Genomic DNA, 461373 nt, shown 5'->3' on the forward strand with positions numbered 1-461373 from the left:
CTTGCCGTAAAACGCATCAGATTGGCAGACACAATATTCTTATAGTATTTTTCCGGGTTCCTGCCCTTGCCTGTGCGCCCTATCGCACTAAGCATAAAGAGATACAATCCGGCCGCGCTGATACAGTAAGTGACATTCCAGAAAGAGGGCATGACAAACAGAAACCATCTCATGCAGACTGCAGGCACCGCCATTGCCAGCACAAGCCCTGTAAGGATGAGTAAGATGCCGGCCCTGCCTGTCCATGGCTTTATCTCTCTCACCATCTCTGTCTTCCTCTGTTCATTTAATATATCTATAAGATTGACCCGCCGGATAAATCGCAGACCCAGCAAAAAAATGCACAGGACCAGAAAAAGTGCAAATACAATGCCGATAACCAGTCCGCCAGGCCCCACCCGGTATTTCATCCCTGCCTGGGTGAGGATCAGTGCCTCAAATCCCTTCCATATAAGAAAAGAGAGGGGAACCGACAGCACAAGCCCCCCGAGCGCGTACCGGGCCGTCACTATCCCCACTTCCACGGCAAGGCATTTTCCCAATTTTCTTTTTCTCTCGCCCAGGGCTAAAAGCACTCCGATTCCTCTGCTCTTATGCCGGAAAAACAGATTTGCACCGTAGACCGTAAAAACCGTACACCCCACAAATGTGACTCCCATCATAAGCCATGACAGCTTTCTGGTATCTCCTCCCTCCGGCAGCAGCCCCTGCACGGTGGGAGAAAAATACATAAGTGTAAAGGAAGTCACCAGCAGCACGGAGAGAAACACGCATATTCCCAGCAGGGTATACTGATTCTTATTGTGCCGCCGCAGTTTCCCCATAATTTTATTCATTGTCATCAAAGTCCCCTCCCAATACACGTATCGTATCCAAAAGCTCATCCATAAACGCTTTTCTGTCTCCTCTGTTCTCCCGTATTCCGCTGACCTGTCCGTCCTTCAGGATAATGACCCTGTCGCAGAAGGAAGCCGCGAAGCTGTCGTGGGTCACCATAAATACGGTTGCCTGCATGGTATCCCTTGCTTTGAGAAACGCATCTATCACTGCCCTGCAGGATTTGCTGTCCAGATTTCCCGTTGGCTCATCCGCCAGAATCACCAGCGGGTGGTTCATAAGCGCCCTTGCCACAGCGGTCCTCTGCTTCTCCCCTCCGGATATCTCAGCCGGATACTTCTGCATGATCTTATCAATCCCAAATACCCGGCAGATATTCTCCGCCTTTGACTCCATCTGGGCAGCCGGACGCTCATCAATGATCTGGGGAAGACAGATATTTTCAAAGACAGTGAGGCCATCCAGCAGCATAAAATCCTGGAAGACAAACCCCATCTTCCTGTTTCTCACCTTAGCCAGTTCATCCTCCTTCAGTCTGGATATATCCTCCCCTCCCATAAGAACTGCCCCCTCATCATAAGGAATGAACCTGGAAATGCAGTTTAAAAGGGTGGTCTTTCCGCTGCCGGAAGGCCCCATAACAGCCACAAATTCCCCCTTCTCCACCTCTATGGATATATCCTTCAGAACCGGGTATACCTGGTTACCAATCCTGTAGCTCTTTGACAAATGTTCCACCTGCAGCATAATATTCTCCTTTCACTGATAAAAAACCTGCTGTCTGTCTACACTTTAAATGGTAATACAGAAAGGAAAAACCCGCATTCGGCCCATTGTAAAGTTTGACACTGATTTTGTAAAGTTCCGGGAAAGAATCGACAACCGCCCGGACTTCCTGTAAAATGCAGATAACAGGATTATAAAGGAGTGACTTGCTATGGTAAAAATAGGGATCTGTGATGATGAACCGGAGATGAGAAAACCTCTCCGTCAAATACTGGAACAGGTCTTACAGCTTCAGGGCGTGGAATATCTGATCTCTGAATCGGAATCCGGTGAGGAACTCACTGCCGGAATCTCCTGTCTTGATATTGATATTCTCTTTCTGGATATTGAAATGAGGAGCCTGGATGGCATAGAGACAGCCAAACTGCTGCGCAGAAAGGGGATGAAAGGCATTATCATATTCGTAACCGCTTACCCGGATTTTGTCTTCCAGGGCTATGAAGTCCATGCCTTTCATTACATTCTGAAACCTTACCGGAAAGAAAAAATAGAAGAGGTTCTCAGACAGGCCCTGCATGAGCTGGATCTGTCAAAGGAACAGTATTTCGTAATAGAACAGAAAGCAAGAGTCATCCGCATCCCTCTCAGTCAGACCATTGCCTTTCAGAGCGACCGCAGGAAGGTGGAGGCCCTTTTGGAGGAAGACTTTGTTGCCTTTTACGGCAGGATAGATGAAGTATGCCGGGAACTTCCCTCCTGCTTTATACGGATCCATAACCGGTATATCGTAAATCTGAATTATGTGACTACGCTGGAGAAGGACCGGTGCATACTGGGCAGCCGTTCCTTTCCGGTCAGCAGGGCCTTCCGGCAGGAACTGGAAACGGCCTTTGCCAGGGCAATGCTGAAATAAAACAGGGAGGGAAAAAGTATGGACAGTCAAATCATCATGGAAAGCGCAGGGCGGCTCATAAGCATGGGGCTGTATGTGGTCACGTCGTTTTTCTTCTGCCGTATGCTCTGTTGTATCCTCCCTCAAAAAGAGGGGCGTTTCTATGATATTCTCATTTTTATATCCGGCATTTTCATTCCCGGCATGGTCATTGACCCTGAGGACATGTTCAATGTCACACTGGATCTGGTCTGGCTGCTGCTTCTGACGCTTTTTTGCTTTAAAGGCTCTGTAGTCTCCAAGTTCTCTGTGACGGCTGTCATCTATCCTCTGATCATTGCCCTGAACTTCCTGGTATCCGACATTTCCCTGAGCATCTGGCTTGCCAGCGGGAAGAGTTTCCCGGTAGATCTGGCAGTCACTCTCCTGGACGGCTGTATTCATATTCTCTTCTGGTATCTGATTTACAGAACCTTTGTCAGCAGAGTCCGGCAGGCCAGCCGACTGTACAGCCGCAATACCTGGATTCTTCTGGGAATCATCTGCCTTGCCTCCCTTGTGAGCATCACAGGGTATATTTATTATCCCCCGGAGGAGACCTATAAAATATGGCCCTGCGCCATTGCCTGCATGGCAACCAATATAGGCAGTCTCTATCTGGCAGGGTATTTTGTGAATACCATTCAGCAGGAAATGGAGCAGGACAACTTGAAACTTCAGCGTGTTTATTATGAAGAACTGGAGAGAAACCAGACAGAAATACGCAGATTCCGCCATGATATGAACCACCACCTGCTGGTCATCCGGGATTTGTTTGACCGGGAAGACAGGGAGGCCGCCCATGCCTATTTTCGGGAACTGGAATCCCAGATAACGCCCAAAAACCGGTGCTTCTGTAAAAACAGCGTTCTGAATGCCGTACTGAATGCCAAATACAGCCAGGCTGAAGACAGCGGCATTGACTGCTTTTTCCACATTGATCTGCCGGAAGTCACAGCCATTGACCAGGTCAGCCTGTGTTCCATATTCGCCAACACATTGGACAACGCCATTGAGGCCTCACGGAAAATACCTGAACCGGAAAAGCGCAGCATTTCCGTCAAGGCCAGAATAGCGGACAACGGATTCTTCAGCTATGAGATCAAAAATGAAAAGCGAAATAAAGTCCTCATGGAAAAAGGAAACTATATCTCAGATAAGAAAAACAAATCCGAACACGGCCTGGGTCTCTCCAATGTACAGAGGACTGTGGAAAAATACAATGGAACACTGCACATTTCCTATGATGATACCTCTTTTACCGTGGTCATACTCATCGGAAACGCTCTGTAGCTAATCCACATCCGCCCGCAGCCTCTCAATCACGCTTTCCTTCTGTGTCATCTGATAAATAAGAGGCGGAACCATAACACATACCGCGATGATGACCGCAAATAAGATCAGGTTATAGAGGACAGGCAGAGAGTACCCCATATTGTACACCTTTACACTCTGGAAGACTATATAACTAAGGGGCAGTCCCACGGCCATGGAGAGCAGGATAGACAGTATTCCGTAACCAAGTCCCTCCTGGACCAATACCTTCCTTATCTGCCCCGACGTCATGCCCAGGCTCTCCAGAGTGGCAAACTCCTTTGCCCGGTTCTGGACACCGGCTGCCATCATGTTGATATAATTCAGAATGGCGAGCACTGCCAGGATTATGCCCAGTCCGCCGCCCAGGACTTTCACCTGCTGCTCCGATGACTTCATCTCCTGGTACCGGGTCAATTTTGAATCAAAGGAAATTTGTTTTTCATCCCGGAAGACACTTTTTACTGCTTTCTCCGTCTCTTTGTCATACGGCTTCTCATACTCTATCCGTACCACTTCAGTTAAAATATTATCCCCCATAAGTTCCTTCGCCAAAGTATTGCTGACCAGCAGATTCGGGCAATAGCCTCCGGAATATTCAGACGGGTCATCTATTACATTTCCTCCGTCCATACTGCTTTCTCCAGTTGCTGCAACAGTTATCTCATGCTCTTTCTCCGGCTCCTGACCATCCGGAAGGAAAAAACGAATTTTTTTTCCTACTGCCTCCTCTGCAGATGCCCAGAATGGCACTGCGATGGCAGTCTCTCCCTTTTCAAAGGCTTCCTCGTCTAAATTCCCTCCCAGAGTATCATTTATCTTCCGGAATTCCTCGGGACTGATTCCCACGAAACGCCCGTCGAATATGCAGTTTAACGCACGCGGATCTTTTTTGTATTCCTCTATATCTTTTTCATAGTCCCCCGGTGAGTATCTGCTCTGATATAGTCTTTTATAATACGGACCTAATAACTCCTCCTGATATGGGACAATCATCTGTGCCGTAGTCACCGGCCTTATCTCCTTCACGCCCTCTATGGCGCGGATCTCATCCAGTCTCTCTTCCGTAATAAGAGGCAGTTTTTCTTCCAGGGTTGTCTGATTATTAACCGTAATATCACACGAACGAATCTGATTCAGGATATTTTTCGCGTCATTTCCCCTGATCACTGCATTGACACAGAGAAATACAGTCAGCACTACGAAAAATGAGCCCAGTATCACGGCGGCCTGCTTCCTGTCCCGGAACATATTCCTGCGGGCCATGTCCTTCAGACCTCTCTCCCGCTCCTTCTGCTTCTCCCTGCCTTTTGTAAGCCCCGTGTAGCTGACAGCTTCAATGGGGGAACACTCCCCTGTGATAACAGCCGGTTTTCGGCAGCCGGCAATGACTGTAGCTGACGAAAACAAGGCCGCTCCCACGTAAATAAAAGGGTGTACCGTGACAATCTTCATTCCTGACATTCCGGGATTTATCAATCTTAGCGCCGTGGGGATGAGTCCGGCCGAAACCGCTGCTCCAAGCGCCATCCCCACCGGTATGCCGATACAGGAATTCCAAAGCGCCTGAAGATAGACCAGACGTTTTAACTGCACAGAGGTCATGCCAAGAGTCTTAAGCTGCCCGTAATACCGAATGTCCTTTGAGACAGAGATATAAAGCGTATTATAGACAAAGAGATAGCCGCTTATAAGAATCATCACAAGCAGTCCCCCAACGCCCACTGCCATCCTGATAAAATTCTGCATAATATGGTCATCTGCTATGAGCATCTGCCTGTCCTGCAAATCCAGGGGTTTCTGTATGTTCATAATATCTTTCGCGGAATAAAGAGATTTCTTTAAGGTGATCTTCAGCGCTCCCTGGGTAAAATCTGTCTGCTTCACACCTGTCGTCTCATAAAACGCCTGTGACACATAGCCATACTGCTTTCCGGAATAGTCCCTGTAATATCCGCTTAAAATAAACGTTTTGCTGATATTTTGCTGTGCAGACACCGGATCTTCCAGCTCCTGTCTCTCGGTATCCTCGGCTAAAGAATAGTAGGTGAGAGGTAATTCCATTCCAATCTCCGGCTCCTTGATTCCCATGTCCTCCAGAGCCGCAGTGGAAAGTACCAGTTCCTCCTCTTTTTTCGGATAACTCCCTTTAAAAAACTCATATGCCGGAATGCACTGCTTTTCCCAGCAGGTATCGTCCACCCAGTAAAGCCTTGTTTTATCAAGGGATACATCCCGGTATGTCTCAGCAATGGCACATTTGACAGCGACTCCCGCATACTTTACGGATTCCATATCCCTTACCAGCTCCACCTGGTCAGCGCGGGGTTCCGTCAGTTCCATGTCAAAATCCATTCCGTTCATGCGGATAGCGCGCTGGGATACGGCATCCCAGTAACTGATACCGATTCCCAGCACTGCCGTTATCAGAAATGTAGTGAGGATAACCGCAAAAACAGTGAGCGCATTCCGTTTCTTATTTGCCCTGTAAGTCCTCATTGCCACAGAGGCGATGATTTTCCGATTGTTCACCTTCATCATACAGCATCACCTCCGCAGATTCTTCCATCCTCCAGACGTATGATCCTGCCTGCCATCTGGGCGATTTCCTCGTTGTGGGTGATCATGACCACCGTCTGGCCCAACTGCTCGCCGGATACCTTGATAAGTCCCAGGACGTCCTGGCTGGTGCTGCTGTCCAGGTTGCCGGTTGGTTCGTCAGCCAGGATAATGGCCGGCTTTGCTGCCAGCGCCCTGGCAAGGGCTACCCTCTGCTGCTGCCCGCCGGAGAGCTGATTCGGCATGGCAAACTTTTTCTCTCCCAGACCCAGCATCTCCAGAATATTCTCCACAAATTTCCTGTCGGGCTTGATGCCGTCAAGCTGGATGGGAAGTATGATATTCTCGTATACATTCATAAGCGGGAGCAGATTGTAGTTCTGAAATACAAACCCGATCTTCCTGCGCCTGAATATGGTCAGCTCATCCTTTGTCATACCGGATATGTCCCTGCCGTCCACGATCACCGTTCCGGATGTGGGCACATCCAGACCGCCCAGCATGTGGAGTAAAGTAGATTTTCCGCTCCCGGATCTGCCTACAATGGCTATAAATTCACCTTTTTCCACAGTAAGACTGACTCCGTCCAGTGCCCTGACCGTTGCATCTCCCAACTGATAATATTTCCTCAGATTTTCCGTAACCAGTATTTCCATATGAAAAGTCCTCCTCGTTCTTGGTTCTCCTACAATATAACAGAGAAAGCTTTCCACATCCTTTCTCAAATATGACAAGATTGTAATATTCTCAATTCCTTCTCAGATAAACAGAAAATTCCGCTCCGCTGCCCGGTTCTGATTTTACCTTGATGTAACCTCCCTGCTTTTTTATGATTTCCCGCACAAGATACAGACCGATTCCGAGGCCTTTTTCCCCGGATACTTCCGGGGATCGGTAGAACCTCTGGAAAATCAGTCCCTGTTCTTCCTCACGGATGCCGATTCCCTCATCCTTCACACGAACACACAAAAAGGATTCATAGGGGACCGACAAGACACGGATCACAGACTGGGCCGGTGAATACTTCACCGCATTGTCCAGAAGGTTGACCAGTGCCTCCACAGTCCATTTCATATCAAAGAATGCGCTTTCCGGGGAAGACTCCGCCTCTATGACAATCCCCTTTTTCAGTGCCTGCATCTCCACAGCCTGACATGCCCTGGCGATCAGCTCATCCACGGAAGATTTCTCCACATGTACGGCGATCATCTCTGTTTCCAGATAGGAGGAACGCACCAGTTCCTTCATAAAAAAGTCCAGCTTATCGGCCTGTCTGTGAATCTGGGAAGCCATTTTCCCCGCCTGTTCCGGAAGCTCCTGTTCCTCCAGAAGACCTGCATAGAGCATAATATTCGTCAGAGGCGTACGTACCTGATGGGAAATGTCTGAGATCAGTGCCTTTACCAGATTCCGTTCCCTGTCCGCCTGTTCACAGTTCATCCGTGACATCTCCACAAGCTGGTTCAGCCGCTGTATGACAGCAGAATCCATAGATTCATCATAACTGCACTCCTGGATGGTTCCGCCGATTGCCCGGTCAAGCTGCTCCAACACTGTGTCCATCTGCCTTCTGATACGCCTCCGGTACCGGAAAGTATAACCGGCAGCCCCCGCAAATGCAGCGCAGGAAAGGACGACGGCAGATATCAGCGCCCCGCTCATAAGGAGTTCTCCCACTGATATCCTTTTCCATATACGGTCTTGATATGCTCCGGTTTGGAGGGATTATCCTCCAGCTTATCCCTGAGGCGGCGGATCCCGACAGAAAGAGCATTGTCCTCCACATACTCCGTGCCGTCCGGCCACACCCACTCCATCAGACGTTCCCGGGTCAGAATCTGTCCCGGATGAAAGACCAGCAGATATAAAATGCGCTGTTCTGTCCTGCTCAAATCTACGGGTATCCCGTTCTTTAAAAACTCCATGGTTGCAAACTGAAAACGGAATGGTCCCTGTGCATAATCCGTCTCCTGTTCCGGGGCCGTCCTCCGAAGAAGCGCCCGTATCCTTGCCCGCAGGACCATGGTTGAAAATGGTTTTGTGATATAGTCATCCGCGCCGCATTCCAGCCCCCGCACAATATCCAGCTCCATATCCCTGGCAGTGAGGAGGATAATGGATACCTTGCTGCTCTTCCTTATCTTCCGGCACAGTTCAAAGCCGCTGCCGTCCGGCAGGTTCACATCCAGTATGAGCAGATCAAATGTCTGCTGACGGAACTTTTCCTCTGCCTCTTTTATGGTACTGCAGATCGTGAAGGAAAAGTCATCACTCATGAGTGCCATCTCCATCCCCGCTGCCAGATCTGCGTCGTCTTCCAGTATGAGAATATATTTCAAGTTTTTTCTCTCCTTTCTTATGGCAGAATGTCTGCTGTCTCAGCCGCCAAAAAGGTACACGAAAGAATCGCATACCTTTATAACGTCAATATAAATTTTAAATACTTTCCTTCTTTTGCAGCCGTCAGCGTACCTCCCATTTTCTCTGTCAGACATTTGGCGATGGTGAGTCCCAGCCCTGTGCTTCCCTGGTTTCTGGAACTGTCCGCAGTGTAAAAACGCTCAAACAGCCTTCCCGCTGTCTCCTCTGACATTCCCTCCGCATCGTTCGTAAAAGATATGACTGCCCTGCCGCCCTCTCTATCCAGGCGGACGGACAGCTCTCTTCCGGCATATCTGCATACATTCTGCAGAAGATTCTGGAACACGCGCTCTAACCCGTCCTTGTCTGCCCGGACATTCACCGGCCCCTCCATAATATTTATGTCAACCAGAAGATTCCTGGCAGTCAATTCCGGATAGTAATCCACAATGGTCTCTCTGAGAAGACGTGCAATATCCACATGTTCCACCCTGGGGGTGTAGTCTTCCCCGGAGAACCTGGATAACTCATAGAACTGGCCCACAAGCTGCTGCAGAAAGCGGGCTTTTCGTTTTACCACCTCCAGTGCCTCCCGGTCCTCCGGGTCCAGAGCTGTTTTGTCCATAATATCCAGATATCCGATCATGGAGGTAAGAGGCGTGCGCAGGTCATGGCTGATATTTTCAATCTGTCTCTGGAATTCCTGCTCTCTTTTGGCATATTCCAGGTGCTGCTCCCGTATCTTCCTGAGCGCCTCATTGATGGTTACAAGAAGCTCCTCCATCTCTCGGTCAGGCGCAGGCAGTTTCAGCACCCGGTTGGCCTCCAGTTCGCCGCTGATTTCCTTCAGCGCACGATTGGTCCGTCTGACTGCTCCTGCCATGGTTCTGCATCGCAGGAAAAAATACAGAGAAGTCAGGCTCAGCAGACCCAACACGAAATACAGCAAACTTTCCACACCCCTTTCCTTCACACGGTTCGGACAAACTCTATCCGATTTCCTTTTTCCTGCTTACTAAAATACCCGCTGCGCCAAAGATAAGAATCCCGGCAGCCCCTGCTATGATGCATTTTGCCAGTCCGGAGGGAGTATCCCACAGACAGTGGTACCCCGACATATTGGCACTCACCTCAAAGCGGAAGATGTTCCAGGGCATCCATCCGGCGATCTTACGCAGAATTTCCACCTTAAACCCCGCATAATAACAGATGACAGGAATCACATTCATAACCGCAAACCAGACGATCGCTGCCACCACATCCTTCTCAAAAAGGGTGAGTAAAGCCACACCCAGAATCACAGCCGCGAAGGCACTGGGCATTGCCGCTCCGATTCCCCCTGCCATCTTTCCCAAAGGCTCGGCCGCGGGACCACCCAGCAGCAGATAGGCACTTCCCACGTAAAAGACCAGGATAACTGCCATACAGCAGAGAGCTGTGGCGATACTGACAACACATTTTCCGATAAAAATATGTATCCTTGGAATCCCATAAGCCACCACGTTCTTCAAAGTACCGTTTTTTCTCTCATCACCAAACAGCAGCGCCGCTACGACAAAACCCGATATAAACAGAATCTGCAGATTAGCGATCAGATTATTCAGTGAAAAGCTCATAAGGCCGTATGGAAAATTTGTAATATTCTGATTGCTTATATACAGCACCAGATTCATCAGCACCAGCAGCCCTGATGCGATTCCTGCTGCCACGTACATTCCCCTGCTGTGTGTAATGCGGTATCCCTCACCTTTTATATAATTAAGCATATTTCCGCCCTCCGTTCTTCAAATCCATATAATACTCCTCCAGCGTCACCTGTCTTCTCTCCAGCCTTGAGATATCCATCCGGTTCTCGCTGGCAAGGCGGCTGTACGCGCCGATATCCATCATGGGATTGACAATATGAATGGTCTTGTCCGGAAGGACCTTGTAGCTTTCCGTGTGAAATTTCTTTTCCAAAACAGCAGTATACCGCTCCGGTTCTGACACATTGATCTCAATGTAGTCCGAACACTTTTCTTTTATCTCCTCCGCAGTGATCTGCTCAGCCAGTTTTCCGTCCGTAAGGAACCCATAGACTGTGGCAAGCTGCTCCAGCTCTGTGAGTATATGGCTGGACAGGATAATGGTAATATTCTTCTCCCGGCTGAGCCGCTGCAGCAGATTCCTGATCTCTATGATCCCGCTTGGGTCCAGGCCGTTGATCGGTTCATCCAGGATCAGCAGCTCCGGTTCACCGATCAGGGCAATGGCAAGGCCAAGCCGCTGCTTCATGCCCAGGGATAAATCCCTGCACCGCTTCTTTTTCCGGTCTGCAAGCCCCACCAGCTCCAGGACTTCATCCACTGCCCTTTTGCCCGGAACCCCTTTTAATATCCGGTAATACTCCAGATTCTTCTCCACGGAAATCTGGGGATAGAATCCCGGCGCCTCTATGACAGCTCCGGTCCTTCTCCTCTGTTCCTCCATATCCTTCCGGCTGTGGCAGCCGAATAAGGTAAGTTCCCCTTCATCCGCATAAATATGGCCTGACAACAGTTTCAGAAATGTAGTTTTTCCTGCCCCGTTGTCCCCTACCAATCCGTAAACGGCTCCTCTTTTTACAGTTATGTCAACCTTATCCAGTGCAGTAAAACTGCCGTACCGCTTGGTGACTTTTCTCGCTTCCGCTGCATATGCTGTCATATCTTTTTCATCCTTTCCTGAACTTATCTCTTCATGTGGCTATATTATAATCGGCCGCTTTTTAATAAGTCTTCAAGAAACTTTAAAGAAATCGTAAAGACGGATTCACGCCATTTTAAATCCGATACCCCAGACTGTACGGATATATTCCGCCTCCGGGTCTATGGCTGCTATCTTTTTCCTGATATTACTCACATGGACATTGACGGTGTTATCCTCCCCGTAATACCCGTTTTTCCATACCTGTTCATAGAGGCTTTCCCTGGAAAATACCTTCCGGGGCTGCTGTATCAGAATGCACAGAATCTCATATTCGTATCTGGTCAGGGAAATCTCCCTCTGCTTTACCGTGACGGTTCTGGATGCCTGATCCAGTATCAGGTCTTTATACGTGTATCGTTCAGATTCCGTTCCGGCACCCGGACTGCCGCAGCGCCGGAAAGCAGCCATGACGCGTACCAGCACCTCCTCCGGCTCAAAGGGCTTTGTGATATAATCATCTGCCCCAAGCGTGATGGTCTCCACCTTGTTCTTAAGGGCAGTCCTGGCAGACAGGACAAGGATTGGAATCTGCAGTCCCATCTCCGTACGCGCCATTTTGATAATCTCCTCCCCGCTGATTCCAGGAAGCATCAGGTCCAGCATGATCATGTCCGGCGTTTCCCTCTCAAGCCTCAGCTGTGCCTCTGTTCCCGAATACGCAGCCGTTGTCTCATATCCCGCCTTCGCAAGAATCCGGCACAGCAGCCTGTTTATATCCGTGTCATCCTCTATCACTAGTATTCTCTGCATAAAAATCTCCCGGTACTTTATACTTTATCAAGGATTATAACAGATTCCTCAGTAAACATCAAAGAAACTTCTCTCAGGTTTGCAGCCTATTCCCTATTCCTCCACTTCTATTTCCAGGCCCTCCATGTGGTGTTTTCCCATCTTGTGACGTGCCTTTCTGACCTCCACAGTGTCAAATATAATGGAGAAATCATAGTCCTCAGGGTAGAGTTCCGCAGCCGCCACCTTCAGCCTAAGCCGTTTATGGCTGATGAGCATCTTTTCATTTCTGAGCTGTACCAGGACATTTCCGTTCTTATCTGCCGGTTTCACCACAATTCCGATCTTTTCATCCGGCAGTATGGTCACACTGTCGCCTCTGGTAAATTTACGCACAGCGTCCATGCTGTCCCTGACCACGGCTGCTTTTTCAATACGCGGCGCGTGAAGCTTTTCCAGCCTGCTGCTGCCGCCGTGCAGGTGCATATTTTGAATCAGAGCCTCACTTCTCTCCCCATATGCCTCCCTGGCTGCAGCAGCCAGCATTTTGTCCGGAAATCCCAGTCTCTTTGCAATATACAGGGCACAGCTCTCCCCCGCCTCTCCGACTTTCAGCCGATACAAAGGCTTCAGGCTGTCTCTGTCAAACTCCATTCTGGCATTCTGCACGTCCCCGTACCTGTCCGCGTATTCTTTCACCTCAGGATAGTGGGTGGTGACCAGAAAGAGGGCACCGCTCCTGCGCAGTTCCTCCAGTATGGAAATGGCGATTCCCATTCCCTCCTGAGGATCTGTTCCGGAACCCAGTTCGTCCATGATCACAAGGCTGTCCGGTCTTACCCGTTTTAAAATGTCCAGCACATTTTTAATGTGGGCTGAGAAGGTTGACAGATTATCCGAAATATTCTGCCCGTCACCGATATCACACAGGATCTGGTTCTGCATACATATATCGGCTTCCCTGCAGGGAACGTGCAGGCCCGAGCAGGCCATTGCACTCATCAGCGCCACTGTCTTGATAGCCACCGTCTTACCTCCGGTATTCGGTCCCGTAATGATCACGCCGCGGATTCCCCTGCCGATCTGAAAGTCCAGCGGTACACAGCTCTCCTTCTCCAGCATGGGATGTCTGGCGCCTTTCAGCTCCATATACTGTTCCAGGTTGATCTTCGGCTCCACGGCATCCATTTCCAGGCTCAGTTTTCCCTTGGCAAACATGAAGTCCAGCTTTTGGATGACCCGGATGTCCTCCATCAGCTCTGCTTCCCTCTCAGCAGTCATATTGGTGAGAGTGTACAGGATTTTCCGCTCCTCCGCGTCCTCCTCGATCCTGTATATTTCCAGCTCCTCCCGAAGGTTTGCCACTGCCTCCGGTTCTATGAACAGTGTGGCGCCTGTGGAAGACTGCTCCACAACGCTGCCCGGAACCATGGACCTGCACTCTTTCTTCACAGGGATACAGAATCTTCCGTTTCTGGTGACTACAAAGGAGTCGTTCAGATACTGCCTGTTGGTTTTCAGTGCCCTCTCTGCCCTCTCACTTACTTTTTCCTCCAGGATCTGAATCTGTTTTTTGATATCTTTTAAATAGGCGGAGGCATAGTCATCCACTCTTCCGCCTCTGATACAGCGCTCTATCTCTTCCTGCAGTTCCTCAGGAAAGGCCAGGTTTTGGTTATAATAGGCAAGGCTGATCCGTCCCTCCTCACCTCTTAGCAGATAGGATTTCAGCCGCCGCACGGCACTCAGGAACATGCCGGTCTCCTCAAGCTGTTCCGGCAGGAGCATATCACCTCTGACCGCCTTCTGCAGATATTCCTCCACATGCTCCATGGCCGGTATGGGCGGAGTTCCCGCCAGCTCTATCATAGCTCTCGCCTGGGTGGTATCCCGCTGCTGCTTTCTCAATTCCGTCTCTGACAGGATGGGAACCATTTCCATGATTCTGTTTCCCGCATTCTCTGTGGCGGCGCATTCTTTTAATTTTTCTAATATATGATAATATCCGATTGTTTCCAATGATTTTCTGCTCATGTTTTTTCCTCTCTAAAAAAGACGTAACCGTTCCGACAAGCTGAACACAGACCCGTCTGAACTATTACAAAAAGACCACAGATACATCGCCCCGAACGGGTATACGACTTCTGTGGTCTTCCATGAGAAAAATCCATACAGCAGCGCAAAAACAAGCCGCCTTCAAAGCAGCCAAGCACTGTATTCTCTCCATCATTCCAATATATTTGAAGTGTATGATAAGGGTTCGTAAGCGAATGTATCAGCCATCAGGGTACACTGATACAAGGATAGGGTATCAGAAAAAATGATATACTATCCCTACAGATTATTCGATTATTCTGTAATCTCCACTACGGAAACCCTCAGCACAAAGACACCTCATTTCTAAATTGATATTTATTTACTGTAACTGTTCAGCGGCATTACAGTTACGGGCAGACCTGCTGAATCGTTACGGTTCTTCCTGCATTATAACCGCCGGACGCGGCTTTGTCAAACCTGAAATCTGTTATATTCACGATAACAGTCCCTGCAGAGAATCTCATCCCCCTGCAGATGCATCATATTTTCCGATGCAGTCTCCCCGCAGCGGGAACAGCAGATGGATTTGAAGATCCTTGCATTTTCCGGCAGTGCGATCTTTGTCTCCTTTACATCAAACATTTCCTTGAAACTGCACGCCTGATAATACCGGAAGGATTCCCCTTTGCTCAGGCCTTCCGGGCGTGGCTTCAGAATCAGGCGTACGGATTTGCCGGTATCTCTGTTATAGAAGGAAAATGCCTGCTTTCCGCACATATGAAAGAGCAGATTCCCCTTTCCCACACTGCATCCCAGTATTACCTGAATGGCATCCACGCCGCAGGCGTCATTTTCTGAAATACACACAAGCTGTTCATCCCGGGAGACACAGCAGTCTTTCCCCATCTTAATGTCCAAAAGTTCCATGGCGTAAAGAGCTGCCTTATAGCCAATGGTAAGGCCGCCGCACTCATGACCATGAAATTCCACACATTTTTTCCAGATTTTATCGTTCATTTTTCTCCCTTTCTATGAAATATCCTACCGAAGCGTATTCTGACTCTTGTCTGCCGAAATACTCCCTCTGCTATCTCCTGCCTCTCTCTTTTCCCGGCCCTGCTGTTTCCACCTGAAGAATTCTCCGCCTTGGACCTGTATCCTCCACCTTTACCCTCTGGGTGATCAAAAATCCCACAGCGGCAAACACAACGCAAAGCCCCAGCGTGGGTCTCAGTCCGATCCTGTCCATGAGAAACCCGCCCGCCAGATTCCCCACACAGCTTCCCACTCCGACTGTCACCATACCAAAGATGGTCTGTCCCACGATCCTGTCCTTCTCCTTCAATTCCTGGTTGATGAAGAACACAGAGACCGGTGTAAAGATACCAAAGGACAGTGACTGCAGCGCAAATCCCAGAAATGCCACCGCCAGATTCGGCGCCAGAAAAATCACCAGCGGACGAAGAACAAAGAACACGCTGCTCAGCTTCAGCAGTTTCTTACAGGATATCTTACGGATGAGATAATTGCACAAAAACATGGCGGGCATCTCACTGGCTGCACAGAAGAACGCTGCGATCCCGAAGGTACCGTCCGTTCCCCCAAGCTCACGCACGATATTGATCATATAGGTACCGAGGACGGAGCTTGTCATATAGCAGATTCCGAACCCGGCTACAAACAGCAGCAGAGGCCTGTTTCCCCTGAGAATCTCCATCACACTGCTGGACGGCTCCTGTTCTTCCCTGACCACGGAAGATTTGGGGTCCTGCATGGAGAGCACCACCACAAAAAGCAGAAATTCCATACCTGCAAAGGCAAAGGTGAGAATCCCCGGATAAAAATGTTCCACAAGCTGCCCCAGGATCACGGCGCTGACAGCATAGCTGACTGAGCCAAGCCCTCTGGAAATGCAGAAATTCACCTCGTATCCCTGGTTCATGTATTCCATTCCCATTGCCGTGATCAGCGGCGTAATAGAGTTGTACAGGGTGTTCAGCACAAGATACAGCCCTACAATGGCCATTTTCGGCAGGGGTACCGTCCCCAGGACAAGATACCCCGCCGTCACTGCCAGTATGATCAGCAGGATCATTTTCTTTAAGCTCAGCCCCCGGACCTTTTCCACCACTCCGGCCAGAAACGGCTGCATCCATATGCTGATAAATGCCGCACCGCCCACGGACATTCCCACAAGCGTGTTGGATAATCCCTTATACTGCAGAAACACCGCTGCAAATCCCATGATCGCGCAGCTTGATACCCAGTAAAAACACTGAAGCAGTGTATATTGATGACGCACCTGCACACTCTTTATCCGTTTCATCTCATCCTTATCCTTCCGATCATCATGCATCTTTCACCCTTTATATACCAAATGCTGACAATCGTCAATAGAAAAAAGAACTAAAGAAATGGAGAAATTTTTGTTAGTTTACCGAAGGGATTCTACATCAATATCCGCTGATAAAACCGCCTGATTCAACGCTTCACTGTCTGCGCCCTCTTCTGCTGCCTGTACCCACAGATCCATGTCATCGAAAACATAAATTTTAAGTTCCGATATATCCATTCCCCGGACAGCATTCACAGATTTCCCGTAAAATTCCGCCGTGGGTGTCAGTCTCTCCCCGTCCTGATTAAATATGATGGTTTGACACTGCTCGTATGTCCGGCCCATCTGCTCAGCAAATTCTTCATATGTAATGCCGAAATCATCCGAACCTCCTGTCTTTTCCCTCATAACAGATTCGTACTCTTCCCTGGTGATCTCTCTCTCCGTATAGGGCGCATCTGTATATGTGATCACCTGATACGGCGATACAAATACTTTATTCAGGCTGTATCCGTTTTCCTCTTTGTTTACAGGTATCTCCTTTACTGCCTCCGTGTCCACTTCAAACGGCAGTTCCAGGCTCCACGCACCCTGAATCTTATGGAAAGCTGATATGTCCTCCGCATCTGTTTCATTGATATCATCATATCCGACCATGGAAAGCTGAAGTTCAAGAGTACCTGCCTGCAGGTCCTGTTCCTCCAGATCCAGCTTCAGCATGCCCACGAAGGTATTGTCATCCACAATATTTCCTTCCAGGTTATTGTTCATCAGCCTGATTTCTTCCGCACTGTCAGAGAGCTTCCAGTCTCCCTCCAGATACAGGATATTTCCGGGGATGTTGTTCAGTCCTCCCTGCTCCACATCCACCTCTGCCGTCACAAATACGGAAAGCCCGTCACAGTAAATCTCCGATGCGGTAATTGTCACACCTGCATCCTGAACCGTATAACCGGAATCAGCGGGAATTGTGCCGTCAGCCTCCTCCCGGGACAGGACTTCCGCCTTATCACTGTAATCTCCCGAAAACGTGGACTGATGCTGAACCTGTTTAAAAATTTCACCGAGGATTGGTATTTTAGCCGCAAATGCAGGATTTGCAAAGCAGACTGTTGTCACGGTAACGGCCGCCGCTGCTGCTGCCGCTGTATATTTTATCCAATTTCTTTTGCCGGGTTCCCGTTTTCCCTCTTTCTCGGGAAGGTTTGCAAGTGTCGCTGTATATCTCTTCCATACCTCTTCCGGAACCTTTGTGTCTTCCCTGAGACCTTCGATCATATTATCAAAATTTTTCATATCAGATACCCCTTTCCAATCCGCAGTGTACTGCTTTTTTCTGAACATCCGGCATACTACGGGGTGGCTCCCCGCTCATGTTGTACTGCTGTTCCAGCTTTTCCCTGGCTTTCGCCAGTCTGCCTCTCACTGTGCTCTGGTTTATCTGGAGGATTTCCGCGATCTCCCTCGTCTTGAATCCCTGCACATAGTATAAAATGACTACGATCCGGTATTTCTCATCAAGACTGTTCAGGAAATCCCTCCACTCCACATTTGCATAGCTTTCATCCTGCGCCCACGCCTCCGGCAGGGATTCCTCTGAGACCAGTCTCTTCCTCTGCCGGTAAATGGAATTGCAGTGATTGATCAGAATTCGTGTCAGCCAGGTTGCAAAATACTCATCCTTTTTCAGAGTATCTATCTTCTCCCAGCATGTAAGGGCTGTATCCTGCATGGCATCTGCCACATCCTCGTCATTTTTCAAAATGGCCTTGGCCGCCTTATATAAAGCAGGCCCCTGCTGCTCCATAAGTTTCTGGAACGCGGCTTTGTCGTGCTTCTTGGCCCTTTTGATCAGTAATATGTTCATACTCATCCCCCTTTGTGGAGTCCGGAGCTCCTGTTCGCTTTGTACACTTATTAGATGGGCGAGGCGGGGATTTTGTCCACCCGGGTATCTGATTTTTGAAACAGGCGATCATGCCCTGCAAATTTTCACTGATATCTCTTATATAATATCACGTATCAAAATGTGTTCCCTTTTACGAAATTTCCAGCTTTCCCTGTCCTGCGAATGCTCAATTAAAAATTCTATGGCATCTCTGTAATTTTCCTCTGCGCTCTTCTCAATCAGCAAAAGTCCTTTTTCCCTGTCCTGCTCAAATTGATATTTTCCATAGTAACAATACAATCCATAATCGTAATCAGCCATATAAAGCCCCGCTTTCTGCGCCTGCTCCAAATAACCCGCTGCCTCCTTCAGATCCATCCGGTTTCCGGCATCTCTGAACAAAAGTCGTGACAGGTAACAGGCTGATACCGGATCCCCCTTCTGAGCCGCCTCCTCCAGATAATCATATGCCTCCTCGGTTCTGTTTTTTATACTGCAGATACAGCCTGCGAGTCTTGCACAGGGAATACTGCCGCATGCATATCCCTCCATGGCTGTCTCCTCCGCTTTTTCATAGTTTTCCTGAAAAAAGAAACCTTTTGCCTTTTGATAACAGGAAAACCCATACTCCTCCTTCTTTACAGCCTGTTCCTGGGTTCTCTTTACTTCCTGCAGTGCTTCTCTATATTCTTCCGCATTTTGAAATCTTTTCTTTGGATCTGCGGATATCATCTTAAGCACCATTTCTTTCCACCCGGCAGTCCCCAAAACAGGAGGCGCCGGCTGTTTTTTCTCCATCAGAGCCTTCAGACCGGAATAGGGATACCGCATCCCATTCAGGACATAGTATAGCACCGCGCCCACAGAATATATATCACAGGTAAAATCCGATTCTCCTCCCAAAGCCACTTCCGGGGCACAGGTGCCAAGGCTCCCAAGCTGTGTTACTACCGTCGCATGGGTCAGCTCCCTTGCGATTCCAAAGTCTCCCAACTTGAATTCGGGTTCTTCCCATCCGGTCACAAAGATATTTTCCGGCTTAATATCCCGGTGGATTACATGGAGTTTTTCCATAGCGTCCAGAACAGCACACATATCAGAAGCCAGCTTCCATAAATCTCTCAAGGATATGTATCCTTTACCTATGATTTCCTCCTTCAGCCAGCAGGGAAACGTTTTAAGATATTCCATTTTCAGTGCCAGATAAGCTCTTTCCTTTCCGACAAATTCCCGGTAATCATATATTTTGACCACATGAGAATTTTCTGCCAGAAGTTTCATGTACTCAGCTTCCTCCCGCAGATGCTTTTGGTAAATCTGATGTTCTTCTAATTTCATGATTTTCAGAGCATAGATGTCCCCGTCTTCTGAAAGCACAAGATAAACCTCGGCAGACTGTCCGCATCCAATCTGTCTGATCATTTTCTCATTTTCTTTCAGCACACCTTCCTGATAAAGCATGGCTCTCATATCTCTCATTGCAATATCCATAAATTCTCCTTAATCATTTCCACCATAACCGCTGCATCTACAGCAGCTGCAGAAACAGTTCCAAATCTTCCTCCGGTTCCCTCAGTTCCAACTCACGGATTCTTCTCTTTACATAATCCGCTACGGATTCTAACTCCCCCTCTTCATAAAACTTTTCTATATCAGGGGCACCGGATTTCTTTTTCTGCACCAGCACATCTTCAATATTCTGGAAACTGCACGCTTCTTCATTCCATACAATATCCGGACAGCACCGATCGATCAGCTCTTCCAGGCCGGCAGTAAGCTTTCTGCCGGCATCACTGAACAGAACAGAATCATTCAGATACAAATCTTCCAGGACAAAAATCACCGCTGATTCTATCCTGTCCTTTGGACACAGGGCTTCCATCCCGGCAAGCTCTAACATGCGGTTAATATCCTCCACCGGCATGGTCAGATGAATGCCCATGGCAATCAGAAGATTTCTTCTGGGGACAATACCTTTTCGCTTTAAGTGTGAAAAAGCATTGTTATATGCATTTTTCAGCTTTTCATCATCCACCAGACTGTTTATATTGCGCTCCTCCAGTTTAAAGTACTCTTCCAGGAACTTATAAAGCTTACGGTTTCTCCCTTCAAATACTTCCATATGTTCTTCCAAAAACTTCTTAAACTCCTGATCTCCCATTACTTCAAGAAGCGCTGCATTGAGCTCAAAGGTTTTCTCTTCCGTCCCATCCAAATGCTTCTGTTCCGGCTCCTTTTCCTCCTGCATTTTCCTGTATTCCTCCATATAAAATTCATACATGGAATAATCCTTTTTATTGTGAATCAGGTAAATAAAGATGGCATCTTCAGGGTTCTTAACATATAGTGCGGGATATTTTGCATTTCTGGTAAGCAGCCGGTTAATCTGCTCCAGCTGAAATCCCCAATACATGCCGATTCCCACAACCTGTTCCCGTTTTGTGGGAATTTTCTGTTTCCACTGTCTGGCAGTATTGCGGGTAACTTTGCAGTAAGCCGCAAGTGCAGCGATCGTACCGTTTTTTTCTTCCATCCAATAAGCAAATACATCTGCCCACACGGTCATCGCATCCTGATGTTCCTCCATCAATTTCAAAAAGTTCTCGTTATCTTCGCAGCGTTCCAGAATATCTCTGAATGCCATAGTCCTAAGTTCTTCCATAAAATCCTCCTTGTATTATACTAGAAATTCCATTTCTATTGAATTTCCAACAGCACTGCCGTGACATTATCCCCGGCCCCTTTCTTGACTGCCTCTTCCGTCAGCACATCCGCCCCACAATCCTGCTGCAGAAGCCCTAAAATCTCCTCCGGCTCTATCTTATCCAAAAGACCATCTGATGACAATAAGAGTTTATCACCTGCCTGATATTTATTTCTGCTGTAAAACAAATGGTCCACAGACACTCCGGAATCATCTCCCAAGTAACCGAGAAGAAGGTTCCTCTCACGGCTTTCTCTGTATTCTTCCCGGGATATTGTCCCTTTTTTTAGTTTTATTCCCGCCATGGACTGCTCCTCACTCAGCATGGTAATTTCACCGCTTCTCACCAGAAATATGGGGCTGTCCCCTATATTAAATGCCTCTATAGTTCCGTCCGGGTTCAGCATCACCAGAGCAATGGTCGTTCCGCCTCTGGCCTGTCTGCACCTGTAATAATCCACGATTTCCTGGTTTAGCCTGCGTATCTCTCCGGCAATGTCCATTGGCGTAAAGGGCCTCTTTGCCTCCCGTAAAAGTCCTTCAAAATATTCTACTGCCTTACGGGATGCATCCTGCCCATACTGTTCTCCCCCCATCCCGTCACAGACTATGTAGATCTGCTGTTTTGTTAATTCTGAAGTTCCTTTATAGCAGAATTCTCTGCTCTGATCGCTTATTTTCTCTGTATCAATCAGAAAATCATCCTGATTTTCCGACCTGCCTCCCACTCTGGAACTGGCTGATATTTTAACACTGTTAATAGTCTTCATAGTCTCCCCATTCTTTATCACACTTGTCATTGCTTCTTATTGCTCCAAAATAGCTTTTAGCTCTTCTTTCCCCAACTGATTCTTAGCCAGGAGCTGCCTGACAAGAAGGTCGATGGTATTCCGGGACTCTTTGACAATCTCGATGGCCTTTGTAAGCTCCTGTTTCAGCATCTCATTAACTTTCTGCCTTACTTCATCGCCCAGTGTTCCATGCTGCATTTCTTTCTCTGAATACACGGCCAATCCGAATTCCTCATCCATTCCGTAACTGCAGATAATACTCCTGGCAATGCCGGTAGCCTGGCGCAGATCACCTGATGCTCCGGTAGAATTACCGTCTTTTTTCCCGTAATAAACGATTTCTGCCGCTTTTCCTCCCAGTGCCGTGCGAATCATGCCCAGCATCTCCTCATAGGTACGGATAGGCCTTTCACCGGAAGACTTCTGCATATACCCCCCATGTCCGCCTCTGGCTGCAATAGTCAGATAACAGGGCAGTTCCCCGTTCTTCCAGCTCAGAAGTGCATGGCCGGCTTCGTGCCTGGCTACACGTTCCAGATATTCCCTTCCCCAGTCTTTCTTTTCTCCGTGCATCGTGAGTTCAAAAGCTTCATCCAGAATCCTGTCTGTGACAGCCGTTCGCATTTTATGAGCATTTCTTTTTGCCAGCTCCACCACAGATTCCAGATTCGCCAGACTCATTCCCACAGAACGTTCCGCAATCTGTTTTAAAATATCTTCTGATATCGCTGCCTGACATTTCCCTGTCTGCAGTTTCAGATACCGGTATCTGGCAGCCTCGTCCGGCAGTCCTACGCGTATCTTCCTGTCAAATCTGCGGGACAGGGCCTGGTCAATCACACCGATTCCCTCTGCCGAACGGTCTACCTCATAATTTGTGGCTGCCAGTACGAATATGGGGCGCCGGGGATCTGTCTTTATGCCATCCATTTCTGTAAGCAGGGCATTCAGTGTTGCCTCCTCTGCTCTTCCGGACTCTCCACCGGTGCGCTGCCGCCCAATCGTGTCTATTTCATCAATAAAAACTACAGAAGGCGCGTATTTTCTGGCTTTTCCAAACAGTTCCCGTATGGCTGCCGGACCGGTACCCGTATACTGTTTAACAAAACTGCTGGCCTCCGCTGCCAGAAAAGTCACTCCTGATTCTCCCGCCATAGCTTTTGCCAAAAGTGTCTTTCCTGTACCCGGAGGACCGTACAGCAATACACCTTTTGGGGCAGTCAGCCCTTCTGCCAGGAATCTTCCGGGTTCCTTCAGATACTGTACAAAAAACTTCAGCTCTTCTTTCGCCGCATCTGCCCCAATCACATCCTCAAAACGGACTTTGGGTCTTTCCGCATCAGTCATCACATGTTTCTCATCTCCGGCTGACAGTACCTGCTCCAGGGCAAAATCCCGAAGCCGGATTTTTATGGTTTTTCCGCCTTCCTCAATAATCGGCGCCGTGTCAAAAGTAAGAATTTTAGCCTGTTCCTTCAGCTGCCTGGCCATTCTCTGCATATATGTGGCTTTCGCTATTCTGCGTATCTGTTCTGCTGCACCATCCCCGCTTTTCTGTCCTCCGCGTATCACCCCGCACACGCCTTCTGCTGCAAGCCTGCGCTCCAGCTCTTTATCTATGACAGCTTTCTGCCCGGCTCCTTCCACTTCTCCTTCCATCAAATAAATGGGAAGTTCCGGTATCTGTCTGTGGAGCATCCGGATCCATCCCCTTATTTCTGCCAAATCGGAAGCACCCAATGGTACATGGTCAAAACAGCATATTGTTTTGGACATATCCGCATCCCGGCCGCTTCTGCAAAGAGGCTTCATCTGCAGTACAGCAAACTGTATATTCTGCGCCTCTACGATACCCGCAGCTTCCTCTTCCTCTTTCGCTGTATGGATGCGCAGCTCTTTCAGTTCCTTTTCCAGTTCCTTTTCCCCTGTGCCCAGAAGCAGCATGTCCGTCTGTCCGGGATTCTTGTAAAGCCGCCGAATCTCTTTCTTATCTTCCGGAATCTCGGTGACAAATTTCACGGTCTGAAGCGCGGAAAGGGACTTCTCTATATTTTCTTTTGTAAACAATTCAAACACTTTGCGCAGCTCATCCCGCAGAAAGTTTCCTGCTTTTGCGGACAGGTTCCTGGCATCCGGCTGACCTCCCTGGGCAAAAAGAAGACTTGTAAAAATGCTCTTTTCTCCCACAACTTTTATCTGATATGTATCTTCAAACTGCTTGGCAGCTTTGACGAAGGATTGTTCGCATATATTTTCCAGGTCTTTTGCCTGCAAATGACGAAACATCAGTACATACCCTGTACTCATTCTGGAACAGACTGCCTGAGGAAAGTAGGGAATACCGGTTGCCGGATCCACATCTGCGCCCAAAGCATCCAGTATTTTCTTTGGTGATAAATCTGCCGCATCCGGAGCATCCTCCGCCTCATATATGGTCCTGCCCGCATTCGTGGTAAAGATAATGATAGTGTCTTTGAAGGAGATCTTATTTCCTTCATATAAATCTGTCAGACTTCCTGCATCCAGAATTTGAAGAAAAAGATGAATAACTCCCCTGGAAGCCTTTTCCACTTCATCAAAGAGCAAAACACACCTGGGATTTTTTTCTACGAATTCGGTCAGAATACCTTTTTTCGCATTGTTGTACGTTTTTGCAAATCCTGCCAAATCGCATTCGGAATCCTTGTGTGAATAACCACTCATATCCAGACGTAAAAATGGCAGTTCCATTTCTTTTGCCGCTTCCTCTGCAAGGAATGTCTTACCGACCCCCGGAGGACCTGCGAATAGGAAAATACCGCTGGGTTTTCTCCGCTCCGGGTTGACGGCCTCTGTTATGCCGGCGTTCCAGATTCCGTCTGCAAAAGCATTTACCGCATGTTCCTGCCCATGTATCCGTGCAAGAAGTGTTTCCCTGAGTCTGCCTACTTTATCCACAAGGTGTTGTATCTGCTCTTTCCTGTGTATTTCCACCTCACTCAGGGGGGTTGTATGGTTTATATATGTTTTCAGCACTCTCACCGAAGTCAGCACTCTCTCCCCACGCCGTTCCGCACCTGCAATACACAGGGCCAGGAAAAGCTTGCAGCTCTCCTCTGCCCTTTTGTCATCTGCTGTCTCCTGATTTCCGTGATGCCTGATATAGCGAATAATATCCTCAGCCGGTACTTCCTTCAATACACTGTTCAAATCAAAAACTTCCTGCAGCATCGCATCATCCGGTGCCAAATGCAGATATCCGGCCATAAGCTCTACAGGCATTCCTGCAGCTTTAATAATTTCCAGAAGGATCCGGTCCTCTCCACTGAACCCGGCATTTTCTCTTTTATGATTTTCCGCCATTTTGATGGCATAAAGAAAAACTTTTGAATACTTCATAATATTCCCCCTTAATTTTATTTCAAAGCCTCCAGAATCTGATTTTTAAATTCTCTGGCTGTTGTATAGGTACTGCTCTCTTTCTCTTCCTCTTTGAGCACTTTATCAATTACCTTTGCCAGTCTGACCGGGATTCCGGGGTTTCTGGTCAAAATAGGCTGAACATCATTTTTATAGATATATTCATAAATATCTTTACAGCCGTTTTGGTCGCGCACATACCTTCCTGTAAGAAGATAATAATATGTAGCTGCTGCTGACCATACATCCACCTCAGGCTTTGCGTCCCGATAGTGATTAAGCTGCTTTCTGGAGCAGAATAAGGCGGAGCCGCAGTACTGTCCTGACAATGTAGGTAATCCCCCTGCAGTCTGTCCTGCAAGTTCAAAGGCTTTGGCAAGACCAAAGTCAGAAAGTTTAACCGTGCCGTCCTCTGCCAACAGTATATTCTGAGGTTTAATGTCTCTGTGCACCACACCTCTTACCTGCCTTTTACCTCCCTTTGATTCCATGATAATCTGCGCATTATGAGCATAATCCAGGGCATCTAATATCTGGCATATAATTTCCGTTGCAAGACGCAGCCCCAATTTGCCTCCATTGTTTGCACACAGATCCTCCAGGCTGCCCCCTTTGCAGTATTCCATAAGAATGTGAAAATCCCTGCCGCTGAAAAGCAGCTGATGGGTTGTTACAATGTTTGGATGCTTCAGCTGCATCATAACAGATGCTTCCCGCATGAACCAGAAGCGTTTCTGGGGATTCGTCTGCGCAGCGGGATGCATGAGCTTTAATGCCATCTGTTTATGGGTTTTTACATCCTCCACTAACTGTACACTGGCAAACCCTCCATGCCCCAGCGTTTTCAATATTCTGAGACCCACAACTGCGTTGGCATACTCCCGTTCTGCTTCTTCCTGTTTTTTAATGGCTTCATTGACTATATCGGAAATCTGCATTTTTCCGTCCGGCTTCTCTTCTTCGATATTCACGATGAACTGTTCCCTGTGCCCTGCAGTTCCCATACCTATCACGTCACTGTCCTTAAGCCTGACCTCACGGTAGGAGCCTCTTCTTCCCTCCTCCGCTGACATGCCGTCCTCTCTTTTTCCGATGATCCTGCCGTTTACATAGGTTCCGTTAAGACTTCCCATATCTCTGACAACGACATATGGAGGGTCAATTTTGAAAAATGTATTAAACCTGGAAATCCTGTCATTACCTGTTACATTTATTTTATTTACAATGGTTCTGTCTTCTTTTGCCGTTCTTCCGATGATTGCTGTATCTACGCAATGAAATGTCCATGTCTGTCCCTTCAGACTTCCTTCTATACATTTGATGGTTACCATATCACTCATGATTCTTCCTCCTCCATATCTGTTTGTTATCTTACTGGTAACTGTTCCGTACTCCCGCCTTTGGCGATGAAATTTTTACCGCTGCTGAATAGTAACTATTATTGTACCATATACCAATTTACTCATATCATTACTTTCAGGCAGATCACGGAAATATTATCTCTTCCTCCGGCAGAATTTGCTGCCTGAATCAAACCTGTACATATTTTTTCCGGCTTCTTTCTGTTTCTGATTATTTTAAGCATCCGGGAGTCCTTCACAAGCCCATGAAGGCCGTCACTGCAGAGTAGAATGGTCTCTCCCGGTTTGGTATCCGTAACAGTTACGTCTGCTGTGGCCGGACTCTGCATCCCCACGTATCGTGTAAGCATGGAAGAGAAATGCTCTCTTTTTATCTCTGTTTCAGACATATCTCCATGCTCCCGGGCAGCCTGTGCAAAATTATGGTCTACTGTAACCTGACGCATTTTCGTATCATAGCGGACAATTTTATATCCCCTGCTGTCACCCATGTGAATCCAGATGGCCTTCCCACCCAGAAGCATGACACCTGTAAAAGTGGCACCGTACTGGATAGCTCCATGGCAATTCCCCTTTTCATAAATTTTATTGCTGACCTCCTCCAATCCCTGTCTGAGTTCTTCTGCTGCCCGGTTCACATCCTGGTGTTCTATATAGTTTTTCCGTACCTCTTTTGCCACCACAAGCATTGTCTTAACTGCTAATTCTGCTGTAAGCGTCCCATACAAAACGCCTCCCATTCCATCCGCCACCGCAAAAAATTCTGCCGCCCGGGAACAAAGAATCCTGTCCTGGTTTTCTGTTCTTACTTTTCCTATATCTGTTCTTACAGCCGCCAATACTCCGCATTGTTTTTTCATCTTCATAATTCCGCCTGTCCTTTCTTATCACTGACTGTTTCTATGGATTCTTCTGATTCAATCTCTTTTTATTTCAGACTTACCGCCTTTTACCTGCGTACCACTTCCCCATACTCGTGTGTGGCCTTCATCGTTTCGGGAAAAATCATCCATGATATTTGCCCTGGATATCCTGCAGGCTACATTTCCAAGATAAAGTGTCATCCTGTCTTCCAAATCTATCTGATATACTTTCTTATTCTTATAATATACACCATTCCTGGAACCGCAGTCTTTTAGAAAAAAACCTTTTTCATCACTGGCAATAACCGCATGCTTTTCTGACACATAGGAACTCCTGATTCTCAGGTCACACATCCTCCCCCTTCCTATATAGAACCCTTTCGTTCCCACATCACCGATTTCCTTTCGCTTTACCACATTTCCCTTCGAATCCAACACTTCTATTTTCCAGAACCCCATAATGTGTGTCTCCATCATTCTGTCTTTTACTTCCTGAAACTCCTCCCCGAGCTCTCCCATCTCCGGCGGAATTTTTCCCAGCCCACCGCATACCCGGGTGATCACAAAAATAATCACTCCCAATATTAAAATAACGGTTATCTGACCTAATAAACTTGACATGCTCCTTACCTCCTGTGTGGATTATTTTTTAACTATCCTCATTATATCTCTTTTGATTACAGGACTTTATTTATAAATAACCACCTAAAAAAAGAGGCGCCCCCCGGCAGCCTCTTTTCCGTGATTGTTCCTTAATTTTTTTTATTTAACTCCCTGATTTCCTCCATCTTTTCCTTCATTTCCTCTTCGCTCCAAAAGGGAAGCTGCATATAAGAAGCCTCTTTGTGTTTCTCTTCAAATGCTTTGGAGTAATTTGCCTGCTGCTCCACAGGCACTCCCACAAACCAAAGCCCCTTTGTATAAGAGGATTCCATGATCGCTGAGTAATCCAGATCCTCTGTATAACTGATAATTACTCTGTCCTGACTGCTATTCACCTTTTGAAGACTGGTGAGGGGAGTATAGTCAGCTATTGGATTGCCCTGAAGGGCAAGCACTTTATACTCGATGCCTGCAGGAAGCCCGGAAATATCCGTTATCCGGTTCTGATCCAGCAGAAGCCCCTCCACGTCTGTTCCAAGTGCGCTCAAAACCGTAATATCCTGTATCCGATTTCCTCCCAAATCCATATAAGACAGTTCCTTGCTGTCCTTCACCGCTGTGATATCTTCTATCTGATTTCCCCGGACAGACAGTATCTTCAGATTCCATTTCTTCTCAAGCCCTGCAAGGGACGAAAGCTGATTGTTATCTGCCCTTATTTCGGACAGCTTCTGACATCCTGCCAAAGGTTCCAAAGTCGTAATCTGATTATCCGAAATTCTCAGGGTCATAAGCTCAGTAAAGGAATTATCTAAGGCGGAGATATCCGCAATCCGGTTTTTTTCCAGATTCAAATATTCTAACTTACTGCAGCTTCTGATCGGGCTGATATCCGTAATCCGGTTCCTGTCAAGTTCCAGGCTCACAAGTCTTGTCATTTCCAAAAGGACGGAAACATCCTGAATCTGGTTTTCCCCTAAATCCAGCAGCCGCAATTCCCTGCATCCGTTCAATGGTGACATATCCGAGACCTGATTGCCTCTAAGCCGCACTGAGCTGAGGTCCTGACAGAACGTCAAAGGGGTAATGTCTGTAATTCCGGCCTGGCCTGTTTCTTCTGTCCGGCTTACATTTAATTCTTTTAATTTTCCACATGCCTCCAATGCTGACAGATCATCTATGCCTGAGTTTTCTCCGCTAAACCTGGTAAGATTCGTACAATATCCTATGAAGGACCAGTCACACCCCTGTATAAATGTATTGTCCAGCTCCAGAGTGCGAAGATTTCCCATCCCTTTCAAAAATTCCAGGGTACGAATCCCCTTTGTATCGGACAAAACCAATGTATCCAGGCCGGTAAATCCCGCAAGAGAAGCGCCAACCTCCGATAAATCAGCATAATTTATCCTTAATTTTTCAATCTGAGGATAACTGCCGTCCGCAAATATCTGCCCGTTAAGACTCTGAAAATTTTCCCGGTCTCCGATTATCTCCAGATATTTCAGATTCTCCAGCTTCTCCAGGGGTTTCAGCGAAGTAAATCCGATACAGTCTCTGATCCGGATCTGCTCCAGATTCTCCATAGCAGCCATCCCTTGGATTGCCTGATCATCCAGCCTGCAGGATTCAAGATACAGAGATGTCCTTTTCTTGTCTTTTCCCACTTGTTTCAGTATCTCCGGTGTTACTGTCATATCCCGTATGAGAGATGACATATCTGTATACTTATAAGGATTGGCTCTCCACGCAGTGATAATACTGATCAGTATTATAAATAGTATAAGCCCTGCTGTTCCCATTAAAAGAAATTTCTTATTTCTAAATATTCCTGTTTTCTCTCTTTTTTCCTTTCTTTTTACTTCGTATACTTTAGTATCCGCTTCTGAGCTCTCTTCGTTTTTTGCTTCTATGACCTCTGCTTCTGCACTCTTTTCTTTCTCATTCTCCCATCCCTCTCCCCCTACTGTAGCCAGGTCTTCTGAAAAGTTCTCCGCTCCTCTTTCCCCGGCAGTTCTTTCCTGTTCCCCCAAAGCAGTTTGTATTTTGTCAAGCAGTTCCTCCATGGACTGTATACGGTCCTCCCTGCGGACTGCCATTCCTTTCATCAGCACCTCTTCCAGTGCGGGAGCAATCTCCACGCCAAGGTCAGAAGGCCTGGAAATCCGGTCCTCGTGCAAGCGCTGCAGGCTGTATTGGGGGGTAACCCCGGTTATGCATTTATAGATTGTGGCACACATTGCATATACATCGGTCCATGGTCCCTGATCGTGACCACCTCTGCACTGCTCTTCCGGAGCATAACCCGGTTTATAAATGATACTGAGCGTCCCCTCTGCATTTTCCACATCCCTGGCCGCCCCAAAGTCCAGCAGTTTTATCTCATTTCCTTCCAGCACCATAATATTGTCCGGACTGATATCCCTGTGTATCAATCCTTTTTTGTGAATCTTCTCCAAAACCCGCATTACCGGTTTCATGTAATCAAGAGCCAGAAAAACGGGCAGCCTTCCGTACTTTTCTATATATTTTTCTAAGGTAATACCATCCAGATACTCCATGACAATATAGACTGTCTGATTGGCTTCAAAATAATCTCTTACATTTACAATACCCGGATTACCGGCAAGCCTGGCCATGGTTCTGGCTTCCTCCAAAAATCTCTGTTTCTCTTTTTCCGAAACATAACTCTGCTTTTTATATTCTTTGACTGCTACCGGCATCTTCAGAACCAAATCCTGCGCCAGATATGTAGTCCCAAAACCACCGGAGCCGATCACTTTCTGAATCTCATATTTTTCATTCACAACGGTTCCCAATGGCAATCTTCCCAGTATAGCTTCATCCAACACTTTTTCCCCCTCACACTGTCTCAACGTGCAATGTTCTATGGTACATCTAAAACTTTTTTTAATCATACTATATTTTTCACGCCTGTTCCATATATTTCTATTATCTGCTATACAATTTATCATACATATTCATGACCGCTCCTTTTAATTGGATTCCGTATCCGCTCTCCTCCAGTTTACAGGCAGCCACCACATAATCCTCATTGAATGTGACCAGATAGCACTTGTTTTTATCACCGGCCACTTCTGCCGTCCCGCTCTTTGCACAAATTCCGTATTCTGTCATTCCGTAATACTGACCTGCTGTTACCTGCATAAGATTTTTTAATGTTTCAGCGTTTTCTTTACGAAGGGGAATCGCCAGTTCTTCTTCCTTTCCCTTATACAGTGTCTTTCCGTCCAGAGTAATCTCGTCAACCAGGTAGGGGCGCAGCATGACGCCTCCGTTTCCAATACTCTGGGCTATCATTGCCAGATGAAGAGGCGTCACCAGAGTTTTTCCCTGACCGTAACCGGTATCTGCGATCAGGGCCTCACTGTAATCCCCCATATCCAGATGTGATTCCAGTGTAGTAAAATCCAGTTCTATATCCTGCCCGATCAGATACTGAGACGCTTTCCTCTCCAAAGTGCTTCCCCCAATCCTGAGAGCCATAGTGCCGAAATATACATTTGAGGAATTACCTAAAGCTTCCTGCAATGCAATGGTACCAAAAGCCGCATTTCCACTGTTTTTCACCACATGACCTCCAAGGACCGTATTTCCCTTATCTTCTATGATATCTTTTTCAAGCCCTTGCTCTAAAAGGGCAGCAGCGGTAACCATTTTAAACGTACTCCCCGGTTCTGCTGCATCCTTAAACCCATTTGGGAGGAAAAACCCCTCCGTCTGATTCCACTCCTCCATGTGGTCAGCAATCTGATTCGCATTAAATTCTACTGTTTTTGAGGAAGCTAAAGCAAGTATTCTGCCGGTACGGATATCCAGAACTATCATAGAACCTTCCATCCCTTCAATGAGGCTGTATGCCTTTTCCTGAATCTGATGGTTTAAGGTAAGTGTTATATCTGCTCCCTTTTTATTTTCCCCCTGCATATAAAGATAGCTCTCATATCTTCCCCGCAGCCCATATTTGCCATAAACCGGATCATTATACCCAAGAAGCCAGGAGTAAGATTCCGGATAAAACAAAGTACCGCTTTTCCCCGGCTCTGTTCCCTGGGAAAGAATAGTTTTGCTGCTATCCCAAATCGCACCTTCTATGGTCTCCTGACGATACATATTTTTTAATGTACTCTTCTTTAGTTCATCTGTGCCGGTGTTGAGCCCTTTAACTGCAGAGGTTCTTCCCATAAGAAAATAGCAGAATACCACCACCAAGGCCAGGATAACTGCCAGCAATACTTTAGTTCTCTCTAATAACTTTTTCTTCTCCATATCTTTCCCTCTCCTCTTTTCCATTTGCTTTTCTTCCAAAGTTTCTGTGGTCTGTACTGCCACACCCCAGGTACAAAATCAGCGCTGCCATCATAAATGCGGCCATAAGTGCTGTTCCCCCATTACTGACAAATGCAATCGGAACTCCTGTCATCAGGAAGAAACCTGTGGAGCCCAGAATCATGAGCATAGATTCTGCAAACAAATAATAGACACATCCAACCACAATACCGGTATTTTTCCCTGATTCTGCCCCCAGATAAAGTTTAATACCTTCCACCAACAATGCCAAAAACAACAAAACCATAAGAATTCCAACTGCCAGCCCCATATGCAGCAATATGGATGTAAAAATGTAATCAGAATCCTCCACAGGTATCTTAACCGGATAGTCACTGCCAAACCAACCGCCCAGAGCCATGGCTTCTCTGGCTTTCATTCCCTGGTATCCGGTCCCCAGAGGATCATTCTCCGGATGCAGCCATATGGTAATTCTGGACTGGATTTTTATGACCATGCTACAGCACTTTTGTAAAAACGCAGAGATATCTGCCCTGCCATTGGCATACCAGAGAATCCCTGCACCAATACCTGCTCCTGTAATTCCCACACCTGCAAAAGAAACCAAAAGACCCAATAAAAAACGCCACGATTTTAAAAACAAAATGCAATAAACACCATAAACCAGAAGCATGAGAAGAAAAGATCCCATCTCGCTGATACCTACGGAAAATAATAAATTGATGCCCAGATATCCTCCCGAGACCAGCAGTTTCATCCAGTCTTTCCACTCCATACAACAGAAAATCATTGTATTCACATACACAAACAGTATTTTTATAAATTCTGTTGGCTGGATGGAAAACGCTCCAAATGTAATCCATGCCCGCGTTCCCTGGGCATCTGTTCCCAAAATCAGCAGTACAAGATAAATCATCACTGTGGCAAGCACAGCAGACACAAGTATTTTTTCAGGTTTCCAGATACTGAGCCATTTGTAATGGGTAAATATCATAATTCCTGCTGCCGCCACTGATGCAAGAAATATAATCTGTTCTTTTACCGCATAAGATGAAGATTCATTCTGGATGATACACTGCATGGCAATTCCCATATACAGCAGTAAAATGCAGAAAACAGGAAATTTGAAACTTGTTTTATGATAAAATGAAAATATAAGGGCAAGAGCTGTCACTGCCAGCATAGGCAGAAACAACGCCAGATAATGCTCCAGGCTTCCTCCTCTTGCTTTCACAAAAAAAACCGTTACCGTTTCTGCGCCTAACAGGGACAGCATTATTCTGCTAAATGCTGGATTTCTTACTGCGGATTCTATTTTTCTTCTCATATTGCAACCTCCCGGCCTCATTGCCTGTGTTTTCATTTCCTTTATATTTATTATATATAATTTATTTTGAGGTTCTGTTTTTATTTGACCACTTTACCCGGCGCATGTTTATGCACTGTACTCTGAATAGGTACGGAACAGGGGGAAGGAAATTTTTACACAACAAAAAAACCCGCAGAACCTAAGTTCTACGGGCATCTTATGCTCGGATACAATATGCCATATGGTACTCTATGTGATAAAATGTCAGTAAATTCTTTTAAACATTTTTTTTGCTGTATTCTTTCTGATCATCTTTCTGATAAGCAGTATGAGCAAAAAATAAACTGCACATACTATAATCCCCGCAACACAACTCCATGACGCCAATACATACCAAAGACTTTTTACTCTTTGAATTTGATAATTGGCTATCTCTCCCCGTTCGAGAACCGTAAGCCCTAATACAGCAATTGGGAAACATGCACCCAAAATAAAAGCTATAATTGCCCCCAAAGCCGTCAGCGCTTTTTGATAAAATCTAACTTTTTTTAAAGGATTATTTTTTAATTCAACATCAGAAGTTTGAACATCTATCTGCATTTTCATATCATCCATCTTTTTTTTACAATCTTTGCATTGGCTTAAATGTCTATCAATATCCTTTTTCGTTTGTTCCGATAATATATCATCCTGATACAGCGGTAATAGATCCGAAATAATATAACATGGAAGCTCTTTATTCATCTTTCAAAATCTCCTTTACAATTTTTTGTTTTCCCCTAAAGAAAGTGACCCTTGTCCAGTTTTCTGTTTTGCCTATAATCTCTCCGATTTCAGCAAAAGATAAATTGCTGATCAACCTCAGATACATGACTTCACGTACCGGCTCATTCAAATCATGTATCAACTGTAAAATCTCTTTTTGTTCCCATTGAACATTTATATCTTTTTTATCTTCTATTTCCAGGATATCATCCTCTATGGATAAAATCTCCTGATGTTTTCTTACATATTTCAGCCAAACATTTTTAGCGATTCCACACAACCATGTCAATATGGAGCTATTCCCCTTAAACCGGTCAATACATTGAACAGCTTGAAAAAAAGTCTCCTGCGTAAGCTCTTCTGCAAGATGTTCATTATTTGTCTTACTCAATAAAAACAAAAATACTTTTTTTGAATACATCTCGTATATTTCTTCTATCGACTGCACGTTTACCCTCCCCTCCTTCTATTCGTTAGTACCAAATTCTCCTATTTTGTTACAACCTTATATTATATTTTTACACAACAGAAAAACCCCGGAAACCTTACGGTTCCGGGGCATCTTATGCTTGGACACAATGTACCATAGATACGAATCTATATTTAGATTATATTACTCGATGATTGCAGCAACATGGCCTGAACCAACAGTACGTCCGCCTTCACATTTTAATCTGACCCAAAACGCGGACCTTTAAGGACAGTTTTTATCCTAATTGCCGCTATTACCGCTATTTTTACAAATTATAATGTGCCACCGCAATTTTTTTAGAACCATATTAGAACCACGGCTTATATCACTATACCTCTGTTCTGCTCCAGATAGATCCTTACACTAACCACAATGTCCTCAGCAGAATGTAATTGCTCCGCAGTCTCATCTAATGAAGCAATGTAGAAATCATCATAATCGCTGGCTTCTCTTTTCCGTTTTAGGCGCCCCAGCTTTCTCCCAATCTCTCTAGGAAAAATATCTGTAGCCACAAAATACTGATTAAAATATGCAACCGCATCTTTGTGTCTTTTAAAATCAACCTCCCCCAAAGCTAATACTGCCTTTATTGCATAAAATGCAGCATAATAGCCCCGATTAATAGCATCCTTATAATGTCGGTTTTCCATACACAATTTTGCCGTTTCTAAAGTCTCCAACGCGGTCCGATACCTATATATGCATAAATCTTCCGCTTTGCTATCCATTTATCACTACCCCTTCATCTCTTACATTTCTGTAGAAAGGCAAAGTGTCCACCCAATATTCATACTGTGCTTCATTCTTTATTATCGGAGAAATATCTATGCCCGTCTCGATTTCTATTTCAAAGGCTATATCATACACATCATTTTCAATCCGCTTAATTTCCGAATCACTCATTTTAACCAATATCATTAAATCCACATCGGAAAAATCATGATTATCCCCCCGAGCATAGGAACCATAAAGAATCACCTTCGATAAGCTGCTGCCCAACAGCTTTCTCAACTGCAAAGAAAACTTATATACTACATTCCTTACATCATCTGGCATATCACATCCTCCTTTCATTTTTATTATATCCCATCCAATTTCCTTTGTATACAAGAATATATGATCATCTTACTAATGCCGCTTGTCCAACAATAACAATTTGCCATTAAAACATGCTGAATCCACATCAGCTATCAAAAATAGAACCAAAACAGAACCACGCCTTACGTTCTGTCGCCCACACACTGCTCTGCTGCAAACACTGAGTGCCGAATCTTTTATTCTTTTACACAACAGAAAAACCCCGGAAACCTTACGGTTCCGGGGCATCTTATGCTTGGACACAATGTACCATACGGTACGAATCTATATTTAGATTTAATTACTCGATGATTGTAGCAACACGGCCTGAACCAACAGTACGTCCACCTTCACGGATAGCGAAAGTAAGACCCTGGCTCATAGCGATCGGGTGGATCAGCTCGATTGTCATCTCTACGTTATCACCAGGCATGCACATCTCTGTGCCTTCCGGTAAGTTGCAGACACCTGTAACGTCTGTTGTTCTGAAGTAGAACTGCGGACGATAGTTGTTGAAGAACGGTGTATGACGGCCACCCTCGTCTTTTGTCAGAACGTAAACCTGAGCTGTGAATTTTGTATGGCAGGTGATGGAACCTGGTTTAGCCAGAACCTGTCCTCTTTCGATCTCGTTTCTCTGAACACCACGAAGCAGTGCACCGATGTTATCACCAGCCTGAGCCTCGTCTAACAGTTTACGGAACATCTCGATACCTGTTACAACTACTTTACGTGTCTCTTCTTTCAGACCAACGATCTCAACTTCTTCAGATACGTGAAGAACACCAGCCTCTACTCTACCGGTAGCAACTGTACCACGACCTGTGATAGAGAATACGTCCTCTACAGGCATGATGAACGGTTTGTCTGTGTCACGCTGAGGATCCGGAATCCAGCTATCAACTGCAGCCATCAGTTCCATGATCTTGTCGCCCCACTCGCTGCTGGGATCTTCCAGAGCTTTCAGAGCAGAACCCTGGATGATCGGTGTGTCATCGCCCGGGAAGTCATACTCGCTTAACAGCTCACGGATCTCCATGTCAACCAGCTCAAGCAGCTCTTCATCGTCAACCATATCACATTTGTTCATGAATACAACGATGTAAGGAACGCCTACCTGACGGGACAGAAGGATATGCTCTTTTGTCTGAGCCATAACACCATCAGTTGCAGCAACAACCAGGATAGCGCCATCCATCTGAGCAGCACCAGTGATCATGTTTTTAACGTAGTCAGCATGGCCTGGGCAGTCAACGTGTGCGTAATGTCTGTTTTCTGTTTCATATTCAACGTGAGCAGTAGAGATTGTGATACCACGTTCTCTCTCCTCCGGAGCTTTATCGATATTAGCGAAATCTACTGCTGCGTTACCTGCAACTCTCTCAGAAAGAGTTTTTGTGATAGCAGCTGTCAGAGTTGTTTTACCATGGTCAACGTGTCCGATGGTACCAATGTTACAATGCGGTTTGCTTCTTTCAAATTTAGCTTTTGCCATTTTGAATTTCCTCCTTATTCACATGCGCCCCGTCTGGGCAATTTTATTATTTTTTTGTTGCCTCATAACGAGGCGGTTGGAATATCAATATATTCAACCTGCTATCCTTGATTATATTGCAAATCAAGGATATTTGCAAGTTTTTAATTATTATTTTCCTGTTTTTACTGAAAGTACTTTTTCCTGTACGGATTTCGGAACCGGCTCGTATTTCTCGAAGAACATGGAGTAGTTACCACGGCCCTGTGTTCTGGAACGCAGGTCTGTTGCGTAACCGAACATCTCAGCCAGAGGAACGAATCCGCGGATCATCTTGCCTCCGCCGATATCATCCATACCCTCGATACGTCCACGACGGGAGTTGATATCACCGATAACATCACCCATGTAGTCTTCCGGAGTAGTAACCTCTACACGCATGATAGGCTCCAGGAGAACCGGTGCTGCCTTCGCCATAGCTTCCTTGAATGCAAGAGAACCTGCAATGTGGAATGCCATCTCGGAGGAGTCGACCTCATGGTAAGAACCATCATATACGTTTGCGTGGATACCAACAACCGGGAATCCTCCCAGGATACCAGCCTTCATAGCTTCCTCGATACCTTCGCCGACAGCCGGGATGTATTCCTTAGGAATAGCACCACCAACAACTGTGGATTCAAACTTGAACAGTTCTTCACCATTGGCATCCATAGGCTCGAATTTAACTTTACAGTGACCGTACTGTCCACGACCACCGGACTGTTTTGCGTACTTGCTGTCAACATCAGCGTTCTTGGTAAAGGTCTCTTTGTAAGCAACCTGAGGAGCACCAACGTTAGCTTCTACCTTGAATTCACGAAGCAGACGGTCAACGATGATCTCCAGATGCAGCTCACCCATACCGGCGATGATTGTCTGACCTGTTTCTTTATCTGTATGCGCACGGAAGGTCGGGTCTTCTTCGGCAAGTTTTGCCAGAGCCTCACCCAGTTTGCCCTGTCCTGCTTTTGTCTTAGGCTCAATAGCCAGCTCGATAACAGGTTCCGGGAACTCCATGGATTCCAGGATTACCGGATGCTGGTCATCACAGATTGTATCACCTGTTGTGGTGAATTTGAATCCGATGGCAGCAGCGATATCGCCGGCGTAAACCTTATCCAGTTCCTGTCTCTTGTTAGCATGCATCTGCAGGATACGTCCAACACGCTCTTTTTTGCCTTTTGTTGCATTCAGCACATAAGAACCGGAGTTCATGGTACCGGAGTAAACTCTGAAGAATGCCAGCTTACCAACGAACGGGTCAGTCATGATCTTGAATGCCAGTGCTGCGAACGGTTCGTCGTCAGAAGAATGCTTCTCAACTTCGTTTCCGTCCATATCCTGACCTTTGATAGCCGGGATATCTGTAGGAGCAGGCATATATTCCAGAATGGCATCCAGTAATTTCTGAACACCTTTGTTTCTGTAAGCAGTACCACAGCATACAGGAATGGCTGCACATTCGCAGGTTCCTTTTCTCAGGGCTGCTTTCAGAGCTTCAACAGAAGGTTCTTCACCTTCCAAATATTCCATCATTAAGTCATCATCTAACTCGCAGATCTTCTCAACTAACTCTGTGTGATACAGTTCTGCGTCATCAGCCATATCCTCCGGGATATCTGTGATGGAAATGTCCTCGCCTTTTTCATCATTGTAGATGTAGGCTTTCATTTCAAACAGGTCGATGATTCCTTTGAATTCATCCTCTTTACCGATTGGGAGCTGAAGACAAATTGCATTTTTACCTAAACGAGTCTTAATCTGTTCTACGGCACCATAGAAATCTGCACCCAGGATATCCATCTTATTGATGAATGCCATACGTGGTACATTGTAGGTATCTGCCTGACGCCATACATTTTCAGACTGAGGCTCAACGCCGCCTTTTGCACAGAATACACCAACAGCACCGTCAAGTACACGTAAGGAACGCTCTACCTCTACGGTAAAGTCAACGTGACCTGGGGTATCGATGATATTGATACGATGTTCCAGTGCGCCTGGTTTGCTTTTACAGTTTTCCTGTAAAGTCCAGTGACAGGTGGTAGCGGCGGAAGTAATTGTGATACCTCTCTCCTGTTCCTGCTCCATCCAGTCCATGGTAGCAGTTCCTTCGTGAGTATCACCAATTTTATAATTAACACCAGTATAGTATAAGATACGCTCTGTAAGAGTGGTCTTACCGGCATCGATGTGAGCCATAATACCAATGTTTCTGGTTCTATCTAACGGATATTCTCTTCCAGCCAATGGATTTTCCTCCTCTAGAATCGATAGTGAGCAAATGCTTTATTTGCCTCAGCCATCTTATGCATGTCTTCTTTCTTCTTAACAGATGCACCTGTGTTATTCATAGCATCTAATAACTCATTAGCCAGTCTGTCCTCCATTGTCTTCTCTCCTCTTTTACGAGAATACAGAGTTAACCAACGAAGAGCTAATGCCTGACGTCTTTCCGGTCTAACCTCGATCGGCACCTGATAGGTAGCACCACCGATACGTCTGGCTTTTACTTCCAGAACCGGCATGATGTTGTTCATTGCTTCTTCAAAAACTTCGATTGCCGGTTTGCCGGCCTTTTCCTCCATTTTAGCGAACGCACCGTATACGATCTTCTGAGCTACACCCTTCTTACCATCTAACATAATGTTATTGACAAGTTTGGTAACCACTTTATTTCCGTATAACGGATCTGCTAAAACGTCTCTTTTTTGAGTATGTCCTTTACGTGGCACGTTACTTCCCTCCTTAATCATTATCAAAATTCGGACAACGGTCATTGCCCTTAACGATTAGATCATCGGTACTCACACAACTATTTTGTATGTCCGTACTCGGTAAATCCTATATAGAAACCCGCAGCCACAACCTGGGTCTATGGAATCCCGGTACAAAATCAGTCTTAATAGTTATATCTGTGACTTCAAATGATTCTAATTAATTATTTTTTCGGTCTCTTAGCGCCGTATTTAGAACGGGCCTGACGTCTGTTAGCAACGCCTGCTGTATCAAGTGTACCACGGATGATGTGGTATCTTGTACCTGGTAAGTCTTTTACCCTGCCGCCACGGATAAGAACAACACTATGTTCCTGAAGGTTATGTCCTTCACCTGGAATGTAGCTTGTTACCTCGATTCCGTTGGAAAGACGAACTCTGGCGATTTTTCTAAGAGCAGAGTTAGGCTTTTTCGGTGTAGCAGTTTTAACCGCTGTACACACACCCCTCTTCTGCGGAGAAGACATATCTGTGGTCTTCTTCTGTAAAGAGTTAAAACTCTTCTGAAGCGCCGGAGCTGTGGACTTCTTTACGGAAGTCTGACGTCCTTTTCTTACTAACTGATTGAATGTTGGCATTCCATTTCACCTCCTGTATTATTTCTCTTCTATATTATTATAGAAGAAATGAGTGGCTGCCAGTTATTCATTATCATGAATAAATGATTTTACGCGCAAAAAAACTGCGTCTCCATGCACGCTCTCTCATTATATCCATGGAAAATCGTGCTGTCAAGGAAATTTTTCAAAAAAATACAATTTTACGGGTATTTCTTCATTTTCAAACGCAGAATGCGCTCCACAGAGGCGTCGATTCTCGCTTCGCTCAAATCTCCCTCCTCCACGGCATCCAGCACACCATGGTAGGCGGCCCTGAAATCATCCGGCATCAAAAGCATGTCCGCACCGGCCAGAAGCGCTTTCACAGAAGCTTCAGCCGGACTGTACACCCCGGATACCGCCTTCATATTCAGGGCATCCGTGATAATAAGGCCGTCATATCCGTACTTGTCCCTGAGAAGTCCTGTCAGAACCTGCTCTGAGAGTGACGCGGGCGTATCATCCCCCAGGGATTTCGGTATGGAGATATGCCCTGCCATGATGAAATCAGGCTCTGCCTTGATTCCTTCCTGAAAAGGAACCAGTTCTTCTGCCTCCATCTCCTCCAGGGTCTTGTCCGTGTAAGCCCGCCCTTCATGGCTGTCCTCCACAGTGCCCCCATGCCCCGGAAAATGCTTCAGGCAGGCGGAGACTCCATTGTCCTGCAGCCCCTTAACCACCTGTGACGCCATAGCACCAACCAGACGGGGGTCTTCCCCAAAGGAACGGTTCCCTATAACAGTATTGCCAGAATTGGTAATTACATCCGCATCAGGAGCAAAATCTATATTAAATCCTAATTCTTTCAAATAGGATGCTAAGTTTTTTCCCACATCGTAGGCACGGGAAGTATCCTTACTGTCCCCTATGGCCCGCATACTCTCATATCTGGTGACAGAGAAATTTTTGTTTCCCGCTACCCGGGACACTTCTCCGCCCTCCTCATCCACCCCCAGAAATACCGGAACCCCCGCAATCTCCTCCGCGTAGCTCTGGGTCTTTGACAGCATTTCCTTCAACTGATCCGGTCCCTGGATATTACGGGAAAAATATACGATCCCGCCCACAGGGTACTGCTCATAGGCTTTCTTTGTATCCTCACCGGCAACGGTAGCCGCATCCACCTGGGTGATGTCCTCAGGTGTGACAAAGAAAAGCTGCGCTGCCTTCTCCTCAAGGCTCATGCTCTTCACTTTATCCTTAACCTCACGGGAGATATCAGGTGATACATAGACCTGGGCCGGCCCTGTATCCGTCTCTTTGGGGTTCTCCTGTATCGTATCTGCCGCGTTTACAGACTCTTCCTCCTTTTCCCCGCTTTGGGTATGGGAGGCAGATGCTGTCTCTGTTCTCTGGTTTCCTGACTTTAAGGTAATGACGATCAAGACAATGGATAAAACGACGATGATGACTCCCATGGGAACCAGCATCCATAAAGGTGACTTTCTTTTTTTGTTCATACTTGTCCTCCTTTAAAAGACTGCATAACCTGAATATACAAAACCGCTCCTCCGGTCATTTTCCGGAAAAGCGGTCTTTTGTATGTTATAGCATTATTCTTCTGTCAGTTCGGCTTCCTCTTCCTCCTCGGAAAGTTCCACCTCATCAACCTCATCTGTCAGCTGAACAGCTTCCTCTTCATCCTCCGCCGGAAGTTCTTCCAGGGCTTCAGCAAGTTCAAGTTCATCCTCGTACTCCTCTTCATCCTCAGCCAGATCTGTATCCAGCTTAATGTTGGAGTAGCACTTCATGCCTGTTCCTGCAGGAATCAGTTTACCGATGATTACGTTCTCCTTCAGACCGATCAGCGGGTCGATCTTGCCCTTGATGGCAGCTTCTGTCAGAACCTTTGTGGTCTCCTGGAAGGAAGCTGCGGACAGGAAGGAGTTGGTCGCCAGGGATGCCTTGGTGATACCAAGCATAACCTGTTTTCCATCTGCCGGCTCTTTGCCCTCTTTGATCAGTCTCTCGTTCTCTTCCTCATAGTCCAGAACGTCAACCAGGGTTCCCGGCAGGAATTCTGTATCTCCGTTGTCCTCGATGCGGATCTTCTTCAGCATCTGGCGGACAATAACTTCAATATGCTTATCGTTGATCTCAACACCCTGCAGACGGTATACACGCTGTACTTCCTGGATCATATAATCCTGAACAGCGCGGACGCCCTTAATCTTCAGAATGTCATGAGGATTGACACTACCTTCTGTCAGCTCATCACCGGCCTCCAGATACTGTCCGTCCTGAACCTTGATACGGGAACCGTAAGGGATCAGGTAAGTCTTGGAGTTGCCGTCCTCATTGTCTGTGACGATGATCTCACGTTTCTTCTTTGTATCCTTCAGTGTGGCGACACCTTTGATCTCTGTGATGATGGCAAGACCTTTCGGCTTCCTTGCCTCAAAAAGCTCCTCCACACGGGGAAGACCCTGTGTGATATCGCCGCCGGCAACACCACCGGTATGGAAGGTACGCATGGTAAGCTGTGTACCTGGTTCACCGATAGACTGGGCTGCAATGATACCTACGGACTCACCCACCTGTACCGGCTCACCGGTTGCCATGTTGGCACCATAACACTTGGCGCAGACACCGATGTGGCATTTACATGTGAGGATCGTACGGATCTTAACGGAATCATATGGTTTCCCATTCTCTTTTACCCCTTCTTTTACCACACGTGCGGCACGTTTCGGAGTAATCATATGGTTTGCTTTGACGATCACTTCGCCTTTGGCGTTCTTGATGGTCTCGCAGGAGAAACGTCCTGTAATACGCTCCTGAAGGCTTTCAATCTCTTCCCTTCCGTCCATGAAGGCTTTCACCCACATACCCGGAATCTCGCCTTTGTCTTCACAGCAGTCCACCTGACGGACGATCAGATCCTGGGAAACGTCAACCAGACGTCTTGTCAGGTAACCGGAGTCAGCGGTACGCAGAGCTGTATCGGACAGACCTTTACGAGCACCATGGGCGGACATGAAGTATTCCAGTACGTCCAGACCTTCACGGAAATTGGACTTGATGGGCAGCTCGATGGTGTGACCTGTTGTATCGGCCATCAGACCACGCATACCGGCAAGCTGTTTGATCTGCTTATCAGAACCACGGGCACCGGAGTCAGCCATCATGAAGATGTTGTTGTACTTATCAAGTCCTGTCAGCAGGGCTTTGGTAAGCTCATCGTCAGTCTTCTTCCATGTCTCAACGACTTCTTTATATCTCTCTTCTTCCGTGATAAGACCACGTTTGAAGTTCTTGGTGATAAGGTCAACCGTATCCTGTGCCTTCTGGATCATCTCAGGTTTCTGAGGCGGCACAGTCATGTCGGAGATAGATACGGTCATGGCAGCTCTGGTTGAGTATTTGTATCCTGTGGCTTTGATCTTATCCAGCACCTCTGCGGTTCTGGTAGCGCCATGGGTATTGATTACTTTCTCCAGAATCTGTTTGAGCTGTTTCTTGCCTACCAGGAAGTCAACCTCCAGCTTCAGCTCATTGCCCGGAACGGAACGGTCCACAAAACCTAAATCCTGCGGAATGATCTCATTGAACAGGAAACGTCCCAGTGTGGAATCCACAATGTCTTCCAATACTGTGCCATCCGGCTGAGTCTTGCTGCAGAGTACATGGATTCTGGTCTGCAGTGTGATATATCCGTTCTCATAAGCCAGAATGGCTTCGTTTACACTCTTGAAATACTTGCCTTCACCCTTAACGCCCGGTCTCTCCTGTGTCAGATAGTAGATACCGAGAACCATATCCTGTGAAGGAACAGCCACCGGACCACCGTCAGACGGTTTCAGCAGGTTGTTCGGAGACAGAAGCAGGAAACGGCACTCTGCCTGCGCCTCAACGGACAGAGGAAGATGAACCGCCATCTGGTCACCATCGAAGTCGGCGTTGAACGCGGTACATACAAGGGGATGCAGCTTGATTGCTTTACCCTCAACCAGAATAGGCTCAAATGCCTGGATACCCAGACGATGCAGGGTAGGAGCACGGTTTAACATGACCGGATGCTCTTTGATGACATCTTCCAGTACATCCCATACTTCCGGTTCCAGCTTCTCCACCATCTTCTTGGCATTCTTAATGTTATGAGCAGTACCGTTGCTTACCAGCTCTTTCATAACGAAGGGCTTGAACAGCTCAATTGCCATCTCTTTCGGCAGACCGCACTGGAAGATCTTCAGTTCAGGTCCAACTACAATAACGGAACGGCCTGAGTAGTCAACTCGTTTACCCAGAAGGTTCTGACGGAAACGTCCTGATTTACCTTTCAGCATATCGGAAAGGGATTTCAGTGCACGGTTACCCGGTCCTGTGACCGGACGGCCGCGGCGTCCGTTGTCGATCAGGGCATCGACAGCTTCCTGAAGCATTCTCTTTTCATTGCGGACAATGATATCAGGAGCGCCCAGTTCAAGCAGTCTCTTCAGACGGTTATTTCTGTTGATGATCCTTCTATATAAATCATTTAAGTCAGATGTTGCGAAACGTCCGCCGTCTAACTGAACCATAGGACGAAGGTCCGGCGGAATGACAGGTACCACTGTCATGATCATCCACTCCGGACGGTTTCCGGATTCACGGAAGGCTTCCACAACCTCAAGACGTTTTACAATACGAGCACGCTTCTGTCCTGTGGAATCCTTGAGGCCGGCTTTCAGCTCCTTGGATTCTCTTTCCAGGTCAATGGCTTCCAGCAGTTCCATAATGGACTCCGCGCCCATTCCTACGCGGAACGCACCGTCGCCGTATTTTTCTCTGGCATCCTGGAACTCTTTCTCTGTCAGTACCTGTTTGTACTGCAGCTCCGTGGTGCCTGCATCCAGAACAATATAGTTGGCAAAGTACAGAACTTTCTCCAGGGACCTTGGGGAAAGATCCAGGATCAGTCCCATTCTGGACGGGATACCCTTGAAGTACCAGATGTGGGAGACCGGTGCTGCCAGTTCAATATGGCCCATACGCTCCCTGCGGACACTGGCTTTTGTTACTTCAACGCCGCATCGGTCGCAGACAACGCCTTTATAACGGATCTTCTTGTATTTACCGCAGTGACATTCCCAGTCCTTGCTCGGTCCGAAAATCCTCTCGCAGAACAGGCCGTCTTTTTCCGGTTTCAGGGTTCTATAGTTAATGGTTTCCGGTTTTTTAACCTCGCCTCTGGACCAGTCCCGGATTTTCTCCGGGGACGCCAATCCGATTTTGATGGCATCAAAGGTCATTGGCTGATATGCCTCTTTATTTGCTGTTTCTGGCATTGTGGACTCCTTTCCTTACTCCTCGACAAGAGTATCATCATCTAAGCTCAAGAATGCTTCTTCATCCTCTTCCGGCTCATCCTCCACGTCTACTAATTCTTCACCCTCGAATTCCTGTTTTGAGAATCCGTAGTCTCCGTAATCTTCTTCGCCGCGGTGTTTGGAATCACCTTCAATGATGGAGCGCATATCTGTCTCGCCATAGTCGATATTCTCCATGATTTCCACTTCTGTCATGTCTTCTCTGAGGACTCTGACATCCAGACCCAAGGACTGCAGCTCCTTCAAAAGTACCTTGAAGGACTCCGGAATACCAGGCTCCGGAATATTGTCGCCCTTGATAATCGCTTCATAAGTTTTCACACGTCCGATCACATCATCGGATTTCACTGTCAGGATCTCCTGCAGTGTGTAGGAAGCACCATATGCCTCCAGTGCCCAAACCTCCATCTCTCCGAAACGCTGACCACCGAACTGAGCTTTACCACCCAGAGGCTGCTGTGTTACCAGGGAGTATGGGCCTGTGGAACGTGCGTGGATCTTATCATCTACCAGATGATGCAGCTTCAGGTAGTGCATGTGTCCGATGGTTACAGGGCTGTCAAAATATTCACCTGTACGTCCGTCACGGAGCCTTACTTTACCGTCACGGGAGATCGGCACGCCTTTCCACAGTTCTCTGTGAGCTCTGTTATCGTAAAGGAACTGTAAAACTTCCGGACGCAGCGTATCTTTATGCTTCGCCTCAAAGTCTTCCCATTCCATGTTCACATAATCATTTGCAAGATCCAGAGTATCCTGGATATCATTCTCGTTGGCACCGTCAAATACCGGTGTGGCAATGTTGAATCCAAGGGCTTTTGCCGCAAGACTCAGATGAATCTCCAGCACCTGTCCAATATTCATACGGGAAGGCACGCCCAGAGGGTTCAGTACGATGTCCAGTGCACGTCCGTTCGGAAGGAACGGCATATCCTCAACAGGAAGCACACGGGAAACAACACCCTTGTTACCATGACGGCCGGCCATCTTGTCACCAACAGAGATTTTTCTCTTCTGGGCAATATAGATACGGACTGCCTGATTTACGCCCGGAGACAGCTCATCGCCGTTCTCTCTCGTAAATACTTTTGCGTCCACAACGATACCGTACTCACCGTGAGGAACCTTCAGGGAAGTGTCACGCACTTCACGGGCCTTCTCACCGAAAATAGCACGGAGCAGTCTCTCCTCTGCAGTCAGCTCTGTCTCTCCCTTGGGAGTTACTTTGCCGACCAGGATATCACCTGCGCGGACTTCAGCACCGATACGGATAATACCGCGCTCGTCCAGGTCTTTTAACGCATCATCACCAACACCCGGAACATCACGTGTGATCTCTTCCGGCCCTAACTTTGTATCTCTGGCTTCCGCCTCATATTCTTCAATATGGACAGAAGTATAGACATCATCCTGTACCAGTCTTTCACTTAACAGGACGGCATCCTCGTAATTGTAACCTTCCCAGGTCATGAAGCCGATCAGCGGGTTCTTGCCCAGCGCCAGCTCACCGTTTGAGGTGGACGGACCGTCAGCGATCACCTGTCCTGCTTCCACATGCTCGCCTTTGGTCACGATAGGCCTCTGGTTGTAGCAGTTGCTCTGGTTACTTCTCATGAACTTGGTCAGGCGGTAAGTATCTTTTGTACCGTCATCATTGCGCATAACGATCTCTTTTGACGCTGCGCATTCTATGGTACCGGCTTTTTTCGCCACTACGCAGACGCCGGAGTCAACGGCTGCCTTCACTTCCATACCGGTTCCTACAACAGGAGCCTCCGTGGTGAGAAGAGGCACAGCCTGACGCTGCATGTTGGATCCCATCAGCGCACGGTTGGCATCGTCATTCTGCAGGAAGGGAATCAGGGCCGTAGCTACAGAGAACACCATCTTAGGAGACACGTCCATGTAGTCAAACATATTACGTTCATACTCCTGTGTTTCATCCAGATAACGTCCGGAAACGTTTTTATGGATAAAGTGTCCTTCTTCATCCAGCGGCTCATTGGCCTGTGCCACATGATAATTATCCTCTTCATCTGCTGTCATATAGACAACTTCATCTGTAACCCGCGGATTCTTCGGATCTGATTTGTCAATCTTACGGTACGGCGCTTCCACAAAACCGTACTGGTTGATCCTGGCATAGGATGCCAGGGAGTTGATCAGACCGATGTTAGGACCCTCAGGAGTCTCGATGGGGCACATTCTTCCGTAGTGGGAATAATGTACATCTCGAACCTCGAAACCTGCACGGTCTCGTGACAGACCGCCGGGGCCCAGTGCGGAAAGACGTCTCTTATGGGTCAGCTCACCCAGCGGGTTGTTCTGGTCCATGAACTGTGACAGCTGGGAGGAACCGAAGAATTCCTTCACGGCTGCTGTAACCGGTTTGATATTGATCAGGGACTGGGGAGAGATACCTTCCATATCCTGTGTTGTCATTCTCTCGCGAACCACACGCTCCAGTCTGGAAAGACCGATCCTGTACTGGTTCTGCAGCAATTCACCCACTGCACGGATACGTCTGTTGCCCAGATGGTCGATATCGTCATCATTGCCCAGACCATACTCCAGATGCATGTTATAGTTAATAGAAGCAAGGATATCTTCTTTTGTAATGTGCTTTGGAATCAGCTCATGGATCTCACGGCGGATTGCGTCCTTGATATCCTCAATATCCTCATTCTCTTCCAGGATCTTAGCCAGAACTGGATAGTAAACAAGTTCTGTCACTCCCACGGAAGAAGGATCAATGTCCACATAGTTGGTGATATCCACCATCATGCTTGAAAGGACTTTGATGTTGCGCTCCTCACCCTGAATCCATACATAAGGAACTGCCGCGTTCTGGATCTGGTCAGCCAGTTCTTTTGTTACAACTGTGCCGGCCTCTGCGATGATCTCACCTGTTGTGGTGTCCACAACCTCCTCAGCCAGCATATGGCCTGAGATACGGTTTCTCAGCAGTAACTTTTTGTTGAATTTGTAACGGCCTACTTTTGCCAGGTCGTAGCGTCTTGGGTCAAAGAACATGCTGGTGATCAGGCTCTCTGCGCTTTCCACAGCCAGCGGCTCACCCGGACGGATTTTCTTGTATAACTCCAGCAGACCTTCCTGATAACTCTCAGCAGTGTCTTTTGTAAAGCTGGCTAAAATCTTCGGTTCTTCACCGAATAACTCTATAATTTCTGCATTCGTGCCGATACCTAAAGCACGAATCAAAACTGTAATAGGGACTTTTCTAGTTCTGTCTACACGTACATAGAATACGTCATTGGAGTCGGTCTCATATTCCAGCCATGCACCCCTGTTCGGGATAACGGTACAGGAATAAAGGGTTTTGCCCAGTTTGTCGTGAGCGATAGCGTAGTAAATACCCGGAGAACGTACAAGCTGGCTGACAATAACTCGTTCAGCGCCGTTGATTACGAAGGTACCGGTTGCAGTCATTAACGGCAGATCACCCATGAATATTTCATGTTCACTGATTTCGTCATTCTCTCTGTTGTATAATTTTACCCTTACTTTCAGAGGAGCTGCAAAAGTAGCATCCCTCTCCTTGCATTCTTCGATGGAGTATTTTACCTCATCTTCACACAAAGTAAAGTCAACAAATTCCAAGCTCAATTTACCGCTGTAGTCGGCGATTGGAGAGATATCTTCAAAAACTTCTTTTAGACCTTCGTCCAGAAACCACTGGTAAGAGTCTTTCTGTACTTCAATGAGGTTCGGCATTTCCAGTACCTCTTTCTGGCGCTGGTAGGTCATTCTCATGCTCTTACCGGTTGTAATGGGACGGATTCTATTTTTCTCCATTGACGTTTCACCCCTTGTATGTTTTAATTTTATTATGCTTATACCTGAGCCCCCTGACCGAAAGTTTCCTTTAATAAGGTTAATTTCAATCATAAATAGAACGACAGGCATAACTTGCCATAATAGTGCATTTCTCACTATAACACACCCTGTCAAGCCTGTCAACCATTTTTTGTTAAAATATTTTCCCGCTTTTTGGGAACAATTGTCTTATATATTCTGTCGAATTTCACAACATTTCCTGCAGCCTTTCCACATCTTTGATATGCATTTCCTGGCCCTGTATGCTGAAAAATCCCTCTTTTTCCATCAGTTTTAATTCCTGGTTCAGTGATGACCGGCTCACATGGAGCATATTAGCCATTACAGACTGGGAAACCGGCATGGGAATCGCCGCCCCCGCTACAATGTCGTTCATTCCCACGATCCAGTAGGCAATTCTCTCACGGATCGTCTGGTAATTCAGACAGTTGAGATAAAGCTGGTCTTTCAGCCCCCGCTGTGATATATAGAGTAAAAGGGAATACATCAGCAGATTATCACGCTCCAGCATCTCCTCCAGAATCTCCACTGGAATCCAGGCCACCGTGGATTTTTTGGCAGCCACCAGGGTATAGGTGTAATACCTTTTACCGGAAAAGTAGAGAAGCTCCGGGAAAATATCATTCTTTTCAAAGTAAGCGTTGCAGAGCTCATCCCCATTGACAGTATGGCTTACTGCCTTCAGAATGCCGTCCAGCACAATCCCAAAAGAGTTGATCTTACTGCCCTGAGGATATATGATCTCTGACCTCTGATATGTCTTTCGGTTCATATACGGCCGGTAAATGCAGCTTCCCACACAGAGATCTGCAAAGGGTACCGGACAGCTTATCTTCGGATCTTCAAAAAATCTATGCATTTATACCCCTCCCAACATTCCCCGCAAAAAAAGAAACGCAAAGAGGGGCTGTCAAAACAGCTCCTCCCTGCGTCTTATTCTGCTTATTCCAATGGTCTGTCCAAAATATCACACAAATCATCATAATCCTTCTCGCCATTAAATCTCTGGACCTCTTCCCCGTTTTTGTAGATCACAACGACGGGAATTCCTCCGATATGGCACGCATCCAGCAGATCCTGGTTGGAATCCACATCCACATAGCGCACCTCGTACATTCCCTCATACTCTTCTGTGAGGGCTTCCTCCAGAACAGGATGAAGTGCCTTGCAGTGTACACAGCGCTCTGCACCGAAGAGCACAAGCACCGGTTTTCCTTCTACTTTAAGGACATCGTCATTCCAGCTCGACATGGTCACCGGTTTGAAGAAATCTTTGTTCACCTCAAAGACTTTCTCCCTCTGTGTCACATCTTCTTCGTCGTCTGTGGCCACACAAAGTGCCACATCTTGATAATACGGCAAAGTTCCTTCAATATCAATGACTTTTTTTGCACCAAACGCTCCGGCACCCGGTACCCGGTATGTCACATTGTCAATGGGTGCGATGGGAACCTCCGTGGGAACCGGCTCCTGCGGCACATAGCTGTACGGATAACGGTATGCGCGGTAGATCATATTGTTCTTCGGTCCTTTTTCATTGTGTGTATAATACGGTGAAATCCATTCCCACACGATCTCATGATCCGGTGTCACTTCAATGACACGGCCGTCTGAGCCTTCCGTAACCATGGTATTTCCATTTGGCAGGCGCTGTGCGCTGCTGACATAGGGGCTGTAGAATTTGCTGGCGTCGGTGGGAACCGCATGGCCCAGTTCCTTTGGTGTCAGCTTCCAGACAACCTCCAGGGTTACCGGGTTAAACTCCAGCACACGGCTGTAATCGCGCAGAGCGTTCTTAACACCGATAGGAGCAGATGGATTGGGAACCCCGTAGCCGCCCCAGCCGCCGTTGTCAAATACCATCAGATTGCCTTCACCCGGCAGCCCTTTCGGAATCATATGGAAATGATGCTGGCCGATGATCCAGCCCAGCTTTTTCAGTTCCGGTGTGGCATTGAAGTCAGGTCCGATGCGCCATACGATCTTTCCTGTCTCTTTATCAAGGATAGCCAGAATATTGGCCTCCCTACAGTCAAAAATAATATTTTCCGGTTTAAACCGCATATCACCCTGGTCATACCATTTGTTCGGGCCAAGGTAGCTCATGCAGTTTACATGAAGATAGTCGCCTACACCGCCGTCTGAGGAGCGCATGTTCGGATCTCTGAACAGTGCGTTTTTGGCGGCCTCGTCAAATCCCAGTTCGTCAAAGTGTTCACTGATGGACCATTTCCAGAGGATGTTGCCCTCCCAGTCCACTTCGATCATGGCATCATCCAGAAGCTTTTTATCGGATATCTTCGGGTTTCTGATCGTCTGGTGTACCAGGATCAGTGTATTGCCTTCCAGGGGCTTTGCATCCATACCCGGAACATAGTATCCGACGGGATTTCCCTCCCTCTGATAGTCATGGTGCTGACGCGCCATCCAGCGATGGTCCCTGCCCGGGTCATCAATGTTCTCAAAGTGGTCAAATTCCCAGACAATATTTCCGTCATAGTCGATCTCGATCAGGTTGACACCGTCCTGCATACCGTAATCAGGATGACGGTATCCTGACAGACCCATCACATACCCGCCCGGAAGAAGTTTCGGCGGCATGGCATGCATATTCCAGCGTCTGATCTCATTTCCGTTCATGTCGAACAGCAGAACGCCGTCGTTGATAAGCGGAACGATCGTATATCCGCTCCAGCATTTCTCCGGATTGTAAACAGTGACTCCGTGTGGAAAAACAAGTGGCTGACCCATAATCAATTACCTCCTGAAGTTAATCATTATATTTTTTAAATAGGTTCCTGTCTGTTGATAATACTTACTTTACTTCCAATAATTTTCCGTTTTCATAAAACGCAGTGGATACCGTGTGCTCTATCTTCAGATTCTGATAGAGAAGGTTCTGGCGTGTAATGTCCTGACGGTAAACCTTCCACTCTCCCCTGAGCTGCTGTTCCAGGTCTGATACTGCCTGAATCTCTTCATTGCTGTATGGATTGTAGAACACAAAGGCAATTTTCCCTGAATCCGGGCTTAAAATGCTCTCAATCTGCTCAAGCTCCTTCACGTAACGCTCAGAAGCCACTGCAGCCACTGCGCCGTCTGCCGCGGAGGTGACAACCTGGCGCAAAAATGTCTGCCTGCAGTCGCCCACTGCATAAAGCCCCGGGATGCTGGTTTCCATCTTGTCATTGACCTTGATGTACCCGCTTCTGTCACAAGTGACCATATGGCGCACGGGCTCTGTCTGAGGCACCATACCCACAAAGAAAAACAGTCCGTCCGCTTTAACTTCTCTGACCTCACCGGTCTCAACGTTTTTCAGCACAAGAGCTTCCACATGGTCTTTTCCTTTGATCTCCTGGACAGTGGAGCTCCAGCAGAAATCAATTTTAGGATTTTTATAGGCATGTTCTGCGGACACCTCGTTGCAGTCAAGATGGCCTTTCTCATGGAGCACAATGATCGTGACTTTAGAGGCAAACCCGGTCAGATAATCCGCTTCCTCAACAGCCTGGTCTCCTGCGCCCAGCACGTAGATCTCCTTGCCTTTGAAAAATTCCGCATCACAGGTGGCGCAGTAGGCAACACCATGGCCCACAAACTCTTTCTCTCCGGGAATCCCCAGTTCTCTTGGACGGGTGCCCAGATCCAGGATCACACTGCGTGCCTTGAAATCTCCTCTTCTCTTTGTGCTGACAATGAAAAGATTGTCTTCTTTGCTGATCGCCGTCGCTGTGGTCCGTTTCAGCTCCACTGTGGGATGGCTGGATGCGTGCTCCCGGAACCGCTCCATCAGGTGCTGGCCGCTGTCCACGATCGTGCCGGGATAATTCCGGACTTCATAGGTATCATTGATACGTCCGCCATAGCTTCCCTTTTCCAGAAGAAGCGTTTTCCGCTCCGACCTGCCTGCGTAAATAGCAGCCGCAAGACCGGCAGGCCCGCCGCCCACGATAATCAGATCATAAATAGATTCCATAATTTTCATCTCCTATTCTAATTTTTCTTTCACTTTAACCGTTTTTAAAGAACCCTCTCTTCCCACGCCCGTGACCACCCAGAAGATGCAGACTCCTGTGAGGATCAGGCAGTAAAAGGAAGAACAGAAAATCTGAAACGGTGACACAGTGGGCAGATAACTGTGTTTCTGCACCATCTCATTAATGATCGTCACACTTCCCATAACGAATGCGCTGTTAATGGGAATGATGGAGCTGAAGTTCGTCGCATTGGCTGTCAGCAGGATACTCCGTCGTTCCGGAGAAATACTGCTCTCCTGTCCGATCCTGTCCGCTATGTCACCGAACAGCAGGATTGACGGCAGCACACAGCCGGCAAGAAGAATGTTAACTATAACTATTCCTAAAGCCAGAACTGTCTCAGCGCCCCGTTTTGTCTTTGTAAATTTCCCTGACAGGATAATGCTGCAGCATCTTTCCAGCATTCCTCCGTCCACTGCCACTGCGATCAGTCCGTAAAGCAGAATGGTGGACACTGTCACGTCAATAATCCCATAAATACCTTCAAATATAATTCCGTTCAGCCCTGCCGTTTCATAATCAATGCTCACAATATCGGAAAATGTGAACAGACCGGTGATCAGCCCTAATACAAAGCCCGTAATAATTGCAAAAGAAACTCCTTCAAATAAGTTTCCTGTCTTAAAGCAGATACACAGAAGGACCACAACAGGTACCAGCATCCAAAGTCCTCTTGCATCCGAGAACTGGGAAAGCTGTGTCATGTCTCCCACACTGCCCTCCCCGGCACCGAATATTAAGTACAGAACCGTTGTGACTGCTCCCGCAGCCAAAATATAAGGAGTTCTCTGTTTCAAAACCGTCAGAAGCTTGGCCGGTCTTCCCGTTCCCCGTTCATGTTGTATCATTACTGTGGTGTTGATCACCTGTGAACTGGGAGACAGCGCATCCCCGAAAAAGATTCCGCTGATCAGCGCTCCGCTCAGCATAGAGGGACTGGCCCCCAAAAGTATTCCCGGAGGATAAAAAATGGGAATCACCGCAAACAATGCCGCGATCGGAGCACCTGCTCCCATAGAAATCACTGCTGAAGCCAGGAATGCAAAGACCACAAACCCGCTTTTTGTAATTCCAAGCTGAAGGCTCAGCCAGATAAATCCGCCCCCTATATTTCCCGTCATCATAAGCTTGGAAAAAATCCCTATGACCAGGAAAATAAAAATAAGCCTTGAATTTCCGTACTGCGCCAATCCATGCACAACAGAATCCCAGTATTTCCCTTTGTTCCTGCACAGGAAAAACCCTGTCAGAAGAGAAATCACTGCAGCAAAAATCAGCCCTTTCATTGAATAATAATGTAACCCCACCGAAAATATTCCGCCTATCAGTATGTACAGCACAAAGGGCATCATGGCAAATGCCTGTGTCCCCCAAAAAACCAGCTTTGGTTTTTCTGTTTCCATGCCGCCACCCCCGTTTCCTTTAGATAGTTAAAAGTATAACACACCTGGAAAACAATACCTGTTTGCGCGCCAACACTTACACAATTTTTTTTAAATTCTCACAGTTTTTTTGACATAACCGACAAAAAACCGGCGATGTCAGGTTCTTTTATCCTGTTATCATCGGTCTTTAATTTAACAAGAACATTTTCTGCATCCCATTCCATTCACTGGTATAAATAGACAATTTTATTGTACTTTATTATACATATATATACATTGACATATATTTAAATATGTTATATGATGAAGATAGTATTTATGTAACTATTGTGTACGTATTCAGTTGACTGAATAGGTGCACTATTGTCAAGTAATCTTCTGATCACTGAGATAAGGAGGGGATCTGATGAAGAACATGGAAGGCAGCAGTTACAACGACAAACTGGACAGGCTCGACAGATGCGCCGGTCTAAAGAAGGTTGACCGGGTGCCCATCGGCGCGGCCACCTTGTATTTCCCCGCAAAATACTCGCATATTTCCTACGAAGACATGTATTACGACCAGGAAAAATACAAAAATGCTTCTGTCAGATTTGCAAAAGATTTCAACTGGGACGCAGCATGTATGCTCAGAACTTTTGAAACAGTCACACTTGGCTTATCCCTGGCAGGGACTGATCCGCAAAACGCAGTAAACACAGCAGTAGCCTCTGTTCTAGGAGGCGGATTCGCACACGATATTCTAAAAGACAATTATTCATCACATCCAGGAAGAGAAATTCCCTCAGACACAGAATCCCAGTTCAAAATCAAAAATCCGGTCATGACCTCCGAAGAGTATGATGAGTTTATTGACGACCCCTTCGGTTTTCTGAACCGCAAAGTGGTTCCCAGGGTATATGGTGCTCTTGAAGAACCCGGCAGCTCTCAGTCTATATGTGCGCTCATGAAGTTTGGCATGAAACTCGGAACAGCGCTTGACGACCTGCAGGTATTTACACAGGAAATGAAAACAGCGGACTGTCCGCCATGGTATATGGCCATCTGCCCCAATCCCCTGGACGTGCTGGGTGCATTTCTGCGAGATTTTGATAAAGTCATTCTGGATATCCACCGGGTACCGGACAAAGTCCACAAAGCCTGTGAGGCTCTGCTTCCCATTCTTCTGGCCGTAGGAAAAGCCACAGGTGAAATATCTTATCAGCTCACCGGATCCAGAAGAGTATTTTTCCCTGTCTGGTATAACAGTTTTCTGTCGGAAAAACAATACAGAGAATTTCACTGGCCCTATCTCAAATACCTCTGCGAAGAACTGATCAAAGCCGGGTACACACCCCTCCTGTCCTTACAGGGTACATATGATCATCTGCTGGAAACACTTCTGGAGCTTCCCGCAGGTAAAGCGATTGCCTGGTTCGACAGGACAGACCCGGTCAAAGCCAGAGACATCATAGGAGACCACATGTGCATTGCGGGAGGAATCTCGCCCTCACTGCTGATCGGGGGCAGCGTTCAGGAAATTGACCTGCAGGTCAAGAAACTGCTGACCGAGATGAAAAAAGCCGCCGGCTTTATATTTACTCTGCCGTTTAATGCCATAGGTCCGGCGAAAATTGAAAATGTACTGGCAATGACAGAGGCAGTACACAGATATGGCGGTTATACCCAACCGTGAAAGGAGGTCCATTATGATCGATTTAACATCACTCACAAGTGCAGTCGGCGAACTTGATGAAAAAAAGGTTATGTCCATGCTGCAGGAATTTGTTGCAGGTGCTCCTGAGACAGAGGAAGCAGCCCAGGCCATCACTGCATGTCAGAAAGGCATGGAGAAAGTCGGCCAGCGTTTTGAAACAGGAGAATATTTCGTAGGAGATCTGATATTTGCCGGAGAACTCCTCACAGAGGCAATGGAAGTCTTAAAACCAATAATCGGCTCTGCCGCAAGACAAAAGGTCGGCAAAATTGTATTGGGAACTGTCCAGGGCGATCTGCATAACATTGGCAAAAATATTTTCAAGAGCATGGCGGAAGCAGCCGGATTCACTGTATATGACCTGGGTATCAACGTATCGCCGGAAGCCTTTCTTGACAAGATAAAAGAAGTGCAGCCCGATATTCTGGGTCTCAGCGGTGTCCTCACCATGGCTGTGGAATCTATGAAAAAAACTGTTGACCTTGTAAAAGAAGCCGGACTGAGAGAGCATATCAAAATCACGATCGGAGGCGCATGTGCAAGCTATGAAGCCATGCAGGTCTCAGGCGCTGATGCCTGGTCCACCAACGCCGCAGAGACTGTGAACGTATGTCTTGGCTGGGTCGGTCAGCACCAGGAGTGAAATCATATGATAATTATCGGTGAAAAAATAAATGGTTCCATCCCCGGCATCAAACAATATATCACCACTCAAAACAGCCGGCGCATCAGGGAACTGGCCATCAAACAGACCGAAGCAGGTGCGGATTATCTGGATATCTGTGCAGGGACTGCCGCTGCCCATGAAGCCGGAACTCTGAAATGGCTGATTGCCCAAGTGCAGGATGCCGTGGATACTCCTCTGTGCATTGACAGTCCGGACGCAGAGGTTCTGGAAAAAATGCTTACCCTTACAAAGAAACCCGGGCTGCTCAATTCAGCAGCTCTGGAAAAAGGAAAATGTGACCTGCTGTTTCCCCTGATATCAGACACACAGTGGCAGATCATCGTACAGACAACGGATGATGACGGGGTTCCCGAAGATGCAGAAAACCGGATCAAAATTGCAGATGCCATACTTGATAAAGCAGCCAGGTACGGCGTGAAACCGGAACAAATACATATAGATCCTCTGCTCACTGCAATCTCTGCGAATAACCAGTCCATGGTGGTTTTTACAGAGGCCGTCCGGGGTATAAGAAAACTATCTCCGAAGCTTAAGATAACTGCAGCCATCAGCAATCTTTCCTTTGGTATGCCGCTCAGGCAGGTGATCAACCAGCATTTCTACGCAGTGGCCGCTTTTCTGGGGCTGGATTCAGCAATTCTGGACCCATGCAGCCGGGAGCTGTATACATCCAGACTTGTCATGGATGCGCTGCTGGGAAAGGACCGTCTGTGCCGCAGGTTTACCAATGCCTACAGAAAAGGCATGACCGGCCACAAAAAACCCGACTGTTAAAATGCAAAACCAACGCCCGCATAAGTATCTGCCCCATAATAGAAGGAGTCCCCAAATGGCAAAACTGTCATTTGAGGACTCCTTCTATTATATTCATTGTCTCAACAATTTACACTGATTTTTCCCGTAAAATACCACACCACTATGGCAGTCCATGAGGGATATCAATTTACTAAAATTCTTGTAGTTACCAGGATTTTCAAGGGAATATGGACATATCCCGATAACCGGCATATCCTGTATTGCCTGGTTCAGCCTGGCCTCAAAAGAAAGCAGGGCTTCCGCATTACCGCCTATGCAGTCCATTGCAGGAGAACCGGATGCCCACAGCCGGGTATGCCCCTTTGCAACGGCACTTTCAATGCCGGCGCTCCAGGCCCGGAGTGGTCCTTCTACTCCCTCCTTGCGATACAAAGACTGAAAATCAATCACATTAAGCAGACCTTCTTTTTCCAGCGTCTTCACATCCAGCCCGTTTCTCTCATACTGCTCACAGACCTTATCCGTCTCCTGCCACCAACATCCTTTCATGATACCGGCCCCCTCACTGAGAGCCCGGCGGAAAAATGAGACTTCAAATTCTGTAATTTCAGAATCTTTCTCTGTAATAAGAAGCAGGTGTTCCTTTTTATTCAGTTTATCCCACAGAGAATTGGATATCTTGCTGCCGCTGCTCATGACAGATTTTAACTGTTCCTCACTGATTCTCCATTCTTTTCCAATCTTAACAGCAGACAGCCTCCCCTGCTTCAGCCATCTGTATATCGTAGTCGTAGTGGTCCTCAGATACGCTGCCACTTCAGTCACCGTCAAGAGTTTCTCCATGATTTCTGCTCCTCCTGTGAAACAAATATATCTGCTTCTATCATATCACAGATGAATTTTCTTGTCGACGACAAACAAATCCCTCTGCCAAGGTTACCCTATACGCAAAAAAGCCCTGGTACCATATGGATACCAGGACTTAAATGATTTATTTTTACAAGCTTTTCTACGCTTAAATTATTTAAGTGTAACTTTAGCGCCTTCGCCCTCAAGTTTGGTTTTGATCTCCTCAGCCTCAGCTTTGGAAGCAGCCTCTTTAAGAACTTTCGGAGCACCGTCAACAACTTCTTTAGCTTCTTTTAAGCCTAAGCCGGTAACTTCACGAACAACTTTGATAACTTTAACTTTGTTAGGACCAACCTCTGTCAGTTCTACGTCAAACTCATCTTTCTCTTCTGCTGCTGCTGCACCATCACCTGCTGCTGCAACTACAACGCCTGCTGCTGCGGATACACCGAATTCTTCTTCGCAAGCTTTTACTAATTCATTTAACTCTAATACAGATAACTCTTTGATAGCTTCAATAAACTCAGCTGTTGTTAATTTTGCCATTTTTATTTACCTCCAATTTTTTGTTTTATTTTCGTTTGATTGTACGTCTGACTTTGTCAGCGTATTAAATTACTCTGCTGCTGCTCCACCCTGCTGTTCAGCAATCTGGTTAAGCACACGAGCGAAGTTTGTGATAGGAGACTGGATACTTCCAAGCAGTTTTCCAAGCAGTTCTTCTCTTGAAGGAACTTTGGAAAGTGCCTCGATTCCTGCCTTGTCGTAGTAAGCGTCTTCAACAACACCTGCTACTAATTCCAGAGTCGGAACATCCTTTGCGTATTTTGCAAGGATTCTTGCCGGAGCAGTTGCATCTTCCATACATACTGCCAAAGCGTTTGTTCCCTCTAAATGCTGGCATAATTCTTCACAAGGAGTTCCTTTGAAAGCAAAGTTCATCATTGTGTTTTTGTATACTTTGTAAGTAACACCAGCTTCTCTTAATTCCTTACGCATTTTTGTATCCTGCTCAACAGTGATACCTTTGTAGCTTACTAACACTACAGATGCGGCATCTTTAATACTGCTGGCAATCTCGTCTACGACCGGTTTTTTGAGTTCTACTTTTGCCATGAATTAGTGCACCTCCTTATTTTTTTAGGCTGCGCTGCTCATATATCGAAAGGTACTTCAACGATTAGTACGAAAAAAACCTCTCTGCATAGACAGAGAGGCTTCATCAATCCTAATAATTGCAAGAATGAATCTTTCCTCGGCAGGCGTTTTATCCTTATGCCTAACGGCACCTGCTGTCTTCGGCAGCTATTCCTGTATTAAAATACCATGCAGGACAAGTATTGTCAAGCATTTTTTCAACTTTTTTCATCTGTGTCCTCATGTATCCTGCTCCATGAGAACTTCTTTTGCTGCCGCTTCCAATTTGCTGTCTTTTTTCTTTACCTCTGCTTTTTGTACTTCTGTCCGGATTTCCTGTTTTGCCGCTTCTGTTTTGATCTGGCTCTCCAGTACACCTTTTACATCCTTCAGCGGCAGATATCCGTCCTCCTCCCTCTCAAGGCATTTCATGACCAGCATATTCTGCCCGGCTGCAAAAGGCTCGCTTATCTCACCTGCCTGCATGCCGGCTGCCAGCATCCAGCGCAGACCGTACACGCCACTTTTTCCCTCCTGGGTATCAAGGGAATTCATCTCCAGCTCATAAAAGCTGATATCAGGGAATGTTTCTGCCAGCTCTTCCTTCTCCATGCCGCTCTCCATAGCTTCGGCCGCATGCCGGAGTATTTCTGTGTTCTCTGCCTTTGTCTCTGCTGCCAGCACATTCACTTTATTTTCATACCGGTAGCTTTCCAGGTTCTCATTGTATGCGGATTCCAGTTCCTTATCTGTGATAGTATGCTCCTTTTTCAGCGCCTCCGTCAGTTCTGATTCCAGTTCTGTATAGAAATACTGATAATAAGCTTCTTCCGTATAGGTGATAAGTCCATAGTTCACCTCACCGGAAGCTTCCTTCCGGCTGCGGGACGCATTCTCCTGCTCCATGGACTCCTTCAGCGATTCATAATCTGCATCTGCCCGGATTCCCCTGGCCTCTGCCATGGATGCGATCACCTTGTCCCGTATCAGTTCCTCCTCCGCAAGACCCATGATCTCTTCTAAAGGTGTACTGCCATCTATCCTGCCGGTCCAGAAGTCCTTCCTGTTTGCCTCCTCTGTGGAATACCCGCTTTTCACCTGTGCCCGGAGTCTCTGCAGTACGAGCTGGTACTCTTCCCGTACAATGTCCTGACCGTTTACTTCCATCACGGTACGCATCTCTTCCGGCTTCTGAAATCTGATATAGATGATCAGACCTGCCAGCAGCAATAGAACCACTCCGAAAACAGCATTCACAATATATTTTTTCCGCATCTGTCGCTCCTGAAAATGGGAGCTGCCGAAACAGCCCCCATACATGTCTTTTAAATTCTGTATCTTAGTTTCTGTATTTCCGCTTCTTTCCGAAAATCACCACTGCTCCTCCTGATAATACCAGAAGTCCGGCCATAAGTGCAAGCGGTGTTTCATCGCCTGTCTTGGCACCGGAAGATTTTTTATTTCCGTTTGTTGTGGTGGTATTCTTCTTTTTGGTGCCGGGAGTGCTGGTTTTCTTCAGGTTCCTGACTGCCTTCTCCAAAGCCGCCTGCGCCTTGTCTACCTGAGACTGTGTTGCATCCTCATCCTCCAATACCGTCTTCGCTGCCTCCAGTGCCTTTTGGAAGTTCTTCCAGCTTGTGCTTGTATAACTTCCCTGCTTGTCATCTTTATGCTTATCATAGAGTTTCTGCAGTTCTGTCTTATCAGCCTTTTTGGAATCCGTCTTCTCCTTCAGTCCCTTCACTGCGCTTTCAAGAGATGCGGCTGCCTCATTGATCTCTTTCTGGGTTGCAGAATCATCTTTCAGGACCTTATCCGCCTTTTTCAGGGCAGCGGTAAATGTTTTCCAGGACTCATCCGTATAATTGCCCTGCTTGTCATCCTTGTGGGCTTTATAGAGTTTTTCCAGAGCGGTTTTGTCGGCTTTGATCTCCGGATTTTCCTCAAGTGCCGCGATCGCAGATTTCAGAGCTTTCTCTGCATCGTTCACTGTATCTTGGTCCACATCATTGTCCAGAGCATTCTTTGCATCTTTCAGCGCGTCTGTAAATGCCTTCCAGCTTGCGTCCGTATAATTGCCCTGCTTGTCATCCTTGTGGGCTTTATAGAGTTTTTCCAGCGCCGTTTTATCGACTTTGACCTCCGGATTTTCCTCAAGAGCTGCAAATGCATCTTCCAGCGCTTTCTTAGCATCATTTACTGCTTCCTGGTCCACATCACTGTTTAAAGCTTCCTCGGCTGTTTTCAGCGCGTCTGTAAATACCTTCCAGCTTGCGTCCGTATAATTGCCCTGCTTTTTATCCTTGTAGGCATCATATACTTTCTGCAGTTCTTTTTTGTCTACAGCCGGAGCCGGTTCGTATTTCTCCAATGCATGAAACGCCTCTGTCAATGTATCTGCTGCTGCCTTGATGGAATCTTTTGTGGCATTTGCATTTACTTTCTCCAGTCTGGCAGCCAGAACCGCATTCCGGTATGCCTTCCAGGAGGCTTCTGTGTAATAGGACTCTTCCTCTGCAGGAGTAAGGGCCAGAGCTGTATCAATGGCGGTTGTATCCAGCTCTTCTTTTGCTATTGTATATCTCTCGTACAGGGAAACATCATCCAGCAGGACAGACGCGGCGTCACTGTTGACGCTGAGGCTTATCTTATTGTATTCCTTTGTGGTAAATGCAAGTTTTACCTTTCTCCATCCTTTATCGGAAGCTTCTGACTCGGGTTTGGCATTTCCAAGCTTGATGTCACCTGTATGAGTAACATTGTTATGATGTTTTGCCTCAATAGCAACTTTGTCAACATCGGAATCATTGCATTTTATCCAGGCTTCACATATATATTCTGTATTAGCCTTAACCGGAACCTTGCCGATCTCCGAGTACGCTGTCCCTTCACCGGTCTTCTCCACTTTAAGACTCTGTTCACCACTGTGGGCATCCTCTTTTGTGACTCCTACACGGCTCTGCCATTCTCCCCAGTCGGATTCTTTTTTCTCAAAGCCTGCATTATCATTATCAGGATTATACTCTTTCAGGATATTGTCTGCTGAATCCGGAGTATTTTCCTTTATGTCATCCTTCTTCATCAAGTCTTTTACCGCATTTTCCAGCCTTGCTGCATAGCTGTCGATCATATCCTGTGTCACAACAGGGCGGGCAAGTGCCGTTTTCGCAGCTTCCAGAGCCTTCTGCATTGCGGTAAAACTGCCGGATTCAAAATCAGCTTCCCGGTATGCTTCTGCCATGGCTGTCAGGGCTTCCAGATATGTCTTGTCCACTTCCGGCCGCTCTGCTTCGCTTTCACCCTGGTATTCAAATGCACCCATATCCAAAACTGCTGTTCCGCTTTCTCCCGTATAAGGAGCGGGATTGCCTTCATAGTCCTTATTTTCAATGGTGATCTGTGTCGGTACCAGTTCATCTGCTACTTTCGGCATAGATTCCTGGGGAACCGGCATATAATCCATACCTGCATCAATACAGGGTGAGGTGGATTTAAGCTTGAATCCATCCGGACTTCCCAGGGTCACCGTATTGTCGGAAAAACTTCCTTCTGTATAGTTTGTCGGATCTGTAAACTGAGGATCTGCGATGACAGCACCCTGGTCCTCATCTACCGGATATATATCCGCAATACTTCCGTATACACAGTTATTGGCATAGGTGACACCGTCGTTATTTACGAATTCATCACTGTCGCCGCAGAAGATATTGTTGTAAATATCGGTTCCGCTGGACGGAGGAGTTCCCCATGATGCCTGCTCTACTGCATTTATCTTGTACCCATGGTTCCAGTACATGGTATTGTTGTAGAACTGGTTGCCGATACTTCCGTATTCACCGATACGCAGAATGCGGGCGCCGTTAAACAGGCCGTCGTTTACACTGACATTGTATCTTGCAACTGCATTGACCGTGTAGTTCGGTCCCGGACAGGACATCCAGAAGCCGCCTTTGTTGTCATGGCTGTAATTGTACTGATACATAACATTCTGGTTGCCGTAGTCAAAATCAAATGCCATGCCATCCTGATAACTCTCCGTATGGGCCGCCTCATTGTACTGCATGGTCACATTATTGCAGTCCCACATCCATATAGCCGCATGGGCAGGATTTCTGCTGTAATCCCAGTCCTCGCTGGCGCTTTTCACGATCAGGTTCTTCTCTGCAATACCGCCGTCTGCATTGATCAGGACGATGCCGTCACCGGCTACATCATAGACATAGTTCTCTGCCACATATACATTTGGCCATCCGACCCATCTTCCTTTTCCGGCTTCCTGTGAACCGCTGCCGCCGACTAATACTCTGGATGCCCAGGAGCTTTCCATATAAATAGCCTCATGGCAGACATTTTCCACCTTATTGCCAACGATAGTCAGGTCTGTAAAACTGGATTCAACCGCATCTCCGGTCACCAGGGCGATCACGCCGCCTGAGCCTTTCTGGGCGCCGCCCTGCATGTAGCCGTTGACATTATGCACATAGTTATTTTTCACAACAACACCCGGCAGATCCCCTGCATCGTGGTTTTCCACAAGGATACCAGTGAGCAGATACCGGCTCTGTTTCTTATTGGCATTGTCTTTTACCAGGTCTGCCGCGTCAGTCTCCCAGTTGGTCACTTCCAGGTTCTGAACTGTGATGTAACTGGAATTGTAAATATGGACTGCTGCCACATCCTGCTTCGGTGCGTTCTTATTGGTCTGCCACGGATTACCGCTGCCGTTGATAACAGGGTCTTCACCCTCGCCGTATCTGTCCACATAAACAGGGTTCTCCGGGGTTCCTGCTGCCTCCTGCAGTTTAAGCTGCTCACCGTTCCATGTACAGCCGGCTTTTAAAAGAAGTTTTCCCCCTGCCCGGAGACGGAGTCTCTTTACGTTCGCAAAGGTCTTCCATGCCTGCTCCGGTGAGGTTCCGGTATTGGAGTCATCCCCGCCAGCCGCATCAATATAGAAGGAATCGCTGCTTGTGATCGGAGTATCCTCATCCGGAATATCAGGAGTGTCAGGATTTTCCGCCTTTACGAGCCTGATATTTCTGGCCTTTGCAGTTCCTTTTGTCAGCCAGACACTGATATTCTTTGACGTTTCCCCTGCCGGCATCTGGAATTTAACAGAAATGGTCTCCCACTCATTTGTCTTTGTATTTTCCGCAAAAGACTTATCTGTTTTGTCTGTCCCTGGTTTCTTCTGGGCTATGGAAATGGCATTTGCAGTGTCCGCATACACCTCTCCGCTCAGTTCATACCAGGCTCCCGCTTCCAGGCCGTTTACATCCCGGTTAATACCATTGGCTTCTTTACCGGCATCAAATGAGCTGTAGTTAACGCCATCCTCCTGCCCAGTAGTGATCACTGCAGTATTCGGCCATTTTCCCCAGCCGTTTAACCCATCTGAGAAGTCACCGTTTGTCAGAAGATTGGTCTCCTCCTGTGACCCCTGCTGTTTCTCCAGGCTGCTGACAGTGTTCACCAGCTCTGCTGTAATGGCGTCCACTTCATCCTGGTCTTTCTGGGCTGCTTCATAGGAATTGGCATCTAAAAATGTCTTTGCCTCGTCTGTCTTGCTCTGAAGCACTGCAAGAGATTCCGGTGTATAGATATCTGTCTGTCCCAGCTTCTCTTCCGCATCGGTGACTGCTGCATTCAGGTCAGACAGATTCGGTGCTTCATACAGTTTTACATCATCTGCAAAAGCATCGCCCGCATTTGCGTTCAGCCAGGTATACACATTTGGTTTCCGGGCGCCTTCCCACATGGTAAAACGCACAGCAACTTTAACCCATTGGTTCACTTCACTCTGTGACTGTACGGCAAACTGCGGGTCACTGCCTTTTCCCTCATCCTCATGAAATCCTATAGAATAAGAACCCGGAACAGTCTGGTAAATCTGTGCTGTAAGCCAGTAATCCTTTCCCGGTGTCAGTGCAATATCCTGTGTCACCTGTGAGCCGTTGCCCTTTGCATTTTCTCTCAGACAGAAGCTGCCCTCCGCAGGCTGGATAACTTCGCTGCCAACCCGCTCCATGCTGGCCCCTCCGTCCTGGCACCAGCCATTTCTTATCCATCCGTTTAGATCTTCTTCTTCAAATCCTCCATTTACAAGCAGGCCTGCTGCAGGTTCTGCTTTGACCGGCACAGCTATTGTTATATTCCCCATAATCATAGCCGCTGCCATCAGAATGGAAACTCCTGATTTCCATTTTTTCATCATTTTGACCTTTTCCTCCTTCAATTTGAGTTTTTGTTTATTCACTTCTCAAAGTAGGCATCCCTCCTCTGCATCTTTTTACCGTCATTTGCACTGCTAATGGGGAAATTTATCCCATTTTTTATATAGTATCACAAGGGATGTATCTGTTTTTTTCAAATTCAACCATATTTTTAACAAATTCAACCATCTTTACTAAAATTTTATCCAATCCTCCTTTTATTAGAGTTAAACTTTTACGACCGTACACATAAACTAAAAGAAAAGGCCATTTTTATGAGTATACATGTTGTTTCCCAAGGCGAAACTATTGCCGACATCGCCGCAGAATACGGCGTATCCCCAAACCGTCTATCCTTTGACAACCAGTTAAGCGAGCAGGACCATCTGGTGGCAGGCCAGGCTCTGCTTGTACTTCAGCCTGATGTGATCCACGAGACCGCCCGGGGAGAAACCATTCCCTCTATTGCAGCCCGGTATGGTGTCCATCCCCTGCAGATTGTGCGGAACAACCCCTTCCTCACCAGCCAGCCTTTTCTCAGACAAGGACAATATCTGGTCATCCTTTACCGGGGACAGTCTGACAGACCTCTGACGGCTGACGGATATGCTTATCCTTTTATCAATAAGAGGCTTCTGGGGGAGACGCTGCCCTACCTGGGATATCTGTCGATTTTCTCCTACGGTTTTACTGAATCCGGGGAACTGATCCCCATTGATGATGAGCCTCTTCTTGAGGCTGCAAGGGTATACGGAACAAAAAGTGTATTTGTGCTGACGCCTTTTTCGGAGGCAGGGACTTTTAACAGCAATCTTGTCACGGTCGCTGCTCAGAATATGGAGGTTCAGGAAAATCTTATAGATAATATACAGAGAACCGTACAGAGTAAGGGATATTCAGAAGTAGATGTGGATTTTGAATATATAAGGGCAGAGGACCGCCTTGCCCATGTGGAATTTGTCCGCAGACTGACACAGAGAATGAACGCCATCGGCATTACCGTCTCCGTGGCCCTGGCCCCGAAAGTATCCGCAGATCAGCCGGGACTGCTATATGAAGGAGTGGATTACAGGCTTCTGGGGGAAGCTGCCAACTCGGTACTGCTTATGACGTATGAATGGGGATACACCTACGGGCCGCCTATGGCCGTAGCTCCTATTCCATCTGTGAGACGTGTCCTTGAATACGCGGTGACAGAGATCCCTCCGGAGAAGATATCCATGGGCATACCAAATTACGGATATGACTGGCCTCTGCCCTTTGTCCGGGGCGAGACAGCCGCCGTGAGCATTGGCAACCAGGAAGCCGTGGCTATTGCTGCCGCCAACAACACGGTCATACAGTACGACGAAGTCTCGCAGGCACCGTTTTTTGAATATGAGGCCCAGGGCATATCCCATATTGTATGGTTCGAGGACGCGCGCAGCATCCTCGCCAAATTCCAACTGGTAAAGGAGTTCGGATTTCCCAGAGTGGATTACTGGCAGCTCATGCGGCCGTTCCGTCAAAACTGGCTGCTTCTCTGCACGGAATTCTCGCTGTCAAACCCGGCTTAAACAATTGCAGAGATACCGGCGGGCCGCCCGGGCAGATTGGAAGTACGGTGTTTTTCCCCCCAGAATATATCCGGCAGCCTCCTCCCACTCTTTCAGTGAGTATTCTTCTGAAGATATTCCGCATACGGCATCATAGATCTTCCCCCTGCTGATATAGCCGTGCAGATCCGACAGCATTGCTGTTCCGCTTTCCCTTGCCAGTCTGTCCAGTAAATTCTCCTTCACGCCCCGCACCTCCTCTGTCTTTCTTCATAAAAACCACATAATGGTGGTTATGTGGTCACAAATCTGAAATCCAGACTTCTGTGCCTCCCGCTAAAGATAACAATCATGAAAAAAGACACAGGAAATAAACCGGCGCTGTCGCAGAGATGCCTCCGGTTTATTCGCTGTGTCTTTTCTCATCTTACCCTGTATAAAATGTTGTATTTTAAACGGAAGCATGATAAAATTGCTATGTATTCAAGTTGAAATCATAAGTTCATTTGACCACATAACCACCATTATGTGGTTTTTTATATTCTAAGAACTACAAGCCCCATTCTTTCTACTTGTTTTGCATGTTCCAATCCGCTTTCCATTGTATAAATGCGGGTAGTTGTCACGTTAGAATGTCCCAGAAGATCCGCAAGCCTGGACAGATCCTTTTCCATATGATAATAGGTTCTCGCAAACAGGTGCCGCAGATTATGAGGAAACACCTTCTCCGGTTCCACGCCGGCACTGCAACACAGGTTTTTCATATCTCTCCAGATATTGGAGCGGTCAAGAGGTTTTCTGTTTTTTGTGCGAAACACAACGCCTTCTTTGATTCCATGCTCCCGGCAGTATTCCTGCAGAGCGCGGCTTAATGCACCGGGCAGAAAAACCGTACGTTTCTTTCCTTTGCAGTCCACCACAGTCCGCCCGGTCCTGGCTGTTTCCAGCGTGATAAACTGCAGCTCCGAAACACGGATGCCCGTGGCACAGATTGTCTGCAGAATAAGGGCAAGACGGCAGTTCTGCTTTTCCTCGGCTGCTTTTACCAGACGGATGTACTCCTCCTTTGACAGCTCTTTCTCCGGTTTCGTAAATATCTCCCTCTGTATTTTCAGCGGTTTTACTCTGTACTGGGGATAACCGGCCCATTCCAGGAACCCATTCACTGCCGCCAGCATGGAATTTACACTGGCAGGAAGATACGTCTGTGTCAGCTTTTCTTTCCAGCACACCAGGCTCTCCTTTGTCACCGCTTCCCCCTGAAGAAAAATAAAGTAGGATTTCAGGTCACGCATATACTTTGTGATGGTATTTCTGCTTCTCTCTTCTTCCACCAGATAATTCTCATAGTCCCTCACAAGACCTGTTTTATCCAGCCTCAACATACCCGGTACATTTCCATACTCCATGATTTACCAACCTTTCTGTCACATTCCAAACCTTGCGTCAATATCTGTCACCTGTTATTGTACCGAACATCTGGAATATATATACATTTAATTTTTCTCCAAATGGCGCACGAATTCGATATTTGTTGTTGAAATGGTAAACGCAGCGAGATGATTACATGGTATAATAATAGTGGAAATTTATGTCTGGAGGTGTAGCACTTGAAAATTGCAATTGTAGATGACCAAAAAAAGGACCGGGAGGAGTTAACGGAAACTCTGATTCCCTATTTACATACATTAGATTTTGAAACAGAATTGTGCGAATACGAAAGTGCCGAAGCGTTCCTGGCAGATTTTGAGAAGGACGAATTTGACATATGTTTTATGGACATTTACCTGAAGGGAATGGATGGAATGACTGCAGCCAGATTCATCGCCCGCAAAGATCCTAACTGTTTTATCATTTTCCTCACAACCAGTCCTGACTACATGGCTGAAGGATATGATGTGAGGGCATGGAGATATATTGTAAAACCCCTGCACAAGGATGCCGTCAGAAAAATACTGGAACCATGCATAGAACAAGTTGTGCTTTCCCGGCGCTACCTTCACGTAAAATCAGACAGGCAGGAGCTGGACATTCCCTATTCCAAAATTTATTATATTATCACTTCATGCAGAAACACGATCATTCATCTGAATGATATTCAGATCACAGTCTCATCCAGAACCTCATTTTCCGAGCTCACGGAGCCGCTGCTGAAAGACTACCGTTTCTTTTGCTGCAACAGGGGGATTCTGGTCAATCTTTCAAAAATAAAAAGTATGGACAAAGATACCCTCATCCTTATGAACGGAGAGCAGATACCTGTGAGCAGAAACAAAATCAGAGATACAAAATCCGCATATCTCCAGGTAGCCTTTGAACATATATAGGAGATACCTATGAAAAAAAAATATTTCTCTCTTCTCGCATATATTTTGTTTCTGACCGTCGTTTTCATTAACCCGGTACAGGCTGAACCCGCTGATATTGTACTGTATTCTTTTGACCCTCAGGACGATTATGACTGCTTCATGGAATATTCCTGCTATGCAGGCGAAGATATGTCCTACATAACGGAAGAACTCTCAAATCTCAAAGTAAATGCCTGTACAAAAAATCCATTCTCTGCTTCTCCGGATACTGTATATTATCTGCAGGCAGACTGGTCTATAGAAGGACAGGCACAGACAGACACAGAATATGATAATATCCACTTTACACTAAGCAGCACACCCGGCAGGTATGAAATAACAGGGAAAGTTATCATTCCCCGTGGTTTCCGGCTTGCGGAAGACTTACAGCCGCCCACGGTCCGGGTTTACATCAACGTTCTGGCTGAAGAGGAAAAGAAGGAGATCACCAATCTGAACATATCATCCAACCTCACCGAGATACTGCATCCGGAAATTGTATATAAGGATAACGAAAATTATATGGATGATCTCTCTTCTTCGTTTTACAGTGATTGGATTGGCACTACATCTGATTTATCGCAGTTTGCCCTTCTGGATATAAACTGGGATTTCAGTTCAGTGGATATCAGCCATGAAGGAACTTACGAAGCCCGTCTGACCTTATCCATCAATGAGGAATTTGAAAACAGGTTTTATATCGCGGACGAAAATGCCTGCTATACCAAGACTATATATGTATCTGATGCAGAAAGCTGGAATTTTTATGTTACCATAATCAGTCCTGAATTTTTTTCCGCCGAACTTTCCAGAACCCCGGCTGTATGGTATGACCTGGAAGTCTACTGCCTCCAAAGCGAGAAACCGCTTGATAAAAACGCTGTCCGTTACAGTGAGTTTTCACTCTGTGACACCCCCGAATTTATAAGGTTAACTCCGGGCTATATCTCTTTTAAACGCAGCCAGCTTGATCTGAATACATATTATTATTTTTTCTTTAAGGCAGAAGGGGAATACAGCAATGTTATATGCATTCTGGATAACGGAACGAATCAGGTATTCTCTACTATGGAAGGCAACCGGGACGGCGGCGACTCTGCAGAGAGGCCGGATACCCCTGAAATTAATCAGCCTGTGCCTGACCCACCCGATACAGAGAATCTCCCTCAGTCACAGCCGGATACGGACATTCCCCCTCAGTCACAGCCGGATACGGACGGCACTCCTCAGCCACAGCCGGATACAGACACTCCTCCTCAGCCACAGCCGGATACGGGCACTCCTCCACAGCCGGATACGGACATTCCCATTCCGGACAGGCAGACAGATGCCAGCGGCAGTGAGGATGGAACAGAACCGGATGATTCCTCATCAAATGGCAGCAAAGTTCAGCCGGTCAAAGACAAAACAGCCCCTGCAGACAGAATGGCCGAATCGAAGAGACCCCAACAAAACACAAGCTCTGACTCCCCTTCAGAAAAGGCGGGAAAAGGTATAACCGGGATCTCAGGGACAAGATTGTCCTATCTGTATCAGGAATACGGGGATTACATTCCATTTTCAGCCCAAAATATAACAGTAAAAATCCCTTCCTCATATTTAAAGGGATTAGATATGAAGAACTCTGATATCCTTACCGTAGACATTCAAAAATCGGATGACCTGTCCTTCCGACTGCGTATACTGGTAAACAGCAGGGAAGTATTTCCCCATACCGACATGAAGGTTACCGTACGGATCGGCAGCAGTCAGATGCCTGATACCCTGTTTTTTGAGGGAAAAGAAACCGATATTGAGATAACGGAAGTAAACGGTTACGCATCTTTTGAAATACAGACCTCCGGTTTCTACGAGTTAAAATATCAGGACGATTCCTCATTAAAGTGTCCTAAAAAAAGAAAGGCAGTTCCCGCCGTCATACTGCTGGTATCCGCCATAGTTATACTATCCGTTTATTTTCTGCATTCCAAAAGAAAGCAGGTGAAAAACAGAATATGAAGCTGCGCAAAAATCTAATACGTACTATTTCAGCCTTTTCCCTCAGTGTCATTTGTTTCTTTCTGTTCCTTTTCTTTCTCTATGAAAAGGACAATAAATATACAGACAGTTGTCTGCAGCCAATCAGCGGCATACTCTGTCCAGATGAGGAATCCCTGGAAAAAGACATCTTTTATCTCACAAATCAGTGGCAGTTTTATCCTGACGCGAGCCTGACACCCCGGGACTTTAAGCAGGGATTGCCTGATATGCCGATGGAATTTATCACAATAGGAAAATACAATGATTTTTCTCTGGGAGACAGGGACAGGTCACCATACGGGAGGGCCACATACCGGATGTCAGTGGAGCTTCCTCAGAAAAGCAGGGTATACTCCCTGTATCTGCCGGAAATCTTTTCCTCCTATCGGCTGTATGTCAACGGTACATTGCTTACTTCCATGGGAAACCCGGATTCAAAAGACAGAAAAACAGGAATACAATCCGTCTCCTTTTCTGCCCGGGGTTCTGTTGAAATACTGATTCAGGCTGCCAATTTCAGCCACTACTACAGCGGTATGACATACCCGCCCATTTTCGGACTGGAAAAGAATATATGGCGATATCAGTATACCCGGCTGTTCCTGCACAACGTAGTTATAATTCTTGTCTTTCTGCTGTGCCTGTTTTCTGCATATTTCTTCCTGAAACTGCGGGACAAGAGAGCAGGGACTTTCTCTCTGATGGCTCTGTTGGTGACCGTTTACATTTCCTACCCGGTCTTCTATACATTTTTCAGCCCGGGCAATACTGTGTGGTACGGGCTGGAGCTGTTCACTACATATGCCATATATTTTTTATATGTCTATCTGCAGAATACTTTTTTAAACTGCCAGGCAAGGGGATATCGGATTTTCTCTGTGTTTCTGCTGCTGTTCAGCGCAACAGCCTTTCTATACGGCACATTTGGAAGCGCATTGCCTGCCGTACATGCTGCTTTCCCCTATGCTGTAACTGCTGTAAAGATTCTTGTATCTCTCTATCTGGCAGCTAATGTAGTGTATGCCGCAGTCTGCGGGGAGAATTTCTCTTTCTTTGTCCCTGCCCTGACCGGAATCGTATGCGTCTCCCTCTGGGCTGACCGCATTTTCCCTCTGTATGAGCCAAAATACGGAGGATTCTTTCCGGAATACTGCAGTCTGGCTGCTGTCACAGCCGGCGCCTTTTTCCTGTGGTCACAGCTCGCAGACGCTTACAGGCTGAATCATTTTTACGAAGAAGAAAGAAAGCGCCTGTCAACACAGGTGGCAGTGCAGAAGGCACACTACGGTGAACTGACCGAAAAGATAGAGGAATCTGCCAGGCAGAGACATGATATGCGCCACCATATGCTCACTCTGTATCAGTTTCTGGAAAAAGGCGAGGCGGAACAGGCCATGCATTATCTGGCAGGCTGCGATATCAACCAGGCAGCAGCAAACAGGGTAACCTACTGCAAAAATCCCATTGCCGATGCTCTGCTGCAGTATTATAAAAACATGTGCAGCCAAAATCACATTGCCTTTCTGGTCACCCTGGAAATGCCCCAGGACCTTCCCATTGAGGATATTGATATCTCAATTCTCTTTGGCAACCTTCTGGAAAACGCCTACGAATCCTGCCAGGAGTACCAGGGCGAACATCCGTTTATAAAAATAAGGGGAAAATACGGGGAGAACGGATTCCTTGTACGTTTTGAAAATACATTTTCTAATCCGCTAAAGGAAACGAATGGAAAGTTTTATTCAACAAAACATAACGGACCGGGAATCGGAACAGAATCGGTAAAGAAAGTAGTACAGCAGTACCAGGGGACTGTGGAGTTTGCCAGGGAGGGGCATGTCTTTCAGGTCTCCATCATACTGCCCATTTAAAAAAAGCAGACGGCCATTATTTCACAGGCCGCCTGCTTCAGTCACTCAACCATAACCGTCAGTTCATCATCTCCAAGGACTTCCCAGGTAAAGTTTTCATTTCTTCCTTCCACTCTGAGTTTAATGGCAGCGCCTGTCCTCTCCGCTCTTACTTCCATGACTGTACATCCTCTAACATCTGTAACAGAGGCCTCCGCCTTACTTCCCTCATCCGGAAAGTACAGAAGCAGGTTTACACCGTCTGCATAGTCGTAATCCGGCCTGTCACAGTTTCCACCCGCCGGAATAATACTGCCGGGACGTACAAGAAGGGGAAGGGTAAAGTAATCATGGCTTTCTTTCTGCCAGCCGCCGCCTGTCAGAGTCTTCCCTGTCAGTATATTTATCCAATTCCCTTTCGGAAGATAATATTCAACTTCCCCGGATTCCCTGAACACAGGTGCAACAAGAAGCGAGTCGCCCAGCATATACTGCTTATCCAGTGTTTCACAGCAGCGGTCCTCCGGAAATTCCAGGAACATCGGCCTCATCAAAGGGATTCCTTCCTCATGGGTTTTTACCGCCTGACTGTAAAGGTAGGGCATCAGCGCACATTTTAACTTAACAAATCTGCGCAGCACATCACACGCCTCCTGGTCAAACACCCAGGGAACCCGGTATGAGGAGGAACCGTGCAGACGGCTGTGCGTGCTCAAGAGTCCAAACTGGCACCAGCGCTTGTATATATCAGCGGAAGCTGTGTTTTCAAATCCGCTTATATCGTGGCTCCAGAAACCAAAACCGGCACACGCAAGGGAAAGGCCGCTGCGGATGGTCTCTGCCATGGACGGATATGACGCGGAACAGTCACCGCCCCAGTGTACAGGGAATTTCTGGCCTCCCACTGTAGCTGAACGGGCAAAAAGAACTGCCTCGCCCTCTCCTCTTTCCCTTACCAGCAGCTCAAATACTGCCCTGTTATATAAATATGTATAATAATTATGCATTTTTACGGGATCTGAGCCGTCATGGTATACAATATCCCTGACCGGTATGCGCTCACCAAAATCCGTCTTAAAACAATCCACTCCCATGTCCAGCAGTTTCTTCAGTTTGCCCTGATACCAAGCCGCTGCGTCCGGATTGGTAAAATCCACAATTCCCATACCTGCCTGCCACATATCCGTCTGCCATACATCACCGTTCTTCTTTTTCAGAAGATATCCCTCCTTCATAGCCTCCTCAAACAGGGGGGATTTCTGGCCGATATAGGGGTTGATCCAGACACATATTCTGAGCCCTCTCTCATGGTACCGCTTAAGCATACCCTCCGGGTCCGGAAATGCAGCCGGATCCCAGGTGAAATTACACCATTCATAAGCCTCCATCCAGTAACAGTCAAAATGGAACACATGAAGGGGAATATCCCTGTCAGCCATTCCCTGTATAAAACTGCCGGTTGTCCCCTCATCATAATCTGTTGTAAAAGAGGTGGTAAGCCAGAGGCCAAAAGACCAGGCCGGAGGAAGTGCAGGTCTTCCCGTCAGTTTCGTGTACAGTGCCACCGTTCCTTTGGGGGTATGCCCGTTCACGATGTAATAAGCAAGCCGCTCGCCTTCCACGGAAAATTGTACTCTCTCCACCTTTTCACTTGCAATTTCATACGAGGCATCCCCCTCCTCGTCAAGAAGTACTCCATACCCCTTATTCGACAGATAAAAAGGGATATTCTTATAGGTGATCTCACTGGCTGTTCCGCCGTCCTCATTCCACATCTCTACACTCTGCCCGTTTTTTACAAACGGCGTAAATCGTTCTCCCAATCCGTAAATATATTCATCTACATCAAGGGCAAGCTGTTCAACCATATATACTCTGCCGTTGTTTTCATTCTTCATGTATGCCATATTTCTGAATCCTGTATTCGTCAGCTCCCTGTCACCGTCCAGAAAACGGATTCCCCAGGATTTCGGCCTTTTGTCTACAACAGCTGTGGTCCTGCCGCTTTGAAAACTTATGATATTCTCATCTTCCTCTATCACTACACGAGGAGCACACTGGACAGTTTCAGCAGATGGCCCTCTTGAGACCGTCCCCTCAAAGTGAGTAACCGAAACTTTTATGATATTCTCTGCAGGGCTTGTCAGACGAATGGTGAGAAGCCCCTGATTCAGACAGTCACCTCTGTCAGCAATGTGTCTGCCCGGAGCATAGATGACCAGTTCCCCATTCTTTACTTTATGTGAGGAATATTCTGCCGCGTAAAGCGGCGTGATTCCTTTTTTTACACACCAGTATCCGTCCGTAAATTTCATTTTCCGTCTCCTTAATTTCCGAATGACAGTTCCTCTGCGATTCTGCACAGTCTGTCATAACATCTGTCAAAAAACATCTGATAAGATTTGCAAAAGCAGTTCACAGCCTGTCCCTGTTCCTCCTCCACACGGTTTCTGTGGCAGCCGCCCCGGCACACAAAATAGTACCGGCAGTTTTTACACCGTGCAGTTTGATTGCGGGAATTCTCCACAAACCCGGATACTGCTCTTTTTTCGTATATTTCCGCAAAGGAATTTTGATTGAGATTTCCAATGCCGTATCCATCCAGTACATAAAAATCACAGGGATATACGCTGCCGTCCGCCTCCACCACATTCTGCAGACCACAGACGCCGTTCTGTTCACATGCATCAGGATAGCTTCCCATTAATATAGCAATATAGTTTTCAAACTGACGTATATACGGTTGTCTTCCCTTTCGGTAATCCATATACCACAGCTCAAATAAATCTATCAGAAACCTGCCGTACACTTCAGGTTCCAGTCCATATTCACCGCCTCGTCCGTCATTTTCCAGGGAGTCCAAACATGCGATATACTGCTGGTAAGAAAAGCCCCATTTCCTGTACTGCTCATAAATCCTGGAGATTCTGGGCGCTGTTTTTTTGTTGACTACAGTCAGGACATTAAACTCCACATGATATGCCTTCAGCATCTGCGCTGCCTCAAATACTTTTGAAAATGTACCGTTTCCGTCTTTATCCCTTCTGCAGGAATCATGTGTGCATCGGATTCCGTCTATGGAAAGCCCTACAAGAAAATGGTTTTCATGGAGGAAACGGCACCAGGATTCATCCAGAACATATCCGTTGGTCTGCAGCGCGTTCTGAATCACCAAAGAATGCCTGTTATATTTTTTCTCAAGCCTTATCACATTTTCAAAAAATCCAAGACCGGCAAGCGTCGGTTCTCCGCCCTGAAAGGCAAAGGTACATTGCCCTTCCGCGAATTCCAGTGATTTTCTGATCACATTTTCCAGGGTCTCCGGGGACATGAGCCCCAGATTCCCTTTTTCCCTGTGATTTACTTCATCCGTATAGAAGCAGTAGGTACATCTCATGTTACACAAACCTGACGCAGGCTTTATCATCACATTTAACGCAGGCACTTTTCTTTTCCCTCGCATTCACTCTTAATTTAAACGGTACGCCATCTCCATAGTGAAGCGGGCGCTCTCCCTGTCTGTTTCAGGGATTACAGTATCTATAAAACGTTCTATCACATTTCTGTCAATGGAGCGGATACCCCCTGCACTGCAGAATTCTTTGAACTGTTTTACCAGTTCCTCTTCCTTCATATAAGGTGAGGCTACATTTTTCAAAGCTGAGAACTGCCATTTTGCAGGTTCTTCCCACTGATACTCCTCCAGACCGCTCACGGGGTCGTAGGTTTCCTTCTCTTTTCTCATCTCAAGGACCATCTCTGCGGTGACACACTCCTCAACCGGAAATCCCATGCGGCAAAACTGTTCCTTCGGTGCATCATTCTCCTTCATAAGCCGTATCATCGCATTTATCAGCTCCGCCTCTTTATCCGGGTCATCCAGAGGATGCTTCTGTTCGGGATCATTTTCCAGATCAAACAAAAGGTCTCCGTACCGGAAGCAGGATGCCACCGCTCCCCACTCCTCAGAGGACGGAATTTCCAGAACCGGACAGCCTTTTGTAAAGGAGAATGGCTGTCTCAGCTTCATACCCTGCAGTTTCTCCGGTGCCATTCTGGAACGCATGACAGTGGGCATAAGTGTGTATTCGGCCAACGGCTGATTTTCCTTTTTTGCCGGCCCCCTCATGTAAATATACCTGCCGTCAGTGATGTTGATCATTGACCCAAAGAGGCCGAATATTCCGTATTTTCTTACAGGTTTATCCGTTTTGATCACATCTCTTAATGCAGAGCCCTGCATATCCTTTGGAATATCGGTTTGGAAATAATCCAGAAGCGTTGGGGCCAGATCAATATTCTGCACAAGAGACTGCCTGCGTTCTCCTTTCACACCGCTTCTTGGGTCCCATATGAAAAGAGGCGTCCTGGCCATCTCATTGTATAGAGGCATAACCCCCTTTGCCCACCAAAGATGTTCGCCCAACATAAACCCATGGTCTGTATTCACGATCAGCATGGTGTCATCCCACATCTCATATTCATCCATCAGATCAAGGACCAGGCCCAGATAATGGTCACACATACTCAGAAGCGCCCGGTATTTATTGCGTACACCGGATACCACCTCTTTACTTTCTGTGACAGGACCGTAGGGTGGCCAGTCAAGAGGACACAGCTCCTCCCCCTCCATCCTGTAAAGTTCCTGATACTCTTCGGGCGAGAAGAAAGGTTCATGCGGGTCAAAGGTTTCAATCTGCAGAAACCAGTTGTCACAATCCTGATTCTCCCTGATAAATGCAAGGCCGTTTGAGAAGGTCTTCGCCTGCGGGAAATCCTTTTCTTCCTTTATATGTCTGCGGTTTGCACAGTCCTGACGCCTCATGTTATTTCCAATGGGATCTCTTGGAAACGGCCCGAAAGACCCCGGGTGATCCTCTGCCCGCACTTTCAAGTCAGCTTTCCATGGATCTCCCTCCTGGCCTCTTGAGCACTCCCAGGAATTATAACGTGTGTGGTAAGTAGCACCGCCATCCTCCCAGTAGTGCTGATGGTCTGATACCAGGTGGGTATAGATACCGTTTTTCTTCAGTATCTCCGGCATAGAATCATCAAAGGGTTCCAGAGGACACCATCCTCTGTGAAGAAAATTCAGTCTGCCTGTATGCAGTTCCCGTCTGGCCGGCATACACGGCAGGCTGCCCACATAGGAATTGTCAAATGTCACACACTTTTCCCCAAGGCGGCGGAAATTAGGCATCTTCGTCAGTTCATTGCCGTAATTGGGAAGGAAATGACGGTTCAGAGAATCGTACATCACCATAATTGCTTTCATAATTCAGTCTCCTCTCAGTTCTTCATTCCGGATGATACGATTCCCTGCACAAAGTATTTCTGCGCGCAGGCATATACGATCACCATAGGTATTACTGTGATAATGGTAGCTGCCATCAGGTAGTTGTAATGGGTCATGGAACTGCCCCGGAACATCTGCAGCCCAAGCTGCACAGTCTTCATCTTCTCAGACTGGGTCATAATAAGCGGATAGAAAAAATCATTCCATGTGGCAACAGACTTCAGGATCGTCAGTGTTGCCAGTATAGTCTTGGAAAGAGGCAGGTAAATAACAAAATATGTCTTTATCACACCGCATCCGTCTATCCTGGCCGCATCGTCCAGAGATGTGGGGAATGTAGAGTAAAACTGTCTGCACAGAAAAATACCGAATGCCCCTGCCAAAAACGGCACGATCAGGGAACCATAAGTATCAAGAAGACCTGTCCCGCCCTGACCCAGAATGTTATTGCCTCCGAAAAGCGGAGCGGAGCGCATCATGACATACTGAGGTATGATAATGGACTGGGGAGAGACCATCATTCCCAGCAGAACACTCATAAACAAGAATTCCCTGCCCTTAAACTTCAGCCTTGCAAACGCATACCCTGCCATTGAGTTAAAGATCAGACTTCCCACCACAGTAACCGCGGTTATGAACAGGCTGTTCTTGAAATACTGGAACCAGTCCCCCATGGCAAATGCCTGCCGGAAGCTTTCAATATTGCCGAAACTCTCGGGAAGCCATTTGAAGCTTGCCATGGAAATCTCAGGATCTGTCTTAAATGCTGTCAGCACTGTAAAAATAATAGGCACCAGCGTGATGAGAACCCAAATGATCAAAACAGCATAGCTGATTCCTTTCACCAGATTTTCCTTTTTCTTTTTTCCCATATCAGCCAAGGTCATTCTCGTCACCTCCACCAAATCTCATATTAATCAGAGTGATCGCAAAGATTATCACCATAAGCACCACAGCCTGCGCGGAGGCATAACCCATTTTATAGTATTCAAAACCGTTTCTGTATATTTGATGTGCAATTGTCGTTGTGGAGTTCATAGGGCCTCCGTTTGTCACGATCAACACCTGTCCAAAGACCTGGAAAGAGTTGATGCACGCCATGACGAACACAAAAAAGGTCGTGGGCTTTAACATGGGAATTGTCACATGAATAAACTTTTCCCATGCAGTGGCCCCGTCAATGCTGGCAGCTTCATACAGGTAATCCGGTATGCCCTGCAGCCCGGACAGGAACAGGATCATGTTGTATCCGGTGGTGCTCCAAATACTCATAATGGCTATGGAGATCATTGCCATGGAAGCACTGCTGATCCACGGCACAGCCTGCATTCCAAGGTCTTTCAGTACCTTATTGAGAATACCTGAGGTGGTATCGTACAGATACAGCCAGGCCATGGATACCGCTACCATGGAAAAGATATTGGGCAGATAGAAAAGCGTCCGCAGAAATCCTTTTCCTTTTAATTTCTGGTTCAGGAACATTGCCAGCGCAAGTCCCAGCAGCATAGCCGGGACAATCGCAAGCAAACAGTAAAACAGGGTATTTCCAACACTTTTTATAAAAATAGGGTCTTTTGTAAGCTGAATATAATTGCTGATTCCTACAAAATGGGCTTTGCTTAGGTTATAGTCTGTAAAAGACATGGCAATGGTCCAGATAACTGGAATCAGAACAAAAAACAGGTATATGAGATAACTGGGAGCGATCAGCAGATACGCCGCATTCTGCTGTTCCAGCTTTCCCCTCTTCTTTCCGATCCTCTTCATAATCATAGCCTCCTATTTACCGGCCTCCACAACTGCGTTCCACTGCGCTGCACTGTCCTTCAAAGCTGCCGCCGCATCTGTACCGTTAAACACGGATTCCATTGCCGGACCTATGTTAGACTGCGCCTCACCGAAATTGGGATGCATGGGTTTTCCGTAAGAAAATGATTTATCATATGAATATACAATATTCTCATAGTCCGGATTAATCTTAATATAATCCTCATTTAAGGACTTTCTTCCTGAATAGTGGCCTGCAATCTCAGCAAACTGTTTCAGGGATTCCTTTGAGAACATATGAAGGAGCATGTCTGCCGCCACATCGGGGTTTTTGGAGTTCGCATTTGCTGCCAGATAATCTCCGATCAGCAGCGTAGGCATTTCATTCTTTATACAGCCTATCTGTCCCGGGAAAGCACTGTCGTCTGTCACATATCCCTGGTTAGCATCAATCGCCATGGCTGCCACACCTGATGCCACACCTGTCGTACCTGCCGCGGCGTCCTGGAAGCATACATTTCCCGACTCATAAAGTTTGTTCATATACTCCATTGCCTGTATGCCCGCATCCTGGTCATAAACTGCCAGATAATCATCATCCCACAGCGCCGGTTCATCTGTAAACATTCCCATATAGGTAAAGAGCTCCTGTACTTCATCCGGGTCAATCTCCAAACCATAGGTCACAACATTGCCGCTGTCATCCCTGACTGTCATCTTTTCAACCAGTTTTTCAAAATCTTCGGGACTCTTAATATTAAGCTCCTCCTCTGTAACACCGTTCTGCTCAGCGATATCTTTTCTGTAGAAAACGGTTCTGTTGGACGGTTTGAATAAAGCATAGTAATCACCGTCGCGCTGACAGATCTCCAGGATATTTTCATAAAAATCGTCGTATCCGTCCCAGTCCTCCGGAAGATATTCACTCAGGTTCAGAAGGTTTCCCGCTCTCTGTACAGAACCGATCTGTCCGTATCCCAGCATAAAAATATCAGGACCGCTGGCGCCTGCAAGGCCTGTATTCAGCTTTGTAAAGTAATCGCTCCATGGTATGTAAGTGAGCTGATAGTCCACATCTGCGTTCTCCTCACAGTATGCATCCAGAACTGTTTTGTATGCCTTGTCTGCATCGGCATCACCACTGCCTGCGATCCAGATATTCATGACTGTTTTTTCTGTCTCTTTCCCACCTTCGGTTTTTGCTTTGTCAGAACCCCCCTGACATGCGGTACACAGCATCATGGCAGCCATTCCCAATGCGATCAAACTTTTTTTCTTCATACTTTTTTCCTCTCCATTTACCATTATTTGGTTAAGCGCTTTCTCATTTAAATTTTATTAATATTTTTATATATGGCAGCAACTTCACAAGATTTCCCCTGTTTCATGTGGCAATTCCTTCCTTTTATCCACGAATCGTTGTAAAAATCACTGTCTTCGCTTTAGGTTAAGCGCTTTCTCATGGTGTTACCATACATCAATTTAGACAATTAGTCAATATATTCTTTTTATATTTTATTTTTTTATAATTTATGCACAAATACAGATATTGTTTTTTGTTAATAATGTTTTGATTCTTTTGCGTAACCGTTTACACAATTTTATTGACAAATAAGGCTTTCTCATTTAAAGTAATACTAACAAGATTTAACTGCCCGTGCCGCGGGCGGGGCATCAAAAGGAAAAGGATAAAAATATGGAATCTCAAAAAAACATAACGATATATGATATAGCACAGGCAACGAATCTGTCTATCGCTACCATTTCCAGGATCATTAATAAAAAGGGCCGTTATTCGGCAGAGACGGAGTCCAGGGTTATCAAGGCCATGGAGGAATTAGGCTATACCCCCAGCGCCAGCGCGCAGAGCCTGGCCTCCAACCAGACACATACCATCGGACTGGTTCTGCCGTTTTGGAGCATACAGCAGCCAAATGATGACTTTACCATTCAGTTTCTGAGCGGCGCCACGATTGCAGCCAATCACCTGAAATACGACCTTCTGCTGGACAACCGCTCTTTTGTTCCGTCAGCCTCTACCAGCCAGATCATAAAACGCCGGAGGGTTGATGGCTTTATCTTTGCGTCAGTGGGAAACAGTTATCAGCACTTCATGGCAGAACTCATCGCTGCTGACTTCCCAACCATTTACACCGGAGTGCAGCTCCCCTTTGACAGGAACGGCAACAATGTCTACGGCGGACATGAAATATACAAACAGGATTTCCTGGAAATCTGTTATCAGAAGGGCTACCACAACACAGCGCTGTTCACCAGCTACATGCAGGCACAGGAACTGCAGATGGTGGAGATCAGCCGGCAGATCGTGGAGGATTTCCGGCTGAAGAAGGGGCTTACTCAGGAGCAGTGCCGCTTTATCATGTATGATTATTACAATCCCAAAAGCTTCCAGTATGCGCTGGAAGAACTACTGACTCAGAAAAACCCTGTGGAGGCAATCTATCTGGATCAATTCCCCACCTGCAGCCAGGCCTATAGTATTATAAAAGCCATGGGGCTGCGCATCCCTGAAGACGTGGCTGTGGTGGCAACCAGCCACTACTCACGGGGAGGAGAAGAATTCTCTCCAAAACTGACCACTACCTATGTACATTCCTATGAAATGGGATACCGGGCAGTGGAACTGCTGGTCAACAAAATAGAAAAGAAGGGACTGGAGATCGAACACGATGTCCCCTACTCTTTCCTGTACAGGGAGAGCTTTTCCCCGTCGAAAAAGACCCAGAATCAATAGAGTAGGAGGGAGTGACTAGCTCCCGTCCTCTCACACCACCGTGCGTACCGTTCGGTACACGGCGGTTTCAATAGTTGACATGCACAGACTGATAGGCTGTGGCTAAATCATAAAAGCCACTGTTTATCAGTCTTTCTTTTAACATAGCTCTCTTTACTGTCGTAAGATTTGAAGAGAACCAATGTCCTTTTCGACTGTTAGCCGCTATATGTGCATAGTATTCTGGAATTCCCATTCTGATTAGATTTCTCTTTTTCGTTTTAGGCAGCTTCCACTGTTTCCATATACACATGCGTATTCTGTGATAGAGCCATCCGTTGATATCTTCTATGTTGTTCTTCATGCTTGCGATTCCGTAGTAATTCAGCCAGCCCCTAGCATACACCTTTATCTCTTCAAGACTCGGTTTTATGCTCTGACACTTCTTACGGGAAGATAAGGTTTTCAGTTTTGACTTAAATTTCTTCCATGACTTTGGATGAACTCGGACATATATGCCACTACCATTCCTTCCCAACGTAAAGCCAAGGAACTTAAATTTTCGGATTGCAAACACACTGACAGTACGGCTTTTCTTTCTGTTCACTGTTAGTTTCAGTTTCTCTTCGAGATATTTCGTACTGCTTTCCAAAAGTCTTTCTGATGCTCGCTTGCTCTTTGCTAACAACACTATGTCATCAGCATATCTGACACAAGGCACACCTCTCTTAAAGAACTCTTGGTCAAACTCATTCAGATAGATATTTGCCAGTAACGGCGAAAGATTTCCACCTTGCGGAGAACCTTCTTCCGTTTCCATTACCACTCCATTTTCCATTACACCACTTTTCAGATATCGTTTTATGAGTTGGATTTCTCTTTCATCTTTTACATTCTTGCGTAAAAGGTTTAATAACAGTTCATGATTTAACGTATCAAAATATCTCGATAAATCCAGCGATACCGCATAGGTATAGCCTTGTTCTGCATACTCTTTTACCTTAAGGATTGCGTCTTTTGCGCTTCTGTTCGGGCGATATCCGTAACTCGTTTCGCTAAAGAGTGGTTCATAGATTGGCATTAGCTGTTGTGCTATTGCCTGTTGTATGGTTCGGTCTATCACTGTCGGTATGCCTAGCTTTCGCACACCACCATCTGCTTTTGGGATTTCAACTCTCCTTACTGGAGACGGAGTATATTTCCCTCTTAATATTCGGTCTGTCAACTCCTTTTGATGTTCCCTTAAATATGGGAGTGCTTCTTCAACGGTCATTCCGTCAATTCCCGCCGCTCCCTTGTTTGCCTTTACTCTTTTGTACGCTCTGTTCATGTTGCCCTTGTACAGTATCGCCTCTAAGAGTTTCGGCTGTGCACTGTCTCTTTCTTTCCATATCCGATTGAACGACCTAGACGCTTTCGCATACCCTTCATGTTCCGCACTATCTCTTTGCGAACAGCCATTGTTCATGTTTTCTGTCATTGTAAGTCATTCCTCCCTTTCTCGGTCATACTCAAGGCTCCTATTGATTCGGTCCTTCATCTTTCGACTACTATGACCTCTGCTGACTTCTGTGCGTTCAGCATAACCTTACAGTTATGGTTACTCCTTTCAGAGCATTCCACACAGACCTCCCTGGGTACCACACGTTTCCTTCTCTCCATCTATCTGCCACATTTATCATGCATGATTCCGTGTAGTTATTGGGCTTCGACTTGTTATGCAGCCTTACCCTCATGCATAACCTTTTATGTGATTTCTGTTCGTCAGACCGGAGATTTGCCCATGGGTTAGTATGTTCCCCATATCCAGCTTCCTTCCGATTCCGTCTCACGGCGGACACCCTTGCTTTCGGCTATATCCTTCCCACTACTACAATAGAATTATGGATAAGGTACATGACAACCAACCATGTCCATATCCTTCTTATTGCTCAAGCTGTTAGAATGAAGGGAACAATGGTATGACTGCTTCCCACTTGGACTTCGCGTCCGTCCGGTAGAATGTCAGCCTGCCCTCATTCGCAGCATTCGTTTTACGCAGGTAGAGCTATTACGTTCGTGTCAGCCAGTAGTTAGAATAAGCAATGAGTAAAGCCGACCTTACCATTGGCAAAATACAAAACAAGGAGAATACAATGAATGCAGTAGGTATTGACGTATCAAAAAACAAAAGTACAATCGCTATCCTCCGCCCATTCGGAGAGATTGTTGCTAAACCATTTGATGTAAAACACACATCTTCTGACATAACATATCTAATTAGCCAGTTGAAAAGCTTAAATGGCGATACTCGAATTGTTATGGAACATACTGGCCGATACTATGAGCCCATGGCGCAGTGGTTATCAGACGCTGGTTTATTCGTAAGTGCCATTAATCCTAAACTAATAAAAGACTTTGGTAATAATACATTACGTAAAGTAAAAACAGACAAAGCTGATGCAATAAAAATCGCACGCTACACTCTTGATAACTGGTGTGAACTTAAACCATACAACAACACGGATGAATTACGCCGACAACTGAAAAACATGAACCGCCAGTTTGATTTCTACATGAAACAGAAAACAGCCATGAAGAATAATCTTATTGCTCTTCTTGATGAAACATTTCCAGGTATAAATACCTTCTTTGACAGCCCTGCAAGAAATGATGGAAGCCAAAAATGGGTGGATTTTGTCACTATCTTCTGGCACGTTGACTGTGTACGTAGACATTCTATTTCTTCGTTCTCTGAGCGGTATCAATCTTGGTGTAAAAAGAAAAAATATAATTTTCAGTCCCAAAAGCCTAACGATATATATGAATTTAGTCACGATCTTATCGCAACACTGTCAAAAGATAATGTAACGAAACTTTTGATTCAGCAAGCAGTTGATCAGCTAAATATAGCCTCAAAAAATGTGGAATCACTTCGTCTCCTTATGAACCAGACTGCCGCTAAACTTCCAGAATACCCAATAGTACTTGATATGGCTGGGGTAGGAACTACACTCGGCCCGCAACTGATAGCTGAAATCGGTGATCTATCCCGTTTTTCTCATAAAGGTGCTCTAACTGCCTATGCCGGGGTTGATCCAGGTGCCAATCAATCTGGTGACTATGAGCAACAAAGTGTTCGAACATCAAAGCGAGGAGCTCCACAACTCAGAAAAACCTTATTTCTAATTATGGACTCACTTATGAAACTGGCACCTCCAGATGATCCGGTATACGGATTTATGATGAAAAAACGTGCTCAAGGCAAAGATTATTACGTTTATATGACCGCTGGTGCAAACAAATTTCTCCGTATTTATTACGGACGAGTCAATGAATACCTCTCATCATTGACTTCTTAATAGTAGTTTTTCATCTTTCCCTTTTCAGCCGGCAATAATTGGCGGCTTTATTGTGATACCAATTTTTTAATATAACTTATTTTAAAAATAACTATTGACTTTTTCTTTGCAGGCTACCGGGCGGATTCGAGACTTTCACTCGTTGGAAACGTGCGCCGCCAGGCGCACATAAAAACAGGCCGCCGCATTGATTTCTCAATGCGGCGGCCTGTTTCATTTCATCTATTACTGAGCTAACTTAACCGGGTTAAGCTTAACGCTCGGTCCCATTGTGGAAGCGAGTGTTACACTCTTCAGGTACTGACCTTTCAGTGTGCTTGGCTTAGCCTTTGTGATAGCTCCCATGAGCGTCTGGAAGTTGTCCGCTAACTGCTCCTCTGTGAAAGAAGCTTTTCCGATTGGCACGTGAATGATGTTTGTTTTATCAAGACGATATTCAATCTTACCAGCTTTGATATCCTGAACAGCTTTTGTAACGTCCATTGTTACGGTTCCGGCTTTCGGGTTTGGCATTAAGCCTTTCGGTCCGAGTACACGACCCAGACGTCCAACAACACCCATCATGTCCGGTGTAGCAACAACAACGTCGAAATCTAACCATCCTTCGTTCTGGATCTTCGGAATCAGTTCCTCTGCTCCAACATAGTCTGCACCTGCAGCCTGAGCCTCGTCAGCTTTGGCATTCTTTGCAAATACTAATACACGAACAGTTTTACCGGTTCCGTGCGGCAGTACAACCGCACCACGAATCTGCTGGTCTGCATGACGTCCGTCACAACCTGTTCTGATATGAGCTTCGATTGTTTCGTCAAATTTAGCTACTGCTGTTTTTTTAACTAAAGCGATAGCTTCTTCTGTATCATATAAGTTTGCGCGATCAACTGCTTTTGCAGCCTCTACATATTTCTTTCCGCGTTTCATATTAAATAACCTCCTAGTGGTAATTGCGGGAATGTCCCTCCCACGTTCGTTTCAATAGTTCAAAAGGCAAGGCCTGGCCTTATTCCTCTACAGTGATTCCCATACTTCTTGCAGTACCTGCGATCATGCTCATTGCTGCTTCTAAGGAACCTGCATTTAAGTCCGGCATTTTCATTTCTGCAATTTCCTGAACTTTCGCTTTGGAAATTGTAGCAACTTTAGTTTTGTTCGGTACACCTGAACCGGATTTCAGGTTGCAGGCTTTCTTTAACAGAACTGCTGCCGGCGGAGTTTTGGTTATAAAGCTGAAACTTCTGTCCGCATATACTGTGATAACAACCGGGATGATCAGATCACCCTTGTCTGCTGTTCTCGCATTGAATTCCTTTGTAAACTGTACAATGTTTACACCGTGCTGACCCAGAGCAGGTCCAACCGGTGGTGCTGGTGTTGCCTTTCCAGCAGGAATCTGTAATTTAATATAGCCTGTTACTTTCTTTGCCATTTTCGGCACCTCCTAATTATGTGGTAATGTCGGGGATTTCCCTCCCACGAGCCATGTGACGTATGGCCCTTTCATCTTCGTTACATTTTCTTAACTTCTGCGAAACTGATTTCAACTGGCGTTTCGCGGCCAAACAGCTCAACATTTATTGTTACAATCTGTTTTGCTTCATTGATGCTCTGGACAACGCCCACAGTATCTTTCCAAACACCGCCTGTAACAACAACACTGTCACCCTCTTCAAAGTCGATCTGGAGCGTTACGTTCTGGATACCCAGACGATCCATCTCTTCCTCTGTCAAAGGAACCGGTTTTGACCCCGGACCAACGAATCCTGTGACACCTCGTGTATTTCTGACAACATACCAGGTATCATCATTCATCACCATGTTAATAAGGACATAGCCCGGAAACATCTTCTTCTGCACCAGTTTTTTCTGGCCGTTTTTCATTTCCTCAACGTCCTCCATGGGAACACGGACTTCCAAAATCTGATCTTCCAGGTGTCTGTTTTCAATTGTCTTGTCAATGTTGGCTTTTACCTTGTTCTCATACCCTGAATAGGTATGCACAACATACCAATTTGTTTCTGACATAAAATCACCTTGTCCTTATTTGATTAATAGATTCAGAATCTGCAGGGCTCCGCTGTCAATCACGGCAATGAGCACTCCCAGAATGGCAGTGATCACCACAACCGCAACTGTCTGCTTTACCAGCGTCGGCCTGTCAGGCCAGATAATCTTCTTGAATTCAGCCTGAAGTCCTTTGGTCCAGTTCTTTTTAGGAGCTTTTACCTTCTTTTCTGCATCCATAGCTTCACCTCTCAAGCCAAATTATTTGGTTTCTTTGTGCATAGTGTGAGCCTTGCAGAACTTACAGTATTTTTTTGTCTCCATACGTTCCGGATGGTTCTTTTTTTCCTTTGTCATGTTGTAATTACGCTGTTTACATTCAGTACATGCCAATGTTATTTTTACGCGCACGACTTCTCCACCTCCATGTGTCTTTTATCTCCGGCAGATTCACGTCTCTGCCGCATGCAACGTTTCGGTTTCCTGCGACAAGATCCTATTTTCCGCCTGAAAATTAGGCACAAAAAAAAGACCTACTTCCACTGTCGCTTGTCCAGTTTAGCATAGAAATAGGTCTTTGTCAATTTATTTTTCTTTTGTTATCTCAACCCCCGGCCATTTTTTCGCCTTCATCATTCTTGATCTCCCAATGGATCAAAATCGTCAGGATTGCCCTCAGCACAATGATCCCCGCCACAATATAAATCTCGGACAGCTCCCTCACCACCACCGTGCGCAGGATCTCACTTCCCAGCTTGAACTCCAGCCCCATGGCAAGTCCTTTTGCAAGAAGCAGCTTTGTACCCGGGTCCCGCTTGACATAGTGGATTATCCCTCTGATCCCTGCAAATATAATAACTCCCACGCCGATATATTCAAATAACAGAATCGCCAGGTCCACGATTATACCCAGCACCTCTTCTAAAAACAGCATAGACTACCCTCTCTCGTCATTATGTAAACCATCTACATATGCCATCAACTCCCTCTCACTGGCAATATCGCCGTCAAAGGGATAGTTTTTTTCCACTTTCTCAAACAGCCGCTTCCATTTCTGTGCCGCTTCCCTGTCCTGATTCTGGATCAGATCATAGGCGTACTGAATACGCAGCACGGACGGCATGGAGGAGGAACGCTTCAAAAACTCCTGAATCCCGGTCTTCTCATACTCTCTGCTCAGTTCTTCTCCGGGGCCATCCAGCATAAGTCTGCAGAAAATCATCTCCGCCTCCAACATGGACCTTTGGATTCCTATAAGACCGGAAGCATGTTCCAGCAGCCTTTCGCCTATTTTAAGGGCTGCCGGGAAGTCCTGCCTGTCAATATTCCGGCCGGCGGCAAATACACCGGTTGCCACACACAGAGCATTATCCCACAGCACTTCCGATACAGGTTCAAACCACTCCTGTGGCATATCTTTCAAGCGTACTCCCAATGTAAACTGTTCATTTATCTTTAGCTGCAGCCACAGACAGCGCACTGCCTCTTTATCCTTCCCCAGATGGAGCGCATTGTATCCATCATTGTTTATCCCGCCAAGCCGCATGGGCACTGCATTCATCAGTGCAAGAAAGACACCGACAACAGCAAATGCCATAAACAGGATCTGCAGATACCCGTGTCCGTCTGCTGCAAAACAGATCATTAAGGATATGGCAGCAGACAGCAGATTAAAAAGGCTTCCGCCCAGATTGTACAGCAGATACGGCATACTTCCATTCACCAAGTCAGGCGGTGCCAGAAGGCACTGTCCCCCTGTACCCATAAGGGAATACCGGCCCCGCTTAATTCCGTCTCTTTTCTTAACCAGAATCATTTTTCCCACACGGAAGGAAGAAAACTTATATCCGCTCAGAAGCCCGCAGACCAGATGGCCCCCTTCATGTACGATCGTCTGCAGAAATGCAGCCACATAAAGGCACAGGATTATCCACGCAAGACCTGCCAGAATTTCCGCAATCCTGACCTTTCCTCCATGCATTCTCTCCACAAACATCATGCCAAAGTACCCGCACGCTCCGCCGATCACGGCTCCCACGATCATCTGCGGCCACAGTCTCTGTCTTTTCTTTTTTATTCTGCCCATAATCTGCTCATTCATCCTCCCAAAACAGCCTGTACGGCAAATACGCCCGGCTGTTGATCAATCTGCTGTCTCTTAATTTCTACAGTTACATATCATCTTACCCTGTATCCCGCCCACAACTTCAGGTGCTACGGCTAAAATATCGGACTGCAGGGCAGCCGAACCACTCCACATTTCTTTTATTTGTGGTAAATGCGGGCAAATTCTCTTACCTGCCGCTCCAGTTCCTCAAGTCCGTCCTCCACACTGCATTCCGGGCTGTCATATTTATTCAGCAGAAAAAATATGGGGGCATAAAAATTAATTGCCATGGCCCTGGCATCCGCCTCTCGAAAGACTCCCTGACGTATCATTTCCTCAAACAAAACCGTCTGATAACGGATACTATCCTCCATATAAATCTTCCTGTACACTGCCGCGATCTCCCTGTCCCTGTACTGCTCTATGGTGAGCATTCTGCGGAATCTGCCTGCAAAAGGGTCCTGCAGGTAAAACAGAAAGACCTTCCTGCTCAGCTCCACCAACTCCTCCACGCTTATGACGCCGTAGGCAAATGCTGCCGCCTCCACAGTGGTATCATCCGGAAGGCCAAACGTGTGGCTCATGGCCTCCATTCTTCTGGCCATCTCCTCCACAATGGTCTCAAAAATCTCCTTTTTGCTTTTAAAATGCTTATACAGGGAACTATCTTTGATTCCCACCGCATCCGCGATATTTTTTACACTGGTCCCCTGATACCCCCTGCTTGAAAAAAGTGTCAGGGCCTCCTCCACAATCCGCTCTTTAGTTGACATAACTTTGCTGTTTCCCTTCCAGATATTTTTTCACAGTTTCTTCCTGTTCAAACAATGCACAGCCCCCTGTATGTATACCGGTGAGGTTTCCATCCTCCCGCAGTCTGCGAAACAACGGAGAACGCATAGCTTCCTTAAGACTTACATCCTGCAGACTGGTGTCCGAATAGGGGGAGAAGGGACACGGTTCCGCCCCGCCCCGGGCATTGATATGGAAAAATCCCCGCCCTGCGGCAAGACACCCTCCGGATGCCCTCTCATCTCCCGGAAAAGAAATCAGAAGCATATCCCTCTGCGTCTCCCGCAGCGCATCCAGCCTGTCTGCCATATATACCCGATCCTCATCATCCGGTGCAAGGCCTGCCGTATCTCTGTCCACAGGTACATATTCCACATAAATCACAGCTCTGCAGCCCAATAGGGAAAGTTTTTCAGAGAAAGTATCTGCAGTTACTTCCTCCATATTTTCTTTTGTCACCGTAACAGACACTCCATATAAGATATTCCGCGCCTTTAGCGCCTCCATGGTCTGCAGCAGACAGTCATAGATCCCGGCGCCTCTTCTGGCATCCGTCTTCTCTCTGTCCCCCTCAATGCTGAGAACCGGCAGAAGATTCCTGTTATCCGCAAATAGCTGCAGGCAGGCATCTCCCTCCGAGTCCGGCCCGCTTTTCCCGCTGTCCGGCAGAGTATTGTTAATAATCATAGTACCATTGGTGAAAACAGGGAACAAGATATTTTTTCGCATTCCTGCTGCTTTCAGCACATCCGGCCTCATCAAAGGCTCCCCGCCTGCCAGCAGTATGAAGCCCACCCCCATATCCTCTGCCTGCGCAAAAATATCATCCCACTGTTCAGCGCGCATCCCATTGTGCTCAGCCCCGCTGCTGCAGGCACGATTGGCCCATGCATAACAGCCTTTACAGCGGAGGTTGCACCGGCTGGTGATGCTGGCAATCAGAAACGGCGGGATATGCTCCCCATTTTTTTCAGCCTTCCTTCGTTTCCCCGCCGCCTGTCTGGCAGCCTGTGCATATTTCACCAGAAATACGGCGGATCTCGGATTTGTAAGAGACGCTTTCTTCATGCCTCTGATAATATTTTCCACCCCGCGGTTAAGATATTGTTCCAACTGTAATTTTTCCATACACTTCCCTCTCCCTTTCTCTGCATAGACTCTCTGCTCCTCAGGCTAGCAATCACTAGCTCTTTATCTCATTGTAGCTAGTATTCACTAGCTTGTCAAGCAAAATAAATCATGACTTCTTTGGAAATGAATGTTAAAATATAAGAATCACAGTAAATGGCACCCGCATCCGCACGCATATGAAATGAGGAAACCTCTTTGAAAAATATACTGGAATTAAACCATGTAAAAAAAGAATACTCCGCCGACGGCCTGAAGACCCTGGCCGTGGACGATGTCAGTTTTTCTGTACCTGAGGGAAGTTTTATAGGGGTTATGGGGGCCTCCGGCTCCGGAAAATCCACACTGCTGAACCTTATCTCCACCATTGACCGGACCACCTCCGGCCGGATCATACTTGACGGTACAGACCTCTCCCAGATACACCCAAACCAAATGGCACAGTTCCGCAGAGAGCATCTGGGATTCATTTTCCAGGATTATAACCTGCTGGACACTCTGACCCTGCGGGAAAATATAGCGCTTGCCCTCACAATAAAAGAACTTCCCCGAGCAGAGATCACCAAAATCACATTGGAGACTGCAGCCAGACTGGAAATAGAAGATATCCTGGACAAGTTCCCCTGCCAGGTATCCGGCGGACAGCGGCAGCGATGCGCCTGTGCAAGGGCAGTCGCTGCCAGTCCCCGGCTCATACTGGCTGATGAGCCTACCGGTGCCCTGGATTCCCACTCTGCCAGGAACCTGATGGAGACCCTGGTGATGCTTAACAGGGAGTTTGGCGCCACAATCCTTATGGTCACCCATGACGCCTTCTCAGCCAGCTACTGCAAGACGATTCTGTTTATGAAGGATGGGAAGATTGTCCATTCCCTGGCACACCAAAAACAGGACCAATGGGGTTATTTTATGGAAATATTAAATACCACTGCAAAAGTAATGGGGGATTCCGGATATGTATCTTAGACTTGCTCTCCGAAACGCCAGGCGTTCGGGCCATGATTATCTGATCTATATGACTACGCTTACTATTTTGATCGGGGTCATGATGTTGTCCGACCTCACTGCCGCTGCGGGAAAAATGGAGGCAGGCTTTGAGACGAGTTCTCTGCCGCTCATCATAACAGTCATTATCCTCCTTCTGCTGAATTACATGAATCGCTTTATTCTGAACCAGAGAGCACGGGAGTTTGCTGCCTATGCTCTGATGGGAATGGAAAAAAACAGATTGTCCTGGATGTACTTTACAGAATTTTTGTTTCTCGGACTGCTCTGTTTTATATTGGGACTTGCTGTTGGAATACTGTTATACTATGGGCTTTCCCTCCCCTTTTCCCGTTTCCTTGACAGATCACAGATAAACCTTATCCTGATTTTGCAGGCTGCTGCACAGACCGGTTTTTACTTTATGGCCATACAGGTTCTGTCCCTCCTGAACTGCCGGAGGATTATCAGCCGTCTGGAAATCATCCAGCTTATGACCGTTCAAAAGAAGAACCGGCAGGCCTCTGTCACCCGTTTCAGCAGAATATGGCCGGCAGCTTCGCTTATCAGCTTTCTTCTTTTCTGCTCTCTCGTGTCTGCCATTGCCTTTCTTCCGGGAAATGAAGGTATGGCGTTCGTTTCCTGCATCGCTCCGGTTATGCTGTTTTTCGTCTTTTCTTTTTATAAGGCGTCCTATATAAACGGCAATAAATACCGACAGCAGAAAAATGAACACCTGTACCACAAAAACCGGCTTTACACCGCAGCCCTGCTGCTTTCAGACAGCAGATCCGATATCCTTATAAACAGTGTCCTCTGCACCTGTCTGCTTTTCTCCTTTTCCTCTTTTCTATGCGGATGGGTCATGCTGCAGGCCAAGGATGCAGTTATGGATGCGGTCTCACAGAGATGGATGGGATTTCTTCAGATCTGCATGTGCTCTGCTTTTATTGTCATCTATTTTTCCGTTCTGTCTGTGCAGCAGATCGTAAGCATCCGCAAAGAGGCTCATGGGCTGCAGGTTCTGCAGTATCTGGGAAAAAACCGGCTCCAGGTGACAAGACTTATGGCCCTGCAGATCTGTCTGAAATTTTCCATCCCGCTCATTCCCTGGGCCATTCTGATGCTGCCTGCCGTTCTGCTGTCTGACCATAAATTAACCCTCGCTTTGAGGACACCGCATCTGGTGCTTCAGGGGGCTGTGGGGTTTCTGATCTGCTTTACCCTGCTTTATCTCCTGTATTTTTATCTGGTTTACCATACAAATATAAAGAATATTTCTTAGGAACAACATTAGAAATCCCGGGGTTCGCCGGCAGGAATACGGAACAGGCTGCTCCGTATCCATGCCCGGCAAAGCTCCGGGATACTGTTTTATTGATTGATAAATGCAGCGATGGTCTCTGTCACATCATCGGGGACATGTTTTGTTCCCTGATAGCTGGCAGGGCCGTCGTCATATCTGCCTTCTGTAAATAGATGGGTAAGTCCCGGGAAGGACACAAACTTCCAGTTATCACTGCCCTCATAATTTTCTTTCCATATCTGAAAATCATCCATGGTCACCTGATAGTCTTCCTCACCCTGCAGGACAAGCACAGGAACGGTTATGTCTGCCGCTTCCTTTACGGCATCATAGTCCAGGAGACTCTTAATATAAGTCTGGTTCTGGCCCATGATCCTCTCATCCTCGGGCAGAGAATCTATATTCCTCATCTGTTCCACTGCTGCAAGCCCCTGTTCAAAAGCTGCCTTCTCCTGCTCGGTCGGCTCAGAGTTCAGGCTTTGAAGAAACTTATACTGCCTTTCCAGGGTATCCGCAAACCCTCTTGCCGGTCCGGCCATCATGATACAGCCGTCCGGCTGGCCTTCCTTTGCGATTGCCCCCATCATCTGGGCGCCCTGGCTGTGGCCAACCACATATACCTTTGAAACGCCTTCCTGTTCACGCAGCATCTTAACTGCCGCTGCAGCGTCATTTACCGTCTCATCGTATACGGTAAAATCTTTATCCTCTGCTAATTCCTTTCCATACACATAAGAAATCTTATCATAACGGTATGAGGCGATTCCTCTCTCGGCAAGTCCCCATGCCAAATCCTGAAATGGCTTGATCTGCCCAAGCGCCTCATTCCTGTCGCCGCTGCCTGAGCCGTGTACGAATACCACAGCGGGATATTCTTTCAGATTTTTAGGTGCCGCAAATGTTCCGGGCAGCGTGCGTCCTCCCGCTATACTCAGATCCATATCTGTCTCCGTCACATTTTCCGGTATGGATACCGCTTCTTTCTGTTCCTGATACGCACCTGTATGGACGCCTCCTATCCTGCCGTCCAGCACGGATATTACCATATTCAGCGGCTGTACGGTAAAATCGCAGGGAACCTGAATTGTATTATAACCGGCCTGCGGTTCCGACTCCCATGCAGGCTGAACCTCTTTCAGTTCGCCCACTGCATCCAGGGTACTCTGAAAAGCAGAAAGAATCTGACCACTATCCACAGCAGCTTTCATCTGATCCGTGTATTCATAATTGCCCTTGATATTCTCTTCACTGCCTGCAATTAAATCCTTCACAAATGCCTCGGCAGTCTCCAAAAGCTTCTGATCATCCGTCCGGGCATCTGCTTTATCCTGACTCTCTGCAGCCCCTTCTTTCTCATCCCCGGAACTGTTCCCGCCGGATGCTCCGTCCTCTTTTTCTGCAGTACTGTCTTCCTTCTGTGTATTCTCTTCCTTTTCCTCTGTGCCTTTGTCTTTCTCATTGCCCTTGCCGGAACAGCCTGCAAGCGCCGCCATAAGAGCAATACCCAGAATGGTTATGATCATTTTCTTTTTCATAGCGAAACCTCCTTACCACTGTCTGTTATTTTCTTTGTTGGCTTCACTATATCACACGGTCCCAAAATCACAACTGCCTTAACACAAGGTACAGAAAACAGAGAATAACGTAAGCTGCTGTAATCCGTGCCGGCAGAGGCTCACATTTTCTGTACCCTCTGTTCACTAAATTATTGGCAGTTCTCCCTACAGATTTGCACCGTTATTCCTGATTACTTCTGCATACCAGTTTGCAGAATCCTTTAATATACGTTCCTGTGTCTCAAAATCCACGTAAACCATACCAAACCTGTCGGAATATCCCTTTGCCCACTCAAAGTTATCAATCACGGACCAGGCAAAATAAGCATCCACCCTCACTCCATCCTCTATGGCGCGCCCAAGTTCCCGCAGATATCTATGGTAAAAATCAATCCGGCCCGGATCATGGACCTTACCGTCCAGGGACACCACATCCGCACAGCAGCATCCGTTTTCTGTGATGACGATAGGCTTCCGGTAGCGCTCATACAAAAACCGCGGGCCCCAGTAAAGAGACTCCGGAACCACAGGCCATCCATTGCCTGTCCTGGGGTAGCCTACAGGGCGCTCCACAGTCTCCCATCCGCCCTTTTTATCACTTTTTACCCTGTATCCATTGTAAATATTCTGTCCGTAGAAATCCAGCGGCTGATGCATCAGTTCCAGGTCCTCCGGTTTAAATTCCGGCATATCCTTCTCAAAAAGTTTCAGCCCATCCTCCGGATATCTGCCCAGCATGACCGGGTCACTCCACCAGCTCACGGACCACATATAATCCGGTTTATCCTCCACCGCGAAATAAGCTCTCCGTGCAGCCTCAATATCCTCCAGGGTGTCCGACGCGGGAATCACCGGATTGGAGGTAGGCGCATATCCGATCTGCGCATCCGGCACCAGGCTTCTGATGGCCTGTACAGCCTTGCCATGTGCCATCATCACATGGTGGGCCATTTCCAGTACACTGCGGCGGGACATAATGTTGCCGGGAGCGTGTTCTCCGCTCACGTGCCCCAGACCGACAAAACACTGCGGTTCATTGAAGGTCATGAAGAATTTGACCCTGTCACCGAATGCCCTGGCCGCCACTGCCGCATACTCTGCAAACCAATTGACGATTTCCGGGTTCTGCCAGCCGCCCATCCGGTGCAGGGCAAAGGGCAGATCCCAGTGAAACAGTGTCAGGCAGGGTTTAATATTGTACTTTAAAAGCTCATCGATCAATGCGTTGTAGAAGTCTATCCCGCTCTGATTAACCTCTCCTCTTCCCTCCGGCAGGATCCTGGACCATGCAATCGAAAAACGGTATGCCCGGATTCCCATATCCGCCATCATCTTTACGTCCTCCTTGTAGCGGTGATAATGGTCACAGGCCACATCTCCGTTATGCATGGAGAAGACTTTGCCCGGAGTCCTGCAGAAATCATCCCATACCGTGTACCCCCTGCCGTCTTCAAATGCACCGCCCTCTATCTGGTAAGAAGCGGTTGCTGTACCCCATAAAAAACTCTCTGGAAATCCCATAAAATATCCTCCTGTATATGCTGTTATATACTTCCATTTTAAGTGAAAAACCCTCTGTTTACAACTGTCAGTAGAAAAAGAGTCCGGAAAACCGGACTCCTGCGCCAAAGCGTCGGCAGTATTTAACTTCCGTACCCGCTTGGTCTTTATGTTTATATTTCTATCCCTGCCCGTCCAAAACGCAGCTTTACATAGGAAAGACTTTCCAGATAAGCCTCGTCTCCATCCAGGTGTTCAATGATCAGCGGCATATCCGGGTCCGCCTTACGCGCAAGGCCGGCGTACTTCTCCAGATTCAAACCGCCTCTGCCGCAGGCAGTTTCCCTGAACTGAAGGGTAAACTCCTGTCCAAGCGCCACATCCTTCAAATGACAGCTCCTGATGTACGGCCCAAGCTTACGGAAACACTCCTCCATAAACTCTTCGTGGTAAAAATACCGTTCGGGTGTTGTGATCCAGTTGAACACATCCATATGCACGGCAAAGCGCTCTCTGTCCACATCGTGAATCAGCTTTAAGTATTCATCCGGACCCATAGGGTACATCCAGGGCATCGGCTCAATCGTATAATAGGTATTTTTCGGATCTGCCGCATCTATAATATCCCGGATGCTCTTCACCACCAGTTCCCAGGTATCCTTTGTCAGATTCTCCTTATAGGGACCGTCCCACCGCTCTCCTCTGGAACCGGAGACGTTTACACAGCATCTGGCGCCAATCTTATCTGCCAGCTTTAACTGTTCCACACATCTTGTAAATGCTGCCTCCCTGACCTTGTCATCCGGGGAAATGGGGTTGCACCAGGCTCCCACCTCCGCGATCATCAGTCCGTACTCTTTGGCAGCCTCCGTGTATTGTTCCAAAAGTGCCCGGTCACAGGTATAGTCCACAGGAAAATTCACAGAAGTACATCCCATCCGGTGCATTTTTTCAGCCCATTCCCATGGACTTTTATGCTCCAGAGGGCTGGATAATCCCAGTCTCATCCGCATTTCCTCCCGATTATCTGTCGCTCTCCAGCAGTTCTACGATACATTTCAAGTCTTTATAAGCGTTCATGTAAGTATATCTTCCGCTGGCATCGCCGTATTCGCCCTTCTGCTCCAGAACCATGCCAAAATCCTCGCAGCGTTTTACCGCTTCCGGCATTTTCATTCCTTTGATATTGAATGCCACATGGTGGATGCCCTCACCGTGTTCGTTCAGGTAATTCCTCCATGTGGAGGGTGCTTCATTTGGCTGGATCAGTTCAAGCTGCAGTCCCGGTCCCACATCAAAAAATGCAAGATAACTGTTGGCCTCCGGTGCAGGCTGGCCCTTAAATTCTGTCTGTGTGGTCTCATATTCTCCGCAGAGTGCTGCCTCCGGCTCCTCAACGCCTAAAAACTCTGCCCATTTCTTTTTCGTGGCGTTGATGTCCTTTACAATAAACCCAACCTGACAAACTAAATCTGTACCTACTACTCCATTCATAATTCTTTCCTCACTTTACCTTTTTTGTTTTATATTCTTCCCACCGGTGTTCCGGTCTTCACAGGCTCCGGTCTCTCGCAGGCAGTTTTCATTTCATATACTTTTTTATCACGTGCTGATTCCATCATGCCTGTGATGGCCTCGATCACATGGCAGGCCATCTCTGCATTTACTCTGGGCTTTCTGCCGCTGACTATGGAATCTGCCAGATCCAGTACACCGATTCCCCTGGTATACTCACCTATATGGGGATACAGCTCGGGCAGCTCCACGCTGATATTCTGCCTGGCCTTTGTCTCTTCACTGTCATCATACAGCACATCCAGAGTCCTTTCTTTTCTGTAGACCTTTGGTCTGCCGCCGGACATATTGGGGTCCGGCACCTCCAGTGTTCCCTCCGTCCCGTATATCTCAAACATGGGCAGATTGGAATGCCAGATGTCAAAACTGATATTCATACTCACGATCACCCCGGACGCAAGCTCCGCGGTACCCGAATAATGGGTAGGCGTCTCCACCTGTATCTCCTGCCCTTTCAGCGGCCCGGTGTATATCTGCCTGACGGGAAAGCCGGTGCCGGAAAATGCGCTGACGCGTTTTACCGGTCCAAGCAGTGCGGCCAGTGCCGTAAAATAATACGGTCCCATATCATACAGAGGCCCTGCTCCCTGCCGGTAAAAATTACCGGGTGCCGGGTGCCAGGTCTCCACACCGTTTGACATCATATTGGCAGTCACATAGAGAGGCCGCCCAATCCATCCGTCATCTAGTATTTTCCTGCATGTCTGCAGGGAAGACCCCAGAAAAGTATCCGGAGCACTGCCCACCAGAAGTCCTTTTTCATCCGCCAGCGCCATGACCTCCCTGGCCCCGGCAACTGTTGGTGCAAATGGTTTCTCACAGAACACATGCTTTCCTGCCAGCAGAATTTTCTTATTCAGCTCCGTATGAAACTGCGGCGGAGTCAGGTTCACCACCAGCTCCACTTCCTCCATGGCAAGCATCTCCTCCACAGAGCAGCCTACAGGTATCCGATACTTCTCCGCATGGCTCTTTGCCAGCTCCACATTCACATCCGCGCAGACTGCCAGATACAGGGAGGGATAAAAACGCTTGATATCCCGGATATAGGTATTGCTGATGACTCCGCATCCGAGTATTCCCACATTTACATTTCTCATATTCGCTTCCTCACGATCTTGCACCTCAGTACGGCATTGGCTCACCCCTGTAATTGATGAAGGGGACATCCATATCCGGTATCTGTTTCTTCCTGTCCAGAATGTCATACAGTCCTGCTGCTGACTCGGAAGGCGGAATCTGGGCATTTTCTTTTCCCATAATGGTGTCCATACGGCCCGGATGAATCATGTAGATCCGCATATGCCGGTCTGTCTGCTCCTCTGCCAGATAGTTCCGTACCTTCTGGGTGTACATATTTGCCGCATGCTTTGACACAGAATATGCCAGATAGTTGTAGCCCTGAGGACTCAGATGCCCTGCCTCAGATGTAATGTTCATGATACAGGCATCTTCGGATGCATACAGCAGGCGGATAAAGTATTTCAGCACTATGGCAGTGCCTGTCACATTTACATCCAGTGTTTTTCTGAACTTCTCCACATCCAGGTCAGCAATGGCATCTCCGGGCATCACCATTTTTTCAAACAATACCCCTGCGTTATTCACAAGGAAATCTATATGTCCGAATTCCTGCTGCACCTGTAATGCTGCTTTCTCTGTCATTTCCCGGTCCGTGACATCCATCTCCAGGATTTTCAGGCTGCCCGGATATTGCTCTTCTAATTTCAGCAGACCGCCGACAGAGTTCTCATCTCCGGTATTTCTGCAGGCTGCCAGCATGGTGTGGCCGCGGCGCAGCCCTTCTTTTATCATCTCATAGCCCAACCCCCGGTTGGCGCCAGTCACTAATCCAATCATATTGCCTCCTAATAATCTGACTCTCCGAACCGGAAGACCTTGAACAGCACCAGGATGATCGCCAGTGCGATCAACAGCAGAATCCAGGCCATTGCGGACGCATATCCCATCTTAAAGTAAGAGAACGCGTTCTGATACAAATACAGGGAATAGAACATGGTCTGATTGTCCGGCCCGCCGCTGGTCATTATGTACGGCTCTGCAAACCACTGGAACACGGCAATGATCAGCGTCACCACATTATACAGAATAGTGGAGCGCAGAAGCGGTATGGTAACGGACATAGTCTGGCGGAAAAATCCTGCCCCGTCCAGGGCCGCTGACTCATAAAGGCTGTCCGGTATATCCTGCAGTCCTGCCAGATAGATGATGATGGCATTGCCGCAGGTCCACACCATCATGATGATCAAAGCCGGCTTTGACCAGAACATGCTGGAAAGCCATCCCGGCCCCTGGATGCCAATGTATCCCAGCAGACGGTTGACAATACCTGTATCCGGCTGCATAACCCAGATCCACAGAAGACATGCTACTACTGTGGGCACCAGTGTGGGGATAAAGAAGATCACACGGAAAGGACCGGTATATTTTAACTTCTTATTGTTGAGGATAATAGACACTGCCACCGCAATGAATGTGGTAATCGGTACTCCGAAGATAACCATATACACGGTATTGCTCAATGCCTTTAAAAATGTCTTGTCCTGAAACAGTGCCTTATAATTTCCGAGTCCGATGAAAACAGGGTCCTTGATGACCTGATAATCACACAGGGAATAGTACAGGGAGGAGCAGATCGGGTACAAGGTAAACACCAGAAAACCGATGATCCACGGAGAGACGAACAGCAGACCATGAATGGCTTCTTTTTTTCTCATATTCATTTTCTTCATTGTTCCGCCTCCTTAACCTTTGATTCCCGACATTGCGATACCCTGGATAAAATACTTCTGCATCACAAAGAAAAGAATGAGTACAGGAAGTATCATCACAGCGCCCAGTGCCAGCAGCAGACTCCAGTTGGGGTCCAGATTGGATTTCAGCATGGAAGCTGCCAGGGAGAGTGTATAAAGCTCATCCTTACCAAGAAATACCAGAGGTCCCAGGAAGTCATTCCAGGAGCGGATAAATGCAAAGATCGCAACCGTTGTCAGTGCCGGCTTAGCCATAGGAATGACCAGCTTTGAAAAAATGGTAAACTCCCCTGCCCCGTCTATTCTGGCAGCCTCTGAGATATCCTGAGGAATCCCTGTGAAGAACTGGCGCAGCAGAAAGATGAAGAACGGATTTCCAAAAAAGCAGGTAACCGTAAGAGGAAGGAAGGTTCCGATCCACTTCATTTTCGTGAACATCAGGAACAGAGGAACCAGTGTAACCTGATAAGGGAGGATCATCGTGATCAGCACCAGGATAAACACTTTGTCACGTCCCGGCCAGCGCAGCCTGGCAAAACCGTAAGCCACCAGGGAACAGGACAGCAGGGAACCGACAATATTACATACTACGATGATCATTGTGTTCTTTAAATATTTAAAAAAGGGAATGGACGAAAACATGTTGATAAAATTCCCGAACTGGAACTTATCCGGCAGCCATTTAAAGGGCACGCGGAACAGTTCGCTCTCCGCCTTAAAGGAACCCATAAACAGATAAAATATGGGCAGAATAAACAGAATCGCCAGGACGATCAAAAACGCATACAGAAATATGACTTCCAGGCTGGGAATTTTCCCTTGTTTTCTCTTCCTCTGTGGTTTAGCCATCTCAAATCTCCTTTCTCCCCGGCAGGAGTGCCCCGCACAGCAGCAAAACTGCTGTACGGGAATTCCCGCGGGATTTTATGCCGCCTATTCGGCGTTATCCAGTTCCGTCTGATATTTATCCTGAAGTTTCTGCAGTTCACCCTGAATGTCCGTAATATTACCGTAAATCACACCTTCACGGAACGTTACGAATGCTTTTGCAAGTTCTGCGGAGCAGGAGCAGAGTGCAGGGATTCCGTTTTCCGGTGAATTGGCAAGTTCTCTCTCCAGTTTATACATTTCATCTCCGTCTTTTGTCAGACTTACATTGTCAAACTCAGCATCACTTGTGGGAATACTTCTCCACTGTGCAAAGTTATCCTCATTGACTGCACCTGACATACAGAATTTGATAAACAGTGCTGCCAGTTCAGGATTCTGGGAACCTTTCGGAACCGCAAACACATTTGTCTGGAATGTGGTGCTGTCCGCACGTCCGCCTTCCGGTACCGGAACTGCGCATACTTCATAGTTTACATCAGGAGCGTACACACGCAGTGCATTGGAGAACCAGTTGCCTGTGATAGTCATGCCGACTTTTCCTGTCATAAAAGCATGGTCAGGTGAGAACATTCCGCCAAGACCTGAGGTGAAGGAGGAAATCCTTTCCGGATCATATTTCTCGCCGTAGGACTGCAGCCATTCCATACAGGATACCATCTGCGGGGAGGTAAGGTTTAATTTGTTTGTATCCGCATCATACACATCAGCTCCGAAGAAGAAGGGAAGGGTAAACGCGTCATCCTTCAGATCCAGCCACGGGATCAGACCAAATCTGGCATAGCTTCCGTCGTCGTTCTGAATGGTCATGGCCTCCGCCCACTGATCTAATTCGTCCAGGGTCTTCGGCGGATTCTCCGGGTCAAGCCCTGCTTCTTTTGCTATATCAGGATTGTAGTATAAAAGCATAACATTCGTATCCTGAGGAATCAGGTATGGCTCATCCTTGTAGTAAATTACATCCTTACAGCCGTCAAAGAAGTTGTCCACATTCAGGTTTACCTGTTCCAGATAAGGCTCAAGCATCTCAAAGCTGCCGTTGGCCGCATAGGAATATGCCGCTGTCGCATTATCGCATATTACCAGGTCAGGTGCCTGGCCTCCGGCGATCGCAGAGAGGAGCTTGCCGTTGTTAATGCCTGCGCCGTCAGGTACGAACTGTACGTTGCATTTGATGCCTTTATCTTTATATAATTCATTGAATGCATCCACGCGGCTCTGGTCCCAGACCTGGGAATCCCCGGTAAATGCCGACCAATATGTAAATTCACCTGTCAGATCCGTATCCTCGGCCTCCAGCCCCATGGACTTTAATTCCTCTGCAGACATCTTTACGGATTCCTGCGCCTCTGTGGTTTCCCCTTTTTCTTCCGTCTTATTTTCCTCTGTCCCCGTGGTGGACGTGTCCCCCGATGCAGAGCTGCTGTCTCCGCCGCATCCGGCCAGTGTACCTGCTGCCATACATAACGTTAAGAATGCTGCTACTAATTTTTTCTTCATACGTTTCTCCTTTCCTGCTTTACCCTCTATACCTTATTTTTTCGGTTCGTATTTCACCTGTACAAATGTCCCCAGTTTTTCTTTGCTGTCAAAGACTGTGTAATTCCCGCCCTCATATTCCCCGTAATGGCGGATTGGCATATCGTTTTCCTCAAAGTATTTTACTGCCGCATCTCTGTCATCTGTCATAAACGCAATATGGTGGATACCGTCCCCGTTTTTCTCCAGGAAATCCTTCCAGGAACTCGGTTCCTCATCAGGCTCTGTAAGCTCCAGAACTACCTGGCCCAGATTAAATACCGCAAGTTTTGCTCTTGTTTTGCTGGGCATCCCCTTGAATTGTGTGTGTGCCACGGATTCCTCGGGAACCCGGAATATCTCCGGCTTCGGAACGCCGAAAAGTTTTGCGTACTCCTCTGTTGTCTTTTCCAGGTCTTTCACCACCAGGGCTACCTGGCAGATCGTCTTGCCATCAATTACTCCCATGAATAAATCCTTTCTTTGCTTGTATTCGTTTTAACCTTCACGCGCTTCGGTTTCGATATGTTTACTATAGCATTGAAGCAGAGTGTTTTCTATTAATTTATTGCTATATAGTCACTATTTATTGCTTTATATTTTGAAGTAATGCAAATTATCAATATGCAATTAGCACATTCTCACACATTAACCGTGGCATTTTTGTGTAATATGCACATTTATTTATCGCAATATTTAACCTATAATATCTAGTATAAGAATCTATTGTGTGTGTTTGTTAAAATTTGTCTATTTAATTATCATTTACAATATTTTATTATGCTTTTTTACAATTAAAATCATAAGGAGTAATTTGTTATGATCAAAGCCGATTTATCAGAACCTATGTACTTTGAACATGATATGTCCATCAATGTATCCTATGGACATTACTATTCCCACTTTCCCATGCACTGGCACAGTTTTATGGAGATTGTGGCACCGCTGTCCAATGACATGTCTATCACCCTTGGAAATGAAACATATGCACTCACGGAAAACCAGTTTGCCCTGATACCTCCCCGCAGCCTGCACTCTCTGACTAAAAACAGTACGGTACCCTGTCTGGTTCTGCAGTTTTCCAATATGCTGCTGCCGCAGCTCCATGATTTCATCATTCACAGACAACTCCTCTGCTGCCAGCCTGTCATTGACGTGACGGACGCCGTACCATTTTCCGACAATCCGCTGGAAATACTTATAAAGATCAAGGGACTGTTCTACAGCGATATCAGTTTCAAGGAAATGCGTCTGTATGAAGAACTTCTCCATTTTTTCATTGTGATAGGGGAACATAATTATCAGATCAAGAATTCACTCTCTGCCCAGAAAACACCGCAGCAGAAAGCATATGACAGAAAATTCGATGCGGTTACAGAATACATAAAAGAACATTATACCGAACAGATCAGCCTGGAAGACCTGGCTGCCTTTGCCGGATTCAGCAAATACCATTTTTCAAGGATTTTCAAGGAATATTACCAGATGTCCCTGCCTGAATATATTACATCCCTGCGGGTATCACGCGCAACGGAACTCCTGGAGAATCCGGACCTGTCCATTATGGATGTTGCGCTGCAGTCGGGGTTTTCCAGTCTGCCGTCTTTTAACAGAACGTTTAAACAGATCAATAATTGCACGCCGTCCCAGTTCAGGAAGATGTTTGATCATTTTCCCGGATAGGAATTGCAAAGTATGTCTTTACAAACATGCAAATACATGATATATTGAAAATATAAAGGACAGCCGCCCACAAGGTGAGTTGACCACTATGATGAGAAGAAAGACCACCCGTTCACTGGCCAAAGTTTCAGGGTGGTTTTTCTATGTAGATTACTTACAAAACATAAATATGAATGTAAGCAATGCCAATAGGAACAGACCAAAGGTCATTATATCCTGAAAATCGAAATGATTTTTCATAGACATCACCTCCATTCTATAGAATAGAGGCCATCCCACCCTGCAACACGGCTATCCGTCTTTACATTATAGCATCCACTTATAGCATAAGCAATCTGTAATTTTGCACAAAAAGCAACCGGAAGAAGGATTAACGTCCCATCTTCCGGTCTTTAGGAAAATCTTATCTACACCGAACTCGTATAGAAAGGTAAATTTTTTTCCCGGATAAAAATTGCAAAGTATATCTTTACAAATATGCGAATGCATGATATATTAAAAATATAAAGGACAGCCGCCCACAAGGTGAGTTGACCATCATAGGGAATAGAAAGACCACCCTTCGACCCGTCAAAGTTTCAGGGTGGTTTTTCTATGTAGATTACTTACAAAACATAAATATGAATGTAAGTAATGCCAATAGGAACAGACCAAAGGTCATTATATCCTGAAAATCGAAATGATTTTTCATAGACATCACCTCCATTCTATAGAATAGAGGCCATCCCACCCTGCAACACGGCTATCCGTCTTTACATTATAGCACTTTTCCAAAGTACAGGCAATCTGTGACATTGCACAAAAAAACAACCGGAAAAAGGAATAGATTCCTTTTTCCGGTTTTTCATATTTTTATATCAACTTACTCAATTCCCATCAGATCACACAGTGACAGAATATAAATCCTTCCCGCATTCACCGCATCCTCAATATCCACATTCTCATTATAAGAATGAATACCTTCCGTATTGGACGGACCATACTGAATGGTTGGAATACCCTGTGCGCGGTACTCTCTGGCATCGCTGGATGCCCACTGGTAAGCCGGGATCACGTCGATTCCCCACAGTGCCTCTGCATTTTTCTTCACTGTCTGGACAATGGCTGCATCCTCATCTGTGTAGTTTCCTTCACTCTTCCACTGCGCTTCGTACTCAATGCCTGTCTCACCGCTCTCACGGATGATAGTGCGCACCATCTCTTCAATCTCCTCATGGTCCACACCGATAGGCAGACGTACATCCACGATCGCCTCACAGTAATCAGGAACCATATTCGGGCGTGTTCCGCCCTGAATCACGCCGACATTGGCGGAAACATGGCTGATCACCTCACCGATTCCCGGCTCGCCGATCTCCTGCTGCGCGATGAGCTTGGAGTTCTCCAGGGCATGAGCCTGGCTGTCCTTGAAATGGCCTTCAATCTTTGTCAGACCCTGCAGCTTATCCAGAACCTTGGAAAGCTTGATGATGGCATTTTCCCCTTTGAATCCGCCCAGGCTTCCGTGTGCAGATTTGCCGTAGGCCTTCATGATCAGGGTCAGACCACCCTTCTGGCCGATTTCAATGGTATTGTTGGATGTCGGCTCTGCGATCAGGCAGGCATTTGCATCCTTGGCATAGCCATTTTCACACAGCCATTTAGAACCGTATTCTCCGCCGCTCTCCTCATCGGATACAATGTGCAGACGGACATTTCCGTTTAAAGGAGCACCTGACTCTGTAAGTATCTTCATGGCAAACAGAAGGCCTGCCACACCGGCTTTCATGTCAGAAGTTCCTCTTCCCAGAATCAGCTTGTCTGTCACTTCACCGGAGAAGGGATCAAAGTCCCACTGTTCTCTGTCGCCGGCAGGAACCACGTCCACATGTCCGTTTAAGATCACGCTGAAGCCGTCCTCTTTGCCGATTTTCGCAAGTACACACGGGAAATCAGGATGCGCAGCAACTTCCTCGCTGTCAATCCCTGCGTCTTTCAGGTAATTCTTAACAAAGTCTACAACTTCTCTCTGTGTTCCTGTAGGATTTTCACTTGGGATCCGGATCAGGTCAGAAACCAGTTTAATAAAATCATCTGTCTGGCTTTCAGCCAGTTTCAGGATCTCTGCTCTTGTAATATTACTCATTTTCGCTCACACTTTCTTGTCAAATGCAGTAATCCGGCTCATTTGCCAAACCACTGCTGTCAAATAATATCCATTTTATTTCTCATCATACAGGAAGCAGGCAACCTGATGGCCCTCTCCCTGATTCATCAGCTTAGGTGTTTCTTTACGGCAGCGCTCCATGCACTGCGGACATCTGCCTGCCAGCGGACAGCCTATCTGTTCCCCGATAGGACTGGGGATATCTCCCTTTAAGACGATTCTCTCTTTCTTTACAAAAGGAGATTCCGTGGGAATCGCGGACAGCAGTGCCTTTGTATAGGGATGCAGCGGGTTGTCGTACAGTTTATCCGCGTCACACAATTCCACGATCCTTCCCAGATACATAATGGCGATCCTGTCACTTACATGCTTGATGACACCCAGGTCATGGGAGATAAACACATAGGTCAGGTTATATTCCTTCTGCAGACGGTTAAACAGGTTCAGCACCTGGGCCTGGATAGATACGTCCAGTGCGGAAACCGGCTCATCGCAGATGATCAGCTTGGGATTCAGGGCAAGGGCGCGGGCAACATTGATACGCTGCCTCTGGCCGCCTGAAAACTCATGAGGGAAACGGTTTACGTGCTGTACATCAAGGCCGACCTCACGCATGAGGCCCAGCACCTTGTCATCCCTTTTCTTCTTGTCCGGCTCCAGCTTGTGTACCACAAGAGGCTCCGCAATGATCTTCGCCGCTGTTTTTCTGGGGTCCAGGGAAGAATAGGGGTCCTGGAATACCATCTGGATATCCCTCTTTAAATCCTTCAGCTCTTTCCCCTGTAAGGAGAAAATGTCTCTGCCATTGTACTCCACACTTCCGGAAGTGGCTTTGTGAAGCTGGATGAGAGTCTTTCCAAATGTGGATTTACCGCATCCTGATTCTCCGATGATACCCAGTGTCTCACCCTCATAGATATCCACGGAAACGTCATTGACCGCGTGGAGGATCTGGGGCTGCTCACCGAATTTACTGGCTTTTATCTTAAATTCTTTGGTCAGATTCCTGACCTTCATAAGAACCTTTTTCTCATCCTTCATTTTCTTCGTTCACTTCCCCTCTGACTAATTTGTTCTCCAGATTCTGCCTGTGACATGCCACAAAATGACCCGGCTCCACTTCAACGAGAGGCGGAACCTCAGCACGGCATTTTTCCGTCACATACGGGCAGCGGTTGTAGAAATTACAGCATTTACCTGTCAGACGCAGATCAGGCGGTGTACCCGGAATGGTGTTCAGCATACCCTTGTTCTCGTCAGAGAGCTTTGGCATGGAATCCAGAAGTCCCCATGTATACGGGTGCAGGGGTTTGGAGTACAGCTCCTTGGTGGTTGCGTACTCAACAGTATTGCCTGCGTACAGGACCATAACGGTATCGCACATCTCCCACACAACGCCCAGGTTATGGGTGATCAGCAGAATGGAGGTATTGTACTCATCCTGCAGCTCTTTTAACAGGGCCAACACCTGTGCCTGAACGGTAACGTCAAGGGCAGTGGTAGGCTCATCGGCGATAACCAGCTTCGGCTTGCAGCACACAGCCATAGCGATGATGACACGCTGGCACATACCGCCGGACAGCTCGTAAGGATATGCCTCCATACGTTTTTCCGGCTGGGGGATGCCCACTTTATTCAGGGCTTCCACTGCCATATTCCAGGCTGTTTTCTTATCCACATCCTGATGGGCACAGATCATCTCAACCATCTGGTTTCCAATCTTAAATACAGGGTCCAGACTTGTCATAGGATCCTGGAAGATAACTGCTATATCCTTGCCGCGGAAGTCCAGAAGCTCTTTTTTATTAAGCTTCAGCACATCCTTGCCGTCAAAGTTAATCTCACCGCCCACGATCTTTCCGGTACGCGGCGGGAGCAGACGTATGATGGATGAGGAGCTTACACTCTTTCCTGAGCCGGATTCTCCCACGATTCCCATGGTCTCACCTTTTTTCAACTCAAAACTGACACCATCCACCGCTTTTGACACGCCGCTTGCAAGGAAAAAATATGTCTTCAAATCTTTTACTGTCAGTAAGGTATCACTCATAATAACTCCTCATCTATTCGTATTTTTCCTTCATTTCCTTAAAGTCTCTTCTGATCGCCTCCAAAAGTTCCGGATTCGTCAGAACATCCACTGCCGTCATTGCCATAGCCTTGGAGCCAACAGCGATCGTCTTGTGTCCGGCCTCGCTGTAGCAGGCATCCTCAAACTCTTTTGTATGACCTCTGGTCTCAGGCACTACCAGGACATAAGACTGAAGTCCCGGTATCTCATGGGTCACATTGCCCATATCTGTACAGCCGATACCCAGGGCTCTTTCCCTCGGCTTAACAATTTCGCCCAGATCTGTAAAATTCTTCCGAAGAGCCTCTTCCAGAGACTGATTGTTACGGATATCCTCATAGGCAAGTCCGTCGTCGGAAATCTCAAGTCTTGTATTGGTGATCTCCGCTACGTGTTCACATATCTTTTTAAAGCGTTCCAGCAGTTCCAGCTTATACTTCATGCTGAAGGAACGAATTGTAAATCTGGCCTGGCAGTGGTCCGGAATATAGATGGGTTCCTCTCCGCCTTTGGAGATGATACCCAGAATTTTTCCTTTGTCAGCCAGCTCCAGACGCATGGAGTTCACGATCTGGAACAGATCCAGGATGGGATTCAGGGCACTGATACCTTCCTCCGGCCATGTGGCTGCATGGGATGTCTTCCCATAGTAATCCACGATCAGGTCTGTTCTGGAATAGGAAATGTCATTTACCACGGTGTCACTGGCAGAGTGCAGGATCATGGCAATATCCAGTTCTTTGAAAGCGCCGTTGTTCAGCATGATGATCTTGCCGCCGCCGCCTTCCTCTGCGGGGGTGCCGAATACGGTGACTTTTCCGCCGACATCATCAATGACGGAATGAACTGCTTCGCCGGCTCCTACAGCCATGGCACACATCAGATTATGTCCGCAGGAATGACCCATTCCGGGAACAGCGTCGAACTCCCCGAAGATACCGATATTGGGTCCTTCTTTTCCTGTGTCGTATACGGCCTTTACGGAGGTCTCAATCCCTCCGACACCTGTTGTCACTTCAAATCCGAATTTCTTCAGAAGCTCGGACATGGACTTACAGGCATGAAATTCCTCAAAATTATATTCCGGATGTTCCCAAACTGTGTTGGAAAGTCCGATCAGCTCAGGCAGAATCTCCTCTACCCTCTTCTGTACTCTCTCTTTAAAATCGCTCATCTGGCACCTCCTGCTTATTTCTTCATCTTCGGGTCAAGGACATCACGGATACCGTCACCCAGAAGGTTGAATCCGAGAACTGTAACAAGGATAAACAGACCTGAGATCATGGCTACATGAGGAGCCGTATTCAGGCAGTCTTTACCCTGACGCAGGATACTTCCCCAGGATGAAGTAGGTGTGGAGATACCAAGTCCCAGAAAGCTCAGAGCAGCCTCGGAAATAATGGCACCTGCAACGCCTAATGTAGCGTAAACAATAACCGGGGAGAGAATGTTCGGCAGAATGTGTGAGAACAGCATCCTGATATTGGATACACCGATAACTCTTCCCGCATTACAGTATTCCTCGTTCTTGACTATATGTACCTCACCGCGGACCACCCGGGCGAAGCTGGGCACATTACCCACACCGATGGCTATGATAACATTGACCACGCCCGGCCCCAGAACTGTCATCAGGATGATAGACAGAAGTACGAATGGGAAAGCCAGAAGACCGTCCATGATACGCATGATAACCGCGTCCACGAATCCGCCCATGTAACCGGCGATCAGGCCCAGCAGGATTCCGATAATACCTGCAACAATGGTACCGCCCACTGCAACGATGATGGAAACACGGGAACCGTAAAGGATTCTGGCAAACAGATCACGCCCGAACTCGTCCGTTCCGAAAATATGGCCGTTCTGTCCGGGTGTCAGGAAAGTATCCAGAGGATGAATCTCATCCGGGTCCACGCTTGTAATGACAGGAGCAAAAATGGCAATGATCACCATGAACAGCACGATGACAAGGCCGATCATAGCAGTCTTGTTTCTTTTCAGTTTGTTCCAGACATTATTGGCCCGGCGTTCTTTTTTCAGCATTTCCTCATGGGCTTTTGCGCCTAAGGCTTCTGTATTCTGTGCGCTCATTTACTTTCCTCCTTTTCCGCTTTCGTAGCTTACTCTCGGGTTGATCAGCATGTAGACCACATCCACCAGCAGGTTGACCACAACGAACACCACTGCGATGAACAGAACGGTTCCCTGGATCAGCTGATAGTCCCTGTTGTCAATGGCACTTACAATCATGGTACCCATTCCGGGCCAGGAGAAAATACTCTCCGTCAGGATAGCACCGGTAAATGCCTGGGCAAGCTGAAGGCCCAGCACGGTAACGATTGGCGGAAGCGCATTTTTCAGTGCATGCTTCCAGATGACTACGCTCTCTTTGATACCTCTTGCACGGAGGGATTTGATTGAGTCATTATTGATAACTTCCAGCATACTGGAACGTGTGATTCTTGCAAATGTAGCTGTAGGTATGGTTGCCAGACAGAAACAGGGCAGAATCATATGGCTGATGAAATCACCCAGGCCATTACTCAGATCTCCCATACCCAGAGCCGGCAGCCACCCCAGATTTACACTGAAGGTCATAACCAGCATCATACCTAACCAGAAGATTGGCATGGACACACCCACCAGCGCCAGGATCATGAACACGTAATCCAGAATTGAATACTGGTGCAGTGCAGAAAATACGCCTATGGCAAGTCCGATGATCAGAGCGATCACAAGACTTGTGAGAGTGATGACAAGTGTATTTGGGATTCTCTCCGCGATCAGGGTTGTCACCGGTTTATTGTACACATAGGATTTTCCGAAATCCCCTTTCAGGACATTGAACATGTAATCTACATACTGTTCCGCCTTACTCTTATTCAGTCCCATTTCCTCTTCCAGTTCCGCTATGGCGTCCGGAGATGCCTGGGGCCCGAGCACGCTTCGGGCAGGATTACCTGGAATCATTCTGGTCAGAACAAAAGTCACCGTAACTACGATCAAGAGGGTTGGAATACTTTGTAAAATTCTTTTCAAAATGGTTTTTAACACGAATTTCTACCGCCCTTTTCATTTAATCTGACAAGCAGGGGGCATCGCGAACAGCAATACCCCCTGCAACCTCATTTACTCTTAACTTAACTGATTACTGCACTTTCCAGACATTTGTCCAAGGTGTTACAAAGAACATCTGGTTGTCTGCCTTCTGTACGAAATCCTGCACAGCCGGATTCAGGCCATGGATAACATTCTCATTAGAGTAGAAGATACCCGGCAGCTGTTCTGTAACGATCCTAAGTGCTTTTTTATACATTTCCGCACGTTCATTCTGGTCGGTCGCTTTCAATGCATCGTCAAGCAGCTGGTCAACTTCTGCGTTGGAGAATCCCTGTCCGTTTCCAAGAGCACCAATCTCTTTGCTGGAGAACAGTTTGTTCAGGAAGAAGTACGGGTCCGGATACCATGTCCAGGACATACCGTACATATCAGCGTTTCCTGAAGATGCGGACTCACTGAAGGTACCCCACTCGCTCTTGTTAATGTTTACTGTAACATTCAGGTTTGTCTTTAAGTAAGCCTGTACCAGAGTTGCCATTTTTTCACGTAATGCTGTGTTTGAAATATAAAGGTCGCATTCAAATCCATCCGGATATCCAGCTTCTGTAAGGAGCTTCTTAGCGCCTTCCGGATCGTAATCCGGAACCAGTTCTTCACAGGATGCGTCATATCCCCATGATCCCGGCGGCAGAGATAATTTAGCCGGAACAGCTTCACCGTACTGGTAGATGCTGGCTGTCATTTCCTCTACGTTGATTGCTTTGATCAATGCTTCTCTTACTTTTATGTCGGCTGTCGGTCCATTTACCTGATTGAAGTAAATGTAAGCCACGTGCAGACCCGGCATCTCCATTAACTGCAGCTTGGAGTCATCACGTACGGACTGAACAGCTTCGCCGGTAATACTGGATGCGATGTCGATCTCACCAGTTTTCAGGGCATTTGCTGCCTGGTTGGAATCTGTGATCACTTTGAATACCAGTTTGTCCAGGTTCGGTTCAGCTACCCAGTAATCCGGGTTCTTAACCAGTACAGACTGCTGGTCAAGCTCGAAGGATTCCATTGCGAACGGACCGGTACCTACCAGATGCGCACCGAACTCATCGCCCCATCCCTCAACTTCTTCTTTGGGAACTACGGAGTTTCCTGCGTCTGTGAGGGCTGTCAGGAATGCTGCATTCGGCTCAGCCAGTGTACATGTAACTTCCCAGTCACCTGTCACTTCTGCGTTCTCCAGCATATCCAGACGGTTCAGGGATGATTCCTTTGCGGAACGGTTTAAGGAATAAGCAACATCATCTGCTGTCATCTCACGTCCATCCTGGTATTTACCTTTCTGGAACTTAACACCCTGGCGGATCTTGAACACATATGTAAGTCCGTCATCGCTTACTGTCCAGCTCTCTGCCAGTGAAGGTACGATTTCTGATAAATCCTTGTTGTACTCAACAACTCTGTCACATACATTGTTGATTACCTGGCCTTCATAGGAACCTGTATACATAGCCGGGTCCAGATTCCTCGGTGAAGAGGACAGGGATACGGTAAGGGTACCACCCTTTGTAGGTTCATCAGGCACTTCAATCTTTTCTTTTTCCACCTGTTTTGTTTCGCCGCCGGATTCTGTTCCTGCTTCGGTTCCCTTGTCAGCCGTGTCTTTTTTGCTGTCGTTTCCTGAGCTTCCACACGCTGTCAGGGAGGATACACAGAGTACAGCAGCAAGAGCTAATGCTAAACTCTTTCTTTTCATAATTTTCCTCCTTTTACTGCCTTGTTGTAATACTTTACCAAGATAAAGTTATTTATTTGCCCCATCTCTATCAAATTTTCCTCAACGAAATGTAGCCTGAGACAAATTTTATAGGTATTATACCTTTTAGTGCTTTAAATTGCAACTCCTTTTTCGACATAATATGCAAATTCCTATTGATTTTCAGCGGTCATTGTTATAGACTGGATAAAAACGCACATTTATGGGAGGAATTTGTAATGATATTAAGACAGGTTCTGGAATTATTCGACTTGCTCGACACACCGTCAGCAAACGGAAAACAGATCACAGATTTATTAAAAGAGCGCGGCGCACACGAAGTAACCGTGGAAACCGTCACAAGTGAAAAAGGCAGCACAGACTGCATCACTGTACTGATCAAGGGCAGCAACGGAAAATCAAGCGGCGGCAGCGCACCGACTCTGGGTATCATCGGACGTCTGGGCGGCCTGGGCGCACGTCCGGAACTGACAGGCTTCGTTTCCGACGGCGACGGTGCTCTGGCAGCACTCTCCGCAGGCCTCAAGCTGGCAGAGATGAACAAAAACGGCGATGTACTCAAAGGCGACATCCTGGTTGCCACCCACATCTGCCCGGATGCACCTACACAGGACCACTATCCTGTTCCGTTCATGGATTCATCCATCGACATGCAGACCAACAACGAAAAAGAAGTGGACCCGCGCATGGATGCCATTATCTCCATTGACACCACAAAGGGCAATAAAGTCATCAACACCAACGGCTTTGCCATCTCCCCAACTATCAAAAGCGGCTACATTCTGGAAGTCAGTGATGACCTCTTAGACGTAATGACCCGCGTGACCGGAAAACTGCCCTATGTATTCCCGGTTTCCCAGCAGGACATCACACCTTACGGCAATGACCTGCACCACTTAAACAGTATCCTGCAGCCCGCAACCGCTACAGATGCCCCGGTAGTAGGTGTAGCCATCACCACAGAGCAGCCGGTAGCCGGCTGTGCAACAGGTGCCAGCCATCCTCTCGACGTAGAATCTGCAGCAAGATTCGCAGTTGAGGTAGCCAAAGATTACGGAGAAGGCAAAATTTCCTTCTACAACGAACAGGAATACGCTCACCTTCTGGAACTCTACGGTGAAATGAAAGTCTTCCAGACCTTCGGCAAATAAACAAACACAGTTACGAAACAAATACAAATCTCACAACAAAAGACAAGGTGCTCACTATGAAAAAATCTGATATGAACAACACTCCGGCCAGCCGGACACAGACAAAAATAGGAGCCATCACCATAGGACAGAGTCCCCGGACCGACATTACCGGGGACATCTGTCCTTTATTGGCTCCCAACATCACCCTGCAGGAATACGGTGCCCTGGACCCTTTTGACGCTGACTATATCAACCAAAACTTTGCCCCCGGCCCTGACAGCTCTGTTCTGGTCACCCGCATGCGCGACGCCTCCCAGGTCATTATCGGTGAGGAGCACATCCTCCCTCTGGTCCAGTCCTGCATCACCCGTGCCGAAGCCGACGGCTGCCAGGCCACCGTCCTCCTATGCACAGGCAAATTTCCCAAACTAAAACACCAAAAGATGCTCATCATCCCCCAGCCCCTCATACACAGCGTCCTCAAAAAGCTGGCCGATGACCGCCCCATAGGCCTCCTGGTCCCCGACGAATCCCAAATCCCCCAGGCGGAAAGCTGGTTCTCTGAGAGCGACATTCAAATCAAGGTCCGTGCCCTCTCCCCCTACCTTGAAAACACCCTCCTGGAAGAGCGCGCCCGCTCCCTTCAGCAGGAAAACCTCTCCCTGATCCTCCCCGACTGCATGGGCTACAGCATCACCCTAAAAAACCAGCTCCAAACCCTCCTAAAAACCCCAGTCCTCCTCCCCCGCGCCTTCATCTCCTCCCTCCTAAACGAACTCTACGGCTCCTGACCCCCAGGAGCCCCATCCCGCAGCGGGCTTAGTCCTGCTTAGGCAAAACGAGGCCCCGGTGCCTTGACCGGGGCCTTTTTTTGGCTTAGCAGGACTTGACCGCGGAGGCTGCCCGCGAAAGAGAACGGCTGGGGTCTGCCTGCTCTTCCTTCGCTTATGCCGTCCGTGAGCCACTTTCATTCGTGTGCCACAATCATCTGTGAACCACTAAAAATCCCTAATTGTTATAAACAACCACCCCATCAATAACAACCCACTTCACCAAAGACTCCACCTTAAGCGGACTCCCACTCATCACAACAATATCTCCATCCTTCCCCACTTCCAACGACCCGACTCTATCCTCAACTCCCAAATGTTTTGCAGGATTTATCGTAATCGCCTTCAAAGCATCAAACTCATCCATCCCCGCCTTCACAGCAAGTCCTGCGCAAAGCGGCAGATATTCCTGAGGAATCACCGGCGCATCCGTGATAATAGAAACCTGGCATCCCATAGAAGCCAAAACTCCCGGCGTCGTCCAACTCTTATTCTGCAGCTCAAACTTCGTGGCATGAGTCAGCGTCGGTCCCACAGCCATAGGCACGTGCTCACCCGCCAGCTCATCTGCGATCATATGTCCCTCTGTCACATGCTCCAGCGTAATATCCAGCCCAAACTCTTTTGCAATACGCAGGGCTGTAAATATATCATTAGCCTGATGTGCATGTGCCTTCAGAGGTATCTCTTTCTTCAGTACAGGGATCAGGGACTCCAGCTTCAGATTAAACTCCGGCTGCTTCTGCACATCATCCCCTGCCGCCTCTTTCTTCTCCATATAAGCCTTTGCCTTAAACAGCTCATTCCTGAGAAGTGCCGCAGTTGTCATCCTGGAAGTATCCCCCTTATCCTGGTAACAGTTCTTGGGATTCTCCCCGAACGCGCACTTCATTGCCACAGGATATTTCACTACCATTTTATCAATCCGTTTACCCGCAGTCTTCACTGCCGCAAAGGTTCCGCCCAGTACATCCGCACTGCCCGGACCGGTTCCTATGCAAGTTACTCCTGCTTCTCTTGCATGCTGGAAGCATGGGTCAAAGGGATTGATTCCGTCGATCGCACGAAGCTGAGGCGTCACCAGATCGTTGAGTTCGCAGTAATCCCTTCCCTCATAACCGATTCCGTAACCGTCCAGACCGGTGTGGCAGTGTGCCTCCACAAACCCCGGATACACCTCCAGGCCCTCCGCGTCGATCACTTCTGTCCCCTCCGGAATTTCCAAATCCGCACCGATTCCGCGAATTTTTCCATCCTCGATCAGGACATCTCCTTTGATGGGTTCCTTCTGTGTCATTGTGTAAATCAGACCATTTTTAATGCATAACATAATCTTATCCTCCGTAAAATTTTACTCTTATGTTATCATACTGCAATTCCTGCAGTTAGACAATACTGCTTTCAGTAATACCCTTTCGCAGCACCGGCTTTACGGAGTCTCTTTATACACATCTGTACGTACACTGCCGATTTTACCGTCAGCAGTAAAAGCTATGAACATATTCCATGACTGATCAGCAAATTCACATGGTACCTGCACATTGGAATAATCCCCTGCCTGAGCTCCCAGCCAGGCGGCTTTTGTTCCTTTATATTCACCTGACGCTTCTACTGCAGCCGTTATAGACTGTTCCAGCTCCCCGCTGTCTACAATAGCCTTCATCTCATCATCATATTCGTAATCATTCACCAGATTATCATGATTGGCAGCGATCAGATCCTCCGTAAAAGCAACTGCAGTCTCCATGAGCTTCCTTCCGTCACTCTCAGAAATCTGTTCTGCCTCTGCTGCCGGGCCTTCCATATCAACTTCAGGTACATCTTCACCCGGTGTCTCCGTATCTGCGGAAGCTTCCTGCTTTTTATCATCCTTAACGGTATCCTTATCCGCCTTGTCTGTCTTGTCCCCACAGCCTGCCAGTGCAAATACTGCTGCTGTCATTAAAATGACTAACGCTTTTTTTCTCATTATACTCCTCCTGTCCGCGGCAGTGCCGCTGTTAATTCGTTTCTGCTTACACTATACCATGTCTTTTAAAAATCGCAAAGCGCCATTACATAAAATATGGTTTTTCAAACAAAAAACGACATAGTTTCTTCATATAATAATGTCATTCTTTACCAATCTTCAGAAATTGTCGATGATTATCCGTTGCCATTTCAGGAAAGATGCGTTACTATAGGACTGACCTGTTGACTATATTCGATAGAAAGGATTTACCATGCAGTTACAAGTTAAAAACATACTTTCTAACCGTTCACGCATTTATGTTCTCTGTGAATTAGTCTTTCTCGCGGGAATTTTTGTCTTCTGCGCGTACTGGGCACACCTGCTGCCTCTGGATGCCGGTCCTGACGAAAAAATGCGTTATGATATCCCCATGTACATTTACGAACACGGCAGACTCCCCCACGGCGGTGACCCCTCCATAAGAAATCCAATATGGGGAACCTCCTATGCGTTTCTGCCCATATTATCCTATATAATATCAGCCCTGTTTATGAAAATCATGAGCATTTTCTCCACAGACCCCCAGCATCTTCTGTGGGCCGCCAGGCTTGTATCTGCCTGCTTTACCACCGGAGCTGTATTCTTTGTCTTCCGCACCGGCAAAAAACTGTTTGACGGATACAGCAAATGGTTCTTTGTCTGTCTGGTAGCTGTTCTGCCTGAGGCTCTGTTCATGGGTGTCTATGTAAATAACGACGCCATGGCGATCTGCTGCGGCGCGGCGATCATATACTACTGGATCATTGGCATGGAGAGGAATTGGGATATCCCCAGCTGTGTACTACTTGGCCTCTGGCTTGGGCTGTGCGCCATGTCATATCTGAACGCTTACGGCTTTCTGCTCTGCAGCATTTTTGTCTTTACCCTGAGCTGCCTGACCGACAGTAAAAAGCAGATTGACTGGAAATACTGGCTGAAACGGGGGCTTGTGGTTGCGGCTTTCGGCCTCCTGATCTGCGGATGGTGGTTTGTCCGCAATTATATGATTTACGACGGAGACTGGCTGGGGCTGGCTACCAGCAACGACTTTGCCGACCGGTATGCACAGGAGCAGTTCCGCCCCTCCACTGCCCTCTCCTCCGGACGGGCACAGGGCTACACCATCCTCTCCATGCTCACCGGACACTGGATGTTTGATGTCCTGCGCAGTTTTGTGGGTGTGTTCGGGCAGTTCCAATACTGGGTGGATTCCTGGATCATTGTCCTTTACTACATTTTATTCACAGCAGGACTGATCGGATGCCTGATGCAGGCGGGTAAAATGTTCCGAATCCGGAAGGATGGGGAGATACAGAAAAAGGCTGTTTTCAACTGGGGAATGCTGATCGCTGCCCTCACGCCTGTCATCCTGAACTTTTATCACTCCTACTGGGTGGATTACCAGCCTCAGGGACGCTATATGCTGCCCGGGCTTGTGCCCATGATGTACTTCACTGTATGCGGTATCACATATTTGGCAGAACGCTTTATCCCTAAAATGAAATACCGGAATATCCTGTCAGCTATTCTCTGCAGTGCTCTGGTACTGATCACCATAAAAGAATTTTTCCGTATTTATTAAAAAAGCTTCCCGCACGCCATGTGCGGAAAGCTTTTTTTCTGCGTTTCTGCGGTAAAGTATCCTTGTATTTACAGCCTTTTTTCAAACCCATATTCCCGCAGTACAAAGTCATCAAATTTCTCCTCATAAATGCCCTCTGCCTGTGCAAACCCATTCTTACGGTACAAATGTACTGCAGGTTCATTGATATCTACAACGAACAGGCGCAGATACTCCGCATTTTTCTGCAAAGCAAGTTCCGCCGCGTTCCTAAGCATTACCCTGCCCAATCCCTGCCGCAGGTATTTTACATTCACACCGAGCCGGTCTATATAAAGAGCTTTTGCATCTGCATTTTCCCATTTCACAAAAGGTTCCCCCTCATTGGATTCACATAAGGCAAACGCTGCCGCTATGTCATCCCCATTTTTGAGTATATACAGGCGGCCAGCCCTGATATCCTCCTCCAAAAACTCACAGGGATAGATCTCATACCATATCCGGACATTGATGTGGTTCATATGGTCTGTTATTTCCCTGAACATTGCCTTTAATTCCGGCAGCTCTCCCATATACGCCGGCCTTACATCCATATCCGCACCTCCCTTATTTTTTCCTCACATCACTGGGTTTACACCCGTATATCTCCCGGAACATTCTGTTAAACAGCTTATAATTGGCAAACCCATGCTTCTCCGACAGTTCCATGACCCCTTCCCCTGTACTGCACAGATCATGGTAAATATGCATCAGCCGTATCTGATTTACATAACGCGAAAATGTCACGCCCATATTCTGTCTGAAGAAACGGCTGAAATACTCCCTGCTCAAATAAAAATGGGATGCGATCTCCTCCAGAGATATTTTCTCCGCGTGATGTTCTTCAATATAGGCCGTCATCTCCGCCAAACGTTCCAAAACAGTTTCATCGTTCACCGCTCCTGCAAAATCCTCCGCAGCAGAGAAATGGTTCACCAGTTCAAAAAGCACCTCCATAGCCACAGCCTGGCTCTGCAGGCGGTAACCCGGAGGCCTGGTCACATACAAGGGCGGCAGACGCTTTAAAAGTCCGCATATCTCCAGGTATTTATCCAGTTTTTCCTTTTTCAGCGTCTGTCTGGAACAATGGATACGGTACTCGTCAATCTTTGACATATAATTCTTCATAATGGCCCTGGAATAGTGGATCACCACCATCATAGAGACTCTGGCACACTGTGCCTCATGGATCTGGTTGGAATCCACAACAAGAAATTCCCCTGCCACCAGACTGTGGTCTTTTCCTTCTATAGTAATAGTCGCCGTCCCGTTCAGCACATAGATCAGCTCAATGGCGGAATGCCAGTGGGGCGGGCTGTACCGTCCCTTCTTTGTATGGTAGGCAATATGGATCCCTGTTTTCTCAAGCTCGAACAACGGCTCATAAATCATTTTCTGCAAATAAATACCTCCGTCAATGTCAACATTGCCCTAATAAATAGCTAAAGAAATATCTAAAATCTGCTGTTAACTCATGATAACATAATATACGTAGTAAGGAAAAGCAAAAAATGAAAGGAGATTTCATTATGAACAAATACACAATGTATGCGGGTACTGCAGGGGCTATCCAGACAGCGGAAGCAAAAGAAGAAAAGAAAGCATCCTTATGGGAGCGTTTCATAAACTATATGATTGAAAATGTAGACATCATCGCACCGGGTATCATTATGATGAACGGCGGTTATTACGTGCCGACAAAAAAATAATATAACCGCTATGAGAGAGAAACAGTTCAAAACACACCGGAACGAATAAACAGCAGGATAAGCTATCAAAAGCCGCCTGCTGTTTTTCTTATTCACATCTTTATTTTTCCTATTCAATCTCCCTTAACTGCTCCACCACACTGCCTTTGTTCCAAAGTCTGTCCACAATGGCAGAAATAGCGGCTGAGAGAAGAAGACAGATCAGCGCAGTGACAACCGCCGGAAGAATAGCAAACCGGTATCTGGCAAACCACCATCCTGCCGTCAGACCTTTAACCAATGTCAGGGAAACCACTGCACTGATGGCGATTCCCGCTGTGCCTGCCAGTATAGCGTACATGATGCCCTCATATATAAATAATTTTCTGAGCTGTCCCTTTGTCATGCCAATGCTCCTCATAGACGCAAATTCCCTCTGCCTTGCTATGGCACCTGTAAAGATCACGTTGATCAGATTGAGCACACCGATCACTCCCAGGATCAGGGATACAATAATTCCCACCGCATTGTAAGTTCCCTGGGTTTCTTTAAACTCCTCTTCCGCTGTCAGCCTGGTCAGCACGGACAATCCGTTTTTTTCTGAATAATCCTGCATGTAGGAATTTATGCTGTCAAAATAACCTTCTTCTGTGTCAAACAGACAGTGGATCGGATTTTGGCTGTCCGGGAACATCTGTGCAAAGACCGGTTCCGCAAACGTAATCGATTCGTATCCGCCTGAACTGTAGGACATATTCAGGGAATTCATTGTACCGATCACAGCCATTATAGTATATTCCTTCTTATTCCCCTGGATATCCAGTTCTATCTTATCCCCCGCGTGAAACTCCTGTACATCAAAATTATATTCTCCCCTGTCGCTGAGGAAGCCGTTCACCACAACATAATCACCGGAACAGAGCTTTTCATAGTCAATCTCTCCCTCAATCACCTCTGCTCTCATAAAAGCATTTTCATCAAAACCATACATCATCCTGTTTCTGTCAAACTTTGTTATATCGTCAGGTGTTGCCTCTCCGTTTATCTTCGTCACCTTTGCCAGGTCTGCTTGATCCTCTGTATTCTCCTCATCGGGGACCATCCGCACATATACCTGGCTGAAATCCTTTATGCCTTCCAGTCCGGCAAGCTCCTGTGCTGCTTTGCGGGGAATCACTTTGAGGTAATCTTCCGTCATACTTTTCAGATACTCATCACTGCGCACATCAAAATCCGCGGCGGTCTGATGGTTTACATAAGTTTCCTTATCCATACTTCCGGTAAAATTTAATACGCTGTTCAGGAGAATGACGCTCAGACAGATGGATAAGATCACCAGAACCGTTTTCCCCTTGCTTCTTCCCAGGTTGGCTGCTGCCATCTGCAGGATGCGGTTCCTGGAATCCTTGCCTTTTTTCTGTTTCTTCTTTCCGCTCCCGGTTCCATGGTATTTTAGGGCTTCCACCGGGGAGATTTTTCCGGCTATTTTTCCGGGCCTGCTGCAGCTTATCCTCACCGTGAGGAGTGTAAATGCAGCGGCAAACAGCCATACCCACACATTTGGCTTAATAAATACGGTTTCGCTGTAAGATGTACTGGCCATGACCAGAGGCTGCAGCGCATTGCCCAGCAGCCATCCCAGTACCAGGCCTGCCGGAATCCCCACCAGGGAGAGCATCATGCCCTGACGGCTTACCATGTAACGGATCTGCCTCGGTGCAGTCCCGATGGTCTTGAGCTGACCGTACAGGCGAATGTCCTTTTCAATGGAGATCTTAAAAATGTTGTATATGATCAGATAACCGGCCAGTAAAATGAGCAGCACCCCTACTGCCATGATCACTATGGTCTGTCCGGAATCCATGGATTTTGTCTCGTATACAGGATTCACATGGTGAATGATAAATCCTTCCTCACCACGTTCCGCATCCGGGTTATAACCCATCTTTTTCACGATACTGTCCAGGGTTTCCCTGATCTTCTTTTCAGAGGCGAAGGTTCCTCTGACCGTATAGCTGTCCCTCTTCGATTCGGCATATTGAGAACTGAGTTCCCCGATCACTTTATCCGCAAAACTGTCGGTTACCATGATCGTGGTGCGCTGTTCATGTTCCATTCCCTTCCAGATTCCGCATACTGTCATCTGCGCTTCTTTTTTACCTTCTATGGTTTCATATTCCAGTGTAAAAGATGTACCGGTTTCTTCGGGAAGTCCGAGGAGATCCAGAACTACGGTGTCACAGGCTATCTCGTTATCTTTTTCCGGGTAATGTCCCTTTTCCAGGTTCATGAAACTGTTTTCCGCGGCTGCCTTGCTCATCCAGCCGACTGTGGCTGTCAAATTCTTAAATTCCGGGTTTACAGCAATGGCAATACTTCTTTCCATACCCGTCTCTGTAAATACCGGGTCCTCTACAAGCTCATCTGCCTGCCCTTTGGAAAGCCCTTTAATGGATACCATATACCTGGTTCCTGCCTGGCGGAACATCTGCTCTTTTGTGGATATCATTGTCCCCTGTGCCACGGTTGCAAGCGCCGTAAATAATACTGCCGTAAGAATAATGGCAAGCACTGCTATGATATTCCTGTTTCTGTTTGCCTTCAGGCAGTTGTTGGACAGGGTTTTGATAAATTTTTTATTGTTGTTGTTCAGCACCATTACCTTGTCCTCCTAAAAGTTTTCTTTTCTTTCCACGATTTTCCCGTCTTCAATGTGAATCATCCGGTCCGCGATCTGCGCCAGTTCCGGGTTGTGGGTTATCATAACCAGTGTCTGGCTGAACTCCGTGCTGGTCATTTTCAGAAGCTGCATGACTTCCAGAGAGGTCCTGGAATCCAGGTTGCCGGTAGGTTCATCTGCCAGGATTATGGCCGGCTTGCTGGCCAGAGCTCTTGCGATGGCAACCCTCTGCTGCTGGCCGCCGGAGAGGTTGTTTGGAAGATTGTCCAGTTTCTCCTCCAGATGGAGCAGCCGGATGATCTCTTTCACATAGCTTTTATCCACTTTATTTCCGTCCAGCTCTATGGGGAGAACAATATTCTGATATACATTTAAAATAGGAACCAGATTATAGTTCTGGAACACAAATCCTATATTTCTTCTGCGGAAAACGGTGAGCTGTTCATCGTTCATCTTACCAATCTCCCTGCCACCTATCTTCACGCTGCCGGAACTGGGAATGTCCAGTCCTCCCAGCATATTCAGGAGCGTTGATTTTCCGCTGCCGCTGGTGCCTATAATGGATACGAATTCTCCCCGCTCCACCTGTACGTCAACGCCGTCCAGCGCTCTGGTGATATTTGGTTCCTGTCCGTAATATTTTTTCAGATTCTTTGTCTCTAAAATATATTCCATATTTTTTTCCTGCCTTTCCTTTGATGAATATAGCATACAAAAAGATTATCTCAAACTCTTCTCAAAAAAGTAACAAGTTTGAGATAATCTCTCTACTGTACCACAGGCAGGTTGACATAAAACTCGGTGCCCTTTCCCGCTTTTGACCGTACCTCTATAAAACCTCTCTCTTTCATGACAATCTCTCTTGCCAGATACAGGCCGACACCCACGCCGTCCTGGTCCGCCACTTCCGGTTCCCGGTAAAAGCGCTTGAAGATTTCTGTGATCCGTGATTCCTCTATGCCTTTTCCGTCATCCTCTATGCCTATCCGCACATAAAAATCCGTCACCTGCGCCTGTATGCGGATATTTCCCCCCACACCGGTGTATTTTACCGCGTTATCCAGAATGTTAAACACTGCCTCCAAAGTCCATTTTCCGTCAAAGACGGCTTTCAGGCTGTCCTCGCATGCCATCTCTATATGAATCTGTTTTTCATCCGCTTTCAGCGCGACATCGCAGACTGCCTGTTCCAGGAGCTGTCGGATGGAGTTTTCCTTTGGCTGTACCTTCACAATGCCGTTCTCCAGCCTGGACATTTTGATCATACTCTTCATGAGAAATTCCAGCTTGTCTGTCTGACGTTCCGCTGCTGCCAGGAACTGCTGCCGTTTCTCCTCATCCAGGTTCTTCTTCTCTAAAAGACTGTGGTACATCCTTACATTTGCTATAGGTGTCTTCACCTGATGGGAGATATCCGCCACCATAGTTTCAAGCTGCCGGCGCTGTATCTCATTCTCTTGTGATTTCTGATCCAGGATCTCACAGAGGCGGTGCAGCTTGGACTGCAGTTTTCCGGTCAGGGTATCTTCTTCCTCCTGAAATACGATCTCTTTGCTGCCTGCGATCATGGCATCCAGGCATTCCCCCATTTGACGGCTGTACTGGAGCAGCCGCTTTCTCACCAATGCCATGATAACGGCAGACGCCAGCAGGCAGATAAGGGAAACAGCCAATATTAATTTTTCCATTCTGTTTTCTTCCCCTTCCACTGATATCCCATACCATACAGCGTCTTAATGTAGGCATGGTCCCCGGATTCAATCTTCCTGCGCAGTCTGTTGATGTTCACTGCCACGGCGTGCTCATCCACAAAGTTCCCGGTGTTGTCCCAGACTTTCTCCAGCAGCAGAGTTTTTGTCATAACCCTGTCGGCGTTGGCGATCAAAAGCCGGAGGATCTTAAATTCCGTAGGTGTCATAGCCAGAGGTTCTCCCTCCAGGGTGGCTGTCATGGTATCAAAATCTATCTTCAGACAGCCGTCATCGTATTGGATCCGCTCCCCTGGGCCTGCAGAAGTCCTTCGCAGGGCTGCCTGAAGCCTTCTGTGGAGAATAGGCATCTTAAAGGGTTTTGTGATATAGTCATCCGCTCCGCAGTCAAACCCCCGCATCTCGTCCCGGTCCATATCCCGGGCAGTGAGAAATATGATGGGAATGTCCTTTTCCGCTTTTATGGCTCTGCAGAAGTCAAACCCGTCACCGTCCGGCAGGTTGCCGTCCAGGAGGATCAGATCCACCTCATTTTCACTGAGGACAGACATGCCCTCGCCCAGAGTCAGCGCGGAGTATACTTTGTAGTTTTCTGCTTCCAGGTCATAGGTGAGGCCTGTGTTCAGGTCTTTGTCATCTTCGATCAACAGTATTTTATTCATAGGCTGCTGCACTTTCCTTTGCTGTATTTTCAGGGATTTCCTGATGATCCGTTATATAAAAGTTGTAATCAGTATAGCATTTTCTTATGGGAAATCCTATCCCGGAATGACAGAAACCATATTTTTCTTCCCCCGCACCGCATTCAGCCGAATTACAAAACAGACACCATTGCCGTCACCGGCAACCGTGTCTGTCTCTGTTTCATTTCTTACCAATATGTTTTCCAGTCCGTCAGTTTTCTTGTCAGCGCTTCCAGATAGAAATAATCCCCCCACAGATTGCATTCATCCACACCTCTGTCTGTCACACTGTTGTAAGGGCTGCTCTTGGCATAGACCCCGTGAAGCAGCAGACCGTTTGACTCTTTTATGGATGTGACTGCATAGTGGTCTATAAGGTTTTCCAGCATCTGGTCTGCCTTTTCCTCATAAAAAGCCTTCTCCTTCTTATCTAAACTGCCGTTCTTGCACATTTCCATCATACCGCATACCGCGGCTGCAGCCGCGGAGGTATCTCTCGGTTCACCGCTTCCCCGGGAAAAGCTCAGATCCCAGTAGGGTACCAGATCCTCCGGAAGATGATCCATATAAAACGCCGTCACTTTACGGAACAAATCCTTACATGTCTCGTCTTTTGTGTAGCGGTATGCCAAAGCCGTTCCGTATATTCCCCATGCCTGGCCTCTGGCCCATGCGGAGTCATCCTTATATCCCTGTGCCGTCACTCCGCGCACCGGTTCCCCGGTCCTCGGATCAAAGAAAAATGTGTGGTATGTGGAGAAATCTTCCCTCACCAGATTCTGTATGCTGGTCTTTGTATGGCGCACAGCAATCTCCCTGTACTTTCCGTCTCCGGTCACATCGGATGCCCAGTAAAGCAGGGGCAGGTTCAGCAGGCAGTCAATGATCAGGCGGTAGTTGTCCTCCGCTCCCAGAGGCCCCCATGCCTGGATGAAACCGCCCTTTTCCTGAAAACGGCTGATAAGCTGTTCGGCTGCCATGACAGCAGCCTCCTTTGCCCTCTCGTTTCCCGTAAGCTGATAGGCTGCCACACAGGACGGTGTATATAGGAATCCCATGTCATGGTGTTCCACGTCAATTTTATTTTTTATTCTGTTATAGAAGCTGTCCGCCTGTATTTCCGCTGACTTTCTGAATGCCTCATCCTTTGTCAGCTCATAGGCCAGCCAGTAAGTCCCGGTGCAGAATCCTGTGGTCCACTCTACATTCTCCGTTGCAGGGTAGAACTGATTTTCACTGTTGGAACCGGGAAAACAAAAGGTATAATCCTTCAGGTTCTCCTTCAGAATGGATACCGCCGTATCTGCAGCTCTCTGCAATTTTTGCCGCTCCATGACATCCTCCTTTTATCTATTTTGTCACTTTTACGTAGTTATCGTATGCTTTCTGCTGAATTTCAATGGCCTTCTCAATGTCCCTGTCCTTCAGCTCCTGGATAAACGCGTCGTACTCATCGTCAATATTGCTGGAGCCTAAGATCCAGCTCTGCAGTTTTTCATATACAATAGGCTCAATTCCTGACATGATACTCTTATATTCATCCATTCCGTCGGTGCTCAGCTTCAGCTCCGGAAGTTTCGGTGCCTTAAACCATTCGTCATGTGCATCGTACAGCTCATTTGCCGCCTTGCCTGCTTCATTCATGGTAGCGTATTCATAGTCTGCTGCCTGTACATAGCCTGCACGGTACTGGGAGCCTAAAGAACGCAGATACTCCACAGGAGCCAGCCCGGAATTAAATACTTCCTCTGTAAATGCCTTATTTCCCTTGTCATCCACTGTATAGGTCTTGCCCTCAATGCCCCAGTTCATCAGATCGGAACCTTCCTCTGTGAACATAAAATCCATGAACTTGATCACGCTCTCCGGGTCCTTGCACTGTGAGGAAATGCCCCATCCGCACTCTGCGTAACGATAGTCACGCTCTTTCACATTTCCGTTCTGGTCCTTCAGCGGAGCGATGGCTGTCATCTGGAATCCCGGAATTTCCTCACCCAGGGAGTCATTGTAGTTTCCTGTACTTACCCAGTCATGGGTAAATCCGCCGGTGTTGTTGCTCAAAAGTGTATCCCTTGCTGACATTCCCCTTGTAAAGATTTCCGGATCGATCAGTCCTTCCTTGTACCACTGGGCAAGGTTCTTCACCGCGTTTTTATAATTCTCTGTCAGCGGTTCGTAAGTGATCTTGCCGTCGCGGGGATAGAAGGAAGCACTGGAATCCCATAAGGCCAGATATTCACCCATCTCCGTTTCTGCGGTAGCGGAGCGGTCAAACAGCGGGATCTCATCAGCCTGTCCGTTTCCGTTTGGGTCATTGTTTTTGAATGCTGTCAGTACATCGTGCAGCTCATCTACGGTTGTAGGTGCCTCCAGGCCCAGCTTATCCAGCCAGTCCTGGCGGATCCAGTAGAACTGTGAAGATTTTAATTCTTTTCCCAACGGAATATTGTAGATATTCCCATCCTCTGCTGTCGCCTGGTATTTCAGGTTCGGGTCACTGTCCAGGGCTTCCTTGATATGTGGTGCATGTTCCTCGATCAGGTCATTTAAAGGAATAACTCCGCCGTCCTTGCCCAGTTTCTCTATATCTGTAGTCAGGTCGCAGGCAATGATATCGGCAAGCTGACCGGATGCAACCATGTTCTGGAATGCAGTGGCGTAGTCTGAGTTGGAGGAAGCCACAACGCCTTTTAGTTTCACGCCTGTCTTTTTCTCCACTTCTTTCCACACTTCCCAGTCAGAATTGAACGGTGTCCCTGACAGGAACATGAAGGCAGTAAACTCCTTGCTGCCGTCCTTGCCTGATGCTGTCTCTTTGCTGCTTTCTTCCTTGCCGCAGCCAGTCACTCCAAACGCCATGGATGCTCCCAGAACTGCTGTCAGTAATAATGCTGTGATCTGTTTTCTCTTCATTATAATAATCCTCCGTTTATGATCAGCCTTTTACACCGCCGACGGTGAGGCCTGTTTTAAAATATCTCTGAATGAACGGGAATACCACGATCATCGGAACGATTGCCAGAATGATCAGTGCGTATACCTGTGTAGTTGGTGATGTTAAGGATGCCTTTGTCACAATAGCCGCATCCGACGGATTGGAAACCCGCTCTACGATCAGTTTTTTCAGGAAAACCTGAAGGGGTATCTTATTGTCATCTTTCAAAAGCTGCATTGCCCAGAAGTATCCGTTCCAGCGGCTGATACCATAGAATAGCCCCACTGTGGCAAGCGCCGGCTTGGAAAGGGGAAGATATATATTCCAGAATACCCTGAAATGCCCTGCCCCGTCAATGAATGCCGCTTCCTCCAGCGCTTCCGGTACCTGTTCAAAAAAGCTCTTCATAATGATCAGGTTATAGGTCTCAATGGCAAATCCGAAAATGATCGCTGTCCTTGTATCCAGCAGACCCAGGTTGTTGAAGTTCATGTAAGTCGGAATAATACCTGCGCTGAACCACATGGTGAATACCGTAAACAGGGTCAGAAGCTTTCTTCCCATCAGATATTTCTTGGACAATGCGTATGCCATGGTCGTGGTAAAAAACATATTTGCCATGAGTCCGAACACGGTATAGAAAATGGCATTGCCATAGGAAGTCCACAGTCCGTCCCTCTTAAACACAGCTTCATAGCTGGCTGTGGTAAATTCTTTGATCTTCAGCAGCACATCCCCATTCTCCACGAAGAAAGGCTTGCTGAAGGAGGAGATCAATACATAATATATGGGGTACAGGGCAATGAATGTGATTACGATACCGAGAACGATCATTACCGCATTGAAGACACGCTCTCCCATTCCGATGACCTGCCCCTGTTTTCTTTTATTTCCTGCCATCTCTCTTCCCCCTTACCATAACGCGTTATCGGAAATCTTCTTGCTGAATCTGTTTGCAAGAATTACCATGATAAATGCCACCACGGATTCAAAGAGTCCCGCAGCAACAGACAGCCCATAGTTTCCATTCTCAAATGCCAGACGATAAGAATATGTAGAGATCACATCAGCCGCAGAATACGTTGCCGGCTGGTATAACAGTAAGATTGCCTCGTATCCCACCTTGATAATACCTCCCAGCTTCAGGATCAGCATCGTCACGATCGTGGGCACAATGGCGGGAATCGTCACATGGAAAATCTTCTTCATTTTCCCCGCGCCGTCCACGGTTGCCGCCTCATAAAGCTGCGGGTCAATTCCCATGATCGCCGCGATATACACCAGGGCGTCAAATCCCGCGTTCTGCCATAAGGTCATTAATGTGTAGATTCCCTTGAAATATTCCGGTTTCGTCATAAAGTATACAGGGTCCACACCGATTTTCTCCAGCACCAGGTTGATGACCCCCGTACTTGGAGACAGGAAGTTGATCACGATACCGCAGACAACCACGACTGATATGAAATGTGTCAGTAATGTGGACATCTGTGTCATCCTGCTGACAAACTTGTTCTTCATCTCCGTCACACAGACTGCCAGGGCAATCGGAAGCGGGAAACAGATCAAAAGCTGCCAGAAGGAGATCATTAAGGTATTCTTTAATACCCTGGGAAAATCCTTCCCTCTGAAAAATTCCATAAAGTTCTGCAGTCCCACAAATGTACTTCCTTTAATACCCTGAAATACATTGTAGTCGTAAAATGCTATCTTGAGTTCTGTCATTGGGCGGTAAGCAAATAGAAGATACCATATAATACCGGGAAGCAGCAGAAGGTATAATTCCTTACTTGAAGCTATCTTTTTTATGACAAAAGAAAAATTTCTTTTCTTCTGTATTTTTATTTGTTGTTTAGCCAAAGTCCTCTTCTCTCTCCTTTCTCCTTTATCGAAGCGCTTCGAGTCGATATCCACACCTTAACGGAAATTTTTTGAAATGTAAATCATCAAATTCCACGGCTTATTTTCTTCCGGGTTTTTGGGATACACATTTTTCACTTCGTCCCTGTTTTTCAAAGAAGCGCTTGTTTCCGGGGCATCACCATTTTTCAAATCATCACCATTTTATCCCAAGGCCCATAAATAAAGGCGCTTCCACTTGAATTATCAACAAAATGCAATTATAATTTAATCTCGTCAGGAAAATCCCCCTTCCATTTCGCACATAAACCTGGCAGCGGGAACTTGACGCGGATCAAAGAAAAAAGGAGACAGCAGATATGCAGAAACAGCCATCCGGATTATATCACCAAAAACTGAAAATCGTATTCCTGCTTCTGGCCGCTGTGGTGACTCTTGTTTTGGCCTCCGTCTCAGGCATCTTGCTGACTCAGCGCTCAGAAGAGAATTATGAGACCTCCATCTCTGTATCCCGCACGATCCTGGAGGAAAAGAGCGCAGTCTCTCTGAAAGAGATATCCAACACCATGACGGATATCGTAAATGATTCCCTGATCAAGGAATGGTCTGTCTCAGAGGGCACACGTGATTTTTATCTGCTCTCCTCCCGGGCACAGAAAGCGCTTCTCAAATACGCAGGCGCTGTGGAAACACGCTTTCAGGTGTATCTTCTGCTCAACAACGGACAGACAGATCTTGATGACAACACACATTCCAGTGTCCTGTCCCCTGAGGGTTCTTTCTCTGTCTCTGAATTTTTAAAGAAAAAGGGATTATCGGAAGATGATCTGACAGATATACAGGAATATTTTGATAAAAATATGTTTCCCTATGTGATTCCGCATTACAATGACCGGGGCGAGCTGGCTTCCCTTTATTATCTGATCAAGGGGTATAAGCAGCCGCGCACCTGTATTTACATGGCTGATATCCCCATAAGCTCCCTTGTGGGTACTGCCACACCGGAAAAATACTGGATTTCCAACACGGACGGTCTGTTTATCCCCAGTTCCCTGGATGAAAATGACGTGTCTCTCTTTACATCCCTTGGAACAGATCTGGACGCAGGCAGGGATATCGTAAAAAAATCCGGTTATTACATAGCCAACGCCCACCTTTTGTCTATGAACTGGAATATCTCTTACCTGTATGACCGGTATAGCTTCAATGCCATGAACATATTCCTCTTTCTTCTGGCGGTTTTGGTCATTTTTATCCTTTTGAGCGCTGCCTTTTATTATGTGGTGAACCTTCTGTACCGCCCCATATACGAGGTACTGCAGCCTCATATAGAGAAAGATTCCAAAAGCTACGATGAATTCCAGATCCTGAACGACAACCTGGCAAAGATGCAGAGTCTGAACCACAGCCTGATGGCAACCAGGAAGACCACCAACACCCTTCTGGCCCAGCAGTATTACCAGAATCTGCTCACAGACCCCAATGGATATCTGGCCCCCAAAGAAAAACCGTATTTCCCTGACAACAGCCTGTTCTGTGTGGGGCTTATATGTTTTTCACCGGATGCCTCCCAGACTTTGGATGACAGCGGATTCTGCCAGCTTGAAATGTACAAGAACCTGATCTTCCAGAACTGCGTAAAGAGAGATGATATTGTATTCGTGAAGCTTTCCATGTACCGCTGCGCCCTGATCCTGAAAACCGACAGTATGGAGAGCGCAAAACTACTGACCGCCAGGGCTTTGTCCGCGCCTATGGAAGGTGACGAATCAGGCAAATACTGGGAGGAACAGACCGTGCTCAGCACAGTAAGACGGGGATTTGAAAATCTCTACCACTGTTATCAGGAAACGCTGAAAATAGCAGAGTATCTGCCCATGCTCCCCCATGACAAGATCATTACCCACGAACAGATCGCCGCTATAGATTCCGCCACCTATTCTTATCCTCTCTCAACGGAGAACAAGCTGATCCAGGAGATCATCAACGGCCAGGAACAGGCAATGGAACTGTTCGACAGCCTGATCCGGGAAAATCTTGTCCACAAGGTATTGTCCATGGAGGTTCTCCAGAACTTTGTCTACGCTCTGATTGGAACCATAAACAGGGTTTTTCAGGAGCTTAAGACAAGCCCCGAGGAATTTATCGGCCGGTCCATTGATTATGAACACTGGTACACACACTGGGCCGATTCCGTGACCATAACAGGCATCAAAACCGTCATCTCTGAGATCATAAAGGAGAAAAACAGGCGCAGCCAGACACAGGATGAAGCTATTTTGTCCCGCATGCTTGACTATATCCATCAGAATTACAGGGACAATATCATGCTCAACGACCTGGCAGACCAGTTCAACATCTCCCCCAAATACTGCGGGATTCTCTTTAAACAGCTCAGTGACAATAACTTTAAGGATTACCTGAACAATTACCGCATCAATCAGGCCAGGGCGCTGCTGGAAAAGGACCCGTCTTTAAAAACAAAAGATTTAAGTGCTATGACCGGTTTCAACAGTTCCAATACCTTTATCAGGGTATTCAGTAAATATACGGGAATGACACCGCAGAAGTATGCGGAACATGTTATTGATAAAGCAAAAAAATGAGTCCGGGAAAACCCGGACTCATTTTTTTGTTCATAAACGTGCCTGTCTAAAGACTTAAATTACCTTCAAGCCCTTCATAATCCACGCAGACCGTTCTCCCTGAACGCAGCGTGATTCTCACAGGCCCTGCAGCTCCGCATTGCTCCTCATCCTGAAACTTGATTTCACTGACAGGGAACAATTCCTCCCCGGTAAACTCCCTGCCCTCCGCGGTCAGAACAGCATAGACCATCACATAGGGCCTGTACTCATAATACTCTTCTCTTCTGCATTTTCCGTAAAGCAGAATACTTCTCTCAGCGACTGCATTTACGCCTGTGCGCTCCTTCATTTCAACGCTGTCAAAGCCGGTATAACTCACAAAGGCCAGGCTCCGCTTTTCATTTTTCACGATCAAGGCCTGCGCTGTGCCATCTGACCTGCGCTCTGTCTGTACGTTCCCCTCCTTCGGAAAACCATACGCTCCCAAAGTAAGGGTGAAGGGTTTCTCATGTATCCTCATTTTATCCGCATGCAGGATACCGTTAGGCAGTGGAATATCCGCCAGATCCATACATGCCAGCCCCTGAAAATTATACTGAAAGTTAAAATACTCCTGGCGGTACAGCACGCCGTCCCGCACCCCGCCATACAGCATGATATTGGGAATCTGCGCCTGATGCTCCCCATCGAACTGCAGGCTGTACTGCATGGCCTCTGCCCCCCGGCGGTCAAAATCCTCCCAGGGAAAACGGCTGTGAAACGCCAGACGTATATATGCCTTGATGTAATCATCCTGCGGGTGGAACACATTTTTAGCTGTGCAGAATTCCGCCGCCCCGTTGGCACCCTGATGAAAGGCCGCGATGCCCGGTCCGTCCATAACATAAGAGCTGTACGCGTCCTCCCTCAAAGTGTCCCAGTCCCCGTTATTCTCCTTCGCAGTCCAAAAGGGGTGGTCTTTCGGAAGATTCAGACAGAGGAACGGATTTGCCATCCAAAAGGGACTCTCTGCACAACTGTAATCCTGAAGCATGGGCGGGAACTCCCCGTAAAACCCAAGAACAGGCACACCGTTTTGAAACACTTTGTCGTTCTGTATGAACTGCAGAAGCGCTCCGGAATTGATCCGCCTGGCAAGTCCGGGGTCCATCTCGTGTCTTTTCAGGAAGAACACTGAGGCAAAGGGCGCAGTGGCGGCATTCCGGTAGATACCGCTTCTTCCCCACATGGTCACATGGGCCTCTCTGTCAAACATTCCCGTGTATTTTTGAAGAAGGCAGTTGGAATACGCATCTATCCGTTCTGCCATATCCGGTTCTTTCTCGTACCCGTACCACACATTCCAGAGTGCAGCATACACATGAAAAGCCCAGGGGCTGTAATAATCAAAACGGTGTCCGTCCCTGAACCAGCCGTCACCGGCATAGTAGGAAAGAATTGTCTGGGCATGATCCTTCATCTTATGCTCATCAATTTCATATCCCTGGCTCCACAGAAACCCTAAGATCAGCATATTGAACAGACGCCAGTTGTGGGGCACTGTCCTCGCGTCTCCGAATTCGCGCAGATACCCCGCTATTTTATCCCTTTCCTGCTGTGTGTAGGAATCCCATATAACTTCCCTGCACTGCCAGAGGCCAATCGCCAGCGACGCGCACTCGCAGGTATGCTGAAAACAATGCTCCTTTTCCCCGGACATGGCATCCAGCTCTCTGTAGGTAAGCATATAATCCCCGGTTCCCTTTGTGACTGCGCGAAGGATATGTTCTCTGTAATACTCCTTTACGGAAAATCCCCCTGCCTCAGCCTCCGGCCTGTTGTGAAGAAGCGGAGCCGCTATCAGAAAGCTCCTCGCCAGGCCCTCGAATCTGGCGGCGAATGCTTTCCATTCCCCGCTGTTTTTATTTGGATAACTGACCGTAAATTCTGTTCTCGGACAGTATATGGGCGTGTCAAAATCCCCGATGTTGGAGAAAATCCCTTCTAACAGAAACTGAGCAGCATCCAGCCAGTGTTCTCTTCCCATTCCGGTATAGGGACTTTTCTCATGATCCGGGTTATTTATTCTGAACTTCATGTATCTCCTCTCCCTGCCCGGACTCTGATGTATAGATATTATACAGCCGGGACAGTGTTATGTATTGCTGTATACAGCACCATAGAATGATATCATGAATAAAGAATTTTTTTATTCCTATTTTTATACAAAACATTGCAAATACCGTACACTATTCCTCGGGTATCCACGGTCTTTTTCCCGCCTCTTTCCTGAACTTACCGGGAGACATTCCGTATTTCTTTTTAAAGCAGTACCCAAAATAATCCGCCGCGGAAAACCCGGTCTTCTCTGCAATTTTTTCCACAGAATCACGGGTATCCTCCAGCAGACGGCAGGCAAGCTCCAGTTTATTATCCATCTGCATCTGTCGGAATGTGATTCCATAATGGCTCTTCATCAGGCGCTGCACCTGACGCACACTGAGCCCAAGCGCTTCTGCCAGTCCGTGTATGGTAATATGTACCGGGTCGTCCAGAAACATTCTTTCTATCTGCAGATATTTCCCCTCATCGGAGCATGGCATGTACACTTCCCCCTGCTCGGGCTGCCCTGCCCGGTACATCCTGCCAAGTGTGATAAAAAGCTGGCCTGCCAGATGCGGTATCATTGCCTGAAACCCGGCAGGTCTCCTCTCTGTCTCACGGATTATCCCCCGGAGGATATCCGACACCTCCCCCGCATCATCTCCAATCCAGAAACGCTGGTCCAGCAGGCATTCCATCCAGTCCTCCCGCTGCGGCTGCGCCCTGCAGGACAGAGGAACCGTATAATAGAGGACCAGCTCCTCCATAGGCTCCCGGGACACTGTGATCTGTTCATGTGCCACTCCCGGTCCTGTCAGGTAAAAGGTCCCCTTTTTAAGTCCGTGCTCTCCCGAACGGAGGCGCAGTATACCTTCTCCTGATTCTACATAATGAATTTCATAGCTGGTTATGCTGTGCACGTGCATCTTAATGTGACCTGTGATTCCATGTCCCACAGATACTATATGAAACGGTACACCGTCCAGATTCACTTTGTAATTCACATCTGCCATTCTTCTTCCTCTTTTCAGAAGCTTTACTTGGTAAGTATTCAGCCGGCGGAATCGTTACCTTTTTATAACTGTTCAGTCAGGTCTGCGCATTTACTGCGCTGACCGTGCATAAGAGTAGTGGTAGCAGGTATTCGTCCCATCGCAAAGCGATTTTTAATGGGCGAATACCCGTAACTATTCAGCTGGCTGAATAGTTACACCTTTTTTGTAATTATACATGCTTTCCGCGTATATGAAAACCGGTTTTGAGCACGCGGTGTCCTCACCCTGAAAATAACGACATCCTGACAGAAAACTGGACGCTTTTCTGTCTTTTTATTTCCTGTGCCGGGACATACAATAGAGACAGTTACGGAAAGGAGAACGCCTATGTACAGCAAAGAAATGTATTTACAGCAAATTGAAGATGTCATTAACAGAGGGCCATACAAAGCCAACTGGGATTCCCTCTCTGCCCACGAGACCCCCGCCTGGTTCCGGGATGCAAAATTCGGTATTTTTATTCACTGGGGCGCCTACTCTATACCCGCATTCGGAAACGAATGGTATCCGCGGAATATGTACATACAGGGCAGTCCGGAATATGAACACCACCGCCGGGTATATGGAGATCAGAAGGACTTCGGCTACAAGGATTTCATTCCCCTGTTCAAAGCGGAACACTTTGACGCCGCTGCCTGGATAGACCTGTTTAAAAAGGCCGGGGCCAAATATGTTGTTCCCGTTGCAGAGCATCACGACGGCTTCCAGATGTACCGCAGCGATATTTCCCACTGGAACGCCTTTGAAATGGGCCCGCACCGTGATGTTCTGGGAGAACTGACAGAGGAAATGCATAAAAACGGGCTGGTGAACGGAGCCTCCACCCACCGTATTGAACACTGGTTTTTTATGGGACATGGGCGGGATTTTGACAGCGATATCACCGGTTCTGAAAAAGAGGGAGATCTATACTGGCCTGCCATGCCGGAGGGAGACCATCAGGATTTATTCAGCGAACCCGTCCCCACCAGAGAATTCCTGGAGGACTGGATGGTGCGGACCTGTGAGCTTATAGACCGCTACCACATAAAAGAGCTGTATTTTGACTGGTGGATCCAGCACAGCAGCGCCAAACCCTATCTGCAGAAAATCGCTGCCTATTATTACAACCGCGCCGCAGAGTGGAAAGAAGAGGTTGTGATCGCCTATAAACACGATGCCTTCATGTTCGGCACCGCCCTGGTGGATATTGAACGGGGACAGTTTGCTGACGTACAGCCATTTTACTGGCAGACAGATACTGCTGCCGCCAAAAATTCCTGGTGCTATACAGAGAATAATGAATTTAAAAAGGCAAAGGATATCCTCTGTGACCTGGTGGATGTGGTCAGCAAAAACGGAAATCTTCTGCTGAATGTAGGCCCGAAGGCAGACGGAACCATCTCGGAGGAGGACACGGAGATACTCCTGCAGATCGGAGCATGGCTGGAGGCAAACGGTGAGGCCATTTACGGCTCCCGCGTGTGGCGCACTGCCGCGGAAGGTCCCACAAAGGTGGAAGAAGGGCAGTTTACAGATGGTAAGGACAAAGTCTTTACAAAAGAGGATTTCCGGTTCACAGTTAAGGGATCACACCTCTATGCCGCCTGCCTTTCCTATCCTGAAGACGGCCGCATTGTCATAAAATCCCTGGCCGAACAGGATGCATCCAGACTGCCGAAATTCCACGGCATCATTGAAAATGTGGAAGTGCTGGGTTTTGAGGAATCCCCGATATGGAAAAGAACAGAAAACGGGCTGGAAATAGAAACGCAGAATGTGAGATCCGACAAACCCGTAGTGTTTAAGATTGCAATCAAATAGCCGCTCTTTCGGATGGCAGAAGACGCACAGCCATTTGTCATAACTTTAATGGTAAAAATGCCCCATAAGTGCCTGTATCATGACATTTATGGGGCATTTGATGTTCTTTTCCTCCTCCGTAATCACAGTTAAACGGTGACTCTAACCAGCAGTTCTTACCTGTCTCCGCAAAAACCGGCAGATGAGTCCCTCCCGTACTTTCGGCAGGGCATATACCATTAAACTTGAACAGTATTATCTTCGCACCCTCTCGCCATTACAAAGTAAGTTTTTCCTTGTTCAGCAGCTCTCCGATTCCCCGGCAGAGGGCATTTACATTCATCTCCAATATTTCCATTCCGTATTCCCGTGAGGCATCTGTCCTCGGGTCAGCCCCTGCCACAGCTATGGGCAGTTCCTCTCCGTTCCGAATCCTTTCAAGCTGAACAAGTTCCGGGCGGACCGCCATGGTAATGGAAGTCTCATTGGCCGCAGCATGGTCATTCTGAAATCTCAGCCTGTCATCTTCCATGAAATCAAAAGCTGTCACCCCGATCAGACCGCATTTGCTGTGCAGTTCTTCTTTCAGAGCACCAAACTGCCGAATGGACGGCCCATGGCCATGGGCAGCAAGAATTTTAAATCCTGCTCTGGACAGATTGGCTCCAATACGCAGAATCATTCCTCGGTACTCCTCATCCGGCATCCAGTAGGCACTTCCGGGAAGCTGCTGCATTTCATAAGGCACTATGGTCCCGCCTGTGCAGATATCCATACCGTAAAGCTCCCTCTCCGGGGCATGGTAAAACCGGTCAGGCCCGAGAAAGAGTTTCGGCAATACGATTCCGCCTATCCTTTCTGCTGTCCGTATAAATAATTCCTGAGACTGAATTCCGTCCGCTCCCAGGGGCAGATGGGGACCATGCCATTCCAGCGTCCCCAGCGGCAGGTACGCTACAGGGCACGCCTGCAGCCGGTCCTGAAATTCTGCCGGGCATAGCTCTTCGTACAGGACTTTTTCTGTCATGTGGTATTTCCTCCTCTTTTATTCTCTTCTTTGTATGGATGCATGAAGTTTTTTAATATACTCCGGCATAATACCAAACTACTTTCTCAGATGCAGCAAAAGGATATTCCAAACGTATTTCAATATTGCAGACAATACCAGGCATAACACAACCGTATTTGCAACTATAGGAATTGAAATATTTAAAAAATAGGGACCATTTGCATGGTTTATTATGGAGATGTTTAATATTCCGATACACGCAAGCCATAAAATGCATCGAAGGTAAAAACTGGACTTAGATTTTATGTCCGTATATATTTTTTCCGTACTGCAGCTTCTATCTGCTTCAAAATAGTAGAATCCCCATTGTTTATGAACAAGCTTCATATTTAACTCATCTAAAAATCCCACAAACTCCTCACTGTTTTTAAGAAATCCCCTTTGGTCTATACAGTACCGGTATGTCCCTTTTTCGCAGGGCTCAAACTTATAAGAGAATCCGTGCTTTCCGACGAAACGGCAGCCTTCACTGCTCATATCATTCAGCCACTTTTCTTCCTTTTCTATGGACAGAAAAAATTTAGTCACTTCCATTCTCATCCCCTCCATTCAATATCTGCTGTCCCAATGTGTAATTCAGCTTTAGCCTTCTCACTTCCCTTTCCAAAACAGTTCTGCCTTGATCTGTGATCAAATACGTCTTTTTCCTGTCATCCCGGGCATATAGAGCGATCCACTCCTTTTTCAGCAGCGCATTCACTGCCCCGTAAAGTGTTCCTGCCCCGGGTTTTACCCTGCCTTCTGTGTGCTCCTCCAGAAACTGCATAACTCCATATCCATGATTCGGACTGCAGAATGCCAGCAATACCAGATAGGAGATTTCGGTCAATATTTCATTTCCGCATTCGCGCATGCATATTCCCTTCTTTATTACGTTTAGTGTAATATCATTATATCTCTTTGGGAGGCATAACGCAAGAGGTAATTGTAATTCCGATTTCGGAATTTTATTTGTTTCCCAGTGATCTCACAACCCTCCTTACCGGAAGATACATTGAAATTTCCATGCTCCCCTTTTGCTTTCTGTATTACTACACCATGGAGGACACAGGAAGGTATGCAGACATTGTATCTGCAGAATATATGCAATATGGCGGCTTCCATTATCTGTCCGCCATGAAAAAAACTTCGGAAAAAGCATACGTCTATCTGAAAGGCATTTATAATACAGTTATTATTAAGTATATGGAAGACCGGCAGATCCGCCGTGAAAATGACCCGAATAAAAGAAAAATTACAGATATTGCTCTTCTAAAGCCAATAGCCTGCTATCTTTCCAGTGTTGTCGGCAGTCTCATTTCTGTAAAAATGATTATCTCACATCCAACGGGAGAAAAATATCTGCCAATACTGTAAGTGATTATATGGAAGCTCTCTCTGAATCCTTTATCTTCTACAAAGCAGACCATTTTGATATCGTAGGAAAGCAGCTCTTAAAAACCAATTCCAAATGGTTCATTGTTGATTTGGGACTTAGTGGATATATCCTTCCGCCGCAGCGGTATGTTTTGGGATTTTCAATCGTGAATATTGTCTATTTTGAACTGCTTCGTCGCAGTTATCAAGTTAATATTGGAAAACTCGGCAACACAGAAGTAGATTTTGTTGCCAGGAATCAAAATGCATACACCTATTTCCAGGTAACAGCTGAATGACCGCAGATGAAACTTTTTCCAGAGAAATGCGTCCGCTGGAATCCATCCAATTACAACGGTATTAAATTGACAAATGTGATCGACTGGCTGCTGCATTTATAATTAATAATATCGGCATCTGTAGATTACGGCCCTGTACGGTCGTAATCTACAGCCCCCCTGTGTAATACAAATATCTTGCCTTCATACCATCCTATACTTTCCAATACAATTGTACATAAAATCATCTCACCTGTCATCCCACCAATTGCAGTTACTTTCTCATATACAGAGACTATAAATTTTTTTACTTAACTATTATATTTTAAGTTTATTAAGTAAACGTAGATATTCTTTTATTTGATCATGAACGACTGTAAGTGTCACCCACACCTTTTCTTGATTAATAAAAACTTTTTCATCCTCTCTCAAATGCATTACGTTATTACGGATTGCCTTAATCACTTTCCACTCTTTCAAAAATCTCGCAAAATCTTTACCTTGCGTAAATTTGCAATAAAATATAATATCATATTTTTCTTTTTCGTTATATTCTAGTTCGTAGTCTATGACTTCATATTTTTTACACTTGTTAATTTTTCTCTTTGAATACAACAATGTTTTGGATAAATACTCATACTGTGATTCTACCGAATCTTTACATCTTCCTCTTGAAATACGGTTTAAAAAGTACCGCTTACTTATCTGTTTCTCTCTGCAATTATTCTGTTTATTCCATATTTCACATTTCACCCCATCTGTTTCAGAGTATTCAAAAAAATTTGTAAATACATATTCCGGTGTTTTTGCTTCAATGATTGCAAGGCACTGCTGATAAAATCCTTTTTTATATGCCCAAAGCACTTCGTTTTGCAGATTTCTTTTATTTTTTTGCAGCAAAATGCCATAATTATTTTTAATATTTTTAATAAATATATCCAGGTAATCATTTATTACTATTTTATGATCGCGTTTTTCTATAATCCTCTGCATACTATCTAGAGCACTCTCAAATTCGTTTACTCTACACAACAGCAATGCATCTGAAATTCTTCCAATACCGTTGGATATTTCCTTATAAAATTCGTCCTCATATGCCTCTCTTGAAAGTCCATTCACATATTCCTTTATACTTTTACCCAGTCCAAAGTTCGTAAACTCATTCATTGCTGATACGAAGTTAAAGATTTTAAAGAGTTCGGTAACGTTCATAATAGGAACATTCTGACCACCACCACTAATACTAAACGCATCTGTAATGCAGATATCTTCCATAGCAAGCAGATTAATAATAGCTTCAATTACCACCTGATCTTCCCTTGGACCGCCATGAATATCTAAATACAAATTAATTTTCTCATTATTACGTTTTAATAATCGGATAATATCAACTACATTTCCTACTGCGGAAACAACGTCTTTTTTATTCAATTCCTGCTCTCGATTTTCTCCATTTTTTAAATGCTCCACATGAGATGCATTTCTTTTATCCAGTTCTACCACTTTAAAGGAAACAGAATTTCCACTCGCTTCAGCTATTTGCTCTTTAAAAAAGTCTACTGCCGAACCTCGTTTTGCAATTGTACTATCTTCACTTTGAATAGAAAAATCCACTTCTTTTCTCGTAGCAGCTGATGCAAGTATAATGATAATATCCGGCGTTTTACCTTCCTTTATTAATAATTTAGGAACCGCTTCCAATTGTCCGAATCCTTTAACTGTAATTCCGTTATAACAATATGAGCTTTCTGTAATATTCCCGTCACTACGTAATATACTCATATTCAACAACAAAATATTATTTGCTTTAAATCGATGCAATACACTATCTGAAATATCCGGTATTACTGCAACCGTTTCTCTGGGCATTGGTACTGTACCTTCCTTTTTCGACTCAAGTTCCTGACTATTCCGAGCATTCATCATATTATTCCCCTTTATCATATACACGTACACCTTTACATTTTAAATAAGATTTTAATATCTGCAGTTAATTTTATGACAGTATTTAACATGCAAATATTTTAAAGCCTCACAGGTTATAGCTGAAAATTTCTGGCCGAATGGATTATTAGAGTGTGTTGAAAATTTATTCCCACAATCTTCAAACACACTCTAAACCTACAATATCGGAAAAAATGCATTTTATATCCCAGCAAAGCAATATACCGCACCTACAATTCACCGGAAATACATTTGCTGAATAATATTTAATTATTCTAACGGTTTTACCCAATACACATCATACTTATCGCTGTATCCTGTAATATAGACATCTATCTCTGAACCAGATGAATATGATTTTCCTCTTGTATTGAACTGCCCTTCTGACTCCTTGCCCTGAAGTTTAAGTCTGCAATTCCCTTTTGCATTAATCCTCAGTACTACAGCTTTTACTTTCCGAGATTCACCCATTTTATTTCCCTGATTCGCTTTATCAGCATACTTTCCCTCGCCATCAGTGCTGTCCGCATTCTTTTTCCCCTGCGCTGAATCAGATGATAAGACCGTCCCTCTCAATGTAAGTTTTTTGTCTGTTGGATTCGGCAGGGTATCCGGTGAAATATGATGTTTATTTACATTTCGGTTTTTAGAAAACCATTCAAAGATTTCCTCCTCTCCCTTTTTTGTAACTTTGACCGGATAACGTATGTTCAGATTCTCACTGACATCAGCATCACATATTTTTAAAATGTTATTCATTATTTTTTTCCGTGACTCATCAGCTTTGAGCTCTGCATTCAATGAGATTCCCGATTCTCCCATAGTGATTCCGCAATTAGTGCCCCCTGCCTTATTCACATCAATATTAAGCGGTACTAATTCTGCTGACAAGCCTGTCTTTGTCTTCTTAACCTTCCTGATTGCACCATTCGTTATAAGAAGTTTCACACTACCATAACCAAGAGGTTTTGCATGTCCGATCTTGTGTAGTCTTGTACTATCTGCACTGTTTTCACCAAAAGTGATGGTCCATATCATATCACTTAACTGCTGCGGCTGGATTCCGTCAAAATACATTCTAAATTTAAAATTTTCTCCCGATACAGCTTCCATCGTAGCATTTTGATTGGATCTGATAACAGCATCCTCAGCAGCTTCTCTGTGATGCCAATAATATTTTCTCCCACGAGGCATCATAGTCTCCACCGGATAAAATTCCGGATGCCCTTTCCCGTCCTCATACACCGTCACACTATAATAATCAAAGTTCCAGTATGCAGCATCTGCTGCCGGCTTATTGAGATAAAATTCAAAGGCCGAAGGACGCGGAGTGCTTAATATCTGCAGCGTATGTAATTCTGACTTTATCTTTTCAGGATTCATCGGTACTGCATCGGTAAAACGAAGCCTCCCTCTTACACCACCGTCAGCCTTCGTACCAAAAAGAAGGCAGGCCGGACAAAGAAAATCTATTTTTTCGCAGGGTGCATAACTGCCCATTATCTCTTTCCACTTCCTATTACGTCCAACACGTCCGATAGAGCTTCCGGACAAATAGACTTCTGTTCCCCTTTTGTTCTCGAAAGTCAGATAATAAACAGGAACATAATTATCCCCTCCGTTTTTTGCCTCCATAAGTTTATTCTTTAAATCTTTCATGGGCTTAGGCGATTCGGATGAATTATCCACAACACCATCCCGGCTAAGTGCAGATAATAATTTTCTATCTGACGAATATTCTTCTCCTTTCCAGGTATGAACGACAGACCCCGGCTGTAATACAGTTACACTGTAGTCCTGCTGAATAGGTATATTAAACTGCAGCCATCCCACATCGTAAGAAAATGAAATGTCATTTTTTCCTGAAACATCCTGCACTGTCCTGCCGATATTTAACAGTCTGTGCTGGTCATATGTAAAATACACCTTTTCTCCTGTACAAAATCCTTTATATTTTCCGCATTCAACTTGCCGTTTCCCACATTTTTGCCGGTAAACAACCGCACGGTGAAGGGTCCATGTATCTGTAGCCAAATCATAGTGAAGGAGACCCCGTTTGTCGAATCCAGCATACAATGGATTTCGCTGACTGATAGGTTTTTCATCCATTAATGAAGATACACAGCTTCCGGTTAATGTTTCGTATACACTGCGGAGCATTCCCCGCAGACTGCCTCCCGGAATCCCAGGTACACCATCTGTATCCGGCAACCGAAGAAATGGATATTTATTATGTACTGTGTCGGCGCCTTTCTTATTTTTCACCTTTATTTCTTCACGATGTGCTGTGTCCGGTATGATAATTGGTGTTTTCGGTATAAGTTCAATATCCAGCCATCCCGTCAGCAGGTCTTCAGGTGAAGAATATTTCTGTTCCCATGCTTCAGGTTTAGGTGGTACTTTCTGGAACGGAACGAAGGTATAAGGGTTCAGAAAATCAATATTATCTGTCTGGTTATTCTTTAGTTTTGCCATTATTTATCCCTCCTTCGCTCAACAAAAACCTGCAAGCCGATAATCAGCTATATGCGCCAAACCATTCTTATCATACTGCAGATATGCTTTAATACACACCATATTCTGTTTTTCGGCTACAGGCAGGGCGTAGTATCCGCCACCGGTAGTCCGAAGTGTGTGGCATCCATAATTATCAATATCCGATTGAAAAGAAGAGTCAATATCCAGATATTGTTTATACTCCACATAATAACTCGCGGGCTTTTTCAAGAACTGATCTGTTTCCAGCGCAGCAGCTTTTTCCAATGTATTATCATCTGCCAGTCTCCAGACGAATGCTCCGCCAATATGGCTGCGGCGTATAAGCAACTCACCCATATCATTAAATAAGCGAAGTTCCAACAAGTGCGGAATATCCTCGCACAGGGCTGCCAAATGCTTCTTGTCGGCTGAACGGAACCGGTCTGTATAATAAGCAATACCAAGAGAATCTGCAGGCATATACCTATTGATGACACCTTGTATTTCACTTTCCGGAGTATTTCCATATTCTTTTATCCATATCTTATTCATTTCGATTCCACCTCCAGAAATGTAGTATCCATTCTGCTCAAAGCCTGTGTTTTGTCCTGATGATTCACTTTCAGTGAAAGAATTTCAACACAGCCATGTCCAGTACTGCCAGAACCACCCGCTGTAAGGAGTCCAAGGTTCAGGTCTATGATAGAAACCGCTAACAACTGGCCTAACAAAGATGTCAGCCTTTCCCTACAGCGGATTACCAGTTTTCCTTTTCCTCCCTGCCACCATTCTGAGGTGTACAGAGCCTGAGAAACTGGTGCGCCTGTAAAGCGATCCAATGCATTTCTCGTAATAGTATAAGATTGCCCGCCTTCCACCGTAGTTTCACTGAAATACAGATTTGATTTCTGTTTTGCATTATTTTCCCTGACAACACCGAATAATAAGTTAATATCATCCCGAATATCCTGCGGACAGGAAATATGCCGTGCCAGTTCCAGCATATGATGCCGAAACACACCTGCCCAGCTCGTTCCGGGAATCACCGGAGCTCCGTACGCTGACTTCATCGGTACAGAGGATGCTAAATTCTCTTTCCCCGACACACATTCTTTATATCTGCGTACTGCAAAACTTCCGGCCATCTTAAATTCCATCTCAATGATAAGACCAGAAACATCATAATTCTCTGCCGTTTTAGAGATGTGACCACTGTACATATCCCACCGGGCATCCGGTGCAAAGGGGTCAAAAGTTAGCCATTCATCCAGTACATTTGCTGAATTTATCCCCCCCTTTCCAAAATCAAATTCCCTTTTCTGGACAAATACGTCCATAGAACCGTAACCACGGCTGGTGCGCGCGCCAAATGAAACTCCGTCAGATTCTAACCTTTCTATAATTTTAGTCAGAATATTTAGCTGCTTTGCACCCTGATCACTCTTTGTATCACCAGTCCACTCCAAAATAGAAGTATATTGCATCGCTATTTCTGCAACTTCAAAATCATATTTGGCATTATCCAGCGCTGTACCTCTGTCATTGATTCCGACACCATCCCTATGCGAAATTCGTATGTCACTTCTTTTACATATATCTGGCAAAACAGCATCACTTATCAATATGCTGCTTTCTCTCTGCACTTTACCATCTTTCCCAATATATCCAAAGAGTTCTTCTCCCTCGCTTTCCGGTACGAAGGAACGCAAGACTCCGGCAATACTGCTGCCGGGTATAAATGGCAGTCCACGGGAATCCAACATCAAATCACTGTCCGTATTTTCAACGTCCCCATTAGATATGCGCAACGGAGCAGTCTGTGAAAAGGTCAGCTTATAATACATTTTCTGCATAAATTACTGTCCTCCTTTTTCATAATAAACAATATGAAGTGCAAAAAGTAACAGTGATTTCCATTCTCCTAGAATTTTTCTTTGAACCACCTTATTATTTCCTATCTCATTGGATATTTCACAATTTCCAATCAGCCTGTCCGCTTCCAGTCTGTATAAACCGCATAGTCCCTGTACGAATTGTTTCACCCTTAATTTCCTGGATACTTCAGTTTCGCTGCTCTCATCACTGTCTTTGATACTTTCAATATGATTAAGAAGGTCCTCATAATTCTCTGCTTCATCTGTCATAAGGCGCAGACGGCCAATTAATCCTGTTTCTAGTTCATCTGCATGTGATTTTGCATACTGCAGCGCATGATTTTCAGCAGCATGTCTGGCAGCTGTCATAAGCAGCGCATTCCTGAGTTCATTTACAAGTATTTTATCTGTTCCTTTGATTTCATTCAGACGATCCACACTGCCTTTACTGATATACTGCAGCTTATTGATTTCACTTTGCTTGAGAACATGGCATACGCCAAATCCTTCCTGCTTAAATTCCCCAATACGAAATGTTCTCGGAAGAGTCTTCCTTTCTTGGGATATAAAACAAAATACGCTTCCACCCTGCAGGGACAATAACTGGGGTTTTTGCAGCTGCCACATGCTATGATAACCACTGACAACATGATACTTTGTGCGGTCAGTCAAAGATCTTACACTGTCGGCCGGCACTTCGCATACAGGATTCAGTCCAAGCTCCATAGCTATCTTATCACGAACAGAAGCATTGTCCATTGCAAACACGCCCGAATCTGACAGTATCAAATCCGACTGCAGCACAACATATATCGGTTCCCCGGTTTCCGCAATTATCTCTTCCATCGCGCAGGACGATATCTTAGGAACTCCTGCTATACTGCAGGCCGCATACTGTGCCGTCCGGCTCCGTCCAAACCGAAGAGGTGCTTTTACAATAATGTTCCATACATTCTCTGCCAGATATTTTGGCAGGGTAACAGTTCCTCCATAAATCATGCCTGCATCAAGAGACTGCTGCATATACAGCATCCCATCCTGTCCCTCAACCCGGACTGTGTGATGATATACGGTGTGGCTGTTGGCCTTAGCAATGGTGTAGCCATCTTTAGTCTCAACAGCATACGTTCCCTCCAATGTCTTCTGTTTTTTCCCTCTTACCTCTTCCCCTGCACAGTTAGCATATCGTTTCTCATTCTTCAGATTTACCAGAAACAGAGGCGTAGGTGCCGAAATTTTTCCTGAGATAACAGGTGTCAGAGAACTCCACTGCACTGTTCCATCTAAAAACAGTTTAGAAAATATCTCATCTGCAGAACCATTTCTTAAATATTCCGTACTCATACAGCCAATCACGCTCCTGGCAGGAATCTCAGATATAAGTTCACTGCACCCCGGCAAAGTTACAGGTGCATCCAGGTGAATGTGATATGTAATACAAATCATCTCGCTCTTATCTTTCAACTGACCCTCATCAAACTGATATGCATCTTGTTCATTTTCAGACATTTCACCGACCACTGTCTCTTCGCCGGTTTTTTTTGCATCATACACAACTTTAATGTTTCCCAGACCCCGGTTACGGCTAAGTCCTATATGCCGCAAAGCCATACAACATTGTTTCAAAAGATTTAATTCATCCGAAAATTCATCTTCACTGCCCTTTTTTAAAGAAAAATCGGCCCAAAATACAAGTTCCTCTCCTACATGCAGCGGGTCATAATGATTCAATACGCGGGTATAACGCAGAGTACCATCCACAGGCACCCCCTTTTGCATCTTCGTCTGACCTCGCACATAAGAAAAAAGGCTCGCCACGCTGCCGGGCCTGGCAGTATCCTTAAGAATCGGTTCAGCCGATGGATCTGCATTTACGCTTTTCAACCAGCACTCCATAGATTCCGCCCCGTCCAGAACAGCATTCTCAAGTACAAGTATACCTTCAAATCCATTTTTTCCGCCAAATAACCTCTGAATATTTTCATCTGTTGCCAGTTTACTGCCATACTTCTTCAGTTGAACGGCTTCTGCCCTCAGGCAGCCTTTTAAACGTCTGGCCGGAATATAAGGAAGTCCAGCATCAGAAATACAGATATCCGTATCTACAGAATTTCCAAAGCTCTCCCCGCTCCCAGCGCACAGATCACTGCGTAATGTTATTCTCAGTTTTTTCATTTTTTACGGGTTCCTTTCCTCCAAACCAGATATCGTACATTTCGCTTGCATCATACAGTGTTTTATATAAACGATTCTCATCTTCAAAAATACCTTTTAATTTTTCTTCCATTTCCGCATAACGATAGTATACTCTTGAAAGCTCATATTCACCGTCTGCTGTACTTTGCTCAAAAGAATTTCCTATATCTTTAATATTGGCCCTGCTGCCGCCGCAGGACTTCCACAGATTAACTGTCTCATCAAATTTAAGGATATCAAAGTCTCTTCCTCCCGTATGTCTTCCATTACCTGTCACACGCCATGGGCGTGCCATACACGACGCAGTATCCTGTCTGTCACGAATATCCTCCAATTCACAAGCCACACCACTGTGAAGAAAATGGAAATCCAGCCAACACTCCTCCTCCGGAACCGGATTTCCTCTACTATCGGTCTGCAACAAAGTTTCATGTACCGGCTTCTTTGCCAGATCACAGGCTTGTTCCGCTAGTTCATAAGCCCTGGAAAAAGGATAATGACTATGGAATACACAGATTCCTGCACAGGAACTATATATCTCTTCATTCCCATCTGTATTATGGGAAATACCATAGGACGCCACAGCCTTCAGGTATGCCTTCGTAAGCGCCAGGGCGAACCTTGCATTGCAGACAAAAGTCACATCGTCGCCATCAGAGACGATTACACGATACTGATAACATTTAGGATGTCGTCCCTTGTCTTCTTTTTTTAGAATTTCTAATTCATTTTTTATACCTGCAATACCGGTTTTTACGAAAGCATTATTTATATTTTCTGTAAACCGTCTCATAGCTGACACACAAAAATCATAATCGGAATGTCCATCAAGAAGATGCTGTATCTTCACACCCATATTATTTCCATCCGCATGGACAATTGCCAGAAGACTTTCCTCCCCCTTCTCCGTCACAATATCATCCAGTAGTTTTGCAAAATCATCTTCTTTTTTCTCCTTATTACCAACTTCATATTTGACCTGAGCTTCTTGAGAACGGCTGATTTTATGTACTCTATCTTTATAAGAAATCGGCTGCTGGGTACTCCGGTCCATCTCGGAAAACGGCATCATAGGCATAAGACCACCGGGCAGCATTTTATTTTTTTCAATTTCTACTGCTTCCATAAGAGAAGCATAATCCCCTTTATAACAATTCAGGTCTCCGTCAACAGGAATACCAACACACAAAGGAATCAATCCCGGATATTCTTTTGTCAGATGATATGTATAGGCACGATTTGCCCGCTGGAAACTTATTTCATCAGAATATAGAACTGTCTCATTACCACCTCCAGCAAATAATTCTATCAAGTGAAGCGTCTGATTTTTGAACCGTTCTTTAACATTCTCTAATTTAAAATCGCGCGAAACTCTCGTATCGTTTAAGGTTTCAACTATCAGACCACACTCTCTGGCCTTACGAAAAAGGATACCGAATACATCGCGAATGATGGCTGACCCTCCTGTTATTTCCTGTATCTTATTACTTCGGAAAATATAATTTTGTTTTGAACGTATTGTATATTGCGCAAGAATCATAAAAACCTGTACCACCTTCCTTAAGATATAGTTTTTTATACCTTCACACGTTAGTATTTCCCCAAACGTATGAATTTAAAGTTTACCCCTTTCTGATATCCTCCTTCCTTTTCTTTTACTTTACGTGTACTGCATGCACAGCGAGAACATCCTTTTCTTTTAATCTTCTGACCGCTTCAAAAGTCCGTCCAACGTCTCCCTGTTCCATCACAATACAAGAGCTGTGTTTCATAATTTCAGTTATCCGTATTTTTCCTGTTATACCGAGATGAATCAACTATTACAAAACATATAATCATATTATAAATTATAACACTTCGTAATGACTTTTTCACTATAAAAGCTTAAACAAAACTCTAATGATCAAGTTATTATCTTATTACCACTTACTGATTACTATCTCGAAATCTGACAAATCAAAAATACAGAAAATGAGGGAAGGTAATAAAAAAATGGACAAGATACACTGACCAAAAAGTCAGTGCATCTTGTCCTCAATAACATTTCTTGTTCTTTCGACCATTCCCAAAACTTATTTACAGCATATTGTAACTATACTTTCGTAATCGATTATCTGATCAACCGCGGAAATGATCATACTACAGGAATCATTTTTTTCTTCATTCTCTCTATCGCTGTGCTAAAATGCACCCTGCTCTGTTAATATATCTCTGATTATTCTGCCGTCAATTTCTCCCGGTTTTTTCTGTTCCTTTACAGCGATATCGGCCGCAATCCCGGCTGCTTCTCCTATGCAGTAACAGTTCGGCATGATTCTCAGGGAAGAATGAGCCTCATGTGTAGAAGAAATGCAGCGTCCTGCTATCAGCAGATTACTTAATTTTAATGGAACAAGACATCTATATGGTATTTCATACCATTCATTAACCGGCAGACGTTTTAAGACGGTCCCCGGCCCCAATGGATTATGTATATCAATCGGATACGCTGATCTGCAGATTCCGTCTGCAAATTTCCTGCATCCAAGCACATCATCTTGTGTTAAAACATATTCGCCTACGATTCTTCTGGATTCTCTGATTCCAATCTGTGTACCTGTCTGTGAAACATATGCATGCTCGAATCCTTTCACATGAGCCACTAAATATCGGGATACCAGCTCCACCTGCTTATGTGCTTCAATTTCTGCCTGTGTCAGGTTTTCTGCATTTGTTGCATCCAGTTCTGTTACACGCGTCATATTGATAATAACTTCACCGGGATGTGTTGTCATAAAAAACAGAACTCTTCCGCATGGAATTCCGGTTTCTTCCGGTAGCGGATATTCGACACTGCCGCGCTCTGTATAGAAATCAACATTTGCCATTTTGAACATAAGACTTGCCGGCTGACAATTTCCACTTTTATCGTCCCCAATTTCAACCATTGCCCCGCTTCTTGCGGCTAAATCCCCGTCTCCTGTTGCATCTATAAAGATCTGCGCCTGCAGTTTCATAACTCCGGATTTATTTGCCACTGTAATTTCTTTGATCTTTCCATTCTCAACTACAGAGCCGCATAAAAAAGAATGCAGCATTACTTCTGCTCCGCTGTCCAAAACCATTTCAAACAACAGCTCTTTGAGTTTTTCCGTATCAAAAGCCGTATTATCAATAAACTTTAATAACGCATTTTTTTCTTCGAGCTTTTGCAGTATTTCTTCATAGACGCCTTTATTTAAAACTTTTAACTCTTCTATGTTCGTATTTACATCAACCGGATATGTTTTTGCAGCATAATGAGACATAAAAGGGCTTACCAGTGCTGCTGTCCCCATACCGCCTAAAAAACCATATTGTTCAACCAGCAAAACCCTGCTTCCTCTTCGTGCCGCACTGACCGCCGCAGCGCATCCTGCAGGGCCGCCTCCCACGATAATAACATCATAATTTGTATTCATTGCCTTCTCCTCCCTTAACCTTTTAATCCAGATGTTGCAATTCCTTCAACGATCTGTTTCTGAAAGAAGAGAAATACCAGCACAACAGGAATAATAGATATAAATGTTGCTGCCATGACCAGGTTCCATTTCATACCAAATTCAGATTTAAATGTTTTAAGTGCAAGCTGCACAGTCATCATCTCTGAAGATTTTGTTAAGATCAACGGCCATACTAACTGATTCCAACTGTCCAAAAAGGCAAGAATTCCAAGTGTACTGATGATCGGTTTACTTAACGGTATTACCAGTGTAAAAAACACTCTGAACTCTGAACATCCCTCTAACCTTGCTGCTTCAACCAATGCATCCGGTATTGTAACCATAAACTGCCGCATCAAAAAGATACCATATGGATATGCCAGAAGCGGCAGAATTAATCCCAGATGCGTATCGATCAAACCAAGGTTCGTTGTAATACCAAACACAGGCACCATAGTAACCTGCATGGGAACCATCATGGTGGCTAACACAGCCATAAAAAATACGTTCTTTCCTTTAAACTGATATTTTGCCAGTGCAAAACCTGCAAACGCACAGATAAACAACATTCCCAAAGTGGAAAATACAGAGACAATGATAGAGTTCCCCATACTGTGTACAAAATTGCTTGAAGTCCAGGCATTTACATAATTATCGAATCGAAATACTTCCGGTAAAAATTTTATCGGTCTTGAAAACATTTCAACACTTTCTTTAAAAGAACACATGAAGCCCCATACAATGGGTAAAAAAGCAGCGATCACACAACATATCAGCGCTAAATGTATAAATATCTGTTTATTTCTTTTACCTACACTATGCATCAATCTTCTTCCCCCATTAAAATTCTCTTCTGCATTACGGTTAAAACAATCAGTATCAAGAAGAAGATGTACGCTGCAGCACTTGCATATCCCATTTTAAATCTGTCGAAGGCTGTATCATATATGAACTGTACCACTGTTCTCGTACTGTCTCCGGGACCGCCGCCTGTCATAATATAGGACAGATCGAAGATCTTAAATGAACCGATAATCAGCATGGTAACAACAAAGATAGTTACCGGTTTCAGGCACGGGATTGTTATATACCGGAATCTCTGCCATGTATTTGCTCCATCCATCTCTGCTGCCTCATATAATTCTGTCGAAATATTCTTGATTCCTGCTAAGAACAGAATCAGATTGGAACCCAGGCCCTGCCACGTACCTACGATCCAGAGTACCCACATTGCATGGTTAGATTCAATCATCCACTTCTGGGATAATCCGAAAAACGACAGAATCATATTAATAAATCCGCTGTCCACGGAAAACATCATCTGCCAGATAAGACCTACTACTACACCGGACAAAATGAAAGGGAAAAATAATGTGCTCCTGTAAAATGACTGAAAACGTTCAACACTGCTCAACAGCGCTGCAATCCCCAAGGCAAGTACCACTTTTACGGGTACTGCCAAAGTATACACTAAAGTATTGATAAGTGTTGTTTTAAAAAGTTTGTCATGTAACAAATCAAGATAATTTTCCAGACCAACAAACTCATGCGTTGCGATATTCCAGTCATAAAAGCTCATGATAAACGCATTTATCAAAGGAATAAATAAGTATATCGTAAATACAACAAATGCCGGTAAGATAAAAATATATGGCACAATCTGTTTAAATCGGATGTTATGTTTTTTCTTTTGTTGCATTTTAACTCTCCTATTTTTCTACTTATTTATCAAATACTTCCTTGTTGATATCTTTTTCCATTTCTGCACATGCCTCTTCCACGGACATATCGCCGATTACTGCTTTCTGTAAACCTGACTGTAAAATTGCTTTGTAAGATTTGTATTCCGGAAGAGAGAAGTCATCAACACAGAAAACAGGAATGTTGGCGATTTCTTCCATCATAACATGTGAAATTTCATTTAAAGTTCCGAAGTCTGCTGCCTGCTGTGAACTCTGTCTTGTCGGTAATGTTCCCATTTTTTCACAGATTGATGTCATGTTTTCTTCATTTAATAAGAAAGATGCAAATTCATAAGCAAGATCATTCTTTTCTGCGTTGTCTTTGAACATAACAACCTGCCATCCGCCCAATTTGTTTCCGCGAGACTGTTCAACAGGCATATAAGTCGCTGAGAAATCAATAGGGCTGCTGCTCTCTTTATTTGTAGCCTGTAATGTTCCGCCAGCTCCGCCAAAGTAGAACATAAATGGTACTTCTCCCTGTAAAAAGAGCATATCCGGTGATCCGTTCAGATAAATATCTAATGGTGCAAGGCCTTCATCAAACCATGATTTGAACCAGCTGATTGTTTCAATTGCTTCCGGAGAATTAATTCCTGCTGCGGTCTGGTCTTCATTCAAAACAGTAGCTTTATTGGAATACAGCAGCGGCATGAAAATAGATGCATCCGGATGGATGGATAATGCATATGCCGTTCCGTTTACTTCCTGAACTTTCTTTGCATTCTCAATTAATGTTTCCCAGTTCCATGCTTCCTCCTGATTCTGCGGCATAGTGATTCCTGCTTTTTCTACCATACCTTTATTGTAGAACAATGCAATATCATCTGTGTAGAATGGAAGGGAATAGATACTGTCCTCATATGTAGCGGTTGCCATCATACCCTCACCGTAGTCCGCTTTGTCCTCTTCACTCATTCTTTCATCTAAAGGCTCTAAGATTCCCATGGATGCCAGTCTCTTTACGTCTAACACAGGAACTGCCATTACATCAGGATACTCTTTCTGTGCAAATCTGATTTCTGTTGTCTGCTGATATTCTGTTGTATCTCCCACAATTGCGTTCAGTTCTACTTTTACACCCGGGTGTGAGTCTTCAAATGCTTTAATCACATCTCCGTAAAAAGATTCTGCTTCTGCATTATTCACTACGAACTCAAGAGTCTGTTCTTTCCCGGCTCCTTTATCATTTTTTACACTATCTTTTGATGCAGATGCACCTCCGCATGATGTTAGCGCTAACATCGTGGTCACAACAAGACCTGTACACACTGCTTTCATTACTTTGTTCTTCATTTTTCTTCCTCCTGAAATCTCTTTTTATATTTATTTTATCATCACCTTTCCTGCAGAAAAGGGTGTGACGTACCTATAAAACAAAATCTAATGATACATTTACCTTTTTACTTTCACAATTTTCTCCTTTTATAAGTGAAAATAAAAACTTAGCTGCCTCCTGTCCGGCATTAAAATTATTTGGCTCTATCTGAGGCACACTGAATTGTCTTTCTTTATCTATCAACGCTGAAAATCTTAAAGTACTGTTGACATCCATTTTCTCATTATCAAAAATGCATAAAAACAGATCATCCGGTATTGTAAGATTTCTTTCACACGCAAAATCCAAAACTTCCTGTACCCTTCTTCCGTCAGTCAAAATCATCACATGGATTCCACGGTCATACAATTTCTCGATCGCTTCCAGACCATTCTTATGCAGTCCGTCAAAATATACGATATTTTCCGGATTACATAAAAGACCGCTTTCATAAAAAGCACTCTGGTATCCCAAAAGCTTATCGAGATCCGGATCAAAATCTCTGGCAACTCCGACAAAACCGATTTCCTTATATCCACTGTCAATCAGATACTGCGTTGCACGCTGAAAAGCTTCTCTGTAGTCCAACACCAATGTATATGGATCCACATCTTCGATATTTCTTTTTCCGATTACCACATAAGGAAATCCTATCTTATCCAGATATTTTATATCCTTATAGTTCATGGTCACTCCCATGAAGATAACTCCATCTACCATCCCTGACTCAACAATACGGTTTGCATAATCCTCACCTTCAACATAAGAGAACAACATAATATTGTACTGAAACTTCGATGCGACTCTTTCTATACCGTTGATCATTTCGTAGAACATATTATGTCTGGTTCTGTATGAGTCATAGATAACAATACCAATAATATATTTTTTGTTGCTGGCAAGACCTCTTGCAAACGAATTCGGATAGTAATGACACTCCTCAATTGCTTTTAACACTTTCTCCCGTGTTTCTTTTGAGACTTTATCCGGAGTATTGATCACTCTGGACACTGTCATTGAGGAAACACCTGCTTTTTTTGCAACTTGATTTATATTACTTGGTTCTCTTTTCACCATAATTTCTTCCTCTGCGTTAGCGTTAACATTATAATAGATGAATTCTAACTCGCTGTCAACTTACTTTTCTTCTTCTTCCGTATTTTCGTGATTATAGTAAATTCAGCTTTGTTTATTTTATGCATTATTCACAACTGGCAAGATTTTTTTTGGAGGCGCAGCACACTGTTCTGCTGCTTTCTACACACAAAAAGGACATCTTTCCAAAATTTCTTCTAGAAAAATGTCCTTTATCTAAAATCTCTAATTCATTTTTTAGTACAGCTTCGCTCCAGCCGGAATTCTGTCATCAACCATCAAAAGATTCAGTCCTTCGTGTCCATCCACTTCATGTACTGCGGAGATCAACATACCGCAGGAATCAATGCCCATCATGGGTCTCGGAGGCAGATTTGTGATTGCGATACAGGTCTTTCCCACCAGTTCTTCCGGCTCATAATACTCGTGAATACCGCTTAAAATCACGCGGTCCACACCTGTTCCGTCATCCAGAACAAATTTCAGAAGTTTCTTACTCTTCTTCACTGCTTCACATTCTTTTACCTTTACTGCACGAAAATCCGACTTGGCAAAGGTATCAAAATCAACCATCTCTTCAAACAGCGGTTCGATCTTTACATTGGAGAAATCAATCTTTTCTGCCACTTTTTCCTCTGCCGCAACAGCCTTTTCCACTGCCTTTTCAGCCTTCACTTCGCCCTTCTTAGCGTCTAAAGACTTCATGGTCGGGAAAAGTTTTCCCACCAACTTACATGCCATCATATCGGTTCAAATCCCTTCATTTCCTTGCTTCCCCATTCTTCACAGTGCTTCGTATTACATCAGGGAAAAAAGAAAATTGTTGTCAAACTGTTGTCTTCGCAGAAAGTTTGTTGTCAGCTTCTCACGCTGAGAACCCTTCCTAAAAGATGTCCAATTTAGATAAGTTTTCAAAAGATTCCTGCTTCTTTTGATCAGTGGCTTCGGCATAGATATCCATCGTCGTTTCAATATTCCGATGGCCCATAATTGCCTGAATCACTTTTAAATTTGTTTCATGCTCACAGAGTCTTGTACAAAAGGTATGCCTCAAGTGATGACAGGAGAAATCTGGAAGAATAATCGGCTCTCGCCGCTCACGCTTAGCATTGATAACCTCTTCCGCATTGTACCCACTGATAATTCGCTTAATAGTACGATTCACAGCCTGCGGATTTAAAACTGAGCCAAAACGATTGACAAATACAAAACCCGTCATTCCATCAATCTCGGTCTCGTTGAATCCTGTTTCTTCCTGCTCCTCGTGCTCCATGTGAAAAGCATCACGTACAATATCAAGCATAGGGATCGTTCTGATACCTGCCTCCGTCTTCGGCTTTGATATCCGCAGAACAGACTTTCTCGATTCTCCAACCGGGTAATAAACCAGACTGTGATTAATACTCAGAATCCGATTATCAAAATCAAGATCATCCCATCGAAGTCCCAGTGCTTCTCCGATTCGGCAGCCAGTTCCAAGCAAAACCGTAAATAACGGCCACCAATGATAATACACTGGGTGATTGGAAATATAGTCCATAAATGCTCGTTGCTGCTCTCTCGTTAAAGCATGTCTCACGCCTCTTGTCTTATCTGTTTTCTTGCTGACTTCCTTCATGACTCCGTCTGACGGATTTTTCCGAATGATTTCATCTCGAACCGCCAATTGGAATGTCGGATGAAGCAGGGTATGAACTGAGTCCAGCGTCCCTAACGATAACTTTTCCTTTTTAAGCAAGTAGCAGTAAAACTGGAGTACGTCTGAATACTTAGTGCCTGCGATTTTCTTCTTACCGAAAGTATGTCTGACAAAGCGATTATACATGTAATCGTAATTGCTGCGTGTAGTCGCTCGCAAATCATACTTCGTAGATATATATCGATCATAGGTATCATTTATGGTGGCCTTACCTGCAACATACAGATCCAAACCATCCAATTGATCCTTCATCAGCTGCTTCTCTTTTTCTCGAAGCGTTGCCAAATCCTGTGCGTATATGGACTTACGCCTGCCCAACGGATCAGTATAGGTGTACATATACCGCTTGTCTGATGCCCTCTGTACTTCTCCTTTCCTGAGTGCTCTTCCCCGCTCATCTTTCCGTGTCTTTGCCATGTCTGTTACCTCCTTCAATAATGAAGAAGGGACTCACAGCACTTATTTTTGCTTGGACAAATACTCTTCCAAACCTCGCAGGGCAACCTCTGTCTTTGTCATCTTGTGTTCAGCAGCATACCTGATCAACTCATCATAGGTTTTGTCTGATAACCGAACTGTAATGGATTGACGCTTTGCGTTGTCCAGCTTCGGTCTACCCATTTTCGTCATACCGCTACCTCCACATGTATTTTATTATACTTATTGTAAGACAGAAAGTCAAGCCCTAAAGCGCATAAAGCCCCTTTATGTAAAAAAGCCATGAAGCATCACCCACTTCAAAATTCTCGGAATGACTCCAAAAACTTTTCAAAAATTTCGCAATTAACTAAAGCAATGCCATCAATCTTATAGACAGCTTTTGCTTCTTTTGCGAGTTCCTGAAACTTTGTCAGCCCAAGGCTGTACTTCTCTGCTCCTTCTTTGTAGCGCACAAACTTTTTTGCATACTGCTTCGTCTGCTCTACATCTTTCCTTTTGTAGCCCATAAGCAGCCTCCTTACTATAAAAAATAATTTATTTCAAAATAACCGCCTCCTTCTCCGTCTGTGGCTGCAGATCCATAGATATCTCATCTCCCCGCCTGCATTGTGGCCGGGCCGCGAATTACGGAAGTATCATTATCCCCGGCCGGATCATTGCGTTATACGGGTGCCGCCCGTATATCAGTGCTCATGGTTTTGCTCGCCACACAAACGGATAGCCGCTTCTCGGTTCGGGAACGTAGAGTTGGAGGCTATGAAGTTGTCAAGGTGCCATGGCATGGGGATGCCTTTACCTACAAAAAGCCTCATCATCTCTCAAATCTCGAACAGAATTTATAAAAATATGAAAACGGCCTCAGAAAAACCTGAGACCGTCTTCACCTAAATGACAAATTTTGAAATATTGAGTGCGATATGTATCAATAGATACTGTCTTAAATCTTCATCTATCCGGCCGTCAATTTTACTATGTTTATCAATTAACGGTGCATACAGCAAAAATAGTTGCTCCAGAGCCTCATGACTGCCGGAAACTGCCGCCTGAAGCATCTTTTCAAATTCTATGTGATTCAAAATTTATCACCATCCTTTGTCAATGCTATGCGCAGCTTCTTCAATGCCTGATAACGCTGGTCGTAAACATGCTGGGGAGAACAATTTAATAGCCGGGCAATTTCCTCCGGTTTTCGCTCCTCCACAAACAGCATTGTCAGTATCTCCTGTCGTTTTATTGGCAGTTTTGCAAACGCCTCTGCCAACCGTTCCTCTTCAAAATCAAAAGCAGATCCTGATATTTCACAATATGAGGTTTGTTTAAAAACAGATAAAGCGCTCTCTGGTAATTCCTCAATTGAAACTGTATCTACCTTGGGTTTCTCCCGTTCCAAATATTTGAGTCTGGCCCGGTAAACTGTAGTTTCCAGCCAAACTGTAAATCTGGCCCGCAGCTCGTCACGTTCAGACTTCTGCTGGTGGTTCATCTTTGTACCTCCTTACGGGGCACACCACCAGGGCAAAAGTTAAGGCACGCCGTGATGGCGTGCCTTAATTTTCTCGACTTGTTACCTTTTTGCAGCTGTCAATGGTTTAATCCAATGGGACCACCTCCTTGTTTTCAGATAACAAAAAACGACCATACTGCACTTTCGTGTAGCATAGCCGTTCTATAAAGCGTAAACTTTTTTCTGTTTGGTTATATGCGTATCATTCATCTGTTTGACTGAATTTTTCAATGGTATTCAAAAATTCAGCCAGACCTTCGCAAGCGTATACACGCTGCTTTACCGGATACTTCTCAATACGTTCCGCAATCTCTCGCAAATAGACCTTCTCAGGTTCCGAATAATACTCTCTGAGCAATTGATCTACTGTTACTGAAAGAGCATTTGCAATCCGTACAATCATATCCAGACTTGGAATCCCTCTCGCATTTTCTATTTGGCCGATATGGCTATTCCCGCAATCACAGATCTCCGCCAAATCTTCCTGGCGCAATCCGCGCATTTGTCGGTACTTCCGAATATTCTTGCCTAAAATAACATAGTCCATGGTTTTACATTCTCCTTACATTTCTATTTTATATAATCTGACAATGGAATTGAAGAACTTGATATTCCAATATACGCACTATAAGTGGAATATCAACTCATTTACATGGACTTTTTTAATTTTTAAGCGTTAAAAAGCCATCGTTGAACCTATTATATGCACTGTCGGTCTATGAAAACATATCCAGGTTGTCCAACATCTGTGCAATGTCTGCCTCCAGAGTATCTGTCTTACTCTCCTCTGAAAAAGCCATCTGGGGTTCGTCACGGCGAACCGCTGCAAGTCTTTCCTCAACAATGCGCCGTATGATTTCCTCAATTCCATCTCGATTATAGCCAGGTGTTAGCTTGACTTCTATTTTACAATGTGCATCCTGTAAATTCGGGTTAGAATCAAGATAATCATTCAAGGCTGCAACAACAACCGCACTTTTCCTGTTTCCCAGCCTTTCAAGCAACTCTCCAGCCCTTACCTGTTCCTCTGAATCTGCGCTAAATTGAAGCGAGAAGCGGTATTTTCCATCCTTTTTCATTATATTGTCCCTCCGTCCCTTATCCAAGTGGACGAAGAGAAAGCGTTTTCCTGCCCAACATTTCATATCCCAGAGCATTCGCATTCGGAGATTCCACAAAATCCGCCTTTGCTACCAGAGGCGAATTAATCAGGAAAGGCCTTAAAAGAATACTTCCCCCTCCGATAAAAACTGCCGGATTAGAACGCAAATCCACTTGCAATTCTCTAAGCTGGTTCAGAATATCCTGTGCATGTAACTTCGTCGCTTCACGAATTGTCTCCTTGACATCCTCCGGCAGAATGGTATTCTCGCACTGAAGCACTGCACTAATATGCTCATCTTCGATACGCATATCATGAAGCGCACCAACCTTTCGTATGATTTCATTGTTCATAGTAATAATACCAGTTTCCAGGCTCCGGCAAAACTGCAAATCTGGTTTTCCATTCTTCAAGAGCAGCACATCGGTGGTATAACCACCAATATCAACGATAAACATACGAACCGTATGAACCACCAGACTGCTCTGGGGAATAACAGCGGCATATGCCTGCGGGAACACCATAACACGGTCTATCTTAATGCTGTATGGCCTGTCACCATAAACAAATTTGATAATTCCGTCTCTTTTGAAATAATTGGCGAATCTGTCTTTTAAAGCGCCAAAATGCTCAGGTGGTAGTCCAACAGCCAGCTGAATCTGTTCGACCGGCGTATAATTGCCTCTGTTCTCCAGTTCTTTGGCGATTGCAAATAATGTCAAGATGAAATATCGGTCATCCTGGGTTTTATCCCTCATATAACTCAGACGGCGTCCGCTCAAGGTCCAATATTTTCCTCCATACTCCACAATCTCATCTGTCATGGGCGGCTTCACCGTGTGCTCAGAAAGCCCGGAAATAAAGGAATGGTTTGTGGTCTTTACAGCGTAGTTGCCGTGGTCGATTGCGATTAACATATGTATACCTCCTGCAAAAATTATTCTTATATTTATCATTACACGATTCGCCATGCGTATTTACAACTTTTATACGCATTCGATTGAAAAAACGCACGAAAAAGGGTGAAGCATTTTTGCTCCACCCCAGTTTTAATGCTTCTTTTGAAAACAATATTCCCAGATATAATCATCCAGTCCCTTATAGCGTGGATCCCACAGGTACGTACCGAACTGAAATCCCATATTGCCAAGAAGACTGAGAAGATTGTTGTAACCGTTTTGTACATGGTAATTGGTCGCAAAATCCATATCAAAAGCAGTCTTAATCTCTGCAACCCCTTCTGCACGTAAATCGCTAAGGGTTGTTTCAAGCTGTGTCAGAGAATTAACACCAGGAACCGCCAGCACTGTCAGACCAGTCAGTGCATGAATCACGTCAGCTTTCATAGGACCTTCTGTCAGCACCAGCATAGGCCTAACCGGGCCTGCAAGATGTGTCCATCCTTCTGCAGGGCAACCATCCGGCCGCTCTGTACTGGATACCCATCGAAATTTTCTCTTTTTCACCTTATCTCTGCGTATCTGAAGCCCCTGAATTCTTCCTTTCCGATCTCTCATTGGAATTAAGATACCGCGTTCTTCATGAATGAAAGTCCATGTACCGCTTTCATTCCTGTAAAAACCAGGAACCCCAGCTAAGTACATCCCTTCGGACTGAAGTTTGCCGGCAATCGCTGTCATACCGACCACAGGTGTTGTCCTGTATCCAAGCCGAATAATGTCATCCTCCATCAACCCTCTGCCAAGCAGGTTCTCTTTATGGTCTGCCGCCAGCGTCAGCTTATCGAGCAGCGCACTGTATGTGGCATGTCGGGTATCAACATCCGTTATTGGGCATTCAGGCTTTGCCTGCGGCTGTATCCTCTTTTGGGGTTTAGGCCGGTTATCAGGCATTCCCAGTTTCTCCACCAGAGCTTTTCGCACTTTGTCACGCGGAACCCCGGTATATAATGAGTACAGATCAAATATACCACCAGATATTCCGCACCGCGGGCAGCGATACACTTCTTTTTTCAAATTGATGTTCAAATGCTTTTTCCGTGGGTTTTCGTCACAGCAGGGACACTGCACATAATAGGAGCTTCTTCCAGACGGCGGCATCGGGATTCCCAGCAGCGAAACAACGTCGCTCATATGAAATATTTCCATGCTGCCTCCTTTCCTTTTTCAAACTTGCGGGGAACAGCACGCTGTCCCCCGCCTCTTCTCATTGCTGTTTTCCCTATAACCCACAGTTTTCCTTAAACGACGCAACCCCTGAAGGATCGTATTCCGCCAGCTTTTCCAGATCGAAGGCCACCGCCGCATATCTGCCATATCCGGATTTCACGGTGTAAGGCAGCACTTTTCCCAGTTTGTTCTCCCTGATAAACCTTAACAGATCTTTACTGATATCTCCGTTAATGAATGCTTCGTTATCCTCCAGATCATATGCCGGTAGATTGATCGTCATGTCTGCAAAGGGTTCCGGACCATCTTCTCCATAATTAATCATACCGATGTGCAACCGCCCGTCATAAGCATATTGGTTGACATGCAGTGAGACCATTTCATCTCCAAGCTCCCATTTGAAACGAAGTTTTTTCGTTCTTTTACACATTTTTTTGTCCTCCTTTTCGTCTTGTTCACGGCCAGAGGATGACTGCATGAATCCCCTGGTCTTTAGCACCTGTTATGCAATTGTCTGTTGAATAGAAAATTCACAAATCAGTTTCGCAGCAGCTTTAATTTCCTCGCCGCCAGTGAATTTTGTTGCCACCCATTTAATTGCACCGGGATCCAGCGATAATACCTCTCCAAGTGTTTTTCCGCTGAATTTTGAGATTGGGCAAGGCACATTCATTGCCTGTGCCAGCTTTTCTTCTGGAGTCAGTTCCTTTTGTACCGGTTCAATTACGGTATATTCCTCTTGTGCCGGTTCCGATTTTGGTTCTGTCATCTCTTGTTTCTCTGCTGATACTGTTTGAGCCTGATCGGCGGAGATTCCCAGTTCATCCACAGCAGAAGACTCAAAATCTTCACCTGCCATGGAAAACTGAAGTCCAAAGCCTGCATTTCGTAGAGCAATTCCAACAGCAGCCGTCTGTGCCCATTCCCGTGGTGAAACTGAAGGTTTCTCCTCACAATATCCTCTGGATGCCGTCGCTTCTGCCAGATAACAGTCCGCCGCATCCTTATAGTTTGGATACACGCGGGCTGTTGCCACAAAGCAATCCTTTGCAGGATTCACCTGTACAGCAATGCGTCCTTCTGGATATTTCAGACGGAACCACGCCATCTGTATCATGACCGGAAGGCGCTTACGCACCTCTCCGGTTCCCAAGTCCGTATAATCCACAGCAAATGGTGTGGGATCAAATCCATCCACCTGATGAATTGTTTCGATCTTAGCGAGCATTGCCGCCTTCTCATTCGAGTTATTCTGACTCATAATTGTAGCCTCCTTATAAATTGATATATGTGTTCCGATACTGCATCCAAACTGGCAGAATTGTATGGATATATTGACTGATACTTATTTTGTACTGCTCCTGCGTCCCTGCCTTAAAGCTGGAAAACCGCTTTCTGCCGTCCTGTACAACATGCTCAAAAGAGCTCAGTGCTGTTTCACGTCGTTTCTGGCCTTCTGCATCGGCTTTTAATCCAAATCGTCTTTCATTTAAGGTGAAGCGCACATACGCATCTACCATCTGAAAGTGATAGCCCATGACCTTTGTATCCAGTGTAATTGGCGCAGACTTGCAAAAAGATTGAAATGTCTCCAAGACGCAAATGCGATAATTGAGTTCCTGCATAATCAGCAAGTCCTCCGGGGGAAGGCTGTTCTCAGCAATCTGGGATCTGATGGTATTTTGTTTCTCAAGATATTGATCTAATATTGTAGCCATAGCTGCTCCTTTCTTCAAGCAAGCGCCTGCAGCCGCTTAGCAAGGCAGGTGCCGCGTTTTTCTGTGTCAGTTCTTTTAATGGAAATACAAAGCGCCCTTTTTTCCCCGACAATGGTTACACGCTCTTTTCCTCGTGTAATTGCCGTATAGATAAGAGGCCTCGTCAGCATGATGGAATGGGCGCATTGCAGATTGATGATGACGGACTGGTACTCCGCTCCCTGTGATTTATGGATAGTAGAGGCATAACCTAAATCCAACATATCCAATTCACTGGAATCGTACTCTTTCATGCGCCCGTCACCAAAGTCCACATGAACCGTAGTGTCATCGCCAATGCGAATAATTTTTCTGACATACCCGATATCACCGTTATTGACATCATCATGGTTTTTGATCTGCATGACCTTGTCCCCACACCGAAATTTCCGGTTTCCGAAAACAACTTCCGGTTTCTGCGTATCCGGAGGGTTCACCTTCTCACGCAAACACTCATTCAGTGCATTGACTCCGGTTTCCGTCTTCTGCCGGTATGGCGTAAGCAGCGCCACATTATCGACCCCGTATTCTTTCGTTTCCTGCAGATAAAGATCGACAATGAGTTCAGCAGAATCAGAAAGCCTGGGAGAATTGATAAACTGAAAGTCATTCCCATACTCCAGGCCCACATTCCCATGGCGGATCAGCTTCGCATTTGTCGCAATGCGGCTTCCCGCATTCTGGCGAAATACCTTGTCCAACCGTACAACTGGGATACATCCGCTGGCAATCATCTCACTGAGCACTGCGCCAGGTCCCACTGAAGGCAGCTGATCTGCATCGCCAATCAGCACCATCTGGGCGCCATATTTCACTGCATCAAACAGATATTCAGCCAGATAAACATCCAGCATGGAAATCTCATCTACCACAATCAGATCTGCAGTAAGCGCTTCGGGTCCATCATAGTCTCCGTCCTCATCCGCCATCAGCCCAAGGGCTTTATGAACAGTTGAAGCCGAAACACCAGTTGCCTGCTCCATCCTCCTTGCTGCCCTACCCGTAGGGGCACAACAGCAGATTTCACTTTTGGGATTGTTTTTTTGATAAATATCTAAAATGGCACGTTGTATCAAAGTCTTTCCTGTTCCAGGTCCACCAGTGATAATGGAAAGCCCCTGCGTCAGAGCCATCTTTACCGCTTCGCGCTGCTCCAGTGCAAACTTCATTTTCAGCTTCTGCTCCTCTGCATCTATGGCAGCATCCAAATCCCCATAGCTGTGCATCTTCCGGTACTTCATTTGCTGATGAATGGCGGAGGCAAGCTGTTCTTCCACATGTGCGGTCTTTGCCCTATACACATTGCCCTGGTACGACACCAACTGTCCGCCGAAAACCAGCCTGGCGGCACGGTTCGCCACCATTTCTGCTGTTAACGCAGGCGTATCCAGAATTTTTAGGCAGGCTTTCACAAACTCATGTTTCTCCATGCAGAGATGACCTTTGGCTTCCGCATCCTCCAGCGTATACAAGAGTCCTTCATCCACACGCTCTGTCGATAGCCGGTCAAACCCCATGCTCATAGCGATATGGTCTGCCGTCTTGAAACCAATCCCGGCCATGTCGCAGAGCTGATAGGGATGATTTTTTACAATATCCATCGTCTTTTCCCCATACTCCTTATACAGGCGTACCGCTCGGTTCGGCGTAATGCCATGTGGTGACAGAAACGCCACCACATCCCGGGCGCCACGATTGACCAGATAGGAATCATAGATTTTTTTCAGTTTTATCTCACTGATACCCGGTATGGCAAGGAGCCTTTCCGGTTCTTTATCCAGTATCTCCAGTGACTGCTGACCAAAAGCTGCGTAAATTTTCTCCGCTATTTTTGGACCAATCCCTTTAATCTGCCCGGAAGAAAGATAGGCAATAATGCCTTCCTTCGTCGGTATTATCACTTCGTTATAACTCTCCACTTCAAACTGGATGCCAAATTTGGGATTTTTACTCCAATGCCCAAACATGTCGTAGCGCAGGTTGCTCGATATAGGTAAGCAATATCCCACTGCCTTCACCTGTGTAACCGTGTTCCCTGTGCTATCTTTGATCTTTTCGCATGGGTTGTAGAGCGCAATCATATAACTGCTGGCATCAACAGCCGTAATACTTTGTGGATATATGAGCCTATCAAATTCACATAGCAAAATTTTTACTCCTTTCTCTGAGTCGTGTTATAGATACAAAAAACTCCCGAATCGTATCCAAAGATACAACGGGAGTTTTTTGTGAAGCTGCAGCCAGTTGTCCTTTCATCGGAACATCGCCGCATTTTCAAGATATGACAAAGGAGCAGAGATACCCATCAAGAAATTCTCCCTGTCCAGGCGAACTTTCCGCTTATCGCAGCCACGCTTTGTCAGTTCCTTTTGTACTTGCAGGTATACACCCTCATCAAAAGCAATCATCGGCATCTTCAGGCAGATTGCATGGGCAATTTCCCCACGCATCCCACTGCTGATCCGGTTACCGCATATCAGCAGGATATCGCTGCCTTTCAGCAGTTCCAGACCGAACTGAAGGGCAAGCGCTCTATCAGATGGAATATTGTCGCAAAGGATCATCGGGAGGTACGCATGTGGCGCACTTGCGTTCATGCTCATCTTTTTCATGGCATAGAACATATACGCCCTTGTCGCCTGCATGTTCTGTGCAATCCCTTCATTCGTGTCTGCACTGAGCGGCGAGCAGATATACGCCCTCTTTTTGCACCTGTCATATGGCAGGAACTGATAAACCAACTCCTGCTCCCAACCTTCATGATAAATATTTTCCATTATGGTCTCCTTTCTAAATTGGCTGGACCGACACCTTTACCTTGCGGCTTTCCGATGCTTTTAGAACATCAGTATAAATTGCCGGGTATTTTTCCTTCAAGGCTTTGGAATCGGGCCTGCGGGTTGTTTTTGTCACGAAATCAATCAAAAGCTTATCGCTGGTCGTTTCCAAGACGCCATGCTCATGCTCCTTCATGACTTCGGCAATTCGCACACTATGTGCTTCAATCTCCTTTTCATATGTTTTGATTTCTCTGTTGCATTCAGAGATCTTCCCTTGAAGCATTGCGATTCTGCGCAAGGGCGATTCATACTTGCGGGAAAACTCTATTGTTGGAAGTCCCGCCTGACTTGCACCATAAATCCTTGCCAGTGACTCCAAAGCAAGCTTTGGTGCAACATCCGCCATTGTCGGGGGTTTATCATTCTCAAGGCTCCAGATCCATTCGTCCAGGCGTTCAAAAATCATATCCTCCTTCGCCTTATCACGAATAATCTCAGGCATTGCCAGATCATTGTCCGGATTATTTCCCCAAACGGCAGAAAAAGCGCCAATGTTCACATCCGCTACCGCAAGATAAAACCTCAGCTGCATTTCATAGTAGAGCGGAATCGCTCCATCTGCCCACTCATCCGCTTTGTGATAAGTACAGCTTTTACACTCCAAAATTCCCGGTTCGTTATCGGACGCCCGTGTAAAGCGCCGGTCGAAATTGGCAAGAGCATAAGAATGATCTGCGTGCTGATATAGATTCGTGTCTTCCATAACGGTGTTGCCTGTCTTTGCACCATACCAATAGGCAGCAATCGGCTCCAAAAGATGACCCATCTGCAATTGATTGGCATTGGCTTTTTTTGCAGGCTTCATTTGCCCTTTTTTGATTTTCCACAGCTCCAGCGGAGTCGTCCATGGTGATACACCAAAAATAGCTGCAACATCGCTACCGCCCACTGTATAGGGAATATCCCCTTTGGGGCCGTGCATACGGCATTCCAGCCATCTGTCATTCGTCATACCTGCGGTATCACAAAGAATAATTGGTTTTGCCATCAGTAACTCACCGCCTTTGCAAGGTCATAATCACTCCACCTGAATGAAAGCGCACGAGCCATATTTTCTTCTATGACCAACATCTTACTTTCCGGCGTATTCTCAGTCCTCAAAATAAACGGGATCTCCTGCATGGCAAGAAATACGTCATGGGCTGTCGCCGGACCGCCTCCGTATGCCATCTCGTACATGGCGATAGCTTCGACTGCAGCCTTTTTGGGCAGACTCAGTTTTTTACATACCCTGGTCATTGCGTTTACCGGATAATCCAAATGGATCTCCAGCAGTTTCTGCAGTTTGGCAATGCTATCCCCAAATTGGGCAAACAGCTGATCCAACGCCGTATCAAAGTCGGAAACCTTGGACTGATGCCTGTGGTCAACTGCGATGCAGCCCCCGATATGGATAGAACATTTTCCACTCATCAGGAGAGCCGAAACCTTTGCCGAAGCCACTCCGGTATCCGAACTCATAAAACGGACTCCCGGCATCAGTTTGGAAGACATCGTCCCCTTCCCCAGTGAGGACAAAAGTTTCGCATATGTTCCAATCAAATCTTCTTTCTGATTCGGCATTGTCCATGACGCGCTTACCATCGCATGGTCACAGTATCCAGACTCAAATACATTTCCGTTGAATTGTGCATCCAACTTTCCCTTCAATGTAGCGAGAAGTTCATCTACTGGCAGCACCGAATAATCAACTGCATCGCCAGAATGAACTGCTGCTACCTTCTCATCACGAATCAGCAAAAGTGCATCTGCTGAATAAAGGCGCAGGCAGGCATTTAATACCTCCGCCAGCACTTCACGGCTCAGTTTTGGAAGCGCCGTGCCACCAATTTTTGCCCTGTCCAAAAGACTTTTGTAGGCTGTCATGCGCATAGGGAAGAGTTCTCCGTTAACACGCATTGCCAGACCGAGATTGTCCGCTGTGTCATCCACAGCGTCCTGTGTGGTTCCTGCCGCAAAAGCCGACAGATCAACACTCAGAGCAGAGCCTTTGCCCAACGGCTGAATCTCAAGGTCGCTGACCTTACTTTTGATCCAACGGCTGTTCATAGACTGTTCCTGGTGATAATCAAGCATTTTACGATAGGAACTGAATGTGGTGTAAAAACCATCCTGACATTGTTTTTGCATATTTCATGCTCCTTTCTTTTCTGACGGGATTGCCGCCTTGATATATAACAAAAGCCAGCAATCTCGAAAGACTGCTGGCTTATGCCCAAGATAAATTGGCCGGAAAACAAAAAAAGTGCCATCTGCATAATTGCAAATGACACTTTGATAAACTCTGTTAAACTGTGTTCGACCGTAGCCAAACTTGATACTGATATGGATATTATAACAGATTTGTTCGCCATAGTCAATCCACTGGGAAAAGAGCACATATGCTGTTTTTCAGAATGCCAGCAAGTTCGCTACTTCATCCACTGTGTCAAGGACTTGATGAAATTCAAGCTCCCCAATATACTTATTTTCGACAATATACTTATCCCACAAAAGATACATCTGCGGCTCTTCACGTATATCCTTGATAATCGCTTTCCAATCGCGGATATCCTCCACGGACTCTCTCTTTTGAGCGGTATGTATGACTGCCATGCGTAAAATGTCCACATTGATTTCTTCTTTTCGACTCCGGAAAAGAGTATGTAAATCATAAAAGTCTCTTGCCCGGGTTGTTCCGATATTTCTACGGATAATCGTTTCATATTTTTCAGCAAGAACCGTTTCCAAAGTATATGCCATTATAGAAACTGTTTTTTCATCGAAAATCAACGGGAAATCATATTGTATCGCCGCCGGTGTTATAATGTCTCCGGTTGTGACATCAATTTTCATAGGACTGTCAATTTTTCCGTATTTTGCCCGCAAATGTACACGAAAATTATTATAGGCATCCTCCTCTCGAATCGGTTCGATTTTTTCATATTCAAATGAAATGCCGTCGTTGACATCCGTTGAAATAATTTGCTTTACAGCTGCAACGATTTCATCTTCTTCCATCTGAATACCACGCACCGTTGTGTCCATATCCATTGTAGTGCGTTCACCAATACCGATCATTGATGATATCAAAAGCCCGCCCTTCAAAATAAAATTGTTCCGAAAGGATGAGACTGCCAAACGCTCGATGATTCTTTCAAATAAAAACATCTGCAGTACCTCCTGTGCACGAAGATTTTTCTTCGCTGCCATGCTGCGAATGGCTCCTTTTAGTTGCTCCGGTGTCTTCATTATAAAACCTCCATATATGTTCTAATCCTATCTTCAATTCCAAATATCTTGCCATATTTCAGCAGTTTTCTGTTATTCGGATTTGTCTTGAAATAGTCCTTAATTGCCTGCGTAAAAAGCTGCAGCTCAATTTGATCCTTATCCCGAATCACATCACAAATACAGCGCTCTCGGTCATAAAGCTTTACCATCCCGCCTTGAGGGGATTTTGTTTCTGTTATTCCAAGATCGTAAACTTCTGTCTGCACATAATGACAACGCAAATTCGGATTATCGCGCCTTAATCTACTGATGTTCGTTCCGCGAGGCAGTGTTATATCCAAGATGTTCGGCGTCCTGTCCGACATCCCCCAAAAGAACAGTGCGGTGCCATATGAATATATTATCTTTGCGCTTTGCGCCTGAAGAAGCGCAAACTCGTCAGTAAATTCATCGGTCAAAGTATATAGCCCTTTCCGCACTGGATCTAATTTTCCCATATCAACATACTTCTTCAGCATCGGTCTGCTGATTCCAGCCGCTTCAATATCCGAAGTCTTAACAAACCCATTGCTATTTTCGGCAATCGTTTGAATTTTAGCCCAAATCGTATCCGTGTCAATACACCTCCTTGACTTCTATTTACATTCGTGCTTCATATTATACACAGTTGAAGTGCAAATGTAAATAGAAGTCTTGGAAATTAGTATGTCCTAAATGAAAACAATTATACAAAAAGGGATGCCGCCGAAACGACATCCCTAAGAAAAAATCAGAACCTACTCGTACTTCACTGTCTTAAACCTACCGATTGAGGTAAACAGTTCAATAAAAGTTTCGTTAATTTCCGCCATATAAAGATGCTCATACAAGAACCTTATTACTTCAGGATTTAATATTTCCATGACAGTACGCTCTTGTTTATCAATAAGAAAATATTGTCTGGTCTCGCCATTGATAAAAAATTTTTGCTGGGTGCCACCCCATCGGTCTATCATATAATTGAATGAATTTATATCGGCATTCTTGCCCCAATCATATACCCAACATTCTTCACCATTTCTGATAATTTTTCTGTACGTTTCCGGATTATAATAAGCAGACATATTTCTCCTCCTATCTACAAATATATTTGTATTATAGCAAAAAAACCATCCTTCTTCTACATATAGTTAAAGCAACTGAGGGATGCCTACAAAAGACATCCCCCAGACGCAGATACTATGCTGCGCTTCTGTTCAAAGACCACATTCCCCTGCCATCATGAAAGAAGTATGTAGGATTGATCTGAAGCGTTTGGCGGATTTTTTCTTTCCACCACTTATTTGCCTGTGCTTTTCTGTGCGGCTCTATTTTCTCATAGAGAAACGTGAGCGTCACCGGCTCGCTGCACTGTTCTAAAACGGCAGCAACCACATCACGCCATGTCGCTCCCGGCATATCCCGGATATCGACCTCCGCTTTCTTTGCCATAATAATCGGAACCAGAAGCGGTGAATCCTTTCGGACAATCATCACATATTCATGCAGAATCGGAATGAATTTTCCGCTATACTGGATCTTGTCTGAAAAGCAGTTATGCTGGGCCTTGATAATGATATTCTCCAAGGAACCCGGCTTGATGATTTCAGAAAGCATACTGTAAAGCACACCTTTTTTCTTAATGTCTCCCATCAAAACCGCCATCCTGCCTCCTTTTTCAAGGGCGGAAAACTGCTTCATCATGGCATAATTCATTTTATCAACAAAGCTTTCCCAGTCCGGTATGCGCGACAGATCATACTGTCTCGGGTCATAACCGTAGTTCTTTTGGACATCAGAAGCTTTATACATGACATCCGAAAACGTGACGATATCCCAATATGGAGGATGCCAGAAGATGAACTCCGGACGCTCCGGGATTTCACAGTTCATGATATCAAATCCGCTGTGCAGATCATACAGATGACTGCCAATGCCCAATTTGTCCGCCGCTGCTTTGGTCGTCCCGCTGCCACACATGTAGTCACAGATTTCTCCCGGGCGAAAGAACCCTAAAAGATCCTCAATCAGTCTGGGAGAGCAGTTCCCCCGATAACGGTTATTGCCGCCTTCGCCACGCTCCGGATAGGAGACAATGCTGGTCAACGGCCTTGATTCGCTTTTATAAGGCATAATGCCACCTCCTCTCTAACACTGAAGCATTTCTGCTTCCGCTCGTGCAATTTCTAACTCTACCACAGTTCGATCCGCAGACCAGACTTTCATGTGCTGTCTAATAAAAGATTCTACATCTTCCATCAAGACCCTGTTATAGGCTTTGGTCAACTTTTGATCCAGTTCAGAAGCAGTACATGGATGTCTGTTAAGAGTCTTAATAGCCTTTTGGAATCGTTCCATTTCATTTGTGGCAAACGTATGCTCTGCATGACGGTAATTCCAGTCATAGAGCATATAGCAAGCCAGCCATCTCCGCTTTAAAACTGCAGATATTTTATCTTTCGTGATACTGAGATTTTCCAGGACAATACTCATTTGCCCTGCTTTCGCATTTGTTTGGTTATGCAACACTTTCATCGCCTCCTCACAGCACCTCATCATGCCAGCTATTTTTTGCCTTATGAAACAACTCCAGGAGCTGGCTCACAGTCATGTCAATATTGGAAACATTTTCTGTAACCTCAAACCCATCCGCACTTAATTCAAACCAGCAATGGTCCGCTTCCTCGTCAAACCTGTCAAAACGTTTTTCAGGAAGCCCCACCTGCCGGGGAATAAAATATTCCCCACAGTCCAGACAGGAGATGATTTCTGCAATCTGCGCTTCGGTTATCACGCCCATTATCACGCAGGAATTTTGCATTTTATAGTTGTCAGCATCCCTGTAAAGATAGCTGATTCTTGTATTTATGGTTCCCATGGCTTTGCCTCCATTTCTGCATACAGACAGCATTCTTTACATGCCGCACTTCCATTTCCGACACACAGCGGGTATGGATTGTCCTGTTCCGGCGTATAACAGTCCGGATGCGCATTTTCTTTCAGATACTCATCCACAAACGCATGAGCCACCTCGGAAACCGTTTCCCAGTAAGCCTCCCAATAAGAATCATTTTTCCCCAATGCACTGTGAAGCCTTTCCGGAAAACGTGGATCCTGAACCATGCGGTTGTATTGCTCATCGGTCAGCTGATCCAGTTCATCCCAGTCTGACACCTGTGATACAAAATCCTCAAGCTGGCAGGATGCCTTGTAAATCCATCCCATTTCTCTGACAAACCGGTTGGAGACACAAAGCTGCTGGGATATGATTGCGATATGATAATGGTTTTCGCAGTATTCACCGTCAATGTAACATTCATAGAGGGAGTCTGCGGAATGTTCCACAAACTTCTCCTTATCCGTCCATTGGGGAATACAACCGCTTTCCTGTTCTTCCTTCAGCTTCTGTACCAATAAGCGCTTTGCATCATTAAAATCTGTATAGACTTCTGAAGAGTTCCCCTGTTCGCCATCTACCGCCCAATCTTCCAAAAGAATATAAATTCTTGGATGCTGGCGGCACTCTTCCAGATCGTCAAGCGGCTCCACCATAGATGGAGCCATGATGACAAAATCCAGAATGATGTCGTCAATGGTCTTTTTCTGGCTATACAGTTCAGAAAAAACCTCTTCCAGCTTTTTTACTTCACAGGGCAATACAGGAACCTCAAAGGAGCAGTACAGATCCGGCGTTTCATTTTCCGTTTCCTTATCCTCCCCGACACGGATTTCCGTAATTGTCCCATACAGACCCTCATACTCGCTTTCCGGCGTTCCCACAATGGGAGCGCCGATTACATAGGTTGTGCCTTCGTATTCAAACTCAGCACCGATTCGATTGATAATCATTCTTGATACCTCCTTCATTCTGATACTTTTATGGCAAACAGACAGCGTGGATCATAGCGCATTTCGATGGCTGCCTTTCTACAGGCTTCCTCCTCGTTTTCCGCTTTTATGACTGCGATAAATGGAGTCGGCTCCATATCGTGCCACCTTCTTTCGTTTTCTGTGCCGCACATGTCAACTTCTGCCAGTTCATCATCTGTCAAACCGACAATATCAAACATTTGTGAATCACGGACCCATGATGAATCCATGCAAACGACATACGTGTTCATCTGAATCCTCCTTAAATGTGATAGTCTACGGCAACCAATACTGTATCCTCACCCGTGCCATCAATGTAACCGTCAATGTAGCTGCGCCATTCTACCGGGACATAGCTGCCTGATTCTGAATCAAGCACACTGTCCTCTTTGCTAAACCACTGGTCTGCATCCACAATATCATGCGTGCCTATCGGGTACTTCCAGTTGCTTGGAATCCCATACTCCTCAAGGTATTCTTCCAATGTAGAGCCTTTTCGGTAGACGTATCTGCCCCAGCGTATAACTCCGTCCGGAACGATTTCTCCATAAAAGTCGGAATCGGTCTTTCCTGCCAGAAACATTTGCTCAAGCTTATAAAAGCGCTCTTTTGCTTTCTGATTTCTCCAGCCCCGCATCTCTTCCCATGCGATATCTTTTTTTCTGGCGGCACAAACCCACACATATCCATCCGGTGTTTCTTCTTTTCTATCTGAATTGCACCAGCTTCTTTCACCAATGGAATACTCCGTGCAGGTATCTTTTACCAGAAACATCTCCGGCCAGCGCCCGCCAATGGAATACCAGTCCCACATGGCGTTTGGATTATAGTAATATCCATAGCCCTGATGCTTTTCATCAAAAGAATAACCGCATCTTTCTTCTGCATATTCCTCAAAACTCCTATAGAGCTTTTTGCGGGGATACTTAGGCAGAGCCATCATTCGTTTTGCTTTCTTAGTACGCTTTTCATGATGAAGCGGTCCTGCATCCCTTTGAAACACCTTTCCGTCACGGACAACAAATCTGCCCCAGATCGGATAGCCGTACTGCTCCACAATTGTGCCTTGGGGAAGCTTTATGCAGTCAACCACGCTCTCGTATTCTTCACGCAGTCTTTCTGTCCGGTTATCAAATTCCAGATATTCCGGATCCTCCAGCCACGCACAATAAGGATACATCAGCTCAGAAACGCCGTCATTCACTGTACGGGAGAATGATGACTGAAGATTTTGGCATCTCACAATCGCAAGGTCCAGCATAAAATTCTTTGTTTCAATTTGCTTCTGAATCTCTAATTCCTTCAGAGCCTCTGCTATTTGGTTGTCCAATTCCTTGTCTTCCTGTATCTGAGAGATTTCTAAAGCTGCTAATGTTAAAAAGTGCATAATTCCCTTCCTTTCTGAATAACAGGCGGGCAGCTGTAGAAATCCAGCTGCCCGTCGTATTTTTATAATTTGATGTTGTTATACCCTCACATGCTGCTTAATAGCAGCGGTCAGTTTTGTGGGCAGTTGGTTCGGGCCTTGCATCCTCATGATGAGGGTATATCAGGCCGTCAAATAATGAATATTGCATTCCGTTGCTCGGACAATGGAGAGATATTCCGGCACCAGTCTTTTCGTTTCTTCCCGTGTCGATGTCCCATAATAATCCGTGTAATTCAGCGTGATACAGTCTGCCGGAAGAATCGTCGCATGACGCTCAGTGTCATAGACACATTCAGAGGGCATAAACTCAGCCATGACCAGGTTTCTACCTTTATCGTCGAACAGACTGACACTCTCATGGCAGTCCCTGTTGAACAGATCTAACTGGCACCTTTTGGCGCTCATGGTGACTCCACCGCTGAAATGCAGAGTGATGTTGTACAACTCCTCATGCATGTTGATGATATTGATGTCCAGTATTGCCGCTTCAAACGGAATCCCAAGGCTAAGTTCAAACGCTATCGCACGGAGGCAGTCATAATTCAAAGCCACTTTCTTCGAGAACAGGATTACCTTCTCAATCTCGCCGTGGCACCGAGCCTCTAACTTATCGGTCAGATATTCCCTGATATCTTCCGAAGACGGGTAATCAAAGCGGAAATGATAGTGGAAACGACCTGGGCGATTCACCAGATAATCGCTTAGATTGTACAGGCTGTTGCATGTGATAATGAACAGCTTTTTTCCGTCAGATGTTCCGTCAAACAGGCTCAAAAGCCCAGACTGCGGATCTGCTTCATTTTCTCCTGGCCGGATACTGCCAAAGGTCTTGTCGAACTCGTCAAACAAGATGACAGCCTCCTGGTCGATGGACTCAATATAGGAAGCGATACCCGGGATGAACTGGTCAACAATAATGACAGGATACCCGGTCTTAACCGCCTTTGAGGAAAGGACTCTGGCAAAAAGCGACTTGCCAATACCTTTGTCTCCACTTAGGATGACACCAAGATTCCGTTCAAACATTGCAAATGCCGCAATGACTTTGTCTGCCTTTTCCGGATGGACTCCGTAGACCTTCTCCTTCACCACCAAGTCCGTCCGTGCTTCCAGAAAAAAGCCGGACATCTTTGAGAAACGGACCGTGTAAGTCTTTGCAGGGAGCCTGTCGTAGGCCTTGAGTGAATCATCATAAATCTCATATTTCGCACCAATACTTATAGCTTTCATATTATTGTTAACGCTCCTTCTTTATTTTTATTTCTTTCTATTGTTATGAATTACGCAGGGCAAAGCGGATTTCATCCTTTGTCCTGCCTTTTGTTATACCCTCACGTACCGCTTAACAACAGCGGTCAGTTTTGTGGGCAGTTGGTTTAAGTCTGAGATATCCAGGAATGAGTCCCCATAGATTCTCTCAATATTCTGCTTATCATCACCAATAGCGGCTGCAACAAACAAGATACCTTTGCGTTGATACTCCTGCTTGATGCCGCGAAGATCCTCCTCAGCTGCAGAACCACCATAACCGCTGTCAGCAGGCTGTCCGTCTGAAACCAGTATGAGGATTTTTACTGCTTCCGGCCGCTTAGACAGCTGCTCCGCTACAAAACGGAGTGCGGCTCCGTCACGGTTGCTTCCTCTGGCCGCAATATCCATCATGCGGTATTTATCATCATGATCAAAGCCATCAAATTCCGCATAGGAATATAGTGCTACTGTATTTCCGACATCGGTATAATCGGTGGAATGACCATAGACCATTACCGGGATGTCCAGGCTCTGGCAGAAATCATACAGAATAATAGCTGAGGCTCTGGCATAAGTACAGCGATCACAGGAACACATAGACCCTGACTCATCCAGAAGCAGGCCGACTGCCAGCTCCGGAATCTCATTGGGCAGGTTGTTCTTATAAAACACCTTACCGTCATTCCTGCACAGTGCGTGCACATCCAAACGGCGGCCCATGATAAGACCGGTCAGCTTGCCGCCTCTTCGATTTTCCTTGAGCTGCTTCTGCAAACTCTTCTGCAGCTGGCGGGAAATATTGATCAAAGGTCCCGCAATAGCATTATACTGTTCTATAAGCTCCTCATCCACAGAGGCAATCCGATTGATTCGGATAGGTACCCCTTCATGGATATTCCCATAAGAAATATTCTGAGCCACATCATTCAACTCCTGAATCCTTTCATTCTCCAATTGCTCGCAGACCGCTTTTTCCGCCATCTTGTCCAGAAGACGTTCGATATCGGATGCAGCACGATCATACTGCTCCCGCTCATAATCGTCGTTTCTTTCTATTGACCCACCAACAGGTTCTGAAAGTGATTCTGACTGGTGGTAGGGGATGCGTCCCTGCTCAGTATCCGCAGTTTCCTGTTTCTCAGCACCGGAACTGCCACCATCTATAGGGGCAGTTTCTTTATCTGAAGAATTATTGCTTCCCCCAGACCCAGATGGCTTTTCTTCCGTTTCAGAGTCAGTCTGGAAGCCCTCTGTTTCTCTTGAGTCATCCTCGCTCTCGGCGTCTGCATGAGTCTGTGCCCGTTTGCCGGCCGTCGCAGATTCTTCTGACCCGTCGGATGCTTCCGGCACCGGCGTGCTGCTTCCTTCACCAATTTCGGAACCGCCGGCAATTGCGCCCAACACTTCCGACAAGGTTTCTGCAAGGCTGGCGGAACCTCCGGAGGTTATAGCCTCTTCCTGACGTTTTTTGCATTCTTCACAAAATGATTCGATATAGTCCCAGCACCTTACCAGTACCATATTGACGACATTCAGCCGGTCTTTTCCGGACCTGCTCATTAAGGCGCTGTCAATATCGGTAATTAAACCGAACACCGCCTGAATTCTTTCATCGCTGAGCGGTTCGTCCCCATACTTGATTTCGCCAAATTTTGCATAAGACAGCATGATCTGAAGAATGCTTTCAAAAATATGACTTTCTTCATCCTCCTGCTCGATCAGCTGCGTCACGGTCAGTATTTGCTCGAAATGCCGCTCCCGCAGCTTTTCAAGCCCGTATCCCAGTGTACCTGGGAAATTGTTCAGCACCCGGTTTTCAATATACCCATCCTCAATTACATTGGAGATATAATGGGCAATCATCTGCACCATCTCCAGATTTCTTGGATCGGTTCTCACATAATTCCAGAATGCTTTCTCGTTCCGTGCATCCGCCGTTGTCTTCAGGTCTGGCGGATAGGGATACCAGCGACCGCTTCCTAAATAATTGGCATGTGTCTGTGCTGCAAGAAAATCTGTATAAAGGACATGTCCCAGCTCATGAGCGAACATACCGCATACGATCTGGTAGCGGTTTTCCCTCCCCTTTACCTTCGTGACCATAGGATACCCGGCATTGATACGCACAAACATATTGTCCGTTGATGCCACATGCTTTTCTCTCGGTTTCCAGTAAAGATTCACACGGACCCGTCGGTTATAGTGATACCGCCTTGTCTGTGCTGCCGCCAGATCTTCAAAATGTCCCGCCAAAAGACGGGACGAGAAGAATTGTCGGTCTGAAATTTTACTGCGCTGCTCATTGAGCCGCTGTTTTACTAACTTGTGATTCACCCTCGCCATACAGGGTTGACCTCCTTTCTAAATACATTTATGCGGTTGCTCTCTTTCGCTTCTTTGTAAAAATCGGTTCCAAAACTGCACTGATCAGCGCCTCACGGTCTACTTCATCTGTGGTCGCCTTGCTGATGATCGTATACAGCGCCGACTCATATACATCGCCGGTAATCTCACTGCTCACAATCCAGTCAATCAGGCTGCGCATACCATAGGAGCCGTCCGTAATACTGTTCTTTCGGCAATACTCCGACAGGTCGTTGACCACCTGCACCATCTGGGAGATCTGGTACTCATCGGTTGCGCCCGTGACGGCCATGGCGCGCTGCACCATAACTTCAGGCGTCGGAAGTTCCACATCTCGTACCAGACTCATTCTGTCGATAACAGACTGGTTCATACTGCGGCATCCCTCATATCCGATATTAGTCGTCACTACGACCACCGCATCCGGATGACGCTCTATCACCTCTCCGGTAGGAAGAGTGATTGTCCCGGTCTGCTCCAGCAGAGAATTCAGTCCTGGCAAAACGCCGGGCTGGACAATTGTCGTAGGCTCCTGGATCTCAATGACATACCCATACTTCAGAGCCTTGATAAAATCAGTCTCAATATAAGTATAGGTTTGACCACTGCTCTTGGAATTTTCATCTCGTCTGGACAGGGCACACACCTTCTCCGTTACACGATCCAGCACAATGCTCATACAGTCCTGGGATGTTGCGGCTGCATTTTCTACACCAGTCAGAGCCTGATATACCCCCGCCGGATCATAATCCATATCATCCAAATCGGGCAGATTCATCATTTTGGATACGTTGGCATAGTTGATTCCACCCATACTCGCCAAAATCGCTTTTTCATGATCAAGCTGTGCATCCCCGGTAGAACCCGAATCGGTATCCGGAAAAATCTGACCGATGAAGTCAAATATTTCTGTGCCTGCCGAGCAGGTGTATGCCATATACGGAAGCCCCAGCCCTGCTGCAATCGCTTTTGCGCTTCTGGTCTTTCCGGTTCCCGACGGGCCACGGAGGAGGAAATTCCTCATCTGCGTCGGTTTCCCGGTGGTTGCCTGAGCATGTTTGCAGATATCAACGACCTCCTGTGGAATGATGTACCATTCCGGAAGCACCGGTATCAGCTGTTTTTCCTGACTGCTCATCGTCCTTGGATGCAGTTCATACTTGCCGACAAAATCCGTGTGTTCCACAATGACATCTGCGCTCTTCACAATAACCCTCGCTGTTTTTGCAAAGATCGTAAATTCCCCAGCAATCACATGGGTAGGCTCAAAAGCGCCGGAATCCAGCTGCACCTGAGATACACGCATCAGATTTCCGGCCTTGTCCACACTCACCTTGACGGCTGCTGAACAGGAGGCATCTTTGATGCGTCTGTAGGCGTTATCACATAGCATTGCCATGTACTCCGTAGCCGAGGATAAATCCGAAAATCCATGACTAAACTGATCGCGGTATAATTCAAAATTATCACTGAATTCCTCATCATTCATAAGTACCGGAAACAGTGCCATCATAACGGCAGCTCCGTCACGCCCTGATGCGTTTAGCACATAGTTTTCAAAAACTTCCGTGTTCTTGTCATACACACTTGCCATTAGCGAACCAGAGTTGCTGTCATATACTACCAGATGATACTCATCAGGTCCCATGGACGATTTGTATTCAGCAACTGTCCTGTGGTCGATGACTCCGACAGCTCCTTCGGCGCTGCCATCCATGCAGCGGCAAACTGCATGTACCGCCTTTATGACTGTTGAACACAAAGTTGCATTTGTCCCATCTCCATATTTCGATGATACTGACACCTTTTTGTTCGTCAACGTATCAAACGGTTCCGGTAAGGGACGGCTGTAATTAAAGATGTTGTTCATGTATGCACTCATACGTTATTTCCTTTCTGCATTTGACTGCGTAAGATTGATTTTGATTCCCTCAGATACACACTGGACATCCGTAAGCCCGGCTCTTATCAGTTCCTGGCAGATATCTGCCCAACTCTCCCGGACCGGAAGTTCTTCCGCGAGCAAAATCAATTCTGAGAGATTTTCCCCAATTGCTTCATTACATCTGGCATTCAGCTCGAAAATATGAGCATCTGCCCACTCAAAGGCCAGCAACTCGTAATTTTGTACCTCTGGTTCTTCTTCAGGTTCCGGGGCATTATCCTCCGGCTCCAAAACCGCATCCTCCTCAGCCGGCGGATTGTACTCAATTCCAACCACCTGCAGGTTTTGGATCACGACTCTGGCACGGCGGTATCCGCCGGCACGGTTCAGCAGGATGAATACCTCCTGGTTTTCCCGGATGAGCCTTTCGGCATTCGGCGCCTCCCAGATCCATCTTGCTTCCGGATACTCAGATAGCACAAGTTCTGTAACCCGTCTGAGTATGACGGAATATGCAAGCACCTGTACATCTTTCTCGGTCGCTTCTTTTACCGGCTCCGGCAAAAGAGGAAGTGGTACAATTACTTCAATCTTTCTGGAGGAAAGAAAAAGCAGTCTTATCACCGCTGCAAAAATACCGAGAATAATCAATAACAGGATGGGCCATAGCCGGCATATAAAAGTGAGCAAAGCCAGCATACCTAACAGCACCAGCGCTTCATAAGCCATGTGCCTTTTTTGATCTTTCTTATTCATCACTCTGTTCCTTTCTGACTTCGTTCCTTTGGAATAAAGATATAGAGGCAGTTTGCATTACTGCAATCAACAGTATTATGCAAAATTACTGCCGCCGCCTGCGATGAGTCAAATTGTTTTCCCGGTATTTCTCCAATACCTGCGGCTACATGACCAAGAATGGTTCTTCTTTGGAACCCGTCCGCCGCTGACAAAACACGGCAAAACTCCTCCCCATCTCGATAGACTGAAATAGCATACTGTCTGTTCAGGGAAATGCTCATCAAGATACTATGAAGTTCTTCTTCATTCAGACATCCTTTTGTCTTGCCCTTCATTGTAGCCTTGAATTTTGTGTGTTTCTCCTCCTCAGAGAGAAGGCAAAAGGTTTCATTTGTCATAAGACACCTCCTTTGAAACGCAAAAAGGCGCACATGAGCATACAGTGTCTGTAACTCATGTGCGCCTTAATACGCCGGATTCAATTGTTGCTCCAATCAATTCTCATCAAAGAATGATCCGCCGCCAAATGCCTCATACCCGGTAAAATTTCCGGATGCTTCAGCGCCTGTCGCAGGAGTTGAAGCAGCATTTTGCGGAGCAGTATTCTGAGGAGCAGTATTCTGGGGAGCCGCATTCTGCTGTCCTGCAGCTGCCTGGTTTTCCTTGGACTTGCCTCCACCGGAAGCATACTCAATGTCATCCAGAATAATAACCATCATTTTTCTGGTTTCTTTGGTATCCTTATCTTCCCAGGAATCTTCGTCCAGCCTGCCAATCAGATTCACAAAGGAACCCTCTTTCAGCTGCATCTTCTTGATGCGCTCGCATACGCCGTTAAACGCTTTGACCGGAAGGTTAATCCAGCGGCTGTCGTTTTCAGCATGAGGGTCATAGACCTTCTTGCCGATTCGGAACCTCACAGAATCACCATTCTCAGAAAAGCGAAGAGCTGGCGTGTTGTCATAACCTTTGGATACGACGACTTGTGTTGCAAAAACTTTTAACATGGAAATCTCCTTTCTCGCAGGGGTTACCTGCTATAAAATTATTTATTTCAAACCTGCTTTGCAGGTAGAAACCAAAAGAAACAAAAAAAGTGCCAACCAGCACAATTGTGCTAATTGACACTTTGAAAACTCGGATACTCGTGATTTCTCTTTGGAAATCTTGAAACTGATATAAATATTATAGCATATGCAGCTTCAATAGTCAATCCATCCGAAAATCACTTGGAAATCGCTTTTTCGATCTCCGTTTTTGCGAAATCCAAAGCAATAACTGCCTTCAGCAAGTCAAATCGGTAGGTGCCGTCTTCATTTTCATTTTCCTTGATCAACTCCTGTATTTCGTTCAAGAGCCGATTCAACATCTCCTTATCTGCTTCCATTTTAATTACCTCTCTTTTTTGTTCCCAGTGCATAGTAGCTGCATATCATATAACTGCCCTCATGCTCATATACTGGGGTTTTGTCTGATAAGTATATAATAACAGTATCGCCAATAGAGAGCACCTTCATTCTTTGCCGAATAGGAATTTTCACTGCGTTTCCCTCCAGTTGAACCCAGATTCCTCTGATTCTTTTTCGGATCCCGACCGTCTCAATTTTTTCGCAGATTCCCTGGATACACATATAGTTGCCAGCAAAGCTATTATAGCATAGTCGAATCCCGTTTATAAGCAGAAACCCGGATAATAATAGACAGGGAAGGCTGAAATAGAAATCCCGGAACCCAAGCAAGATGCTAACAAACAACAGCAGGAAAACAGCACCCCCTGCAATCCTTATGGCAATCTGCTTTTGTAAAGGTGCTGGCAACCCATAAAATTTCTCCTTCATCTGCTTCACCTCACAATACGATTAGTTTCTTTTTCTTCAGCAGCCCGAGCAGTATCTTTACGGTGTCATCCCTGCAATCCGCACATTCCATGATCTGCTCCAGGCAATTATCTGCGATGGTATTCTTTGTGTAGATTGCCTCCACCAACGCCTGCCGGTTTTCAGAATGGAGATATCGTGGTTCAGGTTTGATCTTATGCTCTCTAAGAAAAATAAGTTCTGCTACCGTCAATCGAAGTCCGGCATTCCGAAGCCAGGTTAATGCTTCCTTTTCTGCGTGGCTCAAAAAAATTTCCGGTTTTGCATTGACCGCCGGGCAGCAAACGCACTGTGTGAGGATTCTGTATCTTGCCACATCAGTATTTTCTGCTCCCGTTTCTGCCAGACCCATTCTTGCCAAATGCTTCAGCGTCCGCTTCTCCGATTCTGTTTTAGCCTCTGAAAATCCAAACCTTCCGTTCAGCCACAACGCCGCCTGTTCTCCGGATAAGCTATATTCCTGACCACATCTCGCCACCTGGAGAAGATGTTCCGTGGAGTTTTCTTTTACAATCCCTTTGGACAAATAAATCATGTTCATCACCTCTTTGACCTTTCAATTACATTACACGATTGGATAAGGTGATTTACAACATTTTATTTTGCTGTTTATATCAAGTACATAAGTGCAACACAAGCTCCGGCAATTAAGAGAACGCATGCCACGACCAATATAATCTTTTTAACCAGCGCCTTGTCAATCTCCTCACGCCCTCCCCCTTCATCAAAGGGACGGACATCATCATAATAGCCATCATAATCATCTTCTCTTACCGGCTCAGATGCCTCACCAGCTTTCACAGGAACAGCTGGTCTTTTTGTTTTACCTGAATATCTTCCTTTCTTTACATGTTTCTTGCTGCTCTTTTTCTTCTCTCGGTGCGCTTCGGTAACCGACGCTTCCTCCGGGACCGCAGAGGATAACGATTTTCCGCACTCCGTACAAAAGGATGCTGCCGGGTTTGCAAGTTCTCCGCCGCAATAAGGACAGTATTTCATAGTATTGAACTCCTTTCCTGAAAATAAAAAAAACAAGCAGATTCCTGAGAACCCACTTGTAGACGATATAAGTATAACAGATTTTCTTTTCCATGTCATCGGCATTTCCTATGCCACTTTTGTGCCATTTTATCTGCCATACCACGCCAATGAAGTTCTTCACTACGCAATCTCACTACATGGCCATTATCAAAGCATAAACCGCATTGGTCGCGGACAATCATAAAAAAAGCATATTTCTATCTAAACAAGATAATAAATATCTACCCTATCCAACATTATATCTTGTTTCAGTATAAAATCAATAGACGCGATAAAAAATATCTAAATAAGACAGAGAAAATGGAGATTTATGAATGGGTAGAAGCATGTTTACAATAAAAGGAAATATCTGCTCTGATAAAGTAAGATTGGGCCGCGCACTGCAAAAGCCCCCGATCACACAAGAAGAGCTTGCCCAAAGGATTCAGTTTATGGGTATGGAGGACATGACGCCTCTGATCATCTCACGTATAGAGAAGAACCAACGACATGTCTGTGATGCAGAATTGCTTATGCTGGCAAAAGCCTTGCATGTATCAATGGAATGGCTGGTTAGTGATACAGACGAGATAAAGATAAAATAAAATCTATTTGTGGCAAAAAAACGATGCAGAACAGGCTTTTTTAATAAGATGGCCTTTGTTGTTTTATGTCGAAAAACTTTTCCGTGCATGGCGGCGTCCTCCTGATTGCCGCCATGTCAAATTGCAAGGTGTAGGGTCGTCGTTGGGTTTTCTGCAAAAGGAAACGGCGGCTCAAATTTAGAGCTGCCGTTTCATGGGCGCGTGAATAGGGCTGCTGTACGACGGCTTTTTTCTTTTGCCGTCGTCCGGCAGATGAAATTTCTATTCTACTTATTTTTCTAATGTTAGAGGGATTATTTCCTTCCTCATAGACTGAGAGGCAATAAACGCATACAGGAGATAAATAAGGGTAAAAATCAGTAAAGCACTCAAAACCACAAGTGCTATCAATGCGGTTAGATTATCAAATACAGGCACATCATAAGAAGCTATAAAAAGCGTATGGCTCATTGACTTTAGTAAGCAACTACCAATGACTATTGCAGGAATAAATGGCAATGCGAAGTAAAGAAATATATGATCTCTCAACATTTTTTCAAGAACAATCACCTCGTTTCCAAGTGTTCTCATTACATTGTATTGACGCTTTATTGTTTTCACTTCCGTCAAAAGTTGAACAGCGAGTATTACAATACTAATTATGCCGATAACCAGCGACAAGTAGCACAATGGCAGAATAATTAAGATAGCTTGGCTGGTAGGTGTACTTGCTAATTTGCCCATGTAGTAATAGTTTCCTTTGTCGAGGATTTTTGTTGTGTATCCGTTTTCCCCGGAAGCAACCACATTGGAGTTCAATGGCCTAACTTGCGGAAATTCGTTTTCCAATTCAGACATATCAATCACTGTTTCGGATTGAGCAACATAGAGGCTGTACATCGCTTCCATATTTTCAATATAGTGATCCGGGACAACGATTACAAAATCTTGGCCGTTACCATATCCACCATACTGTGAGAACGCCTCGGTAAAAATATCCTTGCAAACCAGAGTGCCTTTTTCAATCTGAAAATTTGTAAATGTATCTTTCAGATATGGCAGACAATGAATGATGTATTGTTCTTCTGACAATGGTATTTGAGGCAGGCCCAACATTGCTCGCAAATTACAATAATCACTATATTTCATAAAGGCATCGTACTGGTTTTCTGCAATAACATAGTCGTTGATTGATACGGTTTTGCTTGCCCTGTTCCAGTATTTTGTTAAGACACGATTTCTAATGTCAGTAAATTGTGTGCTTTTATCTGTATATAAGCAATAGGAATATTGGTTGTCTACATCAATGCGTTCATTCAAGAATGAGGAATATTGGCTATAATCACCGTTCTCACCTACATGAACAATCGCAAGGTCGAATGGCTGCATAACAACTGCTTTCTCCATGACCTGATAAAAAGCATTTGTCATACCAATACAAACGATGGTGCAGGTGAATAAAATTGAGATAACACCTAATGAGAAACTCATTTTGTTGGATTTTGAAAGGAACATTCGTAAGGTAACTAAACGACTTCCTTTGTATTTCCAGTTCTGAGATTTATTAAGCATTTCGTGTATGATATAAATAAATCCTCGAAAGAAGAACAACAGCCCCAACATTGCCGAAACTGCACCTGCGGTAATGCTTGCCACTGTCTGTTTTGTTCCCGCAAACAAATAGAAACTTACAATGAGCATTACCACGGAAATCAGCAAAAACATGAAGCCAGTTTTAGATTGGTGTTCACGAACACTACTGTTGTTCCGACTGTAATTCAACAGATCTATCAATTTAACCGTTTGTACTTTTCTATTCGTCTTAATCAGTGCGATTATATAGACAATGCAAAATTCGATGCAAGTCAAGCCGACTGCTGATACAGAAAGAAAAGCTAATAATGCTTCTTGAAAGTGGAATAGATTTGAAACAAAACTTTCTAATATTTTAGAAACTAAAATCCCAAAGCCAAAGCCCACAATAACAGCCATAAGGCCCAAAAAAGCATTTTCCTTAAATATCATTTTGCAAATGTCGCCTTTTTCTACACCCAATATCATATAGGTGCTAATTTCCTTGCTGCGACGCTGTAAGATGAAGTCCATCATGTAGCTGATAAACCACCCAAGTGCAAATACAACGACGGCAGAAAAAAGGGCGGCAATCACGCCAATATCACCGTTTCCGCTCTCGGCAAATAAACGAAAAAGCTGTTGCATAGTATGAGAAACAATAAGAGAATTGAACGCATACATAAGGGCAACAACGCCGATAAGGGAAAACCAAAAAATCTTATATTCACTTAACTGCCGTTTCATATTACGTTGTGAAAGACTTGCAAGCATAATTTCAATTCCCTCCCATCATGGTGAGGACATCTAAAATCTTGTTAAAGAAAGTTCTGCGAGAATCGTTGCCTTTGCGGATTTCCGTAAAAATCGTGCCGTCGCGCAAAAAGAGAATACGATTTGCATAACTCGCAGAAAAGGCGTCATGCGTTACCATTAGTATGGTTGCACCCAGCGTTTCGTTGATGCTCTGGATAGTGGATAGCAGCATCTGGGACGAATGGCTGTCCAGTGCGCCGGTGGGTTCGTCCGCCAGAATCAGCTTAGGATTGTTGATGATGGCTCTGGCGCAGGCGCACCGTTGCTTTTGGCCGCCGGATACCTGATAGGGGTATTTTTTCAGAATATCCGTGATGTTTAGTTTACTGGACATTTCTTGTACCCGCCCGTCGATCTCACCTGCGGGAACCTTGTTGATTGTCAATGCTAGAGCAATGTTCTCGGAAATGGTCAGGGTGTCCAGCAGGTTAAAGTCCTGAAATACAAAGCCCAGATTTTCCCGGCGAAACCGGGCAATCTGCTTTTCGTTTATCTCTGTCACATCAGTCCCGTCCAGATGGATATGTCCTGCGCTGACCGTATCAATAGTGGAAATGCAGTTAAGCAGGGTGGTCTTGCCGGAGCCAGACGCGCCCATAATCCCTACAAATTCCCCCTCCTGAACGGAAAAGCTGATGTCTTGAATCGCTTTTGTGATGTTACCGCCATTTCCGTAATACTTCTGGATATGTTCCAGCTTCAAAACTTCTTTCATAGTATTATCACCTCTAATCCTATTGTAAAATAATATGAACGCCATTTGTATCAAGTTTTCTTACAAAGTTCTAACAGAAATGTAAGAAGTGCAGAACCATTTTAGCTCTGCACCTCATGGATCAGACAGTTAATGTGAAAAGCCAGAGAAATAGATGCGCCATGTTCAGATGATGCCGCTGTAATGCTGATACCCAGCTTGTCACAGAGGCGTTTACACAGGTATAGGCCGATCCCTGTGGACTGCTGGATCATGCGCCCGTTCTGCCCAGTAAATCCTTTTTCAAAGACGCGAGGCAGGTCAGCGAGTGAAATTCCGATTCCGTTATCCTCCACCACAAGAACCACTTGATCTCGTTGCCTACGGGCGGAAAAGCGAATAATCGGCTGCTCGGCCCGATATTTGACCGCATTGGCAATTAGTTGGTTTAGAATGAACCGCACCCATTTTTCATCAGAATAAACTGTATCCTGCATTTCCTCCACTTTCAGCCGCACCCCGCTCTGGAGCAGCAGGTATTTGTTGTCCGCAATCGCCTGATGCACCACTTGGGCCAGAGCCATTTCACGAACAGAATAATCTTTCTCAGTATGTTCGCTGCGGGCATAATAAAGCGCCTGTTCAGTAAAGCGGTTGGTCTTTTCGAGTTCCAACAGCAGTTCCTTTGTCCAGTCTGTCCGATGGTTTTCGCACAGTAGTTTCATAGCGGTAATAGGCGTTTTGATCTCGTGAATCCACTGTTCAATATATTCCTTGTATTCCTGACGTTCCTGACAAACCGTTCCAATCTGTTCCAACATAGATTTTCCGGCCATTTTCAAAAGCCGATAGTAAACCTGATCCTCTGCCTGTTCCGGCAACTCCATCACTTCGGAAACGAGATAGCGTTCCGAAAGCTGACCGGTCATGTCTAAAAGCTGTCGCATTTGTCGCTGTCGCTTCCAGTAAGTAAGGAACAGACCTGCCAACAAGATCAGCGCCCATACCGCAGAAATCAGTAGTACCACAGAAATAGGATTGCCACATACCAGCAGGAATACAGTAAGCGCAACCATGCAGATCAGGTTGGTCAGCAGGAATGGGATTCTATTTTTCCAATACTGTCTGCGGTTCATACTGTGTACCCCTGTCGATGCTTTGTTTTGATAAAATCTGTCAGACCGATACCTGTCAATTTTTCACGGATACGGTTGATGTTGACGCTTAGAGCGTTGTCATCCACATAGAGTTGATTATCCCATAAAAACTCTACTATATCTCTACGGGCACAGATTTTTCCTGCATTTTTGAATAGGTAATAAAGAATTTTCAGTTCGTTTTTGGTTAGTTCCACACTCTGTCCATCATAATCCAAGCTACTGGATTCCAAGTGTAGCACCGTAGCACCATAGACCATTTGCTCATTCTGCTGTACCGGGTATGACCGTTTGAGTAGGGATGCGATTTTTGCCAGAAGAATCGCCGTGTGATAGGGTTTTGTAATAAAGGCGTCACCGCCCAGCATGATGCTGTTGAGTTCATCCATATCTGTATTGCAGCTTGTTACAAAAATAATTGGAACATTTGAATTGCTGCGAATTTGAGAACAGATAGAAAAGCCGCTTTCATTGGGCAATTTAATATCTAATAAGACAAGGTGTGGATCTTCTGCTCTAAAAGTATCGTTCACCTTTGAAAAATCCTTTACTGAAACAGCAGTATATCCATTGCCGCGCAAAAGGATTTCCAATTCGCTTTGTATAACAGGATCATCTTCAATAATCAGTATCTTATATGGTTTCATGTTTTAATTCCTTTCCTTGTTTCGTTCGCATATCTAAGGGCTTTTCGGTGTCCTTCGGGATTAACCATACTGTCCCCATTTTTATGGCTCCGGGGATACGGGATGCAGCACAGTAATAATTTATCCATCGGGGAGTCACGCCCCATTTTTCACCTGCTTCTTTCAAAGTCATATAGTCCATAATACACCTCCAATTTATTCATTATAATTCGTTTTCTCGAAGAATACAAGGAACAGAATATGAATTATAGAATGTAGCATCACTGTAAACAGTACGCAGAACACGAGAGCTGAAATGCTCATCCTATCTACGCATTTAGAGGACAAAAAGCTCGCAGAAATCAAGGCTTTTCGGCGGTGGTCGGTGGGGTGGCAGAATGATATATCAAATACCTGCCGGAACGAGCTTTGAAATGCGTAGAATAAACCCATAGGAAAACGATGGGTATAGGGCCAACAGGCTGACATGTCCGGCGCTTTCTTAGGAGCTGTTCAGGAGGGCCCGGATTAGTTTGCTTTGTTTTCATGGTTTTGCGTTCTTATAATCAAAGAAATATGAATTATAAAGTTTAATTAACCCGCATATAACAACATTCCACGGACAAAGTATGAATTATACAATGTAAATGGGTGATGCTATATGGCGAAAGTTGAAGATTGTCCCGGTTTTGAAACTTTCGGCGCGGATGTAAAAGCCGCACGGAAAGCAAAACATCTGGCGCGTAAAACGCTGGCTGAAATGGTGGGTATTGAATGGCGCTATCTTGCCAATATTGAGAATAAAGGCACGATCCCCAGCCTCCCGGTTGTGATCCAGCTTATTAAAATCTGCGGGCTTCCCGTAGAACGGTATTTCAACCCGGAAATCATGCGAGGGGACAGCGAACAGCGGCAACGGGTCAGCCACAAGCTGAAACTTTGCCCGGAACACTATTTGCCGGTCATAGCAAATCACCCTGCCGACTTACGGTTTTTTTTATTCGGCAGAGTGCCACTGCAATATAAAATTTTCTTTTTTACTTCTCTAACAAGACAGCTATCGTTAGACTATCTTCACAATACGGTTTTCCTGCTACATCGCTAAATACTTCACATATTTTAAAACCTTCTGATTTCATTTCATTGATTAGAGTTTCCTTTGTAAAATAGGTATTCCAGATATAGTAAATAGCAGCAGAATCATTTGGAGAAATGATGGATGTTTGCTCCAATGTGACACAATCTGAGTACCGAAAAGACGAGTTAAACTCAAGGTACTTTTCTTTCTTCCAAAAGCCGCCTGTCGGATATATATTCCATGTGTTCTTTTCTTCAAAACAGTTGTACTTACTCATTGAAAATACATCCAGCAAAAATTTCCCTCCGGGCCTTAGATGTGTATATACCACTTTCAATAAGGTTTTCCTATCTTCTGATGATAAAGCACCATAGTCACAGTAAATTAAAGTTGAAAAATCAAAAGTTTTGTTCAAGTTCATGTTCAAGTAGTCCTGATACAGATACTGTATATTAAGGTTTTGTTTAGCGGCAGAACTTGTCGCATAATTTATAGAGCGCTTTGAAAAATCAATCCCTGTAACCGAGTAACCAAATTGAGCAAACCTTTCAGCATATATACCAGGACCACAACCTATATCAAGGAGTTCATTAAATTCTGATGGCCGAACAATTCTTGTTATCCAGTCGGCAGATTTATTTATAAAATCTAATTTTCTACTTGCTCCATTAAACTCTGGATTTAAATGCGCTTTTAACATTTGCAACGATATATGTTCGTCATCCCAAAAGGGGATCTCCATTTTTTTGTAAAGAGATGGCTTTTCAAAAATAGTGAGTAAATTGTCATACATAACTAAGTTCTCCTTTCATGTTTGGTCAAAAGAAAAAGCCGTAGATTTTACTCTACGGCTAATCTTTCCTAAGGATAAGAAAAGTTAAGAGTAAAATAAAATCAAACCTTAGGCATGAAAAATAAACTGTTCAATCAGTTATCTTTTTACCTATTGAATTGATTTTATCTACTCTTTTCCAGTCATATCAACACCACCGATTATGTGGCATCTGATACGCCGGACTTTCATCACCTTTTTCTATTTGTTTTTATTTATTTTATCCTATCCCAAAGCCATTGTCAATAGTATCTACATAAAATTACGAAATAAAATACTCATAAAACTGAAATTCAGTTTCATTCACATAATTAAACCAGAAATGTAGAATGATATAGGGTGAAATGAAAATGAATGAACGCAAAGAAATAACACGGTTTGACTCTCACGCCCTGGGGCTTGCCTTCAAGGACGCCGCTTTTCCGCCATCAGCTCATTGATTTTGTCAAAAGACACCACCACATCCCCCGCCTCGGGCTGGGCAGGCCCGGACTGCTCCGGCTGGGGAGCGGCGGCCTGTTCGGGAGCAGGAGCCTGGGGCTGTTCCTCTGTTACCGGGCCGGGAGCCGGGGGTGTGTTCTGCTCGCCGGGGCCGGTGTTCAATTTTTCATCTGCCATTCACTATCCTCCTTTTCGTGAAAGTTGCACAATTTTGAGGGCTAAATTTCTGTAATTATTTTTTACCTCCTTTCCTCTATCCACGCAAAAAAGCCGCCCGATTTTTCATGCCGGACGGCTTTCTGCGTAATGTGATAGATCAAATATTATTTTTTTCGGTTTGTAGGCTTTGAAAAGCCTTGTATTTACAGTGTTCCTAATAAGATGCAATCATAGGAAGTGTAGCCACACTTCCGAAAACCGGCCTGACCCTGTCCCTGCGGGCCGTGGCCGGTTGCTTGTTGGGGAAAGCCCCAAACCCCTGTTCAGAAAGGATGGTGAAAACATGGCAAACCGAACACGAAACTTTGTGCTGCGTGTCCCTGTGACGCCGGAAGAACGGGCCTTGATCCAGCAGAAAATGGCCCAGCTCCACACAAAGAACTTTTCCGCCTATGCCCGGAAAATGCTTATTGACGGGTATATCGTCCACATGGACACCAGCGACATCCGGGCGCAGACCGCCGAGCTGCAAAAGATCGGCGCCAATGTCAATCAGATTGCCCGGCGTATCAACAGTACCGGGATTGTGTACGCGCAGGACATTGAGGACATCAAAGGAGCGCTGGCGAAGATATGGCAGTTACAAAGATACATCCTATCAAGTCAACGCTGAAAAAGGCGCGGCTTTTGGGGCTATGCCGTTTCTCCGTTATGGATATGTGCCAAATCTGCTTGAAGTGTACAAAACTTCAAGTATAATGATATACAAGAGGTGATAAGATGTTTAGAATAGGTGAATTTTCAAAGCTGACACAAGTATCTATTCGTATGCTTCGATATTATGATGAAGTGGGGCTGTTGAAACCAGCAGAAGTCGATAAATGGACGGGACACCGAATGTACTCTGTAACTCAAATCCCCCGTCTGAACAGAATATTGTATTTGCGTGACAGTGGCTTTCTTGTTTCTGAAATTGCACTTGCGCTTGAAATGAATGATCGTTTACTTCTTGAAACCCTTGAAAAAAAACGATTAGAAATCGAGCAGACTATACAAAACGAGCAGGAGAAAATACGGAAAATTGCGATAGCAAAAAACGAGATACAAGAAAACAAAGGGGAACTTCATTACAATATTTCCATTAAGGCGATACCAGAGTATCAAGTGTTATCTTTGCGTAGAGTTGTTCCGACATATTACTCCGAGGGTGATTTATGGAATGAACTTTCTGCTTTTGCCAAAGAGCAGAAAATAGAAATGTCCAATCATACATTTTCCGTTTATCACGACACAGAGTATAAAGAACAAAATGTAGATATTGAGTTATGCGTTCCTGTAAATAAACCGTGTAAAAATATTGCTCCATTCTGTTTCCGCACGATTGAGCCTGTACCTGTTATGGCCTGCACGATGGTGTATGGTGATTTTTCAAATATCAAAGGAGCATATATTGCTTTTGCTGAATGGCTGCAAAAAAACAGTGAATATCAAATGTCCAATCCTATGCGCCAAATTGTGCATAGAGGGTCGTGGAATGAATGTAATCCGGCGAAGTACCTGACTGAAATACAAATACCTTTGGAATTAAGGTAGTAATGTCCTGCAAAAATGCAGGGCATTTTTATTTTCCCTCTTGTATCTCACATGATGTGAGGTATTATACTGAACTCACAACGAAAAACAGGAGGTACGATATGAACGATTATCAATTAAAACCTATTGGAAAGGTAAAGAATGATCACAACGGAGCATTTATAGAATTAGAGCCGGAATATATTCCCGGACTGCAAGCATTGGAAGGATTTAGTCATATCAATGTAGTGTGGTGGTTCAGTGATTGTGATAATCAATCAGACAGAAAGATACTACAAACCGAACAGCCCTATAAAAATGCACCATCAGTAATGGGCGTTTTCGCCACAAGGTCGCCCGCCCGTCCTAACCCTATTGCTTTAACAACATCAGAAATTATCAGTATTGATCTTAACAGGGGAATTATTCGGCTTACTTTTATTGACGCGAACGACAGCACTCCCGTATTGGATATAAAGCCATATACGCCGAGTTTTGACAGAGTGGAGACCCCCGGCGTTCCCGTATGGTGCAGTGAATGGCCGAGAAGCACAGAAGCGTCCGGCTACTTTAATTGGGAACAAGTATTCAATTTCTAAGAGGGCTTTATGAAACTACAAGATTATATTCAGAACAAACCGATACTTGATACAGAAAGGCTCCTATTACGTCCTTTGCAGTATGATGATATTGATGATTTGAAAGAATGGTTGGGTGACAAATCGTTGTATCAATATTGGGGGAAACGTCCCGGAAAAAGTGACTTAAACCCGGAATTGTTATTTCAAAAAAAGGAACGACCTACAAAGAGCTTTCATTGGGGAATTGTTTATAAAAAGGACAATAAAGTAATTGGTGAGATGTGGGTATATCTCATTGAAAATGATCGTATGGCAAAGGTGGCGTTCCGGCTTTCCCCGATTTATCAAGGAAACGGTTTTATGGCAGAAGCATTAACTGAAGTAGTGATTTTCTGTTTTGAAAAAACAGAATTGCGACGATTATGGACTGATGTCCATGTTCTAAATATCGCGTCATATAAAACACTGGAAAAAGCAGGGTTTAAGCGTGAGGGACATATCCGCGACGGTAAAATGGTGAATACCTATTGCGATTACTATTTATATGGTATGACGAGAACCGATTATTATGAAACAAAGGGTATGGCACAGCTGCAAAACGGGTAATAGAAAAACCGTTGTTGTGGTGACGGGATTTTCATGCGCCCAAACAAAATAAAGGTAGCCTACAGCAGCCCTCTTTTCATGCCACATTTACCGAGTATGTACTATACCATGTAAATCAACTTCATAATACTTCTATATTCGCCCGATTGGCCTACGACCTGCCGGGCGAAATTTGTTGTTTTCTGCGGTCTGCTCTATACCCTGAAAATCATTTCAAAAAATTTCCCCAGAGGAGGCGTTTAGCGGGCAGGCAGACATCGTGTCCTCTCTAATCCTATTACGGATTTTTCTCCCACAAAGAAAGAATATGAGCCATTCCATATTACTTGTTACTCCCATCTGAAAAAGCGAAAAGACACACCGATACAAATGACAGCAAGTACCGCCATGACAATAAGCGGAACAAAAATATTTTCGATTGGAAGTCCTAACGAAGCAGCTTTCAAAATCTTTATCCCCTGTGTCAAAGGCAGAATATCCGCTATCTTTTGCAATGCACTCGGCATTTCCTCATACGGCAGGGTTGCTCCAGAAAAAATAAGCATTGGGAAATAGAGCAGGCTTGCAATTACGCTCGCTGTCTGAGAGTTGGGAGATATTCCCCCAACCATCATTCCGATGCTGAATATGGAGAGCATTACCAATATATATCCGCCAAGGAAAGCAGGCAGAGAACCAAGCAGGTGGAAGCCAAAAAAGAGCGTTGATACTATATAGAGCAATGCAAGCGATGCAACGGAATAAATTATGTAAATCGCCACCTGCACCGTTAAAATCATTACGGGGCTGACAGGAGTGACCTTAAAGCGTTTCAATATCTTTCTGCTTCGGTAATCGGATACCACAAGAGGCAACCCCATAACGCCGCCTGAACAAATCGCAATCGTTGACAACGCTCCAAAGGACTGATCGAGAAATGTGTACTCTGCACCTTCAAAAGCTGGTTTGTCGCCGTAAATAACGCCAAGTATAATCAAAACCACGAGTGGAATACAGATTGCAAATATGACCATGTTCATATCCCTCAGGGACAGTTTCATTTCGTTTTTCAGTATTGTTTTAAATGTTCTCATTTTCGCTTACCCCCTCGTCAGAATACCATAAGTACGCATCTTCAAATTTGTCATAAGGACTGCCTGCAATGGCTTCTTCTACTGTTCCATAAAAGACGGCTTTCCCCCTTTTTAGTATGCAGATTGTGTCGCATAATGCTTCTACCTCATCCATAAAATGCGAGGTCAGAAAAATGGTCAGTCCTTTTTCTTTGAGGTCAGATAAGATTTTCCATACCTCTCGTCTGGCTTTTGCGTCAAGCCCCGTGGTCAGCTCGTCCAGAAAAACAACTTTAGGCTGCGGTATCAAAGCCAAAACAATAAACAGCTTTTGCCGCTGTCCTCCTGAAAGCTCCTTTACCATACTTTTTGCTTTATCAAAGATGCCAAACTGTTTCAGAAGTTCCCCATAATCTGCAGCATTCTTATAGAGTGACTGTGTTACTTCGCACAATTCGGAAACCGTCACTTTATCTTGATAATTCGCTTCCTGGAATTGAACACCGACATTTTCAAAAAGCTGTTTTCTTTGCAGGAGTGGGTCCATCCCTAAAATGGAAACCGTACCTGCATCGGGTTTTCTTGTGCCTAACATACATTCGATTGTGGTGCTTTTTCCTGCACCGTTTGCCCCAAGCAACCCGAAGACCGAACCTTGTGTTACTGACAAATCCAGGCCCTGCACGGCATTCAATCTGCCATAAGATTTTGAAAGTTGTTTTACGCTGATGATTTCTTCCATCAACCTGTCCTCCTTTTTCGTTTTTACTACATTATTTTAGCAGTTCAAAAAAGGTTGGTGTAAAGGTGGAGGGTTAGGAAAATATACTTTTCATATCATTAAGAATGCCTATCATTTTCTTGGCATTTTCCGCTGCCTTTTGCAATGAGATAATCAGTCTGTCGCATACGGATATAATATCCGTATCGTCTTTTGGAGTATTAAGTACCCGTTTTATATTGGTATGAGGGTCGTCTGAGAGCGCATGGAGCATACGCAGGATTGCTTCCAATGAATAATTGGCACACCGAAGTGATCTTATTATTTTTAATCGCTTTATGTCTTCGTCTGTGTAATAGCGATAGCCATTTTGTTTACGTTTTATTCGCATCAGCCCGTTTAGTTCCCAATTTCGGAGTGTATCCATGGAAATATTCAGATATTCCGAAACTTCTTTACGTTTCAAGCAAAGCGGCGGTGTTTCGGATATTGCTCTTCCCTCTAAAATCTGCCGTGTTATAGCAATGGCTTCTTCCGCATTTCTTACTTCCTTTTGTATCTGACTCAGATATTCATTTGCCAAAACAAGTGCTTGATCAAAGTCTTTCTTTGCTGAAACCTTAACCGTTTCCACAATCTTTTTTCTCAGTCCGTTCTGAAGGACCTCTATTTGAAATGCGGTACGGGCAAGCCGAAACTGTTCGATATGAAAATCGGTAAATACACGATAACCGTTTGCTTTACGTTCTGCCTTTGGTATCAATTCCCATTCTTCATAAAGCCGTACAGTATTCGGATGTATGCCTATAATCTTTGCTACTTCCGAAGTAGTATATGTATTCATTTGTAACCACCTCCGTTCTGTTAAGCATACCATATATAAAAAGTATGGTGTTAAAGTGGAGGGTTTATTATAGCAAAATTTCTTTGTATTCGCAAATATGCCAACGCCGACAAATGGTTCAACTCACAAGTCCACTGATTCTGTATCTTTGCATCTGGCTCGGATTCAGCCCATGGAAACAGGCCCCTCAAGGCGCAAAAAAACGGTGCAATCATCAGACTGCACCGCTTTTTCATTCTACTTTAGAACATTGGATCAGAAGCGTATTCTGCTTCTCCCTGATTCTCCTGATACTGCGGGTTTTCCTGTGCCTGTGCTGTTCGCTGGCTGCCCGGATGATATTGGTTTGCATACCATGCACCCAGCCATGCTGAATAGTGCAGTCTTGTCGTAAGCAGCAGTTCACTGAATGTTTCAAATGTCATACTGACTGCCACATGATTTTCCGGCTTGCTTCCGAACTTGGGAACGATTAAACCTTTCTGATCTGTTTCACCAGGCCCGCTGTCCGCTACAAACAAGAAATCCGATTTGCTTCCTGCCAATAGCTGTGCTGTTCTGGACAGGCTTTTTCCATCTGCCCGAGAACGCCCGTATTTTGCAAGCTTTTCGGCAGAAGTGCCACCTAGGCACTGATAAAGCGGTGTTTTTTCCCCACTTGTCTTCTTATTCTTCAGCAGATAACGAAGTTCCCCGCCTTCCAGCTTGCGGCATAATTCCAGAAACTCGTCCACCGCAATGTAAATATGGATGTTGTTTGTCTGCCGTTGTCCAATCGGACGGCTCAGATCGTAGGTCGCAAAAGCAAGATGGATTCTCCCAATCTCAAAAGCGTCATTCAGGCTCTCCACAAAGCAGTTGCGAGCATCCTTTCGGATAATCTGATGCTGGTTACGATCCTCATTCATTTGCTCTACCGCCTTCCTTTATGGGCGCCATCTGCAGCAGTGCAGTGATTTCCCGGACATTCTTTTCAAACTGCGGCAGAAATTCCTGATCAGTTTCATAATGCAGATATAAGCCGACAAAAGCCGCTGTCCATGACAGCTCCATGATACGCCCACTGGCCGTCTTTTCCGCTTCACGGAAAAACTGCCCGAATTCCATGATTGCCTGCTGCCACTTGACAAAAAACTCATCCTCCAGTGACATTCCAAACTCTCCAAGCCATTCCCGCACCGTATGGGTTTCAGCATTATCACCGCACCCAGGATTGGTAAAAATATACTGTATCTGGCTTGCTGAAATTTTCTCTGAAGGATTTGAATCCTTTTCAAACATCAGGCATCTTCCTATCGGGAACAGAGCACATACCGCCGGTTTTGCCTTATGGACAGAGCATTTTCTGTCTTTCAGCAGCGGGCATCTTTTTATGGATCCACGGGGCTTCAATCTAACTATGGGCATACGGGAATCGCAGCCGACATAAGTTTCGCAGTAGGTTTTAAACAGTTTTGCGGTCGTTATCCCAAGCTCCTTTGCCATGTTATAGATATCTCGCGGCGTCAAAAGGATATCCTCCCGATTGATGCAGCATTTGCCGCACATGGTGCAATGAAACGGAAACGGCTCATCCACACCGATTTTCATTGCCTCAAAATTGTCTACGATATTTTTTAATCTTTCATCCATGGTATTTCCTCCTAAAAATAATTAAGGCGCCGGATTCCGACGCCTTGTTGTTGTGTCATACTGACTTGAAAATTTAGTTGTCTTTGTCATCCGCCATTTTGCGCAGAACCTCCAGCAGCTTATCGTTATTGTTTTTAAACTGTGGAAGGAAAGACTTATCCAGATCGTAATCCGAATACTTGTAGAAAAGGAACATCATCACGGCCCTTGTCCGGTTATGCTCAGGAATCTTCTTCAGTAATTTTTCTATCTCCTGTGCTGAACCGATATCCGTGTTCAAAAATTCAAAATCCTGTTTACTACAGCGCTTTTGAATCCATTTTTTCACGGACATCTGCGGACCCGAATAGTGATGTGGCTGCTCCATACTGAGATACTGTTCATACCCGCCAAGTTCATATGGTCCGACAGCAATGGGATATGTACGGCACGCCCGCGGATGAACAGAATGAATCGTACACCGATTATCCTTCAGAAAAATGCACGCATCATCCGCTCCAACCGTTTTCAGCATAAATACCGTATATCCGTTTTCACTAAGTAAGACAGGCTCTGCGTAGGCAGCAAGCACATCTTCCACACAGCTCACGTTTTCACCTTTGTCCCTCAGATGTTTGGCAAGCCGAAAAGCATCCAGACTCTCCAGCGGCACGCTTTCCCTGACATGCCGGCAGCAAGCGCCGCACATCCTGCACTTGAATGGAAATCGGTCTGACAGATTGACAGGAACCATTTTTGTCATGAATTCTTTCATACGTCCTCCTCGCTTACCAGATATCCCGGCACGGAACAAACTCCACAACGGTATCTTCGGCAATCGGCGTATCCGGCTCTCCATCAAACTCATTGTTGTATTTCGTACAAATATTCGGTTTCCAGCCTTTGCGTGGATCCACATCCACATACAGCCGGCCTTCCGATTCATAAACCGGTCTGTCCCAGCTGTCGCGCCCTTTATAGTTCAATATCAGTTTCTTCATGATTGTATCCTTTCTGCGCCCTACAGGCGCCCCAAATCAGCTTTTTCCTTTTCAAACGCAATCTCCTCAAACCCGAACCGGTCGCAGAAGTAAAACCTGCTTTCCTTTTCAGAACGGATGACCTCGACTACATCCGACATGGTCATAGACCGTCCACGGAAGCCTTCCGGATGCGATACGTTAAAACGTACATATACCGCTTCCAGTTCGGCAAGTTCTTGATCCATTTTGTTTTTGGCATTCCGAGACACAGCGATGTCCAGATCCCCGCTGAATACTGCTTCGTAAATCTCAGCCGGAACATGTCCGCCGCTTGCCGCCCGGATGCTTCTCAAATCGCTGAATATCAAGTATCTGTTTTCCGGTTCCGGGATGATTTGATACAACGTGATTTTCATGATGGTATCCCCCTTTCTACGCAGAGCTCATCTGTCTTCAAGAGCTGCAGACAGTATGGGAGTATACAATCTCCTTCCCCTGGGAAGATATTGTTCGCATCCGGTAAGATGACCCGCAAAACCTTGCGCCCGGTTTCCTCATACTCATCCAAGCGCACATCGCAGTCTTCATAAATTCCGGAAACCATATCTCCAGACTGGAAGCGTTCTCCAGACTGAACTCTTAGCCCCAAAGTATTGAGGATTCGTCCAATCTCTTCCGTCGGCAAAAAAAGTACCATTTGGAAATCCAAGTGCCCATAGCGTTCCAGCCCGTGGGTGTGGGCATTGCACATATAGGGCAAAAAGTCTGTTTCTACCTCACCACATTCATCACAGGCGCCATTGGCCACCAGATGGATGAGCCAGTCAATTTTCTGATCCATGATGCTCCTCCTCTCTGCGGTAAAATGCCATCATCCCCCGCATGGCGGAGCGTAAATCCTGGTCGAAGCTATCCCACTCCGTTATGAGATTCTCCATAGATTCTCTGTCACACATTTTGGCATCGTCCAGACAAAGCAGCTCATAGTCCACCTTATCTGCATCGTCATAAGGAAGAGCCAGAACGCCTTCCTTTACGAGAACGAAAAACGTGCCAAGATGCAGCCCATCAGAGATTGGATAGTTCCAGCAGAGTTCGTTGTGATACCGCTCCCTGTAATCCGCGCAGAAATCCATCAGCGTGGAATGCGTTGGACCGTTTTCGTGGAGATAAGCAATCAATTCACTTTTGCTCCTAAGATTATCCAAGCAAATATCATGCGGGCTGATCTCAACAATCCGTTTATAGACTGCCGGCCGTTTTTCCCGGACGTTGACCAGCCAAAGAGCCAATTCCGTGGTACTCTCATGGCACCATGACAGTCTTAAAGCTTTTTCCAACAGAGCACGGGACAAACGCTCTCCGATTGCGGCTGATTTGTCTGAATCCTGAGGAATTGCTTCTTGCTGCATCTCCTCATCCCCATTAACAAACCGGATAAGCTTGTCTATTTCGGCAATGGTAAAACGACCAGTGGTCGCCTGAAAGCCCCAGTAATGATCATCCTCATAACCCGCTGTGCCATGAATGGTTCTGTCTAAAATTTTGCCTGCACATTCTGCGATCAGTCTGGACACTTCTTTCCAGTCCAATTTGAGTGTGCGGCAGTATATGTAATTACTCATTTGATTCCCTTTCTGCCATATATGGCTTGTAATAAACTGTGTCTTCCTTGTCAGACTGGTAAGCTCCAATGCAGACCTCGTGGCAGGGGCCGCGCTCAGGGTTGTATTCTGCAAAACAGATTGGCCCATCAATCTCCGGCTTTTCTGTATCCCAGTAAACATTGATTGCAGGAAAATTCTCATCGTCGATTGCAACTGCCCTAAGACTGCTTCCATCCGGCAGAGGCAGTACGATGGTCGGATATTTCGGCAGGGAAGCATACTGTTCGTCCGACAGCGAAAACCTTTTCTTGTAAGACCGGGTATATCGCTTCTGTGCTCTGTCCAGTTCATCCCGCAATGTAGCAAAAATCTGCTGTACCTGCTCTTGCGTAAAAGCATATACGGCAGGATTGGAACAATTTCCAAGCAGTCTTACCATTTTGATAATCTTGTTGACCCGGGCTTCTGCCACACGGCGGAAGCGGTCTGGCCTTGACTCTCTCATGCTGTGACACCTCCGTTCTGTACGCATTCGATTTCAAATGCGTATCCTGAAAAGAAATTTTGATTGCTGTCCAAATAGTCCTGTGCCGCCTTTTCGGTCTTGAACTTCCGAATCATCTGTGATTTCGGCTTTTGAAACCTTGCAAACCAGATCTTTCGGCTGCTCCGCTTCACAAAATACCCCTGCGCTGCCCGCAGCACATAAAACTCCGGCAGTGTGCCGAAATCAAAGGGCGTTCCCTTGCGCCGCATGGGCGGGTGGGTAACATGGCGGTCGTCCCAGAAAGATACTGTAATGCTGTGGCCTGAAAGCTCCTTGATCTTATCCAGCAATTCCTCTGTCGTAGACACACAGTGCCTTTGCCAATAGTCACGCTCATAATCAACTACTGTCACGGTATTCCCGTGTTTTCTGTAGTCCTCCACGGTATGTGCCGATTTCATCCCTGCCAGGATCCAGCGCCCAAACTCGCCTTCTTCAAAAGACCGATTTCGGCTTTTGCGTGTCCCGCCCCGGTTATTCCTATTGGCTTCCTCATGGACGGCTGCTATCTCCTGCATTTCTTCTGCAGTAAACAGCATCCTCCCTGTATGAGGGTAGTTCAGAACCGACCAATGCTTTTCTGGGATCTCACGGCCCCGACTATCAAAGTCAAAGCAGTTTGACGAGCCATGATTTACAACGGGGATATATTTCTCCCCGACAAGGATGAATGCCTTGTCATAAAAAATTTCACTGCTCATGCCGTCACCTCCTGCCGGATAAGATGCAGGCGGTAGTTGGTATTACAGGTCTCAAAACGGATCTCATCAGGAGAAATCCTCACCATCCGAAGAACATTACTTGTCCTGCGTATCCCACCATTTTCTGCGATAAAAGCTGCAGTTCCAACAGACAGTGGACAGATAAGCCTGCCAGTGATTTCAAGATTCTTTTTTTGTGGGTTCATATCCATTGCCTCCTTTATATAAATCTAATTTCCAGTGCAGCGATTTCATCGTCCTGCTGATATGCGAACATCCCATAGCCGCCATCACCATACCCAGACGAGCTGTAAAAGCCATCTTCTGTAAGCCAGGCGTCTCCACGGGAGATTCTGTCGCAAAAAGCACTCCACTCTTCATCGCTGTAATCCGGTTTGTTATGGAAGAATCCGGCAAGTCCCGCGTCAACGCCAATACTGCCGATTTCCTTCATTGATTTTTGCGTAGGGATTACGCCGTTAAGATAGATACCGATGATTCCAACCAGTCTATATGAATATGGCTTTCCGTCACACTCACCTTTGTCAGCTTGATACCAGACCATGCAGGTATACTGCCCCTCTTTGATCTTCACATCGTTCATCCGGCACCAGGTATCCCTGTCGTAACAAGAATCCGTGATATCCACGCTGCCATGAAAATCCATAATGCCAATTTTCTTGCGTCTCATGTTGTCGCCCCTTTCTGTCCCTCAGGCTGATTTCTAAACTCACGTCCCACTGCGCTGAAACCACAATCGGCACAATCCCAGATGTCATTCTCATCAGGATAATGCGTAACCTCCACGCACTCATTTAGAGATTCCAGAAAGGTTCCGTTACAGTCAATCTTCCAGTCCTGCGTGACATGAGCTGTCACCTCAAAGCTTTCTGCTCCGCAAGCAGGACAGCGATATTTTGAATTCATCTTCTTTTCCTTTCTATAAAAAGCGAAAAGCGGAGCAGAAAATCTGCCCCGCCACTGTTATTCCGGCGAATTTACGCCAGCATTGCTTCAAATTCTTCCTCCGTCAGTGTTCTGATACCGAGCTGCTGCGCTTTCGCAAGCTTACTGCCGGCCTTTTCACCAACAATCAGATAATCGGTCTTTTTCGTTACCGAACTTGCCGGTTTTGCCCCCAGCTGTATCAGCTTCATCTGGATGCCGTCACGGGTGTAATTCTCCAGTTTGCCGGTTGCCACTACGGTCTTGCCATAGAAGAGATTTGCTGTATTTGTATTCATATCAAAATTCTCCTTTTCAAATTCAATTTTTTCAAGCAGCGGGCGCCAGAGTTTTTCTTCCTCTGTATCCGCATACCATGTATAAATGTTGTTGTGCATCGTCTCGCCGAAATCAGGAAGCTGTGTGAAGTCGAAGCCATCCTGAATCGCCTGTTCAAACGCTTCCCACGATCCATAGAAATAACTGTCCAAATCACGCCCGGCATGTCTGCCGACCATGGGGATCCCCAGACCGGCAATGAACTTCGCCAGCGTGCAGTGGCGGCTTTTCTCAATGGATGCCTGTAGACGTTCAAAGGATTTCTCCCCAAAGCCTTCCGTCTGGATAATCTCATCACGGTGTTGATCCAGCGCATAAAGATCTGCAAACGTCCGAATCCAGCCATGACTTACAAACTGCTCCAGAGTTTTTTCCGACAGGCCCTCGATATTCATCCTCGTTTTCTCACAAAAGTGGACAAATTTTCGCACCAGTTTGGCAGAACAATGCGGATTTTCACAGAACAGCTGGCGAATACCGCCGCTGCTTTTCCGGAAATTCAGCATCTTGCCACAGCAGGGACAATTGAGCGGAACACAGCAGGTTCCGGTCTTATTGAGGTTCTCTGCAATCTGCGGAATGATCATGTTCGCCTTATACACGCGGATTTTATCACCACGCCCTAAGGCAAGGTCCAAATAATTCTCGTAGTTATGCAGATACGCCCGGCTGACTTGAGTACCGTCAATAGACACCGGCTCAAAGATGCCTGTCAGACTGACCATCCCAGTGCGAGTGACTGCCACATCCAGACCAATGAATGTGGTTTCATACAGTTCATCTTCCCACTTCAATGCAATCAAACGGTTTTCATGATGCCCTGTGGCTCCCAGACCTTTTCCATAGACAACATCATCATATTCCATGATAATTCCGTCTACCGGGTAAGGGAACTTCTTCGGATCCATAGCAGAAATTGCATCACGCACCATTGTTTCATCGTGAACCGCATCCAGATAGATGTAGGGCACAACAGAAAAACCGTTATGTACCAAAAACTGCTGCTGAGCAAGCTTACTCTCCGGCTCCAGATAATCGCTCACAAGCTCAAATGCCCAAAACTCAAGCAATCGCTTTTTAGCTTCGCCGGCGTCAAGCTTACGCGTGCTGCCGGATGCGAGATTTCTCGGGTGAGTATAGGGCTCCTCCAGACCGGAATTGATTTTCTCAAAGTTTGCCCATGAGATGACACCTTCGCCACGAACTTCAAACGAATCCTTAGTGGGTATGGCAAGAGGCACATTAAGAAAATTACGCACGGTATGCGTTACATCCTCTCCAATGATTCCTTCACGCCCACGGGTGATAGCCTGAACCAGTTCTCCGTGCTCATAACGAAGTACCAGTGTCAGACCGTCCATTTTCCAGCTTATCAGCACCGGCTGCTTGGCAGCAAACTTCACCAGATCCTCAACAGATTTTGTTTTATCCGCTGAAAGCATAGGTTTACTGTGGCGTACCTCGGCCAGGCTTTCCAATATTTCTCCAGACACCTTTTGGGTCGGGGAACCGGAAAGAACCAACCCGGTTCGACTCTCAATATCTTTCAATTCGTCCATCAGGATATCGTAATCCCGGTCTGTCATAATGGGATTATCATCCCGATAATAGGCAATATCTGCCTTTGTGAGCTGCTCGATCAGCTCAAGCATACGCTCATGGTTTGTTTTATATTTCGCACTCATGTGCATTCTCCTTTCAGTCAATTCTGTACATCAATTCCCGAATCGCCTCATACCGAAACTGAAGATCTTTTTCCATCTCTTCCGTCCGTTCCTTTGAGTCAAAATCAAGAATTTCCGCATACAACTCAGTTTCTGTTTTTGTGCTGTAGATTTCTTCTACCCTGCCTCCCTTTACAATGATAAACAGCTTATCCATTTCCGCTCACCTCCTTGGGCGTGCAGACCTGAAACTGGGAACACCGGCCGCATATCGGGCATGTAATCCCTAAAGCATTTCCGGCAGACTGTTCCAGCTGCTCCTGTGTAATTTGCCCGGGTATCCCACAGCATTCTGTTTGAACCCATACCAGTCTGGCAGATTCCAGAACCTCCGGCCGATACTTCCGGTTGAACGGGATATAGGCCACCCAGAGCGGATCATCAAAAATTCTGGCCATATGAAGTTCCAGTGCAGTCATCTCCATCTCTTTTGGGGAACTCTTGCAATAATTATGCTCCTGCTCCCACTCCAGCAGATTTTTCTGCAGCTGCTGCTCTCCGCTTTTCAGAATCAGACCCGTGGCCAGCTGTATCCAATCTTTTTCCTCTAGGTCTCCCAGATCTGTCTTAACGCCTTTTCGGTAGCCGTAAACATTCCTTCTATACTCCTGTCTGATCAGGAAAGCACGTCCGGTTCCGTAATGGACTCGCAGATCAGCAAAGGTCAAATGGTCCAAGGATTTTTTTGTACTATCCACTTGTCGCCGCCCCTTTCTCTGTGCTATTGACAGCGCATTCCCTTTTTATGAAAGGAACAGACGCCAACGGAGTGTACCATCGGGACCATTCTTTCATTGCTAAGGTGTCGCCATGAATGACCACCGCAGGAATTCCATACAGACTGAGCTGGATATATGCCATCCACACACAGCGGATGTCAATATCCTGGGCAACAAAAAAACTCTTGTGCCGAAAATCGAAATCTTTCTGCTTCATGGCCCATACTGCACCAATCACCATCGTACCCGAACCGCAAGTAGGCTCGTTGATCATGATGGGATCTTCCGCTTCAGGACGCTCATCCACTGGGTTTACAAGCTGCGCCATCATCCGGCAAACATTATCGGGAGTGAAATACTGTCCGTTCCACTCGTTATTTAAGCGAAGCTCATGATAGATACTGCCAAGAATATCGCAGGGATCCTCCTCATGCTCATGAATAGCAAGAGCCAGCAGAGCGAGCATATGTGCATAGCAGTTGAGGGTTTTAGGATCCATAGCAGATGTCATTTCCTCATACCGCTTCTCGCGTTCTTCTGCGTTTGACGGATCTATCTCTGCAGAGATACAGGTTGCTGAAATCTCCAAAAAAGTAGTGAAGACATGATTCAGCCCTTGTGACTGCCCCAGACCCCTGATTTCATCAACCAGCTCGCCTCTGTACGTTTTTTTCTTACCCATAGACGCCACTTCCTTCCGCACTGCCGCCTTCACTGACCCGTTCAAAATGAAACGGAATCCCGGCTTGATATGGATAAAGTGTAAAGTCATGGTCACTCCATATACGCATTGCATGGCCGCCCTTGAATTTTGAAATCAGGACCCGCTTACTCTTGTCGAACAGCATGTCCATCTGTGCCGGACTATACCGGCTTACATACTCAAGCAATTCAAAAATATATGACTTCTCCGTTTCCTTTACTGACATAACAATCCGGTATCGGTCAAATATTCCGTTATCGTGTTCGGCGATATATTTTCCGCTTTTCAACATGCGATCACCTCACCACTTTCGTTCTGACAAACAATGTTTCCATGTAAAATCGGAGCTTCAAACGCCAATCGTCTGCCATCGTCTTCAAATTCCATCGAAGTGATACAGATATTGGGAGGAGTATCGCTTTCAGAATACAAACCGATATCGGTTATTTTCATATCCTGCAGCTGCTCCAGTCTGCCATTGGCATAGACCTCTCCAAAATACACCCCTTTGTATCGGGCACTGAAACCGTCGTCAGCCCGCCCAATATCACTTTCATCCCAATTAAGGGATGCGGTTTCTCTGTTTGCCAATTCCACCTCAATATAGTCAATCATCAGATCCTTGACGGTAGTTCTGGCATCCAAATAAAGAATCATAGGCATTTCCTTTCTGCATTCCTGCGTGGTTTTATCTATATACACGGGTATGCCGAAAGGCTCCCCGGAACAAAGATTAGGGGAGCCGTAAAAGCTCCGATCTATATAAAAAAAGCACCCAAAGAACTGAAATTCTCTGAGTGCCTTTATTGCCCGAGGGCCTGATATGAAATTGTAGCAGATGGGCGGAGGGCTTGTGCCTCCGGACTCCCCATTCTGTGCTTCTTGGAAAAGAAGCAGAAGAAACAAAAAAAGTGCCTGAAAGTATATACTCTCAGACACTGTGCAACCGGAAAAACTCTAATCGCTCGAAAGCAATTACTGATACTGATGTAGATAGTATAACATATCTATTTCAGATTTTCAAGTGGTGATATATGCTCTAAGTGACTTCTTAATCATGGTTTTTCTCATGGTTACTGAAAACACTTAGAGCATTTTTCATGCAAGGATGACGCGAATATGAGAAACGAGAAAATCACCCCATTGTACGAGCGATTAAGCCATTAAACGAGTTTGTCGAGAAAATCCTTGTGCATGAACGCGCCCGCAAGGGCAGCATTGAAACCACGCAGGAGGTTGAAATCTATTTTAACTTTGTGGGCCGATATGTGCCTCCCCACTTCGGAGAAGTAAACCTCACCCTGGAGGAACAGGAGGCCCTACGGAAGAAAGAGGAACGCAAGAACAGACTGCACCAGAACTATCTACGCCGCAAAGCTAATGGAAAACAACGCGAGTATGAGGACAGGATAAAGACCGAGAAGCGGCGGCAGATGGAGGCCAAGAAAGCAGCTTTACGAGCCGAGGACATGGCCAATGGTGTGTATGCCCTCACTAGCAGCCTACAGAGGAAAGAACCACAAAAAGGCATTCTATCAGCCCGAAGCGCTGTTATTTGAGTAAAAATGTGCCGCAACACGAATGCAACCTATAATTGCGTAATAGTTGGTAGCTGCAACACGACAATTTTGATAAAATAAAGCCATAACAAAGAAGAAAGGAGGCGTACCCATATGAAATCTTCTATAACGTCTATTTTGGTTGGTGTAATCTTTATCGGCGTGTTTGTTACTTTGTTTGTTCTCATTGTTCGTGCTTTCCTGAAATATCTGAAATCGAGTAATGTTCGTAAAGAGAAAGCTGCCGTGAGTCAATCTCTCGGAGAAACATTAAAAGCGCACCGAACCCGTTGTCAAATGACACAAGAGTTTGTGGCAGAAACAATAGGGGTCAGCAGACAAGCAGTATCAAAATGGGAAAATGGAACATCCGACCCAAGTACTTCAAACTTGTTTGCATTAGCAAAGCTATATGGTATATCGGTAGAAGAATTAATAAAAGATGTAAAATAACTTCAATAGTTGCCGCACGACGGCAAAGAAAAAAAGCCGTCGTGTAGCAACTATATTTCCACGCACCTTATTAGTTTCGGCGGCTTTGAAATAATCAAGGCCTCTTTTTTATGCGGCCAGTGGAGGGCCGCAATGAGCAAATATCCCTTTTGACGCGCCTTTTACATGGGCGACAAGCCACAATAAAATAGCGAAAACGTCCACCACGGCGCAAGTGAAAAGCCAATCACTTGCGCCCTTTTTTTATGCGACAATACATGAGCTATTCCGTTGCGGTTCGTCTGCGATTGCAGACGAGTGCCGGGGATATTTGCAGAAATTCAGAGCCTTTGTTTTTACCGGGCCTCCAGTTTACAAGAAAATAAAAAAATTCGGCGCAGGAGGGCCGGAAATCTCTCTTTTTCAGACGGTAAAATTCGGGTCAAGTTGGCCCGATGTTCGGCACTGTTGCCGCTCTCCGCTCCCCCCGTTTCGATTCGCACCAACCCCAATTGAAACGGAGGAAAGGCAGATGGAAGTCATCATCAAAATAAACGGACAAGCCCTGTCCGTGGAAGTCAGCGTCGAGGTCTATGAGTTCCTTGACCGGGCCGACCACAAGGAGGAAAACCTATCCCATGAGCAGCGGCGGCATTGGGACATAAGGGAGTTTGACGAGTACATAGTCGCCGCCGAGGGCCGCACCTACCAAGAAACGCCAGAGCAATACGTTTGCCGGAGGGAAACGCTGGACGAACTGCTTTCCATGTTGGAGAGCTGCACCGCCACACAGCGCCGCCGGTTCCTGCTCTACGCGCTGGACGGATTGAGCTATGAGCAGATCGCCCGGCTGGACGGCTGCTCCAAGTACACCGTGAGGGATTCCGTGGAGGCGGCCAGAAAAAAGTTTCAGGATTTTTTCAAAAACAGACCCCACGAAACGCGATTTTCAGGCTAACCAAGTGAGGGGAACAATCTCCATCACCGAGAGGGACAGGCAGTAGCAAGCTGCTTTTCCCTCTCGCCATTTTAGGAGGTCAGCCCATGACAGTAATCAATTTGAAACGCTACTACTATCCCCTTGTAAAAACGGACATGTTTGTGGTGGTGACAATTTGATGCTACTGGATATTTTTGCGCTTTTAAGCATTTTAGGTCAGCAGAGAGGCTTTGGAAATCGTTTTACCATCGTTCTTTTACAAGTCGTTGAGAATCATCTTTCCACCTGTAAGCCCATCGCTGCTAAAATTGCCGCAATTATTCAAATCCACTTCTATAAAAATCGTAAGGTTAGATCACTATGGAAATGAAACGTAATCTGCACTTGATATAGGAGCAGAGAGTTTTCATTACGAATTATCGGGGAAACGCACCTTTTTTCGTAATAGCATCCCCTCAATTCAATCCATTATTCTATTTTCTTCTGAATCCGTTACTCTTCCGGCTTTAATACGCCAAGCAATACAAACCTGGCATTGTTAAACTCGTAGCTGCAGGTAGATAACGTCAGAATCCGGTCTGTGACTGCCGGAGTAATTCCGCTGGTGAAGCACGAGCGTTCTTTTGTCTTATCCAGCCACTCTGTAAAATCCGGGTCTGAGGGGAAAGCCAATTCCCAGGCTTTATCCTGGACACTGGCCACATATCCGGCAAAAAATTCTATCTCATAATTTTTATCCGGTGTCAGCAGCAAAGCCACAGAATGTGAATCATAAAACTCCTGCTTCTTATATTCCGTAAGCCCGGAAAACATGCTGCCATTTTTCATATGATGTCCATAAATGATGCTGTGCCGGTCTAAGAAATCCACTCTGTTTCTGCTGTCCAGAAAGATGCAGCCAGATCCGTTCCACTCACCGCTGAACAAATGCTTCAAGTAATACTGGTTATCGTTACCTTGCACAACCGGATAATTGATTTCTGTCCCTTCAATATAAATCCATCCTACAATATCCGGATTGATTTCCTGCAGGGAAGCAAAATCTACAGCCGGCCACTCCCGTCCCCCAGACTCAGTTTCATCATCCACTGGGGATGACGAAGGCGCCTCCGGTTCCTCCGGCAGCTTCACATAGTCCTCCAAATCAGTATAGGAGTCCTCGCCTTCAGAATACTCATGGTACTGCTTATATAACTGAATGGCGCCTATCACAATGCCGCTAGTAAATATTAAAATCAGCATGATGCAAATAATCTTTTTTTTCTTCATGTCCATTCGCCTCCTTATTTTCATTACACGATTCGGCAGGACAATCTACAACCTCTTAAATTAAAAAAGCCCACACAAAACATATGATTTGTACGAGCCTTTAAAGCTGTATTGCATTCGATTTTTTGTAAAGATTTATTAAATTGTATTTGATTGTATAGAATTGTACTTAAAGTTTTCCATAAAGTTAGCCCCCTTAAAGCACTTTCTAGGATCTAAAACATCATTCTACAACATAACAGATTTCAATAAACCTTAATACATCTTGTCGTCCTCGCTATCTTTTGAACGATTGTTAGAATTTCTCTTTTGATTATACTTCTTCATAATTACAAGTTTAAGTAAACCAACGACAATCAAAACCACAACAATGATAATCCACCAGTATTGTTCCATAACCTACTTCCCTCCTTTCCCTTTCAATAGTCTTAAATCATCTTCCCTGTCCTATGTAGAATAGAGAAGTTCATTCGCATTAACATGTACCATACAATGTTTACATTGTGGAAAGTTGTTTTCAATCGTTTGATGGACTGCCTCAGCAATTCCATGAGCGTCATAAAGAGCTAAATTACCATCAGCTAATATTTCAATATCTACATACATTTTCGTTCCAAACATGCGGGTTTTTAATTCATCAATACCATCAACCCCTTGCTGCTGAAGCACAACTTCCCTAATCTTTGTTTCAGTAGCATTGTCACAACTATGGTCTACCATTTTGTTAATGCTTTCTTTGAAAATGTCCAAAGCAGCTTTTAAGATACAACCACAAATCACAACGCTTGCAATAGGATCGAGAATAGCATAGCCTAAACGCGCCCCTAAAATGCCAATTAAGGAACCAACTGACGAGAGTGCATCAGAGCGGTGGTGCCATGCGTCAGCCATAAGCGCATCAGAATTTGTATGCTTTGCAGCATTTCTTGTAAACCAGTACATCCACTCTTTTATAACAATGGATAAGACTGCCGCCGTAAGTGCGATTCCACTAGGGATAGAAAGCGTATTGTACTGTCCTGAAAAGATTTTCTTGATCCCTGAATATCCTATTCCAGCACCCGTTATAGCCAAGGCAACAGAGAGAATAATGGAAGCCACACATTCCATACGTTCATGCCCATAAGGATGTTCTTTATCAGGCTGTTTTTCTGATATTTTAATTCCAACCATCACAACGATTGTGCTTAATACATCAGAAGCCGAGTGTACAGAGTCCGACAGCATAGCACTTGACTTCCCTATATATCCGGCAGTAAATTTAAGTAGCGATAAACCCATGTTGATGATTAGTGTAATTTTGGAAACCTGAATAGCCTTATTTACATTTTTGTTTTGCAGAAGTCTACCTTTTTCCATAATATGCCTCCTTATCCTGCCAGCTTCCGAAACAGATGTTTTGCAAGGAAGTAGTACCAGACTAAAGCTACCACCAATCCTATGGAGAAATAAAGAACCGCTTCATTCTGCATGGCTTTTGCTACCCAAAATGACGGAAGGAAGCCAACCGCGAACTGGTAGTAACTGTCAATAAAAAAGGGGGCTGGTATTCCGAGTAATGTAAGTGCAGCTAGTTTTGTAACTGCCATACCCTCTAATTTATTGCTTGATAATGTGATAATCATAAGTGAAACAATAATTGCCTGTACTGAGCCGAGAAGCGCCAAACATATTGTCATTCCAATGGACAACTTTTCTAATGAAAAACTTACTAAATTTCTGATTATCTTTTCATAAGTTGGTAAATGCCGATATATCCCGTATTTTAGGGCTTTATCGGTATTTTCTTTTTGGAAGATACCTTGCATAAGCTGGCATTTACCAGCATGAAAATGCAACCAAAAGTAGTAAATGAGTAGTAAATATAAGCTCCGATATTAACAAGCCAGTCTTTCCAGTTCCGCTTTTGCAGATTGAAATGTACCGTGTGCGTAATAGCCAAGTGTCATGGTTATGTTAGCGTGTCCCATGAGATATTGCAGGGTGTTTGGGTTCATTCCTCTATTTGCCATATTCGTACAATAAGTATGCCTGAATGAATGTGGTGTGATGTTCGGTAACTTATCCGTGTGATACTTGTTATATTTCTTAATCAATCCTCGCACCATACCCTCATAGTTTCCTGCAACTTTAGGCAAGCCCTCACGGTTTAAGAATAGGAAATTGCTGTAACCACCTACAATCAGCGGTTGTGCTTTTCCTCTGCTCTTTAGTATTCTTTGGATTGCTTGATAAGCCCGTTCTGTCAATGGAAGTTCCCGTTTTCCGTTTTTGGTCTTTGGTGTTTCAATATAGTAGCCTATTTCGCTATCTTTCAATAGCTGGTGGTCTATATTGAGTATTCTGTTCTGCATATCAATATGCGTCGTCAGTCCGCAAAATTCAGAAATACGAAGTCCCGTTTCCAGCAGAAGCACAACCTCATCATAATACTTGCTGTAAATCTTGTCCTTTTCCATAAAGGCAAGCAGGCGTTCTTCCTGCTCTGGTGTAAGGATAACTTTCTGCTCCGTATCATCTTCCAGAACATCACTTAGCTTAAATTCAAACGGGTTCTTTCTGATACAGTCGTCTTGTATCGCCATGTAAAATGACGCTTTCAAGGAACGCTTATAGTTATCAATCGTTTTATAGGCATATCCTTTTTCACTCATTCTGATAGCCCATTCTTTAGCGTCCGATTGCTTCACAGTATCAATCGCCCTCATACCCAACGGGTCGTTTTTCAGAGCGTTCATAAGATACTGTCGTCCTTTTTCAGTAGCCCTTTTGATGTTCTTTCTTTGGCTGTTCTTCTTGTCGTAGAGCTGGCAGACTGTCATTTTACCGCCGACTGTGTCGATACCGTCGTTAAGGTCTTTTTTTATCTGTGCTTCTTTTTCCCTCAACGATATATCATCACGCTTTCCAGCAGGTGTCTTGTCTGTCGGTACAAGTTTCCAAGAATAGACAAATTGTGGCTTTCCGTATATATCGGTATATTTATAAACGTATCTTCCGTCTTTTCGCTGGCTCTCTCCATTACGCAAATTGCGATTTTTACCGTCTTTTCGTTTTACATTAGACATAGTGTAAAGCTCCTTTCCGTCATGGAATGAGCCGTGATACGCTATATTTATTATACCATATCTACGGCTCAATGACATTAGATTTCGTCCAATGTATCTATGATTTTTTCAAATTGTTTTCGCTTAATCTGAATACGGTTACCGTTCACGATAACCCAGCCAGCGTCAATATTTTCTTCGGCTAATTTACGCAATTTCTTTTCGCCAATGCGGAAGTATTTGGACGCTTCTTCAATCGTCAGCGTATATTTTTCCCAGATAGGCACATCAGTATTGTTCATAATCTATGCACCCCCTTTACTGTGTGTCATTTTTTACAAGCAGGCAGACGGCTTTGGAAAGCTCCGTTAGTATCTCAACTATTCCCATTCTTGTGGGCAGAACCGCACCATGCGGACGTATCATTATTCTGTGAGGATAGGTCGTGGCAAAACGACTTTTCCAACAGTCGCTCTCGGATCACTGCGTGGGTCGCTCGCTTTCTTTTGAAAAGGTCGTGGCGTACAGTCCCCGTGGCTCGCTATCTCACAAACGTATCTGTCTGCTTTATTCAGTTGTCAAAGAGCTGTGGCGAAAGCGTGTTGCTTTCATGTAAAAGCAGGGGCAGAGCAGGAAAGAGGGGATTGAACAAATCATGCTCTGCGGTTACTGCTTGTTATTCTTCGGTTTCTAAAGGAATATCAAAGTCCAAAATCATTTTGATAAGTGCTTCTCTGATACGTCCTTTTAATTCCATGTCTACGACTATGCAGACATTACCATATTTGTCGTAGAACGGACGCAAACAACATTTTGATATGTACGGGTCATACAACGCCAGTATCTTTTCAATCGCATTTACGTTGCCGTCCACAGCCGACGAAATAAGGTAAAATGACGGGCGTGTGTTATTCATCATTCATGTTCTCCTTTAATTTTTTCTTGATTTCTTCAAGTGAGTTCTTCCTACTGCGGAACGACGTTGAACGGTTAATCTTTAATCTGTCGCCGATTTCTGTATCGCTCATGCCTAAGAAGAAATACATCAACAAGATTTCTCTGTCTTTTTCAGACAGATACTTAATCGCTTCTGCTAAATCATCATCAAGGACACGAACCTCAATACCACATACATCAAAGGCGGTATAATCGCTTTCGTATTCGTCCCAGACTGCCAGCTTTTCTACGACGATTTCTGGAAGTTCACAATAGGAAATTTCCTTATTTCTTCGTCGCTTTAATTCTTTGCGATAATTACGGACAATGCCTTTCACTACACGTTTGAGCTTGCAGTCAAATTGACATTGTATTGTCTTTTGGAAGTCCGACGGTTTCATATCATCACACCCCCTTTCCGTTATGACGTGAAAAGTGTTTATCCCTCTTTCCGCACCATATCTGTACAGCAAGGTGTGATTTGTTGCATGATTTTGAAAAAAAATGAAAAAATTTTTTCGGGTACAAAAAAAGCCCGCACAAAACATATAGTCTGTACGAGCTATTAAAGCTGTGAGATATTCAGTTGTTAATAAAATGCTGTTAGGTAGTGTATGACCGTATAAGATTATGCTTAAAACTTTCCATGACACAAGCCCCCTTACAGCACTTGATTTCTATTAAACTTTTGTCTTTTTTGTAATCTTGTAAATATATTCTTCTGGAGTAGGGCGTTTATTTCCAAAATACTTTCTGAAATTCTCCTGCACTTCTGGGTCGGTGCTGTTCATAGCTTCATCAATCGTCGCTTCAATATCAGCTCGAACATCAGCTAATGACACACCGCCAGCTTTTGCACCAGCTTTCAATGCTTTTTTAATATCTCGTTTTTTAAGTCCTATCATAGTATTACCTCGTCACAATTTACTGAATGTTTTAGAAATGTTTTTCAAAATGCTTATATAGAATAATCCCTAAAAATGTTTGCAGTAGGAATAAACCAAATATAATGCCTATAATCCATGCTTCAATATGAAGTAACGCAAGTACAAAAGCAACAAACAAGTACACGAAAGTCATTAACTGATATACTAAAGAACCAGCTTTCATTCTTAAAAATATTTTTCTTTCATCAACATTATTGATGTGATTTTCTCTATTTATATTTTGTAATTTTTCTTTATTTTTTGGCATTTCATAATAACAAATTTTCAATAATTGAACACCAGAAGCAAAAGCTAAACCGAACCCCATTGCGTAAAAAAGTGTAGCGTAATAATCAGTATCAATAACGAAATATCCAAAACATATAAAGATTATACCTATAATAATCTCAATGATAAATGATAATTTTTTCTTCATTGTTAATTCCACCTTTCAAAAGACTACATTTTCTGTATTAAAAAAATCGTTTTATGGTTGTTCAAATTATCCTGAATGTAAGTTTACTTTAGCTGAACATTTTAGAAAGAAAAAACTAACCAAAACGAATGTAAAAGAATTACTGGAGGGAAAAGAAACCCTGGTAAAAGGAATCAAAAACAAAGAGAAAAAGCCCTACAATGCCGTTGTAAAAATTGGGGAAAAGGGATATATTGATTTTATATCTTTCTCAAAATAAACATAAAAGCCCTTTAAAGAGGGCTTTTATATATTAATCACAAATCACTTATCACAAATCACTTATCACAAATCACAAGTGATTTGTGATTGTTGATGATAAAATAAGAATAAGAAGAAATAGAAAGAAGTGAGTGATTGTGGGAAATTTAGGCGCACAAAAAGAAAAACGAAATGATACACCAATCAGTGCAAAAAAAGATATAATGGGAGATAAGACGGTTCGTGTTCGTGCTGACTTGCACCATATCATAAAAATCGAAACAGCAAAGAATGGCGGAAACGTAAAAGAAGTTATGGAAATAAGACTTAGAAGCAAACTTAAGAGTGTGTTGATATTGCAGTATCTTAAAATTTTGTGTATAATAGGAATTGAAGTTAAATTAGATGCTAAAAATTTGTAATTAAGAAGGAGGGATTCGTCATGTTGGTATTCCAAATGCGTAATGTAGATAAAACATCTACTGTTTTGAAACAGACTAAAAACAGTGATTACACAGATAAATAAATACGTTAGATTAATTCCTACCAGTGACTAATCTTATGACTTTTTAAACAGATAACTAAAATTACAAACAAATCGTTTAACTTCTGTATTTATTTACAGATGTAATCACTTCAGGAGTGATTACATGAACAAAAATATAAAATATTCTCAAAACTTTTTAACGAGTGAAAAAGTACTCAACCAAATAATAAAACAATTGAATTTAAAAGAAACCGATACCGTTTACGAAATTGGAACAGGTAAAGGGCATTTAACGACGAAACTGGCTAAAATAAGTAAACAGGTAACGTCTATTGAATTAGACAGTCATCTATTCAACTTATCGTCAGAAAAATTAAAACTGAACATTCGTGTCACTTTAATTCACCAAGATATTCTACAGTTTCAATTCCCTAACAAACAGAGGTATAAAATTGTTGGGAGTATTCCTTACCATTTAAGCACACAAATTATTAAAAAAGTGGTTTTTGAAAGCCATGCGTCTGACATCTATCTGATTGTTGAAGAAGGATTCTACAAGCGTACCTTGGATATTCACCGAACACTAGGGTTGCTCTTGCACACTCAAGTCTCGATTCAGCAATTGCTTAAGCTGCCAGCGGAATGCTTTCATCCTAAACCAAAAGTAAACAGTGTCTTAATAAAACTTACCCGCCATACCACAGATGTTCCAGATAAATATTGGAAGCTATATACGTACTTTGTTTCAAAATGGGTCAATCGAGAATATCGTCAACTGTTTACTAAAAATCAGTTTCATCAAGCAATGAAACACGCCAAAGTAAACAATTTAAGTACCGTTACTTATGAGCAAGTATTGTCTATTTTTAATAGTTATCTATTATTTAACGGGAGGAAATAATTCTATGAGTCGCTTTTTTAAATTTGGAAAGTTACACGTTACTAAAGGGAATGGAGATAAATTATTAGATATACTACTGACAGCTTCCAAGAAGCTAAAGAGGTCCCTAGCGCCTACGGGGAATTTGTATCGATAAGGGGTACAAATTCCCACTAAGCGCTCGGGACCCCTTGTAGGAAAATGTCCTAAGTGTGGCAACAATATTGTATTAAAAAAATCGTTTTATGGTTGTTCAAATTATCCTGAATGTAAGTTTACTTTAGCTGAACATTTTAGAAAGAAAAAACTAACCAAAACGAATGTAAAAGAATTACTGGAGGGAAAAGAAACCCTGGTAAAAGGAATCAAAAACAAAGAGAAAAAGCCCTACAATGCCGTTGTAAAAATTGGGGAAAAGGGATATATTGATTTTATCTCTTTTTCAAAATAAACATAAAAGCCCTTTAAAGAGGGCTTTTATATATTAATCACAAATCACTTATCACAAATCACAAGTGATTAATCACAAATCACTTGTGATTTGTGATTCTTAATGATACAATATTACTATACAAAAAAAGAATGGGGCGTAGTTATGGAGAAGGAAAAACTAAAAATACTTGAAGAATTAAGACGTATTTTTATCTAAATAACGAGCTGTTATAACCCATGTAATTTGTCCGATAGCAATAACTCCTGCTATCGAAAAAAACACAACTTTACTCATATATCCCATAAAGACAAGAGCAAATAATACAAGAACCAATAATGTAAGTGTTACTTTATAAGCATTCGCAAGAGAAGCATTAGTAATTGCGATATTTCTTTCATCATTTTCTAATATTTGCATTTCTTTTGTTGGCTTACTGAATATATCACAACCCATAAAAATCAATATTATTCCAATAAGCGTTGTACCATAGACAACCAAATCTGGACGAGGTACGGGCAATAGTTGGTGTACGCCTAAACCATAAGTTAGTAAACCACCTAAAAAGATTATTACACCGATAAATAATTCAACTTTTTGTATCTTATGTTTCATTTGCTTTCCTCCTCATAAATAAATATTTCTTCAATACTCATTTGAAAGTACCTTGCAATTTTAAAAGCTAAGATAATAGAGGGATTGTAGCGTCCATTTTCTAAAGAGCCTATTGTTTGACGAGATACTTCAAGAGCAGTCGCTAAATCTTCTTGTTTAATACCTCTTTGTTTTCGTAATTCTTCTAAACGATTTTTCACAACATACCCCTTTCTTGAACAAATGGAAAGTTTGCTTTCCTTTTCTAATCTTATGATACTCCTGCAAGTAAAGAATGTCAAGCAAACTTTCCATATTTTATTATCCTACAATCTTCCAGTTGCTATCCTTATGTAGCACAAGTTCATACTGCGATATTTGTGTAGCCTTTGTCTGATTATCAAGGAATTTCACAGCAACTTTGACTTTCACATTGTCCCCGTCCTTTGTAAAGATAGGGTTTACCAGTTCAGCATAAATGTAGTCCCTGCCGATAGGCTCAAGCACATTTCCCGATACATAGTAGGCAAGCTCTTTTTCTGTGGCTGTCGGGTACAGCTTAAAGAATGTTTCAAGAAATGCAGTAGCGTCATTGACGGTATCAGCGTCTACACTTGCATTTGCTTCTGGTGTCTTAGGCTCATAATCTGATTTCTCGATTGCTGGTGCAAGGGTAGGGTTCTGAACGATTACCATATCCCCGTCAGCGTCTACATGGACTTTTACGGTATAGGTTGCTTTCACATTGCTTGTCTGTTCTCCCTCTTTTATCTGCTGATCCACTTCGTAGGTAGCAGAAAAAGTGTCCGTTCCCGACTGTTCAATACTCCATACAATCACATCTGTAACTGTGGAGCTGGTCGGTATATCGGTTCTAATGGTATCCACATTCAAGTCCTGCAATTCCTTTGTCAGATAACCGCTGATTGCCTGCGTCCTTGCTTCAATCGCTTCTTTGCTGTTACTCCATGTGTAGTAGGGCTTTGCAAAGTTCTTCACAAAATTTTCTATCCCGTTGGTGTCCTGCAAGCGAAGCTCTATGATTTCTTTTTCATGGGTCGTGTGCTGGTCGATAGCCGTAAAATTCTTATACGCCCCAAAGCTCACGCTTGCGATAAGCACCACCCACAATGCAATCACGGATTTTTTATGTGTGCCTACCTTGAAAGTACGCACCTTTTTTTCTTTGGGTTCTTTGATAGTTTCTGTCTGTTTCTTATTCTTTCTAAACATGATGAAATCCTCACTTTCTATTGTTTTACTCGTCCTGCACCGATTAAGTGCTGTTGCCAGTAACTACTACTTAGGTCTGCATATCCTATCGGGTCGCCTGCGTGGTACATCTGTGTCGGCGAAACAAGAATACCGACGTGTGTTACATAACTTCCAGCGTTATAGGTAGAATGGAAAAATACCAAGTCCCCAGCCTTTGCCTGCGAAAGTGGAAGATGTTGGGTTGCGTCATACTGTGCTTGTGCGGTTCTCGGTAAGGAGATACCAGCTTTTCCATAGCACCATTGCGTCAGTCCCGAACAGTCAAAAGAAGTGTTGGGATTGCTACCGCCATACACATATTTCCAGCCTTGATATTTTAACGCTTCATTCATGACCTTTTGTGCCAGCTCTCCCGATACCTGCGGAACAGTTAAATACTGATTGACTAATTCGACGTAAAATTGATTGCCATACTGATACCGCCAACCCCCGTTCTTCGCAACGGCTATCGGGTTGGTGTAGGTTACTTTCTTTCCACCCGATTTCTCACGGGCGAAGCTCTCTGCAAGGTTAAAGGTGTGTTTCTTTCCTTTTCCTGCCACATATCCCACATAACCACCGCCATAGTTATAGGACTGTATCGCTACATTCAAATCGTCGATACCTTGATTTTTACAGGAAGAAAGCAGGGACGCAAAATACTTACACCCCTGCTTGATTGAGCTTTCCGTATCTAAAGAGTTGGGCGGTAAACCAAGACTTTCTGAACTCTGCATAACATCTTCTGCCGTACCGCCACTTTCTACTTGAATGATAGCCAGTAGCACGTTGACATACTCGGAGATACCGTTTTCTCTGGCGTATTTTTCCACCATAGGCTGATGTTTCAAGACTTCTGCGGATAAATTCATACCCGTAATGCCAGAAGAAAAGTTGCTGTTCTCGTCGTCGCTGTCCGCACTAATGAGGACACCAAAGAAAAGGACTATGGAAAAGAGGATAGGAAACAGACTGCCAATAAGAGCGATATGTTTCAGTTTCATTTTTTCTTCTGTCCTTTCTTCGTTACAAGGTTACGGTTCTTTTCGGTATGTTCCGTTGTACGCTTTGATTGTTCAAAGGTCTGTTTCTTTGTAGTACGCTCTGCTTTGTAATTCTGGCGTGTTTCCTGCGATACTACTTTTTCTACATTCTGCCTATGTACTGGCTGTGCAGGCTGGGTCGCTTTCTTATCAGAAGCACCAGAAGATAACGGACGCTCTTTCACAACATTTGTCTTGACTGGTTCACTTGCTTTTGAAGTGGTCGCTGTGGCAGGACGTTTCACTTCCTGCATTTTTTCCGCACTCGGCTTTGGAATGGTTGAAGCTGTGGCTGGTCGCTCATGGGGACGGGTAGCTCCCGTTGTCGCTGATCCGTCCGTCTTTCTTTGTCTTGCTTCTTGTGCCTTTTGAAGCTCCATACGTTTGTCAGCGATATTCTGTCTATGCTGTTCCTGCTTTTCCAAGCGTCCCGTCTGTCTGGACTGCTGTTCCTGCACCATGCCACGCTTGAAGTCTGATACGCTGGACTTTGCCTTTTCCTTTGCGGAATACACCGCATAAGCGGTCTGTGTCGGCATATCCTTGATATTCTCTTTGACAGCGTTAGCCTTGTCTTTCACTTTATTTTTCGTATCTAAGACAGCACCCACCTTTGAGCCTGCACGCTGTCCCATGCTGGAAGTGGTATTGCCCCGATTTTCTTTAGAAGCCGTATTTTTTCTTTCGGCTCTCTTGCCAGCAACGGCACTTCCAGCTACCGCACCAGCCACACCACCCGAAATACCGCCAGCACTTACCGCCCTTGCAATACGGTGTTCCATACGCCTAGCCCTATGTCGCATAAACAGATACGGTCTGCGGAAAATTCTTCGTCCCATGTTTTGACTGTCGCCAGCATTAAGTGAGAACATACTCATTAAGTCGCCCAGTTTCATATAGATACCAGCAAAACACACTATCTGCAAGAACGCCACCATAAAGAACGGGTAGTCTGTGGAGATGTTATAAAACATACTGGAAATGCTGAACGCCACCGTTACAATGAGCGTTATTCCTGCCCGTGTCATTATGGTATTAAATACCCTCACGATTGCCTGCTTTGCCATGCTTTCATAGCTCGGTATCATGGAAAGTAGAAAGCTGATAGGTAAAAACATTGCAAAGATAATAAAGAGTATCTGGCTGAACAACATCATACCCGTAAGCAAGAATACAAATATCGTGATACCTAAGTTAAAGAATAGCAGGAAGAACACCATACCTAAACGGTTTACGACCTGCGGTATCGTCAGATTGTTGTTGTCATTGTCCTCGATTTCTGTTTTCACGACTTCCTCTCTGGTCTTGCCGTCCTCGTCCTCTGGACTTACTGATACCAGAGCTTCTACACGGTCTGTCCCGATTTCCTCTGCGTTGCTGTTACCAAATTGAAGCAAGAGCCACGGCTGTTCCACTTGAATGGAAAACAAGCTGTCCCGTATCAAGTCCACGCTGTCCTTGCCCTCGCTGTCAGAGTTGGGGAGCATGATTTTTGTTCCCAAGTCCAAAGAAGCGGTACTGATGTCTGATGAAAATTCATTTATCTTCTTGATGTAATCGGGAGCGTAGGCAATAAAGGAAGCGGACAACACGAACACCACCACAAAGTTAATAACAGCGTGAAGTGCCTTGCTGGTTTCGCGTTTGATAAGTCCCGTATAGGCAACATAAAGTCCCACTATTAAGATAATGAGAAGCAGGAAACCGACATAGAAGCCCGTAGAAGAAAAGCCGTTCTCGGTAACGCCTGCAAGGGTCTGTATGCTTTGTCCGATACTGTCTGCCATATCGTTAATAAAATCAAGTTTGTATGCTTCCTGCACCACATAGCCCGTAGCATTGCTTAAATAAAGGCTTATCGTCCAGACAAAATTGGTAATGCAGTAAAGTCCGTACTGCACCGATTTTCCGATACCGTCCAGCCAGTTCCATGGCAACCACGACCAGCTATTATCCACATAAAAATCAAGCTGGTAATTCGACAGCGGATATTTTGAGTAAAGATTTTCTGCGTTTATGGTATCGTCCACAAGCCCCGTCGCATGAGCCACCGTCCCCAGAAGTGAGAGCAGGATAAGGGAGAGTGCCACGACAAACAGAGCCATTTTGAGAAAGTGAAGTATCTTCCTTTTTGTGAACGCACCTTTTATCCTTTCTTTCATCACTCCACCTCATTTCTCTGTACGGGCGGTCTGGTATCAAAGGCGTGTAGCAGTTCTTCAAAGACTGGGTGTATCTGCACCACACCGACACGCCCGTATAAGTCCTGCAATAAGCATTGTCCGTTCTCCAAATCACGCAAGCGTTTCTGGTTGTTCTCGTCGTCCTTGTCGATACCGAAAAATTCTAAGGTCTGCTTTATCTCGTTGATGTCAGTAGAACGAAAGGCAAACTTCAAGCCGATATTGTTTTTCAGACTTTCCTTTGACACGTCGCCAGAAGATTGTGTAACAAAATAGACGCCTGCCTGCATAGCTCGTCCAGCACGCACCAGCTTATTTGATAAAGTTTCGCCTTGTGCCACATTTAAGAACGCCCACGCTTCGTCAAGGTCTACAATCTTAAAAATGCTTCTGTCTGAATGGATAAAATCAAGGGCAAAGGTACTAATCACAATCAGCATAGACACCGACAATAATTCAATGGTCGTGTATTCCTCAAATGTTGTATCCTTATCTGGTAATACTAAGTCCGCTACTTGAATGATATTGAGTTGGTTATCCAGACTGATTGCATTTTCCACCGTACCGTCTGAAAACAGCAGGTGTGCAAAGTCGTAGTCCGTGAAGCTGTCGATATGTTCTGCGATATTTCTTGATATGGGTGTATCTTCACGGCGTAGCTCGTCTATCACATGGAGCAAGCCCCGACTGTCGCTCTGGGTAACGGAGCGTACCGCCTTACGAAGTACAGGGAATTTTTCGCCGTCCCTAGAGGAAATACCCGTAAGGAATGTTAAGATGTCGATTGCCAGACTTTCAGCGTCTTTTACATTCTTCATAATCACGAACGGGTCAAGAAGTCCTGCATTGTCCTTGTCGCTGGTAAGGTTTACGATATTGATTTCATGGGCGATTTCTGGGAGCGTTTCTTTCCAGTTGCCCCTCTCAGCTTTGGGGTCTAAAATGACTGCTTGACCGCCAAACAGCACCGCATAATATACCAGAAGATTGTTGCAGAATGACTTTCCACCGCCAAGCGAACCGACAAAAGCAGAAGCAAGAGCGTTTGTTACTGTACCTTTTACACCCTGCGAAGCTAACGACGGTTGCAGGTACACATTTCTTCCCGTATCAACGGAATAGCCCATATAGATACCCGTAGTTTCCCCTAACTGCTGGGTCGCACCAAAACCAAGACCTGCCAAGAAATCTGATTTTACATACTGCACGTAGTCATTGATATATCGCTTGCTGGCAGGAAGAAATTCAGAATGAAGCCCCAGCATATCCCCAGCAGGACGCACCAGCTTTACATTGAGGTCGTCGTAAAAATCTTTGACTTCATCACAACGGCGTTTTAATTCGTCCAAATCATCAGCCGATACACGCACTACATAAGAGAGCTTATACATACTTTCTTTTGTCTGGTCTAAGTCCGTTTCCAGCTCATCCACGCTGTCTAATGCGTCCACCACATTTGAGCTTGTTTCACTTCCTGCTTGATAAGCGTGATTGTCAAGGTCTTTCAATTCCTTTTTCTTGTTGCGGACGGTTGTTAATGCTTTACGGTTCTCCACGATTTCTACATTCATAGAAGTATCAACGGGGAATGTGAATTGCTGTTGCTGGAAATAGAAGATTTCAGACGACGGAAAATCAAGCTCGCCAACAATCGCATTGACGGTAAAGTAGGACACATAGCTTTCCCTGTCCTCATGTTCCAATCGCAAATACCGCTGGCTTTCCTCAATCACACACCTTGTCGGACGGATAAGGTCGTAGTATTTTATCAGCGTTTCTTTCTGTAATTTCTTCTTTGGTAGCTGGTACTCATAATCTTCATAGGCGATACCGTCCCTGCCGTAAAGATGTTCCATGAGATACCCAAAATCATGGATTTCCAAGCGACGCACCTTAAAGCGACGGGAGATTTTATTTTCCAGCAACTTTTCCATTTTCATATAACGGTTGATTTCATCATTCGGCATGGAAACAAAGTCATTCATCAGCGTGTGGTTCACTTCATGGAGAAATTCCTTGAATGTCAGCCACGCCGATTTTTTGATGTTCTTCAGATTGAGCTGTTCTTCCGTAACCATGAGCTTAAAGCCAAGAAAAAAGCGGTAGTCCACTTGATTGTCCCCAATCATTGATACTAACGCTTCGGTCTGTTCGTCTATCTTCTGGCAGGCAACTTCCTTTAATTTCCCCGTAACCAGCTTCTTTGACTGCTCCTGCATACTTCGTATTGAGCTTTCCGTTGCAATCTGCAACGCATGAATTTTTCCCTCACGGGACTGTGCGATAAGCTGTCGGAAACTGTCATGCACGATAAATTTCTGCTCTGCGGATAGGAAAGAATAGTTGTATGGTATCAGCTCATAATAAGCAAACACCTCATTGTCCTTATTCCAGACAAGGTTATTGTCAATATATTTTATCGGGAACATAGTTCACACTCCTTACTGCCGTGATTGTTTCATTGAGTATCTGCTTATGCAGTTTTACGGCTTTTCCTGCATAAGTGATTTTCGGTCGCAGGGCATAGGTTATCTGTGATTTCAAAAAGCTGTACGGCTTCTTTCCGTCAAAGGTTTTCTGCGACATAAACCATGTGAGAGCAACGGGAATACCAAAGTATTTGAGAAATGCTCCCTCAATCATGGAAAGTGGGGGAATATCCCCAAACAGAATAATGAGAAATTCCGTAATCACAAACCATGTAATCTGTGTAAAGGTAACGGGAAAGGGTAAGTTAAAGTCATTGATTGCATACAAGACTTTTTCCACGTTCCAGATACCCGTATAAGATTTAATCTTTTTCAAGTTCTTTCAGCTCCTTTCGTAAGTTTCTAAATAGAAAAGGACAGCCATTTTCAGACTGTCCCTTAAAGAGAAATACGCTGTCAGTAACAACAATGCTTGTCGCTGATCTTCCAGCGTTAATATGGTATCTCGCACATACCTCGGCTTGTTTCAATAAAGCAACCGCCCATATCCAAATCTCGCCCGTAGGCTTCATAGTCAATGTAATTCTGTAAGCTGGGTGGAATGTCCCCAAGTGCCTGCAATTCGTCTATGTAGTAATAGGCAACGTCTGTCATAGTTTCACAGTCGGGATAATAATAAATATCGTCCTTGTGTTCCACGACTTCTTCCAGCGTCCCGTAGTGGCTGATAAATTCGTCCAGACACTCTACAATATAGTCGGGAAGTTCCTCTATCATTTCATACATCTCATTGAGTTCTTCAATGGAAACATACTCGCCAATCGCAATGGGGAAGTTGTCGGTATCATGGATAGCGTATTCCTCATACTGTTCATTCAAGCCGATTTTTTCTTTCACATCTTCCTCGTCAATGGGGAACGTGAACCAAGCACCGACTAAATAGCCCTCATTGTATTTGCCAAGATTAGCAATGTAAACCGCCATATCATCAATCATAAGCACCACCTCATTTCCTACTCTGGCAGTTCAAAGATACCGTGTTCTGTTACTAAAAATTTCCCGTGTTCCTGCAAGTGAGAAGCGTAGGCTTCAAAGTCAAAGTAATATTCTTGACAGTCCTCGGATAAATGCTTAAATGTCGGGTCGTTCATCAGCTTTTGCCTTGCAACATCTATCATGCTTTTGCAGTCGGGATAAACCGTAATCACGTTCCTGCAAATATAAAGTGCTTCTAAATTTTCATACACGGTAAGAAGTGATACATATTCTTCCTGCATATCGCTTGAAAGCTGGCGGTACATAAAATCTAATTCGTTGAGCTGGTACACGCTTGTATGTTCGTGGACTTCATCAGCAAAGGGCAGTACCTTTTCGATAATGCGGTAATCCCCACTTTCTGCACCGACACCTAACTTTTCTTCAAACTCTGCAACATCTATCGGCAGGTCAAACCAGTATGATGTTGTTTCTTCGCCAGTTGTTCCTTTCGTTTCCACCAGCACCCTTGTTTCCTGCATTGTTCCTCACGTCCTTTCTGTTGTTTCATCACATCTTGTAAGGTCTGGTACGACATACCAAACACATATTTAGAAAAATCTTCTAACTGTCTTTCTTCATAATCGGCAGGGTTCAGTCGTTTCATTTCCTGCCACACCTTACGCTTGTAAGAGGGCAGGTCGGAAATATAATCACAGCCGACTTTCGTCTGCATATCCTTAAAAATATCGCTCATTTCATCACTCCAATCTAAAATTTAGGTAAGAAAAAAGCAGTCAATCCTAAGACTAACTGCTTTGTGTGTATGGATATGAAATTGTCAAACTGGGATTTATCAATATAAACTACCATGGAAAAATATAATAAAATACCAAAGTACTTAATACAATTCCGACAATATACATTTTTCTATAGTTTACTTTTTTGAAAAATATTATGGTAAACACAACAGCTCCTATAATATCCATTAACAACTGAAATAGGAATGTTTGATGTTCCAAAAAATAAATAAAAACTGCTATTGTTTCAGCAAATAATGCTCCTACTGGTAAAGAATATAATACTGAACTAAAAATATGTTCCCTATTCCAATAGTACAGAATAAATGCTGCTATTGCACAAGCGATTGACCAAACAGTAAACAATATGAATAGCCCAAAGCGGAATCCGCCGGAAAACATAGGTATAAACATTCCTAATATTGCTTGTAAAGCATAAAAACTTAATGTCATTCCAAACATATACAAGAACGAACTAATTCCTGCACAAATATTTGAGGTGCTTAACATAACGATGATAGTATTGGTAATAATCCAAAAACCAAACAATGTTTGAGGTGATGAAAAACTCCATAGTGTATCTGCGGGAAAATAATCTAACAGTCTACATATACACCCTACTAATATACCAATTACAAATATCGCTGTATAAGACTTATATGTATTTCTTAGTTTTATATTTGACACAATAGTTTTCCTCCTAAGTTCAAATTCATATTTGTCGTTTTCTTCATATCCATATTATATCACTCACATATTAGCACTACAATAAAATTTTATGCACCGATAATCTTGTTGAACAGCTCTAACAGTACATCTTTCACACCGCCGGCATTGAATACCAAGCCGACAGCAATCAAGGCAACTACCAAGAAGCCAATGAGCTTTGAAAACTCACGCTTGAACCCTAAGTAGATACCGATAACCACAATCGCCATAAGCACTAAGCTCTGTGCGTTTGATAAAAACCATTGATATAAATTTTGTCCGAAATTCATTTAATTGTCCTCGCTTTCTTTTAATTGTTCCATTTCATAGTCAGCTTCTTTGCCGACATTCAAAATACACATCAAGACTACGCCGATACCCATTCCCATAGATACCAGCAGGAAGTCTTTTAATAATACCCACATTTTTTATCACTCCTAACTTTCTACTAAATCTTTTGCAGGGGTCGTCTGCTGTTTGATTATCATTTCATGCTTTTCTGTGAGCTTTGCCTGCTGTTCGATTGTTTCCATGTAGTCTGTACCGTTTCCCTTATCAATCTTTTTCAGCATTTTTAAGGTCGGTGCTACCTGCCGTTGTACCCACCGCAATGTGCGGTCTAAGGTGTAAGGCTCTGGTTTTGTCGTCAGCTTCAAGCTCTGTCTGTTATCGCCGATAAACCAAGCCCAGCGGTCATTGAGCTTCCAGTCATTTTTTCGCTTGTCGGGTTCTTCATCAACAAACCGCACATACTGATTGATGATAGAAAAAGCGGTCTGTTCTGCGTCATAATAGGTCAGTAAATCTCGTACCGCATAATAGGCTCGTTCATTGCGAAGCCGTATTTCAAAACGGTTGATAATGTCGGCTTCTTCCAGAGGTGTCCCTAACTTGACGTACTGCTCATAGTCCTTTTCATAGATACAAAAATACACATCAGATTTCAGTGAACCAAGATAAAGGGTACGCCCCATATATTCTCTGTCGTCCTCTCTGTGCTTGATAAGCTCGCCCGACTGGTAAAACTTATAGCTTCTGGACTTTCCGATATATTCCCGTTTCCTGCATTTTTCCGCAAGCTCTGGAATATCCAAAATGCCCGTATGGTCGTTGATAGCAAGGTCGATACGCTTCATCACGCCACCGTCTATAAGTGCGTCCATAAGAAAGTCATACCAGCTTCTTTGCTGTGCCAGCAGGTAACTTTCAAACTGCCTGCAACCACGCCCCTTTAACTCTAAAAGGACACCTTTTTCTTCGTCAGCCGACGTATAGATAAAGATGTCCCCTAAAGAGTAATGCTCCGTATAACTGTAACGCCCGTAATTTTCATGGAGCATATAGTTGATATTCAGTTTTAATATATCTTTGATGATGTGCTGTATATCCAGCGTGGGAAAACGAATTTTCACATAATCAAACAGCATGGTAAGCGGTGCTTCTGGATTGAACTTTGCCAGTTCTTTATGCAGAGTATTCAGAAGTTCCTTTGACGGCTTCATTTTTCCGCTTTCTATCTTGTTGAGATATTCTCTTGTGATACCAGACGCCACCGCCAGCCTGCCTTGTGAGATACCGTAAGCAATCCGTTTTTCCCGTAATTCTTTTATCCATTGTTCTTCATTCAGAACCATACCCCCAATCTGTCAAGTGTGAAGTTTTTTAAGGCGACTTCACAGCCGATTTTTGCTAGGAAACCATGCGATAAGCCTTATGTTTCCTGTGTTTTTCGTCTATTGTCTATTTGCAAACGTACCCCTCTGTTAGATACCGAGGGGTTTTACCTGCTGGCGTGGCTTACGCCACACCAGCAACGGCTAGTCCGTGCCGTCGCCTTTCGCTTCGCACGTCGCCGTCCCGTCCTGCCTTGCTTGTGCAAGAGAACCGATAGTCTGTAAAAAATCATGTCCTTTCGGGACTAAAGGCGTGTAAAATTCACTGATGACGCTTGTTCCCACATCACAATAGCCACGCCCCTTGATACGTTTCTGGAAAAACTGTTTCTTCACATCAGAACCGAACAGCATACCGTAACCTAATTCGCTGATACGCCCAAGTCCTACACGGAAATTGAAATTATCTCTGATACCGTCCGAGAAATACTTTGCATCTGGACGCTGGCAGGCAACGATAAGGAAATAACCTGCTTGTCGTCCTAACATAACGATTTTCTTTAACTGGCTAAGTAGGCTCACACTTTCTTTTGTCCCCAGCATTTCAAAAAACGCCACATATTCATCAAAGATAAGAAAGCAGGGTGGCAGTCCCAGATAGGCGTAGTTTTCGCCCGTCTTATAGTTCGGGTGTCGCTTCATTTTCTCACTTCGCTGTACCATGCCCTCATAAAAGGCATTGACGCAATCAATCATTTCTTCTTTCGTGTGATACACATTTCCCATAACTGTCCCCAAGTCTGCTAAGTCCGCATTTTTCGGGTCTAAGATATAAAGGACAGCGTTTGTATGCAGTAAGGCTTCAATGAGTGTCAGCAGAAAATAGGTTTTACCGCCACCAGTCCCACCAGCAATCAGAGCGTGAGGGAGTGCGTCATATTCCCAGACAAGATTTTTCATCAATCTAAGACAACCGTTTTCTGCCCGTACTTCATCAATGGTAATGCGGTTCGCTATCATATCATAAAGCAGGGTATATTCGATATAGCCGTCATGCAGGGTCTTGTCGGTCAGCTCACAATACAAGCCACTTTCCAACTTATCCTCCAACCGTAAAAGCTGGTCTTGATATTTTCCCAGCGTAATTTCACAGCGGATATGAAGAAGTCCTTTTTCCATTTGATAATAAATCTTTGGAAACCAGACGATTTTTTCCCTTGATCTGCTTTGCAGGTCAGTAAAAAAACCGCTGTCTTGTACGGTATCGGCTTCATACCACTTATTTTCCAGTATCATTCTTGCCAGCTTTTGACGGTGCAGTAGCTTCTTGAAACTGTCGTAACAGAAGCGGTAATACAGAAAAGCGACCAATGCACAAACACCAGTCGCTATCAGTATGGTTATGAAGTTGTAAAGGGAAAGCGTAAAGCCATTGTCTAATAAGCTGAAATGTTCCCAGTCGGTACGCATGAGCTGTTTGCTATTCAGTAGCAGGAGAACTGCCACGAACACAAACAGAAGCGTCTCTATGGAAAAATGATAGACAAGGTGCTTGTCGCTGGCTCTGATACGGTGTCCTTTGTTCCAAATCATACGCATAAATCAATCACTCCTTTCTGGGTATGAAAAAAGCAGTCAATCATAAGACTAACTGCTTTGTGTGTAGGGATATAAAATTGTAAAACTAAGATTGCATTTCAGATATGGATTTGAACCCCCTCATAGCTGAATATACCATTCCCTTGTTTTAATTTCCCTTCATTTGACAAGTTGTGAAAAGCTGTCTCTATCTTGTCAATTATAGTAACTGGAATAGATAAATGATGATGTCCTGGCAAAATTCGACTTATCTTTAAAGATTGAATTTTTCTAACAGACTTCCAAAATTCTTGTGGGTTTGTTGATGGATAAAAAGCATCAAGGCAACCGCTATATATCAAATCGCCGGAATACAGATATTTTCTATCCGCTTCATAGAAACAACAATGTCCGGGAGAATGACCGGGCGTGTGAATAACTACCAACTTTCTGTTCCCTAAGTCAATACAATCTTCATCATGTAAAATCATTTGCGGAACCCCTTGAAAAATCTGATATTTCTCTACCTTAAAATCCGAGGGGAAATCACATGGATTGCACATAATATTGTTTTTTACCACTTGCAAAGGTATAGGGAATTTGACCGATAGCCATTCTTTTTCTGCTTCATGAACTGCAATAGACCGAAAATATTTATGTCCACCGATATGATCCCAATGAACATGAGTAGTGATTACTGTAACGGGCAGTTTCGTCAATCCATCAATAACCTCTCTGATGTTGGAAACACCTAAACCTGTATCAATCAGAATGGCTCTTTTTGTCCCACACAATAGATAACAATGTGTTTCTTCCCAGTGTTTGTATTCGCTGATGACGAATGTATCTTGGTCTATTTGTTCGACGGTAAACCAACTGTCCATATACTATTCTCACTCCCTAAAAATTTTAATTTGTCGCTTTCTTCATACCCATATTATAACAGTTCCGTATATCCTCTACAACGAAAATCTATTCAGCAAGTCTATTTTTTCGGTTGTCCCTGCGGTGTATGGTTCTGTGTATTGCCTGCGTTCTGGTTGCTTTTATTCTTCAATACAATATCCTCTGCCTTTACATACCAGTCCACATCTGCACCCGTATAGGTTTTTCTTGATACCGTATCGGCTACTGGATTGACAAGCTCCACAACCGCATTGTACGGAAATTCCCTTAACGGTACTTCTGGCGGTACGGACACGGGGATAATTCCACCATGCAGACTGCACTTCAAATCATAGATACGCTTTTTAAGCTGGGTACTCGGTGTCCCGTCCTCATTCTGCAAGAACACATCTCGCACCGCTGTAAATTTTAATTCTCCAAATGTTTTCTCTTTGTCAATAACAAACCCGTTTGATAATCTCATAAATTCTTCACTCCTTTACTTTTCTTCAACTGCTACAATATCATCAGCAAGCAACACATAATCGGTATGTCCCATATCCCCGATTGCGTAACCTCTGCCATATAACTTCGGATTGACAAGTTTTACTTTCTGTTCATACTTGAAATGCTTTTCGCCAGCCTGCACGGGAATTTCTACCACAACATTTTCGCCTTTTTGTACGTCAGAATAAAGGTTATAGCTTCGTCTGGCTAAGACCCTGTGGTTATTTTTATCTCTTTCAAAGACTGGCTCACTTTCGCCTGCAAATTCAAGAGTTCCAAAAGACTGTGCCATATCTGGCACGACATATTTCATTTCCATAGTGTTTTACCTCATTTCTTTCTATTTTTGATAAGTTTTTTGATTGTGATTTCTTATTCTGGCGGTTTGGGAAGTACCAGCAATCCCCCAGATAGTAAAGGGTAAAATCAATGCTTACGCACCCTTGACTATCCGTGTTCTTGCAGGTAAGTAGCAGACAATCCAGAATAAGCGGAAGTCTGCCGACACGGTATCGGCGGAGAACGTGATTTTTCTTTTCTCATACCGTTACCGCCTTATGATTTCTTCATTTTACGGCGTTTGCAGAAGAAGATACCTGCCAGTCCAGCACCAGAAGTCAAAAGAAGTGCAAGCAGTCCGTAAAGGTTTGTGCTATCGCCAGTTTTTGGACTGTCTGTTTTATGCGGTGTATCTGGTGTCTGTGGTGTTTCGGGTTTCTTTGGTTCTTCTGGGACTTTGGTTTTTTCCTTAAAGGTAATCGTCTGTCCCTTATCCTCAATATCCTTATGCTCGGTAACTTTCTTCGGCTCGTCTGGATTGCTTAAATCGTACAATTCTTCAAAAGTTACAAGCTGTTTGCCGTCAAGAGAAGTAGCGTCAAAGGTAAAGGCAACTTCCACTTTCATAGTTTCGCTGTCAGCAGTAAAAGTGTAATCACTTTTCACACGTTTTCCATTGATAAGAAGCTCTGCATTTTCTTCTTTCAACATCTGCCAGCCCACAAGTTTGTACTGTGTACCGACTTCTAAGCCCTCTAAGATTACGGTATCAACGATTGTAACCTCTTTTCCTGCAAGGATAGTCTTTTCGCCGTCTTTGCTGGTCGCTGTGGTATGAATAGAGATTTCTTTTTCGTATTCATCAGTCAGCGTTCCTAAATCAATCACAAGGTTATTTCTTGATACCACGATTTCAAAAGGTGGGATAAGTTCAAAGCCTTTGTTACTATCAGAGCGTAATTCTTCAATGATGTAGGTATCATAAGGTAATGCCCCCTTGCTGTCGTCTGGTTCAGAAGTCCCAAACCACACACCGTCCTCACTGGTCTTGCCTGCGTTTGTATTGTGCTTATGAGAAGCCCAGTCAGCAGAAGTGGAGAATTGCCCGTTATCATCAGTTACCACAACATGATTTTCGCCAGTCGTCTTGCTTGTGATCCTAAAGGGAACATCAACAAGACGCTTGTGTGTACCTGCACCGATTTTTACACCCTCAATATCTCCACGCTTAATCTGATTATAGATAGAATGAGCTTCGTCGGTTAAGTCCACGATTTTTCCATTTTCTGTGATTGTAAAATCAATCGGCTTTGCACCGTCAGTTAAGTAACCGTCGGGAGCTTCACTTTCAACGATACGGAATTTTCCATAAGGTAAAAGGTCAGAAGAAGTAGAAGCGACACCCTCAATATCGGTATGGATTGTTTTTACCACTTCATTTTTCTTGTATAATTTGCCCTCAACCAATACCGCATTATCATTTAAGGAAATGATGTCAAAAGCAGTATCTTTCAAGGTAGCACTTCCTTGTGGCTTTGTATCGCCCGTTTCTAAATCTCGTTTCTGAATTTTCACACCACCACGGATAACCTTGTCTGATACAGAAAACTGGTTACTTCCAGTAAGTACGGCAAGGTCGCCGTCCTCTGTAATCTGTGTTACATATAAGCCTTTTATCTGTTCGGACTTATCGCCAGCCTGCATATATGCACCGTCTAACAAGTAGCCGTTTGGAGCTTTCGTTTCCTCAACGGTTAGCGTTCCAAGTGGAAGAACCGCCTTGCCGTCCTGCATATAGAAGCTATCGCCAGATACCTTGTATGCGTCCGCTAATTTTGTGATGTAGTGGGTTGTCCCGTCGCTGTCTGTTTCAGTGATTGTCTTTGTAGTCCATGTACGAGTAGCTTCGGCAGGGAGATTGTCTTTGTTATAGAAGCCAGCATAATACTTCCATGTAAATTCCGCACCTGCTAGAGAAGCGTTCCCCTGCGGATTGCCTTTCTGTGTTTCCATATCAATCTTGAAAAGCTCAATCAAAGTGTCCGTTACTTTTGGTATATCTGATACTTTCAAGGTCGCTGTCTTTCCAGCTTCAACCTTTAAGGAATATACAGTTTTATCTACTTTATATCCTGCTGGTGCAGAAAGTTCCTGGATATAAACTGTGCCAGCCTTTACCTCTACAACATCTGTATTTCCGTTTTCATCAGTCGTAAGGGTGGCAAGCTGTTTCGTGCAGTCCTTATCAGAAAAGACACCATAGGTCGCACCAGCGACAGAGTAATTCCCGTTACCGTCTGTAATGCTGGTATTACTGGAAGTCTTTTGCAGTTTCGCATTTCCGACATTCAGTTTCGCCCAGAATTGTCCCAATTCCTGCCCCTCGCCAGAGTAGATATAACCGCCACATTCATAGCGTCCTTTATTCTCTTTGACAAAAGTTCTTGCACCAGTGAAAACTTCGTCCTGCGTTGCCTTTGGAATTTCATCATAAGAAGCTCGCACGTTGTCGCATTGCCAGCCAAGATATACGCTCAATCTCTGCCAGACTACACATTGTTCCAACAGATAGACTTGTTTGTAGTTCAGTTCCTTGTGAGCTTCACCATACTGTTTGACATACTCTAAGGATAACGCCACATCTGAAATCTGGTCAGCACTCATGCGTGAGCTTGCGTCAGCTCTGGTCTTGTAGCCGTTCTTAAAATCTGTATTGATGTCAATACAATAGGCAGTTTCGCCCTCGATTTTCATATAGCCCTCATTGAATGTCGAACCGATAGAACCGTCATTCATTACTTTTTCAATGATACCGACACGCTCCGCACTTTCCGTCCAGTATTGCTTGCTTTCTGCATGGACGGGTGTAGTCGGTAAAGCAGTAACGACAGTTGCAAAAGCTAAGAAGCCCGTACACAATCGTTTTAACATCTTTTTCATAAATCTAATGCTCCTTTCATTTTGGGTAATAAAATAGCCGTCCAATAAGAACGGCTGAAAATAGAAAAGGAACGTCATTTTAGGCGTTCCATAGTCTATAAAATATTCAATTTTTTTCTTGTTTCAATACTGATGTGCTGTACCATATCTTTGCATATCTAGGAAAACTGGCGTATCAAGGCTCATTCAATGGTAGTAAATAAGTAGTAAATTGATGTATTTGTTTTCTTGAAAATGCTGATAGATACTGTGTTTTAGCGGATAATCAGATTTTTATTGTGTTTTTTACTTTAAAAAAGCAACAGTACAATAAAAGCGATGACCGCCGAAATAATTGAGGGTACTCCCAACCTTGTAAAGAGATACCCCGACTTACCAAGAGGGGTAATCGAAAAGTACCGTGACACTTTATCGTCAATTTCCTCTAACGTAATCATTGCAAATGCAAAGCAGAGCAATACAGGAGCCATGATAGAAAGTAATAAATCAAAAATCGGATAGTATTCTTGCAAAGAACAATCTGTTATCCTTTCAAGAAACGGAATACCGAATTTAATCAAAGCTCCCATGACAAAAGGCGTAAAACAAGCTGCAAACATCATAGGGTCGCTCTTGATTTGCTTAAATATCTGCATGGTACTGGATAATACCCTTTTCATATCTTTACACCTCCCAAACTTTTCCACATATGCCGAACTGTACGTCGCGCAACTATGTAGAGAATAATCAACGTAGCAATTACAAGTACCATATCAAACGATAGTAAACTGTTTTTCCCGGTTATAAGGTTCATGCAGGCGGTAAAAGGGAAAAAGCGGAATATATCTGGTAACTTTACAAACAGACCAACGATTGGTGGAACAAAGCAAACAATCTCTATGGGCATAATCACAATGAGAAATTGGTTCAAGTTTGAAATTCTTGTAGCTGCAATTATTCCAAGCATAGTAAAGATCGCTGATGTCAAGGCTGTTCCAACTGCGATACCAAGTAAATGATTACTGCCGGAAACTAATCCTAATATCATTGCAATTATCGTAGATATGGCAATCAACGCAACTGTTTTTGAAAGTATATACTCCGACACTTTTACAGGCGATACCACCATAGCATTTAATACCTTTTGGCTTTTTTCTAAAAGGACAATCGCCCCCATAAAAAATAGTCCCATAGCTGCCGGGTCAGAATAAATCATAATAGCTGCAATATTATTTTTCCAATGCTCTGGCAAGGCAGCAATCGCGCACACATACAGAAGCGTCAAGATAAAGTAAATAAAATAGAAACCATATTTCCATTGGAAATGTATATCTCCACGAATTAAGCGTCCTAATCTCATTGAAGTGTCCTCCCCGTAATATCAACGAAAATGTCATTTAACGTAGGTTCACTACTATGGATAGAAAGCAGACGATTTTCTGAAATTAAATTTTTTAACATCTTATCCTCTGCGGTTCTATCAAGCAGACATTCCCCGGTTTTTTCGCCGTTGTCATAATAGGTATATTGTATTTTTGCAGCACCCCTTGACATGATTAAATTATGTGGGCTGTCTAACGCGCTGACTTTTCCCGCAACAATAAAAGCTACCTGATCGCATAGCTCCGTTGCGTCATACATATTGTGAGTGGTGATTATGATAGTTTTTCCGCGCTTCTTCTCTGCAAGGATAATATCTTTCATCAAGCGATTATTTGTAGGGTCAAGGCCGCTTGTTGGTTCATCAAGAAATAATATATCGGGGTCATGGATTAACGCTTTGATAAAATTCAAGCGAGAACGCATACCTTTGGAAAAGTCGGCAACCTTTTTGTCTCCGTCATTTTCCAAGCCTACCATATGCAATAATTCATCAATAGACCGGGGCTGCTTTTCATACAGCGAAGCGAAATAGGCAAGGTTTTGTCGTGCCGTAAATTTCTCATAACAGGTAGAAAATTCAAAGTCCACTCCAATATTCTCATAAAACCGATTTGTACGTTCCCTTATTTCAATACCTGCAACTTTTACGCTGCCTTTATATTTTGTATTAAGCCCAGTCAATACTTTTTGTATGGTTGACTTCCCAGCTCCAGAGGGTCCTAAAAAGCCGAAAATTTCTCCACGTCCAACATGGAAACTCACATCTTCAACAAAGGGCTTTTCAGTATAGCTGAAATACAGTTTTTTTACATCAATCATTATTTTTCCTCCTTTAACCTTATGACGTTTATAGATATATAGTCATATAAAATGTAAAAAATTTGTTTGGCTACCTGCCTGTCAAATAACCAAACAAAATTGTTACTCTGCTACTACTTGCTGAATAATCCCATTCACTAAAAGGTTTTGTATCATATTCAGTTCTTCATCCTCTTTGAATTGTTCCAAACAGGACAAAACAGAATACAGGGATTTTATAATAACCGTATGCGGAACCAAAAATACAACCCCTAGATCTTCCAGTATCTCCAATATACGAATATCATTGTGCATATGGCTTTCAAAAATATCCGGTGATAATTTTCTTTGCAGATAGTCCATTATAGATAGGTCAATCTGCGAAAGAATAGGTGAAGTAATCAAACCCGTTAAACTTAGCATAATAACGTCTTTTGCTAAATCTCTATGGTTCTTATATTTTTTCTTTTTAATTGTTGCTTCTATACTTTCAAATAGCTCTTTTTGTAAGCGAAAATTGATTTCCACATATAGATGTTCTTTACTGGGATAAAAAGCATAGAAAGATCCCTTTGATATATTTACGGCGGCCACTAAATCATCAACCGTTACTTTTTTCAAACCGTGTAATGCAAACAGCTTTTCTCCCTCTATCAAAAGTTTATTGCTGATGATCTCTTTCTCTTGTTCTGTAAATCGTGGCAATTCTCATAACCTCCTTATGACTAAATTGTTATTATCGTCACGAAAAGTATAACATTTACTGCTCATATTATCAATATACTATCCGAGATATTTATGCAATGTAGGTTCCAATGCGTTTATCGTCGTGTCTGTATCCTCATTAAAAATCATGTGACGATTAAGTTCTAAAGTAAGCAATTCCTTTTGCGGCGCATGAATTAAATCAAATACTTTGCTGGTATAATCAAAGCTAAAAAGCGGATCACCTTTGGCAGTAATTAAAATAACAGGACATTGTATAGACCCATTCTCCAGACACGATAAGTCAGCATTGAATAAACTGGCGACAAATCTTAAAGGATAATAGGGTAAAAGCATAGGGTCATTTAAGCAATCGTGTTTTGCCTGTTCACTATAAAATACTTTGTTATAGTCTAAATAAGCATCTCCCGGTACCTTATAGTTAGGGAACAACTTTCCGCCCACGCGAAAGCCCCATTGTATCAGCCCCATAAAACGGTGTGTCCATACGGGATATTTTGTTAGGCTCATAGTTTCTTTTAATGTAGTCAGCATGATATTATGTGGAAAAACAGCTTTTAACCTTGTGTCCCTACCCGCCGCCATTGCAGCTAAAATCCCTCCTTGACTGGAACCCATGACAGCTATGTTTTTACCGAAATTTTCTATTCCGTAAGTCGTTGCGTCATATACATTATGCAACATATCTTCCATTATATAATTTTTCTTGATTTTAGGGCTTTTTCCGTGTGAAAGATAGTGAACGCCTATTATATTAAATCCTCTTTCACTCAATCCGCATAGAAAATTCTCATACATGAGAGGGTGTGACATAGTACCCGGCAAAAAAACAATAGTAGGACTGCTTCTTTCTGTATACCAGATAGAAAGTGTTATCGGAACATTATTTGAAGAAATTCCAACTTCTTCATACATACCTTATACCTCCTATATGACTAAATTGATTTTATAGTCATATTATAGCTTGTTGCAAGCGGAAAGTCAATAGCTATAAATATATGATTTATGTATAAAAATGAAAAAACGAAAAAGTGTATCCGGAAATCATTCTGACATTTTTAGCAAAACCCTTGATATTATTCCGCAAACCGAATATAATATATAAAGTTAAGGGGGCGATAAATTATGAAATTTATTTCAACAACGGAAGCCGGCAAAAAGTGGGGACTTTCTTCTCGCCGTGTAGGTATCCTCTGCAGCGAGGGTCGTATCCCCGGAACTCAGAAGACCGGTAACACATGGCTTATTCCTGAAGATGCAGAAAAGCCAGCCGATGCACGCATTAAAAGCGGTAAATATATAAAGAAATGCGAGGAACAAAGCAATGCCTGAGATGCAGATTATAGAATGGAAAGAAATTTGGAAAGATGACTATCTGGCATGGATCTGTGGTTTTGCGAATGCACAGGGCGGCACGCTTTACATCGGCAAAAACGATAATGGCGAAACCGTAGGCCTGTCTAATTCCCATAAGCTGCTTGAGGATCTTCCGAATAAAATCCGTGATGCTATGGGTATTATTGTGCCTGTCAACCTTCATACAGATGGCGAAACCGAGTATATTGAAATTTCTGTACAGCCCTATCCTATTGCTATCTCATACAAAGGCGTTTATTATTACCGCAGTGGCAGTACGAATCAGAAATTAACCGGATTGGAACTGGAGAGCTTTTTGCTCCGTAAACAGGGCGCAACCTGGGACAACCTTCCTTTGCCGTCCTTCACAATCTCTGATATTGATAATGGTGTTGTTAAGCGTTTTATAAAGTGGGCGGCCAAAAAGGGACGTATTGATGAGAGCGCTTTAGATGAGCAAAAAGAGACGCTGATGAAAAAGCTGCACTTAATGAATAATGACTACTTAACAAATGCTGCCATGCTCCTTTTTGCAAACGATCCCGAAGAGTGGCAGCTTGGTGCTTTTACAAAAATCGGTTATTTTGAAAGTGATTCTGAACTTCGGTATCAGGATGAAATACATGGTTCACTGCTTGACCAGATTGATCGGATTATCGAAACTATCCATCTGAAGTATATGAAAGCAAAGATCACATACGAAGGAATGCAGCGGATCGAGCGTTATTTCGTCCCAGATGCGGCACTGCGCGAGGCTCTCTTGAATGCCCTGTGCCATAAGGACTATGCCCGTGGCATACCGATTCAGGTAAGTGTATATAATGACAGATTATATATTGCAAACTGCGGCCGACTGCCTGAAAACTGGTCTGCAGAGAAGCTCATGGAAAAGCACTCGTCTGAGCCCTTTAACCCTAATATTGCCCATGTATATTATCTTGCCGGTTTTATTGAAAGCTGGGGGCGCGGCATAGAAAAGATCTGTGATGCCTGCCGTGAAGATGGTGTACCATTGCCGGAATACGATATTACCGGAAATTCGGTTATGATCAAATTTATTGCACCAAAAGATCGGATTGTATATGGACCAGGGGAAACTGCAAATGGAACTGTAAATGGAACTGTAAACGGAACTGTAAATTTAAGTGACAAAGAAAAAGAGATTCTTGCTCTTCTTTCTGAGGATCCTGCTTACACCTATCAAAATCTTGCTGATAAATTGAATATCGGAAGGAAAGCTGTATTTGGGAGAATCAAAAACTTAAAGGAAAAAGGTATTATTGAAAGAATCGGCTCAGATAAAAATGGTTATTGGCAAATAAACGAATAAAGGTGGTGAACAGATGCCAAGACAATTCAAACAGGCACGGCTGATCAACAAATTAAAGATGACAGAGGCTGCCGAAAAACTCGGCATCTCTCAGCCAACCCTAAGCGCATGGGAGGGAGAACGCAAGTCTCCTTCCATTGACGGACTTGAGAAAATGTCTGTTCTCTATGGTGTAACAACGGATTTTCTCCTCGGACGGTCAGAGCAGGGGATCTCGGTCCAATCTGTACCAATTGCTCCGGAAACCCTTCCAATCTTTCACGGAAAACCAGTCTGGTCTGCGGAGTATGGATGGATGCTGGTTGATGCCGGCAATCATACTCTATTGCTCCCAAATGGACAGACCGTTCCGTTTGCTGACGCCAAAAGGCTGTTTACGCTGCCCCAGTTATTTTCCGAACCGAGCCTGCCATCCGGAAAACCGCTAATCTTATCTGAGATCCAGCAGTTTACCCGGATATGGCTGGAGCCAATCTCTCCAGACTCAGATTTGCGGACTGAATTGCGGGGCTGGTATCAGGTCAAAAAGCATTTTGTCCAAAATGAGTATGGGAATCGGTTTTATTTGGATACCTATAGAGCAAAATGGCTTGCCTTTCATCCTGAACAGCAATGAAGAAAGCACCGATACCCGATATAATATCAGGCATCGGTGCATTTGTTGTTTACGCTTTTGAACAGGCCGCCAAACAATATTCAGTTGTAAGACTTGCGTTCAACCAAGGACAACAGTGTAAGGAGAATTCTTTCCCTCTATAAGGATACTGCACCTCCTCCCCTTCAATTTACCTGACTAAGCAGTGGACTTCTTCCATTTGCTATGATTGAGTAAATTGTACCAGGGAGGATTCTGCTTTCTTTCCCGATGTATCCTGCTATTGTCCTAATTTTTGTGAATTTTTAAAGGCGTAAACAGTAAAGATTTTATAGTTTCATAGGCAGGTGAATACTGACAATCAATCCATGTGGGATCGCACCAGAAAATAAAACATCCCCATGATGTGCTTTCACAATCTGCCGCACAATTTTAAGACCCAAACCATGTTCTGCTTCATCTGTCTGTTTTTGTGTACTGGAAATATCCTCGTCACTGTTCAATGCGTTTAATTGCAGTTCACTCACTCCATGCCCATTATCCATAACGGAAAAAGTACAGCTTGCATCATTACTGCCAACAGAAATCTGTATTTTACACCCATTGGGATTATGGACAATACAATTTCTTATCAAATTATTCAGCATCCGATTAAGCAAAACCTGGTCCCCGAGAATCGAGATGTTTTTACCGGGATTATCTTCTGATAATTCCAACTCGTAAGGTTCTGATAGGCCATCATTCAATACTTCACTGACAACCTGACGTGCTAACTCTATCGGGTCAAGGCTTTGTTTTTGCATAGGCTGCATAGAATATTCTAATTTAGTTGACAAATTCAAATCAGCCACTAAATCTTTTAGCCGTTCACTGTGTCTCCGGATTATCCCAGCCTGGTTTCGGACAGCTTCCGGCAAAGAAGAAGTGTCTTCTATTTCGCTTGCATATCCCAAAATCACAGAAAGCGGTGTGCGTATATCATGGGAAATTCCCCTGATCCAGTCTGCACGGGTATTATCCTTTTTCAGCAAATAGTCACCGGCCTTATTCAAACCAGCATTGATTTCTGCTAACTCGCCGGTTTCTTCCAGATGGACAGGCTTTCCAACTGATAGATGCCGAATGCCTCTCAAAATCGGCGCCATAGCTTTTTCTACCCGGCGGGCATTGCGGATAAACAAATATATCATCAAAAAAATATTGATACAGAATACCGCCGTTAATCCGAATAGCATAGGCCAAATATATTGCGCCTTGAAAGAAAAATAGTAATTCACAACGCTTTCTGGAGGCAAGCCGATCACCAAAAGCCCATCCTGTCGTTTTGCAATATTGGTCGGATAATCATCAAGATACCAGCGACTAAACATGGCAATATCCATTGAGGAATAATGGCGTGGTAATTCTTCCGGCAGATTTTCTTCCCAAACGACAGTGCCATCATCATCTAGGATCATAGCCCACGCTTCAAAATTATTCAGCATTTCTTTCGCTTGTGTATCTGCACTGAATTCCCCATCTGTTGCCATGATATGATTTGAAAAATCCTCGATTGGAAATTTGGATGTTGCCACATTACCTAAATAAGCTATTACAAAATAGGAAGCTACTAACAGTGCATTGACAGCCAGAAAAAGAACTATAATCCTAACTGTGGAAAATATATAACGGCGAAAAAATCGTTCTGATGTGTTCACGTCTGCGCCCCCTTAATATTCAGGCGGTACCCGATCCCCTTGATCGTCACAAGGGCAATCGGCTTTGAGGGATTTTCTTCAATCTTTTCCCTCAAATGCCGGATATGGGTTGCTAACGTACTCTCATATCCCTGCCAGAAGTCGCCGCAAATCGCCTGGCACAGTGCGCCGGTAGTGACGATTCGGCCTGCGTTTTCATACAGCTTTTCAAAAAGTTGGAACTCTTTGGCCGTCAGTGAGATGCTTTCCCCATTTCGTTGAACCATTGCTTTTTCCAAATCAACGGTTGCTGTATCAAAGAACACTTTGCGATCCTTCCCAGGATAGGCCCGCTTCAATATGGCCTGCACCCGGAATAATAATTCCTTCGGCAGAAATGGTTTCAACAGGTAATCGTCCGCTCCATTTTCAAAACCCGCAAATTTGTCCTCCGCTTCACCGCGAGCTGTCAGCATGAGAACCGGGATTTTGCTTATCTTTCGCAATTCTTTTAGTGTGGCAAATCCATCCATGCCTGGCATCATAACATCAAGGATCACCATATCCGGCTGCTTCTCTTTACATACTTTCAGAGCAGCTTCACCAGAGGATACCGTCAACACTTGCGTAAAGCCGGCTCTCATAAAAATGGATCTCACCATTTCCAACAGCTCAGTTTCATCGTCTACCACAAGAATCATTCTATCGTTCATAAGTCACCACCTTTTTTCTGTTTATATTATACCGCTAGATGGACAGATTGACTATTCTGGCCTTGAAATCTCAAAGTAAATTCAAAGTTGGCTCAAAGTTATCTCAAAGTTGATGTGCTATGCTGATAACGAAAACAAAAAGGAGGCGCAAGCTATATGAGTGATTACATTATTGAAACGCATGATCTGACGAAAAAATACGGAAATCAGAACAGCGTTTCCCATCTGAATATTCATGTAAAAAAAGGTCGTATCTATGGACTTCTGGGACGCAATGGTGCAGGCAAGACAACGACCATGCGGATGCTGCTGGGACTGACAGCTCCCACGTCCGGTGAAGTGGAGATTTTCGGTAAGCCAATTCATGGCAATGAAAAGGAAATCCTGCCCCGAATTGGCTGTCTGATCGAGTCACCGGGTTTTTATCCCAATTTGACAGGAACGGAAAACCTGAAAATTTTTGCCGACCTGCGGGGATTGAAAAGCCCGCAATACATCAAAAATGCTTTGGAAGTTGTCAACCTGCCTTACCGGGACAAGAAATTATTTTCGCAATATTCTCTCGGTATGAAGCAGCGTTTAGCTATTGCATTGGCCATCATCCACAATCCCGAACTGTTGATTTTGGATGAACCGATCAACGGCCTTGACCCCATCGGTATTGCAGAGGTGCGCGATTTTATCCGGGAATTGTGCGATGCCACAGGGAAAACGATCTTGATTTCCAGCCACATCCTTTCGGAAATTTCCCTGTTGGCTGATGATGTTGGAATTATCGACCACGGTAATTTGCTGGAGGAAGAAAGCCTAAAAGCGCTGGAGAGTAAAAACGCGAAGTACATCCATTTTTGCGTATCGGATGCACAAAAGGCTGCACAGATTATTGCCGCAACGTTTCAGAGCAAAAACATCCAGCTTATGGATGGCAATAATCTGTATCTTTATGATACGGCCCTGCCTGTAGCGAGAATTAACCGCACATTTATTGAAGCTGGCATTGATGTTTGGGAAGCCCATCTCTGCGAGGATACTTTGGAGGATTACTTCAAGAGAATTACAGGGGGTGAGGGGATTGCTTAAACTGATCCAATGCGAAATGCGGAAGTTAAAGCGGAAACACTTTGTATCATTTGTGATTTTCGCCGCACTTCTGTTCCCAATTCCGTTTACGGCTCTTGTACTGGCTGGAAGCATGGGTAACTTTACCGGCTTTGAAGCAGTTTTTGGCTTGCTGGTTACTATGGGTATGCCCATCATGCTTCCGGCTGTTTTAGGTATCATTGCGGCCATGCTATTTTTCATGGAACGGGATAACGATACTTTGAAAAACCTACGCATTATCCCTACCTCCCCAGCTAAGATTGCTACCGCAAAAATCGCTGTACTTTATATTTTGGGACTGATCTTTGCCTTTGCCACCATGGTTTCGTCAATGGTTGGCGGCCTGATTGCCGGAAGCGAGTTGACAAATATTGGGGGAAACTTTGGGATTGCAATTATCACAGCATTGCTTTACACAACAAGTATTTTGCCGGTTGTCATTGCGATTGTCGGATTTAACCGCTCCTATATCTTTTCGGTTATTCTAACCTTTTTTTATACAATGTTCGACTTTATGCTTGCGTATGGAGGACTATTTGCCACAACAGACCCAATGATGAAGATGATCACAAACATCATGCCAGCACCTATTATTTACCGTTGGCAGGCGGTGCGGTTTGTTGATCCCGGAACCCCGGCTTATTCTGTAATGGAGCCGTATTTTTTACCTCTGTGGCTTGTTGCATTAACCGTCGTTATTATTGGGGTGCTGTCTTATCTGGCGATTGTCAGAATTTATAGCAAACGCGAAAGTTGAGGTGAGAAAAAATGGTAAGTATTATAAAAACAGAATTTAGCAAAATGAAGCGGTACTCCGTAATCTGGATCGGCGTAGCAACGATGTTTACTGTCGTGCTGCTTGCCCGGTTTATGGCAACAGCCTCTGACGGGGCGACCCATACGCTCATGAACTTTTCTTCCAGCGTAATTTGGAACAATTTAGTTCTGATATATCCTGCAACAATCGCATTGATTGCCGGATATATCATTGACCGGGAGCGTACAGACGACACGCTGAAAAATATTCTCACAATCCCTGTTTCCTTTCGGAAAATGCTGATTGGGAAACTGATTGCTGTTGGATGTATGGCGGCAGCGCTTTCCGTTATCGAATTCCTGTTCACACTCATTGTTTTCTTTGCCAGCGGATTTCCCGGATTTTCTATCGGCGGTATGATACAGGTGCTTTTTCAGATGATCGGTATCAATATGATTTCCTATATTGCGGTCATGCCTGTTATTGCCTTTACTGCTCAAAGAAGCGGCAGCTTTATGGCCGGTGTTGGCTTTGCTTTCTTTTATGGTTTTGTGGGAATGATGGCCTCCGGCCACGGCCTGCGTGATCTATATCCTATTACAGCAGGCCTTACCGTAATTGGTTATCAGGATGGAAGCAGTGATCCAACAGGAAACATCTTGTTGAGCGTAGCATCTATCCTGTTTATACTGGCCGTGACATTCATTATCGTTTTCACAGCGAAAAATCGTGAAGTAACCACCGCAAAGAAAAAGAAGAAAAATTCTGGGAAAACGGTTCAAAAAAGAAATCATAGTGCAAGGTAGCCAGTTATGAAAAAAGCGATGATTGTATTGGGTATTATTTTTGCCTCAATTCTGCTCTTTGTTAAAATGGGCAGCAAAGAAAAAGAAATTTCATAGGAGGATTTTCAAATGAAATCAAAAAAAGTTGTAGTAGGCATTATTGCAGCAATATTAGTTGTCGTCTGCATGGGGGGCGCTTTTCTTGCGACCCAAAATGACGACTACTATACGCAAATAGATAACAGATGGGTACAGGAAATCGCTCCGCATGGAGCAATGAATTATAAATACACGCTGGCGGCCTACGATAAGAACGGAAATGAAAAGGACGTTGTGTTTGAAACAAGCCGTATTTTGACCGATGATGCGTTCCTATGTCTGAAAGTCAATTTTATTCGGGGTGTGGTGACCTGGGCGGAAGTAAAATATGAGGAATTGCCTGCTAAGGTTCAGCAGTATTATAACCAGTAGTTCAGAGGCCCTTCCAAACGGAGATAAATCAAATGAAAAAATATTTATCACTTTTTCTGTGTTTGGTATGCCTTATGCTAATGACGGGTTGCTCCAATACATGCAGAGATTTAGCATATGACACAGACATTGTTATTGAGAATTTAGTGGAAGCAAAAGACAATTTTTTTGATAGTCTTGCAGAAGCAACGGACAATATATTCCGTTTACTTGCGAACTTCTTTCATGGCTCTAATTGATGAGAACCATAAATAGCATCAAATACGTATTTGCGGTGACTTTGACAAAATCAAGGTCACCGCATTTTCTACTTTTCAAAAATCAAGTCAATCTTTCTGATGCAGCCGTTTGCCCCAACTTCCGTAGGGACAAAACCGACGTATCGAAAGCCTTTCTCCGCGTAACTGTCTATGATTTCCCTATGCTTTTCAACATAAGAAAACACCACTCCTTTTGCCGAATATTCGATATTAACATACTCATATTTTTTCATAGCAACCTCTCCTTACAATTCTTGTTTCAAAAAAATCCGATAACTGATCTGATACATTCCATAACCCCAAACCAACGCGATAAGCGGGGAACAGCATAAAAGGATAAACACCGTCTGATCCGTCAGCTCCACGCCCAGTATTGCAAGCAGCTTATATGCCCCAAAACAAATTGCTGCTGGAATGAGGAACGATACCAATAGTAAAACGCGCCCTTTTTCGGCTCCAAATTTAAACACCAGCGGGATTGACATACTTCCAAAAATGAGGGAAATTACCGTTGCCGCTAAGGTTAAAAACAGCAGTTCCACAATAGCGGCAGGACTGAATGTAATTTTGCCTGCTATGCCTCCGCCGACCAAGCCTATAGCCAAGCCGAATACACTTCCAATCGCACAAAAGATTGCTAAGACAATAAACTTTCCAATCACTAAATCTCTTTTTGAAATGGGCATTATCATAGCATATCGCGTCCATTTGGAGTTATCGTCAAAAGAAAAAGTGGTTACGATCATCATACTGCATAAGATGCCGCAGATGAAAATATATGCTCCCACACCAGAGGTAGGAATAAAAGCCACAGCAAACACCGCAAGTATAAACAGCATAGATTTTGTATTGTGTCCGATATTATATAAATCTTTCAATATAAGACTTTTCATTTCGCCCGCTCTCCTTTCACATACAGCAGCAGAATATCGTCAATCGTAGCATCATCAACGACGGCCGCTTTATATTTTTTCCTGGCCTTTTCTTTATCAGCTACCAGCACATTCCACTGGTAATCGTCTTTGCGGTAAGCGAGGATCTCCGCTTTATCAATCTGGTCGAAAACGGCTGCACCGCAGCGGATGATTCCATATTTGTAGCGCAGTTCATCCTTTGTCTTGCAAAACAGGACTTTTCCCTGATGAATAAAAGTAATATAGTCGGCAACCTTTTCCAAATCCGTGGTGATATGGGAGGACATCAGGATTGAATGGTTTTCATCCTGCACGAAATCCAAAAAGACATCAAGAATATCATCCCGCATAACCGGGTCAAGACCGCTGGTCGCCTCATCCAAAATCAACAGCTTCGGTTTATGGGAAAGCGCCACAGCGATACACAATTTCATTTTCATGCCTTTGGAAAGTGTTTTGATCTCTTTATCCAACGGAAGCCCGAAACGTTTCAGATAATCCCGGTACAGGTATTCATCCCATTGTTTATAGGCCGCTCCGGAGATCTTACCCACTTTCGCAGGCGTCAATGTTTCATAGAAATTGATTCCATCGAACACAACGCCTATGTCCTCTTTCAGCTGTTTTGATGAGGCTAATTCCTGTCCCCAAAAAGTAACCGTACCGTCATCTTTCTTAATCAGATCAAGAATTGCATTGATCGTTGTACTCTTTCCGGCTCCATTCTCGCCAATCAGTCCCATAATCGTTCCTTTCGGAAGGTCAAACGAAACGTGGTCCAGCTGAAAGCCTTCATACTGTTTCGTTAAATTTTTCACCTGTAAGATTGTATCCATAGTCACTCCTCCTCTTGATAAAACATAGTCAAAAGCTCAACTAATTTTCCCAGCGAAATTCCACTGGTTCTGCCAATACCAGCGGCCTCCTGTAAATGCTCTTCCGCTAACCGCTGCTGTTCCTCTTGATAAAAGTCTTTATTCTGTGCCGCTACAAAACTTCCACGCCCGACTGTTGTCTCGATAAATCCGTCCCTTTGCAGATCCTCATATGCCTTTTGAACGGTAATAACGCTTACATGGATTGACTTTGCCAATGCCCGCATAGAAGGAATAGGATCGCCCGTCTGCAGTTCACCGCTCATAATCATAGCTTTTATCTGTGAGGTAATCTGCTCATAAATGGGTTTACTCGTATTACTGCTTATTATAATTTCCACAGGATCCCTCCATCCGTCATATAATGTACTTATTGAACAAGTACATTATAGCAACTTCAGTCACAATTGTCAATAAGGTAATGGCAAGTGGCAAAATTCTTATGAGAACAATAACAAATGGGATCTGTTCTCTGGAAAAGGGGCATAAGCAAAACAAGACCACAAGGGAAGTAAAATCCTTGTGATCTTTGTTATGGTATTTCAAATTTATAACCTACACCGACAATATTTTTGATATATTCCAGGCCATCCGGTGTTATCTTCAATTTCTTCCGCAGATTGCTCATATGATTGCTTACCGCTTTTCGTGAGTAAAAGGTAACATCCTCGTTCCAGACCAGCTCCATGATCAGCTCGTAGGTGAACACCCGCTGAGGGTGTGTGATCAGCAGGGCAAGAATATCAAATTCTTTCGCCGTCAGTTCGACCACTTGCCCGTCCACCCGCACCAACCGCTGCTCCATGCAAAAGTATAAGTCACCCATATGAATCTCTGTGAAGATACCTTCATTCTCTGTTAACAGCTTATAAGCTCCGGAGCGGATACACAGAATATCAGCTGAACCGCCATTCTGCTTTTCTTTACCAAGAAGATAGTTTGCTTATTGAACTTCTAATGCTCAACAAGAGTTACCAAATCATACGGGAAACGCTTGCAGACTTTACCACCAATCGGGAATAGCGCCCTGCCCCGAAGACACATTTAATCAGTCGATAATCTAACTATACGCATAAAACGCTTAGGTTTCTATATATTGGCCTGTTTTCGGAAATGCTGTTTATGGTGATGATAACATACATACACGGTTATTTATAAGGTTCCTTATTTCATAACATATTCTGCAAGATACTTTTCCGCCTCGTCTGATGAGAAAAAATCATGTTGCTCTCCGGTTATATATCGAACAGCATCATTCCATTCTTTCACGCTGAAAGTATCAGGGGGCAGCTCTCTCAGTGCATGATGTACAGCCAAAAAGTTGTTTGCCTGATGTAGATCAGACAAATACATGCAGCCTGCTTTTGCAGACAAGTAATCCAATAATTTCATTGATTCCACCAAATGTGTTACCTCCTGCTTGTTCAAATTAGGGCTCCCCAGCTGGCGCCGGTGAGGCATCCGTTTCAGACATTTGCAGAGAATCCTCTTCCGACACAGACTCCGATTCCGTTTCAGGAACTGTTTCCTCCGAAGTCGGTTCAGGTATTGTCTCATCAGACTGGGACTCAGTTTCAGAATCTGATTTCTCTGGCATAGACTCCGATTCAAAGTCCGAAACAGGTTCATCCGGGATCTCCTGAACCGGCTCACCCGACCCAGACACAACGATTCTAGAACCGTTTGGAATAAGGCTGGCGTGAACTGTTAAAACACCGTTTACCAGCTCATAAATAAGTGCTTCACCATTGTTTATCGTCACCGTAACATGTGTGGGTAACGTAAAACCTTCGTCGGCAGTAAATATTACTTGCAGTCCATCTGAATCCAGAATACTGCTTTGCTGTGTCATATTCTGCAGATCATACTCTGCTTCAGACGGTAACTGTATCGGTGCATTTCCAATGACATCCCCGGCATGGACGTACTGAATTTCTTCCTGTTTGCCCTCTAATGCGGCGATTTGCCAATCCCCCCAATGTGTTTCTATAGAGAAAATATCTGCCTGCAGATCTCCCGCAACTGTCATCCGCTCCGTCACACCATTCTGATAGGTAAAAACAAATGCGGAATCAGCTGTGATTTGATCCGTATAGTACACCATTTGCCGTTCATTTACCGCATCCCAGAACTTTAAGATGCAGTAACCGGTTGTAGCAGTGCCCGATATTGAAATCTTTACTTCATATGTGCTATTGGCCACAAGAGAGAATTCCGCTGGCTCACCACTCACGCTGCGCCGGGTATCGGAAAAATCAGTATCTGCCGATATCACCGAAACGTCGCAGGAGAAGTCTGCCATACTGACATTTTCCAAGACCCCCAGTGCCGCATCAGTATACCAAGCCCAGCTAGCTCCTATAAAAAAACTGAGGCTTAGCACAATGCCAATAATAGAAGGCAGTAAAAGCTGTATATATTTTCCGCCTGGCATTGCCTTTCTAAGCTTTTGATTCCATTGTGCATTGTTAATTAGGTACATGATGTAAAACCTCCCATTTGTTCCTTGTATTATACCCAAATGAAGCTATCAAAAGGCATAGAAACAAGACAGTTCCTATACCCTTTGACAGCCCCTCTCCCTAAAGGGAGAGAAACCTGAGATGCTTTACAGTTTCGCTGTTACACCATCAATAATAATCGTACAGCCCTTGAGGTTTTCGGTATCCGGTTCGGTGTCGTCTAACATGCTGGTTATATTGGATGCCGTAAGCTTAGTGCCATTGAAATAGCAGTTGTTAATGGTAATGGTAAATCCGGTTGCACCTGCGCCCATTCGGAAATCACCATCAAAAGTGCAATTGGTCAGCGTCGTGTCACAGTAGGGACGCAGAAAATCATAACCGGCCGTTCCCTTGCCAAACTCCGTGTTATCAAAGTAAGCGCCATTGGCCATCTCGCCGTAAGACGTCCAGCCGAGCAGCTTGGAATCCTTAACATACAGGCCTAAATCTCCACTGCCGGCATTGAAGGTATAGACTGCATCGATATCGCAATTATTCACATAGATATCGCCGCCCTTGCTTTGGGAGTAGATACCGCGGTAAGCGCCGCTAATTGTAGAGTTGGATATCTTGAAAGTCTCACCGGCCGCTAATTTTTCTACGAGGATAGACGAATTATTTATGCCGGAACTGCCTCCAGTGATTACTGCATTTCTAATCTCCGCGCCATCTGCTTCGATATTGATGACACTGTTGAAGCCAGACGCTGTGATGTTCTGTCCGCTGATGGTCATATTGCTGATGGTAACATTTTTATTTGTAACTTTGTACCCATCCCCCGCAGCAGAAAGTGTTGTGTCATCGCCATCTACAATTAGTTTTGTCACACCGGTACCTCTACCGGTAATCATAACGCCTTCAGGAATGATCTCAGTGAGAGACATTTCTGAAGCCGTGATTTCCAGAGTGTCACCTGCCTGTGCCTGAGTCAGAACATCCCTAAATTCTGTCTGTGAACCAACCAGAGTTGTATATTTAGCCTCTGCGTCATACTGATTGTCTTTGCTGTCGTGTTCTTCCGCGTACTGAGTAGCCATAACAGTAATAGCAATACCACTGACGGTCAGGCCCTGATACTCATTGCCGGCACTTTCTTTCATATGACCAGAAAGCACAATGGCTTCTGTGCTCTGCCCGGCTGCGGAAAGATGCCCTTCAAAATCTGTCAGATCAGTTTCTTCTCCGCCCACGGTAATCTTCCAGTCAATAGCCTCCAGAAGCTTGGCATCACCATCAATCCCAGACACGGCCAGCTTGTACTTGAGCGCAAGGTTTCCGTTGTTCTTTACATAGACCTCTGGCAGATTGTATGTAACTCCCGGTTCCCAAAGAATAGTTTCCTCCTCACTGCCTTCGGCTTTCACAAAGTCCAATGTTTTCCCAACAAGAGAGTCTCCTTCTTTATTTACCAGTTCTACATTTAACGTACCGGCTTCAATGGAGTTTACATTGGTACTCGCATTGTCTGTAAACCATGCGAAGGTAGCGCCAATGAGCATGGCTACACACAGAAGCAAGGACATCACGCTCATCAGCAATGTACGTTTTGGATTTCTACTTTTCATCATTCTAAATAATCTCCTTGAATTTTGATGACGCTTGTTCGCAACATTCTCCATACGAGGGCGGAAGGCCAACGATAGGATTTACTTACTAAATATTGTTTCACCATCAATATTGATGGTGATTCCGGTCACGTTGTAAACCGAAATTGGTGCGTCATCTGCTGTTACCTCATTACCATTCACCTTCAAGATACAGCCGTTCATATTAATGGTGCAGGCTGAGCGCAGGGAGAATAGATATTGCTTATTCCCTGTGGTTTCATTGGCCTCGATAATGCAGTTATTGAAAGTCCATTCAGACCCACCGGCAAGCTCATTCACAACTATGGTAGCAAAGTTATTCCAACCTTCCGCATTGTAGGTCTTGTCATTGTTGCCGATTAGCTTGCAGTTTTCAAAAGTCACCTTGGTATTGGGGGAATGAGTTTGTGCCGCACACCAACCGGTCAACGTAGTATTTTTGATGACAGCGTTCACCTTCTGATTCTCGCTGGCAATATTCAGGGCATAGTAGTTTGCAGACACTGAGCAATTATCTACGACAATGGTAACATCGCTATTCGCATAAACTGAGATGCCCCGTGTATAGGTTCCGCTTGTAGGACCTACAACATTTACGCCAGAAAGTGTCATGGTGACAGGTTCATTCTGATTATTTATGTCAATGACACGCTTGTTGTCACCATTTTCAATCGACAGTGATCCGTTCTCACTACCATAAATGGTCACATTCCCTGCAACCTTAATGGATTCCGGCAACACGATGGATTGAGTCAGGATAACATCTTCCCCTTTTGCAAGTGCTGCCAAAAGTTCTTCCTGGGAAGAAACAGGCGTACCGTATTTGGCGTTTTCATCATATGCATTATTGAAGCTATCGCTTTCAACAGTATCCTGCGTAGCTGCAACAGTAATATAAATACCATTTAGCGTCAGCCCCTGATACTCGTTACCAGCACTTTCCCGCATATGACCGCTGATTGTGAGGGAAGACAGTTCCTTATCCACCGTGGGAGAACCTGACTCCTGCATGCCTGCAATATGGCCTTCATAAGTCGTGAGGTCTACCATCTCTTCACCGTTTTTCAGTGTAAAGTCAATTGCATTCAGCAACTCTGCGTTTCCGTCAAGGCCGCTGATTTGGATTTTGTACTTTAATGCCAGGTTACCCTTGTTCACAACGCGGAGCAGCGGCAGATTGTATGTAACACCCGGCTCCCAAAGGACCTCTTCGCCTTCAGCCGCTTTTTGGAAAGCAAGGCTCTCATTTTTTCCAACCGCCGTCCAAGTTTCTCCGTTGTCCTCAGACTTCTGCAGCTCGATATCCAAAGTACCGGCCTGAATTAAGTTTACTCCTGTACTGGCATTGTCGGTGAACCATGCGAAAGTGGTACCGATGAGCATAGCTACGCACAATACGATGGACAGCATACTAAAAGATAATGCTCGTTTTTGATTTTTGTTCTCCATTATTTCTTCCCCCGCCTTATTGTTCGGAAAGATTACTTCCCGTAATCTTAACACCAGGTTTAATTACAGACTGATCTAATTCCACTTTCGGAGCATTTTTATACTCTCCTTCTCCTGCAAAGGTGCCACCAGTGATTGTAATATCGAATTGCTTACAATTACTGCCATTCGCCGTTGTTTTATAATAAAGTCCTGCTCTTGTACCTGTAAAAGTACCGCCAGTTACATTAAATGAAATTTCAGTACTATCTTTTGATTCAGCGCCAAGTTTTGCACCATCCTTAGCTGAGAAAGAACCACCAGAAATATGAACTGTTCCATTTTTCTGATAGATACCAGCTCCATTACTCCCTCCGGTAAAAGTACCGTCTTCCACCTTCAGAGTGCCGTGACCAGCCCAGTAAACAGCACAACTATCCCACTCGCTCCCACTCGAGGCATATGTTCCTCCCTTGATTGTTATCATCATATCCGGGTTAGAAAAGGCTGCAGCTGTGGATATGGCATGTCCCCCTGCCGTAACATTTGTATTCTCAACCGTTACTTTACTGCTCCAATAGCATGCAAAGCCATATGTATTAGACTTAACCGTGGAATTCTTTATAAAACAATTACCATACACCGCCACTGCATAAGCCTTGCTATCACTGTTTGCTTCGATATTGACACTTTCCAATGTTGCAAAAGCATTGGTTTTAACACACACTGCAGAATTAGCTGATTCCGATTTGTTCGATACGATTGTGCCGTTTCTAATCATAGCCATATCGCTTCCGGTAACATTTACTGTTCCTGTAAGCGTTTTTCCACCGAGATCCAAGGTTACTGCTTTGGAAAGTTCAAACGTCTCTTCACTCATATCTACGTCTTGTGTAAGCGAAATAATATCACCCGACTGTGCAGTGTTTATAGCCTCTTCCAATTCACTCGGCTTGCTAACAAAGACTATATTCTCATAATCTGCATTTTGGTCATAATTATTGTCATTGCTGTCATGTTCAACAGTATCCTGCGTAGCTGCAACAGTAATATAAATACCATTTAGCGCCAGCCCCTGATACTCGTTACCAGCACTTTCCCGCATATGACCGCTGATTGTGAGGGAAGACAGTTCCTTATCCACCGTGGGAGAACCTGACTCCTGCATGCCTGCAATATGGCCTTCATAAGTCGTGAGATCTACCATCTCTTCACCGTTTTTCAGTGTAAAGTCAATTGCATTCAGCAACTCTGCGTTTCCGTCAAGGCCGCTGATTTGGATTTTGTACTTTAATGCCAGGTTACCCTTGTTCACAACGCGGAGCAGCGGCAGATTGTATGTAACACCCGGCTCCCAAAGGATCTCTTCGCCTTCAGCCGCTTTTTGGAAAGCAAGGCTCTCATTTTCTTCAACCGTCGTCCAGGTTTTTCCGTTGTCCTCAGACTTCTGCAGCTCGACATCCAGTGTACCGGCCTGAATTAAGTTTACTCCAGTACTTGCGTTGTCGGTGAACCATGCGAAAGTGGTACCGATGAGCATAGCTACGCACAATACGATGGACAGCATACTAAAAGATAATGCTCGTTTTTGATTTTTGTTTTCCATTATATGACCTCCCTTTATATTTATGAGCACGCTACGGTCCGACGGCAATCAGTTTGCCCTCTGAACCGTAGGTGACCCGCTCTATCTATGTAATGGCAAATATCAAAGCTGTAAAGCTCTATTGCTCTATTGATTTATGACTGCGCCTTCTTCCACAATAAGTTTATCCGCACTGTAAGCTGATTCCTTTATGGTCAGTTCCGCATCCTTTGCAACGCAAATTGTACCTGTTATAGTGCAATTACTCAGTGTAACCTTACTGCCACTTAAACATTGCAGCGCCTGCTCACCATTGATTGCCATATGCTCCAGTACCAGCTCACTACTTCTGACTTTTATGGCAGAATCACTGATGTTATTTGCGGAAATCGAACCGTTCCGAATCGTGCTGCTTCCGCTGCTGAGTAAAATACCGTTTGTGCTGCCTGTGCCATTTACAGTGAATTCAAAGCCTTTCAGGTCAATAACAGCGTCATAATCTATCGTGAGAACAGGCTCTGATCCAGATGCTTCTGCCGCAAAGCTGCCGCTAAATTCAATATTTGGTATACATACTCCCAATATGGCTGCCAACTCTGCCGGAGTTTTTGCATCTGCCAAATATTCTGCATTCAGGTCGTAATCAGGGCCGGTGATATCTGATTCATGACTAGCCTGTGCCACCGCCACTTTAATACCAATACCTCCCACCTCCTTTCCCTGCAATGAATTATCGGCATCTGCACGCATGGACCCCACCAGCACATATAAATCACTCTCGGTTTCACCTTTGAGAATAGGATTCGTTTCAAAAATAACAGGGTTCGCAGTTCTGTAATTAATCTCGTCTGCTTTCACAAGTCGAAAATAGATGCTCTCCAAATCCGACTTATTCTGATTTTCAAAAACGAGGAAGAGACGATATTTAAAGGCCAATGTTCCTGTGTTAGATACCCGGAATGGCTTAGTGTAATAGGTGGCTCCTGGTTCCCAAAGAACCTGCTTGCCCGCGTCTCCGGCTTGTTGGAACGAAAGTGGAATGTTTCGGATGGAACCCCCATCGGCATCCACCAAATCAACGCAAAAGGTTCCGGCTTCAATATTTCCTATAGGTGTCGTTGCATTGTCCCGAAACCACGCCCATGTCGTACCCGCAAGCAAGCTGATACAAAGCAGCATGGAAATGCAGCTCATGATTAATGATTCTTTTATGTACCTAAGATCCCTCATCGGCATACTCCCCTAATGTTCAGCTTCCTTGGTGAGCCCCATTTCCGCCCGCATTTGCTCAAGCTCCTGTATCATGCGCTGCGCTTCCGCACGCTCGGCAGCAATGCTGTCCCGTTCTTTCTGCATCTCCTCCTGCTGCTGTCGTTTATACTGTCGATATAGATATACTGTGTTGATCCCCTGCACTGCAATCAACAAAAGAAAGGGAATCAGAATACAGAAGATATAGCCTGGTATTGTTTTTAGAAATAGGAAGAAGTTTCCGATGCCTGCCAGTCTATATGAATACTTGCCTTGAACATACTCGTAAGTGACAGGAATTTCATCATCGGTATCGGTAGTTGTACCATAGGTGATAAAGGCTGGAGCTCCCTTTGAATCTGTAGTTATTGATCGAATTTTATGGGTAACTGTTTCTCCAAAGCTATCGGTTGCTGTTGACTGGTATGCTATGATGTCTCCCACCTGTAATGTGGCAGGATCCACGTCCTTTACAAGAATGAGATCGCCGGCTTCAAAATCCGTCGCACTCATGGAATCCGAACGCACAATAAACGCCTTATAACCAAAGAGGTCTCTGTCATTTCGATCAAAAGTAGTTACAGATACAATGGTGAAAACCATCATTGACACAGCCGCAATGACCAAAAGCAAGATAAAAGTATTTTTTATGATATGTAAAATCCTTACACCGGGCCTTATGTTTCTTTTGCTTACAGAAGCCCCCTTATCTGTTCTTTGTTTCAGTTTAGTATTCATGATATTATTCAAACTCCATTCCTTTGTTATTCTTGGTCTGCACAGCTATTGCGGACAGTTCAAAGGTCAAGGATCCGCTCTGCATAGAATTACCGGCCGTTTCTGGAAAATGAAAACGAATCTTCAAATTCTGCCGCTGATCAACCTTCAATACACTCTTAATCGCAGGAGTATTCCCCTTCGTTAAATCCGCCGGTTTGCCGGAAAGCAGCACCTCGCCATCTTCATTTAAAATCGTCACATGCAATACATGGCCCAGATTTCCTTCGACTTGATTGAAGTACAGCTTATAATACACAGCCCATGTTCCGTTGTTCTGGATATAAAAGGACTTCTCCACTGTCATACCCGGCTCGAAAAGAAATTCATCGGCCGTGATGACAGGTTCGCCATGATTGAAATCGATTCCTATGCCTCCGGTTTGGAAACAGTTGTCATCCACCTTTAACACGGCGTAAGCCAGAGCAAAACTGGTAATACACAGGCAGAGACACAATAGCACCATTGTCGCCACGCTGATAGACAGTTTCTTTTTCTTATTCACACCCAGCATCCTCCTTTTTCCGTTTGAAAAATAACAGGAGGAGCAGACCTGCCATAGAGACTGCGCACAATTCAATATACAGTTCAATATTGGATTCGTCACCTGTCTTAGGATTATCCGGTTTATACGGCTTATCTGGATCAATCGGTTCATCAGGTTCACCCGGCGAGCCTTTCGTGGTATTTACAAAACGAGGAAGGGTGGCATACGCCTTGCCATCCTGTTCATAGGAAACGGTTGTCTGGTAAAAGCTGCCCTCCTGCATTACGGTAATTTCCACCTTATAGCGAACCGGATCATAGCTGATTTTGGAATCAGTAAACGCCTGCTCTGATATGTAATAGATATAGGTCCCCGAATTTTTAAAATGTAGGACACTAAACTCAATAAGCCCATCGGTATTTTTCACAGTTTGAACTGTATTACCCGAATCATCCTGAAGCAAGAAAGTAAATGCACTGCCGCGAGGGTATTGACCATCCAGCACTTTTTCCGCAGCCAGTTTAATCACTGCCGAACCGGGTTCCTCCAAATACCACCAGCGAAAATCCGCTGTCAGCTCCTGGTACATATACCGTCTGCCGTCCGTGTCTATCTCGTTAATATTTCCAACACTGGTATCCAGATACACCGTGATACGATAAATAAGGCTTTGTTCACTGGATTCCATCCCATATTGAACAGAGTTTGGCATATCCCGCATTAGACCATTATATAGTGTCTCGCCTTTATCAGGCAGTTCAATTTTTATGTTTAATACTTCCGCCAGGACTTCAAAGCCGGGGCGGATATCTGCATGATAATAAAGGGTGATTGCCCTTTTGTGAGATACCTCAATAATAAAATCTTTTGATACAGAATCTCCCGGAAACATATTTGTAATACTAAAGGGGATGTTCCCGCTGATATCTGCCTCACTAAGCCGCACGGTAGTTTCACAGCCGTCCGCCGCGAAGGCCGTTGACGCTATTCCAAGTGTAAGCAGAAGAATCAGCAGTAAACAGCTTATTTGCTGCATGATTTTAGTTCTTTTCATACACAAATCTCCCATCTATAAAAGCGTCCCATCCTGAACACCTTTTTTCAGTCTTCTCTTTAGATTGGATCCCGCCTTAAAGATGACCACATACTTCGGCGCCTTTGGCGTCCGCGGAGACCCCGGCGGCAAAATCTGTTCTCGCCTCTTAACTAAAAAGACGCCGAAATCCTGGCCAAAATCGACGCTATGGCCTTTCTCAAACTCATTGCAGAGATAGCTGAGAAGGGCATTTGCAACAGAGGACACGGTTTCCCCATCCTGTCCAGTTGCCTCACAACAAAATTTTATGATGTCCTGTTGCACTCATCTCACCTCATTATAATTGAACAAAACAAAGCCCCGTCAGGTCTGGCAGGGAAAATGTACTCTCTTTCACCGGCTGCCATATGATTTACATTAAGGCCCTTAGCTTTGCGGATTCCATCTTTCGATGGGCTTGCATTTGAAATCTTCATATACAGTTTGGTTTCCTGCCTGCATTCCATACAGGCGAGGTACATAATTTACATTATGTAGTGAACTACAGCTGAAATCTTTGCAAAAGAAAAACGGCGAACAGGCATCATACTAAAAAAAGGCGCACGAAAGCACGCTCTCGGCTATTTTTTCTAAATTAGCATGGAGAGCGTACTTGTGCTGCCTTTATAAGAACTACTGCTATTTATTATGTTATTGGGAACATTTTGTCAGCGAAAATCGCTTGATTTTTATAGGTTTAGGTGATATAATGCGAGTTATATCATATATGTATTTCTAATACGGACAGCAAGTTCACTACATAATGTAAATTATGTGGTGTTTTTTTTGACTTTTCCGCTAAACTACAAGCCCCAGCCGCTCAATTTTACGTCGGTGTTCCATTCCTGTGGTCATGATATAGATTCGGGTAGTTTCGATATTACTGTGACCAAGGATGTCCGCTAGCTTAGCAATATCCTTTTCAATTCCATAAAAAGTCCTTGCAAAAAGCTTGCGTAAATTATGAGGGAAAACTTTACTGGCTTTTACGTTCGCCATCTGACATAGCTTTTTCATTTCAGCCCATATATTACTTCGATTCATGGGCTTTCCGCTTTTGGTACGGAAAATTACGCCGCTTTGTATGCCGTATTTATTTGTAAAGTCAAACAGCTTCTTTCTTAAGCTTCCCGGGACAAGAATGGTTCGTGTCTTTCCTTTGCAGGAAATCACAACCTCCCCCTGCTGTACTGCTTCCACGGTAAAATACTGAAGTTCGGATACCCGGATGCCGCTACTACAAATCGTTTGTAGCAGCAAGCAGAGCCGGGGGTTGTTCCGTGCGGCCTCTACCAACCTATAATATTCCGCCTTGGTCAGCTCCCGGTCCTCCGCAGAATAAATCCGGCGCTGTGTTTTCAAAGTTTTCACGCGGCACTCGGTGCATTTCAAAAAACCAAGTAGGTTATTGATAGATGCCAGCATGGAATTAATGCTGCGTACAGCATACCCCTTTTCAACAAGCCCCTGCTTATATTCCAATACCTTTTCTTTTGTGATAGACTGACCCTCCAAGAAAAGATAAAAAGCATGTGCATCACGGAAATACTTTTCCACTGTTGCTGAGCTCTTTTCTTCTTGAATCAAGTTTTCACGAAAACGTTCTATATCCATTTTGGATAATTCTCTCTTTCTCATAGCCATTACCTCCGTTGACCGTAATTGGATCTCCGCTTATATGTTCCACCATTATTTTATCCAATTTACATATTTAGCAGTCATAAAAATGACAGAGATACACGGAGGCTCAGACTTCTTTTGCATACAGATTTTAATGGGCAGATCAACAAATGAAAACAAGAAAATAACATTTGTATTCCTGTTTTTTATTTCCCCAGAATCACCTGCTCCCCTTCCGCTGCAACAACAGCGCTTCTCCTCTCCTTATCGTACTGCACCGTTCCTCCGCTTATGCTCCGGATTTCAGGAACATTGTTAAGTACATATGTTATCCTTTCATTTCTCCCACAACTAGACAGATATATCTTATCTTTATCCGCATATCCCCTCACATTCAGCACAATATTACCTTCTTTGTCGGGGATCCGGCATTCTGCTTTCTGTCCCTCCCGCAATTCATAGATACCGATCTGCACATTTTCAGTGAAAGAATACCCGGCTGTTTTTTCATTGCTCCCCATCGGGAGAAGCGAATTCTCGGCCACAAATAAAGGCAGAGAATGATAATCGTATATTTCCCGGTACCAGCGTCCTCCTTCTTTCCGTTCTCCGTTCAGAAGGTGCGTCCACACACCTTTCGGCAGATAATATTCCCCGATCCCCTCTTTATTAAAAATCGGAGCTACCAGAAGACGGTCTCCAAGCATATACTGCATATCGAGATATTTCACTGCAGGGTCATTTTCAAATTCCAGGATCATTGGCCGCATCACAGGAATTCCCGTTTTGTGTGACTCCACCGCCATACTGTAGATGTATGGCATCAGCTTCAATTTGAGTTTCGTAAACTCTCTGCACACTTCCACAGATTCTTCGTCGAACAACCATGGCACCCTGTAGCTCTTGGAGCCATGTAGTCTGCTGTGAGTGGAAAGAAGCCCGAATTGCAGCCATCTTTTGTATACATCGGCATCGGCTGCCCGTTCAAATCCACCGATATCATGGCTCCAGTAACTGAAGCCGGAGAGCATAAAGGAAAGGCCGCCTCTCAATGATTCTGCCATAGATTCATATGTGCCTGTACAGTCGCCTCCCCAGTGTACGGGGAATCTTTGACCGCCCACCGTCGCACTTCTGGCGAATAAAACTGCCTCCTTTTCTCCTTTTTCTCTCTTTAGCAATTCAAATACCGTCTGATTATACAATAATGTATAATAATTATGCATTCCCCATGCATCCGCTCCGTTTGCATAAGTCACATCAACAGGAATTCTTTCACCGAAATCTGATTTAAAACAATCGACTCCCATATCCAGCAGTTCTTTCAGTTTTTCCTGATACCAGATCACAGCCTCAGGGTTCGTAAAATCAATGACTGCCATTCCAGGCTGCCAGTTATCCACCTGCTTTACGCCCAAACCATCTGCGCGCATTAGAAAATACCCTTTTTTCAACCCTTCCCTGAAGAATACCGTTCCCTGTGCTACATAGGGATTAATCCATACGCATATTTTCAACCCTTTGTCTTTATACCGCTTTAGCATTCCCCTTACATCCGGAAATGTTTTCTCATTCCATTTAAAATCGCACCAGTGCAGGCCCCTCATCCAAAAGCAGTCGAAATGGAATACGTCAAACGGAAGATCCCGCGCTTTCATCCCCTCGATAAATGAGTTAACCGTTTTCTCATCATAATCCGTCGTGAAGGAAGAACTCAGCCAGAGTCCGAACGACCATGCCGGAGGAAGTGCCGGTTTGCCCGTCAGACTCGTATAGTGCTCAAGTACTTTTTTCATAGAGCTTCCGCCAATCACATAATAACGCATCTCCTCTCCTTTTACGGAGACGCCGACTGCTTCTACCTTTTCGCTCGCAACCTCAAAGGACACGTCTGTGCTGTGATCCACATAGATTCCGTAATTTTTATTCGTTATATAAAACGGAATATTTTTGTAACTAATCTGCGAAGAGGTTCCCCCATCCTCGTTCCAGCAGTCTACAGTCTGACCGTTTTTTACAAATGCGGTAAACCTTTCACCAAGACCATAGACACATTCTCCTGCTGCCAGCGAAAACTCTGAGACAATGTAAGGATTGTAGTCCTCAGCAAGATAATTCGTCTCCGGATACTTGGTTGAATTTTTTCTGTCATGTCTCATGTATCCCACATTTTTAAACCCACATGATGTCATATCTTTCCCGCTTCTTTTATAGCTGATATAGAACTCTTTGAGCCCCACATGTACACTCACATTCCCTGCTGACATCACCGCCTCATCCTCGCTGATGTCTACATTTACGATACATTTTTCCCTATTCAGCATAAACCGGGGTTCTCTCTTTTCGTATCCTTCAAAATGAAAACATCTTACCGAAATAATATCCTCATCTGCTGAGGTAAACTCAAACGTCAGCGTTCCGACGTCCAATGCGCACGCGCGATTGCAGATGGTCCGGAACGGAGCAGTCACCCTCATGCCGTTTTCTATTTCTTCCACTTCGTACGCCTGTACCGCGTAACATGCGTGAGCGGCCTCGCTCTTTTCCCAGAATCCCTCTGTAAATTTCATGGCTTACTCCTCCTGCTAATGTTCTGTACTACTTCCGCCTTTGCATAAAATCCTCTCGTTCTACCGTCGATTACTGCACTGTCAGATACTTGCAGCTGCTCCTGAAGACGGATATCCCTGCAGGACGCTCCAAGCGAAATGATATAATTCCCCTTTTCCACGAACCATTGCATGTCACGGTCCAGGAAGGCAAACTGAGACACCTTCATCTCAAACCGCACTTTCTTTTCTTCTCCCTTTTTCAATTCCACTCTCGCGAATCCGGCCAGTTCCATTGTCGGACGCACCATCTGCGATACGGCATCTGTAAAATACATCTGGACAACTTCTGTTCCGTCAAAGTCACCTGTATTTTTAATCAGTGCTTCCACCTTGATGACAGACGACGCACTAACGACCTTTTCCTCGATCTTCATATCAGAATACTCAAAAGAAGTATAGCTCAACCCATGTCCGAAATAATAGAGAGGCTCTGCCGTATCATTGATATATCCGTTTTTATTCCGAATCATTCCGGTATGCCCAGCTGCAACATAGCCGCTTCCTCTCGGAAGGCCATAGTAAATCGGAAGCTGTCCTGCATTTCTTGCCACAGTGACGGGAAGACGCCCGGACGGATTCACCTCACCGAAGAGCAATCTGCACAGAGCGCTGCTTCCCATTTCTCCCGGCTGCCATACTTCCACGATAGCATTGAAATGTGACGCGGTAAACTCGTTTGACAGGGGACGTCCGTCATAATGAAGTACGACTGTTTTCTTATGTAATCCGTAAATTTTTCTTGCAAATTCTTCCTGTGCCCCCGGCAGATCAATGTCTGTAGCATCCACGCCCTCCCCAACCGTAGAAGTGCTTCCCCAGCCGTTTTTACCTCCGAGCGTCAGCAAGACTACATCGGCATCGGCCGCAGCACGCACTGCCTCTTCCATTCCGCCAAGTTCAGTTCCCGCACAGTTTATCCCCTTTGCAAACACCACCTCTGTGTTAGGAAGATATTCTTTTAATTTCTGATAAAGTGTTTTTGCTTTCGGAAAATCTTTCTGTATCTGCTTATTTACCCTGGGTGAGGTATCACGAACCTGTCCTATATATTCCTGATCAATATCATAGATAATGACTCCCGGTTCCTCAAAGTCCTGCCCGTCTTCCTCTCTCGACATCGTCATATCGATTACTGCAGGATAAGAAAATGTCCCGAACAAACTTCGGATGTTGTCCGCATGAGGACCAACTACCGCAAGTTTATTTATCTGTTTTGACAGTGGAAGAACATTGTTCTCATTTTTCAATAAAATAAAACTCTCCTCCGCTATCTTCTCATTCAGCCGCTCTGTTTCTTCTAAATGTAATGTCTTTTTTAGTTTTCTTAAGTCCGGATAAGGGTTTTCAAAAATACCCATTTCAAATTTCAGTCTCAGAACTCTCTCCACCGCCTGATCGATCACAGATATGCTCAGCCGGCCGTCATTTACCGCTTCTTTCATGCGGTAATGGAACCCTTTCGGTCTCGGGTACTCTACATCCAGCCCGGCCTCAATTGCCTGAATTCCGGCCTCTTCAAATGTGGCGGCTACTGAAAATGGGTCTACCAGACGGTCCAGGGAGAGATAGTCGGAGACAACAAATCCACGGAAACCAAGCGCATTTCTCAGTATTTCTGTGAGCATCTTTTTCGATCCCACAACCGGTTCCCCATTGATGGAACAATATGAATTCATAACACTCTTCAAATTGGCTTCCGTTATTGCACACTGGAAAGGTTTGCAGTGAATTTCCAGAAGATCTCTCTCCGAAACAAGATTGCGTCCCATATTGATTCCACCCTCTGTGACTCCATGTCCCGCAAAATGTTTCGCTGTTGCCAAAATACCTTTTTTCATATCCTCTGACTGAATCCCTCTGACAAAGGCGCTCGACATCGCCGATACAAGAGCTGCATCTTCTCCGTATGTCTCTGTCATTCTTCCCCACCTCGGATCCCTGTCCACGTCCATCACAGGAGAGAGTGCCTGCCGAAATCCCACATACAACATCTGGCGGCGTATGATGTCCGCCATCTGCTCCACAATCGCCGGGTCAAACGTAGACGCCTGAGCGATTGCACTAGGAAATACATCGGCCTCCGTATACTGTGCCCCTGCACACGCTTCACAATGAATCAGTGCCGGAATTCCGAGCCTTGTCTCATTTACCAGATATCTCTGTAATTTGTCCGCGTACTTCACAATTTCTTCTACACTGTCTGCCACAGTGAATGCGCCAACATTCCCAATACCGTTTGGTACATATTCCTTAAAATCAGGAATCTCCTCCGTGATTGTCACAAGACATGTAATCTGATCGATTTTCTCCTCAAATGTCATTCTCTGCATCAGGTCCTTAAGCCTTTCCTCCACCGGAAGGCTGCTGTCTTTGTAATTCGCCATCTCCTTTTACCTTCTTTCTTGTGCTGTCTTTCTGAATGGACTGCTTTATCGGATCATTTCAGATACTCGTCCACATTTTCTGCTGTGACGATTTTAAACGGAATGCTGACATCCTCGATATCTGCCGGGTCTTTCCCATTTTTCAGGTCCTCGAAAATCTGAACGCCTGCTTCTGCCTGTGCTTTTGCATCCTGCAGAGAAGTCATCGTCATTTCTCCGTTTTTAATAGATTCCAGTGCGTCATCACTTCCGTCCACACCGAGCACCTGAATGCTGTCCAGTTTTCCCGCCGATTTCAATGCCTCAACAACTCCCAGTGCCGCATCGTCATTCTGGCATACGATTGCGTCAAAACTGTCATATGACAACAGACAGTCATCCGCCGTACTCATCCCGAGATCTTTTGCATTTTCCACGTTATATTCACCTAAAATTGTAATATTACTGTCTTTCAACGCATCTGCCAGACCCTGTTTACGGTCAATATACTGCTGGTCGTTCGGTGCTCCTGTGAAGTATAAGATAGATGCTCCTTCCGGAAATGCCTCCCGAAGATATTCACCCTGTGCTTTTCCCGCATCATAGTTCGGAGAACCAACATAAATATATCCGTCATAATCATCCCCGCCCGATACCGTAGTCAAAAATGAAATGTAAGGAAGTCCTGCGCTTTTCGCCGCCTCAAGCGCCGGTATAGATCCGTCCAGATCGTTGCTGATAGCTGACACTACATTTACGTTCTGTACAATAAAATCATCAATCTGTCCGTTCTGTACATTTGTATCTCCCCCTGCATCTGTGACTGTAATATCAATTCCTTTCGCCTCTGCCATCTCTTTTAAATACGTTCTGAATTTTGCACAATAATTGTACGTATCACTGTTGTTTGCAAATCCCACTAAGTACTCTTCACTTTTCTTTCCTGTATCGCCCGTATCACCTGCCTTGTCCGTTCCGCATCCTGTCATTACCGTCATACATGCCATAATTCCCGCCACCATCACTGCTAATTTTTTCTTCATTGTTTTTTCCTCCTTAATTTTTATTTATTTACTTTTTTTATTTTCTTTTGTCTTAATATCAATGATCACTGCCACCGCAATTAACAAACCCTTCACAATCAACTGGTACTGGGTAGATACATGCAGCAGATTCAGTATGTTGTTGATCAATCCTACGATGATCGAACCGATTAAGGCTCCTGTTACCGTTCCGATTCCTCCTAAAAAGCTAGTCCCGCCCACAATCACCGCAGTAATGGCATCAAACTCATACCCTTCTCCCACAGAAGGCATTCCCGCCATCAAACGCGACATCAGCACTACACCTGCCAGTCCTGTCAGCGCACCGCTCAGTGTAAATATCAGCCGCTTTATGCGCTTCGTATTAATGCCCGAGGCAATTGCCGCCTTCTCACATCCTCCGATAGCATAAATATAAGTTCCGAATGTTGTCTTTTTCATCAATATCGCTATGGCTACTACCATAACAAGCGTAATGATAACCGGAACCGGTATTCCAAGAACTGCACCATATCCCAGAGGTCTAGCTTTCTGCACGCCGCCGATTGTCTGCCCGTTTGTATAAATCTGAACAATTCCCTGAAGTACATAGGTCATTGCCAGAGTCGCAATAAATGGCTGTAGCTTATAGTGGGTAATTAAAAATCCGTTCACCCAGCCGCAAAGACATCCGATTGCGATACCCGCCAGTATCGCCAGCGGCAGATTTCCCGTTCCTGCAAGGATTCCCGCCGAAATACACGCTGATGTTGTACACAAAAATCCCGCTGACAAGTCAATCATTCCTGATACGATCAACATCGTCTCGCCACAGGCAATAATGGTAACCACAGAAATCTGTTTTAATATGTTAATCAAATTCTGGGGTTTTAAAAAGTTATGATTAATGACTGCCGATGCAATAAATAAAAAAATCATGATAAGTACGATTCCGTATTTTCTGTATATCTCTCCCGATGATAATCTCGTTTTATTTTTCATCTTTCGCCTCCACAATTATTTTCATAATTTTATCCTGAACCAGATCCTCACGCTCTAAAATTTTCAACAATTTCCCGTCACCGACCACTCCTACTCTATGGCTCATGGAAAGCACCTCCGGCATATCAGAAGAGATGAGAATAATTGCCATGCCCTGCCTCGCAAACTCTGTAATGAGGGAATAGATTTCTTCCTTTGCACCTACATCAATTCCTCTTGTCGGCTCATCTAAAATAAGAAGCTTAATATCCCGCACAAGCCATTTTGCCAATACTACCTTCTGCTGGTTTCCGCCGCTTAGATTCTCTGCCAGTGTACTCATACCCGGTGCTTTCACTGAAAGTTCGGAACAAATAGCATTTCCCTTTTTCTTTACCTGCTTCACATTCCAGAAACCTAGTCTCGCAAATAAATCCCCATTCGGAAGTTTGATATTGTCTTCTATCGGTCTCACACCCACAAATCCGTAAGTCCTTCTGTCCTCCGTCACCATTGCAATCCCATGCCGTATTGCATTTTTGACAGAGCGTATCTTCACCTCTTTTCCCTCCATCAGGATCTCTCCCTTTTCCAGATGATCCAATCCGAATATTGTCTGAACAATCTCACTTCTCCCTGCGCCTACCATACCTGCAAGGCCGAAAATCTCTCCTTCATGAACCCGGAACGAAATGTCTCGAAACACCCCTTCATTCGTCAAATTCTTCACTTCAAGCACAACTCGATCCTGATGTTCTGAAATTGGCGGATAGATATCTTCGATATCCCTCCCGACCATCATAGATATAAGCTGCTCTTCCGTAGTGTTTTTTATTTCCCCCGATGCAATCCACTTTCCGTCGCGCAAAACCGTATATTCATCGCAGAGTGCGAACACTTCTTCCAGCCTGTGAGAGATAAAAACGAATGCAATCCCAGTCTCTTTCAGTTTGCATACTGTCTTAAAAAGAATGCCAGTCTCCGCACTTGTCAGAGATGATGTCGGTTCATCCATAATAATGACTTTACTGTTTCTCGAAATTGCTTTCAGAATTTCAATCATCTGACACTGAGCCACATTCAGATTTCCCATTTTTTCATCGGGCTCATAATCCAGATTCATTATTTTTAATAATTCCTTTGTTTGCTTCTTTCTCTCCTTTTTGTTCAAAAATAATTTTCCTTTTTTCTGTTCTCTCCCTAAAAACAAGTTCTCTGATATCGTCAGCTCAGGTACATAGTTCAATTCCTGTGCGACAATAGAAATTCCATGTGCATAGGCATCCTTCTCTGACTTCATATGAATCTCTTTTCCTTCACAAAAAACTGTTCCGCCATAACCGGTATATGTTCCCGACAATATCTTCATCAGTGTTGACTTGCCGGCTCCGTTTTCACCGACCAGTGCATGAACTGTGGAAGAACGTATCTTCATATTGACCTGATCCAATGCAACTACACCCGGAAACTCTTTGCGTATGTTTTTTAGTTCCACAATTGTACGCCTCACCAAAATGTTCCCTCCTTTTTTGTCTAAACGTTTTAACAATTAGTTTTTTTAACTCTTTGTTTTATGTTGATATTATATCATATTCATTGTATTTCTTCAATAAATAAGGCTTATTTTTGTTTATTTTGTATAATATTACTCGTCAAAACGTTTCAACACTTGTATTTAAACGTTTCAACACTGTTAATAATAAACAGGCATAAATGGTATTATTTTACATACTAAAAGAGCCGGTTCATGCACCGGCTCTTTTATAAAACCATTTTAAATTTTCCTTGTACTGCCCCGAAGTAAAAGTTGTGGTTTATACTCCCTCACGTTCCTTCCCTTTTTTTCTGTGCACTCGATCAGCTCCATAGTGCGTTCTCCTATATACTTCCCTATTTCTTCCACCGGAATACCTATTGTTGTCAGTGGCACCTGCATCACATCCGCGAACGGAACATTATCGAAACCGACCACAGAGACTTCCTCTGGGATGCTGACCCCGTACATTCTCGCCGCACGATAAATACCAAATGCCATCTCGTCATTCATAGAGAAAATAGCCGTCACCTTTTTTCCCATAATATAGGAAAATAACATGTATCCGCTATTCATGGTATAATCCCCATAGACAACCAGTTTTTCATCATAAGAAATCCCAGCTTCCTGAAGAGCCATTTTATATCCTTCCAAACGCTCCTGTGTCACCTGATAATTCTTTTTCCCCGCCACACAGCCAATCCTTCTGTGTCCGTAATCTATGAGATGCTTGGTTGCAATATATCCGCCCTGACGGTAATCAAACACTACATCTGTCCCCTCACATGCAAATCCATAATTATCCATAGTCATTACCGGTACATCTAACTGCAAAATGGCATCATTCAATTTCTTTTTTTCTTCATTCGTATATTTCTCAAGCGATTTCGCCCAGATCAAGGCACTGATATTTCCCGCACCCACGTTCCGAAGTAGATCACACTCCACGGCTCCATCATCTTCTATAATATGGCAGACAAGAGAGTAGCCTCTTTTTTCAACCACATTGTTAATCTCCATGAAAAGCGATGAAATATGGGTATTCCGCAAATCATTAAAGACAATCCCTATCAGCTTACTCTTTTTATTTACAAGGCTTACTGCTGCATTATTCGGCTGATAATTATACTTTCTTGCAACTTCTATTACTTTTGCTTTTGTCTTCTCCGACACCCTCGTTTTCTTTGAAGAGAGTGCCATAGACACCGTTGCCACCGAGACACCACACTCGCGAGCAATATCTTTTATCGTCACCTGCATCACCGTTCCTCCGATATATCTTCCACTCTGTTTCTATCTGTGTTTTTTGTCTATTTTACTATTGTAAAGCAAATCATAATGTCTGACAAGGAATTCCCCCGTACTTTCTTGTCTGGATCTCAAATTCATTTGCTTCTGCCGTCCTTCCCTCCCACTAATTTCCTCTGCAGTCCAATCAAATGGAGCATTATCTCCTGCTTAGGTGATAATGCTCCATTTTTTAAGGCTATCTAATTCCCGACAGCTTCATTCTCCTTTCTAATATTTCACGGGTATCCAGACTTCTACTTCCCCCAAATCTTCTGCTTCATTCCACAAAACATACTTTTCGATGGTGGGCAGCCCACATTTGTCATACTGGCTCTGGGGAAGGAATTCCTGATTGATCTGCTGCCAGAGATTTCCCAGAACATTGTCTGAGATTTTTCCCTTGGCCTGAAAGATCAGCCACGTTGCCGGAGGATATTCATATGTCACAAATCCTTCTACCTCCGGCCCGTCCCAGAGAACGGCACACATATAATCATTACTGCCATCCTCCTGAAATCCGAAGCACAATCCCAAATCAAAAAAACTACCACTGATAGCTTTCATTTTTTCATTGGTTCCATCACTCTTAACCACTGCCCAGGTACCTCCTCCATACGGAGTTGTCATTCTTATTCCCAATACCTGAAAAGCCCCTTTTTCTTCAACTACATACTTCATAATCTCTACTCCTTTCACTGTATTTTAAGATTTAAGCCTGCAGTAAAATACTAGCAGAACAGCTTTTTGTCTTACATCTGATGCGTTGCATCCACTGCATTCTCCTGCCTGCCTTATGCTTAGTATAAGGCTTTCACAGCCTGTCTGCCCGATATATTCCCCACAGAAAATATCGGCACAAAACATATCTCTGGCTTTTTCATCCACTGAAGATTTCGGACAGATGTCAAGAGGTGATTTTAAAAAGTTTATAGGGTGCTAATGACACCCTCGACATAACCTGGCGTCATCTGAACTTCTTCCAATATAAGACATACATTCATATCGGAACGTCTAAAATCAGTGACGGTGAATTGCAAACAGAAATTAATTGATACTACCACAGACAGATTACTCATCTTTCATCCGTTTTTATTATCCCAAGATATTTCACATAGTCGTTACATGAAATCACGTCCCCAACCAATTTCCGGTTCTCCGAATTTCTCAGATTATAGAAATATACTGGCAAATGATCGATTTCTTCGCCCAGGTCATCATATATGGTACAAAACACTTTGTCGTATTCATTTTCTATTCTGCCCTCACCGAAGAAGCCTTCCATCAAATCTACTTCATTCTGGACATCATCCGGCACCTCATGAATCTCACCCAGAACCATCTCATCTCCTATCGTCAGAGCAGGATACGCTTTACCCCTGATAGCATGGAGCGAGCCTTTCACATAAGCATAGCGCCGGAATGTATCATGAGCTTTATAATAGTACTCATAATTATACATACCCACACGAAGTGTCCCATATACAAACACTCTTCTCATCAGTGTGTTGCACCGCCCATCACCTTAATATCCGTAGGTGTGTCTACAATTGCCTCAATTGCGGCTTCAATACCCTCCACCAGTACATCCTGTGACATGGACGGCATATTCTTTTTATCTATTACCTGCTGGGGCAGGAATGGAATATGGATAAAACCACTGCGCTTTCCAGGATATTTGGCTGCCAGCATATGACAGACCCCGTATGTCACATGGTTGCAGACAAAGGTACCCGCCGTATTGGATATGGATGCGGGAATTCCTCTGCTCTGAATCCGCTGAACCATGACCTTGATCGGAATGGTTACAAAATAAGCAGCCGGACCATCCGGATAAACAGGCTCGTCAATAATCTGATTTCCCTCATTGTCAGGAATACGGCAGTCATCCACATTGATACCTACCCGCTCTATGGTTATATCTGGTCTCCCGCCTGCCTGTCCGATAGACAAAACTACATCCGGGTCATATTTGACCACAGCCTCCTCGATTACCCGGAGGGACTTATGGCACACAGTGGGTATCTCCAGCTTGATAATCTCCGCCCCCGAGATATTATCTCTCAGTCTTTTTACCGTCTCAATGGCCGGATTTACCAGCTCTCCCCCGAAGGGATCAAATCCTGTCACTAATATTTTCATTTCTTTCTCCTTATCTGAATCCAATTATAAGCATAAGAATAATGTGAACTGCTATCATCATTAATGCCATAGGAACCTGCGCCTTAATAACAGACCACTTGGGATCCTTTGTCTCAAGTACCGCACAGGGAACAATATTAAAATTCGCCGCCATAGGTGTCATCAGCGTTCCGCAGTAACCTGCTGTCATACCAAGTGCACCGATTACCGCAGGATTCCCGCCCTGCATAATAACGAAGGGAACACCGATTCCTGCTGTAATAACAGTAAACGCGGCAAATGCATTTCCCATGATCATAGTGAAAATGACCATACCAAAAACATAGATTATAACTCCTATTACGATATTTCCTTTTGGAACAACCGAGGAAATCATATTAGAAATAACTTCACCCACACCAGCCTCTGAAAATACACTTCCCAGTGCGCCCAGCAGCTGAGGCAGCAAGCAGGCGGCTCCAACCTGCATAAGCAGACGTGAAGTATCTTCTCTTGTCTCGCTTATCTTTGGTTTACAAATGACAAATGCCAAAATCAAGGCAAGTACACAGGCTACACCTGTCATAATTGCTCCATTCAGCGCCGTAGGAGTGGCAACTCCCTCTGCATTCACAGCATCATATTTCACAAAGGATAAAACCAGAGCAATAACACCAACGGTGACTGCCGGAATAAATATTTTCGTTCCAATTCTCTCGCTGGCCGCCTGCTTGGACTGAGCGGCAGCTTCCGCGAACTTGCCCATTTTTACCTGTTTTGTGAGAGTAAGGCAGCCCATAACCAACAGCATTGAGCCGGTAACCACAGGAGGAATAACTTTACCCAGCATGAAGATCAGCCCTGTCAGGGTCCAGAAAATAATTGTTCCGATTTTTGCCTCTTCGTTCTTTCTTGCACGGAAAGCGGTATCAAAACATACCAGTCCGCAGAGAACATAGAAAAATTCCGGAAAATAAACACCTAAAAAATCTGTCATTATTTCTTTCCTCCCTTCACCTGTCTGTCAAACAGGAATACCTGTACCATCGTCAGGATGATCGAGATAATCATAACGGAAATAGAAGCTGATGCAATACTGGATAGTGTAACATCATATCCAGCCACGGCAAGCCCGGACTGAATCAGCACGACACCAGACGCTGCCGGAAAACAGTTCTGCGCGAAGAAGTTCCCATAGTTCTCAGATGCGGCTGAAAGACCTTTTACTTTCTCATCTTCCTTTTCTGTCAGCCTGCATCCCTTGGATGCTTCTGCAGCTGCAGCGGTCATCGGCAGGATCAGAGGACGAATAAACTGAACATGTCCGCCAATTCGGATATTCATTGCAGATGCTAAAGAACGAATCACAATCCACAGTGACAAAACCTTTCCTGCGGATGCATCCTTAATCTTTCCAATCAAATAAGCCGCCCTCTCCTTCATACCAAAACGCTCGATGATTGCAATTACCGGGAACATAATAAGAAAAATAGACATCAGTCTATTGTTTACAAAAGATGTACCTATGATCTCCAGAATATAAAAAAAGTCAAGGCCTGATACAATACCAGTCACAATACCTGCCACAAGTACTACAGCTAGAACATCCAGTTTCAGTGCAAAGCCTAAAACAATAATCGCTACACCAATTAATTTAACTATTTCCATATCTTTCCCCTTTCATTGCATACCTCTTCTTTTCATCATAAAATTTCTTACCTTCCACTACCGTTTCACTATTATATCTTTTGACTTCTTTATCCGTAACTTCTTCCATCATAATTTCATGGTATATTTGCCCCACTCAAGTTTAGGTTTGCATTTTGTCAGAGGAACATTCTACCCATGCATTCCTTTGGGTTTGCAGGAAAACGGCAGTAATTTAGAAGTTCTTCTGTTTACAAAATTGGAACACAAATCTCGCAAAGGTGTTGCTCCACTAAAGTTCTTGCGTAACGTTCCATAGTGGGTCTGGACTCATCTAGCTGATAACCGATTCTTTTTATTTCTGCAAAGCACTCATCCCATGCTGATTCAACCGCAACGGCAGTATGTTCAATTAAAAATACTATGAATTTACCCCCTTCGATTTTTTTGCTTGTCACCTCCCCTATATGTGTATTTTGATCAGACGGATATATTGTGCAAACATCATATCTGCATTTATTAGCTTCTGTTGTAATGGGATTATCTAGGGGAATGGCAAATATTATATTATGAGCAGTATAGAGATCATGTTCTTTCAACCAGCTTTTGAATTTCTCCATCAAAATGCGATTACTTTCTCCGTATGCGCCCACTCGCCGCATATAAATAACTTCATATGATTCTATTTCCTCTTCTCTTGAACTGATATAAAACATTAATTTAATCCTCCAATACTTTTAGTACATCAAAATCCAAAACATATGGTAAGCCCAATAAAAATAATTTTCAAGAACTTAATTAAATAGATAAATTATAAAGTGAAGATAACGGAATATTGCATTATTACCAGAGAATGATATGAACAATACATGCCTTTGGGTAATGTAAGTTGACAAATGTCGTAGGTTGTCCCGGTTATGAAACCTTTGGCGAAGATACGCCAAACAATGGTGGTAGCTTACTCGTTTACAATCCGGTTACCCCGCTTCCCTCTGCTGCACGATGGCAAAAGAAAATAATCCATTGAATTACAGTCGCAATATTACAACATTTTAAAATGGCGGCTTAATCTCAAAGCTGCTGTCTTTATGATTTTCTGCACATTACTGTTTTCAATCGTTACGGCTGTAATTAAGAGAATTTCAACGTGCTACTCCTAAAACGTCAATTTAGTATATCAAAAAAATCATAGCCAATCGCAAATCCAGCTGAGCGGCCCTTTGGGGCTTCTTTTTCTATCCCTTCATGCACATAGACCAGTTTGGTGATCAGACAATTATCCTTCTTCCCGGAGCTGTAATGAGGCATGATATTCATCCGCCTCTATACAGGTATTCAACTTCCTTTTTCTTGTCAAACCAGATCCATCATCCATTCAGATGCTAATCCCTGCTTAGATTCGGTTGGTCGGCCGGTTCATCAGTCCGTTTTTCTTCACATAAAAAGTTTTTTATTAGCTCCTGCTATTTTCGAGACTCTAACATCACAAACGTAATGCATGCCCCCTCTCTCCATTAAAAATATGTATCTTTTCCTGCTTCAGGCGAATGTATATCTCATGTCCAATTTGACCAGAAAAATCAGCATTTGTCATTATCGTAAGATTCGGTATGCCGGACGCAACAAGAAAAACAGCCACTTCACGCCCTGTATTCTCCAACAAACTGATTTCCATCCGGATGGCGCCAGGTTCATTCTTTGAAGCAAGCTCAATGTGTTCCGGACGGATACCAGCCTTAAGAGGCTCTTGTAATTGCTCCCCAGGCAAACCACTTATGTCTATAGGAATACGAGCTTCACCCAGAGTCAAAAATTGCTGCGCATTATATGACACAATCCTTGTATCCCATATATTCATATTGGGAGAGCCTATAAATCCGGCAACGAAAAGGTTAGCCGGATTTTGATATATCTCCTGTGGCGTTCCAAACTGCTGTAAAACGCCGCAATTCATTACAGCAATACGTGTCCCCATTGTCATAGCTTCGATCTGGTCATGTGTAACATATATTGTTGTTACACCCAATTCCCGCTGTAGCGCTATAATCTCCCGGCGCATCTCTGTGCGGAGTTTCGCATCCAGATTTGCCAGCGGTTCATCCATCAAAAAAAGCTTAGGCCTTCTCACCAATGACCGCGCAAGTGCCACACGCTGACGCTGCCCCCCTGAGAGTGCACCGGGCTTCCGTTCCAACAGAGTGTCCAATTCCAGCTTTTTTGCCACCTCAGCTACCCGTGCCGCTGCCTCCTGCTTTTTGGTATGGCGCATTTTAAGGGGGAACGCAATATTATTTTTTACCTTCATGTTCGGATAGAGGGCATAATTCTGAAATACCATAGCAATGTCACGGTTCTTAGGTGGTACTTTATTAACTACCCTGCCATCCATAATGATCTCGCCGCTGCTGATGCCCTCAAGTCCCGCAATCATACGAAGCAGTGTAGTCTTTCCACAGCCGGAAGGCCCCACGAAAACAATAAATTCACCCTGTTCTATTTCCATATCCATATTGATAACGGCGTGTACATTGCCTGGATACCACTTATTTACTTTGTGTATTTGCAGGCCGCCTGCCCGAACTTCATTTTCCATAAACAGCTCCTTTTATATTTTAGTCCTTCATTCCAGAAGATATAATGCCTTGTTCAAGATATTTCTGCCCGAACATAAATATCAAAAGCGGTGGCATAAGTGTAATCAGTGATGCGATCAGCGATACTCCCGCATTGTCCGCGGTGATATTCGCCATATACAGAGACAGCGGCCAAAGTGTCTGATCCTTTAAGAATGCCTGAGGTGCCTCCATTGCGTTCCAGTACTCCAGAAATCCCAACACAACAGCGGAGAGGATACCCGGTGCGCCGAGAGGTATACCCAATCTCAAAAATGTCTGGATGGGGGAAGCACCATCCACAGCTGCTGCCTCAGTAACCGCCCCTGGTATCGTCATAAAAAATCGGGTCATGATGAATACCGGAAGAGTTGATGCGGCACCGGGCAGAATAATGGCCCATGCAGTATCAATAAGACCTAACTTATTCAAAACCAGATAACTGGAAACCATAGTCACTTGAAAAGGCATCAGCATAAGGACTATATATAAGGTGTATAGCACTTTTTTTCCGCGAAAGTCAAAACGTGCAAATGCCCATGCCGCAGGAGCGCCCAAAACAATATGGCCCAATATAATGGGAAAGACCTGTTTGCAGGAATTCCAGAATACATTAAAAAATTGAGGTGTATCAAACAACAGCTCCGCATAAGCCTGGAAGGTCGGGTAGAATGCAAAAATCGGCCATGCAGCGAAGCCATCACCACTTTCTAAAACCGGGGCAAGGTTCTCGGACAACTCCCCAGGTCCCATAAGTGTACCGGATGAAAGCATCCACAGCGGTACCCATACAAAAGCAGCGATCATAAAAAGAAAGAGACAGATAAAAATTTTTTTCAAGAGCCGTCACCCCCACTCATGATCTTCTGCAACAACATAATCAAAGTAAATACGATAAATGCCATCATCACAGCCCCAGCACACATTTTATCCACGTCCAAGCTGCTGTACCAGTTATTAAACAAATGCTGAAGCATATAAATGCTATTATCGGGATAGCTGCCTGCAATGAGATAAGCTTCCCTGAATACCTTGAACGAATTGAGCAGGGACAGCACTGTGACTGTGAACAATGTCGGCAACAGATTGGGCAGCGTTATCTTTATAAGCCGTTTTATGCTGCCCGCACCGTCTATTTGTGCCGCCTCATACAGCGCCGGATTGATAGCACTGATCCCTGAGAGCCATAGCACCATGTCATACCCAAAGTTCTTCCATATATACGCAAACACCAAAACTGCAAATGCAGCTCCGCTTCCAATCCAATCTATGGAAGTTACATCCAGTAAAGACAGGAGCCCATTGATTAATCCGTTTCTATGGAAAATCACCCTCCACAGCAGAACAATTGAGGCCACTGGTATTGCCATTGGCATTAAAAACGTTGTTTTGAAAATCCCATGCTTTTCCTGAAATGTAGTAAGCATCAATGCAACAACCAACGATATGATAAGCAATAGTGGTATGCAAACGAATATAAACTTTGCAGTATTGGACGCTGCCAATTGGAATGCACTATTACCCAGCACAGATATGTAGTTTTGGAATCCAACAAACTGATTGCTTACAGCGGAGAAAAAAGAACGCCGCAGTGCATCCACAAGCGGAATTAGTACCATTACACTCACAGCAAACAAACTCGGTGTCAAAAACAACCACGGTACGATACGTTCTTTTAGCGGGGCCTTGTATTCATGTTCATTTTGTTGTTTTTTCCTGTATAAGTATTTGGGCTTCCTCGCCGCTTTCGACAAAGGTATATTCTTTCTTCGGCAGAGAAGAGTTTTTATCAACAGAGAACCTCCTTTCATGGGATACAAAGCCAAGCTTTCCTCCTTGCCAATGGAGCAAGAGATCGATGCAAAGCCACAGACAGGGCATGAAATACATAACCTTGCCAATAGAAATATTGTTGTATGACACTATTTTTACAGATATCAAACAAAGTGACAGTGTATATATCACGCAGCTCAGAACCAGTCCCGAATACGAGCGTATTGATGTTATCCTAGCCGCTATTGCCATAAGGATAGAAGCAAATAAAGAAAATAATAGCAGTAAAAACGCTGCATTCCAAAGCTCCTTATCCCGGAAGGTCGGGGCTGCCGACATCCAGACAGTAAGATTCTCCCAGTGATCCAAAAATAAATTTTTCCAAAATTTAAAGTCAGACCACCTTGAAGGGATAAAGCTTGAAGGGATATGCGGAAGATCAATACAGATCACTAATCCGGCCAAGGCGATCAAGGCAAGCGGCAGATAAGAAATCATCCACATCGGATAGTGCCGGAGCTTTCCTCCCCGCTTAATCAACCTTATAACAATGCCGAACGCCAAAACCAAAGCCGGAAGCCGGTAAATCATACCAAACACCCACCCCATCAGTGGTAAATCGATAATTGTACCTCCTGTGAAGTCCGAAGCCGTAAGATAACGCTCTGCCATCTCCCGCGTTCCGCCATCAGAAAATATTAACTGCATATTGGACAGTGTATCACTGGATTCCTCCTCTGCCTGCCGGAATACCCTTGATGTATCATCATCGAATACACCACGAACATATAATACCTCCCCTCCAATCTTGATCTGCATACCGAGCACATTCGTGCTTCCCCATAATGAAAAAGCCAATTCTGAGCTGATGGCGCAGCCCGCTGTATCAGACTGCGAAGGTAAAGAACCAACGAGTATGGTTTTTGACGTGATATCTTCACAGGCTCCAAAAACAACAACCACATCCGCAGTCGTACTCCCCATATCTGCATCCATGATCTCCCGTGCGGAATATACCTGCCACAGCGTGACCTGTGGCTGCTTTGAAAGGCCATCCTGTTTTGCATATTTTTGCTGCCTGACAAGGGCAGACGGACTGACACCACCAATTTCCCATCGTACGCTGACACTTGAGCATAAGCCAATAGCTGCAATAAAGAATGAGCAGGCCATACACCAAACGAAAGCTGCCAGTATTCCCGTTACTGTGAGAGCCCGGTAATTCATAGAATTGTTAGCCTTCAATGCGAACTCTGTCTCCTTCCGAAATAGTCTTATTTGAGCTCGTGATCACCTTATCCGAGTAGGTCAGAGCATTTTCTGTACTTTCAATGCTCATCATCTGCCCGTCCCTATCCTTAACGATGATATCAACCCGTGATGTAACCCACTCGATTCCCATCACAGTATTTTGTTTACGGATTACGAGAACATGGTCACCTCGAGAGTCTCTTCTTAATGCGGTCAGCGGCAGGCAGTTCTGATATGTCTCACTTTTTTTGTTCAAAGAAAGTTGTGCAGACATACCGGGGGTATATTTACCGTCGGGGAGGGTAACCGTCACCGGAACCATGTTATCCTCATCAGCTGTTCCCATGGCTGCTATCTTCACATCCAGCTTCTGAGTGCTGCCGTCAAGTCTATAGCTAAGTTCCCCTGTATCATTTACCGAAAAGTTTTCGGCATTCTCTTTATCTAGGCTCCCTTTAAAAACAAAACCCACGCCATTGTTGGACAGTGTAACTACTTCAACATCTGCTTCCGTTTTTGAACCCTTTTCCAAAGTTTTCAAAACCGTACCGGAGACCGGAGCCATAACATGACCACCATTGTCTATGATTTCTTCTAGTGTGTCACGTAACTTTTCCTTTTCTGACAACTCTGCCTTATAGGTGACACTCTCAATTTCTGCCTCAGTCTGCGATTTAGACTTGTTTTCCTGAGCCTTTTTCAATGCTCGCCGCGCCGCTTCAATGTTTTTTTCGGCAGCGTAGAGTTCCTCATCCTTTGAGTCTTCAAACTCTCGCTGGGCACTTATTATCGCTCTCTCTGCAGCTTCAATAGCAGCCTGAGCATCCATAACCGCAGCCTCATCTGAAAAATCTGTACGGTTTTCTGCCGCAGAAAGTGCCTCATCGGCCTCAGAAAGTGCGTTGTCCCAGCGCGTCTTGATAGCTTCAAGATTTTGAACGGCGCTATCGTAGGCAGGCGTTCCCTCCTCAGCCTCTGAGAGCACTTGCTGTGCCGCGCGAACCGCATCATCCCCAGATTCTTGAACATTCTTCCGATTTTCCTCCGCTTCCTTAATTAATGCCTGCCTTGTAGCTGTGATGGCCCTGTCTTTATTTTCGATTGCATTGGCAAGTGCCGATTCGAGGTCTGCAAAATCATTCCTCTCAAGCTTTGCAACTAAACGGTCATACGCCTGCTGTGCATCATCAAGCGCCTGCTGTGCATCAAGAACACTGTCGCTGCTTCCTTTCCCGGAAAGGCTTATCTTCTGGTTAAGGATATAGATCTCATCCTCGAGGCTCTTAATCTTATCTTTTATGGAAGATACATCAAACTCAAGCAGCGCCTCGCCTTCGCTTACCTGTTTTCCCCTTTCTGCATTAACTTTGATAACCCTGAGGCCCTCCGGCAGGGTGATGGATATACCATCCTCTGCGTCAATTGTTCCATCAATTTCAGCTTTGTTCGTCAATGTTCCACTTGTCATTGTTGATACCTGAACGCTGGCAATCGTGGCAGAATCAGACACACGAGAAACGATCGTAAATACAAAGATCAGTACAAAAAATGAGACTATAAGACGTATTGCTATACGCTGTACACGGTTACTTAACAGAGGCTTATGCTTTAAACCAGAGGCGAACATATCTTTTTCCTGTGTGATAATATCGTTGATCTTTTCCTTGATATGTAAGAGCTTCATTGTGTGGTCTCCTGTATAGTTAATTATTAAACTCTATCATAATTATTTTATCCGCCAGATAAGTGCCATCTGCCTGCTGGGTTCCAAAAAGCAATACAAAATCATCATCCTTTAGTTCGCTTTTATCACCATCTTCAAGAGAATACTTTCCACCCTGAGAATCAACCAGCGCTCTTTGAAATATAGTTTCATCTGTAAAAGTAACACTTACACTGCCACTATCTGCTTCACCATCAGTAGAAGCAAAGCCTGCACCTATCGTACATGTTGTTTCGGTACAGCCACTGACCACTCCACTGAAGTCGGCTGAAGTGATCATATCATTTGCATCAGTAAATGTGTTTTCAGCAGTTATTTCCTTATTTTCACTGCCAGCGTCATCTTGGGGATCATTTTTTGCAACAGATCCCTGATCGGCTGGTACCGCATCTGACTGCGTATCGTTGATCTGGTTATTGGAAGTTTTCGGTTCCGTTTCTGCACCTGCACATCCTGAAAATAAAAACATCCCTACACAAATGATTACACACAGGCTTACAATTCGTTTTTTCATAATTCTTAATTCCTTTCTGTTTTAATCATAACTACATCTGTTCTTTTATATAAAGGCTGGCACGGCTCTGGATCTTTTCAGCAGCTTCCTGTACGCTTATCGTTCCCGCAAAAAATTCTGAGGCTTCTTCTAATATGATATCTTCCAGATTCTGGCTTTCATTTACTGCATAGGACACACTGCTTAAGAGCGTCCTCATAAGCTCTACATCCTCTTGTGTTATCTTCCCGTCTTCGTACAGGAACGTCCACATGGAATTACCATTAATAGCGGCCTGCATTACTGTATCAAACGCTCCCTTATGGAATGGCAGAAGATAACAAGACTCCTGATGCTCCTTCATCAAAAATGTCCTCACAAACTCCCATGCACCATCCTTATACTTGCTGGATGAGGATATTCCAATCTTTACTTCTGGCTTGATCGCATGGTATTCTCCATGGGAGCTTGGCAGGCCTATTACATTTACGTTTCCCTTATAGGAATCTCTGTACTGTGCAATTTGGTATGCACTGTAAACAGCTTCATAGGATGCCACAGCAGCACTCAAGTCCGCCCCGAAGCCGCTTTGGCTGCTCTCCTGAATTTTCCCGGCAAGCTCCAGCAATTCTATGAACTCCGGAGAATTGAAAAAGCACTCACCAGAGGCCCAGTCAACAAGGCTGTCATTGGTCTGGAGCATTATTTCAAGAAATGATGTACTAGACAGATTACTTATGGAATTTAACCCCGAGGTTTCCAGAACCTTTTCCAAGCTGTCCAGCGTCCATCCCCCACTTTCACCAAGGGCACTTGAATTAGCCAGCATTGTGGATATAGATACACCATTTGTAATGTAAGGCAGTTTACCGTCAATGCTTATGGCATCAAAGACATTTGCGAAATAGTCATCCATATTAATTTCTGAGTCGTTCTTAATATACGTATAGAGATCCTCCAACAATCCCTTGTTATGGTAGATCGGAACCGATAAATTGCTCATATCCAAAATGTCTGGTATATCCCCTGAAATAATCTTTGTATTAAGATTTAAAACGGCATTATCCCATTCCTCATCGGATACGTTTTGTTCGTACGGAAAATATTCCGTCAGTTCAATCTTATATTCTTTATTTGTTTTATTAAAATCCGAAACAGCCTGGACAACACTTGGATTGGCAGTCAAGCTCACCATACTGAGTTCTGTCCGATTATCTTTTCCCTTGGAAAGCACCCCTATCTCATAGGAGAGTACAGAAGTCTGGTTGGACGACGCGGCCAAAACCACAAATCGACCATCCTCAAGTTCACATACATGAACATCCGATGTGTTCAACCCCATATCAGACCAATTGAAGACAAGATTACCTTTCTGTGCCCCAGCACTGTAACCATACAGGCTTGAGGAGTCAAAAAGATAGAAATTGCTGGTACTTCCTCCAAACAGACCTGCTGTTGTTCCTAAATATGTGGGATCCTTATGCCAATCCTTATTATCTATATCCACGGTAAGCAGATTATAGTTTGCTCTGTCCGTAGTAGTGGCACACACACCAATCTGTCCCTCACCGGTCGTTATGGTTGTCATAAGATTTCCATCATAATTGAGATCAAACAAAAACTCACCATTGCTGTCAAAAAGATAAGCATATGTACTACCGCATTTGGCTGCTATGCAGATATTCCCCTCAGCATCCATACTCATAAATATTTCACTGCCAGATGAGGAAGTAACTGTGGCATCCAGTACTGACGATAAATCTACGGATTGGACTGCTGCATTGCTGCTATCAAATTTTTTCAAACTGTAGCCTCCTGCATTATCCTTGCAAACAGCCCATATGCTGCCGTGTTGATCTATCCCAAAATCCAGAAGTACAGTTGAATCCTCAAATACCAGCGGCAGCTTTTGAAAATCACCGTTATCAATTGATATTGCCGCCAAATACGAGACCTCATTACCTTCTTGACAGCACACATAAGCCTTGTTATCGCTGATCAGAAGCCTTGAAATGTATGTCACGGAATCAGGGATGTCAAAAAAACTTGCGACATAGGATTCAGGAGCCTCCTCATCCTTGGTGTTATGACCACATGCCGTCATAGAAAAAAGCATCGCTATCAGACATAGCATTGAGATGTTTCGTTGTAACATTTTCATATTATCCGCTATCCTCCTTGCATATAAAATACCTGCTCTCTCAGGTGTATTCAGCATACCATGAATGAGCAGGCAGTTTTTTAATTTCATATAAATGATTAGCTAAGGAATGGTAAATGAAATCCTAAGAATTCCTAAGACTTCAAGGCAGAAGCCACGATGGTATTAAACTGAGGGAAGTTCAACGATAAACACAGTGTTTCCGTTACTGCTTTCAGCCTTTATATCACCACCGTGCTTTACAACAATATCCTTAGCGATGGCAAGACCTAGTCCGGAGCCACCGGTTGTGCTTGATCTTGAGCTGTCCAGACGATAAAATTTGTCAAAGATCACATTTAGCTTGTCTTCTGGAATGTCACCTTTATTTTCAAATTTGACAACATTCTTTCCGGGAAGCTCCTGGGCTGAAATTGTTATGACACTGCTGTCTGCACTATATGCTATGGCGTTTTTCAAAATATTATTAAATACCCTTGCCAGCTTTTCAGAATCACCGTATAATACCATATTTTCGGAGATATTGTTTTCAATGTACTTCCCACATGAATTTAGCTGTGGATACAGCTCATCTGAAATCTGTACCATCATATAGTAAAGATCAATAATTGTCTTTTTTAGAGGAACGGATTCCGAATTACTACGTGCAATCTCAAAAAATTCATCAATCAAAGTTTCAAGTCGATTAGCCTTCTCCCATGCGATATGGATGTATTTTAATTTCTTCACATCAGTCATATCCGGATTTTCATCCAAAAGGCTAAGATATCCTATAACTGAAGTGAGCGGAGTTTTTATATCATGAGCCAGATATACAATAAGATCATTCTTTTTCTGCTCGGCTATCTGTGTCTCAAACGCCCGTGTTTTCAGTGTCTGCCTGACATGGTTCAATTTATGTTCAATAATTTCCAGTTCAAGAGATAACGATATCTGTCCCTCCTCATCCATGAGCTGGTCGATCCCGTTTACAACTTCATCAAAATATCGTTTATATGACTTCAGCAGCATCTGAAATAACACAAACATAAAAGTGATGATTGTTATCGCAAGAATAAACTGCATGTTATTTCCTACTACTTTGAAATAAAGTATATCCGCCTCAGTATCACTGATGTGAAGAATGCGTGCAATGACAGCAGCTATTATATCAGCCACATGTCCCTGGCTAAGTAACCGCAGGAGGAGTACTGTCAGGGCAGCACCAATTGTTATACATAATCCTTTGCCAAATGTGATGCGGCTAAGCTTTGAATAGTTGTAATCTTTTTTTTTAAATTTCCTCAATTTTGTATCCGACCCCCCAGACAGTTTTGATATATTTGGGTCTTTCACCGGTATCCCCCATTTTCTCGCGTAAATGGCGAATGTGTACAGTAAGGGTATTGTTGCTTTTGGTATAATATTCGCCTTGCCAAACTTCATGAAACAAATCCTCGGCACTGACTACACTGCCTTTGCGCTCCAGAAGAATACGAAGGATCGAAAACTCCGTTGGTGTTAGCAATAGGCTGTTTCCATCGATCGTACATTCATATGTCTTAATATTCATCATCAATCCCGCATACTCAAAGATTGTTTCTGTTACATGGGGAGCGGAGATTGTATTATATTTTTTGTAACGGCGAAGCTGCGCCTTTACTCTGGCAATCAGTTCAAGCGGTCGAAAAGGTTTTGTAATATAATCATCTGCCCCAAGTGTCAGACCGGTAATTTTATCGGTTTCAGAATCTTTTGCCGTAAGCATGATCACAGGACAAGCACATCCCTTATCTCTCACCATTTGGCATATTGAAAGACCACTGATATCTGGAAGCATAATGTCCAATATGACAAGGTCAAACTCCATATTTTCCATATAGTCAAGCGCTTCTGCACCTGAGTAGAATTTATACACATCCAGATTTTCATTTTGAAGATAGGCTTCAATTAAGTCAGCAATTTCTTTCTCATCATCAACCACAAGTATTTTCTCGGCCAAAACATAATACTCCTTTCTGTTCTAAATTTTATATAGTATACCAAATTTACTGTTCCCATTTATTCATTTGTGATTATAAAATCATTAATTTTTTCCTAAGGATACAACGGTTATGCTGAGAATTCTCCTTCATCATGATTCTCATTTCAACAATATCCGTTATTCATTTTAATTTATGAGAACAGATCGAAGCCTCACCTTAATAGAATTCGTCAACAGGCCCAATAAGCAGTATGTCACTCCCGGCAGCCTGGCAACCACCTTATCCAACCGGTGCTGCACGCAGCACAGTTTATGCCTGTTACTGTACATTGTCCGACTTCTGCCTCTTATCCCATTAATTTCTGCAAAGTAACGATGTTCTCGTCAATCGTCTCGACCTTTTCGTGTTATGATAACACTCTTTTATCTCTCCCATAATTAACACCTTACTTTATACCCGCTCAATATATCCCGTATGGGTATATTACATATTTTTTATCCAGGTAATTTCAAACAAAATAAAAGGAGACTTGAAAGCCAAGTCTCCCGATTATAACTTACTTAGAAATCATCACTATATTACGAGTTGTATGATGGGTATATATTAATGAATACCCTCTTTTACCAGCATCCATTCCTGACAGCCATAATCCGTTATGCCCCATTGTCCGACCGATGCGCCGTCTTCCGTAGAATTACTGAATACTTCAAGATATTTACCACTATTTTTATTCACAATATGGCAATAGCCCTCTTCCGTCTCTTCTAATAACCAGATCTGGGAATCGCGTTCCGCATAACTGCTTTGAATTGCCTTTGCCCCATCAACAGTACTTTCACTTTCAATATCCAGATACAGTCCACTGTTCATATTCTTGATTCTATAACTGCCATTTCCGGCATCTTCAAAATTCCATTTCTGGCACCAATGATCAGTAATTCCCCATTGACCTGATTCTGCCCCCTCATTCGTCAAAGCACTTTTTATCTCAAGATACTTGCCGCTGTTTTTATTAATAATGGCGAAATCATCGAAAGTCTCACTGACTTGTATACAGTCCAGTTCTGCGAAGCCAACATCTTTACTAAATTTTATCGAATTAGTGCCAGCATTTAAATAGCAGGAAAAACCACTCCAAAGGTAACGGTCCCAATTGACTGTAACAGGGTAATTAACCGTTCCTATCTGTGTTCCGTTTACGGTAACCATGTGAGATGCCTCTGTCCCCTCACCATTAGAATACCTGACCAGAATATTATAATTCCCAGAGTTTTCGACCTTGATGTTCTGGAAATCAACCGAGCTGTCTGACTCATTAATATACTGCACTTCCAGTCCGTTAGATGCATCAACAGCATTACCAGCCTGAGCATTTGTAATCGCTGCTTTTTCTGCTTCGTAAATACTCCCTTTCAGCGGAAGGGTGCCAACCCTTACATCATTCAGGTTATAACTTATTCCATCAATAGTCTTGGCATTGCTAAAGTTTTCTACATTTGTAGCCTGATAGAGAGTGGAATTATCCGGGCTCACATCAAAGCTCTGGCTAAATCCTGAAAAATACCCGCCCGCCAGGTCATTATAATCATAGGTCACCGCCATTGGCAGCCGCTCCCATGAACCCCTGCCAAGATTGTAGTTCACATAAAAATTCTGTCCGCCACTGATACTATCGCTGCTGTCTGTCCCCCACTTCGCAGAGATCACAACCATACCGTTGGGACCGCCCGCATCAATCCATTTTACATAGGGAGAAGAACCGATTCCCCTGCCGTCCGCCAGAGCAACTCTGGTTCCAAGGCTTCCTGCATCCCATGTCACGCCGTCATCGGAAAACTTGCAGTAGACAACAGCATTATTCTTACTCAGACTCGGGCGGTTCACCATTTCATACGTTGCCATATACTTTCCGCTTGGCAGCTCTGTTACCGTTATCATACCCGGTCTATCGCTCGTATTATTTATTGCCGCAACATTTGTAAGTCCGCTCCAATTCACGCCGTCAGATGAGGTTTTAAGAGAAACTGCCTGCAGAACCCCATCGGATTTCTGTCTTTCATCAGAATAATAGCACACTAAATCTCCCGATTCGCTCATCCCCAAAAACGGCTCCCAAACAGTTGTGGTAGTAGAAGTAGTACTCGGATCATAAATACAAGCGCCCCCATTATCTACCTCACTTAGAAACGTCCATGTGTATCCGCCATCCATACTCTTATAAAGGACTATTCTGGACTGAGTATAAGGATCATCATCAAAAATATTACCTGCAAGTAAAATGGTACCGGCCGGCATATCCCCAACCTGAACCGGCAGTTCATAGAGACATGGCTGGGAAGTCCTTAACAGACCATATTCTTTGTCATATACATTACTGATAAGCTGCCAGTTATCTCCATTGTCCGTGCTTTTATAAATCGGATATACCTGTTTTGAAACACTTGTACCATCATCCATATCAACCGTAACATTTTTCAGCTGGTCATAGGTACATAGCAAAGTGCCATTCGCGCTACCACTATTTTTCAGACATATGATTCTTGAATAAGTAGCTCCTCCAGGATCAAACGTTGACTCATTGTCAGAAACATAAACAGCCACTCCATTTTCTGTTGTCTTTGCAGACACCGAAATGACGAAACAAAACACCATCATAAACACTGCCGCAAGAGCAGTCAGTCTACGGCACAAAGTATACCATCTTCCCATTTTTATATCCTCCTCGTATACTGGAATGTACATGTACAATGAATAATCAAATATACCCTTTGGTCGATTGACTCCTCCATTATTCATGTATAAGTAATCATGTCTTTGTACTGTATTTTACAAAGTCTAGGAAATCACAGAACTTTAAAAATTATTCTCAAAGTTAAACACTGGCCGCCCCTCTTTATCCCATTCAATCCTCATACGGTACACATGCCTGTTAGGATCGTATAACAGATCACCATCAATCTCATCATATTGTCTGGCATGATAGACCATAATGTCCCCTTTTCCATCCTCTGCTTTTGTAAATGAATTGTGCCCGGGTCCGAGAATCCCCTTTTTCCAATCCGTTTTAACAACGGGAACTCTTTCCTTTTTCCATGCACGCGGATTCAACAATTCTCCATCTTCCGGAATGCTCAGCATTCCCATACAATAGCATTCACCTGTAGCACTTGCTGAATATGTCAGGTATAACATATCATCATGCCGCAGTAATGCCGGACCTTCATTTACCCAAAAATCAACCCTCTCCCAGTCGTAATCCGGAGATGTCAAAAGCACATGGGGGGTAGAAAGCTTTGACGGACTTTCCATTTCTGCTATATAAAGATTCGATATTTTCTTTCCTTCACTGACTTTTTCTGCCCACACACAATACCATATCCCTCTGTTCTGAAATACAGTCATATCAAGAGAGAAATCTTTGAATGAAAAATCATCCGCTGCCTGCATCTGCCCCAATTCCATCCAGGAATCCTTCAATGGATCATCTCCTGTACACGCTAAAACATAAGGGCGTATTGCCCATATATCATCCTTATTCCCCGCCGCAAAATAAATAAACCATTTATCTTCAATACAGTGAATTTCCGGGGCCCATATATGGATACTCATAATTCCCTTTCTATGCTTCTCCCATATAGTAACTTCGTCTGCATCTGCCAGACCGTCAAGCGTTCTGCTGCCGCGAAGCACGATCCGGTCATATTCCGAAACAGAATAAAGGCAAATCTATTCCGCATATAATAAGCTGCTGCGTGCTGATATATGGTAAATCGCCGATTCTTTATTTTCTGCCCGCTGTGAGGTTGTATACAAAATATATTTTCACTGCCAGACTACAGAGTTTCTCTATCTAATATCTTATAATTCAGATAAATGGCTTTCGGTGAATACTCTTCTGAATCGATCTGAGCAAGCAATTCCGAAACCGCAGTTGCCGCCACACCCTCAAGATTTGTAGATACTGTTGTTAATTTGGGAGAAATAAATTCCAGAATATTAATGTTATCAAATCCCATTAACCCATAATCTTTTGGTATAGACATCCCATTCTGCTGTCCCCAGCGCATCACATTCAATGCATAGCTGTCGCCGGAACATAAAAAGGCTGTCCTTTTTTCTCTTCCTTCTTTAATCACGCACTTCACATCAGGAAGATAATCAGTTTTGCCAATCACCGCTGATTCAAGTTCAGGATATTTAGCAACTGACGCCCTAAACCCTAAAAGTCTCTGTTCATGGACATATATATTTTCTTTCTCTTTCACAGCCAGCGGAGGACAGATAAAGACAACTCTTTCATATCCTTTGGACACGATCAGATCGACTGATTCCATAGCCGCTGTCATCTCATTTACCTGTACTGTGGTTATTGCATCTGACACTTGATTCCCTATGCAGACAATCGGGATATGCAGTGAAAGCAAAAATTCTTCAAACTCTTTTCCTTTATTAATCGGACTGATCAGTATCCCTTCCATCTGACGGTCCGCAAGTCCTTGTATCAGCTTCTTTTCCCAATCCAGACTCTCATCACAGACCACAATATTAGTGAAATACCCTCTCTTGTCTGCTTCCTTATTTATAATATTTAAAGACTGGACAAAATACATATTTTCTATATTAATCGTTACCACGCCCAGGGACATTGTTCTGCCATGATTCAAACTTCTGGCCAGCAGATTCGGACGATAATTATATTCTTTGGCAACTGCCAGAATCCTTTCCCGTGTCTCCTTCCCAACGCTTCCCCTGTCGTTTAACGCCCTTAATACAGTTGTTCTTGATACACCACATTTTTCAGCAATTTGATTTACAGTGATTGCCATCTCCCATTCCCTCCGTTCATCCATAAAACCCGAGCCAGCCATGCCTGGACATATGATACTCTGCTTAAAATCAGCTTAAGTATAACACCAATCCACAGCCGCCGCAACGAAGAGATTGTCTGAGTTCAAAGTGCATTATACGAATGTTACTCAGAATCTGCGGGAACGTACAGTAACTTAGACATCTATGCGAATCATATTAAACGACAGTGGTTCGATTTCTGCAATACAACTGCCAGACTCAATCACTGCACTTTCTCTTGAACGCGGTATGACAGCCTTATGATCATATTGATTCGTCATCTTTTTGTCTTTTGCCGTCATACTTACAAAGCATTTCACCCCCTTAAGCTCGAAATTCTGGAGTATAACTTCTACTTTCATTGAATGTTCTTCACTCTTATTCACTATAAAAACAGCAATTTCATTTTCAGCATCATTCCAGACAACGACTTCATCAAGGTATGGGACATGTTTAAAACCATCACATTCATAGGCTGGTCCCAACGCATTGCTCCTCAAAACTATGCCATTTGCATAATTTGCAAAATAATAGAATGGATAATAGATGGTCTGGAGCCATAGCCCGCCGTTTTTCTCCGTCATAATGCATGCACTGACATTAGTAAGAAGTGACTGGCAGGCAATCTTTATAACATCGGCATTTCTTAACATTACCATCTGCATTCCCGCAAAAAGAAGGGCATCCTCCAGTGTATATATTTGTTCACTAATTGCAGGCGCTATATTCCAGGGTTCTTTTGACACTTCCACATTCACAGAATCACTTGGGACTGCCCACACCCCCCATTCATCCATACTAAATTTAATATCTTTTCCAGAGCGTTTTTTCTTCTTAACTACCTGGGCAGCGGAGCGTACCGTTTTTATATATTCCTCCATATCGAGAGTCTGGGCTAAAAACGCCTTTGTACCTTTTTCCTGTCCCCCATAGTACTGGTGCAGGGCCAGATAATCAATCACATCGTATGTCTGTTCCAGGACCTCCATATCCCACATTGGATATGTCTCCATATTTGACAGGGAACTGCCGCATGCAATCAACTCTATCGACGGGTCTACCAGCTTCATAGTCTTTCCGGCTTCTGCAGCGAGGCACCCATATTCATATGCACTCTTATGCCCTATCTGCCACACGCCGTCCATTTCATTTCCAAGGCACCACATCTTCACTCCATAAGGCTTTTGTACACCGTGGTTTTTTCGCAATTCACTGTACTCCGTCCCCCCGGGGAAGTTGCAGTACTCAATGTATTGGACTGCCTCTTCTATTCCCCTGGTTCCCAGATTTACCGTAAAGATTGGCTCAACACCTGCTTTTCGCGCCCAATGGATAAACTCATTTGTCCCAAACTCATTCGTTTCTATCGCCTTCCACGCAAGTTCAAGCTTCCTTGGCCTGCTCTCCCTCGGGCCAACACCATCTTCCCAACGGTAAGCAGAGACAAAGTTCCCTCCCGGGTAGCGAACAGATGTCACTCCCATTTCTCTTACCTTCTCCAGCACGTCGCCGCGAAATCCTTCGTCATCAGAACTTAAATTTTCCGGTTCGTACACCCCTGTATAAATAACTCTTCCCATATGTTCCAGAAATGAACCATAAAGCCTAGGGTCAATGTTCCCTATTTTAAAATTTTTATCGCAAACAATTTTAGCCTCTAACATACAAATCTCCTTAACCCTTTAATCCGGCGCTTGCCATACCTTCCACAAAATACTTCTGTCCGGCCATATACAGGATAAACATAGGGAGCAGTGAGATCAGTGCTCCTGCAAATGCCGCCCCATACTCAATTGTATTCTGTCCTATGAATAATGCCAGACCATTTGCCAGTGTCCGCATTTGTGTCTTGCTCGTCACAATCATCGGCCACAGCAAATCATTCCATGATCCATTGATACTTAATATAATCAGCGTAATCGCTGCTGGTTTCACCTGCGGCATCATGATCCGCCAGAAAATTCCCATTTCTGAAAGTCCATCAATCCTGGCAGCCTCGGCCAGCTCTTTCGGTATTCCTGAGAAAGCCGCCCGCATCATAAAGATAGAACCGGCAACCGCAACTCTTGGTATAATCAGCCCCCAGTATGAATCATACATTCCCAACTTAAATACAACGAGGAATAATGGAACCATAATAACCTGAAAGGGGACCATCATTGTAGCTAAAGTCATTAAGAACAGTCCTGTCTTTCCTTTGAAGTCATAAAAAGCGTATGCATAACCGGCCATACTATTCACAATGACAGCCAGCAATGTCGTGCCGCCTGCATAGATCACAGAGTTAAGCATATAGCGCAGTATATTAATACGATCCTGTACATCAACAAAATTTTCTACAGTAAGTGACTGTGGTACAAATGTAGGAGGCCAGGATATTATTTCTTTTTCCGGCTTAAATGCACTTAACGTCATCCAGATAATCGGCACCAGAACCAGCAGAGCCAGAATGACTAAAACGATAAATATGGGAATACTGATCGTTACATCTTTGATCTTGATTGCCTTTTTCTTTTTCATATTAATCCTCCTGATTCATTTTGTGGTACATCAGCACAGTTACAACCATAATTATCGCAAATAAAATCACGGACATGGCAGAAGCGTATCCCATACTTGAACGCGATGAGAATGCTCTGGAATAAATATAAGTGACCGTAGATTCGGTTGTATAGTTAGGCCCGCCATTTGTCGTAATATATATAATATCAAATATCTGCAGTGCCCCTGCAAACCGTGTCATTAAAATGTACCAGAAGGTTGGCCTGATGGATGGCGCTGTAATATGCCAGAACTGCCTTATCTTCCCTGCCCCGTCCATCTCTGCCGCTTCATATAAGGAAGCTGATACCTGCTGGATTGCCGTCACATAAATAATTGCAGAAATCCCGAAGCTTCTCCATATAGATATGAACGAAACTACAAATATAGTAAGGCCCGGTGTATTAAGAAAATTAATCTTCCCAAGCCCCATAGATTGTAATGCTGCTGTAACAAAGCCAATATTGGAGTGCAGAATCATCTTCCACATAATACCAATAGCCGTCGCAGAACATATCACAGGCAGAAAATAAACCGCTCTGAAAATCTTGTTCTTGATATTATTCTTAGCAATCAGCGCCGCAACTACCAGTGCTCCCAGAACCTGCAGTGGTACCTCCAGGCCAGTGAAAATAGCCGTCACTTTTAAGCTGTTTATAAACCGACTGTCCTGAAATGCCTCAGCAAAATTTTCAAGGCCGATAAAGCGCGCCGAATCCATTGTAATAGATACATCGAATAAGCTTAATCCGAATGCAATAATAAGAGGCACTACACTAAACAGAATCAACAAAATGACCGATGGGGCCAAAAAGAGATAAGCACTTCTGGAAGGCTTATTCCAGTATTTTATCATTTTCTTCATTATCACTTCTCCTACCTGCCTCAAGTTCCCAGTGAAAGGCGGCTGGTTCAGCCGCCTATTTGCTGCCATCCGCAGACAACAACACCATTAAATCAATTATTTACTATATTCCTCAACTATTTTATCTGCTGTATTCTGAGCTTTTTCAAGTGCATCCTCCACCGATGCATTACCAAATGCTACCGAGTTAATCATTTCCGGAATAACATCGTTTAAAATATCATTAATACCCGGGAAACTTGAATCAACAATAAAATCCGTTGGCGCATCCGGATTTGCAGAAGACATCACACTAAGCTTTTCACTTTGTTTGTATTCCTCTTTTTCCTGAACGGAATATGTATAGGCTGGGAAACCATTTGACACAGACCACTCTAAAGCTGGGCTGGAGCCTTCTGTATTTTCTGAATTCCACCACTCAATGAACTTATATGCAGCTTCTTTTTCCTCATCACTTGCCGTTGTTGTAACAGAGAAACCAAGAACCTCTACTGAATTCATGTCTCCTGCATCTCCCTGAGGTATCAGGCCAATTCCATAATTAACACCTGCCGTATCAAGCCCCGCTGTTACCCACGGCCCGCCGACTGTCATACCAATCTGCCCTGCACTTACCATAGAATCTGTATCAGCTTCCAGCGGGTTATCTCCGTTGTCGATTAGTGTCTTGTACATCGTAAGAAAATCAGTGTATCCAGTGTTTCCTGCGAAATCTGCCTTCCAGCTGCCATTATCATCTTTTACTGCCAAACCGCCTAAGCGCTGCATCATATGTGCAATCTGATATGGATAATCATAAGAAATACCAGAGCCATAAATATTCTTGCCCTCATCCGTAATCTTTTCAGCATATGACTGCCACTCTTCCCATGTTGAAGGAGGTGTCTCCGGATTAAGTCCCGCCGCTTGGAATAAATCCTTGTTCCAATACATGTAATAACCTACAACCTGAAATGGAACAAAGTACAACTTATCCCCCTCAGAGCAATAGTCGAGATATGATTGTATGAAATCATCCTTATTTAGATTAGTCTTATCAAACACATCGCCGATATCCTGCATATAGTCCCCGTATGTAAACCTATATGCACTTGAACTTAAAATCATGGTAGGGCCTGTTCCTGCCGCAAAGGCAGTGGATAGCTGGCTGTCAAAATCTGAAGATATATCCATCTCAACAGTGATTCCATCTTTGTTCTCTTCATTATACCGGTTTACTAATTCAACCAGCATATCGCCATCTGAGCCTGTAAAACTATTCCAGAATGATATTGTCGTACCTTTGGTGCTTTTCTTTACATCCCCATCATCTGTTTTTGACCCCTCCTTGGAATCGCTTCCACAAGCTACCGTTGAGAAAATCATCATTGCTGAAACTCCAAGCGCAGCTAATCTCTTCCACTTGTTCACTTTTTTCATAATTATTTCTCCTTTTCTTCAACTTTTTAGCAAACATACTTTACCGGTTTGTCGTATGTCGGCTTTTTGCAGCGATTGTACACGTGTAACCCGCTTTTATAAATTAAGAATATTATTTTTGTGCATAAATGTCAATAAAAAATTATAATACCGGCATTTTGCATCATTTTTTCACATAACTTTTGTTAAATATTGCATGTTAATTTAGCAATTATCAGATTTATTTTTATATTTTTTTATATTAACAAAACGTTCACGAGTACATTTCATACTCCCACACCATATTTCCTGAGGTATATAAAAAAAGAGTTCCCGGCAAGCCTACACACTCACCAGGAACTCTCCGCAAACTGTTCTATTCAAATATTACCGCCACACGGATACTCAACTCCGACACTGCATTCGAGACCCGCATTGTTCCAATCCCTGACACCCTTTGATTTCCATACGTGAACTGGCCACTCCATAAGCTTTACTATAGGGTTATTTTATCTCATTTACCGGCGGAAGGCATATATGATCCTTACAAACATAATATGTTGTTTTTCCGTTCAGCAATTTAAACTCCGGCGTTTCTTCCTTTAAGATCTTTATATCTGCATACAGCGGAACGCGGCTGATGATTTCTTCTTCTGTGTCCGTTTTCGACAATATAGCCGTAATCTTTTGAGGCGGATAGTCATATAGCAGAAGCGCAGTCAGAAACATACAGTATCCCGCCGGATAGCCCTCCGCTAGATGGGACATATATGCAAGCTGCTGCTCTGCTGCACTTTTATAAGCTTTATTATCTGTAATCTGAAAAAGCCGTACAAGACAATAAGCCATCACGGAATTTCCACTGGGTATTGCACCATCATAGGTTTCTTTCGGCCTCGTAATCAATCTGTCATTCCGGTCTCCGTACAGAAAAAAACCTTCTCCATTCGGATCCTCAAACTGCCGCCGTGCTTCATTACAGATCTCTTCTGCACGCCTTAGGTACTTTTCATCAGAGACCGCCTCGTAAAGACTGAGCAATGCCGCTGTATAATATGCATATTCATCAAGAAATCCGTTTACAGCTCCAGCTCCATTGCGGCAGCTGACAAAAAGTATATTTCCGTCTGCCAAGTTTTTCTCAATGAAACAATGCGCTTGCACGGCCGATTGAAGATATCGTTCCTTTCCGGTGACCCGGTATAGTACCACCATAGCAGAAAGCATCAGAGAATTCCATGTGGTAAGGACTTTATCATCCAGATGGAGTTTTGTTCTTAACTGCCGATTCTCATATAAAAGCTTTTTTTCTTTATGGAATTTATCAGAAATAGGATTTCCATTCAACAGGTTTGGTATATTTTTCCCCTCGAAGTTTCCCTTTTCAGAGATTCCGAAATAACTGCAGAATTCCTCCCCTTTTTCTCTACCAAGTATATTACAAATTTCTTCATAATCCCAGATATAATATAATCCTTCCCTGCCCTCACTATCCGCATCCTGGGCAGAGTAAAATTCACCGTCAGGTCCTGTCATTTCCCGCAAAATATACTCCGCAGTTTTTTCTGCTGTATCCAGAAACATGTTTTCTTTAGATATTTTAAATGCGGCTGCGTATGCGATCATGAGCAGTGCATTATCATATAACATTTTTTCAAAATGAGGAACGAGATAAAAACGGTCTGTGGAATATCTGGAAAATCCATATCCAATATGATCAAAAATCCCCCCTCTTCGCATTTGCTCCAAAGTTTTCTCTACCTGATACCATTTATCATCAAGCCCAATCCCGGAATACAGCATAAGAAATATTAGATTATGGGGAGTTGGAAATTTAGGTGCTGAACCGAACCCACCGTAGTTTTTATCAAAGGATCTTGTAAATAATTCTGCTGCCTGCCCGGGGAGTCCGCTGTCTATTGCTTTTCCAGCCCGCTTTTGCAATTTATCTTCTGAATTGCCCGCATTTGTATCTATTTGACTTAAAATCTGTTCTGCTGACTGCAGCAAACCGGCTCTCTTTTGTTTCCAAAGTTTATTGATCTCCAGTAACAGTTCCCGAAATCCCATCATACCAGAACGGTTCACAGGCGGAAAATACGTTCCTGCGTAGAAGGGCATCTGCTTTGCTGTCATAAAAATACTCATAGGCCATCCTCCACTCCCTGTCAGTGTCTGGCAGACAGCCATATACACACTATCTATATCGGGACGCTCTTCCCTGTCTACCTTAATGGAAATAAAATTTTGGTTTAGAATGGCGGCAATTTCCTCATTTTCAAAACTCTCATGTGCCATCACATGACACCAGTGACAGGTGCTGTAGCCAATACTTAAAAAAACGGGTTTATCTTCCTGCCTTGCTCTTTCAAATGCCTCATTACACCATGGATACCAGTCGACAGGATTTTCCGAATGTTGTATAAGATATGGACTGCTTTGACCTCTTAGATGGTTACTACTCATAACGGTCCTCCTTTTAGATGTTCCTTAAAAGCATTTCCACTATGCGTGCAAACAATACCTTACGATCCAATCCCTTTTGGCATCAATGACTGCCTGTACACATTGTCCGGTTCCTAATTGGAAACTGCCGCTTGAATATAGACCCTAGTTATACTTTTGTTGAGCTTTGATTTCATCATAAATATCAATACTATCCTGGAATCTAGCATCCTCAGTAGACCCCATCACTACACAGATGTATGTTTCTCCGTTAATAACTGCCGCAGATACTAGGCAAGCACCGGCCAGACTGCTGTTACCCGTCTTTAGACCGATCACCTCAGGGCGATACCATTGGCTGCTTGGATTGAGAAGTTCATTTGTATTATTGTAAGTAACCACTCTCCCATTCGCCCATCTTTCGGATGATGTATAGCTTGCCACAATTTCCGAAATGATGGGATTATCCAAACATGCTTTTGCAATAAGGGCAAGATCATAGGCCGTAGTATACTGACCATCGGCGTCATATCCATCTGGCACTACAAAATTTGAATTCTCAGCCCCAAGCATCTGGGACTTTTCATTCACCTTATCCATGAACACATGAATGGATTGCTTATTCGTCAGGCTGTTATCTCCTGCAATTTTCTTTCCGGTATTCACAGCAAGCGTATACGCCGCGTCATTGCCGGAAGGAAGCATAAGGGCAATTAAGAGCTGTCTGACTGTCAGGGTATCGCCCTTAGTCAGCCACGCTCTTGATGAATCCCCGTGAATCATTCTAATTTCTGCACCTACAGTCAGTTCATCATTCGGTGAAAAGTAGTCAAGCACTGTCAATGCCGTAATCATCTTAGCAGTACTGGCGGGTGCAATTCTATGGGTACCGTTTTTCTGATATAGTACAGTGTTTGTAGCTGCACCCATTACAATGGCATTTTGGGCTGAAATATCCACTGAAATAGAGTTATCTGCGTCGAGAATTGATGAAACCGTCCCGCTCTCTCCGCCGTCCATTTGTGAAAACTCTCCATTGTTTATCATACTTTCTTTACCAGTGAATGGAGACCCTTTGCTGACACCTAATAGATTTCCTCCTCCAAAGACTGCAACTGTTATGATTATACAAAGTACTATACATACAGCGCTGTTATAAATACTTTTTCTCTTTTTTGCCTTCCATCTGTTTCCTTTATCGCAATTTACACTAATGTTTTGATGTACCATCGTTATCCTTAACTCCTTTCTGAAAGTAAAAAATCACTCTTCTTGATATATAGAATATCAGAATAGAGTGATTTATGTTTTCGCTTTCCTTTATGGATAACATATGATTTTGTACGAAATTTCTTACGATTTTCCTACGAGCACCAATGATACCTCAAAAACAGGTATGACCACCGTACTTTGGGCGGTAATTTGCCGTAATGAAGTTACTCAGTCCGGCTCCGCCTGCAGCTGCTTCGCTTAATACAACCAGGCCATAAAACTGCTCAAATATTCTCTCTAATCGTTACTGAGGAATCGTACCTCCTTCGTTCATGACCTTGATTAGCGCATGATCATCTATTTTTTCTACAGCTACCTTAAAGCTTGTATCTGTACTACAAGTAGCTCATCGTTCGTGTACCAAAATACTGTCACATTATCAGACCATCTATACGTTCTTTATCATGTGCCGCAGCGTGAAGTAGCACATCCAAATCGTTTCCCTTGCTCAGACCGGCATAACCAGAATACCAGGCATTTCCGGCAGCCTGTGGATATCAATTTCCATGCCCCGCTTTTCACAATATCCATTTATTATAAGTACAGTCCGATGTCGCCTGGGTAATAAAAGACGCAGATTCGTAAGGCGACCTTTGAAGTGATCATACCAGAGGAACATTGTAACCGTTGTATGGTGGAGTATCTTCCAGGGATGGAAAAACAACTTAACTGTAAAAAACCAATGCTAAGCTTCCCGATTATGTATTATTGTTTTTATATCGTTGGTGTCACAGTAATTATATTTTTACAAAATTTCTTTCATAATAGATATTTTGTTTATAACACAGATACAATTATTAGAAAAATACTTATATGACATTTTGACCCCAGCATCTTATAAATAGCATACAGATTTTTCCAGTCTTTTCATGCAGTTTTTTAGCTTTTTATTTCATGTTTGAATAATAATAATACATTGATGTAAGTATATAAGTATGGACACCAAAAGTTTATCAGGCTTATAATCTATATCATACTAAAACGTAGGCGATATTTCTGCTAAATAGTTCAAATATTGCCAGTGTTATAGTAAAATTAAATTTTAGAACCTTTAGGAAACACGGTATGGCTTAATGCTCTACACTATCAGAGAAAGGCAGCCTATATAATCTAAGGAGGATTCATATGACATGGGCGTTCAAGCAGAGTTAATGATTCAAGCAGCAGAACAATTAAAATCAGAGATTATTGCCTATCGAAGGGCATTGCACCAACAGCCAGAGGTTGGCGCCTATCTGCCGAATACGAAAGAATTTGTGAAAAAGGCCCTGTCTGAAATGGGGTATGCGCCGATTGAAATTTGCGAAAGCGGAATTGTCGCCACGATTACCGGAAAGAATACCGGAAGTTGTATTTTGTTGCGTGCCGATATGGATGCCCTGGCAATAAAAGAACAGACAGATTTACCATTTCGCTCAGAAAACGGCAAGATGCATGCATGCGGCCACGATATGCACACCTCAATGTTGCTCGGAGCTGCCAGACTGCTCAAAACATATCAATCCGAACTCAAGGGAACTGTTAAATTGGTGTTCCAACCGGATGAGGAAGGCTTTACCGGCGCAAAGGCCATGCTTGACGCAGGCATTTTAAAATCCCCTGCCCCGCAGGCAGGATTAGCGCTTCATGTTCACTCCGGCACACGCTCCGGCCTTGTACTGTGTGGCAAGGGTACAATTATGGCAGGCTGCACACTGTTCCGGATTTCTGTGCAGGGTACGGGCTGCCACGGCGCGATGCCGGAGACGGGAGTTGACCCCATCAATATTGCCGCCCATATCTATCTTGCGCTCCAAGAGATTACAGCCAGAGAGATCACTGCAAAGAGCCCGGCGGTCGTCACCGTAGGGAAATTTTGTGGCGGACACGCACCTAATATCATCCCTCAGGAGGTGGTGATTGAGGGCACAATCCGCACTTTTAACCGCGACCTCTCCGCCCAGATTCTACGCAGGCTAGATGAAATCTCCCGGGCAACTGCCCAGGCTTTCCGTGGTAGCGCCATAGTGGAAGAACTGGCATCGGCCCCACCGCTGCACAATGACTGCAAACTCGTCGACCAGATGACCGACTATGTGAAAGAACTGTTCGGAGAGCAGTCCGTCTATCTGATGGAGGAAGGCGGCATGGGCTCAGAGGATTTCGCTTCCTATACCTATGAACTGCCTTGTGCCTACCTAATGCTTGGTGCGGGAACACCGGACGAAACCCCTCTTTATGGCAAGCCAATGCACAATGAGGAAGTAATATTCAATGAAGATATTCTGACAAAGGGCACCGCCATTCATGCATATTGCGCGTTAAGGTGGCTATGTGGCGAGTAATTGAATAACATGATAAAGGGCTGACGTGAAGGTTAAGAAGGGCAAGGGTTCCTGCCTCGCATCTGCAGCAATCTGCGTCTCATTGATCACTTCCGATAACATGTAATCGTGTCTCCCACTTGGATTTCATATTTTGAAGTGAAACGATCAGGCTAGATTGTTGCCGATAAAAATCTATCCTGCCACAAATATCTCTCAAGGGGAGAAACCACATACTGAAAGAAACCTTCCATTTTGTAATCCGTCTTGTAGCTCATTTTGAGTATGTATACAACCGCATGCAGAACACTGTTGTGCTACTGGTATACTCCGCCCCTCATAATACGTTTGCTGATTACGCACTCAGCACAGTCCATCATTTCCTTGCCCTGTTTTGTATTGTACTCAATCAAGTAAACGACCTTGTGCAGATATAGGAATTATAGGCAATCTATCATATCTCCACTTATATTATTTACCCTTTTTCCGTTTCTTCCTCCACAGGACGCCATGCCTCACCAAAGTTTACATCCTTAAATAACGAGGCAAGACCTGTGATCTGCTTGAGACGCAATACCTCATCCCTATCCATTCCCAAATGTTTTGAGATCCATGCATCTGAACGTCCAAGCTCATGTAGTTCTTTTACAATGTTACTCATCAGATCCACATCGTGAGACCCCCGTGCCCTGTTGTGACGCACGGTACTGGCTATACGTTTGTCAAGTGGTTTCTTGATAATAGAGACCGGTAACAATCCTTGTTCTCTTTCATAGATATCCGGATGGTCCATCATTACTTGGTACCGATGGAAACCATCAACAATTAAATAAACATCCTGTGATTTTGAATAGTAACAAACCACCGGCATCGTATATCCATCTTCCTTAATACTTTCGTATAACAGCTTCATTTCAGGTGGTGGTACTTTATTCGGGTTATAGTCATTGGGCCGTACCTTTTCTATAGGAACAGCGATTACATCATAAACTGGGCTTCTATACTTCATAATTCAATTCCTCTATGCTTTTGTATTTACAACGTATGGCATCCAACCGTTTCTGTTGCTGTCGTGTCATCCCGAACCCCATGAAACGGCAGATATGATCATTTTTCAAAATACAATAACACATCCGTTTCCAACTGGGGATATCCCTTGTGGATTTGATATCGTCCGTATCGTCTGGTATTTTCCCTTCAAATATAATCCGTGATTTTTTATTCAATGTATAATTTGAAACGCCATTTCGTCTTATGTGATATCCATGTTCAAGCAGGTCCTGAATCACGACTTCATCCAAACCTCCTCCGGTCTCATGCCAGAACTGGATAGATGTATTAAATTTTTTTATGTAGTTATTTCGCAGTCTTTTTGGTAATGTATCCAAAAGAAATATTGTGTAAGTTTTCCACGTATGCCCCTCCGGCAAGAAAATATTCCGGTAACCCATTGCTTTCGTCTTTCCATAAATTGCAGCAAAATTCGCCCCCTGTACACGACCAACAAGCTTACTCCAAATCTCCGGGTCTATGACACGGTATAGATTCAGAGCGTCCTTAGCATAGTCATTGAACGGAGAAGCCACACGCATTTGTGACGGTTTGAGACCTGCCATATAATAAAGATCATATAGATGGTTATAATCATAATTAAATAAATAATTGGCATGCCACACATCATTGATTGTCCAATCATATAAAGGTGAGGCACACCAGACATCTTTAAATTGTTTGCTGATCCAGCAGGTATCTTTGTACCCATATTTTTTATTCAAAAATCCACTATACCGCTGTAAGGACTCATCAGCCCGCATCCCCAGCAGGCAAACAGTTTTCCCGCCATTATGGACCTTTCTGTACCATCGTCCAAACTGTTTTGCCAAATCCTCCTGATGCATTCGGTAGCGATAGGTTGTTATCCTGTTATTTTCCAGATTAATAACGTATTCTTTTTTGGGCATCTCCCGTACCCAGATATCCTTTTTTGTATCATCCCAAGGATACCAATACATCTCATAACTGCTTAGCGCTGTTCTGGTTGCCATAGGCAGACACACCCAGAAAGGCTCCACTTGGTCTTTTATCCGTTCAAAGGTGCGATCTACATACTCTGTCGTCATAGAATACTGCGCCTCAAAATCCTGATGAAATACACCAAGGGTTCTTTCAGGATAATGCTGATCTCGATAGTCCAGGGCCAGATTGAGCAGCAAACCGCTATCCTTGCCTCCAGAAAAGGAAATATAGATATTATCAAATTCTTCAAAAAGAAAATGCATTCGATCTAAAAACGCATCGTAAACATTCAGATGTAAATACTCTTTTTTCAAAAAAGCACCTCTCTTTTGTTCATTCCGACTAAATGCCTTTCTCCAACCCCAAAAGGGACTGATTAGTGTGACAGTGATGGGGTAAATACGCTGATAAACAGCATGGCAATCCAAAAGCCCTGATCGCTATTGCCACCTATCTGGGGAATAGAAACAGATCACACTCTTCCCATTATCACCAAATGGTTACAGTTTAGGTAGTAGGTGCCGCCTGTAGTTCTCCATCCGCATTTAGCATGACACCACTGCAGAAGTTCTGAAAGAGGAACAAATCCTTCCACCATTCTGCTCATCTATGCAAATAGGATGTCTTAAAATTTTGGCCCTTTGAGCCGTACCTCCAATTACATGTTTACTGGCAGTTCATTTTCATTTTATCATTTTGCCCTATAATACTCAAGAAAAAAATGCAGTGGCAGCCCATAGATTATTATCCTTTATTCAAGTTTCATTGCCACGGTTCATGATTTAGTAGTATAATGGATAAAATATGCATTTGTGCATTTTAAGAAAGGTACTATATTATGAAACCACCGAAAACTCGATTTTCTTATGTATATGAGGATCTAAAAAGACGCATTGTCTCCGGACAGTTACAGCCTGGCAGCAAACTCCCCTCCTCCAGAAATTTATGTAAAGAATATAATGTTGGGATTGCAACCATTAAACGGGTACTGGATACCTTGAAGTCTGAAAGATTGATTGATATTCAGATGCGTCAGACTCCTGTAGTCCTTTCGCAAAACTTGAAAAGTCCTGATGGCTTTACTATTTTTGAGCAGCGGGATTCAATCCTGCAGGTATATGAAACTTATGGACGGCTATTGCCTTATTTGCTTGTATCCGCTGCACATTCCCGTCCAATGGATACTATGCCTCATTATCGGCAGGCTCAAAAAGCAGCTCAGCAGGGAATTACTCCCGAGAGCTGGAAAGCTTTGATTGCTTTGACACGAGACATTTTGAGTGCCAGCCATAACCCTCTGTTATGCGATCTACACACAGCCTTTGAGCTTCAGGGAAATTTTTCCTATTTTTTAGAGATATGTGCCCTCTCCCTTGACATAATGCCCCAAAAGCCTTCCTTTGAACCCAAAGCTATCATGGAGGTACTGTCAGAAAGTAATCCGGTTGAACAGTATTATCATTTACAAGCACTCTATCAAGACATGTATGACATTATCTTAGAAACTTTCACCCAATTTCAGACAGTATTCCTCAGTTTTCCCCACAAGTGCCGGCTACATTTGAATGGAATCCACTGAGGGGGAAAGATTACTATTATACCCGCATTGTCCATGACTTGACCAAAAAAATAGGAACAGGCATCTATGCTGCGGGATCTTATTTACCCTATGAAGCCCAACTGGCGAAGCAGTATGGTGTATCTGCCTATACGATTAGAAAGGCATTAGACTTGATGGAACGCAGAGGTTACACAAAGACACAAAACGGCAAGGGTACTATAGTTCTGACTCCCGATCAACTTAACACAGAACAAGCCCTACAAGATTTAACTACGAAACAGGATGCCCTTGTATATCTTCATGCACTGCAGCTCATGGTACTGTTAGCACACCCGGTGGCCGCCTGTACTGCACCGCAATTTAGTGAGGATGATTTAGAACAATTGGCTGCGCATCTAAATAAACCCGGGATTGCCCTCACTAATTTATTTCAAATGATTTTAGAGCGGCTGTCATTAAAACCATTACAAGTAATATGGACTGAAACCAGCCGTATTACAGAATGGGGATTTTATTTTGCATTTTACTCCCAAGGAGTCGGAGTGATTGAGCAGCTCAATGATATCACCCGGAGAGCATATCGCAGTCTGCGCACTGGTGATAACACAGAATTTGCCGAAAGCTTAGCCGACTCTTACCGTCTGATTTTAACTTCAGTTCAAACGTATATGGTAGAGAAATACAATTTTATCGAGGCCTTATCTGTTCAGGTTCCAATTAGTTTTTAACCATTCATCAACTGCCATAATACAGACAATGATTTAACTGTCAATATAAAAAACAAAAGCGCAGCCCTTAAGTGTCTATATAACGCTCCAGCATGAATTCCTCTTCAACCTGATATGATGCACATCCGTACAGCACTGGCAGACATACCACCAGTAGAGGTCAGAAATTGTGTTATACGGTTCCAGATAAAAATCACCATCGTTACTACGCCACCGAAAATCCGTGGCGTAGTTTCTAAAATATTTAACTATTAGGAGAGAATCCCGATTACCTACAACATTGATTCATATGTCAAAGTTATGGCATATCCAAATTATCATTTTTTCTTTCGGAGTTTTAAATCGATATTTTTCGTTGCCGCTACATCCTTAAGCAATCTGGCTATATAAGCACTCTTTTCTTTGAGCGTCAGCATTTCTATATCAGAATTATGCTCGATTTCCCAGAGCACCGCTTGAAGCTCTTGCAATTCCAAAAGATTTACCGCAATACAAAAAAGTGTCTTTTTACGTCCATCATTATAGTTGGACAGAAAAATATCCAGTATTTTCACCTTTTCTATCTGCTCCGCATTATAGGCTTCCACCCCAGAATGCCGGGCCTTCTCCAAATCAGCCTTTCGTCGGCGGTGTGTTATAAAGGAATCAAAATCGTCAATATGATCGTATTTTTCGCAAGGGTGTTCACTGCATTGGAAACAGTATTGAACACTGCCGTGCTCCATGCTGCATCTTGCGATTTTGCACGATTGATTTCCCTCACCGCCACCGCAGCCAGGGCAGTTTTTATTCAAAAACATGGGACAAAGCCCACAATTCAAACCGCAGAGGGAAAATAATTGATTTTGCCGGTTAAATCCTTTCATGGAACCTACTTAATCAACCTACCTGTAAACGATCAAGATAGGTTCTGATAATACTCGATCCAACAATTATAAAACTTAAAACTCATATCTCGTCCCATGCGAGAGCAACAAGCCATCTGTTAATTCCACACGCAGAATGATAGTGTTCTCATCGTCAAAATCAGTATGGCCGTTATCAATCCATTCAGCAAAGACCTTTTTCAGCTTTTCAGCAATCACACAATTCTCTTTTTTCCCGAAATAACCCAGACTGATGCTGTTCCCGTGCGCTGTAAACCACTCGCCGGCGATTGCAACAACAGGGTTTTCTTTTATATGTTTCATTATATTTGAGAGTGCATGGGTAATGACATAAAATGCCCCATTTTCGTAATAAGCATTTACATATCGCACATAAGGCGCCGCATTTCTGTTGTTGCTAATGATATAATCTTGTCTTTTCCGAAACGCTCAATCATGAACTTTTCTGCTTCTTGACTAAATTCTTTCATTAAATTATTCTCCTTTTAAAATACACTTTTCAACTCTGATCAAATTCCAGATAAACTGGAAGCTATTTTGTTATCAAAAATGTTTCAGTACCATTGCTGAGTAATTATCATATTGCTGAAACCCATATCGTTCATAAAACGCAATCATCTTAGGATCAGACGGCATAATTTTGACATAAAGGAAGTTTTCAAAGCAACTCATAATCCTTTTCATCAATTCATCGCCAATATGATGCCCCTGATATGCAGGGTCTACCAGAAGATAATGTAGAAATGCAACTGTTTCGCGGTCATCAAGTGCCCGTACCAGTCCAATCAGTTTGTTATCATCCCATGCTGAAATTACATGTGAAGAATTTCGCATCGCCCGAACAAGTTTATCCGGGTAATTCCCGGACTCCCATCCCACGGACAAAAACAGTCTTTGCAGTTCTTTCTCTGTAAAAATATAGGTGTCTTTATACTCAATTTTCATACCATAATCTCTCAAAATTTCCTATTTATTTTTCTGCTACTCCTTGACCAAGTTTCACTTAATGAAAGACTTTACTTGATCCAATATATTATCAGTACCTTTGATGCCTAACATAGGAATATTCAAGTTTTCCGCATTTATTCGATTGCTAAGTTCGCTCATAAAAATACCTTTACCGCTTATCTCTTTGTTAAAATCTGATGTGGTTTCCACACCGCAGTTTGGCGAACGATTTGCACCAATAATCCCGATTATCTCGAAACCGTAGGCATTGTATTCTGTTATTTGTTTCATCACATAATCAACTTGAACCATTAGCATTTTGTAAGATTCCGCTTTTTGCATTTCTTTACGAATACGGGTATTTTCAATAACGACAGGAACATCTGCCCCATCGTCGTTTCCTCTATTAAGCCCTAAACAGCAAAGTTCAGGACATGGCATTTGGACAATACCAATATCAGCATCAAGAAGAATTTTTATTACATCCTTAAAAGCTGCTGGAAAAACGGCTGTTCCATCAGATATTGAATTTTGATTTAATATACAATGCGCTATAAAAATAACTTTTTTGCTTCGACCGTCCTCAAACATAAATTTTCCTCTTATTAAGCCCAAATTTGTTTTTTGTTGTGTTACTCTCTGACAAACCGGAATTGTTATTTCCGTTACTCAGCAAGCTGTGTTAATGTATCACCTGCAATGCGATAGACTGTCCAATCAGACATGACCTCTGCTCCAAGCGACAGATAAAAGTCAATGCTGGGTTTGTTCCAGTCAAGGCACCACCATTCAAGCCGTCCGCAGCCACGTTCCATAGCGATGGATGCTAATTTTTTTAAAAGAGCTTTTCCGTAACCTTTACCGCGGCATTCCGGTTTGACATACAGATCCTCCAGATAAATACCGGCTCGTCCTAAGAACGTAGAAAAGTTGTGGAAAAACAGCGCAAATCCAACCTCTTTTCCGTCATGAAGAGCAAAAATGACTTCTGCTTTTTGTTTATCGAAAATCCATGTTTCAAGCGTGGCCTCGTCAGCCACTACTTCGTTCAGCATTTTTTCGTAATCTGCAAGTTCTTTGATAAATTGCAGGATCAACAAAGTATCTTTCCGTTCTGCATTTCTAAAAGTTAAATTCATTTGTGTTATCCTCAATAAAATGAAAGTTGTCAGAGTATCTTGTTTACCCTTTCAGGTTATCCAAAGCTTCGGGACAATTTGAGATAATCTCTCTAACTATCTGACAGCTTTCCATGTCTGGACAGTCACCGCATGTCGTCACATCTTTTTTCATTGCACACCGACGAATTTCGCAAAGACTATCGCAAAATACAGTTTTAATCCCTTCAACACGACAGCCTTGACAGTTGATGTGCTCAGGCAGAATGGGCGCATTATTCAACTCGGCCCACCGTTTTGCAGTTTTCTCACGCAACGCCTGATCGTCATTGATTGTTGCAAGATATGCGTCGCATTTTTCACAATCCAGCCCACAGTATGCAATCATATTTCTCATGGTTATGTACCTCCTTAAATTCCCTTTTATTTGTAACTTAGCTGTTCAGAAGTATTGCGATATTCTCACTAATTTCTGAAAAGGTAACATATGGATCATAGCAGGTTTAGCAGTTCTGTATGGATATTCCGTTTGTTCCTGCTACGCTGCTGCCTTCCCTGTAATCAATCGGCTTTCCCCATATTTGTTGGCCTACTTCTCGATAATAAACGGTGAAACGTATCGAAACTATCGCTACGCTTCATAGTTCGGGCGTCCACTTAAAACACCGACCATCGTATTCATAGCGCAGTATTCCGTCCATGCAATAAAAACGATGTTCCGATTGAATATCGGCTGATCTCGATATAAATCCTGGTCTTCCGATAATTTAGCACACCGTTTTCAAGACGCACATCATAAATCCCACATATAATAGCCTCTTCTGCCAAATTATTTCCTGAAGCAGAAACAAAACGAAAGCAACCGGTGATTGCGTTCTTGCTTTTTCACTTCGCCAATTCAAAACGAAATAAGGATACAGCGCTGAAATCCTTTATTAATTTCTCTCGTTGTCTTTCCTGACCAATCAGCCATATTTTCTCGTTAGAAACAATAAAATATCTATTTCAAAATCTTCTTGATTATCCAAGTGCTACCACCATCTATGCTATAAACAGTCGTTCCGTCATTCTTTTGCTGCTCATAGACGGACGCAGTTATACTTCTATATAAATTCTATCATCCATGATTTCTGAGTCTGTTATTTGGAACTTAGCTAAAAAATCCTAATACAAAGGTAACTATTATAATAACAATCGGAATATATACTGTGAAATCCCGTTTCATAGAGTCATCACTTAAATGTGGTTTTGCAATCCGCAATACTGCAATTAGTTTATAGCAAAAATACCCTATTATTGTTCCCATTACATTCGTAAGTAGGTCGTCTATATCGGTTGCTCTCAGTAACGTAAAGAGCTGAACAATTTCAATAGTGAGGGATAGCCCAAATCCAATCAATACTGTATTTCTCAAACGTTTAAAATTTTTACTAATAAGTGGACATACAAAACCCAATGGGACAAAAAGAAAAATATTCAAAATAAAACTCAAACTAAACCCATCGCTAAAAGGGATAAGATTTATATTTGGATTAAAAAATGTTTCTCCTAACTGTGAAATTCTTCTATATTCACTAAATGTAGGAATGCCAACAATATGCGATAGCATTACACATAAGTAATAATACATTGCCAGTGATAAAATAGCTGTTTTGACCTTAGGAATATCTCCATTTTTCTTGAATATCATAACTAGGAAAATGCCAATCAAGACGATTCCCAACAAGAAAATAGGCTCAATCAATAATAAGTCTTTTATTGCCTCAAACAAGCCGGTTTGGATTTCTACACTTGATTGATTATTTGCTACAGTCTCCATTTGTGTATACCTCTTCTGACGTTTTAATTATTATAAATCTTATAATCATCCTATCAAATTTCGTGACATGCTCCCACCACTCAAATCACAGATTTTGATATGAGCTTCTTGCTCAATGGCTATCATGAGTCAATATCCTCTCCATTCTTTGTAAAGAAAACACGCGGCTTACAGCAGATTTAACAGTTCTGTATGGATATATCCGTTTGTTCCTGCTACGCTGCTGCCTTTCTTGGGATCAAGCGGTTTCCCCGTAAAATCAGTTATTTTACCTCCTGCCTCCTGAATCAACAGCATACCGGCAGCATAATCCCAGGGATTCAGATATATCTCGAAATATCCTCCTTGTCTGCCACAGGCGGTATATGCCAGTTCCAGAGCGGCAGAGCCAATCCTGCGGACATCCTGGCACTGACCGAACACCCTACGGAACCGGGCAAAGTTTTCATCGGCCAGCTCTCTTTTTGCTGTTCCCAGTCCAATCATCGTGTCGGATAGCTTTTCTGCATTTGATACATGTATGGGCTGTCCATTTAGGAAGCTGCCCTTGCCTTTAACCGCTGAAAACACTTCTTCATGGAAGGGATCATACACAATCCCCATAACAATTTCCCCCTGGCGGCAAAGGGCTAAAGATACAACACTGTGCTGGTAGTCGTGCATAAGGTTTGTAGTCCCGTCAACCGGGTCTAAAATCCAAAAGCTCTCCGCTTTCATTTCCTGCAAACCGGTTTCTTCACCAAGAAACTGAATATCCGGTGCAAGGGCAAACAGCTCCTTCTTTAAGAAATCTTGCACGGCAATATCTACCTGCGTTACATAGTCAGCAAGCCCCTTCTCTTTCACATGGGCAGCCATTTCACGGTTCTTTATGAACTCCTGCGTCTTTGTTACTAAACTGATAATTTTCTGAATATCCATATTCGTTTCCTCCATTGGCTACAATCACTGGTTAAAAACATCGTTAGAAAAAAGGGTTGAAAGAACTCAACAAACTGGAATTGATTGGCTTACTTCTCGATTGAAATAAACGGAGGGAATGCATCGCAACTATCGCTACGCTGCATAGTTTTGGCGTCTACATCAAAACTTCTGCCATCATATTCATAGTGCAGTTTTCCGTCCTCGCAATAAAAACGATGTTCTGATTGAAAAGCAATAGGCTTAAAACGCTCACCTTGTATAGGCTGATCCCGGTATAGCGCCTGATCTTCCGACAATTTCAGCACACCATTTTCAATGCGCACATCATAAATTCCACTTACGATAGCCTCTGCCGCCACATTTTTTCCTGAAGCTGAAATAAAACGAAAACAACCTGTAATTGCATTCGTGCTTTTTCGCTTCGCCAGTTCAAAACGAAACAGGGATACAGCACTAAAATCCTTTCTCAATTTCTCTCGTTTCCCATCCTTACCAACAAGCCATATTTTCTCGTTAGATACAATAAACATATCTATCTGCAATCCACTTTGCGAATATTTCAGATTAGAAAAGGATATTTGGTCAGCGTATACGCCCTGTAACGCACCATTCTCCAGTTTGTAAACCAATTCCTTTGTAACCAGCGTTTTGCCATCCACATTCATTTCAATAAAGTTAATAATTTCTTTCATTTACATTCGGCCTTTCTTCCATCTTGACATACGCTTTCTCCGCCTAAGGCGGCTCATCGTTCTTTGCCAATAAGCATTAAATTAGTTCTGTAACCAGAACTTACAGCAATGCTTTTATTTTCATAGCAACATCATCTGTACTCTTCAATCCAATCATTTTATGCAAGTGCAGCTTATACACAAGAAGGTATACTAAAAATAGCTCTACAAACTGGACACTATCTCCTAAACTTCATCGGGGTATATCTCATACCGTCAGTTAATTGTTCACAATCTGTATCCACGAATCCGAACTTATGATAAACAGGAACTGCATATGGAGAAGAATTGACTGTAAATTCTTTATTTTCGCTATGATTCAAAAGGTATTCCCATAGCTTTTTACCGATACCTTGTCTGTGATATTGTGCCTTTACGAAAAAGCAGCAAATGTGTTTTCGATTATCATTTGTAGCTATAATCCCTTTTAGTTCTTCATTTTCACACGCCCCAAAAAATTCTAGTGATTTCAAAATGGCTTTATCTTCAATAAAATTTCTAAACGATTGTATTCCTTCATCAGAATAATCAGGGGCTTCAAACTGTAAAAATGTTGTCCATATAAGTGCAACTGCATCAGCTGTTTGTTCATTGTCTATCGTTCTAATTTCCATACAGATACCACCTCTCCAACTTTCGATTTGTTTATTCGTCCATCATGTATTAGCTATTCAGAAGCTTTGTTAAATCCTCAACAGAAGCATCCATTTTCACAGAAACTTCTTCCATGGTCATGCCGGAAGCAAGAAAGCGCTTTATCACCATTTTCATATCCTCGCCAACCTCAATGATATGGCCATCCAAATCGTAAAACCGGATCACCCGCTGGCCCCAGCTATGTTCGATCACTTCTCCCAGATATTCGATGTCCGGGTATTCTTTCAGCTTGTTTAGAAAACCGTCAAAATCCTGTTCCTCAAAGACGATTTCCGCATTGTTAGATTTCTTTAATATCTTTTCTTTCGGCAGATTCACAAGCCAGTCAAAATCCTGCTGCAGTGCCAGGCCGCAGGTAAAGGTGATGTTCTTACCGTAATCCTGAAACACCTCTAATCCAAACAGAGCCTCATAAAATTTTCTTGCGGCGTTAATATCAGCCACAGATATAAGCATACATACGTGTTTCATGCAAATACTCCTTTCAAACTGTGGTTTCCCATTTTCATAAAAATTTGATTGATTATTTATTCAAATCCAACCGAATTGTCACTGGTCTTCACGGTTGAATATTTATTATACCATAGAGCAGCCTGTACCTCCACTTTTTCATCTCCGGTTTTGTCCAAGATTTGTCCTGTTTTTGTCCAAGTTTAGCCCTATCGGTATTTCCCGCAGTTCTTTCCGAAATTGGTGCGCAAAACGAATCGTCTTAACTGTACCACCTTTTTCCCGACCGTCATACACTGCAATTACACGGTCTGAATGTTCCACCATGTAACGGTTACATTTGGCATAGACGTTGGGCCTGTATTCTTCCTGAATTACGATAACCTCTGCACAGGCATCCAGAAGGGCGTTTGTATGTTCTTTCTGGCACAGACTGTCCATCCGTTTCTGGTATGGAAGCACCGCAATCAGCTTCAAATTTGGATTTTCATCCTGCAGTTCCAAAATAATCTCCGCAAAGTACTGAGCCACGCCATCAGCAAATCCAGAAAGAAAGGCAGTAAAGCCATCGTTAACTGCTTTTTCAATTTCTTGGCGCAGAGCCTCCTTTACAGGGGCTGTTTCATCAGCAGGTATATCTCTGTGTCCTGAGACACAACAGGTCTTTCCTTCCATCAAATTCCTCCAGCTAAAATCTTTCAAAGTAATGACATATATAAAAAACTGAACAGCAACGGTCTCGCAGATTGGCTGTTTTCTTCTTACTATTATTTCTTATATGATCCTATATTGTTCCCCGAAGTAATCTATTTTCGTTCTCTTTCACCCAAAATAGCCCCCTTAATAGCTCTCGATAAACCTGCGTAATCGGTATACAAAGGATCCCCGATCCTTTTTTTATCCTATCTGTAGACTCAAGAGCTTTGCTTCACCACTCCATCTTTATCATTACTGATATCGACTTGTAGTTCACTACACTTGACGGCTAATACATGACCTTACCAGTAAGATTAGTCCCATGATCGGTACACAAAATGGTGTCATCAGCAAAACTGCAAATGACACTGTGATTAACTCTGCTAATCTGTGGTCAAACTTGATACTGATATAATCCATATAGCTGACTTTAATACTACCTTTACTGGATACACAATGCCTTACTCGTATTTGATTTCATTTCCCCATCTCTCAAGCATATAATTGAACGTATCTATATTTGCATTTTTGCACCAATCATATACCCAACATTCTTCTCCATCCCTGATAATCCTTTTGTACGTTTCCGGATTATAATCAACAGCCATATGACGCCTCCTATCCATAAATATATGTACATTATAGCAAAAACCATCCTTCCTCTATATCGATTTAGGCACCTGGAAGATGCATCCGAAAGACATCCCACGCCTGACACCATACCTAATCAAGCCGTTAATCTTCTTGCGAGCCAATTACTCAAATACAGATCACGTCTAATCAAGTGGACAAATCCATCCTTTATACACCGTAGCAAAAGTAGAAAGTTGTAATAAATATAAAAGTGCGTTCTCTCGGACAGGTACTTTTTGGGATAGATTTATATTAAATATCTTTTCAATAAGCGGGTCAATTCTATGACATCGATTGGCTTTGCTATATGGGCATTCATACCACATTCCAAGCAATGCTGTATGTCATCAGAAAAAGCATCTGCACTCATAGCTATGATTGGAATAGATAAGGCATCCGGATGATCCAGTCCCCGAATCGCTTTTGTTGCCTCATATCCTGTCATATGCGGCATTCGTATGTCCATAAGAATGGCATCATAATAACCTTCTGATGATTTTTCAAACTTATCCAGACATATCTGTCCATCTTCTGCCCAATCCAATTCTACTCCCAAATCAGATAACAATTCTCTTGCGACCTCCCAGTTAAGCTCATTATCTTCAGCGAGCAGGATACGCCGTCCGGATAGATCAATATTTTGATTCAATGTCTGGTCATTTTCTGTTTCAATGTCCATATACTGACGCAAAGCATGATACAGCGTAGATTTAAAAAGCGGCTTGGAAATAAAACCACTGATACCCGCTTCACGGGCCTCCGCTTCAAATTCACTCCAGTCATATGCAGAAATCAGCAGAATTGGTACTTCATCCCCTAAATTACGCCTGATTTCTTTTGCAACCTGAATCCCATTCATGCCGGGCAGTTTCCAATCTAATAGAATGATTTGATAATCATCTCTCTTTTTATGGTGTTGGTTTACCAGTTCTATCGCCTTTTCTCCGCTTAATGTCCATTCAGCATTTATTCCGATAGATTTTAGTGCGTCCGTGGCTGTCTCACATAATAATTCGTCATCATCAACCACCAGCATATTCCAGGAAGGAAGAACCATATCCATTTCCATTGCAGCCGCCTTTTCAAAATCAAGCATGAGAAGAAATTCTGTCCCTTTATCAGGCTCACTTTGTATATCAATGGTTCCTTCCATTGCATCCACAATGTACTTTGTAATTGCCATTCCCAAACCAGCACCCTCAGTTTTATGTATCCTGGCTCCATCCGCACGGCTATAGGATTCATATATTTTTTTTAGGAAATCTGGCGACATACCAATTCCGTTATCCTTGACCTTGATATGAATTCGGACATAGTTTTCACCTTTCGGAGATCTTTCTTCAGAAAGCGATAATTGTATCGAACCACCCTCTGGTGTATACTTCGTTGCATTTGATAAGAGATTTAGTAAAACCTGATTCAAGCGGACACCGTCGCACCACACATTCTCTGTTAAGATATTTTCAACATGTATATCAAACGTTTGCTTTTTTGACTTAACCTGTGGCTGCATAATGTTAACAATTCCTTCAACAACTTCCTTTAATGAAATTTGCTCTGTTGTTAACGTTAATTTGCCACTTTCTATTTTTGACATATCCAAAACATCATTGATCAGTCCTAAAAGGTGTTTACTTGATAATGTTATTTTTCTAAGGCAGTTCTGTACCTGTTTCCTGTCATCTATATGGGCTGTGGCAATCGCGGTCATGCCTACGATCGCATTCATGGGTGTACGGATATCATGGCTCATATTTGCTAAAAATTCACTTTTGGCTTTGTTCGCTTCAAGAGCAGCCTGCCGGGCCTTCTCCAATTCATGCACCTGAGAACGGGTTATGGAGAAATACCGAAGAAAAATCAATGTCAGAATGACCAAAATAGCGGCACAGGACAATAATGTCATGAACATACGCTGGTTGCTCAGATTATTTATGGCATCGTCCAATATACTATAAGGCATTACCGACACTAAATACCACTCAGAATAGGGTAATGAGATACCATATATTTGCCGTTCCTCACCATTTACTTCAAATGTTGTAGCATATTCTTCGTGATTTTTTAGTGCATCACCAAATTCTTTAATAGAATTATCTACAGATAATTCATCTGCTTTAGAATCAAGCTGCCCTTGTAGTTGTACAAAAAAATTCCACAACTCAGTGTTGGGGTTTTGTATTACAAAACTACCGTCTGACCTGATAACATGATAATACATCAGCTGCTCATCATCCTCTAAAGAAAGAAAATCGGTAATATACTCCAGAGGAACGGCTGCGATGAGGCCAGTACTCCTATCTCCATTGTGCATCGGATAAGCAGCGTCAACGCCAAACAATACCACTTCATTTCCATCAGCATCAACGCCAACGGCAACTCGTTGTTCCCCTTGTAATAATGCTTCTACAAAAGGTTCTGGGTTAAGTGGCTGTATGGATCGTCCATAAAGTGTCTGAAAATCTCCCCCAGCAGAGCAAAGCGCTAAATAGTCAAAACCCCTGACCTGCGCCCTGTAAGTAAGTTCTTCATATAGACTCTCCCTATCTTTGTTATCTGTTGAGACAACCGAAACAACGCCGCTGACCTGATCAAAACGTAATTTAATCACAGTTTCAAAGTGCCTGGACATCTGTTCATTCATTCCGGACATATATATGTTACCAATTTCATAAACGGTATTTTTACTTTTTCGGCTCATATAGACCCCGAGCAGACTGAAAATAATAATACTAAAGACCAAAAGCCCAATGAAACTGCATATTAGAAAACGTGTTGTAGAATTCATTTTTTTACTGTTTCCCATTGATGTTATTCCTCCCCGGAACTCTTAAATTCTTTAATGACATTGATTATTTCATAGTAATCCATTGATAATTTTGACATCATTTCGACAGCTGTATTCCAATCGTTTTCTTTTAATGCTTTTGTTACCAAATTACTACTTTCAAACAATCTGGTAAAAGAAAGATTTTGACAAATTCCTTTGAGTGTATGAACAGCTCTTAGAGCCTCTTCATAATCCTTATTTCCCATAGACGTTTCAAACAAGTAAAAGCTTTTATCGTCCAAGAATTTGTAAACAAATTTCTGAACGGTCTGTTCACGCCTCAGTCTACCCAATACCTCATCAAAATCGCCGCCGAATTTTATATAACATTCTTTTAGATTCATAATCACAATTCCTTCATTTTAAATGTTGTCTATGCTGCCTTCTCTCTCGTTTAGAAAACATATGGTCACTTTATTTTTTACTTTTTTTGATTGATACATCATATTGTCTGCAGCTTTGAAAAGTTCTTTTGTGGTTCCTATTCCATATACTCCGCCTATGCTTACTGACATATGTAGTTCGGGACGGTCATCAATTATCAGAATATCAACAGAACGCCTGATCCTCTCAAATTTTTTCTCAAATATATCTGCAGGAATACTGAAAAAGATGATTACAAATTCATCGCCTCCATAACGGATAACGGCATCTGTTTTTCGTACAGAGGATAAAACAGTTTGTGCAATGTTTTGCAATACGATATCGCCTACATCGTGGCCATAATTGTCATTGATATGCTTAAAATTATCTACATCTATTACCACCATCGCCTGAATATCATTTGCACCTTGAAAATGCTCGTCATAATAACGGCGATTGTAAACATTGGTTAAGGAATCAATATATAATAATTTTAAATGCCGTTGTTTGCGGGACAGGAAAGTGTATTTTTCATAGTAAAACAGCCTGTCGTAGTCTATTTTATTTCTTATATCCTGAATATTTTTAGTCTCTTGTTCCGGGGAGGTATCCATAAGCTCACTTTCAAGTGTGTCCGCAATTTCTTGAAGGCACAGTAAAAGAGAAGGATTAAATGCACCACATTGTCCTTCTAAGATCATTTTCAAAGCTTGTTCATGTGAATAAGCTTTCTTATAACATCGTTCACTGGTCAAAGCATCGTAAACATCAGCCAGGGCAACCACCTGGGCAGCTATGGGGATCTCCTCGCCCTTCAATCCATCCGGATAACCATTGCCATCATACCTTTCGTGATGCCACCGGCAAATCTCAGTAGCCACTTTGACAAGCGGAGCCTCCTGCTGCTCAATGGGCAGGTCTAATAGCATATTGGCGCCGACCATGGAATGAGTTTTTATCACTTCAAATTCCTCTGCTGTAAGTCGTCCAGGTTTATTCAGTATTGCATCTGAAATTGAGATTTTCCCAATATCATGCAGCGCAGAAGCAGTGCTGATCAATGAAATATCTGCTTTTGACAAAGAATATTGATCTGTAAGCTGAACCAACTGCTTTAGCAAATATTTTGTAATCGTATTGACATGTAGTATATGTAGGCCACTCTCTCCATTACGGAATTCCACAATATGAGACAGGATTGAGATCATCAGCTTATTATTCTTTTCCTGTTCGTGAAATTGTTCTGCGATAATTTTTTCAAGACGCTGCTGCCGTGCATATAAAAGCATCGTATTAGAAATTCGACGCTGGACAATGGTCGAATCAAAAGGACGGCTTATATAATCAAACGCTCCCAAGTCATAGGCTCGTTTAATATTCGTGGGGGAATCATCAGCAGAAATCATGATAACAGCAAATGTGTCATTCCAGTGGTATTTGTTTATGTAGGCTAATACTTCAAAGCCATCCATTTCAGGCATCATAATGTCCAGAAGCAGAAGAGAAAAATCTGATCTTTGCTTTGAGAGGAGTGAAATTGCTTCTACACCATTATCAGCCTCAATTACATCATATTGCTCTTCCAGGATATCTACCAAAAAAGCGCGATTCATTTCTGAATCGTCCACAATCAAGATTTTTTGTTTTTCCATGATTTTAACTCTTTCAAAATAATTTTACGGTTTTATTATAAATGTATCCTTACATACTAGCAATAACCATATTGGTAAGGTAAGCAAATAGGTAATGTGTAGATACTGACAAAAATAGTTCGTCATGATATAATTCGGACAGATAGGAGGCGAATGATGAAACCACAGGAAACAAAATTTACATTTGTTTATAACGAAATTAAGCAAAGTATTTTAGAAGGCCAGGTACTTCCCGGAAATTCATTGTCATCTTCGAGGATGTTTTGCAATCAATTCCATGTTAGCAGATATACGATTAACCGTGTCTTTGACGCATTGCGGGAGGAAGGGCTGGTAGATATTCAGCCTCGCCTTGCACCAATCGTTGTTTCAGGAAAGGCTACTTCTAATTCATCACATACTGTTTTCGACATTTTAAAACAAAAAGAAGGTATTTTACAGATATATCAAACATTTGCTCTAATACTTCCTTCACTTTTGGTTTTTGCATTGCAGGGGTGTGATGTGGAGATACTGCCCCACTATAAACAGTCTATAAAAGTATTGCGTATGGGACATTCTTCAGGTGGATGGCGTGCTCCTTCTAAATTAGCATACGATATATTAAAAATAGGTGGTAATTCACTATTCAGCGAACTCTATTCTACATTTGGTCTTTATAACAAGATTACATTTTTTACAGAAGATTGTCCTTATTTCGCTAGGCACTTTTTAGAGGGATCTGTATCCGTAACCAGCGTCATTATAGATATATTAAAGAGTGATGATCCACAAACAAAGTACAAGAAGTTATCAAATATGTATCAAAGACTTACAGATTCCATTGAATGTACGTTAAATTACTTGTCAGATACAACGCCTAAATGTCCTGCTCAAACTGGTATATCGTATTCGTGGAATCCCATGCGTGGTCAGGATTACTATTACTCAAAAATTGTTAATGAGTTGAACCTAAAAATTGGTCTTGGAGAATATTCTGTCGGAATGTATCTTCCATATGAAAAGCAGCTGGCCAGCCAGTATGATGTCTCTTTATCGACAGTCAGAAAAGCATTGTCAGAGCTTGAACAAAGAGGTTTTGTAAAAACATTGAATGGTAAAGGCACTGTAGTTATAAAACCGGATGACACGAAACTTCATCAGCTGGCTCTTAATTCTGGATTTGTAGAAAAAGCATTGCGTTACCTTCACGCCTTGCAGCTAATGGTATTAATTATTCGCCCGGCGGCTTTAGTGGCAGCTCCACAGTTTACCAAAGAAGAATTGGACGAGTTAGAAGAAAGATTTACTTCATCAGACTCTATTTATTTGGCAGATATTTTGGAATCCATAATGAAACATACTATGTTAGAACCTTTATATGTTATCTTATCTGAAACCAATCATCTTCTTGAATGGGGGCACCATTTTGCTTATTATCCATCCAAAAAACATACACTTTTACATCTCAATAAGCAAGTCTTTCTAGCGCTTCAGCAATTGCGCGAAGGTAATACAGACTCCTTTGCGGATGGCATAGCAGATTGTTACCGTTACAATTTGGTTCTTATGAAGAAACATATGGTAAAAAAATATAAGTTTCAAAATGTGGCTAATATTCGGGTTCCAGAAAAATACTAGCCTGAGTAAGACCAGTAGGGCAAGAATATCTTGTTTCTGCTGGTTTTTCTCATTTTCTACCAGGGGACAGTTCTGTTCTTTGTTCTGAAAATTACACCTGTGCAAATACGGTAAATTTCTTCAAACATACAATGCATCAGGATATCCTCCACATTACTGCTGTCCCAGTTCGTCACAGGCATATTGCAATTTACATAGCTTAGTCCGGTTATATACTTTTGGATTAATTCCCTGCACTTATCTGATATCGGACTCGTTCTCCAGTACTGGCACAGGCTTGAATGTGGAATCAGGATTTCATAAGAATAAATAAAATATCCTTTTTCCGTTAATTTAATTTCGGCTATGCTATTTTCCAAAGTACTCCTTATCTCAGGTATGCCGCCCTGCTGCCAGCCTATCCCTACATAATAGGTCTGCAGTTCATTCTTCCTGTACAGGAAAGTGACTGCACCGATAAAGCCGTCCGGATTCACTTGGAAGATCGTAACCATGGACTCTCTTTGGTTCAGATACTCGGAATAAAATGCAAGGATTTTTTCCGGATTTACCATGTTGCAGTCCTTCGTAATGCTTACAAACCCCGCCTGGCCAAGAATTGAAACCACTTCCTTACACTGTTCGCCTGTAAACTCTACAATATTCGATGAAAAAGCAGGGCCGTCAGCAACCTCTATGTTCTGATAGATGCCTTTTACCTGCTCCGCTACCGTCAACGCTATCTCCTGAATCTGCTTCCTTTCTTCCTCTGTAAAGAGGCAGACCTTCCTCTCGGGGATAACTAACGCTTGGGAGTCAGGGGATTCTGCCTGCTGTTTACAGCTTCCTTCCATATCTTCCGTCTTCTCATGCTCCGGTCCTCTTAAGACTATGCTGCAGGCGATAACAGTAACCAGCAATACTATTATGGAAGCACCCCCTTTTTAATCAGTCATTTCACATTTTCCATCATTCCATGCTTCCATACATCTCTTCCCACTGTGCTGGAGTCAAACGCGGCTTATGCCAGATTCCCTCTTGATTTTCATCTGACGGTATGATCCGGTTAGATACATACTGTACCCCTCCACCTTCCAAATGGCGGACTACCACCTCGTGGGAATATACTTTGAAAATGCCTGCGTAGGGAAATACCACATTAACTGTCAGCGTTATGGTTCCGTCGCTATTTTCCGTATACTTAACCACTTCCGGAAATGGATACTCCGGGTATTCCACTTCATAAAAGCCTCTCGGCTTATATTCATACGTCCCATCCTCTGAATAGAATACAGTTTTTGACTGCAATGTACTGCTATCTATGTTGATATAACTTTGAATAACAATCTCGAATTCATCTTTCGTTATCCTGTATACCGCTCCAACTCCTAAGTTGTCGTCCATACCATATGGAACCTGACTGCCATTCACTCTGAGGTAAAACAGGTCATACAAATCATAGAAATCCAAAGCCGCAAAATCATTTTCATTCCAGTCCGTCAGGAATAGATTGTTTCTCTCATAACCGGCCGGAAGGATATACTGCCGGTTCAGCTCCCTGCATGTCTCGTCTAAAGGAAGTACCCGGAGTGTAGCATACTCGTTCGCTTCACTCATAGTGAGCACATCTAACTGTTCTGAATAATAGCTGCTGGAAAGCATCAGATACACATCCTCTGTATATTCCCACCGGTCTGCATGAAAACTGGATGTAGACAACTTTTCCAAGTCCTGCTCCTTATACTTGTAATAGCTGGTAGTAACCTCTACCTCCCCACCTTCTGTCTCCAGGTCATATTTCACAATCCCGTCCAAGAACCCCTCCAGGTCGTTGATTTTTATAAGGGTGAGCCTTCCCTCCGCTTTCGTATCTACTTTCCCGCAGAAACTGATGACATGTTCCGATTCTGCCATATCAATCTGATTTCTTCCGTCAACTGCCGCATAACCATAATCGCCAAACCGGGTTACAATACTGCGGAACATTTCCAAATCATCCATACGGCCTGCTTCCTCGGCATCTCTAAAAGGCTCACATCCAATCTCTATCACGGGGTCTGCTTCCTCCTGAACCTTATTCCCAGACTTTACCGCCCCGCTTCCTTTTCCATCGTTTCCAGGTTCTGTCCGGGATGTATCAGCACATCCGGAAATACCCAAGAGCAATATAATAAGAATGAGCCAGTTTCTTCTCATCTTCTGTTTGTACCTGCCTTTTTCTTCAAACCTCATATCTGCCTCCATTCAGCTGTTATAAATCCCATGTATCTATAGGTTTTAAAAGGAATACTACACATGTAGGATTTATAAGTCAAGAGAAAACAGAGACGGAATACAAGGAATTTATGCGGTGTGCGATTGGCAGGAATTTAAATACCACCGGTTTCTTCATGAGAAATACATTAATTTGAAGGAAAAAGCTGCTAGATAAAAAGAACCCTCGCAAAAACAGAACGGGAAACAGAAAAAGAGACATATCCCACAGAAGAACCTGTGCTAGAAAGCATGGAATTCTCTGGAATATGCCTTTTTGAGGAAGCGGGTCTGAAAAATCTCATTACCCCACAGCCCCTTTTTGTGTTCTGTTAAGTTATATTTTTCGCTTAATGCTTTTTTAACTCATAATATACCGGATGCTCCGGAAGGGTTTATAACAACTGCGTCCTCGCTCCCACTGTTTCGATTATGTATCAGCTCGAAGTATACCTTCGGTTAAGCAAGCCGAATTATGTATGCAATGGCTGCCCAAAGAAGCATAACCTTTGTATTTTAGAATAACATTTATACATTTCCAAAGAAACTCACAAAAAGTACGAACTTTCCCTGCGCGAATCCCGTTCAGGCATCGGGCTTTCCGGAAAAATAGTGAATACCTATTGCGATTACTACCTATATAGCGTGACAACACCGTATCAAATATAAGAATCCAAATATACTGAAAGCCGCTCCTTTCTGAATTGAAAACCCAGTATAGTGAGCGGCTTTATATTATTTACCTATTCGGAGTTGGAGCAGGCTAAACACGTCCTGCAGAATTTCTCTATCCCGCCCTTCTATCATCAACCATTTCTGCCCGTTTCCTACCTTTGTGTTTTTAAATACTGTCTGCACATAGTCAGAACATAGAGGTATCAAGAGTTCCGCCTCCCTCATTTCCTTCCTACCAATCACGACAAGAGTTATAAAATATACTTGCATGGGATAAAGCGTGCAGAAAGATTTCCCACTCTTTTATATTTCATATTCCAGCCTACCTGCATAGAACAACGGCTATATTACTTGCAGGGTTTACTTAGTAAGCGGACTGTATACGGCTATTAAACTCTACCCATAACGGGTTGTTAATATATTCAGCTAATTGCTCCAAAGATGGAGATATCGCAGCCCAATTCATCATATAAACCTTTTCATTCTCATATCCCTTGGGATTTTCCACGCTGAAGGCATCTGTCAACTCATACATACTCCTTAAAGTCAACTGTCACTTTGTTTACTCTGGCATCTTCCGCTGCAAGTGCCATGAGATGGCTTTCCACTGACATGGAAGCATCTGTTTTTCCCTGCTTTCCTTCACCGATCATTTTCACAAAATCACGCATCATACTCATGTCACTTCCACTGTGTCCTTTTGCAGAAGTATGAAGCTGAATCACTTCTAATGAGTTACTCACAAAATCAATAAGCTCTATAGTACCAGCCTCCATATCACCACTTAGTTCACCTTTTGTCCCCATCAACCGGATCCGCCTTGCACATCGATTAGTGAAAGCTGTCATTAAAAAGGAAGCCGTCACTTCGTTTTCAAACTCAATTTCCACAGACTGGTGGTCCACCACTGTATTGTCGCAGTGAAAGACACATCTTCCGTAAGGGCCTCTGCGCAGTGCCCTGAGAATAGAATCTGTATCTGTCATATCTGTCACTGCATAGATCAACCCGTCTTCTTCCGCCTTTGGATGTTCCAGATAAAATTTAGGGGCATAAAATGGACAGTCATCCCTGTGGTCACACCCATCCATACAATATCCGGGGGCTTCTGACGGAGCATTTTGTTCTTTGAAGTAAGTCAAACCGCCGCAGGAACTGATTGTTTTACAATGACTGCCGGAAAGCCACAGAAGAATATCCATATCATGACAGCATTTCTGCAAGATCATAGGACTAGATTCTTTTGCATTCCTCCAGTTTCCCCTAACAAAGCTATGTGCTTGGTGCCAATACCCCACCTCTTCGATATGCTGTATACTCATTAATTGCCCGATTCTCCCTTCCTCAAGCAGCGACTTCACACTTGTAAAAAACGGTGAATAACGCAACACATGACATACGGAAAGGATACGGTTATATTTGCGGGAAAATTCCCCCATCTTTAAAATTTCATCTTTTTCCGGAGACATAGGCTTCTCGCACAATACATGATACCCCTTTTCCATTGCTCTGATAACCGGCTCAGCGTGCATCCTGTCCTGTGTACAGATCATGGCACAGTCCGCCATACGTTCCCTGCTCAACAATTCCTCATAACTATTAAACTGCATATCTTTCGGAATATTGTGCCTGAAGGCGAATGCTTCCCGCCGGATCTGGTCAGGTTCAGCCACTGCCACTACTTTTAGTTCATTCGGATGTTCCAATGCATATCGGGAATAGACATACCCGCCCCGTAATCCCGCGCCAATCAGCACACTCGTTACCTGTTTCATGCTTTGATTTCCTCCTTCTTTTCAAACTCTGAAAAATACTGCCACGCATAATACGCTTTAATTACAACCGAAACAGGAATTCCCGCATATTTTAACGCAGCACCGGAATACACTGCAGTCGTATGGTGCCCGCTCATCCCCCCTCATAGTAGACAAGCGTTCCGCCCATGTGGTAGTCAATTTTCACACACCATCGTATAAATGCAACAGAAAACCAGTCCCAGTTAGTTTCATATTGTTACGACTCTGCCATTATATCGAAGTATACATAACCATTGCTGATTACTGTAATGTTTGCTGTTTTTGTTTCTGCATCGTATACAATCTCGGGAGTCGTGTAGTTACCTTCCAAGCCTGATACATTATTTATTGTCGGCTCATTTTCCAGATTAGTCAATGTAATCGTGGTCGTTCTTCGTTCCTGATCCTGGGTATTATTAATATAATTAGTATACACCCATGAAAGAGCATCTTTTTTACTCATCTCAGGCAGCACCGCCGCTTCAGAAGCGTTCTGTGCACCTTCCCACAGTTCATCTTTATTTGTCCGGTAATTGTTTAATCTGACAGTTATACCGTCTGATTTTTCTTTTATGATTAGATATGTATGAGGTTCCAGCACCGCAGAAACATTCCATTCTCCACCGGTTACACCTGGTACAGAGAGACTCATATTTTCTGCAGTCTGATTCACATCTTCATTATACTTGTAATTATATACATACCATGTATCTTCTAATTTCTGCGCAAAAATATCTCCGTCATACATGTTCTCATAAAGACTATTAAAATATGCCTGTCTCTTCTCCATGTTTTGGATCCTTTCATCCCCCTGCTCCACGATTTCGATCCCTGTCCCGCTAAATTTTTCTTCGAGGACAGACGATGAGATTGAAGAAGGAACTGCTGGAATATTCCCATATCTTCCCGTGATATAAGTTGGAGACTGTGTCATTTCCGTGTTCAGGCCTACAAAAAAGTTTCCGTTCCCCATGGAAGACAGATTACCATGTATTATTGTCTTTGTGGAGTTCAACATTTCATCTTTAGTCGGGGCGGGATTCTCAACTGCATATCTGAAAAACTCCTGTATTACATTCGTGTATAGTGGAGATTGTTCATTTTTTACGCCATAGGTATACGCTGGATGCTCAAAGTTATATACACATCCTCCATTGAGGTAGATCATCATAGCCTCGATTCCTAATAGTGCTTCAGGTTCAGACAGCCACTGGCGGTTCCCCTGTGTTTTTCCTATATTATCACTCTCAAACAGTTTCCATTTCCCTGTCTCATACCATTTCCATGTATCCATAAGTCCACCCCACTGATAGACATAGTCAGTAAGCCATAGACCTGTCATATAACTGCTTGTTGGTGCATCATTCCCCTCTGCGGCAGGTGTATTTTTGTACATGAATATAAAATAATCACTGTATTTTTCCACCGCCTCTTTAAAAGCAGTCTGTCCCTGTGTGCCCATAGCTTTTTCAATCGATGCTCCATTATTTTGTTCTGACCAGATAAAATATCCGCCATGCTTCGCAGAAATAGTAAGATACTCTGCAGCCATATTTTCAATTCCACTTGCCCACACCCAATAATTCTCTGTACAGAAAATCCCCTGCAGACAACTATATTGTTCATACATCTCTTCGATCCATGCCGTTGTAAGCCAATGCGCAGCCGTATAGTAATATTGATTTCCCGCTGTATACACAGTAAGTACTAGTGGAATCGGTTCATTTTCCCCAGTCTTTGGATTTACATAATTTTGTGCCTCCTCAAGATAATGTTCGTAGAAATCTGCTGCGCTTCCATTTTGTTTTGGCAGATCATCCGGGTGCAGTTCTATCACTGTGTAAGGTTTTAGATCGTCTGGTACTTCTTCCCATTTGCCTGTCAGTGTATCATCGCCCCAGAAAGTATATTGCCGCTCAGCCTGCGCATATTTTTCTCCATTGGCATATAGCGGAATCATCATCAGCGGAACTTGATTTGATATTTCACGACGTTTTTCCTCGGGTTCCCACGCATCGGGATCTATAAACGGTCCCTCTGCCACAACCTTGGCATCTGCATATACAATTTCATCTGCCCAGGTTTGTTCTCCGGCATAACATCTTAAATGCAGCATAGATGCATTTTCAGGGACTTTAACATCTACGCGGATCGCAGGGGTCGTATACAGAATTCCTTCAGGATAGTCTTCCTGAGACGAGTATAGAACCGTATCATCCGCTAAAATCTCTATTTTTTCCACAATAGCATGTCCCGCCGCTTGGTTGTTTGCGCTTCGGTCAATCCCTATGTAGGCTTTAAGTTTAGAAACTCCGGCCCCATTGATATTATAAGTGATATCTGAAGGATATGCTGCTACAGTTCCTAAGCCCTTTTCAAATGTTCGGATATTTCCATTTTGCATTAGCAGCCGGATAGGTGTATCTTCTCCATTATTTCCCGGTGTAAACGGATGGTCTTTCTGTACTTGCTTGCTCGTATCAGAATCTCCGTGGGTAGCCGACGTCCAATTCAGATTCGACAGATAATAATAGGAAGTCCAGTCATCCGGTCTTGGAAATGTACCTGACGCAATAAAACTTGCATCAGCATATACAATTTCATCTCCCCAAGTCTGTTCTCCGGCATAGCTTCTCAATTCGATTTTCTCTGCATCTTGTGCGATATCAATATCTATGAGTATAGCGGGAGTATTATAGTCAATGCCGTTGGGATATATATCTTCTGTGCTGAAAACAATCTCCTCATCCGCAATCACTTCAATCTTCTCCACCTGCGCATGACCGGGCAGCGTATTATTTGACGTTCTGTCAAGACCTGCGTAGCAAGTAAATCTACTTACTTCTGCACCTGTAATGTTATATATAATACTGGAAGGAGACGCGGCAACTGTTCCTAATCCTTTATCGAACACTTCTGTCGTCCCATCTTCCATCAGGAGGCTGATCTTTGTATCCTCCCCATTGTTTCCCGGAGTAAACGGATGATCTTTCTGCACAGTCTTATCATTGTCTGCGTCTCCATGTGTAGCAGAATACCATTCCATATCTGATAAATAATATTTTATTTCAGTGCTCTCTTCTGCCTGCACATGTTTTACGGATAAAGGGATAATACTCAAGATTATAACCATACAAAATAAAATTCCAAATGAATATTTCAATTTACCAATCATTTTGCAACTCCAATTACATAATTATATCAATTCTTTTAAGCAGATTTTCAATACAGTATCCTTTTCATCAGGCAGAGGATATGTAAAAACTGGATCTTCACCAAACGATACAAATGCCACATCCGGATAAAGAGCTGTATTCCACGCCTCCCCGCGATTAACCTCACTACCATCAGCCAAATATGTCACTTCAACCAATTGTTCAGGTGAGATTCCATATAGCGGCAGTGCTCCCAGAGGCGTCTCATATACATGTGCATAAATCACATTTTCTTTCTGGGTATATCTGCCCCATTCTGGTTTTTGCAGTTTCGAGATTCCACATCCATAAATGCTCTCTTTATTTTTCTGCATCCATTTTCCTACTTTCTCAAGAATATCGACACTCTCCGTCGGAATATTCCCCTTTGCATCCGGACCTACGTTGAGAATCATATTTCCGCCTTTACTCACACATTCTACCAGTTTTCGCACCAACATCTGCGGGCTTTTGTACTGATGATCAAAATTACAGTATCCCCAATGATTATTCATTGTGGCGCAAAGTTCCCAGGGGATCGGCTCTCCTTTTTCGTCACATACTCCTTCAGGTGGGATGATTTGTTCCGGGCTTGCAAAATCGCCGCTGTAGATCAACGGATGCTCCTTTGCGATACTGCCATGGTTGTCTCCTGCACCTTCCAGACGGTTATCAATAATCACATCTGGTTGGAAGGTGCGAACCATTCGGATCAAATCAGATGCCCGCCACTTTTCTCCCGTCATATCATCATAGGAGAAATCGAACCAAAGCAAGTCTAGTCTCCCGTAATTGGTTACAAGCTCTCTGACTTGTCCGTGCATATAATCAAGATACCGGTCAAAGTCAATCTTCTCATCTTTGTATGCCTTGTTATTCCGCATGGGGTGCTGCTTGTCGCCATATTTGGGAAAATCAGGATGATGCCAGTCTATAATTGAAAAATAAAGGCCCACCTTCAGTCCTTCCTCCCTACAGGCGTCCACAAACTCCCGGACAAGGTCCCTTCCGGCTTTAGTGTTCGTCGCTTTGTAGTCAGTCAGTTTAGAATCAAACAGGCAAAAACCGTCATGATGCTTCGCTGTCAGCACTACATATTTCATTCCCGCATTCTTTGCCAGGCGCACCCATTTTTTCGGGTTATAGTCCACTGGGTCAAATTTGTCAAAATAGCCCCTGTATTCTTCCACTGTCATTTCCTTTTGGGACATCACCCATTCGCCGCACGCCGGGATCGAGTACAGCCCCCAATGGATAAACATGCCAAATCTGGCGTCCATAAACCACTTTGTGCGTTCCTTAATTTCCTGATTCATATCACTTATCTCCTCCTATATCACTATCCTTTAACCGCGCCGCCTGACAATGCCTCTATAAAGAACTTGCTGAAGATACAGTACAAAAGTATCGGCGGAAGTATAATGACGACCATAGCTGAAAATAATCCGTTATAGTTTGTATTAAATGCTGTTGTAAATGTAGAGAGCAGCGAGGGAACAGTCAGCTTCTCGCGAGTGATCAAAACCAGAGATGCCCAGTAATACTCATTCCAGTTATTTAAAAATGCAAGTACTGCCGCTGTCATAATTCCGGGGCGCGCAATCGGAAAAATCACCTTAACCCAGGTTCGCACATATCCACAGCCATCAATTCTCGCCGCTTCCTCCAGATCCCGTGGAATATTGTCATAATAATTTTTGATAACAAAAAAACTAATCGCAATCCCACTGCAGGAATAGATCAAAATCAGCGCTCCCCTCGTATCGTAGAGATTCAGATTGTTAATCAGGTTATACACTGGATATGTCAAAGCGGTAGCTGGAATAAACATAGTTGAATACAACAGTATGCTTACCAGAGTTTTACCCTTAAATTCCATTCTCGCAACCACATAGGCTGACATAGAGATCATAACTACGCTGATAATTACTGATACACCTGCCACAAACATACTGTTACCAAAGTACCTAAGCACATGGAGATCCCGAAATGTGGAGATATACCCATTCAGGTAGATTGATTCTGGAAGTTGGAATCCCGGTCTTGCCAGAGGATCTTCCTTTAAACTGGACAATATAAGCCATATCAGAGGGACTAAAGCCACAATCAGCGCCCAGAAAAGGCAGATGTAAGTAAAAATCCGAGTTCCAGCAGGCATACTTTTGGCACTTTTTATGTGTCTTTTTTTCTTCATACTAATCACCTATTTCTTTCTTCTTCACTCCACTATTAATGTTTCTTTTTAAAAGATACGCTGTATACCAGATTGATAACCAAAATAATCACCATACCTGCCAAAATCTGTATCACTGCCACTGAGTTTGCCCTGCCAAACTGAGTTCTCGGACTAGTGATTGCCAATTCACGGATAACATAGCTGATACTGTACGTTCCGGCAGCTCCTTTTGTCAGGAAGTATACCTCGTTGTAGAGCAGGAAACCAGAAGTTGCTGCCATAATGGATACCGTCCTAAGCGTCCCTTTAATCATCGGGACCGTGATATGCCAGTCCTGTCTAAGTCCGCTCGCACCATCCAGCATTGCAGCCTCCCGCACTTCCTCAGGAACCGCCATAATATTGCCTAAGATCATCAATGTCGTCGTTCCTGTAAAGAAAATATAGGCGAAGGTCATAGCGATAAATGCCGGCCCCTGTAATAAAAGTACACTGTCATTAAAATCTGTTTTAAATAACCGGATAATAGGATTGATGATTCCGTAGGATGGATTATACAATTGTAAGAAAATTATCCCCATAGCTGCTGTAGAAATCATATTCGGGATAATATAAACATTGCGGACGAACTTGATCCCTTTCATTTTTCTGGAAAAAGCCAGCGCTATCAGCATTGCCACAGGAACCTGCACTGCAGCTCCCAAAATTGCCCAGACTGTAGAATTTTTCAATGCTTCCCAGAAAAAGGGATATTTATTGAATATGTAGTCATAATTATCCCACAGATGCTCAAAGCTAAAGAATTCGGGATTCGCAATATTCGTATAATCCCACTTACAGAAGGATGTAATAAACACTGTAATAATCGGGTACAGATAAAACACACAAAATGCAACCAAAGTTGGGGCAAGAAACGCAATGATAAATCCGGTTCTGCGCATCCCAAGTTTATTCTTCTTTTTCTTTACACGCGGGTTTGCCAATCATAACACCTCCATATATTAAAAAATGGGAAGGGACTGCTCCCTTCCCTGAATCTCAACTTTATCTTATCCAATCAATGCGAGTAGTTCTTTCTGAAGCTGCTCAAATCTTGCATCGATATCAGTTCCTGATACTGCTGATTCCATCAGAGCATTGATAATTGCTTTGTCTACATCAGAGCCCCAAGTATAGCTCAAATCGATCACAGTTGTATCTGCGTCATTCACTTGTGAGCATGCTTCTGCCAGCTTGGAAACTATGGCATTATCGCTCTTTTGGGCCAGCGCATTCAGATCCAATGTCGTATTGCACGGTTTTGCCTGTACTTCTGTAAATATCTTTTCCTGCACTTCCCCGCTTGTCATATACTTAACGAATTCCAGAGCGAGCGCTGTCTTTTCTTCACTCATTCCATTAGCGACCGCAATACCGTCACCGGCGGATGCAATGGCTATGTTACCTGGAAACAACGTTGGTTCTATCACTTCTGCGTTTGCTTCAGCGATAGCGCCTGCGTTCCACACTCCATTAAACAGCACGCCCACTGTTCCGTTTGTATTGAAATCAGCCATCAGATTCCCATTGTCATCTGTCGTATGATCAGATCCATTTGCCTGATCCAATTTTGCCGCTGTTTTAAACGCCTCTGCAAACTCGCTGGAATTAATGGTATCCTCAGTCAATTCTGATTCTATCATTTCTTTACCTTTCTCAGTAGATCCCATGATTGCATTCACAATCTGACGGGATCCCTGGCCTGCAATATAACCGTATATACCGTTACCCAGCGTATTGATCTTGTCCATCGCGTCCCCAAAAGAGGTCCAGTCAGCAAATATTTTATCCGTAGATACGCCTGCCTTTTCCAATACTGCAGAATTGTACCAGAGTCCACGGCTCTCAATCTGATCATGGACAGAGTAAATATGTCCGTTCTGGTCATTCTGTGTATAGTTCAGTCCAACTGCATCTGCAAGATTATTCTCATCGATATAAGGTTTCAGGTCATACACAAGATTCTGTGCCACAGCCGATGTCAGCGACCCTCTGGCACCGCCAAAGTCCACCATATCCGGGAAAGAGCCGCCAGATACCTGTGCGCTGACAATCTCGTCACGATTCTCCACCGCTATTGCTTTGAATGTCACATTCCCGTCCGCATGCTCTTCTGCAAACTGATCATATATATCTCTCATAACCTGAGCAGCCGCCCACTCGCTCTCATCCTGATAATACCCGTGATAAAATTCCAGAGTGTTATCTTCATCCTTGGCAACGGAACTTCCTTCTTTACTTGAATCTGAACCACCTCTACAGCCAGCCAGTACAGTCACACACATTGCCGCAATCAATAATATACTTACGACTTTTCTTTTCATACTTTCCTCCTTTTTGTGCGTTTTTACTTTTTGCAAAATCATTTTACCTCTATTTTTATATATTTTGAATGACTTGAATTGACCCAAATCTGAATAATATTGACTACTTTTTATAAAATATGGGATAATATTTACATACCTGCAATATTTTACATATTTTAAACAAAAAAATAGAAGTATTGACGGATTGTCTATACATATTCGCCAATACTTCTGTCTTATACATTCACTTTTCTTCATTTTGAGCACCAATTAACTTCTCCACAAACTCCTGCTCAGACTGCTTTCCTGACAGGACATCCAGTATATTTCCGGTGAATATGGTTTTCTGCGATGCTGTCCATAGATTATCAGGAACATCAATCTTCCTGTCTGCGTTCATTACAAGTGACGCCGCCTGATACATTCTGGGCTTCTCATCTGCATAGTCTTCAAGTTCTATCTGAGGATTGACAGGGATCTGCTCAGTCTCTCTGACAATCCGTGTTTGTACCGGCTCACTCAGCATATATTTGAGAAAACGGATAGAAGCATCTTCTCTGTCTGCATTTCCGCTATTTCCCAGTACATAACCCAGACAAGCAGACTCACAGGAAATGGAAGTCCCAGACACACTAGGCAGTAATGCATATCCGGCGCTAATATTATCAGAGATCATAGGCGCGCCCCATACACCATTGACGTAGATAGCCACTTTTCCCTCGTTGAATAAACTGGTCTCATCCAGGTAAGTGTACCCTTCGCTTTCAGAAGTGGAGAACTGATATATCTGCCTTAACTGATTCACCACATATTCCAGGTTTTCCTTCCCTGCTGTAATTTTATGTCCCCTGATACCGCTTGACGTATTGTCACCAAGATCAGCCAGGATATGATCCATGAAATATAAATATCCCTCCCCGGATGGCTGCAAAGGTAGTATATCCAGTCCCTGCTTCTCTGTCCAGGATCTTAGCGTTTCACACATAGTCCAAAATTCTTCCCATGTTTCAGGAATTTTTTGAATCTCGGCCTGCTGAAAAATTTCTTCATTATACCAATACCCCCCGCTAAGTGACAATACATCTGTCACTGTAAATAAGTGATTTTCGTCTGTTGTCCAGTATTCCAGATTTGCATCAGATATACTATTTGCAAATTCCGTATCTTTCTCTAAATATGGCATTAAATCCAAAGCCATTTCATTATCCACCATAAAACCATACGTCTGATTCTGTCCCATACCACTAAAGATGACAATATCCGGGGTATCTCCCACCATGATCATATCCTCTACTTTCCACAGCATCTCCTTCCTGGTAGGCATTGAGATAAGTTGGAGCCTGATATCTGAATTTTCTTTTTCAAACCCTTCATAAATATCACGCATAGCAACATGATCTGCCTCCATCCCCCCCCACGCGTGGATCACTGTGATTGTCACCGGCTCCTCTTCCACACCTTTGCAGCCAGACAACATACTAGATAAAAGAAAAATACAAGCAAAACCGATCCTATTGTATTTCCCCATGATTACCACCCTTTCTGTATTCTTTGGGCGAGACCCCTATCTTCTTCTTAAACATCTTGGAAAAATATCCTGAATCTTCGATTCCCACTGCTTCTGATATCTCATAAGTCTTCATATCCGTAAAGAGCAAATATTCCTTTGCAGCCTCAATTCTCCGGTCCAGTATTGCATCAAAGAGGTTCTTTCCTGTTTTACTTTTATAAAGTCTGCTCAAGTAGCTTCCATTCGCATGTAGTGCTTCGGCAATTTCCTCCAGAGAAAGTTTGGTTTGGAAGTTCTGCTCAATATACCGTTCCATTTGAAGATAAAGAGTTCCAGGCTCTTTCTTTTCCCCCTGATCTTTGTGTGTGTCCTCACTGCGGCATTTTTCTAGTTCTTTGGCAGCCTTTTCCACTGCTCTGGGCAATTCATCCATAATTGAAACTTTCAGCACATAATCACATGCATTGTACTTAATTGCAGCCCTGGCATACTCAAATTCTGAATACGCTGTCAAAAAAATCACCTGTGTCCCTGGATAAGTTTCATAAACAAATCTACACACTTCAACACCATCCATCCCCGGCATCTGTATATCTGTGATTACAAGATCTGGATGCACCTCTCTGATTTGATCTATAAGTGCCTGTCCATCGCAGACTACGGCTTCCAATACACAGTTCATTTTCCTCCAGTCAATCAACTTCTGAAGTGCTTCCCGAATATATCCCTCATCATCAGCTGCTATGACTTTCCACATCATATCCCCCCCTCTCTGACGGAATCACAATTTCCACCTTTGTTCCTCTTCCTATTTCTCCGCTAATCCTGAACTTGTGGAAGCTTCCATACAATATCGTAAGCATCCGTTTTGTATTCTCCAAACCAGTGTGAGTATGCTCAATTTTTCCATCCAGGAGATCTTTTCCCCCACCATTCTCCACCATTTTTTCCGGGTCAAACCCTACCCCATCATCTTCCACACATATGTGAAGCATCATGGATCCATCATATTTTCCAGATTCTTCATAAAGAATGATCTTGATTATACCATTCCCACGCTTTGGCTCCAATCCGTGGGAGACAGCATTTTCAACAAGCGGCTCGATCAAGAGGCGTGGAATCAGATTCTGATTGATACGATCATCCTGCACTTTGATTTCATAACAAATCTTATCCTGATATCTACTTTTCTGTAAGTATAAGTAGAACCTCACAATTTCCAATTCTTCAGAAACTTTAATCTTAATCTCCTTCTCCCGGAATATTTTCCCTTGCATCAGCTTTGAAAATGCCTTCAGTCCTTCATATACTTCTTCATTGCCCGCCATTTTCGCCTTTAAGCTAAGCATAGACAGGATATTAAACTGAAAATGAGGGTTGGTCTGGGCCTGCAGATATTTTACCTGGGACTGGGTGGCCAAAAGTTGTTTTTCATATACCTGCATGATCAAATATTTAATCCTTTCAGCCATCTCGTTGAACACGACTCCAATGTCATGATACTCCTGGATCGTAGAATCCTCCATACGATCATCGAAATCCTGCTTTCCAAAAGCCTGTATTTTTTCAATCATTCTGGTTACCGGACGTGTAAAGCGGTAACTCAATCCGAACGCAACAAGTACAGTGACAATCAGCACTATGATCAGCCCCACAACAAATATCAAAACTGTGGATTTCAAGACAGAAAAAATATTTTCCTCGCCCACACAGATCACAGTCCGTATATCGAACCCGCACATCTTAGCACAGCCAATGACATTATGTTCCTTCAACAATCGTTTGCCTCTCCAAACGCTCTCAAATTCGGTCAGCTGTTCTATCTCGCTCCACCTCCCCTGAAAGGCAATGATCCGATCATCTCCAAAGAGTACCATCCATGTACAATCACTGTAGTCTATACCTTCTCCCAACAGTACATTGACAGCTTCCCTGCTGATCTTAGCAATACATATTCCTTTTTCCTCCATGTAATCATCGTAAATACGAAACAACAAATTAATGCTTTCATCATCCGACACACAAGCATACCTGTCCTCACATTGCTGAAACTGCTTCTGCATGCTTAGGTATTGCGTCTCCTCTTTCTTCTCCGCTGCCAACGTAGAGGCATAGTAGTGTTCATAAATACAATCTCCCGCATTATTGAACAGATACACGCTTGTCACAAAAGGTATTTTTTTGTTGATCATGTTACGGTCAGAAAACAATTCCATACTGTATGATAGTTGAGGCTCTGCCACAGTTCTGTCATAATCAGCTCCAGATTTTCCTGTATCAAAAAAATCATTCAGCATCATATTGTGACGAATCGACACAGCCCCATCTTCAATAAACTGCATATGGGATTGAAACTGTTGACTTGTACTATTTAACACATATTCAATGTCTTCCTGAGTATTCTCGATAAAAAAGGAAAAAAAGACATATAAAACCGCCGCACACGCGGAAATCAGTGTGCAGGCGGAAACAAGCATCATAAGCATTGTGAGTTCCTTTTTCAGTGTTCTTTTCTTTGACAATCCCTGCTATTTCCCCCATAATCTTCTGTTCCCTGATTCTTTCTCCCAAATCAGCGGTCTTTAGAAAATTATACATACAGAATCTGAAAATAGCAAGTAGGCAGTTCATTTCAAATCCAATGTTAAGCGCATCAATAATCAATTAATTTTTTTGTCAACCTGTTTCAGTTTTAGATTGACGCATTCACTCCGTCGTATACCGGAATAGGCATAAAGCGTGACCAGGTAAAAGTCCCGTTTGCTGCCACTCTCTAGAAGGCGTTGTCGGAATGCCTCCACATCTTTTTTCTCCACGGTGCAGGGACTGGCATACTGTATCTGGATTTTCATAAAATCGCTGTCCAGCACCGCAGCTTCCGTCTGTCGCCCACTCGTAATCAGATACTCATTTAGGCTCTTCAGAGAAGAAAGATGATTATTCACGGTACGCGGATGACACCCCGAATATTTCGCATATAGGAAACAGGCAGAAGAAGAAATTTTACAACATATAGGTAGCTCACGCAAAAAACTGTTTTTGAAGTTGCTCCATTGGGCGCAGGAAACTGCTCCTATGCGTGAAAATGCTATTTATTGCATGGGAATGGGGCATCCTCTGATTCGCCAGATGTTTCATGAAATTTCGGCACGCCTTATACGTGGCGGAGCTACTTCGCATATAGATGATATTTATTGGCTCACAAAATTGGAATTGGAAAAACTCATAGTACAGTTAGACAAAAATATACCTTTATCCGATAGAAGAAATTCGATACTTGAGCGAAAAGCGGAACTCAAAAAGTATCAGGGCTATGTGCCACCAGCTCAGTTACCTGAGAAGAAAGTAAAAAGCATATCACATGCACCACAGAAACAAAAAGATGGAAAAACCGTGTTGAGGGGTATAGGAACCAGTTCTGGTGTCGTGACAGCTCGTGCCTGCGTACTAAATAGTCCGGCAGATTTTAAAAATTTCCAGCCAGGAAGTGTTTTGGTTGCCGTTACTACAACTCCGGCTTGGACACCCTTATTTGCCTCTGCAAGTGCGATTGTAACGGATATTGGAGGTCCTCTCAGTCATTCAAGTATTGTTGCACGGGAATGTGGTATCCCTGCCGTTATGGCGACACACACAGCCACGAGAAGTATTAAAAATGGACAAATGATAACGGTGGACGGCTCGGAGGGGACGGTGACGATTGATGAATAAAAAACCGATTTTCGCTTTAAATCTTGCTACTTTGGTGATTGCGTTAGGATATAGCTTAATTCTTCCGGTCATGCCATTTTACATGGAAAATCTAGGTGCTGGCGGTCGTGAGCTTGGATGGCTCACTGCCGTATATGCTCTGGCACAAACAGTATGCGCACCTTTTTGGGGTGCACTGTCTGACCGAATTGGTAGAAAGCCGATTATCAGCATTGGTATTATAGGATATTCCATCAGTTTGTTCCTGTTCGGTTTGGCTTCATCCTTTTGGACACTATTTATAGCTCGCAGTTTATCGGGTATTTTGTCATCTGCTACGTCCGTTGCATCTTTGGCATATGTTGGAGATTCCAGTTCGGAGGAAGAAAGAAGCAAGAATATGAGTCAACTTGGAGCTTCAATGAGCGTTGGCGTAATGATGGGACCATTATTGGGAGGCATTCTTGCAGGCTATTCGCTTGCGCTCCCATTTTTTACAGGAGCCGGCATTTCATTTATTGCCTTTCTGCTAATTCTAACACTTTTGCCAGAGTCAATTGAGCGTTCAGGACAGACGAAAAAAAGAAAATCCTTTGATTTTTCAGACCTGAAAAGTATAATTTGGGGCTCAGCAAGAATGGTTTTGATACTTATTTTCGTCGTGCATTTCTGTCAAACAGGCTTGCAAGGAATTACGGGGCTGTATGTCGTAGATAAGTTTGGATTTTCCACTAAGCAAGTTGGTGTTATTTGGATGGCTCTAGCAGGTATTTTGATTGTAGTACAAGGCTTTTTGACTGGTCCTTTAGCAAAAAAAATTGGTGAGAAGCAACTAATACTGATAGGTATGTTTTGCAAAGCCTTAGTAGCGTTTGCCATGGTATTGACAACTGGGTTTGTTGTGTTTCAATCAGATAGAGAAAAGGAATGTCCATCCCCATTGTTTGAACGCCGATAGTCTGGGTTATTATATATTTTTTTATATTCCGCATACAATGGTGCAAATTCATCTGCTGTATATTGTCCAGCATACAGATTTTACAAATCCCGATCATAATGAATAGCCTCTATTCCAGTCAAAGGCTCCATTTGTTCAGTAAATGTTCTGTATTGCAAGACTGGAAGTAATATAGAAATGGAAAGCCATAATAACCCTACACCAATAAAAATTAGTACAATCTTCTTTCTGAAAGGGCTTGTGGTCTGAAATAATACGCAATATAGCGCCTTGCTGAGTATGGTTCATATTACTAACCATATAATCTTGTGCGATCTTGTTAGCCTGCTGGTTTTCAACAAGCACCTCCCAAACTTTCCCTTCAACTGCTGTTGTAAGTTGTTGGACATCTCCAAAATATTGCAATTCTCCATGCTGGACTAAAAGAATATCATCGGCAATATAAGAAACATCTGAAACAATATGAGTGGACAAAATAGTTATTTTTCCCTGTGAAATTGTGCTGATTAAATTTCTAAATTTCACGTTCAGTAGGATCAAGCCCCACCGTAGGTTCGTCCAAAATAAGAACATCAGGGTCATTCAGCATAGATTGAGCAATTCCTAACCTTTGACGCATCCCGCCAGATAAGGAAGAAATTTTAGCTTTTGGAGCTTCCTGCAATCCGACAATTTCTAAAAGTTCACTAATTTTACGCTTGCTAAAATTCCTATTTAACCCTTTCAATGAAGCAATATATTCCATATACCGCTGGACAGTAAAATTCGGATAGTAACCGAAATTTTGTGGCAGGTATCCTAAAATTTTTCGGTATTGTTCCCCTAAATCATGAATTGGTTTCCCGTCATAAAATATACTCCCGCTATCTGGTCTGGTAAGGGCAAGTTTGGTCATACTTGCTATTTTTGCGTGGCCGGAGCCCGCAAAGATGCTTGTTGGGGAACTCCCCACGCCGGGGGACGGGGACTCGTCAAGGGCCGCCTTGTCAACTTTGGCCGGACGGTTCTTGCGAGGTGTGCAAGCCATATCCGAAACTGGCTCGGTCATACGGAACTGAAATGGTTCCACGCTTTTTCCCACTTTCTTTACTGGGGTACATAGATCAATGTAAAGGGGTGAAACGATATGGCAAAAGAAATAGAATATCCCGGCTTTGAAACGCTTGGAGCAGCATCAAAGAAGCGCGTAATGCATTGGGATTGTCCCGTAGGGCATTGGCTGAACAAATCAGTATTGATCCCCGGTATCTTGCAAATATTGAAAACAGTGGCGATCTTGCCATTGTTCCGGTACTTTATGAGCTGGCGAGCAAATAACTCCAGAGGATCGGCCACAAATTAAAGCTGTGTCCCGAACCGTATTTGCCGATTATCGAGGGAGCCATTGACAGGGAAATCAGAATCAAGGAAGCGGGGGACGAATAAACATCCTCCGCTTCCTTTGTAAACAGTTTTTTATCCCTGTACTTTTTCAAACTGTTTCATTAACATTTGTGTTGCGTAATAATAGCTGTCCATCGTTTCATATTTTCTATATTCGTACTCCAATGCAACCAAAAGCATTAAATATATATCATACCATAAGGCCCTGCGTTCCTGATTTTTAGTTAGTCTTTTAATCCCATAGCCTTTTTGAAAGCAGGTATTATCAGCGTAAGTACGAAACCCCACTTCCATGAGAGGATCACCCCAAATGCTCCGTTCCCAATCTATGATTCCTGTTACTTTTCCAGAATGAATAAAGATATTTCCGTCCCAACAATCCCAATGTACCAACTTTGGCTCTGACACTTCTTCAAAAATAGATTTATCTCGATCAAGACAAAGCCACATCTGGTCGATTGGTATTTTTAAATCTACATTTCCGTGCTGTGCATCATTTACCCCCGCCTCCATCATCTTACGAAAAATAGGATACCATTCCTTTCCCTGAAATTCAGGCTGTCCGGGATACCCAAACACAGGACAGAGTATATCATTTATTCTTTTGTTTATTTCTCCTGTTTCAACATGTATACGGTTTATCTGTTCTGATGATAAGCTGTCTTTTATAGTATTAAGGCTTTTTCCCTCTAGCTTTTCCATGAAGAAATACGGTGAATTGCAAATGGTACAACTGTCATCGTACCCCATCATTTTAGGTACAGGTATTTCACCATGCCGGATAGCCAATTTCATAGCTTCCACTTCGCTGGACATGATATTTTTTTCATAAGTCATAACACGCATTTCTTTTAATGGGGCTATTTTCAATATCACTTGTTCCTCATTACTCAAATGAATTTCATAGGCAATATTAAAATAACCCTCTGTCAATTCCCGATAGTTTTTCATTTTAAGCGGTGAGAAATATTTTTCCACCATCTTCGATATAGTTTCTCTGTTCTGTTTGTTCTTTGTCAAGCTCTCCATCTTACCGTTCCTTTCTTACGATTTTATAGTTATATACGGCCAATCCTGCAATCAGCCATTCCGTTAAAACCAGTATCCACCATATAATGTCAAGGTTGTCTAGCCGCCATGCTATCAGTAAAAGCGGTAAGCGAATGGCAAAAATACTTTCCAATGACAAAAACAAGACCTTTTTTCCATATCCCAATGCTAGAAAATAAGCCTGAATTACAGGCATTATGCCTCCAATTACCAAAGAGAAGCATATGATCTGTAATGCCGTTTTCCCTATACTGGTAATTTCAGAATCTACAGAAAATAATTTTACAATGCCACCCGCTCCACAATATACGCATACTGCAATAACGCCTCCATATACAGCTCCACCTAATATTGCATAGGCCACAGTCCTTTTTACTCTTTTTCTCTGTTGACGTCCCCAATCAAAACCAAGCATAGGTTGAATCCCCTGCATAATGCCAGAGAACGGCGTAGAAAGAAAGGATTGTATTCTTGATATAACTGCATAGGTGCTGATTGCCTGTGTGCCTCCCACTTGTCCTAATATCTGGTTTCCAACCATACCAGTCAAACTGTTTCCGAGGCTATTGAGAAAAGCAGGCAACCCAATATATAATATTTCTTTACATACCTTCCTGTTCCACCTAATATCGCCCAATACTACCCGGCATGGAGTATTTTTCCGAATAAAAAAGTAATAAATACTGTTTACAGCAGAAAAAAGCTGTGCAATTAAAGTTGCTACTGCGGCACCGGAAATCCCCATATGAAAACCATATATAAACAGCGGGTCTAAGAGCAGGTTAATCATTACGGGACAGCACCATTGTAACGTAGAATAGAAAATATCCCCTTCTGCCCGCATAATACCAGAGAACCCTGTGCTAATGATAGTACCTATCAACATGATCCGCCCATATTCTACTGCATATGGATAAATTTCAGAGGTACTGCCTAATAATTCCAATAACGGTTCTAAAAAAGCAAGTCCTGTGATCGTAATTGTCAAGGAACATAGAACCCAAAGCCACATCATGCAGCCTACTACTTTTTTTCCACCAGCCGGATTTCTCTCGCCCAGCCTGCGGGATATGATGGAGGCTCCCCCCGTTCCCAAAGTGGAACTAACGCCATTCACTAAGAGTAAAACCGGCGAAAAAATCCCAATAGCGCCGCTTGCCACACTTCCTATTCCCTTTGATACATAAAACGTATCTGTAATGGTATAGATATTATAAATCATAATGGAAAGCGTTGTCTGTGTGCATAGTTCCAGCATGAGTTTTCCAATAGAATCTTGTTCCAGCCTATTTTTAACTTGTTCCTCTGCCATAATACAAAATCCTCACTGTAAAAGTATTGGAAAGTGATTTTTCATCAGGTTACTCATACATTTTACATATAAGGGAATTGATATTCTATTCATTGATTTGTGGAATTTTCTATACTCATTTTACCGTAGCTTTTCCGGTATTCAGCAGGTGAACACCCAAATTTTTCTTTTATCCCCTGATAAATGGGGACAGCATTTTGATAGCCTACTGCTTGTGCAATTTTTTCCACCGGATAATCAGAGCTGCTTAAAAGGACAGCAGCCTTTTCCAGCCTGCTTTCTCTGACTAATTCTTGAAAATTCATCTTGCAATTTTCTTTAATAACTCGGCTTAAATAACTTTGATTGAAAGAAAAAACATGGGCTAATTCTTCCAATGTAATATGTTCACTGTGATTGTAAATATATTGAATAATCTCTCCGGCTTGCAAAGAGCTATGGGATAAGCGATACCTGCAACACTTGTATTTTTTCTGTTCTCTTTCAAGAAAGATCATAAGAAGCTGCAGGTAACTTTTTATTGCAGCCTCAAAGTAGCGTTGTTTCAAGTAGTATTCTGTCATTATCCCTTCTATGAGACGCCGCTCATCACCCACACAACAATATTGTAAATAGTTATAATATTCTCTCTGCGGAGACTTTGCACCTACGAAAAAATCAAACAAGGCACTTTTATGGTTTATATCCTGGATAAATTCATAGGAAATCCATTCCATAGGGATAATCATTTTAATCAAAACAGACTGTTCATCTTCCTGCTGTAAGGCATGAATAACATTCTGGTTTAACATAAATAAATCACCCTCCTGCAGTACTATACAGGTTTCAAGATTTTCTATAAATTGATTGCAGTGTCCCTTATATATATAAAGAATTTCCACAAAATCGTGTTTATGAAAATATACGGGCGTTCTTTTAATATGTATTTTTGCTGAAAATTGATCTTGTACCCTTGTTAGAATCTGCTTATCTGTTTTCGTTTGAAAAGTGTCTGGAAATTGATAGGTGTCATTTTTAAGTGACTTCCGTAACTGATCATCTATTTTATATTCGTCCACCATAACTACTCTTAATTCACGGTCTAGTCGTTCCGTTTCCAGCTTTTTTGATAAAACTAATATGTCATTAAAATTTATTATGCTTTCCATATTGTATAACTCCTTTAATAAAGGCATAGGTTAAGGCCTACCTATTATTTGGTAGGGATTTATTAACAGCCGGAGGCCATACATTTGATTGTCAATCGTAGCATAGTGAACTAAAAATTGCAAGATGAGTACATATCATATCGCTCATTAGCGTTGTTCCGAACTATCTTCACCGCTTATTAAGAGGGCATTGACAGTGTAACCAATTTGTCCAGACCGCCGGGGGACAGCCCCGGCGCTTTGTAGCCTCTTCTGCCGGCTCCGCCTTTTTATCCTGCGCAGGGGATTTCTCCACTTTTTCGGCCTCAGCCTGCGGAGCAGGCCGGGCTGGAGCATCCTTGCCCATACCGAGGATCACGGACTGTTCCGGCTGGGGTGCTGGGATTTACCCATCACCTCAATGAAATCAGATTTTGTCATTCCATATAAATAATAATCGTAGTAGATATTTACCATTTTTCCTTCACGAATAAGTCCTTCACGCTTGAAGCCCGCTTTTTCAAGAGTTTTGAAGGACGCAATGTTGCAGGTGTGAACATCAGCCCAAAGACGCTGCAATTCTGTTTCTTCAAAGCAGAAGATTGCTACTCTCGCCAGCGCTTCTGTCATAAGTCGGTTGCCTTGATAGGCAGGAGAAAGGCGAAATGCTACTTTTGCCAAACGGCGTAGCTTCACATATTCCTGAATTGGTTTATTTACCAGCCGCTTGAACAAGCGCTGAAAATAAAAGGAGGACAGACCGACCGTATTTGCCAGCTCCTCCGTCGAAATTTCTTCAGCCAAGTGTTCCTCAATAAAGGTTAAGGATTGTTCGATTGTTTCCCATACGTGCATTGCGGCACCTCCTATATTTGATATTCCAATCATACCAAATTATTTTTATCGGGCTTCTCACCCTATGCCCTTTTGTCCGTATAGCCTAGATCAATTTATAAAAATATAAAGCCGCTCTTCCCTGGATTTAGTGGACCAGTACACAGAGCGGCTTATTTACTTTTATAGTATCCTCAAATCTTCCCAAAAAGACCAACACGATTGTTTTTGCGGTATAAGACTAAGGTTGCAGCCAGAATCGAGACTTGCTTTTTCACTTGGACAACCCCTTTGCTATCACAGGGCCTTGAATGTCATTGCAGGATTCTTTTTCCACTGCTTTTCTAAACGTCACCGCTCTGCTCTGTTCACTACTTTTAATCTCCCTTATTGCTTTAAAATCTTTTATCCTTGTTTTGGCGGCGTACATCATAAATCCGACGCGGCGGGACAGCAGGAACTAATAAGGACCCAAATGTAGAATCCCCTCTTCATCGTTCAATGGCTTCATCCCGCTCTTTGTGACAATGCTTTTCCAGAAGCAGTCCTTGGCGCCAAGCAGGGGCCGGAGTTCCGTCTTTTCCTTCTGGGCAATTTCAAGGCTCAGGGCGGACTGTATATAATACTTCTTTATGCCCTTGTTGACTACAAAATCAATCTCGCAGCTGACTTTCTTCCTATTTCCCTCTGCGTTCGTTTTAAAAAAATCAATATCGCCACATCCACAAATATCCCCTGCAATCCAGTTCTTATTCCCGGAAAATATATGCTTGATATAATATGTATTATCCTCATCCTGCATGACTGGATGGTTAATACCCAGAGCCGGGTAATAGAGCCAGGCCACTGTGTCCGGATTCTCCTTCTCAAGAGCCTTCAGATCCATCTGCACATACAGAACCCCCGCGTCCCCGTCATCCTTCTCCGGATCAGCCGGAACATCCTCAGCCTGATCCATACCTCAGTTTTCTGTACCTGGGCATTCTCCTCCCCGGCCCGTTTATACTGCTTCTGCAGGGATACCATATGGTCTAATTACCTTAATCCGAAAGAAGAAGGAACCAGTTGGAACTATCTGACTGACCTGACATCTGTACAACCCATGCACCATCATCTGTACTGTTATTCATAATTCCAAGATAAAGTCCGCTCCATCGATTTTGGATCTTATATTTCCCACTCTCTGTTGTTGAGATTTTCCATTGCTGATTCCAACCATCGTTGTAATCATTTTGAATGACTTCGCCATTTTCTGCTGTAGATAGACCTTTTACATCAAGTACCTTTTCACTATTATTATTGACGATCTTATAATAGTCTCCTTCTATTTTTTCAAATCTCCACTTTTGGCTTGCCCAGTCTCCATAGCCGTACTGTTCTATCTGAACTCCATTTTCCGATGAACCGTTGGCAACATTTACTGCTTTTTGACTATACGTATTCATTATTTCATAAGAGCAATTTGCGTTCAGGAAATCTGGATCTGACTGAAATGCATTTAGCGCGCTTGTGAAATGCAGTTTTTTATTCCCTGTAGTTTCAGCTGCACCAAGAGTATATCCGTCCGGGAGAATAGAAGAATGCACTTCCGGTTCCCAGTAGAATACACCAATTCCTTTATTATTTGGAACGGCTTTGAGTGCGTTTACCTCTTTTCTCAGCAAATCGTAAGTACCTGTCGGATTACTCTCCAGTTCTCCTGTTTCACAAATCATAACTTCTTTACCATACTGGGACGCCATTTTACTAAGATTATATGCTACATTCTCAATACAGTCGCCATCATAGGCAGATGTCCAGTATGGATAGTAGGACATTCCAATTACATCCGTTTTTCCGCCACATTGCGTAATGAAATTTTCAAAGAACCAGGCAAAGTGGCTTACACCGCTTCCATGAGTCAAATGAGTTACCACTTTCGTGTCCGGGCTTACGGATTTAACAGCATCGTAACCACTATTTAAATATTTAGTAAGCTGAGTAAAATCGTTTGTCTGGTTACTTCCTGAAGGATACAGCATGCCATAGCTTACTTCATTTCCTACCTGTACCCACTCAGGGTATATATTTTCCCCCGCTAATTGTGTCATAATATACTCTGTATAATCATATACATACTGTTCCAATTCACTTGTAGATGCATCTTCCCATTCTGATGGAATATCCTGAATTAGTGGATCAGCAAAATGATCACTGTAATGAAATACTACCATGATTTTCATCCCAAGATCATTTGCGCGCTTGGCAGTATACAATAGCCCTTGGGTATCTGCATATCCCAGCAAACATGTTGTACCGTCAGGCTTAGTCCATATGAAATTCTCGGGCGGCTTAACAAACACTCTTAATCTGACCGCATTTACACCTTTCTCCTTTAGCAGAACCAGTGCATCCCTTGTATTTCCGGCATCATCTATCCACTGTACGCCCTGTGATTCCAGTTGTGAGAGAAAACCAATATCTGCTCCATAAATCATTTCATTTGATTCTCCCGTTGCTGCCTGCACATCAATTGCAAAATCCGGTATCACAGTGCTGGCACAAATGGTAATTGCCAGGACAATTATAGCACACATCCTTTTTCTATTTTTTTCCATCTCTGTTTCCTCCTATTTGTATTTTTATTTCTACTTCCCGGCATCCATCAGCCGAAAACTGTATGTAAACTGGTTCTTCACTGTCCGGATTCATCCAGCGTACTGCCGCCATTGCATATCCATCATAAGTTGTCACGGTATCAGCAAAATAATTCTCTTCACTACACGGATTTGCCGTACCAAACCCCTCCAGTCTTCCATTCCCTGTCACGTTGGCATGAACTCTCTTCCTTTCTAATAAATTTTTATTTCCCTGCTCATCTTCCAGCCACACCTTCACATAAGCAAGTTCTGTTTCATTTTCTGTCACTTGTTCTGCACGCAGCACATTTGCCTCACCTGCCGACTGTATTCGGTACTCACCGACGGTTTTTCCGGCACAATATGCGATTGCGAAAAGTTCTCCTGGTTCATATGGCACTCGGTACGCCGCTGTAAAATGGTGTTGCTTTCCGGCAGGCTTTTTTCCCAAAGACTTTCCATTCAGGAAAAGCTCTACCTCGTCTGCTGAAGAATATACATCAACAGATGCTTCAATCCCCTCATACCCAGTCCATGTCCAACTGCTGATATTGTCTTTAAACATCCATGCGGTTTTGCTAGATATCTGTCCGGTATGTTCCATTCTCTCAACCGCAATATACGGATGTTCCGTCAAGCCATAGATGATTTCACGGAAATAGCTGATGGGCCTGCGGTTCCCTATTAAATCGATATCCCCGATATATCCCAGTCTTTCCGGATAAATACTGGAAAAGTTTTCTTTCCCGTCGTAATGGAAAATCCCCACGCCAGCTTCACCGATATAATCATAGCCTGCCCATGTAAAATCTCCTATTACATGCGAATTTTCTTCTACCAGGGACCACAGATTCTCAATATCACCTGGATAGGTCTCCGTTCCTACTACGGTCTTACCCGGATGCAGTTCATGTTCCAGAAGATATCTGCCGCTAAGATAATTTAGTCCGGTAATATCGCAGCTCTGTGCGCATTCTTCTAATGCTTCAGTAACAAGTGGGTGAGTAGCAAAAAAGTCTCCTCTTTCTCCTGCCATAAGGCTCATAAAACTATTCAGCGCATTACTGCCTTCACCGCTTCCCCGACTTGATGTATCCATTCCAAATTTTGCGATAACATCGTTCATAATCACTTTCAGCCGTTTCCCAGCACAATTCAGACCGTTCAGAGCATTTGTAGTATATCTGGTGGAATCTAATGAATGGATTTTATTGCACAGAAACCGGTTTATCTGTGCCCCCTGTTTCGTCCCGGCTTCCTGAATCTCGTTTCCGATAGAGTAAATAACTACCGATGGATGATTATAGTCTTTTGCGGTCATATGCGCAATCCATTGCTCTGCTTCTTCCTGAAAGATATCTGCATCATCACAAGTATTCTTATGCCGATTCCATACATCCGTCAGTTCATCCATCACAAGCATTCCTAACCGGTCGCATGCATCCAGCATTGCCCTGCTAATTGGATGATGCGAACTTCTAAGTGCATTAAATCCTGCTTCCTTCAGACGTTTGCAGCGATACCATTCTGTTTCAGGAAATGTTTCAGCACCGATAATTCCATTGTCATGATGGATACACGCTCCTCTTAATTTTACCGTTTCCCCATTAATCTGAAATCCATTCACGGAATCAAGCGCTAAAACCCGAATGCCAAAATGGGTCTTTAAAGTATCGCACACTTTACCACCAATTTGGGTTCTGATGATGCACTCATATAGATTTGGATAATCGGGTGTCCATTTCTTTGGTGACAGGATTTGAATCTGCACACGCATCGTTTCATTTTCATTGGATTGAAATACAACTTTCTGTAGATCCCTTGCAACTGTTTTTCCATCATAAGATATTTCAATCTCGCATTCTGCTTCTCCTCCTTGTCCGGCAATATTCTTCATTCCGGCACAAACTTCAACTACTGCGACCCCATCACTAACAGATAATGTTGTAATACGAAGTGCATCTCTTGGTATGTATACATCCGTACCAATCAGAAGATTTACATCCCGGTAGATTCCTGAACCTGTATACCAGCGACTGTTAGGCTGGCGGCTATTGTCTACATCAACACGGATGATATTTTCTTCACCATAAAAAATCCATGGTTTCAAATTTACCCAAAAGCCTACATAACCATTCTTATTAACGGCTGCCAGCGCTCCATTGACCCATACTCTGGAAATCCCATATACCCCCTCGAATTCCAGGAAAACATCCTGAGTTTTCCACGCCTCAGGTGCGGAAAATGTCTTTTCATAAGCATAAACACCCCCCGGATAAAATCCACTCTGTGCCCCGGCTGGACAATCCCTCTCCCGATTTTCACGAATCATAGCGTCATAAGGGAGTGTAACCGCAACCGTATTTTTCTTTCCCTGAAAGGCTCTTAACTGGGAATCCTTTTCTGTTTTTTCAAATATCCATCCCGTATTGAATTTTACACACTGCATGCCTTATTCCCTCTCTCTTTTCATATCGATTTTCTGGTTTTCTTTTTCCACCTTCATAAATGCAAGAAGAACGGTAATCGCAACTCCAAGAATAACCGGCAATGTAATATACATATTAAAAATCATGCTAATTGCGCCGTCCGTTTGTACAGCAGCTGTTCCTACATAGCCACCAGCCTCCAAAAGCCATCCGACAGCAGCAGTACCGATTCCGCCTCCAACTTTTACTCCAAGAGATGAGCAACTAAACATCATACCATCAATGCGAGCGCCTTTTGTACGGAACGTATACCCGCTGATTTCTGCAATCAGTGCATTCAGCGTTCCAGTTAGTGTTCCCGCAAACACGCCTTTTAGGAACATAAAAAGAAGCATCATGGACAGATTCTTCTGTATAGAAAAATAAATCAGGAAAATCCCCAAAATATCACTGATGAAATATCCCCAGAAATTAACTTTCTGCATGCTTCTGGTTTTTTTGACCAATATTGGTGTAAAGATAAGAGCAATAATAACCGGGAACATTTTCATCATCGAAAACATACCAAGGAGCGCCCCGTCTCCCATAATGTTTTCCATAAAATAGATGGCAGATCCAGTTGTGAGGTTGCTCATAAAATAATATACAATGTATATCCCAACAATCAACACATAATATTTATTGCTGACTAACAGTTTTAATGATTGGACAAAACTAATTTTATCGTCCTGTAACTTTGCCTCCTGGATGGTTGATTCTTCCTCCGGCAATTCTTTTACACAGAGACAACTAATCGTATTTACGACAAGACCTATAACCGCACAAATTATTGCCACCACACGCCATCCTGAGGCGCCGCCTCCAAATGCCTGAACACCCATTGTCACAGAAAATCCCATGACAATATTAGTTACTACTGCGAACATGAATCGAATAGACCCCAGCTGAACACGTTCATTTTTATTTCTCGTAATCAATGCGGACAATGCTGCATACGCTATTCCGTTTGCAGTATAGAACACGGCGTTTAATGTTGTATAAAATGCAAAGAAATATACATATTGTGCAGTTGTACTAAGTCCACCCGGAATAGAGAACAAGAAGATTAGACAGAGCGAAACACCAATCTGTGCATATAACATCCAAGGCCTTGCTTTTCCGAGTTTTGATTTTGTACGGTCGATAAGATTGCCGAATATGACGTCTGAAATTCCATCTAATACTTTTGACAGCAGCATTAGAGTACCGATAATGCCAGTATTTAGTCCCATTGTATCAGAAAGATACAATAACACAAAACTGGATACCAGCCCATAACTGGTATTGGACGCAAGGTCTCCTGCCCCATACGCCACTTTTTGATGCCATTTCAGGTATTTCTTTTCTGCTCCTCTCATTTTACAATTCCTCCATTTCTTCTGTTCTATAACCCATTTTTCTTCTTTAAGATTTACAGAACAACGGGTTAATTCATTGCATGTATTTATTTTAGAAAATTCTATTTCACAATGATATGACAGATATGTTATAGTTAATGTGACTATTTATCATATCCGTGGATTTGAAGGGGAACTATATATGAGTACAAATTCATCCTATGTTGTAAAAAATATTATTCAGGGTCACAACCTGAGCAGTGAAATTAACTCTTATCTTAAGATTTTAGCACCATTGCAGTTCACACTGGAAACTTGCGGCGGAACCGGAGAGACTGATTATGCAAACATTTTCATGACGTCCCCCTTAGAAAGTAGTTTTTATTCCTTTCAAAATAGTACGGAAATAAAACGCTTCAATGCGAGAACACCGCATCTTCATGATTTTTATGAGTTAATGATTGTTCTGGATGGTGAGATACATCAACAGATTGAACAGACGGAATTGGTCTTCCACAGTGGAAGCTGCTGTCTGATGAACCGGAATATTGTTCATAAAGAAGGTTTTCACTCTAAGGCAATGCTCCTTTTTATCGGATTTTCAGAAAAATTGGTAAGAGAACTGGCTGAAGATGAGCAGAAAGTTTATTTTCCGGAAATAGAACGCCCGGGTTCCAACCCAATCCTCCGGTTTATGACAGATAATCTTACGAAATCGGACACAAAAGAATATCTCGATTTTTTTCCGGGAATCAACAATAAAGATTGGTACCGTATTCTGCATACTCTGACAGATAATATCTTGCGCGCGATTATGTTTCCGCAAATGGGGTCTACTTATATTATCAAAGGGATGCTGCTGGAATTATTTGGCTATTTATCTAATCCCGAGCAGTTTCATATTACACCAGTCCATGTGGAAGCTGACAATAATTTTCTTCTTTTTTCTCATATCAGCCACCTGATGGAAGATATGGATGGCAGAATCACCCGTTCTGAACTGGAAAGGATGCTAAATTATAGCGGGAATTATATCAACAGCATTGTCAAAAAATACACCGGTCTCTGCCTTTCTGATTATAGTCAGATGTTCTATATAAAAAAAGCAGCCCATATGCTGTGTACATCAACGCTATCTATTACGGAAATCATGGAAAAATTACATTTTACAAACACGACGCATTTTTATAAATGCTTTAAAAAGCATTATCAAATGACGCCCAAACAATATCGGCTGTCCAAAGCCAAGAATCAGGCGTGACAATTGATTGGATGGTCTAGTAGTGTGATCATTGACACGCTTTGAAACAGATGGCTATCTTTTTTCAGTATGCAGTTATGGTTAGAGCGTTTATTGTATGAAGGATTGCACCTTTATAGGTCAGTTATCGTTTTCTGACCATATCCGTCAATTTTTATGAGCACAAAATAAAACGGCCATTGAATTCCGTATTCACAGCCCGGCATCAATGGTCGTTTTTTATTAATCTAATATTCACAGATAACAGGATTGATTTGATAAATACATTTTCGGTGCAAAACCTCAAGCCGTGCATGACAAATATTACCTCATTCAAACTACATCTTGAGGCTTTTTTAATAATTCCTCCTGCACTTGTGACTATTTCAATTATTTTATACTCTGTAACACGCTTCCACCACATAAATCACAGATTTTGAAGCGGGGCTTCTTACTCAAAGGCTCCCATGGGCCAAATTTCTACAAGCCCTACACCCCCACGATTATTTCTCCCCAATTATGGCACTCTGATTCTTTGTCCAGGACATTTATTTACGTTCTACCGGAATCCAGATTTCTACATGACAATAATCCTCCGCCTCATTCCAATTCTTATATTTTTCTATAGTTGCCATACATTTTCTATAGCTGCTACTGGCGATGGAAAATAACTTCCTGAACTCATTCGATTCCATATCTTATAAAGATTGTTATTCAGTTTCTTTTCAAAAGCTTCAAAATCAATCCCATCTATTCCCGCACTGCCTTTCTTTATTCGCTTTTACTTTTTTATATGCCTCAATGACTGCTCTTTTTGGTATTTCGTATTGTTTGCTCTCGCTCATCCAATCCTCCTAGTCTCCTAGTTGTTTTCAGTATCAAGCAGAATGATGTTACCCCTTTGCTCTATTGTCATTACAACAACTTCAACGCTACTACGAGTAACTCCGCCCCTGTAGAATACATTTCTACTTTCGACCTCGTCTTTCTGTAACTTGAATCTTTTCGATTTTCATTATCCTACAGGTTCCCATGTTTCACACAGAACCCTAATACATGCTCATGCCATCTTAATGCCGTTCCACGGATGGTCAGCTTTACAGGTCTCCTCCATCCTCATCCCTACCTAGTGGTGAAAAGTAGGTTTTGCAGAAATCTTACGCTTTCGACACTTCTTCAATGGTTCATTCTCATTCATCTTCATGTATCATATCTGATTGTTTATACAACCTTTTCTCTAATTGCTCACTACCATGACATGAATCACAGCAGCATTAGAGTGATTTGACAGGCTTGCCTGTTCAATTCCTGTCGAAGGGCCTTCCCTCATCTTCCGTATGCCTTGCATGGCACACCACCACCTAGCATACCGTTCGGTACTAGGCGGTTCCTTAGTTTTCATAGACTACTAGATAGTGGTCAAGCATGGATGTGTATCCTAGCTTGGCTATTATTTTTTTGTGAGTACCGTGTTCAACATTTCTACCATTCTCCAGTAACCACATCTACTATTTGCGAGTTTTATTGCCTGCCAATGTTCCAGTTTTAACTTTCTAAGGATACGATAACGGGTTCGCACCCTTTTCCATTGTTTCCAATATATCGCCCTTATTCTTCGCCTCGCCCACTTGTCTGTTTCTGCAAGAAGTCCTTTCATATCAGCAAGTTTGAAGTAGTTTACCCAGCCTCTCACATACTGCTGATACTTTTCCTCTCGCTTCGTATTACTCAGGCCATTATTTCTGTCCGTAAGCTCTCTAATCTTATTTTTCATTTTTGCTACAGACTTTGGATGTACCCTAAACCTACATTTTCCCTTGTACTTATAAAAGCTATATCCAAGGTATTTAACTTTGCTGATATGAGAAACTCCCGTTTTCTTCCGATTTACTTTCAGAAAAAGGGTTCCTTCTATGAATGGGATGATATTTTCCAGGGTTCTCTGCGCACTCTTTCTGCTTTTGCAGAAGATCATACAGTAAGTAGACCCAGGGAACCTCCCCCTAAGTCCCTCTCAGAACTGTACGTGAACCTCTCAGCTCATACAGCTCCCATCATCCAGCCGATGGCAGTATTCCAAACTTCCAGTGTGCAAACAGATCCCTGTCTCGCTTTGCTATTTCTCCTAACCAGTATTCGGCTCTTTTCCTTGAATTTCGGTTCTTGTACTTTCTTCTTACCCAATAGACCTGCCGTCTATTGATATATCTTAGAACCTCATATATTTCTGATTTGTAGAAATGTGTATAATAGTTGATCCATCCCTGTATCTGCTTATTGAACATATTTGCTATATCCCACAGGTCTTTATCCGGCTTAAGCTGTATCTTCCATCCACCAACGGCCTTTCGTATGGCTTTCTTGGCCTTTTCACTCATTGCCGGCAGAAAGTTGGTAAAGAACTTACCATATTTGTTCTTTGCATGCCTTGGTCTGAATGTATATCCCAAGAAGTCAAAGGATGTATGTTCATGTTTCCCTTTACGGTCATCATCTTTACAATACACGATTCTTGTCTTTTCCATATTTAATTCCAGTCCAAAACGTACAAACCGTTCCTGTAGCCTACGCTGTAGATATTTTGCCTGTTTCAGGGATACGCAGTGCGCAATCCCATCATCCGCATATCTTGCCCACGGAATACTTAGGAACTCTTTTGCCATAAAATCATCAAATACGTAGTGCAGAAATAGATTTGCAAGTACCGGACTAATCCCCCCGCCCTGCGGTGTACCGGAAGTTCTTGGAACGACGGTTCCATCCTCCATCTGATAGGTCTGTATCCATAGGAGTCATCATAAAATACCGGTTCCACATTTGGTTCAAAGTATAACTTTGCCACCATCTGTGCAATTCTGTCTTCTACGGTTGGCACAGTCACATCAAAATGCACTTTATCACAGCAAGGATTTAGGAACAGCAACCATCCTTCATCCCTACCATCCCCTGTTCGGCCAGACTTTTCCTATCCTCAAAATCCGGAAAGTTGATAGACAGAGGCTGTACTCCCTCCAATCCGAGGATGATATTTTCTCTGTTCCCGAGTCCTGGACCATGGATACCTGCCAGAATGCCTTTGCTGAAACCTACTTTAATGACGATTCCATAAAATCACTTCTTGAACTCGTCAGTTTACTTCATGAATAATCAGATTTTTTATACCATAAGGTAGACTTTTTCCTCACCTTATGGTATAATCTTATCATGAATACAACTAATAAGTTTGGAAGGCCATACAAATCACTAACCACTGACACTCTCTTAGCACGCCGTCAGGAACTCCTTGACATGATGCCCAATCCGGCCCATGTCATAAGAGCCTCCCTGATCACCAGATCCATTAAATGCGGCAAGCCCAACTGCAGATGTGCCACTGGCGAAGGCCACAAAAGCCTGTACCTCTCCTCTTATTACAATGGGAAAACCCAGCTTGATTCTGTCCCGAAATCTTATCAGGATAAAGTTTCCCAATGCATAAAAGATTATGAGGAAATCACCACGCTGCTTGCAGAGCTTAGCTGCATCAATCTGGAACTGTTCCGGCGCAGAGAGATCGACCTTTAGCCTGAAAGGAGGAGGCTTTTATGGAAACAACTCTCATGTATCTGACCGGTAACGACTCCCGACTTGCACAAGATCTCATATCAGCATTGTCCATCCTGTTCCTCTCCTTCTTTTCAGTAGAAATGGAGGATGAACATGAAACAGAATCCATCAATCCCATCCAAAGTACGGACGGAACATCTGGAGAGGGAGTCCCTGGTTTATGTCCGCCAGTCAACGATGGCTCAGGTCCGCTTCAACCAGGAAAGCACCCAGAGGCAGTATGCCCTCAGAGAAAGGGCATTATCTCTTGGATGGCCGGAAGAACACATCCGCATCATCGACGGGGATCTTGGCATATCCGGCTCAGGAAGATCCAGACGCCCGGGCTTTGCCCAGCTTGTGACGAGTGTGTCACTGGGCGAAGCCGGTGCGGTATTCGGACTGGAGATATCACGCCTTGCCCGCTCCTCGGCTGACCTTATGAAGCTCCTTGAGCTGTGCAGCAGGGCAAGAATATCAAATTCTTTCGCCGTCAGTTCGACCACTTGCCTGTCCACCCGTACCAACCGTTGCTCCAGGCAAAAGTATAAGTCCCCCATATGAATCTCTGTGAAGATACCTTCATTCTCTGTCAACAGCTCATAAGCTCCGGAGCGGATACACCGGTTATCAGCTAAACCGCCATTCTGCTTTTCTTTGCTAAGAAGATAGTTTACTAACTCCTGCCGCTGTCTTGCGTCCAACAGCATAAGCAGCTTTTCTCCGATTTTATCTCCCGGCTCGGATATTTCCAGTACAGCTAATTTCCCAATGGTATCACCTCCGTTTCTTTTACAACCCTCCATCCTTCAGCAATCTATGATAAATTATAAATATGACAACATCCTGTCATATTTCATATCTTTTTCACTTGTGAAACCCGGCCTTTTGTTTTTACACTCGTTACTTATTTCACCGACCTTATATACTTAAAATTGGGCTGCTGTCGCTTGATTTTACTTGCCATTATTCATATTGTTTTCTGGCCTGCTCTAAAAATACCTTTATATCGTCCCGCAGCGTCTTTGGCTCTATAATTTCCGCTTTGTCTCCCAAGCTTGCAAAAGTGCTTACGATCCACTCCGGGTATTCCGTATAAAAGGAAATGTAGAGAGAATTGTTTTCTTCCCTGATATTGCTCTGGCCAAAGAAATCAATCGCCAGAAACTCATAGGATTTATCCATCCTGACTGTAACCAATTGCCCCACGCCATTTGAGAATGTGCTCTGCAATACCGGAATTTCATAATCTGTCCGTTCCGTATAGGTCCGCTCACAAAGCAACAGCTTCGATATTCTGTTAAGCTTAAAAACACGGAAATCCTGCCTTTGTGTGCAGTAGGCGAAAAGATACCAGTATTCTTCTTTGAAGATGAGCTTGTAGGGTTCCACGGTTCTTTTAGAGTATCCTTTGTTGCTGTAATACTCCAGTTCCAACAGGCGTCGGGAGGCAATTGCAGAGCGGATGATTTTGATTTTTTCAATGGTCGTATTCTTATGGTTCCAGGATGTAAAATCAATGATAATATCATTCTCCAACAGCAGCTTATCTTCCTGTCCAAGGCGCAGCTTCGCAAGCAGTGTCTTTATTTTTGAACTCTCATCAATGCTTGCAAACCCCTGTATGCCGGACACAATTAGATCTATGTCATCTTTATTCAGGACTGATTTGCTGTATTTAAAGTTTGGCAGCAAAGATATGCCGCCGCCAATACCCTGCTGTGTGTCTTATTTCTGTAAAATTGACAGAGGAGGTGCCTTGAATGAAAAGCAACAGAATGTTCGGTATATTATGTATTTTATTGGAGAGGGAAAAAATAACGGCGCAGGAGCAGGCAGAGTATTTTGAAGTCTCTGTGCGCACGATCCATAGGGATTTATTGGATTTGTCCAGCGCAGGGTTCCCGGTGACTACCAATACCATTATATCATGCACATAATCAAGCTGATCCGGTGTCCAAGGGAAAAGGCATATAAAGAGAGCCGACAAGCTGTCATCATTTCTCACAAGTTCGGCTGTGCGTCTGGCTCTATGATGATATGTAATATTCTAAAACAGCGTCAAAAAATATCCGTCAATCAGAGCAATCAACGAATACATAATCAATGCTCTGCCAAATGCTTCAATATGCTTTGTAGGATTTTGATACAACTTCTTTTCTTGAATTTTCGTAAAACGGATTCGTTTTGTGTTTCTCCACCATAAAAGGTCAATGATAAGCAAATCAAAAAAATTCAATCCCTGTCCTATTACACTTAGTGAAAGAACATTGTGCCAAAAGTCCTTTTCTCGGATAAACAGCCCAAATATAAACAACAGACATAAGAACAGCAGAAAGTTTGAAACAAATGCCGCTACTTTATTGCTTTCCTTAAACCGCCCTTGATACTCCGCAATATCCTTTATGCGGATCTGTACCTCGTCTGGATAAGACGAATAGCTTTTCAAGTTCTTTTCGTCCGTACCTGTTCCCAAATAGCAAAGCATGAAAAAGACGATACATAAAATAAATGTTTCGATTATTACAATCATGTTCTGTACTCCCGTTATAAATGAATGCTGTTCTTCCCGACAAATAGGAAGTTGTCACTGTTGTATTCGGTCACTCGTTGTATGTTCCGCCTGTATTTTCTTTATTGAGAGTTCCCTCAACTTCAATTAAAAGGCACTTGACTAATTCCTTGCAAACGGGACGATGTTTCGTTCCTTTGGGAATAATTATAAAATCCCCCTCGCATAAATGTGTCAATCCATCCTCAAATTCAATGTCAAACTCGCCCTCAATACAATAAAACATTTCATCGGAATTTTCGTGTATATGAAAATCTAAAGTTCTATTTTTCGCTTGCAATACATTTAACATATGATTATTCAAAGTACCTACTCGCTTATAACGGAATGGTACATCAATCAAATTTACATTCTCTTTCAAATTCACTTTTTCTATCATTTTTTCTCCTATTCAAACTGGGATTTATCACTTAAATTATAATTTTCAGCTTTTTGCAAAGCGAATATTCCAAACTTTCTGTGTAATGTAAATATATCATGCTACATCAACAGCCCCAGAATTGATAGAAATGCCAATACAATACATTTGCTATCAGAAGTATTCCGCTTGCTTTTGTGACAGTAAATCCAATTTTTTGCCGCATATTATTCTTAATGTTTTCCGTATTCTTCACGCCAAACCACCCAATCAGCAACATCACAATTTCCATAAGCGTACAAAGAATAATCAATACACACTTTAGAACAACCTGTGTTTTGGTGAAACTACCACCCATCAGCGGCGGTAACATAAGCCAGTAAATCATTATAGACGCAAGCACCACAAATAGCTCCGCCAATAACTGATATAATTTCTTACTCCAAATCTGCTTATGCTTATGCAGCGTTATCCCATGCACAATAAGCATAAGCAGTGTCCAGAAAGAGGACAGTACAAACAAGAAGAAAAAAATAATCTTAATAACGAAAACTGCCGTATTCTCTTTTTGGAAGTCCATGCCCGTCATGTGCTGTAATGCAGCCACATTTCCGTTGCTATCTCTTTTTATGTGCAGATAGGTTTTCAATCCATTCCCGTCGTCCATAATGCAGGCGTTCTCTGAAATCTGTGTAATGCTGCCTACCATAGCCGCTTGATAGCTTCCCTCGGTTTTCCCTTTTGTGACAGGCAGCAGACCACTAATCATACTGTATAGCTTCATAAAGCTCTTGCTATAATTTGCTCTGCTGTTACAGTAAATCCCCGACAAGTCATCATAGGTAAAACCTGTTTCTGTCTTACAATCTCCGAAGATAAGGCTCACAAGTCCATAATTATAAGTGGTTTCACCCACCTCATTTGTCATTACCACAAGCCCTGTCCTGTTTTCCCTGTCAAGCACCAAATTTGCAGAAAAGCCTGTGGTATTTCCTGCGTGACCGATAAGACGCACACCATATTCCTGTGAAAACAGTCCGTGGCAAATTCTCGGCGTATCTGTTCCGTCATAATAGAGCGTGGGAGAAAACATCTTATCAAGTGTGTCGGCTTTTGTAAAAAACGGACAATCCTTACTATCTGTAAGGAACGCTTTCGCAAACCGTACAAGGTCGCTCATTGTTCCTGTCGCTGCCCCTGCGGGGTAAAGTAGAATATAACGCCGACACGTTCCATAATCCTCATATTCTCCCTGCACATTATAATAGGCATTTGTCAAATCCCGTCTGCTTTCCACCCATTCATTATCACTGCAATCGGGAAGTATGGAAGTCTGGTTCATGCCAAGCGGCTCAAAAATATTCTGGCGCACATATTCTGCATAGTCCATTCCGCTGACACATTCCACAATATAAGCCGCAAGAGCAGCTCCCCAGTTTGAATAAGAAACAGTTGTGCCAACCTTGTAAATCTGCGGCGGTGCCGTTGCAAGCAAGGCATCCCTTAAACTGATAATGTCCTTTTTATCCAGTACCTCCACATCCCATGTGGTTTCTTGAAAGCCCGCCGTATGATTCATCAAATGTGTCATAGTAATAGGCTCATCATAAGAAAGATTGGATAGGAAGCCATCTGGCAAATAGTTTCCGATATCTTCATCAAGGTCAATTTTCCCCTGCTCATAAAGCTGCATGACGCTTATCCAGACCAAAACTTTGGAAATTGACCCCCACTCATAAACGGTTTCTTCATCTGCTTTGATATTCTCGGCAGTATTAGCATCGCCGTATATGACAGAAGCAATATTCTCTGTTTCATTGAAGTATGCTATGGAAACTGATGAAGTAGTATCTTTTCGGACATCTATGTACTTGTCAATTTCTTCCTCTAACTTCGTGTAGGCAATGCCGGACGGTGTTTCTCCCATATTCTCTGCGGCTGCGGCAGAAGCCGTTGTTGTTCCCGACAAAAGAAACAACAGCAATGCCATTCCGCTTGCAATTATTTTTTTCATAATCTTCCTCCAAATATATTTTGGTAGTGGCTTCATCGGCTCTGCGTCTGTGCGTCTGGCTCTATGATGATATGCTGTTCTTCTCGGTAAACGGGAAACTATGGAACAATCATTTTATACTTCCCTTAAAAAATCTGTACTTGTAGTAACAGTAGCAAATTTCTGATTTAGGGAAGCCATATACACATTCTGAATAGTGCTTGCGGAAAACTTAATCCCATTCCATTCCATTCCAAGTCTTTTGTTGCACAACCATCTGATATTAGCGTAATTCCATATCCATAATCTTTTGCCGCCCTTACAGTCGTATCAACACACATATGCGTCATCATTCCGCAAACAACTAAATCTGTTATATCCTTTTTCATTAGTTCATCTTGCAACTTCGTTTCATAAAAGCTGTTAGGGTAATGTTTGACTATAACGGTTTCTGTATCTAACGGTTTAATATCTTTGTGAATTTTTACGCCATCTGTATTGGGAACAAAAAAAGTTGCCTGTGCTGTTGAAAAGTGCTGAATATAAAAAACAGGTAAATCTTGTTTCCTGAAATATCCCAGTAATTTTTTTATGATATTTAATGCTTCCTCTGGTTTGGATAGTTCGCAATTTCCATTAGGGAAGTAGTCATTTTGTACGTCTATTATAAGTAATGCTTTTTTCATTTTCTCATATCCTTTCTTGCATAATTTTATTTTCCTTAAATTTTGATTTATCATAAGTCTGTCGGCTCTGCGTCTGGCTCTATGATGATATGTCGTTCTTCCCGACAAATAAGAATTCGTAATATATAAGTGAGGGTTTTAACAGCCTTCACTTTTCTTTTATACTGAAGGTGATTGGCTAACGGAATTTCTAATTGGGATACCACGCCCGGAGATAAATGTGTTAGCCAGCCTTCATGTTCCTGCATTCGATTCAGCAAGTTGTGACAGTTGATCTGCTCCCGTTTCACTAACGAATATGAATGGACCTTGAAGCGTTGGAACCAGTCAAATCTTTATTAGGAGGTATCACTATGATTGCTGTTGGAATTGATGTTTCAAAAGCGAAAAGCACCGTTGCTGTTCTTAACTCAGATGGCAGCATACGTGCCAAACCATTTACTATGCATCATACCCTTTCGGATATGGATGCAATGGTAAAATATTTAAATGACCTTGATGAATCTTTTACTATCCTCATGGAATACACAGGACATTATCATTATCCAGTATTAAAAAAGCTTCAAGAGGAAGGATTTCCTGTATGTCTCGTAAATCCATATCAAATGAAAAAATATGGAGATGTTGAAATCCATAAGGCAAAAACTGACAAAAAGGATGCCTTGAGAATCGCAAAATACGCTTTGGAGAAGTCATATATGCTTACTCCCTACACTTCCTTAGAGCAAAAATATGAAGACCTGAAATTTCTTTCCCGTCAGTACAATCAACGTATTTCAATGGTAAGCTATACAAAAACACAGCTGACAAATCTCCTTGATGAAACCATGCCAGGGATCACGTCTCTGTTAAAGCTGAAAAGCCGCAAACCCAATGAGTGTGCATTGTTACTTTTTATTAAGAAATACGGTTCTTTCGATCGGGTTAAGGCAATGGGCAAATCAAGATTCTTGTCTTCCTATGCCACACTTATGAAAAAGAGCCATGATAGATATGCTCCACAAAAAAGCTTATCTATCTATGAATTAGCCTGTGACAGTATAACAACTCGTGGAGACAATGACTACATAATTGCCGCTCAAAATCAGTTGGTTGATTTATTGGCCACTGTACAAAACGCTGCTGATGAAGAAATCGCTCAAATGCAAAACATTGCAGAAACAATACCCGAATACAGGATTTTACGTGCAATGAACGGCGTTGGGGATAGGTTAGGTCCCATTATTCTGGCTGAAATCGGAGATATCCGCCGTTTCCACAGTGCAAAGGCTCTCAACTCTTATGCTGGAAACGATGCGCCTCCCTATCAGTCAGGACAATTTGAAAGCAGGAACCGCCACATATCCAAGCGTGGCAGTTCTGCTCTCAGAAAAGCTTGTTTTGAGGTCATGCAGGCTCTCAAACTGACAAAACCTCAAGATGATCCTGTTTACCTTTTCATACTCAAAAAGGAACAGGAAGGAAAACCTTACAACGTTGCAAAAATGGCTGGCGTTAATAAGTTTCTCCGAATTTACTATGCTCGTGCGATGGAGCTTTATAAGTAAATCATCTTAATTTTATACTTCTTTTTTCAAATCTACAATACGGTAGATTTATTAAGGTTACCCTTTTTTCATCTGAAAAAAATTCAAAAAATGGTTGACAAACATTAGCAAGATTTATCGTTTGCAAAACAAAATATTATTGACCTGCTCTGTTATATAGATTTCATTGCCCATTACTTCAAGTTCATAGCTCTCAACAATCTCTTTGTCATGTTTCTTCAATAATTTATCAAATCCATAGGCTGTATCTTTTTTCTTCGGAAACCGAATTGTACTATCAAAAGATTTCTTGAATTGCAATCCATATTTTCCGCATATCTGTAACCATTCTTCCTTTGTGTAAAACTTTATATGACCATCTTTTTTTAGTTGCATATATCCATCTACAAATCGACTGGTATCATTGGCATTGGGTGTCGGATCTGAAACAAATAGGAAACCTCCTCGCTTTAAAACTCGACTGACCTCAGAAATACTTTTCTGTATATCTGGAAAATGATGTAACGCATATCTTGAAATAACCATATCAAACTCACTATCAGAAAACGGAAACTCAATGCCATTATAGGTTATAAAACTAATGTTTCGGATTTGTTCTTCCTTTGCCCTAAAACGATTGACTTCTAATGCCTTTTCGACAATATCCAGTCCGATCACTGATATATTTGAATATTTTTTCGCAATTGGAAAAGACAAATAGCCGCTTCCTGTGCCTAAATCTAAAATTTTCATATCAGCGTTAATCGGCAAAAAGTCAAGAATGTTTTTCAAATGCTGTTCATCTTGTGTCTGTTTATTATAAAAATCTCCCGAAGAAAAACTATTTTCAAATCCTTGCTTTGTAGCCATAATACTGCTTTCTATATCTGCCATGTTTAATCTCTCTTTCCATTTACAAATACCGATTTTTCGCTTTGTTCATCGGCTCTGCGTCTGTGCGTCTGGCTCTGTGATGATTTTCGTTTTTCCCGATAAACGGGAAATTATCAATCTTTCTTTTTGCCTGAAATTGATGGTGCTATGCAAGCAATACCAACCGCCAACATTACCCACGGTGCAGCGGCACTGATAAATTGTAAAATCGAATTGTTCCCACTATAATTATTCCAGATTGTAAATATAAATGAACATATAAGCATAGCCCACCCAACGTTCATCATAGTCCGATTGCTCTTTACCGTATCCGTGTCCTTTTCAATTTTTTTCATCATTTTCTTGTCTCCTTTCAGCAAGTCATCTAAACTTATTTGATAAAGGTCGCTTATTTCAATTAGGCTTATTACATCTGGTAATGATTTTCCATTCTCCCAATTTGAAATCGTTTGACGCGAAACATTTATTTTCTCTGCAATCTGTTCTTGCGTCATGCCCGCATTCAATCTGGAACTTTTTAACTTCTCACCAATTTCCATATATACGACCTCCATCTGAAATAACTATACTTAATCATCTACCTTTTTTCCACCAAACTTCTTTGACATTACACAAAATACGCTGTCAAAATTGTTTTACATCCATAATAAGCCCCGATTTATCGCTTTGTTTGTCGGCTCTGCGTCTGTGCGTCTGGCTCTATGATAATATGTTGTTTTCCCGATAAAACTAATTTGTCGTTTTACTCATTTAATATATCTCTAAAAACGATGTGATTTTCCCGTGAGGGTATTCACCCTCGATTAAACCAAATTCGGGGTCAAAGTATTTGCTGTCATAAAACAACGCCCAATGCGTATATCCGGCATTTGTGTGGACTGTCAGAATAGAATACGGATAGGGAACAGGATTTTTCTTTGAAATTCGTTTATTCTTTTCCGCATGGCTGACACCGTATATATCCAGTATTTCAATGAGTTGACCGATACTCGTGGGGCCATCTGTTTTCATGTCTTTTATTACTTCTTCAACGCTCTTTCCTGCGATCATAGCAATACACGCCTGTCCGCACGTTGAAGTTGTGGGTTGCATAATCAATTCCATGCCTTTTCCTCCGCAATCTTTAATTTATTTGTTCTGTTACGAATTAGCACAGCAGTCGGTGTGACAATCAGATGAAGCACTGTCAAAATTACAAAGAAACCTATATCCGCGTCTAAAAAGACGTACAGAATATTGAAGCCAAAGTGCAGCAGCACCGAGTAGATTAGATTGTTGTGCCGTTCCAGAAAAATATTCATCAGGACGGTAATGGAAGTGATTACAACGATGTTGGAGATAATGTAGGGTATCGCTCTCCAATCCGTAAACTCCGAATCCACAATCTATAACAGCGTGTGCCAGAAGCACCAAACCAAGCCTTGACAAATTGATGACTTGAGGAAACTGTACCTTTTGTTAAATTCCTCCCGCATAAACCCACGCCAGCCCAATTCCTCGCCTGTCGGCCCAGAAGTAAGGGACAGAAAGACACTAAGAGCAAGCGGCGTTGTCCCAAAGTCGATATAGGAGATCATTGTTTTCCCCTCTATGCGGGAAAAGATAAAGAGCGCAAGCAAACTAATTCCAAATACAAGGGCAAAGGAAAGTATCAATAACAGCGGTCTGATTTTTCCCGAAAAGCACCTTTTTACAAAGTCTGTCCTTGTTTCATCGGGTCTGAAATGCTTCCAGCCAATCAGAAGCAAATAAGTCGGCGACCACGCAATAAGGTTGCGGACAACCCACATGATAACGGGCGGCGCGTGAAATACCATACTTGCCGTCCCCGCCACAAAAATGATAAGTAGCCAGACAAGGACATATGAACTGATAATATATTTTTTTAGATAATTTGTTTTCATTTTCTCAAAATCCCGTTCTTAAAATTTTCGGTTTTTGTAAAGTTAAAGACTGCTTCTTTGATTTCTTTCTCATGTCCAACCATTAAGTGTCCACCGTTTTCAAAAGAAAGAAATGTGCAGTTTGGGAAGCGTTTTACTGCATTTTCCGTGTCGGCATAGTTTATTAGCTTATCGTCTTTTGCTTGAAAAATCAGTGTCGGAACTTGTAAATCTTCAATAGGATAGCTGTCAAAATTTCTTGCCATATCGGAATTAGTAACAGAAGCGTCCAGTATTACGCCATTTTTTCTACTACCGCAAGGAATCATACTATAAATCGTGGACGGTTTCATACCCATAACAGGACTGAATAATGGACTAAATAAAAACATAGCATAATCATTACATAAAAAAGCGGGCGGTCCGGCATATTCCATATACTTTTCTGGCTTTTCTATATATGGCATAGCGGAGCAATATAAAATTAAGCCTTTTGTTCGTTCCGGATAATCCAACGCGAACCGAATAGCAACGCTTCCGCCAGCCGACGTTGCCAACAAATATACTTTATCAATTTCTAACTTATCCAATAGTTCAACATAAGCCTTTGCCTGTTCAGCGGGTGTCCCATCACCCAAAATATCACTACCTAAATATCCAAATCGTGAGGGGGCTATAATTCTATAATCAGAGTTAAAATCTATACAAGTATCATAGGCTTGGTCGTAGCCGCCAAAAATTCCATGAACAGATAGGATTGTTTCACCCTCTCCCGTATCAACATAACTCATATTGCCATAACTCAATATAGCTGTTTGAGCCCCATAAGCAGCAAGCCGTTCTTTGCTTGCTTTTACCGCTATACTGCACCGTATTCCTTGAACAATTAGATAGACTGCAAGAACAAGCAGAATACCTCCTGTGACATATATTATCATGTGCTTATTCCTAACCTTTCCCGTTGTCCTTTTCGTTGTCATTCCTTGCTCCTTTATATGTTTTACAAAATTCTTGCACTACTAAGGTAAGTTCATGTTTGGCTTCCTCTATCTCATCAGGGCGCATATCATATTTTTGAAGCAGATAGAATATAGGTGTGTAAAAATGCAGCGCAATAATATAAGGATTTTCCCCTTTGATAACTTTTGCGTCTATAAGTTTAGAAAATATTTCTTTTTCATAGTCGATTGCTCCAGTAATAAATAAATCTTCAAACAGCCGGTTAATTTCCGGGTTATGGTATCGTTCTATCATCAGCATTTTACGAAATTTTGCTGCCACATTATCTTGCAAATAAAACATAAAAAGAGCGTTTGCAACCTCAATAAGCTGTTCTTCGGTAATCGTTTCATAAGAGAATGAAGCAGCCTTGCTTCCCGGTAGCTGTATATTATTTCTGATATTTTCCATTCGCTCCGCAAAAACTTCAACACAAGAATTAAAAATGTCCTGCTTGCTCTTGTAGTGTTTATATAGTGATGGTGTTTTTATGCCTACGGCGTCGGCAATCTCACCGACATAAACCGCACTATATCCCTTTTCCGCAAACAGTGTCAGAGCTTCATTCAAAATTTTCTGTTTTGTTGTCATTCCATTACCTCCTAAGCTAATTCAAATTAGCCTGTTACATTATAAGCTAATTAGAATTAGCTGTCAATGGACTTACGGAAACTTTCACCCAATTTTCATCTTTCCGAAAAACGGTATAGCGGTAAATGTGTTCTATTTTGGCTATTCAATAGAACTGTGTAGACATATCCCAAAAGAAAGGTGAACAGTAAAATGTAACAAGATGAATAATTATGGCAAAAAGACTAGTACCGAAATACGACTTCAAGGCTTTTGGGGCAGCGATAAAGGCAGCGCGTACAGGGCGCAAGGAGAGCCGCAAAAAGGTAGGCGACGAAATGTATATCTCACCACGCTACATTGCGAACATTGAGAACAAGGGGCTGCATAATCAATTACATGTTTTCCCTCCGCTGATTTTATTTTGACATTTCGCCTCAAATCGTTTTAACCAATTTCACCATCCCATATCCATCAGCCATTTGTTTACCCTTTCTTCCCGCTGTTTTTCCATACTGCTTCCCAGCTTGCCTAATGCCAGTTCTCCACGAATACTGCCATCCAGTAAATACATGATTCTGTCACAGGTGCTGGCAACTTTACTGTCATGGGTCACCATAAGAATAGACATACCTTCCCGGTTCAGCTTGAGCAGCTCCGCAACCACTTCCACTGCCGCACTTTTATTTAGTGCGCCAGTGGGTTCGTCGGCAAATAGGATTTCCGGCTCGTTCATTATGCTCCGGCAGATACACGCCCGTTGGAGTTGTCCCCCGGAAACTTGTGTGATCTGACGACTCCCCAATTCGGAAATGGAAAGCTGCCGCATCCGCCTTTTTGCTTCCGCTATAAGCTCGGACTTTGATTTTCCGCCCTTGCCTTTGTTGGCCTGCATCACTGGCAGTAAAATATTGTCCAGAATGTTCAGATTGGCGATCATGTTCATCTGCTGAAAAATGAAACCCATCCGATGCAGGCGCAAATCAGCTTTTGCTTCCTCGGAAAGCCCGGTGATCTCCGTATCACCCAGCCAGACTTTTCCGCCAGTTGGCTGATCCATGCCCGATACATTGTAGAGCAGCGTGGATTTTCCGGAGCCGGACGGCCCCATGACCGCCAGCATTTCACCCTGTTTCATCTCAAAGGAAACCTTGTGCAATATCTTATCTTTATTCAAATTTTCTACTTGAAGCAGTTTGTCCATTTGCGCTACTCCTTTCCCCTGCAACACTCATAGGCTTTGATTTGCCCGATTTGCGAGATACCGGCCCAAACCGCCAAAATCGCCGCCCCTAAAATGACAATCGGTATGCCAGCCATCACTTGCCCCCAGTTTATAACAAAACGAAAACTGTCCGCACCTAAAGACTTCAAAACCATCCCGCACAAACTTTCCCCACACAGGTGGCCCAGGGTAAGCCCGGCCACGATGCCTAATACAGCAGGCACAAGCCCTTTTGTAAAATAGATGCGTTTTATTGTTCCGCTGGTAAAGCCCAGGGCTTTACGCAGAGAAATTGCATAACGCTCCCGCTCCACAATGAGCCGCAGGAACAGCGTCAGCACCACGGCTGTGACCAGCACGGCGATCCCCCCTGCCACCCGCGATGCCAGCCGAAGCTGCACCAGTGTCTGTGCGTAAGTGTCTCGAACGTAGTCCTCAACGTCCGTCACATCTACACCCGTCCCACGATACTTTGCCATCCACTGTTCTTTATCTGTCGATTCTTCCAGAGAGGCATATAGGACACTCCAAATCACGGGAGCAGTATCAGGTCTGTTACGAATTTTCGCCGTTTTGCCGCCGTTCGTAATATCGGAATAAATACCGCAGACGGTGTAGCCTGACTTTTTTCCGTTTACATTTAAGTCCAGCGTATCACCGACAGACAGCTTCAATTCTTCCGCGTTCAAAGAGGACAGCGCGATCTCGTTTTCACCCGTCGGTAGTATTCCGGCTGAGAAGCTGACAGGAAAAATACTATGGTCGCCTGTTTCCACCGTCAGATTGACCGTCCCGCCATCCGGCAGAGCAGCCGGATAAGAACAGGTCTGGAGGGTTGTATATTCTTTCACTTGTGGGTCTTGCCCCAACGCAGTGGCAATCTGAGCGGTCATACTGTCAATGTCTTTGATCTGCCGGACGTCAATACGGATTTCCGCGCTGCCAATTCCCATATAGGTTACAAACTTCGGAGAGGAAACCGTGTTATAAAGGTTTTGCGGAACGAGCATCAAAAAGGTGCAGGCCGCTGTGACAAATCCAATCAGAAGATACTTCCCATATCCTTTATCGCCTCTCTGCATCTGGAACATTGCAGAGAGCGCAGATAATTTGTCCGTCTTTTTTAAGGAATGACGGATAGAGAGAAGAATGATACCCTCGGCCAGCAGTGCCGCCAGAAGAGCGGCAAGTGTTTTCCAAGTTCCTTGATCCGTCGTCCCGTATAGCTCCTGAAGTTGTCTAACAAGCGGCTTTTGAGGGATAGCCGCTGTCCCCAGCCCAATAAACGCACCACAGAGGGAGAACAGAAGATATTTCGCAAAATAAAGACGTCTGATTTCTTTTCGTCCGATTCCAAGAGCTTTCAGCATTCCCACTTCTTTTCTGTCCCGCTCCATCTGTAAAGACAGGATGAAATGAATACAAAGCATGGAGATCAGCAGCACAATGATACTCATAAGAAAGATCACAAAAATCATTGTCCCATCGGATAGTGCGTTCATCATGCGAACCAGAGGTCGGGTGATGGTCGGACCATTAGCAGGAAGGCTGCTGGCGGTATAGGCTGTCTGAAAGATATTCATATCAGCCCCGTCCCGCAGCAGAAATTCAATCAGGTATTCTTCCTCACCCTGGCCGCGCAGCAGCGCATAATCTGCCGCGCTGACCAGAAAGCGTTTTGACGAAGCCATCATGGAGTTCATCTGCGCGTCCCGGATAAATCCCGCAACCGTAAGCGTCTGGCCGCCAATCGTCATGGTACTTCCTGCCGCCAAGCCATATCGGTCACGGTAGCAGATGGGGACATAGACCTCTCCCGGCAAAATCTGTGGGCACGCGCCATCCATGCCTAGCAGAAAGTCGAATCGTTCTCCCTGCACACAAAGCCCGTTGTCCTGAGTGCTGTCGATCAGGCTTTGACCGTCCAATGCGACATTGCTGTTATCCAGATTCAAGAAGCGGCATATTTGCCAATCCTGTACCTCTGCGCAGCTTTCAGCAAAGCGAGTAAATTCCGCCTCCTCTACTGCCCCGGTGTGCATCTGTATGAAGTCGGGGACACCGGCACTGTCCATCAAAGTGTTGATGGCTCCCAACAGATTACCACTAAGAAGCACCGTCAATGTCAGCAGCGCAGCGGAGATCGCCATGAAGAAAACCGTAGCGGTAGACATCAGCTTATTCTGTTTGACATCATTCCAAATCAATTTCTTTAGCATGACAACTTCCTTTCCAATGCCCTGACGCTTTTCATGGAACCCAGCAGCAGGGCCGTTAGGCTGAGCAGTCCGCCCGCCACCATAACGACGCTGGCAGCGCCCCGTCCCACACTGAGCCGGAACAATGCCGCCGTCCCGTCAGCCGCTGCACCCGCCGCACCATAGGCCACTACATACCCAATCTGCGATAAAAATCCGATCACACCCCAGGCCCGCCCCTGTAGTTCGTCCGGGATGTTGGTTCTGACCAGATAATCCAGACAGTTGTTGGCAAACGGCAGGGTGGCAAAAAACAGGAAACCAAACAGACATATCAGATAGATATTCTCCCAAACGCCAAATCCGATCATACCGATCCCAGCCAGAAACAGGGACACACTCAAGACTTTGACATATCCCCGCTTAATGCCTTTCGCACCTAAAAACAGGCTGGATACCAGCATCCCGCAGGCACAGACGGTTTCCCCAACACCCAGTGTGGCGCTGTCCGCAAAATCAAGGATCATGGGCTGGGCCAGAGTTTGGAAGGTTCCCATAAAACAGGTCATAACTGCGGAAATCGCAATCAAAACAGAAATACCCCGATTGCCCGCTATTGCACTCCAGCCCTGACGCAGACTTTCTCCAAAGGAAGGCTTATCCCAGGCTTTCTTTCTGGCGATCTCCTTCCGCACCACCGCGGCGCCAATCACGGTAGGGAAAAAAGTGCAAATGTCAATCACCAGCAACAGCTTAATGTCACTGACCGCCAGTAGCCCACCAGCCAGGATAGGAGAGATCAAATACCTTGCACTTCCGGCAATACTCACCATGCCGCTGGCTTTGGAATATTCCTCACTGGTCAGGAGATCCGTCACAGTCGCTCGATAGGACGGTTCCAGCAGAGCGGAGAAGGTAGAGCTGATGAAAACGCCGACACATATCTGCCAGAGAGCCGCTTCGCCATTCATCATGCACAGCAGTATATAAAAAATACCAAATGCCGAACACCCATCCCCGACCATCATAAGCAGCCGCCTGTCATAACGATCTGCCAGTACGCCAGCCGGGACACTGAGCAGCAGAGTTGGCAGGAAAGCCAACAGTGTAACCAGCGCCATACTTCCTGCACTCCCTGTCTGCTTGAACACATAAACGCCCAGCCCAAAACTTGTCAGTCCTCCGCCAATGGCCGAGATAAATTCGCCTGCCCACAACAGCATAAATTTTGAAAAATTGCTTTTCTTGTTTTTCATTTTCTTAATCCTCCACGAAATATAGACCGTCTGCCTGTCGGTATATAGATTGAAAATAAAGGAACCATCCTGTTCCTCTATTTTCGCTATTTTTGCTGGTCGTTTTGAAATATGGGGAGAATAGCAGCCTGCATACTTCCCCGTTCCATCCCCAATAATCGCTCCAAATTATAAATAAAGGCTGTAACCTTTTGTTGTCGCTCGTCCTCGCTATACTGCATCAGGTCATCGAATACGGCGTTGGAATACAACAGCGTCATTTCCGCCACCTCCGCTGGAAAGTCTGTCTGGCAGATTCCCTGGGCGATTCCTTCTTCAATCAAGCTTGTGATGAGGGGATTGATTCCGGTCAGCAGTCCAATCTGCATTTTCTGATGGAGCAGCGCATTCTGCGGTTTATGAACCTGATCCATGACTTCCTGTCCGAGATTTCCATCTACATTTAATGCCATCATCATCATAGTTAACCGCTGCAATACGGGTATGTCTTTTTGGTTGAAAATGTCTGCCGCCTTTTTTATGAGTTGCCTCGACATCCGCTCGATCATGGCATCCAGAATATCTTCTTTTGACTTAAAATGATAGTACAGCGTTCCCCTTGCAATTCCAATCTCATTCAAAATATCATTTGTACTGGTGTTATCGAAGCCTTTTGTTCCAAATAACCGCTCTGCCACATCCAAAATTTCATTTTTGCGTTCTTCCGCTTCTTTGACAATCCGCATTTTGTCACCATCCCTTATTCATTAAACCGACTGTCTGTCAGTATTGTATCATAGAAAAAGTAAAAAAGTAAGTAGGGTACGTCAATTTTCGCAGAATGATCAAAAAAAATTCGTCCAATTATCACTTTTTGATTTTTATTTTTAAGAGTTCAGAACAGACACTGGGGCACACACAAACGAGTAGCCTTGCTACTTCACAATCTAACTACATAAAAATAAAGGTTTGCAGCCACAACAATGTGTGCCGAAAGCCTTTATTTAGGGTGTTTCTATGGATTTTTATTCCTGCCCTTTGTACAACTTGCAATTTTCATTTCTTCAAGTTCTCACTAGGCAATGCAAAAATCAAAATATGTATCCGGGTATGGCTCGTCCGCCAAGACGTAATGCCACCATTCATAACGATAGGCTTCAAATCCGCTGCTCTCCATGATATAACGCAAGCACTGCCGGTTTTTTGATTCTTCTTCGCTCAGACCGCTTGCGGCATGGTGTGACCGTTCATCCATAAAGTCAAAATCTCCGCCCATAGGAACAAGCATACCGCTATTCAAATGAAAAATTGTAAGGTCAACCGTACTTCCACGGCTGTGGCTGGATTGTGAGGCCACATACCCCTTCGCAACCATCTCATTCCTTTTGATATTTGGATAGTAACGCTTTTTCGTCAGATTGTCTTCCGGTTGGGAAGCCCAATTCAGAAAACAATCCACTGCGCACTGGGGGCGATAGCCGTCCCATAAGAGCAAACCATATCCCAGTTTCTCCGCCATCTTCTGAGCCTTACGCAAAGCAACTCCCAGCTCCTTCGTTCCCATAACACGGTTTACCATGTATCCGTCTACCGGTTTCCCGGTGAAATTGTCCCATGTGGCATATTTAGCATCCCATCGGATTCCGGGAATCATTTCATCTAAAAAGGCAAAGTTCTTTTTCATGGCAGTTACCTCCTAAGTGAAAGTTCAATCAAGCGATCCAGTATTTCAGTAAGCGTAAAACCGGCTGCTGTCATCATGCGGGGATAGCGGCTGTAGGAAGTAAAACCCGGCATGGTATTCACTTCATTCAACACAATGCAGCCGTCCTCCCGCAAAAACAGGTCAATGCGGGCCAATCCTCGGCAGCCAAGTATCCGGTAAATCTTCATTGCTGTTTTCTGAATCCGTTCTCTTACCTCATCCGGTAAGGCGGCTGGAACTCGGATGACTGCATTTTCAGATCCCTTCTCCGGCTGTGCTTCCTGATGAATCTTAAAAAAGCCGTGTCTCAGCTCAATCTGATCCACCTCGCCAGCCATGAGATCATTTTCGTTTCCCAGTATGGCGCAGCCTACCTCACTCCCGGTAACGGCCTCTTCAATCAAAATCTTGCTGTCATATTTTCTTGCATCTTCGATCGCTGCCTGCAGTTCTTCTGCCCTGCATACCTTGTTTACGCCAAAGGATGAGCCGGAACGGGCAGGCTTTACAAAGACGGGATATACGAAATCCTCCGTTTCCAGGCGATCCCCCTCCTGAAGGATCCGGAACCCAGGCACAGCGATACCCTCATTTTTCACAACGGTATATGCAAGCGCCTTATCCATGCAGATTACGGAGCTTTGAATATCGCATCCCACATACGGAATGCCTGACAATTCAAGCAAGCCTTGTATGGAGCCATCCTCGCCAAACTTGCCATGAATCATCGGTAATACCACATCCACAGGCTGGATTTCATACCCTTTGTCTTTTTGTATCAGCAGACCATGCGTATTTCTGTCCGGCGAAAAAACAACCGGATCCCCCGCATATTGTTCCCACTCCAAACAAGGTTTTTCACACATCTTCCAAATGCCGGATTTTGTGATTCCAATATAATAAGGCTGATATTTTTTTGTATCTATGTTTGTGGCTATCTCCATCGCAGATTTTATCGAAACATTATGTTCCTCTGAACAGCCCCCAAACAGAACTGCAACTTTAATCTTAAACATTTCCCAGACTCCTTTCAAAATTCAAACAATTTCTAATGGTATTTCTAACCGTGTCAACCAACACCCGCTCCGTGTGATAGGCTGTGTGCGGCGTAACAATGACATTCGGCATTCCCTGCAGGACCGATAGGAAAGGATGCTCTATTCTTCTTTGGGTGCAGTCATGGTAAAAGATACCTTCTTCGCCTTCCAAAACATCCAGGGCGGCGCCGCCGATTTTCTGTCCTTTTAATGCTTCTACCAATGCTGCGGTATCCACTAAAGCGCCCCGCCCTGTATTGATCAGAAGCGCCTCCTGTTTCATCATTTCCAGCTCTTCATAGCCAATCATATGACGGGTATCCTCCGCCAACGGAATATGCAGTGTAACAATGTCACTTTTTTCCAGCAGCTCATGAAACGAAACATAGTCCGCTCCTGTTTTTTGATTTCGGTCATACGCCAATACCTTACAGCCGAATCCCCTCAGGCGTTCCATGACTGCCTGTCCGATTCGCCCAGTTCCTAACACACCGACGGTCATATCCCGCAGTTCTTTTCCGCGCAGGTCATTCAGGCAATAATTCTGCCTCTGGGTTTCACGCAGAATCGACTTTGTGCCGCGCATCAGCATAAGCATCAGCATGACGGTATAATCGGCCACACTTCCCGGCGAGTATTCTACTGTGCCAACAACCATACCCAGCAACCCGGCTGCCTGTATATCAATATGGTTAAAGCCAATGCTCCGGGTACTGATATACTTTACCCCTGCATTTTTTAGTGCAAGAAGAATCGGTTCTGATAGCTCCGCTTTATGGCTTACACTTACGCAGCAGCATCCAGCAGCTAATCCAGCATTGCTTTCTGATATAGAATCTTTTATGAGTGTGGCTGTAACACCAAGCTCATAAGAAATCTTTTGAAAGACCTCCATTTCGTCTGGCTCACATCCAAAAACAGTAATATCCATTTTTTTATTCATTCGTTTCCTCCTTCTCCTATTACCGGGCTTTGATTTTATCTAAAATATCAACGCTGTCCTGAAACCTGCTTTCTTTCGTAGAGCCCATGACTACGCAGATATAGGTTTCTCCGTCAATCACTGCTGCGGAGACGACACATGCACCGCCAAGGCTGCTGGTCCCGGTTTTCAGACCGATCACCTCTGGACGGTAATAGGGACTGTTCGGATCGAGAAGTTCATTGGAATTGTTGTAAGTAACCTCTCTGCCATTCGGCCATCTTTCATATGACGTATTGCTCGCCACAATTTCTGAAATAATGGGATTCTCCAAACATGCCTTTGCAATGATGGCAAGATCATAGGCCGTGGTATACTGTCCCTCGGCGTCATACCCATCCGGAACCACAAAATTCGAGTCTGTAACACCAATTGCCTTGGCCTTCTCATTTACCTTATCCATGAATATTTGAATGGCCTGCTGATTGGACAGGCTGTTATCACCCGCAATGGTCTTTCCGGTATTGACTGCAAGGGTATAAGCTGCATCATTGCCGGACGGAAGCATCAGGGCAATCAGAAGCTGCCTGACAGTCAGAGTATCGCCTTTCATAAGCCATGCTGTTGACGAATCACTATGGATCATTTCAATCTCCGCACCGACTCTCATCTCATCCTCCGGAGAACAATATTCAAGCACAGTCAACGCCGTAATCATTTTGGCTGTACTGGCCGGCGCAATTCTGTCCGTGCCGTTTTTTTGATACAATAACGCATCGGTGTCTTTATTCACCACAATGGCATTTGCTGCTATGATGTTCAGGTCAATCGCATTCGCCCGGTTGGATATGGCCGGCTCCGAAACTGGAGACTCCTCCTCACTCTGGTCGTCGGCCAGAAATGAATAGTCCTTGCCTGTCTTTATATTTTCTTTGGATGGAAGATCCAGATCTTTACTCTCTCTGAGAAAATACACAGTTCCAAAAATTACAGAGACTATGAGCAGACCGAGCATGGCACATGCAGCCCTGTAAAAAAGCAATTTTCTTTTTTGGTTTTTTCTACGATTCCTTTTGTCGTAGTTTCCATTATTATTTTGATATTCCATCATCACCCTGAACTCCTTTCTGAAAGCAAAAAAATCGCCCCTCCTGATATAAAGCATATCAGAATGGAGCGATTTATTTTTTCGCATTATTTTATGGATAACACACGGTTTATCTCGGAATTTCTTACGATTTTCCTACGGTGGGCAATGTAACCTCAAAACAGGTGATACCGTTTTCGCTGCGGGCAGTGATCTGTCCATGGTGCAGTTCCACAATCTCTTTTGCAATCGCAAGTCCCAGACCGGCTCCGCCGGTGCTTGAGCTTCGTGACACATCCAGGCGATAAAACTGCTCAAAGATTCTTTCCAATCTCTCCTCGGGGATCGTATCCCCTTCATTTATGACTTGGATGAGCACATGGTCTTCTGTCTGCCTGGCTTTCACTTGAATGGTGGTGTTCTCATAACAGTAGCTGACGGCATTTCTCAGCAGATTATCGAACACTCTCTGCAGTTTGTTGGCATCACAGGACAGCATCATGTCCGGCTGAACATCAAATTCACATTTGAGATTTTTTCCGGCCAGCATCGGCTTAAACTCATGCCCCAGCTGTTCCAGCATCATCGTCAGATTGATTTTGCTGTACACAAGCGTGATGTTTGAAAGGTTAAACCTTGTAATTTCAAAAAACTCATTGATCAGTTCTTCCAGACGCTCAGCCTTATCCAGCGAAATGGTCAGATATTTTTCCCGGAGTTCCTCGGAGATTTGATTCTCATCCCTTAACAGGTTTAAATACCCTATAACCGATGAAAGCGGAGTCTTCAAGTCATGAGCCAGGTACATGACAAGGTCGTTTTTCCGCTGTTCCGCAAGCTCGGCGTCCGTTTTCCGTTTCGTCAGTGTATGCCGTATGGAATTGATTTTCCTTTCGGTCGAAGCCAGTTCCGGAGGCAGCTCAATATCGTTGGTATCTTCATTCACCAGGGTATCAATGCCCCGGTTGATCTCCTTAAAATATTTTGATATGCTGTCCAGAGAACGGCGGAAGATGATAAAAAACACACCCATGACTGCTATCAGGAAAAGCCATATCTCATACGCCTTAAAGGTTCTCAGATAAACAGCCACCGCCTCATCCCGATCATGATAGATAAAGCTGTCTAAAATGGCTACCACCACATTTGCAAAATTATCTTTTAAGACGAACAGATAAACCACCGCTATAATCAGAATGGAGCACGCCATCATCAGAAGTATTTTAACGGACAGTCTGTTTTTAAAAAGTAAATAGTCATCTTCATGACTGGTCTTGTTTTTATTATTCAATGGTATATCCCACTCCCCACACGGTTTTTATAAATTTCGGGTTTCTTGACGGTTCCTTCATTTTCTCTCTGAGGCGTCCAATATGCGCCATCACGGTATTATTGCTGTCAAAATACCGCTCGCCCCATACTGCCTCAAATAATTCCTCCGTAGAAACAACCGTCCCCTGACGCTCGCACAGATACCAAAGGATGGAAAACTCCGTTGGCGTCAGTTGAATTTCCTTTCCAAACAGGATACACTTATGACTGCTCTTGCTGATTGTCATCCCCCGGATATCGTATTCCGTGCGTTCAGCCTCCTGCTTTATGCCGGGCTGCTTGTACCTCATGTACTGCCTTAGCTGCGCCTTTACCCGCGCAACCACTTCCAGCGGGTTAAACGGCTTCGTAATATAATCATCTGCAACGGACAGCCCCATGATTTTATCCCCGTCCTCGACTTTGGCTGTCAGCATGATAACAGGGAAGTAGAACTTCTCCCGGATTTTCTGACAGATCTGAAACCCGTCAACATCCGGAAGCATGATATCCAGTATGGCTAAATCCAGTTCCACGGATTCAATACACTTTAGTGCAGCCTTGCCATTATAAAATTTATATACAGTATATCCATCATTTTTCAGGTACACTTCAACTAAGTCGGCTAACTCTTTTTCATCGTCAACCACTAAGATTTTTTCATTCATTGTGTTACTCCTTATACTTGAGATCCAACTGTCATAATTATGGTTACATATGGGATGATAATAGCAAAATCGCAAATAATCGTCAAGAAAGCAGGCCGGACAAGCCTGTTTGATCTTGACGATTACCGCTATTCTGCTAACACTGGCAGATTATATGGGTTTTATGGCGCTTCAAATTTGTAGCCGACACCAACAATGTTTATGATATAGTCCGGAGAATCTGGTGCCGATTTCAGCTTCCTCCGCAAGTTACTCACATGATTGCTTACTGCTTTCTTGGAATAAAAAGTATAATCTTCGTTCCAGACCAGTTCCATAATCAGCTCATAAGTAAATACTCTTTTTGGATGCGTGATCAGAAGAGCAAAAATATCAAATTCTTTCGCTGTCAATTCAATCACTTGTCCGCTCACACGCACAAGCCGCTGCTCCAAACAAAAGTATAGCTCTCCCATTTTGATCTCTGTGAAAGCACTGCCGGTCTCCGTCTGTGGGCCTTGACTTTGCAAGCGGCAACATTGGTTATCAGCTGCGTCGGCATCCTGCATTTCTTCGCTGAAAAGATATTTTATTAACTCCTGCCGCTGTCTTGCACTTAACAGCATAAGCAGTTTTTCTCCAATTTTATCTCCTGACTCAGAGATCTCTATCACGGCTAATTTCCCATATCATCATCTCCTGTTAGTGTGGATCTATACTCAACAAAAAATACATTTTAAGCGTTATAAAGCTTGCTATATTGTTTTGGAGTAACCATGGCGTATTTCTTGAAAAAATTAGTAAAGTGGCTTTGGCTGCTAAAACCGAGCTGATAGGTAATATTTGATAAATCTTCTCCGGCCTTCAGCATTTTTTTGGCTTCAGTCATTTTTGTACATTCAATAAAGCGATAAGGAGATATCCCCTTTTCTTTCGTAAACATCCGAATAAAGTGGTACTTGCTGAAACCCGTAAAGGAACTTAAATCGCATAAAGATATGTTTGAGGCGTAATGCCTTTCAATATACTCACAAGCACGTTTAATAACATCTGAAACATCTATTTGTTCGTATTCCACTGGTTGGGAACAGCCGGCAACCAAATCGCCAATAATCATATAAAGCAATTCTTCCTTTTGCAAGTCACAATATGAGCCATTTTCAATTAAGTCAATCAGCTCTGTGATCTGTGGAATCAGGTCGCTCTGATAAACAATCTGCGGTTCAAAATAAGGACATATGGCATATCCTAAACATTCCAATGTCAATTCTTCCATGCGTTCAGTAGTGATGTGGAAACATCTAAAATCCAACAGTTCCTTTTTCAATTCCAAACAAGTATGATTATCTTTCGGATTGAAAAGGAGCAGATCATTTTTTCCTATGGTGTATTCCTTACCTTGACATATTACTCGTCGGCTCCCGCTTTCTATATAGCCTAACTCATAGTAATCATGAAAATGCGGCGGCAAACTTTCAATCATTCCTGTCAGTGTCAGTACCTCTATATTCAGTTTTTCGTCAAAAACAATTTTACTGTTGGAATGATCCATAAGTCACCTCCGCAAAAATTACTCCAATAATATCATTATAGTTTATACATATGCCTTTTTCTTGCATAATGTTGCTGTTTTTCGTTAAGGTCTGTCGAATACCGTTCTTTTATACCTGTATAAAAATACGAACAAGCATTACGGAGGCAATGATCCTGAATCATTTCCATAACGCTTGCTGTTCTTTTTTATGTTCCAGGTATCTCGTCTATATTCATTCTATTTAGATAATTACACCATCCTGTACAGTAATCATGCAGCTGGTGTTTCTTGCCGCTTCCGGAGAATGCGTTACCATGATGATCGTCTGGCCGGTCGTCTGATTGATCTCCCGGAGCAAGCTCATAATCTCCGCTCCGGTCTCGCTGTCCAGGTTTCCCGTGGGTTCATCTGCGAATAGGATCTCAGGATTGCCAATCAGGGCGCGGGCGATGGCCATAAGAAGGACTGCTATACCAAAAACAGCCCGTGCGTTCCTTCTGTGCCTTCTTCGATGTCTTATACGGGGAACACAACTTGTCCCGACTCGCATAAAAAATCATCTCTTTACTTTTGAAGATCACTTTGCAAGGTTGGTAAGTGTATCACCTGTAATACGATATACTGTCCAGTCAGACATGGGTTCTGCTCCTAGAGAAAGGTAAAAATCAATGCTTGATTTATTCCAGTCAAGGCACCACCATTCTAATCGGCCACAACCTCGTTCAACAGCAATGGCCGCCAGTCTTTTCAGAATTGCTTTTCCATATCCTTTTCCTCTGCATTCCGGCTTTACATACAAATCTTCAAGGTAAATTCCGGCTCTACCCAAGAAAGTAGAAAAATTGTGAAAGAAAAGAGCAAAGCCAACTTCTTTTCCGTTTACTACAGCGAAAATTACTTCTGCCTTTTGTTTATCAAAAATCCATTCCTCCAATGTTTTTTCATCAGCAACGACTTCGTTAAGCATTTTTTCATAATCAGCAAGTTCTTTGATAAATTGCAAAATCAATGCTGTGTCTTCTCGTTTAGCATATCTAAAATCTAAGTCTTTATTATACACAGTGAATCACTCCTCTCTGTATTTCCAGTTCAGCATTTTTACCAAATACGAAACGATATAACAGCTTTCATGATAATGGCAAAAACATTGATACCAGCCCTAATAGGGGTTGTACTGCAAACGGCAATGCACAGTGAGATAACAATCCGAGACGTAAATTTCCCAAGAAAGTTATGCAAATCCACAACACTGTCAATCAGGTGCATCAACGCCGGGAGGTTTGCCTGCCGGTAATCCAAATATTTTGAAAAACCCCCCATAAAAACTCCAAAAAGCAGGATGCCCATGGAAATAAGCACTTGCTTCGGAATGGAATATGATTTTTGGGAAGTCCGTATTTTACCCAAAAACTCCTTCAATGTTTGCTCCTCCTTCTCAAAGGAAGTTCCGCACATTTCAAATCATCTTATTCTGCAGAGAGCGTCATGCAAATCAACGGCCATGTGTCCTCTTGCGGATGCGTCGATAATTCACGCACTTTGCAATAAATTGATTTATTTTGCATGATTTCATCTGTGGTAAGGCATAGTGTCTTTTTCTTCTCAACGAGCTCTTTCATATTTACGGTGCCAATCCAAGTATCTTTTTGAAACGGTAATGTCAGCATATGTGCTTCCGAAAAGTAATCTACCAGACGTACAAACTGACTTTTTGATTCTTCTTGCCACAGCGCAACGCATTCTTGATAATCTGCTATGCTGTCAATCTGGGATAGCCCCGGAATGATATACTGCTGCATATCATTTGCAATGATGGCTTGAATCTCCTCATAGGGGGTATCCATCGGCTTGTAGTTTTTATAACCGTCAATGACATAACCCCGTATATCACGGAGCGGGTGTAACCTGCCTTGATGCGGCAAAAAGCAAGCTTCTGTAAAAGATTTGAAAAAAGTAACATCTTGTAGTTGTTCATCTGAAAGGTCAGGCGTATCTACTACGATATTCAGCCAAAAGGAAAACCCAGTAACATTGCTGTTAAATTGGGAGCTTTGAATATTTACGGCGATTGTGCAGGCTTCCTTATGGATGGAAAAAGCCTGTGTTCCCCGAAGGCTGTGAAAACCTGCTTCTTTGAGCGCCGGTTTGATAACTTGTTGAATTACTTTATTTTTCTTTTCTCGTGAAGTCATATTCTTGTACCGCTCTTTCTGTCAGTTATTTATTGCTATCTTTGCTGTTCCTGTACCTTATGCGCCGTGATGATCGTATAGCTATAAGCGTTGACTGTAATGATACACCCGTCAACCGTTATATACCAGTTTTTTCCTTTTCTCGATATGGATGCTTCAACAGAAGATATCCTATTTCTGCACCAATCAACAACATGATCGGTATCCAAAGCAAGGTTTCTCTTGATTCTTTCTACACCCAATTCGGTCGTATGTAGCTTATCCAAATGATTCAGTAATTCGTTGTTCTGCATATTTTTCACCCCTCAAACCGGAATTTGAGAAACAACTACATTCCGGCAATCTTCCTGACAGTGTTTGCCGTTCTGATTGTCAGTTTGCCGCTGATGTTCGCACTTGCCGTCTCCCTCCACCAGTTTGTTTTTTGATAATCCTTTCGGCTGAAAGACCAGAATACCGCTACCTTATATTTCTTAATCTTTTCTAATCCTTCTCTGGGTTCTCCAATCTCACCCCATACTTCAGCAAATGTAGCTGGAGCCATAATAAAAATCAGATTATCATAGATTTTTTTATTTACATCGCCCCACCAAGCCGGCGCATGTTGCAAAATATCTTCGAGATCCTCCTTTGATATAACGAAAATCGGAATATCCAGACCAAACCGTTCTTTTATCATCGTTTCAATCCGGTTTGTAAGGCTTCCGCTTGATGGCTAATATCTGCACAAAATCTCCAAACAAAGACGTATCAATGGGCTCAAACATCAATAACTTATTCATAAAAGCATCCTCCATAAATCTAAATTTGAAAATCACTTCTTCATGATAAGTTTCAGTGCTATATTTCTTCTTTCAGCAATTTTCTGAAACACCTCTTTCTTACTCTGTTTTCTCCTGCTGGCGAGACCTCCCCGAGTACCACACACTTCTTTCTCTCCATATATCTGCCACATTTATTACAGCTAATTCCGAGTAGTTATTGGACTTTAGTTTGTATAACCACCTTATCCTTAACTGCAACCTGATGTGATTTCTGTTTGTCAGACCAGAGATTTGCTTACAGCTTCCTTCAGATTCCACCTCACGATGGACACCCTTGCTGTTCGGCTGTGTCCTTCCCACTACTAAGGCAGACTAGGGATTTTCACCCTTTAGAAGCGTGTGCCGTCGGGCGCACTATAAAAAACCAGGTTTGAAAAACTGCTTTTTTATATATGAAGTATCATTGTTGCCAGCCAGAAATAAATTAAAAGTGAAAGCGCATCCATAACCGTCGTAATAAACGGAGATGATATTACAGCCGGGTCAAGCTTCATTTTTTTTGCAAGAATAGGAAATACGCATCCAACCATTTTGGCAAATATAATTTCGATTATAAGTGTCAGACTGATTACAAGATCAACCTGAATAGTAATAGCACTCATACCGAGCAATGTTCTGTCAACAAACCAAATTTTAACAAAATTGACAGCAGCAAGTGTAATTCCGCACAGAACACCTACTCTGAATTCCTTCCATATAACTTTAAAAATATCTTTAAAATCTATTTCTTTAAGTGAAAGAGCACGGATAATAACGGCACTCGCCTGCCCTCCCGAATTACCGCTTGTTCCCGTAAGCATAGGCACAAACGAGGTCAGTACAATCAGTGCTGAAAGCTTGTCCTCAAAAGCATTTAAAATCATACTCGTAAATGTTGCACTTATCATAAGAAACAAAAGCCACGTAATTCTGGATTTCCATGTTTCAAATATGCCTGTTTTGAGATAAGGTTTCTCGTTAGGCATAATAGCGTGCATCTTCTGGATATCCTCAGTATTCTCTTCCTGCAATACGTCAATAGCATCATCGACTGTAATGATACCCACAAGCCTGTTTTCCATATCCACAACAGGAAGAGCAAGGAAGTTATACTTATCAAGGAAATTTGCCGCTATTTCTTTATCATCATGCGTGTTTACAAAAATTGTATTTGTTTCCATAAACTCTTCAATCTTATCGCCATAATCGTGTAACAAAAGTTCTTTTACTGTAGTTACACCAATAAGATGCCTTGAGCTGTCAGTAACGTAACAAGTATAAATTGTTTCCTTATCAACACCTGTACGTCTTATTCTTTTAAAGGCATCCTCAACAGTGTTATCCTTTTTCAGATCAACAAACTCAGGAGTCATAATTGAGCCTGCGCTGTCCTCAGGATACTTTAAAAGAGTGTTAATTGATTTTCGTGTCTGTGCATCAGTATTTCTGAGTATTCTTTTTACAATTGTCGCAGGCATTTCCTCAATAATATCAACTGTATCATCAAGGTAAAGCTCGTCAATAACCTCACGAAGCTCTGTATCTGAAAAAGCATGGATGAGAGCTTCCTGCGTTTCACCGTCAAGTTCAACGAATGTTTCAGCCGCCTCTTCTTTAGGAAGAAGACGGAAGAGCAAAATCCTCTGTTCATTTGGAAATTCATCAAAAAGAACAGCAATATCAGTTGGATTAATGTCTGCTAAAATGCTTTTAAGCTGTGAATATTTCTTCTCTCTGTAAAGAGTGGAGATTTGCTCTATAAGCTTTTCAAATTCAAGTTTTTTAAGATTCATGGTCCGTATCTCCTTTCGTTTTTTATTCTATTCCATAGTATTGTTACCTCCTTATGTATCAAAACTGTTGAATTGGAATTTATCATAATGAATTAAGGATATTATAGGTTTAAGTGGTAGCAAGACTTTAATAAAGCAGAAAAGCCTCAATTGAATTTCTATACCAGATTAGTTACTGTGTATAACCTCCATATAAACGTCCTCTTCCATCATTTGTTCTTTTGATTTTTTATCCAGATATAGCAGATAACCACTCCGATTAAGGCTATTCCTCCCGTGGTTATATATGGCAATTCAATATTGCTTTCATACAGATACCCAGTTAATAAAGGAGCAATAACTTTACTAAGATTTCCGGCGGTACTGGCAAATCCCATCAGTGTTCCTTTATGCTGATTGTCAGTTTTTGAAAGGGTTGCGTTTAATGTGGGTACTGTAATAGCAGAAGATACCGCAAATAAGCCAAAAACCACCAACACACTAACAAACCCAGTTGTCAATACCATGGCAAACGCTACTAAGGTTTTGCAAAACATACCTATCAGTATTAGTCGCTTCTCACCAATTTTTTTTGCTAAAGGACCAGTCAAAAAGCCTTGTACTACAATCAAAATGCCTGCTAGAGCCATCCAAATAACACCAACTTGCTTAGTGGAAAATCCAAACTTATCTACGACATACAGCCCCGTAATTCCTTGCAAGCCTGTTTGACAGAAATTCACGACGAAAATAAGTATCAAAACCATTCCTGCTGAGCCAAAAATTATACTTTTCAGGTCTGAAAAATCAAAGGGTTTTCTTTTTTCCGTCTGTCCTGAACGCTCAATTGACTCTGGCAAAAGTGTTAGAATTAGCAGAAAGGCAATAAATGAAATGCCAGCTCCTGTAAAAAATGGGAGCGCAAGCGAATAGCCTGCAAGAATGCCTCCCAATAATGGTCCCATCATTACGCCAACGCTCATTGAAGCTCCAAGTTGACTCATATTCTTGCTTCTTTCTTCCTCCGAGCTGGAATCTCCAACATATGCCAAAGATGCAACGGACGTAGCAGATGACAATATACCCGATAAACTGCGAGCTATAAATAGTGTCCAAAAGGATGAAGCCAAACCGAACAGGAACAAACTGATGGAATATCCTATAATACCAATGCTGATAATCGGCTTTCTACCAATTCGGTCAGACAGTGCACCCCAAAAAGGTGCGCATACTGTTTGTGCAAGAGCATATACGGCAGTGAGCCATCCAAGCTCACGACCGCCAGCACCTAGATTTTCCATGTAAAATGGCATGACCGGAAGAATTAAGCTATATCCTAACGCAATCACCAAAGTAGCAAGCTTTAAAGCGAAAATAGGCTTTTTATTCATCAATCGTCACCGTCCCCTCCGAGCCGTCCACCGTTATCATTTGTCCATTTTTAATACTTCTCGTGGCTGTGTGTGTCGCCATGACAGCGGGGATACCATATTCACGGGCAACAATGCTTGAATGGCTAAGAGGGCCGCCAATGTCTGTTACAATCGCACTTGCGGAGGCAAACAACTGCGTCCATGCAGGAGTTGTGGTAACGGCGATCAAGATACTTCCCGGCTGGAATTTCTCAAAATCTGCCGGGCTGTTCAGTACACAGGCGGGAGCCGTAACAACGCCTGCGCTGGTTCCTATGCCCGTCAATACAATTTTCCCATCTTTCTGTATTTGAGTTGCATGTGATACGGCTTTTTTGTTTTTTTCCGGCAACTGGGAAGGCGACACATAACCTCGGAATGTATCATGCTCCGCTTGTCGAGCAGGGATTGCCTCACTCAGATTAAATAGGGGTATATTTTTATCAAGCTGTGTTATGAGCGTTTCCAATTCTGTTTTTGTGAGCCAGTAAATATCGTCCAGATGTGAAATAGCTCCGCCAGTTAAGAGACGTTCAGAAATTTCTTGTAACATACGGCGAATCAGCGGGTGCCCCATCCCCATCAAATAAATAGCGTTTTCACGCATGGGGGCAGTATTTTGTGCCCAATGGAGCAGCTTCAAAAACAGCTTTTTACGGTGACCACCTATCTGTTGCAAAATCTCGTTTTCGGCTTGTTTCCTGCGCTTTTCAAATGCGATTTGGCGCGAATACGGATTTTCCCCTTTCTCCTCCAAAAATGCTTTTATGGATTCAAAGGTTGGCGTAAGTATCTCCTGTGGTGTGGCATATGCAAAATCAAATTCATAAGCAGTACAGCCAAACTCTTTGAAATAGGCATTAATTCGGCTTTTCCACTCTATCCACACCTCCTGCGAAACTTCCGCAGGCAAAATGGAGGACTTGAAATCTTCTGCTATCTTTGTTGCAGGATTGCTTTTCAGATAGAAGCCTAAAGTGTTATTTTGCTTTGCCCATTCCGAAAGATCCCACAGGTTCTTTTCCGATTGCAGCGCAATCGTATCAAACCCAAGCAAGAGGACGGAAGTGTCTGTTATACCAGCACGGCGGGCCGCTCCCTGAAAAAATTTTGTAAATAATGTTTCGCTGATAGAGGCGGCTGGCAATGTAAGCTGAATCCTCGTGAAATAAATACACGCTCCATAAAACACAGTCTGAATCCCCTCCATTATTTGATGAGCATTCAGCATATGCATGGGCTTTTCTTCCCATTGTTTAATCACATCCTCAAATTCTTTTCGTGCTGTTTCCCAGCGTGCAACACTGTTCGTGAGCGCACGGCGTAAAGATCGGGGTGAAAGGGATTTGACAGCAATCAAAAAAGGCTTTGAATTAGCGGAAAGATAAACATATCCGTTAATTATCGTATATGCTCCGTTTTCTGGCAGTAACTTTTTCGCACTTTTACCAAACATATCTATCCATAAAAGCGCCGAAGCGCGGTTGACTATTTCAAGTCCAAGTGTGGCGAATAAGGGCGTAACAGGATTTGGCAAGTGTTCCGCCAGACTGCCTTTTGTATATATAACATCCTTTTCCGGTAACGTCCATTCTGGCGGCAGGACAGTAATGGGGCGGGCCTGAACAATATACAACTTATCTTTTTCCAGTGCCCACTCTACATCCATAGGCATTTCATAATACTTCTCAATTTTTTTCCCAAGCTGTGTCAATCGCATAACTTGATTGCGAGTAAGAGCATGTTTTTTCCTCAACTGTTCAGGAGTTGGGATTTCTTCTGTTCCATCTGAGGTGCGGACTGTCATAATCTCTTTGTTTGCTGCTTCATACGATACAATTCGTTCAGCATTTTTATCTACAACGATTGTATCAGGGGTGACTAAGCTAGAAACCACCGATTCGCCAAGTCCCCACGCGGCGTTAACAATCATTTCGCTACGTCTGCCATTGATAGGGTTTAGCGTAAACATAACGCCGGACGCATCGGAAAACGCAAGCTTTTGTACTACAACAGCAAGTGCAACAATTTCCTGCTTTATACCATTCTTCACGCGGTAAGCAATAGCGCGAGCTGTCCATAGGGAAACCCAGCACCTCTTTACAGCGTCAAGAACTTCATTCTCACCTTGTATGTTAAGATAGGTTTCCTGCTGGCCTGCAAAAGAAGCGTCGGGCAAATCCTCGGCGGTTGCAGAGGAACGGACAGCCACTGCTATATTTCCCAATCCGGCATATGCGGTTTTAATTGCATCTGATACTTCCTGCGGCATTTCTCCATTATGGAAAAGCATCCCTATCTGCGTAGATACATTTTCAAGCTGGCTGGTATTGTTAGAGTCAATACCGTCCAGCAACTTATTAATATGAGGCTGAATATGGTTCTTTTCAACAAAAATCTTGTATGAAGCAGTCGTAACATGAAAGCCCTCCGGCACAGGGATACCCGCTGTCAAAAGTTTTGATAAAGACATACCTTTTCCGCCGACCATTTCAAGGGTTGCCTGTTTATGCAACAAGGGTAGAGTATAATAAATCATAATAATTCACCTCCATCTTTCATAATTCCGTGTAGAAATATATCCATTGTTTCATCAAGCATTTTCTCTGGACTGGCTGATGGTCGGGATGTGTAAATGATTGATATAATGGAGTTAATTAACAAACGAGTCATAAGATCGGCATTCGCTTTACGGAAGACGCCTGATTTCACTCCATTTTCAATTACAGATTTTATAATATTCTGATATGCGTAACGCGCAGTTTTCAGCCGCTTTCGATAATCTTCTTCTAAATAGTCAGATTCTGTATTTAACCACATCAGCACCGTTCGATACTGCTTTGGTACTCCAAGATGATTCAGCATGATTTTTCTAAGACACTGTTCCGGCGAGGATTCATTGGCAATAATCCTATGAACCTTTTTAATTGTTTCTTCTATTTCTTTCTCAACTGCATATACAACAATCTCGTCTTTCGTTTTGAAAAAATCATACAGACTGGACTTTCCCATGTTTGCTAAAATCGCAATTTCCCTCATTGATGTTTTTTGGAATCCATTTTTCTCTATTAGCTGCAAAGCAACACTGATTATTTCTCCTCGGCGCTCTTCTTGTTGTTCTGGTGTAAGCATAATTCCTTTTGGCATATTATGATACCTCCTCATAGCGACCATCGGTCGTTTCTTGTTTGGCCTTCATTATATAGCGACCGATGGTCGCTTGTCAAGTCTAATTTTCTATACAAAAAATTGGTTAAATGACTTTGGCTACTAAAGCCAAGCTGATAGGTGATATCTAATAAAGCTTCGCCAGCTTTCAGCAGCTTTTTTGCTTCTATACCATAGAATGGGCCCTGTGGTTTTTGATTTTTTATTTTAGTGTTGCCTTATATTGTCCATCTTGTTTCCTCAACCTACCTATAACAATCCTATCTCGACAACCTACCCCATATCCAACCTGTCAACTCAACCCTACGCCAATTTTTGCCATAGACCAGTTCCCACAGAACTATGAAGCGTAAAAAATCCGGGAGCCGGAACTACCCATCGGCAATTCCCAACTCCCGGAAACCCCTTGTTTTCTACACTTTTTGTACTTTTATTTTTCCGCCCTTGACATCAAAACTACCGTCTCCACATGGATGCTTCAACAGAAGGTATCATATTTCTGCACCAATCAACAACATGATCGTTATCCAAAGCAAGGTTTCTCTTGATTCTTACTACACCCAATTCGGTCGTATGTAGCTTATCCAAATGATTCAGTAATTCGTTGTTCTCCATATTTTTCACCCCACAAACCGGAATTTGAGAAACAACTACATTCCGACAATCTTCCTGACAGTGTTTGCCGTTCTGATTGTCAGTTTGCCGCTGATGTTCGCAATTGTCCACGGACAGCAGGAAAAGTCACGAATCGTCCCCAATGGACTTCTGCATTTTCTTTCCATGCTGCAACTGCCGCATATATTTTTCCATCTTTTTCAGCACACCAACAAATTGGTGACTTTAACATAAAGGTGTCTATATCATCAGTTGGTATACCCTGCTCACCGCTGAAAATATCAGATTGCATTTTTATAATGCGTGACATTTCTTCATCTGTTGCCCTTCTAAAATTAAAATTTTCCATGACATCCTCCCATACAAATTTTGATTTCTCTATTTCATTGATTACATTTTGCAGGTTTTCAAAAATTACTCGCATGTTCACCATCTATCTGAGTGTGGTAAAATTGAAATGATAAAACCAATCATCAGACTCGTATTATCGGATGCCGGATGACCGTTTTCCTCTTTTCCGAAGCGCTCTTTTTCGGGTCTGATAAATAGATCTCATGATGCAATCGTCAACCGCTACATACCAGTCCTTTCCTTTTCTTGATATAGATGCCCAAACAGAAGATATCCTATTCCTGCACCACTCAACAACCTGTAAGCATCTGAATGGCAGAAACGGCTTGCTCATAATTGGTACAGACTTGAGCTATTAAAACATCCAAGTTTTCCGGCCGTTCCCCCGCCCGCAACGCTTCCGTGAGCATACTGCTGGATTTACAGAGATCTGACAGCCCCAGGTTTTCACAGACTCCTTTCAACGTATGGGCAGCCCGAAACGCCTCCGGATAATCCTCCGACGATAGCTTCTCTAACAAAAGACGGTAAGTTCCATCGCTTAAAAATTTCTTTAAAAATCGCCTTACCATATCTTCACTGAATAGCCGTGCCAATACTTCTTCATAATCTCCGCCCAGCTTTACATAACATTCCTTCAGACTCATAAATACCTCCGCATCCTACTAATATTTCTTTTTTACAAGTTCTGTGATCACCGCTTCCAGGTTCTTCATGTCAATCGGCTTCGCCACATGGGCGTCCATTCCGGCATCCATTGCTTCCTTGACGTCCTCTGCGAACGCATTGGCTGTCATTGCAACTATCGGAATCACCTTTCCACGGGTATGGCTGCCGGCACGGATGGCTCTGGCCGCATCATAGCCATTCATGACAGGCATCTGGATATCGGTCAAAATCAAATCATACTGACCCGGTTCGGATTTCTCGAATGCTTCCACCAGTTCCTGGCCGTTGCTGACGAGATCACACACTACGTTGCTCATATTCAGCAGTTCCAGCAATATCTCTGCATTCAGCTCATTATCTTCAGCGGCAAGTATTGTTATGCCTGCCAGTATATGATCCGAATCCTCTGTCCCCGGCAATTTTTGCTCCTTTGCTTGAACCGTTACAATGGCTTGCTTAAAGCTGGTCAGGAAAAACGGTTTTGCCAGGAAGCCATCAATGCCCGCCGCAAGAGCTTCTTCCTCAATCTCATCCCATTCGTATGCCGTAAGAAGGAGGATTGGAATATGTTCCGGCAGCATGTCCCTGATTTTTCTGGCCGTTTGGATACCGTCCATACCGGGCATTTTCCAATCCAGAAGCACAAGGTCAAACCGGATTCCCTCCTGATGAGCTTCTCCAATCTGCCGGATAGCATTATCCCCGCCGAGCGCATACCGGACAGACACCCCAGTGTCTTCCATGACACGAATTACATTTATACAGATGCTTTCATCATCATCCACAACCAGCACACGGGTAATCCCGTGGTTTTCCCAAAACTTTTCATCCACATTCTGTTCCTGAATGCGCAGTTCCAAATCGACAGTAAAAATACTTCCTTCGCCCTGTCTGCTCTTTACATCAATGGTTCCGCCCATCAGCTCCACCAGATTTTTTGTAATAGGCATCCCAAGGCCGGTTCCCTGGATTTGGTTCGTCACACTGTTGATCTCGCGGGCAAATGGTTCAAAAATAACATGTAAGAAATCTTCCGACATGCCAATGCCGTTATCCTGAACCTCAAACCGCAGCCTGACAAAATCTTTTGTTTTTTGCGGAAGCTGGGTTACGGTCATTTGGATCCTGCCGCCGACTGGGGTATATTTGACCGCATTGGACAGGATATTGATCAACACCTGATTGATTCGCATCCTGTCGCCGATTAAATGCTCCATTGTTACATCTGCCAGAAAAAGCTCAAATTCCTGCTGCTTTGCTTTGGTCTGCGGCCGGATCATGGTCCCCAGCTCGTCTATGAGTTCTGCCAGATTGATCTCCGTGACATTCAACGTGGTTTTCCCACTCTCAATCTTGCTCATATCCAGCACATCATTGATCAGACCCAGAAGGTACTGGCTGGACGCCGTAATCTTTCGCGTATATTCTATTACCCGCTCAGGGTCGCCGGCATCGTGATTCAACAATACGGTAAGCCCCACGATTGCATTCATTGGCGTCCGGATATCGTGACTGATATTATTTAGGAACGTGCTCTTGGCCTTATTGGCAGCATTCGCAGCGTTCAATGCCGTTTCCAGCGCAAACTTGTTCTGCCGTTCCTTGGTTCTGTCTGACAGCACAACGATAAATTTGTCTGATTGACCTTCACCCACCCGATATACTGTTTCGTAAAACCACCGTTTTTCACCTGTATTCCGATGAGTCCGCTCACTTTCCATAATGATAGACTGACCCGGTTTCATCAAAGCCAAATCCGAATAGGAAATGGTTTTTTCCTCAGTGTATGTGGCCTTTCCTAAAGATTCAAGACTCGCTGCCACCGCATCCGGAGAAATACCCAGCACACGGTTTACATTGGGCGTCACATACTCTACCATATAAGACTCGCTGTTTAACATCAAAAACACGTCGTCTATATTTTCCGAGAGAATGCTGAATAACTGTTCACGGTATTGGATATCCTGTTCTTTCTTTTCAATGCGCTTTCGGCTCTGTCGTTCAAATAGCAGAAATATAAGGCCGATAAGAAACACGATAAAGACGATAAAAATAAACATTCGGGATGACTGCAGAATATTATCAGTATGTTCCATAATAACACTGCTTGGAATCACAGAAATAATATACCCCCCATCTATGGCTTTTAGAGGACAGAAGGCGATAACATTCTTTGTGCCGTTGAAGGAAAATTGTATGACGCCAGAATAATCCTTTACCAGACTTTCCTTGAAGGTCCCAATATCTTTCTCATCATTTTCTTCAACAATCATATCAAAAAAATTTAAAAATGTTCGGTTACTGTTCTTATGATATGGACGAATCAGAACATCCCCATCTCGATTTGTAATATAGGAAAAACCACTTTCATCATAAAAGGATATAGAGAACTCTTTGGAAAGCGTAGAAACCCTCTCTCCCTTTTGCATTAACCCGTGGACGCCATCTGCAAACAAAAAGCATTCGTAGACTCCCATGGTATTTTGTCCATCGTAGATATTCAAATAGTTTTCTCTGATGCCCTTGCCGGAAAAGGTACGATAGAATTCCAGTTCCTCCGTACTAAGTACACGCCGCTCATCAAGGCGGTTTGAGTATAAAATCCCATTGTCCAGATCCACAACGGTGTAATTGGATGCCTCGCCACCCAGCAGATTCAGATTATTTTGTATGTTACTTTCTTCATGAGATTCGATTTCCGACATCTTATTGGCTAAACTGTGTACCCGGTCCCGTTCTATTGTAATATAAGTATCAAATGTGTGGGCACCCTGACTTGTAATTTCCAAAGTCTGTTCCGCATTCTGCATCCACAGGGAAGCCTGGACGCTTTTCATATAAGAGTAACAGCCTAAGAGAATGCTGCTAAGAATGATTACGACCAGACAATTTATCCCAAATCGTTTTATTCGCATGTTCATTTCCTCCAGAAGCTATTGTGCCAAAAGTTGATCCAACAGGGTAACAGCCTCATCCGCAGACATTTCATTTAACATTTGCTTTGTTATTTCAGAAAGAGCGGTGTCCAATGGCAGATTCAGTCTATAATCAGAGCCAATCACGATCCGACCGCTTTCTAAACACTCAGAAGCTGGAAGAATTGTTTGATCAGTGGGAACTCTGTCATCTTGCAGCGGTGTATAGGAGCTTTGGCTTTCACAGTATTCCCAGATTGAATCCGGCTGTGTGATACACTCCACAAGCTGCATGACCTCCTCCAAGTGTTCACTGTCGGCGTTTGCACTAATACAGGTATTCGCATCGATTATGAGCACACTGCCATCATCCAGTATGGGAAAAGGATGTACCCCATAGGAAAAGCCAGGCTCCATATCGGCTACTCTGGAAGTCGCCCAGCAGCCGGTCACCATAAACGGCCGGTCACCGCTAACAAATAGCTTGAGATCATCAGAAGTTGGGTTGGTCACCGAAACTTCCTCACAGTCAATCCATTTACGGTCGATCATTTGCTCAACCAGTTCAATTCCCGGACGCAGCGTATTTGCCAGCTCTGCCGGGGTACGATTGAATGCTTCGATTGCCGCAGCAGAATCTTTCTGATACACCGAGTATAGTGATTTACCGACAATAAGTGTTCTGAGAGAGGTATAGTTATTTGCAACAATAGGTGCGCTCCCCTGATCCGCAAAATACTGACACACCTCCATAAACTCTGACCAATTTTCCGGAACTTTCTGCCCGTGTTCTTCCAGCAAATCGTAATTAATATACAATCCATAAGCAGAGACACATGATGGCAGGAAATAGACAGAACCGTCCTCACCGATAAACTGCTCTTTCATTTTGTCCTGACACTTCTCAATCGTAGGCAACCCGGATAAATCCGCTAACTTTTCCTGTTCAGCCAGTTTTATTACCCGGTCGTGATCCACCATAAACACATCGTCAAGTCCGTTGGCCTGTGCCCGCCTTTCCAAAGCATTCCAGTAATCAATGCCCTTCACGCCCTCGTAGGTTACGATGATGTCAGGGTTTTGTTCCATATATCGATCCAATATGCTTTCAATGGCCGTCAGATTAAGGGCATCCGCTTTATATCCATAAACAGAAAGAAATATATGTCTCTGTTCTGCAAGCGGTTCATTCTCAATCAACATGACTTCACTGAAACGTTGGCTGCAGCCCGACAGCAATGCTAAAATTATAAATATAGACAGAATAATTTTATATTGTTTCATTTTCATTTTCATTTCCTTTTCTGTTCATCAGGCTGTCACTTGCCAAGCATTCTATCCTCACTCCTGCTTTCTCTCTCTTTGCCTGATATAATAGTGTGTCTGCTGCATTCATTAAATCGGAAGTCTTCCCCGGTCCGTAAACTCCACCGATGCTAATGGAGAACTGCAGCTGTGGATAATCCGGAAGAATCACATTTTTAACACAAGACCTTATGGCTTCCAGTTTCTTTGGTAGCATGTGGAAAGGTATCTCCCGGAATACAATTAAAAACTCATCACCGCCAAATCGCACAACATAGTCCGCTTTTCTTACACAGTTTTTAATGGCAACGGCTACCTGCCTCAATGCCCGGTCGCCAGCCGGATGGCCGTATGTATCATTAATGGACTTGAAGTGGTCCATATCCAACATGGCAACCGCACTGATATGGTACATATCACGCAGCTGCTCCTCATAATAACGGCGATTGTAAGTCCCGGTCAGTATATCTACATAGAGTTTATGGTTATAGGCTGTGATATACTTTATTATTTCATCCTTTCCATGACCGCCCAGCAGGGTTTTTTCCGTAATCTGGTCAATGATTTCCAGAGAATATGGATACCCGTCTACCTCCACATACGTTGCCCGCACATGATAGATGTTCTGGTCTATAAACTCAAATTTTGTCAGGCTTCCCTTGTTTGACATACATTTTGCGGAAATACAGTTTTCACACCGCTCATCTTTGTTCCATATACCATAGCAATGGAAATCTGAGCATTGAGGAGCCCCAGACTCATTAATGTCAACTTGACAGTTTTGGGAAGCGTCTACCAGCCGGACAACATCAAAAACCGTTTTGAGGTATTGCAGTAATATCCGGGCCTCTATGCCACTTATGGAACAATAGTCCGTTTCTTTTTTCGCATGTATGCCGTTTATTAAGGATTCTATGGAAGGCTTTGCCGCAGCCACACTGCTATTTGTGGCCGGAATATACTTCTCATCAATATTGATAAGTTTCCCCAGGACGCCGGCATGGCGTTTTCTATTTTCGTTTGTCCAGATGACATGACCGAGACAGCGGAACCAGTGGATTTCCTGATTCACTGCCAGCGGCACATCAACCTGAAAATCCGGTTGTAACGGGGTGGCTGTCCGGACTTTTTCCAAGATATGGTCCAGGATATTACTATCGGCACATTTCGGCAGTTTCTCATTCTCCAGCGGATGAAACAGGTCACTCTCGATATTAAATCGTTCTGCTCCGTATTTATTGAAACTGAGAATGGATGATTCTACCGAATAATTGAAAAAAATTTCCTCAGTTTTATCCGACAGGAACCGAAACCGCTGCTGTTCATATGACCGCTGCTGCAGCAGACGTTCCGTAGCTCCCAGGCCATAGCGCTGCAGCTGCTCCGTAATATGGCTGGTTTCTTTTGGTGCATTTTCCGTTTCCAATGTATTTTGGGCCAGCAGCTCCTGTGCCAGCGTATCCCCTATGTCACGCAAGCATTCCAGCAGCAGCGGATGAAAGACTCCGCACTGTCCGTCAAAGATCATTTTCATTGCTGTATCATGGGAATATGCCGGCTTATAGCACCGTTCACTGGTGAGCGCATCATAGACATCTGCCAGGGCGACCACCTGTGCAGAGAGCGGGATGGCATCCCCTTTCAGGCCATCCGGATAACCGCTGCCGTCATATCGCTCATGATGCCACCGGCAGATTTCATATGCCGTTTTCAGCAAAGGTTCGTTCCGGTCAATGGGCAAATCCATAAGTATCTCCGCGCCCGCCATAGAATGGCCCTGCATAATCTGAAATTCCTCTGCCGTAAGGCGGCCTGGCTTATTGAGAATCTCTTCCGGGATGGCGATTTTGCCAATATCGTGCAGTGCAGAAGCCATGCTGATCATGGTAATGTCTTCGTATGTCATTTTATTACAGTCCGTTTTTAGCATGAGTTGCCGCAGCAAAAGTTCTGTAATGATGTTGATATGTAGGACATGAAGCCCGCTTTCTCCATTACGGAATTCCACGATATGGGACAGGATGGAAAGCATGAGCCGGTTATCCTTTTCTTTTTTACTAATCTGTTGGGTAATGATCTCCATTAACTGGCGTTGCTTAGCAAATGATAAAATAACATTGGCTACACGACGGCGCACAATCATCGTATTATAGGGACGGGCAATATAGTCGGTTGCCCCAAGATCATACGCACGTTCTATAAATTTAGGCGCAGTTTCGCTTGAAATCATAACGACCGGAATTGAATCAATCCAATGAGACTGATTCATATGTATCAATACCTCCAGACCATCCATCTGCGGCATTTGAACATCCAGAAGGATGAGAGATAGATCTGATATGTGTTCACGTAATATTTCAACCGCCTGCGCCCCGTTTTCCGCTTCCAAAATTTCATATTCATTTCCAAGCATAGAACCAAGCATCTCTCGATTCAATTCAGAATCGTCTACAATTAAAACCTTTAATTTCGGTCTGACTTTCAACATACCATCACTCCAGTGAATTTCTTATATTGCTATTTCTCTCAGTACCATTCTGCTCACCTATGCAGATAGGTAAGCAGGAAAATTTTACGGCCTCTCAGCCGTACAGTTGCACTCTTATTTGCCAATGTTCCACTTTTAATTTTATCATTATGCCCTGTCATACACAAGAAGAAATTCCTGTAATGACTCAACTATCCGCCCGTCTTCTTTAAGTTTCATTGCCACGCTTCGGAATTATGTAGTATAATAAAATAATATGTGTTTGAGTTTGAGAAAGGATATTTATATTATGAAACGACAGGAAACTCGTTTTTCTTATGTATATGAAGATTTAAAAAAACGTATTGCTTCAGGGCAATTCCGGCCCGGCAGCAGGCTCCCCTCTTCCCGAAATCTATGTGAAGAATACAATGTGGGAATTGCGACCATTACGCGGGTATTGGATACTCTAAAGGCCGAAAAACTGATTGACATCCAGATCCGGCAGGCTCCCGTAGTTCTTCCACACAACTTAACAGGTCCTGGAGTATCTACTATCTTAGAGCAGCGGGATTCTATCTTACAGGTATATGAAACATATGGGCGATTATTGCCCTATCTGCTTGTATTCGCCGCGCATAAATGTTCGGTTGAGGCCATGCCTCATTATCGGCAGGCCCAAAGAGCGGCGCAACAGGGAATCTGTTCAGAGAGCTGGAAAGCCCTGATTGCACTGACGAGGGATATTTTAGGCTCCAGCCACAATCCTCTGTTATGTGATCTGCACACAGCCTTTGAGCTTCAGGGGAATTTCGCATACTTTTTAGAAAAATGTAGCTTTTCCCAGGATATTATGTACCGTAAGCCAACATTTGAACCCCAATCCATCATTGATGTATTATCAGAACGTGATCCAGTCGAACAGTATCATCATTTAAAAGCTCTCTATCAGGATATGTCCGCCATCATTACAGAAATATTCATACAGATGTCAAACAGCGTTACCCAGGTGCCTGCCCAGGTGCCGGTTTCATTTGAATGGAATCCCCTCAGAGGAAAGGATTACTACTATACCCGCATTGTCCGGGACTTGACGCGAAAAATAGGGACAGGCGTCTATCCGGCAGGAACTTATTTACCCTATGAAGCACAACTGGCAAAACAATATGATGTGTCTGCCTCTACGGTCAGAAAGGCATTGGGCCTGCTGGAACAAAGAGGCTACACAAAAACCTTAAACGGCAAAGGTACGATGGTTCTGACTCCCGATCAGATCAACACCGAACAGGCTCTTCTGGATTTTACTACGAAGCGGGACACCCTTATATATCTTCATTCACTGCAGCTTATGGTGCTGTTGTCCTATCCAGTCGCTGCTTATACGGCGCCGCGATTTAATGAGGATGATTTAAAGCAACTGGCTATTCATATCAAGAAGCCAGGAATCGCTCTCACGAGTTTATTTCAAATGATATTAAAACACCTGTCACTGGAACCATTACAAGTCATTTGGCAGGAAACCAGCCAGATCACAGAATGGGGGTTCTATTTCGCATTTTACCCGCAGGGAGCCGATGCAATCGGACAGCTTAATAAAATCACCCGTAAAGCATATCACTGTCTGCGTTCAGGAAAAAACGCTGAGTTTGCCGAGTGTCTGGCCGACTCTTACCGTTTGATTTTAACTTCTGTTCAGGCACATATGGTTGAGAAACACCATTTTACCGAAGCTTTATCTGTTCAGGTCCCTGACAGGGATTCCTTAAAATAAGATGCAATCAGTTGGGATGTGGAGAATAAACCCACACATTCCAACTATTTTTCTGACGGAGTTTGCCGTTCTGCCTGTCAGATTGCCGCTGAGCGGAATAAATCTTAATCATCTCGATGTTTGCTCAACCAATTCATAGCACATATCGTGAGTATCGAACTCCCAAGGGACAATATATCTTCATTAAACACAACGCCTTGATTATGCATGGGTTTACCATACGCTTCATTTTCCTGGTTGGTACCGGCGCCTAATAATAAATAGGCAATGGGCACCTGATAGCTAAAGGAAGCAAAGTCCTCGCTGCCCATACCTCCCTGAGGCAATATCCTGACTTGCTGAGGAGCAATGAATTGCTTAATGTAATCGCAAAACTCATAGATCATCTCATCGTTGTTTATCAGAGGCGGCGCACTGGATAATTCCGTTACAACTGCCCTTCCTCTGAAGGATTGGGCACACAGTTTTGAAATTTCTTGAATTCTTTCAAAAATTCTATCCCCTGTTTCTTTGTTTTTGTAACGGATTGTTCCCTCTAAAACGACTTTTTCAGGAATAATATTGGGAGTTTGTCCACCGGCAAATTTACCAATCGTTAATACACAAGGGTCTTGCGCCGCCACTTCTCTCGCTGCAATTTCCTGTAACGACAGGTAAATATGTGCCGCGATATTAATTGGGTCAACCCCATTTTCAGGCATCGCTCCGTGACAGCCCACGCCTCTTACTTCAATGCGAAACAAAGTGCAGCCAGCCATGAAATGGCCAAGACCACACAGCACCATATTGCTCGGCGTACCAGAGTTTACATGAAGCGCCATGGCTGCATCTACCTTTGGATTTTCCAGAACACCTCCCTGAATCACAGCCTTCGCCCCGGTAAAACCTTCTTCATCCTCCTGAAATAATAATTTTACTTTTCCCTGAAGCCGGTTTTGATACTTTTTAAGCAATTTTGCAGCACCTAACAGCATGGCGGTATGCATATCATGACCACAGCCATGCATGGCTCCGTTTACACTTTTAAAGTCTAAATCAGTTTCTTCCTTAATGGCTAAGCCGTCCATATCTGCTCTAAGCAGCATAGTTTTACCGGGAAGTTCGCCGCTGATTGTTGCCACAATTGAGCTATTGGCAATGTCCTGGGGTTCATATCCATACGCAATTAGCTTCTCTTTCACAAATGCTTTGGTATATTGCAGCTGTATCCCAACCTCAGCATTTTGATGTATTTCTCTTCTGATTTTTACCAACTCTGGCTGTAATAATTTTGCTTGCTCATAGATTTCATTCATAGCAATTCCTTTCCATTATATTATTCAAACCCAACTCTTCTCCATAATAAAAGCCTTACATGCCATTTATCTTCCTGACAGTGTTTGCCGTTCGGATTGTCAGTTTGCCGCTGATATTCGCACTTGCCGTCTCCCTCCACCAGTTTGTCTTTTGATAATCCTTCCGGCTGAAAGACCAGAATACCGCTTCCTTATAATCCTGAATCTTTTCCAAACCCTCCCTGGGTTCTCCGATCTCGTCCCGCACTTCAGCAAATGTAGCCGGAGGTATAATAAAAATCAGATTATCATAGATTTCCTTATTTTCATCACCCCACCAGTCAGGCGCGTGTTGCAAAATATCTTCGAGATCCTCTTTTGATATAACGAAAACCAGAATATCCAGACCAAACCGTTCTTTTATCATCGTTTCAATTCGGTCTGTAAGGCTTCCTATATTCTCTTCATCACTTGAAAAAATCACATTGCCGCTGTTCAGATAGGTCTTAACCGCTCCGAACCCAAGCTTCTCAAAAGCTTTCTTTAGTTCAGCCATCGGAACTTTATTTTTTCCACTTATATTGACACCGCGCAAAAGTGCAATATATCTCGTTGCTTCCTCCATGCAAATCTCCATTTCGCCTTATTCTGATATATTTTCAGGAACAGAACGATCATGCTTGTGCCCTTATTCCTTAACTCATATTAACTGCTGAAGTTTTTCTTGTATATTGTCCGTTCCCTTTATGCCTATCATGGAAATAGATATGTTTTCTCGCAAAAGCTGGTGAAAAATTTTTTCTATAAACAATCCCATACCGTTGATTTCTGCATCATTGTCCGATGTTGTTTCAACACCACAATTTGGAGAACGATTTGCCCCAATAATACCGATAACTTCAAATCCATATTTTTTATATTCCATGATATGTTGCACTACATAATCAGCCAGTCTTGTTAGTTTAAAATTCGATTCGTCATTTTGCATTGCTGAACGTATTCGTGTATTCTCTACCACTACCGGGCTATTAGCGCCATGAATATTTCCCCTATCAAGTCCTAAACAACAAAACTCCGGACAGGGCATTTGGACAATACCAATATCTGCATTTAAGAAAAAATCAACAACATCTTTATTTGCTGCCGGATAAATCGCCGTTCCATCTGAAATGGAATTTTGATTTAAAAAGCAATGTGCAACAAAAACAACCTTTTTACTTCTTCCATCATTGAACATAGTATATACTCTCACAAATTCACAAATCTTAATTATTAACCCAAAAATCAGTGTATGATTGTTCCAATCACTTTTACCAATTTACACTGTGGAACTGTACCGTCATCGCCCTAATTTTCATCCATTGAAATAATCTTGTCTTTCTTTCCTAGTCATTGGTGTTATCAATCGCTTTCAAATTTTTTGCCTTCTCCTGCGCTGTATTGCCTAATTTTTCATAGGTACAGATGCCATCTTTCCAATTTTTCAGATTGCGAAGTCTTGCTCCGTAATCACCATGCTCTGGATCATCAAACAGGTCTCTGAGCTTTTGGCAGGGCATATCTGAGCATTCCCCACAATGTTCAAGACCCTTTTCTATACAGCATATCGCTTTATCGCACTTACCCCAAAACATAATCCCTCTATTGGCTTTACAGCCCTTACACCCGATTTTATCTTTCCATTCACACACGCCGCAATATGTACCACAAAAGGCTATCATTTTTTTATTTATCATCGAGACTCCCCTTTACTATTTATCTATTAGCATTTCCTAATCTCTGCACTCCTGGCAAACTGATTCGTCATTTCTTACTTTTCGATTGAAATAAACGGAGGAAAGGTATCGGAGCTATCGTTACGCCGCATAGTTTTTGAGTCCACATCAAAACACTTGCCGTTGTATTCATAGTGTAGCCTATTAGCTTTAACATAAAAACGATGTTCCGATTGAAATGCAACGGGCTTAAAATGCCCTTCTTGTATCGGCTGATCCCGATACAAGACCTGATCTTCCGATAACTTCAGCACATCATTTTCAAGACGCACATCATAAATTCCACTTACGATAGCCTCTGCTGCCACATTTTTCCCTGAAGCTGAAATGAAACGAAAACAGCCAGTCAAACTATTCGTGCTTTTTCGCTCCGCCAGTTCAAATCGGAACAGGGATACACCACTGAAATCTTTTCGCAATTTTTCCCGTTCTCCATCCTTTCCCATGAGCCATATCTTCTCATTAGATACAATAAACATATCCAACTGAAATCCGCTCTGAGAATATTTTAAATTAGAGAAAGATATTTGATCTGAGTAAGCGCCCTGTAACGCACCATTTTCAAGTTCGTAAACTAATTCCTTTGTAAACAGCGTTTTGCCATCTACATTCGCTTCAATGAAGTTGATGATTTCTTTCATTAGCACCCGACCATCCTTTCAATTTGAAATACACCTTTTCCACCAAGAAGGCATAAAAGCAACTTAAAATTTTCAAGCCTCACAATTTCTGACTTTCTTTCCCGCTCAGCTATACAGCAGCTTTTCTGTGAGATGCCCATCCAGATCTCTGCTGATGTTACTTACCGGCAAACCTATATTTGTTAATTTACGCCAATTATTACTCGGCACTCTCAACTACGAATTTTACACTCCCTTTTGCGTTTTCTCCTGTTACAGTTACTGTATATGTTCCGCTTTCTTCTACATCAAAATCATATTCTACCGAAAAGAAAATACCTTCACTTTCAGCGATAGGTTCCTCGTCATCTTTCTGAATTTTATATGATAAATGGCCATCCTCAACCACAATTTCTGCATGAATAATATCTCCGGCTTCAACAACCAAATCTTGAGTGTCGGTAGTATTAAATTCTGTATATTCCATAATTAGTTGAGTGTCGTTTCCTGTTCTGCTTCCATCAAAGTCTGATGAACAAGCAGACAATGATATAATAAGTAACATAGCACTAAAAAAAGTTGTAATCTTTTTCATTATTGCATCTCCTAACTCCTGATCACCATTCGTTCAACAATTTTTGCAATTTTTCCACAAACTGTCCGATATGCAAACCATCTACAAAAGAATGATGTGCCTGCACAGAAATTGGAATCAAAACCTTTCCGTCTTTCTCATAATATTTTCCCCAATCAAAAAGCGGTGTTGCATTATCTTTTTTACCCGAATTAGTGTGGGAAATATGCGTATATGTTACCCACGGCATGGGAGAACATTGAAACACATCATTTCCTAAAGGTCCCGTAAAATACTCTTTCTGTTCATTTGCCACTTTTGTTGCCAATTCACAATATTCTTTCAGATCATCTATCATAGGTACATTGACTACCTTGAACAATTCCGTTTCCTGATTAAGATATGTAAATGCAGTATCTATCTTTTCAAACAAAACAATCTGTCCGTCAACAAACCGATAACGAAACGCCTCTATTTCATTTGCACATTTGCAAACTGCATGTACCATTGCCAATGTAAAAGAAAGTCCTTGCCCCTCTACCATGCGCCTAAATCTTGTAATATCTGCTTCAAAGGTTACGCAAAATGCTGGTTCAACAATGTCTCTAAAAATCATACAGTGCATTGCCCTATCCCATGTTTTTTCATCAATTACTTTATATTTATTTGCCATAGATACACTTTCCTCCAACTTCTGATTTTATTTCACATTCAGCTGTTCAGCAGCCTTTCTAAATCCCCGATGGGAACATTCATTCTTTCCGACACTTCTTCCATCGTCATGCCGGTATTCAAAAAACGTCTGACCACCATTTTCATATCCTCACCAACCTCTATGAGATGCCCATCCAGATCTCTGTTGTGTTACTTACCGACAAACCTGAATTTTGTTATTTCTAAACCCGGGTTATTCTTTTAGATTTTTCAAAGCTTCCGGGTCATTCAGGATAATTGTTCCAAGAGTTTTACATTCTTCTATATCGGAGCAGTCACCACATGTTGCAACGCCCTTCTTCAGCGCACACTTACGAATACCACACAGACTGTCACAAAATACCGTTTTACTCCCCTCAACGCGGCAGCCCTGGCAGTTAATATGTTCAGGGAGAATAGGGGCATTATTTAACTCTGCCCATAATTTTGCAGTTTTTTCACGCAATGTTTGATCATTGTTGATTGTTGCAATGTATGCGTCACATTTTTCGCAGTTCAGTCCGCAATATGCAATCATATCTTTCATAGCCTCAGTCACCTCCATATCTTCAAATGGATTCTCGGATTAAATTCGTTTCGCTATCTCTAAAGCGATATAAAATTTGTCCAAATTATGATTGGCATCATTAAATCTTTCCATCTCGTACTTATCTTCCGATAACACATCCCCCGTCACCAGAAAATCATATAAATCAAAACCGTAGAAATCACAAACAGACTGCACTCCTGCCAGTTCCATGTCTACCGCGATGCAGCCTTCCTCTTGCCTCTTAGCAACCTGCCCTGCTGTTTCACGCAAAAACGCATCTGTAGTCCATACCCTTCCTTTCACATATGGGAAGTGCAGCTCATCAAAAATAGCAGCGAGCTTTTCGTGATTTTTCATCTTGATGTAATCAGTTGGCGGTGCATAATGATAGGAAATTCCTTCGTCTCTGTAGGCTTCTGTCGGAATAACGAATCTCACCTGCGTTTTTTCTTTATCGAGACTTCCCGCCGAGCCAAACATGATAAACTTCTCAGCACCAGTCAGCCAGTTTGACTCGATACAATACTCAGAGGTTCCGGTAGAACCGATTGCAGATAAATAAAAAGCAATTTCCTTTCCTTCAGAGCTGAATTTATAAATCGGAACAACCCCGTTCGGTGCATTGATTTCTGCGATCTTTGTGCAAATATATGTGGTGAGAACAGTCTCGTAAATCTCTTTGGAAAAAATGATAATGCAGATATCGAGGATCTTTTTTCTCTCCCCATAAAAATCCTCCAGCGTGAATATAGGCTCAGTTTTGTTGTCAAATGAATCCGTAATCATAATCTTAATCCTCTCTGATTCAATAGTGGCTGCGTACCCGTCTTACATTTTCTTTTCATAACTTACAATTTTCTCTGTTCTATAAACTTGGATTTTGCTATTTCATTTTTTCTTGACACTCGCTACATTCTCTATCGTGAATAGAAATAATTCCACCACATTTAGAACAAGTATATTTTATTTTTTGCTGTTCCATGAAATGCTCCAAATCTTGTTCTTGAACAAAACGGCTGTTTTCTATAAGACTTGCTTGATACCGTTTGTCATAGCATTTTTCAAGGTTTTTAATCAACTCACATGGATATTCAGCACATTCAAAACAATGGGATAACGCTTTTTCTTTGATACAGTCCTTTATTTTACATTTACGACAATGTTCAGGTTTCCCTTTATCACTATTCAAGCACCCAGCACAAGGTTTTTTATGGTAACAGTGCTTATAACAAACTTTACAATTCATTCCACATGGAGCAAACATACTTATATCAATTTTTTCTGGCATTTTCATAGTTTTCTACTCCTTTCGGTAAATCTTAATTTGTTTATATGCCCGCTGCAAATTAACTATTAAGAAGTTTTGTTAAGTCCTCAATGGATACGTCCATTTTTGCAGATACCTCTTCCATAGTCATTCCAGAAGCAAAAAACCGCTTTACTACCATCTGCATATCCTCTCCAACCTCTATGAGATGTTCATCCAGATCGTAGAACCGGATCACACGTTGTCCCCAGCTATGCTCAATGACTTCTCCCAGATACTCAATCTCCGAGTATGCTTTCAGCTTATTCAGGAAACCATCAAAATCCTGCTCCTCAAAGACGATTTCCGCATTGTTGGATTTCTTCAATACCTTTTCTTTTGGTATACTTACCAGCCAGTCAAAATCCTGCTGTAATGCCAGACCGCAGGTAAAAGCAATATTCCTTCCGTAATCCTGATAGACTTCTAACCCGAACAGTTCCTCATAAAACTTTCTTGCGGCGCTGATATCCGCTACCGATATAACTGTACATACATACTTCATATAAATGCTCCTTTCAAGCCTCTTTTTCTGTTCTTTATTTTTGATAAACTACTTTCATTCATCTATATTATTTACTCTTTCGCTGCCTCTTCCTCTACAGGGCGCCACGCTTCTCCAAATTTTATATCTTTGAATAACGCAGCAAGGCCTGTGATCTGCTTGAGACGCAAAATTTCATCTCTATCCATTCCCAAATGTTTTGAGATCCAGGCATCGGACCGTCCAAATTCATGAAGCTCTTTTACGATGTTGCTCATCAAATCCACATCGTGAGAGCCGCGTGCCCTGTTATGACGCACGGTACTGGCCATCCGCTTGTCAATCGGCTTCTCAATCACGGAAACCGGCAGCAATCCCTGTTCCCTTTCATAAATATCCGGATGATCCATCATCACCTGATACCGATGGAAGCCGTCCACAATCAGATAAATATCCTGCGCTTTTACATAGTAGCATACGACCGGCATCGTATATCCATCCTCTTTTATGCTCTCATAGAGCAATTTCATTTCAGGCGGTGCAACCTTATTGGGATTGTAGTTATTGGGCCGTACCTTCTCTATCGGGACAGCCATCACATTATAAACTGGGCTTTTGTACTTCATAATCGAATTCCTCTATGCTTTTGTATTTGCGGCGTATGATATCCAGTCGGTTCTGCTGCTGCCGTGTCATCCCAAATCCCATGAAGCGGCAGATATGGTCATTTTTTAAAATGCAGTAACACATCCGTTTCCAGCTGGGGATATCCTTTGTGGATTTGATATCATCCGTGTGATCCGGTATGGGACCCACAAATACAATCCGTGATTTTTGGTTCAATGTATAATTGGAGACGCCGTTTCGTTTTATTTGATACCCTTTCTCCTGAAGCTCCTCAATCACAGACTCATCCAATCCTCCGCCTGTTCCATGCCAGAACTGGATAGAGGTATTAAATTTCTTCGCATAGTTATTTCGCAGTCTTTTCGGCAGCGTATCCAGCAAAAACTTTGTATATGATTTCCACGTATGGCCTTCTGGCAACGTAATATTCCGGTAGCCCATCGCTTTGGTCTTTCCATAAATGGAAGCGAAATTCGCCCCCTGCACACGTCCTACAAGCCTGCACCAAATCTCCGGGTCTATGACACGATACAGATTCAATGCGTCCTTTGCATAGTCGTTAAACGGGGAGGCCACACGCATCTGCGAGGGCTTCAAGCCAGCCATATAATAGAGATCATACAGGCGGTTATAGTCGTAATCAAATAAATAAGTGGCGTGCCATACATCATCCGCAGACCAGTCATATAAAGGGGAGGCACACCAGACATCTTTAAATTGCTTGCTGATCCAGCAGGTATCCTTATACCCGTATTTTTTATTCAGAAATCCACTGTAACGATGCAGGGATTCATCTGCCCGCATTCCAAGCAGGCATACCGTTTTTCCACCGTCATGTGCGTCCCGGTACCAGCGCCCGAACTGTTTTGCCAAGTCCTCCTGGTGCATCCGGTAACGGTATGTAGTCATTTTGTTATTTTCCAGGTTGATGACGTATTCTTTTTGAGGCATCTCCCGAACCCAAAGTTCCTTCTTCGTATCATCCCATGGATACCAGTACATCTCGTAGCTGCTTAATGCGGTTCTGGTGGCCATAGGCAGGCAAACCCAATAAGGCTCAACCTGATCCTTGATTCGCTCAAAGGTGCGTTCCACATACTCCGTCGTCACCGTATACTGCGCCTCAAAATCCTGATGAAAAACGCCAATGGTTCTTTCCGGATAATGCTGATTCCGGTAATCCAGAACCAGATTGAGCAGCAGACCGCTGTCCTTTCCCCCGGAGAAGGAAACATAAATATGATCAAACTCCTCAAAGAGAAAATGTGCTCGTGCTAAAAACGCATCATAAACATTCATATGTAGATACTCTCTTACCAAAAATAAACCTCTCTTCTTCTGTCCTTTCTAAGAACCGGATATATTCCGACTTCGGTTCTCTATTTTCATCCCATAATGAATGATGGCTATATCCAAATTCTCACTTTTTCTTTCGCAGTTTCAACTCAATATTGTTCTTCGCTGCTGCCGCCTTCAGCAACCATGCAGCAAACGCACTTTTTTCTTTAAGCGTCAGCGTTTCCAAATCAGCTCTGTCCTCAATTTGCCTGAGTACCGCCTGCAGGTCTTGCAGATCCAGCAGATTGACTGCTACACAGAACAGCGTCTTTTTCCTCCCGTCATTGTAGCCGGCAAGTAGAATGTCCAAGATACGTGCTTTTTCTTCCTGCTCTGCGTTATAGGCTTCCATTCCAATCTGATGAGCCTTTTTCATATCGGCCTTTTGATTTCCATGTGTTATAAAAGAATCATAGTCGTCAATATGCTCATATTTCGAGCAAGGGTATTCGCCGCACTGAAAGCAGTATTCTACTCCATCATGCTCCATGCTGCATCCTGCAATTTTACAAGACTGATTTCCCTCGCCGCCCCCGCAGCCGGGGCAGTGTTTACTCAAATACATGGGGCAAAGCCCACAGTTCAAGCCACAAAGGGAAAATAATTGATTTTGTCGGTTAAATCCTTTCATAATATCTCCTAACTAAGCTTATCCCCAGCCATTCCAGCTAACATATGCTGTACATGATGCTTGTCCTAACAAGCTGACAAACTGTGATTTATACAGATTGAATTAAGTGGTGTTCAAAAAAAGTTTCAAAGGTATTTGTAGCACCGCCATGTTCTACAATTTTTCCATCTATAACTTTATCAATATCCACCCCTGTAATTTCCAAAACCTTATTTGTGGGTGTTATTCCGAGAAATTCTCCCTTATGAGTGCCTTTCATAATAAATTCTGAAATAACATAATCATCTACTTCATATTGACGGATAATTTTCATAGTGTAATCAGGATAAGTTTTTTTCAATGCTAATAGGTGTTCTTTCATTCCGTCTATTCCTATGAACATTTCTTTTTCTCCAATCCTTTGAACGCAATCCCCCGATATATATTTAGAGATTTCATCAAGTAAATTATCCGAAATAATAACTTCATAGAAATATTTTACAATATCCTTATTTTTCATGCGAAACCTCCGTAAATTCGTATTTGTTTATATGCCCGCTACACATTAACTATTCAGAAGTTTTGTTAAGTCATCAACGGAAACGTCCATTCTCACAGAAACTTCCTCCATCGTCATGCCAGAATCCAGAAAACGCTTTATCACCATTTTCATATCCTCTCCAACCTCTATGAGATGTTCGTCCAGATCGTAGAACCGGATTACACGTTGCCCCCAGCTATGTTCGATAACTTCTCCCAGATACTCAATCTCCGGGTATTCTTTCAGCTTATTCAGGAAGCCATCGAAATCCTGCTCCTCAAAAACCACTTCTGCATTATTGGATTTCTTCAATACTTTTTCCTTTGGTATATTTACCAGCCAGTCAAAATCCTGCTGTAATGCCAGACCGCAGGCAAAAGCGATATTCTTTCCGTAATCCTGATAGACCTCTAGCCCGAACAGTTCCTCGTAAAACTTTCTTGCGGCGCTGATATCCGCTACCGATATAACTGTACATACATACTTCATATAAATGCTCCTTTCAAGCCTCTTTCTCTGTTCTTTTTTTTGATAAAGCCTTTTGTATAGCACACAACTAAATGAAATTATACTGCTTCCTTCTCTTTATAACCATACTGCCCAATCTCCATAGTCAAATGTACCGCTGCCGTGATGTAATTTACCATCTTCCCGTAACTGCCTGAACGCATTTCTCATTCTGCTTAAAATCTCCGGCTGAATATCCAAACTATGATGCGCAGGAAAAACCTTTTTGACTGGAAGCTCCGAAATCTTTTCAAGAGAAGCAAGGTATGCGTCCGGGTCTGTTGACGGATAATAGGCAAATAAAGTGTCCTTGTAAACCAAGTCTCCGGTAAACAGATAACCTCTGTCTGATTCCCAGAAACACATATGCCCCGGAGCATGGCCCGGGGTATGCAATACCTGTATATTCCGTCCACCTAATTCTATGTTCTCTCCATCCTCCAGTACCTTTGTTGGCGTCCCCTGGAAAAACTCATAAGTGCCTGTATCGTAACCGTCTGGTAAATCGCAGCGGTCTGCCACCATCTCTCTGATTGTTTCTATTGTCAGCGGAAACTCACCGTTCAGCCAGCTCAATTCTTCCGCATGGGCATAAAAGTCCGGAAAATATTTATGGCCGCCAATATGATCCCAATGAATATGGGTGGCAACGGCCGTAACAGGCTTATTTGTCAGCTTCATTACTTCATCATAAATATTGCAGATTCCCAGACCCGTATCAATCAATAAGCTGCGGCTGGAGCCATTTAACAGATAGCAATGCGTCTCCTCCCAATGCCGGTATTCGCTGATAATATATGTACCTTCATCAATCTGATCAATCGTGAACCATTTATCCATTTACAAGCATACCTCCATATTTAATATCTGATTCCCTTTGCAGAACATCACTTATTTTTCTGCAAAGGGGGCGTTTATTACTTTCATTTATCTATATTCTCTATCCTTTTCAATACTTTATTAAATGATTGCAGTATTGAAGCCCTCACTTTTTCTTTCGCAACTTCAACTCAATTTTGTTCTTTGCCGCCGCTTCCTGAAGCAGTCCTGCGGCAAAAGCGCTTTTTTCCTTGAGCGTCAGTGTATCCAAATCCGCTCTGTTCTCAATTTGCCTGAGTACCGCCTGCAGGTCTTGCAGATCCAGCAGATTGACTGCCACACAGAATAGCGTCTTTTTCCTCCCGTCATTGTAGCCGGCAAGTAGAATGTCCAGGATACGTGCCTTTTCTTCCTGCTCCGCGTTATAGGCTTCCATTCCGATCTGATGGGCCTTTTTCATATCAGCTTTTCGGTTTCCATGCGTTATAAAAGAATCATAGTCGTCAATATGCTCATATTTTGGACAAGGGTATTCATCGCACTGAAAGCAGTATTCCACACCATTATGCTCCATGCTGCATCTTGCAATTTTGCAAGACTGATTTCCCTCGCCGCCCCCGCAGCCTGGGCAATATTTATTCAAAAACATGGGGCAAAGCCCACAATTCAATCCGCAAAGGGAAAATAATTGATTTTGTCGGTTAAATCCTTTCATGGTATTGGCGCCTCCTCCGGTTTCTGGTTTGTATTTTTCATCAAGTGATTTTTTAATTCTCCTACCGTTTCAAAGATATAATCGGCATTGATGCTTTTCAATTCTTCTGCCTTTGCAGTTGTTCCCCACAAAGCAGACAAGCATACGACTCCGGCTTTTCCTGCCTCTGACACATCTGATACCGCATCCCCTATATACACACATTGTGCAGGAAGCAAATCATATTTCTTTAGCAGCATCCTCAATGACTGCGCCTTAACATTTTCACTTTCGCTGCCCGTCAGGATTTCATCAAAATCATGTTCCATCCCAAACTCATTCAAAGTAATCCGGCAGCTTCTTTCGCCCTTTCCCGTTATCAGCGCCAGGATAAGTCCCTTTGCCCGCAGAGCAGCAATCAACTCCCGGATGCCCTCATAAGGCTGGGAGCACTCATAATGCAGTTTCTCATATAGAGAATAGAAATCACGTAACGCCTGCTCCCAATTCTCCGGAACGATGGATTTTATCATTCCGATTTCGTTCAATCCAAAGGTTTCAATAATCTCCCTGTCTGTCAGCAAATGCCCTGCATAAGGGGATACTGCCTGTCTGAACGCCTTTATACACATTGGTATCGTATCTCCGATTGTCCCATCCAAGTCAAATGCCACCAATTTAATCATGCTCTGATTCCTCGTTAATTCTGCGTATCACTCTGCATGGATTTCCGGCCGCCACGCAATTTGGCGGGATATCTCGGGTAACAACGCTTCCTGCTCCAATCACACTGCCAGCCCCGATTTTAATCCCGGGAAGTATGATGACGCCACCGCCGATCCAGCATCCGTCCCCGATTTCAACCGGCAGCGCATATACCTGGCAGAAGTGCTTTCCGCTCTCCGGGGTCCAGTCTGGTGTCAGGCGTTCTGCCAGTTCCACGGGATGCGTTGCCGTATAAATCTGCACGTTGGAAGCAATCATAACGTTATTTCCGATTTTTATCTGATTGCAGTCGATAAAGGAGCAGTTCATATTGATCGACACATTGCTGCCGGTAATAATATTACACCCATAATCACACAGGAATGGCGCCCCTACCGACACGTTTGTTCCAATCCCGCCGAACAGCTTATGTAAAATCCCTTTCTTCTCTTCTTTCTGGTCATAGGTCAGTCTGTTATAGATGTCAAGCAGCTCTTTTGCCTGTTTCTTATATTGCAGAAAAATTTCATCATGGCAATTATATAATTCGCCGGCCATACATTTTTCTAACTCCGTCACAGAAACACCTCCTGTTCAATTCTGCTATCTGCGTTTTTCAGTTCACACAATAATTTCCATGCCATCATAGGCAAAGAAAATATGATCAAGTTTCTTCTCCAGTTCGCTGTAATAGCCATATGATTTTCCCCATATTTCATCAATATGAGTAACGATAATCCTCTTGATCCTGTAATATTTTTTCAGCTCTATCACCTCGCCTAAGGTGAAAATCTCATCTTTAAACGGTGCATCCTTCAGCTCTGTCCCGTCGCCTAATATGCCGTCATCAGATACCAAACTGATAATCAAAACATCTGCGTCAAAATATAAGTCATTATGCGCAAAGGGTTTCGGATTGCAGCAGGCATAGATAACCTTTTTCGCACCCTCTCTTATAACATAAAAGGTGATATTCCTGTCCGGATTATTATTGATCAGGTCTATATCAATGTTGTCTATTTCTATGTGCGATGTCCCATTGACGCAGATACACCGAAGAATATCCCCATAATATTTCAGGCAGTCGCCGTTCATCCGGTTTATATCTTCTATCACTTCCGGCAGGGCGTAAAATCCAATAGGAATACATTTCTCCTGAATGAAATCATAGCCTATTTTCTCAACAATCCTCATCCCTTTGACATGGTCCGGATCACTGTGAGAAATCGAAAGGCGCTTTACCTCGGATATTTTTTGTCTGTTGCAGGCTACCGCGATTTCTTCCGGTGTATCTATAAGCATTTTTATATCATCAATATACAAGCTTGGGCCTAACCGTTCATACCTTCCGCCCTTTTCCCTGGCTTCCTGACATATCTTACATTTGCAGAAGGAACTCGGAATGATTGACATGCCGCTGCTTCCAACGATTTTTAACTTCAATGGTTTTACGCCTCCTCTTGTCTTAACACTCGTTGATTTATCGGTTCATCTTCTTACGAATTATGATTTTAATGAGCACGCAAATTATTAAAACTACAATCAATGCTATGCCAGAAATTTGAATGCCGGTATACCATGGTGCAGATTGCATAACAAACAGCTCAGGATAATTTTTGTAGTCAAGATATCTGAATATGCTTCCTCCGATAAATGCACCAATGAAGCCTCCTATAAGTATGTTTATAAAGCTGTTTATCTTTTTAAGCATTTTCTTCACCTCACCCAATCATCCATCTTTAATTTCCACAGGCATCAGTTATCAGAGAAATCTATGTCATACCTCGTGCCATGAGAGAATAGAATCCCTTCTGTTAATTGAACACATAAGATGATCGTATTTTCATCGTCAAAGTTGTTGTGCCCGTTATCAATCCATTCGCTGAATGCCTTTCTCAGCTTTTGGGCCATTTCATGATTTTCCTTTTTGCAGAACCACCCGAGGTTTATCCCTTTGCCATGCGCAGTGAACCATTCGCCGGCCACCGCTACTATGGGATTATTACCTATCTGCTTCATCTTGTTGGAGGCAGCATATGTGATGATATAAAAACATCCATCCTCATAATAAGCATTCACCGTTCTCACATACGGAATGTTTTGGTCCGTAGTGGCAAGTGACAGTAAAGTATCATGCCCAAATCTTTCATTCATTATCTTTTTCGCTTCCTGCGGGAATTTTTCACTCATAAACATATTCCTCCTTAACACCGATCATTATTTTCTATTCATCATAATAAAGTTTTACCAAATATATCGCTTAACTTCTCCACTCGACAATTTCTTCTATCCTCTTGCGAGGTCTTTCTTCTGGAAATTCGTCCGGATAACCAAATGCAATAGCGGCAATAAGTTGTCCTTCTCTATTCAGCCATTCACATAATTCCGAATATGCGAAATAGATGTCACATATCCAAAGGCTGCCTATTCCTTTTTCCGTAGCGGCAAGAAGCATATTTTGTATGGAAGCACCGATGGACTGTATATTGCAGATCTCATAAACGTGTTCTTCCGGTGTCATTTCTCCCATTTCATCTTTTCCTAATGAATTAACAACGAAAACGATTGTTGGTGCTGCTTCTATTACATCAACAGTATGTTTCGCCGCGGCAATATAACGTTTGCTCTGAGGTAGCAACGCACATTTATTTTCTTCCCTTACAATTCCCTGACGGAAAACTCTTAACATTTCTTCTTTTGCATCTCCCTGTACCACAATATACTTCCAGGGCTGTCTGTTTTTAGATGAAGGCGCTTTCATTCCGCTTTGGATAATATCTGTCATATCACTTTTCGATATGTCTCTTGTTAAAAATTTTCTTGTGCTCCGCCTTTCATAAATTGCTGATATCATATTAACTACCTCCTACCTCTTTTCCCCTTCGTGTAGTTCCCAACAAATGAGAAGTTATCAGTTCAACAGTCCATTGATTGCCTTGTGTACAAAAGGAACATACATAAAAAACAGAGTTAGCCGTTCCCACAATCCCTCATACTTTAATACCGAGTTTTGAAATTGTTCCTTATCTCCCATCACAAAACAGACAAAGAAAATAAGTGACAAGATAAATGAGCTAATGTCCACTATACCTCCAACAATATCATTTTGCTTGAATAGCATAACTCCACTTAACAGAGGAAAAAACATCAGCAGCATAAAACCGATTGCGGCGCCTACCCCATGTATCTTTGAAGCAGTAGTAGCCATATCTTTAGTTTCATTTACACTGAACATGCCCGAAATAACCCCTGCTCCAACCGCAAAAATCCCAATCGAAAGAAGCACTAAGATAGATAAAATTGGAAACTCTGCTCTTGAAGAAAAATAGTAAGCAAGCGCTACAAATAGCAAAAAAGTTCCAAGCCATATCAACCATACATTATAAATCAATCGAACAGGACTTTGCGGGCTGCCCAATACGCTCATCACCTTAGTTTTACTGTTGTACCCTTTATAATATCGTCCCAGTACCCAGGGGAGAAAGAACTCTCCAACAATTGTAAAGAGCAAAAGAAAATTAAATAATCTGCTGCTCATTACATTTTCCATCATGTATCGTGCCATATGTTTTATCTCCATAAATTACTTGCAATCCATTGATTTCATTTTGCAGGTTTGCTAAGAACTTGCCCGCATGAGCACCATCCATCTGCGTATGGTGAAACTGAAAGGATATCGTCAGATAGTACCTGAACAGCTTCTTTTTGTATCTGCCCCAAATGATAAATGGGTTATTATAAATACCGCTGTTCATACCGACTGCTCCATCAATCTCTGTATCTATGATTGCTGATGTGCCAATCACCATACTGTCCGTCAGGTCCCGGTTCTCGCAGCTGTCAGCCACCTGCATGGTGTATCTCAGGTAATCCTGATTGAACTTCGCCAGATCTTCCGTGAAGAGAATATCGCAGGAGCTGACTTCTCCTTCTTTGTTCTTCACAATAGTATTCACGGCAATGGAATCGTACTGAACCAGTTCATGGCCGACGGGGAGAATATAAAACTCCTTTACGCCTGAAGCCGCCTTGCCAATGCAATAGTCAAGAAGCATATTAAACTTCAGCTTCCTTTTCTTATTTATTTTGATCAGCGGCGTAACATCCAAGATCTTAAAGAATGTCACCATCGGATTCGGCGCATCCATCCATAATTCAAAAGCCATTGCCCGTTTTGTTTGTTTTGGGTCTATCTTTTTTGCCATCTTCGCCTCCACGACCTTCTATTGCCTGTTCGGTCTTCTCTTAACAGCCAACAGCTGCATGAAATCTCCAAACATAGATGTGTCAACAGGCTCAAACATCAGCCATTTCCCATCGTGATAGGTTTTTGAGTCATCGTAAACCTTCTGGACGCTTTCCGAATACTCACTTCGGCCGGCTTCAAATTTTTCCCGCTCGTCCTTTCCCAGTATTACCATAAAACCAATGCAGTTCTCCCTTGCGTATAGGGCGCAGAGTGTTTTTCCGCCTCTGCGGTATTTGTATTCATAGGTCCATGCCTTGCCGCCGCTGTTCCAAATGCGGTCCATATCGTACTTTTCATCAATCGCAGCGCATAGCTTTTGCCACACGTCATATAAAGACTGCCCAATTAAAGCGGTCATATCATCCATATTTGGCATTTTATCAAGCATATCTGTTTTCCCTTCTTTCCCATATCTCTTTTAATAATCTGCAAACCCGCACTTAGTGATTTGCCTATAGATTAACTCTTAAAAATTTCATCTTATCATGGATTAGACTGCAACTCCGTATCTACTATACACGATCACATCCAAGATTTATCCTTTTTTTGTCCAAATTTAATCCTACGGGAATTTCACGCAGTTCCTTCTGGAGGCGGTGTGCAAAACGGATTGTTTTCACCGTACCGCCTTTCTCCCTCCCATCGTACACAGCAATCACACGGTCTGAATGCTCGACCAAATACCGATTGCGCTGCAAATAGACGTTGGGCTGATATTCCTCTTGAATTACCACCATCTCAGTACAGGCACTTAGCAAAGCTCTTGTTTGTACCCTGCGATTCAAGCCTTCCACACGGCTACGGTATGGAAGCACTGCAATCAGTTTTAAGTTCCCGTTTTCTTTCTGCAGTTCCAAAACAATTTCAGCAAAATATTGATCCACACCATCTGCAAAACCAGACAGAAAGACAGTGAAGCCGTCCTTCACTGCTTTTTTTATTTCCTTATTCAGAGCTTTCTTTATGCTGTTAATCTCTTGATCAGGCACATCCCTATGCCCGGTAATACAACATGTCTTTCCTTTCATTGTATCTCCCTCGTTCAATAGTTATATTTTTTCATTTTACCTAATTATAATAGATTTATTTTTTCAGGTCAACGTAAACACCCCTTTTCTTTTTGTGAATAAATCAAATGTGTGAGGTACAATCTATTATAGAATGGGAGGTGAAGGCGATGTATGAAGATTTTGTCCCGGAACGGCTGGCAAAACTGCGATTACAAAAGGGCGTATCTGCACGCGACATGTCATTGTCGTTGGGGCAAGCAAACAACTACATCAATAACATTGAAAATAAAAAGTCACTTCCGGCCATGCAATCCTTCTTTTACATCTGCGAATATTTGGGCGTAACACCGCAGGAATTCTTCGATGAAGGAAACCCTTATCCGGAGACTCTGCAGGAATTTATCGAAGAAGCAAAAAAATTGGATCCCAAGTCTATGGCTCATCTCCTCGGCATTATGAAAGAACTAAACAGTAAGAAGTAAAGTGGCCACGCCGGTTGGCTGTTTTATTTTTTATTATCCCTTATTCAATCCTAAATCTTTTCTCGAATTGTCCTTTATTTATCCTTTTATCACCTGCATGACCAAAACTTCACCATAGGCGCAGCCAAACATTACACTGCGCTATCTGAAAAATAAAAAACGGAGCAAGCGTGGTGGCGAATCCCTGCGTGCTCCATTTTCTATTTTTTCATATGTAAATCCTATTTGGGGCATTGCAATAATGCGTTTTCACTAAACCAAATACAAATTTTCAAAAAAGAGAAGAAGGACAGTCAGCCGGGGACGGCTGGCTGTCCTTCTATTCACTATGCTCCAACGCGGCTTTGATCATGGCAAGTACCAACGTCTGTTTACTGGGAGAAATATCTTTCCAAAGTGCTTCTATCTCCCGGATTTTGCTAATCTCATTTTCCGGCAATTCATCCTGCAGAAGATAATCCGGCGAAATCTTCAAGGCCCGGCAAATATCTATGAATACCGACAAGCTCGGCATTTTCACGTTACCCTCAATCTGCCGGAGATAAGTCGCATTGATATTGCACATCTCTGAAAGCCGGTCTGCCGTCAGGCCACGGTCTTTCCTTACCGCATTAATACGTTTTCCTAATCCGTTATTTTCCATAATCCCACCCATCTATTAGCTATCAGTCACTATTATATACACTATCAGACTACATTATGATTGCTGTTAACAATAGATTCTGATAGACTATAATATATTAGCCAATAGTTTTATGGAGGTACGGATATGAAAAATATTTGGAACAAACTGAGAAACAAATGGCTGGACTATTGGGAGGATGATGAATTTAACATGATAAAATGGCATTTAAGCCAGCATGATAAACGCTCTCTGCTTTATGGTGGATTTATCATCAGCATCCTTACATTGACGGTCTGCCTGTTTGCAACCGGGATCAACAATATACGGATCTCACACAAGAACAATGAAGATGTGCTGGAAATTTATAATATGATATACTCCTATCTGGCTACAGCCACAGAAGATGAGTATGACAAAATTGCGCAGAGCATCCGCCATGATTTGGTGATCAGTCAATACAGAGGGGATATGAAGGAGTTCCTTTCATATATTCCCAACACTGCGGATAGCTGCTGTCTGGAACGGTCAGATTATCTGGATCGTATCTGTCTGGTTTTCCTGAATACCGGCGAAACATATGGGCTGGATATCTATAATAAAGCCGACAGCATAGCCGAACAGAAAGAAATCGGCATGATGCTGATCTCCGGTTATGATGAAATCAACGAAGCACAACTCATCATCAGAGCGCAGCCAAGCCAGGGTACCAGTTCCGTTTCTTTGGATCGGGGACGTGGGATTGTCAGCTTTCACAAAATGAAATCCTTATACTGTGATGACTGTATTCAGGATATTTTAAATACGGTAGAAAATGAATTGGTAGATGAAGCTGTGCTTTATGATACGGAAAAAAAGAAATTCTACCCTGTTACAGAAGGAAGTCTGCAAATTGGAGATTATGCTTTTGACCTGTTTTATGAAGCCGGCAGCTTTCGGATAGATATTGATTACATCGGCGAATAAAAAAACACCGCTGCAGGGAACTCACATTCACCGCAGCGGTATTTTTACGAATGGCATTTACGCCCATCTTCAATAGAGAGGAAATGGTATTTAGGCCTGCAGTAAAATACCACCAGAACAGCTTCTTGTCTTACATCTGATGCGTTGCATCTGCTCCATTCTCCTGCCTGCCTTATGCTTAGTATAAGGCTCTAACCGCCTGTCTGCCCGATATATCTCCTACAGAAAATATCAGTGGTGCAATATTTCAATAGAAGATTAATTTCGCTACAATTTCTTCATTCCTTACAAACGGATCTTCCCAGTACCTCGAATCCAGTGAATGCTCCGCATTGTCTCCAAGGACATAATAACTCTTCTCCGGTACTGTCAGACTGGCTCCGTTATGCACTACCTGTTCACCTTCCTCCGCTGCAATACGCTTGACCAGCAGCTTCCCGTCATGATGAAAAATAATGATGTCACCGACTCCGAGTCTGGAGTAAATTCGGGTTCCTACGATATAACTGTCTTTTTTCAATGTCGGCTCCATAGATTCTGTAGGCACATAACCGAACAAAAATACAACCTTGAATAGAATCAGAGTAATGGCTATGCTGAAAAACGGGATTGCCCATTTCCATAAATTCTTTTTTTGTCTATTCATAACTTGCCTCCAAAATAAAAAAAGCGGGATGCCGAAAAAACCACTCAAGGTTCTCAGCATCCCTTATGTCTGGCTGTCTTCATTCCTGGTGATAGGCAGCTGCAATCTGTGCAAACTCCGGCCGGCTCTTCAGATATTTCCGCGCCTTGGATACCCAAGCACAGACCAGCTTTGCCGAAGCGTTCATTCTTTCTCCGATCTCGCGGCTTGTATATCCTTTTGACATCATACAAATGGCTTCTATACCCTTACAGGTGGAAGACGGCGCATCGGCCTTTGCCTGTTCGAGTGCCCGATTGATGTCCATGCGGAAATCCGACAGTTCCTCTGTGACTTCCTGTTCTGCAGCAATGTACGGCGTCACATCACAGGTAGTCTCCTTCGTCTGCCGCCTGGTTGCATAAATCATGGCGTCGCAGATTTGGTGCCAAATCAACCGGTAGGCATAGGTCGAGAACGTCCCGCCTTTGTCTGTTGATGCTGCTTTACAGAGCCCGATGCAGCCAATCTGATAAAGATCCTCATAGGAATACATACCGACCTGATAAGGAGGCTGCAGCTTATCCTGAATGACCTTATGTATCAGACCAATGTTCTTTTCAACCTTTTCCCGTTCTTTCTCTGTCAATGTTATGAAGCTGCCACTCTCCCTTCTAATGCCCGAAATTGGCGCCTGTTCTTTCCGAATTTCCATCGTTCCATCAGTCTGCGGCTCTCCTCAATGACCTGCTTGCAGTAATACTCACCCAAATAGCCAATGTGCGCTTCCGATAAAGGTGCACAGATCAAATCCGCCAGCCACTGATAGGCATCCTGTTTGCTCATCATTCCAGACTGGTGCAGCTGGTCAAAATAATGATGTGCGGTCCGCCTTAGTGTGCGAAGCTCATGATTGGCCAGACTCCCCACCGGGATATTAGTTCCGGCATGGACCCTTACATAAGCATCACATTCCGGATAGTGACTGCACACATAAAGCATTGTTTTCTTACTGTTATCATGATAAATCCCATCAGCGCTTCTATAGATTACCGGGCTGCCGCAATAAGGGCAGCGCATGGAACCTGCCTGAAATCCCTTTCTTTTCTTTTTTTGTTTTTTCATCGTCTTACCTCCGTTTGGATAAAAGAAAAAGCCGGAAGGTCTGCAAAAAAGCATACAGAGCCAAGGCGCTGGAATTTCAATGTCTCATCCAGCATATTGACTCTGTAAGTATTTAAGCAGCCTTCCGGCCATAATATTCAATTGACTTGCGTTGTTGTGGATCCGCTCAATGCGCAGAATCCGTAACGGTTCCCTGATTCCCTTGAATCAGGTCTGACGCTATACCACAAACGTACCGAGAGCCTGAACGCAAGCCCCTGCCACGGTTATAGTATAGCAAACAAAAATCTGCGTGTCAAGCCTTATAGGAATATTTATTTTAATTTTTATATAAAATTATTCCTTTAGGGCTTTTCGTGCATTTTGGACTCAGTCTGGGACTAATCATCCTCATATTCATCCTCATCCTCGTACTCTGCATCGCTTTCCCTGCGTTTTTTCACCACCCGCATTGCGACCAGGCTGCCGACGGCCAAAACCATGCCGCCTGCAAATAGAACCAGATGAAGGACCGGGATACCGGCAACTGTGCCTTTTTCATACTGCTCGCTATTTGAGCCATTGCTGTCCTGGTCCGCATTGCTCTCTTTTTGCGCTTCCTCTGTTGTGGCAGGGGCCTGCGTTGCCTCCAGGGCAGATACGGATGAATTCATACAGGTCAGCACATAGGATTTGCTGCCGCCCAGTTCCATTCTCAGAACACCGTCATCGCCGACTGCTATGGTACCGGGATACATTCCGGAGTCCGTTTTCATCTGAAACTCTACTCCAGCCCAGTCTGCACCAAGCTGAATCTCCAGTTTTTCAGGCTCCATGACCTGCATTTCCGTCCCATCTGTCCCCTGAGACTCCGCATAGATCGGCGTAACCGGAATGCAGAGGATACAGATGAGAGAGAGGACTGTCAGAATCCCTTTTAACAATTTTACTCTCATGGTCATTACCTCCTAAAATCAGAACCGGGCAGAAAATTCCTGCCCGGCTCCTTTATGTTCATTTACATATTCTTACTCTGCTGTCTCTGCCGTTTTCTTTCTGCGCTTTTTTGCCCAGAAGATGCTTGCACCAAGTCCAACGGTGCTGGCTGCAACCAGGCCAACCCAAATCCACGGATTGAAGTTATCGCCTGTCTTTGGCACATCAACCGTCACTTTATCATTATGGACATTGACGGTCAGTGTCTCATCTGCTACCAGTTCAACTACTACAGGTGCAGGACGCTTGTACCCAGCACTGAGGCTGTCTTCCACCTCGGTGATCGTATATTTTCCGATTCGAAGCTCCTCTATATAAATTTCCCCGCTAGAATCCGTCTTGAACGTCTTATCGTAGTCATCACCAACAATATGGAAACTGAAGCCCTCAACCACCCCATCGCTGGATGTTTTGATAATCTTCAGATTGCCTTTTTTGGCCTGGTTCAGGAATCCTTTGCCAGCTTCGTTCTCCACCTCATAGACTTTACCGTCTGTATCTATGCTGACATAGTAGACCCCCTCGTCCAAATAGAAACCTTCCGGGGCCTTCGATTCTTTTACGAGATAGCCATTGAAACGCAAATCAGCCATTTCATATTCACCAGGCTCTGTTTCATCCATTGTACCAAGCAGCTCATCTTCATCATCAAGCTTTTTATTGCCATTGCTGTCAAGGTAAACCTCAAACTCGGCGCCTGATAACTTATGGTCCGGATAATCTGCATCATATTTTGTCAAATGAATACTACCCATGATAAACTTGTTAGTAATTTCCAATTCGACAACCTGTCCATCCTTCTTAATTTCAACAGGGATGGGCTCCTCAGATAGGACAAAACCTGCCGGCTGTTCTATTTCACACACGATCCATGATCCGTATGGCACCTTCTCAAAATTGAAGCTGCCATCTTCAGCAGATGTAGTCACCAGAATTGCATTTTTTTCCACAAACTCTTTTGTTGACTCCGCAAACAGACCAATTTTCGCTCCTGCCAATGCATTGCCGTCTTCATCCAGCTTTTTACCGGAAATGGAGCCATATTTTAAAGTGTTTTCAATGGCTGCTCCATCATTAGCCGGAAGCTGTACCAATGCTGTTTCCTGCCCGGCGTACTCAAATACTACAGGATACTTTTTGTCGGTTGGCAGATAATGTGGATCCGTACCGTCTTCGCGCAGGTAGTAACTACCAAACGGCAGATCCGTCTGTGCTGCGGCGGTTCCATCCTCCTGAACCTCCAGTATTTCGATTAACCCATCAGCCGGAATGACCGTTCCATCTGCCGCAGAAATATCCTCCGCTGCATATAGTCCAAAAATAACGCTGTGAACTTCACCGTTCATACCAATACCGAACTGCTTATCCTGTTCCATCACTTTTTCCAAGCTGATCAGTACCTTCTGACGTTCATTATAAAAGCTGGCTGAGGTTTCTGTCACTTCGACTTCCTGTCCGGCATAGACCAGCTCCACTAACTGGGATTTTGTATTCAGAACCATTCCAAACGGTGACTGGGCTTCCGAAATTTCATATTTTCCCAAATATAAAAGGGTACTGGATGCTTTCCCACTGTCATCCGTTGTAATGGTATCAACCACCGAACCCTTTTCTGCTCGGAGCGTACCATCTGGCGTATAAATGTCTTCTGCTGCGCGGATTTCATAAACTGCACCTTTCAGTCCGCAGGTTTCATAAACCGGAGTATAGCGGTCAGAAAATCCTTTGTTTTCCTCCACCAGAACTGTGGAAAAAATCTCGCCACTCTTGGTGATATGGATTTTGCCCTTCTGCGGCATGTTGTGTTTTTCTACCACTACCACGTTCTGGCTTCCATCCACCTCAAAGGACACGGGTTCGCTGCTCAGCACATAACCGTAACACGTTTCTACCTCTATCAACTCATACCGGCCGTAGGGGAGCTCGCAGGGAAGCATCAGCCAGCCTTCGTCATTGGTAAAAAACGTATCAATTACAACAGGGGTCGGATAATAAATATTCTGCGAAATCTTTTCTCCTGTAGAAAGGTCGCGCACCTGAAACCCAACGCCGGCGGCAGGGATGATTTTCCCGGTTTCTGCATCGTGTTTTTCCACACGGATAAAACTGGACTGGGTCAGGTTGTTCAGAATATAGGAATACGTCTGGTCATTTTCATGGATGTACACAGTGAAATCCGGGACAAATGCCTGACCTTCCATGCCCTCAATCTGATGGACGATGTACCTGCCGTAGGGCATATCCTTGGAAACAGTAAACCCATCTGCGTCTGTTGTCAGGATGTCACGCTCTGCCTCGCGGGCATTGTCAAAGCTGCCTGCACTGGCAAGATAGATCTGGAACTTGGCACCTTCCTCTGGCTGTTCAATGATGCCCTCATGTCCGGGTGCTTCAATTTCCTCTTCTGGAATCGGAGTGGGTTCATATTTATCTTTTTCAGGCTCTGTTTCGGACGGAACTGTCTCTTCGGTTTCTGGCTCCTCTGGAACTGCTTCGGTTTCTGGCTCCTCTGGAACTGCTTCTGTCTCCGGTTCCGTTTGGCTATCACCGTCGCTTACTGCAGCATCTTTTGGTTCTTCTGTTACATTACCGCCGTTTTCTTCAGTTTCTGCAATTTCAGACTCAGTCCGGGCATCGCTGCTACCGGCATCCTTCTGGGCATTGCTGCTACTTTCTGCTGCAAGCATGAGTAGTTCCGCTGCCTGCCCGCCCAAAGCAGATGGATCCTCAGTTTCCTTTGCTATTTTCGCTTCCTGAACATTCTCAATATCATCCTGCTCTTTGTCAATATGCTTGATCAGACGGATGCGGCCCATGATGACCTGCTCAGTAACACTTATGGGAATTTGATTCAGCTCTATCTCAAAATTACCGGGTTCTGCAGGGATAGTGTAAACGGACTCGTCTAAAAGATATCCTTCCGAAGGACTGATTTCTCTCAACGTCCAATCGGAATCACTGATAAAATAATCACTGATAAAGGAACCTTCGGCATCCGTTGTATATGAAGCAACCAATGTATCACCCTGATACAAACCATACACTGCTCCTGCCAGACTTGCATCACCCTGAGCATAGCCTGTTACGCGATCCTTTTTATTCACTTCCACACGGAACTTCTTGAGGATGTTTTCAAAACTGCACTTTGTTACTTTATTCCATTCTATCTGCGCCGTCTGGTTTGCAGGAATCACGTATCGCACTGCCGTGTCAGTTTCTTCCAGTGTATAGGGCTCTGTACCACTGATCAGTACATTTTCAAACCTGGCTACACCAGATGAATCTGTGACTGCATACTCATCTACGGCAAGTCCTGCAAGGGAAGTACCCGATAACCGGAAGGTAACTCCCTCTACGAGGCCGTCTTCAGACGTTTTTGTCACTTCCAGCTTTCCCCGTTTCAGTTTATTGTCGAACGTTACCGTCGTCGTCTTTCCTCCGACAATGGTAATCGTTTGACTCTTTTGAGGCTCATATCGATCATAACCAGCCTCAGTTACCGTATAAGTACCTGGGAACATGCCCTCGACAGTAATGGTACCATCTTCCTGTGTTGTCACGGTCTTATTATAATTATTTCCAGTAATGGTAAACTGGATGCCGCCCACGACTCCGTCTTCCGAGGTCTTTTTCAAGCTCATCGTTCCAACAGGTGTTTCCACATTCAGATAGGCATTTACCGGATTGGCCTTCTCCACACCGGTCACAACATCCTGAAGAGCATCGTCTCCATAAGCAATCAATTTCGCACTTTCGCTTACTGACGGCACATTGTTTCTGGTTGCCGAAATGCGGACGCTGCCCTTAAATGCCTGTGCCGAGGTAATCTCCAGCTGATTCCCGGACTTGGATATTTTTACGGAAGAATTAGACGAAGAAAAGTTGTAATCGCTTAACACACCGTTACTGTCCGTTAATGTTAACGTATATTTCCCGTTAGAATATTTTAATTCCTTCGTCACCCCGTTTGTTGAGCCTGACATAAAACTTGGAATCGTGTTATGTTTTGTCAGTAGGGATACAATTTGGTCATAAGCCGCCCTTGCACCACTGTTGGGATAATTGGATCCAAAATGAAGGTTGTACACCGTGGAGCTGGTCTGTTTGTAGGAACCTGTGGCTTCACGGCATCCCGTAACGAACTCCCATACCAACGTCTGTGTAGCAAGCCATTTCTCATCATCACTACCGGAAAGATTGCCCCTGTTTCCCTGGTACCCATACAGAAGCGCCATTCCGACTGCTTTCTGTTGGGCATTGGAAAGGGCATCCCATGTTTTTGACGATGCCTCTTTCAGGGTGTCCCCTGTATGCAACGGAACACCGGGCTGGATACAAAAGCCAGTATCGCCGTCAACAAACATCCTATATTTATACTTTCCCTGGCCTCCGGCAGTATATCCATTGATGACGGCGCCGGAATTGTAATGCATCGCATTGCCATTAGAATCATAAGTATAAGAAAATGTAATCACCGCCGCATCGCCTGTGGCAGCAAATACATTCTGGATCGGTATCACAGAAAAAGCTGTGACCATGGCAAGCAGCATAGCTGCGGCCTTCCTAAACATTCTTTTAAATTTCATACGTTTCCTCCTGATTTTGATAATTAACCTATGGCAAAAATAAAAACCCCGGAAGCTAAACCGGGGATCCTGCCTCTATACTGGTTATGCTGTTAATTTTCCATATCCACGGTCTGCCTCATCGACGCACCGGTCAAGTATCTCAAAAAAACGTGGTGCACCCAGTTCTGCATCAAGCCACTGGGTGGCACGGTAAGAATAGCACCCGACCTCATCATTGATGGCATGGCTGCCGAGAATGCTGTGCAGATTCAGTTCGTTTGTCATTTGCCTCTGTCTGGCAGTGCTCGGCTTCTCAAGTGCCTTGGCCAGGCAGAACACCAAAAGCGGATGAAGCTCAGAAAATGAAATCTGCAGATAATAATCCCGGTATCCTGCCATCAGGGATATGTCATCCTGACTTTCGATTTTAAGTTCAGACAGGATCATCTTTCGGGTATGCTCGGCAATCTCTCTGCGCTTCTTCTGCTCAGCCTGGCTGAGATCACAATGGTTCATGGAGTTCCTCCCTTCTCTCAGATTGAGTTTCATATATTATCTGGGTGCAGCAATATGCGTGATGGCGCCCCAGATCCTGTTGGAGTCATGGTTGATTCCCAGTATTCTGACGGTTACTCTCGAACCTCTGGGCGGGCGGCCACGCTTGGGATAACTGCACAAACAGTCGATACCTCCGTCCAACGCCACAAATACGCCGTTGGTGTCCACCATGCTAACTGTACCCACATAGCGGTTGCCGACAGAGTATCTGCGCAGTGCTTTCTCATACGGATTCTCACCGGATTGCTTGACCGAAGCTGTCGCCTTGATATGGTTCCGGTCACTGCGGTCCACCTCCAGCACCTTTACCAGGATTCTCTGCCCGGGCTGAAAATGCGCCGCTGCGTCCATCCATCTCTGGTAACTGAGTTCTCTGAGCGGGATATAAATCTCCAGACCGAACAGGTCCACGAAAATGCCCGCACGGATCACCGACACGATTCTGGCTTCTGCGCACACGCCTGAGTAGAGCAGGTTATTCCCATCCCTGTCCGTACCCAGATAATACTGCTTACGTTTTGCCTTCATCGCATCCAGACGGCTCGCCGCTGCAATACCGGATGCTGGGTCAATGCCTTTGACGATATAATCTACTTCAGCACCCAGACGCTTGGTAAGCAAATAATGCAGCACGTCCTCCGGAAGCCTGCCGCGATAATCCGCTGGCGACTCCACCGCTTCCTCTGCAGGAATGATGACTTTGAACTCACCGTGGTAAATGACTGCGAAAGAACGGGAGGGATTGTCCTCGGGGCGCTCCACACCCTGGATGGTTCCGGTCAGAATGCGGCCGGTTTTCTGGGACTCCAGTAAATCCAACAAATCGTTCTTGGCTTTTTCTGCATCTGTCTCGACACTGAGCTGGTCATCAATGGCCAGCACCGGCGAAACCGGTCTGGCAGACGCACGCTTTCTTTTAGGCTTAGGCGCCTTTTCGACGTCGTCGGATGCATTCTTTTCCCCTGAATCCGCTTCTGTGTCAGACTGGGATGGATTTTCCTGGGTCTTCCTACGCCCGCGGGGTTTTTTCACCTTTTCCGGCTCAGTCTGGGGCGGTTCCTCTTTCGGGGATTCTTCGCCTAACGCGTTTCCTGAAGAGTCATCACCTCCGGCGGAATCCGTGTCGGTCTGGGAAGATATTTTTTCTTCGGGCTCCGAAGGCGGCTTCCCATCATTTGTTTCCATATCAGTCTGGGAGTCAGGCTCTTCTTCAGGTCTTGGATCCGTGAATTCTTCTGAAGGGGCCCCCTCCAGGGAATCCTCCGGGTCAGTCTGGGATGGTTCCGCATCCGGGGAGTCGTTTTCTGGCTGGGGCATCTCCGCAAGCTCCGGATTCACATCAGTCTGGAGAACTGCTTCCTGCAGAATTTCCTCCTCGGGAAGCGTTTCTTGTTTTTTAGTTGCCATAGTTCGTACCTCCTGTAAATTTAAAATTCAGCCGGCGGTTTTGCCGAGCTGTAAAGACTTTTTTTGCGTGCCGGCTTTTTCTCCGGCTCTGTCACTGGGACAGGTTCGCTGAGTATCGGTGCCGTAAATATTGTTGCCGGCTGGTAATCCATGATGGATGTCCTCACAATCTGCTTCGACATGGGATGTTTTGTAAAATCCAGTTTTGTGAGCTTCAAGAGGTTACAGCCTCGTATGACGCAGAGCATTTCTTCGTTTGGAAGCCGCAGGACCTCATCCGGAGTCAGAAGTCTTCTCCGTCCCTGTCCCTCAGTATGACGATACTGGGGAATGACCTGAGCGATTGCAATGGTTTGCCGCACTGTCATAGTAGAATTTACCTGTACGGACATATCCCCTGATCTTGCCGAGATATACTCAGCCGTAACCTCGTCGGTACATCCCAACATCAGTTGGATATCGCAGTTGCCGATAATCTCGGCCCACAGGTTATTGGGATACCGATTCTGCAGCTGGCCCAGGCTCTGCACTGCCAGCATCACACGAATGTCCCTGGAACGCACCACCGAAAGGGAACGGGCAAAATCCGACCCGTCTTCTGCACCGCCGATGCGGCCAACATTGTTAAACTCATCCAGAATTAGATTTACGGGCACATCGCAGCGGCCGTTTGGCCGGCTGTCCGCATACCGGGTGAGTTTGATGAACATGAACGAAAAAAAGAGCGATGACAGGAATGCCATGGTGGCATCCTGATCGCTCAGGACAATATAATATGCGCATTTGTGTCTGGCGGGCGATGTCAGATCAATGTCAGACTGGCTTGTAATCCGCTGCACCGCCTGGTTTTGCAGCACCTGCAGCCGTGTGCCAAGTCCTAAAATAATTCCCGATTTTACGGTGTCGCTGGACTGGGCGAATAAATTAAAAGGCGCCCTTGCCGGATGATCAAGCGGAAGCTTGTCGAACATTGCCGTCAGCTGCCGCTCGCTGTTCTGGGTCAGGAGCTGATAGACTGCAGTAAGGTGCTTCATGTCAGAACTGCGGGTTCTGTCCTGATCTACCAGAAGAATCAAAGACTTTAACAGGTTTCCTTCGCCATTGTCCCAAAAATGGTCGCCTTTACCGGAACTGGTATTGCCGATGATGACGTTCGTGAGCACCTGAGCCATCAGCGTGTCTCCGTTTAAGTCTGACATGCAGTTCCACGAATCCCCATGCTCAGGCGTGACCAGGTTAAAGATCTTTACCTCGTAGCCTGCCTGCCGGTACATTTCTGCCGTATCGGCATACAATTCCGCTTTACTGTCGGTGATAATCACAGACTCACCACGCTTTAATGCCTGGAATAATGAATTCCGGATGATCGCACGTGATTTCATGGTACCCGATGCACCGAATATGGCGATGTGCCGGTTGAGTCTGGTGTCTTTGGGCATACAGACCGCTTTTCCTTTATACTCACCAAGAATCGTTCCTTCGGCTTTATCGACGGAAGACACCTCCAGCACCTCGTGCATTTCTTTTTCTTCCATCCATGAGGCGGTTCCGTAAATCCCGGTCTTGCTTTTGGTGAAACCTCTGGGGTCATAACTTTTTCCGTCAAACTTATCATGAAGCTTGATATAAGCAAAGACTCCTCCGCCAATAGCTAAAAGACCAAGCATTCCTTTCAGCCCGTCTGGGGTAAACGCCATCGGGAAGCACACCACAGGGTTCCAGCTGACTGGTTTCATGGCTGCCTCACCGGCAAGCCCATCCGCCTGCATCCATGCTGCGTAGTTTGAAAACAATTGGCCAAGCATCCCGCCAAGATAGAAAAACGCTGCGCATCCCAGTATGACAGCCATGGTAATACCGACCGCCCTTTTTTTATCTTTCAAACAAATTCCTCCTCTCTGGGCAAAGCTCCGCTTCCACCGAGTCCATTCCGATGGTTTTGATGCCGGCAAGCCCGCCCAAGTATTCCCGGAGGAAGTGCGTCTGGTGGGGGAAGCATAGAACCTCAAATCGTCCGGTTCGGTTTTCAATTGCTTCCCGAAAGCGAATGAGTCTTGCAATGTCCCCATCCAGATGCGATAAGATATTTACGCCGTCCACACAGGCGTCGTATTCAAAAAGCCCTCGGTCATAGGATCTAACCTCGGACTCAAATAAAAGTTCAAGAAGCTGCGCTTTCCAGTCTGGCACAGAAAAAAGGCGCAGCTGCCGGATACCGTCCCCGTTCATGGGGATAAAGTGGATGTGGCGGTAAATGGAATCAAATCGAAACTCCAACCGTCTGGTCTTGTCTGATTCTAACAGAGTTCGCAGGGCTGTCTCTCCAGACTGGCCAAACAGTATCGCTGAATCCACCTGTGAAATGCCGGCATTCAATCGTGCCAGCTCGATCAGACTGTGGAGGGCCTTATATTCCCCCATGCCGCTCCACTTCATCACGGCATCCCTTGTATTATAAACGGCATAACATTTGCCGGAAGAAAATAATGCGCCGGTCATGCGGGTAAACATGGTCTTGTTCATCTCCGCTTCCCCAACTTTCTTCAGATCCTTTGCCAGATAAAAACAGGGCGTACCAGGCACAACCCGCAGAATCTCCCGGTTCTGAAGTCTGGAGAGAAGATACGGCCTTGCCTCCATACCGGCTTTCATGAACATCGCCGCAGCTTCCGCAACCCGGTGGTTCCTGTCCCGGTGTGATGCGTCTCCTGGAAAGCGGTGTCCCCAGAATGCGTCCATGTAATATCCCTGCACCCCCGGATGCAGCCATTCCAGTATGGGAAGCGCACCCTTGTAGAGCCGGATGGTTTTTCCTGCCCCTTTTCCGGATATGGTCAGGAGGCGGCAGGTGATTTCGTCCCTGGAATTGAAATTGCGAATCGTCTGAAGCGTAGTCAGTCTGGAAATAAGAGCCTTATAGACCCGTTCACTCCCAAGCAGAGAGAGGCTTTTGAATGGGAACTCCCCCACAAATGAAAGGAGCGTGATGAGCTGCCAGACCTGACTGCCCGGGCGGAAATGAACCATAAACCCTCACCTCCGCTCATAAGCATTTTCCGACAACATGACTGCTCTCTTTGTCGGAATTCCCGGCATAAATACGCCCCCAAACCGCTACTATACTGGGCTTTTTTGCCCTTTCGGAAGATATGTATTTTTTCTCCGCCCGAAAAGCCTCGTTTTTACATATATTTTTACGGCTAAATTTTCCTTTTTTCATAGAGTGGCACCCCCTCATCCGGCATCCTGGTTTCCTTTACCAGCCAAATGGGGAAGTCCCATTTTGGCACTACATAAACCTCAGTCCGGTCCGCCGGCCCTTCTGCGCTGCAGTAATAATGAGAGCAAACCGATGGGCCATCGTCCGTCATCACATACATGGCTACGATATCCGAAACCATATTGATTTCAATGTTATCATGATCCCGCCTTTTTCTTTCGGGTCTGGCTTTGTCATATACATGTCGGTAAATCAGGATACAGTCCCAATACCGCACAGGCGGTTGCTTTTCAAAAAAAGCACGCATAGCAGGGTATAAAAAAGAGCGGACATAATCCGCTGACCCTCCTGCCTTTTTCGGAAGCAATGCCGGGATACGGAGACAAAACCAATCCTCCGCTGTAAAACCGATTTCTACGGGTATACAATCCTTTATCCGACGTTCTACCTCAAGCTTTGCATTCGGCACACCGGTATAAGCGGGAAGTACCCGCGTCAAAAGCACCAGCCTCTCCGCTGTTTCTTCCAGGTTAAGCGAATGCAGATAAACTTCATAGATGCTCCCATTTTCACAAAACCATTGTGTAGAAGCAAGCTGCTCCTGCAATCGTTTTTCCAACCTCCTGATTTTACCCATCGTGTCCTGAAATTTTGTCATCGCTCACTGCCTCCTCTGAATAGAAAGTAACCCCTGGCTCCTCATCCCCCTGAAAGTCAACAGTCGCGAACAGGCAGGGGGCATGGGGAAGCCACATCCCGTATGCCATAGAGATACGGGGAAGAACAATAATATACTTCAAATCCTCCTGAGGTTGGAGCAGTTTCAAAAGATTCTGCTCGCCTTCATATAACACCACGATTTCGTAACCGATATTCTCCTTTAAGAAAAAAAGCTGAGATGGATAAACCGCCGGATAATGTGCCATCGGGTCAACATAATCAATGTATTTCAGAAGAACCCATACGGCAAGAATGGTTCGCTGATCCGGTTTATCCATCGCATCCAGCCCAATGTAATAGCCGCTCGACACATCCGCAATCCGCATCTGCTTCTTCAAGTTCCGCAAGATTTTATCTGCGGTCTGGGCTGGTTTTTGCAGCATTCGTGTAATCTGGGTTTTCGGCAGGGCTCCGTACTGTGAGAGCCACTTTACAACATACTGCTCATCTTGCAGCAGCATAGGCAACACCTCCTTTTTGTGCGTATTTTTCATAAAATGCGTATTCTACGCAGAATGCGTTTGTTCCTGCTGGCGTTCCTTTAAAAGCGCCTCCAACTCAGCCCGGTCGGTCGTAATCATTTCTTGCTCCTCTTTGGAAGCCTTGATTACAACAGGAACTTTGTTATTGTTGGAGCAGACCAATGCTTCGCCCCTCTCAAACCGGGTAACAGAACGGATCTCTGTTTTGGTCAGTTTCAGCACTTCTTGCACATATTTTGCTTCATCCGGCTCAAGATTCAGTATAATCTTATTCTTGCTGTTATTGATAATCGCACGTCCATACTTGCCATCCTCCAAACCGAAGAAATCGGACAGGTCTTGTGTTGCGGAGACGGCGGCGCCACCAAAGCCCCTGATGGTTTTGAAGATGGTTAAGCAGAACTCTGCCGCCATCCGGTTGGAACTGGCGCCGATCAGCTGCCATATCTCATCAATCATAATGGCTTTCTTTTTGGTACGGTCTGCCTTGACCGTATCCCAGACGTAATCCAATGCTATGAACATTCCGACCGGAAGTAATTTGCCTTTCAATTCCGAAAGGTCAAGTACGATATATTTATTGGACAGGTCCACATTGGTCTGTTGGTTGAAACTCTGAGCAGAACCTGTTACAAAGCGGCTGATGATAATAGCAATGCGCTTCGTCATGGGATTTTTCAGTAATTCCTCATGAAGATCCCCGATAATCGGCATTTTTTTCATCTTCGGCGGGGAGACGCTGCGGCTTACATACAGCGAATCATTGTCATGTGTGATTCCGAACTTTGCATAAGTCTGAATCAAAGCCTCGTCCAACATCTGCTCTTCCTCATTGGACATATCCGGAATCAGCAGGGAGAAGAACGTCATCAGCTGCTGAATCTTACGAGCCAGCATGGAATCCATTTCGCTGTAGTCAATCTCGTCAATCAGCTCCATCTCCGGAGAGATGGTATGCCGGATCTCCATGATGTTGATGCAGTGCGGGGAACCGGGAGCAATCTTGATGAACTCGCCGCCGATCTTCTTGCAGGCTCTGCGGAACTCGTGTCCCTTGATGGGAGCCAGGATAAAACACTGGATCCCTCTCATTCTCATGCGCAGCGCCAAAAGCTGCATGGTAAAGGTCTTGCCTGCACCGCTGGTGCCTAAAAGGTTCAGGTTGGCGTTCTTGTTTTTCTTCGTATTGAACAGATCCACGATACACAGTGAATTATTGTGTCGGTTAATACCAAGCAACACGCCTGTATCGTCCGACATTTCAAAAGAAGTAAACATATAGGCAGAGGCTGCGCCGCTGGTCAGCACGTTCCTCCTTGATTTCTTTTCCAGTGATGACTCAATCTTTAAAAACGGCATCACAGACCGCAGCGCCGCTTCCTGCTGAAAACGGCAATCGCTTACATACATATCCATGGACTTTAACATATCCACGATCTGCTGTTTGCGCCACATCAACTCTTCATAGCCTTTGGCAGAAACCGTGACGAACACGGACATATAGAACAAATCCTCATTGTTATTGGCAATTCCATACTTAATGAAGTATCCGGCCTGTATGGAATTGGTCAATTCCTCATAGTCAGTGCTGGTGTCCTGCATACTTTTCAGTTTTGTGCGGTTTAAGCGGATACGCTGTGCCACCTTGTCAATGGTCTTGCTCCGGTTCTCCCGCCTCAGCTGTATATCTATGTCAATCCCGTCTCCGGCATTGATGAGCGACGACATCCACCCCGCCCGTACCATACCCGGATACCCATTTCCTTTTATGAACAGGAAGGAATAATAAAGCCCGTCCATCACGACATAGTTGTGATGGGTCAGGTCAATGCCGCGTGGGGACAAAAAATGCGCCATGCGGATCGGCGGGATGGGGTCCACACCGATGACCTTGTCTTTTGCTGCCATTGTATCCACGACCACACGGTTCACACGGGATGAGAACGGCTCATCCACGCAGGAGCGGCGGTTAAAGAACATATATAAAATCTCTGCCGTTGCCTCATCTGGGTCTTTCGGCTGGAGAATGGTATTCCCGCACTGCAGAAAATAAGCACGGGCATTTTGCTCTGCTGTCTGCATCATGCCATAAATCTGGGAAAAATCATCCCCATCGCCACGGCGAACCTCTTCATATTGGAAAATTAAAAAGAAGCGCCTTGTAAGCGCTTCCCTGCTTCCCACATCCTTGATCAGGCGGATATAGCCCTCTCCAAGATGTCGGCATTCTTCGCTTTCCTCGGCTTCCAGTTCATCATGAATCATGGCAACATGCTTATCCGAGTCTGCTTTTCTGGTAATACTTTTAAACTGAAGCCGCATAGGAGAGATTTTCAGCCAGCTGGCAAAAGACGATATGATATTAAACTGTTCTTCTCCGGAACGCAGCATAAAGTTTATCGGCTCAATTTCAAGAATCCGAATGTATCTCCCATCGGTCGTCTCAATAATACCGTGCTGGAGGCTCTTAATCGGAATGAAGTCCTGAACGAACTCCAGCTTTTCCGGTTTTTTTGCCCTTTTTCTTTGCCGAGCTGCCTTTTTTCTTTTTTCGGAGCTGCTTTGGGTCATATCTATATCCCACCCTTCTGTAATGTAATTTTCTCCTGCTTGCAAAATACCGTATGATGTGTCCTATATACTGAAACAGCGAATCGCCGTCAATACCCATCATGGAAACAACAGCAAGCGGTAAAAGCGTCAGCGTCATAACGACGATGCGGATCGTTCCGGACATGGGTATCAACATCAATTCCGGATACCCCAAAACGATCAATAATATCCCTGTCTCTACTGCATTCCTTGGCTCCAGCATTCCGCCCAAAATCTTACCGGAATCTGTGTAGTTCGCCGGTATGGCATAAATATTGCTGTACTCCTTCTCATCCAAAATTTCTCACCTGCCTATTCTGTAAATCGTAGCTGTTGTCTTGTATCTGCCCAAACGCAGTGCTTCGTTATGGTCTGGCACAAAAATATCCACACGGTGGATGTCATTCTCAATACCCGAACCACCGCGGTCTTCTACGGTATACATGGTCCCGTTTATCATGATCTGTGTGCCAAACGGATAATGGCTTGACATTGCCACCATGCCGCGGGCCGCCTGTTTACCGCTGGCAGTGATTCCATCTGCATTGCTGCCGCAGCATTTTGCACATGCACAGTAATGAGTAACATCCACTTCTAAAGTAGAAATGGGTGTTCCCAACGTATCCCCTGGCACCGGTGCATTAAAATCCACATTTTTGGGACGCCGCAACGATAGTGATGCTTCATAGCTGGGCGAATTTAAGATTACACCCTGCCCGCCAGAAGAATGCACCCACATTCGTTCTCCGTTTTCGCCATACCCCGCAAAAATCAGCACATGGTTCCATCCGCTTCCATCGGATTCTGCCAAAAAGCCCAAATCACCAGGAAGTAACTCACTTGCTGATACTGCAACGCTATTTGGGTACTGTCCGGAAGTTCCAGCGCCAATATCTACACCCACAGCAGTATTAAATACCCATGTGCTGAAGCCTGAACAGTCAAGCCCGTATGGGCGTATTGTTCCTGTCGTAGAAGATCCTGCAGCTGTTACCAGCTTTGGCGTATTCCATTCATCATTCCAGCCGGGCGCTGATTTACCACCCCAAAAATAGGGAACCTTGCCCACAAGTGACAGGGCAGTGCTCAGAATATGCTTTCTTGTTGCATTACAATTCTGCCGATTCACAAAGGCGATCAGCTCGGCATCCGTCAGGGGAACTGCCTGTCCACTGCCCACAGAGCCATATAGCGTCCGTTTTAACGCATTCGCCATGTTCTGTATTACCTCGCCATAAGTGAGGTTGAACTGGTCATACTTTGCATTCAGATCAATACCAAACGCCTTGGCAATCACTGCATTGTCAAACGGATGAATGGTACACTCCAGATATTTGATGATCTCAGTTCCTGGAGTCAGAGTTTCCTGCCCATTTGCCACATAATAACTTGCCGTCGTTGTTCCCGTAATCTTCCCACCGGAATAAACAGGAATATCCACCGCTACCTCTTTATAGGCATCCACCGTGACAGCAGTATCGCTGCTATGCGCCTCATCCGGAAGATAGTAGGTTTTGGATGCTGTCTCATACCGATATTGGGGCGTACCATTAATCGTCCCGGTCTGCACCTTATTTGTAACTACGGTAAGCGTTATCGGCTTATATGTATAATAGGAAACAGGAATGATAATCTCTTTTTGCTTTTCTTCTGATGTGACGGGAAACATATCCCCAGCACAGCCCCGTAACTTTGATACCATATCGTCTTTGCCCGTATTTTGCTGCTGCATGGAGGCTGAATAGGCTGCCAGTATGTAACAGACATCATACCCGGCAGAACTCTGCGCATAGTTGACTAGTGCATCCATGGAAAGGTCATAGTCATACCCACCGTCTGCAATCAGTTGATCCACATAAGCAAGCGATTGGTTATATCCTTCATCTACCACATCGGAAACAGCGCCTGACATCTCCGTATAAGCAGACATCAGGGTTGCTCCTTCTGCCGGTTTTGTACCATCCAGTCCGAAAATACTATTTGATATAATTGTCGGCAGGGAAACAATCATGGTAATCAGGAATAACAGAAACAGACAGATACATACCAGTATCTTGAAAAGAGTATGGCGCATTGCCCATGCTGCAGACAGGATAGCGCCCCAAGGGCCGCCCGCAGCGGTTCCGGCTGCGATTTCTGCGGCGGCCTTTCCGCCTTCCACACTGGCCTTTACAGTGGCAGCGGCCGCATTAGCCGTAGCCTCCGCACCTTTTGCTGCCGTCTGCTTTGCTGCTTCCTGACCTGCCTGCTTTGCTGCTTTTGCCATTTGCCCGGCTGCCTGTCCATAATTATCAGAGCCATCACCGATTTGCTGTTTTTCCGGCTCAGCCATTGGGTCCACCTCCTTATATCAAACTGCTGTAAAAAAGCAGTGTTATTTCAACATGAAATATGCAAAGTAGCCGAACCAGCATTTTTCCCTGATTCGGCTGCCTGCACTTATTCATGACAATAGATTCCTCGCAGAGCGTGGATTCTATTGTATTACCGTTTCCGCCTCGGCGGCTTAATTTCCCCATGATTGCGGGGTTTTGGCTCTCCAAAGCGTGATGGCGTATTCTTATACCGAACAGTTTCCACAGAGACTGTCCGTACACTGTCACCGTCATAAACCGGCTTGCCATCCTGGTACACCGGCTTGCGTTCCACGGCGGCTTCGCCGCGAATCGCATACCACTGGCCTCCACGGGCATCTTCAAACACCTGATAATCCCCACGGGGAGCCGCATACTGGGATGTATCGTAGAACATGGTTCCGGATCCATTTTCATGGCGGACCTCAAAATGGCCATCCTTACGCCCGGATCCATCCACAGAGGATACCTGCTGTTCATATCCCGGCATAAACTGCTGGAACTGCGCCTGGTTATAGGCAAAAGCTGCCTCGCCCTGCTCAAATGCAGGCGCTTCAGCGTGCTGCTGCATAGCATACCAGTCTACACCGTTTGCCGACTGCATAATCGTATGCGGTGCATCCGGCTCATCATAGTAGGCACTGTTGTACCACATGGTATTGCCAGAATCGGAGCTTGCCTCGATCACGCCATCGCCAACCGTCCTGAGGGTTGTTCCCTCGGAAGCATCGGGAAAAGCCGCTGCAACCTGTGCCGCTTCTGACGGGCTTCCCATAAATGCCGGCGCATCATAAAATGCACCTGCCCCGGCTCCGCTTGCCATCTGGTACCACTGGCTTCCATCGGAAGCTGTAACCACGGAATGTGGTGCATCTGGTTTCTCAAACTGTGATGTGTTATACATTTCAAGCGCTGTGCTCTTTCCATCTGCACCAATTGAAGTTGTACTGATCTGACCACCTGTAATCTGGGTGTCTTTCAACTGCTGGCCCTGCAACTGAGGCATATAGCCCGCAAGGCTGCGGTCTGCTATCTCCCCGGCAATTGTCCCGGAAACACCGGGATTTCTTGAAGCTACAGAAGAAATGGAGTCTCCTGTAAGAGTAGCGCCATTACGTGCCGCTATGCCGCCAAAGGCACGACCGACAAAACCGATGCTGCCACCGGCACCCATACGGCTTCCGCCATCTACAACTGCGTCACGGACAAAGGAATTTGGCTTAAAGCGTGATGCGAACCCGGAAGCAAATCCGCTTGCGGCTGCACCCGTTCCAGTTGCAGTGCTTGCGCTATGGAACACACTGCCAGCGTTTTTCACACCACCTCCAACACCGCTGATCACCCGCGCTGCCATCAAAAGCTCCATACCCATGCTGGAACCGGTCTGGGCCACATTCAGCCCCATGGCCGCCAGGTAACTGTCAAACTTCTGTGCCGTCTTCAAAAATGCCAGCGCACAGAACAGCCAGAGAAAAATACTGCCCTGACCTGTGGAAAGCGCACCGCCATTTCCGATATACTGCCCCATAGAGCTGTTAAAGCCCCTGAGGAACCATACATTCATCACCAGCAGCAAAAGCTGTGATCCCACCATACGGCACCAGCTCTTGAAAACCGGCACTGTTGTCTTGGAAGCACCCATAGAAAAAGCCAGAGGGGAAGTGTAGCAGAGTACGCCAACCACAATATAGCGTTCAACGGTTTCCAGCAACAGCCGAAAATAATTCCATCCAAGGGCAATCTCCAGAATGATGAGGAGAAGCAGCCCTACCACCGATACAATGGCTACAATCGTTGTCAAACCATTGGACAGCGCCTGTTCCACACCCACAAAGGTAAAATCCTCTGCCGACATGGTAATCTCCATCAAAGCCGTATATGGCGCTCGGGCGATATCCAGCACAATCATAAAAATCGGCTTTGCATAGCCAATCAGTAAGGCAAAAATCGAACCTCTTGCCAAAAGCACCCACGGATTTTCTGCCTCCGTGATTGGCCCTCCAAAAACACGAAAAAGCTGCCATACCGTTACAAGGAACAGAATTGCCCATGCCGTGTACTGCATGACCGTAAATGCCTTAGATACAAAAGGGAAATATTCTTCCATTGCTGTCATATCTGTCCCCAGTGCCTGAAGGAACAAACCGGACACCGCATCCATCATCTGCGAGACAATGCTGCTGATCCACGTTACGATTCCTTCAAAAATCCAATCAAGCATCTATTATCACCTCCTCCATCTGCTTTTTCTTTTCTGGTTAACCTGTGTAGTTGCCGCCAGCAATGAGAGGCTGCAGATAGGCAACAACGAACCCCAGAGAATTGAGGACAATCCACGTCACTACAATTCGTTTGAGCCAGCTCGTTGCCTCATCGACTGCGCGCTGGTTTCTGGAAATCATCCTGACAATCAGCGCAATGGCCGCTGCTGTTACCGCCACAATGGTGCTGATACCCACCAGCTGGCCGTATACATCCTTCATGATCGTCGAAAATCGGTTCCAGATTGTGTCCGCCATGACAGGCTGCAGCGAGATCAGCATTGCAGATGCCATGCCAACCAGCGACCAGTAGGCTGTCTTCATGCGCCCTCCGCCTCTTTTGATTTGTTTAACCATGCCGAGTACCTCCTTCTTTGATTTTAGGCAATAAAAAATGCCGCTTCTAAAAGCGCTTTCAGCTTCAGAAACGGCATCTTTGTCTGCCCACTCCCAGTTTGGGATGATACAAGTATAGCACGGCTTTATTCCCCTGTCATCGGCGGAACATATGCCATTTTTATGCCATTTTGTTTACCCCGAAATTGTCATTCCAAATGTTCAAAAAGCGTCAGCAGCTCCAGCCATACATCCACATCCTCGCTGGGCGCTGACCACAGACGAATGGAAAGAATTGAGATTGCCTGCTCACGAAGCCTGTAGTAATGCCTCTGTGATAAATCCAGCCGGAACAGTATCTCCTCCAGCTTCAGCTTTTCCGGCGCCAGATAGGCTGTATAGATCAGCTGATACAGCTTCTCACCCCGTGTCGGTTCCTTACGGAGAACCGCCATTGCCTCGTTAAACCGATCCAGCAGCAATCTCGATCTTGCCGCAGCTTCCAGACGGCTCTCCATCCTTTTGTTCCCAATGGCCATCTCCAGATCCAGCCTGTCCACCATTCGGTCAAAATTCTCAAACGGAGCCTCCAGTTCCTGCAAAATCTCCTCCGGGTAACAGCTGAACACCCAGACCATTTTCCTGTAATTTTTGAGGAGCATCTGGGTATTGTGATAAGCATTCCGCTTTTTCTCCTTCTGGGCAGCACGCACCTTCTCATCATCAATTTTTTGATCACCAAGAATCCCTCGCTTTGTAAGAAGGGAAATAAATGCGTCTGACTGCGCCAATATCCTGTTTTCCTGCTGTTCATACAGCTTTTTTTCATCCTGCTTGCTCATATGTAAAATACTCCTTTGCTATTTTTGTGATATCCACCGGCTCACATGGCCCGCGGATTTTACTCGTTTCAATCACTGCCTGTGTTATATAACCTTTATCTTGGCAGTCATATCCACAATTCTTACAATTCCTACACGGAGAAAGATACGCGCGTATTATAGGGGCCGAAAGTGCAACGCGGTTTTCAGGCTGCATGGCCGTCTCCGGAGTGCTGCTCTGGGCCAGTCTGCGGCTATACCATGTAATGAGCTTGTTCATATGCTCATGGTCTGAACCTGTCTTATGCGTATTTGCACCACACATGCGTATTTCATAAAGAATACGTTGAATCTTCTCCTGGTTTGGAATCGAAACCTCTGATCCTGTCGGATACAGTTTATTAAAAATGAGACAGCCATAAGAACCAGGAAGACGGTATAGAGCAAAGACATCCCCATGCTTTTTCATGAATCTCCATACCTTTGTCTTTTCCCAGCCCCAGCGCTGTCCCAAGGTTTCCAATGTCAGTAAAGCCCCGTATTTCCCATACTGAACGGTCGGAGCCATAAAAGAAAACGCATTGTTCGGATCTTCCCATACGGAATGGCACCAGAGATCCATCCATGCGTCCGATTCCTCAAAGATATATCGCTTCTCCGCAAGATGTTCTGTAATATTACGCGGAAGGCATAGAAAACCATAGCCTTCTGTGGCATAAACAGCACCCTGCATACATTCCTTTCCGGAACATTTCACTACCCAATCTGTAATTTGATATGTCAGCTTTTTCGTTTTAGAGTCAAGCGTATACTGCACATAACCTAAGTCAGCCATCGTCTGAAGCACTTCCAGAGCCTTCTGACGGCTTTTTAGGCCGAGGATGCTCTTTAACCCTACGACACCTCCTGACCACATTCCGGGGCTTACAGCGTTGATATGCCCACAGTAGAGGGCTTGTCCCTTGCGGAATGCCGCACGGGACGCTAAACGCGCCCATGCACCCATGACTCCCTTGCCCTCAGGCAGACGATTTCTGGGCAGCTTTACCCACTGGTATTTCCTCAGACATTTCACTCAGGTACCCTCCTTCCTTAAAAATGGGCATAAAAATAGGGCGGCTCCCTAAAATAAGAAACCGCCCGGCGATAAGTTGCTATTAAATTCTTACAATCAGACCTTCAAGGTTGTCCGTCTTGATTCCAGACAGATACCAGCCATCTCCCATTTCAATTCTGGTTGGTACCCATTCTCCATTGATCAGAATATCCAGCCTCTCCCCACATTGAAGCCCCCCGTAATAATTCTCCAGATCAAATCGGATATCCATTCGCCCAGTCTGGGCATCTAATGTTAATGCTCCTTGTCTCATATCATTATCCTCACTTTTCATGTTTTCATCCATCTCGGATGTATCCTCTTTGCGTCGCAATATTCTGAGATACTCTTCAAAAATATCTCGCCGTATTAAAACCCGCTTTCCAATCTTATACACCGCACCTGCTTCATGGGCCAACCTTGTAAAGACTTTCAGACCCAGTCCGTAATAATCAGCGCCCTCATAATAGGTGACGAATTCATGCTGCATCATCTTCGCATCCTCATCGTCCAGCATATCCGAAAACATCCATAGATTCCCACTCATTCTTTATCCTCCTGTGAAGCCAAGGTACTCGGTTCATGAAACTGTTCCAGATATTCATCGAAAATATCCCGGTTAATCAGAACGGTTCCATCCATTCGATATATAGCTCCTGCTTTACCAGCGAGTTCCAACAGCTTCTTGTGCGTAATACTATAAACGATTTCTGCATCCTTATACCGGAGGAACTGCCTGCGCAGCCTCTTTGCACTTTCTCGCACATCATTTCGTTTTTTCAAATCATAATAGGCTTTCGTCCTGTCATTAATCATAAATTAAATCCTCCATCCGATTTGTTGCTCGACAGAGAGTTGCACCAAACGAAAAAAAGAGAACACCTTTGAAATTTCTTTCAAAAAGTGTTCTCTCAACGATACGTGCTGTATTGCGTTTCAGCCGTCAACTATTCATTCTGCGTCGTAATTCTTCGTATTGATACGAAAAATCGTTGTCAATTTGTTGTCAACTCGGATTTAATGAGCCGGAAACCCTTGATTTTACTGGGTTTATTTGTCGATGGGCTTCATTGTCGGGAAGCATAATACATCTCTGATCGCTGCAGAATCTGTCAGGAGCATAACCATACGGTCAATACCGAATCCGATACCGCCTGTAGGAGGCATACCGATCTCCAGTGCGTTCAGGAAATCTTCATCTGTGGTGTTGGCTTCCTCATCGCCCTGGGCCAGCAGTGCTTCCTGTGCTTTGAAGCGCTCTCTCTGGTCGATGGGGTCATTTAACTCGGAATAAGCGTTTGCCATCTCCCAGCCATTCATGAAGAACTCAAAACGCTCTGTGTACTCCGGATTCTCCGGCTTTTTCTTTGTCAGCGGAGAAATCTCAATGGGATGGTCCATAACAAATGTAGGCTGGATCAGATGCTCCTCTGCGAACTCCTCGAAGAACAGGCTCAGGATATCACCTTTCTGGTGTCTCTCCTCAAACTCTACATGATGCTCTTTTGCTGCAGCTCTTGCCTCTTCCAGTGTATGAATCTCATCAAAATCAACGCCGGCATATTTCTTGACAGCATCCACCATAGTAATTCTCTCGAACGGTTTGCCCAGATCCATCTCCACGCCATTGTAAGTGATCACAGTGGTTCCCAGAACCTCCTGCGCCACATGGCGATACAGGTTCTCTGTCAGGTCCATCATTCCCTTGTAATCTGTGTAAGCCTGATACAGCTCCATCAGGGTAAATTCCGGGTTGTGTCTGGTATCCAGACCCTCGTTGCGGAATACTCGTCCGATCTCGTATACGCGCTCCATGCCGCCAACGATCAGTCTCTTCAGATACAGTTCCAGGGAGATACGCAGCTTAAAGTCCTCGTCAAGAGCATTGAAATGTGTCTCGAAGGGTCTTGCGGCTGCACCGCCTGCATTTGCCACCAGCATAGGGGTCTCCACCTCCATAAATCCCTGGCCGTCCAGGTATTTACGGATGCTGCTGATGATCTTGGAACGTTTGATGAAAGTGTCCTTTACTTCCGGGTTCATGATCAGGTCCACATATCTCTGACGGTAACGCAGGTCTGTGTTGGTCAGACCATGGAACTTCTCAGGCAGAACCTGGAGGCTCTTGGATAACAGTGTCACAGCAGAAGCGTGAATGGAGATTTCACCCGTCTTTGTTTTGAAGACTTCGCCTGTGATGCCTACGATGTCGCCAATGTCCATTTTCTTGAAATCCTGATAGGATTCCACTCCGATACTGTCACGTGCCACATAAGACTGAATGTTGCCCTGTAAATCCTGCACATTGCAGAAGGAAGCTTTTCCCATGACACGTTTTGACATCATACGTCCTGCTATGGTTACGGATTTTCCTTCCAGCTCTTCAAAAGCATCTTTGATTTCCTGGCTGTGATGGGTTACATCGAATTTGACGATCTGAAACGGGTCTTTTCCGTTTGTCTGTAACTCAGCTAATTTTTCACGGCGGACCTTCAATAACTGGTTGACGTCCTGCTCCTTAACATTCTTTGACTGCTCTGCCACTTTATACACTCTCCTTCATCTATATGTTTCTTTCAATCTCCAGAACTTTATATTCCATAACTCCGGACGGCATCTCTACCTGAACGGTCTGTCCTTTTTTAGCTCCGATCAATGCTTTTCCTACCGGAGACTCATTGGATATCTTGCCTTCCAGGCTGTTTGCCTCTGTGGAACCTACGATTTTGAACTCAATCTCCTCTTCAAATTCCACATCATATACTTTTACCTTACATCCAACACTGATGGTAGCCAGATCCACTTCATCTTCCACTACGACCTCAGCGTTTTTCAGGATTTTTTCAATTTCTTCGATTCTTGCTTCGATATCGCGCTGCTCGTCTTTAGCCGCATCGTACTCTGCATTCTCAGACAGGTCACCCTGCTCTCTGGCCTCTTTGATCTTACCGGCTACTTCTTTTCTTTTGTATACCTTCAAATCATGAAGCTCATCCTCTAATTTTTTCAGTCCCGCATACGTAAGAATATTTTTCTTCTCTTCCATTTTTATACACCCTTTCTTCTATATTATAAAGTAAGAAGAGGGCCTGCACGGCACAAAGCCGGACAGAATCCCATATTCTTCTCCCAGTATAATCCATCTTTTTCAGGTTTCATTAACCTAACAGTCATAATATTATAAGAAAAACCCACCAGAATGTCAAGAACAATCTCATATTCTTACATTTTCACATTCTTGACAAATAATCCATAACACTTTACATAGCCTGCACTCCTACCCACTATCACACTATCACTTTGAATCTCCAGAAGCTTTCGCCCTAAACACACAGTCATGCGGGCATGGGTATCTCTCATGCAGGCATTCCCGCGTCCTTAGCGAAGGCAAGATCCACCGTTTACGGAAACTTAGACACGAGGGCTCTCCCGAGTGCTCTTAGTTGCAGTTAACGGTTAGCTTGACTGAGCGTTGCGGGTGTCTGCATGAGAGATACCCATGCCCGCATGACGTCCGCCTAAGCCGCAAACCAAAACTCAAAACATATTCACAAGTTCCTCCAACTGCTCATACGTCTCTATTTCATTGACCTTCCGTCTGACAGATGCCGAGTGAGGCATTCCCGCTGTATACCACGCAACATGCTTTCTCATCTCCCGCATACCGGTATACTCCCCTTTATACTCAAGCTGCAGACGTGCATGCTTCAAGATCATCTCCCTGACATCCGAGGCAGCAGGTTCATCCGGCATGGTGCCGTTCTCCAGATAAGACCGTATCCTGCTGAATATCCATGGATTTCCTCTGGCTGCACGGCCGATCATAATGCCGTCACACCCGGTCTCCTCCAAAAGACGCTTTGCACTCTCCGGTGAATCCACATCCCCGTTGCCGATAACCGGAATGGAAACTGCTTCCTTTACTCTGCGGATAATATCCCAGTCCGCCCTGCCGGAATAATACTGTTCTCTGGTCCTGCCGTGCACCGCAACTGCTGCCGCACCTGCATCCTCTATGATCTTGGCGATCTCCACCGCATTGACGCAGTCCTCGGTAAATCCCTTTCTGATTTTGACCGTCAGAGGTTTCTGAATGGAGGATGCGACCTTTTTCACAATCTCTCCCACCAGTTTCGGATTTTTCATAAGCGCGGAGCCTTCCCCGTTATTGACTACTTTCGGAACCGGGCAGCCCATGTTGATGTCCAGGATGTCAAAGGGCTGTTCCTCTATCTGCCGGGCAATAAATCCCATCAGTTCCGGTTCTGAACCGAAAAGCTGCAGAGAGACAGGCCGCTCCCGGGGAAGAATCTGCATCAGACTCTTTGTATTCTTATTCTTAAAATAGATTGCCTTTGCGCTGACCATCTCTGTGCAGAGAAGTCCTGCGCCCTGCTCTTTGCAGAGCAAACGAAATGGCAGGTCCGTGACTCCTGCCATGGGTGCGAGTATCAGGTTGTTCTCAAGAGTTACATTTCCGATTGTGAGTTTCATATTAACCTCTGCTCTTCTTCGTTTTTTCAAAAATGATCCTGAGACCGGTCAGCGTAAGCTGTGTATCGTACACGTCGATCATATCCGTCTCATCTGCAATGATCTTGCCCAATCCTCCGGTTGCCACTACTTTCAGGTTCTCTATCCCTGATTCTTCCTTTACTTTCCTGATAATGTATTCCACCTGCCCGATATATCCGTACACAAGCCCTGCCTGCATACTGGTGATGGTCTCCTTAGCCAGGATGGACGCCGGCTTCTCTATGGCGATCTTCGGAAGCTTGGCAGCATCCTGCCACAGTGCTTTTGCGCTGATCTCAATGCCGGGTGAGGTGATGCCTGCTACAAAGCATCCGTCCTCTGTGATCAGGTCATATGTGGTGGCTGTCCCAAAATCAAGGACAAGAACAGGTCCGCCGTACAGTTCATAGGCAGCCACAGCGTCCACGATCCTGTCCGCCCCAATCTCCTTGGGGTTCACAGATGTTACACGGATGCCTGTCTTACATCCGGGTCCCACATGCAGCGGATAGGTGTTAAAATATTTTATGACGCCGCTTGCCAAAGAATGCATAACATCCGGCACAACTGAGCTGATAATGGCATCTTTTACCGCGTCTTTGGAAATTCCACGGTATTCCAGCATATTGCACATGAGAATACCGTACTCATCCGAAGTGCGGTTCTGTCTGGTCGTCATGCGGAAGGTTCCTTTTAACTCCTCCCCGTCAAACACGCCCAGGGTAATATTGGTATTGCCCACATCGATCACTAAAAGCATATTCTATTCCTCCCCTTCATTCAGGGTTTCCTCCACATCTTCTCCCAGGAAAAATACCCTGTAGTAGAGTTCCAACGATTCCAGCAGTTCCTGTTTGTCTGCTCTGATCTGCTTGATCCGCAGCACACTTCCTATATCATCGTACATGGCATCTGATTCCAGAGCTTCTGTCTTGAACTCCAGACTGCCGTCCTCGTCAAATTCCAGTGTCAGCACTCCACCGATCTCCTCTGTGTAAAGCACGCACATAATATGCAGCTCATCCTGCACAGACTGGGGAAGTGCGGAAAAATCCTCATTAAAGTAGTATTTATGCTCATAGGCACTGGCGCCGCACAGCACTATCTTATCCTTATACATAAACTCTCCTTATACCATCCGTCTTATACATCATAACTAGTAACTATTCAGCCAGCTGAATCGTTACGGGTATTCGCCCATTAAAAATCGCTTCGCGATGGGGCGAATACCTGCCACCACTACTCTTTTGCACGGTCAGCGCAGTAAATGCGCAGACCTGACTGAACAGTTACCACAACTATACATATCCATACAGCCCCCGCACAGATACTTCACCTGCAAAAATGGTCTCACAGGCACCTCCCGGGGTCTGCACAAGAAGCTCCCCTGCCTCATCAATACCCAGACAGGTTCCCACAAGCTCCCGTTCTTTTTCCATAACCTTTACTTCCCGTCCTCTGCTGGCAAGAAGCCTGTCATATTCCTTCTGAAAAGGCCGCAGATTCCCTGCATCTAAAAAGCGCTCATAATTCGCCTCAAAACGCTCCAGAACCGCTGCTGCCATCACATCCATCTCCGGTGCCCGGCCGCACTCCAGCTTCAGGGATGTGGCCTTGTTCTTTATCTCCTCAGGGAACTTCTCCTCTGTGAGGTTAATGCCCACTCCGATGACCACATGGGATATTTTCCCTCCCTCCATGGACATTTCCGTGAGGATTCCGCAGAGTTTTTTCCCTGACATGACAAGGTCATTGGGCCATTTGATCTGCGCTGTCCTGCCTGTCACATCCGCCACTGCCTGTGCCGCGGAAAGCCCCATGAGCACTGTCATCATGGGCGCACGCTCGGGGGGCATATCCGGACGCAGAAGCAGGGACATGGCAAGACCGCTCCCCTTGGGATCTGCCCAGCTTCTGCCCCTTCTTCCTTTTCCTTTTGTCTGGTTTCTCACCAGGAAGACCGCGCCGTGAGGCGCACCCTTCCCGGCTTCTCTTTTTGCCCAGTCATTGGTGGAATCTGTCTCCTCAGCAAAATTCCACGGTTTTCCCAGCCATACGGTCTTTAGTTCCATCTGTCCTTATGCCCCCAAAGTCGCTGCCATTACAGCTTTGATCGTATGCATACGGTTCTCCGCCTCATCGAAAACGACAGACTGTGCAGATTCGAATACTTCATCTGTCACTTCCATATCTGTCAGACCGAAGCGCTGTCCCATCTCTTTTCCGATGGTGGTCTCCAGATCATGGAATGCAGGCAGGCAGTGCAGGAATATCGCCTCACTTCCCGCGTTCTCCATAACCCCGGCGGTCACCTTGTACGGGGTCAGCTCACGGATACGCTCTTCCCAGACTTCATCCGGTTCACCCATGGACACCCATACATCGGTATAGATCACATCCGCATCCTTTGTCCCTGCTTCCACATCTTCCGTAAGTGTGATGGTACCGCCGGATTTCTGGGCAAATGCCTCACACTCTTTTACAAGCGCGTCATTTGGGAAGTATTTCTTCGGTGCGCAGGCAACAAAATGCATTCCCATCTTGGCACAGAGGATCATCAGGGAATTTCCCATGTTGTAGCGCGCATCACCCATGTATACCAGTTTTACGCCCTTCACTCTGCCCAGGTGTTCCCGGATAGTCAGAAGGTCAGCCAGCATCTGTGTGGGGTGGTATTCGTTTGTCAGGCCGTTCCACACAGGCACACCTGCGTATTTTGCCAGCTCTTCCACGATCTCCTGTCCGAATCCGCGGTATTCAATTCCGTCATAGATTCTTCCCAGAACCCTGGCAGTGTCACGGATACTCTCTTTCTTGCCGATCTGGGAGCCTTTTGGATCCAGATAGGTGGTTCCCATTCCCAGGTCGTGGGCTGCCACCTCAAAGGAACAGCGAGTCCTGGTGCTGGTCTTTTCAAAGATAAGAGCTACATTTCTGCCCTTTAATGTGTCAACGGGAACTCCCTGTTTTTTCTTTTCCTTTAGCTCTGCCGCCAAATCAATCAGATATTCAATTTCCTCAGCCGTAAAATCCTTCAGTGTCAGAAAACTGCGTCCTTTTAAATCCATCTTACTTATCCTCCTCATTTACCACGGCCCAGCCGCGTATCTCTTTAGTCAAATCAGAACATCCCTGGAAATCACCTGTACAAATGCAGGAATATCCATACCATGCAGCCGGTACAGCTTCCCATACACTGCTTCCTGAAGCTGCTCCAGCGTATAGATCCTGTATTTTGATACCCTGCACAGCTTTGCGGTTGCCTCCAGTAAAGCCAGATACAATTCCCGGTAATTCCAGTCCTTGGAGAGCTTCATCTCCTCCGCCAGAACCGGCAGGATCACCTCTGTCATATTACGCAGAAACAGCCTGGGGTCTCTGGAAAGCTGGTACGTATCCATCAGATATTCAAAGACCAAATCATCTAAGTCTGTCAACTGCTTTAAATAATAACACTCTTCTTCTGATTCATCAATATAATATATTTTTCCCTTCAGCCCGTATATTAAGCGCATGGTGTCATAATACCCGAGTTTCATATGCCGCCTGCTTTTTCTTCTGTCAAAATCTATGATGCTTCCCAGGCTCACTTTGGGAGCCACTGTATAAATTGTGGTTTCTTCGGGAATCTTTACCTTCTTCTCCCGTCCGATTCCGAAAATCCTTACCATAATAATATTTTCGTATCCACGGTCCACCAGGGAACTTAAGGGTACATTGTTGATGGCTCCGCCGTCAATATAGCGTTTGCCGTGAAGACGTTCATTCTTAAACAGCGGAAAAATATAGGCGCTTGCCAGCAAAAAATCCTTAATAAGCTCCGGGTCACACTGCTTCACATCAATATCCAGCTCTTTCTTATCATCCACATTGAAGGTCAGGACATACAGATCCACAGGGGAATGGATGATCTTCTCCTCATCAATACATTCCGCGATCAGCTCCTTCAGCGGCGTCACATCAATACCGCCCTCTTTCATAAAATCAAAGGCGCTCTTCAGCATATCCACATCCAGCTTCTTCTGATGGAACAAAAGTTCCATTTTCTCATCTTCCACAGACATAATGCTGGAGTAGGAAATATTTTCCCAGACCTTCTCCGCATTGGTCAGATCATCCATGCAGATCAGGGCGCCGTTCAGTGCCCCCACGCTGGTGCCTGCAATGCCTTTGATCTTCACGCCCGCTTCCCGCATGGCTTTCCATGCGCCGATCTGGTATGCACCCTTTGCGCCGCCGCCCTCCAGAACAAGACCATATTCCTTTGTAAGGTCAATTACCGGTTTCATGACTGATGCCTCCTCTTACCTATGATGCAGTCTGCATCCTGGATTTTTCACCCTGCCCTGCACACAATCATCCTGCTAATAAAATGCCGCAGAGGGGCTGTCACATATCTGCAACTGCCCCTCTGTCTTTATCATGCCCGACAGTAAATGCCCGCCGGAAGTTAGTTTTCTTTATCTGTGACGATCTCTTTCAGAGATGCCGCAAGACCTGCGATTCCCTGGATATCAGACGGAATTATGATTTTTGTCGCCTTGCCGTCCGCTGCCGCTTCAAATGCCTCCAGGCTCTTGATCGTCAGTACGCTCTGATCTGCACCTGCGTCTTTAATAAAACGGATACCATCTGCTTTTGCCTGCTGTACCTTCAGAATTGCCAGCGCCTGGCCTTCTGCTTCCTTGATCTTCTTTTCCTTCTCAGCCTCTGCACGGAGAATAGCTGCCTGTTTCTCAGCCTCCGCATCCAGGATTGCAGATTCTTTCTTACCTTCTGCTACCAGAATAGTGGATTTTTTCTCACCTTCTGCTCTCAGAATGGATTCACGGCGTTCACGCTCTGCCTTCATCTGTTTCTCCATGGCCTCCTGAATGGCTGCCGGCGGAATGATATTTTTCAGTTCCACGCGGTTTACTTTGATTCCCCACGGGTCCGTTGCCACGTCCAGAGACGCACGCATCTTGGTATTAATGATCTCCCTGGAGGTCAGGGTAGCGTCCAGTTCCATATCACCAATGATGTTACGCAGTGTAGTGGCTGTCAGATTCTCAATTGCCATGATGGGATTCTCCACACCATAGGCAAACAGACGCGGGTCTGTGATCTGGAAGAATACAACCGTATCAATCCTCATGGTAACATTATCTTTTGTGATGACCGGCTGCGGTGCAAAATCCACAACCTGCTCTTTCAGATTCACACGTTTTGCGATCCTGTCAACAAA

General features: G+C 44.1%; 445 protein-coding genes, 14 pseudogenes and 1 other annotated feature (2 of these 460 only partly in view). Of the genes and pseudogenes, 60 read left to right on the forward strand and 399 right to left on the reverse strand.

What is annotated here, in order from left to right; translation table 11 throughout:
• Both LC508_RS16675 and LC508_RS16680 read right to left on the reverse strand, forming a co-directional pair.
• A protein-coding gene (locus LC508_RS16675; protein WP_103731001.1) for an ABC transporter permease crosses the window boundary here: on the reverse strand, positions 1 to 842 show its 5' end (the start). 1228 nt of this gene lie to the left of the window's left edge; 842 of the gene's 2070 nt are visible here — the first part of the coding sequence; the start codon lies at positions 840 to 842; the stop codon falls past the left edge of the window.
• Positions 829 to 1584 carry an ABC transporter ATP-binding protein gene (locus LC508_RS16680; RefSeq protein WP_103731000.1) on the reverse strand — a complete coding sequence of 252 codons (756 nt, stop codon included), beginning with the start codon at positions 1582 to 1584 and terminating at the stop codon, positions 829 to 831. Before LC508_RS16680 ends, LC508_RS16675 begins: the two co-directional genes overlap by 14 nt.
• 190 nt (positions 1585 to 1774) lie before the next feature.
• On the opposite strand from LC508_RS16680, the gene LC508_RS16685 reads away from it, so the two are divergent.
• Together LC508_RS16685 and LC508_RS16690 are read left to right on the forward strand one after the other, a co-directional pair.
• A complete protein-coding gene (locus LC508_RS16685) occupies positions 1775 to 2476 on the forward strand; it encodes a LytR/AlgR family response regulator transcription factor (RefSeq protein ID WP_103730999.1) in 702 nt (233 codons plus the stop codon).
• An 18-nt stretch (positions 2477 to 2494) separates the two neighbouring features.
• Positions 2495 to 3787 (forward strand): sensor histidine kinase, encoded by a 1293-nt coding sequence (locus LC508_RS16690; protein ID WP_103730998.1) that lies wholly within the window; start codon positions 2495 to 2497, stop codon positions 3785 to 3787.
• Here the strand turns inward: LC508_RS16690 and LC508_RS16695 are convergent, their stop codons facing one another.
• The 38 genes from LC508_RS16695 to LC508_RS16880 form a co-directional block, all read right to left on the reverse strand.
• Positions 3788 to 6349 carry an ABC transporter permease gene (locus tag LC508_RS16695; protein ID WP_033139923.1) on the reverse strand — a complete coding sequence of 854 codons (2562 nt, stop codon included), beginning with the start codon at positions 6347 to 6349 and terminating at the stop codon, positions 3788 to 3790.
• Positions 6346 to 7023, reverse strand: a complete 678-nt coding sequence (locus tag LC508_RS16700; RefSeq protein WP_033139924.1) for an ABC transporter ATP-binding protein — start codon at positions 7021 to 7023, stop codon at positions 6346 to 6348. Before LC508_RS16700 ends, LC508_RS16695 begins: the two co-directional genes overlap by 4 nt.
• Before the next feature lie 91 nt (positions 7024 to 7114).
• Positions 7115 to 8029: a sensor histidine kinase gene (locus LC508_RS16705; RefSeq protein WP_033139925.1), complete on the reverse strand. Its 915-nt coding sequence runs from the start codon at positions 8027 to 8029 to the stop codon at positions 7115 to 7117.
• Complete coding sequence (locus tag LC508_RS16710; RefSeq protein ID WP_033139926.1) at positions 8026 to 8706, reverse strand: response regulator transcription factor; 681 nt, start codon at positions 8704 to 8706, stop codon at positions 8026 to 8028. The genes LC508_RS16705 and LC508_RS16710 overlap by 4 nt, the downstream gene beginning before the upstream one ends.
• A gap of 77 nt (positions 8707 to 8783) precedes the next feature.
• Entirely contained in the window at positions 8784 to 9686 is a 903-nt protein-coding gene (locus LC508_RS16715; RefSeq protein WP_146051657.1) for a sensor histidine kinase, read from the reverse strand.
• Between the two features lie 31 nt (positions 9687 to 9717).
• Positions 9718 to 10494 carry an ABC transporter permease gene (locus tag LC508_RS16720; RefSeq protein ID WP_033139927.1) on the reverse strand — a complete coding sequence of 259 codons (777 nt, stop codon included), beginning with the start codon at positions 10492 to 10494 and terminating at the stop codon, positions 9718 to 9720.
• Positions 10487 to 11413 (reverse strand): ABC transporter ATP-binding protein, encoded by a 927-nt coding sequence (locus tag LC508_RS16725; RefSeq protein ID WP_033139928.1) that lies wholly within the window; start codon positions 11411 to 11413, stop codon positions 10487 to 10489. The genes LC508_RS16720 and LC508_RS16725 overlap by 8 nt, the downstream gene beginning before the upstream one ends.
• 105 nt (positions 11414 to 11518) lie before the next feature.
• Positions 11519 to 12205, reverse strand: a complete 687-nt coding sequence (locus LC508_RS16730; protein WP_033139929.1) for a response regulator transcription factor — start codon at positions 12203 to 12205, stop codon at positions 11519 to 11521.
• A gap of 93 nt (positions 12206 to 12298) precedes the next feature.
• A complete protein-coding gene (locus LC508_RS16735) occupies positions 12299 to 14218 on the reverse strand; it encodes an endonuclease MutS2 (protein WP_033139930.1) in 1920 nt (639 codons plus the stop codon).
• A 474-nt stretch (positions 14219 to 14692) separates the two neighbouring features.
• On the reverse strand, positions 14693 to 15238 hold the full coding sequence (locus tag LC508_RS16740) for an FmdE family protein (RefSeq protein ID WP_033139931.1): 546 nt from the start codon (positions 15236 to 15238) through the stop codon (positions 14693 to 14695).
• A gap of 70 nt (positions 15239 to 15308) precedes the next feature.
• Positions 15309 to 16547, reverse strand: a complete 1239-nt coding sequence (locus LC508_RS16745) for an MFS transporter (protein WP_158587278.1) — start codon at positions 16545 to 16547, stop codon at positions 15309 to 15311.
• Positions 16548 to 16655: 108 nt separating this feature from the next.
• Complete coding sequence (locus tag LC508_RS16750; RefSeq protein WP_158587279.1) at positions 16656 to 17852, reverse strand: DUF4179 domain-containing protein; 1197 nt, start codon at positions 17850 to 17852, stop codon at positions 16656 to 16658.
• Position 17853: 1 nt separating this feature from the next.
• A complete protein-coding gene (locus LC508_RS16755) occupies positions 17854 to 18423 on the reverse strand; it encodes an RNA polymerase sigma factor (protein ID WP_103730996.1) in 570 nt (189 codons plus the stop codon).
• A 138-nt stretch (positions 18424 to 18561) separates the two neighbouring features.
• Positions 18562 to 19935, reverse strand: a complete 1374-nt coding sequence (locus LC508_RS16760) for a protein kinase domain-containing protein (protein WP_103730995.1) — start codon at positions 19933 to 19935, stop codon at positions 18562 to 18564.
• A 37-nt stretch (positions 19936 to 19972) separates the two neighbouring features.
• A complete protein-coding gene (locus tag LC508_RS16765; RefSeq protein ID WP_033139936.1) occupies positions 19973 to 21106 on the reverse strand; it encodes a hypothetical protein in 1134 nt (377 codons plus the stop codon).
• A gap of 35 nt (positions 21107 to 21141) precedes the next feature.
• On the reverse strand, positions 21142 to 21948 hold the full coding sequence (locus LC508_RS16770; protein WP_033139937.1) for a PP2C family protein-serine/threonine phosphatase: 807 nt from the start codon (positions 21946 to 21948) through the stop codon (positions 21142 to 21144).
• A gap of 6 nt (positions 21949 to 21954) precedes the next feature.
• Entirely contained in the window at positions 21955 to 25317 is a 3363-nt protein-coding gene (locus LC508_RS16775) for an AAA family ATPase (RefSeq protein WP_052099050.1), read from the reverse strand.
• A gap of 17 nt (positions 25318 to 25334) precedes the next feature.
• Complete coding sequence (locus LC508_RS16780; RefSeq protein ID WP_052099051.1) at positions 25335 to 26678, reverse strand: protein kinase domain-containing protein; 1344 nt, start codon at positions 26676 to 26678, stop codon at positions 25335 to 25337.
• 122 nt (positions 26679 to 26800) lie between these two features.
• On the reverse strand, positions 26801 to 27565 hold the full coding sequence (locus LC508_RS16785) for a PP2C family protein-serine/threonine phosphatase (RefSeq protein ID WP_033139938.1): 765 nt from the start codon (positions 27563 to 27565) through the stop codon (positions 26801 to 26803).
• A 51-nt stretch (positions 27566 to 27616) separates the two neighbouring features.
• Positions 27617 to 28183, reverse strand: a complete 567-nt coding sequence (locus LC508_RS16790) for an FHA domain-containing protein (protein ID WP_033139939.1) — start codon at positions 28181 to 28183, stop codon at positions 27617 to 27619.
• A gap of 131 nt (positions 28184 to 28314) precedes the next feature.
• On the reverse strand, positions 28315 to 31011 hold the full coding sequence (locus tag LC508_RS16795; RefSeq protein ID WP_052099057.1) for a leucine-rich repeat domain-containing protein: 2697 nt from the start codon (positions 31009 to 31011) through the stop codon (positions 28315 to 28317).
• A 103-nt stretch (positions 31012 to 31114) separates the two neighbouring features.
• Positions 31115 to 32452, reverse strand: a complete 1338-nt coding sequence (locus LC508_RS16800; protein WP_033139940.1) for a penicillin-binding transpeptidase domain-containing protein — start codon at positions 32450 to 32452, stop codon at positions 31115 to 31117.
• Positions 32421 to 33800 carry an FtsW/RodA/SpoVE family cell cycle protein gene (locus LC508_RS16805; protein ID WP_033139941.1) on the reverse strand — a complete coding sequence of 460 codons (1380 nt, stop codon included), beginning with the start codon at positions 33798 to 33800 and terminating at the stop codon, positions 32421 to 32423. The genes LC508_RS16800 and LC508_RS16805 overlap by 32 nt, the downstream gene beginning before the upstream one ends.
• A 246-nt stretch (positions 33801 to 34046) precedes the next feature.
• Positions 34047 to 34526 carry a zf-HC2 domain-containing protein gene (locus LC508_RS16810; protein WP_118593910.1) on the reverse strand — a complete coding sequence of 160 codons (480 nt, stop codon included), beginning with the start codon at positions 34524 to 34526 and terminating at the stop codon, positions 34047 to 34049.
• Positions 34519 to 34968, reverse strand: a complete 450-nt coding sequence (locus LC508_RS16815) for an RNA polymerase sigma factor (protein WP_207727897.1) — start codon at positions 34966 to 34968, stop codon at positions 34519 to 34521. The genes LC508_RS16810 and LC508_RS16815 overlap by 8 nt, the downstream gene beginning before the upstream one ends.
• Before the next feature lie 371 nt (positions 34969 to 35339).
• Complete coding sequence (locus LC508_RS16820; RefSeq protein ID WP_033139944.1) at positions 35340 to 35747, reverse strand: HEPN domain-containing protein; 408 nt, start codon at positions 35745 to 35747, stop codon at positions 35340 to 35342.
• On the reverse strand, positions 35740 to 36075 hold the full coding sequence (locus tag LC508_RS16825; protein ID WP_033139945.1) for a nucleotidyltransferase domain-containing protein: 336 nt from the start codon (positions 36073 to 36075) through the stop codon (positions 35740 to 35742). Before LC508_RS16825 ends, LC508_RS16820 begins: the two co-directional genes overlap by 8 nt.
• A gap of 322 nt (positions 36076 to 36397) precedes the next feature.
• Positions 36398 to 37591, reverse strand: a complete 1194-nt coding sequence (gene tuf, locus LC508_RS16830; RefSeq protein WP_033139946.1) for an elongation factor Tu — start codon at positions 37589 to 37591, stop codon at positions 36398 to 36400.
• A gap of 150 nt (positions 37592 to 37741) precedes the next feature.
• Positions 37742 to 39862, reverse strand: coding sequence for an elongation factor G (fusA, locus tag LC508_RS16835; protein ID WP_033139947.1), 2121 nt, complete (start codon positions 39860 to 39862; stop codon positions 37742 to 37744).
• A gap of 14 nt (positions 39863 to 39876) precedes the next feature.
• Complete coding sequence (gene rpsG, locus LC508_RS16840; protein ID WP_206539809.1) at positions 39877 to 40347, reverse strand: 30S ribosomal protein S7; 471 nt, start codon at positions 40345 to 40347, stop codon at positions 39877 to 39879.
• A gap of 206 nt (positions 40348 to 40553) precedes the next feature.
• Complete coding sequence (gene rpsL, locus LC508_RS16845) at positions 40554 to 40967, reverse strand: 30S ribosomal protein S12 (RefSeq protein ID WP_018596937.1); 414 nt, start codon at positions 40965 to 40967, stop codon at positions 40554 to 40556.
• Between the two features lie 182 nt (positions 40968 to 41149).
• Positions 41150 to 42448 carry a glycoside hydrolase family 3 protein gene (locus LC508_RS16850; protein ID WP_103731423.1) on the reverse strand — a complete coding sequence of 433 codons (1299 nt, stop codon included), beginning with the start codon at positions 42446 to 42448 and terminating at the stop codon, positions 41150 to 41152.
• 93 nt (positions 42449 to 42541) lie between these two features.
• On the reverse strand, positions 42542 to 46255 hold the full coding sequence (rpoC, locus tag LC508_RS16855; protein ID WP_033139949.1) for a DNA-directed RNA polymerase subunit beta': 3714 nt from the start codon (positions 46253 to 46255) through the stop codon (positions 42542 to 42544).
• Between the two features lie 15 nt (positions 46256 to 46270).
• Positions 46271 to 50113 carry a DNA-directed RNA polymerase subunit beta gene (gene rpoB / locus LC508_RS16860; RefSeq protein ID WP_103731424.1) on the reverse strand — a complete coding sequence of 1281 codons (3843 nt, stop codon included), beginning with the start codon at positions 50111 to 50113 and terminating at the stop codon, positions 46271 to 46273.
• 229 nt (positions 50114 to 50342) lie between these two features.
• On the reverse strand, positions 50343 to 51014 hold the full coding sequence (locus LC508_RS16865; protein WP_033139951.1) for a Crp/Fnr family transcriptional regulator: 672 nt from the start codon (positions 51012 to 51014) through the stop codon (positions 50343 to 50345).
• Between the two features lie 83 nt (positions 51015 to 51097).
• Positions 51098 to 52906, reverse strand: a complete 1809-nt coding sequence (locus LC508_RS16870; protein WP_033139952.1) for an aryl-sulfate sulfotransferase — start codon at positions 52904 to 52906, stop codon at positions 51098 to 51100.
• A gap of 64 nt (positions 52907 to 52970) precedes the next feature.
• Positions 52971 to 54134, reverse strand: a complete 1164-nt coding sequence (locus tag LC508_RS16875) for an NAD(P)/FAD-dependent oxidoreductase (protein ID WP_103731425.1) — start codon at positions 54132 to 54134, stop codon at positions 52971 to 52973.
• A 12-nt stretch (positions 54135 to 54146) separates the two neighbouring features.
• The gene (locus tag LC508_RS16880) at positions 54147 to 55598 is read right to left on the reverse strand and encodes a Na+/H+ antiporter NhaC family protein (protein WP_033139954.1); all 1452 of its coding nucleotides are present in this window, start codon (positions 55596 to 55598) and stop codon (positions 54147 to 54149) included.
• Positions 55599 to 55986: 388 nt separating this feature from the next.
• On the opposite strand from LC508_RS16880, the gene LC508_RS16885 reads away from it, so the two are divergent.
• From LC508_RS16885 to LC508_RS16895, 3 genes are read left to right on the forward strand one after another with little or no spacing between them, the layout of a single operon-like run.
• Positions 55987 to 57255, forward strand: coding sequence for a uroporphyrinogen decarboxylase family protein (locus LC508_RS16885; RefSeq protein ID WP_054351373.1), 1269 nt, complete (start codon positions 55987 to 55989; stop codon positions 57253 to 57255).
• A gap of 13 nt (positions 57256 to 57268) precedes the next feature.
• Positions 57269 to 57919: a cobalamin B12-binding domain-containing protein gene (locus LC508_RS16890; RefSeq protein WP_054351372.1), complete on the forward strand. Its 651-nt coding sequence runs from the start codon at positions 57269 to 57271 to the stop codon at positions 57917 to 57919.
• 6 nt (positions 57920 to 57925) lie between these two features.
• Positions 57926 to 58738: a dihydropteroate synthase gene (locus LC508_RS16895; RefSeq protein WP_118593915.1), complete on the forward strand. Its 813-nt coding sequence runs from the start codon at positions 57926 to 57928 to the stop codon at positions 58736 to 58738.
• 93 nt (positions 58739 to 58831) lie between these two features.
• Here the strand turns inward: LC508_RS16895 and LC508_RS16900 are convergent, their stop codons facing one another.
• The 5 genes from LC508_RS16900 to LC508_RS16920 all read right to left on the reverse strand — a co-directional run bounded on the left by LC508_RS16900 (position 58832) and on the right by LC508_RS16920 (position 66920).
• The gene (locus tag LC508_RS16900) at positions 58832 to 59563 is read right to left on the reverse strand and encodes an MEDS domain-containing protein (protein WP_033139958.1); all 732 of its coding nucleotides are present in this window, start codon (positions 59561 to 59563) and stop codon (positions 58832 to 58834) included.
• Positions 59564 to 59740: 177 nt separating this feature from the next.
• Complete coding sequence (rplL, locus tag LC508_RS16905) at positions 59741 to 60115, reverse strand: 50S ribosomal protein L7/L12 (RefSeq protein WP_018596966.1); 375 nt, start codon at positions 60113 to 60115, stop codon at positions 59741 to 59743.
• A 69-nt stretch (positions 60116 to 60184) separates the two neighbouring features.
• Complete coding sequence (rplJ, locus tag LC508_RS16910) at positions 60185 to 60685, reverse strand: 50S ribosomal protein L10 (protein ID WP_033139964.1); 501 nt, start codon at positions 60683 to 60685, stop codon at positions 60185 to 60187.
• A 63-nt stretch (positions 60686 to 60748) separates the two neighbouring features.
• Positions 60749 to 60889 (reverse strand) — a sequence feature (ribosomal protein L10 leader region).
• Between the two features lie 57 nt (positions 60890 to 60946).
• Positions 60947 to 61981 (reverse strand): peptidyl-prolyl cis-trans isomerase, encoded by a 1035-nt coding sequence (locus LC508_RS16915; protein WP_103733003.1) that lies wholly within the window; start codon positions 61979 to 61981, stop codon positions 60947 to 60949.
• A gap of 64 nt (positions 61982 to 62045) precedes the next feature.
• Entirely contained in the window at positions 62046 to 66920 is a 4875-nt protein-coding gene (locus LC508_RS16920; protein WP_118593916.1) for a carbohydrate binding domain-containing protein, read from the reverse strand.
• A gap of 273 nt (positions 66921 to 67193) precedes the next feature.
• Between LC508_RS16920 and LC508_RS16925 the strand changes: the two genes are divergently transcribed.
• The gene (locus tag LC508_RS16925) at positions 67194 to 68474 is read left to right on the forward strand and encodes a glycosyl hydrolase family 18 protein (protein WP_103732484.1); all 1281 of its coding nucleotides are present in this window, start codon (positions 67194 to 67196) and stop codon (positions 68472 to 68474) included.
• On the opposite strand, the gene LC508_RS16930 is transcribed toward LC508_RS16925, so the two are convergent.
• On the reverse strand, positions 68460 to 68699 hold the full coding sequence (locus LC508_RS16930) for a hypothetical protein (RefSeq protein ID WP_103732485.1): 240 nt from the start codon (positions 68697 to 68699) through the stop codon (positions 68460 to 68462). The two genes, LC508_RS16925 and LC508_RS16930, sit on opposite strands and share 15 nt — an antisense overlap.
• A gap of 290 nt (positions 68700 to 68989) precedes the next feature.
• Entirely contained in the window at positions 68990 to 69838 is an 849-nt protein-coding gene (locus LC508_RS16935; RefSeq protein WP_103732486.1) for a tyrosine-type recombinase/integrase, read from the reverse strand.
• Between the two features lie 225 nt (positions 69839 to 70063).
• Here LC508_RS16935 and LC508_RS16940 point away from each other — a divergent pair, with 225 nt between their 5' ends.
• From LC508_RS16940 to LC508_RS16950, 3 genes are read left to right on the forward strand one after another with little or no spacing between them, the layout of a single operon-like run.
• Positions 70064 to 70780: a LytR/AlgR family response regulator transcription factor gene (locus LC508_RS16940; protein ID WP_033139672.1), complete on the forward strand. Its 717-nt coding sequence runs from the start codon at positions 70064 to 70066 to the stop codon at positions 70778 to 70780.
• Between the two features lie 9 nt (positions 70781 to 70789).
• Positions 70790 to 72799, forward strand: coding sequence for a hypothetical protein (locus tag LC508_RS16945; protein ID WP_118593917.1), 2010 nt, complete (start codon positions 70790 to 70792; stop codon positions 72797 to 72799).
• Entirely contained in the window at positions 72796 to 74691 is a 1896-nt protein-coding gene (locus tag LC508_RS16950) for a GHKL domain-containing protein (RefSeq protein WP_054351364.1), read from the forward strand. Before LC508_RS16945 ends, LC508_RS16950 begins: the two co-directional genes overlap by 4 nt.
• 41 nt (positions 74692 to 74732) lie before the next feature.
• On the opposite strand, the gene yicI (LC508_RS16955) is transcribed toward LC508_RS16950, so the two are convergent.
• The 6 genes from yicI (LC508_RS16955) to LC508_RS16980 are packed head-to-tail and all read right to left on the reverse strand — an operon-like array spanning position 74733 to position 83014.
• A complete protein-coding gene (gene yicI, locus LC508_RS16955) occupies positions 74733 to 76985 on the reverse strand; it encodes an alpha-xylosidase (RefSeq protein WP_118593918.1) in 2253 nt (750 codons plus the stop codon).
• 11 nt (positions 76986 to 76996) lie between these two features.
• A complete protein-coding gene (locus LC508_RS16960; protein WP_103732914.1) occupies positions 76997 to 78115 on the reverse strand; it encodes an anaerobic sulfatase maturase in 1119 nt (372 codons plus the stop codon).
• A 24-nt stretch (positions 78116 to 78139) separates the two neighbouring features.
• Positions 78140 to 79945 carry a sulfatase gene (locus LC508_RS16965; RefSeq protein WP_103732912.1) on the reverse strand — a complete coding sequence of 602 codons (1806 nt, stop codon included), beginning with the start codon at positions 79943 to 79945 and terminating at the stop codon, positions 78140 to 78142.
• 14 nt (positions 79946 to 79959) lie between these two features.
• Positions 79960 to 80853 (reverse strand): carbohydrate ABC transporter permease, encoded by an 894-nt coding sequence (locus tag LC508_RS16970; RefSeq protein ID WP_118593919.1) that lies wholly within the window; start codon positions 80851 to 80853, stop codon positions 79960 to 79962.
• A complete protein-coding gene (locus LC508_RS16975) occupies positions 80840 to 81733 on the reverse strand; it encodes a carbohydrate ABC transporter permease (RefSeq protein ID WP_225305200.1) in 894 nt (297 codons plus the stop codon). The genes LC508_RS16970 and LC508_RS16975 overlap by 14 nt, the downstream gene beginning before the upstream one ends.
• A 12-nt stretch (positions 81734 to 81745) precedes the next feature.
• Positions 81746 to 83014, reverse strand: a complete 1269-nt coding sequence (locus LC508_RS16980; protein WP_158587281.1) for an ABC transporter substrate-binding protein — start codon at positions 83012 to 83014, stop codon at positions 81746 to 81748.
• 415 nt (positions 83015 to 83429) lie between these two features.
• On the opposite strand from LC508_RS16980, the gene LC508_RS16985 reads away from it, so the two are divergent.
• Complete coding sequence (locus LC508_RS16985) at positions 83430 to 84488, forward strand: LacI family DNA-binding transcriptional regulator (RefSeq protein ID WP_103733266.1); 1059 nt, start codon at positions 83430 to 83432, stop codon at positions 84486 to 84488.
• A 67-nt stretch (positions 84489 to 84555) separates the two neighbouring features.
• Here the strand turns inward: LC508_RS16985 and ltrA are convergent, their stop codons facing one another.
• Both ltrA and LC508_RS28260 read right to left on the reverse strand, forming a co-directional pair.
• On the reverse strand, positions 84556 to 85947 hold the full coding sequence (gene ltrA, locus LC508_RS16990; protein ID WP_186971214.1) for a group II intron reverse transcriptase/maturase: 1392 nt from the start codon (positions 85945 to 85947) through the stop codon (positions 84556 to 84558).
• Between the two features lie 56 nt (positions 85948 to 86003).
• On the reverse strand, positions 86004 to 86129 hold the full coding sequence (locus LC508_RS28260) for a hypothetical protein (protein WP_255611085.1): 126 nt from the start codon (positions 86127 to 86129) through the stop codon (positions 86004 to 86006).
• A 473-nt stretch (positions 86130 to 86602) separates the two neighbouring features.
• Here LC508_RS28260 and LC508_RS16995 point away from each other — a divergent pair, with 473 nt between their 5' ends.
• Positions 86603 to 87808: an IS110 family RNA-guided transposase gene (locus tag LC508_RS16995; protein ID WP_186971215.1), complete on the forward strand. Its 1206-nt coding sequence runs from the start codon at positions 86603 to 86605 to the stop codon at positions 87806 to 87808.
• A 225-nt stretch (positions 87809 to 88033) separates the two neighbouring features.
• Here the strand turns inward: LC508_RS16995 and rplA are convergent, their stop codons facing one another.
• The 9 genes from rplA to LC508_RS17040 form a co-directional block, all read right to left on the reverse strand.
• Complete coding sequence (rplA, locus tag LC508_RS17000) at positions 88034 to 88729, reverse strand: 50S ribosomal protein L1 (protein WP_033139666.1); 696 nt, start codon at positions 88727 to 88729, stop codon at positions 88034 to 88036.
• Positions 88730 to 88808: 79 nt separating this feature from the next.
• The gene (gene rplK, locus LC508_RS17005) at positions 88809 to 89234 is read right to left on the reverse strand and encodes a 50S ribosomal protein L11 (RefSeq protein ID WP_033139665.1); all 426 of its coding nucleotides are present in this window, start codon (positions 89232 to 89234) and stop codon (positions 88809 to 88811) included.
• Positions 89235 to 89314: 80 nt separating this feature from the next.
• Positions 89315 to 89830: a transcription termination/antitermination protein NusG gene (nusG, locus tag LC508_RS17010; RefSeq protein ID WP_033139664.1), complete on the reverse strand. Its 516-nt coding sequence runs from the start codon at positions 89828 to 89830 to the stop codon at positions 89315 to 89317.
• Between the two features lie 15 nt (positions 89831 to 89845).
• Complete coding sequence (gene secE, locus LC508_RS17015) at positions 89846 to 90049, reverse strand: preprotein translocase subunit SecE (protein ID WP_033139663.1); 204 nt, start codon at positions 90047 to 90049, stop codon at positions 89846 to 89848.
• 21 nt (positions 90050 to 90070) lie between these two features.
• Positions 90071 to 90220, reverse strand: a complete 150-nt coding sequence (gene rpmG, locus LC508_RS17020) for a 50S ribosomal protein L33 (RefSeq protein WP_018597038.1) — start codon at positions 90218 to 90220, stop codon at positions 90071 to 90073.
• Positions 90221 to 90413: 193 nt separating this feature from the next.
• Positions 90414 to 90743: a DUF1622 domain-containing protein gene (locus LC508_RS17025; protein ID WP_033139662.1), complete on the reverse strand. Its 330-nt coding sequence runs from the start codon at positions 90741 to 90743 to the stop codon at positions 90414 to 90416.
• Positions 90744 to 90746: 3 nt separating this feature from the next.
• Positions 90747 to 91895, reverse strand: a complete 1149-nt coding sequence (locus LC508_RS17030; RefSeq protein ID WP_146051660.1) for a M50 family metallopeptidase — start codon at positions 91893 to 91895, stop codon at positions 90747 to 90749.
• A gap of 179 nt (positions 91896 to 92074) precedes the next feature.
• Positions 92075 to 92689 carry a TetR/AcrR family transcriptional regulator gene (locus tag LC508_RS17035; protein ID WP_033139660.1) on the reverse strand — a complete coding sequence of 205 codons (615 nt, stop codon included), beginning with the start codon at positions 92687 to 92689 and terminating at the stop codon, positions 92075 to 92077.
• Positions 92679 to 93836, reverse strand: coding sequence for a radical SAM protein (locus tag LC508_RS17040; protein ID WP_103731155.1), 1158 nt, complete (start codon positions 93834 to 93836; stop codon positions 92679 to 92681). The genes LC508_RS17035 and LC508_RS17040 overlap by 11 nt, the downstream gene beginning before the upstream one ends.
• A 198-nt stretch (positions 93837 to 94034) precedes the next feature.
• On the opposite strand from LC508_RS17040, the gene LC508_RS17045 reads away from it, so the two are divergent.
• Positions 94035 to 94802 carry an ABC transporter ATP-binding protein gene (locus LC508_RS17045; RefSeq protein WP_103731154.1) on the forward strand — a complete coding sequence of 256 codons (768 nt, stop codon included), beginning with the start codon at positions 94035 to 94037 and terminating at the stop codon, positions 94800 to 94802.
• The gene (locus LC508_RS17050; RefSeq protein ID WP_103731153.1) at positions 94792 to 96105 is read left to right on the forward strand and encodes an FtsX-like permease family protein; all 1314 of its coding nucleotides are present in this window, start codon (positions 94792 to 94794) and stop codon (positions 96103 to 96105) included. The genes LC508_RS17045 and LC508_RS17050 overlap by 11 nt, the downstream gene beginning before the upstream one ends.
• 89 nt (positions 96106 to 96194) lie before the next feature.
• Here the strand turns inward: LC508_RS17050 and LC508_RS17055 are convergent, their stop codons facing one another.
• From LC508_RS17055 to LC508_RS17100, 10 genes are all read right to left on the reverse strand, one after another.
• A complete protein-coding gene (locus LC508_RS17055; protein WP_103731152.1) occupies positions 96195 to 97661 on the reverse strand; it encodes an alpha/beta hydrolase in 1467 nt (488 codons plus the stop codon).
• Between the two features lie 186 nt (positions 97662 to 97847).
• Positions 97848 to 99203 (reverse strand): GH1 family beta-glucosidase, encoded by a 1356-nt coding sequence (locus LC508_RS17060; RefSeq protein WP_103731151.1) that lies wholly within the window; start codon positions 99201 to 99203, stop codon positions 97848 to 97850.
• A 152-nt stretch (positions 99204 to 99355) separates the two neighbouring features.
• Positions 99356 to 100189, reverse strand: a complete 834-nt coding sequence (locus tag LC508_RS17065) for a sugar phosphate isomerase/epimerase family protein (RefSeq protein ID WP_054351784.1) — start codon at positions 100187 to 100189, stop codon at positions 99356 to 99358.
• A gap of 16 nt (positions 100190 to 100205) precedes the next feature.
• The gene (locus LC508_RS17070; protein WP_033139654.1) at positions 100206 to 100676 is read right to left on the reverse strand and encodes a VOC family protein; all 471 of its coding nucleotides are present in this window, start codon (positions 100674 to 100676) and stop codon (positions 100206 to 100208) included.
• A 29-nt stretch (positions 100677 to 100705) separates the two neighbouring features.
• Entirely contained in the window at positions 100706 to 101857 is a 1152-nt protein-coding gene (locus LC508_RS17075; protein WP_103731150.1) for a Gfo/Idh/MocA family protein, read from the reverse strand.
• Between the two features lie 25 nt (positions 101858 to 101882).
• Positions 101883 to 102617 carry an SDR family NAD(P)-dependent oxidoreductase gene (locus LC508_RS17080; RefSeq protein ID WP_103731149.1) on the reverse strand — a complete coding sequence of 245 codons (735 nt, stop codon included), beginning with the start codon at positions 102615 to 102617 and terminating at the stop codon, positions 101883 to 101885.
• Positions 102618 to 102625: 8 nt separating this feature from the next.
• Complete coding sequence (locus LC508_RS17085) at positions 102626 to 103510, reverse strand: carbohydrate ABC transporter permease (protein ID WP_103731148.1); 885 nt, start codon at positions 103508 to 103510, stop codon at positions 102626 to 102628.
• A 12-nt stretch (positions 103511 to 103522) separates the two neighbouring features.
• Positions 103523 to 104380 (reverse strand): carbohydrate ABC transporter permease, encoded by an 858-nt coding sequence (locus LC508_RS17090; RefSeq protein WP_103731147.1) that lies wholly within the window; start codon positions 104378 to 104380, stop codon positions 103523 to 103525.
• Between the two features lie 84 nt (positions 104381 to 104464).
• Positions 104465 to 105919 carry an extracellular solute-binding protein gene (locus LC508_RS17095; RefSeq protein ID WP_103731146.1) on the reverse strand — a complete coding sequence of 485 codons (1455 nt, stop codon included), beginning with the start codon at positions 105917 to 105919 and terminating at the stop codon, positions 104465 to 104467.
• A gap of 33 nt (positions 105920 to 105952) precedes the next feature.
• Positions 105953 to 106405, reverse strand: coding sequence for a VOC family protein (locus LC508_RS17100; protein ID WP_033139649.1), 453 nt, complete (start codon positions 106403 to 106405; stop codon positions 105953 to 105955).
• A gap of 351 nt (positions 106406 to 106756) precedes the next feature.
• Here LC508_RS17100 and LC508_RS17105 point away from each other — a divergent pair, with 351 nt between their 5' ends.
• Positions 106757 to 107620 carry an AraC family transcriptional regulator gene (locus LC508_RS17105; protein WP_054351781.1) on the forward strand — a complete coding sequence of 288 codons (864 nt, stop codon included), beginning with the start codon at positions 106757 to 106759 and terminating at the stop codon, positions 107618 to 107620.
• An 862-nt stretch (positions 107621 to 108482) separates the two neighbouring features.
• Here the strand turns inward: LC508_RS17105 and LC508_RS17110 are convergent.
• From LC508_RS17110 to LC508_RS17140, 7 genes are all read right to left on the reverse strand, one after another.
• The gene (locus LC508_RS17110) at positions 108483 to 109745 is read right to left on the reverse strand and encodes a M20 family metallopeptidase (protein ID WP_181014395.1); all 1263 of its coding nucleotides are present in this window, start codon (positions 109743 to 109745) and stop codon (positions 108483 to 108485) included.
• Between the two features lie 75 nt (positions 109746 to 109820).
• On the reverse strand, positions 109821 to 110807 hold the full coding sequence (locus tag LC508_RS17115; protein ID WP_033140002.1) for an ABC transporter ATP-binding protein: 987 nt from the start codon (positions 110805 to 110807) through the stop codon (positions 109821 to 109823).
• A complete protein-coding gene (locus LC508_RS17120; RefSeq protein ID WP_033140003.1) occupies positions 110797 to 111816 on the reverse strand; it encodes an ABC transporter ATP-binding protein in 1020 nt (339 codons plus the stop codon). Before LC508_RS17120 ends, LC508_RS17115 begins: the two co-directional genes overlap by 11 nt.
• Positions 111817 to 111829: 13 nt before the next feature.
• Positions 111830 to 113011 carry a M20 family metallopeptidase gene (locus LC508_RS17125; RefSeq protein ID WP_103731145.1) on the reverse strand — a complete coding sequence of 394 codons (1182 nt, stop codon included), beginning with the start codon at positions 113009 to 113011 and terminating at the stop codon, positions 111830 to 111832.
• Between the two features lie 14 nt (positions 113012 to 113025).
• Positions 113026 to 113928 carry an ABC transporter permease gene (locus tag LC508_RS17130; RefSeq protein WP_033140005.1) on the reverse strand — a complete coding sequence of 301 codons (903 nt, stop codon included), beginning with the start codon at positions 113926 to 113928 and terminating at the stop codon, positions 113026 to 113028.
• Entirely contained in the window at positions 113929 to 114891 is a 963-nt protein-coding gene (locus LC508_RS17135) for an ABC transporter permease (protein ID WP_033140006.1), read from the reverse strand.
• A gap of 94 nt (positions 114892 to 114985) precedes the next feature.
• A complete protein-coding gene (locus LC508_RS17140; RefSeq protein ID WP_033140007.1) occupies positions 114986 to 116647 on the reverse strand; it encodes an ABC transporter substrate-binding protein in 1662 nt (553 codons plus the stop codon).
• Positions 116648 to 116886: 239 nt separating this feature from the next.
• Here LC508_RS17140 and LC508_RS17145 point away from each other — a divergent pair, with 239 nt between their 5' ends.
• Together LC508_RS17145 and LC508_RS17150 are read left to right on the forward strand one after the other, a co-directional pair.
• On the forward strand, positions 116887 to 117819 hold the full coding sequence (locus LC508_RS17145; protein ID WP_033140008.1) for a DUF1177 domain-containing protein: 933 nt from the start codon (positions 116887 to 116889) through the stop codon (positions 117817 to 117819).
• A gap of 56 nt (positions 117820 to 117875) precedes the next feature.
• Entirely contained in the window at positions 117876 to 118592 is a 717-nt protein-coding gene (locus LC508_RS17150; protein WP_225305201.1) for an AroM family protein, read from the forward strand.
• Positions 118593 to 118809: 217 nt separating this feature from the next.
• On the opposite strand, the gene LC508_RS17155 is transcribed toward LC508_RS17150, so the two are convergent.
• Together LC508_RS17155 and LC508_RS17160 are read right to left on the reverse strand one after the other, a co-directional pair.
• Positions 118810 to 119961 (reverse strand): amidohydrolase, encoded by a 1152-nt coding sequence (locus tag LC508_RS17155; RefSeq protein ID WP_103731143.1) that lies wholly within the window; start codon positions 119959 to 119961, stop codon positions 118810 to 118812.
• Positions 119962 to 120060: 99 nt separating this feature from the next.
• Complete coding sequence (locus LC508_RS17160; protein WP_103731142.1) at positions 120061 to 120600, reverse strand: DUF3887 domain-containing protein; 540 nt, start codon at positions 120598 to 120600, stop codon at positions 120061 to 120063.
• A 253-nt stretch (positions 120601 to 120853) separates the two neighbouring features.
• Here LC508_RS17160 and LC508_RS17165 point away from each other — a divergent pair, with 253 nt between their 5' ends.
• The gene (locus LC508_RS17165; protein WP_103731141.1) at positions 120854 to 122203 is read left to right on the forward strand and encodes an ArnT family glycosyltransferase; all 1350 of its coding nucleotides are present in this window, start codon (positions 120854 to 120856) and stop codon (positions 122201 to 122203) included.
• Between the two features lie 68 nt (positions 122204 to 122271).
• Here LC508_RS17165 and LC508_RS17170 read toward each other — a convergent pair whose 3' ends face one another.
• Together LC508_RS17170 and LC508_RS17175 are read right to left on the reverse strand one after the other, a co-directional pair.
• Positions 122272 to 122775 (reverse strand): GNAT family N-acetyltransferase, encoded by a 504-nt coding sequence (locus LC508_RS17170; RefSeq protein WP_103731140.1) that lies wholly within the window; start codon positions 122773 to 122775, stop codon positions 122272 to 122274.
• Between the two features lie 13 nt (positions 122776 to 122788).
• The gene (locus tag LC508_RS17175; RefSeq protein WP_103731157.1) at positions 122789 to 123613 is read right to left on the reverse strand and encodes an AraC family transcriptional regulator; all 825 of its coding nucleotides are present in this window, start codon (positions 123611 to 123613) and stop codon (positions 122789 to 122791) included.
• Positions 123614 to 123750: 137 nt separating this feature from the next.
• Here LC508_RS17175 and LC508_RS17180 point away from each other — a divergent pair, with 137 nt between their 5' ends.
• Positions 123751 to 123930, forward strand: coding sequence for a hypothetical protein (locus LC508_RS17180; protein WP_054351777.1), 180 nt, complete (start codon positions 123751 to 123753; stop codon positions 123928 to 123930).
• Between the two features lie 109 nt (positions 123931 to 124039).
• On the opposite strand, the gene LC508_RS17185 is transcribed toward LC508_RS17180, so the two are convergent.
• The 8 genes from LC508_RS17185 to LC508_RS17220 all read right to left on the reverse strand — a co-directional run bounded on the left by LC508_RS17185 (position 124040) and on the right by LC508_RS17220 (position 133773).
• The gene (locus tag LC508_RS17185) at positions 124040 to 126568 is read right to left on the reverse strand and encodes an ABC transporter permease (RefSeq protein ID WP_103733128.1); all 2529 of its coding nucleotides are present in this window, start codon (positions 126566 to 126568) and stop codon (positions 124040 to 124042) included.
• A 12-nt stretch (positions 126569 to 126580) separates the two neighbouring features.
• A complete protein-coding gene (locus tag LC508_RS17190; protein WP_033140016.1) occupies positions 126581 to 127264 on the reverse strand; it encodes an ABC transporter ATP-binding protein in 684 nt (227 codons plus the stop codon).
• 92 nt (positions 127265 to 127356) lie between these two features.
• Positions 127357 to 128277 carry a sensor histidine kinase gene (locus LC508_RS17195; RefSeq protein WP_103732730.1) on the reverse strand — a complete coding sequence of 307 codons (921 nt, stop codon included), beginning with the start codon at positions 128275 to 128277 and terminating at the stop codon, positions 127357 to 127359.
• Complete coding sequence (locus LC508_RS17200; RefSeq protein WP_103732729.1) at positions 128265 to 128960, reverse strand: response regulator transcription factor; 696 nt, start codon at positions 128958 to 128960, stop codon at positions 128265 to 128267. The genes LC508_RS17195 and LC508_RS17200 overlap by 13 nt, the downstream gene beginning before the upstream one ends.
• 209 nt (positions 128961 to 129169) lie before the next feature.
• Positions 129170 to 130315, reverse strand: a complete 1146-nt coding sequence (locus LC508_RS17205) for a glycoside hydrolase family 88 protein (RefSeq protein WP_103732728.1) — start codon at positions 130313 to 130315, stop codon at positions 129170 to 129172.
• Between the two features lie 16 nt (positions 130316 to 130331).
• Positions 130332 to 131894, reverse strand: a complete 1563-nt coding sequence (locus tag LC508_RS17210; RefSeq protein WP_033140020.1) for an extracellular solute-binding protein — start codon at positions 131892 to 131894, stop codon at positions 130332 to 130334.
• Positions 131895 to 131916: 22 nt separating this feature from the next.
• Complete coding sequence (locus LC508_RS17215) at positions 131917 to 132816, reverse strand: carbohydrate ABC transporter permease (protein WP_033140021.1); 900 nt, start codon at positions 132814 to 132816, stop codon at positions 131917 to 131919.
• Positions 132817 to 132828: 12 nt separating this feature from the next.
• Entirely contained in the window at positions 132829 to 133773 is a 945-nt protein-coding gene (locus LC508_RS17220) for an ABC transporter permease (protein ID WP_225305202.1), read from the reverse strand.
• A 359-nt stretch (positions 133774 to 134132) separates the two neighbouring features.
• Here LC508_RS17220 and LC508_RS17225 point away from each other — a divergent pair, with 359 nt between their 5' ends.
• Positions 134133 to 136379, forward strand: a complete 2247-nt coding sequence (locus LC508_RS17225) for a helix-turn-helix transcriptional regulator (RefSeq protein ID WP_103732992.1) — start codon at positions 134133 to 134135, stop codon at positions 136377 to 136379.
• Positions 136380 to 136425: 46 nt separating this feature from the next.
• Here LC508_RS17225 and LC508_RS17230 read toward each other — a convergent pair whose 3' ends face one another.
• Positions 136426 to 138438: a DUF2264 domain-containing protein gene (locus LC508_RS17230; RefSeq protein WP_118594080.1), complete on the reverse strand. Its 2013-nt coding sequence runs from the start codon at positions 138436 to 138438 to the stop codon at positions 136426 to 136428.
• Positions 138439 to 138589: 151 nt separating this feature from the next.
• Complete coding sequence (locus tag LC508_RS17235; RefSeq protein ID WP_103733256.1) at positions 138590 to 139456, reverse strand: AraC family transcriptional regulator; 867 nt, start codon at positions 139454 to 139456, stop codon at positions 138590 to 138592.
• Between the two features lie 369 nt (positions 139457 to 139825).
• On the opposite strand from LC508_RS17235, the gene LC508_RS17240 reads away from it, so the two are divergent.
• The gene (locus LC508_RS17240; RefSeq protein ID WP_103732890.1) at positions 139826 to 141301 is read left to right on the forward strand and encodes an alpha-L-fucosidase; all 1476 of its coding nucleotides are present in this window, start codon (positions 139826 to 139828) and stop codon (positions 141299 to 141301) included.
• Between the two features lie 256 nt (positions 141302 to 141557).
• On the opposite strand, the gene LC508_RS17245 is transcribed toward LC508_RS17240, so the two are convergent.
• The 3 genes from LC508_RS17245 to LC508_RS17255 all read right to left on the reverse strand — a co-directional run bounded on the left by LC508_RS17245 (position 141558) and on the right by LC508_RS17255 (position 143202).
• A complete protein-coding gene (locus LC508_RS17245) occupies positions 141558 to 142307 on the reverse strand; it encodes a creatininase family protein (protein WP_103732891.1) in 750 nt (249 codons plus the stop codon).
• Positions 142308 to 142385: 78 nt separating this feature from the next.
• Positions 142386 to 142898: a DUF2812 domain-containing protein gene (locus LC508_RS17250; protein ID WP_081960172.1), complete on the reverse strand. Its 513-nt coding sequence runs from the start codon at positions 142896 to 142898 to the stop codon at positions 142386 to 142388.
• Positions 142870 to 143202: a PadR family transcriptional regulator gene (locus LC508_RS17255; protein ID WP_103732892.1), complete on the reverse strand. Its 333-nt coding sequence runs from the start codon at positions 143200 to 143202 to the stop codon at positions 142870 to 142872. Before LC508_RS17255 ends, LC508_RS17250 begins: the two co-directional genes overlap by 29 nt.
• Positions 143203 to 143713: 511 nt before the next feature.
• Between LC508_RS17255 and LC508_RS17260 the strand changes: the two genes are divergently transcribed.
• Positions 143714 to 144004: an ATP-binding protein gene (locus LC508_RS17260; protein WP_199687311.1), complete on the forward strand. Its 291-nt coding sequence runs from the start codon at positions 143714 to 143716 to the stop codon at positions 144002 to 144004.
• Between the two features lie 297 nt (positions 144005 to 144301).
• On the opposite strand, the gene LC508_RS17265 is transcribed toward LC508_RS17260, so the two are convergent.
• The 47 genes and pseudogenes from LC508_RS17265 to LC508_RS17495 all read right to left on the reverse strand — a co-directional run bounded on the left by LC508_RS17265 (position 144302) and on the right by LC508_RS17495 (position 189306).
• The gene (locus LC508_RS17265) at positions 144302 to 145927 is read right to left on the reverse strand and encodes a TM1812 family CRISPR-associated protein (RefSeq protein WP_147398950.1); all 1626 of its coding nucleotides are present in this window, start codon (positions 145925 to 145927) and stop codon (positions 144302 to 144304) included.
• Between the two features lie 270 nt (positions 145928 to 146197).
• On the reverse strand, positions 146198 to 147562 hold the full coding sequence (locus tag LC508_RS28390) for a hypothetical protein (protein ID WP_330425224.1): 1365 nt from the start codon (positions 147560 to 147562) through the stop codon (positions 146198 to 146200).
• 858 nt (positions 147563 to 148420) lie between these two features.
• A complete protein-coding gene (gene csx19 / locus LC508_RS17275) occupies positions 148421 to 148957 on the reverse strand; it encodes a type III-D CRISPR-associated protein Csx19 (protein ID WP_033140031.1) in 537 nt (178 codons plus the stop codon).
• Entirely contained in the window at positions 148954 to 150249 is a 1296-nt protein-coding gene (locus LC508_RS17280; protein WP_225305203.1) for an RAMP superfamily CRISPR-associated protein, read from the reverse strand. The genes csx19 and LC508_RS17280 overlap by 4 nt, the downstream gene beginning before the upstream one ends.
• Positions 150250 to 150261: 12 nt before the next feature.
• Positions 150262 to 152454 carry an RAMP superfamily CRISPR-associated protein gene (locus LC508_RS17285; protein WP_103732685.1) on the reverse strand — a complete coding sequence of 731 codons (2193 nt, stop codon included), beginning with the start codon at positions 152452 to 152454 and terminating at the stop codon, positions 150262 to 150264.
• Positions 152423 to 153601 carry a Cas10/Cmr2 second palm domain-containing protein gene (locus LC508_RS17290; protein ID WP_147396176.1) on the reverse strand — a complete coding sequence of 393 codons (1179 nt, stop codon included), beginning with the start codon at positions 153599 to 153601 and terminating at the stop codon, positions 152423 to 152425. Before LC508_RS17290 ends, LC508_RS17285 begins: the two co-directional genes overlap by 32 nt.
• Before the next feature lie 1054 nt (positions 153602 to 154655).
• Complete coding sequence (locus LC508_RS17295) at positions 154656 to 155915, reverse strand: FAD-dependent oxidoreductase (RefSeq protein WP_103732450.1); 1260 nt, start codon at positions 155913 to 155915, stop codon at positions 154656 to 154658.
• A 14-nt stretch (positions 155916 to 155929) separates the two neighbouring features.
• A complete protein-coding gene (locus LC508_RS17300; RefSeq protein ID WP_158587319.1) occupies positions 155930 to 156637 on the reverse strand; it encodes a carbohydrate ABC transporter permease in 708 nt (235 codons plus the stop codon).
• A gap of 122 nt (positions 156638 to 156759) precedes the next feature.
• Complete coding sequence (locus LC508_RS17305; protein ID WP_033140036.1) at positions 156760 to 157635, reverse strand: carbohydrate ABC transporter permease; 876 nt, start codon at positions 157633 to 157635, stop codon at positions 156760 to 156762.
• Positions 157636 to 157657: 22 nt separating this feature from the next.
• The gene (locus LC508_RS17310; protein WP_103732451.1) at positions 157658 to 158974 is read right to left on the reverse strand and encodes an ABC transporter substrate-binding protein; all 1317 of its coding nucleotides are present in this window, start codon (positions 158972 to 158974) and stop codon (positions 157658 to 157660) included.
• A 73-nt stretch (positions 158975 to 159047) separates the two neighbouring features.
• Positions 159048 to 160073, reverse strand: a complete 1026-nt coding sequence (locus tag LC508_RS17315) for a LacI family DNA-binding transcriptional regulator (RefSeq protein ID WP_033140038.1) — start codon at positions 160071 to 160073, stop codon at positions 159048 to 159050.
• Positions 160074 to 160328: 255 nt separating this feature from the next.
• A pseudogene (locus tag LC508_RS17320) lies at positions 160329 to 160808 on the reverse strand (lysine--tRNA ligase); the annotation flags it as partial.
• A gap of 166 nt (positions 160809 to 160974) precedes the next feature.
• Complete coding sequence (locus LC508_RS17325; RefSeq protein WP_054351760.1) at positions 160975 to 162207, reverse strand: site-specific integrase; 1233 nt, start codon at positions 162205 to 162207, stop codon at positions 160975 to 160977.
• Positions 162208 to 162249: 42 nt separating this feature from the next.
• Positions 162250 to 162420, reverse strand: coding sequence for a hypothetical protein (locus LC508_RS17330; RefSeq protein WP_023043063.1), 171 nt, complete (start codon positions 162418 to 162420; stop codon positions 162250 to 162252).
• 107 nt (positions 162421 to 162527) lie between these two features.
• Positions 162528 to 162737 carry a DUF6462 family protein gene (locus LC508_RS17335; protein ID WP_016295841.1) on the reverse strand — a complete coding sequence of 70 codons (210 nt, stop codon included), beginning with the start codon at positions 162735 to 162737 and terminating at the stop codon, positions 162528 to 162530.
• Positions 162738 to 163115: 378 nt separating this feature from the next.
• The gene (locus LC508_RS17340; protein WP_033140040.1) at positions 163116 to 163307 is read right to left on the reverse strand and encodes a helix-turn-helix domain-containing protein; all 192 of its coding nucleotides are present in this window, start codon (positions 163305 to 163307) and stop codon (positions 163116 to 163118) included.
• Entirely contained in the window at positions 163304 to 163714 is a 411-nt protein-coding gene (locus tag LC508_RS17345) for a sigma-70 family RNA polymerase sigma factor (RefSeq protein WP_054351759.1), read from the reverse strand. The genes LC508_RS17340 and LC508_RS17345 overlap by 4 nt, the downstream gene beginning before the upstream one ends.
• 223 nt (positions 163715 to 163937) lie before the next feature.
• Complete coding sequence (locus LC508_RS17350) at positions 163938 to 164282, reverse strand: helix-turn-helix domain-containing protein (RefSeq protein WP_023043065.1); 345 nt, start codon at positions 164280 to 164282, stop codon at positions 163938 to 163940.
• Positions 164283 to 164451: 169 nt separating this feature from the next.
• Positions 164452 to 164814 (reverse strand): hypothetical protein, encoded by a 363-nt coding sequence (locus LC508_RS17355; protein ID WP_016295837.1) that lies wholly within the window; start codon positions 164812 to 164814, stop codon positions 164452 to 164454.
• A gap of 19 nt (positions 164815 to 164833) precedes the next feature.
• Positions 164834 to 165754, reverse strand: a complete 921-nt coding sequence (locus LC508_RS17360) for a ParM/StbA family protein (RefSeq protein ID WP_023043066.1) — start codon at positions 165752 to 165754, stop codon at positions 164834 to 164836.
• Positions 165755 to 165886: 132 nt separating this feature from the next.
• Positions 165887 to 166945 (reverse strand): DUF3854 domain-containing protein, encoded by a 1059-nt coding sequence (locus tag LC508_RS17365; protein WP_023043067.1) that lies wholly within the window; start codon positions 166943 to 166945, stop codon positions 165887 to 165889.
• Positions 166946 to 167018: 73 nt separating this feature from the next.
• Positions 167019 to 167396 (reverse strand): DUF4313 domain-containing protein, encoded by a 378-nt coding sequence (locus LC508_RS17370; protein ID WP_023043068.1) that lies wholly within the window; start codon positions 167394 to 167396, stop codon positions 167019 to 167021.
• A gap of 72 nt (positions 167397 to 167468) precedes the next feature.
• The gene (locus LC508_RS17375; RefSeq protein ID WP_023043069.1) at positions 167469 to 168227 is read right to left on the reverse strand and encodes a hypothetical protein; all 759 of its coding nucleotides are present in this window, start codon (positions 168225 to 168227) and stop codon (positions 167469 to 167471) included.
• Positions 168228 to 168240: 13 nt separating this feature from the next.
• Positions 168241 to 168702, reverse strand: coding sequence for a hypothetical protein (locus LC508_RS17380; RefSeq protein ID WP_028529332.1), 462 nt, complete (start codon positions 168700 to 168702; stop codon positions 168241 to 168243).
• Positions 168699 to 170870: an SF1B family DNA helicase RecD2 gene (gene recD2 / locus LC508_RS17385; RefSeq protein WP_023043071.1), complete on the reverse strand. Its 2172-nt coding sequence runs from the start codon at positions 170868 to 170870 to the stop codon at positions 168699 to 168701. Before recD2 ends, LC508_RS17380 begins: the two co-directional genes overlap by 4 nt.
• Before the next feature lie 105 nt (positions 170871 to 170975).
• A complete protein-coding gene (locus tag LC508_RS17390) occupies positions 170976 to 171500 on the reverse strand; it encodes a DUF7768 domain-containing protein (protein ID WP_054351752.1) in 525 nt (174 codons plus the stop codon).
• 13 nt (positions 171501 to 171513) lie between these two features.
• Positions 171514 to 172551 carry a YqaJ viral recombinase family nuclease gene (locus LC508_RS17395; RefSeq protein ID WP_103731138.1) on the reverse strand — a complete coding sequence of 346 codons (1038 nt, stop codon included), beginning with the start codon at positions 172549 to 172551 and terminating at the stop codon, positions 171514 to 171516.
• Positions 172551 to 173693 carry a hypothetical protein gene (locus LC508_RS17400; RefSeq protein ID WP_103731137.1) on the reverse strand — a complete coding sequence of 381 codons (1143 nt, stop codon included), beginning with the start codon at positions 173691 to 173693 and terminating at the stop codon, positions 172551 to 172553. The genes LC508_RS17395 and LC508_RS17400 overlap by 1 nt, the downstream gene beginning before the upstream one ends.
• A 261-nt stretch (positions 173694 to 173954) precedes the next feature.
• A complete protein-coding gene (locus LC508_RS17405) occupies positions 173955 to 174794 on the reverse strand; it encodes a nucleotidyl transferase AbiEii/AbiGii toxin family protein (protein ID WP_054351747.1) in 840 nt (279 codons plus the stop codon).
• The gene (locus tag LC508_RS17410) at positions 174794 to 175396 is read right to left on the reverse strand and encodes a type IV toxin-antitoxin system AbiEi family antitoxin domain-containing protein (RefSeq protein ID WP_028529331.1); all 603 of its coding nucleotides are present in this window, start codon (positions 175394 to 175396) and stop codon (positions 174794 to 174796) included. The genes LC508_RS17405 and LC508_RS17410 overlap by 1 nt, the downstream gene beginning before the upstream one ends.
• 156 nt (positions 175397 to 175552) lie before the next feature.
• On the reverse strand, positions 175553 to 175879 hold the full coding sequence (locus LC508_RS17415) for a hypothetical protein (RefSeq protein ID WP_023043077.1): 327 nt from the start codon (positions 175877 to 175879) through the stop codon (positions 175553 to 175555).
• A gap of 115 nt (positions 175880 to 175994) precedes the next feature.
• Complete coding sequence (locus LC508_RS17420) at positions 175995 to 176927, reverse strand: hypothetical protein (protein WP_023043078.1); 933 nt, start codon at positions 176925 to 176927, stop codon at positions 175995 to 175997.
• Positions 176928 to 176942: 15 nt separating this feature from the next.
• The gene (locus LC508_RS17425) at positions 176943 to 177329 is read right to left on the reverse strand and encodes a hypothetical protein (RefSeq protein WP_023043079.1); all 387 of its coding nucleotides are present in this window, start codon (positions 177327 to 177329) and stop codon (positions 176943 to 176945) included.
• A gap of 7 nt (positions 177330 to 177336) precedes the next feature.
• Positions 177337 to 177672 (reverse strand): hypothetical protein, encoded by a 336-nt coding sequence (locus LC508_RS17430; protein ID WP_023043080.1) that lies wholly within the window; start codon positions 177670 to 177672, stop codon positions 177337 to 177339.
• Positions 177660 to 178643 carry a hypothetical protein gene (locus LC508_RS17435; RefSeq protein ID WP_023043081.1) on the reverse strand — a complete coding sequence of 328 codons (984 nt, stop codon included), beginning with the start codon at positions 178641 to 178643 and terminating at the stop codon, positions 177660 to 177662. Before LC508_RS17435 ends, LC508_RS17430 begins: the two co-directional genes overlap by 13 nt.
• A 14-nt stretch (positions 178644 to 178657) precedes the next feature.
• Entirely contained in the window at positions 178658 to 178915 is a 258-nt protein-coding gene (locus LC508_RS17440) for a hypothetical protein (protein ID WP_023043082.1), read from the reverse strand.
• A gap of 11 nt (positions 178916 to 178926) precedes the next feature.
• Positions 178927 to 180051 carry a hypothetical protein gene (locus LC508_RS17445; protein WP_103731136.1) on the reverse strand — a complete coding sequence of 375 codons (1125 nt, stop codon included), beginning with the start codon at positions 180049 to 180051 and terminating at the stop codon, positions 178927 to 178929.
• A gap of 162 nt (positions 180052 to 180213) precedes the next feature.
• A complete protein-coding gene (locus LC508_RS17450) occupies positions 180214 to 181323 on the reverse strand; it encodes an AAA family ATPase (protein WP_023043084.1) in 1110 nt (369 codons plus the stop codon).
• Between the two features lie 93 nt (positions 181324 to 181416).
• Positions 181417 to 183687 (reverse strand): vWA domain-containing protein, encoded by a 2271-nt coding sequence (locus LC508_RS17455; RefSeq protein WP_103731135.1) that lies wholly within the window; start codon positions 183685 to 183687, stop codon positions 181417 to 181419.
• Between the two features lie 28 nt (positions 183688 to 183715).
• Positions 183716 to 185590: an AAA family ATPase gene (locus tag LC508_RS17460; protein ID WP_103731134.1), complete on the reverse strand. Its 1875-nt coding sequence runs from the start codon at positions 185588 to 185590 to the stop codon at positions 183716 to 183718.
• A gap of 3 nt (positions 185591 to 185593) precedes the next feature.
• Positions 185594 to 186349: a hypothetical protein gene (locus LC508_RS17465; protein ID WP_023043092.1), complete on the reverse strand. Its 756-nt coding sequence runs from the start codon at positions 186347 to 186349 to the stop codon at positions 185594 to 185596.
• Positions 186349 to 186729 carry a hypothetical protein gene (locus tag LC508_RS17470; protein WP_023043093.1) on the reverse strand — a complete coding sequence of 127 codons (381 nt, stop codon included), beginning with the start codon at positions 186727 to 186729 and terminating at the stop codon, positions 186349 to 186351. The genes LC508_RS17465 and LC508_RS17470 overlap by 1 nt, the downstream gene beginning before the upstream one ends.
• A 96-nt stretch (positions 186730 to 186825) precedes the next feature.
• A complete protein-coding gene (locus tag LC508_RS17475; protein ID WP_023043094.1) occupies positions 186826 to 187338 on the reverse strand; it encodes a single-stranded DNA-binding protein in 513 nt (170 codons plus the stop codon).
• Between the two features lie 218 nt (positions 187339 to 187556).
• Complete coding sequence (locus tag LC508_RS17480) at positions 187557 to 187718, reverse strand: hypothetical protein (protein WP_023043095.1); 162 nt, start codon at positions 187716 to 187718, stop codon at positions 187557 to 187559.
• A gap of 1 nt (position 187719) precedes the next feature.
• Positions 187720 to 188169, reverse strand: a complete 450-nt coding sequence (locus LC508_RS17485) for a hypothetical protein (RefSeq protein ID WP_023043096.1) — start codon at positions 188167 to 188169, stop codon at positions 187720 to 187722.
• Positions 188170 to 188179: 10 nt separating this feature from the next.
• The gene (locus tag LC508_RS17490; protein WP_023043097.1) at positions 188180 to 188743 is read right to left on the reverse strand and encodes a hypothetical protein; all 564 of its coding nucleotides are present in this window, start codon (positions 188741 to 188743) and stop codon (positions 188180 to 188182) included.
• A 74-nt stretch (positions 188744 to 188817) separates the two neighbouring features.
• On the reverse strand, positions 188818 to 189306 hold the full coding sequence (locus LC508_RS17495) for a hypothetical protein (RefSeq protein ID WP_146051659.1): 489 nt from the start codon (positions 189304 to 189306) through the stop codon (positions 188818 to 188820).
• A gap of 257 nt (positions 189307 to 189563) precedes the next feature.
• Between LC508_RS17495 and LC508_RS17500 the strand changes: the two genes are divergently transcribed.
• A complete protein-coding gene (locus LC508_RS17500; protein WP_023042400.1) occupies positions 189564 to 189833 on the forward strand; it encodes a helix-turn-helix domain-containing protein in 270 nt (89 codons plus the stop codon).
• A 270-nt stretch (positions 189834 to 190103) separates the two neighbouring features.
• On the opposite strand, the gene LC508_RS17505 is transcribed toward LC508_RS17500, so the two are convergent.
• From LC508_RS17505 to LC508_RS17525, 5 genes are all read right to left on the reverse strand, one after another.
• Positions 190104 to 192158, reverse strand: a complete 2055-nt coding sequence (locus LC508_RS17505; protein WP_023042399.1) for an FtsX-like permease family protein — start codon at positions 192156 to 192158, stop codon at positions 190104 to 190106.
• A 4-nt stretch (positions 192159 to 192162) separates the two neighbouring features.
• Positions 192163 to 192915 (reverse strand): ABC transporter ATP-binding protein, encoded by a 753-nt coding sequence (locus tag LC508_RS17510; RefSeq protein WP_023042398.1) that lies wholly within the window; start codon positions 192913 to 192915, stop codon positions 192163 to 192165.
• Positions 192916 to 193016: 101 nt separating this feature from the next.
• A complete protein-coding gene (locus tag LC508_RS17515) occupies positions 193017 to 194030 on the reverse strand; it encodes a sensor histidine kinase (RefSeq protein WP_023042397.1) in 1014 nt (337 codons plus the stop codon).
• The gene (locus LC508_RS17520) at positions 194027 to 194698 is read right to left on the reverse strand and encodes a response regulator transcription factor (RefSeq protein ID WP_023042396.1); all 672 of its coding nucleotides are present in this window, start codon (positions 194696 to 194698) and stop codon (positions 194027 to 194029) included. The genes LC508_RS17515 and LC508_RS17520 overlap by 4 nt, the downstream gene beginning before the upstream one ends.
• A complete protein-coding gene (locus tag LC508_RS17525) occupies positions 194685 to 194879 on the reverse strand; it encodes a DNA-binding protein (protein WP_028529329.1) in 195 nt (64 codons plus the stop codon). The genes LC508_RS17520 and LC508_RS17525 overlap by 14 nt, the downstream gene beginning before the upstream one ends.
• A 459-nt stretch (positions 194880 to 195338) precedes the next feature.
• On the opposite strand from LC508_RS17525, the gene LC508_RS17530 reads away from it, so the two are divergent.
• Complete coding sequence (locus LC508_RS17530) at positions 195339 to 195782, forward strand: helix-turn-helix transcriptional regulator (protein WP_425516685.1); 444 nt, start codon at positions 195339 to 195341, stop codon at positions 195780 to 195782.
• On the opposite strand, the gene LC508_RS17535 is transcribed toward LC508_RS17530, so the two are convergent.
• Together LC508_RS17535 and LC508_RS17540 are read right to left on the reverse strand one after the other, a co-directional pair.
• On the reverse strand, positions 195715 to 196548 hold the full coding sequence (locus tag LC508_RS17535) for a class I SAM-dependent methyltransferase (RefSeq protein WP_028529327.1): 834 nt from the start codon (positions 196546 to 196548) through the stop codon (positions 195715 to 195717). The genes LC508_RS17530 and LC508_RS17535 overlap by 68 nt on opposite strands.
• A 444-nt stretch (positions 196549 to 196992) precedes the next feature.
• Complete coding sequence (locus LC508_RS17540) at positions 196993 to 197205, reverse strand: hypothetical protein (RefSeq protein WP_023042393.1); 213 nt, start codon at positions 197203 to 197205, stop codon at positions 196993 to 196995.
• 325 nt (positions 197206 to 197530) lie between these two features.
• Between LC508_RS17540 and LC508_RS17545 the strand changes: the two genes are divergently transcribed.
• The 4 genes from LC508_RS17545 to LC508_RS17560 all read left to right on the forward strand — a co-directional run bounded on the left by LC508_RS17545 (position 197531) and on the right by LC508_RS17560 (position 199946).
• Positions 197531 to 197860 (forward strand): MobC family plasmid mobilization relaxosome protein, encoded by a 330-nt coding sequence (locus LC508_RS17545; RefSeq protein ID WP_023042558.1) that lies wholly within the window; start codon positions 197531 to 197533, stop codon positions 197858 to 197860.
• Positions 197861 to 197967: 107 nt separating this feature from the next.
• Positions 197968 to 198780: a MerR family transcriptional regulator gene (locus LC508_RS17550; RefSeq protein ID WP_028529326.1), complete on the forward strand. Its 813-nt coding sequence runs from the start codon at positions 197968 to 197970 to the stop codon at positions 198778 to 198780.
• A 101-nt stretch (positions 198781 to 198881) separates the two neighbouring features.
• Positions 198882 to 199358: an SAM-dependent methyltransferase gene (locus LC508_RS17555; protein WP_028529325.1), complete on the forward strand. Its 477-nt coding sequence runs from the start codon at positions 198882 to 198884 to the stop codon at positions 199356 to 199358.
• 9 nt (positions 199359 to 199367) lie between these two features.
• Positions 199368 to 199946: a GNAT family N-acetyltransferase gene (locus LC508_RS17560; protein WP_028529324.1), complete on the forward strand. Its 579-nt coding sequence runs from the start codon at positions 199368 to 199370 to the stop codon at positions 199944 to 199946.
• 329 nt (positions 199947 to 200275) lie between these two features.
• Here the strand turns inward: LC508_RS17560 and LC508_RS17565 are convergent, their stop codons facing one another.
• The 21 genes from LC508_RS17565 to LC508_RS17665 all read right to left on the reverse strand — a co-directional run bounded on the left by LC508_RS17565 (position 200276) and on the right by LC508_RS17665 (position 213144).
• On the reverse strand, positions 200276 to 201019 hold the full coding sequence (locus tag LC508_RS17565) for an ABC transporter permease (RefSeq protein ID WP_028529323.1): 744 nt from the start codon (positions 201017 to 201019) through the stop codon (positions 200276 to 200278).
• Positions 201006 to 201740: an ABC transporter ATP-binding protein gene (locus LC508_RS17570; protein ID WP_028529322.1), complete on the reverse strand. Its 735-nt coding sequence runs from the start codon at positions 201738 to 201740 to the stop codon at positions 201006 to 201008. The genes LC508_RS17565 and LC508_RS17570 overlap by 14 nt, the downstream gene beginning before the upstream one ends.
• A 73-nt stretch (positions 201741 to 201813) precedes the next feature.
• A complete protein-coding gene (locus tag LC508_RS17575) occupies positions 201814 to 202563 on the reverse strand; it encodes a MerR family transcriptional regulator (protein ID WP_054351732.1) in 750 nt (249 codons plus the stop codon).
• A gap of 242 nt (positions 202564 to 202805) precedes the next feature.
• Positions 202806 to 203471, reverse strand: a complete 666-nt coding sequence (locus LC508_RS17580; RefSeq protein WP_054351731.1) for a hypothetical protein — start codon at positions 203469 to 203471, stop codon at positions 202806 to 202808.
• On the reverse strand, positions 203464 to 204195 hold the full coding sequence (locus LC508_RS17585) for a YkgJ family cysteine cluster protein (RefSeq protein WP_016295799.1): 732 nt from the start codon (positions 204193 to 204195) through the stop codon (positions 203464 to 203466). The genes LC508_RS17580 and LC508_RS17585 overlap by 8 nt, the downstream gene beginning before the upstream one ends.
• Positions 204196 to 204268: 73 nt before the next feature.
• Entirely contained in the window at positions 204269 to 204949 is a 681-nt protein-coding gene (locus LC508_RS17590; RefSeq protein WP_158587320.1) for a YkgJ family cysteine cluster protein, read from the reverse strand.
• A gap of 13 nt (positions 204950 to 204962) precedes the next feature.
• On the reverse strand, positions 204963 to 205175 hold the full coding sequence (locus tag LC508_RS17595; protein WP_016295797.1) for a hypothetical protein: 213 nt from the start codon (positions 205173 to 205175) through the stop codon (positions 204963 to 204965).
• A gap of 20 nt (positions 205176 to 205195) precedes the next feature.
• Positions 205196 to 205573 carry a YodL domain-containing protein gene (locus tag LC508_RS17600; protein WP_103731523.1) on the reverse strand — a complete coding sequence of 126 codons (378 nt, stop codon included), beginning with the start codon at positions 205571 to 205573 and terminating at the stop codon, positions 205196 to 205198.
• Positions 205570 to 205998, reverse strand: coding sequence for a DUF4262 domain-containing protein (locus tag LC508_RS17605; protein WP_103731524.1), 429 nt, complete (start codon positions 205996 to 205998; stop codon positions 205570 to 205572). Before LC508_RS17605 ends, LC508_RS17600 begins: the two co-directional genes overlap by 4 nt.
• Positions 205982 to 206782 carry a hypothetical protein gene (locus tag LC508_RS17610; protein WP_103731525.1) on the reverse strand — a complete coding sequence of 267 codons (801 nt, stop codon included), beginning with the start codon at positions 206780 to 206782 and terminating at the stop codon, positions 205982 to 205984. Before LC508_RS17610 ends, LC508_RS17605 begins: the two co-directional genes overlap by 17 nt.
• Positions 206775 to 207269 (reverse strand): hypothetical protein, encoded by a 495-nt coding sequence (locus LC508_RS17615; protein ID WP_023042578.1) that lies wholly within the window; start codon positions 207267 to 207269, stop codon positions 206775 to 206777. The genes LC508_RS17610 and LC508_RS17615 overlap by 8 nt, the downstream gene beginning before the upstream one ends.
• Entirely contained in the window at positions 207266 to 208012 is a 747-nt protein-coding gene (locus LC508_RS17620) for a hypothetical protein (protein ID WP_054351726.1), read from the reverse strand. The genes LC508_RS17615 and LC508_RS17620 overlap by 4 nt, the downstream gene beginning before the upstream one ends.
• On the reverse strand, positions 208009 to 208218 hold the full coding sequence (locus LC508_RS17625; protein ID WP_054351725.1) for a hypothetical protein: 210 nt from the start codon (positions 208216 to 208218) through the stop codon (positions 208009 to 208011). Before LC508_RS17625 ends, LC508_RS17620 begins: the two co-directional genes overlap by 4 nt.
• A gap of 14 nt (positions 208219 to 208232) precedes the next feature.
• Entirely contained in the window at positions 208233 to 208703 is a 471-nt protein-coding gene (locus LC508_RS17630; RefSeq protein WP_103731526.1) for a hypothetical protein, read from the reverse strand.
• Positions 208700 to 208939 carry a DUF2225 domain-containing protein gene (locus LC508_RS17635; protein ID WP_054351723.1) on the reverse strand — a complete coding sequence of 80 codons (240 nt, stop codon included), beginning with the start codon at positions 208937 to 208939 and terminating at the stop codon, positions 208700 to 208702. Before LC508_RS17635 ends, LC508_RS17630 begins: the two co-directional genes overlap by 4 nt.
• A gap of 71 nt (positions 208940 to 209010) precedes the next feature.
• Positions 209011 to 210981 carry an NAD-dependent DNA ligase LigA gene (gene ligA, locus LC508_RS17640; RefSeq protein WP_225305204.1) on the reverse strand — a complete coding sequence of 657 codons (1971 nt, stop codon included), beginning with the start codon at positions 210979 to 210981 and terminating at the stop codon, positions 209011 to 209013.
• Positions 210982 to 210994: 13 nt separating this feature from the next.
• On the reverse strand, positions 210995 to 211177 hold the full coding sequence (locus LC508_RS17645; protein ID WP_054351722.1) for a hypothetical protein: 183 nt from the start codon (positions 211175 to 211177) through the stop codon (positions 210995 to 210997).
• On the reverse strand, positions 211170 to 211718 hold the full coding sequence (locus LC508_RS17650) for a hypothetical protein (RefSeq protein ID WP_103731528.1): 549 nt from the start codon (positions 211716 to 211718) through the stop codon (positions 211170 to 211172). Before LC508_RS17650 ends, LC508_RS17645 begins: the two co-directional genes overlap by 8 nt.
• A complete protein-coding gene (locus tag LC508_RS17655; protein ID WP_158587321.1) occupies positions 211711 to 212421 on the reverse strand; it encodes an N-6 DNA methylase in 711 nt (236 codons plus the stop codon). The genes LC508_RS17650 and LC508_RS17655 overlap by 8 nt, the downstream gene beginning before the upstream one ends.
• Positions 212414 to 212734 carry a hypothetical protein gene (locus LC508_RS17660; RefSeq protein WP_016295785.1) on the reverse strand — a complete coding sequence of 107 codons (321 nt, stop codon included), beginning with the start codon at positions 212732 to 212734 and terminating at the stop codon, positions 212414 to 212416. The genes LC508_RS17655 and LC508_RS17660 overlap by 8 nt, the downstream gene beginning before the upstream one ends.
• Positions 212728 to 213144: a hypothetical protein gene (locus LC508_RS17665; RefSeq protein ID WP_054351718.1), complete on the reverse strand. Its 417-nt coding sequence runs from the start codon at positions 213142 to 213144 to the stop codon at positions 212728 to 212730. Before LC508_RS17665 ends, LC508_RS17660 begins: the two co-directional genes overlap by 7 nt.
• 452 nt (positions 213145 to 213596) lie before the next feature.
• Between LC508_RS17665 and LC508_RS17670 the strand changes: the two are divergent.
• The 3 genes and pseudogenes from LC508_RS17670 to LC508_RS17680 form a co-directional block, all read left to right on the forward strand.
• Positions 213597 to 214001, forward strand: a pseudogene (locus tag LC508_RS17670) (DUF4368 domain-containing protein); the annotation flags it as partial.
• Positions 214002 to 214115: 114 nt separating this feature from the next.
• Positions 214116 to 214454, forward strand: a complete 339-nt coding sequence (locus LC508_RS17675; protein WP_103731532.1) for a helix-turn-helix transcriptional regulator — start codon at positions 214116 to 214118, stop codon at positions 214452 to 214454.
• A gap of 511 nt (positions 214455 to 214965) precedes the next feature.
• On the forward strand, positions 214966 to 215391 hold the full coding sequence (locus LC508_RS17680; RefSeq protein WP_103731533.1) for an RNA polymerase sigma factor: 426 nt from the start codon (positions 214966 to 214968) through the stop codon (positions 215389 to 215391).
• 474 nt (positions 215392 to 215865) lie between these two features.
• Here LC508_RS17680 and srtB read toward each other — a convergent pair whose 3' ends face one another.
• From srtB to LC508_RS17725, 9 genes and pseudogenes are all read right to left on the reverse strand, one after another.
• Entirely contained in the window at positions 215866 to 216642 is a 777-nt protein-coding gene (srtB, locus tag LC508_RS17685; protein WP_054351717.1) for a class B sortase, read from the reverse strand.
• 447 nt (positions 216643 to 217089) lie between these two features.
• On the reverse strand, positions 217090 to 218001 hold the full coding sequence (locus tag LC508_RS17690; protein WP_103732233.1) for a cation diffusion facilitator family transporter: 912 nt from the start codon (positions 217999 to 218001) through the stop codon (positions 217090 to 217092).
• Between the two features lie 11 nt (positions 218002 to 218012).
• Positions 218013 to 218348, reverse strand: a pseudogene (locus LC508_RS17695) (ABC transporter permease); the annotation flags it as partial.
• Positions 218349 to 218519: 171 nt separating this feature from the next.
• Positions 218520 to 219710: a site-specific integrase gene (locus LC508_RS17700; RefSeq protein ID WP_009271880.1), complete on the reverse strand. Its 1191-nt coding sequence runs from the start codon at positions 219708 to 219710 to the stop codon at positions 218520 to 218522.
• Between the two features lie 77 nt (positions 219711 to 219787).
• Entirely contained in the window at positions 219788 to 219991 is a 204-nt protein-coding gene (locus tag LC508_RS17705) for an excisionase (protein WP_004613735.1), read from the reverse strand.
• 374 nt (positions 219992 to 220365) lie between these two features.
• Positions 220366 to 220605 carry a helix-turn-helix domain-containing protein gene (locus tag LC508_RS17710; protein ID WP_025487352.1) on the reverse strand — a complete coding sequence of 80 codons (240 nt, stop codon included), beginning with the start codon at positions 220603 to 220605 and terminating at the stop codon, positions 220366 to 220368.
• The gene (locus LC508_RS17715; protein WP_008787630.1) at positions 220598 to 221026 is read right to left on the reverse strand and encodes an RNA polymerase sigma factor; all 429 of its coding nucleotides are present in this window, start codon (positions 221024 to 221026) and stop codon (positions 220598 to 220600) included. The genes LC508_RS17710 and LC508_RS17715 overlap by 8 nt, the downstream gene beginning before the upstream one ends.
• A 279-nt stretch (positions 221027 to 221305) precedes the next feature.
• Positions 221306 to 221530, reverse strand: a complete 225-nt coding sequence (locus LC508_RS17720; protein ID WP_008787629.1) for a hypothetical protein — start codon at positions 221528 to 221530, stop codon at positions 221306 to 221308.
• 31 nt (positions 221531 to 221561) lie between these two features.
• Positions 221562 to 221987, reverse strand: coding sequence for a hypothetical protein (locus LC508_RS17725; protein ID WP_008787628.1), 426 nt, complete (start codon positions 221985 to 221987; stop codon positions 221562 to 221564).
• Between LC508_RS17725 and LC508_RS17730 the strand changes: the two genes are divergently transcribed.
• The 5 genes and pseudogenes from LC508_RS17730 to LC508_RS17750 all read left to right on the forward strand — a co-directional run bounded on the left by LC508_RS17730 (position 221962) and on the right by LC508_RS17750 (position 224045).
• Entirely contained in the window at positions 221962 to 222246 is a 285-nt protein-coding gene (locus LC508_RS17730) for a topoisomerase C-terminal repeat-containing protein (RefSeq protein ID WP_008787627.1), read from the forward strand. The genes LC508_RS17725 and LC508_RS17730 overlap by 26 nt on opposite strands.
• A gap of 205 nt (positions 222247 to 222451) precedes the next feature.
• Positions 222452 to 222621 (forward strand): annotated as a pseudogene (locus LC508_RS28855) (MLS leader peptide).
• Between the two features lie 48 nt (positions 222622 to 222669).
• Positions 222670 to 222753: a 23S rRNA methyltransferase attenuation leader peptide gene (locus LC508_RS17740; RefSeq protein WP_001865637.1), complete on the forward strand. Its 84-nt coding sequence runs from the start codon at positions 222670 to 222672 to the stop codon at positions 222751 to 222753.
• A gap of 124 nt (positions 222754 to 222877) precedes the next feature.
• Positions 222878 to 223615, forward strand: a complete 738-nt coding sequence (gene erm(B), locus LC508_RS17745) for a 23S rRNA (adenine(2058)-N(6))-methyltransferase Erm(B) (RefSeq protein WP_001038792.1) — start codon at positions 222878 to 222880, stop codon at positions 223613 to 223615.
• A gap of 145 nt (positions 223616 to 223760) precedes the next feature.
• The gene (locus LC508_RS17750; protein ID WP_002326770.1) at positions 223761 to 224045 is read left to right on the forward strand and encodes a topoisomerase C-terminal repeat-containing protein; all 285 of its coding nucleotides are present in this window, start codon (positions 223761 to 223763) and stop codon (positions 224043 to 224045) included.
• A gap of 177 nt (positions 224046 to 224222) precedes the next feature.
• On the opposite strand, the gene LC508_RS17755 is transcribed toward LC508_RS17750, so the two are convergent.
• The 24 genes and pseudogenes from LC508_RS17755 to LC508_RS17870 all read right to left on the reverse strand — a co-directional run bounded on the left by LC508_RS17755 (position 224223) and on the right by LC508_RS17870 (position 245613).
• Complete coding sequence (locus LC508_RS17755; RefSeq protein WP_008787625.1) at positions 224223 to 224639, reverse strand: hypothetical protein; 417 nt, start codon at positions 224637 to 224639, stop codon at positions 224223 to 224225.
• Positions 224636 to 224839 carry a helix-turn-helix transcriptional regulator gene (locus tag LC508_RS17760; protein WP_008787624.1) on the reverse strand — a complete coding sequence of 68 codons (204 nt, stop codon included), beginning with the start codon at positions 224837 to 224839 and terminating at the stop codon, positions 224636 to 224638. The genes LC508_RS17755 and LC508_RS17760 overlap by 4 nt, the downstream gene beginning before the upstream one ends.
• A 100-nt stretch (positions 224840 to 224939) precedes the next feature.
• Positions 224940 to 225851 carry a conjugal transfer protein gene (locus LC508_RS17765; protein WP_008787623.1) on the reverse strand — a complete coding sequence of 304 codons (912 nt, stop codon included), beginning with the start codon at positions 225849 to 225851 and terminating at the stop codon, positions 224940 to 224942.
• A gap of 17 nt (positions 225852 to 225868) precedes the next feature.
• The gene (locus LC508_RS17770; RefSeq protein WP_008787622.1) at positions 225869 to 226876 is read right to left on the reverse strand and encodes a bifunctional lytic transglycosylase/C40 family peptidase; all 1008 of its coding nucleotides are present in this window, start codon (positions 226874 to 226876) and stop codon (positions 225869 to 225871) included.
• On the reverse strand, positions 226873 to 229077 hold the full coding sequence (locus tag LC508_RS17775; protein ID WP_008787621.1) for a CD3337/EF1877 family mobilome membrane protein: 2205 nt from the start codon (positions 229075 to 229077) through the stop codon (positions 226873 to 226875). Before LC508_RS17775 ends, LC508_RS17770 begins: the two co-directional genes overlap by 4 nt.
• A complete protein-coding gene (tcpF, locus tag LC508_RS17780) occupies positions 229077 to 231527 on the reverse strand; it encodes a conjugal transfer ATPase TcpF (protein WP_008787620.1) in 2451 nt (816 codons plus the stop codon). Before tcpF ends, LC508_RS17775 begins: the two co-directional genes overlap by 1 nt.
• Complete coding sequence (locus tag LC508_RS17785) at positions 231505 to 231903, reverse strand: conjugal transfer protein (RefSeq protein WP_009243016.1); 399 nt, start codon at positions 231901 to 231903, stop codon at positions 231505 to 231507. The genes tcpF and LC508_RS17785 overlap by 23 nt, the downstream gene beginning before the upstream one ends.
• A gap of 116 nt (positions 231904 to 232019) precedes the next feature.
• The gene (locus LC508_RS17790; RefSeq protein ID WP_002323345.1) at positions 232020 to 232523 is read right to left on the reverse strand and encodes an antirestriction protein ArdA; all 504 of its coding nucleotides are present in this window, start codon (positions 232521 to 232523) and stop codon (positions 232020 to 232022) included.
• A 17-nt stretch (positions 232524 to 232540) separates the two neighbouring features.
• Positions 232541 to 233044 carry an antirestriction protein ArdA gene (locus LC508_RS17795; protein WP_008787619.1) on the reverse strand — a complete coding sequence of 168 codons (504 nt, stop codon included), beginning with the start codon at positions 233042 to 233044 and terminating at the stop codon, positions 232541 to 232543.
• Positions 232963 to 233259, reverse strand: a complete 297-nt coding sequence (locus LC508_RS17800; RefSeq protein ID WP_008787618.1) for a hypothetical protein — start codon at positions 233257 to 233259, stop codon at positions 232963 to 232965. Before LC508_RS17800 ends, LC508_RS17795 begins: the two co-directional genes overlap by 82 nt.
• A 109-nt stretch (positions 233260 to 233368) precedes the next feature.
• On the reverse strand, positions 233369 to 233989 hold the full coding sequence (locus tag LC508_RS17805) for a hypothetical protein (protein ID WP_008787617.1): 621 nt from the start codon (positions 233987 to 233989) through the stop codon (positions 233369 to 233371).
• A gap of 89 nt (positions 233990 to 234078) precedes the next feature.
• The gene (locus tag LC508_RS17810; RefSeq protein WP_002323342.1) at positions 234079 to 234300 is read right to left on the reverse strand and encodes a hypothetical protein; all 222 of its coding nucleotides are present in this window, start codon (positions 234298 to 234300) and stop codon (positions 234079 to 234081) included.
• A complete protein-coding gene (locus tag LC508_RS17815) occupies positions 234301 to 234435 on the reverse strand; it encodes a DUF3789 domain-containing protein (protein WP_017143882.1) in 135 nt (44 codons plus the stop codon).
• A gap of 12 nt (positions 234436 to 234447) precedes the next feature.
• On the reverse strand, positions 234448 to 235644 hold the full coding sequence (gene mobT / locus LC508_RS17820) for a MobT family relaxase (protein ID WP_008787615.1): 1197 nt from the start codon (positions 235642 to 235644) through the stop codon (positions 234448 to 234450).
• Between the two features lie 183 nt (positions 235645 to 235827).
• Positions 235828 to 237222, reverse strand: a complete 1395-nt coding sequence (locus LC508_RS17825) for an FtsK/SpoIIIE domain-containing protein (protein WP_008792582.1) — start codon at positions 237220 to 237222, stop codon at positions 235828 to 235830.
• 98 nt (positions 237223 to 237320) lie between these two features.
• Positions 237321 to 238085: an MBL fold metallo-hydrolase gene (locus LC508_RS17830; protein WP_049143647.1), complete on the reverse strand. Its 765-nt coding sequence runs from the start codon at positions 238083 to 238085 to the stop codon at positions 237321 to 237323.
• 101 nt (positions 238086 to 238186) lie between these two features.
• Positions 238187 to 238570: a YdcP family protein gene (locus tag LC508_RS17835; protein WP_008687119.1), complete on the reverse strand. Its 384-nt coding sequence runs from the start codon at positions 238568 to 238570 to the stop codon at positions 238187 to 238189.
• A gap of 15 nt (positions 238571 to 238585) precedes the next feature.
• A complete protein-coding gene (locus LC508_RS17840; RefSeq protein WP_049143648.1) occupies positions 238586 to 238912 on the reverse strand; it encodes a YdcP family protein in 327 nt (108 codons plus the stop codon).
• A gap of 236 nt (positions 238913 to 239148) precedes the next feature.
• The gene (locus LC508_RS17845) at positions 239149 to 241812 is read right to left on the reverse strand and encodes an MSCRAMM family protein (RefSeq protein WP_118090821.1); all 2664 of its coding nucleotides are present in this window, start codon (positions 241810 to 241812) and stop codon (positions 239149 to 239151) included.
• Between the two features lie 293 nt (positions 241813 to 242105).
• Positions 242106 to 242471: pseudogene (locus LC508_RS17850) on the reverse strand (ABC transporter permease); the annotation flags it as partial.
• Complete coding sequence (locus LC508_RS17855; RefSeq protein WP_103732231.1) at positions 242468 to 243151, reverse strand: fluoroquinolone export ABC transporter permease subunit; 684 nt, start codon at positions 243149 to 243151, stop codon at positions 242468 to 242470. The pseudogene LC508_RS17850 and the gene LC508_RS17855, both read right to left, overlap by 4 nt.
• A complete protein-coding gene (locus LC508_RS17860; protein ID WP_054351715.1) occupies positions 243148 to 243993 on the reverse strand; it encodes an ABC transporter ATP-binding protein in 846 nt (281 codons plus the stop codon). Before LC508_RS17860 ends, LC508_RS17855 begins: the two co-directional genes overlap by 4 nt.
• A gap of 102 nt (positions 243994 to 244095) precedes the next feature.
• Positions 244096 to 244677 carry a TetR/AcrR family transcriptional regulator gene (locus LC508_RS17865; protein ID WP_103732230.1) on the reverse strand — a complete coding sequence of 194 codons (582 nt, stop codon included), beginning with the start codon at positions 244675 to 244677 and terminating at the stop codon, positions 244096 to 244098.
• Positions 244678 to 244755: 78 nt separating this feature from the next.
• On the reverse strand, positions 244756 to 245613 hold the full coding sequence (locus LC508_RS17870) for an alpha/beta hydrolase (protein ID WP_103732229.1): 858 nt from the start codon (positions 245611 to 245613) through the stop codon (positions 244756 to 244758).
• A gap of 210 nt (positions 245614 to 245823) precedes the next feature.
• On the opposite strand from LC508_RS17870, the gene LC508_RS17875 reads away from it, so the two are divergent.
• The 3 genes from LC508_RS17875 to LC508_RS17885 are packed head-to-tail and all read left to right on the forward strand — an operon-like array spanning position 245824 to position 248000.
• The gene (locus tag LC508_RS17875) at positions 245824 to 246030 is read left to right on the forward strand and encodes a MerR family transcriptional regulator (protein WP_016295769.1); all 207 of its coding nucleotides are present in this window, start codon (positions 245824 to 245826) and stop codon (positions 246028 to 246030) included.
• Positions 246023 to 247384: an ATP-binding protein gene (locus LC508_RS17880; protein ID WP_023042309.1), complete on the forward strand. Its 1362-nt coding sequence runs from the start codon at positions 246023 to 246025 to the stop codon at positions 247382 to 247384. Before LC508_RS17875 ends, LC508_RS17880 begins: the two co-directional genes overlap by 8 nt.
• A 13-nt stretch (positions 247385 to 247397) precedes the next feature.
• The gene (locus LC508_RS17885; protein ID WP_103732227.1) at positions 247398 to 248000 is read left to right on the forward strand and encodes a helix-turn-helix domain-containing protein; all 603 of its coding nucleotides are present in this window, start codon (positions 247398 to 247400) and stop codon (positions 247998 to 248000) included.
• A gap of 308 nt (positions 248001 to 248308) precedes the next feature.
• Here the strand turns inward: LC508_RS17885 and LC508_RS17890 are convergent, their stop codons facing one another.
• Positions 248309 to 249676 (reverse strand): sensor histidine kinase, encoded by a 1368-nt coding sequence (locus LC508_RS17890; protein ID WP_103732226.1) that lies wholly within the window; start codon positions 249674 to 249676, stop codon positions 248309 to 248311.
• Positions 249673 to 250368, reverse strand: coding sequence for a response regulator transcription factor (locus LC508_RS17895; protein ID WP_023042593.1), 696 nt, complete (start codon positions 250366 to 250368; stop codon positions 249673 to 249675). The genes LC508_RS17890 and LC508_RS17895 overlap by 4 nt, the downstream gene beginning before the upstream one ends.
• Before the next feature lie 156 nt (positions 250369 to 250524).
• Here LC508_RS17895 and LC508_RS17900 point away from each other — a divergent pair, with 156 nt between their 5' ends.
• The 5 genes from LC508_RS17900 (at position 250525) to LC508_RS17920 (ending at position 253721) form a co-directional block, all read left to right on the forward strand.
• Complete coding sequence (locus LC508_RS17900) at positions 250525 to 251448, forward strand: ABC transporter ATP-binding protein (protein ID WP_054351712.1); 924 nt, start codon at positions 250525 to 250527, stop codon at positions 251446 to 251448.
• A complete protein-coding gene (locus LC508_RS17905) occupies positions 251441 to 252226 on the forward strand; it encodes an ABC transporter permease (RefSeq protein ID WP_054351711.1) in 786 nt (261 codons plus the stop codon). The genes LC508_RS17900 and LC508_RS17905 overlap by 8 nt, the downstream gene beginning before the upstream one ends.
• A gap of 11 nt (positions 252227 to 252237) precedes the next feature.
• Positions 252238 to 253032, forward strand: coding sequence for an ABC transporter permease (locus LC508_RS17910; protein ID WP_103732911.1), 795 nt, complete (start codon positions 252238 to 252240; stop codon positions 253030 to 253032).
• A 108-nt stretch (positions 253033 to 253140) separates the two neighbouring features.
• A complete protein-coding gene (locus LC508_RS17915) occupies positions 253141 to 253482 on the forward strand; it encodes a YxeA family protein (RefSeq protein ID WP_023042598.1) in 342 nt (113 codons plus the stop codon).
• A 32-nt stretch (positions 253483 to 253514) separates the two neighbouring features.
• Positions 253515 to 253721, forward strand: a complete 207-nt coding sequence (locus tag LC508_RS17920; RefSeq protein ID WP_103732910.1) for a hypothetical protein — start codon at positions 253515 to 253517, stop codon at positions 253719 to 253721.
• A 68-nt stretch (positions 253722 to 253789) separates the two neighbouring features.
• Here LC508_RS17920 and LC508_RS17925 read toward each other — a convergent pair whose 3' ends face one another.
• From LC508_RS17925 to LC508_RS18155, 47 genes are all read right to left on the reverse strand, one after another.
• Positions 253790 to 253975 carry a DUF4177 domain-containing protein gene (locus LC508_RS17925; RefSeq protein WP_023042600.1) on the reverse strand — a complete coding sequence of 62 codons (186 nt, stop codon included), beginning with the start codon at positions 253973 to 253975 and terminating at the stop codon, positions 253790 to 253792.
• A 12-nt stretch (positions 253976 to 253987) separates the two neighbouring features.
• Complete coding sequence (locus LC508_RS17930) at positions 253988 to 254635, reverse strand: ABC-2 transporter permease (RefSeq protein ID WP_054351708.1); 648 nt, start codon at positions 254633 to 254635, stop codon at positions 253988 to 253990.
• Positions 254632 to 255492 (reverse strand): ABC transporter ATP-binding protein, encoded by an 861-nt coding sequence (locus LC508_RS17935; protein WP_054351707.1) that lies wholly within the window; start codon positions 255490 to 255492, stop codon positions 254632 to 254634. The genes LC508_RS17930 and LC508_RS17935 overlap by 4 nt, the downstream gene beginning before the upstream one ends.
• A 2-nt stretch (positions 255493 to 255494) precedes the next feature.
• Entirely contained in the window at positions 255495 to 255872 is a 378-nt protein-coding gene (locus tag LC508_RS17940; RefSeq protein ID WP_033140107.1) for a GntR family transcriptional regulator, read from the reverse strand.
• A gap of 191 nt (positions 255873 to 256063) precedes the next feature.
• Positions 256064 to 256357, reverse strand: a complete 294-nt coding sequence (locus LC508_RS17945) for a winged helix-turn-helix domain-containing protein (RefSeq protein WP_330425226.1) — start codon at positions 256355 to 256357, stop codon at positions 256064 to 256066.
• Positions 256358 to 256695: 338 nt separating this feature from the next.
• Positions 256696 to 256935: a hypothetical protein gene (locus LC508_RS17950; protein WP_081960180.1), complete on the reverse strand. Its 240-nt coding sequence runs from the start codon at positions 256933 to 256935 to the stop codon at positions 256696 to 256698.
• A 25-nt stretch (positions 256936 to 256960) separates the two neighbouring features.
• Positions 256961 to 258013 carry a hypothetical protein gene (locus LC508_RS17955; RefSeq protein ID WP_103731665.1) on the reverse strand — a complete coding sequence of 351 codons (1053 nt, stop codon included), beginning with the start codon at positions 258011 to 258013 and terminating at the stop codon, positions 256961 to 256963.
• Positions 258014 to 258139: 126 nt separating this feature from the next.
• Entirely contained in the window at positions 258140 to 259603 is a 1464-nt protein-coding gene (locus LC508_RS17960) for a TasA family protein (RefSeq protein WP_054351704.1), read from the reverse strand.
• Positions 259604 to 259681: 78 nt separating this feature from the next.
• Complete coding sequence (locus tag LC508_RS17965; protein WP_054351703.1) at positions 259682 to 261070, reverse strand: TasA family protein; 1389 nt, start codon at positions 261068 to 261070, stop codon at positions 259682 to 259684.
• A gap of 16 nt (positions 261071 to 261086) precedes the next feature.
• Positions 261087 to 262655 (reverse strand): TasA family protein, encoded by a 1569-nt coding sequence (locus LC508_RS17970; RefSeq protein ID WP_118594084.1) that lies wholly within the window; start codon positions 262653 to 262655, stop codon positions 261087 to 261089.
• A gap of 126 nt (positions 262656 to 262781) precedes the next feature.
• A complete protein-coding gene (locus LC508_RS17975) occupies positions 262782 to 263864 on the reverse strand; it encodes a hypothetical protein (RefSeq protein WP_033140110.1) in 1083 nt (360 codons plus the stop codon).
• Between the two features lie 12 nt (positions 263865 to 263876).
• Positions 263877 to 264623 (reverse strand): signal peptidase I, encoded by a 747-nt coding sequence (locus LC508_RS17980; RefSeq protein WP_033140111.1) that lies wholly within the window; start codon positions 264621 to 264623, stop codon positions 263877 to 263879.
• 4 nt (positions 264624 to 264627) lie between these two features.
• The gene (locus LC508_RS17985; RefSeq protein ID WP_146051681.1) at positions 264628 to 265167 is read right to left on the reverse strand and encodes a TasA family protein; all 540 of its coding nucleotides are present in this window, start codon (positions 265165 to 265167) and stop codon (positions 264628 to 264630) included.
• Positions 265160 to 266203, reverse strand: a complete 1044-nt coding sequence (locus tag LC508_RS17990; RefSeq protein ID WP_158587322.1) for a Spy0128 family protein — start codon at positions 266201 to 266203, stop codon at positions 265160 to 265162. The genes LC508_RS17985 and LC508_RS17990 overlap by 8 nt, the downstream gene beginning before the upstream one ends.
• Positions 266204 to 266218: 15 nt before the next feature.
• Positions 266219 to 266509, reverse strand: coding sequence for an HU family DNA-binding protein (locus LC508_RS28755; protein ID WP_033140114.1), 291 nt, complete (start codon positions 266507 to 266509; stop codon positions 266219 to 266221).
• A gap of 513 nt (positions 266510 to 267022) precedes the next feature.
• The gene (locus tag LC508_RS18000; protein ID WP_033140115.1) at positions 267023 to 267862 is read right to left on the reverse strand and encodes a tyrosine-type recombinase/integrase; all 840 of its coding nucleotides are present in this window, start codon (positions 267860 to 267862) and stop codon (positions 267023 to 267025) included.
• 188 nt (positions 267863 to 268050) lie between these two features.
• Positions 268051 to 270414, reverse strand: a complete 2364-nt coding sequence (gene yicI / locus LC508_RS18005) for an alpha-xylosidase (RefSeq protein ID WP_103731670.1) — start codon at positions 270412 to 270414, stop codon at positions 268051 to 268053.
• A complete protein-coding gene (locus LC508_RS18010; RefSeq protein WP_103731671.1) occupies positions 270411 to 272840 on the reverse strand; it encodes a beta-glucosidase family protein in 2430 nt (809 codons plus the stop codon). The genes yicI (LC508_RS18005) and LC508_RS18010 overlap by 4 nt, the downstream gene beginning before the upstream one ends.
• A 53-nt stretch (positions 272841 to 272893) precedes the next feature.
• Positions 272894 to 273862: a sugar ABC transporter substrate-binding protein gene (locus LC508_RS18015; protein WP_103731672.1), complete on the reverse strand. Its 969-nt coding sequence runs from the start codon at positions 273860 to 273862 to the stop codon at positions 272894 to 272896.
• Positions 273863 to 273886: 24 nt separating this feature from the next.
• Positions 273887 to 274843 (reverse strand): ABC transporter permease, encoded by a 957-nt coding sequence (locus tag LC508_RS18020; protein WP_118594085.1) that lies wholly within the window; start codon positions 274841 to 274843, stop codon positions 273887 to 273889.
• Positions 274833 to 276332 (reverse strand): sugar ABC transporter ATP-binding protein, encoded by a 1500-nt coding sequence (locus LC508_RS18025; protein ID WP_052099161.1) that lies wholly within the window; start codon positions 276330 to 276332, stop codon positions 274833 to 274835. Before LC508_RS18025 ends, LC508_RS18020 begins: the two co-directional genes overlap by 11 nt.
• 264 nt (positions 276333 to 276596) lie before the next feature.
• Complete coding sequence (locus tag LC508_RS18030) at positions 276597 to 277616, reverse strand: LacI family DNA-binding transcriptional regulator (RefSeq protein ID WP_033140119.1); 1020 nt, start codon at positions 277614 to 277616, stop codon at positions 276597 to 276599.
• Positions 277617 to 277874: 258 nt separating this feature from the next.
• A complete protein-coding gene (locus tag LC508_RS18035) occupies positions 277875 to 278324 on the reverse strand; it encodes a GyrI-like domain-containing protein (RefSeq protein WP_052099111.1) in 450 nt (149 codons plus the stop codon).
• A 394-nt stretch (positions 278325 to 278718) separates the two neighbouring features.
• Positions 278719 to 279144 (reverse strand): gamma-glutamylcyclotransferase family protein, encoded by a 426-nt coding sequence (locus LC508_RS18040; protein WP_054351687.1) that lies wholly within the window; start codon positions 279142 to 279144, stop codon positions 278719 to 278721.
• Positions 279144 to 279785, reverse strand: a complete 642-nt coding sequence (pcp, locus tag LC508_RS18045; RefSeq protein WP_103731741.1) for a pyroglutamyl-peptidase I — start codon at positions 279783 to 279785, stop codon at positions 279144 to 279146. The genes LC508_RS18040 and pcp overlap by 1 nt, the downstream gene beginning before the upstream one ends.
• A 10-nt stretch (positions 279786 to 279795) precedes the next feature.
• Positions 279796 to 280761, reverse strand: coding sequence for a DUF979 domain-containing protein (locus LC508_RS18050; protein ID WP_054351686.1), 966 nt, complete (start codon positions 280759 to 280761; stop codon positions 279796 to 279798).
• Positions 280761 to 281432: a DUF969 domain-containing protein gene (locus tag LC508_RS18055; protein ID WP_054351685.1), complete on the reverse strand. Its 672-nt coding sequence runs from the start codon at positions 281430 to 281432 to the stop codon at positions 280761 to 280763. The genes LC508_RS18050 and LC508_RS18055 overlap by 1 nt, the downstream gene beginning before the upstream one ends.
• A 230-nt stretch (positions 281433 to 281662) precedes the next feature.
• Positions 281663 to 282127, reverse strand: coding sequence for an AraC family transcriptional regulator (locus LC508_RS18060; RefSeq protein ID WP_103731743.1), 465 nt, complete (start codon positions 282125 to 282127; stop codon positions 281663 to 281665).
• A gap of 448 nt (positions 282128 to 282575) precedes the next feature.
• Positions 282576 to 282719 (reverse strand): hypothetical protein, encoded by a 144-nt coding sequence (locus tag LC508_RS18065; protein WP_225305207.1) that lies wholly within the window; start codon positions 282717 to 282719, stop codon positions 282576 to 282578.
• 175 nt (positions 282720 to 282894) lie between these two features.
• Positions 282895 to 284004, reverse strand: a complete 1110-nt coding sequence (locus LC508_RS18070; protein ID WP_103731744.1) for an ABC transporter ATP-binding protein — start codon at positions 284002 to 284004, stop codon at positions 282895 to 282897.
• 19 nt (positions 284005 to 284023) lie between these two features.
• Positions 284024 to 284830 (reverse strand): carbohydrate ABC transporter permease, encoded by an 807-nt coding sequence (locus LC508_RS18075; protein ID WP_408610635.1) that lies wholly within the window; start codon positions 284828 to 284830, stop codon positions 284024 to 284026.
• A gap of 29 nt (positions 284831 to 284859) precedes the next feature.
• Positions 284860 to 285690, reverse strand: coding sequence for a carbohydrate ABC transporter permease (locus LC508_RS18080; protein WP_244783644.1), 831 nt, complete (start codon positions 285688 to 285690; stop codon positions 284860 to 284862).
• Positions 285691 to 285721: 31 nt separating this feature from the next.
• Positions 285722 to 287041 (reverse strand): ABC transporter permease, encoded by a 1320-nt coding sequence (locus tag LC508_RS18085; protein WP_225305209.1) that lies wholly within the window; start codon positions 287039 to 287041, stop codon positions 285722 to 285724.
• Complete coding sequence (locus LC508_RS18090) at positions 287031 to 288731, reverse strand: hypothetical protein (protein WP_103731746.1); 1701 nt, start codon at positions 288729 to 288731, stop codon at positions 287031 to 287033. The genes LC508_RS18085 and LC508_RS18090 overlap by 11 nt, the downstream gene beginning before the upstream one ends.
• Before the next feature lie 19 nt (positions 288732 to 288750).
• Entirely contained in the window at positions 288751 to 289284 is a 534-nt protein-coding gene (locus LC508_RS18095; protein ID WP_054351679.1) for a hypothetical protein, read from the reverse strand.
• A gap of 31 nt (positions 289285 to 289315) precedes the next feature.
• Complete coding sequence (locus LC508_RS18100) at positions 289316 to 291424, reverse strand: ABC transporter substrate-binding protein (protein ID WP_103731747.1); 2109 nt, start codon at positions 291422 to 291424, stop codon at positions 289316 to 289318.
• Between the two features lie 165 nt (positions 291425 to 291589).
• A complete protein-coding gene (locus LC508_RS18105) occupies positions 291590 to 292711 on the reverse strand; it encodes a sensor histidine kinase (protein ID WP_033140130.1) in 1122 nt (373 codons plus the stop codon).
• A complete protein-coding gene (locus tag LC508_RS18110; protein ID WP_033140131.1) occupies positions 292698 to 293405 on the reverse strand; it encodes a response regulator transcription factor in 708 nt (235 codons plus the stop codon). The genes LC508_RS18105 and LC508_RS18110 overlap by 14 nt, the downstream gene beginning before the upstream one ends.
• Before the next feature lie 586 nt (positions 293406 to 293991).
• Complete coding sequence (locus tag LC508_RS18115; protein ID WP_172725716.1) at positions 293992 to 296097, reverse strand: RICIN domain-containing protein; 2106 nt, start codon at positions 296095 to 296097, stop codon at positions 293992 to 293994.
• A 144-nt stretch (positions 296098 to 296241) separates the two neighbouring features.
• On the reverse strand, positions 296242 to 297114 hold the full coding sequence (locus LC508_RS18120; protein ID WP_103732265.1) for a family 43 glycosylhydrolase: 873 nt from the start codon (positions 297112 to 297114) through the stop codon (positions 296242 to 296244).
• A 107-nt stretch (positions 297115 to 297221) separates the two neighbouring features.
• Positions 297222 to 298214: a LacI family DNA-binding transcriptional regulator gene (locus tag LC508_RS18125; protein WP_033140193.1), complete on the reverse strand. Its 993-nt coding sequence runs from the start codon at positions 298212 to 298214 to the stop codon at positions 297222 to 297224.
• A 177-nt stretch (positions 298215 to 298391) separates the two neighbouring features.
• Positions 298392 to 299900, reverse strand: a complete 1509-nt coding sequence (gene arfA / locus LC508_RS18130) for an arabinosylfuranosidase ArfA (RefSeq protein WP_103732264.1) — start codon at positions 299898 to 299900, stop codon at positions 298392 to 298394.
• Between the two features lie 10 nt (positions 299901 to 299910).
• A complete protein-coding gene (locus tag LC508_RS18135) occupies positions 299911 to 300756 on the reverse strand; it encodes a carbohydrate ABC transporter permease (protein ID WP_033140134.1) in 846 nt (281 codons plus the stop codon).
• Position 300757: 1 nt separating this feature from the next.
• A complete protein-coding gene (locus LC508_RS18140; RefSeq protein ID WP_029470595.1) occupies positions 300758 to 301642 on the reverse strand; it encodes a carbohydrate ABC transporter permease in 885 nt (294 codons plus the stop codon).
• A gap of 96 nt (positions 301643 to 301738) precedes the next feature.
• Positions 301739 to 303061 (reverse strand): extracellular solute-binding protein, encoded by a 1323-nt coding sequence (locus LC508_RS18145; RefSeq protein ID WP_103732263.1) that lies wholly within the window; start codon positions 303059 to 303061, stop codon positions 301739 to 301741.
• Positions 303062 to 303544: 483 nt separating this feature from the next.
• On the reverse strand, positions 303545 to 305506 hold the full coding sequence (locus LC508_RS18150; protein WP_103731453.1) for a thioredoxin domain-containing protein: 1962 nt from the start codon (positions 305504 to 305506) through the stop codon (positions 303545 to 303547).
• 144 nt (positions 305507 to 305650) lie between these two features.
• A complete protein-coding gene (locus tag LC508_RS18155; protein WP_103731454.1) occupies positions 305651 to 306715 on the reverse strand; it encodes a D-alanyl-D-alanine carboxypeptidase family protein in 1065 nt (354 codons plus the stop codon).
• 1172 nt (positions 306716 to 307887) lie between these two features.
• On the opposite strand from LC508_RS18155, the gene LC508_RS18160 reads away from it, so the two are divergent.
• Positions 307888 to 309081 carry a M20 metallopeptidase family protein gene (locus LC508_RS18160; RefSeq protein WP_103731455.1) on the forward strand — a complete coding sequence of 398 codons (1194 nt, stop codon included), beginning with the start codon at positions 307888 to 307890 and terminating at the stop codon, positions 309079 to 309081.
• A gap of 454 nt (positions 309082 to 309535) precedes the next feature.
• Here the strand turns inward: LC508_RS18160 and LC508_RS18165 are convergent, their stop codons facing one another.
• Together LC508_RS18165 and LC508_RS18170 are read right to left on the reverse strand one after the other, a co-directional pair.
• A complete protein-coding gene (locus tag LC508_RS18165; RefSeq protein WP_033140138.1) occupies positions 309536 to 310069 on the reverse strand; it encodes an IbrB-like domain-containing protein in 534 nt (177 codons plus the stop codon).
• Positions 310059 to 311390 carry a phosphoadenosine phosphosulfate reductase gene (locus tag LC508_RS18170; protein ID WP_033140139.1) on the reverse strand — a complete coding sequence of 444 codons (1332 nt, stop codon included), beginning with the start codon at positions 311388 to 311390 and terminating at the stop codon, positions 310059 to 310061. Before LC508_RS18170 ends, LC508_RS18165 begins: the two co-directional genes overlap by 11 nt.
• Positions 311391 to 311914: 524 nt before the next feature.
• On the opposite strand from LC508_RS18170, the gene LC508_RS18175 reads away from it, so the two are divergent.
• Both LC508_RS18175 and LC508_RS18180 read left to right on the forward strand, forming a co-directional pair.
• The gene (locus LC508_RS18175; protein WP_225305210.1) at positions 311915 to 312655 is read left to right on the forward strand and encodes a FadR/GntR family transcriptional regulator; all 741 of its coding nucleotides are present in this window, start codon (positions 311915 to 311917) and stop codon (positions 312653 to 312655) included.
• A 38-nt stretch (positions 312656 to 312693) separates the two neighbouring features.
• Complete coding sequence (locus LC508_RS18180; protein ID WP_242980778.1) at positions 312694 to 313365, forward strand: GntR family transcriptional regulator; 672 nt, start codon at positions 312694 to 312696, stop codon at positions 313363 to 313365.
• Positions 313366 to 313682: 317 nt separating this feature from the next.
• Here the strand turns inward: LC508_RS18180 and LC508_RS18185 are convergent, their stop codons facing one another.
• The 17 genes and pseudogenes from LC508_RS18185 to LC508_RS18260 form a co-directional block, all read right to left on the reverse strand.
• Positions 313683 to 314231, reverse strand: coding sequence for a DUF3795 domain-containing protein (locus LC508_RS18185; RefSeq protein WP_033140141.1), 549 nt, complete (start codon positions 314229 to 314231; stop codon positions 313683 to 313685).
• A gap of 75 nt (positions 314232 to 314306) precedes the next feature.
• Positions 314307 to 314722: pseudogene (locus LC508_RS18190) on the reverse strand (pyridoxamine 5'-phosphate oxidase family protein).
• A 73-nt stretch (positions 314723 to 314795) separates the two neighbouring features.
• Entirely contained in the window at positions 314796 to 315197 is a 402-nt protein-coding gene (locus LC508_RS18195) for a GNAT family N-acetyltransferase (RefSeq protein WP_033140142.1), read from the reverse strand.
• A 54-nt stretch (positions 315198 to 315251) separates the two neighbouring features.
• A complete protein-coding gene (locus LC508_RS18200; protein ID WP_103731456.1) occupies positions 315252 to 315791 on the reverse strand; it encodes a CD3072 family TudS-related putative desulfidase in 540 nt (179 codons plus the stop codon).
• A gap of 74 nt (positions 315792 to 315865) precedes the next feature.
• Entirely contained in the window at positions 315866 to 316339 is a 474-nt protein-coding gene (locus LC508_RS18205; RefSeq protein WP_033140144.1) for a GNAT family N-acetyltransferase, read from the reverse strand.
• A gap of 43 nt (positions 316340 to 316382) precedes the next feature.
• Positions 316383 to 316715, reverse strand: a complete 333-nt coding sequence (locus LC508_RS18210; protein ID WP_033140145.1) for a DUF3795 domain-containing protein — start codon at positions 316713 to 316715, stop codon at positions 316383 to 316385.
• Between the two features lie 164 nt (positions 316716 to 316879).
• A pseudogene (locus tag LC508_RS28760) lies at positions 316880 to 317314 on the reverse strand (hypothetical protein); the annotation flags it as partial.
• A 154-nt stretch (positions 317315 to 317468) separates the two neighbouring features.
• On the reverse strand, positions 317469 to 318137 hold the full coding sequence (locus tag LC508_RS18215) for a VanZ family protein (protein ID WP_033140146.1): 669 nt from the start codon (positions 318135 to 318137) through the stop codon (positions 317469 to 317471).
• Positions 318138 to 318305: 168 nt separating this feature from the next.
• A complete protein-coding gene (locus LC508_RS18220; protein WP_103731457.1) occupies positions 318306 to 319058 on the reverse strand; it encodes an inositol monophosphatase family protein in 753 nt (250 codons plus the stop codon).
• A gap of 89 nt (positions 319059 to 319147) precedes the next feature.
• On the reverse strand, positions 319148 to 319753 hold the full coding sequence (locus tag LC508_RS18225; RefSeq protein WP_054351670.1) for a hypothetical protein: 606 nt from the start codon (positions 319751 to 319753) through the stop codon (positions 319148 to 319150).
• A gap of 218 nt (positions 319754 to 319971) precedes the next feature.
• Positions 319972 to 320406 (reverse strand): GNAT family N-acetyltransferase, encoded by a 435-nt coding sequence (locus tag LC508_RS18230; RefSeq protein ID WP_033140149.1) that lies wholly within the window; start codon positions 320404 to 320406, stop codon positions 319972 to 319974.
• Positions 320407 to 320455: 49 nt separating this feature from the next.
• Positions 320456 to 320920 carry a VOC family protein gene (locus LC508_RS18235; protein WP_054351669.1) on the reverse strand — a complete coding sequence of 155 codons (465 nt, stop codon included), beginning with the start codon at positions 320918 to 320920 and terminating at the stop codon, positions 320456 to 320458.
• A 138-nt stretch (positions 320921 to 321058) separates the two neighbouring features.
• Positions 321059 to 321574, reverse strand: a complete 516-nt coding sequence (locus LC508_RS18240; protein ID WP_054351668.1) for an SLOG family protein — start codon at positions 321572 to 321574, stop codon at positions 321059 to 321061.
• A 482-nt stretch (positions 321575 to 322056) separates the two neighbouring features.
• The gene (locus tag LC508_RS18245; protein WP_158587314.1) at positions 322057 to 322203 is read right to left on the reverse strand and encodes a hypothetical protein; all 147 of its coding nucleotides are present in this window, start codon (positions 322201 to 322203) and stop codon (positions 322057 to 322059) included.
• Positions 322204 to 322475: 272 nt separating this feature from the next.
• The gene (locus LC508_RS18250) at positions 322476 to 325034 is read right to left on the reverse strand and encodes a hybrid sensor histidine kinase/response regulator (RefSeq protein WP_054351667.1); all 2559 of its coding nucleotides are present in this window, start codon (positions 325032 to 325034) and stop codon (positions 322476 to 322478) included.
• Between the two features lie 5 nt (positions 325035 to 325039).
• Complete coding sequence (locus tag LC508_RS18255; protein ID WP_033140154.1) at positions 325040 to 325402, reverse strand: Hpt domain-containing protein; 363 nt, start codon at positions 325400 to 325402, stop codon at positions 325040 to 325042.
• An 18-nt stretch (positions 325403 to 325420) separates the two neighbouring features.
• Positions 325421 to 327073: a diguanylate cyclase gene (locus LC508_RS18260; RefSeq protein ID WP_118594072.1), complete on the reverse strand. Its 1653-nt coding sequence runs from the start codon at positions 327071 to 327073 to the stop codon at positions 325421 to 325423.
• Positions 327074 to 327229: 156 nt separating this feature from the next.
• Here LC508_RS18260 and LC508_RS18265 point away from each other — a divergent pair, with 156 nt between their 5' ends.
• Positions 327230 to 328693 (forward strand): GntR family transcriptional regulator, encoded by a 1464-nt coding sequence (locus tag LC508_RS18265; RefSeq protein WP_033140156.1) that lies wholly within the window; start codon positions 327230 to 327232, stop codon positions 328691 to 328693.
• Positions 328694 to 328749: 56 nt separating this feature from the next.
• On the opposite strand, the gene LC508_RS18270 is transcribed toward LC508_RS18265, so the two are convergent.
• From LC508_RS18270 to LC508_RS18325, 12 genes are all read right to left on the reverse strand, one after another.
• Positions 328750 to 329526 (reverse strand): DUF6070 family protein, encoded by a 777-nt coding sequence (locus LC508_RS18270; RefSeq protein ID WP_146051698.1) that lies wholly within the window; start codon positions 329524 to 329526, stop codon positions 328750 to 328752.
• Between the two features lie 115 nt (positions 329527 to 329641).
• Positions 329642 to 330904 carry a DUF6070 family protein gene (locus tag LC508_RS18275; RefSeq protein WP_225305212.1) on the reverse strand — a complete coding sequence of 421 codons (1263 nt, stop codon included), beginning with the start codon at positions 330902 to 330904 and terminating at the stop codon, positions 329642 to 329644.
• A gap of 756 nt (positions 330905 to 331660) precedes the next feature.
• On the reverse strand, positions 331661 to 331870 hold the full coding sequence (locus tag LC508_RS18280) for a DUF3788 family protein (RefSeq protein ID WP_225305213.1): 210 nt from the start codon (positions 331868 to 331870) through the stop codon (positions 331661 to 331663).
• A 257-nt stretch (positions 331871 to 332127) separates the two neighbouring features.
• A complete protein-coding gene (locus tag LC508_RS18285; protein WP_033140158.1) occupies positions 332128 to 333375 on the reverse strand; it encodes a Gfo/Idh/MocA family protein in 1248 nt (415 codons plus the stop codon).
• Positions 333376 to 333613: 238 nt separating this feature from the next.
• Positions 333614 to 336571: a glycoside hydrolase family 98 domain-containing protein gene (locus LC508_RS18290; RefSeq protein WP_225305214.1), complete on the reverse strand. Its 2958-nt coding sequence runs from the start codon at positions 336569 to 336571 to the stop codon at positions 333614 to 333616.
• Positions 336572 to 336592: 21 nt separating this feature from the next.
• Positions 336593 to 337906: an alpha-L-fucosidase gene (locus LC508_RS18295; RefSeq protein ID WP_033140159.1), complete on the reverse strand. Its 1314-nt coding sequence runs from the start codon at positions 337904 to 337906 to the stop codon at positions 336593 to 336595.
• A 23-nt stretch (positions 337907 to 337929) separates the two neighbouring features.
• A complete protein-coding gene (locus LC508_RS18300) occupies positions 337930 to 338784 on the reverse strand; it encodes a carbohydrate ABC transporter permease (protein ID WP_054351660.1) in 855 nt (284 codons plus the stop codon).
• Between the two features lie 35 nt (positions 338785 to 338819).
• On the reverse strand, positions 338820 to 339707 hold the full coding sequence (locus LC508_RS18305; RefSeq protein WP_054351793.1) for a carbohydrate ABC transporter permease: 888 nt from the start codon (positions 339705 to 339707) through the stop codon (positions 338820 to 338822).
• A 108-nt stretch (positions 339708 to 339815) separates the two neighbouring features.
• Entirely contained in the window at positions 339816 to 341129 is a 1314-nt protein-coding gene (locus LC508_RS18310; RefSeq protein ID WP_103731990.1) for an ABC transporter substrate-binding protein, read from the reverse strand.
• Between the two features lie 226 nt (positions 341130 to 341355).
• On the reverse strand, positions 341356 to 342639 hold the full coding sequence (locus tag LC508_RS18315) for an ABC transporter substrate-binding protein (RefSeq protein WP_033140162.1): 1284 nt from the start codon (positions 342637 to 342639) through the stop codon (positions 341356 to 341358).
• Complete coding sequence (locus LC508_RS18320; RefSeq protein ID WP_033140163.1) at positions 342623 to 343378, reverse strand: response regulator transcription factor; 756 nt, start codon at positions 343376 to 343378, stop codon at positions 342623 to 342625. Before LC508_RS18320 ends, LC508_RS18315 begins: the two co-directional genes overlap by 17 nt.
• Positions 343356 to 345143, reverse strand: coding sequence for a sensor histidine kinase (locus tag LC508_RS18325; protein WP_225305217.1), 1788 nt, complete (start codon positions 345141 to 345143; stop codon positions 343356 to 343358). Before LC508_RS18325 ends, LC508_RS18320 begins: the two co-directional genes overlap by 23 nt.
• 553 nt (positions 345144 to 345696) lie before the next feature.
• Between LC508_RS18325 and LC508_RS18330 the strand changes: the two genes are divergently transcribed.
• Complete coding sequence (locus LC508_RS18330) at positions 345697 to 346332, forward strand: PEP-utilizing enzyme (RefSeq protein ID WP_330425219.1); 636 nt, start codon at positions 345697 to 345699, stop codon at positions 346330 to 346332.
• Positions 346325 to 347269 (forward strand): MFS transporter, encoded by a 945-nt coding sequence (locus LC508_RS18335; protein ID WP_225305399.1) that lies wholly within the window; start codon positions 346325 to 346327, stop codon positions 347267 to 347269. The genes LC508_RS18330 and LC508_RS18335 overlap by 8 nt, the downstream gene beginning before the upstream one ends.
• A 135-nt stretch (positions 347270 to 347404) precedes the next feature.
• Here LC508_RS18335 and LC508_RS18340 read toward each other — a convergent pair whose 3' ends face one another.
• The gene (locus LC508_RS18340; RefSeq protein WP_146051680.1) at positions 347405 to 347794 is read right to left on the reverse strand and encodes a hypothetical protein; all 390 of its coding nucleotides are present in this window, start codon (positions 347792 to 347794) and stop codon (positions 347405 to 347407) included.
• Positions 347784 to 348338 (reverse strand): ATP-binding cassette domain-containing protein, encoded by a 555-nt coding sequence (locus LC508_RS18345; protein ID WP_052099569.1) that lies wholly within the window; start codon positions 348336 to 348338, stop codon positions 347784 to 347786. The genes LC508_RS18340 and LC508_RS18345 overlap by 11 nt, the downstream gene beginning before the upstream one ends.
• A 57-nt stretch (positions 348339 to 348395) precedes the next feature.
• Between LC508_RS18345 and LC508_RS28860 the strand changes: the two genes are divergently transcribed.
• Entirely contained in the window at positions 348396 to 348611 is a 216-nt protein-coding gene (locus LC508_RS28860; RefSeq protein WP_425516700.1) for a hypothetical protein, read from the forward strand.
• A 113-nt stretch (positions 348612 to 348724) separates the two neighbouring features.
• Here the strand turns inward: LC508_RS28860 and LC508_RS18355 are convergent, their stop codons facing one another.
• The 8 genes from LC508_RS18355 to LC508_RS18390 all read right to left on the reverse strand — a co-directional run bounded on the left by LC508_RS18355 (position 348725) and on the right by LC508_RS18390 (position 359419).
• Positions 348725 to 349681 (reverse strand): aminoglycoside phosphotransferase family protein, encoded by a 957-nt coding sequence (locus LC508_RS18355; protein WP_033142209.1) that lies wholly within the window; start codon positions 349679 to 349681, stop codon positions 348725 to 348727.
• 1 nt (position 349682) lies between these two features.
• Complete coding sequence (locus LC508_RS18360) at positions 349683 to 351014, reverse strand: MATE family efflux transporter (RefSeq protein WP_103731663.1); 1332 nt, start codon at positions 351012 to 351014, stop codon at positions 349683 to 349685.
• 89 nt (positions 351015 to 351103) lie between these two features.
• Positions 351104 to 352162, reverse strand: a complete 1059-nt coding sequence (locus tag LC508_RS18365; protein WP_033142207.1) for an AraC family transcriptional regulator — start codon at positions 352160 to 352162, stop codon at positions 351104 to 351106.
• A 354-nt stretch (positions 352163 to 352516) separates the two neighbouring features.
• Complete coding sequence (locus tag LC508_RS18370) at positions 352517 to 352996, reverse strand: GNAT family N-acetyltransferase (RefSeq protein WP_103731662.1); 480 nt, start codon at positions 352994 to 352996, stop codon at positions 352517 to 352519.
• Between the two features lie 439 nt (positions 352997 to 353435).
• Complete coding sequence (locus LC508_RS18375; RefSeq protein WP_103731661.1) at positions 353436 to 353933, reverse strand: sortase family protein; 498 nt, start codon at positions 353931 to 353933, stop codon at positions 353436 to 353438.
• An 82-nt stretch (positions 353934 to 354015) separates the two neighbouring features.
• Complete coding sequence (locus LC508_RS18380) at positions 354016 to 355572, reverse strand: glycosyl hydrolase 53 family protein (protein WP_033142204.1); 1557 nt, start codon at positions 355570 to 355572, stop codon at positions 354016 to 354018.
• Entirely contained in the window at positions 355559 to 357925 is a 2367-nt protein-coding gene (locus LC508_RS18385; protein ID WP_225305218.1) for a DUF4982 domain-containing protein, read from the reverse strand. Before LC508_RS18385 ends, LC508_RS18380 begins: the two co-directional genes overlap by 14 nt.
• Before the next feature lie 120 nt (positions 357926 to 358045).
• Positions 358046 to 359419 (reverse strand): MFS transporter, encoded by a 1374-nt coding sequence (locus LC508_RS18390; protein ID WP_033142202.1) that lies wholly within the window; start codon positions 359417 to 359419, stop codon positions 358046 to 358048.
• Positions 359420 to 359600: 181 nt separating this feature from the next.
• On the opposite strand from LC508_RS18390, the gene LC508_RS18395 reads away from it, so the two are divergent.
• The gene (locus tag LC508_RS18395) at positions 359601 to 360659 is read left to right on the forward strand and encodes a helix-turn-helix domain-containing protein (protein ID WP_033142201.1); all 1059 of its coding nucleotides are present in this window, start codon (positions 359601 to 359603) and stop codon (positions 360657 to 360659) included.
• 1429 nt (positions 360660 to 362088) lie between these two features.
• On the opposite strand, the gene LC508_RS18405 is transcribed toward LC508_RS18395, so the two are convergent.
• Both LC508_RS18405 and LC508_RS18410 read right to left on the reverse strand, forming a co-directional pair.
• Positions 362089 to 362613: a group II intron maturase-specific domain-containing protein gene (locus tag LC508_RS18405; protein WP_330659961.1), complete on the reverse strand. Its 525-nt coding sequence runs from the start codon at positions 362611 to 362613 to the stop codon at positions 362089 to 362091.
• A 79-nt stretch (positions 362614 to 362692) separates the two neighbouring features.
• Entirely contained in the window at positions 362693 to 363406 is a 714-nt protein-coding gene (locus LC508_RS18410; protein ID WP_225305219.1) for a reverse transcriptase domain-containing protein, read from the reverse strand.
• Between the two features lie 79 nt (positions 363407 to 363485).
• Between LC508_RS18410 and LC508_RS28770 the strand changes: the two genes are divergently transcribed.
• The 3 genes from LC508_RS28770 (at position 363486) to LC508_RS18425 (ending at position 364787) form a co-directional block, all read left to right on the forward strand.
• On the forward strand, positions 363486 to 363785 hold the full coding sequence (locus tag LC508_RS28770; protein WP_225305400.1) for a DUF5372 family protein: 300 nt from the start codon (positions 363486 to 363488) through the stop codon (positions 363783 to 363785).
• Positions 363786 to 363842: 57 nt separating this feature from the next.
• Positions 363843 to 364202: a DUF6788 family protein gene (locus LC508_RS18420; protein ID WP_054353501.1), complete on the forward strand. Its 360-nt coding sequence runs from the start codon at positions 363843 to 363845 to the stop codon at positions 364200 to 364202.
• Positions 364203 to 364337: 135 nt separating this feature from the next.
• Entirely contained in the window at positions 364338 to 364787 is a 450-nt protein-coding gene (locus tag LC508_RS18425; RefSeq protein WP_225305221.1) for a recombinase family protein, read from the forward strand.
• Between the two features lie 402 nt (positions 364788 to 365189).
• Here LC508_RS18425 and LC508_RS18430 read toward each other — a convergent pair whose 3' ends face one another.
• Positions 365190 to 365918 (reverse strand): helix-turn-helix transcriptional regulator, encoded by a 729-nt coding sequence (locus LC508_RS18430; protein ID WP_225305222.1) that lies wholly within the window; start codon positions 365916 to 365918, stop codon positions 365190 to 365192.
• A 68-nt stretch (positions 365919 to 365986) separates the two neighbouring features.
• On the opposite strand from LC508_RS18430, the gene LC508_RS18435 reads away from it, so the two are divergent.
• The gene (locus LC508_RS18435) at positions 365987 to 366163 is read left to right on the forward strand and encodes a helix-turn-helix transcriptional regulator (RefSeq protein WP_330425220.1); all 177 of its coding nucleotides are present in this window, start codon (positions 365987 to 365989) and stop codon (positions 366161 to 366163) included.
• A 110-nt stretch (positions 366164 to 366273) separates the two neighbouring features.
• Here LC508_RS18435 and LC508_RS18440 read toward each other — a convergent pair whose 3' ends face one another.
• The 4 genes from LC508_RS18440 to LC508_RS18455 form a co-directional block, all read right to left on the reverse strand.
• A complete protein-coding gene (locus LC508_RS18440) occupies positions 366274 to 366756 on the reverse strand; it encodes a hypothetical protein (protein WP_054353500.1) in 483 nt (160 codons plus the stop codon).
• A 70-nt stretch (positions 366757 to 366826) separates the two neighbouring features.
• On the reverse strand, positions 366827 to 367174 hold the full coding sequence (locus LC508_RS18445; RefSeq protein ID WP_176834941.1) for a cupin domain-containing protein: 348 nt from the start codon (positions 367172 to 367174) through the stop codon (positions 366827 to 366829).
• 106 nt (positions 367175 to 367280) lie between these two features.
• A complete protein-coding gene (locus tag LC508_RS18450) occupies positions 367281 to 369167 on the reverse strand; it encodes a serine hydrolase domain-containing protein (RefSeq protein WP_158587316.1) in 1887 nt (628 codons plus the stop codon).
• Between the two features lie 167 nt (positions 369168 to 369334).
• Positions 369335 to 369832, reverse strand: a complete 498-nt coding sequence (locus LC508_RS18455) for a cysteine hydrolase family protein (protein WP_225305223.1) — start codon at positions 369830 to 369832, stop codon at positions 369335 to 369337.
• 353 nt (positions 369833 to 370185) lie between these two features.
• Here LC508_RS18455 and LC508_RS18460 point away from each other — a divergent pair, with 353 nt between their 5' ends.
• Positions 370186 to 371379: an IS110 family RNA-guided transposase gene (locus tag LC508_RS18460; protein ID WP_103733239.1), complete on the forward strand. Its 1194-nt coding sequence runs from the start codon at positions 370186 to 370188 to the stop codon at positions 371377 to 371379.
• Between the two features lie 114 nt (positions 371380 to 371493).
• Here LC508_RS18460 and LC508_RS18465 read toward each other — a convergent pair whose 3' ends face one another.
• The 6 genes from LC508_RS18465 to LC508_RS18490 form a co-directional block, all read right to left on the reverse strand.
• Positions 371494 to 372252, reverse strand: coding sequence for a class I SAM-dependent methyltransferase (locus tag LC508_RS18465; protein WP_054353496.1), 759 nt, complete (start codon positions 372250 to 372252; stop codon positions 371494 to 371496).
• A gap of 113 nt (positions 372253 to 372365) precedes the next feature.
• Positions 372366 to 372791 (reverse strand): helix-turn-helix transcriptional regulator, encoded by a 426-nt coding sequence (locus LC508_RS18470; protein WP_052099776.1) that lies wholly within the window; start codon positions 372789 to 372791, stop codon positions 372366 to 372368.
• A gap of 211 nt (positions 372792 to 373002) precedes the next feature.
• The gene (locus LC508_RS18475; protein ID WP_033144154.1) at positions 373003 to 373356 is read right to left on the reverse strand and encodes a cysteine peptidase family C39 domain-containing protein; all 354 of its coding nucleotides are present in this window, start codon (positions 373354 to 373356) and stop codon (positions 373003 to 373005) included.
• 281 nt (positions 373357 to 373637) lie between these two features.
• The gene (locus LC508_RS18480) at positions 373638 to 374156 is read right to left on the reverse strand and encodes a CPBP family intramembrane glutamic endopeptidase (protein ID WP_199687305.1); all 519 of its coding nucleotides are present in this window, start codon (positions 374154 to 374156) and stop codon (positions 373638 to 373640) included.
• Positions 374153 to 375115: an alpha/beta fold hydrolase gene (locus LC508_RS18485; RefSeq protein WP_197064157.1), complete on the reverse strand. Its 963-nt coding sequence runs from the start codon at positions 375113 to 375115 to the stop codon at positions 374153 to 374155. The genes LC508_RS18480 and LC508_RS18485 overlap by 4 nt, the downstream gene beginning before the upstream one ends.
• Positions 375084 to 375725 carry a TetR/AcrR family transcriptional regulator gene (locus LC508_RS18490; RefSeq protein ID WP_033144152.1) on the reverse strand — a complete coding sequence of 214 codons (642 nt, stop codon included), beginning with the start codon at positions 375723 to 375725 and terminating at the stop codon, positions 375084 to 375086. The genes LC508_RS18485 and LC508_RS18490 overlap by 32 nt, the downstream gene beginning before the upstream one ends.
• Positions 375726 to 375937: 212 nt before the next feature.
• Between LC508_RS18490 and LC508_RS18495 the strand changes: the two are divergent.
• Positions 375938 to 376123, forward strand: a pseudogene (locus tag LC508_RS18495) (helix-turn-helix domain-containing protein); the annotation flags it as partial.
• A 38-nt stretch (positions 376124 to 376161) separates the two neighbouring features.
• On the opposite strand, the gene LC508_RS18500 reads toward LC508_RS18495, so the two are convergent.
• From LC508_RS18500 to LC508_RS18645, 30 genes and pseudogenes are all read right to left on the reverse strand, one after another.
• Entirely contained in the window at positions 376162 to 376908 is a 747-nt protein-coding gene (locus LC508_RS18500; protein ID WP_103731732.1) for an ABC transporter ATP-binding protein, read from the reverse strand.
• 5 nt (positions 376909 to 376913) lie between these two features.
• Positions 376914 to 379148, reverse strand: coding sequence for an ABC transporter permease (locus LC508_RS18505; RefSeq protein WP_103731731.1), 2235 nt, complete (start codon positions 379146 to 379148; stop codon positions 376914 to 376916).
• Positions 379142 to 380383 carry an MFS transporter gene (locus tag LC508_RS18510; protein WP_103731730.1) on the reverse strand — a complete coding sequence of 414 codons (1242 nt, stop codon included), beginning with the start codon at positions 380381 to 380383 and terminating at the stop codon, positions 379142 to 379144. Before LC508_RS18510 ends, LC508_RS18505 begins: the two co-directional genes overlap by 7 nt.
• A gap of 86 nt (positions 380384 to 380469) precedes the next feature.
• A complete protein-coding gene (locus LC508_RS18515; protein ID WP_033144148.1) occupies positions 380470 to 381108 on the reverse strand; it encodes a TetR/AcrR family transcriptional regulator in 639 nt (212 codons plus the stop codon).
• Between the two features lie 329 nt (positions 381109 to 381437).
• Positions 381438 to 382046, reverse strand: coding sequence for a D-Ala-D-Ala dipeptidase VanX-D (locus LC508_RS18520; protein WP_028530136.1), 609 nt, complete (start codon positions 382044 to 382046; stop codon positions 381438 to 381440).
• A 5-nt stretch (positions 382047 to 382051) separates the two neighbouring features.
• Positions 382052 to 383083: a D-alanine--(R)-lactate ligase VanD gene (vanD, locus tag LC508_RS18525; RefSeq protein WP_054353492.1), complete on the reverse strand. Its 1032-nt coding sequence runs from the start codon at positions 383081 to 383083 to the stop codon at positions 382052 to 382054.
• Positions 383076 to 384047, reverse strand: coding sequence for a D-lactate dehydrogenase VanH-D (gene vanH-D, locus LC508_RS18530; RefSeq protein WP_103731729.1), 972 nt, complete (start codon positions 384045 to 384047; stop codon positions 383076 to 383078). Before vanH-D ends, vanD begins: the two co-directional genes overlap by 8 nt.
• A 19-nt stretch (positions 384048 to 384066) precedes the next feature.
• Entirely contained in the window at positions 384067 to 385137 is a 1071-nt protein-coding gene (vanY-D, locus tag LC508_RS18535) for a transpeptidase-like D-Ala-D-Ala carboxypeptidase VanY-D (protein ID WP_103731733.1), read from the reverse strand.
• A 121-nt stretch (positions 385138 to 385258) separates the two neighbouring features.
• Positions 385259 to 386404 (reverse strand): vancomycin resistance histidine kinase VanS, encoded by a 1146-nt coding sequence (gene vanS, locus LC508_RS18540; RefSeq protein ID WP_103731728.1) that lies wholly within the window; start codon positions 386402 to 386404, stop codon positions 385259 to 385261.
• A complete protein-coding gene (gene vanR-D / locus LC508_RS18545) occupies positions 386397 to 387092 on the reverse strand; it encodes a vancomycin resistance response regulator transcription factor VanR-D (RefSeq protein WP_103731727.1) in 696 nt (231 codons plus the stop codon). Before vanR-D ends, vanS begins: the two co-directional genes overlap by 8 nt.
• 161 nt (positions 387093 to 387253) lie before the next feature.
• Positions 387254 to 387745, reverse strand: a complete 492-nt coding sequence (locus tag LC508_RS18550) for a helix-turn-helix domain-containing protein (protein WP_023043166.1) — start codon at positions 387743 to 387745, stop codon at positions 387254 to 387256.
• 62 nt (positions 387746 to 387807) lie between these two features.
• Complete coding sequence (locus LC508_RS18555; RefSeq protein ID WP_023043167.1) at positions 387808 to 388623, reverse strand: AraC family transcriptional regulator; 816 nt, start codon at positions 388621 to 388623, stop codon at positions 387808 to 387810.
• 223 nt (positions 388624 to 388846) lie between these two features.
• Positions 388847 to 389062, reverse strand: a pseudogene (locus LC508_RS18560) (ABC transporter ATP-binding protein); the annotation flags it as partial.
• A gap of 120 nt (positions 389063 to 389182) precedes the next feature.
• Positions 389183 to 389665, reverse strand: coding sequence for a GNAT family N-acetyltransferase (locus LC508_RS18565; RefSeq protein WP_023043169.1), 483 nt, complete (start codon positions 389663 to 389665; stop codon positions 389183 to 389185).
• Between the two features lie 38 nt (positions 389666 to 389703).
• The gene (locus tag LC508_RS18570) at positions 389704 to 390024 is read right to left on the reverse strand and encodes a hypothetical protein (RefSeq protein ID WP_042959827.1); all 321 of its coding nucleotides are present in this window, start codon (positions 390022 to 390024) and stop codon (positions 389704 to 389706) included.
• Between the two features lie 47 nt (positions 390025 to 390071).
• Positions 390072 to 390797, reverse strand: coding sequence for a DUF4304 domain-containing protein (locus tag LC508_RS18575; RefSeq protein ID WP_023043170.1), 726 nt, complete (start codon positions 390795 to 390797; stop codon positions 390072 to 390074).
• 35 nt (positions 390798 to 390832) lie between these two features.
• Positions 390833 to 391090 (reverse strand): DUF3781 domain-containing protein, encoded by a 258-nt coding sequence (locus tag LC508_RS18580; protein ID WP_023043171.1) that lies wholly within the window; start codon positions 391088 to 391090, stop codon positions 390833 to 390835.
• Between the two features lie 35 nt (positions 391091 to 391125).
• A pseudogene (locus LC508_RS18585) lies at positions 391126 to 391497 on the reverse strand (DUF1697 domain-containing protein); the annotation flags it as partial.
• A gap of 510 nt (positions 391498 to 392007) precedes the next feature.
• Positions 392008 to 393393 (reverse strand): magnesium transporter, encoded by a 1386-nt coding sequence (gene mgtE, locus LC508_RS18590; RefSeq protein ID WP_118594074.1) that lies wholly within the window; start codon positions 393391 to 393393, stop codon positions 392008 to 392010.
• 209 nt (positions 393394 to 393602) lie between these two features.
• On the reverse strand, positions 393603 to 394763 hold the full coding sequence (locus LC508_RS18595; RefSeq protein WP_206215558.1) for an MFS transporter: 1161 nt from the start codon (positions 394761 to 394763) through the stop codon (positions 393603 to 393605).
• Positions 394756 to 397323 carry a PEP/pyruvate-binding domain-containing protein gene (locus tag LC508_RS18600; protein ID WP_118594076.1) on the reverse strand — a complete coding sequence of 856 codons (2568 nt, stop codon included), beginning with the start codon at positions 397321 to 397323 and terminating at the stop codon, positions 394756 to 394758. Before LC508_RS18600 ends, LC508_RS18595 begins: the two co-directional genes overlap by 8 nt.
• Positions 397320 to 397931 (reverse strand): TetR/AcrR family transcriptional regulator, encoded by a 612-nt coding sequence (locus tag LC508_RS18605; protein ID WP_054351654.1) that lies wholly within the window; start codon positions 397929 to 397931, stop codon positions 397320 to 397322. The genes LC508_RS18600 and LC508_RS18605 overlap by 4 nt, the downstream gene beginning before the upstream one ends.
• Before the next feature lie 477 nt (positions 397932 to 398408).
• On the reverse strand, positions 398409 to 398567 hold the full coding sequence (locus LC508_RS28865) for a DUF3781 domain-containing protein (protein ID WP_042959829.1): 159 nt from the start codon (positions 398565 to 398567) through the stop codon (positions 398409 to 398411).
• A 79-nt stretch (positions 398568 to 398646) separates the two neighbouring features.
• The gene (locus LC508_RS18615; protein ID WP_023043177.1) at positions 398647 to 398916 is read right to left on the reverse strand and encodes a GNAT family N-acetyltransferase; all 270 of its coding nucleotides are present in this window, start codon (positions 398914 to 398916) and stop codon (positions 398647 to 398649) included.
• A 124-nt stretch (positions 398917 to 399040) separates the two neighbouring features.
• Positions 399041 to 399133, reverse strand: a pseudogene (locus LC508_RS28625) (GyrI-like domain-containing protein); the annotation flags it as partial.
• Between the two features lie 32 nt (positions 399134 to 399165).
• Positions 399166 to 399237: pseudogene (locus LC508_RS28775) on the reverse strand (hypothetical protein); the annotation flags it as partial.
• Positions 399209 to 399565, reverse strand: coding sequence for an Hpt domain-containing protein (locus LC508_RS18630; RefSeq protein ID WP_023043178.1), 357 nt, complete (start codon positions 399563 to 399565; stop codon positions 399209 to 399211). The pseudogene LC508_RS28775 and the gene LC508_RS18630, both read right to left, overlap by 29 nt.
• A gap of 18 nt (positions 399566 to 399583) precedes the next feature.
• The gene (locus LC508_RS18635; RefSeq protein ID WP_103732915.1) at positions 399584 to 402502 is read right to left on the reverse strand and encodes a response regulator; all 2919 of its coding nucleotides are present in this window, start codon (positions 402500 to 402502) and stop codon (positions 399584 to 399586) included.
• Between the two features lie 18 nt (positions 402503 to 402520).
• A complete protein-coding gene (locus tag LC508_RS18640) occupies positions 402521 to 403792 on the reverse strand; it encodes an ABC transporter substrate-binding protein (protein ID WP_225305224.1) in 1272 nt (423 codons plus the stop codon).
• Positions 403773 to 406295 (reverse strand): diguanylate cyclase, encoded by a 2523-nt coding sequence (locus tag LC508_RS18645; protein ID WP_054351652.1) that lies wholly within the window; start codon positions 406293 to 406295, stop codon positions 403773 to 403775. Before LC508_RS18645 ends, LC508_RS18640 begins: the two co-directional genes overlap by 20 nt.
• 289 nt (positions 406296 to 406584) lie before the next feature.
• Here LC508_RS18645 and LC508_RS18650 point away from each other — a divergent pair, with 289 nt between their 5' ends.
• On the forward strand, positions 406585 to 408045 hold the full coding sequence (locus LC508_RS18650; protein ID WP_103732156.1) for a GntR family transcriptional regulator: 1461 nt from the start codon (positions 406585 to 406587) through the stop codon (positions 408043 to 408045).
• A gap of 104 nt (positions 408046 to 408149) precedes the next feature.
• Here the strand turns inward: LC508_RS18650 and LC508_RS18655 are convergent, their stop codons facing one another.
• The 29 genes and pseudogenes from LC508_RS18655 to LC508_RS18795 form a co-directional block, all read right to left on the reverse strand.
• Positions 408150 to 409340, reverse strand: coding sequence for a M20 metallopeptidase family protein (locus LC508_RS18655; RefSeq protein WP_054351651.1), 1191 nt, complete (start codon positions 409338 to 409340; stop codon positions 408150 to 408152).
• Positions 409341 to 409395: 55 nt separating this feature from the next.
• A complete protein-coding gene (locus tag LC508_RS18660; protein ID WP_225305225.1) occupies positions 409396 to 409944 on the reverse strand; it encodes a DUF1697 domain-containing protein in 549 nt (182 codons plus the stop codon).
• Between the two features lie 75 nt (positions 409945 to 410019).
• On the reverse strand, positions 410020 to 410556 hold the full coding sequence (locus tag LC508_RS18665) for a CD3072 family TudS-related putative desulfidase (protein WP_103732154.1): 537 nt from the start codon (positions 410554 to 410556) through the stop codon (positions 410020 to 410022).
• A 148-nt stretch (positions 410557 to 410704) separates the two neighbouring features.
• Positions 410705 to 411055: a DUF3795 domain-containing protein gene (locus LC508_RS18670; protein WP_103732153.1), complete on the reverse strand. Its 351-nt coding sequence runs from the start codon at positions 411053 to 411055 to the stop codon at positions 410705 to 410707.
• 74 nt (positions 411056 to 411129) lie between these two features.
• On the reverse strand, positions 411130 to 411735 hold the full coding sequence (locus LC508_RS18675) for a hypothetical protein (RefSeq protein WP_054351649.1): 606 nt from the start codon (positions 411733 to 411735) through the stop codon (positions 411130 to 411132).
• Between the two features lie 199 nt (positions 411736 to 411934).
• Entirely contained in the window at positions 411935 to 412309 is a 375-nt protein-coding gene (locus LC508_RS18680) for a hypothetical protein (protein WP_103732152.1), read from the reverse strand.
• 22 nt (positions 412310 to 412331) lie between these two features.
• On the reverse strand, positions 412332 to 412961 hold the full coding sequence (locus LC508_RS18685) for a CatA-like O-acetyltransferase (protein ID WP_103732151.1): 630 nt from the start codon (positions 412959 to 412961) through the stop codon (positions 412332 to 412334).
• Between the two features lie 38 nt (positions 412962 to 412999).
• Positions 413000 to 413143, reverse strand: a pseudogene (locus LC508_RS28630) (glyoxalase); the annotation flags it as partial.
• Between the two features lie 52 nt (positions 413144 to 413195).
• Positions 413196 to 413528: a DUF3795 domain-containing protein gene (locus tag LC508_RS18695; RefSeq protein WP_054351647.1), complete on the reverse strand. Its 333-nt coding sequence runs from the start codon at positions 413526 to 413528 to the stop codon at positions 413196 to 413198.
• A gap of 39 nt (positions 413529 to 413567) precedes the next feature.
• Positions 413568 to 414317, reverse strand: coding sequence for a nucleoside phosphorylase (locus LC508_RS18700; RefSeq protein ID WP_103732150.1), 750 nt, complete (start codon positions 414315 to 414317; stop codon positions 413568 to 413570).
• Positions 414318 to 414414: 97 nt separating this feature from the next.
• Positions 414415 to 414825: a DUF3795 domain-containing protein gene (locus tag LC508_RS18705; RefSeq protein WP_103732149.1), complete on the reverse strand. Its 411-nt coding sequence runs from the start codon at positions 414823 to 414825 to the stop codon at positions 414415 to 414417.
• A gap of 52 nt (positions 414826 to 414877) precedes the next feature.
• Positions 414878 to 415342, reverse strand: coding sequence for a VOC family protein (locus LC508_RS18710; protein WP_118594077.1), 465 nt, complete (start codon positions 415340 to 415342; stop codon positions 414878 to 414880).
• Positions 415343 to 415413: 71 nt separating this feature from the next.
• Positions 415414 to 415947 carry an IbrB-like domain-containing protein gene (locus LC508_RS18715; protein WP_103733196.1) on the reverse strand — a complete coding sequence of 178 codons (534 nt, stop codon included), beginning with the start codon at positions 415945 to 415947 and terminating at the stop codon, positions 415414 to 415416.
• The gene (locus tag LC508_RS18720; protein WP_330425222.1) at positions 415922 to 417247 is read right to left on the reverse strand and encodes a phosphoadenosine phosphosulfate reductase; all 1326 of its coding nucleotides are present in this window, start codon (positions 417245 to 417247) and stop codon (positions 415922 to 415924) included. The genes LC508_RS18715 and LC508_RS18720 overlap by 26 nt, the downstream gene beginning before the upstream one ends.
• Before the next feature lie 121 nt (positions 417248 to 417368).
• Positions 417369 to 417917 (reverse strand): DUF3795 domain-containing protein, encoded by a 549-nt coding sequence (locus LC508_RS18725; RefSeq protein WP_028530332.1) that lies wholly within the window; start codon positions 417915 to 417917, stop codon positions 417369 to 417371.
• Between the two features lie 88 nt (positions 417918 to 418005).
• Entirely contained in the window at positions 418006 to 418416 is a 411-nt protein-coding gene (locus LC508_RS18730; RefSeq protein ID WP_054351646.1) for an ester cyclase, read from the reverse strand.
• A gap of 45 nt (positions 418417 to 418461) precedes the next feature.
• Positions 418462 to 418926 carry a VOC family protein gene (locus tag LC508_RS18735; RefSeq protein ID WP_054351657.1) on the reverse strand — a complete coding sequence of 155 codons (465 nt, stop codon included), beginning with the start codon at positions 418924 to 418926 and terminating at the stop codon, positions 418462 to 418464.
• A gap of 96 nt (positions 418927 to 419022) precedes the next feature.
• Positions 419023 to 419784, reverse strand: a complete 762-nt coding sequence (locus LC508_RS18740) for an MBL fold metallo-hydrolase (RefSeq protein WP_054351645.1) — start codon at positions 419782 to 419784, stop codon at positions 419023 to 419025.
• Between the two features lie 145 nt (positions 419785 to 419929).
• Positions 419930 to 420478, reverse strand: a complete 549-nt coding sequence (locus tag LC508_RS18745) for a DUF3795 domain-containing protein (protein ID WP_028527784.1) — start codon at positions 420476 to 420478, stop codon at positions 419930 to 419932.
• The gene (locus tag LC508_RS18750) at positions 420475 to 421143 is read right to left on the reverse strand and encodes an HAD family hydrolase (RefSeq protein ID WP_044983024.1); all 669 of its coding nucleotides are present in this window, start codon (positions 421141 to 421143) and stop codon (positions 420475 to 420477) included. The genes LC508_RS18745 and LC508_RS18750 overlap by 4 nt, the downstream gene beginning before the upstream one ends.
• Complete coding sequence (locus tag LC508_RS18755) at positions 421136 to 421741, reverse strand: sugar O-acetyltransferase (protein ID WP_028527783.1); 606 nt, start codon at positions 421739 to 421741, stop codon at positions 421136 to 421138. The genes LC508_RS18750 and LC508_RS18755 overlap by 8 nt, the downstream gene beginning before the upstream one ends.
• A gap of 42 nt (positions 421742 to 421783) precedes the next feature.
• Positions 421784 to 422605, reverse strand: a complete 822-nt coding sequence (locus LC508_RS18760; RefSeq protein WP_028527782.1) for an MBL fold metallo-hydrolase — start codon at positions 422603 to 422605, stop codon at positions 421784 to 421786.
• Between the two features lie 37 nt (positions 422606 to 422642).
• Positions 422643 to 422873, reverse strand: a complete 231-nt coding sequence (locus LC508_RS18765; protein WP_028527781.1) for a hypothetical protein — start codon at positions 422871 to 422873, stop codon at positions 422643 to 422645.
• A 44-nt stretch (positions 422874 to 422917) separates the two neighbouring features.
• The gene (locus LC508_RS18770; protein ID WP_103732351.1) at positions 422918 to 423352 is read right to left on the reverse strand and encodes a pyridoxamine 5'-phosphate oxidase family protein; all 435 of its coding nucleotides are present in this window, start codon (positions 423350 to 423352) and stop codon (positions 422918 to 422920) included.
• A 70-nt stretch (positions 423353 to 423422) separates the two neighbouring features.
• Positions 423423 to 424016: a nitroreductase family protein gene (locus tag LC508_RS18775; RefSeq protein ID WP_103732352.1), complete on the reverse strand. Its 594-nt coding sequence runs from the start codon at positions 424014 to 424016 to the stop codon at positions 423423 to 423425.
• Positions 424017 to 424073: 57 nt separating this feature from the next.
• A complete protein-coding gene (locus LC508_RS18780; RefSeq protein WP_158587317.1) occupies positions 424074 to 424727 on the reverse strand; it encodes a DUF998 domain-containing protein in 654 nt (217 codons plus the stop codon).
• Positions 424681 to 425367, reverse strand: coding sequence for a CatA-like O-acetyltransferase, family 2 (locus tag LC508_RS18785; RefSeq protein ID WP_103732354.1), 687 nt, complete (start codon positions 425365 to 425367; stop codon positions 424681 to 424683). Before LC508_RS18785 ends, LC508_RS18780 begins: the two co-directional genes overlap by 47 nt.
• Positions 425368 to 425385: 18 nt before the next feature.
• Positions 425386 to 425799 (reverse strand): DUF3788 domain-containing protein, encoded by a 414-nt coding sequence (locus LC508_RS18790; protein ID WP_028527778.1) that lies wholly within the window; start codon positions 425797 to 425799, stop codon positions 425386 to 425388.
• A 124-nt stretch (positions 425800 to 425923) separates the two neighbouring features.
• On the reverse strand, positions 425924 to 426439 hold the full coding sequence (locus tag LC508_RS18795) for an SLOG family protein (RefSeq protein ID WP_028527777.1): 516 nt from the start codon (positions 426437 to 426439) through the stop codon (positions 425924 to 425926).
• A gap of 149 nt (positions 426440 to 426588) precedes the next feature.
• Here LC508_RS18795 and LC508_RS18800 point away from each other — a divergent pair, with 149 nt between their 5' ends.
• A complete protein-coding gene (locus tag LC508_RS18800; protein WP_023043216.1) occupies positions 426589 to 426903 on the forward strand; it encodes a helix-turn-helix domain-containing protein in 315 nt (104 codons plus the stop codon).
• A gap of 319 nt (positions 426904 to 427222) precedes the next feature.
• Here the strand turns inward: LC508_RS18800 and LC508_RS18805 are convergent, their stop codons facing one another.
• The gene (locus LC508_RS18805) at positions 427223 to 427546 is read right to left on the reverse strand and encodes a helix-turn-helix domain-containing protein (protein WP_042959805.1); all 324 of its coding nucleotides are present in this window, start codon (positions 427544 to 427546) and stop codon (positions 427223 to 427225) included.
• 126 nt (positions 427547 to 427672) lie between these two features.
• On the opposite strand from LC508_RS18805, the gene LC508_RS18810 reads away from it, so the two are divergent.
• Entirely contained in the window at positions 427673 to 428491 is an 819-nt protein-coding gene (locus LC508_RS18810) for a hypothetical protein (protein ID WP_028527774.1), read from the forward strand.
• 247 nt (positions 428492 to 428738) lie between these two features.
• On the opposite strand, the gene LC508_RS18815 is transcribed toward LC508_RS18810, so the two are convergent.
• From LC508_RS18815 to LC508_RS18965, 30 genes and pseudogenes are all read right to left on the reverse strand, one after another.
• The gene (locus LC508_RS18815) at positions 428739 to 429137 is read right to left on the reverse strand and encodes a S26 family signal peptidase (RefSeq protein WP_028527773.1); all 399 of its coding nucleotides are present in this window, start codon (positions 429135 to 429137) and stop codon (positions 428739 to 428741) included.
• Positions 429138 to 429216: 79 nt separating this feature from the next.
• Positions 429217 to 429765: a sigma-70 family RNA polymerase sigma factor gene (locus LC508_RS18820; RefSeq protein ID WP_049898047.1), complete on the reverse strand. Its 549-nt coding sequence runs from the start codon at positions 429763 to 429765 to the stop codon at positions 429217 to 429219.
• A gap of 2 nt (positions 429766 to 429767) precedes the next feature.
• Positions 429768 to 430241, reverse strand: coding sequence for a DUF3268 family zinc-finger domain-containing protein (locus LC508_RS18825; RefSeq protein ID WP_049898046.1), 474 nt, complete (start codon positions 430239 to 430241; stop codon positions 429768 to 429770).
• A 380-nt stretch (positions 430242 to 430621) separates the two neighbouring features.
• A complete protein-coding gene (locus LC508_RS18830) occupies positions 430622 to 431176 on the reverse strand; it encodes a hypothetical protein (RefSeq protein ID WP_028527772.1) in 555 nt (184 codons plus the stop codon).
• Between the two features lie 72 nt (positions 431177 to 431248).
• Positions 431249 to 435802, reverse strand: coding sequence for a SpaA isopeptide-forming pilin-related protein (locus tag LC508_RS18835; RefSeq protein ID WP_044983023.1), 4554 nt, complete (start codon positions 435800 to 435802; stop codon positions 431249 to 431251).
• Positions 435803 to 435886: 84 nt separating this feature from the next.
• Positions 435887 to 436300 (reverse strand): hypothetical protein, encoded by a 414-nt coding sequence (locus LC508_RS18840; protein WP_028527771.1) that lies wholly within the window; start codon positions 436298 to 436300, stop codon positions 435887 to 435889.
• A 36-nt stretch (positions 436301 to 436336) separates the two neighbouring features.
• Entirely contained in the window at positions 436337 to 437749 is a 1413-nt protein-coding gene (locus tag LC508_RS18845; protein ID WP_103732473.1) for a S1 RNA-binding domain-containing protein, read from the reverse strand.
• Between the two features lie 20 nt (positions 437750 to 437769).
• Positions 437770 to 439632 (reverse strand): VirD4-like conjugal transfer protein, CD1115 family, encoded by a 1863-nt coding sequence (locus LC508_RS18850; RefSeq protein ID WP_049898045.1) that lies wholly within the window; start codon positions 439630 to 439632, stop codon positions 437770 to 437772.
• Complete coding sequence (locus LC508_RS18855; RefSeq protein WP_028527769.1) at positions 439622 to 440776, reverse strand: hypothetical protein; 1155 nt, start codon at positions 440774 to 440776, stop codon at positions 439622 to 439624. Before LC508_RS18855 ends, LC508_RS18850 begins: the two co-directional genes overlap by 11 nt.
• Before the next feature lie 16 nt (positions 440777 to 440792).
• Positions 440793 to 440969: a hypothetical protein gene (locus LC508_RS18860; protein WP_023043234.1), complete on the reverse strand. Its 177-nt coding sequence runs from the start codon at positions 440967 to 440969 to the stop codon at positions 440793 to 440795.
• Positions 440950 to 441627, reverse strand: coding sequence for a DUF6100 family protein (locus tag LC508_RS18865; protein ID WP_028527768.1), 678 nt, complete (start codon positions 441625 to 441627; stop codon positions 440950 to 440952). Before LC508_RS18865 ends, LC508_RS18860 begins: the two co-directional genes overlap by 20 nt.
• Positions 441599 to 442150 carry a DUF5697 family protein gene (locus tag LC508_RS18870; RefSeq protein WP_023043236.1) on the reverse strand — a complete coding sequence of 184 codons (552 nt, stop codon included), beginning with the start codon at positions 442148 to 442150 and terminating at the stop codon, positions 441599 to 441601. The genes LC508_RS18865 and LC508_RS18870 overlap by 29 nt, the downstream gene beginning before the upstream one ends.
• Before the next feature lie 45 nt (positions 442151 to 442195).
• A complete protein-coding gene (locus tag LC508_RS18875; protein WP_225305226.1) occupies positions 442196 to 444562 on the reverse strand; it encodes a VirB4 family type IV secretion system protein in 2367 nt (788 codons plus the stop codon).
• A 76-nt stretch (positions 444563 to 444638) separates the two neighbouring features.
• Positions 444639 to 445061, reverse strand: a complete 423-nt coding sequence (locus LC508_RS18880) for a hypothetical protein (RefSeq protein ID WP_028527766.1) — start codon at positions 445059 to 445061, stop codon at positions 444639 to 444641.
• A 6-nt stretch (positions 445062 to 445067) separates the two neighbouring features.
• On the reverse strand, positions 445068 to 447095 hold the full coding sequence (locus LC508_RS18885) for a C40 family peptidase (RefSeq protein ID WP_023043238.1): 2028 nt from the start codon (positions 447093 to 447095) through the stop codon (positions 445068 to 445070).
• A gap of 152 nt (positions 447096 to 447247) precedes the next feature.
• Positions 447248 to 449338, reverse strand: coding sequence for a hypothetical protein (locus LC508_RS18890; RefSeq protein WP_028527765.1), 2091 nt, complete (start codon positions 449336 to 449338; stop codon positions 447248 to 447250).
• Between the two features lie 37 nt (positions 449339 to 449375).
• On the reverse strand, positions 449376 to 449735 hold the full coding sequence (locus tag LC508_RS18895) for a hypothetical protein (RefSeq protein WP_016295704.1): 360 nt from the start codon (positions 449733 to 449735) through the stop codon (positions 449376 to 449378).
• 188 nt (positions 449736 to 449923) lie between these two features.
• The gene (locus LC508_RS18900; RefSeq protein ID WP_016295703.1) at positions 449924 to 450556 is read right to left on the reverse strand and encodes a hypothetical protein; all 633 of its coding nucleotides are present in this window, start codon (positions 450554 to 450556) and stop codon (positions 449924 to 449926) included.
• Entirely contained in the window at positions 450540 to 451610 is a 1071-nt protein-coding gene (locus LC508_RS18905; protein ID WP_023043240.1) for a hypothetical protein, read from the reverse strand. The genes LC508_RS18900 and LC508_RS18905 overlap by 17 nt, the downstream gene beginning before the upstream one ends.
• A gap of 82 nt (positions 451611 to 451692) precedes the next feature.
• Positions 451693 to 452178, reverse strand: coding sequence for a DUF6462 family protein (locus LC508_RS28870; RefSeq protein ID WP_023043241.1), 486 nt, complete (start codon positions 452176 to 452178; stop codon positions 451693 to 451695).
• The gene (locus LC508_RS18920) at positions 452175 to 452447 is read right to left on the reverse strand and encodes a DUF6462 family protein (protein WP_023043242.1); all 273 of its coding nucleotides are present in this window, start codon (positions 452445 to 452447) and stop codon (positions 452175 to 452177) included. The genes LC508_RS28870 and LC508_RS18920 overlap by 4 nt, the downstream gene beginning before the upstream one ends.
• 249 nt (positions 452448 to 452696) lie before the next feature.
• Positions 452697 to 454175: pseudogene (gene lysS / locus LC508_RS18925) on the reverse strand (lysine--tRNA ligase); the annotation flags it as partial.
• A gap of 19 nt (positions 454176 to 454194) precedes the next feature.
• On the reverse strand, positions 454195 to 454677 hold the full coding sequence (gene greA, locus LC508_RS18930; RefSeq protein WP_033140860.1) for a transcription elongation factor GreA: 483 nt from the start codon (positions 454675 to 454677) through the stop codon (positions 454195 to 454197).
• A gap of 491 nt (positions 454678 to 455168) precedes the next feature.
• Complete coding sequence (gene dusB, locus LC508_RS18935; RefSeq protein WP_103733188.1) at positions 455169 to 456125, reverse strand: tRNA dihydrouridine synthase DusB; 957 nt, start codon at positions 456123 to 456125, stop codon at positions 455169 to 455171.
• A gap of 1 nt (position 456126) precedes the next feature.
• A complete protein-coding gene (locus tag LC508_RS18940; RefSeq protein ID WP_033140858.1) occupies positions 456127 to 456906 on the reverse strand; it encodes a type III pantothenate kinase in 780 nt (259 codons plus the stop codon).
• Positions 456907 to 456909: 3 nt separating this feature from the next.
• On the reverse strand, positions 456910 to 457266 hold the full coding sequence (locus LC508_RS18945) for a DUF6145 family protein (protein WP_033140857.1): 357 nt from the start codon (positions 457264 to 457266) through the stop codon (positions 456910 to 456912).
• 178 nt (positions 457267 to 457444) lie between these two features.
• Positions 457445 to 458218, reverse strand: a complete 774-nt coding sequence (locus tag LC508_RS18950) for a biotin--[acetyl-CoA-carboxylase] ligase (protein ID WP_103732535.1) — start codon at positions 458216 to 458218, stop codon at positions 457445 to 457447.
• Positions 458219 to 458224: 6 nt separating this feature from the next.
• On the reverse strand, positions 458225 to 459214 hold the full coding sequence (gene argF / locus LC508_RS18955) for an ornithine carbamoyltransferase (RefSeq protein ID WP_103732534.1): 990 nt from the start codon (positions 459212 to 459214) through the stop codon (positions 458225 to 458227).
• A 48-nt stretch (positions 459215 to 459262) separates the two neighbouring features.
• Complete coding sequence (locus tag LC508_RS18960) at positions 459263 to 460435, reverse strand: patatin-like phospholipase family protein (RefSeq protein WP_033143339.1); 1173 nt, start codon at positions 460433 to 460435, stop codon at positions 459263 to 459265.
• 161 nt (positions 460436 to 460596) lie between these two features.
• Positions 460597 to 461373 carry the 3' portion of an SPFH domain-containing protein gene (locus tag LC508_RS18965; RefSeq protein ID WP_033143338.1) on the reverse strand. 159 nt of this gene lie beyond the right edge of the window, so the window shows 777 of its 936 coding nt (coding positions 160–936); the start codon falls outside the window, past its right edge; the stop codon is at positions 460597 to 460599.

Source organism: Blautia parvula (assembly GCF_020215665.1).
GTDB lineage: Bacteria > Bacillota > Clostridia > Lachnospirales > Lachnospiraceae > Blautia > Blautia celeris.

Excerpts from the sequence above, each read along its gene's own strand:
- LC508_RS16680 (WP_103731000.1), bottom strand. The coding sequence starts at position 1,584 with ATGCTGCAGGTGGAACATTTGTCAAAGAGCTACAGGATTGGTAACCAG.
- LC508_RS16685 (WP_103730999.1), top strand. The coding sequence starts at position 1,775 with ATGGTAAAAATAGGGATCTGTGATGATGAACCGGAGATGAGAAAACCT.
- LC508_RS16690 (WP_103730998.1), top strand. The coding sequence starts at position 2,495 with ATGGACAGTCAAATCATCATGGAAAGCGCAGGGCGGCTCATAAGCATG.
- LC508_RS16695 (WP_033139923.1), bottom strand. The coding sequence starts at position 6,349 with ATGATGAAGGTGAACAATCGGAAAATCATCGCCTCTGTGGCAATGAGG.
- LC508_RS16700 (WP_033139924.1), bottom strand. The coding sequence starts at position 7,023 with ATGGAAATACTGGTTACGGAAAATCTGAGGAAATATTATCAGTTGGGA.
- LC508_RS16705 (WP_033139925.1), bottom strand. The coding sequence starts at position 8,029 with ATGAGCGGGGCGCTGATATCTGCCGTCGTCCTTTCCTGCGCTGCATTT.
- LC508_RS16720 (WP_033139927.1), bottom strand. The coding sequence starts at position 10,494 with ATGCTTAATTATATAAAAGGTGAGGGATACCGCATTACACACAGCAGG.
- LC508_RS16725 (WP_033139928.1), bottom strand. The coding sequence starts at position 11,413 with ATGACAGCATATGCAGCGGAAGCGAGAAAAGTCACCAAGCGGTACGGC.
- LC508_RS16730 (WP_033139929.1), bottom strand. The coding sequence starts at position 12,205 with ATGCAGAGAATACTAGTGATAGAGGATGACACGGATATAAACAGGCTG.
- LC508_RS16735 (WP_033139930.1), bottom strand. The coding sequence starts at position 14,218 with ATGAGCAGAAAATCATTGGAAACAATCGGATATTATCATATATTAGAA.
- LC508_RS16740 (WP_033139931.1), bottom strand. The coding sequence starts at position 15,238 with ATGAACGATAAAATCTGGAAAAAATGTGTGGAATTTCATGGTCATGAG.
- LC508_RS16745 (WP_158587278.1), bottom strand. The coding sequence starts at position 16,547 with ATGAAACGGATAAAGAGTGTGCAGGTGCGTCATCAATATACACTGCTT.
- LC508_RS16750 (WP_158587279.1), bottom strand. The coding sequence starts at position 17,852 with ATGAAAAATTTTGATAATATGATCGAAGGTCTCAGGGAAGACACAAAG.
- LC508_RS16755 (WP_103730996.1), bottom strand. The coding sequence starts at position 18,423 with ATGAACATATTACTGATCAAAAGGGCCAAGAAGCACGACAAAGCCGCG.
- LC508_RS16760 (WP_103730995.1), bottom strand. The coding sequence starts at position 19,935 with ATGGATATTGCAATGAGAGATATGAGAGCCATGCTTTATCAGGAAGGT.
- LC508_RS16765 (WP_033139936.1), bottom strand. The coding sequence starts at position 21,106 with ATGGAAGAACTTAGGACTATGGCATTCAGAGATATTCTGGAACGCTGC.
- LC508_RS16770 (WP_033139937.1), bottom strand. The coding sequence starts at position 21,948 with ATGACAAGTGTGATAAAGAATGGGGAGACTATGAAGACTATTAACAGT.
- LC508_RS16775 (WP_052099050.1), bottom strand. The coding sequence starts at position 25,317 with ATGAAGTATTCAAAAGTTTTTCTTTATGCCATCAAAATGGCGGAAAAT.
- LC508_RS16780 (WP_052099051.1), bottom strand. The coding sequence starts at position 26,678 with ATGAGTGATATGGTAACCATCAAATGTATAGAAGGAAGTCTGAAGGGA.
- LC508_RS16785 (WP_033139938.1), bottom strand. The coding sequence starts at position 27,565 with ATGAAGATGAAAAAACAATGCGGAGTATTGGCGGCTGTAAGAACAGAT.
- LC508_RS16790 (WP_033139939.1), bottom strand. The coding sequence starts at position 28,183 with ATGTCAAGTTTATTAGGTCAGATAACCGTTATTTTAATATTGGGAGTG.
- LC508_RS16800 (WP_033139940.1), bottom strand. The coding sequence starts at position 32,452 with ATGGAGAAGAAAAAGTTATTAGAGAGAACTAAAGTATTGCTGGCAGTT.
- LC508_RS16805 (WP_033139941.1), bottom strand. The coding sequence starts at position 33,800 with ATGAGAAGAAAAATAGAATCCGCAGTAAGAAATCCAGCATTTAGCAGA.
- LC508_RS16810 (WP_118593910.1), bottom strand. The coding sequence starts at position 34,526 with ATGAATAAAGAGCTTCCATGTTATATTATTTCGGATCTATTACCGCTG.
- LC508_RS16815 (WP_207727897.1), bottom strand. The coding sequence starts at position 34,968 with ATGTATTCAAAAAAAGTATTTTTGTTTTTATTGAGTAAGACAAATAAT.
- LC508_RS16820 (WP_033139944.1), bottom strand. The coding sequence starts at position 35,747 with ATGGATAGCAAAGCGGAAGATTTATGCATATATAGGTATCGGACCGCG.
- LC508_RS16825 (WP_033139945.1), bottom strand. The coding sequence starts at position 36,075 with ATGCCAGATGATGTAAGGAATGTAGTATATAAGTTTTCTTTGCAGTTG.
- tuf (WP_033139946.1), bottom strand. The coding sequence starts at position 37,591 with ATGGCAAAAGCTAAATTTGAAAGAAGCAAACCGCATTGTAACATTGGT.
- rpsL (WP_018596937.1), bottom strand. The coding sequence starts at position 40,967 with ATGCCAACATTCAATCAGTTAGTAAGAAAAGGACGTCAGACTTCCGTA.
- LC508_RS16850 (WP_103731423.1), bottom strand. The coding sequence starts at position 42,448 with ATGAACAAAAAAAGAAAGTCACCTTTATGGATGCTGGTTCCCATGGGA.
- rpoC (WP_033139949.1), bottom strand. The coding sequence starts at position 46,255 with ATGCCAGAAACAGCAAATAAAGAGGCATATCAGCCAATGACCTTTGAT.
- rpoB (WP_103731424.1), bottom strand. The coding sequence starts at position 50,113 with ATGGAGAAAAATAGAATCCGTCCCATTACAACCGGTAAGAGCATGAGA.
- LC508_RS16865 (WP_033139951.1), bottom strand. The coding sequence starts at position 51,014 with ATGCATAGATTTTTTGAAGATCCGAAGATAAGCTGTCCGGTACCCTTT.
- LC508_RS16870 (WP_033139952.1), bottom strand. The coding sequence starts at position 52,906 with ATGGGTCAGCCACTTGTTTTTCCACACGGAGTCACTGTTTACAATCCG.
- LC508_RS16875 (WP_103731425.1), bottom strand. The coding sequence starts at position 54,134 with ATGGAATCTATTTATGATCTGATTATCGTGGGCGGCGGGCCTGCCGGT.
- LC508_RS16880 (WP_033139954.1), bottom strand. The coding sequence starts at position 55,598 with ATGGAAACAGAAAAACCAAAGCTGGTTTTTTGGGGGACACAGGCATTT.
- LC508_RS16885 (WP_054351373.1), top strand. The coding sequence starts at position 55,987 with ATGAAGAACATGGAAGGCAGCAGTTACAACGACAAACTGGACAGGCTC.
- LC508_RS16890 (WP_054351372.1), top strand. The coding sequence starts at position 57,269 with ATGATCGATTTAACATCACTCACAAGTGCAGTCGGCGAACTTGATGAA.
- LC508_RS16895 (WP_118593915.1), top strand. The coding sequence starts at position 57,926 with ATGATAATTATCGGTGAAAAAATAAATGGTTCCATCCCCGGCATCAAA.
- LC508_RS16900 (WP_033139958.1), bottom strand. The coding sequence starts at position 59,563 with ATGGAGAAACTCTTGACGGTGACTGAAGTGGCAGCGTATCTGAGGACC.
- rplL (WP_018596966.1), bottom strand. The coding sequence starts at position 60,115 with ATGGCAAAATTAACAACAGCTGAGTTTATTGAAGCTATCAAAGAGTTA.
- rplJ (WP_033139964.1), bottom strand. The coding sequence starts at position 60,685 with ATGGCAAAAGTAGAACTCAAAAAACCGGTCGTAGACGAGATTGCCAGC.
- LC508_RS16915 (WP_103733003.1), bottom strand. The coding sequence starts at position 61,981 with ATGCGGAAAAAATATATTGTGAATGCTGTTTTCGGAGTGGTTCTATTG.
- LC508_RS16920 (WP_118593916.1), bottom strand. The coding sequence starts at position 66,920 with ATGATGAAAAAATGGAAATCAGGAGTTTCCATTCTGATGGCAGCGGCT.
- LC508_RS16925 (WP_103732484.1), top strand. The coding sequence starts at position 67,194 with ATGAGTATACATGTTGTTTCCCAAGGCGAAACTATTGCCGACATCGCC.
- LC508_RS16935 (WP_103732486.1), bottom strand. The coding sequence starts at position 69,838 with ATGTTGAGGCTGGATAAAACAGGTCTTGTGAGGGACTATGAGAATTAT.
- LC508_RS16945 (WP_118593917.1), top strand. The coding sequence starts at position 70,790 with ATGAAAAAAAAATATTTCTCTCTTCTCGCATATATTTTGTTTCTGACC.
- LC508_RS16950 (WP_054351364.1), top strand. The coding sequence starts at position 72,796 with ATGAAGCTGCGCAAAAATCTAATACGTACTATTTCAGCCTTTTCCCTC.
- yicI (WP_118593918.1), bottom strand. The coding sequence starts at position 76,985 with ATGAAATTTACGGACGGATACTGGTGTGTAAAAAAAGGAATCACGCCG.
- LC508_RS16965 (WP_103732912.1), bottom strand. The coding sequence starts at position 79,945 with ATGAAAGCAATTATGGTGATGTACGATTCTCTGAACCGTCATTTCCTT.
- LC508_RS16970 (WP_118593919.1), bottom strand. The coding sequence starts at position 80,853 with ATGACCTTGGCTGATATGGGAAAAAAGAAAAAGGAAAATCTGGTGAAA.
- LC508_RS16975 (WP_225305200.1), bottom strand. The coding sequence starts at position 81,733 with ATGAAGAGGATCGGAAAGAAGAGGGGAAAGCTGGAACAGCAGAATGCG.
- LC508_RS16980 (WP_158587281.1), bottom strand. The coding sequence starts at position 83,014 with ATGAAGAAAAAAAGTTTGATCGCATTGGGAATGGCTGCCATGATGCTG.
- LC508_RS16985 (WP_103733266.1), top strand. The coding sequence starts at position 83,430 with ATGGAATCTCAAAAAAACATAACGATATATGATATAGCACAGGCAACG.
- ltrA (WP_186971214.1), bottom strand. The coding sequence starts at position 85,947 with ATGACAGAAAACATGAACAATGGCTGTTCGCAAAGAGATAGTGCGGAA.
- LC508_RS28260 (WP_255611085.1), bottom strand. The coding sequence starts at position 86,129 with ATGGAGAGAAGGAAACGTGTGGTACCCAGGGAGGTCTGTGTGGAATGC.
- LC508_RS16995 (WP_186971215.1), top strand. The coding sequence starts at position 86,603 with ATGAATGCAGTAGGTATTGACGTATCAAAAAACAAAAGTACAATCGCT.
- rplA (WP_033139666.1), bottom strand. The coding sequence starts at position 88,729 with ATGAAACGCGGAAAGAAATATGTAGAGGCTGCAAAAGCAGTTGATCGC.
- rplK (WP_033139665.1), bottom strand. The coding sequence starts at position 89,234 with ATGGCAAAGAAAGTAACAGGCTATATTAAATTACAGATTCCTGCTGGA.
- nusG (WP_033139664.1), bottom strand. The coding sequence starts at position 89,830 with ATGTCAGAAACAAATTGGTATGTTGTGCATACCTATTCAGGGTATGAG.
- secE (WP_033139663.1), bottom strand. The coding sequence starts at position 90,049 with ATGGATGCAGAAAAGAAGGTAAAAGCTCCTAAAAAGAACTGGACCAAA.
- LC508_RS17025 (WP_033139662.1), bottom strand. The coding sequence starts at position 90,743 with ATGCTGTTTTTAGAAGAGGTGCTGGGTATAATCGTGGACCTGGCGATT.
- LC508_RS17030 (WP_146051660.1), bottom strand. The coding sequence starts at position 91,895 with ATGGGCAGAATAAAAAAGAAAAGACAGAGACTGTGGCCGCAGATGATC.
- LC508_RS17035 (WP_033139660.1), bottom strand. The coding sequence starts at position 92,689 with ATGTCAACTAAAGAGCGGATTGTGGAGGAGGCCCTGACACTTTTTTCA.
- LC508_RS17040 (WP_103731155.1), bottom strand. The coding sequence starts at position 93,836 with ATGGAAAAATTACAGTTGGAACAATATCTTAACCGCGGGGTGGAAAAT.
- LC508_RS17050 (WP_103731153.1), top strand. The coding sequence starts at position 94,792 with ATGTATCTTAGACTTGCTCTCCGAAACGCCAGGCGTTCGGGCCATGAT.
- LC508_RS17055 (WP_103731152.1), bottom strand. The coding sequence starts at position 97,661 with ATGAAAAAGAAAATGATCATAACCATTCTGGGTATTGCTCTTATGGCG.
- LC508_RS17060 (WP_103731151.1), bottom strand. The coding sequence starts at position 99,203 with ATGGGATTTCCAGAGAGTTTTTTATGGGGTACAGCAACCGCTTCTTAC.
- LC508_RS17065 (WP_054351784.1), bottom strand. The coding sequence starts at position 100,189 with ATGAGACTGGGATTATCCAGCCCTCTGGAGCATAAAAGTCCATGGGAA.
- LC508_RS17070 (WP_033139654.1), bottom strand. The coding sequence starts at position 100,676 with ATGAATGGAGTAGTAGGTACAGATTTAGTTTGTCAGGTTGGGTTTATT.
- LC508_RS17075 (WP_103731150.1), bottom strand. The coding sequence starts at position 101,857 with ATGAGAAATGTAAATGTGGGAATACTCGGATGCGGAGTCATCAGCAAT.
- LC508_RS17080 (WP_103731149.1), bottom strand. The coding sequence starts at position 102,617 with ATGATTGGATTAGTGACTGGCGCCAACCGGGGGTTGGGCTATGAGATG.
- LC508_RS17085 (WP_103731148.1), bottom strand. The coding sequence starts at position 103,510 with ATGAAGAAAATGAATATGAGAAAAAAAGAAGCCATTCATGGTCTGCTG.
- LC508_RS17090 (WP_103731147.1), bottom strand. The coding sequence starts at position 104,380 with ATGGCTAAACCACAGAGGAAGAGAAAACAAGGGAAAATTCCCAGCCTG.
- LC508_RS17095 (WP_103731146.1), bottom strand. The coding sequence starts at position 105,919 with ATGAAGAAAAAATTAGTAGCAGCATTCTTAACGTTATGTATGGCAGCA.
- LC508_RS17100 (WP_033139649.1), bottom strand. The coding sequence starts at position 106,405 with ATGGGAGTAATTGATGGCAAGACGATCTGCCAGGTAGCCCTGGTGGTG.
- LC508_RS17105 (WP_054351781.1), top strand. The coding sequence starts at position 106,757 with ATGATCAAAGCCGATTTATCAGAACCTATGTACTTTGAACATGATATG.
- LC508_RS17110 (WP_181014395.1), bottom strand. The coding sequence starts at position 109,745 with ATGAGTAATATTACAAGAGCAGAGATCCTGAAACTGGCTGAAAGCCAG.
- LC508_RS17115 (WP_033140002.1), bottom strand. The coding sequence starts at position 110,807 with ATGAAGGATGAGAAAAAGGTTCTTATGAAGGTCAGGAATCTGACCAAA.
- LC508_RS17120 (WP_033140003.1), bottom strand. The coding sequence starts at position 111,816 with ATGAGTGATACCTTACTGACAGTAAAAGATTTGAAGACATATTTTTTC.
- LC508_RS17125 (WP_103731145.1), bottom strand. The coding sequence starts at position 113,011 with ATGAGCGATTTTAAAGAGAGAGTACAGAAGAGGGTAGAGGAGATTCTG.
- LC508_RS17130 (WP_033140005.1), bottom strand. The coding sequence starts at position 113,928 with ATGAGCGCACAGAATACAGAAGCCTTAGGCGCAAAAGCCCATGAGGAA.
- LC508_RS17140 (WP_033140007.1), bottom strand. The coding sequence starts at position 116,647 with ATGAAAAGAAAGAGTTTAGCATTAGCTCTTGCTGCTGTACTCTGTGTA.
- LC508_RS17145 (WP_033140008.1), top strand. The coding sequence starts at position 116,887 with ATGATATTAAGACAGGTTCTGGAATTATTCGACTTGCTCGACACACCG.
- LC508_RS17150 (WP_225305201.1), top strand. The coding sequence starts at position 117,876 with ATGAAAAAATCTGATATGAACAACACTCCGGCCAGCCGGACACAGACA.
- LC508_RS17155 (WP_103731143.1), bottom strand. The coding sequence starts at position 119,961 with ATGTTATGCATTAAAAATGGTCTGATTTACACAATGACACAGAAGGAA.
- LC508_RS17160 (WP_103731142.1), bottom strand. The coding sequence starts at position 120,600 with ATGAGAAAAAAAGCGTTAGTCATTTTAATGACAGCAGCAGTATTTGCA.
- LC508_RS17165 (WP_103731141.1), top strand. The coding sequence starts at position 120,854 with ATGCAGTTACAAGTTAAAAACATACTTTCTAACCGTTCACGCATTTAT.
- LC508_RS17170 (WP_103731140.1), bottom strand. The coding sequence starts at position 122,775 with ATGGATGTAAGGCCGGCGTATATGGGAGAGCTGCCGGAATTAAAGGCA.
- LC508_RS17175 (WP_103731157.1), bottom strand. The coding sequence starts at position 123,613 with ATGATTTATGAGCCGTTGTTCGAGCTTGAGAAAACAGGGATCCATATT.
- LC508_RS17180 (WP_054351777.1), top strand. The coding sequence starts at position 123,751 with ATGAACAAATACACAATGTATGCGGGTACTGCAGGGGCTATCCAGACA.
- LC508_RS17185 (WP_103733128.1), bottom strand. The coding sequence starts at position 126,568 with ATGGTGCTGAACAACAACAATAAAAAATTTATCAAAACCCTGTCCAAC.
- LC508_RS17190 (WP_033140016.1), bottom strand. The coding sequence starts at position 127,264 with ATGGAATATATTTTAGAGACAAAGAATCTGAAAAAATATTACGGACAG.
- LC508_RS17195 (WP_103732730.1), bottom strand. The coding sequence starts at position 128,277 with ATGGAAAAATTAATATTGGCTGTTTCCCTTATCTGCCTGCTGGCGTCT.
- LC508_RS17200 (WP_103732729.1), bottom strand. The coding sequence starts at position 128,960 with ATGAATAAAATACTGTTGATCGAAGATGACAAAGACCTGAACACAGGC.
- LC508_RS17205 (WP_103732728.1), bottom strand. The coding sequence starts at position 130,315 with ATGGAGCGGCAAAAATTGCAGAGAGCTGCAGATACGGCGGTATCCATT.
- LC508_RS17210 (WP_033140020.1), bottom strand. The coding sequence starts at position 131,894 with ATGAAGAGAAAACAGATCACAGCATTATTACTGACAGCAGTTCTGGGA.
- LC508_RS17215 (WP_033140021.1), bottom strand. The coding sequence starts at position 132,816 with ATGGCAGGAAATAAAAGAAAACAGGGGCAGGTCATCGGAATGGGAGAG.
- LC508_RS17225 (WP_103732992.1), top strand. The coding sequence starts at position 134,133 with ATGCAGAAACAGCCATCCGGATTATATCACCAAAAACTGAAAATCGTA.
- LC508_RS17230 (WP_118594080.1), bottom strand. The coding sequence starts at position 138,438 with ATGAAGTTCAGAATAAATAACCCGGATCATGAGAAAAGTCCCTATACC.
- LC508_RS17235 (WP_103733256.1), bottom strand. The coding sequence starts at position 139,456 with ATGGCAGATGTGAATTACAAAGTGAATCTGGACGGTGTACCGTTTCAT.
- LC508_RS17240 (WP_103732890.1), top strand. The coding sequence starts at position 139,826 with ATGTACAGCAAAGAAATGTATTTACAGCAAATTGAAGATGTCATTAAC.
- LC508_RS17245 (WP_103732891.1), bottom strand. The coding sequence starts at position 142,307 with ATGACAGAAAAAGTCCTGTACGAAGAGCTATGCCCGGCAGAATTTCAG.
- LC508_RS17250 (WP_081960172.1), bottom strand. The coding sequence starts at position 142,898 with ATGGAGGGGATGAGAATGGAAGTGACTAAATTTTTTCTGTCCATAGAA.
- LC508_RS17255 (WP_103732892.1), bottom strand. The coding sequence starts at position 143,202 with ATGCGCGAATGCGGAAATGAAATATTGACCGAAATCTCCTATCTGGTA.
- LC508_RS17260 (WP_199687311.1), top strand. The coding sequence starts at position 143,714 with ATGGAAGCTCTCTCTGAATCCTTTATCTTCTACAAAGCAGACCATTTT.
- LC508_RS17265 (WP_147398950.1), bottom strand. The coding sequence starts at position 145,927 with ATGATAAAGGGGAATAATATGATGAATGCTCGGAATAGTCAGGAACTT.
- LC508_RS28390 (WP_330425224.1), bottom strand. The coding sequence starts at position 147,562 with ATGGAGGCAAAAAACGGAGGGGATAATTATGTTCCTGTTTATTATCTG.
- csx19 (WP_033140031.1), bottom strand. The coding sequence starts at position 148,957 with ATGAATAAGATATGGATAAAAGAATATGGAAATACTCCGGAAAGTGAA.
- LC508_RS17280 (WP_225305203.1), bottom strand. The coding sequence starts at position 150,249 with ATGTATTATAAGCTGACCTTTTCACAGACTGCTCCGTTGCGCATATCT.
- LC508_RS17285 (WP_103732685.1), bottom strand. The coding sequence starts at position 152,454 with ATGAAAAAACTGAGAATAACATTACGCAGTGATCTGTGCGCTGGGAGC.
- LC508_RS17290 (WP_147396176.1), bottom strand. The coding sequence starts at position 153,601 with ATGGAAGCAGTAGAAATTGAAAAAAATAAAATGCTGCCCGGTGGTCTT.
- LC508_RS17295 (WP_103732450.1), bottom strand. The coding sequence starts at position 155,915 with ATGAATACAAATTATGATGTTATTATCGTGGGAGGCGGCCCTGCAGGA.
- LC508_RS17300 (WP_158587319.1), bottom strand. The coding sequence starts at position 156,637 with ATGTTTTCAAGACCGATAAAATTTTTACCGGAAGTATTTCGATTCGAT.
- LC508_RS17305 (WP_033140036.1), bottom strand. The coding sequence starts at position 157,635 with ATGCAACAAAAGAAAAAACATAACATCCGATTTAAACAGATTGTGCCA.
- LC508_RS17310 (WP_103732451.1), bottom strand. The coding sequence starts at position 158,974 with ATGAAGAACAAAGTAATGAAAGCAGTGTGTACAGGTCTTGTTGTGACC.
- LC508_RS17315 (WP_033140038.1), bottom strand. The coding sequence starts at position 160,073 with ATGGTGAAAAGAGAACCAAGTAATATAAATCAAGTTGCAAAAAAAGCA.
- LC508_RS17325 (WP_054351760.1), bottom strand. The coding sequence starts at position 162,207 with ATGGCAAAGACACGGAAAGATGAGCGGGGAAGAGCACTCAGGAAAGGA.
- LC508_RS17330 (WP_023043063.1), bottom strand. The coding sequence starts at position 162,420 with ATGACGAAAATGGGTAGACCGAAGCTGGACAACGCAAAGCGTCAATCC.
- LC508_RS17335 (WP_016295841.1), bottom strand. The coding sequence starts at position 162,737 with ATGGGCTACAAAAGGAAAGATGTAGAGCAGACGAAGCAGTATGCAAAA.
- LC508_RS17345 (WP_054351759.1), bottom strand. The coding sequence starts at position 163,714 with ATGAACCACCAGCAGAAGTCTGAACGTGACGAGCTGCGGGCCAGATTT.
- LC508_RS17350 (WP_023043065.1), bottom strand. The coding sequence starts at position 164,282 with ATGGACTATGTTATTTTAGGCAAGAATATTCGGAAGTACCGACAAATG.
- LC508_RS17355 (WP_016295837.1), bottom strand. The coding sequence starts at position 164,814 with ATGAAAAAGGATGGAAAATACCGCTTCTCGCTTCAATTTAGCGCAGAT.
- LC508_RS17360 (WP_023043066.1), bottom strand. The coding sequence starts at position 165,754 with ATGTTAATCGCAATCGACCACGGCAACTACGCTGTAAAGACCACAAAC.
- LC508_RS17365 (WP_023043067.1), bottom strand. The coding sequence starts at position 166,945 with ATGGAAATATTTCATATGAGCGACGTTGTTTCGCTGCTGGGAATCCCG.
- LC508_RS17370 (WP_023043068.1), bottom strand. The coding sequence starts at position 167,396 with ATGTGTAAAAGAACGAAAAAACTTCGTTTCAAATGGGAGCTTGGAGAT.
- LC508_RS17375 (WP_023043069.1), bottom strand. The coding sequence starts at position 168,227 with ATGAGTCAGAATAACTCGAATGAGAAGGCGGCAATGCTCGCTAAGATC.
- LC508_RS17390 (WP_054351752.1), bottom strand. The coding sequence starts at position 171,500 with ATGGAAAATATTTATCATGAAGGTTGGGAGCAGGAGTTGGTTTATCAG.
- LC508_RS17395 (WP_103731138.1), bottom strand. The coding sequence starts at position 172,551 with ATGGCAAAACCAATTATTCTTTGTGATACCGCAGGTATGACGAATGAC.
- LC508_RS17400 (WP_103731137.1), bottom strand. The coding sequence starts at position 173,693 with ATGCAAAAACAATGTCAGGATGGTTTTTACACCACATTCAGTTCCTAT.
- LC508_RS17405 (WP_054351747.1), bottom strand. The coding sequence starts at position 174,794 with ATGAAGACACCGGAGCAACTAAAAGGAGCCATTCGCAGCATGGCAGCG.
- LC508_RS17415 (WP_023043077.1), bottom strand. The coding sequence starts at position 175,879 with ATGTCTGCTTATTATAATCCGGAAACGTACAGAAAAATTATCAGAAAT.
- LC508_RS17420 (WP_023043078.1), bottom strand. The coding sequence starts at position 176,927 with ATGCCTTATAAAAGCGAATCAAGGCCGTTGACCAGCATTGTCTCCTAT.
- LC508_RS17425 (WP_023043079.1), bottom strand. The coding sequence starts at position 177,329 with ATGAAAGTGTTGCATAACCAAACAAATGCGAAAGCAGGGCAAATGAGT.
- LC508_RS17430 (WP_023043080.1), bottom strand. The coding sequence starts at position 177,672 with ATGGGAACCATAAATACAAGAATCAGCTATCTTTACAGGGATGCTGAC.
- LC508_RS17435 (WP_023043081.1), bottom strand. The coding sequence starts at position 178,643 with ATGATTATCAATCGAATCGGTGCTGAGTTTGAATACGAAGGCACAACC.
- LC508_RS17440 (WP_023043082.1), bottom strand. The coding sequence starts at position 178,915 with ATGAACACGTATGTCGTTTGCATGGATTCATCATGGGTCCGTGATTCA.
- LC508_RS17445 (WP_103731136.1), bottom strand. The coding sequence starts at position 180,051 with ATGCACTTTTTAACATTAGCAGCTTTAGAAATCTCTCAGATACAGGAA.
- LC508_RS17450 (WP_023043084.1), bottom strand. The coding sequence starts at position 181,323 with ATGAAAGCTATAAGTATTGGTGCGAAATATGAGATTTATGATGATTCA.
- LC508_RS17455 (WP_103731135.1), bottom strand. The coding sequence starts at position 183,687 with ATGGCGAGGGTGAATCACAAGTTAGTAAAACAGCGGCTCAATGAGCAG.
- LC508_RS17460 (WP_103731134.1), bottom strand. The coding sequence starts at position 185,590 with ATGAGTGCATACATGAACAACATCTTTAATTACAGCCGTCCCTTACCG.
- LC508_RS17465 (WP_023043092.1), bottom strand. The coding sequence starts at position 186,349 with ATGAATAAGAAAGATCAAAAAAGGCACATGGCTTATGAAGCGCTGGTG.
- LC508_RS17470 (WP_023043093.1), bottom strand. The coding sequence starts at position 186,729 with ATGACAAATGAAACCTTTTGCCTTCTCTCTGAGGAGGAGAAACACACA.
- LC508_RS17475 (WP_023043094.1), bottom strand. The coding sequence starts at position 187,338 with ATGTTAAAAGTTTTTGCAACACAAGTCGTCGTATCCAAAGGTTATGAC.
- LC508_RS17480 (WP_023043095.1), bottom strand. The coding sequence starts at position 187,718 with ATGGAAGCAGATAAGGAGATGTTGAATCGGCTCTTGAACGAAATACAG.
- LC508_RS17485 (WP_023043096.1), bottom strand. The coding sequence starts at position 188,169 with ATGAAGGAGAAATTTTATGGGTTGCCAGCACCTTTACAAAAGCAGATT.
- LC508_RS17490 (WP_023043097.1), bottom strand. The coding sequence starts at position 188,743 with ATGATTTATTTGTCCAAAGGGATTGTAAAAGAAAACTCCACGGAACAT.
- LC508_RS17495 (WP_146051659.1), bottom strand. The coding sequence starts at position 189,306 with ATGACATGGAAAAGAAAATCTGTTATACTTATATCGTCTACAAGTGGG.
- LC508_RS17500 (WP_023042400.1), top strand. The coding sequence starts at position 189,564 with ATGGGTAGAAGCATGTTTACAATAAAAGGAAATATCTGCTCTGATAAA.
- LC508_RS17505 (WP_023042399.1), bottom strand. The coding sequence starts at position 192,158 with ATGCTTGCAAGTCTTTCACAACGTAATATGAAACGGCAGTTAAGTGAA.
- LC508_RS17510 (WP_023042398.1), bottom strand. The coding sequence starts at position 192,915 with ATGAAAGAAGTTTTGAAGCTGGAACATATCCAGAAGTATTACGGAAAT.
- LC508_RS17515 (WP_023042397.1), bottom strand. The coding sequence starts at position 194,030 with ATGAACCGCAGACAGTATTGGAAAAATAGAATCCCATTCCTGCTGACC.
- LC508_RS17520 (WP_023042396.1), bottom strand. The coding sequence starts at position 194,698 with ATGAAACCATATAAGATACTGATTATTGAAGATGATCCTGTTATACAA.
- LC508_RS17525 (WP_028529329.1), bottom strand. The coding sequence starts at position 194,879 with ATGGACTATATGACTTTGAAAGAAGCAGGTGAAAAATGGGGCGTGACT.
- LC508_RS17530 (WP_425516685.1), top strand. The coding sequence starts at position 195,339 with ATGGCGAAAGTTGAAGATTGTCCCGGTTTTGAAACTTTCGGCGCGGAT.
- LC508_RS17535 (WP_028529327.1), bottom strand. The coding sequence starts at position 196,548 with ATGTATGACAATTTACTCACTATTTTTGAAAAGCCATCTCTTTACAAA.
- LC508_RS17540 (WP_023042393.1), bottom strand. The coding sequence starts at position 197,205 with ATGGCAGATGAAAAATTGAACACCGGCCCCGGCGAGCAGAACACACCC.
- LC508_RS17545 (WP_023042558.1), top strand. The coding sequence starts at position 197,531 with ATGGCAAACCGAACACGAAACTTTGTGCTGCGTGTCCCTGTGACGCCG.
- LC508_RS17550 (WP_028529326.1), top strand. The coding sequence starts at position 197,968 with ATGTTTAGAATAGGTGAATTTTCAAAGCTGACACAAGTATCTATTCGT.
- LC508_RS17555 (WP_028529325.1), top strand. The coding sequence starts at position 198,882 with ATGAACGATTATCAATTAAAACCTATTGGAAAGGTAAAGAATGATCAC.
- LC508_RS17560 (WP_028529324.1), top strand. The coding sequence starts at position 199,368 with ATGAAACTACAAGATTATATTCAGAACAAACCGATACTTGATACAGAA.
- LC508_RS17565 (WP_028529323.1), bottom strand. The coding sequence starts at position 201,019 with ATGAGAACATTTAAAACAATACTGAAAAACGAAATGAAACTGTCCCTG.
- LC508_RS17570 (WP_028529322.1), bottom strand. The coding sequence starts at position 201,740 with ATGGAAGAAATCATCAGCGTAAAACAACTTTCAAAATCTTATGGCAGA.
- LC508_RS17575 (WP_054351732.1), bottom strand. The coding sequence starts at position 202,563 with ATGAATACATATACTACTTCGGAAGTAGCAAAGATTATAGGCATACAT.
- LC508_RS17580 (WP_054351731.1), bottom strand. The coding sequence starts at position 203,471 with ATGAATGAGGATCGTAACCAGCATCAGATTATCCGAAAGGATGCTCGC.
- LC508_RS17585 (WP_016295799.1), bottom strand. The coding sequence starts at position 204,195 with ATGGATGAAAGATTAAAAAATATCGTAGACAATTTTGAGGCAATGAAA.
- LC508_RS17590 (WP_158587320.1), bottom strand. The coding sequence starts at position 204,949 with ATGAAAGAATTCATGACAAAAATGGTTCCTGTCAATCTGTCAGACCGA.
- LC508_RS17595 (WP_016295797.1), bottom strand. The coding sequence starts at position 205,175 with ATGAAGAAACTGATATTGAACTATAAAGGGCGCGACAGCTGGGACAGA.
- LC508_RS17600 (WP_103731523.1), bottom strand. The coding sequence starts at position 205,573 with ATGAAAATCACGTTGTATCAAATCATCCCGGAACCGGAAAACAGATAC.
- LC508_RS17605 (WP_103731524.1), bottom strand. The coding sequence starts at position 205,998 with ATGGATCAGAAAATTGACTGGCTCATCCATCTGGTGGCCAATGGCGCC.
- LC508_RS17610 (WP_103731525.1), bottom strand. The coding sequence starts at position 206,782 with ATGAGTAATTACATATACTGCCGCACACTCAAATTGGACTGGAAAGAA.
- LC508_RS17615 (WP_023042578.1), bottom strand. The coding sequence starts at position 207,269 with ATGAGAGAGTCAAGGCCAGACCGCTTCCGCCGTGTGGCAGAAGCCCGG.
- LC508_RS17620 (WP_054351726.1), bottom strand. The coding sequence starts at position 208,012 with ATGAGCAGTGAAATTTTTTATGACAAGGCATTCATCCTTGTCGGGGAG.
- LC508_RS17625 (WP_054351725.1), bottom strand. The coding sequence starts at position 208,218 with ATGAACCCACAAAAAAAGAATCTTGAAATCACTGGCAGGCTTATCTGT.
- LC508_RS17630 (WP_103731526.1), bottom strand. The coding sequence starts at position 208,703 with ATGAGACGCAAGAAAATTGGCATTATGGATTTTCATGGCAGCGTGGAT.
- LC508_RS17635 (WP_054351723.1), bottom strand. The coding sequence starts at position 208,939 with ATGAATTCAAAATATCGCTGTCCTGCTTGCGGAGCAGAAAGCTTTGAG.
- ligA (WP_225305204.1), bottom strand. The coding sequence starts at position 210,981 with ATGAGTGCGAAATATAAAACAAACCATGAGCGTATGCTTGAGCTGATC.
- LC508_RS17645 (WP_054351722.1), bottom strand. The coding sequence starts at position 211,177 with ATGGATAAGCTGTTTATCATTGTAAAGGGAGGCAGGGTAGAAGAAATC.
- LC508_RS17655 (WP_158587321.1), bottom strand. The coding sequence starts at position 212,421 with ATGGGTAAGAAAAAAACGTACAGAGGCGAGCTGGTTGATGAAATCAGG.
- LC508_RS17660 (WP_016295785.1), bottom strand. The coding sequence starts at position 212,734 with ATGTTGAAAAGCGGAAAATATATCGCCGAACACGATAACGGAATATTT.
- LC508_RS17675 (WP_103731532.1), top strand. The coding sequence starts at position 214,116 with ATGAAATCTTCTATAACGTCTATTTTGGTTGGTGTAATCTTTATCGGC.
- LC508_RS17680 (WP_103731533.1), top strand. The coding sequence starts at position 214,966 with ATGGAAGTCATCATCAAAATAAACGGACAAGCCCTGTCCGTGGAAGTC.
- srtB (WP_054351717.1), bottom strand. The coding sequence starts at position 216,642 with ATGAAGAAAAAAAAGATTATTTGCATCATGCTGATTTTAATATTTACT.
- LC508_RS17690 (WP_103732233.1), bottom strand. The coding sequence starts at position 218,001 with ATGGAAAAAGGTAGACTTCTGCAAAACAAAAATGTAAATAAGGCTATT.
- LC508_RS17700 (WP_009271880.1), bottom strand. The coding sequence starts at position 219,710 with ATGTCTAATGTAAAACGAAAAGACGGTAAAAATCGCAATTTGCGTAAT.
- LC508_RS17705 (WP_004613735.1), bottom strand. The coding sequence starts at position 219,991 with ATGAACAATACTGATGTGCCTATCTGGGAAAAATATACGCTGACGATT.
- LC508_RS17710 (WP_025487352.1), bottom strand. The coding sequence starts at position 220,605 with ATGAATAACACACGCCCGTCATTTTACCTTATTTCGTCGGCTGTGGAC.
- LC508_RS17715 (WP_008787630.1), bottom strand. The coding sequence starts at position 221,026 with ATGAAACCGTCGGACTTCCAAAAGACAATACAATGTCAATTTGACTGC.
- LC508_RS17720 (WP_008787629.1), bottom strand. The coding sequence starts at position 221,530 with ATGATAGGACTTAAAAAACGAGATATTAAAAAAGCATTGAAAGCTGGT.
- LC508_RS17730 (WP_008787627.1), top strand. The coding sequence starts at position 221,962 with ATGATAAATGATAATTTTTTCTTCATTGTTAATTCCACCTTTCAAAAG.
- LC508_RS17725 (WP_008787628.1), bottom strand. The coding sequence starts at position 221,987 with ATGAAGAAAAAATTATCATTTATCATTGAGATTATTATAGGTATAATC.
- LC508_RS17740 (WP_001865637.1), top strand. The coding sequence starts at position 222,670 with ATGTTGGTATTCCAAATGCGTAATGTAGATAAAACATCTACTGTTTTG.
- LC508_RS17755 (WP_008787625.1), bottom strand. The coding sequence starts at position 224,639 with ATGAAACATAAGATACAAAAAGTTGAATTATTTATCGGTGTAATAATC.
- LC508_RS17765 (WP_008787623.1), bottom strand. The coding sequence starts at position 225,851 with ATGTTTAGAAAGAATAAGAAACAGACAGAAACTATCAAAGAACCCAAA.
- LC508_RS17770 (WP_008787622.1), bottom strand. The coding sequence starts at position 226,876 with ATGAAACTGAAACATATCGCTCTTATTGGCAGTCTGTTTCCTATCCTC.
- LC508_RS17775 (WP_008787621.1), bottom strand. The coding sequence starts at position 229,077 with ATGAAAGAAAGGATAAAAGGTGCGTTCACAAAAAGGAAGATACTTCAC.
- tcpF (WP_008787620.1), bottom strand. The coding sequence starts at position 231,527 with ATGTTCCCGATAAAATATATTGACAATAACCTTGTCTGGAATAAGGAC.
- LC508_RS17790 (WP_002323345.1), bottom strand. The coding sequence starts at position 232,523 with ATGATTGATGATATGGCGGTTTACATTGCTAATCTTGGCAAATACAAT.
- LC508_RS17795 (WP_008787619.1), bottom strand. The coding sequence starts at position 233,044 with ATGCAGGAAACAAGGGTGCTGGTGGAAACGAAAGGAACAACTGGCGAA.
- LC508_RS17800 (WP_008787618.1), bottom strand. The coding sequence starts at position 233,259 with ATGAGCGATATTTTTAAGGATATGCAGACGAAAGTCGGCTGTGATTAT.
- LC508_RS17810 (WP_002323342.1), bottom strand. The coding sequence starts at position 234,300 with ATGAATTTCGGACAAAATTTATATCAATGGTTTTTATCAAACGCACAG.
- LC508_RS17815 (WP_017143882.1), bottom strand. The coding sequence starts at position 234,435 with ATGTGGGTATTATTAAAAGACTTCCTGCTGGTATCTATGGGAATGGGT.
- mobT (WP_008787615.1), bottom strand. The coding sequence starts at position 235,644 with ATGGTTCTGAATGAAGAACAATGGATAAAAGAATTACGGGAAAAACGG.
- LC508_RS17825 (WP_008792582.1), bottom strand. The coding sequence starts at position 237,222 with ATGCGTATGATTTGGAACAAAGGACACCGTATCAGAGCCAGCGACAAG.
- LC508_RS17830 (WP_049143647.1), bottom strand. The coding sequence starts at position 238,085 with ATGGACAGTTGGTTTACCGTCGAACAAATAGACCAAGATACATTCGTC.
- LC508_RS17835 (WP_008687119.1), bottom strand. The coding sequence starts at position 238,570 with ATGAGATTATCAAACGGGTTTGTTATTGACAAAGAGAAAACATTTGGA.
- LC508_RS17840 (WP_049143648.1), bottom strand. The coding sequence starts at position 238,912 with ATGGAAATGAAATATGTCGTGCCAGATATGGCACAGTCTTTTGGAACT.
- LC508_RS17845 (WP_118090821.1), bottom strand. The coding sequence starts at position 241,812 with ATGAAAAAGATGTTAAAACGATTGTGTACGGGCTTCTTAGCTTTTGCA.
- LC508_RS17855 (WP_103732231.1), bottom strand. The coding sequence starts at position 243,151 with ATGAGATTAGGACGCTTAATTCGTGGAGATATACATTTCCAATGGAAA.
- LC508_RS17860 (WP_054351715.1), bottom strand. The coding sequence starts at position 243,993 with ATGATTGATGTAAAAAAACTGTATTTCAGCTATACTGAAAAGCCCTTT.
- LC508_RS17870 (WP_103732229.1), bottom strand. The coding sequence starts at position 245,613 with ATGTATGAAGAAGTTGGAATTTCTTCAAATAATGTTCCGATAACACTT.
- LC508_RS17875 (WP_016295769.1), top strand. The coding sequence starts at position 245,824 with ATGAAATTTATTTCAACAACGGAAGCCGGCAAAAAGTGGGGACTTTCT.
- LC508_RS17880 (WP_023042309.1), top strand. The coding sequence starts at position 246,023 with ATGCCTGAGATGCAGATTATAGAATGGAAAGAAATTTGGAAAGATGAC.
- LC508_RS17885 (WP_103732227.1), top strand. The coding sequence starts at position 247,398 with ATGCCAAGACAATTCAAACAGGCACGGCTGATCAACAAATTAAAGATG.
- LC508_RS17895 (WP_023042593.1), bottom strand. The coding sequence starts at position 250,368 with ATGAACGATAGAATGATTCTTGTGGTAGACGATGAAACTGAGCTGTTG.
- LC508_RS17900 (WP_054351712.1), top strand. The coding sequence starts at position 250,525 with ATGAGTGATTACATTATTGAAACGCATGATCTGACGAAAAAATACGGA.
- LC508_RS17910 (WP_103732911.1), top strand. The coding sequence starts at position 252,238 with ATGGTAAGTATTATAAAAACAGAATTTAGCAAAATGAAGCGGTACTCC.
- LC508_RS17915 (WP_023042598.1), top strand. The coding sequence starts at position 253,141 with ATGAAATCAAAAAAAGTTGTAGTAGGCATTATTGCAGCAATATTAGTT.
- LC508_RS17920 (WP_103732910.1), top strand. The coding sequence starts at position 253,515 with ATGAAAAAATATTTATCACTTTTTCTGTGTTTGGTATGCCTTATGCTA.
- LC508_RS17925 (WP_023042600.1), bottom strand. The coding sequence starts at position 253,975 with ATGAAAAAATATGAGTATGTTAATATCGAATATTCGGCAAAAGGAGTG.
- LC508_RS17930 (WP_054351708.1), bottom strand. The coding sequence starts at position 254,635 with ATGAAAAGTCTTATATTGAAAGATTTATATAATATCGGACACAATACA.
- LC508_RS17935 (WP_054351707.1), bottom strand. The coding sequence starts at position 255,492 with ATGGATACAATCTTACAGGTGAAAAATTTAACGAAACAGTATGAAGGC.
- LC508_RS17945 (WP_330425226.1), bottom strand. The coding sequence starts at position 256,357 with ATGGGTGACTTATACTTTTGCATGGAGCAGCGGTTGGTGCGGGTGGAC.
- LC508_RS17955 (WP_103731665.1), bottom strand. The coding sequence starts at position 258,013 with ATGTACCTAATTAACAATGCACAATGGAATCAAAAGCTTAGAAAGGCA.
- LC508_RS17960 (WP_054351704.1), bottom strand. The coding sequence starts at position 259,603 with ATGATGAAAAGTAGAAATCCAAAACGTACATTGCTGATGAGCGTGATG.
- LC508_RS17965 (WP_054351703.1), bottom strand. The coding sequence starts at position 261,070 with ATGGAGAACAAAAATCAAAAACGAGCATTATCTTTTAGTATGCTGTCC.
- LC508_RS17970 (WP_118594084.1), bottom strand. The coding sequence starts at position 262,655 with ATGGAAAACAAAAATCAAAAACGAGCATTATCTTTTAGTATGCTGTCC.
- LC508_RS17975 (WP_033140110.1), bottom strand. The coding sequence starts at position 263,864 with ATGAGGGATCTTAGGTACATAAAAGAATCATTAATCATGAGCTGCATT.
- LC508_RS17980 (WP_033140111.1), bottom strand. The coding sequence starts at position 264,623 with ATGAATACTAAACTGAAACAAAGAACAGATAAGGGGGCTTCTGTAAGC.
- LC508_RS17990 (WP_158587322.1), bottom strand. The coding sequence starts at position 266,203 with ATGAAAAGAACTAAAATCATGCAGCAAATAAGCTGTTTACTGCTGATT.
- LC508_RS18000 (WP_033140115.1), bottom strand. The coding sequence starts at position 267,862 with ATGAGAAAGAGAGAATTATCCAAAATGGATATAGAACGTTTTCGTGAA.
- yicI (WP_103731670.1), bottom strand. The coding sequence starts at position 270,414 with ATGAAATTTACAGAGGGATTCTGGGAAAAGAGCGAGGCCGCTCACGCA.
- LC508_RS18010 (WP_103731671.1), bottom strand. The coding sequence starts at position 272,840 with ATGGCGAATTACAAAGACAGCAGCCTTCCGGTGGAGGAAAGGCTTAAG.
- LC508_RS18015 (WP_103731672.1), bottom strand. The coding sequence starts at position 273,862 with ATGAAGAAAAAATTAGCAGTGATGGTGGCGGGAATTATGGCATGTATG.
- LC508_RS18020 (WP_118594085.1), bottom strand. The coding sequence starts at position 274,843 with ATGAAAAATAAAACGAGATTATCATCGGGAGAGATATACAGAAAATAC.
- LC508_RS18030 (WP_033140119.1), bottom strand. The coding sequence starts at position 277,616 with ATGCAGGTGACGATAAAAGATATTGCTCGCGAGTGTGGTGTCTCGGTG.
- LC508_RS18035 (WP_052099111.1), bottom strand. The coding sequence starts at position 278,324 with ATGAAGTATGTAGTTGAAGAAAAAGGGGCTTTTCAGGTATTGGGAATA.
- LC508_RS18040 (WP_054351687.1), bottom strand. The coding sequence starts at position 279,144 with ATGAGAAGAGTGTTTGTATATGGGACACTTCGTGTGGGTATGTATAAT.
- pcp (WP_103731741.1), bottom strand. The coding sequence starts at position 279,785 with ATGAAAATATTAGTGACAGGATTTGATCCCTTCGGGGGAGAGCTGGTA.
- LC508_RS18050 (WP_054351686.1), bottom strand. The coding sequence starts at position 280,761 with ATGACAGATTTTTTAGGTGTTTATTTTCCGGAATTTTTCTATGTTCTC.
- LC508_RS18055 (WP_054351685.1), bottom strand. The coding sequence starts at position 281,432 with ATGGAAATAGTTAAATTAATTGGTGTAGCGATTATTGTTTTAGGCTTT.
- LC508_RS18060 (WP_103731743.1), bottom strand. The coding sequence starts at position 282,127 with ATGTTTTATATCAGTTCAAGAGAAGAGGAAATAGAATCATATGAAGTT.
- LC508_RS18065 (WP_225305207.1), bottom strand. The coding sequence starts at position 282,719 with ATGCCTCATTACAGCTCCGGGAAGAAGGATAATTGTCTGATCACCAAA.
- LC508_RS18070 (WP_103731744.1), bottom strand. The coding sequence starts at position 284,004 with ATGGAAAATGAAGTTCGGGCAGGCGGCCTGCAAATACACAAAGTAAAT.
- LC508_RS18075 (WP_408610635.1), bottom strand. The coding sequence starts at position 284,830 with ATGATCGCTGCTTTTGTATGGGTACCGCTGTGGATGCTTTCATCCGGT.
- LC508_RS18090 (WP_103731746.1), bottom strand. The coding sequence starts at position 288,731 with ATGAAGCTCTTACATATCAAGGAAAAGATCAACGATATTATCACACAG.
- LC508_RS18095 (WP_054351679.1), bottom strand. The coding sequence starts at position 289,284 with ATGAAAAAACGAATTGTAAGCCTGTGTGTAATCATTTGTGTAGGGATG.
- LC508_RS18100 (WP_103731747.1), bottom strand. The coding sequence starts at position 291,424 with ATGAAAATGTTACAACGAAACATCTCAATGCTATGTCTGATAGCGATG.
- LC508_RS18115 (WP_172725716.1), bottom strand. The coding sequence starts at position 296,097 with ATGGGAAGATGGTATACTTTGTGCCGTAGACTGACTGCTCTTGCGGCA.
- LC508_RS18125 (WP_033140193.1), bottom strand. The coding sequence starts at position 298,214 with ATGGCAATCACTGTAAATCAAATTGCTGAAAAATGTGGTGTATCAAGA.
- arfA (WP_103732264.1), bottom strand. The coding sequence starts at position 299,900 with ATGTTAGAGGCTAAAATTGTTTGCGATAAAAATTTTAAAATAGGGAAC.
- LC508_RS18135 (WP_033140134.1), bottom strand. The coding sequence starts at position 300,756 with ATGAAAAAGAAAAAGGCAATCAAGATCAAAGATGTAACGATCAGTATT.
- LC508_RS18140 (WP_029470595.1), bottom strand. The coding sequence starts at position 301,642 with ATGAAGAAAATGATAAAATACTGGAATAAGCCTTCCAGAAGTGCTTAT.
- LC508_RS18145 (WP_103732263.1), bottom strand. The coding sequence starts at position 303,061 with ATGAAAAAAGTGAACAAGTGGAAGAGATTAGCTGCGCTTGGAGTTTCA.
- LC508_RS18150 (WP_103731453.1), bottom strand. The coding sequence starts at position 305,506 with ATGAGTAGTAACCATCTAAGAGGTCAAAGCAGTCCATATCTTATACAA.
- LC508_RS18155 (WP_103731454.1), bottom strand. The coding sequence starts at position 306,715 with ATGGTACATCAAAACATTAGTGTAAATTGCGATAAAGGAAACAGATGG.
- LC508_RS18160 (WP_103731455.1), top strand. The coding sequence starts at position 307,888 with ATGGGCGTTCAAGCAGAGTTAATGATTCAAGCAGCAGAACAATTAAAA.
- LC508_RS18165 (WP_033140138.1), bottom strand. The coding sequence starts at position 310,069 with ATGAAGTATAGAAGCCCAGTTTATGATGTAATCGCTGTTCCTATAGAA.
- LC508_RS18175 (WP_225305210.1), top strand. The coding sequence starts at position 311,915 with ATGAAACCACCGAAAACTCGATTTTCTTATGTATATGAGGATCTAAAA.
- LC508_RS18185 (WP_033140141.1), bottom strand. The coding sequence starts at position 314,231 with ATGAAAGGATTTAACCGGCAAAATCAATTATTTTCCCTCTGCGGTTTG.
- LC508_RS18195 (WP_033140142.1), bottom strand. The coding sequence starts at position 315,197 with ATGAAAATTGAGTATAAAGACACCTATATTTTTACAGAGAAAGAACTG.
- LC508_RS18200 (WP_103731456.1), bottom strand. The coding sequence starts at position 315,791 with ATGTTTGAGGACGGTCGAAGCAAAAAAGTTATTTTTATAGCGCATTGT.
- LC508_RS18205 (WP_033140144.1), bottom strand. The coding sequence starts at position 316,339 with ATGAATTTAACTTTTAGAAATGCAGAACGGAAAGATACTTTGTTGATC.
- LC508_RS18210 (WP_033140145.1), bottom strand. The coding sequence starts at position 316,715 with ATGAGAAATATGATTGCATACTGTGGGCTGGATTGTGAAAAATGCGAC.
- LC508_RS18215 (WP_033140146.1), bottom strand. The coding sequence starts at position 318,137 with ATGGAGACTGTAGCAAATAATCAATCAAGTGTAGAAATCCAAACCGGC.
- LC508_RS18220 (WP_103731457.1), bottom strand. The coding sequence starts at position 319,058 with ATGGATATTCAGAAAATTATCAGTTTAGTAACAAAGACGCAGGAGTTC.
- LC508_RS18225 (WP_054351670.1), bottom strand. The coding sequence starts at position 319,753 with ATGAAAGAAATTATTAACTTTATTGAAATGAATGTGGATGGCAAAACG.
- LC508_RS18230 (WP_033140149.1), bottom strand. The coding sequence starts at position 320,406 with ATGGAAATTAGAACGATAGACAATGAACAAACAGCTGATGCAGTTGCA.
- LC508_RS18235 (WP_054351669.1), bottom strand. The coding sequence starts at position 320,920 with ATGAAACACGTATGTATGCTTATATCTGTGGCTGATATTAACGCCGCA.
- LC508_RS18240 (WP_054351668.1), bottom strand. The coding sequence starts at position 321,574 with ATGGAAGGAAAGACCTGTTGTGTCTCAGGACACAGAGATATACCTGCT.
- LC508_RS18245 (WP_158587314.1), bottom strand. The coding sequence starts at position 322,203 with ATGGCTGTTGATTATAATCCGGAAACGTACAAAAGGATTATCAGGGAT.
- LC508_RS18250 (WP_054351667.1), bottom strand. The coding sequence starts at position 325,034 with ATGGGAAACAGTAAAAAAATGAATTCTACAACACGTTTTCTAATATGC.
- LC508_RS18255 (WP_033140154.1), bottom strand. The coding sequence starts at position 325,402 with ATGAATCTAAAAGAATGTTATATAAAATTCGGCGGCGATTTTGATGAG.
- LC508_RS18260 (WP_118594072.1), bottom strand. The coding sequence starts at position 327,073 with ATGGAAAAACAAAAAATCTTGATTGTGGACGATTCAGAAATGAATCGC.
- LC508_RS18265 (WP_033140156.1), top strand. The coding sequence starts at position 327,230 with ATGAAACCACAGGAAACAAAATTTACATTTGTTTATAACGAAATTAAG.
- LC508_RS18270 (WP_146051698.1), bottom strand. The coding sequence starts at position 329,526 with ATGGAAGGAAGCTGTAAACAGCAGGCAGAATCCCCTGACTCCCAAGCG.
- LC508_RS18275 (WP_225305212.1), bottom strand. The coding sequence starts at position 330,904 with ATGAGGTTTGAAGAAAAAGGCAGGTACAAACAGAAGATGAGAAGAAAC.
- LC508_RS18280 (WP_225305213.1), bottom strand. The coding sequence starts at position 331,870 with ATGCAAGTATATTTTATAACTCTTGTCGTGATTGGTAGGAAGGAAATG.
- LC508_RS18285 (WP_033140158.1), bottom strand. The coding sequence starts at position 333,375 with ATGAAACAGGTAACGAGTGTGCTGATTGGCGCGGGATTACGGGGCGGG.
- LC508_RS18290 (WP_225305214.1), bottom strand. The coding sequence starts at position 336,571 with ATGATTGGTAAATTGAAATATTCATTTGGAATTTTATTTTGTATGGTT.
- LC508_RS18295 (WP_033140159.1), bottom strand. The coding sequence starts at position 337,906 with ATGAATCAGGAAATTAAGGAACGCACAAAGTGGTTTATGGACGCCAGA.
- LC508_RS18300 (WP_054351660.1), bottom strand. The coding sequence starts at position 338,784 with ATGAAGAAAAAAAGACACATAAAAAGTGCCAAAAGTATGCCTGCTGGA.
- LC508_RS18305 (WP_054351793.1), bottom strand. The coding sequence starts at position 339,707 with ATGCGCAGAACCGGATTTATCATTGCGTTTCTTGCCCCAACTTTGGTT.
- LC508_RS18310 (WP_103731990.1), bottom strand. The coding sequence starts at position 341,129 with ATGAAAAGAAAAGTCGTAAGTATATTATTGATTGCGGCAATGTGTGTG.
- LC508_RS18315 (WP_033140162.1), bottom strand. The coding sequence starts at position 342,639 with ATGGGGAAATACAATAGGATCGGTTTTGCTTGTATTTTTCTTTTATCT.
- LC508_RS18320 (WP_033140163.1), bottom strand. The coding sequence starts at position 343,378 with ATGTGGAAAGTCATAGCAGCTGATGATGAGGGATATATTCGGGAAGCA.
- LC508_RS18330 (WP_330425219.1), top strand. The coding sequence starts at position 345,697 with ATGCGTGAAAATGCTATTTATTGCATGGGAATGGGGCATCCTCTGATT.
- LC508_RS18335 (WP_225305399.1), top strand. The coding sequence starts at position 346,325 with ATGAATAAAAAACCGATTTTCGCTTTAAATCTTGCTACTTTGGTGATT.
- LC508_RS28860 (WP_425516700.1), top strand. The coding sequence starts at position 348,396 with ATGGCAAAAGAAATAGAATATCCCGGCTTTGAAACGCTTGGAGCAGCA.
- LC508_RS18355 (WP_033142209.1), bottom strand. The coding sequence starts at position 349,681 with ATGGAGAGCTTGACAAAGAACAAACAGAACAGAGAAACTATATCGAAG.
- LC508_RS18360 (WP_103731663.1), bottom strand. The coding sequence starts at position 351,014 with ATGGCAGAGGAACAAGTTAAAAATAGGCTGGAACAAGATTCTATTGGA.
- LC508_RS18365 (WP_033142207.1), bottom strand. The coding sequence starts at position 352,162 with ATGGAAAGCATAATAAATTTTAATGACATATTAGTTTTATCAAAAAAG.
- LC508_RS18370 (WP_103731662.1), bottom strand. The coding sequence starts at position 352,996 with ATGCACGTATGGGAAACAATCGAACAATCCTTAACCTTTATTGAGGAA.
- LC508_RS18375 (WP_103731661.1), bottom strand. The coding sequence starts at position 353,933 with ATGGATCAGGCTGAGGATGTTCCGGCTGATCCGGAGAAGGATGACGGG.
- LC508_RS18380 (WP_033142204.1), bottom strand. The coding sequence starts at position 355,572 with ATGGAAAAAAATAGAAAAAGGATGTGTGCTATAATTGTCCTGGCAATT.
- LC508_RS18385 (WP_225305218.1), bottom strand. The coding sequence starts at position 357,925 with ATGATTCGTGAAAATCGGGAGAGGGATTGTCCAGCCGGGGCACAGAGT.
- LC508_RS18390 (WP_033142202.1), bottom strand. The coding sequence starts at position 359,419 with ATGAGAGGAGCAGAAAAGAAATACCTGAAATGGCATCAAAAAGTGGCG.
- LC508_RS18395 (WP_033142201.1), top strand. The coding sequence starts at position 359,601 with ATGAGTACAAATTCATCCTATGTTGTAAAAAATATTATTCAGGGTCAC.
- LC508_RS18405 (WP_330659961.1), bottom strand. The coding sequence starts at position 362,613 with ATGATCTTCTGCAAAAGCAGAAAGAGTGCGCAGAGAACCCTGGAAAAT.
- LC508_RS18410 (WP_225305219.1), bottom strand. The coding sequence starts at position 363,406 with ATGGAGGATGGAACCGTCGTTCCAAGAACTTCCGGTACACCGCAGGGC.
- LC508_RS18420 (WP_054353501.1), top strand. The coding sequence starts at position 363,843 with ATGAATACAACTAATAAGTTTGGAAGGCCATACAAATCACTAACCACT.
- LC508_RS18425 (WP_225305221.1), top strand. The coding sequence starts at position 364,338 with ATGAAACAGAATCCATCAATCCCATCCAAAGTACGGACGGAACATCTG.
- LC508_RS18435 (WP_330425220.1), top strand. The coding sequence starts at position 365,987 with ATGAAAAGCAACAGAATGTTCGGTATATTATGTATTTTATTGGAGAGG.
- LC508_RS18440 (WP_054353500.1), bottom strand. The coding sequence starts at position 366,756 with ATGATTGTAATAATCGAAACATTTATTTTATGTATCGTCTTTTTCATG.
- LC508_RS18445 (WP_176834941.1), bottom strand. The coding sequence starts at position 367,174 with ATGATAGAAAAAGTGAATTTGAAAGAGAATGTAAATTTGATTGATGTA.
- LC508_RS18450 (WP_158587316.1), bottom strand. The coding sequence starts at position 369,167 with ATGAAAAAAATAATTGCAAGCGGAATGGCATTGCTGTTGTTTCTTTTG.
- LC508_RS18455 (WP_225305223.1), bottom strand. The coding sequence starts at position 369,832 with ATGAAAAAAGCATTACTTATAATAGACGTACAAAATGACTACTTCCCT.
- LC508_RS18460 (WP_103733239.1), top strand. The coding sequence starts at position 370,186 with ATGATTGCTGTTGGAATTGATGTTTCAAAAGCGAAAAGCACCGTTGCT.
- LC508_RS18465 (WP_054353496.1), bottom strand. The coding sequence starts at position 372,252 with ATGGCAGATATAGAAAGCAGTATTATGGCTACAAAGCAAGGATTTGAA.
- LC508_RS18470 (WP_052099776.1), bottom strand. The coding sequence starts at position 372,791 with ATGGAAATTGGTGAGAAGTTAAAAAGTTCCAGATTGAATGCGGGCATG.
- LC508_RS18475 (WP_033144154.1), bottom strand. The coding sequence starts at position 373,356 with ATGGAATTGATTATGCAACCCACAACTTCAACGTGCGGACAGGCGTGT.
- LC508_RS18480 (WP_199687305.1), bottom strand. The coding sequence starts at position 374,156 with ATGAAAACAAATTATCTAAAAAAATATATTATCAGTTCATATGTCCTT.
- LC508_RS18485 (WP_197064157.1), bottom strand. The coding sequence starts at position 375,115 with ATGACAACGAAAAGGACAACGGGAAAGGTTAGGAATAAGCACATGATA.
- LC508_RS18490 (WP_033144152.1), bottom strand. The coding sequence starts at position 375,725 with ATGACAACAAAACAGAAAATTTTGAATGAAGCTCTGACACTGTTTGCG.
- LC508_RS18500 (WP_103731732.1), bottom strand. The coding sequence starts at position 376,908 with ATGGACAAACTGCTTCAAGTAGAAAATTTGAATAAAGATAAGATATTG.
- LC508_RS18505 (WP_103731731.1), bottom strand. The coding sequence starts at position 379,148 with ATGCTAAAGAAATTGATTTGGAATGATGTCAAACAGAATAAGCTGATG.
- LC508_RS18510 (WP_103731730.1), bottom strand. The coding sequence starts at position 380,383 with ATGAAAAACAAGAAAAGCAATTTTTCAAAATTTATGCTGTTGTGGGCA.
- LC508_RS18515 (WP_033144148.1), bottom strand. The coding sequence starts at position 381,108 with ATGCGGATTGTCAAAGAAGCGGAAGAACGCAAAAATGAAATTTTGGAT.
- LC508_RS18520 (WP_028530136.1), bottom strand. The coding sequence starts at position 382,046 with ATGAAAAAGAACTTTGCCTTTTTAGATGAAATGATTCCCGGAATCCGA.
- vanD (WP_054353492.1), bottom strand. The coding sequence starts at position 383,083 with ATGTTTAAGATTAAAGTTGCAGTTCTGTTTGGGGGCTGTTCAGAGGAA.
- vanH-D (WP_103731729.1), bottom strand. The coding sequence starts at position 384,047 with ATGAATAAAAAAATGGATATTACTGTTTTTGGATGTGAGCCAGACGAA.
- vanY-D (WP_103731733.1), bottom strand. The coding sequence starts at position 385,137 with ATGATGGAATATCAAAATAATAATGGAAACTACGACAAAAGGAATCGT.
- vanR-D (WP_103731727.1), bottom strand. The coding sequence starts at position 387,092 with ATGAATGAAAAAATCTTAGTGGTTGACGATGAAAAAGAGTTAGCCGAC.
- LC508_RS18555 (WP_023043167.1), bottom strand. The coding sequence starts at position 388,623 with ATGGATCATTCCAACAGTAAAATTGTTTTTGACGAAAAACTGAATATA.
- LC508_RS18575 (WP_023043170.1), bottom strand. The coding sequence starts at position 390,797 with ATGACTTCACGAGAAAAGAAAAATAAAGTAATTCAACAAGTTATCAAA.
- LC508_RS18580 (WP_023043171.1), bottom strand. The coding sequence starts at position 391,090 with ATGCAGAACAACGAATTACTGAATCATTTGGATAAGCTACATACGACC.
- mgtE (WP_118594074.1), bottom strand. The coding sequence starts at position 393,393 with ATGAATCTTAAAAAACTTGAATTTGAAAAGCTTATAGAGCAAATCTCC.
- LC508_RS18595 (WP_206215558.1), bottom strand. The coding sequence starts at position 394,763 with ATGAATAAAAAGCCTATTTTCGCTTTAAAGCTTGCTACTTTGGTGATT.
- LC508_RS18600 (WP_118594076.1), bottom strand. The coding sequence starts at position 397,323 with ATGATTTATTATACTCTACCCTTGTTGCATAAACAGGCAACCCTTGAA.
- LC508_RS18605 (WP_054351654.1), bottom strand. The coding sequence starts at position 397,931 with ATGCCAAAAGGAATTATGCTTACACCAGAACAACAAGAAGAGCGCCGA.
- LC508_RS28865 (WP_042959829.1), bottom strand. The coding sequence starts at position 398,567 with ATGGAGAACAACGAATTACTGAATCATTTGGATAAGCTACATACGACC.
- LC508_RS18615 (WP_023043177.1), bottom strand. The coding sequence starts at position 398,916 with ATGGAAAATTTTAATTTTAGAAGGGCAACAGATGAAGAAATGTCACGC.
- LC508_RS18630 (WP_023043178.1), bottom strand. The coding sequence starts at position 399,565 with ATGAGTCTGAAGGAATGTTATGTAAAGCTGGGCGGAGATTATGAAGAA.
- LC508_RS18635 (WP_103732915.1), bottom strand. The coding sequence starts at position 402,502 with ATGCGAATAAAACGATTTGGGATAAATTGTCTGGTCGTAATCATTCTT.
- LC508_RS18640 (WP_225305224.1), bottom strand. The coding sequence starts at position 403,792 with ATGAAAATGAAACAATATAAAATTATTCTGTCTATATTTATAATTTTA.
- LC508_RS18645 (WP_054351652.1), bottom strand. The coding sequence starts at position 406,295 with ATGTTGAAAGTCAGACCGAAATTAAAGGTTTTAATTGTAGACGATTCT.
- LC508_RS18650 (WP_103732156.1), top strand. The coding sequence starts at position 406,585 with ATGAAACGACAGGAAACTCGTTTTTCTTATGTATATGAAGATTTAAAA.
- LC508_RS18655 (WP_054351651.1), bottom strand. The coding sequence starts at position 409,340 with ATGAATGAAATCTATGAGCAAGCAAAATTATTACAGCCAGAGTTGGTA.
- LC508_RS18660 (WP_225305225.1), bottom strand. The coding sequence starts at position 409,944 with ATGGAGGAAGCAACGAGATATATTGCACTTTTGCGCGGTGTCAATATA.
- LC508_RS18665 (WP_103732154.1), bottom strand. The coding sequence starts at position 410,556 with ATGTTCAATGATGGAAGAAGTAAAAAGGTTGTTTTTGTTGCACATTGC.
- LC508_RS18670 (WP_103732153.1), bottom strand. The coding sequence starts at position 411,055 with ATGATAAATAAAAAAATGATAGCCTTTTGTGGTACATATTGCGGCGTG.
- LC508_RS18675 (WP_054351649.1), bottom strand. The coding sequence starts at position 411,735 with ATGAAAGAAATCATCAACTTCATTGAAGCGAATGTAGATGGCAAAACG.
- LC508_RS18680 (WP_103732152.1), bottom strand. The coding sequence starts at position 412,309 with ATGAAAAAGATTACAACTTTTTTTAGTGCTATGTTACTTATTATATCA.
- LC508_RS18685 (WP_103732151.1), bottom strand. The coding sequence starts at position 412,961 with ATGGCAAATAAATATAAAGTAATTGATGAAAAAACATGGGATAGGGCA.
- LC508_RS18695 (WP_054351647.1), bottom strand. The coding sequence starts at position 413,528 with ATGAAAGATATGATTGCATATTGCGGACTGAACTGCGAAAAATGTGAC.
- LC508_RS18700 (WP_103732150.1), bottom strand. The coding sequence starts at position 414,317 with ATGATTACGGATTCATTTGACAACAAAACTGAGCCTATATTCACGCTG.
- LC508_RS18705 (WP_103732149.1), bottom strand. The coding sequence starts at position 414,825 with ATGAAAATGCCAGAAAAAATTGATATAAGTATGTTTGCTCCATGTGGA.
- LC508_RS18710 (WP_118594077.1), bottom strand. The coding sequence starts at position 415,342 with ATGAAGTATGTATGTACAGTTATATCGGTAGCGGATATCAGCGCCGCA.
- LC508_RS18715 (WP_103733196.1), bottom strand. The coding sequence starts at position 415,947 with ATGAAGTACAAAAGCCCAGTTTATAATGTGATGGCTGTCCCGATAGAG.
- LC508_RS18720 (WP_330425222.1), bottom strand. The coding sequence starts at position 417,247 with ATGAATGTTTATGATGCGTTTTTAGCACGAGCACATTTTCTCTTTGAG.
- LC508_RS18725 (WP_028530332.1), bottom strand. The coding sequence starts at position 417,917 with ATGAAAGGATTTAACCGACAAAATCAATTATTTTCCCTTTGTGGCTTG.
- LC508_RS18730 (WP_054351646.1), bottom strand. The coding sequence starts at position 418,416 with ATGAAAAATAAGGATATTGTAAAATATTTCTATGAAGTTATTATTTCG.
- LC508_RS18735 (WP_054351657.1), bottom strand. The coding sequence starts at position 418,926 with ATGAAGTATGTATGTACAGTTATATCGGTAGCGGATATCAGCGCCGCA.
- LC508_RS18740 (WP_054351645.1), bottom strand. The coding sequence starts at position 419,784 with ATGGATAAATGGTTCACGATTGATCAGATTGATGAAGGTACATATATT.
- LC508_RS18745 (WP_028527784.1), bottom strand. The coding sequence starts at position 420,478 with ATGAAAGGATTTAACCGACAAAATCAATTATTTTCCCTTTGCGGATTG.
- LC508_RS18750 (WP_044983024.1), bottom strand. The coding sequence starts at position 421,143 with ATGATTAAATTGGTGGCATTTGACTTGGATGGGACAATCGGAGATACG.
- LC508_RS18765 (WP_028527781.1), bottom strand. The coding sequence starts at position 422,873 with ATGCTTAAAAAGATAAACAGCTTTATAAACATACTTATAGGAGGCTTC.
- LC508_RS18770 (WP_103732351.1), bottom strand. The coding sequence starts at position 423,352 with ATGAGTGAAAAATTCCCGCAGGAAGCGAAAAAGATAATGAATGAAAGA.
- LC508_RS18775 (WP_103732352.1), bottom strand. The coding sequence starts at position 424,016 with ATGATATCAGCAATTTATGAAAGGCGGAGCACAAGAAAATTTTTAACA.
- LC508_RS18780 (WP_158587317.1), bottom strand. The coding sequence starts at position 424,727 with ATGGCACGATACATGATGGAAAATGTAATGAGCAGCAGATTATTTAAT.
- LC508_RS18785 (WP_103732354.1), bottom strand. The coding sequence starts at position 425,367 with ATGGCAAAAAAGATAGACCCAAAACAAACAAAACGGGCAATGGCTTTT.
- LC508_RS18790 (WP_028527778.1), bottom strand. The coding sequence starts at position 425,799 with ATGCTTGATAAAATGCCAAATATGGATGATATGACCGCTTTAATTGGG.
- LC508_RS18795 (WP_028527777.1), bottom strand. The coding sequence starts at position 426,439 with ATGAAAGGAAAGACATGTTGTATTACCGGGCATAGGGATGTGCCTGAT.
- LC508_RS18800 (WP_023043216.1), top strand. The coding sequence starts at position 426,589 with ATGTATGAAGATTTTGTCCCGGAACGGCTGGCAAAACTGCGATTACAA.
- LC508_RS18805 (WP_042959805.1), bottom strand. The coding sequence starts at position 427,546 with ATGGAAAATAACGGATTAGGAAAACGTATTAATGCGGTAAGGAAAGAC.
- LC508_RS18810 (WP_028527774.1), top strand. The coding sequence starts at position 427,673 with ATGAAAAATATTTGGAACAAACTGAGAAACAAATGGCTGGACTATTGG.
- LC508_RS18815 (WP_028527773.1), bottom strand. The coding sequence starts at position 429,137 with ATGAATAGACAAAAAAAGAATTTATGGAAATGGGCAATCCCGTTTTTC.
- LC508_RS18825 (WP_049898046.1), bottom strand. The coding sequence starts at position 430,241 with ATGAAAAAACAAAAAAAGAAAAGAAAGGGATTTCAGGCAGGTTCCATG.
- LC508_RS18830 (WP_028527772.1), bottom strand. The coding sequence starts at position 431,176 with ATGAGAGTAAAATTGTTAAAAGGGATTCTGACAGTCCTCTCTCTCATC.
- LC508_RS18835 (WP_044983023.1), bottom strand. The coding sequence starts at position 435,802 with ATGAAATTTAAAAGAATGTTTAGGAAGGCCGCAGCTATGCTGCTTGCC.
- LC508_RS18840 (WP_028527771.1), bottom strand. The coding sequence starts at position 436,300 with ATGAACCATTGTGATCTCAGCCAGGCTGAGCAGAAGAAGCGCAGAGAG.
- LC508_RS18845 (WP_103732473.1), bottom strand. The coding sequence starts at position 437,749 with ATGGCAACTAAAAAACAAGAAACGCTTCCCGAGGAGGAAATTCTGCAG.
- LC508_RS18855 (WP_028527769.1), bottom strand. The coding sequence starts at position 440,776 with ATGGTTCATTTCCGCCCGGGCAGTCAGGTCTGGCAGCTCATCACGCTC.
- LC508_RS18860 (WP_023043234.1), bottom strand. The coding sequence starts at position 440,969 with ATGAAAAAAGGAAAATTTAGCCGTAAAAATATATGTAAAAACGAGGCT.
- LC508_RS18865 (WP_028527768.1), bottom strand. The coding sequence starts at position 441,627 with ATGACAAAATTTCAGGACACGATGGGTAAAATCAGGAGGTTGGAAAAA.
- LC508_RS18870 (WP_023043236.1), bottom strand. The coding sequence starts at position 442,150 with ATGCTGCTGCAAGATGAGCAGTATGTTGTAAAGTGGCTCTCACAGTAC.
- LC508_RS18875 (WP_225305226.1), bottom strand. The coding sequence starts at position 444,562 with ATGCTGCGTTCCGGAGAAGAACAGTTTAATATCATATCGTCTTTTGCC.
- LC508_RS18885 (WP_023043238.1), bottom strand. The coding sequence starts at position 447,095 with ATGGCTGAGCCGGAAAAACAGCAAATCGGTGATGGCTCTGATAATTAT.
- LC508_RS18890 (WP_028527765.1), bottom strand. The coding sequence starts at position 449,338 with ATGCTTGATTGGATTTTTGAAGGAATCGTAACGTGGATCAGCAGCATT.
- LC508_RS18895 (WP_016295704.1), bottom strand. The coding sequence starts at position 449,735 with ATGGTTAAACAAATCAAAAGAGGCGGAGGGCGCATGAAGACAGCCTAC.
- LC508_RS18900 (WP_016295703.1), bottom strand. The coding sequence starts at position 450,556 with ATGAGCAAGCAGGATGAAAAAAAGCTGTATGAACAGCAGGAAAACAGG.
- LC508_RS28870 (WP_023043241.1), bottom strand. The coding sequence starts at position 452,178 with ATGAGTGGGAATCTATGGATGTTTTCGGATATGCTGGACGATGAGGAT.
- LC508_RS18920 (WP_023043242.1), bottom strand. The coding sequence starts at position 452,447 with ATGATTAATGACAGGACGAAAGCCTATTATGATTTGAAAAAACGAAAT.
- greA (WP_033140860.1), bottom strand. The coding sequence starts at position 454,677 with ATGGAAGAGAAGAAAAATATTCTTACGTATGCGGGACTGAAAAAATTA.
- dusB (WP_103733188.1), bottom strand. The coding sequence starts at position 456,125 with ATGAAACTCACAATCGGAAATGTAACTCTTGAGAACAACCTGATACTC.
- LC508_RS18940 (WP_033140858.1), bottom strand. The coding sequence starts at position 456,906 with ATGCTTTTAGTGATCGATGTGGGCAATACCAATATTACCCTGGGCGTG.
- LC508_RS18945 (WP_033140857.1), bottom strand. The coding sequence starts at position 457,266 with ATGTATAAGGATAAGATAGTGCTGTGCGGCGCCAGTGCCTATGAGCAT.
- LC508_RS18950 (WP_103732535.1), bottom strand. The coding sequence starts at position 458,218 with ATGGAACTAAAGACCGTATGGCTGGGAAAACCGTGGAATTTTGCTGAG.
- argF (WP_103732534.1), bottom strand. The coding sequence starts at position 459,214 with ATGGATTTAAAAGGACGCAGTTTTCTGACACTGAAGGATTTTACGGCT.
- LC508_RS18960 (WP_033143339.1), bottom strand. The coding sequence starts at position 460,435 with ATGAAACCGGTAATTGACCTTACAAAGGAATATGGTCTTGTTCTGGAG.